At 33.3% G+C, this 461,373-nt stretch carries 416 protein-coding genes, 9 tRNA genes, 4 rRNA genes, 1 pseudogene and 1 riboswitch (1 of these 431 only partly in view); of the genes and pseudogenes, 258 read left to right on the top strand and 172 right to left on the bottom strand.

From position 1 onward, the window contains the following. The 5 genes from T410_RS02115 to porU all read right to left on the bottom strand — a co-directional run. Window positions 1-632, bottom strand: partial view of a pyruvate dehydrogenase complex dihydrolipoamide acetyltransferase gene (locus T410_RS02115; protein ID WP_035668265.1) — the 5' end (the start) only. The gene continues 1,012 nt to the left of window position 1, outside the view; 632 of the gene's 1,644 nt are visible here — the first part of the coding sequence; its start codon is at window positions 630-632; the stop codon falls past the left edge of the window. 7 nt (window positions 633-639) lie between these two features. Next, a complete protein-coding gene (gene pdhA / locus T410_RS02110) occupies window positions 640-1,638 on the bottom strand; it encodes a pyruvate dehydrogenase (acetyl-transferring) E1 component subunit alpha (RefSeq protein WP_035668263.1) in 999 nt (332 codons plus the stop codon). 144 nt (window positions 1,639-1,782) lie between these two features. Next, the gene (gene cdd / locus T410_RS02105; protein WP_035668261.1) at window positions 1,783-2,265 is read right to left on the bottom strand and encodes a cytidine deaminase; all 483 of its coding nucleotides are present in this window, start codon (window positions 2,263-2,265) and stop codon (window positions 1,783-1,785) included. Window positions 2,266-2,344: 79 nt separating this feature from the next. Then, window positions 2,345-3,514, bottom strand: a complete 1,170-nt coding sequence (gene porV, locus T410_RS02100) for a type IX secretion system outer membrane channel protein PorV (RefSeq protein ID WP_035668259.1) — start codon at window positions 3,512-3,514, stop codon at window positions 2,345-2,347. A 38-nt stretch (window positions 3,515-3,552) separates the two neighbouring features. Continuing rightward, window positions 3,553-7,383 (bottom strand): type IX secretion system sortase PorU, encoded by a 3,831-nt coding sequence (porU, locus tag T410_RS02095; RefSeq protein ID WP_035668256.1) that lies wholly within the window; start codon window positions 7,381-7,383, stop codon window positions 3,553-3,555. A gap of 211 nt (window positions 7,384-7,594) precedes the next feature. Here porU and gldJ point away from each other — a divergent pair, with 211 nt between their 5' ends. Further along, entirely contained in the window at window positions 7,595-9,280 is a 1,686-nt protein-coding gene (gene gldJ, locus T410_RS02090) for a gliding motility lipoprotein GldJ (protein WP_035668253.1), read from the top strand. A gap of 65 nt (window positions 9,281-9,345) precedes the next feature. After that, on the top strand, window positions 9,346-10,629 hold the full coding sequence (murF, locus tag T410_RS02085; RefSeq protein ID WP_035668251.1) for a UDP-N-acetylmuramoyl-tripeptide--D-alanyl-D-alanine ligase: 1,284 nt from the start codon (window positions 9,346-9,348) through the stop codon (window positions 10,627-10,629). 67 nt (window positions 10,630-10,696) lie between these two features. Here murF and T410_RS02080 read toward each other — a convergent pair whose 3' ends face one another. Further along, entirely contained in the window at window positions 10,697-13,561 is a 2,865-nt protein-coding gene (locus T410_RS02080) for a triple tyrosine motif-containing protein (RefSeq protein WP_035668249.1), read from the bottom strand. A gap of 347 nt (window positions 13,562-13,908) precedes the next feature. On the opposite strand from T410_RS02080, the gene T410_RS02075 reads away from it, so the two are divergent. The 12 genes from T410_RS02075 to T410_RS02020 all read left to right on the top strand — a co-directional run bounded on the left by T410_RS02075 (window position 13,909) and on the right by T410_RS02020 (window position 33,685). Continuing rightward, window positions 13,909-17,019 (top strand): TonB-dependent receptor, encoded by a 3,111-nt coding sequence (locus T410_RS02075; protein ID WP_035668246.1) that lies wholly within the window; start codon window positions 13,909-13,911, stop codon window positions 17,017-17,019. 14 nt (window positions 17,020-17,033) lie between these two features. Then, entirely contained in the window at window positions 17,034-18,542 is a 1,509-nt protein-coding gene (locus tag T410_RS02070) for a RagB/SusD family nutrient uptake outer membrane protein (RefSeq protein ID WP_035668244.1), read from the top strand. A gap of 14 nt (window positions 18,543-18,556) precedes the next feature. Continuing rightward, window positions 18,557-19,642, top strand: coding sequence for a hypothetical protein (locus T410_RS02065; protein ID WP_035668243.1), 1,086 nt, complete (start codon window positions 18,557-18,559; stop codon window positions 19,640-19,642). A gap of 9 nt (window positions 19,643-19,651) precedes the next feature. Continuing rightward, the gene (locus T410_RS02060; protein ID WP_035668241.1) at window positions 19,652-20,611 is read left to right on the top strand and encodes a hypothetical protein; all 960 of its coding nucleotides are present in this window, start codon (window positions 19,652-19,654) and stop codon (window positions 20,609-20,611) included. A gap of 87 nt (window positions 20,612-20,698) precedes the next feature. Beyond that, the gene (locus tag T410_RS02055) at window positions 20,699-21,802 is read left to right on the top strand and encodes a glycoside hydrolase family 16 protein (protein ID WP_081897792.1); all 1,104 of its coding nucleotides are present in this window, start codon (window positions 20,699-20,701) and stop codon (window positions 21,800-21,802) included. Window positions 21,803-21,901: 99 nt separating this feature from the next. Further along, window positions 21,902-22,750: an endonuclease/exonuclease/phosphatase family protein gene (locus T410_RS02050; protein WP_035668239.1), complete on the top strand. Its 849-nt coding sequence runs from the start codon at window positions 21,902-21,904 to the stop codon at window positions 22,748-22,750. Window position 22,751: 1 nt separating this feature from the next. Next, a complete protein-coding gene (locus T410_RS02045; RefSeq protein WP_035668237.1) occupies window positions 22,752-24,206 on the top strand; it encodes a glycoside hydrolase family 30 beta sandwich domain-containing protein in 1,455 nt (484 codons plus the stop codon). Window positions 24,207-24,249: 43 nt separating this feature from the next. Then, window positions 24,250-25,707, top strand: a complete 1,458-nt coding sequence (locus tag T410_RS02040) for a glycoside hydrolase family 30 beta sandwich domain-containing protein (protein ID WP_035668235.1) — start codon at window positions 24,250-24,252, stop codon at window positions 25,705-25,707. Between the two features lie 33 nt (window positions 25,708-25,740). Then, window positions 25,741-27,489, top strand: a complete 1,749-nt coding sequence (locus T410_RS02035; protein ID WP_035673958.1) for a cellulase family glycosylhydrolase — start codon at window positions 25,741-25,743, stop codon at window positions 27,487-27,489. Between the two features lie 65 nt (window positions 27,490-27,554). Next, window positions 27,555-29,780, top strand: coding sequence for a glycoside hydrolase family 3 N-terminal domain-containing protein (locus tag T410_RS02030; protein ID WP_035673955.1), 2,226 nt, complete (start codon window positions 27,555-27,557; stop codon window positions 29,778-29,780). A 946-nt stretch (window positions 29,781-30,726) separates the two neighbouring features. Further along, on the top strand, window positions 30,727-31,482 hold the full coding sequence (locus T410_RS02025) for an NUDIX domain-containing protein (RefSeq protein WP_035668233.1): 756 nt from the start codon (window positions 30,727-30,729) through the stop codon (window positions 31,480-31,482). A 283-nt stretch (window positions 31,483-31,765) separates the two neighbouring features. Next, entirely contained in the window at window positions 31,766-33,685 is a 1,920-nt protein-coding gene (locus tag T410_RS02020; protein ID WP_051929334.1) for an amylosucrase, read from the top strand. An 80-nt stretch (window positions 33,686-33,765) separates the two neighbouring features. Here T410_RS02020 and T410_RS02015 read toward each other — a convergent pair. The 3 genes from T410_RS02015 to T410_RS02005 all read right to left on the bottom strand — a co-directional run bounded on the left by T410_RS02015 (window position 33,766) and on the right by T410_RS02005 (window position 36,194). Continuing rightward, window positions 33,766-33,840, bottom strand: a tRNA-Val gene (locus T410_RS02015). 206 nt (window positions 33,841-34,046) lie between these two features. Further along, a complete protein-coding gene (locus T410_RS02010; protein WP_035668230.1) occupies window positions 34,047-34,841 on the bottom strand; it encodes a hypothetical protein in 795 nt (264 codons plus the stop codon). 117 nt (window positions 34,842-34,958) lie between these two features. Next, the gene (locus tag T410_RS02005) at window positions 34,959-36,194 is read right to left on the bottom strand and encodes a folylpolyglutamate synthase/dihydrofolate synthase family protein (RefSeq protein WP_035668228.1); all 1,236 of its coding nucleotides are present in this window, start codon (window positions 36,192-36,194) and stop codon (window positions 34,959-34,961) included. Between the two features lie 130 nt (window positions 36,195-36,324). Here T410_RS02005 and T410_RS02000 point away from each other — a divergent pair, with 130 nt between their 5' ends. Continuing rightward, the gene (locus T410_RS02000) at window positions 36,325-37,020 is read left to right on the top strand and encodes a MotA/TolQ/ExbB proton channel family protein (RefSeq protein ID WP_035668226.1); all 696 of its coding nucleotides are present in this window, start codon (window positions 36,325-36,327) and stop codon (window positions 37,018-37,020) included. Window position 37,021: 1 nt separating this feature from the next. Next, the gene (locus T410_RS01995) at window positions 37,022-37,417 is read left to right on the top strand and encodes a biopolymer transporter ExbD (protein ID WP_035668225.1); all 396 of its coding nucleotides are present in this window, start codon (window positions 37,022-37,024) and stop codon (window positions 37,415-37,417) included. A 125-nt stretch (window positions 37,418-37,542) separates the two neighbouring features. Here T410_RS01995 and T410_RS01990 read toward each other — a convergent pair whose 3' ends face one another. The 3 genes from T410_RS01990 to T410_RS01980 form a co-directional block, all read right to left on the bottom strand. After that, the gene (locus T410_RS01990; protein ID WP_035668224.1) at window positions 37,543-38,442 is read right to left on the bottom strand and encodes a hypothetical protein; all 900 of its coding nucleotides are present in this window, start codon (window positions 38,440-38,442) and stop codon (window positions 37,543-37,545) included. Window positions 38,443-38,635: 193 nt separating this feature from the next. Next, entirely contained in the window at window positions 38,636-39,862 is a 1,227-nt protein-coding gene (locus tag T410_RS01985) for a Glu/Leu/Phe/Val dehydrogenase dimerization domain-containing protein (protein WP_035668222.1), read from the bottom strand. A gap of 67 nt (window positions 39,863-39,929) precedes the next feature. Beyond that, window positions 39,930-41,000, bottom strand: coding sequence for an anhydro-N-acetylmuramic acid kinase (locus T410_RS01980; protein ID WP_035668221.1), 1,071 nt, complete (start codon window positions 40,998-41,000; stop codon window positions 39,930-39,932). Window positions 41,001-41,232: 232 nt separating this feature from the next. Here T410_RS01980 and T410_RS01975 point away from each other — a divergent pair, with 232 nt between their 5' ends. From T410_RS01975 to T410_RS01940, 8 genes are all read left to right on the top strand, one after another. Then, the gene (locus tag T410_RS01975; protein ID WP_035668220.1) at window positions 41,233-42,372 is read left to right on the top strand and encodes an acyl-CoA dehydrogenase family protein; all 1,140 of its coding nucleotides are present in this window, start codon (window positions 41,233-41,235) and stop codon (window positions 42,370-42,372) included. Window positions 42,373-42,471: 99 nt separating this feature from the next. Continuing rightward, a complete protein-coding gene (locus tag T410_RS01970) occupies window positions 42,472-43,149 on the top strand; it encodes a Crp/Fnr family transcriptional regulator (protein WP_035668218.1) in 678 nt (225 codons plus the stop codon). 107 nt (window positions 43,150-43,256) lie between these two features. Beyond that, complete coding sequence (locus T410_RS01965) at window positions 43,257-43,766, top strand: YHS domain-containing (seleno)protein (RefSeq protein WP_051929333.1); 510 nt, start codon at window positions 43,257-43,259, stop codon at window positions 43,764-43,766. Between the two features lie 10 nt (window positions 43,767-43,776). Then, window positions 43,777-44,151, top strand: a complete 375-nt coding sequence (locus T410_RS01960; RefSeq protein ID WP_035668216.1) for a DoxX family protein — start codon at window positions 43,777-43,779, stop codon at window positions 44,149-44,151. Window positions 44,152-44,166: 15 nt separating this feature from the next. Then, a complete protein-coding gene (locus T410_RS01955; protein WP_035668215.1) occupies window positions 44,167-44,655 on the top strand; it encodes a hypothetical protein in 489 nt (162 codons plus the stop codon). Beyond that, a complete protein-coding gene (locus T410_RS01950; protein ID WP_035668213.1) occupies window positions 44,643-45,353 on the top strand; it encodes an NRDE family protein in 711 nt (236 codons plus the stop codon). Before T410_RS01955 ends, T410_RS01950 begins: the two co-directional genes overlap by 13 nt. Before the next feature lie 11 nt (window positions 45,354-45,364). Then, entirely contained in the window at window positions 45,365-46,399 is a 1,035-nt protein-coding gene (locus T410_RS01945; protein WP_035668211.1) for a D-alanine--D-alanine ligase, read from the top strand. A 4-nt stretch (window positions 46,400-46,403) separates the two neighbouring features. Continuing rightward, window positions 46,404-47,045 (top strand): hypothetical protein, encoded by a 642-nt coding sequence (locus T410_RS01940; RefSeq protein WP_035668209.1) that lies wholly within the window; start codon window positions 46,404-46,406, stop codon window positions 47,043-47,045. 108 nt (window positions 47,046-47,153) lie between these two features. Here the strand turns inward: T410_RS01940 and T410_RS01935 are convergent, their stop codons facing one another. Next, window positions 47,154-47,723, bottom strand: a complete 570-nt coding sequence (locus tag T410_RS01935) for a hypothetical protein (RefSeq protein WP_051929332.1) — start codon at window positions 47,721-47,723, stop codon at window positions 47,154-47,156. 131 nt (window positions 47,724-47,854) lie between these two features. On the opposite strand from T410_RS01935, the gene T410_RS01930 reads away from it, so the two are divergent. Next, window positions 47,855-48,532, top strand: coding sequence for an SDR family oxidoreductase (locus T410_RS01930; protein ID WP_035668207.1), 678 nt, complete (start codon window positions 47,855-47,857; stop codon window positions 48,530-48,532). A gap of 30 nt (window positions 48,533-48,562) precedes the next feature. Continuing rightward, window positions 48,563-49,165 (top strand): SprT-like domain-containing protein, encoded by a 603-nt coding sequence (locus T410_RS01925; RefSeq protein WP_035668205.1) that lies wholly within the window; start codon window positions 48,563-48,565, stop codon window positions 49,163-49,165. A 12-nt stretch (window positions 49,166-49,177) separates the two neighbouring features. Here the strand turns inward: T410_RS01925 and T410_RS01920 are convergent, their stop codons facing one another. The 7 genes from T410_RS01920 to gcvP all read right to left on the bottom strand — a co-directional run bounded on the left by T410_RS01920 (window position 49,178) and on the right by gcvP (window position 57,441). Continuing rightward, complete coding sequence (locus T410_RS01920; protein ID WP_035668202.1) at window positions 49,178-49,939, bottom strand: ABC transporter ATP-binding protein; 762 nt, start codon at window positions 49,937-49,939, stop codon at window positions 49,178-49,180. After that, on the bottom strand, window positions 49,939-50,685 hold the full coding sequence (locus tag T410_RS01915) for an ABC transporter permease (protein ID WP_035668200.1): 747 nt from the start codon (window positions 50,683-50,685) through the stop codon (window positions 49,939-49,941). The genes T410_RS01920 and T410_RS01915 overlap by 1 nt, the downstream gene beginning before the upstream one ends. A gap of 78 nt (window positions 50,686-50,763) precedes the next feature. Next, window positions 50,764-51,612 carry a glycosyltransferase family 2 protein gene (locus T410_RS01910; protein WP_035668198.1) on the bottom strand — a complete coding sequence of 283 codons (849 nt, stop codon included), beginning with the start codon at window positions 51,610-51,612 and terminating at the stop codon, window positions 50,764-50,766. 93 nt (window positions 51,613-51,705) lie between these two features. Further along, a complete protein-coding gene (locus T410_RS01905) occupies window positions 51,706-52,341 on the bottom strand; it encodes a WG repeat-containing protein (protein ID WP_051929331.1) in 636 nt (211 codons plus the stop codon). 142 nt (window positions 52,342-52,483) lie between these two features. Continuing rightward, on the bottom strand, window positions 52,484-53,008 hold the full coding sequence (locus T410_RS01900) for a methyltransferase (RefSeq protein WP_035668197.1): 525 nt from the start codon (window positions 53,006-53,008) through the stop codon (window positions 52,484-52,486). 234 nt (window positions 53,009-53,242) lie between these two features. Beyond that, window positions 53,243-54,301, bottom strand: a complete 1,059-nt coding sequence (locus T410_RS01895) for a 3-oxoacyl-ACP synthase III family protein (RefSeq protein WP_035668196.1) — start codon at window positions 54,299-54,301, stop codon at window positions 53,243-53,245. A gap of 290 nt (window positions 54,302-54,591) precedes the next feature. After that, window positions 54,592-57,441 (bottom strand): aminomethyl-transferring glycine dehydrogenase, encoded by a 2,850-nt coding sequence (gene gcvP / locus T410_RS01890; RefSeq protein WP_035668194.1) that lies wholly within the window; start codon window positions 57,439-57,441, stop codon window positions 54,592-54,594. Window positions 57,442-57,577: 136 nt separating this feature from the next. Here gcvP and T410_RS01885 point away from each other — a divergent pair, with 136 nt between their 5' ends. Then, window positions 57,578-58,393: a hypothetical protein gene (locus T410_RS01885; RefSeq protein ID WP_035668192.1), complete on the top strand. Its 816-nt coding sequence runs from the start codon at window positions 57,578-57,580 to the stop codon at window positions 58,391-58,393. On the opposite strand, the gene T410_RS01880 is transcribed toward T410_RS01885, so the two are convergent. Together T410_RS01880 and T410_RS01875 are read right to left on the bottom strand one after the other, a co-directional pair. Further along, window positions 58,373-58,828 carry an SRPBCC family protein gene (locus T410_RS01880; RefSeq protein WP_035668190.1) on the bottom strand — a complete coding sequence of 152 codons (456 nt, stop codon included), beginning with the start codon at window positions 58,826-58,828 and terminating at the stop codon, window positions 58,373-58,375. The genes T410_RS01885 and T410_RS01880 overlap by 21 nt on opposite strands. 161 nt (window positions 58,829-58,989) lie before the next feature. Further along, a complete protein-coding gene (locus tag T410_RS01875; protein WP_035668188.1) occupies window positions 58,990-61,017 on the bottom strand; it encodes a M3 family metallopeptidase in 2,028 nt (675 codons plus the stop codon). A 215-nt stretch (window positions 61,018-61,232) separates the two neighbouring features. Between T410_RS01875 and T410_RS01870 the strand changes: the two genes are divergently transcribed. Continuing rightward, window positions 61,233-61,904: a hypothetical protein gene (locus T410_RS01870; RefSeq protein WP_035668186.1), complete on the top strand. Its 672-nt coding sequence runs from the start codon at window positions 61,233-61,235 to the stop codon at window positions 61,902-61,904. A 46-nt stretch (window positions 61,905-61,950) separates the two neighbouring features. Here T410_RS01870 and purE read toward each other — a convergent pair whose 3' ends face one another. The 4 genes from purE to T410_RS01850 form a co-directional block, all read right to left on the bottom strand. Next, window positions 61,951-62,439 (bottom strand): 5-(carboxyamino)imidazole ribonucleotide mutase, encoded by a 489-nt coding sequence (purE, locus tag T410_RS01865; protein ID WP_035668184.1) that lies wholly within the window; start codon window positions 62,437-62,439, stop codon window positions 61,951-61,953. An 86-nt stretch (window positions 62,440-62,525) separates the two neighbouring features. Beyond that, window positions 62,526-63,677: a 5-(carboxyamino)imidazole ribonucleotide synthase gene (locus T410_RS01860; protein ID WP_035668182.1), complete on the bottom strand. Its 1,152-nt coding sequence runs from the start codon at window positions 63,675-63,677 to the stop codon at window positions 62,526-62,528. 114 nt (window positions 63,678-63,791) lie between these two features. Further along, window positions 63,792-65,435, bottom strand: coding sequence for a DUF1501 domain-containing protein (locus tag T410_RS01855; RefSeq protein WP_051929330.1), 1,644 nt, complete (start codon window positions 65,433-65,435; stop codon window positions 63,792-63,794). A gap of 167 nt (window positions 65,436-65,602) precedes the next feature. Further along, window positions 65,603-67,255 carry a DUF1800 family protein gene (locus tag T410_RS01850; RefSeq protein ID WP_035668180.1) on the bottom strand — a complete coding sequence of 551 codons (1,653 nt, stop codon included), beginning with the start codon at window positions 67,253-67,255 and terminating at the stop codon, window positions 65,603-65,605. A gap of 267 nt (window positions 67,256-67,522) precedes the next feature. On the opposite strand from T410_RS01850, the gene hpt reads away from it, so the two are divergent. The 4 genes from hpt to obgE all read left to right on the top strand — a co-directional run bounded on the left by hpt (window position 67,523) and on the right by obgE (window position 71,217). Next, complete coding sequence (gene hpt, locus T410_RS17180) at window positions 67,523-68,053, top strand: hypoxanthine phosphoribosyltransferase (protein WP_035668179.1); 531 nt, start codon at window positions 67,523-67,525, stop codon at window positions 68,051-68,053. A gap of 15 nt (window positions 68,054-68,068) precedes the next feature. Continuing rightward, window positions 68,069-68,641: an adenylate kinase gene (locus tag T410_RS17175; protein WP_035668176.1), complete on the top strand. Its 573-nt coding sequence runs from the start codon at window positions 68,069-68,071 to the stop codon at window positions 68,639-68,641. A 216-nt stretch (window positions 68,642-68,857) separates the two neighbouring features. Next, entirely contained in the window at window positions 68,858-70,132 is a 1,275-nt protein-coding gene (locus tag T410_RS01835) for a hemolysin family protein (RefSeq protein WP_081897791.1), read from the top strand. An 83-nt stretch (window positions 70,133-70,215) separates the two neighbouring features. Continuing rightward, window positions 70,216-71,217 carry a GTPase ObgE gene (gene obgE, locus T410_RS01830; protein WP_035668169.1) on the top strand — a complete coding sequence of 334 codons (1,002 nt, stop codon included), beginning with the start codon at window positions 70,216-70,218 and terminating at the stop codon, window positions 71,215-71,217. A gap of 64 nt (window positions 71,218-71,281) precedes the next feature. Here obgE and T410_RS01825 read toward each other — a convergent pair whose 3' ends face one another. Together T410_RS01825 and T410_RS01820 are read right to left on the bottom strand one after the other, a co-directional pair. After that, on the bottom strand, window positions 71,282-72,271 hold the full coding sequence (locus T410_RS01825; protein WP_035668166.1) for a glycosyltransferase family protein: 990 nt from the start codon (window positions 72,269-72,271) through the stop codon (window positions 71,282-71,284). Between the two features lie 104 nt (window positions 72,272-72,375). Continuing rightward, complete coding sequence (locus T410_RS01820; protein ID WP_035668163.1) at window positions 72,376-73,197, bottom strand: UDP-2,3-diacylglucosamine diphosphatase; 822 nt, start codon at window positions 73,195-73,197, stop codon at window positions 72,376-72,378. A gap of 134 nt (window positions 73,198-73,331) precedes the next feature. Between T410_RS01820 and T410_RS01815 the strand changes: the two genes are divergently transcribed. The 6 genes from T410_RS01815 (at window position 73,332) to T410_RS01790 (ending at window position 78,147) form a co-directional block, all read left to right on the top strand. Continuing rightward, complete coding sequence (locus T410_RS01815) at window positions 73,332-74,027, top strand: lipopolysaccharide assembly protein LapB (RefSeq protein ID WP_035668160.1); 696 nt, start codon at window positions 73,332-73,334, stop codon at window positions 74,025-74,027. A 59-nt stretch (window positions 74,028-74,086) separates the two neighbouring features. Next, window positions 74,087-75,442 (top strand): UDP-N-acetylmuramate--L-alanine ligase, encoded by a 1,356-nt coding sequence (gene murC / locus T410_RS01810; protein WP_035668157.1) that lies wholly within the window; start codon window positions 74,087-74,089, stop codon window positions 75,440-75,442. Window positions 75,443-75,449: 7 nt separating this feature from the next. After that, a complete protein-coding gene (locus tag T410_RS01805; protein ID WP_035668156.1) occupies window positions 75,450-75,908 on the top strand; it encodes a GNAT family N-acetyltransferase in 459 nt (152 codons plus the stop codon). A 12-nt stretch (window positions 75,909-75,920) separates the two neighbouring features. Then, entirely contained in the window at window positions 75,921-76,616 is a 696-nt protein-coding gene (gene radC, locus T410_RS01800; RefSeq protein ID WP_035668153.1) for a DNA repair protein RadC, read from the top strand. A 9-nt stretch (window positions 76,617-76,625) separates the two neighbouring features. Next, complete coding sequence (locus T410_RS01795; protein ID WP_035668150.1) at window positions 76,626-77,315, top strand: YjjG family noncanonical pyrimidine nucleotidase; 690 nt, start codon at window positions 76,626-76,628, stop codon at window positions 77,313-77,315. Window positions 77,316-77,391: 76 nt separating this feature from the next. Beyond that, window positions 77,392-78,147 carry a hypothetical protein gene (locus T410_RS01790; RefSeq protein ID WP_035668147.1) on the top strand — a complete coding sequence of 252 codons (756 nt, stop codon included), beginning with the start codon at window positions 77,392-77,394 and terminating at the stop codon, window positions 78,145-78,147. Between the two features lie 51 nt (window positions 78,148-78,198). Here the strand turns inward: T410_RS01790 and T410_RS01785 are convergent, their stop codons facing one another. After that, window positions 78,199-79,476, bottom strand: a complete 1,278-nt coding sequence (locus tag T410_RS01785) for a replication-associated recombination protein A (protein ID WP_035668144.1) — start codon at window positions 79,474-79,476, stop codon at window positions 78,199-78,201. Between the two features lie 267 nt (window positions 79,477-79,743). On the opposite strand from T410_RS01785, the gene T410_RS01780 reads away from it, so the two are divergent. Then, entirely contained in the window at window positions 79,744-80,520 is a 777-nt protein-coding gene (locus T410_RS01780) for a rhomboid family intramembrane serine protease (protein WP_035668142.1), read from the top strand. 56 nt (window positions 80,521-80,576) lie between these two features. Here T410_RS01780 and rlmB read toward each other — a convergent pair whose 3' ends face one another. From rlmB to T410_RS01760, 4 genes are all read right to left on the bottom strand, one after another. Next, window positions 80,577-81,311, bottom strand: coding sequence for a 23S rRNA (guanosine(2251)-2'-O)-methyltransferase RlmB (gene rlmB / locus T410_RS01775; RefSeq protein WP_035668140.1), 735 nt, complete (start codon window positions 81,309-81,311; stop codon window positions 80,577-80,579). 84 nt (window positions 81,312-81,395) lie between these two features. Beyond that, on the bottom strand, window positions 81,396-82,844 hold the full coding sequence (locus tag T410_RS01770) for a SusD/RagB family nutrient-binding outer membrane lipoprotein (RefSeq protein ID WP_035668137.1): 1,449 nt from the start codon (window positions 82,842-82,844) through the stop codon (window positions 81,396-81,398). A 3-nt stretch (window positions 82,845-82,847) separates the two neighbouring features. Further along, window positions 82,848-86,105: a SusC/RagA family TonB-linked outer membrane protein gene (locus T410_RS01765; protein WP_035668134.1), complete on the bottom strand. Its 3,258-nt coding sequence runs from the start codon at window positions 86,103-86,105 to the stop codon at window positions 82,848-82,850. 85 nt (window positions 86,106-86,190) lie between these two features. Beyond that, the gene (locus tag T410_RS01760) at window positions 86,191-87,900 is read right to left on the bottom strand and encodes a membrane protein (protein WP_035668132.1); all 1,710 of its coding nucleotides are present in this window, start codon (window positions 87,898-87,900) and stop codon (window positions 86,191-86,193) included. A 180-nt stretch (window positions 87,901-88,080) separates the two neighbouring features. Between T410_RS01760 and rpsL the strand changes: the two genes are divergently transcribed. The 33 genes from rpsL (at window position 88,081) to carA (ending at window position 106,860) form a co-directional block, all read left to right on the top strand. Then, on the top strand, window positions 88,081-88,464 hold the full coding sequence (gene rpsL, locus T410_RS01755; protein WP_007136570.1) for a 30S ribosomal protein S12: 384 nt from the start codon (window positions 88,081-88,083) through the stop codon (window positions 88,462-88,464). Window positions 88,465-88,538: 74 nt separating this feature from the next. Then, complete coding sequence (rpsG, locus tag T410_RS01750; RefSeq protein WP_035668130.1) at window positions 88,539-89,015, top strand: 30S ribosomal protein S7; 477 nt, start codon at window positions 88,539-88,541, stop codon at window positions 89,013-89,015. A 10-nt stretch (window positions 89,016-89,025) separates the two neighbouring features. Further along, window positions 89,026-91,182: an elongation factor G gene (fusA, locus tag T410_RS01745; RefSeq protein ID WP_035668128.1), complete on the top strand. Its 2,157-nt coding sequence runs from the start codon at window positions 89,026-89,028 to the stop codon at window positions 91,180-91,182. 11 nt (window positions 91,183-91,193) lie between these two features. Then, the gene (rpsJ, locus tag T410_RS01740) at window positions 91,194-91,499 is read left to right on the top strand and encodes a 30S ribosomal protein S10 (protein WP_011963470.1); all 306 of its coding nucleotides are present in this window, start codon (window positions 91,194-91,196) and stop codon (window positions 91,497-91,499) included. Window positions 91,500-91,654: 155 nt separating this feature from the next. Beyond that, on the top strand, window positions 91,655-92,272 hold the full coding sequence (rplC, locus tag T410_RS01735) for a 50S ribosomal protein L3 (RefSeq protein WP_035668127.1): 618 nt from the start codon (window positions 91,655-91,657) through the stop codon (window positions 92,270-92,272). After that, window positions 92,272-92,901: a 50S ribosomal protein L4 gene (gene rplD, locus T410_RS01730; RefSeq protein ID WP_035668126.1), complete on the top strand. Its 630-nt coding sequence runs from the start codon at window positions 92,272-92,274 to the stop codon at window positions 92,899-92,901. Before rplC ends, rplD begins: the two co-directional genes overlap by 1 nt. A 6-nt stretch (window positions 92,902-92,907) precedes the next feature. Then, the gene (rplW, locus tag T410_RS01725) at window positions 92,908-93,198 is read left to right on the top strand and encodes a 50S ribosomal protein L23 (protein WP_035668124.1); all 291 of its coding nucleotides are present in this window, start codon (window positions 92,908-92,910) and stop codon (window positions 93,196-93,198) included. Between the two features lie 6 nt (window positions 93,199-93,204). Then, the gene (rplB, locus tag T410_RS01720; protein ID WP_035668122.1) at window positions 93,205-94,029 is read left to right on the top strand and encodes a 50S ribosomal protein L2; all 825 of its coding nucleotides are present in this window, start codon (window positions 93,205-93,207) and stop codon (window positions 94,027-94,029) included. 6 nt (window positions 94,030-94,035) lie between these two features. Next, complete coding sequence (gene rpsS / locus T410_RS01715) at window positions 94,036-94,314, top strand: 30S ribosomal protein S19 (RefSeq protein ID WP_007136562.1); 279 nt, start codon at window positions 94,036-94,038, stop codon at window positions 94,312-94,314. 6 nt (window positions 94,315-94,320) lie between these two features. Next, window positions 94,321-94,734 carry a 50S ribosomal protein L22 gene (gene rplV, locus T410_RS01710; RefSeq protein ID WP_035668120.1) on the top strand — a complete coding sequence of 138 codons (414 nt, stop codon included), beginning with the start codon at window positions 94,321-94,323 and terminating at the stop codon, window positions 94,732-94,734. Window positions 94,735-94,739: 5 nt separating this feature from the next. Continuing rightward, window positions 94,740-95,498 (top strand): 30S ribosomal protein S3, encoded by a 759-nt coding sequence (rpsC, locus tag T410_RS01705; RefSeq protein ID WP_035668118.1) that lies wholly within the window; start codon window positions 94,740-94,742, stop codon window positions 95,496-95,498. Window positions 95,499-95,517: 19 nt separating this feature from the next. Next, window positions 95,518-95,943: a 50S ribosomal protein L16 gene (rplP, locus tag T410_RS01700; protein ID WP_007803637.1), complete on the top strand. Its 426-nt coding sequence runs from the start codon at window positions 95,518-95,520 to the stop codon at window positions 95,941-95,943. 13 nt (window positions 95,944-95,956) lie between these two features. Further along, the gene (rpmC, locus tag T410_RS01695) at window positions 95,957-96,148 is read left to right on the top strand and encodes a 50S ribosomal protein L29 (protein ID WP_035668115.1); all 192 of its coding nucleotides are present in this window, start codon (window positions 95,957-95,959) and stop codon (window positions 96,146-96,148) included. A gap of 17 nt (window positions 96,149-96,165) precedes the next feature. Continuing rightward, window positions 96,166-96,426, top strand: coding sequence for a 30S ribosomal protein S17 (rpsQ, locus tag T410_RS01690; RefSeq protein WP_035668113.1), 261 nt, complete (start codon window positions 96,166-96,168; stop codon window positions 96,424-96,426). Window positions 96,427-96,428: 2 nt separating this feature from the next. After that, window positions 96,429-96,797 (top strand): 50S ribosomal protein L14, encoded by a 369-nt coding sequence (rplN, locus tag T410_RS01685; protein WP_026717863.1) that lies wholly within the window; start codon window positions 96,429-96,431, stop codon window positions 96,795-96,797. Between the two features lie 12 nt (window positions 96,798-96,809). Then, complete coding sequence (gene rplX, locus T410_RS01680; protein WP_035668111.1) at window positions 96,810-97,124, top strand: 50S ribosomal protein L24; 315 nt, start codon at window positions 96,810-96,812, stop codon at window positions 97,122-97,124. A 2-nt stretch (window positions 97,125-97,126) separates the two neighbouring features. Then, entirely contained in the window at window positions 97,127-97,678 is a 552-nt protein-coding gene (gene rplE / locus T410_RS01675) for a 50S ribosomal protein L5 (RefSeq protein WP_035668110.1), read from the top strand. 3 nt (window positions 97,679-97,681) lie between these two features. Next, window positions 97,682-97,951, top strand: coding sequence for a 30S ribosomal protein S14 (gene rpsN, locus T410_RS01670; protein WP_007136553.1), 270 nt, complete (start codon window positions 97,682-97,684; stop codon window positions 97,949-97,951). 122 nt (window positions 97,952-98,073) lie between these two features. Continuing rightward, the gene (rpsH, locus tag T410_RS01665) at window positions 98,074-98,472 is read left to right on the top strand and encodes a 30S ribosomal protein S8 (RefSeq protein WP_035668108.1); all 399 of its coding nucleotides are present in this window, start codon (window positions 98,074-98,076) and stop codon (window positions 98,470-98,472) included. Between the two features lie 17 nt (window positions 98,473-98,489). Further along, complete coding sequence (rplF, locus tag T410_RS01660) at window positions 98,490-99,032, top strand: 50S ribosomal protein L6 (protein ID WP_035668106.1); 543 nt, start codon at window positions 98,490-98,492, stop codon at window positions 99,030-99,032. An 11-nt stretch (window positions 99,033-99,043) separates the two neighbouring features. Further along, window positions 99,044-99,394 carry a 50S ribosomal protein L18 gene (gene rplR / locus T410_RS01655; RefSeq protein ID WP_035668104.1) on the top strand — a complete coding sequence of 117 codons (351 nt, stop codon included), beginning with the start codon at window positions 99,044-99,046 and terminating at the stop codon, window positions 99,392-99,394. A 6-nt stretch (window positions 99,395-99,400) separates the two neighbouring features. Next, complete coding sequence (rpsE, locus tag T410_RS01650; RefSeq protein ID WP_035668102.1) at window positions 99,401-99,928, top strand: 30S ribosomal protein S5; 528 nt, start codon at window positions 99,401-99,403, stop codon at window positions 99,926-99,928. A gap of 12 nt (window positions 99,929-99,940) precedes the next feature. Next, complete coding sequence (rpmD, locus tag T410_RS01645; protein ID WP_035668100.1) at window positions 99,941-100,123, top strand: 50S ribosomal protein L30; 183 nt, start codon at window positions 99,941-99,943, stop codon at window positions 100,121-100,123. Between the two features lie 11 nt (window positions 100,124-100,134). Next, window positions 100,135-100,587 (top strand): 50S ribosomal protein L15, encoded by a 453-nt coding sequence (gene rplO / locus T410_RS01640; RefSeq protein WP_035668097.1) that lies wholly within the window; start codon window positions 100,135-100,137, stop codon window positions 100,585-100,587. Window positions 100,588-100,600: 13 nt separating this feature from the next. Next, window positions 100,601-101,947: a preprotein translocase subunit SecY gene (secY, locus tag T410_RS01635; protein ID WP_035668094.1), complete on the top strand. Its 1,347-nt coding sequence runs from the start codon at window positions 100,601-100,603 to the stop codon at window positions 101,945-101,947. 3 nt (window positions 101,948-101,950) lie between these two features. Further along, window positions 101,951-102,166, top strand: coding sequence for a translation initiation factor IF-1 (gene infA, locus T410_RS01630; RefSeq protein WP_007136545.1), 216 nt, complete (start codon window positions 101,951-101,953; stop codon window positions 102,164-102,166). Window positions 102,167-102,178: 12 nt separating this feature from the next. Beyond that, the gene (gene ykgO / locus T410_RS16645) at window positions 102,179-102,295 is read left to right on the top strand and encodes a type B 50S ribosomal protein L36 (RefSeq protein WP_008992256.1); all 117 of its coding nucleotides are present in this window, start codon (window positions 102,179-102,181) and stop codon (window positions 102,293-102,295) included. Between the two features lie 2 nt (window positions 102,296-102,297). Continuing rightward, complete coding sequence (rpsM, locus tag T410_RS01625) at window positions 102,298-102,672, top strand: 30S ribosomal protein S13 (RefSeq protein WP_035668092.1); 375 nt, start codon at window positions 102,298-102,300, stop codon at window positions 102,670-102,672. A gap of 8 nt (window positions 102,673-102,680) precedes the next feature. Beyond that, window positions 102,681-103,064, top strand: a complete 384-nt coding sequence (gene rpsK / locus T410_RS01620; protein WP_024981527.1) for a 30S ribosomal protein S11 — start codon at window positions 102,681-102,683, stop codon at window positions 103,062-103,064. A gap of 92 nt (window positions 103,065-103,156) precedes the next feature. Further along, a complete protein-coding gene (gene rpsD, locus T410_RS01615) occupies window positions 103,157-103,762 on the top strand; it encodes a 30S ribosomal protein S4 (RefSeq protein WP_035668090.1) in 606 nt (201 codons plus the stop codon). 21 nt (window positions 103,763-103,783) lie between these two features. Then, window positions 103,784-104,776, top strand: a complete 993-nt coding sequence (locus T410_RS01610; protein WP_035668087.1) for a DNA-directed RNA polymerase subunit alpha — start codon at window positions 103,784-103,786, stop codon at window positions 104,774-104,776. A gap of 40 nt (window positions 104,777-104,816) precedes the next feature. Then, a complete protein-coding gene (rplQ, locus tag T410_RS01605) occupies window positions 104,817-105,305 on the top strand; it encodes a 50S ribosomal protein L17 (protein ID WP_035668085.1) in 489 nt (162 codons plus the stop codon). 454 nt (window positions 105,306-105,759) lie between these two features. Next, window positions 105,760-106,860: a glutamine-hydrolyzing carbamoyl-phosphate synthase small subunit gene (gene carA, locus T410_RS01600; protein ID WP_035668083.1), complete on the top strand. Its 1,101-nt coding sequence runs from the start codon at window positions 105,760-105,762 to the stop codon at window positions 106,858-106,860. Between the two features lie 88 nt (window positions 106,861-106,948). Here carA and T410_RS01595 read toward each other — a convergent pair whose 3' ends face one another. Further along, window positions 106,949-108,286, bottom strand: coding sequence for an erythromycin esterase family protein (locus T410_RS01595; protein WP_081897790.1), 1,338 nt, complete (start codon window positions 108,284-108,286; stop codon window positions 106,949-106,951). A 397-nt stretch (window positions 108,287-108,683) separates the two neighbouring features. Here T410_RS01595 and eno point away from each other — a divergent pair, with 397 nt between their 5' ends. From eno to ctlX, 4 genes are all read left to right on the top strand, one after another. Further along, entirely contained in the window at window positions 108,684-109,976 is a 1,293-nt protein-coding gene (gene eno / locus T410_RS01590; RefSeq protein WP_035668081.1) for a phosphopyruvate hydratase, read from the top strand. Window positions 109,977-110,133: 157 nt separating this feature from the next. Then, window positions 110,134-111,417 (top strand): citrate synthase, encoded by a 1,284-nt coding sequence (locus T410_RS01585; protein WP_035668079.1) that lies wholly within the window; start codon window positions 110,134-110,136, stop codon window positions 111,415-111,417. A 65-nt stretch (window positions 111,418-111,482) separates the two neighbouring features. Further along, entirely contained in the window at window positions 111,483-112,397 is a 915-nt protein-coding gene (locus T410_RS01580; RefSeq protein ID WP_035668077.1) for a dimethylarginine dimethylaminohydrolase family protein, read from the top strand. Window positions 112,398-112,472: 75 nt separating this feature from the next. After that, window positions 112,473-113,408: a citrulline utilization hydrolase CtlX gene (ctlX, locus tag T410_RS01575; RefSeq protein WP_035668075.1), complete on the top strand. Its 936-nt coding sequence runs from the start codon at window positions 112,473-112,475 to the stop codon at window positions 113,406-113,408. A gap of 60 nt (window positions 113,409-113,468) precedes the next feature. On the opposite strand, the gene T410_RS01570 is transcribed toward ctlX, so the two are convergent. Beyond that, a complete protein-coding gene (locus T410_RS01570; protein ID WP_035668073.1) occupies window positions 113,469-114,098 on the bottom strand; it encodes a MarC family NAAT transporter in 630 nt (209 codons plus the stop codon). 159 nt (window positions 114,099-114,257) lie between these two features. On the opposite strand from T410_RS01570, the gene T410_RS01565 reads away from it, so the two are divergent. Beyond that, window positions 114,258-114,623 (top strand): CoA-binding protein, encoded by a 366-nt coding sequence (locus T410_RS01565; protein ID WP_035673939.1) that lies wholly within the window; start codon window positions 114,258-114,260, stop codon window positions 114,621-114,623. Between the two features lie 122 nt (window positions 114,624-114,745). Here the strand turns inward: T410_RS01565 and T410_RS01560 are convergent, their stop codons facing one another. Continuing rightward, entirely contained in the window at window positions 114,746-116,254 is a 1,509-nt protein-coding gene (locus T410_RS01560) for a sodium:solute symporter (protein ID WP_035668071.1), read from the bottom strand. A 129-nt stretch (window positions 116,255-116,383) separates the two neighbouring features. Between T410_RS01560 and recR the strand changes: the two genes are divergently transcribed. The 7 genes from recR (at window position 116,384) to T410_RS01525 (ending at window position 125,539) form a co-directional block, all read left to right on the top strand. Then, a complete protein-coding gene (gene recR / locus T410_RS01555; protein ID WP_035668070.1) occupies window positions 116,384-117,004 on the top strand; it encodes a recombination mediator RecR in 621 nt (206 codons plus the stop codon). 70 nt (window positions 117,005-117,074) lie between these two features. Further along, the gene (locus T410_RS01550) at window positions 117,075-117,866 is read left to right on the top strand and encodes a polysaccharide biosynthesis/export family protein (protein WP_035668067.1); all 792 of its coding nucleotides are present in this window, start codon (window positions 117,075-117,077) and stop codon (window positions 117,864-117,866) included. A gap of 15 nt (window positions 117,867-117,881) precedes the next feature. Beyond that, window positions 117,882-120,347 carry a polysaccharide biosynthesis tyrosine autokinase gene (locus tag T410_RS01545; protein WP_035668065.1) on the top strand — a complete coding sequence of 822 codons (2,466 nt, stop codon included), beginning with the start codon at window positions 117,882-117,884 and terminating at the stop codon, window positions 120,345-120,347. A 27-nt stretch (window positions 120,348-120,374) separates the two neighbouring features. Next, window positions 120,375-121,358, top strand: a complete 984-nt coding sequence (locus T410_RS01540; RefSeq protein WP_035668063.1) for an SDR family oxidoreductase — start codon at window positions 120,375-120,377, stop codon at window positions 121,356-121,358. 56 nt (window positions 121,359-121,414) lie between these two features. Further along, window positions 121,415-122,806, top strand: a complete 1,392-nt coding sequence (locus tag T410_RS01535; RefSeq protein ID WP_035668061.1) for a nucleotide sugar dehydrogenase — start codon at window positions 121,415-121,417, stop codon at window positions 122,804-122,806. A gap of 477 nt (window positions 122,807-123,283) precedes the next feature. Continuing rightward, on the top strand, window positions 123,284-123,748 hold the full coding sequence (locus tag T410_RS01530; RefSeq protein ID WP_035668059.1) for a UpxY family transcription antiterminator: 465 nt from the start codon (window positions 123,284-123,286) through the stop codon (window positions 123,746-123,748). A 507-nt stretch (window positions 123,749-124,255) separates the two neighbouring features. Further along, entirely contained in the window at window positions 124,256-125,539 is a 1,284-nt protein-coding gene (locus T410_RS01525; protein WP_035668057.1) for a nucleotide sugar dehydrogenase, read from the top strand. Between the two features lie 142 nt (window positions 125,540-125,681). Here the strand turns inward: T410_RS01525 and T410_RS01520 are convergent, their stop codons facing one another. Continuing rightward, the gene (locus tag T410_RS01520; RefSeq protein ID WP_152556922.1) at window positions 125,682-125,912 is read right to left on the bottom strand and encodes a hypothetical protein; all 231 of its coding nucleotides are present in this window, start codon (window positions 125,910-125,912) and stop codon (window positions 125,682-125,684) included. A gap of 166 nt (window positions 125,913-126,078) precedes the next feature. Then, window positions 126,079-126,300: a hypothetical protein gene (locus T410_RS16860; protein ID WP_152556921.1), complete on the bottom strand. Its 222-nt coding sequence runs from the start codon at window positions 126,298-126,300 to the stop codon at window positions 126,079-126,081. A 24-nt stretch (window positions 126,301-126,324) separates the two neighbouring features. Here T410_RS16860 and T410_RS01515 point away from each other — a divergent pair, with 24 nt between their 5' ends. The 41 genes from T410_RS01515 to T410_RS01315 all read left to right on the top strand — a co-directional run bounded on the left by T410_RS01515 (window position 126,325) and on the right by T410_RS01315 (window position 174,981). Further along, window positions 126,325-127,332, top strand: coding sequence for a mannose-1-phosphate guanylyltransferase (locus tag T410_RS01515; protein WP_035668053.1), 1,008 nt, complete (start codon window positions 126,325-126,327; stop codon window positions 127,330-127,332). A gap of 7 nt (window positions 127,333-127,339) precedes the next feature. Next, the gene (locus tag T410_RS01510) at window positions 127,340-128,290 is read left to right on the top strand and encodes a GDP-L-fucose synthase (protein WP_035668051.1); all 951 of its coding nucleotides are present in this window, start codon (window positions 127,340-127,342) and stop codon (window positions 128,288-128,290) included. A 114-nt stretch (window positions 128,291-128,404) separates the two neighbouring features. Further along, window positions 128,405-129,529, top strand: coding sequence for a GDP-mannose 4,6-dehydratase (gmd, locus tag T410_RS01505; protein ID WP_035668048.1), 1,125 nt, complete (start codon window positions 128,405-128,407; stop codon window positions 129,527-129,529). A gap of 57 nt (window positions 129,530-129,586) precedes the next feature. Further along, on the top strand, window positions 129,587-131,107 hold the full coding sequence (locus T410_RS01500) for a lipopolysaccharide biosynthesis protein (RefSeq protein WP_035668046.1): 1,521 nt from the start codon (window positions 129,587-129,589) through the stop codon (window positions 131,105-131,107). Continuing rightward, the gene (locus tag T410_RS01495; protein WP_035668044.1) at window positions 131,104-132,267 is read left to right on the top strand and encodes a glycoside hydrolase family 88 protein; all 1,164 of its coding nucleotides are present in this window, start codon (window positions 131,104-131,106) and stop codon (window positions 132,265-132,267) included. The genes T410_RS01500 and T410_RS01495 overlap by 4 nt, the downstream gene beginning before the upstream one ends. Before the next feature lie 138 nt (window positions 132,268-132,405). Continuing rightward, complete coding sequence (locus T410_RS01490; protein ID WP_035673937.1) at window positions 132,406-133,533, top strand: polysaccharide pyruvyl transferase family protein; 1,128 nt, start codon at window positions 132,406-132,408, stop codon at window positions 133,531-133,533. A 141-nt stretch (window positions 133,534-133,674) separates the two neighbouring features. Continuing rightward, a complete protein-coding gene (locus T410_RS01485; protein ID WP_035668042.1) occupies window positions 133,675-134,901 on the top strand; it encodes a VpsF family polysaccharide biosynthesis protein in 1,227 nt (408 codons plus the stop codon). A gap of 10 nt (window positions 134,902-134,911) precedes the next feature. Next, window positions 134,912-135,907, top strand: coding sequence for a glycosyltransferase (locus T410_RS01480; protein ID WP_193743716.1), 996 nt, complete (start codon window positions 134,912-134,914; stop codon window positions 135,905-135,907). A 48-nt stretch (window positions 135,908-135,955) separates the two neighbouring features. Continuing rightward, on the top strand, window positions 135,956-137,056 hold the full coding sequence (locus T410_RS01475) for a glycosyltransferase family 4 protein (protein ID WP_035668038.1): 1,101 nt from the start codon (window positions 135,956-135,958) through the stop codon (window positions 137,054-137,056). 157 nt (window positions 137,057-137,213) lie between these two features. Next, complete coding sequence (locus tag T410_RS01470; protein ID WP_051929329.1) at window positions 137,214-138,134, top strand: glycosyltransferase family 2 protein; 921 nt, start codon at window positions 137,214-137,216, stop codon at window positions 138,132-138,134. A gap of 16 nt (window positions 138,135-138,150) precedes the next feature. Continuing rightward, the gene (locus tag T410_RS01465) at window positions 138,151-138,900 is read left to right on the top strand and encodes a WecB/TagA/CpsF family glycosyltransferase (RefSeq protein WP_035668036.1); all 750 of its coding nucleotides are present in this window, start codon (window positions 138,151-138,153) and stop codon (window positions 138,898-138,900) included. Window positions 138,901-139,022: 122 nt separating this feature from the next. Then, complete coding sequence (locus T410_RS01460) at window positions 139,023-139,481, top strand: VanZ family protein (protein WP_035668035.1); 459 nt, start codon at window positions 139,023-139,025, stop codon at window positions 139,479-139,481. 238 nt (window positions 139,482-139,719) lie between these two features. Then, on the top strand, window positions 139,720-141,138 hold the full coding sequence (locus T410_RS01455) for an undecaprenyl-phosphate glucose phosphotransferase (RefSeq protein ID WP_035668034.1): 1,419 nt from the start codon (window positions 139,720-139,722) through the stop codon (window positions 141,136-141,138). A 335-nt stretch (window positions 141,139-141,473) separates the two neighbouring features. Beyond that, window positions 141,474-142,268: a polysaccharide biosynthesis/export family protein gene (locus T410_RS01450; protein ID WP_035668032.1), complete on the top strand. Its 795-nt coding sequence runs from the start codon at window positions 141,474-141,476 to the stop codon at window positions 142,266-142,268. An 8-nt stretch (window positions 142,269-142,276) separates the two neighbouring features. Then, complete coding sequence (locus T410_RS01445; protein WP_035668030.1) at window positions 142,277-144,649, top strand: polysaccharide biosynthesis tyrosine autokinase; 2,373 nt, start codon at window positions 142,277-142,279, stop codon at window positions 144,647-144,649. 521 nt (window positions 144,650-145,170) lie between these two features. Next, on the top strand, window positions 145,171-147,597 hold the full coding sequence (locus T410_RS01440; protein ID WP_035668027.1) for an SLBB domain-containing protein: 2,427 nt from the start codon (window positions 145,171-145,173) through the stop codon (window positions 147,595-147,597). 408 nt (window positions 147,598-148,005) lie between these two features. Then, window positions 148,006-149,064, top strand: coding sequence for a Wzz/FepE/Etk N-terminal domain-containing protein (locus T410_RS01435; protein WP_035668024.1), 1,059 nt, complete (start codon window positions 148,006-148,008; stop codon window positions 149,062-149,064). A 24-nt stretch (window positions 149,065-149,088) separates the two neighbouring features. Further along, the gene (locus tag T410_RS01430) at window positions 149,089-150,129 is read left to right on the top strand and encodes a ferredoxin--NADP reductase (RefSeq protein ID WP_035668021.1); all 1,041 of its coding nucleotides are present in this window, start codon (window positions 149,089-149,091) and stop codon (window positions 150,127-150,129) included. A gap of 10 nt (window positions 150,130-150,139) precedes the next feature. Further along, window positions 150,140-150,910, top strand: a complete 771-nt coding sequence (gene rfbF, locus T410_RS01425; RefSeq protein WP_035668019.1) for a glucose-1-phosphate cytidylyltransferase — start codon at window positions 150,140-150,142, stop codon at window positions 150,908-150,910. A gap of 1 nt (window position 150,911) precedes the next feature. After that, window positions 150,912-151,991: a CDP-glucose 4,6-dehydratase gene (rfbG, locus tag T410_RS01420; RefSeq protein ID WP_035668017.1), complete on the top strand. Its 1,080-nt coding sequence runs from the start codon at window positions 150,912-150,914 to the stop codon at window positions 151,989-151,991. After that, the gene (locus T410_RS01415; RefSeq protein WP_035668015.1) at window positions 151,984-152,895 is read left to right on the top strand and encodes an NAD(P)-dependent oxidoreductase; all 912 of its coding nucleotides are present in this window, start codon (window positions 151,984-151,986) and stop codon (window positions 152,893-152,895) included. The genes rfbG and T410_RS01415 overlap by 8 nt, the downstream gene beginning before the upstream one ends. 7 nt (window positions 152,896-152,902) lie before the next feature. After that, complete coding sequence (locus tag T410_RS01410) at window positions 152,903-154,621, top strand: thiamine pyrophosphate-binding protein (protein ID WP_035668013.1); 1,719 nt, start codon at window positions 152,903-152,905, stop codon at window positions 154,619-154,621. Between the two features lie 26 nt (window positions 154,622-154,647). Further along, window positions 154,648-155,952: a lipopolysaccharide biosynthesis protein RfbH gene (gene rfbH, locus T410_RS01405; RefSeq protein ID WP_035668011.1), complete on the top strand. Its 1,305-nt coding sequence runs from the start codon at window positions 154,648-154,650 to the stop codon at window positions 155,950-155,952. A 1-nt stretch (window position 155,953) separates the two neighbouring features. Beyond that, complete coding sequence (locus tag T410_RS01400) at window positions 155,954-157,321, top strand: lipopolysaccharide biosynthesis protein (RefSeq protein WP_051929328.1); 1,368 nt, start codon at window positions 155,954-155,956, stop codon at window positions 157,319-157,321. Further along, complete coding sequence (locus T410_RS01395; protein ID WP_152556920.1) at window positions 157,314-158,198, top strand: glycosyltransferase family 2 protein; 885 nt, start codon at window positions 157,314-157,316, stop codon at window positions 158,196-158,198. Before T410_RS01400 ends, T410_RS01395 begins: the two co-directional genes overlap by 8 nt. After that, window positions 158,195-158,827 (top strand): DapH/DapD/GlmU-related protein, encoded by a 633-nt coding sequence (locus T410_RS01390; protein ID WP_051929327.1) that lies wholly within the window; start codon window positions 158,195-158,197, stop codon window positions 158,825-158,827. The genes T410_RS01395 and T410_RS01390 overlap by 4 nt, the downstream gene beginning before the upstream one ends. 351 nt (window positions 158,828-159,178) lie before the next feature. Continuing rightward, complete coding sequence (locus T410_RS01385) at window positions 159,179-160,024, top strand: hypothetical protein (protein ID WP_035668007.1); 846 nt, start codon at window positions 159,179-159,181, stop codon at window positions 160,022-160,024. A 28-nt stretch (window positions 160,025-160,052) separates the two neighbouring features. Next, window positions 160,053-160,976, top strand: coding sequence for a glycosyltransferase family 2 protein (locus tag T410_RS01380; RefSeq protein ID WP_035668005.1), 924 nt, complete (start codon window positions 160,053-160,055; stop codon window positions 160,974-160,976). A 132-nt stretch (window positions 160,977-161,108) separates the two neighbouring features. Next, window positions 161,109-162,278, top strand: a complete 1,170-nt coding sequence (locus T410_RS16390) for a glycosyltransferase family 4 protein (RefSeq protein ID WP_051929326.1) — start codon at window positions 161,109-161,111, stop codon at window positions 162,276-162,278. After that, a complete protein-coding gene (locus tag T410_RS01370) occupies window positions 162,279-163,466 on the top strand; it encodes an EpsG family protein (RefSeq protein WP_035668003.1) in 1,188 nt (395 codons plus the stop codon). Window positions 163,467-163,485: 19 nt separating this feature from the next. Beyond that, complete coding sequence (locus T410_RS01365) at window positions 163,486-164,223, top strand: glycosyltransferase family 2 protein (RefSeq protein ID WP_035673924.1); 738 nt, start codon at window positions 163,486-163,488, stop codon at window positions 164,221-164,223. Window positions 164,224-164,437: 214 nt separating this feature from the next. Continuing rightward, entirely contained in the window at window positions 164,438-165,541 is a 1,104-nt protein-coding gene (locus T410_RS01360; protein ID WP_051929325.1) for a glycosyltransferase, read from the top strand. 2 nt (window positions 165,542-165,543) lie between these two features. Beyond that, window positions 165,544-166,443 carry an NAD-dependent epimerase/dehydratase family protein gene (locus T410_RS01355; RefSeq protein ID WP_035668002.1) on the top strand — a complete coding sequence of 300 codons (900 nt, stop codon included), beginning with the start codon at window positions 165,544-165,546 and terminating at the stop codon, window positions 166,441-166,443. 10 nt (window positions 166,444-166,453) lie between these two features. Then, on the top strand, window positions 166,454-167,005 hold the full coding sequence (rfbC, locus tag T410_RS01350) for a dTDP-4-dehydrorhamnose 3,5-epimerase (RefSeq protein ID WP_035668001.1): 552 nt from the start codon (window positions 166,454-166,456) through the stop codon (window positions 167,003-167,005). A 1-nt stretch (window position 167,006) separates the two neighbouring features. Then, window positions 167,007-167,861 carry a dTDP-4-dehydrorhamnose reductase gene (gene rfbD, locus T410_RS01345; RefSeq protein WP_035667998.1) on the top strand — a complete coding sequence of 285 codons (855 nt, stop codon included), beginning with the start codon at window positions 167,007-167,009 and terminating at the stop codon, window positions 167,859-167,861. Between the two features lie 112 nt (window positions 167,862-167,973). Continuing rightward, a complete protein-coding gene (gene rfbB / locus T410_RS01340) occupies window positions 167,974-169,020 on the top strand; it encodes a dTDP-glucose 4,6-dehydratase (RefSeq protein ID WP_035667995.1) in 1,047 nt (348 codons plus the stop codon). Between the two features lie 118 nt (window positions 169,021-169,138). Next, on the top strand, window positions 169,139-170,008 hold the full coding sequence (gene rfbA / locus T410_RS01335) for a glucose-1-phosphate thymidylyltransferase RfbA (RefSeq protein ID WP_035667992.1): 870 nt from the start codon (window positions 169,139-169,141) through the stop codon (window positions 170,006-170,008). Window positions 170,009-170,048: 40 nt separating this feature from the next. Further along, complete coding sequence (locus T410_RS01330) at window positions 170,049-171,005, top strand: UDP-GlcNAc--UDP-phosphate GlcNAc-1-phosphate transferase (protein WP_035667990.1); 957 nt, start codon at window positions 170,049-170,051, stop codon at window positions 171,003-171,005. Between the two features lie 41 nt (window positions 171,006-171,046). Next, window positions 171,047-171,619 (top strand): sugar transferase, encoded by a 573-nt coding sequence (locus tag T410_RS01325; RefSeq protein WP_035667988.1) that lies wholly within the window; start codon window positions 171,047-171,049, stop codon window positions 171,617-171,619. 87 nt (window positions 171,620-171,706) lie between these two features. Next, window positions 171,707-172,843 carry a DegT/DnrJ/EryC1/StrS aminotransferase family protein gene (locus tag T410_RS01320; RefSeq protein ID WP_035667987.1) on the top strand — a complete coding sequence of 379 codons (1,137 nt, stop codon included), beginning with the start codon at window positions 171,707-171,709 and terminating at the stop codon, window positions 172,841-172,843. 170 nt (window positions 172,844-173,013) lie between these two features. Continuing rightward, window positions 173,014-174,981 (top strand): nucleoside-diphosphate sugar epimerase/dehydratase, encoded by a 1,968-nt coding sequence (locus tag T410_RS01315; protein WP_035667985.1) that lies wholly within the window; start codon window positions 173,014-173,016, stop codon window positions 174,979-174,981. 1,098 nt (window positions 174,982-176,079) lie between these two features. Here the strand turns inward: T410_RS01315 and T410_RS01310 are convergent. After that, the gene (locus tag T410_RS01310) at window positions 176,080-176,817 is read right to left on the bottom strand and encodes a tyrosine-protein phosphatase (protein WP_035667983.1); all 738 of its coding nucleotides are present in this window, start codon (window positions 176,815-176,817) and stop codon (window positions 176,080-176,082) included. A gap of 596 nt (window positions 176,818-177,413) precedes the next feature. On the opposite strand from T410_RS01310, the gene T410_RS01305 reads away from it, so the two are divergent. The 35 genes from T410_RS01305 to T410_RS01140 all read left to right on the top strand — a co-directional run bounded on the left by T410_RS01305 (window position 177,414) and on the right by T410_RS01140 (window position 213,814). After that, window positions 177,414-178,283 (top strand): ABC transporter permease, encoded by an 870-nt coding sequence (locus tag T410_RS01305; RefSeq protein WP_035667981.1) that lies wholly within the window; start codon window positions 177,414-177,416, stop codon window positions 178,281-178,283. Window positions 178,284-178,446: 163 nt separating this feature from the next. Further along, entirely contained in the window at window positions 178,447-178,797 is a 351-nt protein-coding gene (locus T410_RS01300; protein ID WP_035667979.1) for a four helix bundle protein, read from the top strand. A 194-nt stretch (window positions 178,798-178,991) separates the two neighbouring features. Continuing rightward, window positions 178,992-180,248: an ABC transporter ATP-binding protein gene (locus T410_RS01295; RefSeq protein WP_035667977.1), complete on the top strand. Its 1,257-nt coding sequence runs from the start codon at window positions 178,992-178,994 to the stop codon at window positions 180,246-180,248. After that, window positions 180,245-181,096 carry a hypothetical protein gene (locus T410_RS01290; protein WP_035667976.1) on the top strand — a complete coding sequence of 284 codons (852 nt, stop codon included), beginning with the start codon at window positions 180,245-180,247 and terminating at the stop codon, window positions 181,094-181,096. Before T410_RS01295 ends, T410_RS01290 begins: the two co-directional genes overlap by 4 nt. Before the next feature lie 23 nt (window positions 181,097-181,119). Then, entirely contained in the window at window positions 181,120-181,980 is an 861-nt protein-coding gene (locus T410_RS01285; RefSeq protein ID WP_035667974.1) for a glycosyltransferase family 2 protein, read from the top strand. 31 nt (window positions 181,981-182,011) lie between these two features. Beyond that, window positions 182,012-182,854: a glycosyltransferase family A protein gene (locus T410_RS01280; protein ID WP_035667972.1), complete on the top strand. Its 843-nt coding sequence runs from the start codon at window positions 182,012-182,014 to the stop codon at window positions 182,852-182,854. Beyond that, entirely contained in the window at window positions 182,854-183,795 is a 942-nt protein-coding gene (locus T410_RS01275) for a glycosyltransferase family 2 protein (RefSeq protein ID WP_035667970.1), read from the top strand. Before T410_RS01280 ends, T410_RS01275 begins: the two co-directional genes overlap by 1 nt. 129 nt (window positions 183,796-183,924) lie before the next feature. Further along, window positions 183,925-184,773, top strand: coding sequence for a glycosyltransferase family 2 protein (locus tag T410_RS01270; RefSeq protein ID WP_035667968.1), 849 nt, complete (start codon window positions 183,925-183,927; stop codon window positions 184,771-184,773). Next, window positions 184,770-185,627, top strand: a complete 858-nt coding sequence (locus T410_RS01265) for a glycosyltransferase family A protein (protein ID WP_051929324.1) — start codon at window positions 184,770-184,772, stop codon at window positions 185,625-185,627. The genes T410_RS01270 and T410_RS01265 overlap by 4 nt, the downstream gene beginning before the upstream one ends. Window positions 185,628-185,631: 4 nt before the next feature. After that, complete coding sequence (locus tag T410_RS01260; protein ID WP_035667966.1) at window positions 185,632-186,411, top strand: glycosyltransferase family 2 protein; 780 nt, start codon at window positions 185,632-185,634, stop codon at window positions 186,409-186,411. 14 nt (window positions 186,412-186,425) lie between these two features. Then, window positions 186,426-187,502: an acyltransferase gene (locus T410_RS01255; RefSeq protein ID WP_051929323.1), complete on the top strand. Its 1,077-nt coding sequence runs from the start codon at window positions 186,426-186,428 to the stop codon at window positions 187,500-187,502. 147 nt (window positions 187,503-187,649) lie between these two features. After that, window positions 187,650-188,642, top strand: coding sequence for a glycosyltransferase family 2 protein (locus tag T410_RS16385; protein WP_051929322.1), 993 nt, complete (start codon window positions 187,650-187,652; stop codon window positions 188,640-188,642). Between the two features lie 7 nt (window positions 188,643-188,649). Continuing rightward, complete coding sequence (locus T410_RS01245) at window positions 188,650-189,582, top strand: glycosyltransferase family 2 protein (RefSeq protein ID WP_051929321.1); 933 nt, start codon at window positions 188,650-188,652, stop codon at window positions 189,580-189,582. Window positions 189,583-189,707: 125 nt separating this feature from the next. Beyond that, complete coding sequence (locus tag T410_RS01240; protein WP_035667964.1) at window positions 189,708-190,637, top strand: glycosyltransferase; 930 nt, start codon at window positions 189,708-189,710, stop codon at window positions 190,635-190,637. 14 nt (window positions 190,638-190,651) lie between these two features. Beyond that, complete coding sequence (locus tag T410_RS01235) at window positions 190,652-191,845, top strand: glycosyltransferase family 4 protein (protein WP_035667963.1); 1,194 nt, start codon at window positions 190,652-190,654, stop codon at window positions 191,843-191,845. A 15-nt stretch (window positions 191,846-191,860) separates the two neighbouring features. Beyond that, window positions 191,861-192,505 carry a glycosyltransferase gene (locus T410_RS16855; RefSeq protein ID WP_152556919.1) on the top strand — a complete coding sequence of 215 codons (645 nt, stop codon included), beginning with the start codon at window positions 191,861-191,863 and terminating at the stop codon, window positions 192,503-192,505. After that, on the top strand, window positions 192,502-193,020 hold the full coding sequence (locus T410_RS16850; RefSeq protein WP_051929319.1) for a glycosyltransferase: 519 nt from the start codon (window positions 192,502-192,504) through the stop codon (window positions 193,018-193,020). The genes T410_RS16855 and T410_RS16850 overlap by 4 nt, the downstream gene beginning before the upstream one ends. Window positions 193,021-193,064: 44 nt before the next feature. Continuing rightward, on the top strand, window positions 193,065-193,958 hold the full coding sequence (locus T410_RS01225; RefSeq protein WP_035667962.1) for a glycosyltransferase family 2 protein: 894 nt from the start codon (window positions 193,065-193,067) through the stop codon (window positions 193,956-193,958). 105 nt (window positions 193,959-194,063) lie between these two features. Beyond that, window positions 194,064-195,230 carry an acylneuraminate cytidylyltransferase gene (locus tag T410_RS01220; protein WP_035667961.1) on the top strand — a complete coding sequence of 389 codons (1,167 nt, stop codon included), beginning with the start codon at window positions 194,064-194,066 and terminating at the stop codon, window positions 195,228-195,230. Further along, window positions 195,217-196,092 carry an N-acetylneuraminate synthase family protein gene (locus T410_RS01215; RefSeq protein ID WP_035667959.1) on the top strand — a complete coding sequence of 292 codons (876 nt, stop codon included), beginning with the start codon at window positions 195,217-195,219 and terminating at the stop codon, window positions 196,090-196,092. The genes T410_RS01220 and T410_RS01215 overlap by 14 nt, the downstream gene beginning before the upstream one ends. A gap of 263 nt (window positions 196,093-196,355) precedes the next feature. Further along, window positions 196,356-197,753 (top strand): CDP-glycerol glycerophosphotransferase family protein, encoded by a 1,398-nt coding sequence (locus T410_RS01210; RefSeq protein ID WP_035667957.1) that lies wholly within the window; start codon window positions 196,356-196,358, stop codon window positions 197,751-197,753. Between the two features lie 28 nt (window positions 197,754-197,781). After that, on the top strand, window positions 197,782-198,681 hold the full coding sequence (locus T410_RS01205) for a hypothetical protein (RefSeq protein ID WP_035667954.1): 900 nt from the start codon (window positions 197,782-197,784) through the stop codon (window positions 198,679-198,681). 1 nt (window position 198,682) lies between these two features. Further along, window positions 198,683-200,116 (top strand): MBOAT family protein, encoded by a 1,434-nt coding sequence (locus T410_RS01200; protein WP_035667952.1) that lies wholly within the window; start codon window positions 198,683-198,685, stop codon window positions 200,114-200,116. 460 nt (window positions 200,117-200,576) lie between these two features. After that, the gene (locus T410_RS01195; protein ID WP_035667950.1) at window positions 200,577-200,975 is read left to right on the top strand and encodes an endonuclease domain-containing protein; all 399 of its coding nucleotides are present in this window, start codon (window positions 200,577-200,579) and stop codon (window positions 200,973-200,975) included. Between the two features lie 157 nt (window positions 200,976-201,132). Then, window positions 201,133-202,014 carry a hypothetical protein gene (locus T410_RS01190; RefSeq protein WP_035667947.1) on the top strand — a complete coding sequence of 294 codons (882 nt, stop codon included), beginning with the start codon at window positions 201,133-201,135 and terminating at the stop codon, window positions 202,012-202,014. Next, on the top strand, window positions 202,011-203,108 hold the full coding sequence (locus tag T410_RS01185; protein ID WP_035667944.1) for an acyltransferase: 1,098 nt from the start codon (window positions 202,011-202,013) through the stop codon (window positions 203,106-203,108). Before T410_RS01190 ends, T410_RS01185 begins: the two co-directional genes overlap by 4 nt. 49 nt (window positions 203,109-203,157) lie before the next feature. Beyond that, window positions 203,158-204,309 carry a glycosyltransferase family 4 protein gene (locus T410_RS01180; protein ID WP_035667941.1) on the top strand — a complete coding sequence of 384 codons (1,152 nt, stop codon included), beginning with the start codon at window positions 203,158-203,160 and terminating at the stop codon, window positions 204,307-204,309. After that, window positions 204,306-205,850 (top strand): glycosyltransferase family 2 protein, encoded by a 1,545-nt coding sequence (locus tag T410_RS01175; RefSeq protein WP_035667938.1) that lies wholly within the window; start codon window positions 204,306-204,308, stop codon window positions 205,848-205,850. The genes T410_RS01180 and T410_RS01175 overlap by 4 nt, the downstream gene beginning before the upstream one ends. Next, window positions 205,847-206,845, top strand: coding sequence for a glycosyltransferase family 2 protein (locus T410_RS01170; protein WP_035667935.1), 999 nt, complete (start codon window positions 205,847-205,849; stop codon window positions 206,843-206,845). Before T410_RS01175 ends, T410_RS01170 begins: the two co-directional genes overlap by 4 nt. 45 nt (window positions 206,846-206,890) lie before the next feature. After that, window positions 206,891-207,886: a hypothetical protein gene (locus T410_RS01165; protein WP_035667932.1), complete on the top strand. Its 996-nt coding sequence runs from the start codon at window positions 206,891-206,893 to the stop codon at window positions 207,884-207,886. 107 nt (window positions 207,887-207,993) lie between these two features. Then, the gene (locus T410_RS01160) at window positions 207,994-208,737 is read left to right on the top strand and encodes an FkbM family methyltransferase (protein ID WP_035667929.1); all 744 of its coding nucleotides are present in this window, start codon (window positions 207,994-207,996) and stop codon (window positions 208,735-208,737) included. A gap of 48 nt (window positions 208,738-208,785) precedes the next feature. Beyond that, complete coding sequence (locus tag T410_RS01155; protein WP_035667926.1) at window positions 208,786-209,904, top strand: glycosyltransferase; 1,119 nt, start codon at window positions 208,786-208,788, stop codon at window positions 209,902-209,904. Then, the gene (locus tag T410_RS01150) at window positions 209,901-210,980 is read left to right on the top strand and encodes a glycosyltransferase (protein ID WP_035667924.1); all 1,080 of its coding nucleotides are present in this window, start codon (window positions 209,901-209,903) and stop codon (window positions 210,978-210,980) included. The genes T410_RS01155 and T410_RS01150 overlap by 4 nt, the downstream gene beginning before the upstream one ends. After that, window positions 210,977-212,317, top strand: a complete 1,341-nt coding sequence (locus T410_RS01145; protein ID WP_035667922.1) for an O-antigen ligase — start codon at window positions 210,977-210,979, stop codon at window positions 212,315-212,317. Before T410_RS01150 ends, T410_RS01145 begins: the two co-directional genes overlap by 4 nt. A 102-nt stretch (window positions 212,318-212,419) precedes the next feature. After that, window positions 212,420-213,814: an exopolysaccharide biosynthesis polyprenyl glycosylphosphotransferase gene (locus T410_RS01140; RefSeq protein WP_035667919.1), complete on the top strand. Its 1,395-nt coding sequence runs from the start codon at window positions 212,420-212,422 to the stop codon at window positions 213,812-213,814. 267 nt (window positions 213,815-214,081) lie between these two features. On the opposite strand, the gene T410_RS01135 is transcribed toward T410_RS01140, so the two are convergent. Together T410_RS01135 and T410_RS01130 are read right to left on the bottom strand one after the other, a co-directional pair. Further along, window positions 214,082-215,221 (bottom strand): DUF4105 domain-containing protein, encoded by a 1,140-nt coding sequence (locus tag T410_RS01135; protein ID WP_035667917.1) that lies wholly within the window; start codon window positions 215,219-215,221, stop codon window positions 214,082-214,084. Between the two features lie 25 nt (window positions 215,222-215,246). Beyond that, window positions 215,247-216,287 (bottom strand): PorV/PorQ family protein, encoded by a 1,041-nt coding sequence (locus T410_RS01130; RefSeq protein ID WP_255360754.1) that lies wholly within the window; start codon window positions 216,285-216,287, stop codon window positions 215,247-215,249. 223 nt (window positions 216,288-216,510) lie between these two features. Between T410_RS01130 and T410_RS01125 the strand changes: the two genes are divergently transcribed. Both T410_RS01125 and T410_RS01120 read left to right on the top strand, forming a co-directional pair. Continuing rightward, window positions 216,511-217,227: a phosphatidylcholine/phosphatidylserine synthase gene (locus T410_RS01125; RefSeq protein ID WP_035667912.1), complete on the top strand. Its 717-nt coding sequence runs from the start codon at window positions 216,511-216,513 to the stop codon at window positions 217,225-217,227. Window positions 217,228-217,235: 8 nt separating this feature from the next. Next, window positions 217,236-218,099 carry a glycoside hydrolase family 25 protein gene (locus tag T410_RS01120; protein ID WP_035667909.1) on the top strand — a complete coding sequence of 288 codons (864 nt, stop codon included), beginning with the start codon at window positions 217,236-217,238 and terminating at the stop codon, window positions 218,097-218,099. Here T410_RS01120 and T410_RS01115 read toward each other — a convergent pair whose 3' ends face one another. From T410_RS01115 to T410_RS01095, 5 genes are all read right to left on the bottom strand, one after another. Continuing rightward, on the bottom strand, window positions 218,100-218,336 hold the full coding sequence (locus T410_RS01115) for a hypothetical protein (RefSeq protein ID WP_035667907.1): 237 nt from the start codon (window positions 218,334-218,336) through the stop codon (window positions 218,100-218,102). It lies immediately after the preceding gene. Between the two features lie 88 nt (window positions 218,337-218,424). Beyond that, window positions 218,425-219,165 (bottom strand): LPS export ABC transporter ATP-binding protein, encoded by a 741-nt coding sequence (lptB, locus tag T410_RS01110; protein WP_035667905.1) that lies wholly within the window; start codon window positions 219,163-219,165, stop codon window positions 218,425-218,427. Between the two features lie 176 nt (window positions 219,166-219,341). Further along, window positions 219,342-219,695 carry a carboxymuconolactone decarboxylase family protein gene (locus tag T410_RS01105; protein WP_035667902.1) on the bottom strand — a complete coding sequence of 118 codons (354 nt, stop codon included), beginning with the start codon at window positions 219,693-219,695 and terminating at the stop codon, window positions 219,342-219,344. Beyond that, on the bottom strand, window positions 219,688-220,503 hold the full coding sequence (gene tatC / locus T410_RS01100; RefSeq protein WP_035667899.1) for a twin-arginine translocase subunit TatC: 816 nt from the start codon (window positions 220,501-220,503) through the stop codon (window positions 219,688-219,690). The genes T410_RS01105 and tatC overlap by 8 nt, the downstream gene beginning before the upstream one ends. Next, window positions 220,503-221,468, bottom strand: a complete 966-nt coding sequence (locus T410_RS01095; protein ID WP_035673909.1) for an SIS domain-containing protein — start codon at window positions 221,466-221,468, stop codon at window positions 220,503-220,505. The genes tatC and T410_RS01095 overlap by 1 nt, the downstream gene beginning before the upstream one ends. A gap of 85 nt (window positions 221,469-221,553) precedes the next feature. Between T410_RS01095 and recQ the strand changes: the two genes are divergently transcribed. After that, complete coding sequence (gene recQ / locus T410_RS01090) at window positions 221,554-223,749, top strand: DNA helicase RecQ (protein WP_035667897.1); 2,196 nt, start codon at window positions 221,554-221,556, stop codon at window positions 223,747-223,749. A 63-nt stretch (window positions 223,750-223,812) separates the two neighbouring features. On the opposite strand, the gene T410_RS01085 is transcribed toward recQ, so the two are convergent. Continuing rightward, window positions 223,813-224,052, bottom strand: coding sequence for a hypothetical protein (locus tag T410_RS01085; RefSeq protein WP_035667894.1), 240 nt, complete (start codon window positions 224,050-224,052; stop codon window positions 223,813-223,815). Window positions 224,053-224,244: 192 nt separating this feature from the next. Between T410_RS01085 and T410_RS01080 the strand changes: the two genes are divergently transcribed. Continuing rightward, window positions 224,245-225,807: an NAD(P)/FAD-dependent oxidoreductase gene (locus tag T410_RS01080; protein ID WP_035667892.1), complete on the top strand. Its 1,563-nt coding sequence runs from the start codon at window positions 224,245-224,247 to the stop codon at window positions 225,805-225,807. A gap of 36 nt (window positions 225,808-225,843) precedes the next feature. Here T410_RS01080 and T410_RS01075 read toward each other — a convergent pair whose 3' ends face one another. The 7 genes from T410_RS01075 to T410_RS01045 form a co-directional block, all read right to left on the bottom strand. Then, window positions 225,844-226,818, bottom strand: a complete 975-nt coding sequence (locus T410_RS01075) for a quinone oxidoreductase (protein WP_035667890.1) — start codon at window positions 226,816-226,818, stop codon at window positions 225,844-225,846. A 16-nt stretch (window positions 226,819-226,834) separates the two neighbouring features. Further along, window positions 226,835-229,315, bottom strand: coding sequence for an ATP-binding protein (locus T410_RS16370; RefSeq protein WP_051929318.1), 2,481 nt, complete (start codon window positions 229,313-229,315; stop codon window positions 226,835-226,837). Between the two features lie 241 nt (window positions 229,316-229,556). After that, complete coding sequence (locus T410_RS01065) at window positions 229,557-230,354, bottom strand: CHAD domain-containing protein (RefSeq protein WP_035667888.1); 798 nt, start codon at window positions 230,352-230,354, stop codon at window positions 229,557-229,559. A gap of 90 nt (window positions 230,355-230,444) precedes the next feature. Further along, a complete protein-coding gene (locus tag T410_RS17315) occupies window positions 230,445-230,495 on the bottom strand; it encodes a hypothetical protein (protein ID WP_369793037.1) in 51 nt (16 codons plus the stop codon). Window positions 230,496-230,819: 324 nt separating this feature from the next. After that, entirely contained in the window at window positions 230,820-231,446 is a 627-nt protein-coding gene (gene msrA, locus T410_RS01055; RefSeq protein WP_035667886.1) for a peptide-methionine (S)-S-oxide reductase MsrA, read from the bottom strand. Between the two features lies 1 nt (window position 231,447). Beyond that, window positions 231,448-232,008: a peptide-methionine (R)-S-oxide reductase MsrB gene (gene msrB, locus T410_RS01050; protein ID WP_035667884.1), complete on the bottom strand. Its 561-nt coding sequence runs from the start codon at window positions 232,006-232,008 to the stop codon at window positions 231,448-231,450. A gap of 147 nt (window positions 232,009-232,155) precedes the next feature. Continuing rightward, window positions 232,156-232,617, bottom strand: a complete 462-nt coding sequence (locus tag T410_RS01045; protein WP_035667883.1) for a GNAT family N-acetyltransferase — start codon at window positions 232,615-232,617, stop codon at window positions 232,156-232,158. Between the two features lie 168 nt (window positions 232,618-232,785). Here T410_RS01045 and idi point away from each other — a divergent pair, with 168 nt between their 5' ends. The 3 genes from idi to T410_RS01030 all read left to right on the top strand — a co-directional run bounded on the left by idi (window position 232,786) and on the right by T410_RS01030 (window position 234,270). Further along, a complete protein-coding gene (gene idi / locus T410_RS01040; protein WP_035667881.1) occupies window positions 232,786-233,313 on the top strand; it encodes an isopentenyl-diphosphate Delta-isomerase in 528 nt (175 codons plus the stop codon). Between the two features lie 88 nt (window positions 233,314-233,401). After that, entirely contained in the window at window positions 233,402-233,812 is a 411-nt protein-coding gene (locus tag T410_RS01035; RefSeq protein ID WP_035667879.1) for a 6-carboxytetrahydropterin synthase, read from the top strand. Further along, window positions 233,812-234,270 (top strand): peroxiredoxin, encoded by a 459-nt coding sequence (locus T410_RS01030; RefSeq protein WP_035667877.1) that lies wholly within the window; start codon window positions 233,812-233,814, stop codon window positions 234,268-234,270. Before T410_RS01035 ends, T410_RS01030 begins: the two co-directional genes overlap by 1 nt. Before the next feature lie 33 nt (window positions 234,271-234,303). Here the strand turns inward: T410_RS01030 and T410_RS01025 are convergent, their stop codons facing one another. Continuing rightward, a complete protein-coding gene (locus tag T410_RS01025) occupies window positions 234,304-235,089 on the bottom strand; it encodes an IS982 family transposase (protein WP_369793036.1) in 786 nt (261 codons plus the stop codon). Window positions 235,090-235,432: 343 nt separating this feature from the next. Between T410_RS01025 and T410_RS01020 the strand changes: the two genes are divergently transcribed. The 3 genes from T410_RS01020 to T410_RS01010 all read left to right on the top strand — a co-directional run bounded on the left by T410_RS01020 (window position 235,433) and on the right by T410_RS01010 (window position 236,882). Further along, window positions 235,433-236,395 carry a type I phosphomannose isomerase catalytic subunit gene (locus tag T410_RS01020; protein ID WP_035667871.1) on the top strand — a complete coding sequence of 321 codons (963 nt, stop codon included), beginning with the start codon at window positions 235,433-235,435 and terminating at the stop codon, window positions 236,393-236,395. A 68-nt stretch (window positions 236,396-236,463) separates the two neighbouring features. Next, the gene (locus T410_RS01015) at window positions 236,464-236,730 is read left to right on the top strand and encodes a hypothetical protein (protein WP_029286506.1); all 267 of its coding nucleotides are present in this window, start codon (window positions 236,464-236,466) and stop codon (window positions 236,728-236,730) included. Between the two features lie 78 nt (window positions 236,731-236,808). Next, window positions 236,809-236,882: transfer RNA gene (locus tag T410_RS01010), tRNA-Thr, on the top strand. Window positions 236,883-237,012: 130 nt separating this feature from the next. Here T410_RS01010 and T410_RS01005 read toward each other — a convergent pair. Further along, window positions 237,013-239,421, bottom strand: coding sequence for a S9 family peptidase (locus T410_RS01005; RefSeq protein ID WP_035667868.1), 2,409 nt, complete (start codon window positions 239,419-239,421; stop codon window positions 237,013-237,015). A 288-nt stretch (window positions 239,422-239,709) separates the two neighbouring features. Between T410_RS01005 and T410_RS01000 the strand changes: the two genes are divergently transcribed. Further along, on the top strand, window positions 239,710-240,717 hold the full coding sequence (locus tag T410_RS01000; RefSeq protein ID WP_035667866.1) for a 3-oxoacyl-ACP synthase III family protein: 1,008 nt from the start codon (window positions 239,710-239,712) through the stop codon (window positions 240,715-240,717). A gap of 358 nt (window positions 240,718-241,075) precedes the next feature. On the opposite strand, the gene T410_RS17290 is transcribed toward T410_RS01000, so the two are convergent. The 3 genes and pseudogenes from T410_RS17290 to T410_RS17010 all read right to left on the bottom strand — a co-directional run bounded on the left by T410_RS17290 (window position 241,076) and on the right by T410_RS17010 (window position 245,356). Beyond that, window positions 241,076-241,846 carry a T9SS type B sorting domain-containing protein gene (locus tag T410_RS17290; RefSeq protein ID WP_255360753.1) on the bottom strand — a complete coding sequence of 257 codons (771 nt, stop codon included), beginning with the start codon at window positions 241,844-241,846 and terminating at the stop codon, window positions 241,076-241,078. 2,709 nt (window positions 241,847-244,555) lie between these two features. Next, window positions 244,556-245,173, bottom strand: a pseudogene (locus tag T410_RS17285) (choice-of-anchor L domain-containing protein); the annotation flags it as partial. Window positions 245,174-245,206: 33 nt separating this feature from the next. After that, window positions 245,207-245,356: a hypothetical protein gene (locus T410_RS17010; protein WP_193743714.1), complete on the bottom strand. Its 150-nt coding sequence runs from the start codon at window positions 245,354-245,356 to the stop codon at window positions 245,207-245,209. A gap of 225 nt (window positions 245,357-245,581) precedes the next feature. On the opposite strand from T410_RS17010, the gene argS reads away from it, so the two are divergent. Continuing rightward, on the top strand, window positions 245,582-247,360 hold the full coding sequence (gene argS / locus T410_RS00990) for an arginine--tRNA ligase (protein WP_035667858.1): 1,779 nt from the start codon (window positions 245,582-245,584) through the stop codon (window positions 247,358-247,360). Window positions 247,361-247,626: 266 nt separating this feature from the next. On the opposite strand, the gene T410_RS16845 is transcribed toward argS, so the two are convergent. The 5 genes from T410_RS16845 to T410_RS00965 all read right to left on the bottom strand — a co-directional run bounded on the left by T410_RS16845 (window position 247,627) and on the right by T410_RS00965 (window position 253,186). Beyond that, window positions 247,627-248,064, bottom strand: coding sequence for a cytochrome c (locus T410_RS16845; protein ID WP_152556916.1), 438 nt, complete (start codon window positions 248,062-248,064; stop codon window positions 247,627-247,629). Window positions 248,065-248,114: 50 nt separating this feature from the next. Then, window positions 248,115-248,984: a DUF5777 family beta-barrel protein gene (locus tag T410_RS00980; RefSeq protein ID WP_051929315.1), complete on the bottom strand. Its 870-nt coding sequence runs from the start codon at window positions 248,982-248,984 to the stop codon at window positions 248,115-248,117. Window positions 248,985-249,182: 198 nt separating this feature from the next. Beyond that, window positions 249,183-251,720 (bottom strand): TonB-dependent receptor, encoded by a 2,538-nt coding sequence (locus tag T410_RS00975; RefSeq protein ID WP_035667856.1) that lies wholly within the window; start codon window positions 251,718-251,720, stop codon window positions 249,183-249,185. Further along, the gene (locus T410_RS00970; protein WP_035667854.1) at window positions 251,721-252,620 is read right to left on the bottom strand and encodes a FecR family protein; all 900 of its coding nucleotides are present in this window, start codon (window positions 252,618-252,620) and stop codon (window positions 251,721-251,723) included. Between the two features lie 44 nt (window positions 252,621-252,664). Next, a complete protein-coding gene (locus tag T410_RS00965; protein WP_035667853.1) occupies window positions 252,665-253,186 on the bottom strand; it encodes an RNA polymerase sigma factor in 522 nt (173 codons plus the stop codon). A gap of 321 nt (window positions 253,187-253,507) precedes the next feature. Here T410_RS00965 and T410_RS00960 point away from each other — a divergent pair, with 321 nt between their 5' ends. The 4 genes from T410_RS00960 to T410_RS00945 all read left to right on the top strand — a co-directional run bounded on the left by T410_RS00960 (window position 253,508) and on the right by T410_RS00945 (window position 257,815). Beyond that, window positions 253,508-254,551, top strand: a complete 1,044-nt coding sequence (locus T410_RS00960; RefSeq protein ID WP_035667852.1) for a hypothetical protein — start codon at window positions 253,508-253,510, stop codon at window positions 254,549-254,551. Between the two features lie 50 nt (window positions 254,552-254,601). Then, window positions 254,602-255,324, top strand: a complete 723-nt coding sequence (locus T410_RS00955; RefSeq protein WP_035667851.1) for a hypothetical protein — start codon at window positions 254,602-254,604, stop codon at window positions 255,322-255,324. A 123-nt stretch (window positions 255,325-255,447) separates the two neighbouring features. Then, the gene (gene ffh, locus T410_RS00950; protein ID WP_035667849.1) at window positions 255,448-256,797 is read left to right on the top strand and encodes a signal recognition particle protein; all 1,350 of its coding nucleotides are present in this window, start codon (window positions 255,448-255,450) and stop codon (window positions 256,795-256,797) included. Between the two features lie 136 nt (window positions 256,798-256,933). Further along, window positions 256,934-257,815 carry a bifunctional 5,10-methylenetetrahydrofolate dehydrogenase/5,10-methenyltetrahydrofolate cyclohydrolase gene (locus T410_RS00945; protein WP_035667846.1) on the top strand — a complete coding sequence of 294 codons (882 nt, stop codon included), beginning with the start codon at window positions 256,934-256,936 and terminating at the stop codon, window positions 257,813-257,815. A 267-nt stretch (window positions 257,816-258,082) separates the two neighbouring features. On the opposite strand, the gene T410_RS16355 is transcribed toward T410_RS00945, so the two are convergent. The 5 genes from T410_RS16355 to T410_RS00920 form a co-directional block, all read right to left on the bottom strand. Continuing rightward, window positions 258,083-260,113 (bottom strand): response regulator, encoded by a 2,031-nt coding sequence (locus T410_RS16355; RefSeq protein ID WP_193743713.1) that lies wholly within the window; start codon window positions 260,111-260,113, stop codon window positions 258,083-258,085. A gap of 381 nt (window positions 260,114-260,494) precedes the next feature. Further along, a complete protein-coding gene (gene rluF, locus T410_RS00935) occupies window positions 260,495-261,307 on the bottom strand; it encodes a 23S rRNA pseudouridine(2604) synthase RluF (protein WP_035667844.1) in 813 nt (270 codons plus the stop codon). Between the two features lie 75 nt (window positions 261,308-261,382). Beyond that, window positions 261,383-262,234, bottom strand: a complete 852-nt coding sequence (locus tag T410_RS00930) for an alpha/beta fold hydrolase (protein ID WP_035667842.1) — start codon at window positions 262,232-262,234, stop codon at window positions 261,383-261,385. 36 nt (window positions 262,235-262,270) lie between these two features. Further along, window positions 262,271-263,050, bottom strand: a complete 780-nt coding sequence (locus T410_RS00925) for a zinc ribbon domain-containing protein (RefSeq protein WP_035667840.1) — start codon at window positions 263,048-263,050, stop codon at window positions 262,271-262,273. Between the two features lie 3 nt (window positions 263,051-263,053). Continuing rightward, on the bottom strand, window positions 263,054-264,148 hold the full coding sequence (locus tag T410_RS00920; RefSeq protein ID WP_035667838.1) for a Nif3-like dinuclear metal center hexameric protein: 1,095 nt from the start codon (window positions 264,146-264,148) through the stop codon (window positions 263,054-263,056). A 117-nt stretch (window positions 264,149-264,265) separates the two neighbouring features. Here T410_RS00920 and lpxK point away from each other — a divergent pair, with 117 nt between their 5' ends. Both lpxK and T410_RS00910 read left to right on the top strand, forming a co-directional pair. Then, window positions 264,266-265,291: a tetraacyldisaccharide 4'-kinase gene (gene lpxK / locus T410_RS00915; RefSeq protein ID WP_035667836.1), complete on the top strand. Its 1,026-nt coding sequence runs from the start codon at window positions 264,266-264,268 to the stop codon at window positions 265,289-265,291. Next, window positions 265,263-266,075 (top strand): purine-nucleoside phosphorylase, encoded by an 813-nt coding sequence (locus T410_RS00910; protein ID WP_035667834.1) that lies wholly within the window; start codon window positions 265,263-265,265, stop codon window positions 266,073-266,075. The genes lpxK and T410_RS00910 overlap by 29 nt, the downstream gene beginning before the upstream one ends. 6 nt (window positions 266,076-266,081) lie before the next feature. Here the strand turns inward: T410_RS00910 and T410_RS00905 are convergent, their stop codons facing one another. The 3 genes from T410_RS00905 to lipA form a co-directional block, all read right to left on the bottom strand. Next, window positions 266,082-268,247 (bottom strand): ATP-binding protein, encoded by a 2,166-nt coding sequence (locus T410_RS00905; RefSeq protein WP_035667832.1) that lies wholly within the window; start codon window positions 268,245-268,247, stop codon window positions 266,082-266,084. Between the two features lie 20 nt (window positions 268,248-268,267). Next, window positions 268,268-269,272 (bottom strand): type I glyceraldehyde-3-phosphate dehydrogenase, encoded by a 1,005-nt coding sequence (gene gap, locus T410_RS00900; protein WP_035667830.1) that lies wholly within the window; start codon window positions 269,270-269,272, stop codon window positions 268,268-268,270. Window positions 269,273-269,346: 74 nt separating this feature from the next. Then, window positions 269,347-270,216, bottom strand: a complete 870-nt coding sequence (gene lipA / locus T410_RS00895) for a lipoyl synthase (protein ID WP_035667828.1) — start codon at window positions 270,214-270,216, stop codon at window positions 269,347-269,349. Window positions 270,217-270,562: 346 nt separating this feature from the next. Here lipA and T410_RS00890 point away from each other — a divergent pair, with 346 nt between their 5' ends. Beyond that, complete coding sequence (locus T410_RS00890) at window positions 270,563-271,417, top strand: M48 family metalloprotease (protein WP_035667826.1); 855 nt, start codon at window positions 270,563-270,565, stop codon at window positions 271,415-271,417. 60 nt (window positions 271,418-271,477) lie between these two features. On the opposite strand, the gene T410_RS00885 is transcribed toward T410_RS00890, so the two are convergent. From T410_RS00885 to T410_RS00840, 10 genes are all read right to left on the bottom strand, one after another. Next, window positions 271,478-272,302: an energy transducer TonB gene (locus T410_RS00885; RefSeq protein WP_035667824.1), complete on the bottom strand. Its 825-nt coding sequence runs from the start codon at window positions 272,300-272,302 to the stop codon at window positions 271,478-271,480. A 177-nt stretch (window positions 272,303-272,479) separates the two neighbouring features. After that, window positions 272,480-273,031, bottom strand: a complete 552-nt coding sequence (locus tag T410_RS00880) for an RNA polymerase sigma factor (RefSeq protein ID WP_035667822.1) — start codon at window positions 273,029-273,031, stop codon at window positions 272,480-272,482. Continuing rightward, entirely contained in the window at window positions 273,022-274,128 is a 1,107-nt protein-coding gene (locus T410_RS00875; RefSeq protein WP_035667820.1) for a glycosyltransferase, read from the bottom strand. The genes T410_RS00880 and T410_RS00875 overlap by 10 nt, the downstream gene beginning before the upstream one ends. An 86-nt stretch (window positions 274,129-274,214) precedes the next feature. After that, complete coding sequence (locus T410_RS00870) at window positions 274,215-274,829, bottom strand: FMN-binding negative transcriptional regulator (RefSeq protein WP_035667817.1); 615 nt, start codon at window positions 274,827-274,829, stop codon at window positions 274,215-274,217. A 97-nt stretch (window positions 274,830-274,926) separates the two neighbouring features. Continuing rightward, window positions 274,927-275,970 (bottom strand): UDP-N-acetylmuramate dehydrogenase, encoded by a 1,044-nt coding sequence (gene murB, locus T410_RS00865; RefSeq protein ID WP_255360752.1) that lies wholly within the window; start codon window positions 275,968-275,970, stop codon window positions 274,927-274,929. A gap of 19 nt (window positions 275,971-275,989) precedes the next feature. Then, window positions 275,990-277,837, bottom strand: a complete 1,848-nt coding sequence (gene asnB, locus T410_RS00860) for an asparagine synthase (glutamine-hydrolyzing) (RefSeq protein WP_035667813.1) — start codon at window positions 277,835-277,837, stop codon at window positions 275,990-275,992. Window positions 277,838-277,839: 2 nt separating this feature from the next. Then, a complete protein-coding gene (locus T410_RS00855; RefSeq protein ID WP_035667812.1) occupies window positions 277,840-278,907 on the bottom strand; it encodes a glycosyltransferase in 1,068 nt (355 codons plus the stop codon). A gap of 14 nt (window positions 278,908-278,921) precedes the next feature. Then, window positions 278,922-279,593: a DUF2461 domain-containing protein gene (locus tag T410_RS00850; RefSeq protein ID WP_035667811.1), complete on the bottom strand. Its 672-nt coding sequence runs from the start codon at window positions 279,591-279,593 to the stop codon at window positions 278,922-278,924. A 7-nt stretch (window positions 279,594-279,600) separates the two neighbouring features. Beyond that, window positions 279,601-280,299 carry a thioredoxin domain-containing protein gene (locus T410_RS00845; protein WP_035667809.1) on the bottom strand — a complete coding sequence of 233 codons (699 nt, stop codon included), beginning with the start codon at window positions 280,297-280,299 and terminating at the stop codon, window positions 279,601-279,603. A gap of 78 nt (window positions 280,300-280,377) precedes the next feature. Then, the gene (locus T410_RS00840; protein WP_035667807.1) at window positions 280,378-281,457 is read right to left on the bottom strand and encodes a DNA replication/repair protein RecF; all 1,080 of its coding nucleotides are present in this window, start codon (window positions 281,455-281,457) and stop codon (window positions 280,378-280,380) included. 232 nt (window positions 281,458-281,689) lie between these two features. Here T410_RS00840 and T410_RS00835 point away from each other — a divergent pair, with 232 nt between their 5' ends. From T410_RS00835 to T410_RS00810, 6 genes are all read left to right on the top strand, one after another. After that, complete coding sequence (locus tag T410_RS00835; protein WP_035667805.1) at window positions 281,690-282,463, top strand: tetratricopeptide repeat protein; 774 nt, start codon at window positions 281,690-281,692, stop codon at window positions 282,461-282,463. A gap of 104 nt (window positions 282,464-282,567) precedes the next feature. Beyond that, window positions 282,568-283,143: a 6,7-dimethyl-8-ribityllumazine synthase gene (gene ribH, locus T410_RS00830; protein WP_035667803.1), complete on the top strand. Its 576-nt coding sequence runs from the start codon at window positions 282,568-282,570 to the stop codon at window positions 283,141-283,143. Window positions 283,144-283,307: 164 nt separating this feature from the next. Next, window positions 283,308-285,149 (top strand): DNA mismatch repair endonuclease MutL, encoded by a 1,842-nt coding sequence (mutL, locus tag T410_RS00825; RefSeq protein WP_035667801.1) that lies wholly within the window; start codon window positions 283,308-283,310, stop codon window positions 285,147-285,149. Continuing rightward, the gene (locus T410_RS00820; RefSeq protein ID WP_035667799.1) at window positions 285,146-285,892 is read left to right on the top strand and encodes a rhomboid family intramembrane serine protease; all 747 of its coding nucleotides are present in this window, start codon (window positions 285,146-285,148) and stop codon (window positions 285,890-285,892) included. Before mutL ends, T410_RS00820 begins: the two co-directional genes overlap by 4 nt. 72 nt (window positions 285,893-285,964) lie before the next feature. Then, window positions 285,965-286,828, top strand: coding sequence for a rhomboid family intramembrane serine protease (locus T410_RS00815; RefSeq protein WP_035667797.1), 864 nt, complete (start codon window positions 285,965-285,967; stop codon window positions 286,826-286,828). A 43-nt stretch (window positions 286,829-286,871) separates the two neighbouring features. Further along, the gene (locus tag T410_RS00810; protein WP_035667794.1) at window positions 286,872-287,918 is read left to right on the top strand and encodes an endonuclease/exonuclease/phosphatase family protein; all 1,047 of its coding nucleotides are present in this window, start codon (window positions 286,872-286,874) and stop codon (window positions 287,916-287,918) included. A gap of 12 nt (window positions 287,919-287,930) precedes the next feature. Here T410_RS00810 and T410_RS00805 read toward each other — a convergent pair whose 3' ends face one another. From T410_RS00805 to T410_RS00775, 7 genes are all read right to left on the bottom strand, one after another. Beyond that, the gene (locus tag T410_RS00805) at window positions 287,931-288,557 is read right to left on the bottom strand and encodes a WbqC family protein (protein ID WP_035667792.1); all 627 of its coding nucleotides are present in this window, start codon (window positions 288,555-288,557) and stop codon (window positions 287,931-287,933) included. A 90-nt stretch (window positions 288,558-288,647) separates the two neighbouring features. Then, complete coding sequence (gene lepB, locus T410_RS00800; protein WP_035667790.1) at window positions 288,648-290,222, bottom strand: signal peptidase I; 1,575 nt, start codon at window positions 290,220-290,222, stop codon at window positions 288,648-288,650. A 43-nt stretch (window positions 290,223-290,265) separates the two neighbouring features. Then, a complete protein-coding gene (gene lepB, locus T410_RS00795) occupies window positions 290,266-291,819 on the bottom strand; it encodes a signal peptidase I (protein WP_035667787.1) in 1,554 nt (517 codons plus the stop codon). 69 nt (window positions 291,820-291,888) lie between these two features. Then, complete coding sequence (gene dapB, locus T410_RS00790; protein WP_035667785.1) at window positions 291,889-292,593, bottom strand: 4-hydroxy-tetrahydrodipicolinate reductase; 705 nt, start codon at window positions 292,591-292,593, stop codon at window positions 291,889-291,891. 59 nt (window positions 292,594-292,652) lie between these two features. Beyond that, window positions 292,653-293,213, bottom strand: a complete 561-nt coding sequence (locus tag T410_RS00785) for a DUF5683 domain-containing protein (RefSeq protein WP_035667783.1) — start codon at window positions 293,211-293,213, stop codon at window positions 292,653-292,655. Next, complete coding sequence (locus T410_RS00780; protein ID WP_035667781.1) at window positions 293,213-294,112, bottom strand: ParB/RepB/Spo0J family partition protein; 900 nt, start codon at window positions 294,110-294,112, stop codon at window positions 293,213-293,215. The genes T410_RS00785 and T410_RS00780 overlap by 1 nt, the downstream gene beginning before the upstream one ends. Window positions 294,113-294,116: 4 nt before the next feature. After that, window positions 294,117-294,884, bottom strand: coding sequence for a ParA family protein (locus tag T410_RS00775; RefSeq protein ID WP_035667779.1), 768 nt, complete (start codon window positions 294,882-294,884; stop codon window positions 294,117-294,119). A gap of 421 nt (window positions 294,885-295,305) precedes the next feature. Here T410_RS00775 and T410_RS00770 point away from each other — a divergent pair. Beyond that, window positions 295,306-295,380, top strand: a tRNA-Pro gene (locus tag T410_RS00770). Window positions 295,381-295,511: 131 nt separating this feature from the next. Next, window positions 295,512-296,459 (top strand): thioredoxin-disulfide reductase, encoded by a 948-nt coding sequence (gene trxB, locus T410_RS00765; RefSeq protein WP_035667777.1) that lies wholly within the window; start codon window positions 295,512-295,514, stop codon window positions 296,457-296,459. Window positions 296,460-296,639: 180 nt separating this feature from the next. On the opposite strand, the gene T410_RS00760 is transcribed toward trxB, so the two are convergent. The 5 genes from T410_RS00760 to T410_RS00740 form a co-directional block, all read right to left on the bottom strand. Then, window positions 296,640-297,473 (bottom strand): GIN domain-containing protein, encoded by an 834-nt coding sequence (locus T410_RS00760; protein WP_035667774.1) that lies wholly within the window; start codon window positions 297,471-297,473, stop codon window positions 296,640-296,642. 85 nt (window positions 297,474-297,558) lie between these two features. Next, window positions 297,559-298,302 carry a head GIN domain-containing protein gene (locus tag T410_RS00755; RefSeq protein WP_035667772.1) on the bottom strand — a complete coding sequence of 248 codons (744 nt, stop codon included), beginning with the start codon at window positions 298,300-298,302 and terminating at the stop codon, window positions 297,559-297,561. A gap of 4 nt (window positions 298,303-298,306) precedes the next feature. Then, window positions 298,307-300,067: a PspC domain-containing protein gene (locus T410_RS00750; RefSeq protein WP_035667770.1), complete on the bottom strand. Its 1,761-nt coding sequence runs from the start codon at window positions 300,065-300,067 to the stop codon at window positions 298,307-298,309. 5 nt (window positions 300,068-300,072) lie between these two features. Next, a complete protein-coding gene (locus tag T410_RS00745; RefSeq protein ID WP_035667768.1) occupies window positions 300,073-300,402 on the bottom strand; it encodes a PadR family transcriptional regulator in 330 nt (109 codons plus the stop codon). A 184-nt stretch (window positions 300,403-300,586) separates the two neighbouring features. Beyond that, on the bottom strand, window positions 300,587-301,042 hold the full coding sequence (locus tag T410_RS00740; protein ID WP_035667766.1) for a DUF4870 domain-containing protein: 456 nt from the start codon (window positions 301,040-301,042) through the stop codon (window positions 300,587-300,589). A gap of 235 nt (window positions 301,043-301,277) precedes the next feature. Between T410_RS00740 and T410_RS00735 the strand changes: the two genes are divergently transcribed. Further along, window positions 301,278-301,730 (top strand): DUF4442 domain-containing protein, encoded by a 453-nt coding sequence (locus T410_RS00735; protein ID WP_035667763.1) that lies wholly within the window; start codon window positions 301,278-301,280, stop codon window positions 301,728-301,730. Window positions 301,731-301,921: 191 nt separating this feature from the next. Here the strand turns inward: T410_RS00735 and T410_RS17005 are convergent, their stop codons facing one another. The 5 genes from T410_RS17005 to T410_RS00715 all read right to left on the bottom strand — a co-directional run bounded on the left by T410_RS17005 (window position 301,922) and on the right by T410_RS00715 (window position 322,239). Next, window positions 301,922-302,098 carry a hypothetical protein gene (locus T410_RS17005; protein ID WP_193743712.1) on the bottom strand — a complete coding sequence of 59 codons (177 nt, stop codon included), beginning with the start codon at window positions 302,096-302,098 and terminating at the stop codon, window positions 301,922-301,924. A gap of 136 nt (window positions 302,099-302,234) precedes the next feature. Then, window positions 302,235-313,877, bottom strand: coding sequence for a PKD-like domain-containing protein (locus tag T410_RS00730; protein WP_035667761.1), 11,643 nt, complete (start codon window positions 313,875-313,877; stop codon window positions 302,235-302,237). Window positions 313,878-314,320: 443 nt separating this feature from the next. Beyond that, the gene (locus T410_RS16350) at window positions 314,321-319,207 is read right to left on the bottom strand and encodes a LamG-like jellyroll fold domain-containing protein (RefSeq protein ID WP_051929313.1); all 4,887 of its coding nucleotides are present in this window, start codon (window positions 319,205-319,207) and stop codon (window positions 314,321-314,323) included. Window positions 319,208-320,295: 1,088 nt separating this feature from the next. After that, window positions 320,296-320,856 carry a DUF6642 family protein gene (locus T410_RS00720; protein WP_035667759.1) on the bottom strand — a complete coding sequence of 187 codons (561 nt, stop codon included), beginning with the start codon at window positions 320,854-320,856 and terminating at the stop codon, window positions 320,296-320,298. 1,306 nt (window positions 320,857-322,162) lie between these two features. Then, window positions 322,163-322,239 (bottom strand) — tRNA-Met (locus T410_RS00715). 153 nt (window positions 322,240-322,392) lie between these two features. Here T410_RS00715 and T410_RS00710 point away from each other — a divergent pair. Next, window positions 322,393-322,785 carry an START-like domain-containing protein gene (locus tag T410_RS00710; protein WP_035667757.1) on the top strand — a complete coding sequence of 131 codons (393 nt, stop codon included), beginning with the start codon at window positions 322,393-322,395 and terminating at the stop codon, window positions 322,783-322,785. Window positions 322,786-322,839: 54 nt separating this feature from the next. Further along, window positions 322,840-323,679, top strand: a complete 840-nt coding sequence (locus T410_RS00705; RefSeq protein ID WP_035667755.1) for an aminotransferase class IV — start codon at window positions 322,840-322,842, stop codon at window positions 323,677-323,679. Here the strand turns inward: T410_RS00705 and T410_RS00700 are convergent. The 5 genes from T410_RS00700 to T410_RS00680 all read right to left on the bottom strand — a co-directional run bounded on the left by T410_RS00700 (window position 323,676) and on the right by T410_RS00680 (window position 328,271). Continuing rightward, entirely contained in the window at window positions 323,676-324,236 is a 561-nt protein-coding gene (locus T410_RS00700; protein WP_035667753.1) for a YqgE/AlgH family protein, read from the bottom strand. The two genes, T410_RS00705 and T410_RS00700, sit on opposite strands and share 4 nt — an antisense overlap. A gap of 117 nt (window positions 324,237-324,353) precedes the next feature. Continuing rightward, the gene (locus tag T410_RS00695) at window positions 324,354-324,626 is read right to left on the bottom strand and encodes an HU family DNA-binding protein (protein WP_035667751.1); all 273 of its coding nucleotides are present in this window, start codon (window positions 324,624-324,626) and stop codon (window positions 324,354-324,356) included. A gap of 179 nt (window positions 324,627-324,805) precedes the next feature. Continuing rightward, on the bottom strand, window positions 324,806-325,753 hold the full coding sequence (gene fmt / locus T410_RS00690; protein ID WP_035667749.1) for a methionyl-tRNA formyltransferase: 948 nt from the start codon (window positions 325,751-325,753) through the stop codon (window positions 324,806-324,808). A gap of 2 nt (window positions 325,754-325,755) precedes the next feature. Further along, entirely contained in the window at window positions 325,756-327,648 is a 1,893-nt protein-coding gene (locus T410_RS00685; protein ID WP_035667746.1) for an ATP-dependent DNA helicase RecQ, read from the bottom strand. Between the two features lie 83 nt (window positions 327,649-327,731). Then, window positions 327,732-328,271 carry an AAA family ATPase gene (locus T410_RS00680; RefSeq protein ID WP_035667743.1) on the bottom strand — a complete coding sequence of 180 codons (540 nt, stop codon included), beginning with the start codon at window positions 328,269-328,271 and terminating at the stop codon, window positions 327,732-327,734. Window positions 328,272-328,418: 147 nt separating this feature from the next. On the opposite strand from T410_RS00680, the gene T410_RS00675 reads away from it, so the two are divergent. The 4 genes from T410_RS00675 to T410_RS00660 all read left to right on the top strand — a co-directional run bounded on the left by T410_RS00675 (window position 328,419) and on the right by T410_RS00660 (window position 331,905). Beyond that, complete coding sequence (locus T410_RS00675) at window positions 328,419-328,715, top strand: DUF493 family protein (protein ID WP_035667741.1); 297 nt, start codon at window positions 328,419-328,421, stop codon at window positions 328,713-328,715. 79 nt (window positions 328,716-328,794) lie between these two features. Next, on the top strand, window positions 328,795-329,514 hold the full coding sequence (locus T410_RS00670; RefSeq protein WP_035667739.1) for a DUF4290 domain-containing protein: 720 nt from the start codon (window positions 328,795-328,797) through the stop codon (window positions 329,512-329,514). A gap of 102 nt (window positions 329,515-329,616) precedes the next feature. Then, window positions 329,617-330,927 carry a UDP-N-acetylglucosamine 1-carboxyvinyltransferase gene (gene murA, locus T410_RS00665; RefSeq protein WP_035667737.1) on the top strand — a complete coding sequence of 437 codons (1,311 nt, stop codon included), beginning with the start codon at window positions 329,617-329,619 and terminating at the stop codon, window positions 330,925-330,927. A gap of 108 nt (window positions 330,928-331,035) precedes the next feature. Then, the gene (locus T410_RS00660) at window positions 331,036-331,905 is read left to right on the top strand and encodes a cation diffusion facilitator family transporter (RefSeq protein WP_035667736.1); all 870 of its coding nucleotides are present in this window, start codon (window positions 331,036-331,038) and stop codon (window positions 331,903-331,905) included. Window positions 331,906-331,976: 71 nt separating this feature from the next. Here T410_RS00660 and aroQ read toward each other — a convergent pair whose 3' ends face one another. Beyond that, window positions 331,977-332,390 (bottom strand): type II 3-dehydroquinate dehydratase, encoded by a 414-nt coding sequence (gene aroQ, locus T410_RS00655; protein WP_035667735.1) that lies wholly within the window; start codon window positions 332,388-332,390, stop codon window positions 331,977-331,979. 73 nt (window positions 332,391-332,463) lie between these two features. Further along, window positions 332,464-333,027 carry a porin family protein gene (locus T410_RS00650; protein ID WP_035667732.1) on the bottom strand — a complete coding sequence of 188 codons (564 nt, stop codon included), beginning with the start codon at window positions 333,025-333,027 and terminating at the stop codon, window positions 332,464-332,466. A 698-nt stretch (window positions 333,028-333,725) separates the two neighbouring features. Between T410_RS00650 and T410_RS17000 the strand changes: the two genes are divergently transcribed. Further along, window positions 333,726-333,869: a hypothetical protein gene (locus T410_RS17000; protein WP_193743711.1), complete on the top strand. Its 144-nt coding sequence runs from the start codon at window positions 333,726-333,728 to the stop codon at window positions 333,867-333,869. 76 nt (window positions 333,870-333,945) lie between these two features. After that, complete coding sequence (gene xerD / locus T410_RS00640; RefSeq protein ID WP_035667730.1) at window positions 333,946-334,854, top strand: site-specific tyrosine recombinase XerD; 909 nt, start codon at window positions 333,946-333,948, stop codon at window positions 334,852-334,854. 93 nt (window positions 334,855-334,947) lie between these two features. Here the strand turns inward: xerD and rny are convergent, their stop codons facing one another. From rny to T410_RS00625, 3 genes are all read right to left on the bottom strand, one after another. Next, window positions 334,948-336,513 carry a ribonuclease Y gene (rny, locus tag T410_RS00635; RefSeq protein ID WP_035667728.1) on the bottom strand — a complete coding sequence of 522 codons (1,566 nt, stop codon included), beginning with the start codon at window positions 336,511-336,513 and terminating at the stop codon, window positions 334,948-334,950. 208 nt (window positions 336,514-336,721) lie between these two features. After that, window positions 336,722-337,015 carry a cell division protein ZapA gene (locus tag T410_RS00630; RefSeq protein WP_035667727.1) on the bottom strand — a complete coding sequence of 98 codons (294 nt, stop codon included), beginning with the start codon at window positions 337,013-337,015 and terminating at the stop codon, window positions 336,722-336,724. Between the two features lie 8 nt (window positions 337,016-337,023). After that, window positions 337,024-337,314, bottom strand: coding sequence for a hypothetical protein (locus T410_RS00625; protein WP_035667725.1), 291 nt, complete (start codon window positions 337,312-337,314; stop codon window positions 337,024-337,026). A 179-nt stretch (window positions 337,315-337,493) separates the two neighbouring features. On the opposite strand from T410_RS00625, the gene T410_RS00620 reads away from it, so the two are divergent. The 3 genes from T410_RS00620 to T410_RS00610 all read left to right on the top strand — a co-directional run bounded on the left by T410_RS00620 (window position 337,494) and on the right by T410_RS00610 (window position 342,522). Beyond that, a complete protein-coding gene (locus T410_RS00620; RefSeq protein WP_051929474.1) occupies window positions 337,494-339,191 on the top strand; it encodes a M23 family metallopeptidase in 1,698 nt (565 codons plus the stop codon). Window positions 339,192-339,203: 12 nt separating this feature from the next. Continuing rightward, window positions 339,204-341,672: a carboxypeptidase-like regulatory domain-containing protein gene (locus tag T410_RS00615; RefSeq protein ID WP_035667720.1), complete on the top strand. Its 2,469-nt coding sequence runs from the start codon at window positions 339,204-339,206 to the stop codon at window positions 341,670-341,672. A gap of 127 nt (window positions 341,673-341,799) precedes the next feature. Further along, the gene (locus tag T410_RS00610; RefSeq protein ID WP_035667718.1) at window positions 341,800-342,522 is read left to right on the top strand and encodes a hypothetical protein; all 723 of its coding nucleotides are present in this window, start codon (window positions 341,800-341,802) and stop codon (window positions 342,520-342,522) included. 2 nt (window positions 342,523-342,524) lie between these two features. On the opposite strand, the gene T410_RS00605 is transcribed toward T410_RS00610, so the two are convergent. The 5 genes from T410_RS00605 to T410_RS00585 form a co-directional block, all read right to left on the bottom strand. Beyond that, window positions 342,525-343,226, bottom strand: coding sequence for a hypothetical protein (locus T410_RS00605; RefSeq protein ID WP_035667714.1), 702 nt, complete (start codon window positions 343,224-343,226; stop codon window positions 342,525-342,527). Window positions 343,227-343,273: 47 nt separating this feature from the next. Beyond that, window positions 343,274-345,100 (bottom strand): ABC transporter ATP-binding protein, encoded by a 1,827-nt coding sequence (locus T410_RS00600; protein WP_035667711.1) that lies wholly within the window; start codon window positions 345,098-345,100, stop codon window positions 343,274-343,276. Window positions 345,101-345,180: 80 nt separating this feature from the next. Then, complete coding sequence (locus tag T410_RS00595; RefSeq protein WP_035667709.1) at window positions 345,181-346,908, bottom strand: phospho-sugar mutase; 1,728 nt, start codon at window positions 346,906-346,908, stop codon at window positions 345,181-345,183. 274 nt (window positions 346,909-347,182) lie between these two features. Continuing rightward, complete coding sequence (locus T410_RS00590) at window positions 347,183-348,142, bottom strand: glycosyltransferase family 2 protein (RefSeq protein ID WP_035667707.1); 960 nt, start codon at window positions 348,140-348,142, stop codon at window positions 347,183-347,185. 6 nt (window positions 348,143-348,148) lie between these two features. Next, window positions 348,149-348,682 (bottom strand): DUF4199 domain-containing protein, encoded by a 534-nt coding sequence (locus T410_RS00585; protein ID WP_035667705.1) that lies wholly within the window; start codon window positions 348,680-348,682, stop codon window positions 348,149-348,151. A 239-nt stretch (window positions 348,683-348,921) separates the two neighbouring features. On the opposite strand from T410_RS00585, the gene T410_RS00580 reads away from it, so the two are divergent. Beyond that, the gene (locus T410_RS00580) at window positions 348,922-349,173 is read left to right on the top strand and encodes a type B 50S ribosomal protein L31 (RefSeq protein WP_035667703.1); all 252 of its coding nucleotides are present in this window, start codon (window positions 348,922-348,924) and stop codon (window positions 349,171-349,173) included. A gap of 152 nt (window positions 349,174-349,325) precedes the next feature. After that, window positions 349,326-350,501, top strand: coding sequence for a GlmU family protein (locus T410_RS00575; RefSeq protein ID WP_035667701.1), 1,176 nt, complete (start codon window positions 349,326-349,328; stop codon window positions 350,499-350,501). A gap of 46 nt (window positions 350,502-350,547) precedes the next feature. On the opposite strand, the gene T410_RS00570 is transcribed toward T410_RS00575, so the two are convergent. Further along, window positions 350,548-351,081: a murein L,D-transpeptidase catalytic domain-containing protein gene (locus T410_RS00570; protein WP_051929312.1), complete on the bottom strand. Its 534-nt coding sequence runs from the start codon at window positions 351,079-351,081 to the stop codon at window positions 350,548-350,550. A gap of 366 nt (window positions 351,082-351,447) precedes the next feature. On the opposite strand from T410_RS00570, the gene T410_RS00565 reads away from it, so the two are divergent. Then, window positions 351,448-353,082, top strand: a complete 1,635-nt coding sequence (locus tag T410_RS00565) for an ABC-F family ATP-binding cassette domain-containing protein (protein ID WP_035667698.1) — start codon at window positions 351,448-351,450, stop codon at window positions 353,080-353,082. A 213-nt stretch (window positions 353,083-353,295) separates the two neighbouring features. Continuing rightward, on the top strand, window positions 353,296-354,387 hold the full coding sequence (locus T410_RS00560) for a hypothetical protein (RefSeq protein ID WP_051929311.1): 1,092 nt from the start codon (window positions 353,296-353,298) through the stop codon (window positions 354,385-354,387). A 64-nt stretch (window positions 354,388-354,451) separates the two neighbouring features. Here the strand turns inward: T410_RS00560 and T410_RS00555 are convergent, their stop codons facing one another. Together T410_RS00555 and T410_RS00550 are read right to left on the bottom strand one after the other, a co-directional pair. Then, window positions 354,452-354,736, bottom strand: coding sequence for a GNAT family N-acetyltransferase (locus tag T410_RS00555; protein ID WP_035673886.1), 285 nt, complete (start codon window positions 354,734-354,736; stop codon window positions 354,452-354,454). A gap of 23 nt (window positions 354,737-354,759) precedes the next feature. Then, window positions 354,760-355,482: a pirin family protein gene (locus tag T410_RS00550; RefSeq protein ID WP_035667695.1), complete on the bottom strand. Its 723-nt coding sequence runs from the start codon at window positions 355,480-355,482 to the stop codon at window positions 354,760-354,762. 113 nt (window positions 355,483-355,595) lie between these two features. On the opposite strand from T410_RS00550, the gene T410_RS00545 reads away from it, so the two are divergent. Continuing rightward, complete coding sequence (locus tag T410_RS00545) at window positions 355,596-356,261, top strand: alpha/beta hydrolase (protein WP_035667692.1); 666 nt, start codon at window positions 355,596-355,598, stop codon at window positions 356,259-356,261. 46 nt (window positions 356,262-356,307) lie between these two features. Next, a complete protein-coding gene (locus T410_RS00540; RefSeq protein ID WP_035673883.1) occupies window positions 356,308-357,201 on the top strand; it encodes a lytic transglycosylase domain-containing protein in 894 nt (297 codons plus the stop codon). Window positions 357,202-357,427: 226 nt separating this feature from the next. On the opposite strand, the gene T410_RS16630 is transcribed toward T410_RS00540, so the two are convergent. Then, a protein-coding gene (locus T410_RS16630; protein WP_369793010.1) for an IS3 family transposase occupies window positions 357,428-358,779 on the bottom strand; the annotation gives its coding sequence in 2 pieces (ribosomal slippage) (window positions 357,428-358,317 and window positions 358,317-358,779; 1,353 coding nt in all). A gap of 75 nt (window positions 358,780-358,854) precedes the next feature. Further along, entirely contained in the window at window positions 358,855-359,370 is a 516-nt protein-coding gene (locus tag T410_RS00525; RefSeq protein ID WP_035667685.1) for a hypothetical protein, read from the bottom strand. A 165-nt stretch (window positions 359,371-359,535) separates the two neighbouring features. Between T410_RS00525 and rpmH the strand changes: the two genes are divergently transcribed. After that, window positions 359,536-359,697, top strand: coding sequence for a 50S ribosomal protein L34 (gene rpmH, locus T410_RS00520; RefSeq protein ID WP_007136275.1), 162 nt, complete (start codon window positions 359,536-359,538; stop codon window positions 359,695-359,697). Between the two features lie 154 nt (window positions 359,698-359,851). Continuing rightward, on the top strand, window positions 359,852-362,707 hold the full coding sequence (gene carB, locus T410_RS00515; RefSeq protein ID WP_035667683.1) for a carbamoyl-phosphate synthase large subunit: 2,856 nt from the start codon (window positions 359,852-359,854) through the stop codon (window positions 362,705-362,707). 57 nt (window positions 362,708-362,764) lie between these two features. On the opposite strand, the gene T410_RS00510 is transcribed toward carB, so the two are convergent. From T410_RS00510 to T410_RS00490, 4 genes are all read right to left on the bottom strand, one after another. Further along, window positions 362,765-363,373, bottom strand: a complete 609-nt coding sequence (locus tag T410_RS00510) for a YkgJ family cysteine cluster protein (protein WP_035667680.1) — start codon at window positions 363,371-363,373, stop codon at window positions 362,765-362,767. 1,041 nt (window positions 363,374-364,414) lie between these two features. Next, window positions 364,415-364,852 (bottom strand): VOC family protein, encoded by a 438-nt coding sequence (locus T410_RS00500; protein WP_035667675.1) that lies wholly within the window; start codon window positions 364,850-364,852, stop codon window positions 364,415-364,417. Between the two features lie 120 nt (window positions 364,853-364,972). Further along, a complete protein-coding gene (locus T410_RS00495) occupies window positions 364,973-365,617 on the bottom strand; it encodes a dienelactone hydrolase family protein (RefSeq protein WP_051929310.1) in 645 nt (214 codons plus the stop codon). Between the two features lie 42 nt (window positions 365,618-365,659). Next, the gene (locus T410_RS00490) at window positions 365,660-366,295 is read right to left on the bottom strand and encodes a phosphoribosyltransferase (RefSeq protein ID WP_035667673.1); all 636 of its coding nucleotides are present in this window, start codon (window positions 366,293-366,295) and stop codon (window positions 365,660-365,662) included. A 284-nt stretch (window positions 366,296-366,579) separates the two neighbouring features. On the opposite strand from T410_RS00490, the gene T410_RS00485 reads away from it, so the two are divergent. The 7 genes from T410_RS00485 to T410_RS00455 all read left to right on the top strand — a co-directional run bounded on the left by T410_RS00485 (window position 366,580) and on the right by T410_RS00455 (window position 373,260). After that, window positions 366,580-367,542, top strand: a complete 963-nt coding sequence (locus T410_RS00485; RefSeq protein ID WP_035667671.1) for an ion channel — start codon at window positions 366,580-366,582, stop codon at window positions 367,540-367,542. Window positions 367,543-367,616: 74 nt separating this feature from the next. Further along, window positions 367,617-368,513: a MerR family transcriptional regulator gene (locus T410_RS00480; RefSeq protein ID WP_035667670.1), complete on the top strand. Its 897-nt coding sequence runs from the start codon at window positions 367,617-367,619 to the stop codon at window positions 368,511-368,513. A 36-nt stretch (window positions 368,514-368,549) separates the two neighbouring features. After that, window positions 368,550-370,019: an NAD(P)/FAD-dependent oxidoreductase gene (locus tag T410_RS00475; RefSeq protein WP_035667668.1), complete on the top strand. Its 1,470-nt coding sequence runs from the start codon at window positions 368,550-368,552 to the stop codon at window positions 370,017-370,019. Window positions 370,020-370,021: 2 nt separating this feature from the next. Continuing rightward, window positions 370,022-370,861 carry a phytoene/squalene synthase family protein gene (locus T410_RS00470; RefSeq protein WP_035667666.1) on the top strand — a complete coding sequence of 280 codons (840 nt, stop codon included), beginning with the start codon at window positions 370,022-370,024 and terminating at the stop codon, window positions 370,859-370,861. A gap of 45 nt (window positions 370,862-370,906) precedes the next feature. After that, a complete protein-coding gene (locus T410_RS00465; protein ID WP_035667664.1) occupies window positions 370,907-371,347 on the top strand; it encodes a sterol desaturase family protein in 441 nt (146 codons plus the stop codon). A gap of 156 nt (window positions 371,348-371,503) precedes the next feature. Then, complete coding sequence (locus T410_RS00460) at window positions 371,504-371,965, top strand: SRPBCC family protein (RefSeq protein WP_035667663.1); 462 nt, start codon at window positions 371,504-371,506, stop codon at window positions 371,963-371,965. Further along, entirely contained in the window at window positions 371,965-373,260 is a 1,296-nt protein-coding gene (locus T410_RS00455; RefSeq protein ID WP_035667661.1) for a deoxyribodipyrimidine photo-lyase, read from the top strand. The genes T410_RS00460 and T410_RS00455 overlap by 1 nt, the downstream gene beginning before the upstream one ends. A 79-nt stretch (window positions 373,261-373,339) precedes the next feature. Here the strand turns inward: T410_RS00455 and T410_RS00450 are convergent, their stop codons facing one another. The 9 genes from T410_RS00450 to T410_RS00415 all read right to left on the bottom strand — a co-directional run bounded on the left by T410_RS00450 (window position 373,340) and on the right by T410_RS00415 (window position 381,593). Beyond that, window positions 373,340-374,758 carry an SDR family oxidoreductase gene (locus T410_RS00450; RefSeq protein ID WP_035667659.1) on the bottom strand — a complete coding sequence of 473 codons (1,419 nt, stop codon included), beginning with the start codon at window positions 374,756-374,758 and terminating at the stop codon, window positions 373,340-373,342. A gap of 123 nt (window positions 374,759-374,881) precedes the next feature. Next, on the bottom strand, window positions 374,882-375,493 hold the full coding sequence (gene folE / locus T410_RS00445) for a GTP cyclohydrolase I FolE (RefSeq protein WP_035667657.1): 612 nt from the start codon (window positions 375,491-375,493) through the stop codon (window positions 374,882-374,884). Between the two features lie 145 nt (window positions 375,494-375,638). Further along, window positions 375,639-376,322 carry an SDR family NAD(P)-dependent oxidoreductase gene (locus tag T410_RS00440; RefSeq protein ID WP_035667654.1) on the bottom strand — a complete coding sequence of 228 codons (684 nt, stop codon included), beginning with the start codon at window positions 376,320-376,322 and terminating at the stop codon, window positions 375,639-375,641. 61 nt (window positions 376,323-376,383) lie between these two features. Next, window positions 376,384-376,668 (bottom strand): TIGR03643 family protein, encoded by a 285-nt coding sequence (locus tag T410_RS00435; RefSeq protein WP_035667652.1) that lies wholly within the window; start codon window positions 376,666-376,668, stop codon window positions 376,384-376,386. A gap of 52 nt (window positions 376,669-376,720) precedes the next feature. Next, window positions 376,721-378,205, bottom strand: a complete 1,485-nt coding sequence (locus T410_RS00430) for a cryptochrome/deoxyribodipyrimidine photo-lyase family protein (protein ID WP_035667650.1) — start codon at window positions 378,203-378,205, stop codon at window positions 376,721-376,723. Window positions 378,206-378,212: 7 nt separating this feature from the next. Beyond that, window positions 378,213-379,517: a DASH family cryptochrome gene (locus tag T410_RS00425; protein ID WP_035667648.1), complete on the bottom strand. Its 1,305-nt coding sequence runs from the start codon at window positions 379,515-379,517 to the stop codon at window positions 378,213-378,215. Then, on the bottom strand, window positions 379,493-379,627 hold the full coding sequence (locus tag T410_RS16625; RefSeq protein WP_081897787.1) for a DUF2256 domain-containing protein: 135 nt from the start codon (window positions 379,625-379,627) through the stop codon (window positions 379,493-379,495). The genes T410_RS00425 and T410_RS16625 overlap by 25 nt, the downstream gene beginning before the upstream one ends. Then, the gene (locus T410_RS00420; RefSeq protein ID WP_035667646.1) at window positions 379,627-380,934 is read right to left on the bottom strand and encodes an AarF/ABC1/UbiB kinase family protein; all 1,308 of its coding nucleotides are present in this window, start codon (window positions 380,932-380,934) and stop codon (window positions 379,627-379,629) included. The genes T410_RS16625 and T410_RS00420 overlap by 1 nt, the downstream gene beginning before the upstream one ends. Beyond that, the gene (locus tag T410_RS00415; protein ID WP_035667644.1) at window positions 380,934-381,593 is read right to left on the bottom strand and encodes a TetR family transcriptional regulator C-terminal domain-containing protein; all 660 of its coding nucleotides are present in this window, start codon (window positions 381,591-381,593) and stop codon (window positions 380,934-380,936) included. Before T410_RS00415 ends, T410_RS00420 begins: the two co-directional genes overlap by 1 nt. Window positions 381,594-381,712: 119 nt before the next feature. Between T410_RS00415 and T410_RS00410 the strand changes: the two genes are divergently transcribed. Then, window positions 381,713-382,627 (top strand): TIGR01777 family oxidoreductase, encoded by a 915-nt coding sequence (locus T410_RS00410; protein ID WP_035667643.1) that lies wholly within the window; start codon window positions 381,713-381,715, stop codon window positions 382,625-382,627. 2 nt (window positions 382,628-382,629) lie between these two features. Here the strand turns inward: T410_RS00410 and T410_RS00405 are convergent, their stop codons facing one another. The 5 genes from T410_RS00405 to T410_RS00385 form a co-directional block, all read right to left on the bottom strand. Further along, window positions 382,630-383,169: a YceI family protein gene (locus T410_RS00405; protein WP_035667642.1), complete on the bottom strand. Its 540-nt coding sequence runs from the start codon at window positions 383,167-383,169 to the stop codon at window positions 382,630-382,632. 164 nt (window positions 383,170-383,333) lie between these two features. Continuing rightward, a complete protein-coding gene (locus T410_RS00400) occupies window positions 383,334-383,882 on the bottom strand; it encodes an acyl-CoA thioesterase (RefSeq protein ID WP_035667640.1) in 549 nt (182 codons plus the stop codon). A gap of 5 nt (window positions 383,883-383,887) precedes the next feature. After that, a complete protein-coding gene (locus T410_RS00395) occupies window positions 383,888-384,253 on the bottom strand; it encodes a hypothetical protein (RefSeq protein ID WP_035667638.1) in 366 nt (121 codons plus the stop codon). Continuing rightward, window positions 384,250-385,629: a DNA recombination protein RmuC gene (gene rmuC / locus T410_RS00390; protein WP_035667636.1), complete on the bottom strand. Its 1,380-nt coding sequence runs from the start codon at window positions 385,627-385,629 to the stop codon at window positions 384,250-384,252. The genes T410_RS00395 and rmuC overlap by 4 nt, the downstream gene beginning before the upstream one ends. Window positions 385,630-385,837: 208 nt before the next feature. Next, entirely contained in the window at window positions 385,838-386,203 is a 366-nt protein-coding gene (locus tag T410_RS00385; protein WP_035667634.1) for a hypothetical protein, read from the bottom strand. A 171-nt stretch (window positions 386,204-386,374) separates the two neighbouring features. Here T410_RS00385 and T410_RS00380 point away from each other — a divergent pair, with 171 nt between their 5' ends. The 3 genes from T410_RS00380 to T410_RS00370 all read left to right on the top strand — a co-directional run bounded on the left by T410_RS00380 (window position 386,375) and on the right by T410_RS00370 (window position 389,188). Continuing rightward, the gene (locus T410_RS00380) at window positions 386,375-386,950 is read left to right on the top strand and encodes a pseudouridine synthase (RefSeq protein ID WP_035667632.1); all 576 of its coding nucleotides are present in this window, start codon (window positions 386,375-386,377) and stop codon (window positions 386,948-386,950) included. A gap of 58 nt (window positions 386,951-387,008) precedes the next feature. Next, window positions 387,009-387,464: a tRNA (cytidine(34)-2'-O)-methyltransferase gene (locus tag T410_RS00375; RefSeq protein WP_035667630.1), complete on the top strand. Its 456-nt coding sequence runs from the start codon at window positions 387,009-387,011 to the stop codon at window positions 387,462-387,464. Between the two features lie 113 nt (window positions 387,465-387,577). Continuing rightward, a complete protein-coding gene (locus T410_RS00370; RefSeq protein WP_035667628.1) occupies window positions 387,578-389,188 on the top strand; it encodes a class I SAM-dependent methyltransferase in 1,611 nt (536 codons plus the stop codon). Between the two features lie 66 nt (window positions 389,189-389,254). Here T410_RS00370 and T410_RS00365 read toward each other — a convergent pair whose 3' ends face one another. From T410_RS00365 to T410_RS17170, 5 genes are all read right to left on the bottom strand, one after another. Next, complete coding sequence (locus T410_RS00365) at window positions 389,255-390,109, bottom strand: hypothetical protein (RefSeq protein ID WP_051929309.1); 855 nt, start codon at window positions 390,107-390,109, stop codon at window positions 389,255-389,257. A gap of 277 nt (window positions 390,110-390,386) precedes the next feature. After that, on the bottom strand, window positions 390,387-391,169 hold the full coding sequence (locus T410_RS00360) for an ABC transporter ATP-binding protein (protein ID WP_035667626.1): 783 nt from the start codon (window positions 391,167-391,169) through the stop codon (window positions 390,387-390,389). After that, window positions 391,169-392,200, bottom strand: a complete 1,032-nt coding sequence (locus T410_RS00355; protein WP_035667623.1) for an iron ABC transporter permease — start codon at window positions 392,198-392,200, stop codon at window positions 391,169-391,171. The genes T410_RS00360 and T410_RS00355 overlap by 1 nt, the downstream gene beginning before the upstream one ends. Window position 392,201: 1 nt before the next feature. After that, window positions 392,202-393,344, bottom strand: a complete 1,143-nt coding sequence (locus T410_RS00350; protein WP_035667620.1) for an ABC transporter substrate-binding protein — start codon at window positions 393,342-393,344, stop codon at window positions 392,202-392,204. 90 nt (window positions 393,345-393,434) lie between these two features. Then, window positions 393,435-393,695 carry a hypothetical protein gene (locus T410_RS17170; protein WP_035667617.1) on the bottom strand — a complete coding sequence of 87 codons (261 nt, stop codon included), beginning with the start codon at window positions 393,693-393,695 and terminating at the stop codon, window positions 393,435-393,437. Between T410_RS17170 and T410_RS17165 the strand changes: the two genes are divergently transcribed. The 7 genes from T410_RS17165 (at window position 393,613) to T410_RS00315 (ending at window position 400,504) form a co-directional block, all read left to right on the top strand. Further along, window positions 393,613-393,819, top strand: a complete 207-nt coding sequence (locus T410_RS17165; RefSeq protein WP_238567390.1) for a DUF5522 domain-containing protein — start codon at window positions 393,613-393,615, stop codon at window positions 393,817-393,819. The genes T410_RS17170 and T410_RS17165 overlap by 83 nt on opposite strands. 2 nt (window positions 393,820-393,821) lie before the next feature. Further along, window positions 393,822-394,337, top strand: coding sequence for a bifunctional adenosylcobinamide kinase/adenosylcobinamide-phosphate guanylyltransferase (cobU, locus tag T410_RS00340; RefSeq protein ID WP_035667614.1), 516 nt, complete (start codon window positions 393,822-393,824; stop codon window positions 394,335-394,337). A 90-nt stretch (window positions 394,338-394,427) separates the two neighbouring features. Further along, on the top strand, window positions 394,428-395,072 hold the full coding sequence (locus T410_RS00335) for a diphthine--ammonia ligase (protein ID WP_035667611.1): 645 nt from the start codon (window positions 394,428-394,430) through the stop codon (window positions 395,070-395,072). 68 nt (window positions 395,073-395,140) lie between these two features. Then, on the top strand, window positions 395,141-396,823 hold the full coding sequence (gene cobT, locus T410_RS00330; protein ID WP_035667609.1) for a nicotinate-nucleotide--dimethylbenzimidazole phosphoribosyltransferase: 1,683 nt from the start codon (window positions 395,141-395,143) through the stop codon (window positions 396,821-396,823). Window positions 396,824-396,873: 50 nt separating this feature from the next. After that, window positions 396,874-397,680: an adenosylcobinamide-GDP ribazoletransferase gene (locus T410_RS00325; RefSeq protein WP_035673874.1), complete on the top strand. Its 807-nt coding sequence runs from the start codon at window positions 396,874-396,876 to the stop codon at window positions 397,678-397,680. Next, window positions 397,665-398,201 carry an alpha-ribazole phosphatase gene (gene cobC, locus T410_RS00320; protein WP_035667606.1) on the top strand — a complete coding sequence of 179 codons (537 nt, stop codon included), beginning with the start codon at window positions 397,665-397,667 and terminating at the stop codon, window positions 398,199-398,201. Before T410_RS00325 ends, cobC begins: the two co-directional genes overlap by 16 nt. Before the next feature lie 46 nt (window positions 398,202-398,247). Next, window positions 398,248-398,518: riboswitch (cobalamin riboswitch) on the top strand. Between the two features lie 75 nt (window positions 398,519-398,593). Next, on the top strand, window positions 398,594-400,504 hold the full coding sequence (locus T410_RS00315) for a TonB-dependent siderophore receptor (protein WP_035673872.1): 1,911 nt from the start codon (window positions 398,594-398,596) through the stop codon (window positions 400,502-400,504). 72 nt (window positions 400,505-400,576) lie between these two features. Here T410_RS00315 and T410_RS00310 read toward each other — a convergent pair whose 3' ends face one another. Together T410_RS00310 and T410_RS00305 are read right to left on the bottom strand one after the other, a co-directional pair. Continuing rightward, window positions 400,577-401,191 carry an N-acetylmuramoyl-L-alanine amidase gene (locus T410_RS00310; RefSeq protein ID WP_051929308.1) on the bottom strand — a complete coding sequence of 205 codons (615 nt, stop codon included), beginning with the start codon at window positions 401,189-401,191 and terminating at the stop codon, window positions 400,577-400,579. A gap of 73 nt (window positions 401,192-401,264) precedes the next feature. Then, window positions 401,265-402,710 carry a S41 family peptidase gene (locus T410_RS00305; protein ID WP_035667604.1) on the bottom strand — a complete coding sequence of 482 codons (1,446 nt, stop codon included), beginning with the start codon at window positions 402,708-402,710 and terminating at the stop codon, window positions 401,265-401,267. Between the two features lie 124 nt (window positions 402,711-402,834). Between T410_RS00305 and T410_RS00300 the strand changes: the two genes are divergently transcribed. Genes T410_RS00300 through T410_RS00285 form a run of 4 tightly spaced genes read left to right on the top strand, consistent with a single transcriptional unit; the run spans window position 402,835 to window position 404,856 of the window. Further along, window positions 402,835-403,344, top strand: coding sequence for an RNA polymerase sigma factor (locus T410_RS00300; protein ID WP_035673868.1), 510 nt, complete (start codon window positions 402,835-402,837; stop codon window positions 403,342-403,344). Further along, entirely contained in the window at window positions 403,331-403,780 is a 450-nt protein-coding gene (locus T410_RS00295; RefSeq protein WP_035667602.1) for a hypothetical protein, read from the top strand. Before T410_RS00300 ends, T410_RS00295 begins: the two co-directional genes overlap by 14 nt. A 13-nt stretch (window positions 403,781-403,793) precedes the next feature. Further along, a complete protein-coding gene (locus T410_RS00290; RefSeq protein ID WP_035667600.1) occupies window positions 403,794-404,321 on the top strand; it encodes a DUF4252 domain-containing protein in 528 nt (175 codons plus the stop codon). 1 nt (window position 404,322) lies between these two features. Beyond that, window positions 404,323-404,856 carry a DUF4252 domain-containing protein gene (locus tag T410_RS00285; RefSeq protein WP_035667597.1) on the top strand — a complete coding sequence of 178 codons (534 nt, stop codon included), beginning with the start codon at window positions 404,323-404,325 and terminating at the stop codon, window positions 404,854-404,856. 76 nt (window positions 404,857-404,932) lie between these two features. Here the strand turns inward: T410_RS00285 and T410_RS00280 are convergent, their stop codons facing one another. Next, window positions 404,933-405,439 carry a hypothetical protein gene (locus tag T410_RS00280; RefSeq protein WP_035667594.1) on the bottom strand — a complete coding sequence of 169 codons (507 nt, stop codon included), beginning with the start codon at window positions 405,437-405,439 and terminating at the stop codon, window positions 404,933-404,935. A 494-nt stretch (window positions 405,440-405,933) separates the two neighbouring features. Between T410_RS00280 and T410_RS16345 the strand changes: the two genes are divergently transcribed. The 9 genes from T410_RS16345 (at window position 405,934) to T410_RS00235 (ending at window position 413,572) form a co-directional block, all read left to right on the top strand. Beyond that, window positions 405,934-407,235, top strand: a complete 1,302-nt coding sequence (locus T410_RS16345; RefSeq protein ID WP_051929307.1) for a phage integrase SAM-like domain-containing protein — start codon at window positions 405,934-405,936, stop codon at window positions 407,233-407,235. A gap of 14 nt (window positions 407,236-407,249) precedes the next feature. Next, window positions 407,250-408,956: a hypothetical protein gene (locus tag T410_RS00270; RefSeq protein WP_152556914.1), complete on the top strand. Its 1,707-nt coding sequence runs from the start codon at window positions 407,250-407,252 to the stop codon at window positions 408,954-408,956. A 112-nt stretch (window positions 408,957-409,068) separates the two neighbouring features. Continuing rightward, the gene (locus T410_RS00265; protein WP_035667589.1) at window positions 409,069-409,332 is read left to right on the top strand and encodes a helix-turn-helix domain-containing protein; all 264 of its coding nucleotides are present in this window, start codon (window positions 409,069-409,071) and stop codon (window positions 409,330-409,332) included. 5 nt (window positions 409,333-409,337) lie between these two features. Beyond that, on the top strand, window positions 409,338-410,738 hold the full coding sequence (locus tag T410_RS00260) for a DUF3987 domain-containing protein (RefSeq protein WP_035667586.1): 1,401 nt from the start codon (window positions 409,338-409,340) through the stop codon (window positions 410,736-410,738). Window positions 410,739-410,838: 100 nt separating this feature from the next. Beyond that, window positions 410,839-411,861, top strand: a complete 1,023-nt coding sequence (locus tag T410_RS00255; RefSeq protein ID WP_152556913.1) for a DUF6371 domain-containing protein — start codon at window positions 410,839-410,841, stop codon at window positions 411,859-411,861. Window positions 411,862-411,947: 86 nt separating this feature from the next. Then, a complete protein-coding gene (locus T410_RS00250; protein ID WP_035667583.1) occupies window positions 411,948-412,496 on the top strand; it encodes a hypothetical protein in 549 nt (182 codons plus the stop codon). A 212-nt stretch (window positions 412,497-412,708) separates the two neighbouring features. Next, window positions 412,709-412,981, top strand: coding sequence for a hypothetical protein (locus tag T410_RS00245; protein ID WP_051929305.1), 273 nt, complete (start codon window positions 412,709-412,711; stop codon window positions 412,979-412,981). Between the two features lie 11 nt (window positions 412,982-412,992). Further along, window positions 412,993-413,307 (top strand): hypothetical protein, encoded by a 315-nt coding sequence (locus T410_RS16340; RefSeq protein ID WP_051929304.1) that lies wholly within the window; start codon window positions 412,993-412,995, stop codon window positions 413,305-413,307. Between the two features lies 1 nt (window position 413,308). Then, the gene (locus T410_RS00235) at window positions 413,309-413,572 is read left to right on the top strand and encodes a hypothetical protein (RefSeq protein ID WP_035667580.1); all 264 of its coding nucleotides are present in this window, start codon (window positions 413,309-413,311) and stop codon (window positions 413,570-413,572) included. A 256-nt stretch (window positions 413,573-413,828) separates the two neighbouring features. On the opposite strand, the gene T410_RS00230 is transcribed toward T410_RS00235, so the two are convergent. From T410_RS00230 to T410_RS00220, 3 genes are all read right to left on the bottom strand, one after another. Next, window positions 413,829-413,911: transfer RNA gene (locus T410_RS00230), tRNA-Leu, on the bottom strand. Window positions 413,912-413,953: 42 nt separating this feature from the next. After that, window positions 413,954-414,026: transfer RNA gene (locus T410_RS00225), tRNA-Lys, on the bottom strand. A 38-nt stretch (window positions 414,027-414,064) separates the two neighbouring features. Then, window positions 414,065-414,137: transfer RNA gene (locus tag T410_RS00220), tRNA-Lys, on the bottom strand. A gap of 127 nt (window positions 414,138-414,264) precedes the next feature. Here T410_RS00220 and T410_RS00215 point away from each other — a divergent pair. Then, complete coding sequence (locus T410_RS00215; RefSeq protein ID WP_035667578.1) at window positions 414,265-414,783, top strand: shikimate kinase; 519 nt, start codon at window positions 414,265-414,267, stop codon at window positions 414,781-414,783. Here the strand turns inward: T410_RS00215 and T410_RS00210 are convergent. Together T410_RS00210 and T410_RS00205 are read right to left on the bottom strand one after the other, a co-directional pair. Further along, complete coding sequence (locus T410_RS00210; RefSeq protein WP_035667576.1) at window positions 414,775-415,275, bottom strand: phosphoribosyltransferase family protein; 501 nt, start codon at window positions 415,273-415,275, stop codon at window positions 414,775-414,777. The two genes, T410_RS00215 and T410_RS00210, sit on opposite strands and share 9 nt — an antisense overlap. A gap of 33 nt (window positions 415,276-415,308) precedes the next feature. Then, a complete protein-coding gene (locus tag T410_RS00205) occupies window positions 415,309-415,698 on the bottom strand; it encodes an RNA-binding S4 domain-containing protein (RefSeq protein WP_035667574.1) in 390 nt (129 codons plus the stop codon). Between the two features lie 78 nt (window positions 415,699-415,776). Between T410_RS00205 and T410_RS00200 the strand changes: the two genes are divergently transcribed. Further along, a complete protein-coding gene (locus T410_RS00200; protein ID WP_035667572.1) occupies window positions 415,777-416,757 on the top strand; it encodes an FKBP-type peptidyl-prolyl cis-trans isomerase in 981 nt (326 codons plus the stop codon). A 120-nt stretch (window positions 416,758-416,877) separates the two neighbouring features. Here the strand turns inward: T410_RS00200 and T410_RS00195 are convergent, their stop codons facing one another. The 6 genes from T410_RS00195 to T410_RS00170 form a co-directional block, all read right to left on the bottom strand. Next, entirely contained in the window at window positions 416,878-417,831 is a 954-nt protein-coding gene (locus tag T410_RS00195; protein WP_035667569.1) for a transketolase family protein, read from the bottom strand. A 55-nt stretch (window positions 417,832-417,886) separates the two neighbouring features. Next, window positions 417,887-418,741, bottom strand: a complete 855-nt coding sequence (locus T410_RS00190; RefSeq protein WP_035667567.1) for a transketolase — start codon at window positions 418,739-418,741, stop codon at window positions 417,887-417,889. 214 nt (window positions 418,742-418,955) lie between these two features. Beyond that, on the bottom strand, window positions 418,956-419,561 hold the full coding sequence (locus tag T410_RS00185) for a ferritin-like domain-containing protein (protein ID WP_152556912.1): 606 nt from the start codon (window positions 419,559-419,561) through the stop codon (window positions 418,956-418,958). Between the two features lie 145 nt (window positions 419,562-419,706). Next, on the bottom strand, window positions 419,707-420,024 hold the full coding sequence (locus tag T410_RS00180; protein WP_035667565.1) for a rhodanese-like domain-containing protein: 318 nt from the start codon (window positions 420,022-420,024) through the stop codon (window positions 419,707-419,709). Between the two features lie 3 nt (window positions 420,025-420,027). Further along, window positions 420,028-420,312 (bottom strand): rhodanese-like domain-containing protein, encoded by a 285-nt coding sequence (locus T410_RS00175; protein WP_035667562.1) that lies wholly within the window; start codon window positions 420,310-420,312, stop codon window positions 420,028-420,030. Between the two features lie 80 nt (window positions 420,313-420,392). Next, on the bottom strand, window positions 420,393-422,903 hold the full coding sequence (locus T410_RS00170) for a cation-translocating P-type ATPase (RefSeq protein WP_035667559.1): 2,511 nt from the start codon (window positions 422,901-422,903) through the stop codon (window positions 420,393-420,395). Between the two features lie 346 nt (window positions 422,904-423,249). On the opposite strand from T410_RS00170, the gene T410_RS00165 reads away from it, so the two are divergent. Next, the gene (locus tag T410_RS00165; RefSeq protein ID WP_035667557.1) at window positions 423,250-424,185 is read left to right on the top strand and encodes an ester cyclase; all 936 of its coding nucleotides are present in this window, start codon (window positions 423,250-423,252) and stop codon (window positions 424,183-424,185) included. A gap of 142 nt (window positions 424,186-424,327) precedes the next feature. On the opposite strand, the gene T410_RS00160 is transcribed toward T410_RS00165, so the two are convergent. From T410_RS00160 to T410_RS17280, 3 genes are all read right to left on the bottom strand, one after another. Beyond that, entirely contained in the window at window positions 424,328-425,785 is a 1,458-nt protein-coding gene (locus T410_RS00160) for an NAD(P)/FAD-dependent oxidoreductase (RefSeq protein WP_035673853.1), read from the bottom strand. 370 nt (window positions 425,786-426,155) lie between these two features. Beyond that, window positions 426,156-426,569: a VOC family protein gene (locus tag T410_RS00155; protein WP_238567333.1), complete on the bottom strand. Its 414-nt coding sequence runs from the start codon at window positions 426,567-426,569 to the stop codon at window positions 426,156-426,158. A 429-nt stretch (window positions 426,570-426,998) separates the two neighbouring features. Further along, window positions 426,999-427,127, bottom strand: a complete 129-nt coding sequence (locus T410_RS17280; protein WP_255360738.1) for a hypothetical protein — start codon at window positions 427,125-427,127, stop codon at window positions 426,999-427,001. Between the two features lie 273 nt (window positions 427,128-427,400). Here T410_RS17280 and tgt point away from each other — a divergent pair, with 273 nt between their 5' ends. The 8 genes from tgt to T410_RS00115 all read left to right on the top strand — a co-directional run bounded on the left by tgt (window position 427,401) and on the right by T410_RS00115 (window position 437,523). Then, window positions 427,401-428,531 (top strand): tRNA guanosine(34) transglycosylase Tgt, encoded by a 1,131-nt coding sequence (gene tgt / locus T410_RS00150; protein ID WP_035667555.1) that lies wholly within the window; start codon window positions 427,401-427,403, stop codon window positions 428,529-428,531. 90 nt (window positions 428,532-428,621) lie between these two features. Next, a complete protein-coding gene (locus tag T410_RS00145) occupies window positions 428,622-429,710 on the top strand; it encodes an LptF/LptG family permease (protein WP_035673851.1) in 1,089 nt (362 codons plus the stop codon). Beyond that, on the top strand, window positions 429,697-430,581 hold the full coding sequence (locus T410_RS00140; RefSeq protein ID WP_035667554.1) for a DMT family transporter: 885 nt from the start codon (window positions 429,697-429,699) through the stop codon (window positions 430,579-430,581). Before T410_RS00145 ends, T410_RS00140 begins: the two co-directional genes overlap by 14 nt. A 156-nt stretch (window positions 430,582-430,737) precedes the next feature. Next, a complete protein-coding gene (locus T410_RS00135) occupies window positions 430,738-432,672 on the top strand; it encodes an LTA synthase family protein (RefSeq protein ID WP_035667552.1) in 1,935 nt (644 codons plus the stop codon). A 19-nt stretch (window positions 432,673-432,691) separates the two neighbouring features. Beyond that, on the top strand, window positions 432,692-433,282 hold the full coding sequence (locus T410_RS00130; RefSeq protein WP_035667550.1) for a dual specificity protein phosphatase family protein: 591 nt from the start codon (window positions 432,692-432,694) through the stop codon (window positions 433,280-433,282). A 254-nt stretch (window positions 433,283-433,536) separates the two neighbouring features. Continuing rightward, the gene (locus T410_RS00125; protein ID WP_035667548.1) at window positions 433,537-434,490 is read left to right on the top strand and encodes an acetyl-CoA carboxylase carboxyltransferase subunit alpha; all 954 of its coding nucleotides are present in this window, start codon (window positions 433,537-433,539) and stop codon (window positions 434,488-434,490) included. 140 nt (window positions 434,491-434,630) lie between these two features. Continuing rightward, the gene (gene dnaB / locus T410_RS00120) at window positions 434,631-436,175 is read left to right on the top strand and encodes a replicative DNA helicase (RefSeq protein ID WP_035667546.1); all 1,545 of its coding nucleotides are present in this window, start codon (window positions 434,631-434,633) and stop codon (window positions 436,173-436,175) included. A gap of 85 nt (window positions 436,176-436,260) precedes the next feature. Further along, the gene (locus T410_RS00115; protein WP_035667543.1) at window positions 436,261-437,523 is read left to right on the top strand and encodes a hypothetical protein; all 1,263 of its coding nucleotides are present in this window, start codon (window positions 436,261-436,263) and stop codon (window positions 437,521-437,523) included. A gap of 137 nt (window positions 437,524-437,660) precedes the next feature. Here T410_RS00115 and cphA read toward each other — a convergent pair whose 3' ends face one another. After that, window positions 437,661-440,285, bottom strand: coding sequence for a cyanophycin synthetase (gene cphA / locus T410_RS00110; RefSeq protein WP_035667541.1), 2,625 nt, complete (start codon window positions 440,283-440,285; stop codon window positions 437,661-437,663). A gap of 264 nt (window positions 440,286-440,549) precedes the next feature. On the opposite strand from cphA, the gene T410_RS00105 reads away from it, so the two are divergent. Then, window positions 440,550-441,422 (top strand): cyanophycinase, encoded by an 873-nt coding sequence (locus T410_RS00105; RefSeq protein ID WP_035667539.1) that lies wholly within the window; start codon window positions 440,550-440,552, stop codon window positions 441,420-441,422. A 70-nt stretch (window positions 441,423-441,492) separates the two neighbouring features. Next, window positions 441,493-442,335, top strand: a complete 843-nt coding sequence (locus T410_RS00100) for an isoaspartyl peptidase/L-asparaginase (protein ID WP_035673848.1) — start codon at window positions 441,493-441,495, stop codon at window positions 442,333-442,335. Between the two features lies 1 nt (window position 442,336). Here the strand turns inward: T410_RS00100 and T410_RS00095 are convergent, their stop codons facing one another. The 7 genes from T410_RS00095 to T410_RS16990 form a co-directional block, all read right to left on the bottom strand. Continuing rightward, window positions 442,337-443,140, bottom strand: a complete 804-nt coding sequence (locus T410_RS00095) for an endonuclease/exonuclease/phosphatase family protein (protein WP_035667537.1) — start codon at window positions 443,138-443,140, stop codon at window positions 442,337-442,339. Between the two features lie 198 nt (window positions 443,141-443,338). Next, window positions 443,339-443,494 (bottom strand): hypothetical protein, encoded by a 156-nt coding sequence (locus T410_RS16995; RefSeq protein WP_193743710.1) that lies wholly within the window; start codon window positions 443,492-443,494, stop codon window positions 443,339-443,341. Window positions 443,495-443,516: 22 nt separating this feature from the next. Then, window positions 443,517-443,810 (bottom strand): hypothetical protein, encoded by a 294-nt coding sequence (locus T410_RS00090; RefSeq protein ID WP_051929303.1) that lies wholly within the window; start codon window positions 443,808-443,810, stop codon window positions 443,517-443,519. Between the two features lie 166 nt (window positions 443,811-443,976). Further along, on the bottom strand, window positions 443,977-444,264 hold the full coding sequence (locus T410_RS00085; protein WP_152556911.1) for a hypothetical protein: 288 nt from the start codon (window positions 444,262-444,264) through the stop codon (window positions 443,977-443,979). A 218-nt stretch (window positions 444,265-444,482) separates the two neighbouring features. Continuing rightward, window positions 444,483-445,151 carry a response regulator gene (locus tag T410_RS00080; RefSeq protein WP_035667533.1) on the bottom strand — a complete coding sequence of 223 codons (669 nt, stop codon included), beginning with the start codon at window positions 445,149-445,151 and terminating at the stop codon, window positions 444,483-444,485. 7 nt (window positions 445,152-445,158) lie between these two features. Next, window positions 445,159-446,844, bottom strand: coding sequence for an ATP-binding protein (locus T410_RS00075; RefSeq protein WP_152556910.1), 1,686 nt, complete (start codon window positions 446,842-446,844; stop codon window positions 445,159-445,161). 98 nt (window positions 446,845-446,942) lie between these two features. After that, window positions 446,943-447,119 carry a hypothetical protein gene (locus tag T410_RS16990; RefSeq protein ID WP_193743709.1) on the bottom strand — a complete coding sequence of 59 codons (177 nt, stop codon included), beginning with the start codon at window positions 447,117-447,119 and terminating at the stop codon, window positions 446,943-446,945. A gap of 343 nt (window positions 447,120-447,462) precedes the next feature. On the opposite strand from T410_RS16990, the gene T410_RS16335 reads away from it, so the two are divergent. Next, window positions 447,463-448,341 (top strand): hypothetical protein, encoded by an 879-nt coding sequence (locus tag T410_RS16335; RefSeq protein WP_051929302.1) that lies wholly within the window; start codon window positions 447,463-447,465, stop codon window positions 448,339-448,341. A gap of 55 nt (window positions 448,342-448,396) precedes the next feature. On the opposite strand, the gene T410_RS00060 is transcribed toward T410_RS16335, so the two are convergent. The 5 genes from T410_RS00060 to thrS form a co-directional block, all read right to left on the bottom strand. Beyond that, window positions 448,397-450,115, bottom strand: coding sequence for an ATP-binding protein (locus T410_RS00060; RefSeq protein WP_035667526.1), 1,719 nt, complete (start codon window positions 450,113-450,115; stop codon window positions 448,397-448,399). Between the two features lie 163 nt (window positions 450,116-450,278). Further along, on the bottom strand, window positions 450,279-450,623 hold the full coding sequence (gene rplT, locus T410_RS00055; protein WP_035623056.1) for a 50S ribosomal protein L20: 345 nt from the start codon (window positions 450,621-450,623) through the stop codon (window positions 450,279-450,281). Between the two features lie 97 nt (window positions 450,624-450,720). Continuing rightward, a complete protein-coding gene (gene rpmI, locus T410_RS00050; protein ID WP_022827375.1) occupies window positions 450,721-450,918 on the bottom strand; it encodes a 50S ribosomal protein L35 in 198 nt (65 codons plus the stop codon). Window positions 450,919-450,999: 81 nt separating this feature from the next. Further along, entirely contained in the window at window positions 451,000-451,557 is a 558-nt protein-coding gene (infC, locus tag T410_RS16615; RefSeq protein WP_369699884.1) for a translation initiation factor IF-3, read from the bottom strand. 16 nt (window positions 451,558-451,573) lie between these two features. Then, a complete protein-coding gene (thrS, locus tag T410_RS00040; protein ID WP_035667521.1) occupies window positions 451,574-453,520 on the bottom strand; it encodes a threonine--tRNA ligase in 1,947 nt (648 codons plus the stop codon). A 959-nt stretch (window positions 453,521-454,479) separates the two neighbouring features. Between thrS and T410_RS00035 the strand changes: the two genes are divergently transcribed. From T410_RS00035 to T410_RS00005, 6 genes are all read left to right on the top strand, one after another. Then, window positions 454,480-455,993 (top strand): 16S ribosomal RNA (locus tag T410_RS00035). A 124-nt stretch (window positions 455,994-456,117) separates the two neighbouring features. Further along, window positions 456,118-456,191: transfer RNA gene (locus tag T410_RS00030), tRNA-Ile, on the top strand. A gap of 94 nt (window positions 456,192-456,285) precedes the next feature. Beyond that, window positions 456,286-456,359: transfer RNA gene (locus tag T410_RS00025), tRNA-Ala, on the top strand. A gap of 192 nt (window positions 456,360-456,551) precedes the next feature. Continuing rightward, window positions 456,552-459,434: ribosomal RNA gene (locus tag T410_RS00020) — 23S ribosomal RNA — on the top strand. A 144-nt stretch (window positions 459,435-459,578) separates the two neighbouring features. After that, window positions 459,579-459,688, top strand: a 5S ribosomal RNA gene (rrf, locus tag T410_RS00015). A gap of 1,484 nt (window positions 459,689-461,172) precedes the next feature. Further along, a 16S ribosomal RNA gene (locus T410_RS00005) occupies window positions 461,173-461,373 on the top strand; the annotation flags it as partial.

The raw sequence follows: 461,373 nt of genomic DNA, 5'->3' as shown, positions 1-461,373 counted from the left end.
CCAATACCGCTAATGTCAGTTCCTTCAGGTCCAATGATGGCTAAAAGACTATCAACAGGGGCAGTATTTCCTTCTTCAATTCCTATGTATAATAGTGTTCCTTCGTTGAAAGATTCAAATTCCATTGTTGCTTTATCGGTTTCGATTTCAGCAAGTATATCTCCTTCGGTAATTTTATCACCTACTTTTTTCAACCAAGTAGCAACTGTACCTTCTGTCATGGTATCGCTTAAACGAGGCATTGTAACTACGATTACTCCTTTTGGTAAAGAAGCTGGAGCAGTTGTTTCTTCTTTTTTAACTTCTGGAGCTGCTACAGTTTCAGCAACGGCAGGTTTAACTTCTTCAGTTGCGGGAGTTGCTTTTCCAGCTATTAAAGCTGAAACATCTTCACCTTCATTTCCTATTATTGCTAATAGAGAGTCTACCGGTGCAGTTTCTCCTTCTGGAATACCAATATATAATAGAGTTCCTTCATTGAAAGACTCAAATTCCATTGTTGCTTTGTCAGTTTCAATTTCTGCAAGGATATCACCTTCGCTAATTTTGTCTCCTACTTTTTTTAGCCAAGTCGCTACCGTTCCTTCCGTCATCGTATCGCTCAAACGAGGCATTGTTATTATTGTTGCCATAATTGATTTATAGTTTATGAGGTAAAAATGGATAGTTTTCTTGATCGTATACTACGTCGTATAATTGTTGGATTTCAGGGTAAGGTGATTCTTCAGCGAATTTTACGCATTCTTCCACTAAATCTTTTACTCTTTGATCAATTGCTTCAATCTCTTCCTCAGTAGCATATTTTTGATCTTTAATTACATCTAAAACTTGTGTAATTGGATCTATTTTTTTGTATTCTTCTACTTCTTCTTTCGAACGGTATAGTTGTGCATCAGACATGGAGTGTCCTCTGTAACGGTATGTTTTCATTTCAAGGAAAGTTGGTCCATCACCACGACGTGCTCTATCAATAGCTTCTGTCATTGCTTCAGCAACTTTTACCGGATTCATTCCATCAACTGGTCCACAAGGCATTTCATATCCTAAACCTAGTTTCCAGATATCAGTATGGTTTGCAGTTCTTTCTACAGAAGTTCCCATAGCGTAACCGTTATTTTCAACGATAAATACTACTGGAAGTTTCCATAACATAGCCATGTTGAAGGCTTCGTGTAAGGAACCTTGACGAGCAGCTCCATCACCAAAATAGGTCATAGTAACACCGCCAGTACCATTGTATTTATCTCCAAATGCCAATCCGGCACCTACAGGTATTTGTCCTCCTACAATTCCGTGACCACCATAAAAACGGTGTTCTTTTGAGAAAATGTGCATAGAACCACCCATTCCTTTAGATGTTCCTGTGACTTTTCCCATTAGTTCAGCCATTACTCGTCTTGGATCAACACCCATTCCTATTGGTTGAACGTGATTTCTATAAGCAGTAATCATTTTGTCTTTTGTCAAGTCCATGGCGTGCAATGCACCTGCCAGAACGGCTTCTTGACCATTATATAAGTGTAGAAATCCTCTAACTTTTTGTTGGATGTATAATGCTGCAAGTTTGTCCTCAAACTTTCTCCAAAGTAGCATGTCTTCATACCACTTTAAATAAACTTCTTTTGTAACTTCTTTCATCTGAATTAATTCTTTTGCTAAAGTGTTATTGTATTATGAATTGGTACCATAACGCAAAATAGTTTCCTCCCACAAATTTGCGAATCGCAAAAATAAGACATTCCAACTAAGAAGTAAAATTTATAAGCTAGTTTTTGGTTTTTTTTACAAGAACTTTTTATCAAACATAAAAGGAAGTAAGTTTTTTAGGGATGCTGATTTGTAAATAGCACCTGTTTCTCCCATGAAGTAGATTTGAATGGGGGTATTTTGTTTTATTTCATATTCTGCTATTGATTGTCTGCAAGAGCCACAAGGTGGTATCGGTGTCGTTGTTTTATTTGTGTCTGAAGCAGCGGTTATTGCTAATTTTAAAATTTTTGCGTCAGGATAAATCGCTCCTGCTTGAAAAATCGCAATACGTTCAGCGCAAAGACCGGAGGGATATGCTGCATTTTCTTGATTTGAACCTAATACAATCGTTCCGTTGTCTAAAAGTATTGCTGCGCCTACTCTAAATTTCGAATATGGGGCATATGCTTTCTTTCTGATTGCTATCGCTTGTTCCATTAAATTTTGAATGTCAGCTGGTAAATCAAGAGTCGAATCAAAAACATTGAATTGTGTTGTAATAATAATTTCTTTCATTCTTTTGACAGGAAAAAAAATCCAAATTTCAACGATATGAAATTTGGATTTGTTGTTATATTTAAAAAGTTTATTTTATTTAATATTCATCATACTTATCACCAAAATTGAAAGTAAGTGAAAATCTAAGTGTGTTTTCCAAAGGGTTTTTTACTTTCGATGCAGAGAATAAATAGGATACATCCACTTTTACAATTGTATATTTAAATCCTGCTCCAAGAGAGAAAAATTGTCTCGCTCCTTTTAAAGGACTTTCGTGAAAATATCCCATTCGCATAGCAAATGAATCTTGGTATAAATATTCAGCACCTGCAGCATAAGTGAATTCTTTTAATTCTTCTTTAAATCCGTCTGGAGCATCGCCAAATGATTTAAATACGCCAGATACCCAGCTAATAGAACGATAATCCTGTTGGTTTTGTGCTCTTTCTTCGCTAGTCACTGTTCCGTCTCCATTTAAATCTGGGTTTTGTGGAGTGGGTACTAATAATTTATTGAATTCTAGATTTAAGGCTACTTTATTATAATCATCTAATATGAAATCAAAACCAGTTCCTATTTTTAAATTTGCGGGTAGAAAATTGGTGCTAAATTCATCATTGTCATAGCTTATTTTTGGTCCTAAATTTTGAATATTAAATCCACCTCTCCATCTTCCGTTAAAATCAGTATATGCAATTTCTTCTGATTGATAGAATCCTGCCACATCAACTGCAAATGAAGTTGCTGGTGAAGCATCACCATTATCCGATGCTACTTTTAGACTAGAATGGATGTAGCGTCCAGCAACAGCCATGGAGAACCGTTCACTTAGTTTTAAAGAGTATGATCCGTCAAGAGCAAATTCATTTGGAGAAACTATTCTTGGAACTTCATCTGGATTACCAGTTTCACGAAGCTCTATGTTGCCTAGTCCAAAATATCTAAAGCTTCCTGCAAATGCACTCCGTTCGTTAAGTTTATTGTAATAGGTTAATTGTCCTAATGAAATGTCGTTTACTAAATCAGTAAGATATGGGGTGTAGCTCACAGAAAACCCCTGTTTGTCTATTGCAAAAGCATATTTTGCCGGATTCCATTGTTGTGAAAAAGCATCGGCAGATGATGAGACACCTATATCAGCCATACCTGCTGCTCTTGCATCGGCGGATACTAATAAAAATGGAACTCCTGTTGTTATGACTCTATCTTGTGCTTTAGTTAATGAAACTATAAATAAACAGATAAAGACCGACGTAATTTTTTTCATTATTGTAAGAATATGGGTTAAACAAATATAGTATTTTATTAAAGTATTACAAGTTTTTCAAATTTTTCAACCTTTTTGTTTGATAAGTTCGATTTCACTGTGAGCTTGTAAATGTAAACTCCCTTCCCAATTTTGCTGCCAAAATCATCCTTTCCGTCCCAAGTGATTTCTTTTGATAAAAAACCTTCGGTTAAAATAACTTGGTTTTTAGTCCAGACCACTTTTCCTGTTATCGTCATTACTTGAATCTGGACATCTAACGCTTCATAGGGTCTGTTATGTGTAAACCAAAATTCAGTGTAATTGACAAATGGATTGGGATAATTCAATACATGAGTCAATGTTATCATTTCATCACCAACTACTACAAACTGAATCTCAGTAATTATTGGGTTGTTATAAACATCCCACGCTTTGAAAGTTATAGTATGTAAGCCTATAGATAAATTACGTAATGGAAACCGAAGTGTTCCATTAGTATAGTCATCTAATTTTGTTTGATAATAATCATTTAAAATATACGGATTATTCACTTCGCCATCTAATATTGCAACAATGTCATGACCAATTCCACTGGCTGTGTTAATACCATTTTCATCTTCAAGAAAAGCAAGTAGGAAAGGCGATTCATTAGTTGTGCCTCCCGAAACAAAAGTCTCGTCATTCATATATAACTTAACTCTTGGACTAATATTGTCCGCAATTGCATTTTCATTAATTCCCCCTACTTTTATAGCGGTATTATATCCGGTTTCATTTTCTAATATTTGATTTTTTTTGGAGTAAAAACTAATTCTTCCGTTGGCTAATGGAATTCTAATATCTCTGGGAACAACAAAGCTAAATTCAAATTTACCATTAATTACAGATGCATTTCCTCTAAAAATGGTTTCGCCTAAAACATTGAAATTTAGTGGTGTGCTATTTCCGTCATTATTTAATGTTGTTCTAGGGATGGTTTTGTCAAAAATAGTTGTGGAGACTTCTCCGTTGTAATTGCTAAGTGGATTGTTGTTTTCATCCGTAATTTCTCCGCTTAATTTAATTTTTGCCAATGATTTGAAATCATCAACAGGTTGTGAAATGGAAACATCATTTACTTTAGTAAGATTTATTTTTGGTTTTGGTATAGCAAGCATTAATGCGGGATCGCCAATATAAAAAACTACATTAGTTGCTGAATTTGGATTGCTATTTTTGGAGAGCCGCAAAGTTTCAGCGATGGAAGTATATTGATTAGAACCAAATGACAATAAATTTTTAGAAAGAATGTCATTGAAATTTTCCGCATTATATTGGCCGATTGCTCGTATAGTAGTAATCATTGCAATAGCTCCGCCTTTAGGATTCCAGTAAGTATATTCGCCTGCTGTAGGTCTTGAAGGATTGTCAAAACGGGAAAATTCACAAGTTATGGTTATGAATAAAGGATATTTGTATTGGTTACTTAAGTTTTGCCCGTCCGATTTTTCCCAAATGCGTTCACTTGATAAACCATCTTCTCCGCCATGTCCTAAATAATTAAAGACCAATGCTCCTTTTTCAAAAGCATTAAAAAGATCAGTTCTCGCTTTTGGGTATCTAAAACCTCCCGCGGAAGCTTCTTGAACATAAGAGTCTAGTATTATTTTATTGATATTCAAAAAAGGTTTTTCGGTAGTAATAACGTCGGCTAAACTATTTTGACGGGTTTGAAGGCTTGCGTCCGAAGATTTATCGGCATCGTCTGAAATTAAAACAAAATTATTTCTCCAGCTTCCATATGATTTTAAATCATAGTATTCTATAACTTTATTTACCATCTCGTCAGCTTGTGCAGCATCATTTACGAGCATTCTTCCAACTGCAATATCTATTCCTCCAAAATAAGAAACTATATTTCCTTCATTAATATCCATTAATCCGAAAAAATCATCGGAAGCAAAGGAAGTTTCTCCTGAAGTATTACTATTTAAGGAATGATAAATAGGAACTACATTGGTGTTATTTGTAATGCGGTTTTTAAAATCATAGGAAGCATCACCAAAAAGGTTTACGTATTTTATTCTTTTATCAGCCGTTGAAGCATTTTCATAAATATATTTCACACAATTTCTAATTGCCGAAACATCTTGTTTTCCTGATGAAAATTCTTTGTAAATGGATTCAAGAGCGATTACTTTTACGATTAAATTTGAATTTGTACGGTGGAAATTAGCTAATTTTTCAGCCTGTGTCGTTAGGGAATTTGGAGCTATAATTACATAATCAATATCTTGGAACAGACCTTGATTGTTTTTAAAAAGTGTTCCTTTTAAGTTTTGATTGGTGATTTTTGTTTTGCCATCCTTTAAAGGAGTGTAATAGTCTGATTCATCAACGGCAATGTATTTTCTTAGTTCACCTAAATTAGCTTTAAAGGTAAAAGAACTTTGATTTGAATTTTCAGTTTTGGTTACATTGAATAAATCAGTTACATCCCAAATTTGAGAAATCCCAGTTGCATTAGTAATGGTATAGCTAACTACCCCAAGACTTGAATTAGACAAGTCGTATTGAAAAGGAAACTGTTTTCCGTAACCTTGAAGTTTTCTTTTGGCGATAAGTGTAATGTTGTCTAAATAGCCTTTTGAGCCAGGTACGCTATTATTATTATAAGTTAGTTTTATTTTTACATTTTCGGAACCGTTAAAAGTTGTGTTTTTTGGTAAAATGCCTACGTTGAATTCAATGTCTGAATTGGTGTTCAAAGATGGAAAAGATATGTTTCCTATTTCTTGGCCATTTGCTGCTATTTTGAATGAAGTGGGCGTAAAAGCAGCAGAAGCAGTTGTTGCTAAAATTTTTATTGGCGTTGTAGAATCATAGTTTGGAAAATTAAACTCAAATTCCTGCTCCTGATTGATATCAAACGATTCCCCAAACCATTGACGCCCAAGATGTGCAATATTTACAAGGTCTAATTCATGGTATTGATGATCGTCAAATGTGTCTAATTTTAATGAACTGTTTCCTGTAGGTTGGGTCATTTCAGGGATTCTTTTTCCATTATCACCTTGAACGGTTAGATAATAGTAGGATTTTGTATCGTACAAGTTATTGAAGGTTTGACTTTCTTCATTCCATGTGTCTAATCCTTCGGCATAAAATAAAATATAATCTTCATTATTGAAAACACCATCGCTTTCACCAATAATTTGAATAGGATTTTCAGTTAAATCAGATGGATAATCAATATTGTTTGACAAAGGCAACATTTTACCTCCATTACCGTAAATTTTTATCTTTTTTGGGTCGGTACTGTTTACGTTGAGACCTAATTGTTGCAAAAAACTCTTGGATATTTTATAAACTCCAGATTTTTCAACGTAAAATTGATACCAATCTCCTGAGGCTAAAATGGAATTAGAAATAATATTCGTGTTTTTTTCTGGTTTTGAAATTTTGGAAGAACTGCTTTTAATACGATAAGAAAATGATTTGATTCGTTTGTATCCAAAGTCATCTTTTATAATTGGCGATAAGGAAAGAAAGGCTTGTTTAAGATCTCTTGAATTGCTGATTTTTAATGAGCTACTAAGTGTTTTTGAAATGTTTTCTAAAGCCAATTCGCCAAGTTGAACAGTTGAAATTGATTCGTATGCGATGTCTGTAATTTGTAAGTCATTTTCATTAAATGAACCTGATTCTGATATTTTAAGGGTGTAGATGATTGTTTTTTTTGAAAAATCAAAATAATAACTACTTCCACTAAAATAAGGGACAGTAGCTGTAAAGTCTCCAAAAAACATTTCCTTTTTTTCTAACCATTCAATGGTTATATCACCTTTAATTTGAGCAAAAGAAACGAAAGAAATTAGGGATAAATAAACCAGAATTATTTTTTTCATTGTTTTTTAAACGTGATATAAAGTGAATTGTTATTAATGAGTAAAAATAAATCATTTAGTGTTATTGTAAATAATAAATATTATAAATTTGCGTTTCTATTGTATGATTTTCTGATAAAATTCAAAGAATTAAATTTTTTAAAAAAACGATGTTGTCAGTTAATGGTTAATTATTATATTGCGGCACCTAAATTATTACCGACTAAAGAGTATGAAAGTAAACAAAATTATGACCTTGCCATTGATGATATCAATGATTTTGATTGTTGGTTTGGCGAGTTGCAGTAAGAAATCCAGCTCAAAAAATGCATCAAGAGCTACAGGTTGGAATGTAGACAGTAAAAAGGGTTCTAGTAGTAAAAAGCAAGAAGCAGGACCAGGTTTGGTTTTTGTTGAAGGCGGAACATTTACAATGGGGAAAGTTGAAGATGATGTTATGCATGATTGGAATAATACTCCTACACAGCAACATGTCCAGTCTTTTTATATGGATGAAACTGAAGTTACCAATTTTATGTATTTAGAATATTTAGATTGGTTAAAAAAGGTGTTTCCTCCTACTGAAGAAAACTATAAAAATATTTATGAAGGTGCTTCGCCAGATACTTTGGTTTGGAGAAACAGATTGGGTTATAATGAAACAATGACCAATAATTATTTAAGACATCCTGCTTATGCAAACTATCCTGTTGTAGGAGTTAATTGGATTCAAGCAGTTGAATTTAGTAAATGGAGAACGGATCGTGTGAATGAAGCGATTTTAGAAAAAAATGGATACCTTAAGAAAAATGCAAAAACTAATGATGTAACTGCAGAAAGTTCTTTTAGTACTGAAACTTATTTAAATAGTCCTACATTAACTTATGGAGGAAATGAAGAAATAGTTTTAAAAGGAAGAAAAGGAGCTAGAAAAGCACCAAAAGCGGGAAAAGACGGTACTGTTTCAGAAGAGAAAAATGTATATGCACAACGTTCTTCGGGGATTATACTTCCTGAATATAGGCTTCCTACTGAGGCTGAATGGGAATATGCAGCTGCAGCTGATGTTGGTCAAAGAGAATATAATATTTACAAAGGTCAAAAGAAATATCCTTGGTCTGGTAGTTATACCCGTTCTGGAAAAAGACAAAGCAAAGGAGATCAATTGGCTAATTTCAAGCAAGGTAATGGTGACTATGGTGGGATAGCAGGATGGTCTGATGATGGTGCTGATATTACTAATGCAGTTAAAAGTTACCCGGCAAATGATTTTGGTTTGTATGATATGGCAGGGAATGTAGCCGAATGGGTTCAGGATGTTTATAGACCAATTATTGATAATGAATCAAATGATTTTAACTATTTTAGAGGTAATCAATACACTAAAAATAAAATTGGAGCTGATGGTAAAGTAGAAATTGTTACTAAGGAAACCATGAAGTATGAAACCTTAAGTAATGGTAAAAAAGTAGCTACTAGTTTTCCAGGTCAAATTGCTCAGGTTCCAGTTGATGAAAATGAAACGTATTTAAGAACAAATTTTGATAAAAGTGATAATATCAATTATAGAGACGGTGATAAACAGTCTACTAGATATTATAATTTTGGATCTTCTGAATCGGATAACGAAAAACAAAAAGAAGAAAAAATCATGTACAATTCTCCTAAACATAATGTCACTACAGACAGTTTGGGGAAAATGGTTAGAAAATATGATGTTTCCAGTAAAAGAACGACTTTGATAAATAATGAGGTAAGAGTCTATAAAGGAGGGTCTTGGAGAGATAGAGCATATTGGTTAGATCCGGCTCAAAGAAGGTATTTTCCTCAAGATATGGCAACTGATTATATTGGGTTTAGATGTGCAATGTCAAGAGTGGGTCCAAAAGCAGATAAGAAAAAATCAGCAAGAAATTAATTTTTATATATAATAGTAATAAAAGCCCTTTGATTAGGGCTTTTATTTTTTTAAATCGTTTTTAAATGGATATTAATTACATTCATAGTTTGTTTTTAAAATGTAAATCGGTTTCAATAGATACACGCAAAATTGAGCCAAATTCATTCTTTGTCGCTATAAAAGGAGATCGTTTCGACGCTAATACTTTTGCTGAAGAAGCATTAGAAAAAGGCGCCTCTTATGTTATTGTTGATAATAGAGACTATTTTATTGACCAAAGAACTATTTTGGTTGAAGATAGTTTAATGGCGCTGCAAGAATTAGCTAAGTTTCATAGAGCTTATTTAAAAATACCTATAATTGCCCTTACAGGTAGTAATGGAAAGACAACAACAAAAGAGCTAATTAATGTTGTTCTTTCAAAAAAATATAAAACCAAGGCGACAATCGGGAATTTAAATAACCATATTGGAGTGCCATTGACCTTGTTGTCGTTTGATTCAGAAACTGAAATTGGAATTGTTGAAATGGGTGCAAATCATAAAAAAGAAATTCAATTTCTTTGTGAATTAGCCAAACCAGATTATGGTTATGTCACTAATTTTGGTAAAGCACATCTTGAGGGTTTTGGTGGTGTAGCAGGAGTTATTGAAGGTAAAAGTGAGATGTATCAATATATTTTCGAAAATAATAAACTCGCTTTTATCAATCTTGAAGATCCTATTCAGGTAGAAAAAGCCAAAGTTTTAAAATCATTTACTTTTGGTATAAACAAAGAAAATGCAAATGTGAATATAACTGCTGTAAAAGCAAATCCATTTGTAGAAATAAATTATTCTAATGGTACAATCGTTTCTCATTTAATAGGGTTATATAATGCCAATAATATTAATGCAGCGCTCACTATAGGAAAGTATTTTGAAGTTGAAGACAATGCTATTAAAGAAGCTTTAGAAAGTTATATTCCTGAGAACAATAGATCACAGCTATTAACCAAAGGAACTAATCAAATTATTCTGGATGCCTATAATGCAAATCCGAGTAGTATGAGTGTTGCTATTGCCAATTTCGTGCAATTGGATAATCCAAATAAGATTATGGTATTAGGTGATATGTTTGAATTAGGTCAGGAAAGCCAACAAGAGCATAAGGCAATTGTAACAATGCTTTTGAATGAAAAAAATGTAACTTGTTATTTCATTGGTAAAGCATTTTATCAGAATAAAATGGATAATGATAATTTTGGATTTTACGAGACATTTGAGTCTTTTTCAGATTATTTAAGAGAGACTATCATTGAAAATAGTGCAATTTTAATAAAGGGCTCTAGAGGAATGGCTTTGGAGCGCACACTAGATTTTTTGTAATAGAAATTTATTTTTTTAATATTTAAAAGCCATCATTTTATTTTTATGATGGCTTTTTTTGGATTGCTTAAATACTCATTAAAAACCCAATTAGGTTTTCTTTCTTATTCAGTTCTAATTTTTTTCTTAATCGGTAACGTGCTAATTCAACTCCGCCGTTTGAAATATTCATGATTTCGGCAATTTCTTTTGTTGACATATTCATTAGTAAGTAGGTAGATAAATCTAATTCTCGTGGAGAAATTGTTGGATATTTTTCTTTCAATCTTTTTAGAAAATCAAAATGGACATTCTTAATGTGTTTTTCCAAATCTTTCCAGCTTTTGTCTGCATTTACTTCTTTCGTTATGCTTCTGTTTAGTTTTGTAAATTGGAATTTGGTTGATTCATCAAAGGATTCTACATTGATATCTTTTAGTTTATAGATGATTCCGTTAAGAATTTTATTTTTCTTTACTACTTGTAAGGAATTGTTTACTAGTTCTTTGTCTTTTGCTAAGATTTTAATTTGAAGCTTGTCATTTTTTAATTTTTCTATTTCTTTTTCCAGTTCGTATTGTTCTTGCCTGATTTTCGATTCTTTTTCTAAATAAAGCCTTCTTTGCTCAATAGTTTCGTAGTATTTGTTTTTTCGTATTTTGGTTTTTATTCGAGTTCTAATAAAAAATACAGAAGCAATGACAAGTAAAACATATAAGATATACGCTAAAAAATGTCTGTACCATGGAGGGGAAATACAGAAATTCAATATGGTTTGTTGTGATTGTTTGCCATAATTGGTTCTGGCTTTAATCTTCATAGTGTAATTGCCTTCTCTTAGATTGGTATACTCTTTAATTGTATTGGTAGACCAATTGCTCCATTGGTTGTCGAAACCATCCAACTGGTAAGAAAATTCAAGGTTCTCAATATTTTCATACGAAGGAGATGAAAAAGTGAATTTTACATGATTAGAAGAAAATGGAATTTTATAATTATCCAAAGCCTTTTGTCCATTTGCTAAAATAATAGTGTCTCCAGGAAATGAAAAGCTTCTTATGTACGCTTTTGGTGTTGCTTCGTAGTTATTTAGTAAATTAGAATCGTAATGGGCCAAACCATCGGTCAATCCTATAAAAGTATCGTTAGGTCCCGTAGTATTTATGGATAGATTATTAGATACTATATTACCTGTAAGTTTAGAAAAAGGAGCTACAATGTTTTTATAATGATTCGTTTTGATTTTCAATAAAACACCTAATGATTCGTCAAAACTATACCAAATGTTTTTATATTTATCTTGAGTTAAAGTATTTATTTTTGGAAGAGTAGCAAATAAATTACTCATTTTTTTATCTTCAAAAAATAAATTTTGCTCATAGGAATAGTTATAAAAGTGGTTATTTGTTTGGAAATAAATCTTGTTTTCTAGCTGTTGTATTGTTCCAATCCCTTTTACTTTTTTTGATAAATCTTGATATGTTTTGATTGATTCAAATCTTTTCAGATCCCCACTTAATGTCATTCTAAAGGCTAAGTTATCTTTTTTTATCCAAATATTTTTTCCTTCCATTTCAAATGATCCGGATGACTTAGAAAAGCCTTCAATTCTATTTTTAAATTGCCAACTGTTTGATGTTTTTTCAAAGATTGCAAAGCCATCATAATTGGAGCCAATTAAATAATTGGCATTGTTAGGAATTTGCATGAATTTCCAGTAACCTATGTTGTCCAATATCTTTGTCGTTTTTTCTCCCTTGATTAATAGCGCCCCTGTGTTGTGGGAACATAATAATTGGTCGTCAATCACTTGTATATTCCATGCTTGTCCGGTAGTTCCTTCTACGAGTTTAAAGGTGTCTTCTTTGATTGAGTTATCCCAAGAATGATAAAAAAGCCCTTGATTCGTAGCTACGTAAAGATTTCCTTTATGTAGTGCTGTTGCGTAAACAGTACTTATATTGTAGCTAAATCCAAAATGAGTAAAAGGGGAGTTTTCATTTATAAAAGTTATTCCGTTATCAAGACCTAACCAAAGATTATTTTTACTGTCAATAAAAGAGGTCAGTATAGTGTTGTTTTGAAGCCCTTTTGTACGGTTAATATTTTGGATGATTTTGCCATTTAAATCACATACAATAATACCGTCTAAAACGGAATTGAGAACAATAATTTTATCTTTTATGGCTACACCTCCAAGAGAGCTGTTTTTTTTGATGAAAGTATTTGCTTCGGTATTCCAAGGTGTTATCTTTTTAGTGTCATATATAAAAAGTCCTTTGTTTAAAGTAGAGATTAGCAACTTGTTTTCAGGTAAGGAGAAAATACCCCAGATTTCTGTATTGTTTAAAATGGTTGTATTTTTTAGTTGAAATAGTTTTCCGTTTTTGTACTCCAATATTCCCAGTGAGATATCTTGTATATAAAGGTGGTTTTTTACATGAAATGAGAATTGGAATCGTTTGGGGGCTTTGAGGATTTTAATTTTTTTATTCTTAAATATATATATTCTTTCAAATGATTGAAAAATGACTTCATCATTATGAATATGTATTTTCCAGATAAAATCCATGAGTTTGAGAGTACTCTTGTTTATCATATTAGATAAAGAAAAATAAATTAATTTTCCTTTTGAATTAGATTTAAAGTAACCAAATTCACTGTATCCACCCACGAAAATTTTCCCGGAATTATCAATTTTCACACATCGTATCGCTATCGAGTTTGGGATATTATACTTTCTCCATGATGAGCCATCAAATTGAAAAAGACCGTTATTATTAGCAAAATATAAATTGCCATTTCTATCTTGGTCAATATCCCAATTTTGAGTGCCACCTTTATAATCGGATCTTTTGTAGTTTCTAATATCTGGTAGTCCTATGTTCTTGACTTGACTACAGAGTGTTGTTGTTATTAATAAAATTAGAAGATGGAATTTTGTAAATCTCATGATTGAATTCTAAATGTAATAAATTGATTATTATTTAAAAAGACTTCGGTTTCTGCTCATAGACAATAAGAAGAAGTGCTTGTTTTGGTCAGATTTTTATAAAAAAATGGAAGTGTTTATATATTCTATAAATGTAGTGGTTTTTTTTAAATTAACATTTGTATAACACGGTAAAGTAAAATTCAAATAATTTATAATAAGGTACTTATGTAAATTTTGATGTGTTTTTGTCAAGTAATAAAAATGACTTTGATGTGTTTTTGTAAGGAAAGATAAATAAGAATATAGAAAAAATAAATATAATATTGCTGGAAATTACTAATTAATTAACCAAAATTTTTAGAAATATGAAATTTAGAAAATTGTTTATTTTTTGTTTTTTATCTATTCTATTCTCAGTTTACGCACAAGCACAAGATGTTAATGTAAGCGGAAAAGTTTATGACGAAAACGGACTTCCCATCCCTGGAGTATCCATTTTAATTAAAGGAACTTCCAAAGCTACGGCTACGGATTTTGATGGAAATTATCAAATAAAGACCACTTCAAAAGGGACTTTAGTATTTAGTTATTTAGGGTATAATTCCGTTCAGGAACCTATTAACGGAAGAAATCGAATTGATGTTAAACTTAATCCTTCATCAGAATCCTTACAGGAAGTGGTTGTTGTTGGATATGGTACTCAAAAGAAAAGTGTTGTTACAGGTGCAATATCCAGTGTTAAAGCTAAAGATCTTGAGAAAGTTCCTAATGAGCGCATTGAGCAAGCTTTACAGGGCAGAGTTTCAGGAGTTACTATTGCTGCCAGTTCTGGTCAACCAGGTTCGGCATCCACAATTCGAATTAGAGGGGTGACTACTTTTGGTGAGGGAGGGAATGACCCTCTTTGGGTTGTTGATGGTGTTGTTGTTGATGCTGGCGGAATAGGATTTTTGAATCAATCTGATATTGAGTCGATAGAGGTTTTGAAAGATGCTGCTTCGGCCGCAATTTACGGAACGCGTGCTGCAACTGGAGTTATCTTGGTTACAACCAAAAAAGGGAAAACAGGAAAAATTACCGTAAACTACAATGGATTCTCAGGAATTTCCTCACCTGAAAAGACGTTGCACTTACTAAACGCAACACAATATGGAGCGCTATTAAATGAAAAATCAGTTGCTGCTGGTGGTCCGGTTATATTTTCTAATTTATCAACTTTAGGTATTGGAACGGATTGGCAAAAAGCAATTTTTAATACGAATGCATTTCGTTATTCCCATGAATTAAGTATTAGTGGCGGAAGCGAGGTTTCTAATTTTTATGCTTCTTTTGGACTTCAAAATCAAGAAGGAATTGTTTCTACTGAAATTTCGAATTATACCAAAAAGAATTTCCGTTTAAACTCTAGTCATAAAATATCTAAAGTATTTACTTTCGGGCAGACTTTTGGATTTTCTAGACAAAAAACTGTTGGAATTGGGAATACAAATAGTGAATTTGGAGGGCCTTTAAGTTCTGCAATTAATCTGGATCCTACTACACCAATTATAGAAATAGATCCAGTTAAAGCGAATAATGCTCCGTATAGCACAAACCCTGTAATTAGAGATGAAAATGGAAATCCTTATGGAATTTTAAGTTTAGTTGGTCAAGAGATGACTAATCCTTTGGCTTATGCCAAAACTAGATTAGGCGGTTATGGTTTTTCTGATGATATTGTGGGAAATGCTTATTTGGAGGCTTCAATAACTAAACATTTTAAATTGAGATCTACCCTTGGAGGAAAATTATCTTCTTGGGGAGGACAAGGTTTTACACCAATTTTTTATTTAAGTGCCACTTCAAATGTACTTAAAAACAGTTACAGTAAAAATGATAGTAAAAGTTTTGCTTGGAATATTGAAAACATTCTTACCTATACAAATCAATTTGGGAACCACAATTTAACGGTATTGTTGGGGCAAGGTTCTTATGTGGATAATATTGGAGGAGGATCTGGATCTACTTTGTTCGGATTGCCTATTACAAATTATCGTGATGCCTCTTTCAATTTTGATATTCCACAATCAGACAGAAGTAGTTATACATTCGATTTGACAGATCATAAATTGACTTCTTTGTTTGCACGTGTTAATTACGATTATAAAGAAAAATATTTATTTACTGGGATTATACGTCGCGATGGTTCAAGCCGTTTTGGTGCAAATAATAAATTTGGAGTATTTCCATCATTTAATTTAGGATGGGTGGTAACCAAAGAAGATTTTTGGAAAGAAAATAATGTACTTAATACATTGAAAATTAGAGGAGGATATGGAGTTGTAGGAAATGATGCAATACCAAATTTTAGATATCTTTCACTTGTAGAAGGGGGATATAATTTTTCTTTTGGGAATGTTGGTGCAATCACTACTGGTTATGCAAACCTTACACTTGATAATCCTGATTTGAGATGGGAGGAAACTTCTCAAACAAATATTGGTTTTGAATCAAGATTTTTCAATGATTTTAACCTTACAGTAGATTTATACAAGAAAACAACCAATGGTATTTTAAGACCAATTAATATACCAGGTTATGTTGGAGTTGCTGCAAATCCTACAGGAAATGTTGCTGACATGGATAATAAAGGTATTGAGGTTGAATTAGGGTATAAAAAGAAATTTGGGGAGGTAAATTTCTCCGTTAATGGAAATATAGCTTATTTAAAAAACACAGTTACTTATATCGCTGCCGATTCAAATTATATTACTGGAGATGCTTCTTTTCAATCTATGGGACCAGTAACAAGAACACAAGTTGGACAATCCTATAATTCATTCTACGGGTTTAAAACTGCTGGAATTTTTCAAAACCAAGCTGAAATAGCTGCTTATACAAATGCTTCAGGTGGTTTAATTCAACCTAATGCACGTCCAGGAGATTTCCGTTGGGTTGATACTGATGGTAATGGTTCTATAGGTGATACTGACAAACAATTTTTAGGAAGCAATATTCCAAAATACACTTACGGTTTAACTTTGAATTTAGATTATAAAAATTTCGATTTTATGGCCTTCACCCAAGGTGCCGCAGGAAATCAAATTTTCCAAGGATTACGTAGGTTAGATGTTGGTAACGCTAACTATCAGACTATTGCATTAAGCAGATGGACTGGTGAAGGAACATCAAATGTTTATCCTAGACTTACAAATGATGATACGAATGGCAATTTTGGTAAAATGTCTGATTTTTATTTAGAAAAAGGAGATTATCTGAGATTAAAATTAGTTCAGTTAGGGTATTCATTGCCTAGTGATGTGATTAGTAAAATTGGGGCTAATAAAGTGCGCTTGTATTTAACTGCTGAAAATCTATTTACATTAACGAAATATACAGGATATGATCCTGAAATTGGTGGAGGTGTATTTGGAATAGACAAAGGAATCTATCCGCAAGCAAGAACATTTATGTTTGGAGCCAATTTACAATTTTAATAAAATCAAGAATTATGAAAACGATAAAATTTAAATATTTATATATAGCAGTAGCAATGGTTTCCTTAGGTTCTTGTTCTGAGGAGTTTGTTAACATTACACCAAAAGGTTCTTTTCTTTCGGATAATTATTATGCTAATGAGGAACAGGCGACTGCTGCTCTAGTTGGAGTTTATGATCCAATCAGAAAAAATTCAGGTGGCTTTGAAAATATAATTTCTATGATGAACGCAGGTTCAGATGATTTTTATGCTGGCGGCGGTGGTGCTACAGATGGGGACGGAATTCAAGCGTTCTCTAAGCATACCCTTACTTCAACAAATGTGCCTGCTAGTTTTTGGAATGATCATTATCAGGGAATATTTAGAGCAAATACTTTGCTTTTAAAATTACCTAATGTTGCAATGGCTGATAATCTTAAATCCAGATTTACTGCAGAGACAAAAACGTTGCGCGCTATCTATTATTTTAATTTGGTTCGAATGTTTAAAAACGTTCCATTATTATTAGATCCATTGACCGCAGCTAATATGTATGAGGCAGAACAAGCTGCTCCAGAAGCCGTTTATGCTCAAATAGAAAAAGATTTGTTAGAAGCAATAACTGTTTTGCCAACAACGGTTCCAGCTGCAACAGAATCTGGACGTCTTACAAAATGTGCCGCTCAAGCTATGCTTGGAAAAGTATATTTGTATGAAGGTAAAAAAACAGATGCTGCTACTGTTTTGGCTCAAGTAAATGGTACACCGGGTGCAGCGAATCAATACGGTAATAAATTGTTGTCTAACTTCAATGATTTATGGGTTGTTGCCAATAAATTTAACACAGAGTCAATAATAGAAGTATCCCATACAAGTGCCGGTAATTCTGATTGGGGATTCTGGGGAAGTGGCAGAGACGAAGGGAATTCATTGAGTGTTATGGTAGGTCCTAGAAGTTACTCGAGACCATCTGGTTCTACAGCTGCAGATTTGCCATCAGGATGGAGTTTCAATGTTATTACACAAGATTTGTATGATGCCATCAAAACCGATCCTAGATTTGGGGCTACCGTATTTGATCTGAAAGCTCTAAAAGCGGCAGGTCAGGCAGATTATATTGGAGGCTATCAAGACACAGGTTATTTTTTAAATAAATTCCTTCCAAGAAAAACAGATGTTCGTACTGGTGGTGGGGCAGCAGAGTTAAATTACAGACAGAATACTTATGTAATTAGACTTGCCGATACTTATTTGATGGAAGCGGAAGCATTAGGGTCAGGCGCAAGAGCACAAGCTTTACTTGATGCAGTAAGAGCAAGAGTTGGTTTGCCATCTGTTCCGGTCACACTCGCTGCTATTAAAAATGAAAGAAGAATGGAACTTGCAGGCGAAGGGCATAGATTCTTTGATTTAGTACGATGGGGAGATGCTACATCTAAATTAGCAAACAGAGGTTTCGTTGCAGGTAAAGATGAAATTTTTCCATTACCAACCAGAGAACTTCAAGGAACTAAATTGAAACAAAACCCGGGGTATAATTAATAAAAGATAAAATTATGAAAAAGATAAAATTTATTTTCAGCTTTGTACTATTACTGGCTATCACTATAAGTTGTACGGTTGAAGGAATCAATAATGACACTGCTCTTATAGGTACAGATTCATCAGCGAATGTCAATAAAATATTTGATATCAGTACGGATAACTCAGGGAAAGTAAAGATAACTCCAACAGCTGATGGCGCTACTTCGTTTCAAGTAGTTTATGGGCAAGGTACTGGATTGCCAGCTACAGTTGCTCCAGGAGCAAGTACAACTCACGTTTATCCTGAAGGAAAATATACGGTAAAAATTATCGCTACTTCTATTTCGGGTGCTACAACTGAACAAACATTTCCATTAGATGTTGTTTATAGAGCTCCCGAAAACTTAATCATTTCTACCTCTGGAGATATGAAAGTAAAAGCCACTGCATTATACGCTAAATCATTTTTAGTATATTATGGAGATGTGTCAAATGAAGTGGGTACACCTATGGCTATTGACCAAGAATTGCCAGCTCATACATACCCGGCAACGGGAGGACCTTTCGTTTTGAAAGTGATAGCTCAAAGTGGTGGAGCGGCAACTGCGCAAGGAACTAAAACATTATTTGGATTCCCTATTGATTTTGAAAGTGCAGCGGTAAATTACTTTTTTGGAACTTTTGGTGATGTGACTTTTTCTAAAGTAGCAAATCCAAATGCGACAGGTTTAAATACTAGTGCAACAGTAGGTAAATATACTAAACCAATTGGAGTGCCTTCATGGAGTGGTACGTATAGTCCATTGAATATCCCTCTTAATTTTGCTTATGGAAGTAAAATTAAAGTTTTGGCTTACAATCCTGATCCGGCAAATATTGGTAAAAAATTAAATGTTGAATTAGAATGGGCTGTTGGTGGAACTCCTGCAAATGGAGTTGCGGTACTAAAAGCACCTTTTATGACATCTGGAGCTTGGGAAGAAATTGTATTTGATTACAGTACTATTTCAGGTATACCTGCAGGGGCTAAATTTACACAACTTGTTTTGCGTTACAATGATTCAGATTCAGGAATAGGAGAAGTTATTTATGTTGATAACATTCGATTAACAAATTAAAATAAAACTATGAAAACAAATTTAAAATATATTTTTGGCGTTTTCTTGGTGTTGCTTCTAACATTAAGTAGTTGTACTCAAGAAACCTATTCGTTAGGAGATTTAACAGCTCCGTCAAACATTGTTGTCAATACAGAAGTTGTAGGGCAAGATGCAACACATCCAAATGGTGATGGATCAGGAAGCGTAAAAATTTCTGTAACGGGTGACAATGCGCTTTCGTATAAAATAGATTATGATGCTAATACAGCAGTAGATTTAGTCTATTTACCTAATGCTACCGCTACTAAAAAGTACACAACACTAGGGATAAATACCTATCGAATTACTGTTGTTGCTTATGGTAAAGGTGGGTCTTCTACAAATGTCACTAAGGATGTTACTGTAAGAAGTGATTTTACTGTTGATGCTTCAATCGTTACGGCTTTAACGAATAACGCATCAAAAACTTGGGTTGTTGATAAAAGTGTAGCAGGTCAGCTTGGTGTTGGTCCATGGAATGTAGATTCTATCAATCCAGAATGGTGGGCTGCCGGAGTGAATGAAAAAGTAGCTTCTGCAAATGGGTTTTATACAGCCACTTTTACTTTTGCTAAAGTTACTGGAACAGGAACTTATTCTTTACAAGTTACCACTCCAGATGGAGCATTTACAAAAACGGGTTCGTTGACAACTCTTCCCGGAATTCCATCATCAGGTGATGAAGGATGTTATCCTTATGGAGGAGGAACTTCTGCTTTTAGTTTTATACCAGCATCATCAGGCGCACCTGCTGTTGCATCAAAACCTGCAAATTCCCCTTCTACTCAGACAAGTATTTTATTATCAGGAGTTAATACCTTTATAGGATATGGTGCTGTTCAGAAAGAATATGAGATTTTGGTTATAACATCAACTTATTTGTATGTTAGAGTTCAAGGAACTGAAACTGGAAATGCTTGGTACTTAAAATTGAAACCGGTACTCTAATAAATTTAAATTAAATGTAAGCTCAGAACTACATTTGGTAGTTCTGAGCTTTATTTTAGCATTAGTTTTAAAAAAATAAAAAAAAATATGAAAAATAATGTGTTGATTCAATTTTCAAAAAACAATAATTATCGATTTTCAAAAGTTCTGTTTTTCATTGCTTTAGCTAATTTTTTCATGTTGTTTTCCTGTAGTGGAAGTACTAATGATGGAAGTGAAGCTGTAATAACGCCTTCAAATCTTGCAATTTCAGCAACAGTAGTTGGAGTAAGTGCACAAAATCCAAATGGGAATGGTACAGGAACTGTAAATTTTAGTTTGAGTGCAACTAATGCAACTTCTTATAAAATTTTACTTGGAAATGGAGAAACTAAAGAGCTAACAAGTGGAGATTTTACTTATACCTATACAACATCAGGGACAAATACTTATGTTATATATGTATCTGCATACAATTCAGGGCATTTTGTTTCTTCGAAGCTTTCATTAACAGTTTTCGTGGGATCTTCTTTAGTTTGGTCAGATGAGTTTAACACTGATGGAGCGCCTGATGCCTCCAAATGGACTTTCCAAATTTGGGATCCAGGAAATGTTAACAACGAACTTCAATCGTATACCAATCGTTCAAAAAACACCATTGTTGAAGGGGGAGTTTTGAAAATAAAAGCCATTAGGGAACAGTATGGAAAGGGGGACTTCACTTCTGGAAGACTTGAATCCAATGGAAAATTTGATTTTACTTATGGCAAAATAGTGATTAGAGCAAAATTACCTACTGGAGTTGGGACTTGGCCTGCAGTCTGGATGCTGGGAAGCAATATTGGCAGTGTTGGGTGGCCTGCATGTGGTGAAGTAGATATTTTAGAATCTGTTGGAAAAGAGTTGAATGTCAATCATTCATCATTGCACTCCCCCGGGCGTTCAGGAAGTACTCCAGATACAGGAACTATAAATGTGCCTAATGATAATACCGAATTTCATATCTATACAGCTGATTGGAAAGCAGATTCTATAAAGTTTTATGTGGATGACAAGTTGTTTTACACTTTTGTAAATTCAGATAAATTTCCATTCAATAAAAACTTTTACTTAATTGTAAATTTAGCAATGGGAGGTGTTTGGGGAGGTCCAGTAGATCCTAATTTTACTTCTTCAACTTTTGAGATAGATTATATTAGAGTGTATAATTAATTTGGTGTTTTTGTTTAGTTAGTACGTTCTTCATTGTGAGCTTCTATTTGTAAGTTGGATAGAAGCTTCAGTGGAGAATAATAATTTAAAAATAAAGAAATGAGTCAGTCAAAAAAAATAATCTGTTCGGTGTTTTTTCTTCTAATGAGTTTGTTTTCTCCAGCTCAAACATTAAAAGTAATGACGTATAACATTCGTTTGGATATTGCTAGTGACGGAGAAAATGATTGGAACCATCGAAAAGATTATTTTACATCGCAGATTCAATTTTACGAACCAGCTATTTTTGGAGTTCAAGAAGCAAGACCCAATCAGGTTATTGATATCGCAACGGCGCTATTGCAATATGATAATGTAGGTATTGGAAGAGAAGGAATTGGGAAAGGAGAATCTTCGAATATTTTTTATAAAAAGGAAAGATTTAGCGTTAAGGAAAACAACACTTTTTGGCTTTCTGAAACACCAAATGAAATTTCTATGGGATGGGATGCCGCTTGCAACCGAGTTTGTACGTATGCGCTGTTCAAAGATTTGAAAACAAAACAACTGTTTTGGGTTTTTAATACGCATTTGGATCACATTGGCGAAGACGCAAGAACCAAAGGAATACAGCTTATTCTTTCGAAAATAAAGGAACTGAACGCTAAAAATTATCCAGTAATTTTCATGGGAGATTTCAATTCAGAACCTAACGAAGATAGAATAATAGCACTGAAAAAAGTAATGAACGATTGTAGAGAAGTTTCAGTAGAGAAGCCTTTTGGGCCTTCTGGAACATTTAATAATTTTGTGCATAATGAACCAGTAACCAAATTGATAGACTATATTTTTATTTCTAAAGACAGTATTTTAAAAGTCAAAAAATATGCAGTTTTAAGCGATTCAAAAAACGTAAGATATCCATCAGACCATTTGCCTGTTTATGTCGAAATAAATTTTAATAATTAATATGAATACTATAAAATATACTATGAAAATTTTCTTTTTAATAACCTTATCAGTCATGCTATCTAAATGTTCTCCGGCTAGTGATACTGTTAATCCTACTCCAAAACCAACTCCACCGGTTGCAGTAAATGAAGTTGACTTTTGGTTGACCAAAGGCAATCAGACTGTAAATCTTCAAAAGCAAACATCAATTTTAGCATTTGGGACAACCTATAATAATTATGGTACTATTGAGGTTGATGATTCCCAAACATTTCAAAGTATTGATGGATTTGGATACACTTTGACTGGAGGAAGTGCTCAGGTTATTAATTTATTAAATGCACAAAAAAGACAAGAATTATTGCAAGAATTATTTGGTGCCAATGGCAATTCAATTGCAATAAGTTATTTAAGGATCAGTATTGGCGCCTCAGATATGAATGCTACGCCCTTTACTTATGATGATTTGCCAAGCGGACAAACAGATGTGAATTTAGACAATTTTAGTTTAGCTCCGGATAAAACGGATTTGATACCCATGCTAAAAGAAATAGTGGCAATCAATCCAAAGATTAAAATTATGGCTACGCCGTGGTCTCCGCCAGTATGGATGAAAGACAATACTAATTTTATTGGAGGAAGTTTGAAACCAGAGTATTATGGAGTTTATGCACAGTATTTCGTGAAATACATCCAAAAAATGAAAGCCGAAGGAATTACTATTGATGCCATTACACCACAAAACGAGCCATTGCATCCCGGGAACAATCCTAGTATGCTGATGCTCGCTTCACAACAAGCTGATTTTATAAAAAACCATTTGGGTCCAGCTTTTCAAACAGCAAATTTGATGACTAAAATTGTGGCTTATGACCATAATTGCAACAAACCGGAATATCCTATAGCAGTTCTAAGCGATGCTGGAGCTTATCCTTTTATTGATGGTTCTGCATTTCACTTATACGAAGGTGATATAAGCGCTTTGTCAACGGTTCACAATGCGTTCCCCAATAAAAACTTATATTTCACGGAACAATATACATCTTCTACCGGAAGTTTTGAAGGCGATTTGAAATGGCATGTGAAAAATGTTGTTATTGGTTCTATGCGAAATTGGAGCAAAACAGCATTAGAATGGAACTTAGCCAATAATGCTTCTTTTGGACCTAATACTCCAGGCGGTTGTACGACCTGTAAAGGAGCATTGACGATAAATAGCAGTGATAATTTTACCAGAAATGTAGGGTATTATATCATTGCGCATGCTTCTAAATTTGTCCCTGCTGGTTCTGTTAGAATTGCAAGTACTATAAGTGGGAATTTGAATAATGTAGCCTTTAAAACACCAAGTGGGAAAAACGTTTTAATTATTGAAAATGATGGAAGTACTGCTGAAATTTTCAATGTTAAATTCAACGGAAATTGGGTAACAACATCATTAGAATCGGGTTCAGTAGGGACATTTATTTGGTAAAACTGCCTATATTTGGTAAAATAACATACATAATATTCATAGAATGAAAAAAATCACAACAGCTGCACTTTTAGCAGTGTCTTTTTTGGCTCTTGCTCAGCAAAAAAGTAAAATACAATCGAAGCCCTTTTTAACAAATAACAAGACAGTTACCGTCTATACTACAGCAGAAGGGACCGATTTAAGATTAACAAAAACAGATAATTTACAATTCACGGACTTAAAACAACCTCAAGAAACGCAACTGTGTGTTTTTGTGAATCCAAGTAAAACCTTTCAGACATTTTTAGGTATTGGTGGAGCAATTACGGATGCGAGTGCTGAGGTTTTTGCCAAATTGACTAAAGAAAATCAGAAAGAATTCTTAGAAGCTTATTATGATAAAGAAAAAGGAATTGGATATTCAATAATAAGAACGAATATTCACAGCTGTGATTTTAGTTCAGGAAGTTATACTTATGTCAATGAAGGTGATGCAGCACTAAAGAGTTTCAATATTGAGCATGATAAAGAATTTAAAATTCCATTAATCAAAAAGGCAATTGCAGCAGCGGGAGGTAAGGCTACATTGTATGTAACTCCATGGAGTCCACCAGCTTTTATGAAGGATACTAAAAGCATGTTGAAAGGTGGTAAATTATTGCCTGAATTTTATCAGTCTTGGGCTAATTATTATGTGAAATTTATTAATAGCTACCAAAAAGAAGGAATTCCAGTTTGGGGATTGACAATTCAAAATGAGCCAATGGCGAAGCAAACTTGGGAATCCTGTATTTACACGGCCGAAGAAGAACGCGATTTTCTGAAAAATTATTTGGGACCAACATTGAAAAAAGCGGGACTTGGAGATAAAAAAATTACAGTTTGGGATCACAATAGAGATTTATTAGCACAAAGAGCAAGTACAATTCTAGATGACCCAGAAGCGAATAAATATGTTTGGGGAATTGGTTTTCATTGGTATGAAAGTTGGAGTGGAGGAGAATCCATGTTTGAAAATGTTGGAAAAGTTCACGAAATGTATCCTGACAAAAACTTAATGTTCACAGAAGGCTGCGTTGAGAAATTTGATTATAAAAAATTACAACTTTGGGCAAACGGGGAACGATATGGGGAATCTATGATTCACGACTTTAATAATGGAACGGTAGGCTGGACAGATTGGAATGTTCTTTTAGATGAAAATGGTGGTCCAAATCATGTAGGTAATTTTTGTTTTTCTCCTTTACATGCAAATACAAAAACAGGGGAGTTAATCTATACGCCTTCTTATTATTTTATTGGTCATTTTTCTAAATTTATTGGTAAAAGTGCAAAAAGGATAAGTAGTGTTTCCAGTCAAAGTTATTTAATGACTACTTCATTTTTAAATCAAGATGGTAAAGCCGTAACGGTGGTTATGAATAAAACAGATAAGAAGTTGAAGTATAATTTGTGTATTGGAACTAAAGCTACCGAAATTTATATTTTGCCTCATGCTATTCAAACATTAGTTTATTAAATGCCGAAAACGGTTTGTTTTAAAACCTTCTTTATGAAAAAAATAGTTTTGTTATTCCTTATTTCTTTATCAGTTTCTTCCTTCGGCCAAGGATTTTTACATAGAAATGGACAAAATATTGTCGATGGAAATGGACAAAATGTGGTGTTGCGTGGTTTAGGATTAGGCGGATGGATGGTTCAAGAAGGATACATGCTGCAAACCGGTTCGTTTGCAGGTTCACAACATGCAATAAAACAAAAAGTCGCAGATTTAATTGGTGCAAAAAACACGGAGAAGTTTTATGACGCCTATAAAGCAAACGGAATTACAAAAAAAGATATAGATTCACTGGCAGCTTGGGGTTTCAACTCTATTCGATTGCCAATGCATTACAACTTGTACACATTGCCTATTGAAAAAGAAGCGGTTTCGGGTCAGAATACTTGGCTTGATGAAGGTTTTAAAATGACGGATGATGTATTGAAATGGTGTGCTGCCAATAAAATATATTTGATTTTAGATTTACATGCAACTCCTGGAGGTCAGGGAAAAGATGCCAATATCTCAGATTATGATGATTCAAAACCATCACTTTGGGAAAGTACGGCAAATCAGGATAAAATGGTGGCGCTTTGGAAAAAATTAGCGTTGCGTTACAAAGATAATCCTTGGATTGGAGCCTATGATATTATCAATGAACCCAATTGGAATTTCACGGGAACGAATCAAAATGGATGTGATGAAAAGTCTAACGCGCCTTTAAGAGCGTTGCAAGTCAGAATTACAAAAACCATAAGAGAAGTAGATACCAATCATTTAATTTTTATAGAAGGAAATTGCTGGGGAAATAATTACAATGGGATGTTTCCGCTTTGGGACGATAATATGGCGTTGAGTTTTCATAAATATTGGAACGATAATGATACGGCTTCGATACAAAACATGTTGAATTTTAGAACGCAATACAATGTGCCAATTTGGTTGGGTGAAAGTGGTGAAAACTCTAATGTATGGTTTAAGGAAGCAATCGCTTTAGTAGAAACAAATAATATAGGTTGGGCTTTTTGGCCAATGAAAAAAATTGAAAATTTAGCGGGAGTTACTTCGGTTACAAAAACACCGGAATACGAGCAATTATTGCAATATTGGGCTGCCGGAGGAAAAAAACCAACAGTAGCTTTTGCTAAAAAAGCATTAATGCAAATTGCCGAAAACTACAAAATGAAAAATCTGACCATCAGATACGATGTGATTGATGCGATGTTCAGACAAGTGCAAACAACCGATACTAAAAAATACAAAAATCATACTTTGCCAGGGAAAGTATTCGCTACTGAATATGATTTGGGCCAAAATGGATTTGCTTATTTTGACAAAGATGTCGCCAATTATGACGGTACTAAATTTACCAAATGGAACAAAGGTGGCGCCATGAGAAATGATGGGGTTGATATTCAATCTTGCAATGATAAAATTACGAATGGTTTTCATGTTGCCTTTATTGAAGATGGCGAATGGCTGCAATACACAGTTGAGGTGAAAGCTAAAACTACTTTTGATGTTGTCGTTCGATATGCAAGTGAAGTAGCGGGTGGAAAACTTTATTTAGAGGATGAAAATGGGCAACTTTCTGAAACCATTACTATTCCATATTCTGGAGGAAAAAATAATTGGCAAACGATAACTTTGAAAAATGTGGTTTTAAAACAAGGCACGAATAAAGTCAAAGTACATTTCGAAAAAGGAAATTTCAATTTGAACTTTTTAGAATTTAAAAATCCAAGCGAATTAAAAAAATAGAAGACCATTTCCTGATTTTTGGATTATGGGATATGAATTTGAATAAAAAAACACAGTACTTAGAAATGAAAAAAATAGTAACAACAGCACTTTTATTGACCTGCTTTATTGCGTTTTCTCAGCAAAAAACGATTGACCAGAAGGTAGACGCTTTGCTAAAGCGAATGACTCTTGAAGAGAAAATAGGACAATTAAATCAATATACAGGAGATAATGCTGCGACTGGACCAGTGACTATAAATCCGAATAAACAATCGGAGATTAAAGCAGGTTTAATTGGTTCTATGTTGAATGTTTTGGGAACACAACACACGAGACAATACCAAGAATTAGCGATGCAGTCGAGATTGAAAATTCCTTTGTTGTTTGGCCAAGATGTTATTCATGGGTATAAAACTACTTTTCCACTTCCATTGGCGGAAGCCGCAAGTTGGGATTTAGATGCGATGGAACTTTCGGCAAGAATTGCTGCAACTGAAGCATCAGCAAGTGGAATTCATTGGACATTTGCGCCCATGGTGGACATTTCCCGTGATCCGCGTTGGGGAAGAGTGATGGAAGGTGCTGGTGAAGACACTTATTTAGGTTCGAAAATTGCCTATGCGAGAGTGAAAGGTTTTCAAGGAAAATTGGGTGATGTCAATTCGGTAATGGCTTGCGTGAAACATTTTGCGGCTTATGGAGCTGCTGTTGGCGGGAGAGATTATAATTCGGTTGACATGAGCGAAAGAATGCTTTGGGAAACGTATTTGCCACCTTTCAAAGCGGCTTTGGATGCTGGAGCTGCAACATTTATGAACTCATTCAATGACCTGAACGGAATTCCGGCAACAGGGAATAAATATTTGCAAAGAGACATCTTGAAAGGGAAATGGAATTTTAAAGGTTTCGTAGTTTCGGATTGGGGTTCAATAGGAGAAATGATCAACCACGGATATGTAAAAGACAGTAAAGAAGCGGCATTAGCTGCTATAACTGCTGGAAGCGATATGGACATGGAAAGTAATGCGTACCGATATAATTTGGCACAATTGGTAAAAGAGAAAAAAGTGCCAATTGCGCTAATTGATGATGCGGTGAAAAGAATTTTACGAAAGAAATTTGAACTTGGATTGTTCGAAGATCCTTATAAATACTCGAATTCGGAAAGAGAACAAGCAGCATTGAACAATCCGGAACACAGAAAAGCAGCTAGAGAAATTGCGGCAAAAAGTATTGTGTTGTTGAAGAATGAGAAAAGTGTTTTACCAATTTCAAAACAAACAAAAACAATTGCTTTTATTGGCCCTTTGGTTAAAGAACGCAAGCAAAACATGGGTTTTTGGTCTGTAGAATTACCGGAAGTGGATTATGATAAGCATGTCATTTCACAATGGGAAGGTTTGCAAAATAAAGTTGGGAATACTGCCAAATTGCTTTATGCCAAAGGTTGTGAAATTGAAGGCGATAACAAAGATGGTTTTGCCGAAGCAATCGCTGTTGCGAATCAATCGGATGTTGTGATTTTAAGCATTGGAGAAAGAAGAGATATGAGTGGTGAAGCAAAAAGCCGCAGTAATCTCCGTTTGCCGGGCGTTCAGGAAGAGTTGATAAAAGCAATTCAAGCAACTGGAAAACCTGTTGTGGTTTTAATCAACGCGGGAAGACCGCTTATTTTTAATTGGACTGCGGATAATGTTCCTGCAATTTTGTATACATGGTGGTTAGGAAGTGAAGCAGGAAATGCGATTGCTGATGTTTTGTTTGGCGATTACAACCCTTCGGGGAAATTGCCAATGTCTTTTCCCAGAGAAGAAGGTCAGATTCCTATTTATTACAATCATTTTAACACAGGAAGACCAGCGAAAAATGAAAATGAAACAAATTACGTTTCTGCATATACTGACTTAAAAAACAGTCCGAAGTTTCCTTTTGGATATGGTTTGAGTTATACCGCTTTCGAATATTCAAATTTGAAATTGTCTAAAAATAAAATTAAAAGTACTGAGAAAATTACGATAACATTAAATGTAACCAATTCAGGAAAAGTAGCTGGTGAAGAAGTTGTTCAGTTATATTTGAGAGACAGAGTAGGTTCAGTAGTACGTCCAATTATTGAATTGAAAGATTTTCAAAAAATAAAACTGAATGCAGGGGAAACTAAAACGGTTCAGTTTACTATTGACAAAGAAAAATTATCTTTTTATAATGCTAATTTGCAATGGGTTGCTGAGCCTGGAGATTTTGATGTAATGATTGGTTCGTCTTCTGCGAATATTCGTTTACGAGACAGTTTTGAATTAATGAAGTAATAATAACAGAAAGAACACGGCTTTTTTTAATAAAAATAAGGTTTTATAAGTAAGTGGTTATGATAGTACTAGGAGGGTTTGTTTCTTAAATTCTTTGTTTTTGTGTAAATAAAAAGGAATTAATCTTGTGTTTTAATAGTAGTTTGGGCTTTATTGCTCAAAATTAATATATTTGACGTAGTATTTTTTTAATGAATCGCACTTGCTATAATGTTGAAATTGATGTAGGTAAGAATAAAAAAAGTATTGACTCTTAATTGATTTTCCTTATGAACTTGTAGTAATAGTATTAAATATAGGAAAATACATTTGACAAGAGGGAATTTAAAAAAGAGGTTGACTTACAAGGCAGCCTCTTTTAAATTCTGTTTCAATACTTTTTTAACAACAATTAATTAACAATTTTTGCAAATACTTTTGGTTAACAGCTTTCAATAGTATATCTAGATTTTCGCTTCTAAGTTTACCTCAAGATGAATAAATTTATATGCTAACATTGCTTCTAAAAATGAAGCTTTTTTATCTTCAGTTTATTATGTTTTTTTAGAACACTTAGAACATTTTCTTCTCACAGTTAAATTTTAGTTTCATCTCTATTTTTTATTTTTATACAAAAAATGGATTTTCAACTAATTATAAATAATAATATTTTCTTAATCTTTAATTTAGCTCTTTTTTAGAGAGTTATTCATTGTTATTAAAACAGTTGTGTTATTTTGACGCAATGTACATTTTTTTTTGATTTACAATACATTTTACTTGATTTTTTTATATTTCTTTCATGGAATATTTTTTAGTTGATTTTGTGGGAGTATGTCTTATTATTGTACAGTGTTATTTCTTTATTCAAAATTAATTTTGAAAACTTGGCATTCATTTTTTTCTTAAAAAAAATGAACTAAATTGCAACTCTTAAAATGATATAAATTTAATACTAGAAAAACACATGTTAAAAAAAGTTTTAGATAACAGGGAAAATTATCAACCAGGTTTGTCGATAGATTGTGTGATTTTTGGGTTTCATGATAATCAGCTTAAGGTATTATTGATAAAAACAAAATACAATGACAAATGGGGTTTGCCAGGTGGTTTTGTGCCTATTGATGAAGATATCGATCAAGCGGCAATTACTGTTTTACATGGCAGAACTGGATTAGAAGGGATTTTCTTGAGGCAATTTTCTACTTTTGGAGCTGTCAAAAGAAATGACAAACATTTCAATACCCGAGTTTTAAATTTTTTCGAGATTCCGATAGAAGAAGGAAAATGGTATGCCAGTCGCTTTATTACAGTTGGATATTATGCTTTGGTAGATTTTTTAAAGACAGTTCCGCAGCCAGATGGGAATAATGAAATTGTGGAATGGGTTGATCATTATGCCGTCCAAGATTTAATTTTGGATCATAAAGAAATTTTGGATAAGGCATTAGAGACTTTACGAATGGAATTGAATCTAATGCCAGTAGGTTATAATTTGCTTCCCGAAAAATTTACGATACCTGAATTGCAAAAATTATATGAAACTATATTGGGCAGAAAGCTAGATCGAAGAAATTTTCTTCGCAAAATAACTTCTATAGGGATACTCACAAAACTAGATGAAAAAAAGGGTAATGTTGCTCATAAAGCTCCAAATTTATATAGCTTCGACCAAGACAAATACAATGAAGTTGTAAGAAATGGCTTGCATCAAGGTTGGTAATTTTTTATGCTCTAAGATTGATTTAAAAGGATTATATGTATTGGTGTGAAATGCATCCATTGAACTAATAAAAAACACAAGAGGCTGTCTGTTTTAGGTAGCCTTTATGCTTTAAAATAATAATGAAAGAATGAGTTTCTTTAATAAAAAAAATAGGTTTGAAATAAGAAAAATTTTTTTTCACCGTTCATTTTTTATTATATTTAAAATCAATTTATCGTTAAAAATGAACTTCATGTTATTTTAAGATAAATAATGGTAATTATGTAAAATTTTTATAAATATGCAACAGGCTGAAAAGTTATCAAAATTGAATATTTTCTTGGAAGATAAAAAAATTAAAGACAAGAATTTTCATTTAAGATTGGGAGCCAATTTTCCAATTATTAGTGATTTATATCAAAATTTATATGCCAATAGTCCTTATAAAGACGAAGGATTTGATTTATTATTGAAATCTTTGGTCAAGAATTTTGAGGAGCGTTCTGCTATGCAAAAGAAACGTGACTTGACGCGAGTTTCTAACCCTAATTGGTATTCCAGTGAGAAAATTGTTGGGATGATGTTGTATGTTGATCTCTTTAATACTGATTTTAATGGATTGAAAGAGAAAATTCCTTACTTCAGAGATTTGGGAATTAACACAGTGCATCTGATGCCTTTTTTGGATGTGCCGGAATTTGAAAATGATGGCGGTTATGCAGTGCGTAATTACCGTGAGGTTAATCCTAAATTTGGAACAATGAAGGATTTTGAAGCTTTGGTATATGAGTTTCAAAAAAACGACATGAATTTAATTATGGATTTTGTGCTTAATCATTGTGCAGATCATCATCAATGGGCTGTTGAGGCTCGTAAAGGGCATCCGAAGTACAAAGATTTTTTCTATTTTTTTCCAGACAGAAATTTACCGAATGCTTATGAACAAACCATGATTGAAATCTTTCCGGATACTTCTCCTGGAAATTTTACATATTTACCAGAGAGTAATCAATGGGTAATGACTTTGTTTTATGGGTATCAATGGGATTTGAATTATAAAAATCCAATGGTTCTGGTAGAAATGATAGACACCATGTTGTTCTGGTCCAATAAAGGAATAGATGTTTTTCGGTTAGATGCCGTAGCTTTCATGTGGAAGGAAATAGGGAAGTTTAATCAAAATCTGCCAGAAGTTCATCTTTTGCTTCAGCTCTTTAAATTGTGTGGTCAAATTGTGGCTCCGGGTGTTGCTTATATTGCTGAAGCAATTGTGGCTCCAGAAGAAATTATAAAATATTTTGGGCAAGGAATAGCTCAAGGTGATGAGTGTGATATTGCCTATAATGCTAATTTTATGGCATTGAGTTGGGAAGCTTTGGCTACACGAAATACTAATTTACTTAAAAAATCTATCAATGCAGTTCCTAAAAAACCAAGAAATACAACATGGATAAATTATGCCAGATGTCACGATGACATTGGGCTGGGATTTGATGATAAATTAGTTCTTGAACTTGGATTAGACAGCTTGCAGCATCGCCTGTATATTTTGAAGCATTATTGTGATGGATTTAATGGAAGTTTTGGATTAGGACAGCGTTTTATGATTGAACATGAAACGGGTAATGCCCGTATCTCTGGTTCTATGGCAGCATTATGTGGCTTTGAAAAAGCATTAAAAGAAAATAATCAAGAACAAATTCAACTAGCGATAAAACGAATCAATTTGCAGCATGCCATTATTTTGTCTTTAGGTGGTTTGCCAATGATTTATAGTGGAGATGAGGTGGCTCTTCCAAATAATTACGATTACTTGAATGATGAAAGTAAAAAATACGATAACCGTTGGTTGCATCGTTCTAAAATGGATTGGAGTTTAGTTGAAAACATAGAAGATTCGTCATCGCCACAAGCTCAAGTATACAATAAGTTAAAACAATTAATTGAAATTCGGAAACAAACCCCAGCTTTCGCAGATAATAATGATTTAGAATTTATTGATTACGAGAATACACATTTGTTAGTATATAACAAAACGGACAACAAAGGGGAGAAGATATGTGTTATTGTAAATTTTTCTGAATTTGATACTGTTTTTGAAAGAAGTTTGTTTGCTGATTTGAACGAAAGTAAATTATTCAATTTAATAACAGGAAGTGAAATTGAGATTCGCGAAAAAAACTTTATAGGTGCTTATGATGTATTGTGGCTAAGGAAGTAATAAGTCAAAGATTAATTCTAAAATTAGACCGCTCACTATGAGACATAAAAAAACTCCATTATTTCTAATGGAGTTTTTTGTGGGCGATGAGGGGTTCGAACCCCCGACCCCCTCGGTGTAAACGAGGTGCTCTGAACCAGCTGAGCTAATCGCCCTTCTACAATTTAGTAATTTTCATTTCCTTATTGCGAGTGCAAATATAAGCTTGTTTTTCGCTTATCCAAAATATTTTCGCACAAATTTCAATATTTTTTCAAAGGAATTTATATTTAATTGGTATTTAGTTTATTAGGTTTGACATATTTTTCAAATAAACTCCATCTTGCAATCTGTAAACGGAGTTTATTTGAAAATTTATAATTTATTTGGATAGTGAAGGTTCGTTGTGATAAATAAAATCACCGTGTATACCGGTAAAAGCTTTATTTAATCCATCAAAAAAAGCTTTTCTATCTTCTTCTTTTGGCCAAGTTGTTTTTATTAACTCTGTTTGTTTGTCGCTGGATTTTTCTAAATCGGATAAAGAGTTGTAGTAAAAGGCTTCAAGAAAATCCCTGCTGTCTGATCCCCAAGCATGACGATTTGGGTAATATCCTTTAATATAAGGATTGTTCATAGTTATTTTTTCATTGAATTCCTTTAGGCCTTTCCCTTGTCCATTCAGGGACATTTGAGACTTTCTTATATAGACTACCATTGGCTCTTTTGAAACAGGTTTGAATTCTTTGGTACCGTTAACGGAAGAATAAATTTCATCAGAATGCATTGGGCCATAATACGTATTGTATTTGTCAAAAAAAGCTTTTCTGCTGTTTTCATCTGGCCAGCCTTTTTTAATTAACTCATTAGAAACATCGTTTGCTTTTTCGATATCTTCCCAAGTTTTAAAAACGGATACCAATAAAACCTCAGAGCTATTTTCGGTGAAATAATGATTTAGAATTTCCGAGCCAATAATTAAATCGTTCTTACTGGTAACTTTGTCAAAATATTCCTGTTCGGTTTGTTTCCAGTCTTTCCTATCCGTATCTAAATTTCTGTGTAATGTTGTCACCGTAATAAATACAGGTTTTGGGTCTTCTTGAGCTAACATTCCGATGCTTAGCATGAATGTTAAAATTAACAATCTCACTGCTGAATTGTCTTTCTTTTTCATAATAGTTTGAGAATTAAGTGATTAATAAATAAAAATAGTCACATAAATTTAACTAATTATGAGTCAAGCAGTTGCGTGTTTTGATAATTTATTTTGTGGGATAATTATCGTTCAAAGTTAAATCCCAGTATTTAAAGGTAATTCGGCTACTACAAACGTACTACCGCCAATAAAAATAAAATCATTTTTTGTAGCATTATTCTTAGCGGACATGTAAGCTTCTGTTACAGAAGAGTATGTGTTTCCGTTAAGGTTGTGTTTTTTTGCTTTTTCTTGTAAAATAGTAGTGTCTAAACCACGGGGAATGTTTGGTTTACAGAAATAATAAATAGCATTTTCTGGGAATAAAGGCAAGACTTCATCCAAATCTTTATCATTTACCACTCCAAGTACAATATGCAATTTTTCAAACGTTTCTTTTTGAATTTGGCTCAGGACAATTTCTAATCCGTTTTTATTGTGTGCCGTATCGCAAATGACTTTAGGAAATTCGCCTAGTTGTTGCCATCTTCCTTGAAGTCCTGTATTTTTTACCACTTGCAACAAACCGGATTTAATGTTCTCTTGACTAATTTTGAATTCTTTTTGCTCGTTTAAAATAGCAATTGTTTGTATCGCGTTTTTTTTATTATGCAGCTGATAATCACCAATTAAGTCGGAAGAATAGGTTTTTGTGATTAAATCAGAAGCAAAATAGATTTCCGAGTTACATTCATTGGCTTTGGCCAAAAAAACTGGTTTCGTTTCAGGAGTGTATTCTCCAATAATTACGGGAATATTTGGTTTGATGATTCCTGCTTTTTCAAAAGCAACAGCTTCAAGTGTGTTACCAAGAAATTGCGTGTGATCCAGTCCAATATTCGTAATAACCGATACAAGTGGCGTAATGATATTGGTAGCGTCCAGTCTTCCACCCATTCCAACTTCTATAATGGCGATGTCTACTTTTTCTTTTGCAAAATAATCAAAAGCCAATCCAACGGTCATTTCAAAGAAACTCATGTCGTTTGCTTCAAAAAAAGCTTTGTGCTTATTTGTAAAGTCGGTTACAAAATCTTCGGAAATTTCAATTCCATTGATTTTAATCCGTTCTCTGAAATCTTTTAAATGAGGCGAAGTGTATAGTCCCACTTTATAGCCCGCTTCCTGAAGTATCGAAGCCAGCATATGGGAGGTAGAACCTTTCCCATTAGTTCCTGCAATATGAATGCATTTTAGTTTTTCTTGGGGGTTATCAAGATGAGCTATTAGTAAATGAGTATTGGTTAAATCTTTTTTATAGGCCGAAGCGCCCTGAAGTTGGTACATCGGGAGTTGACTAAACATCCAATTTATAGTTTCCTGATAGTTCATTTTTTTTAATAAAATAGTTGTTGTTTAAAATATTTTTCGATTTTTTTAGTTTAATATTAGATCGAAAAGTATCTTTATTGCAAAATTGAAATAATTTTTAGAATTAATGAGTAAAAATCAATAATAATATATGTTTAGTTTTATACAATTACAGGCCGACACTATTGCTAATGCTGCGTCAAACGTGGTAATCGAGAAAATTGCTCCAAATACTGAAATTTCTGTTTTGGAATTTATTTTAAAAGGAGGGTTCTTCTTAATACCAATTTCAATCCTATTATTCTATACTTTTTATTTGATTATAGAACGTACGTTGTATATTAATAAAGCATCAAAAATTGATAGCCGTTTGATGTTAGATATTAGAGATAATCTAAATTCAGGTAATTTGGATATGGCACGATCTATTGCCGAAAGAAGCAATACGGCTTCAGGTAATATTATTAAAGAAGGAGTCTTGGTTATTGGTAGGCCAATTGCTGAGATTGAATCTAATATGGATCGCGCTGCCGATATTGAAATTGGGGAAATGGAGAAGTATTTAGGTCAATTGGGTCTTATTGCAGGTATTGCGCCAACATTAGGATTTATTGGGACTATTTCTGGGGTAATTAAAATATTTTATAGTATTTCAGTTACTGAAAATATTAGTATTGGTAATATTTCTGGGGGTTTGTATGAGAAAATGATCAGTAGTGGTTCTGGATTATTGGTTGGTATTATCGCTTATAGTGCGTACCACTTATTAAACGGAAAAATTGATAATTTTGCTTTAAAAATTCAAAAACAAATATTGGAATTCGTAAATATTATTCAAAGATCGTAACATGTCTATAAAACGAAAAAGAAGATTTCATGCCGAAGTGGCTACTTCGTCATTAAGTGATATTATGTTTTTCTTGTTGTTATTTTTTCTTATTATATCCACTTTGGCGAATCCAAATGTTATAAAAATGACATTGCCAAAAGCAAAAGCAAACGAGAAAACCAACAAGCAATACATCAGTTTGTCAGTTACGGAAGATAAGAAATTCTATATCGACAAACAACCAGTAGCATTTGAAGAGTTAGAAGCGACTTTGATGTCTAAAATGAATAGTGAAAAGGATCAAACCGTTGTGGTAAGAATTCCGTTTAATTTGCAAGTGCAGGATTTAGTTGATGTATTGCAAATAGGAGTAAAGAACAATTTGAAGTTTGTGATTGCCACCAGTCCAAAGTAAAAAAATGGTTTAGAACCTGACTTTTCTGTTTAAATTGATTTGAATAGTACATTGATTATATAAAAAAAATGCTTCGACTTGTCGAGGCATTTTAGGTTTGAATTATTTTGATTTGCAATTTATTCTTAATTCAAATTGAAATTGTAGACAATCTTGCCGACTTGTTTTTCTGGGGCATCACTGCTGGCGTCCCATTTAGTGTTCATTGCTGCGATTCTAGCTTGGTCCAGTAAACATCGCGCGGTATTAGTGGTTCCTTTTATGCCAGCAATTGCGTTTATGGTTCTTCCATTTCTATCTACAGAAACTTCTACAACTACTTTTCCTTCTTCGTTGCAGGTGTATTTTGGAGCGGGTTTTGAAACTGCTTTTCTGTTTCCCAGCGAGTAACCGCTACCGCCACCAGAACCACTTCCGTTTCCTCCACCGTTACCAGATCCGTATCCGCTTCCGGTTCCTATTCCGTTTCCAGTACCATTTCCGCCACCCGTTCCTCCTCCGGAACCGCCAGTTCCATAATAACCATTTGAACTTAAACTTCCGTTTGATTTTCCTTTATTTCCGGCTGCTTTGTCATCGCCATCACCGCCTTTGTTGGAACCTTTTAGAATACTGGATAATGCATCGTTAGTATTGTTAGAAACTTTGGGTTTTACAACCACCGGTTTTGGTTCTTCTTTTACAACAGTTATTGGTTTTTTAGGTTTCTCTTTTTGTGGAATGACAACACTTTCTTCTGTGGTGTTTTCCTGGGATAAGATAGCTTCTTGGGGTATTGTTTTTGTTGGTGTTTGTTTGGTTTGATTTTTTACTTCTAGGACTTCACTTTTATAATTCGCTCCTGAACCTAAATCGCTATCTCCAAAATTCACTGTAACGCCACCACCTCCGCCACCTCCGGCAAGTTCAGCCATGTTTGCTGGTGGCCAAAAGCGTATGAAAAATAAAATCAACAACATTGTCGCATACAAAAGAATGGATATCGCTAAAGATTTCTTTTGGTCTGATGAAATGGTGGAACTCATTTGTATTTTAAATTTAAAAAAGTGTATTACTAAAAAACGTTGAAAAGTACTAAAAATTGTCAAGAGTAAAAAGCTACGGACAGAATATAAATAAGTTTACTTTTGTTTAAAATTAAAAAAAAGGAACCGGGATTGAATAGATGTTGCATAATCTACTTAATCCCGGTTCAAATATGTTTTATGAATGCTATTCTTAAGTAAGCTGTTTCAATGCAATTTCGAAAGCAGTTGCACTAATATTTGTTTTGCTAGGATTCAAATCATGTGCTTTTTCAATTGCCTTTTTAATGGTTTCTGATGTGTCTTGAAAGATGGCTTCATCCGTCATTTGTACTTTCTTTTCCATGAAATAAGCAAAAACTCTTGCCATTCCACAATTCGAAATAAAATCAGGAATTAAACTCACTTTATGATCTACGTCTTCCATAATTGGGCCAAAAAATATTTCCTTGTCGGCAAAAGGAACATTAGCGCCACATGAAATTACTTCAAGACCATTAGCGATCAAGCTGTCAATTTGAGATTGAGTTACTAATCTGGAAGCAGCGCAAGGAGTGAATATTTCAGCACCAATTGTCCAGATTTTTTGATTGATTTCTTCAAAAGGGATTATGTTTTCGGCAACCAGTTTGTTTCCGTCTTTAGCAAGGAATAATGCTCTTATTTCTTCGAAAGAAAAACCTTCTTCATTAATTAGTCCGCCATCTCTATCAATAATTCCGATGATTTTTGCACCCATTTCGGCCAAATAAAATGCTGCAGCTGAACCTACATTTCCAAAACCTTGGACAATGGCTTTCTTGCCTTTTACATCTCCGCCATAAATAGTATAATAATTACGAACTGCTTCGGCAACGCCAAAACCGGTAATCATATCTGCAATGGTATATTTTCGAGAAACATCCGGTGAGAATTTCGGATTCTCAATTACTTTAACCACACCTTGACGCAATTGACCAATTCTGTTGATTTTATCCGCTTCGGTAGGTTTGAAATGCCCGTTAAAAACGCCTTCTTGTGGATGCCAAACACCACATTCTTCCGTCATGGGGATTACTTCATGAATTTCATCTACATTCAAATCGCCTCCGGTTCCGTAATAACTTTTCAATAAAGGAGAAACAGCTTTGTACCAACGTTGCAAAACGCCTTTTTTCCTTGGATCATTCGGGTCAAAATTAATTCCGGATTTAGCACCGCCAATAGCAGGTCCTGAAACCGAAAATTTCACTTCCATTGTTTTTGCCAAAGACAAAACTTCATTCATATCCAATCCTTTTCTCATACGGGTTCCACCGCCAGCGGCGCCACCACGAAGTGAATTAATCACAGTCCAACCTTCGGCTTCGGTTTCAGCATCTTTCCAATGGAAAACTATCTCAGGTTCTTTATTTTCGAATTTCTTTAATAAATCTTTCATTTATTGCGATATGTTTAATTTTGACAAATATAAAAAATAGAATAATGCGAATTATGTATTTTTAATATTATTTTGAGTAATAAACATTTCCAGAGCTGTGATCCATTTTAGCACCCGTAACACTGCTCAAAACATTGATTTCTTCTCGTAATTTTAATACGCCTAGTAACGCAAAAATCAACGCTTCTTTGAATTCCAGGATCTTTGCAGAAGGAATTATAATTTTCATTTCCGGTAAATAGGATTGAATACGTTCAATAAGAAAGTCATTGTATGCACCACCGCCAGTTATATAAAGACTTCCGTTTTTATTAGGCAAAGCCAAAGCAATTTGTAACGCCACATGTTCAGTGAACGTGCATAATTTGTCTTCAATAGCAATTTCGAAACGTTCAATTAAAGGTAAAACAGTTTCTTTTACAAATTCAAAACCTAACGATTTTGGGAAAGCCTTTTTGTAAAAGTCCAAAGCATTAAGCTGTTTTAATAAAGTTTCATTGATTTTGCCTGTTTTTGAAATAATTCCTTTATTGTCATAATCCAATCCCAATTGATTGGCATAAAAATTCAAAACCGTATTTACCGGTGAAATATCAAAGGCAATTCTTTTGTTATTTTGTTCAAAAGATACATTCGAAAAACCACCTAAATTCATGCAATAATCGTATTCAGGAAATAATATTTGGTCGCCAATGGGAACTAAAGGAGCACCTTGACCGCCAAGTTGGACATCTTGTACTCTAAAGTCGCAGACTACGGTTTGGTGAATTAAAGAAGCGATTTCGGATAAATTTCCAATTTGAAGCGTAAACCCGTTTTGAGGTTGGTGTAAAATAGTATGTCCATGAGAACAAACGGCATCGAGGTTTTCGATGTTATATTTTTTGATGAAATCTGTAATGATTAAGGCCAAGAGTTTTGTGTAATCTTGATTTAATTTTTCGAGTTGCTCTTTAGAATAATCAACAGCAGATTTTAAGTGTTTTATCAAGTTTAAACCGTATGGAATTGTTTCGCTTTCCAGTATTTCAAAAGCCCATTTATCATTCTTTACACTAAATTGAATATGTGCTAAATCGACTCCGTCAAGCGAAGTTCCTGACATTACTCCGATAACGTTATAGTAATCTTCCTTCATTGAATAAAATTCTAAATCAAAATTAGTAATTTCATAATAAAAAAGTATCTTTGGGTGCTTTTTTTAAATAAAAAGTAATTTAATGGAAGCAAATCAAAACAATCATCAATTTTAAAACGAAAAGTAAAATATATAAAAAAAATTCTTAAGCTGTAAATTTAAGGATTGTAATTGAGTAATTTTACTTTTATTTGTAGAGTTGAAATTTTAATAAAATAAACAATATATAGTTATGGATTTTAATCTAACCGAGGAGCAGTTAATGATTCAGCAAGCAGCTAGAGATTTTGCTCAAAACGAATTATTGCCAGGTGTTATTGAAAGAGACGAATTCTCTAAATTTCCAACGGAGCAGGTAAAAAAAATGGCGGAGCTTGGTTTTTTAGGAATGATGGTGGATCCTAAATATGGCGGTTCTGGATTGGACAGCGTTTCTTATGTTTTGGCGATTACTGAAATTGCTAAAGTAGATGCATCTTCAGCAGTGGTGATGTCTGTAAATAACTCTTTGGTTTGTGCAGGTTTAGAAAAGTACTGCAATGAAGAGCAAAAAATGAAATACTTAGTTCCTCTTGCTAAAGGAGAAGTAATAGGTGCTTTTTGTTTGTCTGAGCCTGAAGCAGGTTCTGATGCGACTTCGCAAAAAACAACTGCAATCGATAAAGGAGATTATTATTTATTGAATGGAACCAAGAACTGGATTACTAATGGATCTTCGGCATCTACTTATATTGTAATTGCTCAAACTGATGTTGAAAAAGGGCATAAAGGAATTAATGCATTTATAGTTGAAAAAGGTTGGGCAGGTTTTGATATTGGTCCAAAAGAGAAAAAAATGGGAATTCGTGGTTCAGATACCCATTCGTTAATGTTCAATGATGTTAAAGTACCAAAGGAAAACCGAATTGGAGCAGACGGATTTGGATTCAATTTTGCGATGAGCGTACTAAACGGCGGAAGAATAGGAATTGCTTCTCAAGCATTGGGAATTGCCACTGGTGCTTATGAGTTGGCTTTGAAATATTCTCAAGAACGTAAAGCTTTTGGAAAAGAAATTTTCAAACACCAAGCGATTGCTTTTAAATTAGCGGATATGGCAACTCAAATTATGGCTGCCAGAATGTTGTGTTTTAAAGCCGCATCCGAAAAAGATTTAGGAATGGATATTTCTCAATCTGGAGCAATGGCTAAGTTATTTGCTTCCCAAACCGCTATGGATACGACCATTGAAGCAGTTCAAATTCACGGTGGGAATGGCTATGTTGCCGAGTATCATGTGGAACGTATGATGCGTGATGCTAAAATCACTCAAATATATGAAGGGACTTCTGAAATTCAACGTATTGTGATTTCGAGAACATTAGTTTCTTAAATAAAATTTTGTAGTCATTAAAACCCTTTTCAATTTCGATTGGAAAGGGTTTTATTTTTTTAAATTGTTTTTTAATATATTTACTGAAAGAACTGCTTTATGCATGAAGAATTAAAATATTGGTATTTGCGCGATCATAAACTGTTTCGAACATTGAGTTTTGGACAAATTAAGCAGTTGTGTATCATTACCGGTTTTAAAAAAGCCCAGAAAGGGGAAATTATTTATTTTTCTTCTTCTGATGTGCCAAGGATTTTTTTGTTAAAAAAAGGAACTATAAAAATTGTCGCGGTTGATGAAGACGGAAATGAAACGATAAAAGACATTATTCAAAAAGGAGATTTATTCGGGGAACTTACTTTAGAAACCGATGATCAAACGAATGAATACGCAAAAGTGCTTTCTGATGACGTGGCTATTTGTAGCTTTCTAATGGCTGACTTTGAAGATCTATTATTACGAAATCCGAGTTTGGCGCTCTCTTATACCAAATTCGTTGGTTTGAAAATGAAACGCATCAAGAACAGTTATTCTAATTTGATTTCTAAAGATGCAAAAACCAGATTGTTCCAGTTTCTAAAAGATTGGGCTGAAAAAGAAGGTAAAAAAGAAGGTAATAAAGTGGTGATTGAAAATTATCTGACACAAAATGACATTGCACAGATTATTTGTACTTCAAGACAGACTGCGACTCAATTGCTCAATGAAATGGAAACTAACGGAACATTGATTTACAACCGAAAAGAAATCGTTATCTCGGATATTTCAAAACTATAGTTTCAATTATTTCGTACGTATTGTAAACTAGCTGACAAATGGTTTTTTTGATTCTAAATATCTTTGTTTAAGAAATAAACGAAGTATCATTTTTAAATTAAAATACAATGAAGTCTAAAATACATGAAGGCCAAAAAAACAGCTTTAAACTTGGAAGTAAAAAACAGATTCTTTGTCTTTTGGTTATTTTTATTTCGCTTACAACTGTTGCACAAACCGAAAATAGTCGATTAACTCATTTCAATTTAGAACATAAAGTTGCCTTACAAGGGTACGATCCGGTAGCTTATTTTAAACAAGGGAAAGCTGTAAAGGGGAAAAAAGAACTAACAGCAACTTACGAAGGGGTAACGTATAATTTTTCAATGCCTGTAAATAAAGAATATTTCTTAAAAAACCCTTTGAAATATGAACCGCAATTTGGAGGTTGGTGCGCTTATGCGATGGGGGATTCCGGCGAAAAAGTGGAAATAAACCCACAAACTTTTAAGGTTGTTGACGAAAAATTATATTTATTTTATAATGCTTATTTTAATAATACATTGAAAAGTTGGAATAAAGACCAAGCTAATTTAAAGTTAAAAGCAGAAGGTAATTGGAAAAAAACAATCAAATAAAACAGTAATTATGAAAACAACTATTTTATCTTGGATTTTACGTATTGCAGTTGCTGTGATTTTATTGCAAACATTGTATTTTAAATTTACGGGAGCAGAAGAGAGTATTCATATTTTTACTGATTTAGGAGTGGAACCTTATGGAAGAATTGGTACCGGGATTTTAGAATTGATTACTGTAATTCTAATTTTAATGTCCAGAACTATATTGCTTGGCGCATTACTAGGTTCCGGAATAATGATTGGTGCTATTCTTTCGCATCTGTTTGTACTGGGAATTGAAGTGGAAAATGATGGTGGAACATTATTTGCGTTGGCAAATATTACCTTATTAAGTTGCCTTACTTTAATCTTTTTAAATAGAGAAAACTGCCAAATTTATTAAAATTAAAATTATAATATGCTTATACCTGCTATTACTAATAGTCTGAACGAATTGATTGATTTGCTCAATCAATTGTCGAAAAAGGATTACTCAAATCCATGTGTTGAATTGAGTAATACCAGTATTGGGGAGCACACGAGACATATTATAGAAATGTTTCAGTGTCTTGAAAATCAATATGATTTAGGTGTTGTGAATTACGATAAAAGAGAACGTAACGTGGTAATTCAAACAAATGTGAATTATGCGATTCACCATATTTTAGAAATTAAAAATAATCTTGAAAAACAGAATAAAAATATCGATTTGCAGCAAGTGATTGATGGTGTGGAAATTCGAATTCAAAGTAATTATCATCGAGAACTACTTTATAATTTAGAGCATTGTATTCATCATCAGGCATTGATAAAAGTGGCTGTTTTAAAGTGCGAAAATATCACGGTCGATGAAAATTTTGGCGTTGCCCGTTCAACAATCGAATACAGAAATCAATGTGTACAGTAAGTTTTATTCATGCCCACGATACAATTATCATTACCTCAAATCGTGATGAAAAAATAATTAGACCATCAGCAATACCGCCCAAAGATTATACTATAAACGGTAAGAATGTAATTTTTCCAAAAGATTCAAAAGCCGGTGGAACTTGGTTTGTTGTTGATGCAAATGGAACTGTTTTAGTTTTATTAAATGGTGCTGGCGAAAAACACAAAGTAGTGCCTCCTTATAGGAAAAGTCGCGGTCTAATTGTGCTTGATATTATTAGCAGCGTATCGCCGAAGGGTTTTTGGAACGAAATTGATTTGGAAAACATAGAACCTTTTACATTGGTTTTATTTCAAAATAAGGAGCTGTTTCAATTGCGATGGAATGGCAATCAGAAAGAAACGACTCTTTTAGATAGTCATAAAAATCATATTTGGTCGTCTTCAACGTTATATTCAGCGGCAATTCGGGAGAAACGTACCAATTGGTTTTATACTTTTTTGGAGGCAAATCCAGAAATATCAGAAACAAAAATGCTTCATTTTCATCGCTATACCGAAGAAAAAAATCAGGAAAACGGTTTGGTTATTAATCGAAATAACGAAATGAAAACCTTAAGTATTACACAATCAATTATCAAAAAAAATAAAGTTGCTATATTGCATTGCGATTTGATTGCACAAAAAGAGTATAAAACCTCATTTATCATTATTTAAAATTTTCTCAATTGAAATTACTTTTTCATAAAATTACGCATTGGGAATATTGGCCGTTTCAGATCGTTTATGTTCCAATTTATTTTCTTTGGGCATTTTATTCACTCAAAGCAAAATCCATTTTTTTCTTTAATGCTTCAAATCCAACAATAAAAAATGGCGGATTTATGATGGAGTCTAAAAAAGCCATATACGATTTGATTCCACAACGGTATTATCCAAAAACCGAACTCATAATCGAAGGAACTTCACTGGATGAAATTCTAAAAACAATCGAATCTTCGCGAATAAAATATCCATTGATTGCAAAACCTGATATTGGCTTGCGGGGTTCTGGAGTCAAGAAAATAGATACTTTGGTCGACTTAAAAAGATATGCTGAAAAGGCAAATTTTGATTACGTAATACAAGATTTAATTCCTTTTGAAAAGGAAGTTGGGATTTTTTATGTGCGTTATCCACACGAAAAAACGGGTAAAATAACAGGGATAGTTTCCAAAGAGTTTTTAATAATCATTGGAGATGGAATTGCAACTATAGAACAGTTAATCAAGAAAAATCCGCGTTACGAATTACAGATGAAAGTATTGCAACAAGAATACGGTAAGAAATTATTGGAGGTTTTGCCAAAAGGAGAAAAACTAAATTTGGTTCCGTATGGAAATCACGCACGAGGTGCAAAATTCATTGATGGAAGTCATTGGGTAACCCCAAAATTAACTGAAACCATCAATGAAATGTGTTTACAAATTCCTGGTTTCTATTTCGGAAGATTGGATGTTATGTATACTACTTTCGATGATTTGGAAAAAGGGGAAAATTTTGCAATCGTTGAGTTGAATGGAGCTGCAAGTGAACCCACACATATTTATGACCCGAAACATTCCTTGTTTTTTGCATGGAAAGAGCTTGCTCGCCATATTACCTATATGTACGAAATAAGCGTTGAAAATCATAAAACCGGAAGCCCATATTTGTTACACAAGGAAGGGATGAAAGAATATCGTCTGCATATTGAGCAAAGTAAAAGAATAGTAAATTTCTAATCAAATGAAAGTTATAAAAAATATTCTAGTTGGTTTCTTGGTGAGTTTTATTGGCTCAATTCCACTGGGATATTTAAATATTATAGGGTTCGAAATTTACGCTGTATCTGGAATTAGTAGTTTGATTTTTTATTTATTGGGCGTTATTTCGGTTGAGGTTTTGGTGATTTACTTTACGTTGGTTTTTGCAAATCGATTGGTAAATAATAAAAAATTGATGAAAATTATTGATTTTTTTGCCGTATTTTTTTTACTGTTTTTGGGATACTCTTTTTATGCTCATTCGAATCAAACTTCAGAAAATCATAGTGATTTAGAAAGGTTTGTGAAGTATTCCCCTTTTTTTATAGGTGTGTTTTTGAATGGTGTTAATTTTCTTCAAGTGCCATTTTGGACGGGATGGAATCTCTATTTGATTAATGGAAATTATATTAATATCGACAAAAGACTTAAATATTATTATGTTTTTGGGACTTTAGTCGGGACTTTTTTAGGTATGTTAAGTTTAGTAATTATTCTGAATTTATTTTCTCAAAATACAGTCAGTTTTTCAAGATATATAGTGCCGGTAATGATTCCGTTATTTTTTGTAGTTTTAGCTCTTATTCAAATGTTTAAGGTGTATAAAAAGTATTACAAGAAGTAAGGATTTTAGACTTTCCATTAAATAACATTCTCGTTTTATAAAAGAATTATTGACTGTCGTAACACAAATGGCTAATACAGCAACAATAAATTCACACGAATTAGTGAATTAAGATACTGTCTGATTCATGTCATAAGCCAAAATAAAATAGTTGTTATTGTTGAATTGAAATTCTCCTATAATTGACCAATTTAGTTTTTCAGTATGCGCTTTTGTCGATGGAATATTGATTTTATTGATAAAGGTCAAAGCCAACGGATATCTTTTGACAATGTGTTTTCTCATGAATTCAAAAAGAGGAGTTATCAATCCTTTTCCTCTGTATTTTTTATCGATACAAATAGGTCCGTATTGAAAGCTATTAGTTGTTGTGATATCAAAGTCTAAAAATTTAAGATCTGGTAATAGCGTGATCATGTAGTTGAATATGGGCCATTGATTGAAAAAATCCCAGCTTCCTGAAAAGATGTAGGCAATAGTTTTATTATTATCTTTTGCAAGAAATAATCCTTGCTGCTCTATTACTTCGGTTAATTGGGCAATTGTGAATGGTGTGGTGACAAAACCAAACTCCTTTTCTTCTTCGGATAAATTAGAAACAAGATACAGTTCTTGTAGTGCTAATACTCCGTCAATATCACTCAGTTCTGCAATTTTAAATTGTATATTTTCTGTCATTTTCGATGAATTCAAGTCGTATTTTATTTGGTAAAATTAAGTAAAATTATAGAAAACTTTATTTTTATATTCGAAAGAATAGCCGTTGTTAAAATGATGGTTTTTTTAGTGTTTTTGTTTATTTTTGCTACATGAAAAATATAATTATTACAGGAACTAGCAGGGGTATAGGGTATGAGTTGGCATTGCAATTTGCCGGAGCTGGACATCAGGTGTTGGCCATTTCCAGAAAAATTCCTCAAGGATTATTAGGGAATGAAAATATCACTTGTCTTTCTGTTGATTTATCCAATGAATCCGAATTAGAAAAAGTGCAAGATTTTCTTTCCAAGTCTTGGAAACAAATTGATGCTGTCGTTCATAATGCAGGAAGTTTATTGTTGAAACCTTTTTCAGAAACGTCTCAGGAAGATTTTGAAAATATTTATAAAGTCAATGTTTTTGGTGTTGCTAATTTGACTCGAATTTGTCTTCCTTATTTGCAAAAAGGAAGCCATGTAGTAACAATAAGTTCTATGGGAGGTATTCAGGGAAGTTTAAAATTTGCCGGACTTGCTGCTTATAGTTCAAGCAAAGGAGCAGTAATTACACTTTCAGAGTTGTTAGCTGAAGAATATAAAGAGAAAGGTATTTCCTTTAATGTTTTAGCTCTAGGTTCAGTTCAAACAGAAATGTTGGCTGAAGCTTTTCCAGGATATCAAGCGCCTATATCTGCAGGCGAAATGGCAGATTATATTTATAATTTTACGTTGACTGGGAATAAATATTTCAACGGTAAAGTATTGCAGGTTTCTTCCACAAATCCGTAACAAAGAGTTCTAAGTTTTAAGTTGTAAATTATGAGTGAAACATTAGCGAGATACATACCGGAACATGCCGTAAAGCCAGTTTTTGAGCTAATTGTTGCTAATCAAGTGCATCTTAAGATTGTAAATGAACGACAAACTCGTCATGGTGATTATAGAAAAGGATTGAGCGGTAAGCATGAAATAACAGTAAATTCAAGTTTGAATAAATACAAATTTTTAATTACACTTATTCATGAAATTTCCCATTTGGTTGCTTTTGAAAAGTTTGGACGAAATATTAAACCTCACGGGAATGAATGGAAATATTCTTTTCAAAGATTGATGGTTCCTTTTATTCGCCCTGAGATTTTCCCCAATCATCTGTTGCCTTTATTAGCAAGACATTTTAAGAATCCAACGGCCAGTAGTGATACGGATGCTACTTTGTCATTGGCATTGAAACAATTTGACCAGCAAAATGATAAAAATTATGTATTCGAAATTCCCTACGGCAGTGTTTTTAGAATACAAAATGGCAAGATTTTTAAGAAAATTGCCATTAGAACTAAGCGCTTTGAATGTCTTGAAATAAGTTCAGGAAAGACTTATCTTTTTAATCCAAATGCGGAAGTAGAATTACTGAAATCCAATTAAAGACTATTGAATTTATCCTTTCAAATACGCTTCTCGTACTTTCTTGAATAAATTAGAAGAATAAACAAAGTCAACGACCGCTTGATTATCAGTTCTGAAAATTTCTTCTTTAGTTCCTTCCCAAGCTTTTAATCCGTCTTTAAGGAATACAATTTTCTCTCCAATTTCCATAACCGAGTTCATATCGTGTGTATTGATAACGGTAGTGATATTGTATTCCTCAGTAATTTCTTTGATAAGATTATCAATCAATATAGCTGTGTTTGGATCTAAACCAGAGTTTGGTTCGTCACAAAATAAATATTTTGGGTTGTTTACTATAGCTCGGGCAATAGCAACACGTTTTTGCATACCTCCAGATATTTCAGAAGGTAGTTTTTTATGAGCGTCAGTAAGATTGACTCTTTTTAATACAAAATCAACACGTTCCTGAATTTTTGTTCTATTGTCTTTGGTAAACATTTTTAGTGGAAACCCCACGTTTTCTGCTACTGTCATCGAATCAAATAAGGCACTTCCTTGAAATACCATTCCAATCTCTGTTCGAAGTGCTCGTTTTTCATCTGCATCTAAATTGCAGTAAACTCTCCCGTCAAAAGAAATTGTGCCGGATTCTGGCTGATGAATTCCAAGTAAACTTTTTAATAACACTGTTTTACCAGATCCGCTTTGACCAATGATTAAATTAGTTTTGCCAGTTTCAAAAACAGTCGATATGCCTTTAAGAATTTTAATATCACCAAATGATTTTTCTACGTTTTTTACTTCTATCATTACGTTAAGAGTAATTGTGTTAAAATATAATTCATCAAAATAATGGTCACTGATGTCCACACAAATGATATTGTACTAGCTTTCCCTACCTCAAGTGCCCCGCCTTTCATATAGTATCCATGAAATGACGGAATAGTAGCTAATAATAAAGCAAATATGAATGTTTTTATAAAGGCATAAGCAATATGAAACGGAATGAATTCTCGTTGTATTCCATCTACAAAGTCAACGCTGCTTCCAAAACCGCCGTATACACTGGCAATATAACCGCCAAGAATACCAAGAAACATTGCGATTCCTATTAAGAATGGGTATAACAATAATGCCATTAGTTTAGGGAAAACTAAATAATTTAATGAATTTACTCCCATAACTTCAAGCGCATCGATTTGTTCCGTTACTCTCATGGTGCCAATACTTGAAGTGATAAAGGATCCCATTTTTCCTGCCATAACCACTGAGATAAAAGTAGGGGCAAATTCTAAAATAATGGATTGTCGCGTAGCAAAACCAATAAGATATTTAGGAATTAAAGGATTTGTTAAGTTTAATGCAGTTTGTATGGCAACAACACCTCCTACAAAGAAAGAGATGAAAGCGACTATTCCAAGAGAGCCAATAATTAAATCATCAATTTCTTTGAAAATAAGATTTTTCATAACAGACCATTTGGTTTGTTTGTTGAAAATTTCTTTCAGCATTAAGAAGTATCTTCCTATTTGCGTTATATATCGAATGAGCATCATATTTTTGCGATTATGGGCTAAATTAAGGATTAGTTAGCAGTTTATAGTTTACAGATTATAATTTTTTGATTGATGAGGCTAAAAAAGCTTTTCTTTCATTTTCTTTAAACGATACTTGCGAATAAATTTTGCTTGTTCTGTAGTGACCAATAAAGGGGTTTTAGCCGCTTTGGCTTTCCAAAAACCTTTGATGTAATCTAAAAAGAGTAACGGTTTCTTTTTCATCATCGCCAGTTTTGCCGAGGCAATCGATGTAATTAAAAATCCGTAACCAAGTGTGTAAAATGCCTCGCCTTGTTTGTATCGGGCTGTTTTGTTGTAGTTTGCACCTGTAGGTTTTAGGTGTTTTACTATTAATGAAGGATCAGTTACGACTTTCCATCCGTAAAATTTAGACAGTAATTCGTCAACAGTGTCCCAACCCATAGCTGGTTTAAGATTTCCTATTTGTTTAAAGCATTCTTTTCTATATGCTTTGAATGCGCCACGAATGTGGTCTTTATCAGTTAGGTTTTCTAGAATCCATTCGCCATTTTTTTCAATATAAGCGAAACCACCTGCCATTCCTATCGTTGCGTCTTTTTCGAAAACATTTAAAATAGTTTCAAAATAATTGTTGGGTAGAATTAAGTCGGCATCCAGTTTTACGATGACATCATATTGGTCATCTAAGGTTTCAAAACCTTTGTGAAATGCCTGAATGACTTTACTTCCAGGAAGATGTATCGCGCTGGAAGTTTTATTTACTAAAGTAATAAATGGATTTTCTTTTGAGAAAGCGGTTACAATTTCGGCAGTTTTATCAGTGGAATTGTCATTGACAACTACTATTTTTTTTGGTAAAACAGTTTGTGAAATCAATGATTCCAAAGTCAAAGTAATAAATTTTGCTTCGTTGTGTGCAGGTATTACTATGTATAAATTCATTTTAATTATAACTTTATTTTAAGGTGTAAAGTTATAATTTTACTTCATGAAAAAGGGGATTTCTATAATGAAATCCCCTTTTTATGAAATAAATTAATCGTTATTTGTTAAGGCTCCTTTTTTCTTTACAAAGGCTTCGATATTGTCATAGACTGCAGGAATGACTTCTTTTCCTGATTTGTCAATAAATCCTAATTTTTCTTTTCTGTCCTTTACTAAAGACCAATTTTTTCTAACTGTATCAAACTTATCAATATTTACATATTTTAATGGAACAACTATACTTCCTGATTTGTCTATAAATCCTTTTAGACCATCTTTTTCGACTAGTATCCATTCTTTTGAATATTCTCCAAAATCACCAAATTTGTCATAAACTGGCGGTACAATTTCTTTTCCTGAATTATCAATAAATCCAAATTTACCATCTTTTTGAATTAATGCCCATCCTGTAGAATAAACATTATAATTGTTAATTACTTCATATTTTGGTTCAATAATAATTTTTCCTGTTTTGTCGATAAAACCATATTGGTTGTTAAGTTCTACTTTAGACCAATTAGGATGTTGTAAATCAAATTCGGTAATCGAATTGTACTTTGCTGGAATTATTTCTACCCCATTTTCATTTATAACTCCAAACTTATCGTCTGAACTAACTATAAATAATTTTTGGCCAAAAGAAAAAGTGCTTAATAGTAATAATGAGTAAAAGTAAATTTTTTGCATAATGTTTATTTGAAGATTAAAGTTATTTCAAATATACTATAAAGACGATTAAATGCAAATAATATCGACAAAATACAAAATCAAGTTATTAACATGTAAAATAACCTGTTAATAACTTGAAGATTTTGTTTGTTAATTGATGCTATTTTTTTCTTTCAGCATATACGATATAATATCTGTTGGTGAATTTTCTTAATAAGGGACGAAGACCAAATTTCTTAACTGGATTGGTCCATTTTTCACGATCAATTATTTTCCAACCTGTTTTTTCTAATAGCCAGTCCAGTTGCCAATCTTCAAATTCGTGATAATGTCTGTCCCACATATCTGTTTTACTTCTGTATGCTGGTGAAAACCATAAACGCATCGGAATGGAAATGAAAAGTTTATCCGATTTTATTTCGCTTAAAATCGTATATGGATTTAGTAAATGTTCAAAGATTTCGAAAGCGGTTACTACCTCTTTTTTTTCTTTTAAAAATATAGATTGGTCTTTATCCAAGTCTTCTCCTGTTGTATTGGTGACTAAAAATCCTTCGGATTTCATGATTTTGGAGAAGGGATTTTCTACCCCTAAATCTAATATTGAATCTGAAGTCGAGATGTGTTTTTTTAGAAACTCCAAGGTATGTTTGAACCTTTTGTTGGGAAACGTTTTTTCGTACATGTTTTTTTGATTTTGCCGCAAGGGAACGAAGGCACAAATATAGTGATAAATGTGTTTTTGGACATTGTTTTTTAGCCCGGATGGAAATGAAAATCCCGGAGCTTCAAAATGTAGTTTTTCAAGGAGTAAAAAGCGACTAAAAGAAGCTTTTGTGCTCCTTAGAAAAACTAGTTTTGTAGTGAGGAATTGTAATGTAGAGCCGGATTAGCTCCTGATTACCAAATTCCTTGATGCTTAATATCTATAAACAAATGCATTGATATTCATTCCTGCTCCAACAGATGCAAAGATAAGAATGTCTCCTTTTTCTATGGATTGGTTTTCTATTTCTCCACGAATTAACAGGTCATAAAGTGTAGGCACCGTCGCTACACTGCTGTTTCCAAGTTCATGAATACTCATAGGCATGATGTCTTTTGGTGCTAGTTTGTCGTGTAATTTGTAAAAACGTTGGATTATTGCTTCGTCCATTTTTTCATTAGCTTGATGAATAAGAATTTTTTTCACGTCGTCAATGGCTATTCCGCTTTTGTCTAAACAAGTTTTCATTGCGGCAGGAACTTGGCTTAATGCAAATTCATAAATCTTGCGACCATACATTTTTATGTATCGAATGTCAGGATCCAAATCAGGATTGTATGATTTCCCAAAGAATAAATAATTGGCTTCATCATTAGCATAAGTAGCACTTTCATAAGCTAACATTCCTGTTTCATCATCTGAAGCTTCAATGATAGAAGCACCTGCGCCATCAGAATAAATCATAGAATCTCTGTCGTGCGCGTCAACTACTCTTGAAAGTGTTTCGGATCCGATTACCAAACAGCGTTTTGCCATGCCCGATTTGATAAAAGCATTGGCCTGCATAACTCCTTCTATCCAACCTGGACAGCCAAAAAGGATATCGTAGGCAACACATTTTGGGTTCTTTATTTGTAATTTGTGTTTTACTCGGGTGGCTAAGCTTGGAATCATATCGGATTGATTTGTTCCAGATTTTACGTCACCAAAGTTGTGTGCAAAGATGATATAATCTATTGTTTCCGGATCAATTCCAGCATTTTCTATTGCTTTTTGAGAAGCAAAAAAAGCTAAATCGGATGAGGTGTACTGATCTTCGGCATAACGTCTGTGCTCAATTCCCGTTATTCCTTTAAATTTAGTAATGACAACTTCGTTAGGGTAACCAAAGGCAGTTCCATCCTCGTTTAAAAAAACGTGTTCGCTAAAGTCTGTATTGCTTACTTTTTTCTCAGGAATATAACTTCCTATTCCAGTTATTTTTATTTTCATCGGGTTGTTTTCCAAAAATTCAGGCTAATTTAATGAATAAAAAGTTATTACACTCACAATATTTACTATGCGTGCATATAATTATGAAATAATAATTTATTGGCAAAAATATTGATTATTTTTTTACAAATTGCAAAAATCGATGCGGTATTTCTTTACTAATTGTTGCAATTGGTAAAATCGATGTTTTAAGGATTTGCATTGTATAATTTTCTGAATTTTGTATGAATTTATAGTTGTAAAAAAAAAGTCCCGATTTCTCGAGACATTTTATTGAATTAATTTAAAAATTAGCTTTCCATATACGCCTCAATTGGCGCACAAGAACAAACTAAATTTCTATCGCCATAAGCATCGTCAGCACGACGAACAGTTGGCCAGAATTTATTTTCAGCAATATAATCTAATGGGAAAGCTGCTTGTTCACGAGTGTAAGGGAAGTCCCAAACATCAGTTGTAAGCATGGCTAACGTATGTGGAGAATTTTTCAAAACATTGTTTTTATCTTCAATAGTAGCAGCTTCAATTTCTTTACGGATTGAAATCATCGCGTCACAAAAACGGTCTAACTCTTCTAAATTTTCACTCTCCGTTGGTTCAATCATTAAGGTTCCTGCAACTGGGAAAGAAACGGTAGGAGCGTGGAAACCATAATCCATTAAACGTTTTGCGATATCAGTAACTTCAATTCCTTTTTGTTTGAAAGGACGACATTCTAAGATCATTTCGTGAGCCGCACGACCCATTTCTCCAGAATATAACGTATCATAATGACCGTTTAATTTCTCTTTAATGTAGTTTGCATTTAGAATCGCATATTGAGTGGATTGTTTCAAACCTTCAGCACCCAACATTGAAATATAACCATAAGAAATCAAACAAACTAAAGCGGAACCCCAAGGAGCTGCAGAAATAGCTGTGATTGCATGTTCTCCTCCTGTTTGAATTACAGGGTTTGATGGTAAAAATGGAACTAATTGTGGAGCAACACATATTGGTCCAACGCCTGGTCCACCACCACCGTGAGGAATAGCAAATGTTTTGTGTAAGTTTAAGTGACAAACGTCAGCACCAATAGTTGCAGGATTTGTTAATCCTACTTGCGCATTCATATTGGCACCATCCATATAAACTTGTCCACCGTTATCGTGAATCAATTGTGTGATTTCTTTAATCGCGCTTTCAAAAACACCGTGAGTTGACGGATACGTTACCATCAAACAAGAAAGATTATCTGCGTGTAAAATTGCTTTTTCACGTAAATCTTCTACGTCGATGTTTCCGTTTTCCAATGTTTTAGTAACAATAACTTTCATCCCTGCCATAGCTGCTGAAGCCGGATTTGTTCCGTGAGCTGATGATGGGATTAAAGCAATATTTCTATGGTGATCTCCTCTTGACTGGTGGTACGCACGAATAACCATTAAACCTGCATATTCCCCTTGAGCACCTGAGTTAGGTTGTAAAGTTGTTCCTGCAAAACCAGTGATAACATTTAATTGTTGCTCTAGTTTAGCTAACATTTCTTGGTATCCTTGTGCTTGGTCAAGCGGTGCAAATGGGTGAATGTTATTCCATTGTGGCATGCTTAAAGGCAACATTTCTGAAGCTGCATTCAGTTTCATGGTACAAGAACCTAATGAAATCATGGAATGATTCAAAGCCAAATCTTTTCGTTCCAACATTTTGATGTAACGCATCAAAGCGGTTTCCGAATGGTATTTATTGAAAACATCATGTTGTAAGAAAGTAGATGTTCTGTTTACGCTTTCTGGAAAATGATTGGTTTCCGATAAACTTTCAATTGTTGTTGCATGAGTCTCTTTTGCGGAAGCGAAAATAGCAATAATCGTATTTAAATCAGCAATACTTGTCGTTTCATTCAAAGAAATTGAAACTGTATTTTCGTCGATGTAATAAAAGTTAATTTCGTTTTGTTCGGCAATGGCTTTTACTTTTTTGGCGTCAGCGGTAACAACAATAGTGTCAAAGAAAGCAGTATTGGTTTGTTGTAAACCTAATTTTTCTAATGCGTTTGCCAATGTAGCTGCAGAAGCATGAACTTTATTAGCGATATATTGCAAGCCTTTTGGCCCGTGATATACGGCATACATTCCAGCCATAACTGACAATAAAACTTGTGCGGTACAAATATTTGAAGTGGCTTTGTCACGTTTAATATGTTGTTCACGCGTTTGTAATGCCATGCGCAACGCACGGTTTCCATTTGTATCAACGGTTACTCCGATGATTCTTCCGGGCATGCTTCTTTTGTATTCGTCTTTTGTAGCAAAATAAGCTGCGTGAGGACCTCCGTAACCTAACGGAATTCCGAAACGTTGTGTTGTTCCAAGGACAACCGCAGCTCCCATTTCTCCGGGAGGAGTCAATTTTGCCAAACTTAAAATATCAGCAGCAACAGCTACTTTTATTTCGTTTGCGGTAGCTTTAGCGATAAAATCAGTATAGTCATGAACTTGTCCAAATTTACCTGGATATTGAAGGATTGCTCCGAAAAATTCCATTGAAAAATCAAAATCTTCATGGTTCCCAATTACTAATTCAACACCAATTGGCGTAGAACGTGTTTGTAAAACTGATAAAGTTTGTGGCAATATTTCTTCGGAAACGAAGAATTTACAAATATTATTTTTCTTTTGGTCACGAGAGCGAACGTCAAAAAGTAATGCCATTGCTTCTGCGGCAGCAGTTCCTTCGTCTAATAAAGAAGCATTGGCAATTTCCATTCCGGTTAATTCGATAACCATAGTTTGGAAATTCAAAATTGCTTCCAAACGACCTTGAGCAATTTCGGCTTGATAAGGTGTGTAAGCAGTATACCATCCCGGGTTTTCAAAAACGTTTCTTTGAATAACTGCAGGTATAATTGCTGCATTGTAACCCAAACCAATATAAGATTGAAAAACTTTATTTTTATTCCCTAATTTTTGAATGTGATTTGCAAATTCATATTCGGTCATTGCCGGATCTAAATCTAAATCAGCTTTTAGACGAATATCACTAGGAATTGTTTCGAAAATCAACTGGTCAAGCGTCTCCGCTCCAATCGTTTTCAACATATGTTGTAGGTCGTTTTCTCTTGGACCAATGTGTCTTAAAGCAAAAGCATCTGTTTTCATATAAAAAGGTAGGTGTTGTTTTTTTTGTGGTGCAAAATTAAGTATTATTAATAATCTAAAAGGTATTTCGGGTCTCCTTTTTTATTGATTTTTCAACTAAATGATGTATTTGTTCACAATTGATTAATTTTGTCTAATGAAGATTTTTAAACAACTATTCAATTTTTATATCAATAGCAGCATTCACGTGGGATTATCGTGTTATGCATTGGTGCGAATGACACAGCATATGTTCCACATTTCTAACGATCAACCAATTGCTAATTTTGTTTTTTTTGGAACAATTGTAGGATATAATTTCGTAAAATACGATGCTTTGGCCAGAGCCAAAAAATTAATGATGCGGAAGGAGTTGAAAATCATTGCTGTATTTAGTTTTTTTGCGCTTCTTTTGGTTGGTTTTTATTTTTTTCAGTTGCAAAAGAGTACTCAAATTGTAGCAATCGCTTTTTTGAGTATTACTTTATTGTACACGCTTCCGTTTTTTCCAAATAGAAAAAATGCAAGGAACTGGGCTGGTGTGAAAATCTACATTGTAGCGTTGTGTTGGGTAGGAGTGACTTTGGCTTTGCCTATTTTGAATGCCGATGTTTCCATTACTTTCAACTTCTATTTAAAATGCATTCAGCGATTTATTTTGATTTTTGTATTAGTGCTTATTTTTGAAATTATTGATTTGACAAATGACGATCCGCATTTGCAAACCGTACCGCAACAAATAGGAGTAAACCGTACGAAAATATTAGGATTGTTACTTCTACTTCCGTTTTATTTTCTGGAATTACTAAAAAATAATTTCGATACAAATCAATTAATTGTCAACTTTATAGTTGTGATTATGATTGCTTTATTTATGGTTTTTGCCAATGAAAAACGCTCAAGATACTACACTTCTTTTTGGTTAGAAAGCGTACCAATTGTTTGGTGGTTGCTATTGCTCGTTTTCAGATAATTTTTTCAACATTTTATTTCTTTCGAGAAGAAAATTGATCAGATAATTTTTTAAAAATAAAAAGTCAAATACTTCTCCCAGAGATCCATAGGGAACTTCATAATATACTTTGTCTTTCATGATGGTAAACCCATTTTTTTCTTCAAAGTGATGTTTATGTCGGAATGATTTAAATTTTCCTTCTACCATTTCGTCTACAAAGTACTCATTCTGAATCATTGCCGTTATTTTACTTTTGTGAGTCAAATTAAACCCAAAATATTTACCAGGCCAAGCTACTGTTTCGTTGTAATTTGTCAATCCTGTAGTTATTCCGTCAATAGCGAATTCATTTGTAGAGTTTGTTGATTGATTGTGAAAAGCAATATTTATTGAAAGGTCAAAAACAGTTTTTTTTGGTGCATTTATTTTTGTTCGAATTTTTATGACTGGCATCGTAAATTATGTTTCAGTAGGTTTTTAAGAGTTTTTTTTAGCTAATGATAAAAGATTGTATGTCTTAAAAAAAAGCAAATTATTACATTTCAATTTTGGGGGCCAAATTAAAATGTAATTTAAAACCCGAAGAAATTAAACTTCGGGTTTTAAATTAATGTTTAGACTAATCCAGCTCTTTTTAATAGCGCTTCAGGTTTTGGTTCTTGTCCTCTAAATCGTTTATATAAGATCATAGGATGTTCTGTTCCGCCTTTAGAAAGTACATTTTCCTTGAATTTGGTTGCCACTTCTTTATTGAAAATCCCTTTTTCCTGGAAATATTCGAAAGCATCGGCATCCAGAACTTCGGCCCATTTGTAGCTGTAATATCCAGACGAATAGCCGCCTTGAAAAATATGGGAAAAAGAAGTGCTCATCGCATTTTCCTTTACATCAGGATAGAGTTGTGTGGCTGCAAATTGTTCGGTTTCAAAAGTTTTTATGTCTTTGATATTGGATGGATCTTGTGCGTGCCATCCCATATCCAATAATCCAAAACTCAATTGACGCATCGTCGCTATTCCTTCTTGAAAACTGGCGCTTTCTTTTATTTTGTGAACTAATTCCATTGGAATCATTTCGCCAGTTTGATAATGGTATGCGAACAAAGCCAAAGCTTCCGGCTCGTAACACCAGTTTTCCATAATCTGACTTGGTAATTCTACAAAGTCCCAATACACAGATGTTCCAGAAAGAGAAGGGTAGGTTGTATTAGCCAGCATTCCGTGTAATCCATGACCAAATTCGTGAAATAAAGTGGTCACTTCATTAAAGGTTAATAAGGAAGGTTTGGTTTCGGTAGGTTTTGTAAAGTTACACACATTCGAAATATGTGGTCTTTCGTTGATGCCGTCTTTGATATATTGTGATTTGAACGAAGTCATCCAAGCGCCATTGCGTTTTCCTTTTCTAGGAAAGAAATCAGCATAAAATACGGCTACTAATTGGTCTTCTTCATCTTTTACTTCGTATGTTTTTACTTCTTCATGGTATTTATCCACATCGAAAATTTCTTCAAATGTGATTCCGTATAATTTTTGCGCTACTGCAAAAGCACCGTCTAATACTTTCTCTAATTGAAAATATGGTTTTAATATTTCATCATCCAAATTGAATAATTGCTGTTTCAATTTTTCCGAATAATAAGCACCGTCCCATTTTTCCAGTTGTTCAATACCATCTAGTTCTTTTGCGAAAGCAGTCAATTGAGCAAATTCTTTCAAAGCTGCCGGTTTGGCTTTGTCTAATAAGTCATTCGAAAATGTTTTTACTTTTTCGGGACTTTCCGCCATTCTTTCTTCAAGTACAAAATGAGCATGAGTAGCATAACCTAAAACTTGTGCTCTGTCAAAACGCAATTTGGCAATTTTAAGCACAATTTCCTGATTGTCAAATTCGTTGTTTTGAAATCCTTTGGCACCAAAAGCGATTGCCATTTTCTTGCGCAATTCGCGATTATCGGCATACGTCACAAATGGAACATAACTTGGGTAATCCAACGTGAAAATCCATCCTTCTTTTTCTTGGCTTTTGGCCAATGACCGAGCGGCTTCAATAGTTCCTTCGGGTAAACCGGCTAAATCTGCTTCATTGGTAATATGCAATTGATAGGCTTGCGTTTCGGCCAAAACATTTTCGCCAAACTGCAAACTCAATTTCGATAATTCTTTGTCGATTTCTCGCAATTGGTTCTTTTTATCTTCCGGTAAATTAGCTCCGTTTCTAGAGAAGCTTTTGTATTTTTTCTCCAAAAGCGTGGTTTGTTCCGGATTTAGATTCAGTTTTTCTTTTTGTTCGTAAACCGTTTTTACTCGGGCAAATAAATCAGGGTTTAGACGTACATCGTTACCAAATTCAGACAATAAAGGAGAAACTTCTTGCGCGATTTTCTGAATTTCATCATTCGTTTCGGCTGAGTTCAAGTTGAAAAAAATACTTGAAATTCTATCCAAAACATCACCGCTGAATGCTAATGCTTCAATAGTATTTTCGAAAGTTGGTTTTATCGGATTTCGAACAATAGCATCGATTTCGGCTTTTGCCAATTCGATTCCTTTTTGAAACGCAGGAAGGAAATCTTCGTTTTTTATTTTCGAAAAAGGGGCAGTGTTATATTTTGTATTGAAATGGTGTGTTAGAATGCTCATTTGTATTTTTTAATAAAAATAATTTGATGTTTAAAGAAATCAAAGGTACGGATTTAATAAAAAAAAATAGTGATGCCAAAGGAATTGATTTATCCTAAAATGCTAGAATGGATTGTGTTATTTAAATGTTATTTATTTCGTTTCGCGCTAATAAAGCCTTAAATTGAAAAAAAATATTGGTTTTGGAAGAAACGAATCAAATAAATAAATAAAATATGAATTATCAAATTATAATAAAAAGCGCTAATACTGTAGATCAAATCGAGGAATATTGGACTAATGATGATTATGTCAAACTGCTTGAAAAATTCGATTATCCGGATGCTTCAGATGCTGATGCTGCCAGTTTAAGAGAATTGTTATTTATGGCAATTTCTGATTTTGAACCCAAAGATGCTGCTGTAATTGTACTGGAATATAAATTATCAGAAGATTTAAATGAAGGTCAAATTCAACAAATTTCAAACGATATGTTTCTAGATAAAGTCTGTGAAGAATATCCTGAAATAAGATTGCATTCGACTCTTTTTCATATTAATCAATTGCTTTTCAAAGCGTACAATGGTACTTTTCCAAATGCAAAAGCTATTATTATTGAATGTAGTTTGGCTCCAGTAGAAGGTGAGAATGAAAATGAATTGAATAAAGAAGGTATTTTAAAATTATTAAATAATGGATTATCAGGCAGTAATTTGATCAAAAGATTATTTGACAGCCAAATGACGGAAAACGCGCCTTTCCCAGAAGCCGAAGATATTTTATGGGATGTTAAGACTACGGATAACGTAAATTATACTTTGACTACCTCAGAATATTGGTTGAGCAAAGATGATATTATTGCTTCAGAATTTGAAGGAGTTCTTGAAGTACCAGTAAGTGTGGAATGAAAATTATGATTTGAAGTATAAAAAAAGCTCCAAAATGGAGCTTTTTTTATTTTTTGTTAATGGTTTCAGAGGCAATATTTACTGCTTCTTTCAATCCTGTTTTATATAATATTATTCGATCAAGCACACTTTTGTTGTGACTTCCTATGATTTGAGCGGCAAGAATCCCGGCATTTTTGGCGCCATTTAGAGCAACTGTAGCTACGGGAACACCACCTGGCATTTGTAGAATAGATAAAACACTATCCCAGCCATCGATGGAATTGCTTGATTTTATTGGTACGCCGATTACAGGAAGAGGTGACATTGATGCAACCATTCCTGGTAAATGTGCAGCACCGCCGGCACCAGCAATTACTACCGAAATGCCACGAGTGTGTGCGTTCTGACTAAAATCAAATAGTTTTTCAGGAGTTCTGTGAGCCGAAACAATATCAACTTCTATTTCTATATCAAATGCTTTTAGGATATCTATGGCTTCTTGCATTACGGGCATATCAGATATGCTTCCCATTATTACGGCTACTTTCATTATTTTTATTTAAAGATTTAAAGATATAGGATTTAAAGATTTTTGAGAAACTCAATATATTAGAGATTCTGAATTTTTCAATCTTTTAATTAACTGATTACTCTAATCGTGTTTTTTACATCTGCTGCAATTCTTCGGGCTTCGTTAATATCTTCATTTACAATAGTAACATGTCCCATTTTTCTGAATGGACGAGTTTGTTTTTTTCCGTAAATGTGCGGTGTTACACCGTTCCAGCCTAATATTTTTTCTATATTTTCATAAATTACATTGCCTGAAAATCCTTCTGACCCTACCAAATTGACCATAATCCCAGCCACTTTACTGTCTGTGTTTCCTAAAGGCAAATTGAGAATAGCGCGTAAATGATTTTCAAATTGTGAAGTATAACTGGCTTCAATGGAATAATGACCTGAATTGTGCGGGCGTGGAGCAACTTCGTTAACTAGTATTTCATCATTTTCAGTTTGAAACATTTCAACGGCTAAAAGTCCTACGTGATTAAACTTTTCGGAAACATTTAATGCAATTGCTCTTGCTTTTTCGGCTACTTTATCATCAATTCGAGCAGGACAAATTACATATTCCACTTGGTTGGCTTCCGGATGAAATTCCATTTCTACTACGGGATAGGTTTTTATTTCACCCGATGGATTGCGACAAACGATAACGGCTAACTCATTTTTGAATGGAATCATTTCTTCAGCTATGCATTCTACATTAGCCAAATTATCTAAATCCGATACTTGTCGAATTACTTTAACGCCATTTCCATCGTATCCAAATTCTGTACATTTCCATATAAATGGTAACTTTAGTTTGGAATCAAGAATGTCAATAATTACACTTTTTAGATTAGGAAATCTCTTGTAAGTTGCTGTTGGAATAGTATGTTGTATGTAAAAATCTTTTTGAATTCCTTTGTTTTGAATAAGTTTCAAGGTTTTAGGGGAAGGATACACTTTTAATCCCTCTTCCTCAAGTTTTACTAAAGCATCAAGATTAACCAACTCAATTTCAAAAGTCAAAACATCAACTAGTTTTCCAAAATTGTAAACGGTTTCAAAATCCATTAAGTCTCCTTTGAAAAATTGGTTGCAGGCTATTTTGCATGGTGCTTCATCACTTGGGTCAAGCACATAAGTTTGTATGTCGAATTTTCGGGTGTCAAACAACAACATTTTGCCAAGTTGCCCACCACCTAGAATTCCTAGTTTAAAATCAGAAGAAAAATAATTCATCGTTGTATAGAAATTTATCTGTAAAATTGATTTTACAAAGATACTTTTAAATGATTAATAATAAAAAAATACAAGTTGTAAAATAGTTAGGTAGGTGTTTTCATCGATAGGATGTTATCTTCTCACAATTATTTTTTTAGAAAAATTCCCATTGGTAGTCTCGATTTTTAAATTATAAAATCCTGTGGACAAATTTTCAACGTTAATAGAAAACTGACTGCTGTTTAAAGGATTTTTATATTTTCCAATAAATTTTCCGTCTATTGAATAAATTGAAACGGTATTTATTTCATTGTTATTTGGCGCATTAACAGTGATGGTTTCTGAAGTTGGATTTGGATAAACTATAACTTCATAAGTGTTTTTGAATTCATTAACAGAAAGTAATTTGTCAGCATAGCAGGTCGAATTAACAGTATTTTGACTTTTTATTAAATCGGCGATTTTATTATTTGAAAATCCAGTATTGGTCGTGTTATTATAAAATGTCAAATCTAATGTTTGATTGCTTGTTCCAAACCAATCTTGAAGAATTGTACTAAAAACTCGTCTATTATCATGCTGAACAGTTCTAACTTGATAATTATTAGTAGATACTGCTTCTGATAAATTAATGTTTGTCCCTGATATCCCTGGATTTATTGCGCTGCCAAAAATAAACATTGGTGCAACTTCACCATGGTCAGTTCCTAAACTTGCATTTTCACCTGCTTTTCTTCCAAATTCTGAAAAAGTTACCGCCATAACATCATTTCCCATATTTTGATTATTCAAATCTGTGATGAAAGTATTAATCGCCTCTGAAATCTGAGTTAAAAGGTTTGCATGATTGCCCAAATGGGTCGTGTTGTTTGCTGCAACTTGCATGTCATGTGTGTCAAATCCACCAACTTTTACTAGGTAAACTTTGGTTTGAAGTCCGCCAGAGATAAAGCGTGCTACAGTTTTTAACTGATTGGATAAACTGGAATTAGGGTAAGTTAGTGTATTAGTTCCTGAATTAAAGGAATTTGAAATACTTTGTGCGTAAGAATTTGCTGAAGTGTCATTGTTAATGATGTATTGAATTAACCCCCCGTACTCTGAATCTGGAATGTTTGTCGGTGGTTGACCGCCTAAGCCATTCACTACAGAATAAAATCCTGATAAATCCTGACCGCTAATGTTTAAAGACATACCATGTTCAATTTCCCCATGGAAACCGAGTGAATTATCACTGCTGCCAAGTTGGATTCCTAAAGGAAAGTTTGAATTTAAAAAATCAGTATAATAATGCTCAAGAAAGCGTCCTGTCCAACCACTATCAAAATTATTGTTGGCCATGGTGCCATCTCCTCCTGTCAACCATAAATCCGTTGACTTAAAATGAGATTTGTCTTGAGAAGGATAGCCTACCCCTTGAATAATTCTCATAAATCCTTTGTCATAAAGATTTTTAAACCCAATGAGAGATGGATGTAATCCCACTTGATTTGTTAATGCCAAAGTTGAATCAAGATTAATAATGCCATTTGTCATTCCAACATTATTAAGCTTTATGTTTGGTCGTAATGTAGCATAAGTGTCATATTGATTGATGGGTACAATGGTATTTAATCCATCATTAGCTCCAGCTAATTGAATTAACACTATTTTTTTTGAAATAGAATCAGGGCAAGTTGTCATCCCTGCTGATTTGAATAGGGCAAAAACTTCTTTAGGCAACAATGTAAGTGCACTAGCAGTTGAAGTCAATTTAATAAAATTTCTTCTTTTCATGATATTTGTTGTTTTGTTATTAATTATGGAAATAATACTAAAACGTACGAGATTTGGGGTCTCATAATATCTTGCATGATAAATTGAATTTTGAACAATAGTAAAACATTCAAGATTTAAAATTCTCTTAAATATTTTTGATTGTTAAATAGAAATTTGAAATAATACTAAAACATTTGAGATTCGGGAGCTCTTAATATTTTGGTTACTAATAACTTTAGTCGAGATTCTACGACCGAGCTATTATTGGTGCTAATAAAATTATTCCAGGCCTCGGTCCAATAATAATTAGAAAGGCCTTGTAGGAGGAAAGAATTCATAAAATAGTTAATACGATCAGTATTTGCTTCTTGAGCGAAAAGTGCATTGCATAACTCTGAAGTTAATGTAATAGGATCTGAAGGATTTGATACAATTTCAGTATTTTTTAATACGTCTGAAATGTTTATTTTAGCAGCAATAGTAGTGTTGCCACTAATCCTGTTTACGCCATCAAGTAAGGATTCTCCTAAACGGTATTTTGCAATTAAGGTAGAGGAAGATATCCAGTTTTTATCATAATCAGGAGCCTGATAATAGGCGGCATGGCCAGCGACATTTTCAGGGTTAAATAATCCCATATTGGAACTTGTTAAAAACATATTGTAAGCAAAAAGATACCAAAAAGTATTGTAGAATTCCAATGGCTTAACTTTCGGGTCAGGGATTATAGCTTGTAAATACGTGCATATTTCGGATAGTTGCTGAATGGGAGATTTTATTATTCCTCCAATAGTTTCATCAGTAGTATTAGCGTCATCCAAATCATAAAAATGTTGACTTTCTAGTAATTTTCTAATTATTGGAATAATTTCATAACCATTATCATAGAGGTCTTGAGCCAAAGGAATTATGATGTCGTTTTCTATCTCAGCGGAAATGATACTTTTTACAAAATAAGTATATATTTTTCTGCAAATATTTTTAGCAGTTGCCGGTTGGTTAAAAACCATTTCAATATAATTATCTAATTCGATATCCATCGAAGCAGCATCACTTGCTGAAGTGATTATCTTGTTGTTAAAAGCACCACTAAATGTTTTAGAAGTAATGTTGTGATCAGAAAATTGATTGTATCCTTTGGGGATTCCAGTTTCAGAATCAATTATAGAGCGATCTCCTTTCCTTTTAAATCCTGTTAAAATTCGTGCTGCTTGAACAATATCTGACTCAGTATAATTAGTGTAGTTTCCAGCAGCAATTTGAATACCTTTACCGATTGTGAATAATTCTAGAAATTCACGCGCATAATTTTCATTTGGAGAGGATTTTATATTAGAGGTATTATTTAAAAAATTAAGCATGGAGTTATTTAGAGTCATTTTTTTTGCTAATTTTTTATAATTCCCATAAGAATAGAATAAAAGCAATCGAATGTAGTCATAAAACTCTGTTGCTGATCCAGATAGATCAGTATTTTTTATTACGGTAAATCGAGTTGATAAAAAATGAGAAAGTTTAAATTTAAGTGTTGGATTATTTACGGAATTATACCACCACCAACCCGTTACAATTGTTGCTTTTCTATTTTGATCAGGAAATGTAGTAGCTAAATTTGTTGATTCAGTCCAATAACCATCGGGAGCGGTCAATGGTAGAGGGTCGTAAGGTAAATTAACGGTGAGTGAATTATCAGCTAATAATAAATCCAAAGCTTGATTTGGAGTTAATTTAGAATATTGGTCTATCAAGACTTTGGAGTACACAAAAGTTGCTCTTCGCAATAAATGTTTAGCATTTTTAACACCTAAAACTGTTGTATTTGGATTTAAAGAAGCCATAATTTTACGATTTTAAATATCCTACACTTAAATTTAGGAATAAATAAATTTAGTACAATATTTTTTCGATTAACAGATTCTATTAGTCGTCTAACTACTTGTTTTTAAGTAAATTATATGATTTTTTTAAGTTTTTGGTTCGAAATTTTATATTTGTGTTATTAGGATAATTAGCGCATTAAATCTTTAGATTACAAATTAATGTCCATTTATCAATTGTCAAATTCGAATTCTGTATCTTTGCTCATTATTTTAAACATGAAAATAATGATACAACTTCACGATAAACAATTTGTTCCGTTTATTTCTGCCAAAGAAATCGACTTTGCAATCACAAAAATGGTTGCTCAAATAGAAGATGATTTTGCGGATGAAATACCAGTATTTGTAGGTGTCTTGAATGGTTCTTTTATGGTGGTTTCTGATTTCATGAAACTGTATAAAAAGCCATGTGAGGTGTCTTTTATAAAAATGGCCTCTTATGAAGGAACTTCTTCAACAAACGAAGTGAAACAACTGATAGGATTGAATCAGGATTTAACTGGACGCACCGTTATTATTATAGAAGATATTATTGATACTGGAAATACTTTAGTAGAACTAAAACAATTATTCAAAAAACAAAATGTAAAGCATTTTAAAATAGCCACACTTTTCTTCAAGCCAGAAGCATATACCAAGGACATAAAAATAGATTATATTGGAATTAGAATTCCAAATAAATTTATTGTAGGGTTTGGATTGGATTATGATGGTTTAGGAAGAAATTTACCAGAAGTATATAAATTAAAAGAATAACTACGCAACAACATTATGACTAACATTGTTTTATTTGGAAAACCAGGTGCAGGAAAAGGAACTCAAGCAGAGTTTTTAAAAGAAAAATACAAATTAACACATATTTCTACTGGAGATGTATTCCGTTTTAATTTAAAAAACGATACAGAATTAGGGAAGCAAGCAAGAGTTTTCATGGATGCTGGAGATTTAGTGCCGGATGAATTGACCACTAAAATGCTAATTGATGAGGTAAATAAACACCCGGACACAAATGGGATTTTGTTCGACGGTTACCCAAGAACAATTTCACAAGCTAAGGATTTAGACTTATTTCTTACTTCAATAGGTTCTCAAGTTGCTGCAACAATTGCACTAGAAGCCGATGATGAAATCTTGATTGCAAGATTACTTGAAAGAGGAAAAACAAGCGGTAGAATTGATGATCAAGACGAAGAAAAAATCAGAAATCGCTACCAAGAATATAATGAAAAAACAGCCCCTTTAATGGATTATTATCAGGAGCAAGGAAAATTTCACGCAGTAAATGGGATAGGTTCAATCGCTGAAATTACTGAAAGAGTAAGTAACGTTATTGATAATTTATAGGAGCAATTCCAGCTGTACATTACAAGTCCTCGTTAAAAAAGCTATTTTTCTAAGTCATAAAAGGAGCTTCCTATGGTCGCTCTTTTATGACAAGAAAAATTAGTTTTTTTAACTCCGGGCTTTTCATTACCATCTGGGCTAAAAATCAAGATTACAGATTTCAGAAAGCAAAATTCAGAAATCAGAATTTAAATAAAAAACGAATCAACTAAAAAATTGGAAATACTAATAATATTTTTTCTAATACTATTAAATGGGGTTTTCTCTATGTCAGAAATCGCATTGATTTCAGCACGAAAAAATAGATTAGAGACCGCAGCAAAAAAAGGAAATAAAAGCGCTAAAATCGCATTGGATTTAGCCAATTCTCCAAATAAGTTTTTGTCAACCGTACAAATAGGAATAACACTCATAGGGATTCTTACTGGTATTTATAGTGGTGATAAAATAACCAAAGATGTTGAAGCGTTTATATTTGGATTTGAAATGATAAGACCTTATGCGCATTCTGTTGCGGTAGGTATAGTTGTAGTAATCTTAACTTTTTTCTCTTTGGTTTTAGGAGAGTTATTACCTAAAAGAATAGGATTGAATCATCCGGAATCTATTGCCAAAGCTGTGGCATTACCCATGAAAGTAGTATCAATTGTTACGGCGCCATTTATTTGGATGTTGACTACTTCAACTGATTTTTTATTGGATATTTTAAAAATAAAACCAACAGCCGACGGTAAAGTAACCGAAGAAGAAATAAAAGCCATTATAAAAGAAGGTACTGAAGGTGGAGAAGTACAGGAAATTGAACAAGATATTGTAGAGCGTGTTTTTCATATTGGAGACCGAAAAATAAACTCCTTGATGACGCACAGAAAGTCAGTAGTTTTTTTACCTTTGCGTTCTGATAGAGAACAGGTTAAGGAGTTTATGCTAAAAGAGTTGCATTCTATTTATCCTGTTTACGGTGAGAATTATGATGATATTGTTGGAGTCGTTAATCTGAAAAATATTTTTTCCCATTTTGAAAATGAAAACTTCAATTTAGCAGCTATAATGACTGAAGCTCCTTTTATGATGGAGCAAACTACTGCTTATATCGCCTTAGAAAATTTCAAAAAAACGGGTATTCATTATGCATTTGTCTCTGATGAATACGGTGTTTTTCAAGGCGTAATTACTTTGAATGATATTCTGGAAGCCTTGGTAGGAGACGCCTCTGATTTTTATAAAGATGATTTTCAGCTGATTGAAAGAGAAGATGGGACTTGGCTGGTTGACGGGCATTATTCGTTACACGATTTCTTGACTTACTTTGAATTAGATGAATTGATCAACGATTATGAAGTAACTACGGTCAGTGGATTGATAATGACGGAACTCTCTCATATTCCTAAACAAGGGGAGAAATTAATTTGGCAAAAATTTGAGTTGGAAGTCATTGATATGGATGGCGTGAAGATTGATAAAGTGATGGTTAAAGCCTTAAAAGGTTAAAAATTTAGTTTAAAGTTTAAGCTTTAAAGTTATAGTTCAGCTAAACTTTAAAGCTTAAACTTCAGACTTTTAAACAAAAAAAAATGACTGAAGGGAATTTTGTAGATTACGTTAAAATATATGTTTCTTCCGGAAAAGGAGGAAAAGGATCTACGCATTTGCATAGAGAAAAATTTATTGAAAAAGGTGGGCCAGATGGTGGTGATGGAGGTCGTGGAGGTCATGTTTATTTAGTTGGAAACAAAGGTCTTTGGACATTGTTTCACCTTAAATTTGCCCGACATATCAAAGCCGGTAATGGTGGAGATGGTAGTGGCGATCGAAGTACTGGAGCTGATGGAGATGATAAATTCATTGAAGTTCCGCTGGGAACAGTTGTGAAAGATAAAGAAACAGGAGAAATATTATTTGAAATTACCGAAGACGGTGAAAAACAAATACTTTCTCGTGGTGGAAAAGGTGGTTTAGGGAACTGGCATTTTAGAAGTTCAACTAATCAAACACCTAGATACTCACAGCCAGGTTTGCCAGGTGCAGAAATGGATGTTATTCTTGAACTAAAAGTATTAGCCGATGTAGGTTTAGTGGGTTTTCCTAATGCAGGAAAATCAACATTGTTATCCGTATTGACTTCAGCTAAACCAAAAATTGCTGATTATCCGTTTACAACTCTAAAGCCTAATCTTGGAATTGTAGCCTACAGAGATTTCCAATCTTTTGTAATTGCTGATATACCAGGAATTATTGAAGGTGCTGCCGAAGGAAAAGGTCTTGGTCATTATTTCTTGCGACATATTGAACGTAATTCAACGTTATTGTTCTTAGTTCCAGTGGATACGCCAGACATCAAGGCGGAATACGATATTTTGGTAAACGAATTGACTAAATACAATCCTGAAATGCTTGACAAAGAGCGTTTGTTGGTGATTTCAAAATGCGATATGCTCGATGATGAGTTAAAAGCAGAATTGAAAACAGAATTAGACGTTGCTTTCAAAGATATTCCATATATGTTTATTTCATCTGTAGCTCAACAAGGTTTGACTGAATTGAAAGACAAATTATGGAAAATGTTGAATGACTAGTATTTAAAAAAATTTATGCAAAAGGTGTTCTAAATAGAGTACCTTTTTTTTAGATTTTGTTTGATCAAGAGTTATAAGTGTCAAATAAAAACTGCAAGGTTTCGGGGATATTATTGGCTTGTATTTTTGGATAGTTTATGTGGGAATCAAACCAGTTTTCTATTATTAAATAAAAATCATCCGCAACATCATAAAGGACAGGAACTCCCAATTTTTTGAGAGCAGCAGCATTACATTCCTGTTCATAATGCTTCCGAATAGGAATAGAGAGTATTTTTTTTCCTAGATATAATGCCTCAGCAGGTGTTTCAAATCCTCCGCCAGTAATGATTCCTTCACAATTTATAAGACTTTTATTGAAATACTCTTGATTAACGGGGAAGTAAGTGACGTTTTTTATCGTGTGTTTAGTTTTAATATCGTTCAAAAACCAATGAAAAGTGAAGTTCGGAAGCTTGTTGAATGCTTCCTCCAAACAATCTTTTTGAAAAGAAGGTAAATAAACGGTAATATGACCTTTGTTTTTTGGTACGGCATTTACAATTTCATCTTTGATAATTGGAGGAAGTATAAAAGAATCGTATTTGTCAAAATGCAATCCAATATGCTTTGGAGAAGGTGCATAATGTTTGAGAATCATTTCTCCCATAAGACTCTTTTTTTCGGGTCTGGGAGTCAAAGGGGATATAAAACTGGCTTGATGGCCAAATTGTATCGAATGTACTTTTTGTAATTTACATGCCAGAGAAGTAATTGAATCAAAATCATTGATGATTACATCATAGTTTTTCATTGGCAAAGAATTTGCATCCTTATAGATTTGTTTTGGTTTGATGTTTTTGGCAATATCCCAATAATTTAAACCGCCACATTTACTGTAATGTAAACTACAGCCATCACTTTTGAATTTTATTGGCAAATTGACCTCTAGACTGGCATTGTTACCACTCATAAAAAAATCAACTTCACCAAATTTTTGTAAATAAGGGTACAGTTGAATCGCCCTGCTGATATGACCATTGCCAGTCGCTTGAATAGCATAAAATATTTTCATGTCAATTTATTTAGATTGTATCGAATGTAAATTTTGATTTCAAAAGAATGATGGAATATGTGTTTTTTAAATGATTTGATTTTGAAAGGAATTGTGTGAAATAGCTAGGATAAAATTTTAGTAACAATATCATTATCATTGAAAATTTTGTCTTCGTTGCTATCATGATGTAAATAATCCGCTTTTTTATATTGATAAATTTGCCACTTTTCTCTTTTGTATTCTAATGCGGTAAGATTTTCAACCCAATCGCCACTGTTTAAATACATAACTTTTCCGTGCTCGTTTTCGACTTCCTTCATTTGAGGTTTATGAATATGTCCGCAAACCACATAACTATATTTTTTTTGAATGGCTATTTCTGCAGCGGTAGTTTCAAAATTCGATACAAACGAAACTGCTTTCTTGACACTGTCTTTGATCATTTTTGAATAGCTTCTTTTCTCTTTTCCTAAAAGCACTAAAAACCAATTAATAAGACTATTGATTAAAATCAATAAATCGTATCCTTTTCCACCAAGTTTGGCTAATATTTTAGCATAACCTTTCGTAGAGGAGTCAAAAACATCTCCGTGGAAGATCCAGGTTTTCTTTCCGTCTAAATCCAGGATTAATTTATCTGCCAATTCAAAATTTCCTAAAATAAAATCAGAGTATTTTCGTAAAGCTTCATCGTGATTCCCAGTAATGTAAATAACACGAGTTCCCTGATTTGACATCTTTATGATTTGTCTCAAGACATTCATATGAGAGGCTGGAAAATAACTTTTGGTGAAACTCCACATATCGATGATGTCTCCATTTAAAACCAATGTTTGTGGATTTATTGATTTTAAATATTGCAATAACTCTTTAGCATGACAGCCGTATGTTCCTAAGTGTACATCACTTAATACGACTAAAGGAATTTTTCTTTTTCTTTTCATTTTTAGTTTTTACGAATGTAAGACCATTATGTTATGATAATGTTTCTTGTTCGTTATATTTCTATTTTTTATGGGGTGTCTTTTTAGCCTAAAAAAATCTGTTTAATACTTCAAAATTTCCCTATTTTTGAAGTATGAAACAATTACTAGTAGCCTTTTTGTTATTTCCACTGATGATTTGGTCTCAATCCAGTTTTGATGCTGCAGAAAAATTATTCAAAGAAGAAAAATTTGATCAAGCACGGCCCATTTTTGAAAACTTCCTAAAAAGTAATCCGTCAAATCTTAAAACTATAGAATATTTAGGAGACATAGCGGGGCGAAATAAATCTTGGGATACAGCGATTAACTATTATAAAAAACTAAAGCAATTAAAACCTTCAGAAGCCAATTATTATTTTAAATATGGTGGGGTATTAGGAATGAAAGCAAGACAAGTGAGTAAGTTTAAAGCGCTTGGAATGATTGATGAGGTTAAAGAATCTTTTGAAAAAGCATTAGTTTTTAATCCAAAACATATTGAGGCACGTTGGGCACTGATTGAATTGTATATTCAATTGCCTGGAATCGTTGGGGGTAGTGAGTCTAAAGCGATAAAGTATTCAAATGAATTGATGCGATTGTCTCCTGTGGATGGTTATTTGTCTAGAGGGCATATTGATGAATATTTTAAAAGATATAAGGTTGCTGAACAGCAATATAGAAAAGCTATAACTGTAGGCGGATCAAAAGTTTGTTATCAGATGCTCGCTAATTTATACAAAAATAAAATGGGTGATCCTGAAAAATCAAAATCAGTTTTAGAAGAATATAAAAATAAAAAGGGATGAATTAAGGGATGAATAATTTCAAACTTATTTCGATACAACAACTATAAACTATAAAATTAATGCGTACACATTTTATAGCTATTGGTGGAAGTGCCATGCACAATCTAGCTTTAGCATTACACAACAAAGGATACCAAGTTACAGGAAGTGATGATGCAATTTTTGAACCATCAAAATCAAGGTTAGATAAAAAAGGAATTTTGCCTCCTGAATTAGGTTGGTTTCCTGAAAAAATTACCTCAAATATTGAAGCAGTAATTCTAGGAATGCATGCCAAAGCTGATAATCCAGAACTGTTGAAAGCCCAGGAATTAGGTTTGAAAATATTTTCATACCCTGAGTTTCTTTACGAACAATCCAAAAATAAAACACGTGTTGTGATTGGTGGTTCTCATGGGAAAACAACCATAACTTCAATGATTCTTCATGTAATGCATTACCATAACATTGCAGTAGATTATATGGTTGGTGCACAACTGGAAGGATTTGATACAATGGTACATCTTACTGAGGAGAATGATTTTATTGTTTTAGAAGGAGATGAATATTTATCTTCGCCGATAGACAGAAGACCAAAATTTCATTTGTACCAACCCAATATTGCTTTGATTTCTGGAATAGCTTGGGATCATATTAATGTTTTTCCAACGTATGAAAATTATGTGGAACAGTTTGAGATTTTTATTGGAAAAATTACCAATGGTGGGATTTTGGTTTACAATGAAAATGATTCTGAAGTGAAACGTGTTGCCGAAGCCGCCATAAACCCAATCCGAAAATTAGCGTATCATACACCAAAATATACCGTAAGCGATGGTGTTACACTTCTAGAAACTCCTGAAGGTGATATGCCTATAGAAGTTTTTGGAGCACATAATCTTAATAATTTGGCTGGAGCTAAATGGATTTGCCAGAATATGGGCGTTGATGAAGCCGATTTTTATGAGGCTATTGCCAGTTTTAAAGGTGCTTCCAAACGATTAGAAAAAATTGCCGAAAGTAAAACTAAAGTAGCGTATAAAGATTTTGCACATTCGCCAAGTAAAGTAGCAGCAACTACAAAAGCAGTAAAAGAGCAATATCCAAACAGAACTTTGATAGCTTGTTTAGAGTTGCATACCTATAGTAGTTTGAATGCTGAATTTTTAAAAGAATATGAAGGTGCATTAGAATATGCAGATATAGCAGTTGTTTTCTATTCACCCGATGCAGTTAAAATTAAACAACTGGAAGAAGTAACTTATGAGCAAATTGCGAATGCATTCAACAGAAAAGATTTAATCATTTATACCAATCCTCAAGATTTTAAAAATTATTTATTCAACTTAAATCTTGAAAATTCAGCTTTATTATTAATGAGTTCTGGGAATTACGGTGGATTGAATTTTGATGAAGTTAAGGAATTGATGAAATAGAAATAGAATGAATAGCAAAATAAAAATTACTAAAACTACGAGTGAAAATCCAGATTTTATTAAACTCATCGCTGCTTTAGATAAAAGTTTATGGGAGCGTTATCCGGAGTTAAAAACTAATTACTGGGGGAATAATGTCATAGAATTAAATCCCAATGTTGTTATTATGTATAGGGATAATCAACCTGTTGCCTGTGGTTGTTTTAAGAAATATGATAAAAATACGATTGAATTAAAGCGTATGTTTGTTTCTCCTGAAGCAAGAGGAATGGGTTTGGCTAAAAAAATAATACAAGAATTAGAGCTTTGGGCGCATGATTTAGGTTTTTCATTCTCAGTCTTAGAAACGTTATATAAACAAAACGAAGCCATTGGGTTGTATCAAAAAGTAGGCTATGCTATTGTTGATAATTATGTACCTTATGTAGGTTTAGAAAATAGTATTTGCATGAAAAAACAAATTTAATTGAAATAGCCTATGTCTGAAAATTCTTTTTTCCCAATAACGAATTGGTCCGAAGACGACAAACCACGAGAAAAACTAATGCTCAAAGGCAAAAGTGTTTTGAGTGATGCAGAGCTGATCGCTATTTTGATTGGCTCAGGAAGTCGAAACGAATCGGCAGTAGATTTGAGTAAAAGAATTTTAGCTAGTGTAAATAATAATTTGAATGCGTTAGGGAAATTATCGATTTCTCAATTGACAAATTTTAAAGGTATAGGCGAGGCCAAAGCAATTTCGATTATTGCTGCTTTAGAATTAGGAAGACGAAGAAGAGCAGAGGAAGCAGTAGAATTGACAAAAATTACTTCCAGTAAAACAATTTTTGAAATCATGCAGCCTATTATTGGTGAATTACCACACGAGGAATTTTGGATTGTATATTTGAATAATTCAAACAAAGTCATTTCAAAATCGCAATTGAGTAAAGGCGGGATTACTGGTACGTTAGTTGATGTAAGATTAGTTTTTAAAACGGCGCTTGAAATGGGAGCAACAGGATTAATATTGTGTCACAATCATCCTTCGGGAACATTAATTCCCAGCGATGCCGATAAACAAATTACACGGAAGCTCAAGTTAGCAGGTGATAGTTTGGAAATTAAAGTATTAGATCATCTTATTGTGACGGAAGCTAGTTATTTTAGCTTTGTTGACGAAGGCATATTTTAGAAATTAAAAATGAAACATACCATTATTAAAGACGTTTTCTTTGACTTAGATCATACGCTTTGGGATTTTGATAAAAATTCTGAATTGACATTTGAGAGAATTTTGAAAAGAAACCATCCAACAATTGAAACCAAAGTTTTTATTGATAAATATGTCCCAATAAATCAAGCGTGTTGGAAATTATATCAATATGATAAAATCACACATGGGGAATTGCGCTACAATCGATTGAAGTATTCGTTTGATGCATTGAATTATGCTATTTCTGATGAGGAGATTGAGACAATTGCTCAAGAATACATTCAACGATTACCTGATAATAACCATCTTTTTGACGGAACTTTTGAACTTTTGGAGTATCTAAATCAAAAATATAGACTGCATATTATTACTAATGGTTTTGCTGAAGTGCAATATAAAAAATTGACCAATTCTAATATTGGAAGCTATTTTCAAACGATTACCAATTCTGAAATGGCAGGTGTAAAAAAGCCAAATCCTGTTATTTTCGAATATGCCCTTGATTTGGCCAAAGCCAATAAAGAAAGTAGTATTATGATTGGAGATAGCCTGGAAGCAGATGTAGAAGGAGCTCTTAATGCAGGATTTGATGCTATCTTTTTTAATGAAAGTAAGAAGCAAGTTGAAAAAGGTATTAAACAAGTCAATCACTTATTGGAATTAAAAAAATATTTATAAATTACCAATCTCTATATAAGAACTCATAAGCAAAGTATGGAGGTTTTTTTTGCAATCTAAAATAAATTTAGCTAATATGAAAACACGATTTCTATTTCTCGCAGTATTGATTTCTAGTTACTGTTTCTCACAATCTATTAATGATTATAAAGCAGTACTTATTCCTTTAAAGTTTGACTTTTTAAAAAGTGATAACCAATATAGACTCGCTACTTTATCAAAGTTTAATATAGACAAAGCTGGTTTTCTAGGTTTTTATACTAGTGAATCTTTGCCAAAAGAATACAATGATAGATGTAGTCTGTTGTATTTTGATGTTGTAAAAGAAAAGTCTTTTTTAACTACTAAACTATACGTTACCTTCAAGGATTGTAATGGAAAGATAATTTTTAAATCTGCTAGCGGTATGAGTAAAGAAAAAGAGTATCAATTAACCTATACAGAAGCTTTAAACAAAGCTTTTGTTTCAGTTTATGCATTGAATTATAAATATAATGAAGTAATAGAGAGTAATTCAAATGCAAATTTGAGATCAAGTAATTCGATGCCTGTCTCTCAGGTAGTTTCAACAATAGCTTCTACTGATACTGTAAAAGGAAATATTGAAGATAATTTGGGAATGCTTTATGCGCAACGTACAGTTACGGGTTTTCAATTAATTGATAGTACGCCAAAAGTAGTTTTGAAAATATACAATTCTTCAAGAAAGGATTGTTTTATAGCTATAAAAGGGAATTTACAGGGTCTTCTTATTGAAAAAGATAACCAATGGTTTTTTGAATATTACCTTAATGATAAATTAATCTCTGAAAAAATGGAGGTTAAATTTTAATTTTTCAAGATATATTTTTTATAAAGATGCACAATTGTGCATCTTTATTTTTTAATAGCCATACTTATTTTTCCAACGGTTTTTTAAAAATTCCCGGATGGTGTTTTCTCGTGAGTTATTTCCTGGATTATAAATAGGCGTATTGCTTAAATCATTAGGTAGAAATTCCTGTTCGGCAAAGTTATTAGCAAAGTCATGGGAATATTTATACTCTTCGCCATAACCCAATTCTTTCATTAATTTAGTTGGGGCGTTGCGCAAATGAATTGGGACCGGTAAATCCCCGGTTTGTTTCACTAGTTGTTGTGCAGTTCCTATAGCTAGGTATGAAGCATTACTTTTAGGGGAAGTTGCTAAGTAAATAGCGCACTGGCTTAAAATAATTCTACTTTCCGGATAGCCAATAGTGGAAACAGCCTGAAAGGCATTATTTGCCATAATAAAAGCGGTTGGGTTTGCATTTCCTATGTCTTCGCTACTTAGAATAAGCATCCTTCTGGCTATAAATTTTACATCTTCGCCACCTTCAATCATTCGAGCAAGCCAATAAACGGCTCCGTTTGGATCACTTCCTCGTATTGATTTTATAAAAGCCGAAACAATATCATAGTGCTGTTCACCACTTTTGTCATACAAAACGGTATTTTGTTGTACTAATTTAAAAACCCGATCGTTAGTAATTATAATTTCGGCTTCATTAGAGGCGTTTACTACAAGTTCAAAAATATTCAATAGCTTTCTTCCATCACCTCCAGAAAGTCGTAATAAAGCCTCTGTTTCTTTTAAAACAATGTTTTTATTTGCTAAAAAAGCATCCGTTTTCATGGCGCGTTCCAATAGGGCTTCTAAATCGGCCTTTGTAAAAGCATTCAAAACATAAACTTGGCAACGGGAAAGTAATGCAGGGATAACTTCAAAACTAGGATTTTCGGTAGTTGCACCAATCAGTGTTATCCAACCTTTTTCTACAGCAGCCAGTAAAGAATCTTGTTGCGATTTGCTAAAACGATGAATCTCATCAATAAACAGGATAGGATTTCTTGCAGTAAATAATCCGCCGCTCTGTTTTGCTTTTTCAATAACATCACGAATATCCTTCACACCAGAATTGATAGCACTCAAAATGTAAAATGGTCGTTTAGATTCTTGCGCTATAATTTGGGCCAAAGTTGTTTTCCCAGTCCCAGGGGGTCCCCAGAAAATCAACGAAGGAATTATTCCTTTTATAATTTGTTGAGTCAATGAGCCACTTGGTCCTACCAAATGGGATTGACTGATATAGTCTTCTAATTTTTGTGGTCGAATGCGTTCTGCAAGTGGTGCTTCCATTTATTTCTTAAATCTGAAATTGCTAGTCTTTAATTATAAATTAAAAAAATAACTTTGGTAAAATTACTATTTTTATTTGGAGCTAATTCCAGCTGTTCACTATATCTTTTTATCTCGTTAAAAAAAACGAGATAAAAAGGATGCCGTTTCCATCTGGGCTAGGCTCTCTATTACTAATCACTTTTAGTTATACTATGACAAAATAGCATTAAATTGGTTTTGGATAAGTTTTTGATTTTCATTTAAAAGAACTCGAAATTAAAACTAATGGATAATCATTTCAAATTTACTAATACGGTTATTGGACTTCCACTTTTTTTTGTAGTAATGTTGTGGTTTGTTTTTTGGCTTGAAATAAGATTTGATTTTGATTTTGTTGAAAATGGAATATATCCAAGAGAGTTTTCGGGTCTACAAGGAATTGTATTCAGTCCTTTTATTCATGCGGATATAGAGCATCTTTATAATAATTCAATTCCGTTACTAATTTTATTGGCTGCTCTACAATTTTTTTATGCCAGCCAGTCATTTAAAGTTATTGTATTTGGTATTTTGCTTTCGGGAATAATTACTTGGATTATAGGGAGAGATAATTATCATATAGGTGCTAGTGGTTTGATTTATGTCTTGGTGAGTTTTATTTTCTTTAAGGGCATTCAGACACAATATTATCGCTTGGTGGCTTTGTCACTTGCCGTAATTGTTATTTATGGTGGTTTAGTTTGGTATGTTTTCCCCAGTCCTGAGACACTAGGAGAAAAAGCAATTTCTTGGGAAGGTCATTTGGCTGGACTGATAACTGGTTTTGTTTTATCATTAGTTTACAAAACACCCGAGTATAAAAAGGTAATCAAATACGATTGGGAAAAACTAGATTATAATCCTGAAGAAGATAAATTCATGCAGCGTTTCGATTCAAGTGGAAATTTTATAAATCTTCCCGAAGAAGAAACAGAGAAATTATTATCGTATTTCTCCTCTGATTTTCCGGTAGAATATACAATTGTCTCAAACGAAAAAAATGAATCAAAACCGGAGTTCTAATTCATTTTTTATTTCTTTATTTAGGATTTTTTCTTTAAGAAGAGTTGGGGATAGAATTAACTTCTTTGTCTTACCGCTTCATATAAAAAAGCACCACAAGCTACTGAAACATTTAAAGATCCAATAGTTCCAAACATAGGTAGTTTTGCTTTTTCATCAACAATTTTTAAAACCGAAGGGTTTACCCCACGATCTTCTGATCCCATTATGATAGCGACAGGTTCGTTTAAAGAAATGTCATAAATATTCTGATCTGTTTTTTCTGTAGCAGCTACTGTTTTAATACCACTGGCCTGTAACAGAAAAATAGCATCTTTAATATGTTCTACTTTACAAATTGGAATATTGAAAACAGCTCCAGCAGAAGTTTTTACGGTATCTCCATTTACAGGTGCTGAACCGGCCTTTTGAACAATGATTCCATTTACACCGGTACATTCTGCAGTTCTGATTATAGCACCAAAATTACGCGCATCCGATATTTGGTCCAAAATTAAAAATAATGGTTTTTTACCATTTTCTATTACAGATTCTATCAATGATTCTAAATCAAAAAAGGAGATTGGAGAAATGGTTGCAACAGCACCTTGATGGTTATTAGGTGTTAATCTGTTTAGTTTTTCTACAGGAACATAGGAGAAATTAATATTGCCTCGTTTCATCACTTTCATCAAGTCTTTCATCAGTTCGCTGCTCGCTTCCTTTTGAATGTAAACTTTATCTACCGTTGCGCCTGCTTGTATTGCTTCAATTATTGCTCTAATCCCGAATATTTGGTGTTCTTTTTCCATGGTGCAAATATAGGTATAATGTTTTTATAAAAAAAAGCCACTCTGAATGAACAGGGTGGCTTTAGTATTTATTTTGGTATAAATTTAGTGTTTATCCCAGAAAACTTTTGTTGTCAATAAATCACCACCAGTGATAAGAGCAGATGCAGCAGTTACATTTTTGGCATTAACTGTTTGTTCACCAGCAGGATATTTATATCTTGTAGGAACTGAGGTAATGTCATTGTAAGTTGAAGCCGGAGCAACTAAAACTGGGAAGTCTAATCTTCTCCATGAAGTCCATGCTTCAAAACCTCTGTTGTATAAAGCAATCCAAGCTTGTTCACCAATGCTTTTTTTCCAGTTTACAGCGTCAAATACTACACTTGGCTGTGCTAAATATAGAGCAGTGTCAGCGGCATCAACACCCCAACTTTCCATTGAAGCTGTAATTGCAGTATTGTAATGTGTAATAGCAGTACCTCCAACAGCTACTCCTCTTGCAGCTGCTTCAGCTAACAAAAATTGTGTTTCTGTATAATCAAATATTGTTCCTGGAAACGTAGGCTCAAGTATTGTTTCGTTAATGTGAGAGTAATTTGTGTAGCTATTTGATGCACCATATGTACCTCCAATGTAATTAGTAGTTTCAGGAGCAAATGTGAAATATTTAGCTCTTCTTGGATCACTTAAATCATTCAATTTGTTTACAAATGTATCTGCTATTACAAAATCTTTTCTGTTACTAGCTACAATGTCAACATATAGCTGATTTGCATTAGGTTCTGCACCTAAATAATGTAAATCTGCATTATCAGCATTGCTAGTTATAAGCCCATCGCTAACGGCTGCATTTATTTGAGCAGTAGCATAAGCAGCATCGACATCATACATGTTTACAGCAAGTCTTAATCTAAGTGAATTAGCAAATTTTTTCCATTTTGCTGCATTTCCACCATAAATTAAATCTGCAGATCCAAAACTAGCTGCAGAAGCGTCTAGGGCAGCGCTAGCAGTAGTTAATTTACTGATAAGGTCCTTGTAGATGGTCTGTGCGTCATCATACTTTGGTAAAGGATGACCTTCAATGTCCAATGCTTCAGTATAAGGTACATCACCAAAAGTATCAACCAATACACTGTAAGTATAGGCAGACATAATAGCAACGATAGCTTTTTTGTTATTTAAAACTGCAGTTTCTGCAGCACCTGCAACAATTTGGCCGTCCAATGCTGTTTTAGATTCTTTGAAATCTCTTAATACATCTCTGTAAAGAGTAGTAAAATGAAAATCTGGAATCGGTCTGGTTGTTAAATTATACTGACTTTCATCTGGATAGGTGGTTTCTGCCCAGTATTGAGTAAATAATCTGAAAACGTTTTTGTTTACAGAAGCATTAACTATCTGATCAACTAGTGCATGTTGAGCATTTGTGAATAAATACTCTGGTTTGGTCGTAGTTGGGTTTTTCGTATCTACATTTAGTCCTGTAATATCATCAGAGCATGATACCGTTAAGGCTATAAATGAGATGAATAAAAGTATCTTTTTCATAATTTAAAATTTAAATGTTACGTTACAACCAATGTTTCTAGTTGTTGGCAATGAACCTATTGAGTAACCTGCAGAATTAGAGTTTGCACTTAGTCCACTTTCTGGATCAGCATAAGGAAGGTTTTTGTCAATTATCCATAAATTAGATCCTACTATGCTGAATTTCATATCAGTAAGTTTCATTTTCGAAACGATTGTAGATGGTAAAGAATAAGTAATGTTCACTTCTCTTAATTTTATGAAAGAAGCATCGTATATAGCCGCTGCGTTTGGAGCTCTTCTGTATCCTGATACGTTTCCGTATTGGTTAGGAGAAGGAGTTCTCGTAGTGTTAGGAGTTCCGTCAGCTTTTACGCCTGGCAAGATAACTCCACCTCCATTTGCGATTGTGTTTCTTATTGGATTTCCTAATTCGTTATTACCTGCAGTAATGTCATATAGACCTGTAGCTAAACCATAAGTTTGGTCAAGAGAAAATATATCTCCTCCTTTTTTCATGTCAATCAAGAAACCAAAAGAAATACTCTTGTAAGTAAATTTGTTACGTATACCACCTAGCCAGTCAGGGTTCACATCTCCAATTACATTGTTTGCTGAAGGATTAATTACATATCTTCCATTTGCACCTACTACTTTTTGACCATTTAAATAAGTGAAATCAGTACCTCTAAGTACACCATAAGGCTGACCTACTGCTGCATTAAGAGTAACACCTTGACCAAATGAACTTAATCTAAGGTTGTCAATTCCATCTACTAATTTAGTAACTTTATTTTTATTTGTAGACCAGTTTACAAAAACTTCCCATTGAAAATCTTTAGTTTTAACCGGAGTTACATTAAACTGTATTTCAAGACCTTTGTTTTCTACTGTAGCAGCATTAAGATATCTGGCACTGTTTCCTGTTGCTGTTGAATAAGGAACTGAAATAGCTTCTCCTTTATTTTCATTTTTGTAGGCACTTACTTCAAAACCAATTCTTCTGTTTAAAAATTGCATTTCTAAACCAATTTCTTGTGTATTGGTTTTAACTGCTTTTAAGTTTGGATTGTTTTTCGTAGAAGCAACTGAATAGGATTGCTCATCACCAAATGGATCATTTTTGATATACGTATCTATTAATGATTGATTTGGTGTTCCAAGTGGGCTTTCTGAATAACCTGCTCTAATTTTACCAAAACTTAACCATGGTGCGTTAACGTGTTTTGTGAAAACATAAGATCCAGAAGCTGAATAAGTATTAATTGCATTTGCATTTTGTGGTAAGCTTGAGAAAGCATCTCTTCTTACGGTTCCATCTAAAAATGCAAAGTCTTTGTATCCAAAAGAAGCGGAAGCATAGTAGCTGTTTATTCCTTGATTTACTTCTGATTCAGTTGGGTATGATACTGCTTTTTTAGAATTTGATAAGCTGAAAAGGTCCGGAACGATTAATCCTCCCACTGTTGAATTCAAAGTGGATATGATTCTGGTTCTAACAACTGTTCCTCCTGCTACTCCATTGAAGCTAATGTTTTCAGAGATGTCTTTTTTGAAAGTCAAAATGAAGTCATAATTTTGCTCGGAGAAAGTTCTGTTGTACTTTTGATATCCTGAAGTTTCTGCTTGTCTGTTGATACCAAAGTCACCCGCAATAGATCCAAATGCTCTTCTTTCTTCACGTAATTCGCTGTATGAATCTGTTGAGATTTTACCTGTAGCAGTTAACCAATCAGTTAATTTATAATCTAATTTACCATATCCTAAGAATCTATTTCTTTCGTCAGTTTGAAAGTTTTTATATCTTATGAAATATGGATTGTCCCAGTAAATTTGATTTAAATCAGATGGGTCAGCGTAGTTCCAGTTGATGTTTTGACCACCGGATCTTTCAAATACTTGTTTCAATTCTTGAACATCTACGTTAGTCTGCCACCATTGACGGAAGTTAGACATGATGTTTTCATTGTAACCAGTTGAATTTCTACCAAGTGTAGATTGTGCATTAAAATTAGCAAATGTGCTAAGAGTTAATCGGTCAGAGAACTTATGACTTATTTTAGCGCTTAAGCTGTTTTTGTTCATTTCACTATTTGGTAAAATACCATTTTGTTTAGAGTTAGAGAAATTAAAAACAAAATTTGTAGTGTCGTTTCCGTCTTCTAAAGAGATAGAGTTGTTGAACGTTGTAGCAGTTTGGAAAAATGTAGTAGGGTCATTTTTAGCAGCCATCCAAGGAGTCTTTTTTTGATAACTGTCTGACCAAGGAGTAAACGCATTCCAGTTGTATACCATTAATTTAGGGTCAAAGGCAGCTCCGTAAGAAGCATCTTCAGAAGTTGGAACTACTAAATCTTTAACGCCATCTCCGTCAATATCTCTTGATAAGAAGTAACCAGATTCATCTTCATAAAATGGACCATAGCCAGCTCCATATTTAGTTTGATATTTTACAAAAGTAGATTTGTCGATTGTACCTGCAACAAATTCGCTAGATACAGTAATTCCTAATCCTTTTTTAGATTTTCCTTTTTTAGTAGTAATCATTACAACACCATTTCCTCCTAAATAACCATATAATGCAGAAGCTGCTGCACCTTTAAGGATATTTACGCTTTCAATGTCGTCTGGATTGATGTCCATTGCGGCATTCCCGTAATCATAGGTGTTTCCTGCTCCGGTTGTTTGGCTTCCAGTATTTGAGTTGATGTTGGAATTGTTGATTGGCATTCCGTCAATAACAATTAACATTTCGTTATTACCTGTTAAGCTTTTTACACCACGAGATACAATACTAGAAGAACCACCAAAGTTGTTATTTCTCTTGATGTTAACACCAGCTACTTTACCAGAAAGTTCGTTAATGAAATTTCCGCTTCCTGCCCCTGAATTTAAATCTTCAGCTTTGACCTCTTGGGTTGCATAACCAAGAGATTTTTTTTCTCTTTTGATCCCCAAAGCGGTTACTACAACTCCTTCAAGTTCTAATGCGTCACTTGCTAATTTTGCATTAACAGTTGATGAACTTGCTGCTACTTCGCGGGTTTTCATTCCAATGTAGCTAAAAACCAAGACTTGGCTTGGTGTTGCTTTGATAGAATATTTTCCGTCAAAATCTGTTTGTGTTCCAGTTTTTGTTCCTTTTACTAATACACTCACGCCTGGTAAAGGCAGTCCTGCATTGTCAGAAACAGTTCCTGAAACAGCTCTCTCTTGCGCAAAAGTTAGTTGCGCCACAAGTACTACTAATAGTACTAAGAATCCATTGAACTTTAGTTTCATTTTTAAATATTTTGAATTAGTGAGACAAAAATCTTAATAATTTGTTAACTTTCCTAACATTTGAAATGATTTTTTATGCACGCATTCAAAATTTAACATTGTAACATATGTGAACAATAGTGTTATAAAAATTTAATTTTTGATTTTTTGTGTTTCCACTTGCTAAAGCAAATTTCAGTAATCCGTTTTTTGTTTGCAGTCCCAGTCCTAGTCCTAATGCGATAAGTTCTGTTTTTTGGTTGCTTTTGTCAGTTGTAGATTTGTCAGTATAGATTGCATAATCTATTATAGAATGTAAGTATAAACTTGTAGAAAGAACATAACGATATTCTGTTAAAATTGATGTAAATAAATTTGCTTGTAAGCTGTTTTCTTCAAATCCTCTTATTGATTTAGTACCGCCAAAACGGTATAATTCGTTTATTATGTATTTATCGCTTTGTAAAAAATAATTTTGACTTTTTATGTTGATGTTATTTTTTCTATTTAAATAGAAAGTATGGTCTGCATCTATGTTTATGAAAAATTGTTTAATTGGTTTAGGAGTTGCATATTGATTATTTATTTGTCTTTTCCCGATACCGATTGTTGTTGAAAATGCTGATTTTTTTTGAAAAATAATGTTGTTGTAATCGTTTTTTGTGTATTCAAAACTTGAAGTTAAATAATAGTTTTTATAGTCGCTTAGTTGTTCGCTGTTTGTGTTTTGTATGTCGCTAGATTCGGTTGATTGATAGCCCATGTAAATTCGCGAGCTGTAATCGATTAAATATCCTAAATCAATGCTTGTTTTTGTGTTTTGGAAAGTGCTGTCTTGTTTAAAAATCGCAAGATTTGCTTTAATTTCTAAAGGGCTGTTAAATAGATAGGGTATTTCTATACTTGTATTAAATGTTTTTTGTTTGTTTTCGTCACTTTTCCAGTAAATGGAAAATTCCTCTCCTGCGCCTAGTATGTTTTCGAGTGCTATATCTAGATAGCCATTAAATTTTATTTTTTTGTTATCGTTATTAGAAAAGCCTATAAATCCATCAAAAGTATTTGATTTTCTTTTTTCGAGATAGATGTAAATTTTAGTGCTGTCTTTAGTTAATAAAATCTCTGGATATTTAACTTGGGTTATAAATCTGAATTTCTCAAATTCATTATGAATCTCTTCAATAGTGCTTTTATTGAAAATTTTGTTTTTGTATTTCTTGTTAATTTGGTTAGTATGGCTTTTTGGAAAATTGGTTTTATTGTCTTTTTCTGTATATTTTATTTCAATTGAATTTAATTGTCTTTTTTTGTTGGGTATGGATTCTAAATCGGCATAAAGAACTTTTTTTTTCTTTTGGATATTTGTTAGTTTTAATTTTGCTAAAGCAAATCCGTTTTCTTCTAATTTTTTAAGGGTGTTGTTTAAGAAAGTTTCAGTTTCTTCGTATTTGAGTGTTATTGTGTCGGTAGTTTTGTTTGGGTTGACTATGTTGTTTAATTGAGTGTTTCTACCTATATATATACGTATAGATTTAATTTTGTTTCCTAGGTTTAATTTGGTTAGATAAGTAGAGTCTTTTGTTTTGATTGTAGTGACAATTTTGTTTTCTATAAATCCTATTTTTGATAGTCTCTCTGATATTCGATTTATTTCATCTGTAGCAGATTTTGTATTTTTATGATTTGAATTGTATTTTAAGGAATCAATGGTTTTTGTTTCAGAATCCGTGCTTCCAATTATGTGCAGCTGAAAATTTTGAGCTAAACAATTTAACCCAAAAAATAAAAGCAAAAAAGATATTAAGAGAGGTTTCAAATGATTTTATGTTTTAATAAATGTAATGCAAATATCTATGGTTTGTAATAAAAATCAAATAGTAAAATAATCTTATTGAAAATTAATGGTTTAACGTTTGTAGAGTGAAAAATATTTTCTACATTTGCAACCCCGTAAAAAGCGGGAATTTAATATAATAAGAAATTTTTAGTATTAATTATGCCAACAATTCAACAATTAGTAAGAACAGGAAGAACTCAGATAACTAAGAAGAGTAAATCGGTTGCTTTAGATTCTTGTCCTCAAAGAAGAGGGGTTTGTACGCGTGTTTACACTACAACACCAAAAAAACCAAACTCTGCAATGCGTAAAGTAGCGCGTGTACGTTTGACAAATGGTAATGAAGTGAATGCTTATATCCCTGGTGAAGGACACAATCTACAAGAGCACTCGATAGTATTAGTTAGGGGTGGAAGGGTAAAAGATTTACCAGGAGTTAGATATCACATCGTTCGTGGTGCGCTTGATACGTCAGGAGTAGCAGGAAGAACGCAAAGAAGATCTAAGTACGGAGCAAAACGCCCAAAAGAAGCAAAAAAGTAATTTAAAAAGTTATTTCTTGTAGAGATGTGATTCGTTGCAGCTGTATAGGTATGACATTTTATTAAAAAAAAGACATGAGAAAAAGAGCGGCAAAGAAAAGACCACTTTTACCAGATCCAAGGTTTAATGACCAACTGGTAACACGTTTTGTGAACAACTTAATGTGGGATGGAAAAAAATCGACAGCGTTTAAAGTATTTTATGATGCTATTGACATCATTGAGTCTAAAAAACAAGATGCTGAGAAACCATCGTTAGAGATTTGGAAAGATGCATTAACTAATGTTATGCCTCACGTAGAAGTGCGTAGTCGTAGAGTTGGTGGTGCTACATTTCAAATTCCAATGCAAATTAGACCAGACAGAAAAATTTCTATGGCTATGAAATGGTTAATTCTTTATTCAAGAAGAAGAAACGAAAAATCAATGGCTCAAAGGTTAGCTTCAGAATGTTTAGCTGCGGCTAAAGAAGAAGGAGCTGCTGTTAAGAAAAGAATGGATACTCACAAAATGGCAGAGGCTAACAAAGCTTTCTCTCACTTTAGATTTTAATTCTTAAGAAATGGCTAGAGATCTTAAATATACAAGAAATATAGGAATTGCTGCTCACATTGATGCTGGTAAAACAACAACTACTGAGCGTATATTATTCTATACTGGAAAATCACACAAAATTGGTGAAGTGCATGATGGTGCTGCAACAATGGACTGGATGGCGCAAGAGCAAGAAAGAGGTATTACAATTACTTCTGCTGCTACAACTTGTGAATGGAATTTTCCAACTACACAAGGTAAAATTTTACCTGAAACATTACCTTATCACTTCAATATTATCGATACTCCGGGACACGTTGACTTTACGGTTGAAGTAAACCGTTCTTTGCGTGTGCTTGATGGTTTGGTTTTCTTATTTAGTGCTGTTGATGGTGTAGAGCCGCAATCAGAAACTAACTGGAGATTAGCAGATCAATACAGAGTTCCACGTATTGGATTCGTAAATAAAATGGACAGACAAGGATCTAACTTTTTGATGGTTTGTCAGCAAGTAAGAGATATGTTGAAATCAAACGCAGTTGCAATCACTTTGCCAATTGGTGAAGAAAATGATTTCAAAGGGGTTGTTGATTTAGTTAAAAATCAAGCTATAGTATGGCATGAAGAAGGTTTAGGAGCAACTTACGATATTGTGCCTATTCCTGAAGATATGCTTGAAGAAGTTAAAGAATACAGATCGATTCTTATTGAAGCAGTAGCTGATTATGATGAGACTTTGCTTGAAAAATTCATGGAAGATGAAAACTCTATAACAGAGGAAGAAATCAACATTGCATTAAGAGCAGCTGTAATGGATATGGCTATCATTCCTATGATTGCTGGTTCTTCTTTTAAAAACAAAGGGGTTCAATTCATGTTAGATGCAGTATGTAAATATTTGCCATCTCCAATGGATAAAGATGGTATCGAAGGAATTCATCCTGATGATGCTGATTTGTTAGAAGAAGATCAAACTAAAATTTTGCGTAAGCCAGATGTTAAGGAGCCATTCGCTGCCTTAGCATTTAAAATTGCTACTGATCCATTCGTAGGTCGTTTAGCTTTCTTCCGTGCTTATTCAGGACGTTTGGATGCTGGTTCTTATGTTTTGAACACGCGTTCAGGAAACAAAGAAAGAATTTCTCGTATCTACCAAATGCATGCTAACAAACAAAACCCAATCGATTATATCGAAGCAGGTGATATTGGAGCGGCAGTTGGATTTAAAGATATTAAAACTGGAGATACATTGTGTGATGAAAAGAACCCAATTATCTTAGAAAGTATGAAATTCCCTGCGCCGGTAATTGGTATTGCAATTGAGCCTAAAACTAAAGCTGACGTAGATAAAATGGGTATGGCTTTGGCTAAATTAGCTGAAGAAGATCCTACTTTTACAGTTAGAACAGATGAAGCTTCAGGGCAAACTATTATCTCTGGTATGGGTGAGCTTCACTTGGATATCTTAGTTGATAGAATGAGACGTGAATTTAAAGTTGAAGTAAACCAAGGTGAGCCTCAAGTTGAATACAAAGAAGCTTTTACTAAGAAAGCACAACACAGAGAAACGTACAAGAAACAATCTGGGGGTCGTGGTAAATTCGGTGATATCGTGTTTATTCTTGAACCAGCGGATGAAGTTGACGGTAAAGCTCCAGTTGGATTGCAGTTTGTAAATGCAGTAAAAGGTGGTAACGTTCCTAAAGAATATATTCCATCAGTTGAAAAAGGTTTCAGAGAAGCTATGAAAACGGGTCCTTTAGCAGGATACCAAGTAGATAGTTTGAAAGTAACCTTATTAGATGGATCTTTCCACCCGGTGGATTCTGATGCACTTTCTTTTGAACTTGCGGCAAGAATGGGTTATAGAGAGGTAGCTAAAGCAGCTGGTGCTGTTATATTAGAGCCAATCATGAAAATGGAAGTGATTACACCAGAAGAAAACATGGGAGATATCGTAGGTGATATCAACCGTCGTAGAGGTCAGGTGAATGATATGGGTGATAGAGCTGGTGCTAAAACAATTAAGGCAGATGTGCCATTATCTGAAATGTTTGGATACGTAACTACGTTAAGAACACTTTCTTCAGGTAGAGCAACATCCACTATGGAATTTTCACACTACTCTGAAACGCCTTCTAATATTTCAGAAGCAGTTATCAAAAAAGCAAAAGGAAACGCATAATCTTTAAGAAAATGAGTCAAAAAATCAGAATAAAATTAAAATCTTACGATCACATGTTGGTAGATAAGTCTGCTGAGAAGATTGTAAAAACGGTAAAAAGTACCGGTGCAGTTGTTACGGGACCAATTCCATTGCCAACGCACAAAAAACTTTTTACAGTGCTACGTTCTCCACACGTTAACAAAAAAGCGAGAGAGCAATTTGAAGTAATGTCATACAAGAGATTAATTGACATTTATTCATCTTCATCAAAAACTATTGATGCCTTGATGAAACTTGAATTGCCTAGCGGTGTTGAAGTAGAGATCAAAGTTTAAATAGCTTACTAGTAAGAAAAGGACGCTGTTTTTAAGCGAAAAATATTTTTTTGGTTTGTGTGTAAATAAGTTATACATTTGCACCCACTAAAAAAATAGGATTCGCTTAAAAGCTGCGTTCTATATTTATATTTAATAATTAATAATTAATAATTATGTCTGGGTTAATTGGTAGAAAAATCGGCATGACTAGCATTTTCGACGAGAACGGGAAGAATATTCCTTGTACAGTAATCGAAGCTGGACCATGCGTTGTTACCCAAGTCAGAACCAAAGGTGTTGACGGGTACGAAGCGTTGCAACTTGGTTTCGATGACAAAAACGAGAAACATTCCACAAAAGCGGCTTTAGGTCACTTTAAGAAAGCGGGAACTGTAGCTAAGAAAAAAGTCGTTGAATTCCGAGATTTCGCAACAGAACAAAATTTAGGGGATCTTATAGATGTTTCTATTTTTTCTGAAGGAGAATTTGTAGATGTACAAGGTGTGTCTAAAGGTAAAGGTTTTCAAGGGGTTGTAAAACGTCACGGTTTTGGTGGTGTTGGTCAAGCAACTCACGGTCAACACAACCGTTTAAGAGCGCCAGGTTCTGTAGGAGCTTCTTCTTATCCATCTAGAGTATTCAAAGGAATGCGTATGGCTGGAAGAATGGGAGGAGACAATGTAAAAGTTCAAAACCTTAGAGTTTTAAAAGTAGTGGCTGATAAGAACCTACTTGTTATTAAAGGATGTGTTCCTGGTCATAACAACTCTTATGTAATCATTCAGAAGTAATGGAAGCAAAAGTATTAGATTTCAACGGAAAAGATACTGGAAGAAAAGTTCAACTTTCTGATTCAGTATTTGGTATAGAACCAAACAATCACGCAGTATACCTTGATGTTAAGCAATATCTTGCTAATCAAAGACAAGGGACGCACAAAGCTAAAGAAAGAGCTGAAGTAGCGGGAAGTACTCGTAAAATAAAAAAACAAAAAGGAACTGGTACTGCTCGTGCGGGTAGTGCAAAGAATCCATTGTTTAAGGGTGGTGGAACAGTTTTTGGACCAAGACCAAGAAGTTATTCATTCAAATTGAATAAAAGCTTGAAACGTTTGGCTAGAAAATCTGCTTTCTCAATTAAAGCAAAAGAGTCGAATATTATCGTTCTTGAAGACTTTAATTTTGAAACTCCAAACACTAAAAATTTCATCAACGTTTTGAAAGCTTTAGAGTTAGAGAATAAAAAATCCCTGTTTGTGTTGGGTGATACAAATAAAAATGTATATTTGTCGTCACGCAATTTAAAAGGCTCTAGCGTAGTAAGTAGCTTAGAATTAAGTACTTACGCTATATTAAATGCTAATAATTTAGTGCTTTTAGAGAGTTCTTTGGAGATAATTGAAGAAAATTTAAGTAAATAATAGGATATGAGCATCATAATTAAGCCTATAGTAACGGAAAAAGTAACCAAAGAAAGTGAAGTTTTAAACCGCTTCGGATTCGTTGTTGACAAAAAAGCAAACAAAGTGCAAATTAAGAAAGCTGTTGAAGCTGCTTATGGAGTAACTATTTTGAGTGTTAACACGATGAACGTAAGACCGGATAGAACTACTAAATACACTAAAAGTGGTTTAATCAGTGGAAAGACAAATGCAATTAAAAAAGCAATTGTTCAAGTACAAGAAGGAGAAACAATTGATTTTTACAACAATATCTAAGATAAAATGTCAGTAAGAAAATTAAAACCTATTACCCCAGGTCAGCGATTTAGAGTTGTGAATGGTTATGACGCCATTACAACTGATAAGCCGGAACGCTCTTTGATAGCGCCGATAAAAAACTCTGGTGGTAGAAATAGTCAAGGAAAGATGACCATGCGTTATACGGGTGGTGGTCACAAGCAGAGATATCGTATTATTGATTTCAAACGTACAAAAGAAGGAATTCCGGCTACAGTGAAATCAATCGAATATGATCCAAATCGTACTGCATTTATCGCATTGTTAGCTTATGCTGATGGTGAGAAAACTTATGTTATTGCTCAAAACGGATTGAAAGTTGGTCAGAAATTAGTTTCTGGTCCGGAATCTCAACCTGAAATTGGTAATACTTTACCTTTAAGTAGAGTTCCACTTGGAACTGTAATTTCTTGTATCGAATTGAGACCAGGACAAGGAGCTGTAATCGCTCGTTCTGCTGGAACATTTGCTCAATTAATGGCAAGAGATGGAAAATATGCTACAATTAAAATGCCTTCTGGGGAAACAAGATTAATCTTGTTGACTTGTTCGGCTACAATTGGAGCGGTTTCTAATTCAGATCACCAATTAGTTGTATCAGGAAAAGCTGGTAGAACAAGATGGTTAGGAAGAAGACCTAGAACAAGACCTGTTGCAATGAACCCTGTCGATCACCCAATGGGTGGTGGTGAAGGACGTTCTTCTGGTGGACATCCACGTTCAAGAAATGGAATACCAGCTAAAGGTTATAGAACTCGTTCTAAGAAAAACCCGAGTAACAAGTATATCGTAGAACGTAGAAAGAAATAATAAGATATGGCACGTTCATTAAAAAAAGGACCTTTCGTTCATTATAAGTTAGACAAGAAAGTTCAAGAAAACATCGCAGGTGGAAATAAAGGAGTGGTTAAGACTTGGTCTAGAGCTTCTATGATTACTCCAGACTTTGTTGGACAAACTATCGCAGTTCATAACGGTCGTCAATTTGTACCAGTTTACGTAACTGAAAACATGGTAGGTCACAAATTAGGAGAATTTTCACCAACTAGATCTTTTAGAGGTCATGCTGGAGCAAAAAATAAAGGTAAAAAATAAGAAGCAATGGGAGTTCGTAAAAGAGAAACAGCAGATGCAAGAAAAGAGGCTAACAAGTCTTTGGCCTTCGCAAAGTTAAATAACTGCCCTACTTCACCTAGAAAAATGCGCTTAGTAGCAGATCTAGTAAGAGGTCAGAAGGTAGAAAGAGCACTAAACATCTTAAGATTTAGTTCTAAAGAAGCTTCAAGAAAATTAGAAAAATTGGTTTTATCTGTAATTGCCAACTGGCAAGCAAAAAACCCTGAAGCTAATATGGAAGAAGCTGGTTTATTCGTTAAAGAGATCAGAGTAGATGGTGGAATGATGTTGAAAAGACTTCGTCCAGCTCCACAAGGTCGTGCACACAGAATAAGAAAACGTTCTAATCACGTAACAATCGTGCTTGGAGCTATCAATAACACACAAAGCAATTCTTAAGCAGCATGGGACAAAAGACAAATCCAATTGGAAATAGACTTGGTATCATCAGAGGATGGGACTCAAACTGGTATGGTGGAAATGACTACGGTGATAAACTTGCCGAAGATCACAAAATCAGAAAGTATATCCATGCTCGTTTATCAAAAGCTAGTGTATCAAAAGTAATCATCGAGAGAACTTTGAAACTTGTAACCGTTACTATCACTACTGCTAGACCTGGTATCATTATCGGAAAAGGTGGACAAGAGGTAGACAAGTTAAAAGAAGAACTTAAGAAAATTACTGACAAAGAGGTTCAAATCAACATCTTTGAAATTAAAAGACCTGAACTTGACGCGTATCTAGTTGCTACAAGCATCTGTCGTCAAATCGAAAGCAGAATTTCTTACAGACGTGCAATCAAAATGGCTATTGCAGCTTCTATGCGTATGAACGCAGAAGGTATCAAAGTTTTGATTTCTGGTCGTTTGAATGGTGCAGAGATGGCTCGTTCAGAAGGTTTCAAAGAAGGTAGAATTCCTCTATCAACTTTCAGAGCTGATATTGATTATGCTTTGGCTGAAGCTCATACTACATATGGTAGAATGGGAATCAAAGTGTGGATCATGAAAGGTGAAGTTTATGGAAAGAGAGATCTTTCTCCACTTGCCGGAATGGACAAAAAACAATCTGGTGCTGGTGGTAAAGGTGGTGATTCTCCTAGAGGAGACAGAAAACCTTTTAATAAAGGTGGCAAACCAGACGCTCGTAAACGAAAGTAAATTTTTAAACTAAAGAAAAATGTTACAGCCTAAAAGAACAAAATACCGTAAGGTACAAAAAGGTAAAATGAAGGGGAACTCTCAAAGAGGGCATGAACTTTCTAATGGAATGTTTGGTATTAAATCTGTACATGAAGATGGAATGTTCTTAACCTCTCGTCAAATTGAAGCTGCGCGTATTGCTGCAACTCGTTTTATGAAAAGAGAAGGACAATTATGGATCAAAATATTTCCAGACAAACCTATCACTAAGAAACCTCTTGAGGTACGTATGGGTAAAGGTAAAGGTGCAGTTGAGTATTGGGCTGCAGTTGTTAAACCCGGAAGAATTATGTTTGAAGTTGGAGGAGTACCTTTGTCAGTTGCAAAAGAGGCTTTACGTCTTGCAGCTCAAAAGCTTCCAGTAAAAACTAAATTCGTCGTTGCTAGAGATTTCGAAGCATAATTTATATTATATTATGAAACAATCAGAAATAAAAGATCTTTCTGCAGCGGAGTTGCAAGAAAAACTTAGCCAGACTAAGAAGGCATATGCCGACCTAAAAATGGCTCACGCTATTTCTCCAATTGAGAATCCACTTCAAATTAGAAGTGTAAGAAGAACAGTTGCAAGATTAGCTACGGAACTTACTAAAAGAGAGTTGCAATAATTGTAATCTGCTGAAAGATGGAAGAAAAAAGAAATTTAAGAAAAGAAAGAGTTGGTGTTGTTACTTCAGACAAAATGGATAAATCTATTGTTGTTGCTGAAGTGCGTAAAGTAAAACACCCATTATACGGTAAGTTCGTGTTGAAAACTAAAAAGTATCACGCACACGACGAAAAGAACGACTGTAACGTTGGAGATACTGTAAGGATAAGCGAAACGCGTCCTATGAGTAAAACAAAATGTTGGAGGTTAGTTGAAATCCTAGAAAGAGCTAAATAATTATGGTACAACAAGAATCAAGACTAAAAGTAGCAGATAACACTGGAGCAAAGGAAGTTTTAACTATCCGTGTTTTAGGAGGTACCAAAAGAAGGTATGCCTCTGTTGGTGACAAGATTGTAGTTTCTATCAAAGATACTGCTCCTAACGGAAGCGTTAAAAAAGGAGCTGTTTCAACTGCAGTTGTTGTACGTACCAAAAAAGAAGTGAGAAGAGCCGATGGTTCATACATTAGATTTGATGACAACGCATGTGTGTTATTAAATGCTGCTGGTGAAATGAGAGGAACTCGTGTTTTTGGTCCGGTAGCAAGAGAACTTCGTGAAAAACAATTCATGAAAATTGTATCATTAGCACCAGAAGTGCTTTAATTCGTTTTTAAGATGATAAAGCTAAAAATAAAATCAGGTGACATCGTAAGAGTAATTGCTGGAGACCATAAAGGTGCTGAAGGTAAAGTTTTACGTGTTTATCGTGAGAAGAACAAAGCGATTGTTGAAGGTGTAAACATGGTTTCAAAACATACGAAACCTAGTGCAAAAAGCCCTCAAGGTGGTATCGTAAAGAAAGAAGCTTCTATACAAATATCTAATATTTCTTTAATTGATCCTAAAACTAAGGAAACGACTAGAGTTGGTATTAGAGTAGAAGGAGATAAGAAAGTAAGATTTTCAAAAAAATCTAATCAAGTACTATAGTAATGGCGTATATACCTAGACTAAAAGAAGAATATAAGAGCAGAGTAATTGCTGCTCTTAAAGAGGAATTCGGATACGTAAACGTAATGCAAGTTCCAAAATTGGAAAAAATCGTTTTAAGTAAAGGAGTTGGTGCAGCTGTATCTGATAAAAAACTAATTGACTATGCGGTTGATGAGTTAACAAAGATCACTGGACAGAAAGCAGTATCTACAATTTCAAAGAAAGACGTTGCGTCATTCAAATTGAGAAAAGGGATGCCTATTGGAGCAAAAGTTACTTTGCGTGGAGAAAAAATGTATGAGTTTTTAGATAGACTTATTACTTCTGCTTTGCCACGTGTAAGAGATTTCAGTGGTATTAAAGCTACTGGTTTTGATGGAAGAGGAAATTATAACCTTGGTGTTTTGGAGCAAATCATTTTCCCGGAAATTGATATTGATAAAGTAAACAAAATTTCAGGAATGGATATCTCTTTTGTAACTAGTGCAAAAACAGATAAAGAAGCAAAGTCTCTATTGACAGAATTAGGATTACCTTTTAAAAAGAATTAAGACATGGCTAAAGAATCAATGAAAGCCCGCGAGGTTAAGAGAGAAAAAACAGTAGCTAAGTATGCTGAGAAAAGAAAAGCTTTGTTAGAAGCTGGAGATTTCGTAGGTTTGCAAAAGTTACCAAAAAATGCTTCACCAGTTCGTTTGCACAATCGTTGTAAATTAACAGGTAGACCAAGAGGGTATATGCGTCAATTCGGTCTTTCACGTGTTACATTTCGTGAAATGGCAAATAACGGATTGATACCTGGTGTTAAAAAAGCATCTTGGTAAGACGTAATTTATTGCGTCCTGATACAGACTTAACTTACGTTTTGTCTGTATCATAAATATTTATAAATTGGTTTCAGGTTCGATTAAGTTTAATTGAAAACCGTTACCGCAAATCAATACATATGTATACAGATCCTATTGCAGATTACTTGACAAGAGTTCGTAATGCTGTGGCTGCAAACCACAAAGTTGTTGAAATTCCTGCATCTAATCTAAAAAAAGAAATAACTAAGATCTTATTTGATCAAGGTTATATCTTGAGTTACAAATTTGAAGACAACGCTGTTCAGGGTTCAATCAAAATCGCTTTGAAGTATGATAAAGATACTAAAGAGTCAGTAATTAAAGATATCCAAAGAATTAGTAAACCAGGTTTACGTAAATATTCAAGTTCTTCAACTATTCCAAGAATCCTTAATGGATTAGGAATCGCTATTGTTTCTACATCAAAAGGTTTGATGACAGGAAAGAAAGCCAGACAGTTAAATGTTGGTGGTGAAGTAATTTGTTACGTATACTAATTTAAAGACTATATAAGATGTCAAGAATAGGTAAAAGTCCGGTTGTAATCCCTGCTGGTGTAACTGTTGAAGTTGCAAATGGTATTATTACAGTAAAAGGAAAAAATGGTCAACTAACTCAGGAGTTTTCGGACGTTACTGTTACAGTTGAAGACGGTCAAGTTCAAGTTGATAGATCGTCTGATCACAAGGACCAAAGAGCAAAACATGGTTTGTACAGATCTTTAATCAATAACATGATTATTGGTGTTACAGATGGTTTTACTAAGTCGTTAGAATTGGTAGGGGTTGGTTATAGAGCTTCAAATCAAGGACAAAAATTAGATTTAGCGCTTGGTTACTCTCACAATATAGTTTTAGAAATTGCTCCAGAAGTAACTTTAGAAACTATATCTGAAAAAGGTAAGAACCCTATCGTTAAATTAACATCATTTGACAAACAACTTTTAGGTCAGGTAGCTGCGAAAATTAGAGGTTTCCGTAAGCCTGAACCGTACAAAGGAAAAGGTGTTAAATTTGTAGGTGAAGTATTAAGAAGAAAAGCAGGTAAATCAGCTTAAAAAATAAGATTATGTCATTAACAAAACCTGAAAGAAGACAAAGAATTAGATTCAGAATTAGAAAAACTATTAGTGGTACTGCTACTAATCCAAGACTATCTGTATTTAGAAGTAACAAAGAAATTTACGCTCAACTTATTGATGATGTAAACGGAGTTACTATATTGGCGGCTTCTTCAAGAGAAAAAGAAATAGGTAACGGTACGAACATTGAAGTTGCTATAGCAGTTGGAAAACTAGTTGCTGAAAAAGCTTTAGAAGCTGGGATAGACGTAGTGACTTTCGATAGAGGAGGTTATTTATATCACGGTCGTATTAAATCATTAGCAGAAGGCGCAAGAGCGGCTGGACTTAAATTCTAATATAGTATGTCTAATAGTAAATACAAGAATGTAGAGTTGGTAAAACCAAGTGGTCTAGAATTGAAAGATCGTTTGGTAAGTGTAAATCGTGTTACTAAGGTTACAAAGGGTGGTAGAGCTTTTGGTTTTTCTGCTATTGTAGTTGTAGGTGATGAAAATGGAGTGGTTGGACATGGATTAGGGAAATCTAAGGATGTTTCTGAAGCAATTGCGAAAGCAGTAGAAGATGCTAAGAAAAATTTGGTGAAAATTCCTTTGAATGGTCAATCAGTTCCTCACGAACAAAAAGGTAAATTTGGTGGTGCACGTGTATTCTTAATTCCTGCCTCTCATGGTACAGGAGTTATTGCTGGTGGAGCTGTTCGTTCAGTTTTGGAATCAGTAGGGATTCATGATGTATTATCTAAATCACAAGGATCTTCAAATCCTCACAACGTAGTAAAAGCAACTTTTGATGCTTTATTACAAATGAGAAGTGCTTATACTGTTGCAAAACAAAGAGGTGTTTCTTTAGAAAAAGTTTTTAAAGGTTAATTCAAGGAAATTATGGCTAAATTATTAGTAAAACAAGTTAGAAGCAAAATCAACTGTCCCCTTACTCAAAAGAGAGGATTAGAAGCTTTAGGTCTACGTAAAATGGGACAAGTTGTAGAGCATGATTCAAACCCTACAATCCTTGGGATGATAAATAAAGTTAAACACTTAGTTTCTGTTGAAGAAACTAAATAACAAATACTGTTATGAATTTAAGTAACTTACAACCTGCTGAAGGTTCTACACACAATCAAAATAAAAGATTAGGTAGAGGAGAAGGTTCTGGAAAAGGTGGTACTTCTGCAAGAGGTCACAAAGGAGCAAAATCTCGTTCTGGTTATTCTAAAAAGATTGGTTTTGAAGGTGGTCAAATGCCTCTTCAAAGACGTGTGCCTAAGTTTGGTTTCACAAACATCAATCGTAAAGATTACGAAGGTGTAAATCTTGATACACTACAACTATTAGTTGATAATGGTGTTATTAAAGATACTGTTGATATGACAGTTTATGTTGCTAATCGTTTGGCTACCAAAAATGAAATCGTTAAGATTTTAGGAAGAGGAGAGTTAACAGCGAAATTAAAAGTAACCGCTCACAAATTTACTGCTACTGCAAAAGCTGCTATTGAAGCTGCTGGTGGAGAGGCCGTAACAATATAATTTTTCTATTAAGATGAAGAAATTTATTGAATCATTAAGTAATGTTTGGAAAATTGAGGAACTAAAAAATAGAATCCTAATCACTTTAGGTCTTCTTTTAGTTTATCGTTTTGGAGCACACGTTACGCTTCCTGGAATTGATGCAACTCAATTAAATAGTTTAGCAGGTCAAACCAAAAATGGTATTGGGTCTATTCTTGATATGTTTACAGGAGGTGCTTTCTCTAAAGCTTCAGTTTTTGCTTTAGGTATAATGCCATATATTTCTGCATCTATTGTTGTACAGTTAATGGGAATTGCGATTCCATATTTACAAAAGCTTCAGAATGATGGAGAAAGTGGTAGAAAGAAGATTAATCAAATTACCCGTTGGCTAACGATAGGTATTACTTTGGTTCAAGGTCCGACTTACATTTATAATTTGTATAGAACTTTGCCTAGTAGTGCTTTTTTGTTAGGATTTAATTCATTTGAATTCTTATTTTCTTCAGTTGTTATCTTAGTTACAGGTACAATCTTTGCCATGTGGTTAGGGGAAAAAATTACTGATAAAGGAATTGGTAACGGTATATCATTGTTGATTATGGTTGGTATTTTGGCTAGATTGCCTCAAGCTTTCATTCAAGAATTTACAACTAGAGTTACTAATAATAATGGTGGACCAATGTTATTGGTTATTGAAATTATCATTTGGTTATTAGTTATTATTGCTTGTGTATTGCTTGTTATGGCTGTTCGAAAAATACCTGTTCAGTATGCTCGTCGTACATCTTCAGGTGATTATGAACAAGATTTAATGGGTGGTAATAGACAATGGATTCCATTGAAGCTTAATGCTTCTGGAGTTATGCCTATTATTTTTGCTCAAGCAATTATGTTTATTCCTGCTGCAGTAGCAGGTTTATCTAAATCAGATGCGTCACAATCAATTGTTGGAGCTTTTAGTAATATGTTCGGTTTTTGGTATAATTTTGTTTTTGCAACTTTAATTGTTGTATTCACTTTCTTCTATACTGCAATCACAGTTCCTACTAATAAAATGTCTGATGATTTGAAGAGAAGTGGAGGTTTTATTCCTGGTGTTAGACCTGGAGTTGAAACTTCTGATTTTCTTGATAAAGTGATGTCTTTAATAACTTTTCCAGGATCTTTATTTCTTGCTTTGATAGCTGTGTTCCCAGCAATTGTTGTGAGTCTTATGGATGTTCAACAATCTTGGGCAATGTTTTTTGGAGGTACTTCATTAATAATTATGGTTGGTGTTGCCATAGATACAATTCAACAAATCAATTCATATTTGTTAAACAAACATTATGACGGTTTAATGAAAAGTGGTAAAAATAGAAAAGCAGTAGCTTAATTTATGGCAAAACAATCAGCAATAGAACAAGACGGTTCAATCATTGAAGCATTATCAAATGCGATGTTCCGTGTAGAGTTAGAAAATGGACATATTGTAATCGCCCATATATCTGGAAAAATGCGTATGCATTACATCAAATTATTACCTGGTGATAAAGTGAAACTAGAAATGAGCCCTTACGATTTGTCAAAAGCAAGGATTACTTATAGATATTAAAGGATATTCAAAATGAAAGTTAGAGCTTCAGTAAAAAAGAGAAGTCCCGAGTGCAAAATTGTGCGAAGAAAAGGGAGATTGTACGTAATAAACAAAAAGAATCCTAGATTTAAACAAAGACAAGGATAGTTATGGCAAGAATAGCAGGGGTAGATATCCCAAAAAATAAGAGAGGTGTTATAGCACTTACCTATATCTTCGGATTAGGAAGAAGTAGAGCTATTGAGATTTTAGAAAAAGCTCAAGTTAGCCAAGATAAAAAAGTTCAAGACTGGAATGATGATGAGATCGGAGCAATTCGTGAAGCTGTATCAACTTTCAAAATTGAAGGAGAATTGCGTTCTGAAGTTTCTTTAAACATCAAGCGTTTAATGGATATTGGATGTTATAGAGGTATCCGTCATAGAACTGGTCTTCCTTTAAGAGGACAAAGAACTAAAAACAACTCTAGAACAAGAAAAGGTAAGAGAAAAACTGTTGCCAACAAGAAAAAAGCAACTAAATAATAAGTAATATGGCTAAAGCAACTGCAAAAAAACGTAAAGTTATCGTTGAATCAACGGGAGAAGCTCATATTTCTGCTACTTTTAACAATATCATCATTTCTTTGACTAATAAAAAAGGTGAAGTTATTTCTTGGTCTTCAGCTGGAAAAATGGGTTTTAGAGGTTCTAAAAAGAATACTCCATACGCGGCTCAAATGGCAGCAGAAGATTGTAGTAAAGTAGCTCTTGAAGCTGGACTTAAAAAAGTAAAAGTTTATGTAAAAGGACCAGGAAACGGACGTGAGTCTGCTATTCGTTCTTTGCATAACGGTGGAATTGAAGTGACTGAGATTATCGATGTTACTCCAATGCCGCACAATGGATGTCGTCCTCCAAAAAGACGTAGAGTTTAATACTCAAAAATTATTATAGTATAACCTAGATTGAATATAGATTATCGAAGGATATGACCTGAATTCATAGTCTCAATCTTAAATAAATTAAAATGGCAAGATATACTGGTCCTAGTACAAGAATCGCTCGTAAATTTGGCGAGGCAATTTTCGGAGACGATAAAGCTTTCGAAAAAAGAAATTATCCACCTGGTCAACACGGGATGGCAAAAAAAAGAGGTAAAAAATCTGAATATGCAGTCCAGTTAATGGAAAAGCAAAAAGCTAAATATTCTTATGGGATTTTAGAAAAACAATTTAGAAATTTATTCGAAAAAGCATCAGCTACTAAAGGTGTAACTGGTGAAGTTTTGTTACAATTGTGTGAAGCAAGATTAGACAATGTTGTTTTTAGAATGGGTATTGCTCCTTCTAGAAGAGGTGCTCGTCAAATCGTTTCTCACCGTCACATTACAGTAAACGGAGAAAATGTAAATATTCCTTCTTATCACTTGAAACCAGGTGATGTAGTTGGTGTTCGTGAAAAATCTAAATCTATAGAGGCTATCGAACGTTCTTTATCTAATTCAAGTCATGTTTATGAGTGGATTACTTGGAATAATGAAACTAAATCAGGTACTTTTGTTACTGTTCCTGCTAGACTTCAAATTCCAGAAAACATCAAAGAACAATTAATCGTAGAGTTGTACAACAAATAATAATTGACTTAGTCGAAATTTATGGCAATATTTAATTTTCAGAAGCCCGATAAAGTTATCATGATCGATTCAACCGATTTTGAAGGTAAGTTTGAATTCAGACCTTTAGAGCCAGGTTACGGATTGACCGTTGGTAATGCACTTAGAAGAGTTTTGCTTTCAGCATTAGAAGGTTATGCAATTACATCTGTTCGCATTGAAGGTGTAGATCATGAATTTTCTACTATCTCAGGAGTTGTTGAAGATGTTACCGAAATTATCCTTAATCTAAAACAAGTACGTTTCAAACGTCAAATTGAAGATATCGATAATGAATCAGTTACTATTTCTGTTTCTGGTAAAGATCAATTAACAGCTGGTGATTTTCAAAAATTTATTTCAGGTTTCCAAGTTTTGAACCCAGAACTTGTTATATGTAATTTGGATAGTAAAATCAAACTGAATTTCGATTTAACTATCGAAAAAGGTAGAGGATATGTTCCTGCTGAAGAGAACAAAAAACAGAATGCTGCAATTGGAACTATTTTTACTGATTCAATTTTTACTCCGGTAAAAAATGTGAAGTATGCAATTGAAAACTTCCGTGTAGAGCAAAAAACAGATTACGAAAAATTAGTTTTTGAAATCAAAACTGATGGATCTATTAATCCTAAAGATGCTCTTACTGAAGCCGCAAAAGTTTTAATTCACCATTTCATGTTATTTTCTGACGAAAGAATTACACTTGAGGCTGACGAAATTGCACAAACAGAATCTTATGATGAAGAGTCATTACACATGAGACAATTGCTTAAAACTAAGCTTGTTGACATGGATCTTTCTGTTAGAGCATTAAATTGTTTGAAAGCGGCTGAAGTTGATACACTTGGTGATTTAGTATCGTTCAATAAAAATGACCTAATGAAATTCCGTAATTTTGGTAAAAAATCTTTAACAGAACTAGATGAACTAGTAGCTATTAAGAATTTGAACTTCGGGATGGATTTAGCAAAATACAAACTAGATAAAGAATAATTAAGTCCCCGCTAAACGTGGGGGTTAAATTTACATAGCAATGAGACACGGAAAAAAATTCAATCACTTAAGCAGACAGACAGCACATAGAAAATCTATGTTGGCTAATATGGCTTGTTCTCTTATTGAGCACAAACGTATTAACACTACTGTTGCTAAAGCAAAAGCGCTTAAACAATTTGTTGAGCCTTTAATAACAAAATCAAAAGAAGATACAACTCACAATCGTCGTATCGTTTTTGCTTACTTACGTAGCAAATATGCGGTAACTGACTTGTTCAGAGACGTAGCTGCTAAAGTAGGAGACCGTCCAGGTGGATACACTCGTATCATTAAAGTTGGAAATCGTTTAGGAGATAATGCTGATATGGCAATGATCGAATTAGTAGATTTCAATGAACTATACAATGGTGGTAAAAAAGAAGTTAAAAAAGCCAAAAGCCGTCGTGGTGGTAAAGCCAAGAAAGCTGATGAAGCTACTGAAGCTCCAGTTGCTGAAACTGAAACAACTACTGACACTGCTGAATAATTATGAAAATAATCATTCTATAAAATCAAGGATAAGCTATACTAGTTTATCCTTTTTTTTTGATTTTTTTTAATTTTAGGAGTATAACATTATATGTTTAGAAGAACTTTTGACCAGTTTTTTGCTATGTCTTTTTCTTTCTTAGTTCGATCAACAAGAAAAAGTTTACCGCTTCAAGCTAAGCTTACTGATTACTATAAAAAATAGAGGCAAGTTTATTAATTAGGGCTAATTAGAACGTTTGTTTTTTATTAGAGGTTTAAAAAGTTATATTCGAGTTTTCAAAAGTTATATTTTTAAAAAATTAATGGTTGCTTTATGTTTTAATATAAATTTAAAAAAAAACATTGCATCCATTGTTTTAAAGAATTAAATTTGCACAATATTTAACTACACATGAAACTAGTTTTTTCGAGTTACATGATACTATTAAAAAAATAATAGAAACCAAAGAATGAAATATACAACACGACAAAAAGCAATTCTTCTATTAAGTGACGGAACCATATTCCATGGTAAATCTATTGGAATCAGTGGAACTACTTTTGGGGAAGTTTGTTTTAATACGGGAATGACAGGCTACCAAGAAATATTTACTGATCCTTCTTATTTTGGTCAATTAATGGTAGCTACTAATGCCCATATTGGGAACTATGGAGTAAACGATTCAGAGGTTGAATCAAAAAGTATTAAAATAGCTGGTTTAATTTGTAAGAACTTTAGCTTTAACTATTCTCGTGAAGATGCTTCAGGGAGTTTAGAAGACTATTTTATAAAACAAAAGCTTATTTGTATTTCTGATGTAGATACACGTGCGCTGGTAAGCTACATACGTGATAATGGCGCTATGAATGCTGTAATTTGTACAGATGAAACACCAATCGAAGAACTAAAAATCGCATTGGCAAATGTGCCAGACATGAAAGGCTTAGAATTAGCTTCAAAAGTGTCTACTACTGAGCCCTACTTTTTTGGTGATGAGAATGCAACCTATAAAATTTCTGCGCTTGACTTAGGAATTAAAACGAATATCCTTCGTAATCTTGCTAAAAGAGATTGCTACATAAAAGTTTTCCCTTTTGATTCATCTTATCAAGATTTAGCTTCATTTAATCCTGATGGTTATTTTTTATCTAATGGACCTGGTGATCCTGAACCTCTTTCTGGTGCTATTCAAGTTGCAAAAGAAATTCTTGTAAACGACAAACCTTTATTCGGAATCTGTCTTGGACATCAGGTAATTGGTTTAGCGAATGGAATTTCAACATATAAAATGTTTAACGGTCATAGAGGAATAAACCATCCTGTAAAAAATATCATTACTGGAAAAGGAGAAATCACTTCTCAAAATCATGGTTTTGCCGTAAATAAAGAAGAGTTGGATAATCATCCTGACTTAGAAATCACACATCTTCACTTAAATGATGGGACGGTTGCAGGTATGCGTGTGAAAAACAAAAATTGTTTCTCTGTTCAATACCATCCGGAAGCAAGTCCGGGCCCGCATGATTCTTCTTATTTATTTGATCAATTTATCGAAAATATAAAAGGTTAAAATTAGAGTGCTATTTCATGTAGCTTTTAGATTTAAAAGGGTTTGACTTAATTAAAAGTCAAACCCTTTTTTGTTGAATGATGTAAACTTACATTCCGAAAGGATAGGTTTCGGGAATTTGGTGCCCATCCGGTTGGATGTGAAGGGGATGCAATCCACTTGTTTCATCAAGGAAAATAAAGGCATCGTATCTTTCTGGTAGTATTGTAGGAACGTAATTGCCGAATTTTTCATGCTCTGGATTGTATACAACTCCAATGGCGCGATGCCCTATGTATGTTGAAAGACATTTTTCTTTTTTTAATTGATCCATTAGTATTAACTTATTTTTTCCGTCTCCTGCAAGGTGTAAGGCATGCTCCCAGCTTCCTGCTACAGCTTCAGGAACTTTTATTTTCCGCATGGAATCGCCCCATTCTCTGCCGGCAATCACGCTCCCTTTGTAAGAGCCAAATCCAACTGCAACAACTCCTTCGTTGAAATAGCGTTCTCTTAATAACTGTCCTACATTTACCATGCCCTCGGAGGCCATTTCTGTAGCTCGAGCGTCGCCAATGTGTGTGTTGTGTTCCCATACTATTATTTTTGCCTTGTTTCCATGGAATTTCATAAGTCTTTCTATAGTGGAAACCATATGTTCGTCTCGAATGTTCCATGAGGCTGGACCTCTTTTAATCATAGCGCGATAATATTTTTCGGCATTTCTGGTAATGAATGCATTTTGTTCCGTACTTAAAACATTTTCTGGATCATGATTGTAGTTGGGTGCATTTTTTATTATTTTGTTCAGTAGGTTAAGGATTTCTTTTTCACATAATTCTGGTATGAATGAAGAGGCTCTCGCGTAAGTTTGTCCTTCGTCTCTTTCGTAAGGTTCAAAACATTTCATGGCTGTTTTTGCAATTGCCAGTGCTTTTGGATCATTTTTTTCTAAATATTGAATGATGGAGTTCATTGATTCCCTGAAGCTGTATACATCCAAACCATAAAATCCTACTCTTTTATCAGCGGATAGATCTTCATTATAAACCTTGAGCCAATCTATAAATGCTGCCGTTTCCCAATTAGCCCACATCCAGGTTGGCCATCTTTTAAATTCATTCATGATACTGTAAATATCTTTTTCAGTATTTAGATATCCTTTAGCATACCGATTCACGCGATAGCAATCTGGCCAATCGCCTTCGACTCCTACAAAAGAAAACCCTTTTTCTTTTATTAGTCGCTGTGTGATTTTAGCTCTCCAGACATAATATTCGTGTGTTCCATGTGAGGCTTCGCCTAAAAGGACATATTTTGCACCTCCTATAGCGTTGATTAATGGATCTAAATCTGTTGAATTTTCTAATGGAGTAGCTGTTTTGTTTAATAATGCTATAATTTCACTAGAATTGATTAAATTGTTACGGTTTTTTAAAGGTTCCATTACATTTTTATTTTTTTTAATTTATATATTCAGTTATAAAAATAATTCAATTAAAAATTTCGATTTAAAGTGTGTTTATGGCTTTTGAAAAAAAATGTAAAGTTAGTGTATATTGCTGTTAATCAGTGTTTTTAATTAATTTATTAGCTAGGTATTATTTGTTTTATTTTGCAATTTGCATTGCTTATTTTTGGTTAATGTGACGTGGGTTTATTTGTTTTTATTTTTGACGAAATAGAAAAAAATAACAGATAACATAAAAATAAATTCTTAAAACAGCTTAAATGTTTTGTTTGTGAAAAAATTATAACGTTTTCGTTAATAACATTCATTATTTTCATTAAATGATTACAAAAGATAGAATATATTTGTATTTTAAAATTTAAATTTTAGTATTATGAGTATAATTATCAAAATTCACGCAAGACAAATTTTCGATTCAAGAGGAAATCCTACAATTGAAGTAGATGTAATTACAGACAATGGTGTTTTAGGAAGAGCTGCAGTACCATCTGGAGCGTCAACTGGAGAACATGAAGCAGTTGAATTACGTGATGGAGGAAAAGCATTTCTTGGAAAAGGAGTTTTGAATGCTGTGAAAAATGTTAATACCATTATTTCTGAAGAACTTGTTGGAGTTTCAGTTTTCGAACAAAATGTTATTGATCAAATGATGATTGATTTAGATGGTACTCCAAATAAATCTAACTTAGGGGCTAATGCAATTTTAGGGGTTTCTCTTGCTGTAGCAAAAGCTGCTGCTAATGAATTAGGGTTGCCTTTATACAGATATGTAGGTGGTGTTTCTGCTAATACATTGCCAGTTCCAATGATGAATATCATCAATGGTGGTTCTCATTCTGATGCGCCAATCGCATTTCAAGAATTTATGATTTTCCCAGTGAAAGCAAGATCATTTTCACATGCAATGCAAATGGGGACAGAAATTTTTCATAGTTTGAAAAAAGTTTTACACGATAGAGGTCTTTCAACTGCAGTAGGTGATGAAGGTGGTTTTGCACCAAATCTTCCTGGAGGAACTGAAGATGCTTTGGATACAATTAAAAAAGCAGTTGAAACTGCGGGTTATACTTTTGGAGATGAAATCATGATCGCTTTAGATTGTGCTTCTGCTGAGTTTTATGTAAATGGAAAATACGATTATTCTAAATTTGAAGGTGAAACTGGTAAGATTAGATCTTCTGCAGAACAAGTAGATTATTTAGCAGAATTAGTTTCTAAATATCCAATCATTTCTATCGAAGATGGAATGGATGAGAATGACTGGGATGGATGGAAATTACTTACTGATAAAATTGGGGATAAAGTACAATTAGTTGGTGATGATTTATTCGTTACAAATGTGGAGCGTTTGTCAACTGGTATTGAAAAAGGGATTGCTAATTCTATTCTTGTAAAAGTAAACCAAATTGGAACTTTGACTGAGACTATTGCAGCAGTTAACATGGCTAAAAATGCAGGGTATACTTCAGTAATGTCACACCGTTCAGGAGAGACAGAAGACAATACAATTGCAGATTTAGCAGTAGCTTTAAATTGTGGTCAAATTAAAACTGGTTCTGCTTCTCGTTCTGATCGTATGGCTAAATACAATCAATTATTAAGAATTGAAGAAGAATTGGGAAGTACAGCATATTTTCCAGGTTTAAATGCTTTTAAAATAAAATAATTTTAAAATATTCTTTAGGGAAAAGCCATTCATATAAATTGAATGGCTTTTTTTTTGACTTTTAACAATTTCATTGTCGTATTCATTTTTTAATTAATTCGAAATTCCCTAGATTTGGTAAATTATTTATTTTAAAAGTTTTATTTCCAATTATATTATGTCAAAAACAGCAACATTAGAAATAGATGGCAAAAAGTTTGAACTTCCTATTATTGTAGGAACCGAAAATGAAGTAGCTATCGATATTAACAAATTACGTGATTTGTCGGGTGCAATTACTATTGATCCAGGTTACAAAAATTCAGGTTCTTGTAAAAGCGAAATTACTTTCCTTGATGGAGAGCTAGGGATTTTGCGTTATAGAGGGTATTCAATAGAAGATTTAGCTGAAAAGGCAGATTTTTTAGAAGTTTCTTATCTTTTAATTTTTGGAGAATTACCAACTAAAGTTCAGTTGGAGCAATTTGAAAATGATATTAGAAAATATACTTTGGTAAACGAGGAAATGAAAAACATCATTGACGGTTTTCCAAAAACAGCTCATCCGATGGGTGTTTTAGCTGCTTTGACAAGTGCTTTGACTGCATTTAATCCAAAGTCAGTGAATGTTGAAAATGAAAAAGAAATGTACGAGGCAGTTTGTAAAACCATGGGTAAATTCTTGGTAATTGCAACTTGGACTTACAGAAAAAGTATGGGTTATCCTTTGAATTATTATGATAATACAAAAGGATACGTAGAGAATTTCATGCGTTTAATGTTTGAATTGCCAACGGAGCCTTATAAAGCCAGTCCTGTAGTTATTGATGCGTTAGACCGATTGTTTATTCTTCATGCTGACCATGAGCAAAATTGTTCTACTTCGACCGTTAGAATGGTAGGTTCTTCTCATGCTGGATTATTTGCTTCAATATCTGCAGGAGTTTCTGCACTTTGGGGACCATTACATGGTGGTGCTAATCAAGCAGTACTTGAAATGCTGGAAGAAATTCATAAAAATGGTGGTGATGCAGAGAAATATATAGCTAAAGCAAAAGATAAAAATGACCCTTTCCGTTTAATGGGGTTTGGTCATAGAGTATATAAAAATTTCGATCCAAGAGCGAAAATTATTAAAAAAGCAGCAAATGAAGTTTTGGCAACTTTAGGTGTAGAAGATCCAATTCTTGCTATAGCTAAGAAATTGGAAGAAGCAGCTCTAGTAGATGAGTATTTTGTGTCTAGAAAATTATATCCAAATGTTGATTTCTATTCTGGGATTATTTACAGAGCATTAGGTATTCCTACGGATATGTTTACGGTTATGTTTGCAATAGGACGTTTACCAGGTTGGATAGCACAATGGAAAGAAATGCGAGAAAATAAAGAACCTATCGGAAGACCAAGACAGGTATATACTGGCAGTCCTTTGAGAGACTTTGTATCATCTGAGAAAAGATAAATTTCAATTCAAAAAGCTTCACTAATCTGTGAAGCTTTTTTTATATTTGTCAAAATTGAAAATAGATGTTAGAATTAAATATAAAGAATGAAACTTCAAGATTGACCGCTGTAGTTTTAGGTTCAGCGATTAATAATGGCCCCACTCCAAAACAGGAGGAAGCATATGATCCGAAGTCATTAGAACATATTTTAGCAGGTACGTATCCACTAGAGCAGGATATGGTAAATGAAATGGACGCCTTTAATAAAGTGCTCGAAAAATACAATGTGACTGTTTTTCGTCCAGAAATGATAGTCAATTATAATCAAATTTTTACCAGAGACATAGGTTTTGTTATAGATGATATTTTTATTAAATCTAATATATTGCCGGATAGAGAGCGAGAGTTAGATGCGATACAATATGTTATTGATCAAATTGATCCAAAAAAAGTCGTTCGTCCTCCAGAAGAAGTGCATATTGAAGGTGGAGATGTGATTTTGTGGAATGACTATATTTTTATTGGAACTTATAAAGGCAGTGACTACAAAGATTATATTACCGCAAGAACAAACTTACAAGGAGTTCAATACATTAAAGATTTATTTCCAAATAAAATTGTTAAAGAATTCGATTTGGTAAAGTCAAAAATTGAAGCTCGTGATAATGCTTTGCATTTAGACTGTTGTTTTCAGCCTGTTGGGAATGATAAAGGGATTATTTACAAAAGAGGATTTCGTGAAGAAGCAGATTATTTGTTTCTTGTAAATCTTTTTGGAAAGGAAAACCTATTTCACATTACGAGAGACGAAATGTATGCTATGAATTCGAATGTTTTTTCAATAGATACTAATGTTGTAGTTTCTGAAAAAAACTTTACCAGATTAAATAATTGGTTGCGCACCAATGGTTTTATAGTTGAAGAGATCCCATATGCGGAAATTGCAAAGCAAGAAGGATTATTACGATGTTCTACATTACCTTTAATTAGAGATTAAATATTTGTTTAATGTTTAAAGTTTAACGTTGCCCAACATTAAACTTTAAGCTATTAAACTTTAAACTAAAAATATATGAAACAAACAACAAATTCCATATTAATGATTCGTCCGGTTGCATTCCGAATGAATGAACAAACAGCAGTAAATAATTATTACCAAAAAGTATTAGATGGGCTTTTGCCAGCTACGGTAAATGCTAAAGCGGAGCAAGAATTTGATGCTTTTGTGACGAAATTAAGAGCTGTAGGGGTTGATGTTACAGTTGTTGATGATACTTTGAATCCAGATACTCCGGATAGTATTTTTCCAAATAATTGGATTTCCTTTCATGAGAATGGCGATGTGGTGTTGTATCCAATGTTTGCTGAAAATCGTCGCCAGGAACGTCGTGAAGATATTTTAGATATACTAGAAAATGAGGGGTTTGTAGTTAATGATATAATGGATTATACTTCTGCTGAGGAAGATGGCTTTTTCTTAGAAGGAACCGGGAGTTTAGTCTTGGATAGAGCTAATAGCAAAGCATATTGCGCTTTATCTCCCAGAGCTGATGAAGAATTATTTATCGAATTCTGTGAAGATTTTGATTATGCGCCGGTAATTTTTGAAGCTTTTCAAACGGTGAATTCAGAGCGAAAACTGATTTATCATACGAATGTAATGATGTGTGTTGGAGAAACTTTTGCCGTGATTTGTTCGGATTGTATTGATGACAAAAAAGAGCGCAAAATGGTTTTGGATAACCTAAAAGAAAACGGAAAAGAAATTATTCTGATTACAGAAGCTCAAATGAATAATTTTGCAGGAAATATGCTCGAAGTTCGTGGGGCAAATGATAAACGATATTTGGTTATGAGTGCAGCTGCTCATCAAAGTTTAACGCCAAAGCAAATTGGACAACTTGAAAAACATGCTGAAATTTTAAGCTCTAGTTTAGATACTATTGAAGCTTGTGGCGGTGGAAGTGCCAGGTGTATGATGGCGGAGATTTTCTTGCCTAGAAATTAATTTTAAACTAACTCTGATGGGATTAAGAGCCTTGTTAGAGTTGGTTTGTATTGTTTGTTTTTACGTTAGATTTCCTTTAATGATGTTGATAATTGCACTTACAATATATTGAATTCCAATTGCAATTACAATAAAACCAATGATTCTAGAAATAGCAACAATCCCTGAAGCTCCGAGAATTTTTGCTAAATAATGAGCACTTCTAAGAATAATAAAAATAGCAATGGCTATGGCAAGAATGGCTAACGAGGATATAATAATATCGCTTGTTGAGTTGTGTTCTTGATAAAATGCTATAAGTAAAGAAATTGATCCAGGTCCTGCAAGCATAGGAATAGCAAGTGGAGTCAAGGCAATATCATTTCTTTTTTGAGCATCGGTTTCTATTTTTTTGTTAATCCCTCTTTTTTTATTAAATTTCCCTGAAAGCAACGAAAATCCAGAGCTAACAATAATTATTCCCCCAGCTATTCGGAGAGCGTCAATGCTAATTCCAAAAAAAATCAAAACATATTGTCCTATAAAATAAGAAATTATCAGGATGGCAAAAACATTTATTGCCGTCCATAAAGAAATTCTGGAACGTTCTTGTTTGGTGTCATTTTGTGTGAGCCCCACAAATATGGGGACAGTTCCTATAGGGTTTAATACCGAAAAAAGTGCAGCAAAGAGATAGATGAAAAGATCCATGTTTTTCTAATTTAATGCTGTAAAAATACTCTTTTTTTTACGCTATGAAAGCTACAAATGTTAGGATATTGTTTTGATTACTTTTGCAACTAAACCGTATAATTGCTAAACTCATGAACCTTTTTTGATTACTTTTGCAAAAGATAATTACAGAAAATGATAAAAAATAAAAAAACGTTGGTTCTTGGAGCGTCAACAAAACCGGCTAGATATGCTTTTATGGCAATTGAAAAATTGGTCGAAAAAGGGCATTCTGTTCTTGCGATTGGACAAAATGCTGGAGAAGTAGCTGGGATAAAAATCCAAACTAAGGCTATTCCTTTGAAAAATGTCGATACGGTCACTCTTTATCTAAATCCTTTGCGTCAGCGCGATTATTACAATTATATTGTTGAGGCGCAACCCAAACGTGTTATTTTTAACCCAGGTACTGAGAATCCGGAATTCTATCAATTATTAAAATTAAATGATATAAAAGTTGAAGTAGCCTGTACTTTAGTTTTATTGTCAACAAATCAATATTAGTTTTTGGGAACTATTTACTAGGTCAGTTCGCTTGGCTCGTGTCCAGCTGTTCGCTATATCTTTTCAGTCCCGTTAAAAAAAAACGGAATAAGAAAAGGATGCTGCTACCATACGAGCTTAAACTAAAATTGTGTTTCGGAAGTAGCATTCTTGCTGATCAATAACAATCCTGTAAAAGTGATTAGTCCGTTTATTATAATTAGTTCATTGTCAAAAACATATCCAAAAAACAACATTTTCGAATTTTCGCTAATAAGAAAAGTTACTGCAGGAGATAAGAAACAAATTATTGGAACAAATTTATCTTTAACAGTCTTTGACTTTATAAACAATCCAAAACAATACAATCCTAAAAGTGGGCCGTACGTATAGGAAGCTGCCCTGAAAATCATTCCTACTACAGAACTGTCATTGATAGCATTGAAGAAAATAATGACCAGAAACATCAAAAATGAAAAGGCAATATGAACAAAATGCCTGGTTCGGACTATATTTGGTTTATTTAAATTTTCTGCTTTATCCATTCTTAGAAAATCGACACAAAATGAAGTGGTAAGGGCTGTTAAGGCTGAATCGGTTGTGGCAAAGGTTGCAGCTGTCAATCCCAACAGGAAAACAACGGATGGAATTAAAGCCAAATGGTGAAAAGCAATTTCAGGAAAAAGTAAATCGGTTCTGGGTTTTCCAGTGACTAAATCCGATGGTACTTCAATTCCATTTTTATTGGCATAAATATAAAGTAAAGCGCCTACGCTAAGGAAAAAGATATTGATAGCTACAAATATTCCAGTAAAGGTAAACATGTTTTTTTGGGCCTCACCAATATTCTTGCAACTTAAGTTTTTCTGCATTAAATCCTGATCTAAACCTACCATAGCAATGGTTACAAAAATTCCACCCAGAATTTGTTTCGCAAAATGAAATTTATTCGATACAAAATCCTCAAAGAAAAATACTTTAGAATAATTACTGTTTTTCACTTCTTCAAAGGCTTGAAAAATATTGAGGTTTAAGCTTCTGCAAATAAAGAAAATGGTTAAGAAAACAGAAGAAACTAAGAAGAAAGTTTGTAAAGTGTCAGTTATAATTATCGTTTTTAAACCACCACGATATGTATAGGCAAATATCAGTGCCAGCGAAATCAAAACGGTAACAGCAAAAGGAATTTCATAAAAATCAAAAACATACCGTTGTAAGACAATTACAACCAAATACAATCGAAAAGAAGAACCGATTGTTCGGCTTATCAGAAAAATTGTTGCTGCGGTTTTGTAAGAATAAATTCCTAGCCGGTGTTCAATATAGCCATAAATTGAAGTCAAATTCATTCGATAATACAAAGGCAAGAGTACTTTGGCAATAATTATAAAACCAATAGCATTACCCAATACAAACTGAAAATACTTGAATTGCTCTCCGCTTGGAGCGCCTACTTCTCCTGGAACTGAAATAAAAGTCACTCCTGAAAGAGCGGTTCCTATCATTCCAAAGGCAACTAAATACCATTTTGAATTTTTATTGGCTTTAAAAAAAGCGTCGTTTCCGCTGTCTTTTTTGCTTACAGTATGTGAGATATAAAATAAAATACCAAAATAAACGATTATCAATAGTAGAATGGTGCTGGGCGTCATTTGTTGAAATTAAAGTGACTAAAATACGATTTTTTGTTTGATTGTTTGAACGGAATAATTGATTAACTGTTTTATTCGTTTAACTTTTTAACCTATTAAAGAATTAAACAAATTACTACATTTGCATTTATGGAATTTTCTTCAAAACTTATAGAAAAAGCAGTTAACGAAATGTCTCAGTTACCGGGAATAGGTAAACGAACAGCATTAAGATTAGTACTGCATTTATTGAAACAGCCCAAAGAGCAAACTAGTTTTTTGTCCCAAGCTTTGGTTGCTATGCGTGAGGATATTAAGTATTGTAACAGCTGTAATAATATATCCGATAGTGTATTGTGTGAAATTTGTTCAAATAAAAGTAGAAATCATCAAATTATTTGCATCGTAGAAGATATTCGTGATGTAATGGCTATTGAGAATACAGGGCAATTTAGAGGTATTTATCACGTTCTTGGAGGTAAAATTTCTCCTATTGATGGAGTAGGGCCTAGTCAGTTGAATATTATTACGTTAGTCGAGAAGGTGAAATCAGGAAGTGTAAACGAAATCATTTTTGCTTTAAGCTCCACAATGGAGGGTGATACCACTAACTTTTATATTTACAAGCAAATTGCCGATTGTGAAATAGTTATTTCAACAATCGCAAGAGGAATTTCAGTTGGTGATGAATTAGAGTATGCAGATGAAGTTACTTTAGGGAGAAGTATATTGCATAGAGTGCCTTTTGAAAAGTCTTTTAAAAATAATTAATCATTTAATAAATAATCATGCTTTTTAAATTGTAAATGAAAAGCTATATTTGTCGCTAAAAATATTGAAAATGAGCAAATCCGGTCTCTATTTATTACTAATTATTAGTGTGTTGTTTTCTTCCTGTATTTCAACTCGAGATTTAATCTACCTTCAAAAAAAGAATAACTCACAAGAAGACACTTCAATTGCCGTTGTGGAGTCAAAACCATATAGGTTACAAACTAATGATGTTTTGAGTGTTACCATAAAAGCAATTGATCCAAAATTAGTGGCTATTTTTAGTCCAACAACTGAGGGCAGTGTTGGAGCTAAATCAGAAGCAGGGTTGTACTTTGATGGTTTTACCGTTGATGATCATGGTAATATAAGAATTCCTATTTTAGGGGAATTAAATGTCATAGGTTATACATTGGATGAAATTAGAGTCAGAATTGAAAAACAACTGTTAGCGGAATATTTTAATAAACAAGCGAATATTTTTGTGACAGTTAGATTAGCAGGTTTGCGTTATACTATCAATGGAGAAATCGGTGGGCCAGGTACAAAAACATTATTTCAAGATAATGTAACTATTTTGGAAGCTATTGCTAATTCTGGTGATATTACTATTACCGGAAATAGAAAGGCCGTTACTATAATGAGAAAAACACCTACTGGTGTTCAGATGCAGGATTTAGATCTTACTGATATAAATGTGATGAAATCGCCATATTATTACTTGCAACCCAATGATTATATTTATATAAAACCACTCAAACAGAAAACTTGGGGAACTGGAAAAACAGGGATAGAATCGTTAGGCACAATTATAACATTGTTATCACTTGCCACAACTACCTTTTTACTATTAAAAAAATAAAACAACGTTCAAATAATGTTAGATATAAAAGATTTTTCGATTTTTGAAAATCAAGTTAGTTTTGACTTCAAGGGATTCTTAATAAAAATCGGAAGTTATTGGAAGTGGTTTTTACTGAGTTTACTAATCACTTTTACGGTTGCTTACCAAGTTAATATTCGTAAAGAAAAAATTTACGGAATGGAAACACTTATTTCTGTAAAAGAAGAGAGTAATCCTCTGTTTACATCTAATACGAGTTTAGTTTTTAACTGGGGTGGAACTTCAGATCAGGTTCAAACCATTTCAACCACATTACAGTCCAGATCGCATAATGAGTTAGTTGTGGACAAACTACAGTATTATATTAGTTATTTAATTAAAGGTAAATATAATCTTGAAGATGCCTATGGTTCCGTTCCTTTCTATGTAAATATTGATAAATCAAAAGGGCAATTAGCGGGAAATCTTATTGGAATTAAATTTTTGAGTGAAAATGTATATGAAATCAGAATCCCATTTGAAAGTCAAAACGTTTCATTAATAACCTATTCCAATAATTCATATAGTAATACTGCTGTTGCGACTGGTGATTTTGTGAAAAAGTATAAGGTAGGACAACAAGTGTCATTACCTTTTTTGAATTGGAAATTACAAATAAATGATAATCCTGGTTTTTATAAAGGGAAAGAATATTTTGTACAATTTAATGATTTTAATGGAACAGTAGCTTCTTATAGAGGTGTAAGCGTTAAATCAGATGATAAAGGGGGGTCTATAATTACTTTGGGTATGCAAGGAACCAATAAAGCGAGAATGGTCGAGTATTTGAATGCAACTGTCAATATGCTTATAAAAAGGCAATTAGATAGCAAGAATCAGTTTGCGACAAATACAATAGCTTTTATTGATAGTACATTGATTGCCATGGAATCTCAACTAAAGGAAACTGGAAATGAGTTGAAATCTTTTAGAAAAGATAAAAATATATTTGATGTAGAAGATGGAGGCGCCAAGTTTTCAGAAAAAATTCTTGAATTTGATGTTACAAAAGATGAAGTAACGCGTAAAATAGCGTATTATAATTCGTTAAAGTCATACTTGAAAAATAGCGTAGATTATTCGAAACTTCCGGCGCCTTCAGTAGCAGGGATTGAAGATCCAAATATCGTTGCTAATGTTTCGAAATTGATTGCATTGTCTGGACAAAGATCTGAAATGGCATATGCAGTGAAAAGCGATAAAATATTCAAGGATTTTGATAATCAAATGGAGGCGGTTAAAAATGTTTTATTAGAAAATATTGCTACAGCTAAATCCTCTTTACAGTATGATTTAGCCATAGTAAGTAGTAAAATTAATGAAACGGAAGGTACGATAAAAAAGCTTCCTGAAGATCAACAAGAGCTTATCAAGATTAAACGAAAATACGATTTAAGTGATAATATTTACAGCACGTTTCTTCAAAAAAGAAGTGAAGCTGATATTGTGAAAGCTGCAAATTTATCAGATATCCATTTTATTGACCCTGCAAAAGATGTTGGAGGAGGTCTTGTTGGACCCAAAACATCCGTTAATTATGTATTAGCATTATTTCTGGGAATATTGTTTCCGTTACTTTTTGTCTTTGCTGTTTTCTTTGTCAATAATTCAATTCAAAACACAGAGGATATAAGCAAGTCAACGTTAATTCCTTTAATAGGGGTTATTGGGGTAAATAAAGAAAATACTAATTTAGCAGTAAATGAAAAGCCTAAATCAGCTTTATCTGAATCTTTTAGAGCTATTCGTTCGTCACTTCAATTTTTGTATAAACAACAAAATGTAGACGGAGCAAAGACACTCATGATAACATCATCGGTAAGTGGTGAGGGGAAAACATTTTGTTCAATAAATATTGCTACAGTATTTGCTCTTAGCGAGAAAAAAACGGTAGTTATTGGTCTTGATTTAAGAAAACCGAAATTAGCAACTGAATTTAATTTATCTAATGAAGTTGGGATTGTAAATTATCTAATTAAGCAAAAAACAGTTGATGAAATCATAAATCATACCCATATTCCCAATCTGGATGTTGTTCTTTCGGGGCCGGTTCCTCCTAATCCTTCTGAAATGATTATGAGTGAAGGTATGAAAGAATTAATCGAAGAGTTAAAGAAAAAATACGACTATATTATATTAGATACCCCTCCAGTTGGTTTGGTGTCGGATGCGTTGGAATTAGCTCAATATTGTGATGTTACCTTATATATAGTAAGGCAAAATTTTACTAAAAAGGAAATGATAACATTGTTAAACAACAGAGTAAAGCGTGGTGAGTTAAACAATACCAGTATTATTTTAAATGGTTTTGAGAATAAAGCTAAATACGGTGCAGGATATGGTTACGGTTATGGCTATGGTTACGGCTATGGAACGTATTCAAATGGATATCATGAAGAGGATAAACCAAAATCTATATTTAAAAAAGTAGTAGATAAATTTCGTAAAAAAACGACTTAAGAACGTATTTTTAAAAATTAAGAAAAGATGAAAGAAGAGACAAAAAGTACACTTTTAATAACTGGTGGAGCTGGGTTTATAGGGTCTAATCTTTGTGAATATTTTTTATCTAAAGGGCATAGAGTTATTTGTTTTGATAATTTTTCGACTGGATACAGACATAATTTAAAGGACTTCATCAATAATGTTAACTTTCGTTTAATAGAAGGTGATATTCGTAATGCAACTGATTGTCATAATGCAGTAAAAGGTGTCGATTATGTTTTGCATCAGGCTGCTTTGGGTTCTGTACCGCGTTCTATAATTGATCCAATTACTACGAATGAAGTAAATGTTTCGGGTTTTTTGAACATGCTTGTCGCTTCTCGTGATGCCAAGGTAAAACGATTTATTTACGCCGCAAGTTCTTCTACTTATGGGGATTCTATGGGGTTGCCAAAGGTAGAAGAGGTGATTGGAAAACCACTTTCGCCTTATGCAATAACAAAGTATGTTAACGAGCTGTATGCTGAAATATTCAGCAGAACCTATGGTTTGGAAACAATAGGATTGCGTTATTTTAATGTTTTTGGAAGGAAACAAGATCCTAATGGATCTTATGCTGCTGTTATTCCAAAATTTGTAATGCAACTTATGCAATTGGAAAGTCCAAAAATAAATGGTGATGGGAACTTTTCTCGGGATTTCACTTATATTGATAATGTGATTCAAATGAATGAGTTGGCCATGCTTACAAAAAATCCAGATGCTGTAAATACCGTTTATAATACTGCTTATGGGGATAGAAATACATTGAATAATTTAATTGATTATTTAAAGGAATTTTTATCGGTATATGATAAAAGAATTGCTAATGTTACAGTAGAATATGGGCCTAATAGAGTTGGAGATATTCCACATTCTTTAGCAAGCATTGATAAGGCCAAAGCATTATTAGGGTATAATCCACAATATTCTATGCAAGAAGGATTGAAACAAGCTGTAAGTTGGTATTGGGAGAATCTTAAATAAATATTTTTAGAAAAATGTAGTCAATTAAATATATTATAAATTAAAAAAAATATAAAATGAAAATTACAAAAATTTGTTGCATTGGAGCTGGATATGTTGGAGGCCCTACTATGGCAGTAATTGCTCAAAAATGCCCACACATACAAGTAACGGTTGTTGACTTAAACGAAGAAAGAATTGCTGCATGGAATGATGAAAATGTGGATAATATTCCAATTTATGAACCAGGACTTTCTGAAGTTGTTGCTGTGGCAAGAGGGAGAAACTTGTTTTTTTCTACTGATGTAGAAAAAGCGATTGACGAGGCTCAAATTATCTTCATATCCGTAAATACGCCTACTAAAACTTATGGAAAAGGGAAAGGAATGGCAGCTGATTTGAAATATATTGAATTATGTGCGAGACAAATAGCCAGAATATCAAAAGATAATAAAATAGTTGTTGAAAAATCGACTCTTCCGGTAAGAACAGCCGAGGCAATTAAAAGTATCTTGGATAATACCGGAAATGGTGTTCAGTTTCAAATTCTTTCAAATCCTGAGTTTTTGGCTGAAGGAACTGCAGTTCAGGATTTATTGAATCCAGATAGAATATTAATCGGTGGAGATCCTTCTGATGATGGTCAAAAAGCGATACAAGCACTTGTTGACGTTTATTCGAATTGGGTTGCTGCAGATAAAATAGTAACTACTAATGTATGGTCATCAGAATTATCAAAACTGACTGCTAATGCCTTTTTAGCACAACGGATTTCTTCAATTAATGCCATGTCAGAACTTTGTGAAAAAACGGGTGCTGATGTGAATGAAGTTGCCAGAGCTATCGGAATGGATAGCAGAATAGGGTCAAAATTCTTGAAAGCTTCCGTTGGTTTTGGAGGGTCTTGTTTTCAAAAAGACATATTAAACTTGGTTTATATTGCAAAATCCTACGGATTGAATGAAGTCGCTGATTATTGGGAACAAGTAATTATATTGAATGATCATCAAAAAAGACGTTTCTCTAATAATATTGTTCAAACACTTTATAATACGGTTTCTGATAAAAAAATAACTTTTCTGGGTTGGGCTTTCAAAAAAGACACTAATGATACTAGAGAATCAGCAGCTATTTATGTTGCAGATGATTTGATTAATGAAAATGCCAAAATTGCAGTTTATGATCCAAAAGTTTCCAGAAAAAAAGTTCTCGCTGATTTAGATTATTTAGATACTAGAGCTGCTTCAAAGAATGAAACTAGTATACTTTCTTTTGAGAGCCCTTATGAAGCTTGCGCCGGTGCCCACGCAATAGCTATACTTACTGAATGGAATGAATTTGTACAGTATGACTGGCAAAAAATTTATGACTCCATGCAAAAACCAGCATTTGTATTTGATGGAAGAAATATACTGGATGGTCCAACTCTGGAAGCGATTGGTTTTGTTTATCAGTCAATTGGGTCTTAGTCTAATTTTATGTAAAGTATGGATTGCGATTACACAGTTTAATAGTTGTTCTCTAAAATACTAAAGATAACCCGTTGGGTGTAATTAGTTTTTGATGATAATTTTCATCAGTTCGAGGCCTGTTTTTTATTCTAAAAAAGCAATATAAAATCAAGTTATAGCGATTTAGTTGTTCGGGTTAATTTTTTGAAAATGCAAACAGTCTTTTAAGAAAATTTGTATCGAGAATTAGAAAAATCAGTGTTAAAAACGGTTCTCGATACACGTCACTAGTAGCGCTAAGCTTTGTTCCGTTTTACAACACAAAAAAACTCGAACTGACGTTTTTGATAATTGCCTCAAGGGGCTAAACGTATTCAATTCTTGCTTGGTAGGTTTAGTTATAACCATTAAAAATTGGTAATCAGAGTTGATAAAGGAGTAGCGCATAATAAATAAATAAAGATTCGTATTTTTATTTTAAAAACAAAACCTAAGATGAATTGGTATGTAGTGTATACAAAACCTAAATGGGAGAAAAAAGTAGCGGAACAATTGAGGAATATTGGAATCGAATGTTATTGCCCCTTGATTACACAAGTCCGTCAATGGTCTGATAGAAAAAAGAAGGTTGAAGTGCCACTTTTTAATTCTTATGTTTTCGTTCAATTGCCAGAAGCTTCCAGGAATTTAGTATTTCAGTCATCTGGAGCCGTACGATATTTATTTTGGTTAGGAAAACCGGCAATTGTGAGGGATGAAGAAATCAATATTATTAAAAAAGGCCTTGACAGTTCTATTGATTGTGAAATTTCGTTAGTTCCATTTCAAGTTGGTGATAAGATTGAACTGGATTCAGGACCATTTTCAAATCAAACTGCAATAGTTCAAGAGGTAAATAATACCCACTATATTTTAGTATTGGAATCACTAGGATGTGTTTTGAAAATGAAATTTAAGTAGAAATGCAAATGGAGTTATTTTTATAGTAAGCAGTGCGTCATTTTTGATTTTTTTCGTATAATTATAACTATTGATTTAAATTGTAAAAAAGGCATCGGTGTATTATACATTTATAGATTTGGTGTATTAGTTTCTGAAGAATCAATATAATTGTTTAAAAAAATGCTCTAGTAATATAAGTATATGTTATTTTGAGCATTTTTTTATTGTATTTAAAACTCAGTTTGTCTTCATTAAAATTATTTAGAATTATTTTTTTTAAACAATTTTTTGTCTGAAATGAGCTGTTGTTAGTTATTTCTTTTGTATTGGTTTACAGAATGTTATGTTTTTTTTAAAGAAAAGTTAATAATTTCACAACATAGAGTTCTTACAATTCAGTGAAAATATTGGTTTATATTTTTATATTTGTACGGAAATAACAGCGCGCTTCCTGCTCAAATGTGTGAGTAGGAAGCGCGAAGCGGTACATTGAAATTGACATTTGTGAATTAGTTTTTTCTAAAAATGAGCTCAAATATAAAAATAGCGGTAATTGGTCTTGGGTATGTTGGGTTGCCATTAGCGCGGTTATTTGCAACAAAATATGCGGTTGTTGGGTTTGACATCAATGCATCCAGAGTTGCTTCATTGCAATCTGGTACCGATACTACTTTTGAAGTTTCCGATGCTGTATTGCAAAAAGTACTTCTTCAAAAAAACAATGCTAGTATAGGTTTATATTGCTCTACAATTCCAGAAGATATTGCAACTTGTAGTTATTATATCGTAACTGTACCTACGCCTGTTGATAAAAACAACAGACCGGATCTGACTCCTTTATACAAATCAAGTGAAACGGTAGGGAAATTATTGAAAAAGGGAGATGTTGTCATTTATGAATCGACAGTTTATCCAGGAGTTACAGAAGAAGAGTGTGTGCCTGTTTTGGAAAGCGTTTCGGGTTTACAATTCAATGTTGATTTCTTTGTGGGCTATTCTCCTGAAAGAATTAATCCAGGCGATAAAGAGCATACCGTTGATAAAATATTAAAAGTGACTTCTGGTTCTACACCAGAAACTGCTCAAAAAGTAAATAAATTGTATCAGTCTGTGATTACAGCCGGTACTCATTTGGCACCAACAATAAAAGTAGCCGAGGCAGCCAAAGTAATTGAAAACTCACAGCGTGATATTAATATTGCTTTTGTGAATGAGTTGTCCAAAATTTTCAACTTAATAAACATTGACACACAGGCTGTTTTAGAAGCGGCCGGAACCAAATGGAATTTTCTTCCTTTCAAACCTGGTTTGGTAGGAGGACATTGTATTGGTGTAGATCCTTATTATTTAGCTCAAAAAGCGCAGGAAATGGGGTATCATCCAGAGATTATTTTAGCCGGAAGGCGCCTAAATGATAGTATGGGGGAATACGTAGCTTCTCAAATTGTAAAACTGATGATTAAGAAAGGGATTTCTGTAAATGGAGCAACACTCTTGATGCTTGGAATCACTTTCAAGGAAAACTGCCCTGATGTTCGCAATACAAAGATTGTAGATGTTATTGCCGCTTTAACGGATTATGGCATTACGGTGACAATATATGATTCATTGGCTGATCCTGATGCTGTAAAAAAAGAATATAAACTAACTACCTTAAATACATTGCCCAATACTACGTTTGATGCCATTGTTTTGGGGGTTGCGCATACAGACTTTTTAAATTTGGACTTTTCAAGATTACAAAATTCAAATAGTATTTTGTATGATGTAAAAGGAGTTTTGGGAAGAGCTGTTGATGGTAGATTGTAAAAATTGTATAGCAATCATCATTTTCCGTCCATCGAAAAGCGTCCATCGAATAACGAACATCGGTTTCTCGTCCATCGTCTTTCGTTTTCCCGTCCATCGAAAAGCGAACATCGGTTAACGGACATCGAATAACGGTCAACGGTTAACGAACATCGGTCAACGAAAATCGTCCATCGGTCAACGGACATCGAATAACGGTCAACGAAAATCGTCCATCGTCTTTCGTTTTCCCGTCCATCGAAAAGTGAACATCGGTCAACGAAAATCGTCCATCGTCTTTCGTTTTCTCGTCCATCGAAAAGCGAACATCGGTCAACGAAAATCGTCCATCGTCTTTCGTTTTCCCGTCCATCGAAAAGTGAACATCGTCCATCGGTGAACGGACATCGAACAACGGTCAACGGACATCGAATAACGGTCAACGAAAATCGTCCATCGTCTTTCGTTTTCCCGTCCATCGAAAAGCGAACATCGTCCATCGGTCAACGAAAATCGTCCATCGTCTTTCGTTTTCTCGTCCATCGAAAAGCGAACATCGGTCAACGAACAACGGTCAACGGACATCGAATAACGGTCAACGAAAATCGTCCATCGTCTTTCGTTTTCCCGTCCATCGAAAATCGTTCATCGGTCAACGGACATCGAACAACGGTCAACGGACATCGAATAACGGTTAACGAACATCGTCCATCGAAAAGCGAACATCGGTTAACGGACATTGAATAACGAATAACGGTAAACGGACATCGAATAACGAACATCGGTAAACGAATAAAAAATAAAACATGGAAAACAAAAAATCAATTACACACGTCATTCTTACTGGAGGAGTAGGTAGTAGGTTATGGCCTTTATCACGAAAAAGTCAACCAAAACAATACCTGGATATATTTGACGGTAAATCTTTATTTGAAATGACTGTGGATCGGAACCGTAATATTGCTGATAAAGTGATGGTTGTCGGTAATATTGATAACTGTCATTTGAGTAGAAATGTTTTAGAAAAATCAAGTACACAATATATTGATATAATTGAATCAACTCCACGAAATACGGCTGCTGCTATTGCGTTTGCTGCTTTTGCTTCGCAACCGGATGATATATTAATTGTTACTCCATCAGATCATATTATTGATGATGTGGTCCCTTATGAAAAAGCAATTAATGAAGCGGTTGAGAAAGCATTAAATGGGTTTATCGTTACTTTTGGAATAGTACCTACAAAACCAGAAATTGGATACGGGTATATCGAGCGTAAAGGAGATGATGTAGTTTCTTTTAGAGAAAAACCCAACCAGGTTACTGCAGCTGCTTTTATAGCAAAAGGTAATTTTTTGTGGAATAGTGGGATGTTTTGTTTTAAAGCCAGTGTTTTATTGGAAGAGCTAAAATCTTTTCATCCTGAAGTATATGAAAAGTCAAGAATAGCATGGGAAAATAATACAGCAGGAAATTTAGATTTAGATTTATCTCTTGATATTCCTTCTATCAGCATTGATTATGCAGTAATGGAGCGAAGTAAAAAAATTAAAGTGGTTACGTCTCAATTTGCTTGGTCTGATTTGGGTTCTTTTGAATCGGTTTACGATTATTTATTGACTATTGGGCACAAAGTTGACGAAAACGGAAATATGGTGATTGGAACCGATAATTATACTGCTTTCATCGGGGTAAAAGATACCATATTCGTTTATACTCCTACTGCTAATTTAATTTTGAAAAAAGAGTTTTCACAAGATGTGAAAAGTGTGTATAGTGCATTAGAAAGAGCCAATTCTGATTTATTGAATTAATAAAATTGTGAGTAAAGGCACCAAAATATATATAGCAGGACACAATGGTATGGTGGGAAGCGCCATCTGGCGAATGCTTACTGAAAAAGGCTATACTAACTTGATTGGAGTTTCCAGTAAGGAGTTGGACCTGAGGAAGCAACAGGAAGTTGCCGCTTTCATGGCCAATGAAAAACCGGAAGTTATTATTGATGCTGCTGCAAAAGTGGGCGGGATATTAGCGAACAATGATTTTCCATATCAATTTATTATGGAAAACATGCAAATACAGAATAATCTAATCGACACAGCATTGCAATCTGGTGTGGAGAAATTTATTTTTTTAGGAAGTTCTTGTATTTATCCAAAACGGGCACCACAACCTTTAAAAGAAGAGTATTTGTTAACAGATACTTTGGAGCCAACCAATGAATGGTACGCTATTGCAAAAATTACTGGAGTGAAAACCTGTCAGGCAATCAGAAAGCAATTTGGAAAGGATTATGTGAGTTTGATGCCTACAAATCTTTATGGTACTCATGATAATTTTGATTTGAATACGTCACATGTTTTACCGGCTATGATACGTAAATTTCATGAGGCTAAAATAAATAATAATGCTCCGGTTACCCTTTGGGGAAGCGGGACACCTATGAGGGAATTTCTGTTTGTGGATGATATGGCACAATCTGTTGTGTTTGCTTTAGAAAACAAACTGCCGGATTATTTATATAACATAGGTACGGGTGAGGATTTAACCATTAAGCAATTGTCAGAAACCATCCAAAAAATTATTGGGCATCAAGGGGAAATTATTTGGGATAGCAGCAAACCGGACGGGACTCCAAGAAAATTAATGGATATTTCCAAAATGCATGCTTTGGGATGGAAACATCAAGTACAATTAGAGGAAGGAATACAAAAGACCTACAGTTGGTTTTTAGAGAACATTGACCAGTTTAAGCAAATGAAGATGTAAATTCGGCCATCGTTGACCGTCCATCGTTGAAGAAAAAGCGAAAAACGATTCTCGTATTTCGAACAAACAACGAACAAACAACGAACAAGAAACAACGAACAACGAATAACGAATATGAGTGCAGTACAAAAAACAGCATTTATTACTGGGGTAACAGGACAAGACGGGGCTTACCTAAGTGAGTTTTTATTAAAAAAAGGATACATCGTCCACGGATTAAAAAGACGTTCGTCTTTATTTAATACGGATCGTATTGACCATTTGTACCAAGATCCACATGTAGATCATCGAAACTTCTTTTTACATTACGGTGACATGACGGATAGTACTAATTTGATTAGTCTGATTAAAGAAATCCAGCCCGATGAAATTTATAATTTAGCTGCAATGAGTCATGTGGCTGTTTCTTTTGAAACACCTGAATATACTGGGAATGCGGATGGATTGGGAACTTTGCGTATCCTTGATGCCGTTCGTTTATTAGGGTTAGAAAAAAAGACCCGTATTTATCAAGCTTCCACTTCGGAGTTGTATGGTAAAGTACAAGAAGTACCACAATCAGAAACAACACCATTTTACCCTCGTTCGCCTTATGCTGTGGCTAAAATGTACGCTTTTTGGATTACAGTAAACTATAGAGAAGCGTATGGCATGTATGCCTGTAATGGTATTTTGTTTAATCATGAATCTCCTATTCGTGGGGAAACTTTCGTAACGCGTAAAATTACAAGAGCGACTTCTAGAATTGCATTGGCTTTACAAGATAAATTGTATTTAGGAAACTTAGATGCTAAAAGAGATTGGGGACATGCCAAAGATTACGTTCGCATGATGTGGATGATTTTGCAGGCTGATGAAGCAGAGGATTGGGTCATTGCTACAGGAAAAACGACTCCAGTGAGAGATTTTGTTCGAATGAGTTTTGCAGAAGTAGGCATTGAGTTAGAATTTGTAGGAGAAGGGGTTGAAGAAAAAGGCTATATTAAATCGTGTAGCAATCCAGCATTCCAACTGGAGATTGGAAAAGAAGTATTAGCAGTTGATCCTAAATATTTTAGACCGACCGAAGTTGATTTGTTGATTGGTGATCCAACCAAAGCGAAAACAAAACTAGGCTGGGAATGCAAATATGATTTACCAGCCTTGGTAAAAGATATGATGCAGTCAGACTTGAAATTGATGCGAAAAGAACAATACCTAAAAGATGGCGGGTACGCTACATTGAATTATTTTGAATAAAGCCTTAAAGATTAAATCAAGTTTCAGTATAACGCAGCATAAACGATATAAAAAATAATGACTAATTCAGGAAATAACAAACGAATTGCCAAAAATACATTCATTCTCTACATCAGAATGTTTTTTACAATGGGGGTAAGTTTATATACTTCGAGAGTAGTTTTAAATACATTAGGAGTACAAGATTATGGGGTTTATAGTATTGTAGGTGGAATTGTCACTTTGTTTAGCTTCTTCAATAGCGCCATGACTTCGGCAACCCAACGATTTTTGGCTTTTGATATAGGAAAAAATGATTTGGAACAATTAAAAAAAACCTTTAATGCCACACTTAATATTCATATTTCGATAGCTATTTTGGTATTAGTGTTAGCAGAGACAATAGGGTTGTGGTTTGTAAATCATAAATTAAATTTGCCTCTAGATAGGATGGTAGCAGTTAATTGGGTGTATCAGTTTTCTGTTTTTACTTTTCTTTTGGGAATCATACAAGTTCCCTATGATGCTTTGATTGTAGCCAGAGAAAAGATGGATATTTATGCCTATATGGCCATTGTAGAGGTGTTTTTGAAATTAATAATCGTTTATCTTTTGGTTGTGTTTTCTTATGATAAATTAATACTTTATGCTGGTTTATTGTTTCTGATATCTTTTATTGTAAGGACAGGACATAAACAGTATTGCAAGTGGCAATATGAAGAGAGTAAATACCAATTTTATTATGACAAATCTTTCTACAAAGTTTTATTGTCCTATTCAGGTTGGAATTTGTTTGGGAATATAGCAGGAGTAGCCCGGGGACAAGGTTTAAATATATTATTGAATCTTTTTTTCGGAACTGTTTTAAATGCTGCTTACGGAATTAGTATGCAAGTACAAACAACAGTGCAAGGTTTTGTGTCTAATTTTCAAATGGCTATAAATCCTCAAATCATTAAACAGTATGCAGCAGGAAATAGACAACAATGTTTAAAGTTGATTTTTCAGAGTGCTAAATTTTCTTACTTTTTAATGTTTATTATTGCCTGTCCCATTCTTTTTAATATTAATTTTATTTTAGAATTATGGTTAAAAAATCCACCGAAATACACTTCTGTTTTCGTGACTTTAAGTATAATTAGTATATTGATAGAATGCATTTCGGGACCTCTTATGATTGGTGCTCAGCTAACAGGTGATATAAAATGGTATCAGATAACAATGGGGTCATTTGTATTTTTATGTTTGCCAATATCTTATTTACTCTTAAGATGTTATAGCAATCCCTCAATAATTTTTATTGTAATTATTACAGTAAATGCGATTTCATTATTATGGAGATTATTATTTTTGAAAAAAATGATAAATCTAGATGTTAAATCGTTCTCATTAAAAGTGTTATCAAAAATAATTGTAGTGACTGCGATTGCAGTATTAGCTTTTCATTTTATGAATATTTCAATCCAAAATTCTTATTTAGATTTTTTTGTAAAATCAATAACTTTAACAATTATAAATTTAATTTCAATTTATTTTATAGGTTTAGATAATAGTGAAAAAACCTTAATAACATCATTTATAAAAACTAAAATTAAATGAATTTTACAATTTCAAAACAGAAATTATTAATTATTCTAATTGTTTCTATTGCCTTAAATCTATTGGTTTTTATAATTGATACTTTCCCATTTATATATCCAAAACTCGAAAATTTTCAAGATAATAACACAATTCTTGGTGTTAGTAATCCTGAGGAACAAATTGCAAGTAAATCCCTTGAAATTGCTAAATCTAATATTTTAGTTATGGGTGCTGAACATAAAGGTTTTACAGAGACGATATTTAATTTGAGACGAGGTGATTATCATTCGGGTGATTGGAAAACATATAATTACCCAAAGGCCTTTTTATATTATGGATTGTCTGAATATTTTATTGAGAAAGGTAATCGAAAATCATTAAACGAATTTAAAATTATATTCGATAAATTAATTGACAATCAAGGTAATCCAATATTTGATTTTGATAAAGTTGATCAAGTCCCTTTTGGATCGGCAGCGCTAAATTTATACAAATTTTATAAAGAAGATAAATATTTAAATTTTTCGAATTTGGTTTATAAAAAATTATTATCAATGTCCGATAAAAATGGTATTATAATGTATCGAAAAGAATTAGATTTTCAACTTGATGATGTATTGGGAATGGTCGTTCCTTTTTTAATGGAATATGATAAAATTAAACATGATGGTAAGTCGGTAAGCATAGCAAAAAAACAATTGGATTTTTATATTAAATATGGTGTTGACAAAGAAACATTTTTACCAACTCATGGTATAGTGTTGAAATCCAAAATAAAAATAGGTCCTACTAACTGGGGTAGGGGGATTGGGTGGTATTTGTTAGCTTTGTCAAAATACTCTACAATCACGGGTGAATATAAGAAAGAGTTAACAGGCCTATTAAGTAGTTTGGATTCCTTGAAAACAAAAGAAGGTTTTTGGACTCAATTTCCGGGTAGTTCAAATAATTTTGATGCGTCACCAACAGCAATGTTTATGTACAGCATTAGTTTGACAAATAAAAATATTTATAAAAAGGCTGATGTTTTGAAGAAACTTGGAATATATATATCTAAAGAAGGTTTAATTAAATTTACGTCTGGAGATACTCATGGCATTAATGATTATTCTAAATCATTTGGTTATAGCGAGTTCTCACAAGGAATGCTATTATTATTGTTGAGTAATATTCAGTAATAAAAAATGGTAATAATTACAATATTAACTTAAAAAGTTAATTAAAAATTAAAAATAAATTTCAAATATTAGAATATCAATAATTTATAAATAAAAGCTCAAAACTCTACCTTAAAAGCATTGATTAAATATAAAAAAATGAAAATCGCAATTTTAACACAACCTCTTGCGCATAATTATGGAGGTATTCTTCAGGCTTATGCATTACAAAAAATTCTAAAAGATTTAGGTCACGAAGTGATCACCATAGATAGGCAAAACAAAAAAGATATTCTAAAAACATTACGTTATTTTAAAAATGCTACATACGATAGGATTGTAAATAAACGAAAACCTTTCTTTTCAAAAAGACAAATTGACTATGTTTATAAAAATACAATACAATTTATTCATAGTAATATTAATAGGTCGGAATATATTGATAATACACTAGATTTAAAAAGTCATTTTCATAAGAATAATTATGATGCTATAATTGTAGGTAGTGATCAAACATGGAGACCCATATATTCCCCAAATATCTATAATTATTTTTTCGATTTTTTGCAAGATAATGCCAAAATAAGAAAGATCTCTTATGCCGCATCGTTTGGAACTGACAAATGGGAATTTTCAGATATTGAAACTGAAAAGTGCAAACATTTAATCCAACAATTTGATGCAATTTCAGTAAGAGAGTACTCAGGAGTTGATCTTTGCAAGCAATATTTTAATTCTAGTGCTCAAGTTGTTTTAGACCCAACTCTATTGTTAAAAAAAGAAGATTATATAAAAGTTATTGATTCTTCCAGAAGGGATTTAAAGCCGGTAAATGGGATTTTTACTTATATTTTGGACAAAACGGCGAATAAGACCACATTGATTAAGAACGCCTCATCATTGCTTGGTTTACCTGTGTTTTCAAATCAACCAAAAGAAGTGTATGGCAAGTCAAGTTGTATGGAAGTAGAAAACTATCTATATCCTCCCGTTGAAGGCTGGTTAAATTCATTTTTAAAAGCTGATTTTGTTATTGCTGACTCATTTCATGGAATTATTTTTTCAATTATATTTAATAAAAATTTTATTGCTATTGGAAATAAAGAACGAGGATTATCGAGGTTCAATAGTTTATTGAAGCTTTTCGATTTAGAACACCGATTGATTGACGAAGAAGGAGAGCTTGCTGAAAACCTTTTGTATGACGAAATCGATTATGTAAAAGTTAATAGTGTTTTGGATAAGTGGAGAAATGAGTCTGTCGATTTTCTGAAAAATAATTTATAACATATTGATTTAAATTTATAGTTTCGATTTATAATTGGAAAAATTAGTTAACATCCCTATCTATAATTCGGTTTGTAGAATAATACATTTTTTGGATATTTAATCGACACTATAAAATGGTTTTTAAGTTAAATAATACGTATGGTAATTTCTAATTATAAATATAAATATTGGTTTTATAGTATTATTATTTGTACCCTTTTTTTTGGTACTAATGTTTTGTATGTTTTAGGGTGGATGACGGGAACATCTAACGTGTCTTCTTATCAGTTACTTTTGCCACAGTTTTACCTTGCGGTTCTTCTTATATTTTTTATGAATAAGAAGAATGTTCTTCGAAAAAGTAGAGAAGAGTTGATTGTGGTAGTTGTATTATGCTGTATGGTGTTATTCATGGTTATACTGGGTAACACCGGGTCTATGTCGAGCATTCCAAATGGATTATTGCTTCCTGTATTGATATCTATAATTATAAAACATATGCCTAGGTCCATTACGAAAAACCTAAGGTCGTTGCTTTTATTTTTTCTTATTTGTAATAGTGCAATGGCCATATTAGAGAGAGTTTTGAATTTTAATTTTTTTCCTTTTACTGGAAGTTATATTATTACAGATTGGGTATCAGAAGATACTAGCTTTAGAAGTACTGCCTTTCAAAATCATCCATTAAATAACGCATTAATGACCTCAATTTTAATGTCATTCGTCTTAATAGACGCTGAAATTTCTATTTGGAAAAAATATGCATATCTATTGAGTGGATTTCTGTCTTTGTTATGTTTTAATACACGTAGCTCCATAGTTTTATGGGCGATAGTTTTAGTGTGTTATTTTGTGCTGAATTTGTCAAGTAGAAAGACGAGCATGAAACAGATTAAGCCGTTAATTATTATTGCTTTTTCTTTGGTAATTATGACTATTTTTTATTTTTTTATAACTTTAAATTGGGGCGATAGATTATTGAATATTGATGTGACATCTGACAAAAGTGCATTAGCAAGATTTGAAATTTGGTCTATATTTGATCATTACAGTATTATGGATTTTCTCTTTGGTATGTCATCTGATGAATACAATAATATTCTTTCAATAATGAGTTTCGGGCATGTTGAGAATTACTGGATTATTTTCGTAATTAGATATGGTCTTATATTTACCTTTCTTTTTACTTTTGCTTATTTTAAGTTATTTAAGTCATTACTGAGTTTTTATAGGACTCGAGATGTTATTTTCATTTCGATTATTTTTCTTTTTCTTAGTTCAACAAATAATTCGTTGGCATTTAATGACCAAGTTTTGAGTGTTTTTTTACTTTGCTGCTATGCATTTATGCCCTATTTAAGTAGTAGGTATGCATATAATAAATAAATTTGATAATATGAAAGCAAAAGAGGATTTTATCTTCTCATTTATAATTCCAGTTTACAATGCTGAATGTTTTATTTCACAATGTGTTGACTCAATTATCGACAGTAATACAGTAGGAGTTACGATAGAAATTATTCTGGTTAATGATGGGTCAACGGATGGGAGTAATGATATTTTAATGAAATATTTTAAAAAATTTTCTTTTGTAAAGGTTTTTACGAAGGAAAATGGAGGGGTGTCTTCTGCAAGGAATCGTGGATTAGAAGAAGCAAGTGGAGAGTATATTTGTTTTGTTGATTGTGATGATATGGTTAGTTCTAATTACATTAGTAATCTGATTATGTACGGTATTGTAAGTAAACCAGATGTAATACAAATTGGCTTTACAAGAGAGTCAAATACTCGCAGCTATAATGTAAGTCCAAAGAGAAATAGAAGATATGAGAATTTAAATGATTTTTTTAGGAAGGAGTCATATACACACGCAGTTTGGTCGTATGTATTCAAACGTAGTTTAATAGTCGATAATAATATCGTGTTCGACAATAAATTGCATTACTCTGAGGATCAAGATTTTATAATAAAAGTATTTGCTAATTCAAAAAATGTCTTTACGAATAAGGGAGTTTTGTATTTTTATAAAGATATAGCTTCCTCTGCGGTTAATAAAAGTGTTACTCGAGAAAGAGCATTAGCTCAGCTAAAGGTAATATTGAATCTTGTATCAACCGTTCCTATATTATATAAATATCACAGGCAGGTGGTTAGTGATTTGTTAGATGACTATTTTATATATAGCGGAAAAGTACAAGGTTTTCCTTATCAGGATGTACTTAAAGAATATAAGCTTTTTGCTGGGTTTGTAGAAAAGAAAAATTTTGTTAATTTTCCTTATTTTAAAATGTATATGCCTCTTTATTTTGGTAGGCTATACTTTATAAGCGTTAGTCCGTGCATAAGGATAAAAAAAAGCTTTTTGAGGCTTTACAAAAAATGTTTATACTAAAATAATAATAATTTAACGTCAACAGTGGCGTTGCAATAATGGCTTCAAATGAAAATACTTCATATACTGAACGGTACTGATATAGGTGGCATAGAAAGATTTGTTTATTATTTAGCAAAGGCTCAGTCTAAAAACAAATCTTTAGAAGTAGGAGTGTTTTTTTGTAAAAAAGAAGGTGAATTAATATCTTTGTTTTTAGACATTGACATAAAAAGGTATTTTATAGATATAGATGCATTTGATTTAAATTTAGTTAAATATACAAAGATGAATTCAATTGCAAAGCACTATGATGTTGTACACATACACTCTTTTAGACCTATAAGAGATTTATTGTTTTATTTTAATAGTAACAAGGTAATATTTACTAATCATAGTGTACTTGGTTTTGGTAGAGCTGTAAAAAGAACAGATTTTTTAAAATGGAGTTTGTTTAAATTTTTTTCGAATCGTAAAAAAATTTTTTTAACGTTTAATTCAAAGTATACCGAAGATTTCTGGAGAAAGAGAGGGGTTAAAAATGAAAACTCTTCAATTATCTACAATGGAGTCAGTTTTAGAGATGTAAAGAATAGGGATTTAAGAAGTGTTTTAAATTTGAATGATAAATTTATTATAGGTACTTCAAGTAGATTAATTGAATGGAAAAGAATTGATTTACTTATTAAGGCATTTTGTGTTTTTCAGCATAATAAAAAAAGTGCTTTTCTACTTATTGTTGGTGATGGTAATGAAAAAGGGCGGCTTCAGGAATTAGTAAAATCGTTAGGCATGAGTGAAAAAGTATTATTTACTGGTAATGTAATTAATGTTGAAGACTACCAATTTATGATGGATGTTTGTGTTTTTCCGTCAACGACAGAAGCTTTTGGTCTTGTTGCAATAGAATGTATGGAGTACGGAAAGCCTGTGTTGGTTATGGCGGATGGTGGCGGAATTACTGAAGTTGTAGAGAAATTAGATGAATCAAACGTTTGTGATGATATGGATTCTTTAATTGAAAACCTCGAAAGATATTTTAATAATCAAGATTTATTAAAAGGTAAATATTTTGAAGAAAGAGTTGCTTTTTCTAAAGAGTTTGACATGAATTTAAAAGAAAATGAATTCTTTGATGTTTACAAGTTAATGTTATGTAATAAAAAGTAGTATTATTTACACTTTAGTAAAGGCTTTTTACTATTTATTTGTTTCTAATGAAAAATAAATGTTAAACCCTTATTTATGTATTTATTTGTTAGTTTTTATTAAGTCATTGTAATACGTATATTTTTAGTCTTAATTAGTGAATTTTAAAAAAAAAGTAATGATGAAAATAAAGTATTCAATAGTTGTTCCTCATAAAAATTCGTTTGACTTATTATTAAAGCTTTTGAAGTCAATTCCTGAACAATCTGATTTTGAGGTAATTATTGTAGATGATAATAGTAATTATTCTGAAAAAGAGAAAATTAACAGTCATTCCTTTAATGATAACGTTATTGTTATTTTTAATTCAGATTCTGGAGGGGCTGGTAAAGCTAGAAATTTAGCGTTAGAGAGAGCTTCGGGTAAATGGGTGATTTTTGCTGATGCGGATGATTATTTCTCAGAGAATATGGAAATATTATTGGATGATTATTTTGAAGCCAAAGAAGATATTATCTATTTTGGTACATCTAGTGTTTTTGCCGATACTAACCAAATTGCGAGTCGACATGTTCGGTATATGAATTTGGTGAGTGATTATTTGAAAAATATTAATGACGAAGATGCTTTAAGATACTATTTCACGCCTCCTTGGGGTAAAATGATTCGTAGAGAACTTATTGAAAGTAACAATATTCGTTTTGAAGAAATTTTAGCATCTAATGATATTTATTTCTCGTTAAAATCTGCTTTTCATGCTAAATCTATAACGGCTACTCTTGAAATATTATATATTATAACTGTATCGCATGGTAGTTTAACAAATTCTTTTAGTAAAAGCCATTTTGATGCTAGATTTAATGCAGCATTACGAGCAAATAAGTTTTTATGTATTATAAATAAAAAAAAATATCAACAATCTGTTTTATATTTTTTAGCAAAATCGTATAAGTTGGGAATGAAATATGTTCTTTATGTATTATTAGAATTAATAAAGCATCGTTCAAATTTATTTATAGGATTAGATAAAGTACTTAAATATAAAAAAGTATTAAATGAAAGAGAAAATGCTAAATATTTGATAAAGAAGGTAGGTTGATTAATTTAACAAAAATATGAAAAAAATAAATATTCTTAATATTAATTTACATTCTTTAAAGCTTTCAGAATTATTAAATAATTTAAAAAAAGGTATTATAATTACCCCCAATGTTGATCATCTGGTTAAATTGCAAAAAGACCGCGAATTTTATGAAATCTATCAAAAAGCAGATTGGGTAATATGTGACAGTAATATACTAGCTTTAGGTGCAAAATTTTTAGGAAACCCCATTAAAGAAGTAATTCCTGGATCTTCATTATTACCTGCTTACTGTGAATTTCATAAAAATAATAATGATGTAAAGATTTTTCTTTTAGGTGCGAAAACTGGAGTAGCAGATTTAGCAATGAATAAAATTAATTTTCGCACTGGTAGGGATGTGGTTGTAGGGGCTCACTCTCCTTCTTTTGGTTTTGAAAAAAATGAAACGGAATGTGAAAGAATTATTGATTTAATTAACAAAACTGACGCTACAGTATTAGTTGTAGGAGTAGGAGCGCCTAAGCAAGAAAAATGGATATATAAATACAAAGATAGATTCCAAAATATCAAATTGTTTATGGCTTTAGGTGCTACCATAGATTTTGAAGCAGGTAGAGTTAAACGTGCTCCCAAAATATTTCAAAAGACAGGGATGGAATGGTTGTATAGACTGTTACAGGAACCTAAACGTTTGTGGAAAAGGTATTTAATTGATGATTTGCCTTTTTTTTATTTTATTTTAAAACAAAAAATAGGTATTTATAAAAACCCCTTCCAATAGAATGTTATTGTTAGCTTTTATTTTGTAAAGTTCAACATTTTTTTAACATAAATTACATAATGGTTTATAATTAGTATCAAAAATAGTGTTTATTTTAATTAATTTAGATAGTTACTCCATAAGTGATTTCGTACAAAAGAAAGAATGCATATAATAGATGGATATGTCTGGGTAATTTTGTGCTGTTTTTACTAATTACCATATCTATTTTTTATTTTTCATGGATTCCGGATAACAAATTAGCATCAGAGACTTATTTGCCTTTATGGCTTCTTAATTGGAGTAATACTTATTTCAATCTTCGTACTGCGGTTCCCTTTGTTATATTTGGTTTTTTTTTGGAAGCTTTATTTTCTTTAAAGAATAAATTGCAAAAAAATAAAAACAGGTTTGGTTTTTGGTTCAGGAATTCGGCTGTAGTATTGGTTGTAGTTTGTCTTGCCGAAGGCGGTCAATTTTTTATCAGTAAGAGGCATCCTGATATAATGGATGTTATGTTTGGTATCATAGGAAGCCAAATTGGTTTTGTTGCCTTCTATATTTTAAAAAGATTTAAAGCGAATTTAGTAGAAAAAAAATAGGACCCTTTTTGTTTGTAGTTAACTATTGTTAAATTACAAATCTTTTTTTTTAAAAAAAAAATACTAAAACGGTTAGCTTAAACGTCATTTTATATTGCTTTTTAGAATAATAATTAGGCTTCGAACTTGCGAAATTTATAATAAAAAATTAATGATACCCATGGTTGTCCGGTTGGTGTTATAAATTATAGAAAGATATTTTTTTATTAATTAGTTTTTTTACAAATCTTATTTATATATGTCATTAATAAAACACCTAGCTACTTATCGTTTTTCCCGTTATTTTAAACTTTGTTTTTTAGTATGGGATATTGTATTGTTGAACGCAGCTATTGTACTCTCTTTCTTATTACGATATGATAGTTTTGACAGAATTGAATTAAAAGAGGTGCGAACAATATCTTTATTGTCTAATTTATTTTGGATTGTATTATTACTTTATAAAGATTCGTATCGGGTTGTTCGTATCGAACGTATTGAGAGCATCTTGATGCGAATGATTAAAATGATTATTATTCACGCAGCATTGATCGCCATGATTGTAGTGCTGTTAGAATATGCGGATGTTAATCGTTTGCGTATCATCTATTTTTATATTGTTTTTTTTATTCTACTTTTTGTATCTCGGGTAGTTTTCATGATAGTGTTGAAATACATTCGGGCAAAAGGGTATAATTTTAAGAATGTGATTATTATTGGAGCCAATGATACAGGTGAGCACATACGAAAAATTTTATCAAAAGACCTTACCTATGGTTATAGGGTATTGGGTTTTTTTGAGGACTCGGTCGATCCTTTTGCTTTTATATCGGCACCTATACTGGGAAATTTTAATGCGATTGAAGACTATCTTCTAAAGGAGAAAGTAGATGAAATGTATGTCGCTCTGCATATTGATAATATAAAAATAATCAATGAATTGACGTTGCTTTGTGAACGCAATATGGTTCGCATTAAGTTTTTACCTGATTTTCAGTTGTACACTAAATCACGTAAGGTAGAGATTAATTTTTATGAGAATACCCCTGTCTTGATGTTGCGTAAAGAGCCTTTAGAGATTACGGTCAATTTGTTGTCAAAGAAAATGTTTGATCTTGTTTTTTCTTTTTTGGCCATCGTATTGGTTTTTCCTTGGTTGTTTCCTATTATTTTTGTTTTAATAAAATTAGATTCACCTGGACCCATTTTTTTTAAGCAGGAACGTTCCGGAAGGGAGAACGAATCTTTTCTGTGTTGGAAATTTAGAACGATGAGGGTCAATAATAATTCAGATACGATGCAAGCTACGAAGGGCGATGCCCGAGTAACTAAAATTGGTGCGTTTATGCGGAAAACAAATATAGATGAATTACCTCAGTTTTTTAATGTATTGTGGGGTACCATGTCTGTGGTGGGACCACGTCCGCACATGTTAAAACATACCCAACAATATTCCGAATTAATCAATAATTATCTGGTCCGTCATTATGCGAAACCTGGAATTACCGGTTGGGCACAAGTGAATGGCTGTCGGGGTGAAACGAAAGAGCTTATTGATATGAAGGACCGCGTGGATCATGATATTTGGTATATAGAAAACTGGAGTATTTTATTGGATTTAAAAATTATTTACTTAACTGTTTTCAATGTTTTTAAAGGTGAGGATAATGCGTATTAAAAATATAAATCACTTTTTGAATTTTTAATTCCACAAATCAAAAGAGAAATGTTATCTTAACCCGTCGGGTGTAATTAGGTTTTGATAATAATTTTTCGTCAGTTCGAGTGATTTTCGATAGAAAATCGTATCGAGAACAAGAAAAATTTCATTAAAAACGATTCTCGATACATTTTTGTTCCGTTTTACTACACAAAAAACACTCGAATTGACGTTTTTAATAATTGCACCCAACGGGTTATCTTATTAATTTTGTTATAAATATTTTCTTGTTTTTGATGTCTCCTAAATAGTAACTCAAAATACTTATATTTGCTCTTTTTAAAAATAAATTTATGAAATACCTTTCTTTATTACAAAAAGCAATTTCGTTGTTTTTGATTTTTTTTCTTTTTTCCTGTGCTTCGCCTAAAGATATTGTGTATTATCAGGGTGCAGATGGAATTACACCTCAGGAAAAGTCTAATTCGTATGAAATTAAGATGCAACCGGATGATTTACTGATGATTATTGTATCAGCCGAAGATCCTGAAATTGCTATGCCATTCAATTTAAAAACATATAGTCTTCCAAGTACTAATAAATTAGATATTGTTCGTGGACAGGAAACCGTTCAGTTGTATATAGTGGATGCTCAGGGAACTATTGATTTTCCTGTTTTGGGTAAATTGAAAGTAAGTGGATTGACCCGATTTGAAGTATTGAAAATGCTACAAGATAAAATTGCGGTTTATATTAAGAATCCTATAGTTAACCTTCGTGTCATGAATTTTAAAATTTCGGTACAAGGAGAAGTTAATTTGCCGGGGACGTATCCAGTCGCCTCTGAACGAATTACATTGATTGAAGCGTTGACGATGGCGAAGGATTTGACCATTTATGGAAAGAGAAATACTATTTTGATCATACGTGAAATAAATGGTATAAAATCCTATAACAGAGTTGATATTACTAAAGCTGATTTTATCAACTCTCCCTTCTATTATTTAGCCCAAAATGATGTCGTTTACGTGGAACCGAACCGAAATAAGATAAATGGAGCGGCTATAGGTCCTAATACCGGAGTAATTATTTCTATTTCTTCGTTGTTGATTACCTTAATTACTTTGATTATTACTACTACAAAATAAATTAGTGCATGGAAAATAATAGGTTTGACGAAGATCAGGAAAGTGATTTTCAATTGAAAGAAGTATTTGATAAGTATATCGTGCATTGGCAATGGTTCCTGATTTGTGCCTGTATGAGTTTGTTTTTTGCTTTTTTGTATTTGCGGTACACGGTGCCTGAATATCAGGCAAGTACTAGCATTTTAGTAAAAGATGAAAAAAAAGGAGGGATGCTTTCTGAACTGTCTGCTTTTGCGGATTTAGGTATGGGCGGAGGCTTAAAAAGTAATGTGGATAATGAAATTGAAATTTTAAAGTCCAGAACCTTAGTAGAAAGTACGGTAAAAAAATTAAATCTTAATGTTGCTCTAGTTAATAGGGGAAATGTAGTGGATGTAGAAATTTACAAAGAGTCTCCTATAGCAGTCTATTTTGTGGATAAAACAAATCTTTTTTATGAGCAAAAAATGGATTTGAAATATACCGCTTTGACAGCCACTACCTTTAAATTGGAGAATGAATCAGTAAAGGATACTTCAAAGATACTTTTAAATAATAAAAGTGTGTTTCGCTATGGGGAGCTAATACCTACTAAATGCGGACGTCTTATGGTCAGTAAGACAAATGTTGTTGTGAATCCCAAAAAGAAAGACAGTCCCATCAGTATTGTTGTAAGTCCGCTAGAGGATGTTGTAGATGGTTTCGGAAAAAAATTAAAAGTAGAGTCCATTAGTAAAACGAGTAGTGTGGTCACCCTTTCTGTTACTGATGCTGTAGTCACAAAGGCGGAGGATTTTCTAAATAATATGATTCAGATTTATAATGAAGATGCCGCAGCCGATAAAAATTTTGTTTCAGAAAATACGTCTAAGTTTATAGCCAACCGTTTGACTTTGATTACCCAAGAGTTGGATGGTGTCGAGCAAGATGTTGAAAGTTTTAAAAAGTCGAATAAACTGACTGATATCGAATCAGAGGCGAAGCTTTTTATTGAAGGTTCTAATGAATACGATAAAAAGGGAGTGGAGACTGAAATACAATTGAACGTTGTTTCGTCGATGTTGGATTTTATGAAAAAAAGTACGAATGCTGATTTGTTGCCTAGCAACATTATTGCAGGTCAAGGAGATACTTCTGGATTGATTAGCTCGTACAATCAATTGGTTTTGGATCGTAACCGGATTTTGAAATCAGCTACCGCTGTCAATCCTTCCGTGGTTAAAATTGATCAGCAAATTTCTTCGTTAAAAACGACTGTAGCTGCCAGTTTATTGCGATTGCAAGCGAGTTTGTCTATTCAAAAAAGGGACTTAAGTAGTAATGAAGGGGTGCTGAATGCCAAGATTGGTAAAATACCGGTACAGGAGCGTCAATTCAGGGTAATTGCTAGGCAACAGAAAGTAAAAGAAGAATTGTATTTGTATTTGTTACAAAAACGGGAGGAAACGGCAATCTCTTTGTCAGCTACGGAGCCTAATGCGCGGGTTATCGATGCTGCCAAAGCAGAAAAGGCACCGCTTTCACCAAAGAAAAATATCATTTACTTAGCTGGTTTCTTGCTAGGATTACTGGTTCCATTTGGGGTTATTTATACCGATGACCTGTTAGATACCAAAATTAAAAGCAGACTTGATTTAGATGGAAAAACACAGATTCCTTTTATAGGTGATGTGCCTACATCGGATAGTCCTTCTGAAGTCATAAGATCAGAAAGTCGTTCCAGTACTGCAGAAGCCTTAAGAATTGTTCGAACAAATCTGGAGTTTATGTTGAGTAAGGTTCCTGAGGGTCAGGCAAAAACAATATTTGTTACTTCTACCTTTCCTAAAGAAGGGAAGACTTTTGTCTCTGCTAATCTTGCTGCTACCTTTGCTTTATCGGGTAAAAAAGTATTGTTGATAGGAATGGATATCAGAAATCCAAGACTGGATGAGTATCTCACCTTGCCAGACCGTGGATTTACGAATTACTTATCTTCAAAAGATTTACTCCTTGAGGATTTAATTGTAAAATATGATGGTTATGAAGATTTTCATGTACTTCCTGCAGGTGTAATTCCTCCAAATCCTGCTGAATTATTAATGAGTAAAAAAGTAGATTTGGCTTTTAAAACTTTAAAATCCCAGTATGATTATATTGTTGTAGATACTGCTCCGGTGACTTTAGTTACTGATACTTTATTGATTGCTAAAAATGCCGATTGTTTTATTTATGTTGCTCGTGCTAACTTTTTGGAAAAAAGAATGTTGAACATTGCAAATACTTTGTATAAAGAGAAAAAATTACCTAATATGTGTCTACTTCTTAATGACACGGATTCGACCAAAGGGTATGGTTACGGATATGGTTATGGAGTAAAATTAAAACAAGTACCTTGGTATAAAAGCATATTGAAGGTTTAGTTATAACGACTTATTTAAAAAAAGTTTACAAAGTTTTAATTTTGTAAACTTTTTTTATTTACACCTATTTCTATCTTTTATATGAAATTTCTGATACTTAGTGTTTTATCATAATTTTTAATTTTTTAAAAGAAAGTATTTGTTCTTTTTATTTTTTGTTTTCTATTTCCTACTCAAAATCATAGCTTATGCTGTATTTTTACTATAGCTTTGTAAAAAATAGTTAAGGAGAGTATGCTTACGATGTGGCTTGCTGAGGCGAAGCCATTTGTCGTTTTAAATAGTTGGATGAACAGTTTTTGTGAGTAATATTAAATAGTGTAAACTTTATCCATAATGTATTTATTCAATTGATTTTAATTATTCAAAATGTCAGTCCGAATATTTTTTCGTAAGATAGTTTGGTTCAAAAATTGATTAATACTTTTTTTTGAACTAATTTTCGGTTGTTAATCACTCAAATTGACGATGTATATCATTTAAATGGTATCATTTAATAAAAATATAAACTTAGATTCTATATGAAAAAAATAATTACAGTTATTGTATTGTTTGTTGCCCTTTTTCAAACTTCGACTCTTTTGGCTCAAGATTTACTTAAAAGCACGGACTTAAGTACGATTAAAGTAGACTATTTATCGGATGCAGATATTGCTAAAATAAAAACGCAATTGCAAACGAATAATGTCACTATAGAACAGGCAGAACCAATGGCTTTGGGTAAAGGAATGTCAGAGAGCGAATTTGCTAAGTTGAAATTGCGTTTAGAGGGGAATTCTAATTCTTCCAATCTTGATAAAAAAGAGGATCAAAAAGTTGAAATTGAAGCAAAAGAGCTCACCAGAAAACAAGAAAAAATTGTCAATACCAAAGTAAAAGATTCGGTTAATGTCTTGATTTTTGGTTCTGAATTGTTTGATAACCCAACATTGAACTTTGAGCCTAATTTAAAATTAGCTACGCCAGTGAATTATGTACTGGGACCAGGTGATGAATTGCAAATCAGTGTTTATGGTGTGCAGGAATTTAATGCGTCTGTGCCCGTTACCATGGAAGGGAAAGTTAATATTCAGTATGTAGGCCAGATTCCTGTTTCTGGAATGACCATCGAAGCTGCTACACAAAAAATAAAAGAAGCAATAGCAAGAGTTTACAGTACTGTTAGATCAGGTCAGTCTCAGGTAGGGATTAGTTTAAGTCGGATCAGAACGATTAGAGTGACATTAATAGGAAGTAGACAGCCGGGTAATTATTCCGTATCTTCTTTAGCAACCGTTTATAATGCGTTGTTTTTAGGCGGAGGTCCCGGAAAGAATGGGAGTTACAGAAATATTGAGTTGTTACGAGGTAATAAAGTATATCGAAATATTGATATTTATCATTTTTTGGTCAATGGAGATCAATCTGATAATGTGGGTTTAAAGGATAATGATGTGATTCGGATTCCTGCTTATACGCAGCGTGTAACTGTAGAAGGACAAGTAAAACGACCAGGGATATTTGAAATGAAAAAAGGAGAGACTTTTAATGATCTTTTATCTTTTGCTTCGGGATTTAATGAGTTTGCATATACGGCATCTGTTAGTGTGTTGCAAAAAACAAGTAAGGAGTTTAAAGTTAAAGATGTAAATGCTACTGAATTTAATACTTACAAGCCACTTTCGGGTGATGTATTTCGAGTTACAAAAATATTAAACCGATTTGAAAATCGTATCAAAATAGAAGGCGCAGTTTTTAGACCGGATACGTACTCATTTTATGAAGGCATGCGAATTTCAGATTTGATTACAAAAGCGGATGGTTTAAAAGAAGATGCTTATAGCAACAGAGCGAGAATAATTCGATTACAACAAGATTTGACTACGGAAATTGTCAACGTTAATTTAACAAAAGCAATGGCGGGTGATCTGGAAGCGGATGTTGTTTTGAAAAAAGAAGATGTTGTGACAGTTTATTCTATTTTAGATTTTGTTGAAGAATATAAAATAACAATAGATGGTGAAATAAAAAAACCGGGGACATATGATTATTATGAAAACCTGACTTTGAATGATTTATTGATTCAAGCCGGAGGATTAACTGGCTCAGCTTCGAAACGAGTTGAAGTAGCCAGAATGATTAAAGCAGAAAAAATAGATGATGCAAATCCTAGTAAAGTAGAATTATTTAATATTGAAATTACTGCTGATAGCAATGAACAATTAAAAAACTTTGCCTTACAACCGTTTGATGTAGTGAACATACGCAAAATGGCGATGTACGAAAAACCAGAAACGGTAACGATTAATGGAGCTGTAAATTATACCGGAAAATATGTTTTGGCAAATAAAAAAGACAGGGTTTATGATATTGTAAAACGCGCAGGTGGTCTTACTTCATTAGCGAATGTTGAAGGTGTTAAAATTAAAAGACCGATTCAAGCCAAACAAATTGAAGAGGTAGAAAGCGTCAATTTGAATTTGGGTAAAAAAGACAGTATTCAAAACAAATTGAAGAAAAAACTAAAAGAAGATTTAAAGTTTGCTACGATACCGGTAGATTGGAAGTCGATTGTTAAGGATCCTAAAAGCAATACCAATGTTATTCTGTTTCCTGGAGATGAAATTGAAGTGGCTGCCTTCAATGAAGGAGTAAAAGTTACCGGAAATGTATTGTTGACTTCTGAGATCCCTTATGAAAAGGGTAAAGGATTTGGATATTATATAAGTTCTGTTGGAGGTATCGATAATAAAGGTTGGAGAAAAAAAGCTTATATTATTTATCCTAATGGGAAAGCAGCTGTGGCACATTCATTCCTTTTTATTAGATCCTATCCTAAAGTAAAACCAGGTTCACAAATCATAGTACCAGAAAAGCCAGAAGTTAAAAAGATCAGTACGGGTGAATTTGTTAGTATAGCTGGTGTTTTGGCAAGTTTGGCAGGGGTAATTATTGCGATATTAAGGTAGTTCAATGTTAGATTACTGTCAATATACCGTCCCTAAAATGCTAATCCATTAATACGTTAGCATTGGGAGTCCTTGTTTACATATCGTTTACTGGTAACTAACAAAAATATTGAGGGAACTCGTTGGGTGCAAGTATTCAAAAACGTCAGTTCGAGTGTTTATAGTGGAGTAAAACGGAACAAAACTTCCCGATAGGCTACGCACTCGAAGTGACGTGTATAGAGAACCTTTTTTTATTACTAACTTTCTAGTTCTCGATATAATTTTCTGTCGAAAATCACACGAACTGACGAAAATTATATTAAAAATTAATAACTCCTAACGGGTTTGAGGGACTATAATTGTATGATTGTTTTTTATACAATATTCCAATAATAAATAAAATACAAGCTTAAAATCTTGAAAAAAATGAACGAACAAAACGACCAAATTACTTTAAAAGAATTAATAGAAAGAGGAAAAGAATGGTTTTTCTATCTGCTTTCACAATGGAAAATACTTTTCCTGATTGTATTTATTGGAAGTGCTCTGGGTTTGACTTATTCTTTTATTAAAAAGCCAATATATACAGCGACACTATCTTTTGCATTAGAAGATGAAAAATCGGGTGGCGGATTGGGTGGTGCTATAGGATTAGCCAGTTCTCTTGGATTAGACATCGGAGGAGGTGGCGGAGGAAGTGTTTTTACAGGAGCGAATTTAACGGAATTGTTCAAATCTCGCTCTATGGTGGAACAAACGTTATTGACCCCTGTTTTGGTAGGTTCTGAGACCATTTCTTTGGCAGAGATGTACATTAGAAATGAGAGATGGCGTGACAAATGGAATGACAAACCAAAATATAAAAACATACAATTTATACCTAATACCAACCGCAAGTATTTTACACGCGTGCATGACAGTATACTAGGTGTTGTTTACGATGATTTGTCCAAAAATGGCTTAATGGTTGCCCAAAAAGATAAAAAGGTATCAATTATAAGTATTGATGTAGTTTCTACCGATGAATTATTTGCCAAATATTTTTCAGAAGCACTGGCGAAAAAAGTATCCGATTTTTATGTTGACACCAAAAGTAAAAAGTCAAGAATGAATATGGCGATACTTCAAAGGCAAACGGATTCGATTCGTCGAGAACTAAACGGAGCGATTACTGGAGTTGCAGCAGCAAATGATAATACCTTTAATTTGAATCCGGCACTAAATGTGCGTCGAGCTCCTTCGGTTAGACGACAGGTCGATGTACAGGCAAATACTGCTATATTGACAGAGCTGGTGAAACAAACTGAATTAGCTAAAGTTACCTTGCGAAAAGAAACTCCTTTAATACAAGTTATTGACCGACCTATTTTACCTTTACCAAAAGAACGGTTTGGTAAAGCAAAAGGGATTGTTTTAGGGGGTATTTTAGCAGGAATGCTAGCGGTATTGATTTTGATTATCAGACGAATTTTGAAAGAAATATAAAAAATATTTTTTACTAAATAGGCAATGAAGAATTATACGTTAAAAGTTCAAGAGATTAGAAAAGAAACAGCAGATGCAATAACACTTTGTTTCAAGCAGCCAGGCTTGCGCAAAATTAAGTATCAGGCTGGGCAGTATCTCACATTGTCATTTCGAATTAACGGAAGAAAATATACTAGGCCTTATTCTTTTTCTTCGGCACCTTCAGTAGATTCTTTTTTGGAGACTACTATAAAGAGAATTCCGGATGGCATTTTTTCCAATCACATTCACAACACGATTGCGATAGGAGATATGGTTGAAGTGATGGAGCCTATGGGAGATTTTATTCCTGTTACTGATGAAATGATCAGTCAAATTTATTTCTGGGGCGTGGGAAGCGGTATAACACCATTGATTTCAATAATTAAGGAAGTTTTAATTTCAAATCCGAAGGTTATTGTTACGTTGGTTTATGGAAATAAAAATTTTGAATCTACCATATTTTTGGAAGCAATTAATCAATTGCTTCAACGGTATCCAATTAATTTTAAAGTATGGCATTTTCATACCCAGTATACTCATGATGAAAAACATCATTTTGTAAGAAGCGGCCGTATTAACAAAGATTTTATAATAGAGCTACTTACAGGCGCAGATGTTTCTAAAACGGCCCACTATATTTGTGGTCCTGTGGATCTAAAAAATACGATTAAAGATACTTTAGATCTTTTAAAATTCCCTACTACAACTATTTTTTCTGAGGATTTTGAATTGGTTAAAGATCCAAAAGAGTTTGAAGATATAGTGACACACAACGTTACAATTCATTTTCAAGGCAGTGATACTGTAGTTGAAGTCGAAAAAGGTAAAAGTGTTTTGGAAGCGGCTTTAGATGCGGGAATCGAATTGCCTTATTCTTGTCAGACGGGAAGTTGCAATACCTGTAAAGCAGAATTGAAAGTAGGTAAAATGCGAATGATAGGATTGTCAAAAGAAAGGACAGATTTAGAACAGCAAGATTATTTATTGTGTTGCAGTCATCCATTGACAGATAATGTATATTTAGAAATTGAACAATCATAAAAAGATAAAAATGAAGGTAGTTATATTAGCAGGTGGTTTAGGAACAAGACTTTCAGAAGAAACAGTTTTAAGACCAAAACCGATGGTTGAAATAGGTGGAATGCCAATCCTTTGGCATATTATGAAAATATATTCCTCTTATGGATATAATGATTTTGTTGTCTGTTTAGGATACAAAGGCTATGTAATTAAAGAATATTTTGCTAATTACTTTATGCACAAATCCGATGTAACTATCGATTTAAAAAATAATTCCATTAAAGTGCATGAATCGGAAGCCGAGCCCTGGACTATTACTTTGGTAGACACCGGAGTGAATTCAATGACAGGGGGACGTATCAAAAGGATTCAAAAACACATTGGTAATGAACCTTTTTTATTAACTTATGGAGATGGCGTTTCAAATGTAAATATTAGTGAGCTGGTGGCAACACATAAAAAAAACGGAAACCTTTGCACAGTAACTTCAGTTCAGCCTTCAGGCCGATTTGGTGCTTTGAATTTAGGAGTTGATAATCAAGTAGACTCTTTTCTAGAAAAACCCAAAGGTGATGGTGCCTGGATCAATGGAGGTTTTTTTGTTTGTCAACCTGAAGTTTTTGATTATATAGAAGGGGATAGTACCATTTTTGAAAAAGCACCCATGGAGCGTTTAGCAGCTGATGGTAAAATGGGAGCGTATTTGCATAATGGGTATTGGAAACCCATGGACACTCTTAGGGATAAGGTAGAGTTAGAAGAAAGTTGGGAGTCAAATACAGCGCCATGGAAAACTTGGTAATATGATAGAGAAACTACGGGAAATATATAAAGGGAAAAAGGTCTTTTTAACTGGTCATACTGGTTTTAAAGGCGCTTGGATGTTAAAGACTTTGTCCTTATTGGGTGCAGATGTTAAAGGATATGCTTTAGCACCGAAAACCAATGATGATTTGTTTTACTTGATTGATGGAGATGCAATTGCTACTTCAATTATTGCAGATTTAAGAGATAAAAAAAGGTTAGAGGACGAGATTGTTGCTTTTCAGCCTGATTTTGTTTTTCATTTAGCCGCTCAGCCTTTGGTGCGGTTGTCTTATGAAATACCTGCCGAAACTTTTGAAGTGAATGTAATTGGTACAGCTAATGTATTAGATGGGGTTCGTTTACTAGAAAAACCGTGCGCCGTGGTTTTGATTACTACAGATAAAGTCTACCATAATAACGAATGGATATATCCGTATAGAGAAAATGATAGATTAGGTGGATATGATCCATATAGCGCCAGTAAAGCTTGTGCCGAATTGGTGATTGATTCCTATAGGAATTCTTTTTTTAATGCAAAAATATACGATACACATCAAAAAGCGATAGCGGTTGCGAGAGCGGGGAACGTAATTGGTGGAGGTGACTGGTCAAAAGACCGTTTGATTCCGGACATTGCGAAAGCATTAGCTGCCGAAAATCCCGTGGTAATACGAAACCCAAATTCAGTTAGACCTTGGCAACATGTATTAGAGCCTGTTGTTGGGTATTTGCTTTTGGGTGCAAATTTAGCTGCTGAACCTGTTCAATATAGTCAAGCCTATAATTTTGGACCACATCTTTCTGATGCACTTTCTGTTGAGGAAATGCTGCAATTAGCGATTATGAGCTGGGGTAATGGGGAGTATAGAGTTGAAAAAGAAGAAAACCAACCGCATGAAGCAGGTTTATTAAAATTAGATATTAGCAAAGCGATTTCTGAATTGAAATGGCAACCAAAAATGAATGCTGAAAAAGCCGTAAGTATAACGATGGATTGGTACAGGGAATTCGCCAATAATAAAAATCAAATTAATCATTTTACGGAAACACAAATAAATACGTATCTAAATGCATAAAGTATTAATTACGGGCATAACAGGTTTTTTAGGATCGCATATAGCTGAAAATCTTATTGCTAATAATATCCAGGTAATTGGATTAAAACGTAAAGATTCAGATATTTGGAGATGTCAAGAATTTAAAGATAAAATTCATTGGGTAGATATAGATGACAAAGGATTGTTTAAAAATCAATTATTAGCATGTTCTTTTGATAGTATTATTCATGCCGCTTGGATTGGTGTTGAGTCTAATGAAAGAAATAATTGGATTGAACAAACTAAAAACATTCCGTTTTTAGTGACGCTCTTAGATATAGGAAAAGAGGTTGGTATTAGTAAATTTATCTTTTTAGGATCGCAGGCCGAATACGGTGAAATTAATGGGAAAGTTACCGAAAGTTATGCTGCGGAAGCTCTAAATGCTTATGCAAGTGTTAAGTTAGCTTGCCTGGAACTCGTAAAGAGCTATTGTGAAATAAATCAAATAGAGTGGATTTGGTTGCGACTATTCTCATTATTCGGGGAAAAAGAAAATGAGAACTGGCTTATTCCCTCTTTGATTCAATCGATGAAAATTGATGGACAAAAAGATTTTACTGCAGGGAATCAAAAATATGCCTATCTCTATGTTAAAGACTTTGCAATGATAATTTATAAAATAATTATGGCATCGGTTCAATCCGGCATTTATAATATTTCATCTAATGAAATTCGAACAATAAAGGCACTGATAGAAGATATAAAAAACTACATTAATCCAGATTATATTTTGAATTTTGGAGTATTGGAGTATCGTGCGAATCAATCCATGCATATAGAAGGAGACATAGCGAAGATAACTGCACAAATAGGTGAAATTGAATTTACAGATTATAGTATTGCTTTAAAGCAAACTTTAAACTACTATTTAAAAAAATAAAATTCCAATGAAAGTATCTGATTTTATAGCTGAATTTTTGAAAAAAAAGGGAATTCAAAGTGTTTTTGAGTTATCCGGAGGTATGATAACACACATACTCGATTCGTTGAATCAAAAGACAGATATTAATATTATTACGATGCATCATGAACAAGCAGCTGCTTTTGCTGCAGAAGGATATGCAAGAGTAACGGGTTTACCCGGAATAGCATTAGCCACATCCGGTCCGGGTGCCACTAATTTATTGACAGGTATTGGGAGTTGTTATTTTGATTCCACACCAGCAATTTTTATTACAGGACAAGTAAATAGACATGAGCTAAAAGGGGATCGAGGAATACGACAATTGGGATTTCAAGAAACTGATATTGTTTCCATGGCAATGCCAATAACCAAAGCTTGTTTCCATATTAGTGATCCTAATGAAATACCAGCCATTTTTGAAAAAGCTTTTGCAATTGCTTTAGAAGGAAGGCCTGGTCCGGTACTTATTGATATACCTATGGATGTTCAACGCATTCAAATAGAGCCTGAATTTTTTAAGTCTGAAATAATAGTTCATTCAGAAATTGATTCCATTGTTTTAGAAAAATTAATACAAGATATAAAACTAGCCAAAAGACCATTAGTCTTGGCTGGTCGAGGGATTAAAGCGGGGCAGTGTCAACAACAATTTGACCATTTTGTCGAGCAAACGCAAATACCTGTTATTACGACACTTCTGGGTTTGGATACGATTGCTTTTAATGATTCACAACGTGTTGGTTTTATTGGTAGTTATGGCAACAGATGGGCTAATATCGCTTTTGGAGAATGTGATTTATTGATTGTTTTAGGTAGTAGATTAGATATCAGACAAACAGGTGCGGATACTCAATTTATAGAAAACAGAAAAATTTATCATGTTGATTGTGAAAAAGCGGAAATTAACAACCGTGTAAAAGGATGTGAGGCAATAATAGCAGATTTAAATTCTTTTTTTATTGATTTTGAAAAAGCTACAGCAAAATTTTCTTTTGATTTTCCTGAAGTTTGGATGAATCACATTATTGATTTAAAACAAACTTGGCCCGATACAAAAGAGCTCACTCCGACAGGAATTAATCCAAATATTTTTATGCATTCCCTTTCCAGTCAATCATCAACTGCAAAAGCGTATTTGGCTGATGTGGGTAGTCATCAAATGTGGGCTGCCCAATCTTTAGAGTTGAATAAAAATCAACATTTTTTAACTTCAGGTGGGATGGGAGCCATGGGATTTTCTTTGCCAGCAGGGATTGGAGCTTGTATTGCATTAGATAAAGAACCAGTCGTGGTGATAATTGGGGATGGTTGCATGCAAATTAACATTCAGGAATTGCAAACAATAGTTCGCAATAAACTTCCTGTTAAGATTGTAGTTTTAAATAACAGAACCTTGGGAATGATAAGACAATTTCAAGATAGTTATTTTGAATCCCGTTACCAATCTACGTATTGGGGCTATGATGCACCCGATTTTGCTAAAGTTGCCATTGCATATGGAATTGATGCGAAAACTATTGAAAATCCTGATGAAATTACAAATGCAGTGGAGTGGTTGTGGAACGATGAAAATACAAAAAAACCTCAGTTATTGCAGGTGATGATAGACCCGCATACAAATACCTATCCCAAAATAGCTTTTGGCCGACCCATTACTGAAATGGAACCTTTTGCAAAGCCAATAGCAATGGAAGCAACTTAAAAATTAATTCAATTAATAAAAAATATATGTTACAAAATTTAACAGACACTGCTCTACTAAATAGTTTGAGAGAAATTGCAAAAAAGAAATCAACGCAAGTTATCATTCCTGGAGAAAACTACATACCAGTAACGGGTAAAGTACTAGACGAAGAAGATATATTAATGGGTGTTGATGCTGCCTTAGATGGTTGGTTAACAGCGGGACGTTTTGCTAATAAATTTGAAGAAGATTTTGCTCAATATTTTGGTGCTCATAGAGCCTTATTGGTTAATTCGGGATCTTCTGCCAATTTAGTGGCATTTTATGCTTTGACTTCTCCAAAATTAGGAGAGCGTGCTATCAAGCCGGGTGATGAAGTGATAACTGTTGCGGCAGGTTTTCCTACCACAATAAATCCGATTATTCAATTTGGAGCTATTCCTGTTTTTATCGATGTTGATATTGCAACTCACAATGTTAAGGCAGATATGTTGGAAGCAGCTGTGACTACTAAAACAAAAGCAATAATGATTGCCCATTCATTGGGGAATCCTTTTGATTTAGAGGAAGTAATGCGTGTAGCAAAAAAATACAATCTTTGGGTAGTAGAGGATGATTGTGATTCTCTTGGTGCTACTTACAAAGGGCAAAAAACAGGAACTTTTGGAGATATATCCACTTTTTCTTTTTATCCGGCACACCATATTACTATGGGTGAGGGTGGAGCAGTACTAATAAACAATCCTATATTATCAAAGTTAGCAGAAAGTTTTAGAGATTGGGGAAGAGACTGCTATTGTGAACCTGGAAAAGACAATACTTGTGGCTGTCGTTTTGGACAACAATTAGGAACATTACCTTATGGGTACGATCATAAATATACGTATTCTCATATTGGATTCAATCTTAAAGTAACCGATATGCAGGCAGCTTTTGGGGTTTCTCAAATTAAAAAAATAGATGGGTTTGTACAAAGACGTAGAGAAAATTATGCCGCTTTATACAAACGCATGAAGGAGTTTGAAGAGGTATTTATACTTCCAGAACCTACTCCTAATTCAGATCCTTCTTGGTTTGGTTTTTTGCTTACCTTACGTGAAGGAGACGCGGCTGACCGTCATATGTTGGTACAACATCTAGAAGAGAAAAAAATTGGTACCCGTTTATTGTTTGGTGGTAACTTGTTACGTCAACCAGCTTATGCAAATATAGAACACAGAGTAGTTGGAGATTTGACCAATACAGATATTATTATGAACCAGTCTTTTTGGTTGGGTGTATGGCCTGGATTGAATGAGTCACATTACGATTATATTGCGGATGTGATTAGAGAATATCTAAATTCATAATGTGATAGATTTAATAAAAAGTATTTCAAATAAAATAGGGATCGATGGAGCAATAGCCTATACCGTAATAGCAAGAGTTATTCAAGCAGGTGGTGGGATTGTAACTTTGTTATTTGTTGCTCAATGTTTAACTAAAGTAGAACAAGGGTATTATTATACTTTTGGAAGTATATTGGCAATACAGGTTTTTTTCGAATTAGGGTTGTCTAATATTATTACGCAATTTGTGGCTCATGAAACAGCGAGCTTAGTTTGGAATGATAAAAGTAGTTTTACAGGACCTATTGAATCAAGTTCAAGATTAGCTTCCTTATTGCGTTTCAGTATTAAATGGTTTTGTTTTATTGGAGTGTTATTAGTTTTTGGGCTATTAATCGCAGGGTATTTATTTTTTAATAAGTATGGAACAAACGATGATTTGGTAGATTGGCAAATACCATGGGTTATTTTGTCTATCACCACTTCTTTATCCTTAATGGTATCACCAATATTAGCCTTTTTAGAGGGTTTAGGCAGAGTTAAAGAAGTCGCAAAAATCAGAATGACACAGCAAATGGCACAGCTTACTTTTGTGCTGATTTTCTTTTCTTTAGGTTTGAAATTATTTTCAAGCCCTTTGGCAGCAACACTTTCCTTTTCCATTATTCCTTTATGGATTTTAATTAGTGAAAAAAGAAAATTACTGATTTTTATATGGAACAAATTAGATAAGTGGCATGTTAATTATAGAATAGAAATTTTTCCCTTCCAATGGAAAATAGCTTTAAGCTGGATTAGTGGCTATTTTATTTTTCAGTTATTTAATCCCGTCCTTTTTGCAACAGAAGGCCCGGTTGTAGCAGGACAAATGGGAATGACTTTGGCGATCTTGAACGCAATCTTAATGTTCACATTGAGCTGGGTTAGTACTAAAGTTCCTGTATTTTCAGGATTTATTGCCAAAAAAGAGTACACTCAGTTAGATAGCCTCTTTAATAGAACTTTAGTGCAATCAACTGCATTAAATGTTTTGGCACTTGCGGTTTTTTTTATATTGATTTTCATTTTGCGGTATTTTGAAATAAAAATTGGAGGTAAAAAATTCGGTGATCGATTTTTACCTTATTTACCAATGTTATTTATGATGATTCCTATACTGTTAAACCATGTTATTGCAGCTTGGGCTACCTATCTTCGTTGTCACAAAAAAGAGCCTATGCTCGTGCAAAGTTTGGTTATTGGAATACTATGTACCTTTTCTACAATCTTTTTGGGAAAACATTTTGGAGTGATAGGTATGACATCCGGCTATATGATGCTGACTTTTATAGGATTTGTTTGGACCTATTTTATATTTAAAAACAAAAAAAGACAGTGGCATAATGAGTAAAATACTTTTATCGATTTGTATTCCAACCTATAATCGCTGTACTGTTTTAGATGATACTTTAAAAACGCTTTTTTCTAATCCAGAGTTTGATTCCAACCGAATAGAGGTTATTGTATCAGACAATAGTTCCACAGACCATACTCAGGAAATTGTGGCCAAATATCCTTTAGTACGCTACTATTGCAATGCAGAGAATGTTAAAGATCGTAATTTTGCTCTGGTGTTGGGCTATGCAACTGGCCGCTATATTAAGTTGTTTAATGACACTCTTTCTTTTAAGCCAAACGCATTAGGGAAGCTGCTTGATAGAATCGAAAAACAAATGGATAGCAATGTAAATCTATTTTTTTATAGCAATATGTTTCTCAATTGCGACTGCCAAAAAACATTTGACAGTGTCGAATCTTATTTTAAGGAAGTAAGTTATTACAGTACCGCAATTGCAAATTTTGGGGTTTGGCGAGATGATTTCTTAAAAATAAAGGATAAAGAACGTTATGCAGTCTTGCAATTTACGCAAGTGGACTGGAGTTATAAAATTGTAAAAAACGGCAAAAAATCCGTTATCTATTTTGATGATTTATTTGAAGTTGTTACTCCAAATAAAAAAGGAGGGTATAATATATTCGATACTTTTATTAATAACTATTTATTTATAGTCAAGCAGGAAAAATTAGCGATGTTTAACTATGAATTAGAAAAATTTCGTTTGTTATGGCATTTTGTTTATCCGTGGCTTATTACTCTAACAGTAGCCAATAAATCAAATTATAGCTTCGATACAAAAGGAGTTTTCAATATAATTTTAAAAAAGTATTGGTATGAGCCCTATTTTTATGTGATGCTAATATTGTGGTTTAAAAAATCAGTAAAATGAAACAATCCATAAAAAAAATAATAGCACGAATGCTATATTTTTTCTCTTATATTTTTTCTCGGAAATTATCTGTAAAGTTGTCCTCACTATATAATCAGTTATATTCAATGTGGTTTTTACGGGAATTTAAGGCAGTGGGAGAAGGTTTTTTAATTTCGTATCCTCTTTATTTACACGGTGGTAAGCATATTGCGATAGGCGATGGGTTTTCTTGTCAAAATCGATTGCATATACATGCTTTTGAGGAGGTTTTAGGAGATAAATTCACTCCTGAAATCACAATAGGAAATAACGTCTCTATACAGCATGATTGCCATATAGGAGCAATAAACAAGATTACCATTGGTAATAATGTATTGATGGCAAGTAAAGTTTATATAAGTGATCACTTTCACGGTGAAATAACAAAAGATGCTTTGTTTTTGCCGCCAGCGATGAGAAAATTGTTTAGTAAAGGACCGGTTATTATTGAAGACAATGTTTGGTTAGGGGAAGGAGTAGTAGTCCTACCGGGTGTCACTATTGGAGAAAATTCTATAATTGGTGCAAATGCTGTAGTAACAAAATCGATTCCGCGAAATAGCGTAGCTGCAGGGAATCCTGCTCGAATTGTAAGGGAAATTGAATAATTAAAAAAGCCAATTCTATTTAAAATCATAAAATAGTTTGCAAAATAATCAATCAAATTAGTTCTAAAAAAATAGTATTTAAACCCGTTGGGTGCAATTATTAAAAACGTCAATTCGAGTGTTTTTTGTATAGTAAAACGGAACAAAAAATGTATCGAGAATCGTTTTTAATGAGATTTTGCTTGTTCTCGATACGATTTTCTATCGAAAATCACTCGAACTGAGGAAAAATTATCATCAAAACCTAATTACACCCAACGGGTTATTTAAGAAATCGATTATTTTTTTATTGTAATTCATTTACTTCATTTTATCCTGAGTTTTTTAATATAAAAAAGAATACCCGCCGTCATGAAATTAGCAGCAATAGTAGTTGTTTATTACCCCGATTTAAGTGATTTAAAAAAAAATATCCTCCGATATATTACAGAAGTGGATGCATTGATTCTTTGGGACAATACCCCAAATAGTGATGGCGCTCCATTGCTTATCGATTTGCCAGGATATGAAGAGAAGATACAACAGCTTTCTACAGGAAAAAATGAATGTATTGCTTATCCGTTGAATCAGGCCATTGCTTGGTGTATTGCCAATCAATATACTCATTTGCTTACCATGGATCAGGACAGTCTATTTGAAGTTGGTGGTTTTAAATTATATAAAAACAGGATTCAATTAAATTTAGGAAATAGCAATGCCATTTACGGTGTGAATCCAAATAGTAAATTTGTTCGTCAAGATGATTTTTTGCACACCAGTTGGTGTATTACCTCAGGTTCTGTATACGATGTTACGATAGTAAAAGAAATAGGCGGTTTTAGAGAAGATTATAAAATAGACTGTGTAGATAATGAAATTTGTTTTAGAGCCAATACAAAGGGATATAAAACCGTAGTGGACACCCAATGTGTTTTGCATCAGATCTATGGCAATCATCAAAAATCAATTTTTGGTTTTACAACTTTAGGCTATTCCGCTTTTAGAACCTATTCTATTTTGTGTAATCATATCTTGTTGTGGAAAGAGTATCCCCAACAAATAGGAAAAGACCTGAAGAAAGAAATTGTTAAAGAGTATTTTATTTTCAGATTTGTAAAAGTACTCTTGTCTGAAAATAACAAAATGGCTAAAACAATGGCTTTGTTTTATGGTTTTATCGATGGTATGAGTGGTAAAAGGAAAGATAGATTTTGTTAAATCATACTTTCAAATTAAACAGTATTAAATGAAAATTACCGTTTCTATAATAATAGTAAATTACAATACAAAAGATTTACTGGTCGATTGCATTCATTCCATTTATGAAAAAACGGCTGATATCGTTTTTGAAATACTCGTCGTGGATAATGATTCCCATGATGGTTCAGAAACACTGATCAGAAATACATTCCCAGAAATCAGTTTTATTCAAAGTGGTGCGAATATAGGATTCGGACGTGCCAATAATTTAGGAATACAAAAAGCAAAAGGGGATTACATTTTTCTTTTGAATTCAGATACTATTTTACTAAATAATGCTATTGCGATTTTGTGTGATTATTTGGATAAAAACACTGCTGTAGGGGTTTGTGGAGCTAATTTATATGATGCGAATCAGCAACCTACCGACTCGTTTTGTCAGTTAATGCCAGGGCTTTCCACAGATGCAGATGTTCTTTTGGGTGGTGCTATTTCAAAGATTCGCTATGGCAAAAATAGCATTTTCAACCATTCTGATCAAAATTTGATTTTAAATGGATATATAACGGGTGCTGATATGATGATTCGAAAAAAAGTTCTGGATGAAGTTGGTTTATTTGATCCGGATTTTTTTATGTATTTTGAGGAAACCGAGTTAACACTTAGAATTAAAAAACAAGGATATGCTGTAGCATCCGTTCCAGAGGCCAAAATTATACATCTCGAAGGTGCTTCGGAAACGATTAAAGAAAATACAATGCGCCGTATTATAAAAAGTAAATACATCTACTTTGAGAAGACCGGTAAAAAAAAATGGATACCCGTTTCTTTTTTTCTGTTTCTTTTAACGGCATGGACAAGAATTGTTCTTTTTAAGGTCAGAAGCAATCACGAGCGGGTTTCTTACTGGCTATCTTGTCTGAAATTAAACCAATATGAGTACCATCTCTACCAGGAATCTAATAAATAAGTAGTGCTTGCTGGAGAAGGGTCCAGCTCAAATTTAGATTTGACTGTTCTAAAATGTACTGTTTGAAAGTTTTTATTTGAGGCTCTGCTAAAAACAGCCCGAAAATAGTTTTTAAGTTTAATATCAACCTTTATGAATATCTTATATTGCTGTTCGCCTCCTTTACTGGATTATTCCGCTGAACAAATAAATGATTTAAAACAGCATGTCAATTTACATGTAATGGTTTGTGTTAGCTTGCATGCACCCAATCATACCATTTTTAAATTAAAAGAAGGTTTTGCTCTCGAGGGAATTTATTCATTTGATGCGATAAAAGACAAAATTGAAAATGTAAAATTGTTTGAACATTATTTTGAAGGATGTCAATCGGTTCATTTTGTGTTTTTTCCTCCAAAAATTGGAATGAATATCATACGGATTACTTTTGCACTTCTCAAGCTCCAAAAGCGTCTAAAACCACAGATTGTTCATTTTGACGATATATCTGGGAGAATGTTAGCTTTTGCATTACTATTAAAAAACAGAAAGATTGTTTTGAACGTTCATGATCCGGTTGCGCATTCAGGGGAACAAAATTCGGGCTATGTGATTATGCGCAAAATTCTTTTTAGTAAGATTGCTGCTTTCGCTACTTTTTCGGATTATAGCAAATTGCTTTTTGAAAAAGTATTTCATCCTGAGGTACCCGTTGCCGATTTAAGACTGGTTCCGTACCATTCGTATGCAGCACTAGGAACAAAAAAGATACCTGAGATCAATAAGTTGCCAAATGAAAAAGTGCTTTTGTTTTTTGGTAGACTATCGCCTTACAAAGGGATTGATGAGTTGCTGAGTGCTTTTGGCAAAGTGGTTCAAAACTTCCCAGATATAAAGCTGGTCATAGCTGGTAAAGGCAATTATTCCTATCAGTTGCCAGAACAATTAATAGGTTCGCCTTCGCTGATTACCATCAATAGATTTATTGAAGAAAGTGAAATTAAATCTTTATTTGAGCAAGCCGATGTATTAATTTGTCCCTATAGAGATGCGACCCAAAGCGGTGTGTTAATGACTGCCGCAGCTTTTAAAACTCCTGTAATTGTGTCTAATGTTGGAGCACTTTCTGAATATATTAAAGATGGAGGCGAGGGGTATGTTTATGATTTGAATGATGAAACAGGATTGGAAAATTGCCTGCTGCAATTTCTTACGAACCCTAAACCAATCGATACACCTACTTTAAATAATGATAATTTAGCCGTTTCCAGAAACAGCAAATTACTTGTAAATCTATATGCTCAACTTTTAGCAAGCCATTAAATGATTCCATATATTTTATTTTTCAGCTTCCTTTTTATTATTTCATTATTCAATCTAATTAAGATTGAGTCTTTTGAAAAAATTGAAAAATTGCTTTTTTTTATCTTTTGGTTCGTACTGGTTTTTTTTATCGGTTTTCGGTATAAAATGGCTAATGATTGGTATAATTACAACAATATAATCAGAGGTATTGAACCATTTTGGGATGTTATGGCAGGAAATGCCGCTAATTTTCAAGCTGAAAAAGGGATTGAATATGGTTTTAAGATTTTAATTTCTCTGATCAATATGGTTTTTGACCCAGAGACCAGCAGTAGTTTGCAAGCTCTAACCGTATTAGTTTCTGTATTTTGTTATACTGTATTGTTTTACGTTACCTGGAAAGAAGAAACGATAACGTATAAATTTTTATTTTTAGCGACATTCATTTCTTTTACAATGTTTCGGGAATTTGATATTTTAAGGCAATCCATCGCCTTTTACATTTTTCTGTTGAGCATTAAATATATTAACAACAGTTTTTTAAAATTCTTTCTTTTAAATGTTTTGGGGTCTTTGTTTCATGTTAGTGCATTGATTTTTATCCCCTTGTATTTCGTTTTTAAAATAAAATTTAGCCGACTGTTTATATTGGGACTTTTGTTGTTGCATTTGATCACAATGATTACTCATTTTTCATTTGTCACGACCATATTGGAAAGGTTGAGTAACTATTTTCCCGAATTGATCTTTGCACAAAAATTGTATTTAAATTCAACAACTGTAGAAGCGCAAAGTTCTATTAGTATAGTAGGGATACTGTATGCAATTTACCTTTTATTACTATTTGTTAATTATGAGAAGATTGATTTTACTAATTATAAAATGAGGTTATTTATCAACTCGTTTTTTATTTTCATAATAATCAATATTTTTTTCTCAGACTCCAAGGATATTGCGGATCGGTTTTCGTACTATTTTTATTTTGGAGTTGCTTTTGTTTTTATTTATTTAATTAAATTTATACCAAAGGCGCTCTATTTTCCCTATGTCTTATTAATATTAATTTTTCCAACCATTCGTTTTTCAAGAGTTATTTCCAACCCAATGACTAAAAGTGTTCTGGTGCCGTATCGCAATTACTTTTTTGTAACACCCAGTGATGAAGATAATCTTTTGATAAAATGGAAAGAAAAAAATGAAGAATAATAGTATAAAAACGAAAACCATGAAAATTTCAGTTTGTATGGCTACCTTTAATGGAGAAAAATTCATTAAAGAACAATTGCAAAGTATACTAAAACAGTTGTCTGATACTGATGAAATAATCATTTCTGATGACGGATCTTCTGATGATACCATCAATATTATTTCGTCTTTTTCAGATCCAAGAATCAAACTGATTCCAACTGATTCCAGTAAATTAAAACATTCTAAACAAAGCAAATCGTACCAAGTAACCCAAAATTTCGAGAATGCTCTGTCTTATGCCACAGGAGATTATATTTTTTTATCTGATCAAGATGATGTTTGGGAAGATGATAAAGTAGCGGGTTGTGTTTTACTATTAAAAGAGGAACAGCTTAATCTTATTATTCACGATGCCACTGTTGTGGATGAAGTCGATACGGTTATAGCCGTGTCCTATTTTGAAAAAGTAAAATCACAAAAGGGTTTTTTTAGGAATATAATCAAAAATTCGTATTTGGGTTGTTGTATGGTTTTTGATCGGAGTGTGTTGTTGAAGGCGTTACCATTTCCAAAAGACCTTATTGCGCATGATATGTGGATTGGCCTTATTGCTGAAAAAAATGGGAAAGTGGCTTTTATTGAAAAAAAATACATTCGATATAAACGACATAGCGGAGCAGTAACAGCTTCGGCGGCGAAAAGTAAGAACAGTTTGAATTTTAAAATAAGATATAGAATGCAGTTTATCCTTCAATACCTTAAAAGGGTAGCTTAAAATAAAAATAAAGAGCGGATAATAGCCAATGTAATAAGTCTTGATTATAGTTGACAGTTTGATTATATAGAGTAACAGTAGTTTTAATAGTTCCTGTTACACATTATAAATTGATGAGTGTTAGAAAGAAGAGCATAGGAAAAGGGAGGTTTGGAGAATTGAATCCAGATTAACCGAATGTGGATATATTAATGAAAAATAGTTAGCATACGTCATGAAAATATTGAACATTGTAAAATATTATGATCCCTGTCAGGGTGGAATGGAATCTGTTGTAAAAAATATAGTTGAAGGGATTGTTGCCATTTCAAATGAAGCTGATTTCACTGTATATTCCAATAATCATTTAAGAAACTTCAGTAAAGAAACTAAGCAGTTTAACAGGATTACCGTCGTCAAAGAAGCGACGCCTTTTTACCTAAAAAGCCAACCTCTAAATTTAAGATATCCGTCATTAAAGAAATTAATAAAGGACCATGATGTGATACACCATCATTATCCTTTTCCAACGATGGAGTTGACTTTACTGCGGTATTTGAAAAAAATGGGTGATAAAAAATTTATAATTACTTGGCACGCCAATATTAAAAATTCAAGATGGAGCTGGATCGGAAATGTATATAATCCAATGATTGAAAAATTATTGGAAAGAGCGGATGCAATAGTTGTAACATCTCCACAACTTTTTGAAGCGTCCGATATATTGAGAAAATACAAACATAAAGTTACCGTTATTCCACTGAGTTTTGATCCCAAATATTCCCTGGCAGAAAGTAAAAAATATCCAGAGAATCGAGTTTTCAAATTGCTTTTTGTGGGTAAATTAAGGAAATATAAGGGTGTTGAATATTTACTAAAAGCAATTGAGACTTTAAAAGTAAATTTAACTGTTGTTGGTAATGGCGAAGAGCATTCTAATTTAGAAGAATTAGTAAACGGATTAAATATCAAGGATAAAGTTTGTTTTATTGACAATGCAAGTGACGAAAAATTAGCTGAAGTCTATAGATCTTCTGATTTGTTTATTTTGCCATCCATTAATGAAGCGGAAGCGTTTGGCGTAGTGCAATTAGAAGCAATGGCAAATGGTTTGCCTGTGATTAATACCAGTTTAGATTCAGGAGTTCCTTTTGTTTCTTTACATAATTATTCCGGAATTACAGTGGAACCCAAAAATGCGGAAGCTTTACAATTGGCAATAGAAAAAATAATTACTGATAAACCGTTGTATGAACTTTTTTCTTCAAATGCTTTAGAACGGGTGAAATTATTTTCCAGAGAGAAAATGTCAGAAGCTTATTTAAGTTTATATAAATAGTAATGCGAAATAAAATCACTATCACAGGCGCATCAGGATTTGTGGGGACTAATCTTCGAGCCTATTTGAAAGACTCACATGATTTAAAGTCTATGAGTGTCCGTTATATTCCCAATCAACAGTTTGATTTGAAGACGGATGCTGTCATTCATTTGGCAGGCAAAGCGCATGATTTGAAAAAAGTATCCAATCCTGCCGATTATTATGAAGCTAATTTTGAGTTGACCAAACAATTGTTTGATGCTTTCTTGATATCCAATGCTACCGTTTTTATTTTTATGAGTACCGTAAAAGCGGCAGCTGATGAAGTAAAAGAAATATTGACCGAAGACGAAATACCCAATCCCAAAACCCATTATGGCATAGCAAAACAATTGGCAGAAAACTATATACTATCCCAAGAATTACCCATAGGAAAAAGAGTTTATATCTTAAGGCCTTGTATGATTCATGGTCCTGGAAATAAAGGCAATTTGAATTTATTGTATCAGTTGGTTTCCAAAGGATTGCCATGGCCATTGGGAGATTTCCAAAATGAACGTTCTTTTTTAAGTATTGAAAACCTTTGTTTTGTTATCCAAGAGTTATTAGGAAATCCAGCAATCCCTTCGGGCATTTATCAAATTGCTGATACTGAACCATTATCAACAAATGAACTAATTCGGCTGTTGGGGACAAGCTTAGAGAAAAAAAGTGTTATTTGGTCTATCCCGGCTTCTTTGATAAAAGGGATAGCACAACTTGGAGATTATGTATATTTGCCTTTAAATTCCGAGCGTTTGCAAAAATTAACGGAGAATTATGTAGTCAGTAATGAAAAAATTGTTGCCGCTATCGGTAAACCTTTACCGATACAATCAAAAGAAGGTTTGTTAAAAACTTTCCAATCATTTAAAAAATAATAATTACAATATGAACGTTGAAAAAACATTTATACAGGATTTAGTAATCATTACTCCTAGAGTTTTTGAAGACTCAAGAGGGTATTTTTTCGAAGCCTACAACCAAGCTCAATTTCATGAAAAGGGAATTGAATATCAGTTTGTACAAGACAATCAGTCTTTTTCTAAACGCGGGGTGATTCGCGGATTGCACTTGCAGATTAACCCTTTTGCACAAGCTAAATTAGTACGTGTATTGGAAGGTGAAATTCTTGATGTTGCGGTAGATTTGCGTAAAAACTCACCTACTTACGGTCAGCATTTCAGTGTTGTTTTAAGCGCTGAAAATAAAAAACAATTAATGGTGCCTCATGGCTTTGCTCATGGGTTTTCGGTTTTGAGTGAAACAGCTTCCGTACTTTATAAAGTAGATCAATTGTATCATAAAGAGAGTGAAAGAGGGATTCGTTATGATGATCCAACTTTAGCAATTGATTGGCAAGTGAATCCTGATGAAGTAATTGTTTCGGAAAAAGATTTGATATTGCCTGGTTTTGACCAAATCGATTGGACTTTTGAATAATATGCAAAAAATTTTAGTAACCGGAGCGACCGGACAATTAGGTTCGGAATTGAAAGTGTTGTCTGAAAACTATTCTCAATTTGAATGGATTTTTGCCGATAGAACACAAGTTTCACTGGATGAATTAGCAGTATTACAAAACCAGTTGGACGCCATTTCTCCAAATGTAATTTTGAATTGTGGTGCTTATACTGCCGTTGATAAAGCAGAAACCGAACAAGAATTAGCCGATGTTGTGAATCATTTGGCTGTTGGTATTATTGCCCAATATGCTAAAGATAATTCCGTAAAACTAATTCATGTTTCGACTGATTATGTTTTTGACGGTACATCATCCGTTGCATTGACAGAGGAAGCTGTTACGGAACCTGTTAATGTGTACGGTGCCAGTAAAAGGGCAGGTGAATTAGCTTGTTTAAAAGTAAATTCAGATGCTATTATCATGAGAACCTCATGGGTTTATAGTAGATTTGGAAATAATTTTGTAAAAACAATGCAACGATTGTTGCAGGAACGCGAGAGTATTGGAGTGGTAAATGACCAAATTGGTTCGCCAACTTATGCTGCCGATTTAGCTCAGGCTATGATGGACATCGTAACAGCCCAAGAGTGGATTCCAGGAATCTATAATTATTCTAATGAAGGTGAAATCAGCTGGTATGAGTTTGTTTTGGCTATCCAAGAAATTAGTGGATACAGTTGCGAAGTAAGTGGTATTCCGTCAACGGCTTATCCTACACCTGCAAAGCGTCCTGCTTATTCTTTATTGGATAAAAGTAAAATTAAAAAAGTCTATGGGGTTAATGTTCCTCATTATAAGGAAAGTTTGAAAAAATGTTTAAAGTTTAAAGTTTAAACAAAGGTTCTCAATACAATTTTTAAAGTAGAACATTTATTAAAAAAGCGAGTGATTTTATTGCTTTAAAATCACTCGAACTGACAAAATAAATTAAAAATAAAATCTAAAAATGAAAAAAATCTTAATCACAGGTGGTGCCGGTTTTATTGGCTCTCACGTAGTACGACTTTTCGTTAATAAATATCCTCAGTATCAAATTTTTAATCTCGACGCGCTGACTTATGCAGGGAATCTTGAAAATATTGTTGATATTGAAAAAGAACCAAATTATACTTTTGTAAAAGGAGATATCGTTGATGCCTCGTTTATCGATCAGTTATTTGCGGAGCATCAATTTGATGGCGTTTTGCATCTCGCTGCTGAATCCCATGTGGATCGTTCTATCACGGATCCATTATCTTTTGTCAAAACAAATGTTATTGGAACCATGAATTTGTTGAATGCAGCTAAGGCTACTTGGCAAGGGAATTATGAAGGAAAACGTTTTTACCACATTAGCACTGATGAGGTTTATGGTAGCTTAGGTGCCGAAGGGTTATTTACTGAGACTACTGCTTATGATCCTAATTCTCCTTATTCAGCTTCTAAAGCCAGCTCAGATCATTTTGTCAGAGCGTATGGTGAAACCTATGGTTTGCCTTATGTGTTAACCAATTGTTCTAATAATTACGGACCTTTTCATTTTCCTGAAAAATTGATTCCTCTGTTTATAAATAACATCATTTTAAACAAGCCTTTGCCTGTTTATGGAGATGGGAAATACACTCGGGATTGGCTTTTTGTGGAAGACCATGCTGTAGCTATTGATTTGGTTTTTCACGAAGGAAAGAACCATGATACGTATAATATTGGTGGTTTTAATGAATGGCAAAATATAGATTTGGTTAAATTGCTTTGCAAAATAATGGATGAGAAATTAGGAAGAGCTGCTGGAACATCAGAGCAATTGATTGCTTATGTAAAAGACCGTCCCGGACATGATTTGCGCTATGCCATTGATGCTTCTAAGATAAATAAAGAGTTAGGATGGAAACCGTCGGTGACTTTTGAGCAAGGCTTAGAACGAACAGTAAATTGGTACTTAGAAAACCAGACTTGGTTGAATAATATTACTTCTGGAGAATATGCAACGTATTACGAAAAACAATATAGTTAGTCGAAAGATAGTAAGCCTAAAAATATGAAATCGCCTTTAAATAGAAGTTTGCGTGAGTAGACGCCAACAAATAAAAAGCGATATTATAAATGAATAATAAAAAATAAATTTAACATTTATGAAAGGAATTATATTAGCAGGTGGTTCAGGAACTCGTTTACATCCACTTACATTAGCAATGAGTAAACAAATGATGCCGGTTTATGACAAGCCTATGATTTATTACCCATTATCTACTTTGATGACTGCGGGTATAAATGAAATATTAATTATTTCAACGCCTCATGATTTGCCTAATTTCAAAAAATTATTAGGAGATGGTTCGTCCATTGGCTGTCAATTTAGTTATGCGGAGCAAGCCTTGCCTAATGGGTTGGCACAAGCCTTTGTAATAGGAGAAGAGTTTATAGGAAACGATAGTGTGGCGTTGGTTTTGGGAGATAATATTTTCTTTGGGTCCAATATGGATGAGCTATTGCAATCGAATACTAATCCTCAAGGGGGTGTCGTGTTTGCCTACCATGTTTCTGATCCGGAACGCTACGGTGTTGTTGAATTTGATGCTGATTTTAAAGCACTTTCTATTGAGGAAAAACCATTGGAACCCAAATCAAATTATGCCGTACCAGGTTTGTATTTTTACGATAATTCAGTCGTGGAAATTGCCAAAAACATCAAACCAAGTGCTCGAGGCGAATATGAAATTACAGATGTTAATAAGATATATTTAGAAAAAGGAGCCTTAAAAGTGGGAATTTTAAGTAGAGGAACGGCTTGGCTGGACACGGGTACATTTAATAGTTTGATGCAGGCAGGACAGTTTGTTCAGGTTATTGAAGAACGTCAAGGATTGAAGGTAGGGTGTATTGAAGAAATAGCTTGGAGACAAGGTTTCATTACTGAGCAACAGTTAAAAGAGCTGGCTGAACCTTTGAAAAAATCGGGTTATGGTGAGTATCTTTTAGAATTATTAAAACATAAGTTGTAAATAATTAATGTTAAGGTTAGCGTTTACTATATTTTAAAATATGATATATATTGCATTAATTGTTTTATTGGTTGTGATTGAGCTTGTTTATTTCAAAATTGCAGATAAATACAATATCATAGACAAACCCAATTCCAGATCTTCGCATACTACTGTAACTTTACGAGGGGGCGGAATTATTTTCCCAATAGCAGTTAGTATTGCTTTTTTCTTGGGATATGTTTCCTGGCCGATAAGTCTTGCTGTAGTTTTGGTAGCTGTGGTTAGTTTTATTGATGATATTAAACCATTGTCTCAATTGCCTCGATTTGTGTCACATGTTTTGGCTGTTGGGTTAGTTTTTTATGATTTACACTTGTTTTATGAACCTTTGTGGCTACTTCCTGTTGTATTTGTATTACTGATTGGTTGGGTTAATGCTTTTAATTTCATGGATGGGATTAATGGGATCACCGTTTTATATGCACTAGTGGCTATAGTTAGTTTTTCTTTTTTACCCGCTAATGAATCGAGTTTGCCATTATTGATTATAATGGGATTGTCTTGTTTTGTTTTTGGACTATTCAATATTCGAAAAAAAGCTAAAACCTTTGCTGGTGATGTAGGCAGTATTAGCATGGCACTTTTTTTAGGTTATTTTATGATAAAAACGATTATTGATTCCGGACAATTTGGGTATATTCTTTTCTTTTCTGTTTATGGTATCGATGCTATTATTACCATCATTAACAGATTATTAAAAAAAGAAAATATTTTTCAGCCGCATCGTTCCCATTTGTACCAATATTTAGCTAACGAAATAGGCTATTCCCATATTCTAGTGGCTTTTATTTACGCAGGATTTCAACTAATTATAAATTCGCTTGTTGTTTATGTAGCTAGTATAGGGTATTTAAATGTATCTTTTATAGTGGGACTTTTGTTAGTATTGACTCTTATTTATCTTTTTATTCGAAAGGGTGTTATACGTAAAATGGCCTTAAAAAACATTGTTTAATTTAGTTAGGATTACATTTTCAGTAATACCTATTTGCAAGTATGGCAAAACGTTTTTTTGATAGTATTATCGCTATTTTTATTCTCCTTTTGTTTTTATGGATGATACTTTTTGCATGGCTATTAGCGGTTATTGATACAAAAACTAATGGAATCTTTGTTCAAGAGCGAATAGGTCAATATGGGGAAATATTTAAAATATATAAACTCCGTACCATTCCGATTGACACTTCTACTGGAGGTTCTATTTCTAAAATAGGAAGAATGCTCCGAAAGTATAAACTCGATGAATTGCCTCAGCTTTTTAATGTGTTGAAAGGGGAGATGAGTCTGGTAGGACCCAGACCTGATTTACCCGGGTATTATGATTTGTTAGAAGGAGAAAATAGGAAGTTATTGGAATTAAAACCTGGATTAACCTGTTTAGCATCCTTAAAATATTCGAACGAAGAATCTATATTGATACAGCAGGAATTTCCGCTGCTTTACAATGACCAAATAATTTTTCCGGATAAGGTACAACTGAATTTAGACTATTACTACTGCCGAAGTTTTTTTGGGGATGTTGCAATTATAGTAAAGACTGCCTGGTTTATTTTTTTTAGAAAAGGATAGTCTAATTAACAGCATATCGAAACTTAATTCTGGAGGCTTTTGATTAATTTTGCCTAGTACATTTTCCTTATTTTTATTTTTTATTCGATGCAAAAAAAAATTTGGCTTTCCGCACCTCACATGGGAGGGAGTGAGCAACGGTACATACAGGAAGCATTTGATTCGAATTGGATTGCTCCGGTTGGCGCTAACATTGCTAATTTTGAACAAGATTTAGAAATTTATTTGGGTGCTGGCCATGTTGCAGCTTTAAATTCAGGGACGGCGGCTATTCATTTAGGATTGATACTTTTGGGTGTTCAGGCGGGTGATACGGTAATTTGTCAGAGTATGACTTTTGTGGCTTCAGTAAACCCTATTCTATATCAAGGGGCAACCCCTATTTTTATCGATAGTGAGCCCGAAACCTGGAATTTATGCCCTATCGCTTTAGAAGAAGCTATTGTAGCGAGCATTGGTAAAGGGAAAAAACCAAAAGCGATAGTGGCCGTTCATTTATATGGAGTTCCCTATAAAATTGATGAAGTACGAAATATAGCCAAGAAATATTCGATTCCTATTCTTGAAGATAGTGCTGAGGCATTAGGAAGTAGTTATAGAGGTCAAAAATGTGGAACTTTTGGCGACGTAGGTATTTTTTCTTTTAATGGGAGTAAGATTGTCACAACATCAGGAGGTGGTGCAGTTGTGACACATTCGGGGAAATTAAAAGAGAAAGCCATTTTTTTAGCTACACAAGCAAAAGATGATGCTCCGTATTACCAGCATAGCGAAATCGGATATAATTATAGATTGAGTAATATTTGTGCAGGAATTGGCCGGGGACAAATGGAAGTTTTGGAAAATCATATTGTTTTAAGAAGGAAGATGCATGCCTTTTATGTTGCATTATTTAATGATATAGAAGGAGTAACCGTTTTTACGGTTCCTAATTCGAATTATTTTGCTAATTATTGGTTAACCACGATTTTAGTCAATCCTTTGGAAACGAATGGAATTACCAATGAGGATTTAAGATTGGCATTTCAAGAAGAAAATATTGAGTCCAGACCGTTATGGAAACCCATGCATTTGCAACCTGTTTTTCATAACTATCCGTATTATGGTGCTACAATGGCTGAAACGCTTTTTAATAAAGGACTTTGTTTACCATCCAGTTCTAATCTAACTGAAGAGGATTGTATAGCGATTGCATCAGTTGTTTTGAAATTATTTAAAAAGTAAAAAAATCAGAACTAAATTATATATAAATTTTTGTAATTTAGATTGGCTAAAATTTTCTGTTTTTATCTTGTTTGTAGTTGAATTGGTTTGATTACTTTTCTTTTTCCAAATTATTTAGTGGTATTTTTGTTTAGTTGAAATGCTATAATCTTATAAAAAAAATATAAATTTTGAGTACTACTAAAAACTCTAGTTCCCCATCTGTAATTTCAAATTTTTTTTCAAGAGAAAATTTGAAATTCAGTATTCATAACTTAAGCTATCTTCCTAGGTGGATTATTATTTTGATGGATTTTTCTGTTTTAGTCCTGTCATTTTTTTTTACTATTCTAATATTTAAAGGGACTGGATTAGACTATATTGTTACCCCGCATACGATACGATTTATAGCGGGTTTCTTTAGTGTTAATGTTTTCTTTTTCTGGTTATTTAGGACTTATTCAGGAATTATTAGGCATTCCTCTTATATTGATGCTGTAAAGCTTTTGTTTTCTCAAATGGCGGTGCTCATTATATTTCTTTTTTTTAATTTTTCGTATGAACTGCTGTATGGACAGAAAGCTTTTTTAAATACGGCTATTTTTATCAATATTGTATTGTCTTTTTGTGGATTGTTTTTATATCGTGTTATCATAAAACAGACTTTTGAACTTTATTTTTCAGATCAGGGTACAAATAAATTAATAAGAACCATTATTTATGGTACTGATGCCAATGCCATATCAGTTGCTAATGCTTTGAAAGTTGAAACCCCTTCCCGTTTTAAAATTGTAGGTTTTGTAGATAAAAACAACCAAAATGCCACCAAACGGATGTTGGATTTGCCTATTCTGGTTAAAAAGAAAAAATTGCCGCCATTAATGCGTTCTGTCAATGCGCAAGCTGTTATTATAGCGGATAAGAGTTTGTCAAAGGAGGAACGATTAATTATAGTAGATCAATGTTTAGAATTTAACTACACGGTATATACGGTGCCTTTAATTTCGGATTGGGAAAATCAAAAAGAAATTTCACAAAAAGTAAAAAGCATTCAAATTGAGGATTTGCTGGAAAGAAAACCTATTATTTTGGATAGTAAATTAATTTCTAAACAATTAAAAGACAAGACTATATTGATTACTGGTGCTGCAGGATCTATTGGTAGTGAAATTGTACGTCAGGTTTTAACGTTTAATCCTAAAAAGGTCGTTATTTTAGACCAAGCAGAAACACCATTGCATCATATGTGTCTGGAGATGAAAATCTTGGAATCTGTTTCGCAAATTCATACTGTCATTGCTGATGTGAGAAATAAAGAGGCCATGAATAATGTTTTTATGCTGTATCAACCGCAAGTAGTTTTTCATGCAGCAGCTTATAAACATGTTCCCTTAATGGAGGATAATCCTTCGCAGGCCATTCTGACCAATATAGAAGGGACTAAAAACCTTGCAGATCTTTCCTGTTTTTATAATGTCAAAAAATTTGTGATGGTGTCTACTGATAAAGCCGTAAATCCCAGTAATGTAATGGGTGCCAGTAAACGAATAGCCGAAAAATACGTGCAGTCGCTGCAATTTAAAAATACAAATACCATAACAAAAAATACGACCAAATTTATTACCACTCGTTTTGGAAATGTTTTAGGTTCGAATGGGTCTGTAGTACCTTTGTTTACTAAGCAAATTGCGGCTGGAGGCCCCGTTACTATTACACATCCAGATATTATCAGGTATTTCATGACCATACCTGAAGCGTGTCAATTAGTTTTGGAAGCTGGTGCTATGGGTAATGGTGGGGAGATCTATATTTTTGATATGGGAAAACCGGTTAAAATTATTGATTTGGCCAAAAAGATGATTAAGTTGGCAGGTTTTATCCCGGATAAGGAAATTAAAATAAAGATTGTTGGATTAAGACCAGGAGAAAAATTATATGAAGAACTGCTTAATGATAGTTCAAAAACGTTGCCTACGCACCATGATAAAATTATGATTTCAGAAGAGGTTTTAGATGAATTTGAAGTATTAAATGCAGATATTAATGAACTAATAGGGATTGCTAATAGCTTTGACAGTGATGCTATTGTATCTAAAATGAAAAAAATAGTGCCTGAGTTTAAAAGTATGAATTCAACGTTTGAGTTGTTAGACAAGTAATAATTTCTTTATAACTGTTACTAAAAAAAGTCTGCAAAATAAGTCTGTCCCCGTCACTTCGAGTGTTTTGACTTGTATGAATTCCTTTGAAAGTAAAAGTTTGTTAGTCAAAATGGTTCTCGATACGATTTTATAAAACCGCTATCGCTACTTTATAAAATCACTCGAACTGACGAGCGTGAAGTCGATACGATTTTAAAAAAAATACGGTTACTAGTTTGCGGCAACGTCACTTCGAGTGTTTTGACTTGCATGAATTCCTTTGAAAGTAAAAGTTTGTTAGTCAAAATGGTTCTCGATACGATTTTATAAAACCGCTATCGCTACTTTATAAAATCACTCGAACTGACGAGCGTGAAGTCGATACGATTTTAAAAAAAATACGGTTACTAGTTTGCGGCAACGTCACTTCGAGTGTTTTGACTTGCATGAATTCCTTTGAAAGTAAAAGTTTGTTAAGTCAAAATGTATCGAGAAGTATCGGGGTACAAAATGGTTCTCGATACAATTTTATAAAACCGCTGTCGCTACTTTATAAAATCACTTGAACTGACGAGCGTGAAGTCGATACGATTTTAAAAAAAAAAATACGGTTACTAGTTTGCGGCAACGTCACTTCGAGTGTTTTGACTTGCATGAATTCCTTTGAAAGTAAAAGTTTGTTAAGTCAAAATGTATCGAGAAGTATCGGGGTACAAAATGGTTCTCGATACAATTTTATAAAACTGCTGTCGCTACTTTATAAAATCACTCGAACTGACGAGCGTGAAGTCGATACGATTTAAAAAAAAAATACGGTTACTAGTTTGCGGCAACGTCACTTCGAGTGTTTTGACTTGCATGAATTCCTTTGAAAGTAAAAGTTTGTTAAGTCAAAATGTATCGAGAAGTATCGGGGTACAAAATGGTTCTCGATACAATTTTATAAAACTGCTGTCGCTACTTTATAAAATCACTCGAACTGACGAGAGTGAAGTCGATATAATTTTATAAAGCCGCTATAGTTACTTTATAAAATCACTCGAACGGGCACTTCGATAAAAACTCAGGGCAGTCTAATGCAGTTTTTATAAGTATTATTTTTGAAAAAACGGATTGTTAAAACTTGAAAAATTGATTGTTGGCGATTATTTCTTTTAGAGGCGCTGTATCTTTTATCTTTATTTTTTGATCAAAGGAAGCAATGTGGTTGTTATGATGCACATCTGAACCTACATAATCATACATTCCTTTTTGTAGCAGTTGTTCCGCTATTTTAGATATTTCACTACCATAATAACCTACAATTGATAATAAATTCAATTGAAACAAACAACCCGCTCTTTTTAGTTTTACATACTCGTTAAAATTGTTATGGTAAAATAAATAGCGTTCTGGGTGAGCTAAAACAGGAATGTAGCCAGCAACTTGTAAGTCAAAAAGTATGGAATACAATTGAATAGGGGGATTTATATAGGACATTTCAACTAATACATAATTGTCTTTCAGTGTCAATAAATCATGAGATTGAAAAAGACGTACAAATTGATCGTCCATCAGGTATTCAGCTGCGGCTTTAAAGGGAACGGTGATTTGCTGTTCTTTTAGTTCGGATACCGTTGTTTTTGTATTAGATAGAATTTGGTCATGCGTATTGTTCCAAACATGCTGAATAATATGCGGAGTAGTTATAAACGCTGAAACTCCGAATCCTTGAAGCGCTTTGGTTAGTCTTAACGTATCCTCAAAAGTTTGGGCGCCATCATCAATGCCAGGCAAAAGATGGGAGTGAATGTCGATGTGGTTGTCCGGAATCAGATCCTTAAGTACGGGTTTTGATTTGAATAGTGTAAACATAATGCAAAGGTAAAGAAAAGTAATTAGTATTCAATATTATGTATTCTGTGCGGAGTATTCTGTTTTGCTGATTGGTCTATAAAGCGGTGTTGTTTTTTTAAATTTAGAATGTATTTATAGAAAAAATTGCTATTTATACAATCACACGCACTGATTCTTCAATATAAATAAGGGTGATGGCTATTGAGGGTTAAAGCTAAAATTAGGTAGGTAAGCTTGATGTGTATTAAAGTTGTTGTTAAATTGTAAATTATTGTTATTATTTATAAAGGAATAGTATATTCGCTGAAAAATTACTCTATTGGCAATAGGCTTTCCTTTAATACTGTTAGTTAGAGCAGCGGAGCGTATCCAAAAGTTTCGTTTTTGTTATGCTATTATTATGTGTTAATTAAATAGACGATATAACCACCAAAAAAAATACAATATGATGCCTTTTTTAAGGCAATACCATGTGCAAATTATTTATATTTGCCTCTTAGTGATGCCTTTTTATATATAAATAAGAGAAGTTTTTCTACTCTTATGAATGCGCTAGTGATGACATATTTAATAAACTGAAACTAAAACTAAAACTAGGTTTTTAACATAAACTAATGAACCATACCGAACATACAAATACCACTTGGCTGTTTGAAATAACGCCTAAAAACAAATTCTTCTCGCTGAACCTCAAGGAGGTTTGGCAATACCGAGATTTACTGATGCTTTTTGTAAAACGGGATGTAGTCACGGTTTATAAGCAAACCGTTTTGGGACCTCTTTGGTATTTGATTCAACCTTTGTTTACTTCAGTAACTTTCACAATTGTTTTTAATAATCTAGCCGGGATAAGTACAGGTGCAGTACCTTCTTTCTTATTTAATTTAGCTAGTATAACGGTTTGGAATTACTTTACAACTTGTCTTAACGGCACTTCAAATACGTTTGGGAATAATGCTGGGATTTTTGGTAAAGTTTATTTTCCACGCATTATTGCACCTTTGACCGTTGTTATTTCTAACTTGATTAAGTTTGTCATTCAACTGTTGATTTTTTTAGCTTTTTTTATCTATTATTATTCTAAAGAAGCTGCTATTTATTTTACTGGTGCTACCGTATTTTTTCCATTTATTATTGTATTAATGGGAATATTAGGCTTAGGCTTGGGGATGATTATTTCTGCTTTGGTTACTAAATATAGAGATTTAACGTATTTAATAGGTTTTGGAGTACAGTTATTGATGTATGTTTCTGCTGTAGTGTATCCTATGAATTTAATCCAAGAGAAAATGCCGGATTATGCTTGGATTGTCAAATACAATCCATTGGCATACTGTATTGAAACAACACGTTATATGCTGCTAGGTATAGGGGAATTGCCTGTGTGGGGAATGATTTATACTGTTGTAATTACGATTGTTATTTTTTTTATTGGGATTCTATTATTCAATCGTACGGAGAAAAGTTTTATTGATACGGTTTAGAGAATAGTGAGAAGTGAGAAGTGAGAAGTGAGAAGTGAGAAGTGAGAAGTGAGAAGTGAGAAGTGAAAAGTGAAAAGTGAATAGTGAGAAGTGAAAAGATTAGTTTATTTTGACAACCAATCTACTCACAATTCACGATTCACCACTCACAAAAAAATAGGATATGAACCATAAAGATTTGGATGTTTGGAAGTTGAGTATGGATTTAGTAGTTAAAGTCTATCAAATTACAAAGCTGTTTCCTGACACTGAGAAGTACGGTTTAACGAGTCAAATGAGAAGGGCAGCTGTTTCGATTCCATCAAATATTGCCGAAGGAGCAGCGCGAAAAGGCGATAAGGAGTTCATACAGTTTCTGTATATTTCCATTGGGTCACTTTCAGAGTTAGAAACTCAATATTTAATTGCGATGCGATTAGAATTTATTACAAAAGAGCATGCTTTTGAATTGCAACTTATGGAGGTTAAGAAACTTTTGATTGGATTTAAGAATTATTTAAATAAAAAATTATGAGATGTGAGAAGTGAAGAGTGAAGAGTGAAGAGTGAGAAGTGAGTGGTGAGGAGTTAGGAATAAGATGAAATATTCCTTTGCAGAATAAAAAAAAGAGAATAGTATACAGCTAAAAAACGAGTAAAGTGTAACGGAATTGTAAATAGTAAGAAGTTTTTCTCTATTCACCATTCCCTATTCACTTCTCACGAATTATGAAAGACATTATATTAAAAGCCGAAAACATTTCTAAGCAATACCGACTGGGGCAAGTGGGTACGGGAACGTTAACCCATGACTTGAACCGTTGGTGGCACCAGATACGCGGGAAAGAAGATCCGTATTTAAAAATTGGCGATACGAATGACCGTACTACAAAAGCAACGAGTGATTATGTTTGGGCTTTGCAGGACATTAATTTTGAAGTAGAACGTGGTGAAGTAATAGGAATTATTGGTAAAAATGGAGCAGGGAAATCTACTTTATTAAAGATTTTATCACGCGTTACAGCACCTACTACCGGAAGTATCAAGTTTGGTGGTCGAGTAGCTTCTTTGCTTGAAGTGGGAACCGGATTTAACGGTGAAATGACCGGTCGAGAAAATATTTACCTGAATGGCGCTATTTTGGGAATGACCAAAAAAGAAATCACGACTAAACTAGATGAAATTATTGAGTTCTCAGGATGTGAACGCTATATTGATACACCTGTAAAACGCTATAGCAGCGGTATGTATGTGCGTTTGGCTTTTGCTGTTGCGGCATTTCTAGAGCCTGAAATTTTGATTATCGATGAGGTTTTGGCTGTAGGTGACGCTGAATTCCAGAAGAAAGCGATTGGTAAAATGCAGGATATTTCCCGTAGTGGTGGACGAACGGTTTTGTTTGTGAGTCATAATATGGCGGCTGTGAAGCAGCTGTGTACAAGGGGGATTGTGATGGAGCATGGGAAGATTGTACTAGTCGGAGGTATTGATGAAGTAGTTGATTTCTATATAAATGATTCTAATTCGGAAACAGTTAATATCAAAGATTTGATTTGTAAAGAAAACTCTAACATAGAAATTGATTCAATTAAAATCAATGATTCAGATAAAAATAATTTAATTATAAATTCGGATAAAAACGAGTTAATAATTAATATACAAGGAGAATTAAAAGAAGATATCTCGTTTGATATTGAAGCTAGATTTTATGATGCCCTAAATAATCCAATAGCTTTTTTTAGTCCCGGTCATTACAGTGGCAGAACGGAAATGTTTTTAAAAGGAAAGTTTTCTATAGAAAGAAAAATCGTTTTACCAACTTCAATTAATAAAGGTAAATTATTTATGTCTTTATTTCTTACTATGCCAGGTAAAGAAGTTTATTTAGAACTTAATCCAAATATAATAGTAGAATTTGAAGGGTTTAAAATGAATACTGGATGGGTTTTTGAAATGGAAAAAGCTGGTTTAATTTTTTTAAAATGAAAATATATTTTATTACATATGGAAGCGGTAAATTTAAATATTCAGCTAAAAGAATTTCCAATGAAGCAAAATCATTGGCTCTTTTTAATGATGTAAAGGTTTTTTCTAAAAAAGATATTCCTCTCAATATTAGCTCATCACCATTGTTTTATTCTAAAGAAGTTGGATTTTGGTTATGGAAACCTTATCTTATAGATAAATTATTTAAAGAAATAAATGAGGGTGATATTATTGTGTATTCAGATGCGGGTAATGAATTGTTAAATTCTAATCAATGGAAAGAATATTTTAATCTATTAAAAAATTATGATTCAATCTTTTTTCAATATCGAGAGAATTTTGATTACGGTTGGAATAAATTTAATTCTGAATATAATGATAGCCCCAAACTTAAATTTTGGACAAAAAAAATTACAGTAGATCATTTTAGAAATCTTTTTTTATCGGATGATGAATGGTTAGAAAAAAGTAAAATCTTGGCTGGATTAATTTTTATAAAAAAAAATAAGAATTCTCAAGATTTAATAAAAGAATGGTTGAGTAATATGCTTTTCTTTCCTCAAATTGTGTGTGATTTATTTGAAAATGAGAAAATAAATCAGATTGAAGGTTTCTCACAACACCGTCATGATCAAAGTGTTTTGTCCGCATTAGTTCGTTATTATCAAAAATTTAATAAGATTCTGATTTTAGACGAAGAATTTGAGACATACAATAAAAACCAGATTGTAAAAACTTCAAGAAGGGTAGATTTAAGAAAATCTCGTTTTGATATACTCCGGAGAATAAAGAATCTAATTAAGTTTGATTTTAAAAAAATAGTCAAAAAAAACTCTAAAATAAAGTAAAATACTTTTTCGTAATATTTATCGTGAATAAGAAACTTTCCATCATCACTATCAATTACAACAATCTCGAGGGATTGAAACGTACCATAGATAGTGTCTTTCATCAAACTTGGCAAGAGTTTGAGTACCTAGTTATTGATGGTGGTTCTATCGATGGTAGTGCAGAATATATCGAAAGTAAAAGTGAGCATCTTAATTATTGGGTAAGTGAGCCAGACCAAGGGGTTTATTATGCTATGAATAAAGGTATAGAAAAGGCATTAGGGACTTATTTACTCTTCTTAAATAGTGGTGATGTGTTATATAATGACAATGTGTTATTGGCAACAAAAAAGTCATTACTCTTAGATATGGATATTGTATATGGTGATTTGTGGATTGTAGGTGAACAAGGTAAAGGGTTTAGATATCGCTATCCTGATTTTATTGATTTTCCTTTTCTCAAGCAAACATCCTTAGGACATCCGTCTACTTTTATAAAAAAAGAATTATTCTATACCTATGGATTGTACAGAACAGATCTAAAAATAGTTTCAGATTGGGCTTTTTTTGTTAAAGTATTTTGTAGACATAAAGTTTCTCACTGTAAGATCGATCACAATATAGCTACTTTTTATGAGGGAGGTTTGTCAACTTCTACATTTTATCATCAACAGCATATTGAAGAACGTAAAAAAGTACTAATAGAAATGTTTGATCTTTATGATGCCTCTTTTGAGGAATTTATAATGAAATTTGAACAACAAAAGGAACTTGTTAATCATCTAGATCAAGGCATAGAAATACTTGTAACCAATAAGCAACTATTGAAAATTCTAAACAGTATTATTAGAGTATTCGGACTTGTTTTAAAGATAAAGAGGTCTTCAATTTTTTGTTTTTAGTGGTACATTTTATTTAGTTAAAATTATATTTATGACTGTATCTGCAATAATCCCATGTTTTAACGCTGAAACCACAATTGAAAGAGCCATAGTAAGTGTGGTATCCCAAACTATTCCAGTGTTTGAGATTATTGTTGTAAATGATGGATCTACAGATACTTCTGGAAGACTTTTAGAGGGTTTAAAATTGAATTATCCGCAACTTAAAGTAATACATCAAGAAAATAAAGGGGTGTCTTATGCTAGAAATATTGCCATAGAAGCAGCGTTGGGTAATTATATTCTTACATTAGATGCCGATGATTATTTTGATCCTTCTTTTGTGGAGAAGGCATTAATTAAATTTTCAGAAGACGCATCTTATGGTGGTATTATGTGTGGTTATGTACGGATCCTTAAAGAAAAGAAAGTGAAACCTTATATTCCACCAATGGTATCTCTCTCGTCTTGTTTAGTAAACAACGGCGTGATTTCTTGTTTGCTATTTAAAAAAGAAGTTCTGCTTACAGTGGGAGCATACGATAACGCTATGAGTAAAGGGTACGAGGATTGGGATCTTAACATCCGAATATTAAAATTGGGTTACACTTTTGGAGTAGTAAAGGAGGTATTGTTTAATTATTCAGATATCAAGGGGTCAAGAACAACTATTGCTACAAAGTATGACTTGGAGTTAAAATTGCAGATCTATGATAAATACAAAGATGATTATAGAGATAATGCAAGATATATTTACAAAGAATTAGTGCAACAAAATAATAACCTTAAGCAGGAAAAACAAAAAGTATTAGATAGTACGTCTTTTAAAATAGGGCATCGAATTGTATCAAGTTTGAGCTTTGTGTTAAAAATACTTAAATTCAAATCTACATAATGAGTAAATTAGTTTCAATTATTATTGCTACCTATAACAGAGCAGCTTATATAGAGCATACAATCAATACTATTGCATCCCAAACGTATCAAAATTTTGAATGTATTATTATAGACGACGGTTCGACAGATAATACTGCGGCTATAGTTAATCCGATACTAAGTTCCGATGGCAGATTTAATTATATAGTTCGTCCCAATACTATAAAAAAGGGGGCAAACTATTCAAGAAATTATGGGTTTTCCCTCTCAAAAGGAGAGTATATTAAATTTTTTGATAGTGATGATGTTATGTTGCCAACTCATTTAGAGGATTGTGTTTCTGCGCTTGAGCAAGGTAATTATGATTTTGTAGTGGCAGACTGTATCAATTTTGATGGAAGAAATTTTTTAGAGCGACCATATGAGATAGATAGATTAAACTCCACATTAAGTGCGATGCATTTTGCCCAATGGAAAACAGCTTGGATTACTAATGATCTGTTGGTAAAACGCCACTTTGCAAATCAATTAGAATTTAGAGGTGGTATTCGAGATCAAGCGAGTGAGTATCAGTATAATATAAAATTATTGCTGCTTACAGATAATGGTTTTTTGATTCCTAAAATACTAACGCATAGACTTATACATGATGATGGCTTCGTGGTAAAAGCAAAAAAAGATAAATTGTATTTTGATACGATGAACGCAGAACTATACTATGTAACCACATTATATATTAAAGATTTGGCTTCAAAACCTCTGTTGAAATGGTTGCTTTCAAGCCACGTCATGCTTACGTTCAAGATATCGATTCAACAAAAATGGCCAGAGTACATTTTGGGAGCTACCTTATTACTTTTAAGGGTAAATGGATTAAAGGGGCTTGTATATCCACTAATTATACTTTTAGGAGTATTAACAAAAAGAGGGTATAAATTTGCTAAATACGTAAGAGATTGATTAGAGAGAATGTTGTATCGCAGGTTTAAGGACTTGCACAATATCAATATATGAAAGCCTACTAGATTAAAAATAACTTTATAATTTTACCTATCTTAAGAGTGTGTATTCAATTTAATAAAATTTAGAATGTCTAAATCATTTGCAAGCAATACAACTGCAATTATTCCCTGTTATAATGACGGGCAATACCTCATGGAAGCGTTGCAATCCCTTTACGATCAAACACTATTACCAGAAAAAATTATTATTGTAGATGATGGTTCTAATGCAGCAACCAAAAAAATATTAAACGCAATTAATCATCCCTTAGTTCAGATTATTTATCAGGAAAACAAAGGAGTTAGTGCTGCTCGAAATCGTGCCATTGCTCTGGCGCAAACGGGCTATATTCTCAATCTGGATGCGGATGATTATTATGAGCCTACTTTTCTAGAAAAAGCGGTTGCTGTATTTCATCAAGATCAAGAGGTCGTTGCTGTGAGTAGTTATTGTCGCATTTTTAGAGCGCGAACAACTATTGAAATAATAGAGCCTCAAGGAGGAAGATTAAAAAACTTTATAGTAATGAATCAATCAAGAGCGAGTGCCATGTTCACAAAAAAAGCTTGGCTAACTGTGGGAGGATTTGATGAAAAAATGCAGGCCGGCTATGAAGATTGGGAATTTTGGATTGCAATTTTAAAGCTGGGAGGAACTATACATGTGATACAAGAAGTCTTATCACATTACAGAATAAAAAAAGTCTCTAGGGATCAAAACGCATTAAAAAAACATGATTTTGAATTAAGAAATTACATTTTTCTAAAACACAAAGAGGTGTATCAAGAGCATTTGGATTTTTACATTGGGGAATTGTTACGTCAAAATTCACTTTTGAGAAATAGTGTGCACAAGACTAAGAATTCAGTAGATTATACAATCGGGAAATTTATTATAAAACCTTTGCGAGCTATAAAAAAAATATTTAAAACATGATGAGTCCAATAGTTTCCATAATTGTTCCATGCTACAAGCAAGCGCATTTTTTGAAAGAGTCGCTGCAATCGGTCTTGGATCAAACGTATTCACATTGGGAATGTATTATTGTCAATGACGGAAGTCCAGACGATACGGAAAGTATCACTCAAAAATGGTGTGCTCTAGATAGCCGATTTAAGTATCTTAAAAAAGAAAATGGAGGACTCTCCTCAGCCCGTAATGCCGGAATTGCGGTCAGTAGAGGAGCATATATCTTACCCTTGGACGCAGATGATGTTTTGCACCCCGATTATTTAGAAAAATTGGTGCCTATTTTATGTAATGATGAATCTTTAGGAATTGTTTCTTGTTATACTAAGTTTTTTAGCATTGACATTACTAAAACTTCATTCGATTTGACACCTCAAGGAACGCATTGGGGGTATTTATTATATGTAAATCAATTAATAGCTACTTCCCTTTACAGGAAAGAGTGTTGGAATAGAGTAGGTGGCTATGATGAAAGTATGAACAAAGGTTTTGAGGACTGGGATTTTTGGCTCAATATATCTAAAAGAGATTGGAATTATAAAATTATTCCGGAATTCTTGTTTTATTACAGGAAATCCAAACAATCGATGCTAACTGAAACTATCCAAAAGCACGCTGAAGAAGTCAAGCGATATATTTTTATTAAACACAAAGAACTTTATATAAAAGATTTCGATAATTGTATGGAAGTACTGTTTTTTGAGTTGAGTGTACAAAAGATGGGGCACGACAGATTTAAAAATTCCTTTGAGTATAAAATTGGTAAAATAATCACAAAGCCTTTTAGAATTATTTTAAAACTATTAGGAATCCAAAAGTAGCATTATGATTTCGGTTGTTATTAGAAATAAAAATCAATCCGTTGCCCTTTCGTTTTTGTTGAAAAATTTGACAGAACGATATGCTGGTGACATTGCGGAAATTATTGTTGTAGATAATCTGTCAACAGATTCCAGTGAGGAAGTTGCAGAACATTTTGGAGCGCGGTTTGTTACCATTAAAAAATTTAGTTTTGGCGGAAGCGCTAATGTATGCGCGAGAGAAGCTCAATTTCCTATAGTGGTTATTTTTAGTGCGCATTCGTATCCTGTGAGTCATGACTTTTTTAAGTTAATACAAGCTAAATTTGATGGTAATCCTACTTTAGCCGGATTGCGCTGTTTGCATAGTACTAATGATTATAAAAATTTTATCAATAAAATTCCCGCTACAGTTGATCCTAATAAATCGGGATTAATTTTTTCTGGTTCCGCTTTCAGGAGAACAGTTTGGGAAAAACATCCTTTTAGAGAAGATGTGGCAACGTTTGAAGATAAAGAATGGACCGTCAGAGTATTAAAAGAAGGATATGTAATTGATTTTGTGGAGTCGATATTCAGTTATGAAATCAAAAGAAGTCCACAGCAACTTTTTTTTAGATTTAAAAATGATGTGGTGGGTAATTATCAATTGTGGCATCAAGATATAAGTTTATTGCAGGCTATTAAGGGATTCTTGTCTGGTATTTTTTATTTGATAAAATCTTTTGTCTTAGACTTGTGGTATATTTTTTTGCGGTTTTTATATCTGGTTAAATTTATTTATAATAAGCCGGATAAATTCTAGATAAATTTTTAAAAATGACTAAAAATAATAATTTTGATTTCCTAAGGTTTTTGTTTGCACTTTTGGTAGTTGTTTCCCATTCTTATCCGTTGTCAGGAGATAATGAGAGTTCTCAATGGATCTACAAAATTACTAATGGACAACTCGTTTTAGCTCAAATAGGATTAAGTGGTTTTTTTATAATTAGTGGTTATTTTATTTTTCAAAGTTTAGAGCGAAGCAACAGCATTTTAGATTATTTAAAAAAACGTTTTTTGAGGCTTTTTCCCGCTTTAGCGGTAGTTTTGATACTTTCAATTATTTTGATTCCTTTTGTTTATAAAGGAGAAGTGTCTTTTTTTAAAAACATTGAAGTTTACACCTATTTACCATACAATCTTAGTTTGTATGGCTTTCAATCTAGTATAAAAGGGGTGTTTGATACGAATGCCTACCATTCCATTAATGGCTCTCTTTGGACTATTAGATATGAGTTTACATTATACCTAGTATTAGCATTGCTTTTCTTTTTAAAAACACAAAAACAGTTAGTACGTAGTATACTTTTAGCTAGTTTTGCTATTTTTATTATGCTTTATATTTTTTGCCTTAATAGATTTGGAGGTTCTTCTTTGTTTGGATTAAAAGGAATACATATACTTAATTTAGGGACTTTTTTTATTGGAGGTAGTTTGTTGGCATCACTTCAATTTGAAAAGGTAAAACATAAAAGTATTATTTTTGGCATATCGGTTTTGATTTTGTTACTGTCTCTTTATTTTAATTGTTATGATTTCGTTAAGCATATCATTTTTCCTATTGTTATTATAGCATTAGGTTTTATACCCATACCTTGTATACGTACTTTTGGAAGATTTGGAGATATGTCTTATAGAATTTATATCTATAGTTTCCCTATTCAACAAACGTTGATGTACTATTTTAAAATGGATACGTATAGTTTACTTATTTATTCTGTTCTTCTTTCTATAGGTTTTGGTTATGTTTCTTGGCATTTAATAGAAAAAAGAGCATTGAAAATTAAAAGAAAGTTTATTTTAAATAAAAATGATAAAGAAAAATTGGGCTGGGATAAAATTGTAAATGCTTAATTTAACTCGATAGTAGTAATAGGTTATTTCGGCGAATGAAAAATTATACAAATAGAGGAAGTAAAGAGATTTTTCATTGTATAGTAGGTTGTACCGGTTTGAGATGTTGACTTATACTTTGCCAATTCAAATAAAAAGTACGTAATTATGACGGATCCATTATTAACAATAGTAATACCCACTTATAATAGGGATGTTTGGCTAGAAAATTCACTTAAAATTATTAATGAAGAAATACAAGATTTAAACTGGATTATTGAAATAATCGTATCTAATAACGCATCAGTTGACAATACAGAATTAGTTGTTGAAAAATATAAAAAATTATTTCCTTTAGTATATAATTGTAATTCTCAAAATATTGGTGCGATAAGGAATATTAGTAAATGTTTGGAGTTAGCATCAGGTCGATATGTTTGGGTATTAGGAGATGACGACTTTTTGATTAAAGATTTTTTAAAAAAAATGATTTTTATAATAAAAGACAACAAAATCATACCTTTTTTTTTTATTGATATGGTAGTATGGAATCCTATTAGGGAGTATGGATATGGTGATTGTATTGAATATCGGGATTCAATAGATGATAAATTTTTTAATATAAATAAGATTGATTTTGTTGCTCATTCCGAGCTTAAAGAAATAGCTACATTTGAGAAAGGATATTTTAATGCAATATCTAATTTTATTCTTTTAAAAGAAGATTATTTGAAAGCTTTCAAAATTGGGGTTGATGCAGGGGAAGAGTTTACTTCTATAGAATCGACATTTCCTCATTCGTATTATATGGCTAAATATCTTATGAATAAACCATGTATTGCTATTACCACTCATGGTTTAATTTGTTCTAATAAAGTTTCTTGGAAAAAATATTATGAAATTACATGGCTTAAATGGTATCCAGAATTAATAATTTTAATGGTTAAAAATGGAGCTGATAAGAGCGACGCATTAAACGGTAGAAAAATTCTTATAAAGAATAAGTATGGTAGTATGATACCAAAGTTATTCAATGGAGGTGTCTCAAATTATGAATATTTCTCATGGAATAAATTTGTAAAAGATAATTTTTATATAAAAGAGTTTTGGGTTGTAATTTATCGTATTTTAAAAAAAACTTTTAAAGAATCTCTACAATAATTTTATTATGTTCAATCCCTTAGTTTCCATAATAGTCCCTTGTTATAATCAAGGGCAATATTTAAATGAAGCAATTCAGTCAGTACTAGATCAAACATATTTTAATTGGGAGTGTATTATTGTTAATGATGGTTCTACTGACAATACTGAGCAGATTGCTTTAGAATGGCGTGAAAAAGACACAAGATTTATTTATTACTACAAAGAAAATGGAGGTTTAAGTACTGCGAGGAATTTTGGTTTAAATAAAGTCAAAGGAGATTATATACAGTTTTTAGATTCGGACGATTGCTTGGATAGTAGAAAATTTGAAAAATCTATGTATTATTTTAATTTATCTAAGAATAAGGATGTTAAAATAGTTATCTCTAATTTTAAAATGTTTGATAATGATATGAGTAAGCTTTCAGATCCTTATTGTAATTTAAATCTTGAATTTTTTAATTTTGAATCCTTGTTATACCAATGGGAAGACTCATTTACAATACCAATACATTGTGGAATGTTTGAAACCTCATTATTTTATTATTTTAGATTTCCTGAAAATTTGAAAGCAAAAGAGGATTGGGTAATGTGGGTTAGTTTGTTTCAAAAAAAGTATGAAGCAATTTTTAATGATGAATTTCTAGCTTTTTATAGAAAAAATCCCAATAGCATGACAAAGTCAAAGAACTTACTACCAGATTTTTTAAAAGCAATTGAATGTTTTAATGAAATACTTACCCCAAAACAATATAATAGATTGGCAGTTGTTTTAATCTCGAGGTTTTATATTTCGAATTTGGATTATAAAAATAAATTCACAAAAATTAAAGATTCAAATACTTACAAATTAGGTCTTTTTCTTAAGAAAATAGCTAAAAAAATATATTTGTTACCTTTTTTTAAAAAAATATTTAAAAGTATTTTAAACTGTAATTTCATATCTAAAAGAATATGAATTAAAAGTGTTCTGTTGTTTTAGATAATATTGAGGGCTAGATAAGTGAGTAATTTAAATTTTTAAGGATCAAAAAAATAATCTAAAATTGAGTAATGGTAAAAATTTCTAATATAATTTAAAAAATGAATTTTATCACAGTCAGTATTTTTATACTTACCTACAATCAAGAAAAATTTATAGCACAAACTATAGAAAGTATATTGATGCAAAAAACAAATTTTTCTTTTCAATTAGTAATAGGAGAGGATTGTAGTACTGATGCAACTAGAGTTATTTGTGAAAAATATGCCAGTGATTACGGAGATAAAATAATGTTATTACCCAGTCCTCATATAAATATTGGACTTATTGCCAATTATATGCGAACTATTAAGGAATGTAATGGGAAATATATTGCTATATGTGATGGTGATGATTATTGGATTGATGTGTATAAATTGCAAAAACAAGTTGATCTGTTAGAAAATAATCCTAATTATTCAATTGTTCATACTGGAGTGAAATTTCTTTTTGCTAATGGGGAGTTTGAGGATTTTATAAATTTGAATAACTTAAAATACAATAGTTTTGAAGATTTAATTTGTTTTAATTTTATTTTTTCTGTGACAGCTGTTTTTAGGAATGTACAGTTTACTAATCCTTTGCCTGCTTGGGTAGAAAAATACCCTTATGGTGATTGGTCTACTTATTTATGGACGATTAAAGATAAAGGTCAGATCTACTATATACCAGATATAACTTCGGTTTATAGAAAGAATATCGGAGTTTCTTCAGGATTAAAAGATTCTTATTCTATAGATGTAAATATTTTAAAGGATATTTATAGCTATATAAATTGTGATATTAATAAAGAAATACTTTTGATTTGTATTTTTGATAAGGAATGGGGTTTTTTAGTTGAACAAAATGCCAAAAAAGAATATAAAAAAGCTTTTGTTTTGTTTATACGTTTAATAAAACAAAAGAAAGAAAAGTTGTTTTGGATTAAATACTATCTTCATTCATTAGTAAATAATTTTTTTAGGATAAAAACACACCAACTTACTAAGTAATTAATTTTAGAAAATTGAAATCAAAAATCAAAAGCATTGTTTATTTCTTTTATGGATTTTGGAATTTTTTAAGTTTCTTAGTTCTTGATTTAAAGAAAATAAGAGATGCTGAAATAGTATGTTTTTTCCCGTATTATCATACAGGTGGCGCCGAGAAAGTACATTTGAATATTGTAAAAGCGTTAAATCATAAAAATGTTTGTATCATTTTTACATTGAATTCAGCTACCAAAAATTTTCAAGAGCAATTCAAAGCTAATGCTCAATGTATAGAAATAAACCCAATAGTCAATAAACGAAATTCGTTTGTAAGTAGATTGTTAAAAAAAAGCATTTACAAAACGATTAACACATCAAATAATTGTAAGGTTATATTTGGAAGTAATGCTGCTTATTTTTATCAAATACTTCCTTTTATTTTCGGTCAAATCGTTCGAATAGACTTATTTCATGCTTTTAGTAAACCTGATAGCCGAGAATTGGAGGTTGTAAATAGTGTAAAGTATATAGATAAGAGGGTTGTTATTAATCAAAACACTAAAAAAGATTTATTAGAAATGTATGCTCGCAATAATATAGGATTAGAATATTATAAAGTGATTCAAGTTATCGAAAATGGTATATCCATATCAAATCGAAAGTTTTTTGCAAAAGATTATTCTAACATAAAAGTTGGATATGTAGGACGATGGTCTGATGAAAAACGACCTGAAATTTTTCTAGAAATTGCTAAGCAAGCCCAAAAAATATCAACAAAAATTCAATTTTATATGGCAGGTACAGGTATGAAAAGTAATCTTGACAAAATTGAAAATGCAGGTGTTATTTTTTTAGGCGAATTAACAAGTAATGAGGAGCTTTCATGTTTATATAAAGACCTTTCTCTTTTATTGATAACTTCTGAATACGAAGGATTTCCAATGGTAATTATGGAATCAATGGTACAGGGTGTTATTTCTATCAGTACGGATGTTGGAGGGATTAGTGAGCATATAACTAATAATAAAAACGGAATATTAATTAGAAATACTACTACTGAAGAAATTGTCTCAGACTTCATAAAAGCTATTGAACAACTTGTAAGTAATAGAGAAGGAATGCAAGAAATTGGTGAAAATGCTTTTCAATATGCTCAAAATAAATTTGATATAAATTCATTCAATGAGAATTATAAGGAACTTTTTGAAGTAGAAAATAATACATTGTAATCCTAATTTTAGAATATGAAAATCCTCATGGTATCTATTCCTAATCATCATTTTTTTCAATGGGTTGACCAATTGAAGGATTCGGGCCATGATGTTATTTGGTTTGACGCCTCAGATGGTGGTTCTCCAGTTGAAAGAATTAATTGGGTAACACAAATCAAAGGATGGAAATTGAAATGGAATTTCCCGATGCGGCATACTGTTAAGCATTATTTTCCTAAAAGCTATGCGCTACTTCAAAAATATAATGAAAGAGATATAACTACAGTTTTTGAAAATATAATCCAAGAATACCAGCCAGATATTGTACACAGTTTCGAAATGCGGTTGGCTGGATTACCTATTTTAGCGGTGATGCAAAAACATAATTCCATTCCCTATATTTATTCTTCTTGGGGGAGTGATTTGTTTTATTATCCACAACTTGGAATACATGAAAAAGCAGTATCCAATTTTCTTGAAAGAGTCGATTATTTAATCACAGATTGTCAGAGAGATTATAATATTGCTGTTGCAAACGGTTATACAAATGCTTTTTTGGGAGTATATCCAGGAAATGGAGGGATAACAATTGACACAACCAATATAAAAGATAGCCCAAAGCGGAATACTCTTACGATTAAGGGGTATGATGATGGGGTAGGAATGGTTCGAAAGTGATTGAAGCATTAGAATTAGTTCCTATAGCTTTGATTCAGAATTATTGTTTAGTGGTTTATAGTGCAGATGCTTCAATTGTAAATCAATTAAAAAACACGGAATATTTTAAAAGTTTAAGAGTGCGGGTTATTAATAGAGGTGCGTTTATTTCTAATTCGGAATTATTAGCGATAATGGGGCAGTCTGTACTGCATATTGGCAACAGTATTTCAGATGGTATGCCCAATGCTTTACTGGAAGCTATGGGAATGGGGGCATTCCCAATACAATCAAATCCAGGAAAAGTGACAGAAGAAGTGATCGAAAATGGCGTCAATGGTATCTTAATTAGAAACCCATTGGACGCACAAGAAATAGCCAATAGTATTGAATGGGCCATTGTGAATCCAGGAGTGAGAGCACAAGCACAAAAATTTAATATTGATTTGATTCAAAACAAATGCAATAGAATAACTTTAAAAAAAGCAATAATTGATATGTATGAAAAATGTATACTATCAAAGCCTCTCGTTTAGCTAATTTGATAAGCATAAAAAACTATTTATTAAAATAATAACTGATGCAAGTAGCTATACTTATTACAACTAAAGATAGAAAAAAGGATTTGTCTTTTACTTTGGAAAAAATTAATCATCTTATAAATACCCCATCAGTAGAATGTGTTATTTATGATGATGGTTCATCTGATGGGACCTATGAATTTGTGGCTGAAAATTACCCTGCAATAATAGTTAAAAGGAATTCAATATCTAAAGGACTTATTTATTGCAGGAATGAAATGCTAAACAGCACGCAAGCTGATTATGCAATTTCATTAGATGATGATGCTCATTTTATTACAGAATATCCATTGGCAGCTATTTGTAACTATTTTGAATCAAATCCAAAATGTGGTTTGATTGCTTTACGAATATTTTGGGGCTTGTCAACTCCTGTTTCAATTATTTCTGATGAAATTCCAGAGCAAGTACAGGGATTTGTAGGTTGTGGACATGTATGGCGTATGGCAGCCTGGAAGAGTATTCCTAATTATCCTGCTTGGTTTATTTTTTATGGTGAAGAAAATTTTGCTTCTTATCATTTGTTTAAAAAAAAATGGGAAGTACATTATTTGCCAGAGGTTTTAGTTCACCATAGAGTAAGCTTGAAATCTAGAAAAAATAATTCTGATTACACCATTAGATTGAGACGCTCTTTACGAGCAGGTTGGTTTTTATATTTTTTATTTGATCCAATGCAACTTATTCCAAAAAAAATGGCATATTCCCTTTGGATTCAATTTAAATTAAAAGTATTTAAGGGGGATTTTAAGGCCTTGTTTGCAATTGTTTTAGCTTTGTTTGATTTAGCTTGGCACATGCCTTTACTATTAAAAAATAGAGATTCTCTATCCATTAAGGAATATTGTAATTATCAAGAATTGAAAGCCACAAAAATATATTGGAATCCTTAAAATTGGCTTATAGTATTTTTTAAATTTTGATAATTTGAAAAAAAATAATGGATTATTTTAAACCACTAAATCAGTATATTTGGTTTTTCAACAAAAAATAAAATAATGAAAAAAATAGGTATCATTCCACTTCGTAAGGATTCTAAAGGGATTCCGGGGAAAAATAAAAAGAAAATGGTAGGACGGCCCTTGTTTTCCTGGGTACTTACGGAAGCTATTTTTTCTAATTTGGATGCCGTTTACGTGTTTACAAACGATACGGAAATCATTAGCTATATAGAACGCGAATACTATTGGACCAATAAGGTATTTGCCGTGTTACGCAACGAAGAAAATGCTAATGATACTGCCTCTACCGAGAGTACCATGATGGAGTTTTCAGCCAAAATTAATCATGATTATGCTGTTTTATGTTTGCTTCAAGCGACTTCGCCATTAACATTGGCTGAAGATATCAATAAAGTATTAGATAAAATCATCACAGAGAAATACGACAGTGCTTTAACTGTGGTCAATACGCATCGGTTTACCTGGAACAATGATGGAACCCCACAAAATTATGATGTATTCAATAGACCCAGACGGCAAGATTTTGAAGGATTATTGATAGAAAATGGAGCAGTATATGCTACTAAAAAAGAACTTTTTTTAAATTCTAAAAACAGAGTCAGTGGTAACATCGGATTGGTAGAAATGCCAGAGGAAACTTTGATGGAGATTGATAGTTTATCGGATTGGAATATTGTTGAAAATCTATTGACAGAGCGACAAAAAAAGCGCAAGACCCAACAAAGGATTAACTATTTAGTACTGGATGTTGATGGGGTTTTTACCGATGGCGGGGTTTATTACAATGAAGAGGGAGAAATGGCCAAAAAGTTTGATATGCGTGATGGCATGGGGTTAGAAATTTTAAGAGAAAATAATGTGGAAGTGATCACATTGACTTCTGAAAATTCTAAACTGGTGGCACAACGGATGCTGAAACTTCAAATTAAAGAGGCTTTTTTTGGTGTGAAAGATAAATATTCATTTCTGAAGCAATTTCTTGATACTAAAAATAGTAGTTTTGGTGCTGTTGCTTATGTAGGGGATGATGTGAATGATTTGACTAATATGTGTAGTTCTGGGTTGTCTTTTGCTCCAGCAAATGCAACTGCTATTGTAAAATTACATGCTGATTTTGTGCTTGGTACAGCATCCGGAGCCGGAGCAATCAGAGAAGTTTGTGAAATAGTATTAAAGTATAATAAAAGATATGACAGAGTTTAAAAAACCGTACGTAATTGCTGAAATTGGCTGTAATCACAAAGGAGATATGGCAATTGCAAAAGAATTGATAAAGATTGCCAAAATATTTTGTAATGTTGATGCGGTTAAGTTTCAAAAAAGAAATAATACGGAATTATTAACTGAGGAGCAATACAATGCGCCGCATCCTAATGCCAGTAATTCTTATGGGGATACTTATGGTGCGCATAGGGAATTTTTAGAATTTGATGTGAATCAACATCAAGAATTAAAGGACTATTGCGAATCCATAGGAATTACGTATTCAACTTCAGTTTGGGACACGACTTCAGCTAAAGAAATTGCGTCGCTTCATCCAGAATTTATTAAAATACCATCAGCCTGTAACAATAATTTTGATATGTTGGGATGGCTGTGTGATCATTACCAAGGGGAAATTCATATTTCGACTGGGATGACCACTAAAGATGAAGCAGATACTCTGGTTAATTATTTTGTTGAAAAAGGCAGGAATAAAGACTTAGTGCTATACAATTGCACTTCGGGTTATCCAGTGCCTTTTGAGGATGTGTGTTTGTTAGATATTACTTTGCTGAAGCAAAAATATGGTGACACTGTAAAACATATTGGTTTTTCCGGACATCATTTGGGAATAGCTATAGATGTAGCGGCCTACACGCTGGGTGCTAACATAATTGAAAGACATTATACTATAGACCGTACTTGGAAAGGAACTGATCATGCTGCTTCATTAGAACCTATGGGATTGCGAAAATTAGCGAGAGATTTGAGTGCTGTTCATAGCGCGTTATCCTTTAAATCAATGGATATTTTGCCTATTGAACAAGTGCAAAGAGATAAGTTGAAAAATCAAAAAGTATAGGGGAGTAAAGTTTATTGGTCACATAAATAGTTAAAAATATGTACTTTAGTGCATTTCGCTTTAGCTTCTTAAAAATTTTTTGCCACAGATTAAAAAGATTATCACTGATTAATCTGTGTGAATCTTTTTAATCTGTGGCAAATTAAAAAGATTTAACCTTGCAGACTTTAAGTCTGCCAAACCAAATCTACGGATTTTAAGTCCATAGTGGTTTAGTTAAAATATGTTTTTCACATTTTTATAATACGTTTCTAAGATAATTTATGAGTAAAAAAATATTTGTTTTTTTTCCTGACGGAGTAGGTTTGCGCAATTTTGCATTTACTAAATTCAAGGAATTAGGAGAACAAAAAGGACACCAAATTGTCTATTGGAATAATACTGTTTTCTCTCTCAAAGAGGAGTTGGGTTATGATGAGGTAAAAATTGAAACCCATAAAATAAATAGGTTGACCCCTATCTATACCCGAATTCGAAAACACATCGAATTGAATGTTTCTCAAAAAAAATTTAAGGATGATGTGTATCCAACCTATAAATTTCCTTTTAGTTACAACGGCATAAAAAACAGCTTAATTACACTTTATACGAAGTTGTTAATAGGATTGAATTCATCAGAAAAAGGGATTGTCCGTATCCGAAAACGAATCAATAGTTTAGAACGTTCCACGGAAAAATACCAGTATTGCAAAGCTCAGTTACAGCAACATCAACCGGATTTAGTATTTTGCACTACGCAACGGGCCACTCAATCCATTAGTGCTTTATTGGCTGCTAAAGATTTAGGAATTCCTACTGTTGCTTTTGTCTATTCCTGGGATAACGTGCCTAAGGCCATGCAGGTTGTGGAAACGGATTACTACTTTGTCTGGAGTGATTTAATGAAAGAAGAAGTTTTAAAGTATTATCCTTTTGTACAGGAATCCCAAGTTATAGTTACCGGAACCCCCCAGTTTGAACCGCATTACGATAGCGAATTGCTGCAAGAAAGAGCTGTTTTTTTTGCGGAGCATAACTTAGATAGTGATAAAAAATACATTTGTTATTCCGGTGATGATGAAACCACTTCGCCTTTGGATCAGTATTATTTAGAGGATTTGGCCCATGCAGTTCGCAGCTTAAACAGCAAGGGAAAAAACTTGGGGATTATCTACCGAAAATGTCCCGTTGATACTACCAATCGATACGATGCTGTTTTGCGGGCAAATACTGATGTAATTGTTGCAATAGACCCAATCTGGAAACCGATGGGAAAACAATGGAATGAAATTTTGCCCACTAAAGAAGATTTAGCACTATTGTACAATGTTTGTGCCCATTCTGAATTGGTCACCAATGTATGTTCCTCCACAGTTTTTGATTTTGTGGCTCATGAAAAACCGTGTATTTACTTCAATTACGAACAACCTCAATTAAAAAAAGGAATTCGAGACATTGGTCAAAATTATAAGTATGTTCATTTTAGAAGTATGCCCAGCCCAGAAGCAGCTGTTTTTTGTACAGATAAAAAAGAGTTGGAACATTTGGTGAACCAAATTCTAGAAGGTCAATTATCTAATGTTTCTGAAGGGAAAAAATGGTATGAAATTGTGGCTGGTGTAACCCCAACTCAAGCTTCAGAGAAAATATGGAAAAGTATTGACGCTATTCTGGAAAGATAAAAACTGGAGTTATTATTTTTAGTCTACTATGAAAAAATTTGTAATTCAGATTGTTGGAATTTTATCTGTCATTCTACTATTACTATTGGTATTCGATTTTACCTATACCACTATTTATAAAAATGCAAATCCAAGGACTAAATTTCAGTATTTACGAAGCCTGAAAAATACCAAAGTCAATTATGTGTTTCTGGGTTCTTCAAGGGTTGAAAATGGAATTGTTCCAATGTTAATTGAAGATAAAACGAAAAAAAGTGCATTAAATCTAGGTTTTCAATATGCACATCTTGGTGATATTTATTACTTATTACAAATTTTGAAACAATATAATATTAAATCAGATTCAATATTCATTCAAGTAGATTATATGTATAATAAAAATAAAGGCTTTTCAAATAATTTACCCTACGAAATGACCCCATTTATAAGAGATAATTTAATAACAAAGGAGTATTTATTAAATTATGTAGGAAAAAATTTTGGAGATTATTATATTCCTTACGTTAGATATTTTACAAATGAAACTAAAATAGGTTGTAGAGAAGTTTTTACCAGTTTGATTGGAAAGAGAACAAGTGTACTTCAGAATAAAGGCTATAGTTCTTTGCAAGGTGTTGAGCAGGGTAGTAATCATCGCTCTTTACCGGCTTTTATTGCATCAAATAATCAATATTACGAAAAAATAAAAAGATATGCAGTCGCGAATAAGATCAAAATTATCTTTTTTTGCGCACCCTTTTGTAAGCACACCAAAAATTTAGGTTATATCAAAAAATTAAAGACAAGAATTCCAGATCTATATGATTTTTCTAATGCCATACAAGACGACTCCCTATTTGTGAACTGTTTTCATTTGAACGAAATAGGGGCGCATAAATTCTCTGAAATTTTAGTGGAAGAAATAATAAATAATAAAAATAAAATTTAGCATGTTTTTCAACTCTTTATCTTTCGCTATTTTCTTGCCTATTGTTTTTGTGTTGTATTGGTTTGTTTTTAATAAAACCAAAAGCACCCAAAATGCAGTTCTCATTATAGCGAGTTACTATTTTTATTCCTGTTGGGATTGGCATTTTTTATTTCTGTTAGTGTTTTCTACGTTTTTGGATTTTTATACCGGAATCCGAATTGAAAAAGCAAAGACTGAAATGGGGCGAAAATTTTGGTTTTGGCTGAGTATCAGCGTTAATCTTGGTTTTCTGGGTATTTTTAAATATTACAATTTTTTTGCAGATTCCTTCTCCCAATTATTGAACGGGTTTGGGTTGCAAACAAGCCCGTTGTTGCTCCACGTAATTCTTCCAGTTGGAATTTCCTTTTATACTTTTCACGGTTTATCTTATGTAATCGATATTTATTTAAAAAGAATTAAAGCCGAATATAACTTTGTGGATTACTCCTTATTTGTTAGTTATTTTCCGCTTTTAGTTGCTGGACCTATCGAAAGAGCCACGCATTTATTGCCGCAAGTAAAAGTAAAAAGAACTTTTGATTATAAAAAAGCAAAAGAGGGAGTCTATCAGATCATCTGGGGATTAGTCAAGAAAGTAGTAATTGCGGATACTTGTGCGACCTATGCTAATGCGATTTTTGATCATTATACCTCCATGAATTCTTTATCGTTACTTCTTGGAGCCTTTTATTTTGCTTTCCAAATTTATGGGGACTTCTCTGGTTATTCGGATATGGCACTCGGGATGTCTAAGTTATTCGGAATTGATTTATTGCGCAATTTTAACTATCCCTATTTTTCCAGAGATATTGCTGAATTTTGGCGTCGTTGGCACATATCCCTATCGTCCTGGTTTCGGGATTATGTCTATATCCCGCTTGGAGGAAGCAAAGGCAGTAAATTCAAACAAGTCCGCAATGTATTTGTTATTTTCTTGCTAAGTGGTTTTTGGCATGGTGCCAATTGGACCTTTATCGCCTGGGGTTTTATTAATGCGTTGTACTTTTTACCCTTATTGTTACTCCATAAAAATCGTTCTAATATGGAAACGGTTCAACTGCAATGGAATTTCAGTTCCTTAAAAGTATTGTGGAGTATTTTGGTCACTTTTGGATTAAGTTGTCTGGCTTGGATATTTTTTAGAGCAAAATCTATTGAAATTGCCTTTGATTATATTGCCCGTATTTTTACAAATAGAAGTTTTGTACCACAATATTTAGAAAATGAAAGGTACAGTTATGAAATGGTACTGTTAGTTTTGATTTTTATTCTCGTCGAATGGAATTCAAGAACTAAAATCGAACCTATTTCGGGTAAGTACAGTTGGGTGAAAATTACACTTTGCCTAGCGGCTCTTTTAGCTTTAGGAACTTATTCTGATTATAAAGAATTTATTTATTTTCAGTTTTGATGATGAATTTTCGTTTTGCCCCGGCCCTAAAGGAAGTCGAAATTAGTAAAATTCTTGATAAGTCATAACGTAGTATTCTTTTTTTTCTCCCTTTAGGGTGGGGCAAGAAAAAAGAAATAAGGGGTGTGGATTTTCGTTTTGCCCCGGCCCTAAAGGGAGTCGAAAATCAGTAAAGTTCTTGATAAGTCATAACGTAGTATTTCTTTTTTTTTCTCCCTTTAGGGTTGGGGCAAGAAAAAAGAAATAAGGGGTGTGGATTTTCGTTTTGTCCCGGCCCTAAAGGAAGTCGAAAATCAGTAAAATTCTTGATAAGTCATAACGTAGTATTTCTTTTTTTTCTCCCTTTAGGGTGGGGCAAGAAAAAGAAATTAGAGATGAAAATTTTCGTTTAACCTCGGCTCTAAAGGGAGCCGGAAATTTGGGAAGATTAATTGTTGTTGTTGAATTATGAATTTTTTATATGGCTATGGATAAAAAATCGCTACAATCAGATTCTATGTGGAAAGGAGCATCCCCACTGATTTTTTCAAATGCTAAAAAATTAAGAGAAAATCAAACACAAGCTGAAGAAAAGTTATGGTTAGCAGTGAAAAATAATCAGCTAGAGGGATATAAATTCAGGAGACAACATCCTCTTAGTATCTATATCGCTGATTTTTATTGTCACGCCCTAAAATTAGTTGTTGAGATTGATGGTGGATATCATCTGACTGAAGAACAACAGCTTTTGGATGAAAAAAGAACAAGTGATATAGAATTTCAAGGATTAAAAGTAATTCGATTCACTAATGAAGAAATAATGTTGAAGTTACCAGAAGTTATAGATAAAATCAAAGCGTTTATTAAGATGTTATCGTAAATTTTCGTTTTGCCCCGGCCCTAAAGGGAATCGAAAATCAGTAAAGTTCTTGATAAATCATAACGTAGTATTTCTTTTTTTCTCCCTTTAGGGTGGGGCAAGAAAAAAGAAATTAAGTGTGTAGTGAAATCATAATTTAAAAGAGAATAAAACATCAATGAAACGGTTTATAATTTTTATAATAAAAATACTTTTGCTGACCTTTTTTGTGTTGGTTGTGTTAGATATTGCCTACACAAAAGTATATTTACAATCCTCCAATAGAGGGAAAATAGGGTATGTCTATAATTCAAAAGGTAGGGCTTACGATGTAGTAATTTTAGGATCCTCGAGAGCCAATAATCATTTTGTAACTCCAATGTTTGAAAGAAAAGGGTTAAAGGCTTTTAATTATGGGATGAGTGGCGGACATTTGTTTGAAGCCTCTTTGCTTCTGAAATTAATGATAGAACGGAAATATGTCATAAAAAATGTGATACTTGAAGCCGATTTGAATTTGTCGAATGAGAAGGAATCTGAGAGTGTTGCGTCTAAATTCATGCCTTATATTCACGATTCTAAAGTGATTGCAGCTCATTTTACACAGCAGCCTGGTTTTTGGGCTAACTATTACATTCCTTTTTACCGGTATGTTGTTTTTGAACCGCAAATCGGCTTTAGGGAAATGTATAACGCTGCACTAAAAAAACCTACAAAGCTATTGGATCATTTAGGCTATTATCCGTTGGGTAAAAACCCAAATGCAAATATGAAAAATGACCTGACCAATCTAAAACCCTTGCATAATAAATACTATGAAGAAATAAAGCATCTTTGCAAAACAAATCACATTAACCTGATCGCCGTTATGACACCTATGTGTAGCAATACGAAAGGATTAAATTATTTTGAGAAAGTGCATCAAATGTATCCCGAAATTCACAATTATGAAAAAGCGGTAGAGGGAGATGAGTATTTCTCTTCTTGTGGGCATATGAATGATACCGGGGCACGCAAGTTTACATCCATAATTTTACATGATTTTTTTACCGATTTATGAGCAATAACAAATTAGAAAAATTAAATTATATCGATGCGCTGAGGGGACTGGCAATTATAATGGTTGTTGTAATGCATTCTGCTATGCAAGGTGTAGTAAAAATGCCTCATGCGTTATCTGTTTTTTTGGGCTTAGGTTCAAGAGGGGTTCAGTTTTTTTTTATTGCCAGTGCTTTTACTTTGTTTCGTTCTTATCAAAACAGAAACGGTATGGAACAGAGTCCCTTGAAGAACTTTTATATCCGAAGATTTTTTAGAATTGCGCCCATATATTATTTAGGGATTTTGTATTATGTTATTCGAATCTTTTTTAATCTGCCTTATTGGTTAGGGAATCAGCCTTATATATCGAAAAGTAATATAATGTCAAATGTGTTATTTGTTCATGGATTTAACCCTTATTGGATTAACAGCTTGGTACCTGGAGGTTGGTCAATTGCTGAGGAGATGCTATTTTATGCCCTTTTTCCCTTTTTGTTTAGGAAGATAAAAAGCATACATTCAGCTTTTATTTTTTTGAATATTACTTTACTGTTTAAGCTTGTATTTCAAGAATATTTTACCTATTTCCCTTTTATTTCCGAGCCGTATTTGTGGAGAGAATTTCTCTTTTATTATTTTCCTTGTCAGTTGCCTATTTTTGCATTAGGCATTATACTGTTCTTTTTAATAGAAGATAGTAGTGCTATAAAATTGGTAAGCCCTAAAGTACTTTTCCTTTCTATGATTTTATTATTATTACAGGTTGGTTCTACCCTTGATTTTTTATATTTTAATCACATTGTTTTTGGTGTGTTTTTTGTGATTTTTGGTATTGTTTTGAGTAAAGGAAAACTGAGTTTTATTTGTAATCCAATTTTAAGATATATCGGAAAAATTAGTTTTAGTATGTATATTATACATTTTATAGTTATTTCTTGGTTGGCTAAATTCCATTTAATTGATTTTTGTCAGCACTATTTCTTAAATTTTTCCTTGCGATTTTTGTTGATTTTATCTGTTTCAGTGTCTATTTCGACACTTACTTACTATTTAATCGAGATTCCATTTCAAAACTTAGGAAAAAAAATAATCTCAAAAAGGGAGCTGAATTAGTTAATTTTTAATAAAAAAGAAGTTAGTTTGCTTTATAAATAAATTGAAGATGCACATTGCCTTTCTTACACCAGAATATCCCCACGAACGAGTAGCCCATGCTGCAGGGATTGGAACCAGTATCAAGAATTTAGTGGTTGCTTTGGCCAAAAAAAATGTCAAAGTTTCGGTGTTTGTGTATGGCCAGCAAGACGATGCGGTACTTGTCGAGGATGGAATGACCATTTATTTGATCAAAAACAGAAAATACAAATTCATGGGTTGGTATTACCACCGAAAGTACCTTGAAAACTACTTAAATAAATACATCCTTTCTGAGCAAATTGATGCTGTCGAAGCACCTGACTGGACTGGTATTACTGCTTTTATGCGTTTGAAGGTACCATTGGTGATTCGGTTTCATGGCAGTGATACTTATTTTTGCCATATTGAAAAGCGTCATCAGAAATTAAAAAATTATTGGTTCGAAAAGCTCGCTGTTCGCAATGCCGAAGCTTTTATTGCGCCTACTACTTATGCGGGAAATGTCTCCAAGGAATTATTCGGGATAAAAAATAAACGGGTACAAACTATTCATTACGGACTTGAATTGAACCGTTTTGAAAATCCAAATCCAGCACTTTTTGAAAAGGGGTTGCTGTTGTATATAGGCACGGTAATACGCAAGAAAGGCGTGTTTGAACTGCCTGCAATTTTTAAAAAAGTCAGAACTCAATTCCCTGAAGCAAAGCTGATTTTAATTGGTGGAGATTCTTCGGATGTACAAACAGGCAGTCATTCGACATGGCAACTGCTTCAAAAAGAATTTGGTACAAATGATTTAGAAAAAGTAACTTACCTTGGGAAAATACCGTATCAGGACGTTCAAAACTACATGAAACAAGCACACGTTTGTATCTTTCCTAGCTTTGCCGAAACTTTAGGAATGGTGACTATAGAATCAATGGCGCTACAAAAGCCAGTGGTTAATACCAATATAGGTTGGGCACAGGAATTAATTGTAGATGGTGAAAGTGGTTTTCTAGTTCATCCGCAAGATCATACTCTTTACGCAGATAGAATACTGGAGTTGTTAGCGGATGCCAACCTTTGTCTGACAATGGGAGATAATGCCAGAAAACGTGTGGAAGCTGTTTTTGATATAGAAAAAATTGCACAACAGAACATCCTTTTTTATCAATCCATAACTAGCCAATCGTGATTGTTGTTTACCATCAAAATAATCGTGTAACAAAAGTTATATCGAATCAAAATGAATCGGTTGCTTTTGCGATGCATTCGAGTATTCCAGAAGTACTTATGATATTGGCCCATCAATTTCCTCTGGAGCCTATCGTTTGGTGCCATCAATTGCTGGAAAACAGTTTGAATATGGATAAGATTGCAACGCTTTTTCATCATAATAAAATGATGCTTTCGTTTCGACCCAAATCAAATAATTTTTTTGATAATTCCATCGGATATGCAGAGGAATCTTTATTTATTAACGTTAATAAAAAGGTCTCGTATCCTACGTGGCAAATGAGTAGTTATGTTGGAGTGATTCACGCTTCTGTTTTAAATGCAATAGGTGATAAAATAGTTTGTGAACCCGATTTAGATTATTATTTGAGTTCACTGGCTAAATTATGTATGCCGTTGGGATTGTTGTGCTATTCCGAACCACAGCTTTTGAAGTCGGTAGAAATAATTGATTCACTTGTTAAAGCATCCAACTTTACACTTTTTCGTTTTGTGAAGCAACATTATAAAACGAGATGGGTATTTTTGTTAGCGTTGAATTTGCTTTTATATGAACGTAAAATTTTGTTTTATCCTTTTATTTCCGCACTTTTTTTAAAAAGAAGATTTAATAATAAAATAAATATAGATGATATTGTCGTTCAATCATCAAGAGTAATTATAGATAAAGGAACTATTGATGTCATAATCCCAACAATTGGGAGGAAAGAATATTTATATGACGTGTTAAAAGATTTTTCAAAGCAAAGTCTTTTACCTCAGAAGATTGTTATTGTGGAACAGAATCCAGAACCATTCAGTAAAAGTGAATTGGATTATGTAGCAACTGAAAATTGGCCTTTTGAAATACAACATATTTTCACGCATCAAGCAGGAGCTTGCAATGCCAGAAATTTGGCTTTGAGTCAAACTAGAAGTGAATGGGTTTTTTTAGCAGATGATGATAATCGATTTGAAGCTGATTTACTAAAAGAGGTTTTTCAAAAAATAAAAAAATATGGTTGCAAGGTAGTTACAACATATTATCCTCAAAAAGGAGAGAGAAAATCACACCACAAAGTAATGCAGTGGCCTACTTTTGGTGCTGGGAATAGTTTTTTAAAAAGCACTATTTTACAGCATGTAAAGTTCAATATGGCATTTGAATTTGGTTATGGGGAAGATAGCGATTTTGGGATGCAATTGAGAAATCAAGGAAATGATATTTTATTTTTGCCAGAACCTTCAATATTGCATTTAAAGGCGCCAGTTGGAGGATTTAGAACAAAACCAATATTGAAGTGGCATAATGAAAAGATTCAACCAAAACCTTCGCCTACAGTGATGCTGTATTTGATTACTCATAACACAAAACAACAAATCTTAGGGTATAAAACCGTTTTGTTTTTTAAGTATTATAAGCATCAAAAGATTAGGAATCCTTTTCAATATTTCGCAGTTTTTAATAAGCAATGGAAACAAAGTATTTTTTGGGCTAATCAATTAAAAATAGATTCATGAAATTTTCATTAATTATCTGTACGTACCTGCGTGCTGAGCCTCTATTACAACTATTAAAGTCTGTGAAAGAGCAAACAAAATATCCAGATGAAATATTAATTATCGATGGCTCCACTAATCAGGATACGGAGTTAATTATAGGTAATAATTCATTTGATAATTTAAATTATTACTCCGTTTCACCACAACATCGAGGTTTGACTAAACAACGAAATTTTGGAATTGAAAGAGTTGCAGCTGATTCAGAAGTTGTATGCTTTTTAGACGATGATATTGTTTTGACAGCTACTTATTTTGAAAAACTATTAAAAACGTATCAAATCTTTCCAGAGGCTTTGGGTGTAGGCGGTTACATTATCAATGAGAATAAATTTCAATTTGTAGGGTATGATTATAAACCATCTATTAAAGAATTTTATTTTGACGGATGGAAGCAAAATGACGGTAGTCGTTTTGTACTGCGTAAAAAATTGGGATTGGACAGCGATTGTCCCCCAGGTTATTCTTCTTTGTATTCACATGGTCGCAGTGTGGGGTTTTTACCTCCAAACGACAAAATTTATGAAGTTGAAATGTTGATGGGCGGAGTATCTTCGTTTAGAAAAAAGGTTTTTGACACGTTGCATTTTTCAACTTATTTTGAAGGGTATGGCCTGTATGAAGATGCTGATTTTACATTGCGAGTTGCTAAAATTGGTAAGCTATACCTGAATACAGGGGCAAAACTACAGCATTATCACGATGCTTCCGGAAGGCCGAATCAATACCGATATGGAAAAATGGTGGTGCGAAACGGATGGTATGTATGGCGTACTAAAAACCCTGACCCAGCATTGAAACATCAGTTAAAATGGCATGCTATTACTTTGCTTTTGACGGCAATACGATACAGTAACGTGCTTACTGCAAATGCTAAAAAAGAAGCCCTAACCGAAGCTTTAGGAAGAACTTTGGGTTGGTGGAGTTTATGGATTAATAAACCGAAAATTCAATAGTTATATTTTTATACAGGAAACAATAATATAAAAAAACACTCGATTATGCAGTTATTATTTTCAACTTGGACACATCATTTAAATCATTTGATTTATTCCTATTTTTATTTCTGTCAAAAGGAAAAAATAAAAGTTGTAATACTACGCGATCCAAGTGTTGTCTCAAATGGTGCGATATTAGATATCAATGGGGAAAAAATATTTTTTGATTATTCAGATGATTCCTTATTTTTAGATAATCCAGAAAAATTTAGTTTATATTTTAAACGTTCACTTCGAAAAGTGGATGAAAATACGAATATTAGGCCATTAAATTTTAATGTGCCATTATCATACAAAAGTTTATCGCTTTTAATGAAACTAAAAAGTGATTTATTATTAGATAAATGGAGTAGAGTTGAGGTTCTTAAAGCATTTGACATTTATGGTTTAGCCTCCAAGTCTTCCCACTGTGTTTTAGATATTAGAAGGTATCCAGAAAATGTAATTGATAATGGAGGTAAAGTGCTTTTTCATACGCGCTTATGGAACCCAGATAATCATCCGGATACAGATGAAAAAGAAAGGAGACGACTTCAAAACGAATTTAGGATAAACGCTTGTAGAATTATTAAAAAGAATTTTAGTAATTCATCTGTAGGTTTGTTTGCTGATGATTTTTCTAGAAAATTAGCGCCTGATGTTTTATTAGATCCAAAAGAATCTAAGAAAAATAATTATTTAAATACTTTATTACATTATAATATAGCTTTAGCTGACGATGGATTAAAAGATACACCTGGATGGAAAATTGGTGAATATCTATTGTTTGGAAAAGCGGTAATTACAACACCATTAAATATTTCATTAGACAATTTTAAAGAAGGAATCAATTATGAAGTGCTATCAACACGTTCTTCATATATTGAAATACCCGATAAGATTGAATGTTTATTAAAAGAGAAAAAATATTTAGAGGTAGGTAATGCAAATAAAGAATGGAGTAATTACTATATACACCCTCAAAATTATATAGAAAGAATACTTTCCATTGTTAAATAAAAAATTATGTAAAAACATTGTTTTTGAAAGAATTATAAAATAAAATTTAAATATGGGAAAATATTTTTATTCATATTTAATTTGTTTGAAATTAAATTATTGAGGTTATGATGGATATAGTAAGAGTTCGTTTGAAGCAAGGGTATAGATATTTTTTTGTAAATCTATTAATGACATTAGGAGTTAATAAAATTCAAATACTAAAGATGACTTTTCCAATTTTTTTAAGACCGAAATCAAGTGATTTATTAGTTTTTCATCAAATATTTACTTTTAAAGAGTATGATATGAATTTAGGATTTTCACCAAAATTTATTATAGATGCAGGTGCAAATATCGGGTTAGCGGCAGTCTTTTTTTCTAATAAATTTCCAGAAGCGAAAATCATGGCCATTGAACCTGAAAAATCTAATTTTGAAATGCTTCAAAAAAATACAAAAGAGTATAAAAATGTTTCGTTAAAAAAGATGGCTCTGTCTAATCAATTCAATTTTAGTTTTAATGTAGTTGATAAAGGTTTTGGAAATTGGGGATTTATTACTGAAATTCAGGATTCAAAAAGAAAAATTAATGTTATAGATACGGTTAAAACTATTACAATAGATGAAATAATGATAGAATATAATTTAGAATATCTTGATTTGCTGAAAATTGATATTGAAGGAGGTGAAAAACAACTTTTTGAAAGTAATTATGAAAATTGGTTACCCAAAACAAAATGCATTATTATAGAACTCCATGATGGTATTACAAATGGAAGTTCAAAGAGTTTTTTTAAAGCGATAAGTAATTATGATTTTTCATATTTTAACAGAGGGGAAAATCTAATGTTTATAAATAATCGTATTTAAAATATTTAGTCAAAATATATAAAATATATAATTCAAAAAAAAGGCCATATGAAGTTCACCATTTTTACCCATGTTCCACATTCTAAAGAGGATCATCTATATTATGCGTATGCTCCTTATGTTAGAGAAATGAATGTTTGGGGGAAAAGTGTTGATGAATTAGCGATTGTTGCTCCTTTTTTTTTAGATAAAAAAACAGCAATTGACAGTTCTTATGACCATCAAAGAATAGAATTTATATCGGTCCCAAATTTTGACATCCTATCGATTAAGTCTACTTTCGGTACTATTTTGAAACTTCCAAGTTTATTATTTGTTCTTTTTAAAGCCATGCAATCTACGGATCACATCCATATACGTTGTCCTGGTAATATTGGTTTATTAGCCTGTTTGGTACAAATTTTTTTTCCTAAAAAAAATAAAACCGCCAAGTATGCTGGAAACTGGGACCCCCAAGCGAAGCAACCTTGGACGTATAAATTGCAAAAATGGATTTTGAGTAACACTTTTTTGACACGTAACATGCACGTTTTAGTTTATGGAGGGTGGGAAGGAATGTCTAAGAATATCAAACCTTTTTTTACGGCAACATATTTTGAAAAAGATAAATTAGCTTTAATAAATAAAAAAGTTTTAGGTATAATTCATTTTGTTTTTGTTGGGACACTGGTAATTGGAAAAAATCCTTTTTATGCGATTCAATTAGTTCAATTTTTGTTTGAAAAAGGGTACAATGTACAATTAGACATTTATGGTGATGGAATTGAAAAAAATAAATTAATTCAGTTTGTTATTGATAATAAATTGGAGGAAATTGTTTCTTTGAAAGGAAATCAAACACAAGAAACTATAAAAAGAGCATATCAAGAAAGTCATTTTGTTATTTTACCATCTGAAAGTGAGGGCTGGCCAAAAGTAATAGCCGAGGGAATGTTTTGGGGTTGTGTGCCTATTGCAACTGCAGTATCTTGCGTGCCTTATATGTTAGATTATGGCAAGAGAGGAATTTTGATAGATTTGAATTTAGAGAAAGATTGCAATCAAATAGAAGATATTTTGCAAGACCAAAATTATTTCGACACTATTCAGAACATGGCTGCGAGTTGGTCTAGAAAATATACTTTAGATGTTTTTGAAGCTGAAATTAAACACTTGCTTACATCATGAGAATAGTTCAAATTATCGATTCACTTGAAGCGGGTGGTGCTGAGCGCATGGCGGTGAATTATGCCAATGCTTTAGGAACAATCATTGAATTTTCAGGACTGGTTGCCACCAGGAAGGAGGGGGTTTTGCTTGATCAAATCAATCCGTCTGTTTCCTATTTGTTTTTGAATAAAAAAAAATCACTTGATTTAAGGGCGCTTTTTAAATTGCATTTTTTTATTTTGAAAAACAAAGTAACTCATGTGCATGCCCATAGCACTTCTTTTTTTTTAGCTTTTTTATTAAAATTAATTCATCCTTCGATACAATTAATTTGGCATGATCATTATGGTGATAGTGAGTTTTTAGATAAAAGGCCAATAGCTGCTTTAAAAATGACTTTCCCTTTTTTTAGTGGTATTATAGCTGTAAATCAAAAATTGAAAATTTGGGCTCAGGAAAAAATAAATTTCAAAAACACTATTTACTTACCCAATTTTCCATCTGAAGAAAAAAAAATCTCAGCGCAGACGGTGTTGAAAGGAATTAATGGTAAGCGAATAGTTTGTTTGGCTAATCTGAGAGTGCAGAAAGATCATTTTTTATTGCTGGAGGTAGCCAAAAAGTTACAACAATCGCATCCCGATTGGACTTTTCATTTGATTGGAAAAGATTTTGAGGATAGCTATTCTCAAAAAATTAAGGATTTAATAGTTGCTTTTGCTTTAGAAAAAAATGTGTTTCTTTACGGTACCAAACAAGATGTTGAAAATATTTTGGAACAAGCTGCTATTGGGATTTTAACATCTCAATCAGAGGGTTTGCCCGTAGCTCTTTTAGAGTATGGATGGTTAAAAAAACCTGTCGTAGTGACTGATGTAGGCGAGATATCCTCTCTGGTTATAAATGGTAAAAATGGTTTTTTTGTTGCCGCTCAACAGGAGTCTCTATTTTATGAAGCATTGGTCAAATTATTGGAAAACGAAGTTCTGCAATTAGAGTTTGGCAATGCGCTTCACAAAATGATAATTGATAATTATTCAAAAAAAGCTGTGATAGTACAGTATTTAAATTGGTTAAAAAATAGTTGTAAATGAAAAAAGAGGATCAATCCTATCTCTATTTAATTCTTTTTCATGTTGTTTTGGGAGCAATGGTTTATGCCGTTCCCTTCATTTCGAAAATATATGGGTATTTCATTTTTATTTTTGGAATTTATTATGTCATTAAAAAACAAAATAAGAATAATGAAGCACTTATTGCCGCTGCATATGTCGTAGGAAGTGAAGTTTTTTTGAGGATGACTGATGGGAATCCATTATATGAAATTTCCAAATATGGGGTGATGATTTTTGTCTTTATAGGGATGTATTTTAGTGGATTTTCTAAAGGTGCAGCACCGTATTGGCTATTTTTGATTTTATTGATTCCTAGTGTAGTCATTTCTACTGTTGCATTGGATTTAGAAACGGATATTAGGAAAGCCATAGCATTTAATATTTCAGGGCCCGTTTGTCTTGGAATAGTATCGCTGTACACTTATAGAAGAAGAATTTCGTTAGAGGAGACGAATAGTATTTTGTTGAGTATGGGTTTGCCTGTTGTCACATGTATGGTGTATTTGACCTTATATACACCTAATGTTCGTGATGTTGTCACTAGTACGCAATCTAATTATGAAACTTCAGGGGGATATGGACCTAATCAGGTAGCAACAATTTTAGGGTTGGGAATGTTTATTTTTTTCTCCCGAATTATATTAGATTCTAAATCAAAATTTCAAATTTTAATCAATGCTTTTATTGCCTTTAATATTACGTATCGGGGTATGATAACTTTTTCTCGTGGTGGAATGATTACAGGGTTTTTGATGATAGGCTTGCTATTATTCTTTTTGTATTCTAAATCTAATTTTGCGGGAAGAGTAAAATTAAATTATATCATAGTTTTGTTAGTAGTAGCGCTATTTGCCACTTGGTCCTATACCTCTTTCCAAACGGGAGGTCTAATTAACAAACGCTATGCTAATCAAGATGCCGCTGGAAGGTCGAAAAAAAGTCAATTAACCGGAAGAGAAGAAATAGCACAAGATGAAATAAAAATTTTCTTTGAGAATCCAATTTTTGGTGTAGGTGTAGGAAAAGGAGTTGAAGTTAGACAATTGGATAGTCCGGGCGCGGCCTTATCACACGATGAAATAACCCGTATGCTGGCGGAGCACGGTTCTTTAGGAGTATTGGCCTTACTCATCCTCTTTTTTACACCATTGATCTTGTATCTAGAAAATAAGTTCAATATGTTTTTATTGTGTTTTGTTGTGTTTTGGTTGTTGACAATCAATCACGCTGCCATGCGAACTGCAGCACCCGCCTTTGTCTATTCATTGTCTTTACTAAATGTGCAATTAGTGGGGGCTCCTAAAAAAAGAGCGTAAAAAAATCTGTTAAAAAGGAATTCTTGTTAAAAAAATTAACATTTCTTCAATTTACTTTGGTGCAAAAGAGTTAAATTGCGCTCATAATTCTAAATACCATTCATGTTTTCAGTAGACAAAATGCATTTTGAAATTTCAGAACGAAAGACAATACTCCGTTTTTTTGATGTTTTTTTTGTTTTGAGCGCATTGTTTCTTGTGGGTAAAGTTTTCGATTTTGATTATTTTACTTTTTCCACTACTAACTTTAATTGGACCATCGTTTTAGCTGTTTACCTGAATCTTTTTGGGACCATTTTTGAAATGTATGACCTTCAAGTAGCGAGCAATCAATTTCAGGTTTTGCGAAGTGCTATTCTTACGGTATCAACGACCGTTTTAGTATATTTATTGACTCCGGTTTTTTCTCCGGAATTGCCTTCTAAAAGACTTCAAATCCTATTGTTCTATTTTGTCGTTTTTCTTGCTATAGTTTTATGGCGTATGTTTTATGTTGGTTTTTTAGCGTCTAACCGGTTTTTTCAAAATGCCATTTTAATCTGTGATAAAGAACAGGTAGAGGAGTTGATTTTAGGATTAGAAAATATAGATCCCCATTATAAAATTATTGGTTTCGTACATGCTGATGCACTTGAAGATGAAATATCAGAATACCACTATGTTCCCAATATAAAAAGATCCGAATTGTTTTCTTTTGTCAAAGAAAATGCTGTATCCGAAATTGTGATTGCCTCCCAAAAAACAGAGGGTATTACTGCAGGATTGTATCAGCAATTGCTTCATTTATTAGAGTCTGGAAGCATTATCAGGGAGTATACACAAGTGTATGAAAGTAAAACGCAACGCATTCCGGTGCATTATATCGCCAGAGATTTTTATCGGTTCTTCCCTTTTAGCCGTAGCAATCATAATAAGTTGTATTTGTTGAGTGTCCGATTTTTAGAAATAATTACTTCGATTTTTGGATTGTCTTTTGGTCTAATCATATTTCCATTAATATTAATTGGAAACGCTATAGGAAACAGAGGGAAATTGTTTTATACCCAAAAACGTGTAGGTAAAGATGGAGTCATTTTCGAAATTTTAAAATTCAGGACTATGATTACTAATGCCGAATCTAATGGAGCTGTTTTTGCCACTTTACAAGATTCCAGAGTTACGTTATTCGGAAAATTTTTAAGAAAAACCAGAATAGATGAATTTCCTCAATTTATAAATATTCTAAAAGGCGATATGGCTGTTATAGGCCCACGGCCAGAACGTCCCTTTTTTGTTAAAGAAATAGCAGAAATAATGCCTTTTTATGAAACACGGCATGTAATAAAACCTGGGCTTACAGGCTGGGCGCAAGTGAATTATTCTTATGGTGCCACTATTGAAGACAGTTTAATAAAGCTACAATATGACTTGTATTATATTAAACACCGAAGTGTCTTCCTGGATTTAAATATTATTTTTAAAACAATTACTACAGTATTGTTTTATAGAGGGCAGTAGTGATTATTTATTATACTTTGGGTAATTATTGAAAAACAATCGATATGCTTCGCATTACCATTGGCGTTCTATTAAAATGGTTCTCGATACAAATTTTCTAAAAAAAGCTTTCGCATTTTCAGGAAATTTACTCGAACTGACGAGATCGTTTTATCATCATTTTATAGTGCTTTTTTTGAAAATAAAATTAGGCCACGAAGTGAAGGAAATCATCATCAAAAATTAATTTTAATGACGGATTAGTTATTTCTAACTTAGAATTGTATTTTAAATAATTATTGGAATTCGATTTTTGTTTTGGATTGCTAGTTTTACTAAAATTACGATGCTAGTAATTATTAAAGGCAATATGATTAGAAAGTCGGCTTTGTTTATTAAAATAGCAATGTAAACGATTATCGAAATAAGATTGAATACAGCCAGATTGTAAATTCCCTTTTTGTTTTTTGTAGCGTAAAAATAAAGCAGTCCCAATAAGGTAGGATTGAATAATAAAATATTGTAATTGTATCCTAACTCTAAGTGATACGAATAAAATCCGGCAAATGCGAAGAATACCCCTAATAAAGCCATTATAATTAGGTAAAATAGGTTGATGCTTTTCTTGTTAATCAGTATAATAAATCCCAGAAGAATTAAATAGCTATAGCAATTGTTCCACCAAGAACTGGAAATTTCTTTTTCAAATTCGATTATCGTTTTGTTTTCGGGAGCAAGAGGATGATTTTGAAAAAAAACTTTTTTCAGGCTTTTTTGTAATTCGAATGGTAAAAAGATTTGTGTTCCCAATTTATCCACTTTTTTTCCGAAGATAATGCTGGTGCCTAATTTTTCGTAAAAGTGATTGTCAAAATACGGATACAATATCGTTCTATAGGTAATATCAGTATCTGTGTTTTTTACTATCGCAACAGTATCGAGTGTTTTATTGATGATGTCAACTACCATTGATGTACAGTTTTTATCAATAAATTTATAGGTGTAATGGCTGTCTCCTGAAGATAAAGAAGTGTTTAGATTATCAAATAATTTTTGTTTGAGGTTCGGTGGAATATTCAACTCCTGTTCATAAACGGATCTTTTTTCATAAATGTATTCATTAATGAAATCCATGTAGGAATGTGCCACTGCAAAATATTGTAAATCTCCTTTTGTGAATTTTAAAACAAAATTTGGGGTGTTGAAGTCAAAAGCTCCATAGTTATACACCACATCAATGTTGTTATAGGAATCATTGATGCGAATGGCAGTATGCCCAAAAAGGGAGTACGATTCGTTTCCTGTTCCGCAGGTCAGGACACTAACTTTTGCTTGTTTTGACAACAAAAGGTTTTGACTGAAACTTTGGTTTATGGTAGTAATTAATATGATGAAAAAAGAAATTTTTTTTAATAAAGAGAAATTCATTGACTTGATGATTTAATAAATATAATTAATTGCGAAACAAACCTAAATCTACTTTCACCGAAAAAATATTCGAATATAGAGCGGTACTTTGATTGCCTAAATCGGTTAGTGCATAATCAATTTGAATGCCTTTGTATTTAAAGCCCAATCCAATATTGGGTTGAAATCCTACTTTTTCGGTACTGTCCAATTGTTGTACCTTTTGGAAATTCCCAACGCCAGCACGTAGAAAGACCAAATCAGTATAGCCAAATTCCAGTCCTATCGCTGGATCAATACTTATAAAATCAGTTGAGAAAGCATCATTGGTTTTGGTAAACCGCATATTCATATTGGCAGCAGCCATAATGCTGTAATCGTAGTGAATGAGGAATTTTTTGGCTATTCCCAGTTGTGCTTTTGGAGCTGTAATCTCTGTGCTTTCCGGTAGTTCTTGGTTTTCTCCGGGAATGGCATTGGCAATTTTTTTATACTCGACTTCATCAATATTCCATACGTTATAAGTGGTGGTTATATCACGGATAATGAGTCCAAATTGCCAATCATTTTTTTCGAATTGTAATCCAATATCAAAACCAAATCCCCAAGAACTGGCAAATTTCCCAATAATACGACGGATCACTTTCGCATTTACGCCATACTGAAATCCGGGTACAGGAAGCTTTCTGGCATACGAAAAAGTAAAACCATAATCGGCCGTAGAAAAAAGAGAGATTCGGTTGTAGTCAATATTGCCTTGACTGTCGATTAATTCAGTAGTATTCAAAATATCATCCACGCCAAAACGAATTAAAGAAATCCCCCAAGCACTGCGGTCATCTATAGGGCTAGCATAAGCAGCATAATCATATTGGGCAATATTGGCAAAATAGTTGGCATGCATTAACGATACTTGATGATCTTCCAGATGGATGAGTCCTGCAGGATTCCAATATCCTGAATTGACATCGCTGGTTGAGGCCACGACAGTATTTGACATACCTAAAGCTGCCGCATCCACGCCGATATTCATAAACTCATTCGAGTATTTCCTGACAGCCTGACTGTGATTTACAGTACAAACCAATAGCAATAACAATACGAAGCCTTTTTTCAATAGTATTATTTTTACAAACCGAAAGTCTGTTTAATTTTTATCAAAAATATAATTTTTTACTGAGCTTATTTCTTCCTTTGGATAAATATATAGGAACAAGAATCGGCTGTTGAAAAATCTCTATTAAAAAACGTACTTCTCCGTCACTTATTATGCTAAATTTGCCAACTTTGAATCACTAAACTTTTGCATTATGAATATTAAAAAGCACATCCCGAATATCATTACGTTACTCAACCTTTTTTGTGGCTGTATTGCTTTGGTTTTTGCATTTCATCGGTATTATGAAATGGCTTTTTATTTTGTATGCCTTGGTATCTTTTTAGATTTTTTTGATGGCTTTTTTGCCCGGTTATTCAAAGTCTCCAGTCCGTTGGGTTTGCAGTTGGATTCTTTAGCGGATATGGTTACTAGTGGTGTTGTTCCTGGTTTAGTGATGTATCAGCTAATGATTAATACTTCAACTGCTATGTCAGAGAGTTATATGCAAATTTTTCCTTATGTAGGTTTTATTATCACTTTGGGTTCTTGTTATCGCTTGGCCAATTTTAATATCGATACACGTCAAACGGATTCTTTCATAGGTTTGCCAACGCCCGCTAATGCTTTGTTTATTTTAAGTTTACCGCTAGTTTTGAAATATTCGGATTCTTTATTGCTCCTTGAAATCTTGACGGATCAATGGGTTTTATTGGTTATAACTTTATTAAGTGCTTATATCCTGAATGCTGAAATTCCGTTGTTTTCATTAAAAATTAAAAAGTTTAGTTTCAAAGAGAATGCACTTCAGATTATCTTTCTACTACTATCCATTTTGTTGTTAGTTTTCTTTCAATATTTAGGTATTCCGTTGGTGATTATTTTTTATGTTTTACTTTCGGTAGTGAATAACAAATGGCTTAAAAAGTAGTTTTTTAAATGAAAAAAAAACTGGTCCGACGACAAACCACAAGAACTCGTAAACCAAAAAAGAAAGCCTCGATTTTCTCGGGCAAGTTCATGCGTTTTTCAGTTGTTACTTTTTTTATTTTACTGGTTATTGGGATTGGGTATCATTATCGGAATGGCTTAGCTTATTATTTCAGTTTTAAATCAGATAAGGTACTTAGTGAGACTGCTAAAGATAAGCGTATTTCTGATGTTCGTAATTTTCAGGTTTTAGAAAAACACGAAGGGAAAAGCATTGGTTTGGATGTTTCAGAATATCAAGGAAAAATCAGTTGGTCTTATGTAGATACTTTGGAAAATAAATATCCCTTACATTTTGTTTTTATAAGAGCCACAGTAGGGAGAGATAGAAAAGATCGTCAGTTTAATCGAAACTGGCTTGGCGCCAAAGAAAATAAAATGATTCGGGGTGCCTACCATTATTACCGTCCCAATGAAAATTCACTTGAACAAGCGGCACTTTTCATAAAAACTGTAACACTTGATAAAGGGGATTTACCTCCTATTTTAGATATTGAAAAACTTCCAAAAAATCAATCGCTCGATAGTTTGAAAGTTGGATTGAAACGCTGGTTAAAAACTGTGGAATTGCATTATGGAGTAAAACCTATTATTTATACAGGCGAGAAATATTATGATGATTTTTTAAAAGATGAATTTAGTGATTATCTTTTTTGGATTGCCAATTACAATTTTTACAGAGAAGAAATAGATGATGATTGGCTGTTCTGGCAGTTCACTGAAAAAGCCTCAGTTTCAGGAATAAAAGGAAATGTCGATGTCAATATTTACAATGGTGATTTGCAGCAGTTGCGGTATATTACTGTGGAGTAATTATTGCTTTTTCAAGATAGAAAAGATTACAAAAGCAAAAAATAATAAAGCTCCAATCATAAAAAGTATAGATTTGGGATTGGCAAAGTTTATGGTGTTTCCTATTGAAGCATTTTTTTTAGGAGGCAAAATACGGTTGTCTTCTTTGTTGTAGTAAAATATTCCCCAAATCCAATTGTCGGGATCTTTACTCCATTTCTCTAGTGTCTGTTGACTTGGTTTGTTTTGATCTTCCATTTTTATGAGTTTTTAGGTTTGGCTAAAAAAAATGATGAAATAGTTATTTATAGTCAAGCTTCTAATCACTCAAAAACGGACCACTTTTTTAAAACTCCAATTTCTTCTTTCTCAACTCGAAATTTTGTCCCAAATACACACGACGAACCATTTCATCTTCCACTAATTCTTCGGGGATACCTGCTTTAAGGATTCCGCCTTCAAACATTAAATAAGTTTTATCAGTGATTGCTAACGTTTCCTGAACATTGTGATCGGTAATAAGAATACCAATGTTTTTGTTTTTTAATTGCGCTACAATTCTTTGAATGTCTTCAACGGCAACTGGATCGACACCAGCAAAAGGTTCATCCAGTAATATAAATTTTGGGTCGGTAGCCAGACAGCGTGCAATTTCTGTACGACGGCGTTCTCCACCGGAAAGTAAATCACCGCGATTGGTTCGAATGTGTTCTAAGCTAAATTCCTCGATTAAACTTTCCATCTTAGCCTCTTGTTCGGCTTTGGATAGTTTAGTCAATTGAAGTACGCTTAATATGTTGTCTTCAATACTTAATTTTCTGAAAACAGAAGCTTCCTGTGCTAAATATCCAATTCCCTGCTGTGCTCTTTTGTACATAGGATAGTCGGTGATATTCAAATCGTCTAAAAATATATTGCCTGAATTTGGTTTAACCAATCCTACTATCATATAAAACGAAGTTGTTTTTCCGGCACCGTTAGGTCCTAAAAGCCCTACGATTTCGCCTTGATTCACTTCTACCGAAATGCCTTTTACAACACTGCGACCTTTATAGGTTTTTATGAGATTTTCGGCTCTTAATTTCATATTCTTTAGTTTAATCGTTTAACGGGTTAACTGTTTATTCGTTTAACTGCTTGATCGTGTCAAATAAACGAATAAACAGTTGAACGGTTTTACTTCTTAACAATTATTTAGTTTCTTACTTATTGAAGTTGTTGGTTTGAAGAATAGGAACTGCTTTTTTTATGCAGAGAAAAATATTATTTTGTTCCGTTTTCTTCAAGTGCTTCCCAGAATTCATACGCCCTTCTTAAATGTGGAACCACAATGGTTCCGCCTACAAGTGTAGCGATTCCCATTGCTTCCATCATTTCTTCTTTGGTCACACCTTCTTTATAGCTGGTTTCCAAATGGTATTTTACGCAATCATCACAACGTAAAACTGCCGAAGCTACCAATCCCAGAAGCTCTTTTGTTTTTACATCCAGTGCTCCCGCTGCATATGCATTGGTATCTAAATTAAAAATACGTTTTACAATTTTATTATTGTCTGCCAATAATTTTTCGTTCATTTTTGAACGGTATTCGTTGAATTCTTGAATTATATCAGCCATTTGCTTTTTTTTGATTTCGTACTACCATTTTTGAAATTAAGATACTCAATTCGTAGATTATTAACATAGGGATAGCAACAATAGTTTGACTTACTACATCAGGCGGCGTAACAATCGCTGCGACAATAAGTATTATGATTACGGCATATTTCCAGTATTTTCTTAAAAATTCAGGAGTTACTAATCCAAGTTTGGTCAAGAAGTAGATGATTATTGGTAATTCAAAAAACAAACCGCTGGCTACAACACTTGTTTTTACCATACCGATGTAAGAATCAATGCTGAACTGGTTTTTTACAACATCGCTTATTTTGAAAGTAGCAAAAAAGTTAACCGACATTGGTACTACTACAAAATAGCCAAATAGGACTCCTAAAAAGAAAAGTAATGAGGAAACAAAAATAAAAAGTTTTGCATGCTTTTTTTCTTTTTCATACAAAGCGGGACTGATAAACTTCCATATTTCCCACAAAATATAAGGGAATCCCAGAATAAATCCAGCCAAAATACAGGTCCAGACCAATACGTTAACTTGACCTTCCATATCCGTGTTTTGGATTATAAAGGGCATTTCGGTTACGCAAATACTATCAGCAAAACCTAAGGTATGCGATAAATCACAAAAAAAACGGTAGGTGATGAAATCAGCATGTGTAGGTCCAAAAATGATTACATCAAATATGTAATCACTAATAAAAAAAGTAACCGTTGCAAGGATTAAAACTGCTATAGTACTTCTAACCAGTAACCATCTTAATTCTTCAAGATGATCTAAAAACGACATTTCGTTTAAGTTTTTCTTTGCCATTATACTATTCCTTCTTTTAAAATATCGTGTAAATGTAATACGCCTTTGTACTCACCATTGTCTACTACCACTAATTGTGTAATGGAAAAGTCTTCCAGAATATTCAATGCATCAACAACCATGGCTGTAGATGTTATTAATTTGGGGTTTTTAGTCATAATGTCTTTGGCAGTCAAATCAGTAAATGAATCGCGGTCATTTAGCATTCTTCGGATATCACCATCGGTAATAATTCCAATCACTTTATCTTGATCCACAACGGCTGTTACGCCAAGTCGTTTCTCTGAAATTTCGAAAATTACTTTCTTTATCGGTGTGTCAGGAGTAACCATTGGTTTCAAAGTATGCTCTAACATGTCTTTTACGCGTAATAATAATTTTTTACCTAAAGCTCCTCCTGGATGGTATACAGCAAAATCTTCTGGTTTGAAATCGCGCATTTCCATAAGGCATACCGCAATAGCATCGCCCATGACTAATTGCGCAGTTGTACTATTAGTAGGAGCCAGATTATTAGGGCATGCCTCTGCTTCGACTGTAGTGTTTAAAACAAAGTCGGAACCTTTAGCGAGAAAAGAAGTCATGTTTCCGGTAATGGCAATTAGTGTATTGCCAAAACGTTTTAAAAGCGGTACTAGTACTTTTATTTCAGGGCTGTTACCACTTTTTGAAATACAAATAATTACATCTTCGTTTTGAACCATTCCTAAATCACCATGTATCGCTTCGGAAGCATGAAGAAATAAAGAGGGTGTTCCGGTAGAATTAAAAGTGGCTACCATTTTTTGGGCAATAATGGCGCTTTTTCCAATGCCTGTAACTATTAATCTACCTTTGGAGTTATAGATATTTTGTGTAGCTTCAATGAAGTTTTCATCAAGATATTCAGTTAGTTTGGCAATTGCTTCACTTTCAGATAAAATAGTTTTTTTGGCGCTAGCCAATATATTTTCGTTTGTTGTCAAAACAGAATGGTTAAAATTTGTATGTTTAAAAGAATTTTGTATCTTTATGTAATGCAAATTTATACAAAATACCACATAATCAAGAATGAATTCAAACGAAATTGATATCCACAAAGAATTAAAAAAATATTTTGGCTTCAGTCAATTTAGAGGATTGCAAGAACAAGTTATTAAAAGTCTACTTAATAAGCAAAACACATTTGTTATTATGCCAACAGGAGGCGGGAAGTCACTTTGTTATCAATTGCCTGCCCTAATTCAAGAAGGGACTGCTATTGTAGTTTCGCCTTTAATCGCTTTGATGAAAAATCAGGTTGATGCCATTCGTAGTTTGTCTTCCGAAAATGGTGTTGCCCATGTTTTAAACTCTTCCCTGACCAAAACTGAAATCACACAGGTTAAAAAGGACATTACTTCCGGTTTAACCAAATTGTTATATGTTGCTCCTGAATCATTAACTAAAGAAGAATATGTTGCTTTCCTCCAGACAGTACCCATTTCTTTTGTGGCTATCGATGAAGCGCATTGTATCTCGGAATGGGGGCATGATTTTAGACCGGAATACCGGAATCTAAAACACATTATCAAACAATTAGGGGATGTGCCTATCATTGGCTTGACCGCTACGGCTACGCCAAAAGTTCAGGAGGATATTCTCAAAAATTTAGATATGACGGATGCTACCACTTTCAAAGCATCTTTCAACAGACCTAATTTATATTACGAAGTACGTACAAAAACTAAAAATATTGAGTCGGATATTATCCGTTTTATCAAACAGCACAAAGGAAAGTCAGGAATTATTTATTGTTTAAGCCGTAAAAAAGTGGAGGCAATTGCCGAAGTTTTGCAGGTAAACGGGATAAGTGCTGTGCCTTATCATGCAGGATTGGATGCCAAAACCCGAGCCAAACATCAGGATATGTTTCTTATGGAGGATGTTGATGTAGTGGTGGCAACTATTGCTTTTGGTATGGGAATAGATAAGCCGGACGTTCGTTTTGTTATTCATCACGATATTCCTAAATCATTAGAAAGTTATTATCAGGAAACCGGTCGTGCGGGGCGTGACGGTGGCGAAGGTCATTGTCTTGCCTATTATTCCTATAAAGATGTTGAGAAGTTAGAAAAATTCATGTCTGGCAAGCCTGTTGCTGAGCAGGAAATTGGGTTCGCTCTATTGCAGGAAGTGGTAGCTTATGCCGAAACTTCGATGTCCAGAAGAAGGTTTCTGCTTCATTATTTCGGGGAAGAATTTGACGATGTTAATGGAGATGGAGCTGATATGGATGACAATGTAAGAAATCCTAAAACAAAAGTAGAAGCCCTGGATGAAGTCGTGAAACTATTGGAAGTAGTACGCGATACGAAGCATTTGTATAAATCGAAAGAAGTTGTTTTTACGTTGATTGGCCGTGTCAATGCCGTTATCAAAGCACATAGAACCGATACGCAGTCTTTTTTTGGATGTGGTTCAGAGCATGATGAGAAATATTGGATGGCTTTATTGCGACAAGTTCTTGTTGCCGGGCTTTTGTCCAAAGACATTGAAACCTACGGAATCGTAAAAATCACTGAAAAAGGATTGCATTTTATTAAAAATAGAGAATCCTTTATGATGTCCGAGGATCATGAATACAATGAATCCGAAGATGAAGCAATTGTTACTGCAGCAAAATCTACAGGAACTGCCGATGAGTTGTTGATGGGTATGTTGCGTGATTTACGTAAAAAAGTATCTAAGAAATTAGGTGTTCCTCCCTTTGTGGTTTTTCAGGATCCATCACTAGAAGATATGGCATTGAAGTATCCGATTTCCCAAGAAGAATTGATTAATATTCATGGGGTTGGGGAAGGGAAAGCCAAGAAATACGGTGCAGCATTTCTCGAATTAATTAGTCGCTATGTAGACGACAACGATATTATTCGTCCAGAAGATTTGGTCGTTAAATCTACCGGAGTCAATTCAGTTAACAAGCTTTATATCATTCAAAACATTGATAGAAAATTATCTCTTGATGACATTGCTTCCGCTAAAGGGTTAAAGATGGATGATTTGATTAAAGAAATGGAACAAATAGTTTATTCGGGAACCAAGTTAAATATAAAATACTGGATTGATGACATGCTTGATGATGATCAGCAAGAAGAAATTCATGATTATTTTATGGAATCCGAATCAGATAATATAGAAGAAGCGCTCAAAGAATTTGAAGGCGATTATGATATTGATGAATTGCGACTGATGCGAATTAAGTTTATCAGTGAAGTAGCAAATTAATCATAAAAATCGAAAGTTTGAAAGTTGTTAAGCATGAGGCTTTTGACTTTCAAACTTTTGACTTTAGACTATAAATAACTCTCCTCGATGTGGTTTCAAGGCATCTCTTACCTGAATCATATTCTCATCGGTTACTACCATAAATGCAATGGCTTGCATTTCGCCTTGAATTTCAAAACCAGTTATGTTTAATGGTAATTTTTCAATAGCGATGTATTCTTTCAAATGAATTTCGTGATGTTCCGCTGTTTTTGCGGCTGCAGGCCCACGGAAATCCCAAATTAGTTTTATTTTTCTAGACATTTTTATCGGTTTCAAAGTTTTAAATACTCGAATGGACAAAGTTACAAAGTCTAATTTGAAAATGAGCTAATTTGAAAAATTGAAAATGGATTCTTTATTGAATCACTAATTCCACTTCAAAATACTATTTTTGTACTTTGTTTTTATTTTTCGAATAAACGAATCAGTAAAACAATGCTTAAATAAGATAAAATGCCTCAAGAACTATTATTACAAGTATCACCGGAAATTGCTGCAAACGAATTATTGTTGAAAAACTATTTGTCGAAACAAATTAAAGTTTCTGTAAACGAAATTCAGCATATTTCTATTTTAAAGCGATCGATTGACGCACGTCAAAAAGCGATAAAAATTAACTTGAAAGTGGTTATTTATTTAAAAGGAGAACCATTTCAGGAACATAAAATCCAACTTCCTGATTATAAAAATGTTTCCTCAGCTCAGGAAGTACTTGTTATTGGTGCTGGACCAGCTGGGCTTTTTGCTGCATTGCAACTGATAGAATTGGGTTTGAAACCTATAGTTGTTGAGCGCGGAAAAGAGGTGCGTGGCAGACGAAGAGATTTGAAAGCCATTAACGTAGATCATCTGGTTAATGAAGATTCTAATTATTGTTTTGGCGAAGGCGGTGCAGGAACCTATTCAGATGGGAAATTATATACGCGTTCAAAAAAGCGCGGCGATGTTACGAGAATTTTGGAATTATTCGTGGCTTTTGGAGCTTCGGAAGATATTTTGATTGAAGCGCATCCTCATATTGGAACTAATAAACTACCTCAAATTATTCAGGATATTCGGGAGAAAATCATCGAGTGCGGTGGTCAAGTTTTGTTTGAAACCCGATTGACCGATATTTTAATAAAAAACAATGAAGTACAAGGTGTTGTTACTCAAAATGGAGATACGATTCTTGCTAACAAACTTATTTTGGCTACTGGTCATTCTGCCCGTGATATTTTTGAATTATTGGACAGAAAGAAAATTTTTATCGAAGCCAAATCTTTTGCCTTGGGCGTAAGAGCTGAGCATCCACAATCTTTGATTGACAGTATACAATACAGTTGTGATTATCGTGGCGAACATTTACCTCCGGCACCTTATTCTATTGTGAAACAAGTAGGCGGTAGGGGAATGTATTCGTTTTGTATGTGTCCCGGTGGTGTGATTGCGCCTTGTGCTACGAGTCCGGGTGAGGTGGTTACTAATGGTTGGTCTCCATCTAAACGGGATCAAGTTACTGCCAATTCAGGGATTGTTATCGAATTAAAACTGGAAGATTTCAAGCCTTTTGCGAAATTTGGAGCTTTGGCCGGAATGGAATTCCAAAAAAGCATTGAGCAAAAAGCCTGGCATTTGGCTGGGGAAACCCAAAAAGTTCCTGCGCAGCGAATGATTGATTTTACCCAAAATAAAGTTTCATCGGATATTCCAAAAACCTCCTATGTCCCCGGAACGACTTCAGTGGAAATGGGACAGGTTTTTCCTGGATTTTTAACACAGATATTGCGAGAAGGGTTCTCAGAATTTGGGAAATCCATGCGCGGTTATTTGACTAATGAAGCGGTCCTTCATGCGCCGGAAAGCCGTACTTCATCACCTGTGCGAATCCCTAGAGATCCATTGACGTATGAGCATTTACAAATAAAAGGCCTGTACCCTTGTGGAGAAGGAGCGGGTTATGCCGGCGGAATTATTTCTGCAGCTATTGACGGCGAGAAATGTGCGTTGATGATTGGGGCGATTTTGAATAAATAAAAAACCTCGAAAAATTAATCGAGGTTTGTAAAGTGTTTAACGGGTTTGAACATCAGGAATCAATATGATTTTTCCAGTACTTTTTCTGCTTTCCAGATAATCATGTGCTTTTTTGCCTTCTGAAAGTTTGAAAATTGTGGGAGCAGCAATAGTTATTTCACCACTTACAATCCAATCAAATAATTGATATGCTCTTTTGATACGCTCTTCTTTAGAAGTTAAATAGCTCCATAAGTCGCCACCGGTCAATGTTTTTGAGGTGTCCATCAGCATTCTTGGATTTATAAAATCCGGGTCACCACCAGCCATTCCAAAGAAAACAACTTGCCCGCAATTTTTAGTGACTTCAAAACTGTCGTTCAAAGTACTTCCAATGCTGTCATAAGTTACATCTACACCGTTTGGACAAAAGGATAAAATCTTTGATTTCCAATCTTCGGTATACAGAAATACTTTATTGGCTCCATTTTGTAAAGCTATTTGAGCTTTTTCATTTGATGAGGTTAAGCCTATTACTTTAGCGCCTAATAATTTACTTATTTGTGTCAAAAATTGTCCGACTCCCCCAGCCGAAGCATGGATAAGGACCATTTCTCTGGTTTTTGTTTTGTGGCTATCCGTGGCTAAATAATGGGCCGTTAATCCTTGTAACAGGATTGTTGCGGCCGTTTCAAAAGAAATAGTTTTGGGTAAAGGTATCACATTCGAAACGGGAACAGAGACCAACTCCGCATTCGCAAAAGGAACATCGGCAAATGCAACTCGGTCTCCAATTTGAAAATCAGGATTGTTGTTTGTATCTATAACCACACCAGCACCTTCATAACCGGCAATAAAAGGCGGATTTCCTTTCAGGTGGTAATTCCCTTTTCGTCGGTACACGTCAGCAAAATTTAATCCGATAGCACGCATTTCGACCAATATTTCCTCTTCTTTTAGTATAGGAGTGGGGATATCTTTGTATTCCAGCACATCTGAATTGCCAAATGTTGAAAAAGTAAGTGCTTTCATGCTGTTGTTTTTTGGGTTAACAATCTTTTAAATAATGGTCCATTTTATCAAATAAAAGTTTTTCATCAATGGGCTTAGATACATAGTCGTTCATTCCTACCGTTTTGCATTTTTCTACATCGGCAGAGGTTACATCTGCAGTAAGTGCAATAATTGGGATTTTAGATTTCATGATTTCACGGATGTGTTCAGTGGCTTCAAAACCATTCATTTCAGGCATTTGTAAATCCATTAAAATAATGTCAAATTTATTTTCCTGAAGGTGTTCTATCGCAATTTTTCCATTATCGGCGATCGTTACATCATAACCAAAATCTAGCAGAATTATTTTTATCAAAAGTTGATTCAGAGCAATGTCTTCAACAACTAAAACTTTTATGCCTTTGTTGGTGTTTTTTTTAACAGGCATTTCGTGAATGGGTGCTACTGTTTCTATTGGTTTTATTTCACGCGAGGTATCTTCTTTCTCAAAACTTAGTACAAAACCAAAAGTAGAACCTTTGCCTTCTTCGCTATTTACTATGATTGTTCCTCCTTGTAATTCTACCAATTGTTTTACAATGGCAAGTCCTAATCCTGTGCCGCCGAAAGAGTTGCTGATACCTGCAGAAGCTTGTTCGAAATTATTAAAAACCTCGGCTAATCGGTTTTTAGGGACCCCTATTCCGGTATCGGTTATCCGAAATTCAACAGTAGCTTTTTTAGTGTCCTCCTCGAGCAGTTTTACACTAATAGTTATTTTTCCTGACGATGTAAATTTCACCGCATTACTCATCAAATTTAAAATTATCTGACGCAAACGCATGGGGTCACCAATTAAGCGAAAAGGAATATCAGGGGCACATTCTTTTATTAATTGCAGATTTTTTTCCTTCATTTTTGGTTCAAATAAATGAAGCATTGTGTCAATTGAAACGGGTAAACTAAGTGGTAGTTTTTCAAAAGTCATTTTTCCGGAATCTACTTTTGCAATATCCAAAATATCGTTTATTAAAACAATCAAAGCATCTCCTGATTCTTTTATTGCATTTATGTATTCTTTTTGTGAATCATTTAGTTTTGTTTTTAATATCACATTAGTAAAACCTATTATTCCATTCATAGGAGTCCTTATTTCATGACTCATGTTTGATAAAAATTGTTGTTTTGATTTTACTGCTTCTTCAGCAATTTGAGTTTTTATTTCTGCATTAACCTTTGCGGCAGTTAATTCTTTTTTTGCCATTACCTGAGCCGTTACATCATAAGCGATTATAGTTACTCCAGATATGGTTTCATCGGCTTCTTGATACGGCTGGTATACAAAATTAAAATAGGCTTCTTCAATTTTTCCGTTTCGAAACAGCGGTGCTAAAAATGCATCTCCATAAAAAGGAATACCCGTTTTATAGACATTATCTAATAATTTAGGAAATTCTAAATCTTTAAGTTCCGGTAAAATAGTCAAGAATTTTTTTCCTTCCAGATTAGCTCCTTTTCCCCATATTTCTTTAATACTGTCATTGGCAAGCGACACAATCATGTCTTTTCCTTTTAATATTGCTATTGCAAAAGGAGATTTCATTAGCATCATATTATAGCGCTTTTCACTGTCTTCAATTTTTTTAAGCGCTTTTTTTTCTATTTCCAGTTGTTCTTCTAATGCTGTTTTTTCTTTTGCTAGAAGTTCAATTGCTAATTTTCGTTCCTCAGTAATATCTTTAATCGCCAAGATAATTGATTCTTCCTTAGTTGTTTTTTTAACAAAACATTTGGCATTCAGCAACATTATTTTTTCACCAAGATGAGGAAAGGTACGTTTCACTTCCAGATCTTGAATGGTAGCGTTTTTAGCATTGGTATTGTTAAGTAATTCATGAAGCTCGGCTATGTCCCACTTTCCATTTTCCAGTTCAAACAAATGTTTTCCTTCTGTTTCTTCTTTGGTAATATGGTGTTTTTTATAAAATGATTTACTGGCGGATTTTATATAGAAGTCTTTGTCCAGTATAAGCATTGTCTCATGAATGATGCCAATAATCGCCTCAGCATATTCGTTAGATTCTTCCAGCAGATCATTGTCTTTTTTCAATGCCTGATTATTGGAAATAAGTTGTTGGTTTTCGGTAATGTCTTCCCCATGCTGGATGATGTATTTTACATTATCTGCTGCGTCTAATAAAGGAGAGTGACTTATTTTCCAATATTTAATTTCAAAACCGCCACCATCGGCCTCTGGTTTTCTAATATCGTATTTTTGGACCGGTAAAGTATCGGTTTGCTTATTTTTAATTACACTATTGAAAGAAGCACGTATGTTTTTTTCTCCATCGGCATTTATATCATCAGGGTTAATCGGAAAAATATCGAAAATATTCTTCCCCGAAATTTTTTCTCTTTCTGTCATCGTTGCTTTCAAGAATGCATCGCTAGCGGCAATAATAATAAAATTTAGATCTATAACTACTAATATTGAAGGAGAAAGATTGAATAAATCTTTATAATCATTTTCAACCATAAATATTTTGTTTTAATTATATAGAAATATTTTTTATTTACTTTGGAAAAATTTACAATAAAACACTGCGCTTCTGGGGCTTTCTTTTAATTTTAAGAGCTTGCAAAGTTGAGGAATTCAAATGCAGTATGCATGTGTTGTTTATAATTATAAATTGACTAATAAAACAGGAAATATAATCAAAATTATATGAATTTTAATATAAAAAGATAATTCACTCTTGTTATAATAGCATACTGCTCTATTTTATACTTTTTCTAAAGCGATGGTTTGATAAAGTTGCATTTATTTTGGTGTACACTAATTTTTTTTTGAATTTAAACAGCACTTTTAAGTTTTCAAGCTGATTGATTTCATTAATATCTAGTACATTGGAATTGATGAATTTCTTCAAATGGTTGAAGGTAACTTTATAGTCATGCCATTCACCCAGAAGTTCAGGTAGAATATTTTTGTTTGAAATTATTCTATTTTGCTTATTATAATTAAGACTGCTTTCATTGTATTGCAATTCCTTTAATCGTTTGCGAAGCAGATGGATTTGTTTGTTTTTTAAAGAGTTTTGAGAGAGTAATTTTTCAATTTTAGTTCTTTTTTTATCCATGTAGCGCTGCGGCTTTTTTTTATTTAATTGGATTAAAAAGGGAATGGTTTTGCGATATTTTTTTTCCAGAGTCAGACCTAATGCATTATTTATAATGGAGAAGAATTTTTTCAATTCTTTGGCCAGCTCTTTTTTTAAATAAATGCTGTATTCTTTGGGTAAATTGAAAAATAAGTATTTTTCAAGTAAAGACGTTTCTACTTGAAGCTCTCTTATTTTACCCGTCTGTTGGAAAATAAGGGAAAAGGGTTTGAAAGTCTTTTTTTTGTTAAATTTTTTGTTGCAAAATTTTGCCAAATCAAATACAGCATGAAGTTTTTTGATTGCTAAACGGAGTGAATGAAAAGTTTCTGGTGTGAAAGATTGTTGTGGTTTTTGTAAAAGTAAATCGGTAATACTTTTTTGTTTCTTTAAAAATTTTTTAAGCGCTTTCATCTTTAAAAATAGCTAGTGAAAGTTTGTTTTAGAATTATAAATAAAATGGAAAGTACTTCTTAATTGCGTTTAGAGACTTGAAAGTTTTTGTTATTTCTGATTAAGAAATTTCTTCTTTTCGTCAAACTCTTCCTGAGTAATTTCTCCTTTGGCAAATCTTTTTTTTTAGAATATCTAGTGGAGTTTCTCTATTTGTTCGCTGGCCCGGTAGGTCGTAGGGAGTTGCGAATATCCATATCAAGATAAAAATCCAAATAAACCACCAAATCATATGCATTCCTCCAAAATGATATCCATTATACATGATTTTATTATTTAAGTTGTTGGTAATCAGTATAAATATATGAAATTTTGAACAAAAAATAAGTTGTTGCGTAAGGAATTTTCTTTCCATAAAAATACCCCCAGATAATGTCTAATTATTTGGGGGCAGTTCATTGTGAGACGGCTTCTTTGTCATTATATCTATTTTTTATTTTTCAATCGATTTTTAAATAGCTTTTCAAATTTTTCTATTTTGGGTTGTATTACCATTCGACAATACGGTTGGCTCTTATTATTAGCATAGTAATTTTGATGATACTCTTCAGCGTTATAAAATTTGGTCAGCGGTTCTAGTGTTGTTACTATAGGGCTATCATATATATTAGCTTTTTTCAAAGCATTAATAATCGCTTGCGCCGCATTTTTTTGTTCTTCATTTTTGTAGAAAATAGCTGAGCGGTATTGTGTTCCTGAATCAGCACCTTGGCGGTTTAAGGTTGTAGGGTCATGAACTGTAAAGAAAACTTTGAAAATTTCGTCCAAATTTGTTACGTTTTTATCGAAAGTAATTTGTACTACTTCAGCATAACCTGTTTTTCCGGTAGAAACATCCTCGTAGGTCGGGTTCACCATCTTACCACCTGCAAATCCGGATACTGCAGATTTTACTCCGTTCAGGTTTTCATAAACAGCTTCTACACACCAGTAACAACCACCTGCTAAAGTAATGGTATCAAAATTAGCTTTTTTCGGGGCTTTTTCGGCACTATTATTTTGTGCGAACATATTTAATGATGCCAGAAAACAAATTAAAAATAGATTTTTCATATTATTTAGTATCAGGTATAAAGTCAAGCGCTATCGAATTCATGCAATATCTTTTTCCGGTTGGCGCAGGTCCATCATTAAAAAGATGTCCTAAATGGCCACCACATCTTCCACAAAGCGCTTCGGTTCTTTCCATTCCTAGGGAATTATCAGATTTATAAACCACACTGTTTTTATTTTCTTGTTCAAAAAAGCTTGGCCAACCACAACTACTGGCAAATTTTGCACCAGAACGGAATAATTTATTGCCACACGAAGCGCAATAATAGGTTCCTTTTTCATCAGTATTCCAGTATTTTCCTGTAAACGGTCTTTCAGTATCAGCATGTCTCATAACTTCATAGACATCTTCCGGTAGTACTTTTTTCCATTCGGCATCCGTAAGATTCAGTTTTGTCGTATCGGTATTGGAATAATACGGATTTTCGGACTTGTTGATGGGAGTTTCCATATTAATTGATTTTTTAGGATTCTTTTGTTTGTTCGTATTTTGCCCACAGGCAGTAAACATGAATACTGGCAGTAAAAATAAGATGCTTAAAAAACGGGTTGTTGTTCTCATAATTTTGTTTTATTTTACAAATGTAAAGTAGTTTGCAATCTTTATATGTCGGCTACTTTACAAATTAATAGTGATTTAAGTAAGTTTTAACTATTGTTATTTACGAAAAAAAAGAGCTTTTGGATTCGGGAATAACAGTTTAGTTTTTTATAGCCCCATTCTCATATTTAGTAAGTATTTTTTGAAACCTACTTTTTCATACGCTTTCATTGCTGGAGCATTATCATTATAAACGTCTAATCGAAGTTCGAATATATTCTTAGACCGACACCAATCCTTAAGTGCTTCGATAATTCTTGAATTCACTCCTTTTCCTCTGTGATTGGGATCCGTGTACATAAATCCTAAATAGGCATAGTTCTCATGATTCAAATATGGCTTTGCTATCTCTATTCGCGCATATCCTGAGCCAATTATTTCCGAATCTGATTCGGCTACCAATACTTCGATATGAGAAGCTAGAATCATTTGTTCAATGTCATAATAATGGATTTTTTCTTCTTTTAAAGTGGGGTCAAAAGGACGTTCAGCGGTAATAATTCCTTGTTCAAATTCAAGGAGTTTCTTTAAATCGTCAGGATGTGCTTTTCGTATTGTTATGTTGTCCATTGCCTTGTTAGTATTTGAATATAAAAATACAAAGAATATTCAAATCGATAACTTTGTTTTTTATTTGGATTACTTCCAGAGTAGTTTGGCTTCAACAAATCGAAACAGAACGTTAAAGCCTCATTCGATAATTTTCTTTTTTGTATTTTTGTAAGGCTAAAAACACCTATGAAAGAAGAAAACGTAATATTAGTTAACGAAAATGATGAGCAAATAGGGCTGATGCCTAAATTAGAAGCACATGAAAAAGCAGTTTTGCATCGTGCGTTTTCGGTTTTTATTTTAAATAGTAAAAATGAACTGATGCTGCAACAGCGAGCCCATCAAAAATACCACTCTCCTTTATTGTGGACCAATACCTGTTGTAGTCATCAACGAGAAGGAGAATCCAATATTCAAGCAGGAAGTCGCAGATTATTTGAGGAAATGGGTTTTAAAACAGAACTCAAAGATTTGTTTCATTTTATATACAAAGCTCCTTTTGACAACGGTTTGACTGAACATGAACTAGATCATGTTATGATTGGTTATTACAATGATGATCCAAAAATAAATCGGGAAGAAGTCGAAGATTGGAAATGGATGACTATTGAAGATGTAAAAAATGATATGGAAATTAATGAGGAACGATATACTGTTTGGTTCAAAATAATTTTTGACGAGTTTTATCATTTTCTCGAGGAACATAAAACATAGGTTACAGTTTTTAAATTTCTGATTACACTATCTGAAATAAATAAAAATTTAATCTAAGAATAGCTGAAGATAAATACCTTAAACTAATATGAAAGTTACTATTTCACGAAAAGCCCATTTTAATGCGGCACATAGATTATATAGAAAAGATTGGACTTTCGAGCAAAATGATGCTGTTTTTGGCAAATGTAATAATCCTAATTATCATGGTCATAACTACGAATTGATTGTTAGTGTAACTGGGAAAGTTGATCCCGAAACTGGATTTGTCATGGATGTGAAATTCCTGAGCGAAATCATTAAAGAAGAAGTTGAAGATCAGTTTGATCATAAAAATCTTAATATTGATGTTCCTGATTTTCAGGATTTAAATCCTACAGCCGAAAATATTGTAATAGTTATTTGGAATAAAATAAGAAAAAGAATCAAATCTGAATTTGAATTGGAAGTTGTTCTTTATGAAACACCCCGTAATTTTGTAACTTACAAAGGCGAATAATGGGATTAAAAGTAGGGGATAAAATCCCAAATTTCATAGCAAAAGACAATAATGGCAACGATTTTGACAGTCAAGTTTTAATTGGCCATAAACCTTTGGTTATTTATTTTTATCCAAAAGATAATACACCAGGTTGTACGACTCAAGCCTGCGGCTTTAGAGATCAATACGAAGATTTCAAAGACTTAGGTGCAGAAGTAATAGGGATCAGTAGCGATAGTGTTACTTCTCATCAAGAATTTACTAAACAATATAAACTGCCTTTTATTCTTTTATCAGACAGTGATGGAAAAATCAGAAAGCTTTTTGGTGTCTCTTCTCTAATGTTTGGATTGATTCCCGGTCGGGTGACTTATGTTACGGACAAAAATGGAATCGTTCAAATGATTTTTGATAGTATGTTGGCCAATAAGCATATTCCTAAAGCGCTAGAAGCGATTAAAAAAATTGTATCATAGAATAATAAAATTGTATTAACCCGTTGGGTGCAATTAGATTATTTGTGTTTTAATATTGTTTATTGGTCTTTCAAAAATAAATTTATTAATGAATTGTACCAAAGTTAATGCTGTTATTTTAGCTAAAATTCTTGTTTTAAAACCTTGAAAAGATTTAGCATAATTTCGTCTAATCATAAATTGATCACACAATTGAGAGAATAATGTCTCTATTCTTTTTCTTGATTTTCTAAATATGTAGGGTTGTTTTTTATACCCAATTTGATTGATTCTCATTGGAGTTTCTAATTTTATATTTGCTGTTTCAAACAAATCTAATTGTAATGGTGAAGACAAATAACCTCTATCTCCAAGAAGCACACAATCAGACATTTGATATTTTAAATCTTTTAATAAATGTACATCGTGAACACTTGCTTTTGTAATATCTATTGATTGAAAAACCCCAGAAACAGTACAAACTCCGTGAAGTTTGTAACCATAAAACCAAGAGTTTTGTGATGCACAAAAACCTTTATCTGGCGCAGTCTGAAAATCACCCTTACAAATTTTAATCCTATTATGACGAGCCATTTTACAAATCTCAAGTGGCATACTATCAACAACAAAATAGTTCTCAAATTCTGTGAATTTTGAATATAAATGTTGTCTGATTTCTTCAGCAAAATGGAATAATTTTTTCCTTCTCTTATTATACTGACTTCGTTCAATTAGATTAGAAATTTGTCCATTTTGCAACTGATTAAAAAATGAATTTTCACTGTCAATAGACATAAATTCAGATGTTAAACTTAAAGCAACTACTTCTAAATCAGACATTTTAAACTTTCTTCCAGCTCGAATTTCTGTATTAAATGCAATATTCAAAGAACTTATAACTTCTAAAACTCTAAAATAATTTTTTACTATATTTGACATAGATATTGGTTGTTTGACGACTTCAAGATACTGAATTTCAGTATCTTGACCAATATCTAATCAATATTTTTTACTTCAAATAATTACACCCAACGGGTTGTATTAGTAATGTTTGTTGTTTTTGTCCTTATTTGCAACTTGTCTGTAGTTTATAGTTATTTGTCTTTTTGGACCGGTAAATTAAAGATTAGTTTGTTGTATTAAATTTAGATTTCGCAAATTTACACTACCTAAAAAAATAGAAATGAAATTTTATCCCTTACAGTTTGCCCCAATTTTGAAAGAAAGAATCTGGGGCGGTGAAAAATTAAAAACGGTACTTCATAAACCGATTACATCAAAAATAACAGGAGAAAGCTGGGAGTTGTCTACAGTAGAAGGCGATGTTAGTATTGTTGCCAATGGAGATTGGAAAGGAAAATCATTATCTACTTTGATTGATGAATATCCTAATGAAATCTTAGGCACACAGGTTTATGCTCGATTTGGTAAACAGTTTCCATTACTTTTCAAATACCTGGATGCACGCGAAGATTTATCTATTCAAGTGCATCCAAACGATGAATTGGCTAAAAAACGACACAATTCCTTTGGTAAAACGGAAATGTGGTACATCATGCAGGCGGATGAGGATGCTAGAATAATTGTTGGTTTTAAAGAGAAATCGAATGCCAATGACTATTTAGAAAATCTAAAAAATAAAACCTTACTTTCTATTCTTGACGACGTAAAAGTAAAATCAGGTGATGTCTTTTTCTTAGAAACAGGAACTGTTCATGCGATTGGAGCAGGATTAGTTGTTGCAGAAATACAACAAACCTCTGATATAACCTACCGTCTTTATGACTTTGACAGGGTAGGTGCTGATGGTAACACGAGAGAGTTACATGTTGATTTAGCTTTGGAAGCAATTAACTACAATAAAGTTCAAACTAAAAGAGAATATTCTAAAAATGTAAATGAATCTAATGGAGTTGTGGATTGTCCTTATTTTACAACTAATTTTATCCCGTTAGAGAATGAAATTAAAGTATCTAAATCTGGCAAAACGTTTACCGTTTATATGTGTGTGGAAGGGACGTTTGAAGTCGAGTTTAATGATTTAAAATTGCAATATAAAAAAGGAGATACTGTTTTGATTCCTGCTATAATGAATGCATTCATTCTCAGTGGAAAAGCTTCAATTTTAGAAATTTACATTTCATAGTCGGTAATAGAAAGATTATATGTACTTTTGCAGACGCAAATTAAAATTCAAATTTTAAAAAAATAAAAATGGCAAACGTTAAGAATTTAAAAAAAGACATCAACTACGTTTTAGGAGATATTATTGAAGCAGTTTACTTGTTCGAAATTTCAACAACAGGAAAACCAACAACTGAAACCAACGATTTAATTGATGAAGCTATCGCTGCTTTTGATGCATTAATCACAAAAGTGAATGCAAAAAAGGTTGAGGATAAAAAAGCACATTTTAAACAAATCAATGTTGAATTGGAACAAACTGCTAATCAATTGATTGCTAAAATCAACGAATTGTAGTTAAAAAAAAAGCAAAAAAAGTTTGAATTTGTTTTGGAAAATAGAAATTCAAGCTTATATTTGCACCCGTAATGAGTCGCCAGCGTAGCTCAGTTGGCTAGAGCAGCTGATTTGTAATCAGCAGGTCGTGGGTTCGAGTCCCTCCGCCGGCTCTTTAAGAAAACCATCTAATGTTATTAGATGGTTTTTTCTTTTTATTAAAAAACGGATCATTAAATTTAATTCAAGGTGACAAAAAAACCGTCTCGATTTACCGAGACGGTTTTTTGTTTTTGGTTAAAACTAATTTTTTAAATACTTTTCCAAAAACTGGTCTTGTTCCCAAAGCAAATGTAAAATATTTTCTTTCGCTACGTAACTGTGCGCTTCTTTTGGTAAGATTACCATTCTTGCTGGAGCCCCTAATCCTTTTAAAGCTTGAAAATAACGTTCAGTTTGTAATGTGAAAGTTCCGGGATTGTTATCTGCTTCCCCATGAACTAAAAGCATTGGCGTTTTCATTTTTTCGGCATTCATAAAAGGAGATATTGCGTTGTAAACGTCGGGAACTTCCCAATAATTTCGCTGTTCACTTTGAAAACCAAACGGAGTTAATGTTCTATTGTATGCACCACTTCTGGCAATTCCACAGGCAAAAAGATTGGAGTGCGTCAGTAAATTAGCTACCATAAAAGCACCATACGAATGTCCTCCAACAGCCACTTTTTTCTTGTTGATGTATCCCAAAGCATCAACTGCATTTATTGCAGCTTCTGCATCATCCACTAATTGAGGAATAAAATTGTCATTTGGTTCCGTTGTTCCTTCCCCAATAATAGGAAACGAAGCGTCATCGAGCACAACATATCCTTTGGTTACCCAATATACAAAGGAACCATAATAGGGAAATGTAAATTCATTTGGATTTTGATTGCTTTGTCCTGCACTACTTTTATCTTTGAATTCAGCGGGATACGCCCAAATCAATAAAGGTAATTTTTCTTTTTTGACTTTATCATACCCGGCAGGTAAGTATAAAGTTCCAGATAATTCTACACCATCTTTTCGTTTGTATTTGATTACTTCCTTATTTACATTTTTAATACTTTCAAATGGGTTTTTGAAGGCAGTAATCGGAATCAGGCTATTTTTTTGTCTTATGTTTCTAAAGTAATAATTAGGGTATTCACTTTTGGACTGAATCTGAACTAAAACTTTTCCATTCTTGAAATCCTCAATTTCTAATAAATCCTCTTTCTTGTCTTTGTAGAGCGAGGTGTACAGTCGTTTTGATTGTAATGTTTTTAGATTGAATTTATCGATAAACGGAAACTGTCCGTCTTTAGTATAACCATCTCCTATGCGGAACGCATTTCCATTTTCGATGGCTAAAACATATTTATTGTATTGATTCTTTTTAGTTTCAAAAGCCCCAGGATCTGCGTAAATATCTTGTGAATTTCGATCCGAAATAACGATTGGTTTTTGCTTTAAATCCGATGGATTGATTAAGTATGTTTTTGTATTTCGAGTGTCATACCATTCATCTGAAACAATAGCCACAGCATCATTCCCCCATATGATATCACTAAAGCGTTGTGGTGTTTTTAGTAATGAAATTGCTTCTGCGTTAAAAGGGGCTTCCCAAAGAAACACTTCGTCTCTGAACGCAACTTTATTTGCCTGATCTCCTTCATCTAGAGCTACAACATAGGATAGTGTTGCCGGTTTGTCATTTCTCCAAGCCAGTTCTCTTTTTCCTTTTCGAACTGCCATAAATCCTTTTGGCATGATTTCATTCAACGGAACTTCATTTACTGTTTTTACAGTAATACCTTTTTTATCGTAAACTACTGTTTTTAATGGGAATCGACTTAGAGGAACAATGTATGAAAATGGTTTTTGAATGGTAGTTAGCATCAGGTAATTCCCATCTGGAGAGAAACTTTCTCCGGCATACATGTCGGCATTTTTAAATAAAGTTATTGTGCCGTTTAAGTTTACTTTATACAATTCAGATGTAATGATATTTTCAAAATTGATTTCATCATTTTTATTTTTCAACATATCCGGATAGGTTCTGTTTTGTGATTTTGAACCATCTGCATTGGAAATTATTGGACCGGTTGGCAGATCTTTTTTAGCATCCAAAAGTGCTACTCTATTTTTTGGCAGCATTTTCACCAAAATAGTTTCGTTATCGCTGAACCAGCTAAATGGATTGCCAAGATTTGCATTTACAGTTGCTTCGGTCAATTTTTTTGCCTTAGCGGAAGCTACGTCCAAAACCCAAAGTTCAACTCCGGTATTGATTGTATTGGAAAATAAAATTTTAGAATCATTAGGCGACCAAGATAAATTACTGATGCGTGGATTAGTTGGTAAGCCTGAAACCTGTATTTCGCTTTTGTCTTGTGTTTTTCGTAATTTCAGGTTGGTAATATAGGTAACTGTACTTGAAATATTAGTTACAGGATTAATTCTTAAACCACCTAATCGCAATTCTTCTTGGTTTAAATCATCTAATGTTTTATAGGTATTTCTATAGGACAAAAGCATGTATTCTTTTTTGGTGTCCATCGATACGGAAGGCGCTCTTTGATAATCAGCTAAATCTAATATTGATTTCGAAGGTTTTTGATAGGTTAAGTTTTCCTGTGCAAAACCGGATAAACCTAATGCTATAAACAATAAGGTTGCTTTTAATTTCATATATAAAATGGTTTCAATTGATAAGAATTAATTGTAATGATTTGTCTAAATTAATGTCCTATTGTTACATTTGAAAATAAAACGTCGTCTTTAAATTGTGTTTTATAGCCCTGATGGGAACGGCATCCTTTTATTCTCGTTTTTTTAGAGAATAAAAGATACAGTGAACAGCAGGAAATAGCTACTGAAAAATATAATTGCATATTAGCAAAAAAGTAGTAATTTGTGAACTAATATTTTAAAGTATATTTAAATTTGCATCCTTGATTTTAATAAAATAATAAAACTATGTACCATTCAAAAATAACAGGATTAGGATTTTACGTTCCTTCCAATGTAGTTACCAATGATGATTTATCTAAAATTATAGATACGAATGATGAGTGGATTCAAGAGCGTACGGGTATTCAGGAAAGAAGACACATTATACGCGGGGAAGATACGACGACTTCAATGGGAGTTAAAGCTGCTGAAATTGCGATTGAGCGTTCCGGTGTTGCAAAACAAGACATAGATTTTGTAGTTTTTGCCACTTTAAGCCCTGATTATTATTTTCCTGGTCCTGGAGTTTTAGTACAACGGGATTTAGGACTTAGAACTGTTGGCGCTTTAGATGTTAGAAATCAATGTTCGGGTTTTGTATATGCTTTGTCAGTAGCTGATCAATATATTAAAACCGGAATGTATAAAAATGTTTTGGTTATTGGTTCTGAAGTACATTCTACCGGATTGGATATGTCGACACGAGGCAGAGGCGTTTCGGTAATTTTTGGAGATGGGGCAGGAGCAGCAGTTTTGAGTAGAGAAGAAGATTTGACCAAAGGAATTTTGTCTACACATTTGCATTCAGAGGGGCAACATGCCGAGGAGTTAATTGTAAAGGCTCCAGGAATGGGCGGACGCTGGGTAACTGATATTTTAGCGGATAATGATCCGGATGATGAAAGTTATTTCCCTTATATGAATGGGCAATTTGTGTTTAAAAATGCGGTAGTTCGTTTCAGCGAAGTAATAAATGAAGGTTTGCAGGCGAATAACTTGCAGGTTTCGGATATCGATATGCTGATTCCACATCAAGCAAATTTGAGAATTTCTCAGTTCATCCAAAAGAAATTTAATCTTACAGATGATCAAGTATATAATAATATTCAAAAATACGGAAATACAACTGCCGCATCTATTCCAATCGCTTTGACTGAAGCTTGGGAAAAAGGAAAAATAAAATCAGGAGACACCGTAGTTTTAGCTGCTTTTGGTAGTGGATTTACTTGGGCTAGTGCTATAATAAAATGGTAAAAATGGTGATTTTTTATAAGATATTACCTTTTTTTTAATCTAAAAAAAAACGAAATTCACTCGTTGGGTTTCGTTTTTTTACGTTTTTTTTCTCTGTATCGCTTTGTTTTTTCCTGAACCCAAAAGGTAATTGAATCCAATATATGCCATTTGACTTTCTTGTTTTAATAGGTTTCCAAGTTTTTTTTGGCTAGGTTTTTTCAAGAGCGAATTGCTTTGTATTGAAAACATCGCTGGATAGTACAGTTATGGTTTCACTCCCTTTCAAGACATTATAAACAAAACAATCATTTTATTCTAATCGAATACAAAAGAGGTTTTCATAATTTGAAAGCCTCTTTTTCGAGTAATATGTTATTTAGCGTTTTAAAGAGAAATGAGATTTATATAGTTTTGATATATTGTTTTCTGTATAAGTTATTGAGAACCAATAATCATCGGCAGGTAGCGGATAGCCATTGAAGGTGCCGTCCCATCCTGCTCCATTCGGGGAAAGTTGTTTCAATAGCTTGCCATATCGATCATAAATAAATAATTTAGGATTATCTTGATTTGGCATTTCTGTTACATTCCAAGTGTCGTTAAATCCATCTCCGTTTGGGGTAAAGAATTTAGGGGCATTTATGAGTTTGATAGCAACAGGAATTGTTGAACCACATCCATTGGCATCACTTATGCTTATTTCATGTGTTCCAGGACTCACATTTGTAAATATATTGCTCGTCTGAGGTGAACTTCCGTCTAAAGAGTAAAGAAAATTACTTCCGTTGCCCAAGCTTGGTATTGCATTTACGGTAATTGTCTGGTTGTCAGTAAACCAACCATCTGTTGTTAAGGAAATAGAAGTTGGTGGTGATGATTCAATAACGGTGAATGCTACAGGATCTGAGGTACAGCCAAATATTGATAAATCAGTTACTGTAAGTGTATATTTTCCAGGTTGATTTGTTGAAAAATCAGAAGAAATACCAACTAAAGTTCCATCTTCTTTTTTCCATTCAAATGAATATCCAGGAGCACTGTAACCACTTATAATATGAGAACTTGTTAGTACACCAGTTTCAAAGTCATGACAAATAGCAGGCACATCAAGTATTGGATTTGGTTTTGATGTAATGGTAATTACCATTGGTTTTTCGTCAGTGCATGATTTTGTGGAACTAGTTCCGCTATCAGCATAAGCGTAAATTGTTGTTGAAGTTGTGATTATGTCGCCTGGGAATTTTTCAATATTGGTCGCGCTAGGTCCTCCAGATTTTGCGAAATAACGGTTTGCAGGTGCTGTAAATGCCGGTAGTGTATAGGATCCGCATCTTATTATGGGAGCAATAGCATTGATTACAGGTGTGTTGTAAATAGTAATTGTAAAAACATCTTCGTCATAACAAGAAACCCGACTGTTATCTTCTGCATAAACATATAGAGTTGTAGTTGTTGTGATTGGTAAATAAGGAGGGGTTAATTTGACTCCAATTCCATTTGGACCATTTGGAGCTGTATAGTAATCCCCTTGTCCTACTATTGTTGGTAAACTAAAATTATCGCAGGCATATTGATCTTCAATTTTGTTAACTAATGTTACTTGAACAGAAATGCTATATTCTGATACACAAATGTTCGGTGCTGTAGATGCAGCATAAACATATATTGTCTTTGAAGATGTAATGGCGTAACCCGCTGGCAAAACAGGATTTGTTGCTGAAGGGCCGCCTTGAAATTCGTAATATTCTCCAAATGCTAAATCATCAAGAATATAAGGTTGCCCACATTTAATTACTTCAGTAGGTCTTGCACTAATTTTTGGAGATTTATAGATGGTTATTAGGAAGCTTTTTTCTAAATAACAAGAACCAATTACTGCTTTATCATAAAAATAAATTGTTTGTGTTGATTTAATAGGATAACCTACAGGGCGAATAATGCCAGTTCCGAGAGGGCCGGTATAATAATTCCCATGATGGGCTACAGGTGGTAAATAGTAAATGTCACATTGTGGTGCAGGATCTGAAATTATGGGTAATGGTGGGATCTCTACAGTAATGGTGAATGGATAGTCAATTGTACAGGATTGACCCATAACATAATACCAAAGCGTTGTGGTAATGTTAATAGACGTTTTTGTAGGGATAACTGTTCCTCCTCCTCCTGCCGCAGTTCGATATTGACCAACTGTTAAATTTGGGAGTTGGTAAGTGGAGCAAGAAGTGATGTCAGATGGAGTAGTAAAGCTTGATTGGTTGATATAGACTGTGAATTTTTTTTCAGAAGAGCAATTTAAAGGAGTAGTATTACTTTCCTTATATGCATAAATAGATTTTGTAGTATTAATAATAGTTCCAACAGGGATAATTGGTAAGCCTTTGTTAGGTCCTGTATAATAAGTAGCACCATTTGGATCTAACGGTAAAGTATAAGAAGTACAATCAAATCGATTGCCATAATTAGGCAATGGTGTAAACGGAATTATTGTTATGGTAAAAGTTTTTTCTGTTTGACAAGATGGTGTAACAGAAGAATCAATAATCCAAACATATAGTGTTGTCGCCCCGGCCTTATTTATAATTGTGCCACTTGGGATTTCAGTATTGCCAGTAGTTAAATCGCCACCACTCAAAGTGTAATATTTAGCATAGGGTAATTCAGGTAATTTGTATTCAGTGCAATAAGTGCTACTTGTGGGTGTTATTTCATCTAGATTTATAATGGTAACTTTGAATGAATCTTCATTTGTACAAATTCCATTTTGATTATAAACATATATTTCACTAGTTGTTGAAACTAAATCACCAGTAAAAAGTTGGGTGCCGGTTTTATTAGTGTCGGTCCAATATTGAGCACCTGTTTTTGTTAATGCAGGCAACTTATAGGCATTACATACATATACATCTGGTAAAATATCTACTTCTGGAAAAGGGGTAACAGTAAGTTTAAAACTTGATGTTACATAGCAACCAATATTTGAAATATTTTGAACTCGTACATAAACTATTCTTGAGGACATTAATGCTTCATCATTAGTGTTTAAGCTGATAATGTTATTATTATTTTGGGCTCCAGTTAAAGAGTAATGAAAAGAAACTACATTGTAAAGAGGGTCTTGAGAACCTAGTATTAAAGCTTTTTGGGCAGTAAAATCAAAAACGGTTTTTGGAGTAATGTCACTTGCGCTTATTGCACATATCGTGGTATCAATAGGAGTATTCGCAACTATTGGACTCGTTACAATTTGCAATTGAAAAGATTGTATTTCATAGCAACCAGAATCTGGATTTTCTATCCTTACAAAAAGTGTCTTGCCATTTTCTGAACTTAAAATCGAATGAGGACTTGACAATGGGTTTAATCCATTAGTAGCATCACTATTTGTTAAATAATAACTAATGAGAGTTTTTGCGGGTAAATCATCAAGGATGCCTGTAGGAGTTTTTGCTTGATTGACTCCTGCTAAAATAATGGATGTATTTTTGTTTAGATCAAAATCATACGATGCTGCTCCAGTGTCGCAGTTGTAAATGTCGGGAACATTAATTACTCCAATAGGAGGGTAAAATTCAATAATTATAGCATCAGTTACTTCAGTACATCCGGGTTCAATATAACTGACACTAAAGGTATGACTGCCAGAGGTAATTAGTGGTGATATTGTATTTAAATCTAAGCTAATTCCCGTTTCGGCTGGAGATATTGGAATTCCTTCTTTTTTCCAAACAAATGTTGTCCCTGGTTTTAGACCAGATGTAGTCAAGATAGGTAAAGCACTACCAAGACAAATTGCTTTTTTATTAGCAACGGTATAATCTAATCCTAAAACATCTTGCCCAATATTAAAACTATTACCCTTTAAGAAAATAGCCGAATCATAGCCGGTATTATTACCGCCATCAGCAATTACAATTTTAATATGGTAGATGTGATTTGTATTTAAACCAGTTGCCGAGGCGACCATGGCAACAGTTTGTCCGTTAAAATTAATTGCAGGCCCAAAACCATTACTGTTGAATGTGTCAAAATAACTAGGATTAACAGATGAACAATTAGAGTTATAGGTGTTGTCTCTTATTGTTTCTACTGAAACTGGAGTACTTGTACCAGGAATTACTGCTAAATTTATATTTGAGCCACCAGCAGTAACATCTTTCAAAAGAAATGCAAATGCATCCGAGAATTTGCATTGGGAAGTTCCATATTCTTCTGAGGCAAAAAGAAATGAAAAGTCAAAATTGGGTGTTTTTGGCTGAAAATCAAATTCAATGTAGCTTGCATTTACGGAGTTGATTGTGGTTCCTGACTGAGATAGTAAGTTTGCTTCTAAATCAGCATCACCTGTCCATGCATCACTCCCATCACTTAAAATAGTATTGTTAGGGCTTGGAGTCTTTGTGACATCACCAGTTGATAAAACAACACCATTAGAGAAAGGGAAAGTAGTATTGCTATTTTCAAAGTAACCAATACCATTTGTTGATCCATACTGTGAACCCGTTTTGTATTATACGTTAGTTGCAGATACACAAGGAGAATTAATTAAAACCTGATTAATTAATTGCTCGGTAGTATAGGTAGTTGTATTTACTGTTACTGATTGAGAAAAACAAACTGCAGTAAAAAATAAAAAGAGCAGCAGCTGAAATTTTTTCATAAAATTTTATTTAAAATCAAATTTACAATAAATCGACTTAGTACAAATAAATCTGTTGGAATATTGTTTATAAATTAATATATAAGTGGATTCTTTCAAATTTAAATACGGTTTTAGTTATTTGGTTCAATAAAACCAAACTATTCTGTTTTGGATTTCAAATTTAATTTTCTAAAAAAAAATCTAATTAAATACTATCTTTGCAACCTTTAAATAAATTATAAAATGACATTACCGCAAATACTTACGCCTTCTATTGAAAAAGCTGTTCAAGCTCTATTTGACATTACAATTGACAAAGTTGAATTTCAAACCACTCGGAAGGAATTTGAAGGTGATATTACAATGGTTATTTTTCCATTATTGAAAGTTATTAAAAGTAATCCCGTAGAATTGGGGAATAAAATAGGGAACTATTTAGTGGAAAATCTAGCCGAAGTGGTTCGTTTTAATGTTGTTTCAGGATTTTTAAACATTGTTATTTCTGATGAATATTATTTAAACTTTTTCAAAGGAATCAAAGACGATACAAAGTTTGGTTTTGTTACACCTAATCCCGAAGATAAAGCAGTAATGGTGGAATATTCGTCACCAAATACAAATAAACCGCTGCATTTAGGTCACGTTCGTAACAATCTTTTGGGATATTCAGTTGCCGAAATTATCAAAGCATCCGGGAAAAAAGTATATAAAACCCAAATCATAAACGATAGAGGAATTCATATTTGTAAATCAATGTTGGCTTGGCAAAAATTCGGAAACGGCCAAACGCCAGAATCATCAGGTTTAAAAGGAGATAAATTAGTTGGAAATTTTTATGTAGCTTTCGATAGAGCCTATAAAGAAGAAATTGCCCAATTAATGAGCGCTGGGAAAACCGAAGAAGAAGCCAAAAAGCAAGCGCCAATCATTCTTGAAGCTCAAGAAATGCTTTTGAAATGGGAATCTGGTGATGCGGAGGTAATAAATCTTTGGAAAACTATGAACCAATGGGTTTATGATGGTTTTGCCGTTACGTATAAAAATTTAGGTGTTGATTTTGATTGTTTTTATTACGAAAGCAATACTTATTTATTAGGAAAAGATGTTGTGCAAATAGGTTTAGAGAAAGGTGTTTTTGAAAAAGATCCTGACGGTTCAGTTTGGATTGATTTGACGGATGAAGGTTTAGACAGAAAAATTGTGCTTCGTTCAGACGGAACAGCAGTTTATATGACGCAGGATATTGGAACCGCAATTCAGCGTGTAAAAGATTACCCAGATGTTGGCGGAATGGTTTATACGGTTGGAAATGAACAAGATTATCATTTCAAAGTATTGTTTCTTATCCTGAAAAAACTAGGTTTTGATTGGTCTAAAAATCTTTTTCATTTATCATATGGAATGGTAGATTTACCTTCCGGAAAAATGAAAAGCCGCGAGGGAACTGTTGTAGATGCAGATGATTTGATGCAGGAAATGACAGATACAGCTCAAAAAATTGCTGAGGATTTAGGGAAATTAGATACCTATTCTGATGAAGAAAAAGTAAAATTATACAACACTATAGGTTTAGGTGCCTTAAAATATTACATTTTAAAAGTAGATCCCAAAAAACGAATCTTATTTAATCCAGAAGAATCAGTAGATTTTGCAGGAAATACGGGCCCATTTATTCAATATACATATGCTCGTATTCAATCTATTATTCGTAAGGCTAATTTTGATTATAACATTCCTGGGACAGCTAAGGAACTTCACGAAAAAGAGAAAGAATTATTGAAACAATTGGAATTATTTCCTGAGGTTATTCAAAATGCGGCACATAATCATAGCCCTGCTTTATTGGCAAATTTTACTTATGATTTGGTACGTGAATACAATTCATTCTATCAAGCAGTTCCTATTCTTGGTGAAGAAGATCTAGAGAAGAAAATTTTTAGAGTACAGTTGTCTAAAAAAGTGGCTGATACTATCGCTGCTTCTTTCAGTTTGTTGGGAATTAATGTTCCTGAACGAATGTAAAATTAAACTATTTTAAAACTAATAAAAAAGACTCCAAATGAAAATTCGGAGTCTTTTTTATTTGGAAACAAAAACTATTATTACTGTTCTAATTTGAAATTATAGAAGCATCTATGTTTTTGGGATTTTACTTTGCATTAGATTTTAGTGGCATCGATTTCATAAAGCTTGTCCTAGAAGCTTCAAAAGTTATTTTTTCAGGAAATGAAAAATGCTACTATCACTAAAAAAACTAATTAAGTAAGTTGTTATTTTTTATCTTATTTTTATTGTAGGTAGCCCTGGGTTTTCCATAGTAAAATTAAATCGATATTTGCTTGAGACATTTTCCCACTTGGAGGCATTGTCACACAACCATTAGCTTGAATGGTACATAACAATTTTCCTGAACTAGTGGCATTTTTTACCTGAGTATAGGTTGATAAAGCAGGAGATTGACCTCCGCTATGACATGAAGCGCAGTTAGTAGTTATAATTGGCTTAATGTCTGTGGTGTATGTTTTACTTGTACTAATCGTTGTTGGGGTAGTAGTAGAAGTAGTGGTTGTCGTTGGCGTCGTAGTTGTTGGCGTCGAAGTTGTTGGGGTCGTTGTTGTGGTCGTTGTCGTTGCTACCGGTTGCTCAATTTCACTGTAAGTGTTTGGTTCGCACGAAAACATTAGCATACTGCTTATAGCCATTAAAAACATTGGTGCTTTTTTCATAATCATTTTATTTGTTTGTTATTATTTATTTTTAATACAGTTTGTTTTAATTAAAATACTCGATACATATTAAAACCAAAGTAAATTCCTTTACTAACCCACTTCCCGGTTGAGTTTGCAAAAGCGGAAGTATCGTTCATAGCTTGACTGTTTGAAAATACCATTTGAAAAACATGTCCGCCAGTTTCTATATCTAAACCTACAGTTAGGGGATTGTGATATTTTGTTGCCAAAAAACCATCAAAAGCACTCATTCGAGTTGCGTATTCAAGATTTACACTTAATCTTTTTGATAATTTATATCTTGCCCCATAGCCTAATAATAATAAATCGGAATATTCAGTTGTATTATCATACAGGTTTTTATGGGTATATATAGGTGCAAATTCAAAAGAAAATGATTCAGTAATTTTTCTTGAAATTAGTAATTGTGATGAATAAGCAATCCTGTTCTTACATTGTAATTGCGGATAATTTATTTTATCAAGTTCGCTATTAATATCAAGAGTGTTATATCCTACAATTGTAACAGGAAAGCCACCAATGATTTGATTTGCTAATTTATATTTCACACCTAATTCATATGTTTTTTGAAAAGTATGCCTGGATAGACCAATAGACAACCAATTTGTTGCTCCATATATACCTCCAATTTTTGTGTTAGCATTATCTAAACCAAAAAAGTTTTGTAATCCCTCTGTCAAATCTCCAAATCGATGAGAAATCAAAATGTAAAATTCTCCTTTTACGGGTAGTTTAGTCGATTGAATGTTACAAATTTGTAATGCCTTGAAGGCGGCAGTTGCTACTTCTTTTTTATCCGATTTAACGTCTAATTGATCCAACAAGTCATCTTGAGCGACTGCATTATGAATTGAGAAAATAAAAAGGATGGAAGTTAAAAAAAAATTAATTTTCATTTAGTTTGAATATTTTTTATAAAACATGGATCTATTTTAGCTCGTACTGCAAATTTTCCTAGCCAGAGTGTTTATTTCTTGATTTTAAAAATGTCATGTAATGCTAAAACATTTAGTAATAGAAATACCCTACTGTAAATTTTAAAAAAACAACAAAATTATTTTTTTTTTAACTTTAATTTATTGTTTTTTAGTGTTTTAAAATGAAGCTCTAAAACTTAAATTAGGGGTTCTTTGTAGGGAGAATGTTTTTATTTCTTCAATAGAATTTGTTAAAGTACTGATTCTATAGTATTCACTAATTTCATTTTTTCTATTTAATACATTTAATATAGATAAGCCTAATTTGTATTGAATTCCTTTGGAAGTTTCCCATTTATAGGTTGATGAAAAGTTGACTTGGAAAAATGAACTTAAGTTTTTATTGTTTGGTGTATTATAATTTATAGCTGGGTTAGAAGTATTTATTTCAGTATTCATAGGCGTTGTTTCAGGACGACCCGAATACCATTTAGATCCCAATGCTATTTTTATATTATTTTTTTCATAAATACCAGCCCATGAAAAAACATGATTCATTTCGAAATTATTTGAAAAAAAGGGAGGTGTAAAGCTTGGGAAATTGTAATTATTATTGTTGTAAGTGTAACTAAACCAGGTCAAAAAATGGTTTATTTTTTTTTGTAGAAGTATTTCAGTGCCGAGAACTTCATAATTACCGTTTATTTTTAAAAACTCTAATTGGTTTTGAAAACCTTGGCTGGCACTCGTTATTCCGGTTACTTTTTTATAAAAATTTTCGAAAGTTAGCAGCCAATTGTTTTTTGAATAAGATAAACTTATAGAAGCTTGTTTGCTTTTTTGGATTGGAATCGTTGTGTTATTTGATAGTATCCATCGCCTCTTTTCTATTCCAAAATAGTCTTTTTGTAAATCGATTGTTTGATGGCTATTTTGACTTTTAAACTCGCCCAAAATCTCTAAATTAAGATGTTTATTAATTCCGTAATTGAATTGCAATCGAGGTTCAGTAATGTATTTTTTAAATTTTTCAATATAATTTAAACGCAATCCGGCATTCAAGTAAATTTTAGACAAGGTGTCATTGAATATGCCTTCTAGGATTACAGCATGTGTTCGCAAAACATCTTTAATTTTTCTGTAAAAACTAGGACTGTTTACTTCATCCAAATTGGTGACACCAATTTCATTAAACTGATATCCATTGTTAAATATAAATTTCGAATTTATTAGATGATTGTTCTCTATTTTAATTCCATTGTCTAAAAGAGTATTTTCTTGAATAACTATTTGATTCCCTTCGGTTATGTTTTTTTGGGCCGTAAGTTTATAAGAGGAAGAGTATGCGTTTATAGAAGTTGTATTTAGATTATTCCAATTTCGTTTCCAAGATAGATTACCGCCATAATTTTTTTGACTTAAAACATCATTTTCTGATTGAACGGTACTGTTTATAGTAGCGGTTTGAAATACGTTTAGTTTATCGTTTATAGTTATCAAATCTAAAATAAGATGGTCTTTTAGGCCTATTTTTTTATAATATTTAAAGGTGATGTCATAAAAACCAAATTTTTTATCACTAGAATAACCTATGTTTTTATTTTGTGCAAAGTCAGTTATGCTGGTGTTTTGAAATGCTTTGTTGTAATATTCTGTGTAAGTTGGAGTCTCTACAAAATCAGTTATTGATTTCCTCGCGGCTATTTCTATGAAAGAATTTTTAGAAATATTGAATTTTGAATAAATATCCGCATTAATCATGTTTATACCAGCACTAAAACTATTTTTTTCAAAATTATTGGGATTTGAAGAAATAGCAATTACACTAGAAACACTTTCTCCGTAAAATGCAGAACTACCATTTTTATAAATTGAAATGGTATGAGCTAAATTAGGATTGAATGCTGATATCAAACCAAAAAAATGCCCCGTTTGATACATTTTTATTCCATTCCAAAGAAATAGATTTTGATCGTGTGTTCCACCTCTTACATTGATGCTGGCAACACTTTCGTCAATACTGTTGATGCCAGGTATTTGTTGCATGGTCTGAAGTACATCTGGTTCAATTAAACCAGGTAAAATACCCAATTTTTTTGGTTTAATATCAAATGAACCATTAGTACTTTTTGAAATTCCGGTTGTTAAGAAATGATTTGTTTTAATTTCTGATAGTTCTGTTATTTCTGATTCCAGTAAAATTTTTAAGCAATCTTTGTTTCCTAGATGAGGGATTGTTATTCTTTTACTTTTATAGCCAATGTAGCTAATCAAGAAATCATTTTTTTCTTCTTTTTTGAATTCAAAATATCCAACTTGGTTTGTAATAGTATGAGTCCCATCCAGAAACTGAATGTTAACATCTTCAAGTGGTTTGTTTTCAGGACCTGCTAGGATATAACCGCAAATAATTTTTGGTTCTGTAGTGTTTTTGTCAGAAATATTGATGAATTTGTTGTCAATGTTTTCGAAAAATAGTTTGGTTCTTTTTTCGAGATACGTTATTTTTTTTTTTAAGGATAGTGTTTTTTTTGGAGGTATAATACTAATTGTTGCTACATTGTTTTCGGTATAATTAAAACTTACTTGATGTTGTTTTTCAATTGTAATTAAAATAGTTTTTAATGCAACAGTTTTGCCTTTATCCTGAGCAGAAATGTTTAGGATAAAAACTAATAAAAAAAATAAGACCGTAATCCGTTTATGAAGCAACATTTACTTTTCTTCAAAAATTATTTTATTTTTGACTGCTTTGTTGAGTTGTAAATTATAGGTTGTAGCAATAATTTGTAGGGCTACATCTATATTATTTGTTGGTATTTTACCAGTAAATAAAGCATTAGTATGGGTTGTATTTAATTCTATTGTGACATTATATTGTCTTTGTATTTCTTCTAAAAGACTATGTAAATTTTCTTTATTGAAAGCTATTTCGTTTTCTAACCATGCTGGTTTTGATGTATTTATAATTGTGTTTGTTTGTTTTCCGTTTTCGAAAGTTACACTTTGCCCGTGGGTCAATATAATTTGTTTGTCTTTGTAGTTTACTTTTACACGACCTTCAAAACAGGTTACATCAAATCGATTTTTTCTTGCTTTTACATTAAACTGTGTGCCTAAAACAGCTACTTTTCCTAAGTTTGTTTGTACTTCAAATCGTCTTCCTTTTGCAACTTTAAAATAGGCCTCGCCTTGTAATTTAATTCTTCTGTTGATGTCCCAATTCCATTTTTTATATTCAATTTCAGAACCAGAATTCAATACTACTTTTGAATTGTCAGGTAATGAAAAAGTAATTTTTTTTCCATTTTGGGCATATTGTGTTTGAGGTGTGAAGTTTTGTATTACATAGGTAATGCCAAGTCCTAAAATGAAGATAGCAGCTATTTGTACGAACCATTTTTTATATAATGGAATTACTTTTGACGCTTTTTTCTCTTGTTTTAGAATGGTTTCTAGTATGCTCTTTTCGTCAAATTCGGCTACTTCAAGTTGAGAAGAATAGTTTTTAATTTTCTCGTAAATAGCATAATTATCACTTGCTTTAAAATCAGCTAATTCTGAATCTGTTAGTTCCTCATTTAGCCATTTTGATAATATGTAATTTTGATCCATGTCGTTTGAGTTGTATAGGTAAAACAATTATAAAGGAATAAACCCTACTTAAAATTTTCAATTTCTTTTCTTAGTTCGAACAAGGCTAAGTGAATTCGTTTCTCTACTGCTTTTATTCCAATGTTTAATTCCTCAGCAATTTCACTGTATTTTTTTCCATCAATACGATGCATCAAAAAAGCGACTCTTTGTGTTTCATTTAAATTTTCAATTGCTTTCAAAAGCTTCTTTTCAAATTCTTTTTTTTCGAATATAAATTCAGGATTTTCATTCGTTTTATCAAAACCAGAGAAATCCTTTTGGTATTTCAAAACCACTTTTTGATGTGCAATTACGTTCAGGGAGCTATTGTTTGCAATGGTATAAATATAGGCCTTGGCTTTTTCTATCGGTACACTAGTACAATTTTGCCATAGTTTAATAAAAGCTTCTTGTACTAAATCGTCTGCCTGATCTTTATTTCCATATTTGTAAAAAATAAAATTCCGTAGTGCTTTAGCATGATTTTTAAAAAAAGATGAAAAAATAATTTCATCACAAGTATTTGACTTATAGGTATTTGACATTTATTTAATGAAATTTTTCTTTACAAATATATATTTATTTTTAATTTTAGTAGGGTAAATGACAGGTAATTTGTTTTGTAATTGTATAATGTCAATATAAAAAATAAAATTATTGATTTTTAAAAAATGTTGTTTTTAATTCTTCGGTGTTTATTAGGTGTTTTTTTCTGTACTAGGTGATCTATAGGGCTTATTTTATTCCGAATCAAAATAGTAAATGGTTGTTTTTAAGCCTATAAAAAGCTTTACAATTCTGTTCCTAGTAATATTGAAAACTGTAAAATTTATATTTTATTTTTATATTTGGTTAAAATTTTAATAATGGTGAGGTTTAATAAGTATTTAGGGTTTCTTTCAGTAGTAAGTTTCTTGCTCCTTTTCTCTTGTCAAAGTGAAATAGCAGAGCAGGAATACAATACGCAAGAAACGATTACGAAAACTACCCCCTTAACTACTTTTATTGAAAGGGTTGTAATGCAAAAAACATCTCAAGATAATATAATTGACAATACGGACTGTTTTATGATAAAACTGCCATATGTAATAACTGTCGACAATGTTGAAATTCCTGTAAATTCTTACGATGATTATGAATTAATTAAAAATAAAACGGATGAAAGTTCTAATGATAATGATGTCATTTATGTTCATTTTCCAATAACAGTAATTTTTAGTGATTATTCTGAAAAGAGAATTTATTCACAAACAGATTTTAATAATCTGTTGTATGATTGTAAAGTAAAATCAGATGATTTATTAAAAATAAATTGTTTAAGTTTTAACTACCCAATAACAATTAAAATATATGATAGTAATAAGCAAATTGCTAGTTCTGTCTCAATTATCGATGATAAAGCTTTGTATGTTTTTATAAATAATTTAGCGGATAATCATTTAATAGCTTTGAATTTTCCGTTAACGATTAATAATTTAACAGGGCAAAAAGTTACAATAGTTGATAATAATCAGCTTGAAAAAGTAATAAAAGAGACTATAGAAATTTGTAAGGAAAACACCAGTACAATACTTGATTTTAATAAAATATTGATAAATGGACCTTGGAAAATAGCTTATTTTTATCATGATTATGAGAAAACACAATTATACAGTGATTATATCTTTACTTTTAATAGTGATTATACTGTGAAAGCATCAAAATTAGGGAATTCTTATAGTGGAGTTTGGTATAGTAAATTAGAAAACGGAGTAAGAGAATTTAAAGTTGATTTCAATGTTAATACACTGGATGATTTAAAACTTAATTGGAAACTATTTGAATTTAATAACTCTAAAATTCGTTTTAGAGGAGGAACCAGTAACAGCGGTTTAGAAACGGATTACTTATATTTTATTAAAATAAATTAAATAAAACGGAGTCAATTTTTTTAGAAATATAAACTTAGTAAATGTAAAGTATGAAAAAAATAGCAATTTTAGTAGTTTTATCCCTTATAGCGATTTCTTGTACACAAGATGCTACTTCAAATGGGAATGTTACATTGAAGGCCTCGGCTATAGCCACAACGGGTAAAGCGTCATTGACTGCACGCTCATCAGCAACAGCAAATGTTGTCATCACAGATTTTAAAGTAAATATTGGAAATATTAAATTTGAAACTGATGAAACAGACAGTAGGCATGAACATGATTCAATTTACGAGGATTTTAAACTTAAAGGTCCGTTTTTATTAGACTTACTGGATGCTAATAATACTTTAAGTCAGACAATAACTTCTGTAGCAATTCCAAATGCGAAATATGAGGAGATTAAATTTAAATTTGAACCGAGTGTTGTTGCAGGTGAAATGTTAGGGAAGAGTTTCTTGATTAAAGGGACTATTGATGGAAAAGTATTTATGGTTTCGAGTAGCGAAGTAGCGGATCTAAAAATGGATTTTATAGATCCATCCAAAGATTTTACTGTTAATGGTACTGATTTAACGCTTACTATAAAAATACAATTGGATGAAGTCATAGCTAGAATAACAACCTTAGCCGGGCAAGGTGTACTTGTAGATACTAATGGAGATGGAGTTATAGAAATTAGTACGTTACTGGGAGGTGATGGACATCATGATCTTGGAGAAGAAATAAGACATTTATTGGAAAATGAAACCCATTTAGATGACAAAGATTAATTAAAGTTGAATTTAATTACAAAAAAAGGGACTATCTTGATAAGGTAGTCTCTTTTTATTTATAATACTATTTAAACTTCAAAATCAAATGCTTAAATTTGCACTTCAATAAAATAAAAAATCATGTTCGATAATTTAAGCGATAAATTAGATAAGGCCTTTCATATACTAAAAGGACACGGAAAAATCACAGAAGTAAATGTAGCAGAAACATTAAAAGAAGTTCGTAGAGCTTTGCTTGATGCCGATGTTAACTTCAAAATCGCAAAAGATTTTACCTCTAGAGTAAAGGAAAAAGCAATTGGTCAAGACGTTTTAACGACACTTCAACCAGGTCAATTATTGGTTAAATTGGTTAAAGATGAATTGACAGAACTGATGGGTGGTGATGTTGCCGGAATTAATTTATCAGGAAATCCTACTGTGATTTTAATGTCAGGTTTACAAGGTTCAGGGAAAACTACTTTTTCTGGAAAACTGGCCAACTATTTACTTACAAAAAAGAATAAGAAACCACTTTTGGTTGCCTGTGATATTTATCGTCCAGCGGCTATTCAACAATTATATGTTGTTGGGGATTCAATAGGTGTAGAGGTTTACTCTGAGCCAGAAAACAAAAATCCTGTCGAAATAGCACAAAATGCCATTAAACATGCAAAAGCCAATGGGTTTAATGTAGTGATTGTGGATACTGCAGGTCGTTTAGCAGTTGATACGGAAATGATGGATGAAATTGCGCGAGTTCATAAAGCAATTCAGCCTCAAGAAACTTTATTTGTTGTTGATGCAATGACGGGGCAGGATGCAGTAAATACAGCTAAAGCTTTTAATGATATACTAAATTTTGATGGAGTAATCCTGACTAAATTAGATGGTGATACCCGTGGAGGAGCTGCTTTGTCTATTAAAACGGTAGTAAACAAACCAATTAAGTTTGTTGGTACAGGAGAAAAGATGGATGCGATTGATGTGTTTTATCCTATTCGTATGGCAGAACGTATTCTTGGAATGGGTGATGTTGTATCTTTGGTAGAAAGAGCACAGGAGCAGTTTGATGAAGAAGAAGCAAGAAAAATCCAAAAGAAAATCGCCAAAAACGAATTTGGTTTTGATGATTTCTTGTCTCAAATTCAACAAGTAAAAAAAATGGGTAATATGAAAGATTTGGTTGGAATGATACCAGGAGCTTCAAAAGCCATGAAAGATGTTGAAATTGAAGACGATGCTTTCAAGCATATTGAAGCAATTATTCACTCGATGACTCCAATAGAAAGAAGCAAGCCAGCTATAATTGATGTAAAAAGAAAAGCTAGAATTGCAAAAGGTTCCGGAACAAAAATTGAGCAAGTCAATCAATTGATGAAACAATTTGAGCAAATGAGCAAAATGATGAAAATGATGCAAGGACCGGGAGGGAAAAATCTAATGAAAATGATGGGTGGTATGCAAGGTGGTATGCCAGGAATGAGATAAAAAAATCGTGTTCAGTATTCAGGTTTTTAGTAATCAGTTTTGAAACACATTATACTATTAATATTTTTAAGAGTTTTTATTTAAGTTTCTAAAAAACTTTAAACTTTAAACTTTAAAACTTTTTAAACAAAGAGAAATGCAACTACTAGACGGAAAAAAAACATCGGAAGATATTAAACAAGAAATTGCTGCCGAAGTACAATTAATGAAAAATAATGGGGAAAAGGTACCTCATTTAGCAGCAGTAATTGTTGGTACAAATGGAGCTAGCTTAACTTATGTTGGAAGTAAAGTGCGATCTTGTGAGCAAATTGGTTTCGAATCCACTTTGGTAAGTTTACCGGAAACTATTACTGAGGATGAGTTGCTTTCAAAAATCAAAGAACTAAATGAGGATGATAATCTAGATGGTTATATCGTTCAATTGCCTTTGCCAAAACATATTGATGAGCAAAAAATATTGATGGCAATAGATCCGGATAAAGATGTAGATGGTTTTCATCCTGCAAATTTCGGGAAAATGGCTTTGGAAATGGAGACATTTTTACCAGCAACACCATTTGGAATTATGCAATTATTGGAACGATACAAAGTAGAAACAGCGGGCAAACATACCGTAGTTATTGGGCGTAGTCATATTGTGGGTAGACCAATGAGTATCTTGATGAGTCGTAAAGGATATCCAGGTGATTCAACAGTAACGCTGACTCACAGCAGAACTAAGAACATTGAAGAATTTACAAAAAATGCCGATATTATTATTACAGCATTAGGAGTTCCAAATTATCTTAAAGCGAATATGGTGAAAGACGGAGTTGTGGTAATAGACGTAGGTATTACCAGAGTGGAAGATGCTTCTCATCCAAAAGGATATGTGATTACAGGAGATGTTGATTTTGATGAAGTGAGTAAAAAGTCCTCGTTTATTACTCCAGTTCCTGGAGGAGTTGGACCAATGACAATTGCGATGCTATTGCAAAATACGCTTCTTGCCAGAAAAATTAGAAGTCGTAAATAAAATTACTATTGTTTATTTGAAGCCTTAAGCGAAAGTTTAAGGCTTTTTTTATATAGTAATGTGTTCTTAGATGTAAAATTGAACTCGGTCTTTTTTATAGCTTCTTTTTTTTGAGAACTGGCTTTTTCGGCTTTATTGAGAGGATAAATAATTTCGTTTACTTTTTTAATTCGTGGCAGTTATATTTTAATAATACTACTATTAATGGATTTTATTTAATCAAAAAAATGGTAATTATTCTTTCCGATCTATTATGACAGTTTTAGATTAAACGCATTTAAAACTCATTTGTTTTGCAATTATTTCTTCCAAATTTTTTAAAATAACAGGTTTTGTAATAAAATCATCCATTCCTTTAGACATGGCTTTTGTTTTGTCTTCATCAAATGCGCTTGCAGTTACTGCAATAATTGGTATAGTATTTATTAGATATTTTGAAGAAGAATGTATTCTTTCTGTGGCTTCAAAACCATCCATTTCAGGCATATGTAAGTCCATAAAAATAATGTCGTAATTGTTTTTTTCAAAAAGAAGAAGCGCTTCTTTTCCGTTATTTGCAATGTCTGATGGAATATTTAGTTTGTCCAAAAGTTTACACAATACTTTTTGATTGATTAGGTTGTCTTCGACAATTAATGCTTTACTGATTTTTGTATCTAGGACCTTTTTTTTATAATCAGTTATTGTATTGTCTTCAGAAATCAATTCGGTATTGATTTTGAATGGAATTTCAAAACTAAAGCTTGATCCGCCAGTTTCTAATGCCGTAATGTTTAATTTGCTACCTCCCATTAGTTGAACTAATTGGTTTGAAATTGTTAAGCCTAATCCAGTACCACCATATTTTCTTGTAGTTGTTAAATCTGCTTGTTCAAACGCTAAAAGTATTTGTTCCGTTTTTTCAGGGTCAATTCCTATGCCGGAATCTAGAATTTTAAAATTTAAATACTGTAAATTATCTATTCGAGAAAGTAAATTTACCTCAAGTTTAACCTCGCCATATATTGTAAACTTAATAGCATTGTCAATAAGATTCATCAATACTTGTTGTAACCTTAAATTATCACCAATTATATTGCTAGATATTTCTTCGTCATAGATGAAAAGTAGTTTTATGTTTTTGTCTTTTATTCGATATTCAAATAATCGGATTAGTTTGCTGAGTTCTTTTTTAAGATTTATAGGATATTGTTCTAACTTCATTTTGCCAGCTTCCATTTTTGAATGATCCAATATCATGTTTACAATACCCAAAAGATGATCTGCACTGTGTTCTGCTATTTCTATATATTCAGTTTGCTCGCTATTTAATGTGCTTGTTTTAAGCATATTTAATATTCCTATGATTCCATTAAGAGGAGACCTAATTTCATGACTCATATTGGCAAGAAATTGAGTTTTGAATGTTGCCGTTTTGTTTGCTTGTTCCGTCTTTTTTTCTAAAAAAATAATATTTTCCGAAAGTTTTTCTTTTAATAATCCATAACTTTTTAATAAAAAGTCAACTTCTCTAATTGATGATTTATGCTTTAAATTAGATATTGGTTCTTTGAAATTTGATTTTATATAATTTGAAATATCCAGTGAAAGTAATTTAATGTCTTTTGTAAAATATTTTGAGATGTAAGTGCTAAGTATTAATGATGTTATAATCGTAAAAATTGTCAAGAATAGTTGAAAATAGAATAAGGTTTCTTTTAATTTATTTATTTTTTTTTCGTTACGATGAATAATTTGAGTAAATAAATTTTCAATGACTCTGTTTATTTGGTTTATTTTGCCATATAAACCTTGATTTTGAGCAACTCCTAATTCTGAACTCAATCTTACCAAGGCATAAAAATTATTTTTATAATCAATGAGAACTTGTCGGGTTAACGAATCAATATTTTTGTCTCTAATTGTAGAATTATATAAATTATCAAATTTTATTATAGACGTGTCGTCCGAACGTAATAAATAGTCTTTTTCATGTCTGCGAAATTGAAGTAAAGTGATTTTATTTAACGACGATTTTTCTTCTAAAAAATGTGCTTTTACCCTCATTTTTCCTTCCACTCCATAATTTTTAAAACCCCTAATTAATGCTGTTTTTTCAAATTGATTCACAATAATAGTAAGATGATCTATTTCCTTTGAAAGTACAATCATAGACTGATTAGTTCCAAGGTTTAGCTCTTCTGATTCTTTGAAAATGAGATCAACTTCCTTTCTTTGTTTTTTTAAGTTGTCTATATACAGTTTAAGGTTTTTTTGATTATTATTAAGATAGAAGTTTTTTTCTTTATATCCGAACAATAAAAAATTTTGAAAATTTATTATATTAGTACTAAAATTTTGTGAAACCTGATAAGATTTATAGGAGAAGATATTGAGATGGTTAACTTTACGATCTATATTAAGATAAAACATAAAACCAATAACTATCAAAATAATCAATGATGAGAATGATAAAAATAGTTGTGTTCTGAAGTAGCGAAAATTGTTTAAATATAATTTCAAGTACAGTTTTTTAAATGTAATTCAAAAGTATATTATTTAAAAAAAAAAGTGATTAAAACTATTCAAACAAAAGGTTAAGCTTTTGCATTCCGAATTAAAATGATTAGAATATAACTTGTTTATTGGGATTGTAGGGCACTTTGGTGTTTAAATAATTAAACTATGTAATTAATTTATTTAATAGTCTCCTCTTCCTTTAAATCTTGGATCATCTCTTTTGATGAATTCGGTTCTTCTTTTTAGAGCTTCCGTTTTGGGTAAACTGGCTTCTTCTGTTTTGCTTGAAGGTTCGATGAGCTCATTCAATTCTTTGATTTCGGCGTCAGTTAAATCGCGGTATCGACCAACAGGAATGTCAAGGGAAATGTTGATGATTCGTATGCGTTTTAGAGCCGTAACATCATATCCTAAATATTCGGTCATTCTACGGATTTGACGGTTTAAACCTTGAGTCAAGATGATTTTGAAAGTGAATTTGCTTATTTGTTCCACTTTACATTTTCGGGTTACCGTATCCAAAATAGGAACTCCATTTCCCATTCTTTCTATGAAACGATCTGTGATAGGTTTGTTTACTGTGACTGTATATTCTTTTTCGTGATTGTTTCTGGCGCGTAATATTTTATTTACGATATCGCCATCATTTGTCATGAAAATTAATCCTTCGCTGGCTTTGTCCAATCGGCCAATAGGGAAAATACGTTTGGGATAATTGATGTAGTCTACAATATTATTGCGAACATCTAAATTAGTGGTACATTCAATTCCTACTGGTTTATAGAAAGCAAGATAAACGGGCTTCTCATTTTTCTCACGGATTAATTTTCCGTCAATACGTACTTCGTCGTCTGGGGATACTTTTGTTCCTAATTCCGGAACGACTCCATTGATGGTTACACGACCTTCTTCAATGATTTTGTCAGCTTCGCGGCGCGAGCAATATCCAGTTTCTCCGATGAATTTATTGAGGCGTTTTAGATTTTCTTCCATGATACAAAAGTAGTGCTAAATTGTTTAATCGTTTATTTGTTTATTTGAAAATTAAGAAGTTAACAAAAGATGTGTTTATAGATCATTTTCAAATAAAAAACGAAATACCTTTTCATATAATTCGTCATCATGCATGCTGTGTCCTAAGCCTTTAGTTTCTATAAAAATGGCGTTTTTCCACATACTGGCAATTTTTTTTCCTTCTTCAAATAGAACAACTGTGTCGTCTACATCATGAGCGATTAGTCCTTTTATTGTTAATTTAGAAGCGAATATTTTTCCTGAGAACTGTTCTAGACTAAGTTTGATGTTATTTAAGTAAAGTTCTTCCAAAGATTTAGAAGTTTTAGAATTTAAACTCAGTAACTTAATATAATTGTTTAGGATGATACTAAAATCACTTGGTGCTCCCAAAATAACCATTTTTTTGAGCAAATTATTTTGGTATACTGATTGGTAATACAAACAGGTTTTTCCTCCAATTGAGTGTCCTATCAGGTATTGTGGTTTGAATTTTTCAACAACAACATGAATAAATTCAGCATACTTGGAAATGTTAAATTCTTTTCCGCTGGATAATCCATGAGCCGGACCATCGATAGCAATAATGGTACTGCCAGATTTTTTTAGATATGGCAATAAGTTTTCCCAACGTGATGCGTTGCTTTCCCATCCATGAACTAATAAAAGGACTGTGTCATTTCCTTGCCAAGTATAGGTTTGAAAGTGGTCTTCTTGATACTGGAAAGTTTCGGATTGTGCTTCCTGTAGGATTTTAGGAAGATTTGTCTTGGATAACCTGCCTTCTCGAGGTTCACTAAAAAGAGCATATGCAAGTTGAATTGCTTTCTTTGGAAATACAAAACTCAAAACGTTAATGTACAATCCAATAGATTTAGTGAAAATAAAATACAACAGTTTCTTCATAATAAAAAAGCCTCCGATAAGGAGGCTTAAATGTAATTAGAATTTAGAAAACAATTGTTCCATTTTCTCTTTTTCCTCATCAGCAAGTGTGCTGTCGACTAATATTCTTCCTGAATGTTCGTCAGTTATGATTTTCTTTCTAGAAGCAATTTCCACTTGTGTTTGTGGTGGGATAGTAAAGAATGATCCTGCAGATGCTCCTCTTTCAATAGAAACTACAGCTAATCCATTACGAACACTTGTTCTGATTCTAGTATAAGCCTTTAATAATCTTTCTTCAATTAAAGCTTGGTATTCAGCTGATTTCTCAGATAAAAAAGCTTCTTCTTTGGCAGTTTCAGCCATGATAGCGTCCAACTCTGATTTTTTATGTTTCAAATGATTAGATTTTGCCTCTAATCTTTCTTTTGAACTTGAGATTATTTCTTTCTTATGCTCAATAGAAGCTTTCATCTCTTTAATTTGTTTTTCAGATAATTGAATTTCTAATTCTTGAAATTCAACTTCTTTAGTCAACGAATTAAATTCTCTGTTATTACGAACAGTTTCTTGTTGCTTCGTATATTTTTTGATAGCCTCCTTGTGCTCATCAATTGCATTCTTTTTTACTTTGATTAGATCCTCGATAACTTCAAGTTCACTTTTCAATTTTTCTGAACGGGTGCTTAATCCTGCAACTTCATCTTCTAAATCCTCTACTTCTAAAGGAAGTTCTCCTCTTACGTTTCTGATTTCGTCAATTCTAGAGTCAATTAGCTGTAAATCGTAAATTGCTCTTAACTTGTCCTCAACACTTAATTCTTTCGTATTCGTCATATTCTATAAGTACTTAACTGGATTTGAATTTTCTTCTGATAAAATAACTGCAAAATTAAGGATTTTTTTCCGAAGATAATCAACAATATAATTTTTTGTATAGCGTTCGCTTTCAAAATGTCCAATATCGGCCAATAAAAGTCTATTTTCAGCTTCATAGAACTGATGATACTTCAAATCAGCTGTTAAATAAGCATCCGCACCTGCCTGAATCGCATTTTTTATCGCAAAACTTCCTGCTCCACCAAGTACTGCTACTTTTTTTATTTCCTTTCCCGTGAAATTAGAATGTCGAATCCCGCCAGATTCCATTTTTTCTTTTGCAAAAAGTAGAAACTCTTTTTCTTTCATGGGTTTTTCTAATTCGCCAATCATTCCCAAGCCAATATTTTGATGCTGGTTTTGTAATTCATAGATTTCATATGCCACTTCTTCATAGGCATGGCTTCTAAATAATGCTTTCAGGATTATATTTTCTAAATGTTTTTCGAAAGTGACTTCAATTTTGATTTCATCACCTTGTACAAATTCGAATCGCTCGCCAACTTGAGGATTGCTGTGTTCGTTTCCCATATAGGTTCCAATTCCTTTCGAATTAAAACTACAGTTTTCATAATTTCCAATAGTTCCAGCTCCGGCATCAAATAGTGCGTTTCGAACTTCTTCGGCATTTTCCGGAATCGTATAGGTTACTAATTTCCGAATAAAATGTTGCTTTGGAATCAGTATTTTAGTATTTACCAATCCTAATGCGTCACTGAATATTTTATTCACGCCTTCTTGATGATTATCCAATGCAGTGTGAACGGCATAAATGGCAATGTCATTTTTTATGGCTTTGATAATTGCTCGTTCCACGTAATTTTTGCCCGTAATTTTTTTTAAACCCGAAAATAATATAGGATGAAAGCAAACTACTAAATTGCATTTTTTTGCAATAGCTTCATCAATTATATTTTCCAAAGCATCATGACAAACTAAAATACCGGTTGCTTCTACTTGTTGATCTCCAACTAATAAACCCACATTGTCAAAATCTTCAGCATAGGCGAGTGGCGCCATTTCTTCAAGTACGGAAATGATTTCTTTTATTTTCATGATTTTTCAGTTTAAAGTTTAAAGTTTGAGGTTTAAAGTTTAATGTTGGCCAACTTTAAACAGTAAACAAAAGAAACAAAATTTTAAATCAAAGATAATTTATTCTACTTTCGTAAAATGAATTTACTTCGAAAATTACTGTTTCCATTTGCCATTTTATATGGCTTGATAACGAGTATTCGGAATTTTCTTTTCAATAAAGGGATTTTAAAATCCTATTCTTTTGATTTGCCTATTATTGCCGTTGGAAACCTTAGTGTTGGCGGAACTGGAAAGACACCACAAATTGAATATTTGATTCGGTTGCTTTCGGATAAATATAAAGTTGCAACTTTGAGCAGAGGTTACAAAAGACAATCTACCGGTTTTATTTTGGCGGAAGCCACTTCAAATGCTGCAATTATTGGCGATGAACCTTTTCAGTTTTATAAAAAATTCGCAACTATTCAAGTTGCGGTTGATGTTGATAGAAAAAACGGAATAGAACAATTGCTTTCTCTTCCAGAAAAACCAGAAGTTATTTTGTTAGATGATGCTTTTCAACATCGAAAAGTTAAAGCAGGTTTGTATATTTTACTGACTTCGTACGGTGATTTGTATTCCGATGATTTTATGTTGCCAACAGGAAATTTGAGGGAGAGTAGCAGTGGAGCGAAAAGAGCGAATGTGATTATTGTTACAAAATGTCCTTCTAACCTTTCGCCAGATGAACAAAATGAAATCAAAAACAAATTAAAGCTGTCGATAAATCAAGAATTGTATTTTACGTACATCGATTATGACGATTGTATTTATTCTGAAAACAGAAAGATTAAAGTCGACGAAATAAGAGTTTTTGATAAAGTGTTAGTTGCCGGAATTGCAAAGCCCGAACCGTTTTTTAACTATTTGAAAAACATAAATGATGCCTGTTTGTCTTTTCCAGACCATCATGATTTTACTGATAAAGACATTTTAGAAATTAAAAATGCAGCTCAGAACAAGATTGTTATTACTACCGAGAAAGATTATGTACGATTGAAAGGAAGTTTGCCAAACGATCAACTTTTTTATCTTCCCATAAAAAGTTCATTTATTTCAGGAAGTGACAATTTTGATAAAAACATTTTAAATTATGTGGGAACAAGTACAGCAAACTGTTAATTTTATTAAAGAAAGAATCGATATTACTCCAGAATACGGGGTGATTTTAGGATCGGGTTTAGGAAGTTTCACTAACGAAATGAAAGTGGAATTTACATTGCCCTATAATGAAATTCCAAATTTCCCTGTGTCAACTGTTGAAGGTCATAAAGGAGCATTAGTTTTTGGTACAATAGGGGATAAAAAAGTAGTTGCTATGCAAGGACGATTTCATTTTTATGAAGGATATTCCATGAAAGAAGTGACTTTCCCAGTGCGGGTAATGAAGTTTTTAGGAGTCGAGAAGCTAATTGTTTCTAATGCATCCGGAGGAGTAAATCCAAATTATAAAGTGGGTTCCATTGTCATGATTACAGATCATATCAATATGACACCGGAACATCCTTTGCGAGGCAAAAATGAGGAGCGTTTTGGTCCTCGTTTTGTAAATATGAGTGAACCGTATTCCAGAAAAATGATTGCTAAAGCGACTGAGTTAGCAAAAGAATTAAATATTGAGGTTCATGAAGGGATTTATCTAGGATTACAAGGCCCTACTTTTGAAACTTTGGCGGAGTATAAAATGGTGAAAATTCTTGGAGCTGATTGTGTTGGTATGTCTACTGTTCCAGAAGTAATCGTAGCGCGCCATATGGATTTAGAAACATTTGGAGTTTCGGTAATTACTGATATGGGAAATGCAGAAAGTATTGGGACTATTTCGCACAATGAAGTTCTGGAAGCTGCTAAAAATGCAGAGCCAAAAGTGAGAAGTCTGATTAAAGAATTGATTTTAAACTATTAATGATTGCTATACGTTTTTAGCAATTACGGCATAGAAATCTTCTGGTATGAATGGTTTTGTAACAACATCATTCATGCCATAGGATAATAATATTTCCCTGTTTTCGTCCAATGAGATGGCTGTTAAGGCAATAACAGGCGTTTTAGTGTCAAATTTTCTAATTTCTTCGGTGGCTATAGTGCCATTTATTCCCGGAAGATGAACATCCATGAGAATTAAATCATATGTATTGTTTTTAGCTCTTTCTATCGCATCTTCACCATTATCAATAGTTTCACATAAGATTCCTTTATTACGAAGCATTTTCTCTGTAATCATTTGATTGATTTTATTGTCTTCCACTAAAAGTATTTTTTTATTTTTCAACAAAGAAGCATCATACGTTTTAATTTTTTCTTGCTTTTTGATTGCTTCAGTACCTTTCTCAAATTGTAATTCGAATGAAAATGAAGATTCTTTTCCTACTTCGCTATTCAGGTTTATTTTTCCTCCTAGAATTTTTATCAATTTTTTTACAATTGTAAGCCCCAAACCCGTTCCGCCATATTTGCGATTGATTTCTATGGAACCTTGTGAAAAACTGTCAAAAACACTTTCTAGTTTATCAAAAGGAATCCCTATTCCGGTATCACTTACTTCAAAATATAATGTTGCATTTTTATCATTTACAGCATGAAGTTTGGCCAGTACAGTAACAGTACCGTTTTTTGTAAATTTTAAAGCATTGTTGATCAAATTCATTATTACTTGAGATAATTTTGTAGGATCACCAATCAAATAATCAGGAATTGCAGAATCAATTTCAAGATTAAATTTGTTATTATTCTCACAAGCTAATTCTTTTAAAGAGTTCTTTATATTGCCTAATAATTGTTTAAGATTAAAGTTGATGTATTCAATTTCCAGCTTATTAGAATCGATTTTATTAATTTCCAGAATTTCATTTATAAACTTTGTCAGATAATCTCCAGAAAATTTTAAGGAAGACAAATAGTTCATTTGGGATTTTTTAGGCTTTTCTTCTAATAATAAATGAGTTATTCCATTTATAGCATTGAGCGGTGTTCGAAGTTCATGGCTAACTGTCGATAAAAATTCAGAACGGGCATTAGAAGCTCTTTCTGCTTTCTCTTTAGCAATTTCTAATTCTTTGTTTTTCTCTTTCAACATTAGATTTGCTTGTGTTCTAATAATATTGTTTTTATACAAAGACAAGCTTAATAAGGATAAAATAGAAATTAATGCAATTGCAAGAATACTAATTAGTTTAGAAAACTTATTTGCTTTTTCTTGCTGTTTGTCTTCATTCTTTTGTTGTGTCAGTTCTTTTAATCGTTGTGATTCTTTAAATTTTTCGTAATCATCTATACCGAGTCTTTCATTATTTAAAATAGAAATACTTTCTTTTAGATTAAGGTGCTGTTTTAAATAAGAATAGGCATTATTTTTATCCAGCATTTTTTCATAAACATTACTTAATGCCAATAAAATAGAAGATTTTTGTTCTAAATTTTTATTTTTTTCAGTTAGTTCTAATGCTTTGTTCAGATAGTTTAAAGCTAAATTATACCTGTTTTTTAATGCTTCAATTGTTCCTATTTGATATAAAGCTTCTGCTTTGGAATTTAATATTGACGGGCTGTCTGGATTTGCAATTATGGTTTTGAAAATTGTGGATGCTCCTTCTGAATTTCCCGTAGCTTTTTTAATTAGTCCTCTTTGAAGTTCTAGTGTTTTAGCAGTATCGTTGATTTTTAGCGCATTAAATAGCTTTTGTGTTTCATTGAAACATATTTCAGCATCAGTATAATTTGCTTTTTGAACATAACATACTCCAAGATAGTAATAGCAGTAGGCTAATGAGGATGTTGGTTTTAAATTTTTATATAGTGAGATGCTTTTATGAAAATTTTCAATGGCATCGTTGTATTTTTGTACATCAAAATAAATTTTCCCTAAGTTATATGTTTGATTTGCCTGAGCTTGGCTGTCACGTATCTCCTTAGAATAGTTTATTGCTTTTTGTGTGTATAAAAGAGCATTTCTATATTTATTATTTATGATACTTGATTTGCTCAGGTTGCTGTAATACACAATACTATCTGTTTCCTCGCTGGCTTGAGAATACAGGGCCGAATTTAAAAAAAAGATAAAAATGAAAAGGTGTTTCATTTATAACTAAATTTTTATTATTACTTTTTTTTACTGTCTATCAAAAGAATTAGATCTATAATTCTTGAGGAATATCCTATTTCATTATCATACCAACCTACTACTTTAACCATTTTGTCAATCACTGATGTCAGTTGTGCATCAAAAAGACAAGAGTTTCTGTTCCCAATAATATCTACTGAAACAATAGGATCTTCAGTGTAATCAAGAATTCCTTTTAAGTTAGTTTGCGATGCATTTTTGAACGCAGTATTTATTTCTTCTATAGACACAGCTCGTTTTACATTGAACGTAATGTCCGTCAAGGAACCATCAGGAACCGGGACTCTAATACCGCATCCACCAATTTTTCCTTGCAATTTAGTGAAAATTTTTGTTAATGCCTTAGCTGCTCCAGTAGTTGTAGGAACAATCGACTGACTTGCACCTCGTGCTCTGCGTAAATCCTTGTGTGGTTGGTCGTGTAAACTTTGATCTGTAGTATAAGAGTGGATTGTGGTAATATAGGCTTGCTCAATACCACAAAGTTCATCAATAACCTTCATCATCGGTGCTGCATTATTCGTTGTACAACTGGCGTTAGATATAATGGTTTCAGTACCGTTGAGAATATTTTCATTCACACCCAGAACAACCGTTTTTATGGTATCTACTTCTGAGGGTGCAGAAAGAATTACTTTTTTGGCTCCAGCCAAAATGTGGGTATTTATTTCTTCAAAAGTATGGTGCTTTCCAGTAGACTCAATGACATAATCGATGTCTAAACTTTTCCAATCTAGATTTGAAATATTTTTTTCGTGAAAAAACAAGAAATGGTTTTCATCTACAGAAAAACCTTTTTCATCAGGACTTACTGTAAACGGCAAAACACCGTGGATACTATCGTATTTCACTAAATGCGCCATAGTTTTTGTATCAGCAATATCATTTATAGCAACGACTTCAATAGTAGGATGGTTTAAAAGTAATCGGAATAAATTCCTACCAATTCTTCCAAAACCATTTATGGCAATTCTTGTTTTCAATATAATTTTATTTAAAGTTTCAGGTTTGAAGTTTCAAGTTGAGCCACTTTAAACCTGAAACTTGAAACAATTTTTTAAAGGATATGTTTTTGTGCTTTGTAGGAAGAACGAACTAAAGGCCCGCTTTCTACATGACGGAAACCTAATTCCAAACCAAATTTCTCGTATTTAGCAAATTGTTCCGGCGTTATAAATTCCTTTACGGGCAAGTGTTTTTTACTCGGTTGTAAGTATTGACCTATGGTAACTATATCAACATTAGCCTCACGTAAATCTCGCATTGTTTGATAAACTTCATCTTCTTGTTCACCAAGACCAAGCATGATTCCCGACTTAGTTCTGTTAATTCCTTTTTCTTTCAAGTAGCGTAACACTTCAAGACTTCGGTCGTATTTTGCCTGAATTCGTACTTCTCGTGTTAATCGGCGAACTGTTTCCACATTATGCGAAACTACTTCAGGATTGGCCTCTACAATACGGTCAATATTTCTTTCGATTCCTTGAAAATCAGGAATCAAAGTTTCTAGTGTCGTATTTGGGTTCATTCTGCGAATGGCTTTTACGGTTTCAATCCAAATAATCGATCCGCCATCTTTCAAATCATCTCTGTCAACACTTGTAATTACCGCGTGTTTAATGTTCATAATTTTTATTGAACGTGCCACTTTTTCCGGCTCATCCCAATCCACAGTTTCTGGTCTTCCGGTTTTTACACCACAAAAACCACAAGAACGAGTGCATACATTTCCTAAAATCATAAATGTTGCCGTTCCTTCACCCCAGCATTCACCCATATTAGGACAACTTCCCGAGGTACAAATCGTGTTCAAACTATATTTATCTACTAAGCCACGAAGCTCTGTATATTTTTGGCCAATTGGGAGTTTTACCTTCAACCATTTCGGTTTTCCTATCGGTAAAGTATTTTCTAAAACAGTTTCCATATATCAATATTCAAAGTACAAAGATAAGGAAAGTTGGTTTAAGAAATAAGATTTTAGAATTAGGATTTAAGAGTGCAAATTTCAATAATTTTCAGGAGCAATTTCCAGCTATACGTTTTAATCTTGTGTTTTGAAACGGGTTTTTCTAAGACCATAAAGGAGCTTCCGTTGGTCGCTCTTTTTTGTCAAGAAAAAATACCATTTCAAAACACAAGGATTTCCACTGCTATCTAGGCTAGAAAGCGTCGGTGATAAGATTCATTCTAAAGAAAGATTGACTTTTATTGTATGCCATTAAACCAGTTATTCAAAAAATATTATATTTGAAATTCAAAATCAAAAATAAATGAAAAATAAATCAATACTATTAGGGGTATTATTGGTAGTTTTTGGTCTTTCAAAAGCCAATGCACAAATTAATTTTGGAGAAAAAGTGTTAGGTGCGGTTCAAAAAGGGGTTGTAGGATTCACTTTTAGTGATGCTGATGCAGCAACTTTATCTAAAGCAGCTGTTGATAAAATGGATGCGGAACATACCGTCACAGGACTAAAAGATCCTTACACAATCCGTCTAAATAAAGTTTTTGGAAAACATACAACTGGGGAAGGATATACATTAAACTATAAAGTTTATAAGCTAAATGAAGTAAACGCATTTGCAACAGCTGACGGAAGTGTTCGTGTTTATTCAGGATTGATGGATATTATGGATGATAATGAATTACTAGCAGTTATCGGTCATGAAATCGGGCATGTGGCTAATCACGATTCCCGAGATGCTATGAAAGCGGCTTATAAAAAAGAAGCTTTAATAGATGTTGTTGCTTCACAATCAGATAAAGTGGCAGCTGTAACGGATAGTCAATTAGCTAAATTGGGAAGCATGATGATTGATAGTAAACACAGTAGAAAACAAGAATCAGAAGCAGATGAATTCTCGTATAATTTTATGAAAAAAAATGGATATAATGTGAATGCGGTTTCTTCAGCTTTTTCTATTTTGGCAAAAATGAGCGAAGGGACAGAAGCCTCCTTTTTAGATAAAATGATAAGCTCACATCCTGATTCTAAAGAAAGAGCGGAAACTGCTAAACAAAGAGCTGAAACGGATGGATTGTACAAACCGTATGTGCAACAAAAAGCTGTTGTAGCTGCCAAAAAAACTACGACCAAAAAAACTATAATTAAAAAGAAGAAATAGGCTTTTTCAAAATTGCATAAAAAAGCAGAACTTTTGGGTTCTGCTTTTTTGCTTTATAAACTAATTCATTTGTACTGTAATGGGAAGATTATAGGCAGTTCGAACCGGTTTTGAGCCAATCATTCCAGGCGACCATTTGGTTTTTAACGATTTCAATACTCGGATTGCTTCTTTTCCTAAACCATAACCAGGATCTCTTTTTACTTGAATGTCAGTCATGCTTCCGTCTTTTTCTATTACAAACGACACATAAACTTTCATGGTGCTACCGCTGTCAACATCCGGTTTTTCAAAATTATTGCCTACATAAGTATAGAACTTATTGATTCCTCCGGGGAATTCAGGAAGTTTGTCCAGAGTTGTAGTGGCTACAATTGTATTTCCGGTATCAATAGGAGTGTCAGTTACCGTTCCTGTTTCTGTGGAAGAAGTTGGATTTATACCAACAGTTGCTGTTCCTTCCTTACTCGTGTTTGTAACTGTTGTATTGTCAGTATTTTTTGCAATATTTTGATTTGCCAGTTGTGCCTGCACAATTACAGGATTCACAAGTTGGTCACTTTGAATTGGTGCTTCTGCATTTTGTGTCTTTACTTCTAGAAGAATTGGTTTTTCTATTTCCCGAAGCTGATTGGGTATAATAATGTCAGTTACATTCACTAAGGTTTTTGTAAATTCGGGTATCGTCATCCTGTTTTCAGGATTAAAATAATTCAGAATCACCGGAATACTCAAAGCAGAAGTTAAAAGTAATATTCCCATAAAAAGTGCCATTATCGAAGTTTTGGTACTTTCTTGGCGCAACTGATACGCCCCATATTCTTTGTTTTTGTATTGAAAAACAAGGTCAATCCAGCGGGTCTCGTAAATGCTTAATTTGGACATAATTTATGGATTTAAAGGTTAAGTATCAGTTAAATCATAAGCAAGTGTTGTTTTTATTAACAACGTAAATAACAAGAAATTTAGTATGTAAAGGTTGGATTGTTTTTTGGCTTAATTGTTTTTACCGTTTATTTGACTAATCAGTTTCTCAAATATCAATTAAACCCAAATAAAAAGTTATCTTTTATTTTGAATGATTTCGGCCAGAAGTTTTTTGGCGCGAAGCAATTTAATTTTAACATTACTTAATGGTTCGTCAATTTTGTTGGCAATTTCCTGATAACTCATTTCTTGGAAATAACGCAATTGAATAACTTCTTGGTAATGTGGTTTTAATTCTTTGATGAATTGCAACAACTGCGAAAGATTTTGTTCCGTAATCAATTCATCTTCCGCAGATGGAGTAGTGTCGGCAATGTTATACGCTTGCTGGTCTTCTTCTTCAGTTATTTCTACAAAAAGACTCGATTTCTTTTTTCGTAATAAATCGATGTGCACATTTTTTGCAATAGCGATAAGCCAAGTGTTAAACTGAAATTCAGGGTTGTAAGTAGCTATTTTATCAAAGGCTTTCGAGAAAGTTTCGATTGTAATATCTTCTGCATTTGTTTCATTTTCAGTGCGTTTTAGCATAAAACCATATACTTCATTCCAATAATAATCCAATAGAAAAGTGAAGGCAACTTGGTCACCTTGTTTCGCTTTTTCTATTTGTCTGTTTATTTCCAATGTACTGGTTTTGAGAATATGTTCATTATAAAGATATTGATTTGTGTCAATATAAGTGCTATCTCAACTATAGGGAACCACACTTTAATGTCGTTTTCTTTTAATTTTCCCGCAGAAAATCCAACGACAATCCACGCAATAATGTATCGTAATACAATTAAACCTACAACTACTATCCATTGGTATTCGAAAGATAATAAAACAATAGGCAATAAAATGAATAATAATTGGGTACAATAAAAAGTTCCTAATTGTAATTTATCTAAAGGTTTGTAATAATTTGCCGTTGCTACATGCCTTCTTTTTTGGGTGAACCAGTCTTTATAACTGGTTTTTGGTTTCGAAAGTGTAAAACTTTCTGGTGTATATGTAATGGTTGTATTTTTGGCATTAGCCGCTTGATTGATAAACAAATCATCATCACCGGAACGAATTTGCATGTGTTCTATAAAACCATTAACATTAAAAAAAGTTTCTTTTTTGTAGGCTAAGTTTCGACCAACACCCATATACGGATGTCCTATTTTTGCCCAAGAAAAATATTGAATTGCGGTAAGCAAAGTTTCAAAGCGAATTATTTTATTCAGAAATGAATTAGGGATTTTTTCATACTTACCATAACCCAAAACAATTGTCTTTTGCATCGTAAATTGAGAACTCATTGCCAATATCCAATCTTTTGAAGTTGGGTAACAATCGGCATCAGTGAATAATAGATATTCTTTTTTTGCTGCTTTAATTCCTAAAGTCAATGCATATTTTTTGTTTCCCCAAAAAGCTTCGTTGTTTTCCACTTTTACCAAGCGTACATTAGGATATTGCTTTTCAAATTCTTCAAAAATAGCCAAAGTGTTATCACTTGACGCATCGTCAATCAAGACAATTTCAAAATCAGGATAATTTTGTTCAGCAAGTAGCGGAATATAATTTGCTACATTTTCTTCCTCGTTTTTAGCACAAACAATTACTGAAACCGGGATTTTTTTGGGCGTTATTTTTTGCGCTTTGGCAAAAGCAAATTTCCCAAAAACACCTAAATAAAACGAAATTTGAACAGCAACTATAAAAATAAAAAAGTAAAAAATTAGTATAAGCATCGGTGTTTAATGAGTTTTTAAATCGAGTGCAAAGGTAAGAATAGAATTGTGAATTGTTTAGTACAATGTGTGAATTTCGAAAGAATTTATATTGGGCATTTCTTCATCTCATTAGCAATAGCGATTGACTGATTTGTATTTGCTTTTTCTAATTCGGAAATGATGTTTTGATAATTTTTTTCATCTCTGTTTTGAGACAATTTTTTTTTAGCTTGTATTTCAGTTATTTCAATTTCAAATGCTACAATACCTCGGGTTTGCATCATAGTTTTCTTAGATAAATCTGCTACACGAACTGGGTTTTTAGAATTTTGCTCGTACTTATCAACTAGCTTTTTTAATGATTCTATGACGGCTTCTCCTTCTATAATTTTAATTTTCCCATACACATGAACGGCAATATAGTTCCATGTTGGTACATTTTCATGATCATACCAAGAAGACGAAATATAAGAATGTGGTCCTGAAAAAATAGCTAAAATTTGATTGTTATCCCTAAAACCTTTCCATTGAGGGTTTTCTCTGGAAATATGACCGTATAAAATTTGATTACCATCTTTGTTAATATCCAGTTCTAATGGAATGTGTGTGGCGCACAATTCCCCGTTGGTTTGATTCACGAGTATACCAAAACTGTTTTCTTGAAGAAATTTTTTGATTTCTTCTTGATTCTCATTTTTGTAAATTTCTGGAGTATACATGGTTTGATAATTTAGGTTTTTTGCTATTTAGGATTAAATATAAAAATGAATCGATTTATTATCTAATAATCTAAAGAGTCTAATAATTTTTTTTTTATTAAATCACATTTACTTCGGCTTCAATATGAATGCCAAACGTTTTAAAAATAGTCTCTTGGATATCTTTAGAAATGTTTAAAATTTCCTGTCCGGTAGCGTTACCATAATTCACTAAAACTAATGCTTGGTTTTTATGGATTCCCGCATCACCAAAACGTTTTCCTTTAAAACCGGCCTGCTCAATCAGCCATCCTGCTGGTACTTTTACTTCGGTTTCAGAAACATCATAGTATTTCATTTCTGGAAATTGTTGGTGTATTTTTTCAAAATCTGATTTTAATAGAATGGGATTTTTAAAAAAACTGCCGCTGTTTCCCAAGTTTTTTGGATCCGGTAATTTGCTTTGTCGAATAGCAATTACAGCATTACTGACATCTTTTAACGATGGATTAATAATGTTGTTTTTTTCTAATTCTGACGTAATATCTCCGTATGAAATATTGATTTTATGATTGCGTTTTGTTAATTTAAAAACAACCGATGTAATGACATATTGGTCTTTCGCTTGATTTTTGAAAACACTTTCTCGATAACCAAAATGACAGTCCTCTTTTAGGAACGTTTTCATTTCCTGGCTTGCTATTGTCATTGCTTCGCAGGAAACAAAAGTGTCTTTGATCTCAGTACCATAAGCACCAATGTTTTGAACCGGCGTAGTTCCTACATTTCCAGGAATAAGTGACATGTTTTCCAAGCCGCCAAAATTCTGGTCAATAGTCCAAAGCACGAATTCATGCCAGTTTTCGCCAGCCTGACTTTCAACCCATACAAAATCATCATTTTCTTCAATTATTTTTTTGCCTTTCAAATCAATATGAATCACAAGAGCATCAATATCTTTTGTCAAAAGCATATTGCTTCCGCCACCCAAAATGAATTTTTTATGGGATTTGTTTTCTTGTAAAATTGTTTTTAATTCTTCGCTTGAATGAACTGCAACAAACTGTTTTGCTTTGGCTTCAATTCCAAATGTATTGTATTTTTTTAAAGAGAAATTATGTAGTATTTCCATAAAAGAAAGTGCTTTTTTGACTAGTTTAATCCTAGGTCAAAAGTAAGAATTAAAATTTAGTTGCATACGTTTTCATCCAGATATGCATCATAAATAATGGCATAATGTAAGCAGTCATTCTGGTGTCTCCTTTTTGTAAATTTTGAATTAATTTCTGGATGTTTATATGTTCAAAATATGGAATTTGAAATAAATCACTTTTAGAAAAAGAGTCTAATTCTTCTTTAAAAGCAGGACTTTTTGTGATGTAATCTCCCCAAGGAGCACTCAGGCCTACTTTCTTGAACTTTAGAATTTCGTCAGGTAAGCGTTCTTGCATTGAAGCTTTAAGGATGAATTTTCCTTTTTTACCGGTAAAAAGCCATTTGTCTTCCAATGAACCTAATCCAACAATTAATCTTGGATCTAAAAACGGCTCTCTACACTCTATTGAAGCGCCCATCGTACAGCGGTCATTTCTATCCAGAAGCGAGCATAAATAAGTGTGTTGGTCAAAATAAAGTGCTTGTCGGCGTAAATTATCTGGATATAAAGATTTTGCTTCTTTGTAAATTTGTCTCCTGTATTCGTTTGTTGGAGGGGTATTAATTCCAAAATTTTTCGCAATATCATTGGGGTAAATATTAGAACCATTATAAATGACTAAATCAGATTTTTTAATGATTTGGGCATAGCGTGTTAACTTTTCGTATCGTGGCTGTTTTGTAAAAACATCTAAATTACCAATAGTAGCAATGGAATTCAATAACGATGGGTATTGTAAGGCTTTGTATCGCATATAACCACCCATTAATTCATCAGCGCCTTCGCCAGAAAGTAATACTTTTACGGATGGTTTAGCCATTTGAGAAACAGCCAAAAGATGCGGTTCACTTAAATGCATGATAGGTTCGTCCTGGAAATAGGTAGCAGTTAACAATTTATCAAAAAGATTTTTATCTTCTAATTGCATGGTGTGAAAGCCATAATTAAATTTTTCAGCCATTATTTTGGCTAAATGAGCTTCGTTATGTTCTTTCTCTTTGAAGCCAATATTAAATGTTTGTATGTCTTTGTAATTTTGATGGTATAAAGAAGCCAAAACGGAAGAAGAATCTAATCCGCCGCTCAATAAAACGCCAACAGGGACATCACTTACCATTCGCAGTTTTATAGAATCATCAAAAGTTTCCTGAAACCATTCTTCCGGATTTTTTATTTCTGATTGATTTTGAATTTCCTTTTTTAAATTCCACCATTTCTCGGTAGTTGTTTTCCCTCCTTCATGAATGGTCATTATGTGTCCTGGCAATATTTTTTTTACATTTTGATACAATGTGTTTTCGCCGGCAACAAACCGGTTAAAAATATATTCTTCCAATCCGTCTTGTGCCATTTTAAGAGGTACTCCAGCAGTGAAAAGTGCTTTTTGTTCGGATGCAAAATAAAACGTCTCGTTGTAAAAAGAATAATATAGCGGTTTAACGCCCATTCTGTCGCGAACAACAATAAGTTTTTTCTCCATTTTATCCCAAATAGCAAATGCAAACATTCCGTTGAGACGGTTGAGCATTTTTAAACCATGTAACTGGAATAATTTCATAAGGACTTCAGTATCTGAGGAGGTTCTGATGTCAAATCCACTGCTTTTTAACTCGGGATAAAATTCTTTATAGTTGTAAATTTCGCCATTATAAACCAGCACATATCTTCCGTCTTCTGATAGGAAAGGTTGGTGTCCGGCAATTGAAACATCCAAAATTGAAAGTCTTCTGTGTCCAAAACCAATGTTGTTTTCTATAAACAGTCCTTTATCATCAGGCCCGCGATGTTCCAGAGAATCGCGCATCTTTGTAAGAACGCGTTCGTCAATTTTTTTTTGTGATTGTAAATGCAGGATTCCATTGATTCCACACATAGTTAGTTGGTGCTATTTGTGTTAATTAATTCGTGGTATTTGTTGGCTATGATTCTCATATTTACATTGTAATCTACATTTTTTTCTACAAATGTTCTGTTTTTCAAAACGGCTTCGTTTCGATATTTATTGTTTTCAAATGCCCATATTAATTCATCGGCAAGCATTTCAATATTATCAACCGAAATTAATTGCCCATTTTCTCGGTGTTTAATCCAACTTTGATTTCCTTCAATATCGCTGACAATTGGATAACAATTAGTAGCCATGGCTTCAAATAAAGAGGCTGAAACGCCTTCGGTTATTGGCATACTAATGTAAATATTAGATTGTTGTAATAGTTTTGGTAGTGCTGTATTTGGAATTCGTCCGGTAAAGTTGACTTTGTTTTCAATGTTTAATTTTTTTGCTAATTCTTTTAATGCCAAAAGTTGTGTTCCGTTTCCTATAATTGTAAGTACGAAATCTATTCCTTTTTGGTTTAAAATGGCAAAAGATTTTAAAATAATATCATGACGGTATTCCGGTAACAAAGAACGAGTGACTATCGCACAAATTTTTGCTGGATTGGCATTGTTGTTATTGTTGAATTTTTCTAAATCAATTCCCTTTGGTAAAACCATAACCTTATTCATGTCGACATTGGCTTCTTTCATAGAAATAGTCATCACGGGACCCCAAGCATGAATTAAATCTGCTTTTTTAAAAGCATAATGTTGAATGAGTTTTTTTAAAGGCATTGAAATTGACTTTTCAGGCCATAAATCAGTTTTGCCTTGTTGTGCTATTGCTATTGGTTTTAAACCAGATAATGCAGCAAGAAAACCGTAACTTGTTGTTCTTTCGGCAATAACCATATCTGGTTCTTGCGTTTTTATTAGTTGCCTAATTTTAAATATGGCTAATTCAAATTCGAAAATCCTTAAAATTCGGTTTTGAATGCAATTACTGGGGGTTTGTAATTCCCAAGTAATAATTTCGAAATCACCAAATTCCTTTAGTCCATTCATCCAAGTGATGGCATCAGCCCTATAAGATTCTCCTAGAAAAAGTATTTTCTTTTTTTGCATAGCTATAAAGTAGATTATTCTGAAGTTAGTGCACGATTTATAAAATCATTCAGCGGTTTTAGTGCGATTAATTTTTTGCTCATCGTAGCTACAAAATCTTTTTTCGTTACTTCTGAAATGTCTATTTTTTGAGAGCATTCAAAACTTTTTAGCTTTAAAAATTCAATAGCCGGATGTTCTTTTTCGTATCCTCGTGGTGGATTTTTTAGTGTATCTTTTTCATTTCGATCAAAATCTTTAAACTCTCTTTTGAAATCTTTTTCATTAAGAACGGCTTCTAAATCATCATAAAAATAAGCGATTTCTTTGCGCATTTTTTTTAAATCTCCTGCCTCGGGGCAATACAATCCACCGGCAATGAAACTGCCTCCTTTTTCTAAATGAATATAATATCCGGAGCGATTCATGCCTTTTGCTCCAGAAGAAAGCCAAACGCCTAAATGAGATTTGTAAGGGGTCTTGTCCTTAGAAAATCGAATATCGCGATTGATTCTAAAAGTACAATTTTTTACTTCCAGCATTTCCAGCGAGGGATCCATTGGTTTCATGGCGTCAAGTAAATCAGTTACTAATTGCTGGTAATCTTTCTTAACTGCTTCATACCTTTTTTTATTTTCTAAAAACCAGTCCCTATTGTTATTGGCTTTTAAATCCTCTAGAAATTGTAGTGTATCTTTTGAAAGCATCTTGAAGTTATTGTAATTGTTTTTTTAAATCCTCTTCGCTAATAAAACCGGAATGTTTCCATTTTACTTCTTTGTTTTTATATAATAATAAGGTAGGAAGTTCGCTGATTTTTAATTCAGTCATAAGGGTTTTATTTTCATCAGCATTCAATCTCACAATTGTTACTTTATCGGACAATTCTTTTTGCATTTGTAACATATACGGCGTCATTTTTTTGCAGGGTGCACACCATTCCGCATAGAAATTAATCAGTACTTTTTTGTCTGTGTTTAAGAGTTCGTTGTATTCCTGACTGCACATTCCTATTATTTTGTCACTTGGTTTAGACAATCCGGCTGTATCCCATTTTAGAATTCCTCCGTCCAATTGGTAAATTGTTGTAAAGCCTAATTCGCTTAGTTTTTCAGCTGCTTTTTGGCTTCTTCCTCCGCTTTTACAATATACAAAAACGGGTTTTGATTTGTCAAATTTCTTCGCATCAGAAACAAAAGTATTTCCAAGCCAATTTACATTTTTGGCATTCTCAATATGATCTGATGCAAATTCTTCAGGAGTTCTTACATCGAGAATTTGAGGATTTGAAGTCTCCTTTATTTTTTCTGCAAAAGCTTTGGCTTCAATGGTTTTTACGTTTTTTGAAGTTTGTCCATTACAGGATAAAATTACAAAAGAGAAGATTAACAGTAATATAGAATGAAATTTCATTGTAATTTGATTTAAATTGAAATAGGCTAAATTAAGTGTTTTTTCAATTCTCGAACCTTTAAAATTATTAAATAAAAGTTATAAATTGAAAATTTTGTACGTCTGATGTGTCGATTTCACAATACCTTCAGTTCGCTCCGGATGTGTATCTGAAATGAAAAGCTGTCCAAAGGTATCACTGTTGACCATTTTAATGATTTTAGATACCCTACTTTCATCCAGTTTGTCAAATATGTCATCAAATAGTAGAATTGGTTTTACGCCACTTTGTTTCTTTAGGAATTCAAACTGTGCTAGTTTTAAGGCAATTAAAAATGATTTTTGTTGGCCTTGCGATCCGAATTTCTTGATAGGATGTTGGTCTATTTCAAACGATAAATCATCTTTATGAATTCCTACACTAGTATAATGCAGTGCCCTGTCTTTATTGATGTTTTCTTGTAAAAGTGTCAGTAAATCTTTTTCGAATAAATGACTTTCGTATACCAGTTGAACGGTTTCCTGCGAGTCGGTTATGGCTTGATGGTGTGTGTTAAAAATAGGAATAAACTGGTCGATAAATTCTTTCCTCTTTTCGAAGATATAATTTCCAAAATTATTGAGTTGCTCGTTATATATAGAAAGTGTGTCGTTTTCAAAAACATGATTCAAAGCGAAATATTTCAACAAAGCATTTCGCTGGCTCATTACTTTTTGGTATTGAATGAGTTGTTGTAAATAATGGGAATCTAATTGCGAAATTACGCTATCCATAAATTTTCTTCTGGTTTCACTTCCTTCTACAATCAAATCCCTGTCAGCCGGAGAAATGATTACCAAAGGAATAAAACCTATATGGTCTGAAAATTTATCGTATGCTTTTCCGTTACGCTTTAATATCTTTTTTTGACCTTTTTTAAGACTGCAAAGAATTTGTTCGTTTCTTTCGTTTTTTTCAAATTCAGCATCAATCACAAAGAATTCTTCACCGTGTTTTATATTCTGAACTGCTAATGGATTGAAATAGCTTTTTCCATAGGATAAATGGTAGATTGCATCGAGCACGTTAGTCTTTCCAATGCCATTTTTACCTACAAAACAATTTATTTTGCTGTCAAAATTGAAATTTGCTTCCGAAAAATTCTTATAATTGAATAATGAAATTTTTTTTAAATACATGGGTAAGGCTTGCTGGTATTGAGAACTTTGATGTTTTTGAGCGGGTTTTTCAAAGTGGGTGCAAATTATTGAAAAATATCGATAAAAATGGCTTTTCCATTTTTTCTGTGGCAATTATTTTGCCTTTGGAAAGAAAGAACCTCTTATGATATTTTTTTTGAATATAAAAGCATATTTTTTATGTCGGTTTGAATAAAAATTTTATTTTTGCGGCTCACTAAATTAAAATTAAATGGCTACTTATAGTAAAAGAGGATATAAAGCACCAAAAGAAAAGGAAGTAACAGAAGGAGTTGAAGAGGTAGTAATTGATGAAAAAGACAGCACAACAGCGGGTGTTTTTTCAACTTTAGATGAAACAGCTTCGAAAACTGAGGATTGGGTTGCCAGAAATCAAAAAGTCATAATCGGATTAGTTGCAGGTGTTGCATTGTTCACTGTTGGTTATTTAGCGTATCAAAAATTTATAGCTACACCAAAACAAGATGAAGCCGCTAACGAAATGTTTGTTGCACAACAAAATTTTCAAAAAGCGACTGATGGAGTAGCAAGTGATTCATTATATAAATTGTCTTTGAATGGTTCAGAAGGCAAGTTCGGATTTTTGAAAATTGCGGATGAGTATTCGGGTACTGATGCAGGAAATTTAGCTAACTATTATGCTGGTATTGCTTATTTGAATACAGGAAAGTATGCGGAAGCAATTGAATATTTAGGTAAATTCAAATCTGAAGATATTGTATTAGGTGCTTTGGCAAAAGGAGCGATTGGAGATGCTTATTCTCAAAAAAATCAACCAAAAGAAGCTTTGGAAAATTATGTAAAAGCTGCTGAGACTAATAAGAATGATTTCACTACACCTCGTTTCTTGTTAAAAGCAGGAAAGATTGCTTTGGCATTAGGAAATAAAGAGGATGCTTTAAAATATTTTACAGATATAAAAGAAAATTTTGATGCAACTCCAGAAGCGGCTTCAATTGACGTTTTGATTGGATTAGCGCAATAGTAAAAAATGATTTGAGATTCCTGATTCAACATTTAAGATTTTTGTTTTAAAAAATACTATCTTTAATAACTGAAATCAAAATTCTAAATCAAATTCTAAAATCAATGGCTACCATAAATAAAAATTTATCTGATTACGATAAAAACTCAATCCCAAACGCGAAAGATTTTCGCTTTGGGATTGTTGTTTCAGAATGGAATGATTCCATAACTGAAGGACTTTATAAAGGCGCTATAGAAGCACTTTTGGAGAACCAAGTTCCATCTCAGCATATCATTCGCTGGAATGTTCCTGGAAGTTTTGAGCTTATTTACGGCTCTAAGAAAATGCTGCAAACGCAAAATGTAGATGCTGTTATTGCTATTGGGTGTGTAATTCAGGGTCAAACAAAACATTTTGATTTTGTATGCGAAGGAGTAACTCAAGGAATTAAAGATTTGAATGTACAAACTGATATTCCCGTTATTTTTTGTGTCCTAACGGATAATACTATGCAACAATCCATTGACAGAAGTGGAGGAATTCATGGGAATAAAGGTACTGAGGCGGCTATTGCGGCTATAAAAATGGCGTATATCCGTCAACAAGCTTCACTGTCACATCAAATAGATAATCAACATTTATTGTATTCTGGAGCAATTCAAATAGAAGAAGGTTCGCCTTTAGAGTTGAAGGAATAAATAATAAAAATATTTATTGTTAAAACCTATACTGTTTCATGAATAGTATAGGTTTTTTGTTTTTTTTATGATTAAATAAGCTACCATTCCCAATAGAATTTCATTAAATTTGTATTTCTTGGTTTTGAAAACCTAAAACTTAAACTTTAAACCTAAATTTTTTAATGTCGAGTATTATTCAATTACTTCCTGATCACGTTGCCAATCAAATTGCTGCTGGAGAAGTTGTTCAAAGACCCGCTTCGGTGGTTAAAGAATTGCTTGAAAATGCAGTTGATGCCAGAGCAACGGATATCAAATTAATTATTAAAGATGCAGGGAAGGCATTGGTTCAGGTGATTGATAATGGTTTAGGCATGAGCGTAACCGATGCGCGTTTGTGTTTTGAACGTCATGCCACTTCTAAAATTCGTCAAGCCGAAGATTTATTTTCTTTACATACCAAAGGATTTCGTGGAGAAGCATTAGCTTCTATTGCTGCGATAGCCCATATTGAGATGAAAACCAAACAAGATCAAGAAGAACTTGGAACGCATATTATTATTGAGGGCAGCAAATTTGTATCTCAAGATGTTGCTGTTCTTCCAAAAGGCACTTCATTTGCAGTCAAAAATTTGTTCTTTAATATTCCCGCACGACGTAATTTTCTGAAATCGGATACGGTGGAATACCGCCATATTATTGATGAGTTTCAACGAGTGGCTTTGGCTCATCACAAAATACATTTTACATTTTATCACAACGGCAGTGAAATGTTTAATTTGCCGCCTTCCACTTTGCGACAAAGAATTGTAAATGTTTTTTCGGGTAAAACCAATGAGAAATTAGTGCCAGTTCAGGAAGAAACAGAAATAGTGACGATTCAAGGATTTGTAAGCAAACCAGAATTTGCTAAGAAAAATCGTGGAGAGCAGTTTTTCTTCGTGAATGATCGTTTTATAAAAAGTGGTTATTTGCATCATGCAGTAATGGCTGCATATGACGGAATTTTAAAAGATGGTGCGCAGCCCAGTTATTTTTTATATTTATCAGTTCCGCCCAATACGATTGATATTAATATTCATCCCACTAAAACGGAGATTAAGTTTGATGATGAACACGCTTTATACGCTATTTTAAGAGCTTCTATTAAACATAGTTTAGGGCAATTTAATGTAGCTCCGGTTTTGGATTTTGATAGGGATTCTAATTTAGACACACCTTATCATTACAAAGATTTAGAAGGTGCTACTCCAACTATTCAGGTTGATGGGAATTTTAACCCTTTTGCAGAAGATAAACCCAGCAAGCAATTTTTAAGTTATAGAAAACCGGAACCAACAGCTAATTGGGAAAGCCTGTATGTAGGTTTGAAGCAAGATACCGATGAAATTGGGCAAATTGCTTTTGAAAATGAAGAAGTGACTTCGTCTTTATTTAATGATGAAGAAGTGGAGCACGCGGTTCATAAAACGTATCAAATCCATAAGAAATATATTGTTTCTTCCATAAAATCAGGAATGGTTATTGTGGACCAACAGCGGGCACATCAACGCGTTTTGTACGAACAGTTTTTAGTTAATATGACGGTTAATCAAGCATCAAGCCAGCAGTTGTTATTTCCATTAAATTTGTTTTTTTCGTCTAGCGAAATGGAACTTATCGCTGAATTGCAACTTTCATTAATGAACACCGGATTTGTTTTCGAAGAAAATAATACAGACCATATCGTCATTTCAGGAATACCTGTGAATGTTACAGAAAGTGAAGTTTCATTAGTTTTGGAACAATTATTAAGTGATTTGCAGGATGGAATTCCAGAAAGTAGTTTTAGCCAAAACGATACGATTGCCAAATCGATGGCTAAAAGTTTAGCAGTGAAAACAGGAACACACCTTACAGAAAAAGAACAGGAAAACTTGGTAAACGGGCTTTTTGCTTGTAAAGACCCCAATGTATCCCCATTTCATAAACCCACTTTCATCACGATGCGTGTGGAAGATTTAGATAAAAAGTTTGCACTATGAGAAACGTAACAGAAACGGTTAAGCAATTAATCATTATTAATATTTTATTTTTTGTCGGAACACTTGCTTTAGGAGATCCAGCTTATAAAATACTTTCAATGTATTTTCCTGAAAATCCAAATTTTCAGGTTTGGCAGCCTATTTCACACATGTTTATGCACGGTGGATTTATGCATATTTTCTTCAATATGTTTGCCTTATATTCTTTTGGATCAGCATTGGAAAGCATTTGGGGAAGTAAAAAATTTCTCTTTTTCTACATTTCATGTGGTTTAGGTGCAGCATTGCTTCATACTGGAATTAACTATTATTATTATCAAGATGGGATGAATACTTTAATGGGGCAAGGGTTTTCAAAGATGGAGATTTTAGCGGTTTTGAATGGAAAAGGAAATGACCAAATAGTTCCAATTTTAAATAGTCCTGGTTTTCAAAATTTTGTAAGTGCTTATTTCGGTACAGTCGTTGGGGCTTCAGGTGCTATATATGGGGTGATTGTTGCTTTTGCTTTTATGTTTCCCAATGCTGAATTGGCTTTGATGTTTATTCCAGTGCCAATTAAAGCAAAGTATTTTGTGCCGGGTTTAGTTTTAGTAGACTTGTATTTAGGAGTTTCTGGCAAATCTATTTTTGGCGGTGGAGGAGGAATTGCCCATTTTGCTCACGTCGGAGGAGCTTTATTTGGCTTTTTAATTATGTGGTATTGGAAGAAAAATCAGTTTAATAAAAATCGCTGGAATTAAAAAATAAATTAATTTTCATTTGTAATAGTCTGTTTAGGTGTGCTATAAATGATATTAAATACGAATTAAATTATGAATATTATAGACGATCTGAAATTGCAATACAAAATGGGAGGAATAGCAATCAGGCTAATCTTTTGGAACGTTCTTTGTTTTTTAGTTTCATTATTGTTTTTTTATAATTTTAAGGTTGGCGCATTTGATTTTCCAAGTTGGATTGCACTTTCCTCAGAACCTTCTAGTTTTATTGTAAAACCTTGGACTTTTTTAACGTACGCTTTTCTACATGATGGTTTTATGCATTTGTTTTTTAATATGATGGTTTTAAACTTTTCAAGTACTTTGTTTTTGACATTTTTTACCCCGAAACAATATTTTGGGTTGTATATATTGAGCGCTATATTTGCTGGAATAGCATTCGTTACCGGATATTATTTTTTGAATTTAAGCTCGGCTATTGTTGGAGCTTCGGCTGCAATAATGGCTATTTTAGTTGCTACAACAACGTATCATCCTTTGATGAATGTGAGATTATTGCTAATAGGAAATGTAAAATTATGGCATATTACTTTTGTAATTATTGTGATTGATTTAATGCAGTTTCGATTAGAAAATACTGGAGGTCATATTTCGCACTTATCGGGCGCTTTTTTTGGATTTATTTTTATTAAATTGCTTCAAAATGGGGTTGATTTAAGTAAGATAGTTTCTCGTTTTTTAGGTTTTTTTAGTAATTTATTTTCAAAATCTTCTTCCACGCCTTTTAAAGCGGTACATAAAAATTATAACAAACCAGCGGAAAAAAGCACATCAAGAATAATTACTAAAGATAAAGCGCAGCAACAGATTGATGAGATTTTAGATAAAATAAGTCAATCCGGTTATGATAGTTTAACCAAAGAAGAAAAAGAATTTTTGTTCAAAGCGGGGAAGTAAAGTTGACTATTTAATTTTCTTTTTGAAAAACAAAACTAAAGAAATGAAAAATCTTTCATGGTTCAATAAAATAATGTTTCTTTTAAATATAGTGCTTACTATAGTGACATTCATTGCTTATGTTTTTCCTTTTTTAGCTCCAAAATCTTTTCCCCTTTTATCTGTATTGACTCTTTTTATGCCTTTCTTTTTTATTTTGAATGGATTGTTTTTTATTTATTGGGCACTACAATTTAAGAAAAGAATGTTTATATCAGGATTAGTTCTTTTGATAGGAATTACTTTTATTAACAAATTCTATAAATTTTCTGCTACAGATTTTCCTGTCGAAGAGAAAGATTTTACTGTAATGAGCTATAATGTGCGCCTGTTTAATGTTTTTAAATGGATTGATAGAGATGATATTCCATCCGAAATTTTGTCTTTTATAAATGATAAAAATCCTGATATTCTATGTATTCAGGAATATTCATCTTCTGCTGATATAGATTTAAAAGTATATCCACATCGATATATATTTACAGACGGAAATCAAATTAAAACCGGACAAGCCATTTTTTCTAAATTTCCAATTATCGATCAGGGTAATATTGTTTTTCCTAACTCAACCAATAACATAGTTTATGCGGATATTAAAAAAGGAAAAGACATTATCAGAGTTTACAATATGCATTTACAATCCTTGAAAATATCTCCTGATGTACATGAAATTGATGAAAATATTGAATCGATTAATCAAGATAAATCACAAATGATGCTTAAACGAGTGAGTGTTGCGTTTAAAGAGCAACAGCAACAGGCTGAAATTTTTAAAGAACACAAAAAGGATTGTAAGTACCCTATTATTATTTGTGGCGACATGAATAATAGTGCTTTTTCCTATGTATACCGCAGTATAAAAGGGAAACTGAAAGATAGTTTTGAAGAAGCTGGAAAAGGTTTTGGGGCCACTTATAAATTCAGGTATTATCCTGCCCGTATCGATTATATTTTTGTTGATGAGAAAATAAGGGTCAAGAAATTTGAGAGTTTTCCTGAATTTATTAACTCGGATCATTTTCCTGTAATGGCCAGGTTATCTTTTGAATAAATCTGTTAGAATCTATTTTATTGGAAGTTGTTGTTTCTTCAAATAATCCACTGCATATTTTCCCTCATTAAATAATAAATCCAAAATGCTCAAATTATTGATAAAACCATATTTGTCATCAAAAACTTGTGTGTAAGTTTCAAAAGAAGAAGGGTCCTTTTTTCCATCTACCAAAAATCTAAAGTCTGAAATTAAACTTGTATCTATTTCATGAAAGTACTCCGTTGTGGTGTCAAATTCTAATTTCATTCGCATACATTTGGTAAGAATCGCAAAAGATTCAAAATTTAAATCTAATAGGAATACGTGTTTTTTTTCGAATATTGGACGTAAGTCATCTTCGAAAAATTCAAAAAAGGGTGAGCTTCTGTATGCTGCTTCAAGTGATTTGAAATGTTGTTTTTGCCAATCGAAACCAGGTTCTATTTTTATATCTTTTGATTTTTGATGACTTTCTTTCGAATGCTTTACAGGGATATTCAATAACTGAATTCCATTTGGGCTATAGATATAAGCACGGTTGCGATTGGTTTGTTTTTGGAAATTATCCTCTATTTCAAATGTGATACTTTCAGCCTGGGTCATGGCTGCAAAATGACTTATAGATGGGAAATAGGTAGGATGTAATAATGTGTTCATGTTTGTCTAAAGTTTTTAAAGTTATAAAATCGAAAGCTGTAAAATTTGATAATACATAAATTTTAAAACTTTCGACTTTGAAACTTTTGACTAATTGTTTTTCTCTTTTCTTTTTTTTAAAAAATACTCTCCAACAAAAAATGCCGCTAAACCGAGCAGAAATAATTTAAAATAAGATTGTGGTTGTCCTTCGCCATTAACGGTAGTGAAAACTCTATCCCAACGAATTTTATTTAAACCTTTGCCGTTTGTATCCCAACTCATCCAGATAAAAATAGGTTTTCCTACAATATGATCTTCGGGTGTATAGCCAAAATAACGAGCATCTAATGAGTTATGACGGTTGTCACCCATCATCCAATAGTAATTTTGTTTAAAGGTATATGTGGTTGTTTTTTTATTATTTATATAAATAATGTTAGCAACGACTTTCAGGGTATTTCCTTCGTATTCCGAAATTATTTTTTTGTAAAATGGAAGGGATTTTAAGTCTAAATTTACCGTTTTTCCTTGTTTTGGAATATAGATTGGACCAAAATTATCATTGGACCAATTGTTTGTTACAGATGGTTTTCTATCGTGAAAATCGGGAAATATACCATCTTCTGGTCCTTTATGTATTACTCTAGTTACAGAGATTATTCCAGGAACATTTTTTAATCTTTTAGCTCCGGCAAAAGTTAACGCATTTATTATTAACGTATCTCTTGTCTCATTAATAAATCCAGCTCCATCAGTTGCATTTAAATCCTTTAATAAGTATTCAAAATCTATTGGTGTTTTACCATCATAAACTGCTTTATAGGAATATTGTGGTTTTGCTCTTTCTGGCAAAATTAATTCTTTTCCATTGATAAAAACAATTCCGTTTTTTATTTCAAGACTGTCACCAGGAATTCCAACACAACGTTTTACATAATTTGTTCTTTTATCAATAGGTTTATCGTATCTCTTATCAGCAGGAATATACATATTAAACAAAGTATCTGCTGGCCAATTGAAAACGACTATGTCATTGTTTTTAATTTTTTCATAGCCAGGAAGTCGTAAATAGGGTAGTTGTGGTTTTGATAAATATGATTTTATATTTAAAATTGGTAAAGTATCAAGAACCATTGGTGCAGCGACTGTTGTTATTGGTACTCTTGCTCCATAATTGAATTTACTAACGAATAAAAAATCACCAATTAACAATGATTTTTCTAAAGACGCAGATGGGATTGTATACGGCTGAATTAAATAAGTGTGCACTAAAGTAGCTACAATAATTGCAAAAAGTAAAGAGCTAATGGTATCTGCTGTTTTATTTTCAGGATGTAAGCTCCTTTGAGATTTATAATCTAACTTTTGAGTGTAGTTGATATAATAGATATAGAACCCAAAAGTTATTATTCCTAAAAAAGTATCTAAATAAGATTTTTTCCCAAAACTTCTCAGTGTTTCAACCCAAATTACAGGAAACATAATAAGGTTAATTATGGGGATAAATAGCAAAACCGTCCACCAAGTGGGACGGTTTATTATTTTCATTAAAACTATAGCATTATAAACTGGAATGACTGCTTCCCATTTTTTTCTACCTGCGCTTTCGTATAGTTTCCAAGTCCCTAAAAAGTGAACGACCTGAATGATTAGAAAAAAAAGAAACCACTGATTTAGTGTCATAATATTTGCTTATCGTTTAAAGGTTTTTAGATTTGTATTTTAGTTAAAGTTCCTTTTTCTCTTTTCTTTTTTTCCAAAAATATTCTCCAATAAAGAAGGCAATTAAAGCAAGTAGGAATAGTTTAAAATAAGATTGCGGTTGGCCTTCACCGCTAACGGTTGTGAAAACTCTATTCCAACGAATTTTATTTAATCCTTTTCCATGAGGGTTAATACTTAACCATATGAAAATGGGTTTTCCTACGATGTGATCTTCAGGAACGTATCCCCAATAGCGGCTGTCTTCAGAATTGTGACGGTTGTCTCCCATCATCCAATAGTAATTTTGGTCGAAAGTATAGCTATTGACAACTTTACCATTAATTCTAATTTCGCCTCCATTAACTTTTAAATCTTTTTTCTCATATTCAGAGATAATCATTCTGTAAAATGGCAGCGTTTCGGTAGTCAATGCTACTGTTTTTCCTTTTTCTGGAATATAAATTGGACCAAAATTATCGCGGTTCCATTTGTTGATATGAGGGAATATACCATCTTCAACACCTTTTGAAATTTGTCTGGTAACAGATATTACCCCGGGAACATTTTTTAATCTTTCGGCGCCTGCAGCAGTAAGTGCCTTCAAGAATAAAGTGTCTCTTAATTCACTTTTAAAGCCTGCGTCATCCGTAACATCTAATTCTTTTAAAAGAGATTCAAAATCGATTGGTGTTTTTTTGTCCAATGCAACTGCATAAGAAAATTGAGGTTTAGCTCTTTCCGGTAATTGTAATATTTTACCATTGATGTAAACTATACCCTCCTTTATAGACAAACTATCGCCAGGAATACCAACACATCTTTTTACATAATTTGATTTTTTATCAACGGGTTTATATGCTCTTCTTTTTGATGTGTCAAAAAACTTATAAACGGTATCGACCGGCCAGTTGAAAACGACTATATCTGTTCTGTTTATATTTTGAATACCAGGCAATCTGAAATATGGCAATTGTGGCCAACTTAGATACGATTTGCTTTTAGTCATTGGGATTGAATCATGAACCATAGGCAAAGCGACTGTGGTCATAGGAACTCTGGCGCCATAATTCATTTTGCTTACAAATAAAAAGTCACCTATTAATAATGATTTTTCCAACGAAGAGGTAGGGATGGTGTACGGTTGTATGAAATAAGTATGTACTAAAGTAGCTACAATGATTGCAAAAAGCAATGAGCTGATCGTGTCTGCGGTTTTATTTTCAGGTTGTAAACTTCTGTTGGTTACGTAATCAAGTTTTTGCGTGTAATTAATATAATAGATATAAAAACCACACGTAATAATCCCTAAAAAGGTATCTAAAGAAGTTCTTTTTCCAAAGCTTCTTAAAGTTTCAACCCAAATTACGGGAAACATTATAAGGTTAATGATAGGTATAAAAAGTAAAACAGTCCACCAAGTGGGACGACCTATTATTTTCATTAATACGATGGCATTATATACTGGAATAGCAGCTTCCCAACGTTTTCTTCCAGCAGCTTCGTATAACTTCCAAGTTCCTAAAAAGTGAATTACCTGAACCAGAAGAAAAAATACAAACCATTGATATAGTGTCATAATATGTTTATTTGGTTAATCGTTTATTTGTTTATTCGAAAGTTAGAAATTTTTATGATTTCTAAAAATCTATTTATCTAAATCTAATACGTCTTTCATTGTAAAAACGCCTTGTTTGCCCACAATCCATTCAGCTGCAATTACAGCTCCAAGAGCAAAACCTTCACGATTATGTGCTGTATGTTTTATCTCTATAGTATCTACAGATGAATTATAAGTTACAGTATGAGTTCCGGGAACAGTGCCAATTCTTTTGGTTTCGATATGAATTTGATTTGGTTCAGCATTTTCTAATGTCCAGTTCGTGTAAGAACTATTTTCAATAACTCCTTTTGCTAATGAAATTGCGGTTCCACTTGGAGCATCCAGTTTTTGAGTGTGGTGAATTTCTTCCATTTCTACTTTGTAGCTGTCGAATTTCGCCATTATTTTTGCTAAATATTCATTAAGTTCAAAGAAAATATTTACACCTAAACTAAAATTTGAACTAGAAATAAAGGCGCCTTTTTTTGCTTCGCAAAGTGCGAGCATTTCATCATAATGTTCTAGCCAGCCCGTAGTTCCTGAGATTACTGGTACATTAGCGTTAAAACAACTGGAAATATTACTGACTGCAGCAGTTGGGACACTAAAATCTATAGCTACATCAGCATTTGAAAGTCCTTCATAAGTATTGAATTCATCTTTTTTCAAAACGATTTCATGACCTCTTTCGAGAGCAATTCTTTCTATTACCTGACCCATTTTTCCGTATCCTAAAAGCGCAATTTTCATTTGTTTTAATTTTTTTAAATTTAAATAATCAATAACCTGACGTGTTGTTTGTGTTAAGGTTAAAAATTATAATTAAGAGTTAGTCCGAAGTTTGTTTTGAATGTTACATCATTTGGATAAATAATTGGCCTTACGGATAAGTTTTCATCAACATTAAATTGTATTAATGCAGCGTCTACATTAGCATCCACAATATTCAGGGCATAAAATGCCAAAGTGAATAAAGCAGACAAATCTCTGTTTCTTTGGTAGAATTTTTGTCCGGCAATTAATCTGGTTTTATCCAAATAGGCATAATTGTCGTCTGTGTAGCCTTCTAATCTCCTTTTATAAGCATCTCTATATTGGTGGTATTTTTTATTACTATCAATATAAAAATATAAACTGGTTCCAATAGCTCCGTATACTAGCGGTATTTTCCAGTATTTTTTGTTGTAAGCCTGACCTAATCCTGGTAGAACTGCCGAATAAAATGCAGCTTTTGCCGGAGTTAAGGGATCTATGTCATTCGATTTCAATGTGTCTTTAGCGACTAAAACAGCATTGGTTTTTGTTTGTGCAAAAACAGTTGCGTTTCCAGTTATAAAGAGAAATAAACCTATGAAAATGATTTTACCCACTACTCGTTTATTAGTTTAATAATTCTGTTGAAGTCTTCTTCAGAGTGAAATGGAATAGTGATTTTTCCTTTACCGTTACCAGCTACTTTTACATCTACTTTGGTCCCAAAATAATTGGTAAAAACGCTTTTGTGAGTATCCGCGATTTCAAATGAAGCCGCTTTAGGTTTACCGGCAGGTTTTGGTTTTAAACTTTCCTGATAGTTTTTTACCAAAGCTTCTGTATCGCGAACCGAAAGGTTTTGACTAACGATTTTTTGATAAATATCCGTTTGAATATCTTGATCTTCAATGTTGATTATCGCACGACCATGACCCATACTGATAAAACCATCACGAATTCCAGTTTGGATTATCGGATCTAATTTCAAAAGTCTTAAATAATTAGCGATAGTAGAACGTTTTTTTCCTACTCGCTCACTCATTTGCTCCTGAGTCAATTGAATTTCATCAATCAAACGTTGGTAAGAAAGTGCTATTTCAATTGGATCTAAATCATGACGTTGAATGTTTTCAACCAAGGCCATAACCAGTGATTCATTATCATTTGCAATACGAATGTAAGCAGGAACGGTTGTCAATCCCACAAGAGTTGACGCACGAAGACGTCGCTCCCCTGATATCAACTGGTATTTATTGAATTCTAATTTACGTACGGTAATAGGCTGGATAACACCTAATTCTTTAATGGAAGTTGCTAATTCTCTCAATGATTCCTCATTGAAATTACTTCTGGGCTGAAATGGATTTATTTCAATCGCATTTATTTCAAGCTCAATAATATTTCCTACAACTTTATCGGCATTTTTATCGTCAACGGATTTTATATCGTTTTCCGGATCTTTTAATAATGCAGATAATCCTCTTCCTAAGGCTTGTTTTTTTATTGCTTTTGCCATAAAACTATTTACTGTTTTTCTTTATAACTTCTTGAGCCAGATGTAAGTAGTTAGTAGCTCCTTTGCTTGTAGCATCGTAGTTTATTATACTTTCTCCAAAGCTTGGCGCTTCGCTCAGTTTTACATTTCTTTGAATAATGGTATCAAAAACCATATCGTTGAAATGTTTTTGAACCTCTTCAACTACTTGGTTTGATAAACGCAATCTTGAGTCGAACATGGTTAATAATAACCCTTCGATATCTAAATCTGGATTGTGAATTTTTTGGATGCTTTTTATCGTATTCAATAATTTGCCTAAACCTTCCAGTGCAAAATACTCACATTGAATAGGAATAATTACAGAGTCAGCAGCAGTCAAAGCATTCAACGTAAGCAATCCAAGAGATGGCGCACAATCGATAATGATATAATCGTACTCGTCTTTGATACTTTCCAATGCTTTTTTAAGCATATATTCCCTGTTTTCTTTATCGACTAATTCGATTTCAATTGCAACAAGGTCAATATGTGATGGAATTACGTCCACATTTGGAGCAGAACATTTTATGATGGCCTCTTTTGGCGTATGACTATGTTCCAGAATTTGATACGTACCTATCTCTACAGATTCTACATCAATTCCTAATCCTGAAGATGCATTTGCCTGTGGATCAGCATCAATAAGTAATACTTTTTTTTCTAAAACACCCAGTGAAGCAGCTAGATTTACAGATGTTGTAGTCTTTCCAACTCCCCCTTTTTGATTAGCAATCGCGATGATTTTGCCCATTTATTTTTCTAAATTTTGAACCGTAAAAATACAATTATTTATGGTTTCTAAAAATCTATTTTGTTAACATTTGTTAAAGCTTGATTAGTCGTCATTTGACAATTTAACAATTTTATAAATTGTAGCTTTTTTAGGAAGCTAATCCAGATGTTCGTTTCAAGTTCTTTATCTATTCCCTTATTTCTCTAAAAGCATAAAAGAAGCTTCCTATGGTCGCTCTTTTCTGTCATGAAATAATGGCAAGTAGCTCGGCGAAGCTTTTCACGATCGTCTGGGCTAGGGGAGTTGGGATTTAATGCTGTTTTGGGGAGTCAATTTCAGTTATATTTCTAAACTGTTTTTTATGCTAAATAAATTTATTTCTTATTTCTCAGAATAGTTTTGGAGAAGCCAAAAATAGTTATATATTTGCCACCGCTTACGGGGTGTAGCGTAGCTCGGTTATCGCGCCTGCTTTGGGAGCAGGAGGCCGCAGGTTCGAATCCTGCCACCCCGACAAAAAATCCTTTCTGTATTTTCAGAAGGGATTTTTTTTATTATAGAATAACAAAAACTGATTATTCAGGTTCTATAATACCACAATTATGACTTATTTTTGTGCTGTTAAAAAAAATAATATACTTTACTATGTCTGATACAATCGAAAAAATTAAATGTCTTATTATAGGTTCTGGTCCAGCAGGTTATACTGCAGCTATTTATGCCGCCAGAGCTAATATGAATCCAGTTTTATACCAAGGAATGCAACCAGGTGGACAACTTACTACAACCAATGAAGTAGAGAATTTTCCCGGATATGTTGATGGAGTTACAGGTCCTGAGATGATGGTTCAATTACAAGCGCAGGCACAACGTTTTGGTTCTGATGTACGTGATGGTTGGGCAACTAAAGTAGATTTTTCAGGAGATATCCATAAAGTATGGATTAATGGTACTAAAGAATTACATTGTGAAACCGTAATTATTTCAACCGGAGCATCTGCTAAATATTTAGGCTTACCTACAGAACAACACTATTTAAAAATGGGTGGAGGGGTTTCTGCATGCGCTGTTTGTGACGGTTTTTTCTATAGAAATCAGGAAGTAGTAATTGTTGGAGCAGGAGATTCAGCTTGTGAAGAAGCACACTATTTGTCAAAACTTTGTAAAAAAGTAACGATGTTAGTGCGAAGCGAAAAATTCAGGGCTTCTAAAATCATGGAAGAACGCGTTCGTAAAACAGAGAACATAACTATATTAATGAATCACGATACTGTTGAAGTATTAGGAGACGAGCAAGTTGTTGAAGGAGTAAAAGCAAAAAATAAAACAACGGGGGAGATTTTTGATATTCCTGCTACTGGTTTCTTTGTAGCCATTGGTCATAAGCCGAATACAGATATTTTTAAAGATTATATAACATTAGACGAAACTGGTTATATTATCAATACTCCTGGGACTTCAAAAACGAATGTTGGTGGAGTTTTCGTAGCCGGAGATGCTGCAGATCATGTGTATCGTCAAGCTATTACCGCTGCTGGAACAGGTTGTATGGCTGCTCTGGATGCCGAAAGATATTTAGCTTCTAAAGAATAAAGTCAATTAGATTTTTTTACTCTAATTAACTTTTCAAAATGAAAAAGCCCCATTTGCCTTAGCAAGTGGGACTTTTTGTTTATAATTTATGGAGTAAGTTTCAATACAATGTTATTATATTTCTTTTTTTGCTCCCCTCCTTCGGAGGGGTTGGGGGAGGAAGGGGTTGGTGAGGATTTTCTATTTTAGTTTTTTTATCAATTTAGCTTCATCGGTAAATTTCCGGATTTCAATTTTTGGAGTTCCTAAAAGTTGAATTTCTGATTTATTAGCAGCATCAATAATTACTGCTGTTGTTGCGTTTAAACTGCAATTGGAATAACTTTCGGTGGTGATATCAGCATTTTTTAGAATAAGTTTGTTCCCTGTCAAGTTCGAGTTATTATCCAATCGGATAATTGCATTGGTAGCATCACCTTCAATAGTTGCATTTGATTTTTGGTACATATCAACTTTCAGATCAATAGTGGAAATTAATGCTTTTAAAGAGGAACTTTTACTTAATTCAACAATTGCGCTTTCTGATTTTAAATTCAATTCCGTTTTTGATTTATCATCCGCCTGTAATATGAAATTTTTTGCATTGACATTTAAATAAAGTTGGGAATTATCATAGGCTTTAAATGTTAAATTTTCTACTTGAATTTCTTGTATTGCATTTATACTCGATTTATTTCTGGATGTTACCAAGTTTAAATCTTTAGTATAGGTAACTCTTACAATTAGTTTTTTATAATTTACGGCTTCTTTTGTGGCGTAAATACGAAGTGTTTTGTCTCTTAAATCGAATGAGATAATATCCTGTAAATTATCATCGGCTTCAATTTTCAGGTCTGTTTTTTCTCCTCTCTCCAAATGAACTTCTAGATTGTCTTCAACTTCAAGCATTTCAAAATTACCAACTTCTCTTTGTTCAACGGTAACTGTTTTTGATCCTTTTATTTTATCTTTCTTTTGTGCTAATATCAATGTGGTTGATAAAAAAAGCAGGAGTATGATAGTATGTTTTTTCATTTTTATTTGGATTAGGATGTATACAAATATAAAAAAATCATCCACTTTTGATGGATGATTGATCTTATTTTTAGAGTAAATAGTTTTATTGTTCCTGGTGGATACTTCCTGCTGAATTTTCTTCTTTTCGAATTGATTTTGGAACAGTATTATAACTTACTGTCGATCCGCTTGATGCTTCTGCGTCTAGGCTTACAATTGGATGGACATTAATTGTAGAGCCACTTGAAGCTTCAGCTTTAATATCATTCGCTAATAAATCTTTGGCATTTATTGTACTGCCGCTTGATGCTTCTGTATTAAGTTGAAGTGCTTTCCCGTTGATGTTAATAGTACTGCCGCTACTGGCTTCGCTATAAATAGTATCAAATTCAATGTTTAAATCTATTGAAGCAGCGCTTGAGGATTCCAGTTTTATATTTTCCCCTTTTAATGTATGGCTACTTTTGATTGTAGCTGCACTTGAAGCCTCTAATCCTTCTATAACAGGCATTTTTACTGTTACTTTTTTTGATTTTATATTGTTGAAAGAATTGTAATCACAAGCAATAATAAGGACACCATTCTCTACTTTGGCAGTGATTTCTTTCTGTAAATTGTCATCAGCTTCAACAATGATTTCTATTTTGTTAGATTGTTCAATAACAAGATCTATGGTATTGCTGACTTCTACATTTTTAAAATCACCCTGTACAATTCGTTTTTCGGTTGTAACGTGACCACTTCCTTCTATTGATTTCATGTTTATCATATGATTACATGATGCAAATAGCAAGGCAATCAAAGTGACAATAATGAATTTTGTGATTAGTGTGATGATTTTTATCATAGCGTTAATTTTTAATGATTACACCGTTTTTACCTATTGATAAGCCTTTTTTGGTTCCAGCTTCATTTACGGTTACTGTTTCGCCATTTACTTTTACCGTAGTTGTTGTAATACTATCATTTTTTGTTGTTTTTCCAGTAATGTTTACTTCTACGTTATCGCCATCCTCATTTCCATCTACATCATCATATTCGTTTTCATCAGCTGGACAATTCAAACATTTTATTTGTGAGCTTTCTACTTTGTAAATGTAGTTGTCAGAACTGTAATGTAAGTTGAAGAACGAATCGTCTGATCTGTCATAATCCTGAACAGAAGAATCAGGTTTCAATAAAGTTCCTTCAGGTAAGTATAAAAAGATTTCCACTTCTTGATCACGGAATTTATTTTTGAAATCAGTTAATAGATAGTTATCTAAAATTAATTGGTTACCAATAATCGTATAGCCATATTGAATTTTTTTAGCTGTTTTCTTAGCTTCAAACAATGATTTTCCTTTCGCTTCTTTTTCAATTTGGATATAAGGTAATTTTTCATCTGTTTTAAGGATATTGATACGTACTTGATTAGAATAAATCACTTTTGTACCGGTGGAATCCTCAGTAACCATGAAATCGTGATTGTCATTTATATTTTTTGAAAAATAATCATTATGTATAAATTTTATACGTAACGTGTCATTTTCTTTCAATGGTATGATTTGCTTATTTACAACTCTACCATTAGCCGAAAACTCTGACATTTGTTTTACACCTATTGATATTAATAATGCAATTGAAATTATCCAAATTGCCAATAAAGTATATTTAGCGATATTTCCGATAGATTTCATATTTGGGGCTAATAATTTGAAACCCAAAAGCATTAAGAAAAATGCTGGAATACTTACAGCGATGTAAAATAAAACTCCAAAAAACCAAATTGGATAATCCGTGAAATTTCCAGATTCGATAAAATCGTGAAATGGGAAATTAGTGAAACCTGTTGAGCCCAGTGATAAAACACCAACTAAGAAAACGATTAGTATTGCTAAACTTGACATAATTAAAATCACACCTAAAAATTTTGCGAAAACCTTAAAAACTGTCATGATGAAATCGCCAAAAGAGCTTCCTATTTTATTGGCTCCAGTTTTAATTTGATTGCCATATTTGTCGTAATCAACGTTTTTTAATTTACCTGAAACGCTTTCAAACTCTTCTCTTACTTTTTTTTCAATATTAGAAATGTTAACCGGTTCTCCAGTCATTTCTAGTTTTTCGGATGTTGTAATGGCTTCTGGTGTTACAACCCACAGAATGATGTAGGCAAGAATACCGGTTCCAAATCCAGCAAAAACTAATAATATCAAAACAATTCTAATCCAAACAGAATCAATTCCAAAATAGTGTCCCAATCCAGCAGCAACACCACCAATCATTCCTTTTTCTTTATCTCTGTATAGTTTTTTTGTTCTTCTGTTAGTGTTGTCAGCATAGGTTTGAGAACTTTTCATTTCATCTTCAATGATGTAATCTTCAGGTTGTCCCATAACGGCAATTACCTCATCAACATCTTTTAATCCTACAACATGTTTGTCGCTTTTTTGTTTCTCGTTCAATAATTCCGAAACACGCATTTCGATATCTTTTATAATTTCATCATGTCCTGATGAATTCGATAAAGAACGTTTTATAGCATCAAAGTATCGGGTTAATTTTTGGTATGCATCTTCATCTATATGAAAGAACATTCCGCCTAGGTTTATATTTACAGTTTTGTTCATGACTATTATTTTTGGTTGGTTATAAGGTTCACGGCATCCGATAATTCAGTCCAAGTGCCACTAAGTTCGTTTAAAAAAGTTTGTCCTATTTCAGTTAGACCATAATATTTTCTTGGTGGTCCTGATGTTGATTCTTCCCAACGATAATTGAGTAATCCATCATTTTTTAATCTTGTGAGTAATGGATAAATGGTTCCCTCCACGACTAACAATTTTGCGTTTTTCAAAGTGTCTAATATTTCCGATGTGTAGGCATCTTTTTCTTTCAATACGGATAAGATGCAAAACTCGAGAACACCTTTGCGCATCTGGGCTTTTGTGTTTTCAATGTTCATAATTTCTTTTTTTTGATTTTGTGTTAATTAAACTGTTCATTTTTTGATTGATGATTGATGATTATTTTTTGAAGCTATTTCCTGCTTTCCATTTCAATCTTTTTTATTTTTAAAGAAAAAATAAAAAAGGATTTCCATTGCAATCAGGGCTATTTAGAAACTGCTTACCTACATTTAGTATTTACTATTTGATAAAAGGAATCGTAATTGGGTAGTTGTATTTTTCACCATTTGATGTTTTTATGGAAGCATAAATGATTAAAAAGAATTCAGCCACTTTCAAAAGACCAAAAATTAAAACAGCTACTAAACCCACTGTCAACATTCCGATGTTGCCTTCAAAACTAAAATTTCTTAAAATAATATCGTGATCATTTATTAGCGCTTCAAAAGGAATATTTTTTAGGAAAGTAATTATAAAGATAGGAGTAGCTATCATAATAAGGACTAAAGAATATAGTAATAAACTCAATTGGAAATTCAGGACTTGTTTTCCATTATGATCCACAAATTCCGATTTGTCTTTTTTTGAAGACCAAAACAATATTGGGAAAATGTAATTTCCAAAAGGAATGAAATATTGAGTTAAAGCACTCAAATGAGTAAATGTAGCGGTGTTTTTTTCGGTAGTTGTTTCCATGATTAAAAGTATATAGTAATTTCTTATGCAAATATATATCTAAAAGACAGTATCTTGTATCGCATAGTACCAAATATTAACAAAATATTAACAAAGTTATTTTATATGTACGCATAGTATTTTTTTGTATATTAGCTTAAAAAACTAGCAATAATGAACTCGCTACGGTCAAAATTCCAAAATAATGAAGAATAGCGATGCCATATTTTTATATAAAAACAAATAGTAACTACATATGAAACTTACCGTATCAAAACTTAATAAATTTCTATTGTTCAAATTACCATCGGCATTTATCTGTGGCGTACGTGTAAAAGAGATAGATGAGCATAAATGTGTAGTGTCAGTGAAACACCGCTGGATTAACCAAAATCCATTCAATTCCATGTATTTTGCTGTACAGGCAATGGCTGCCGAGCTTTCTACGGGAGCTTTGGTTATCTATCAAATTCAAAAAAGCGGCAAAAAAATATCGATGTTGGTGGCGAATAATAAAGGAAATTTTACTAAGAAAGCGACAGGGAGAATCACTTTTACCTGTAAGGATGGGGATTTACCAGAAAAAGCCATTCAAGAAACTATTGCTAATGGAGAAGGGCAGACCTTTTGGATGAAATCTATTGGAACAGATGAAAAAGGAATCCAAGTTTCTGAAATGGATTTTGAATGGAGTGTAAGAGTTAAATAAAAAACGGTTCTCGATACACGTCACTTCAAGTGCGTAGCGTATCGAGAAGTTTAGTCTGGTTTTATTGCAAAAAACATTCGAATCCACGTTTTGAATAATTGAAACCAACAGGTTGTAGGAATTATGAAATAGAAAAACGCCTCAAATTGAAGAGGCGTTTTTGATGAAAAATCGAATAATTATGCTTTAGTTTAGCACTTTTTTCCATTTGATTTAGCCATTGATGCATCACATTTTTTGCCTTCCGCTTTTGATTTGGAACAACAAGATTCTTTTTTAACTTTTTCCTTTGTAACTGGTTTTGTTTCTTGTGCGCTGGCGCTAATTGTAAATAAAAATATTGCTAAAAGGGTACCTATTTTTTTCATTTTTGTATAGTTAAAATTGTAATTATTTTTTTAGTATTAAAGCAATTAATTCCTCAAATATAAAAAGAATATTTAATATCAATTTTAAATTCATCGTTAATATTTACTTAATTACGCCAGTTTTCAAGATGTATTTTTATTTGATTATAATTTTTTTGCTGTATTCTCCCTTCGAAGTTTTTAGTTTTACAATGTAAACTCCGGAACTTAGGTTCTTGATTGGAATTTGAATTCTGGTTTGCTCCATATTTTCAACATTCCATTTTGTAAGCTCCTGGCCTAATAGATTAAACAAGTGAACTTCCTTAACCATCGTGTCAAGAACTTTGTTTTGGATAATTAAAACTTTATAATTGTTTGAATACAAGACTTGAATGCCGTCATTAGTCGTATTGTCTTCAACACCGAGTGTTTTGTTGGTAAATCGTAAAGAGAAACGATTACTGTATTCACCAATAGCAAGCGGAATTGCAAAACCACTATTTTTAAGATTATGATAACTTCCGGAAATATTATCATATAAGTAAACTTCAGTAGTTTCAGGAACGCTTTCTAGCGCATCAATTTTGATAGTAGTCAATCCTTCATTTGCTATAGTCAAACCTATAGGAATTATTTGGTCGTCATTAAAATCTGGGACACCTTGAATCACAAATTTACTATTGCTAAATTCCCAATAAATGTTATCTCCCTCTACCTCTAGCATTGGGGCATCATAACCAATGTCAAAATCATTAGTGGTATTACTGTCAACTCCCACTAATAATTGTCGATTTATTCCTATAGCTGAAACTAAACTTAATCTGATTTTTGATCTTAGGTCAATTTGTTCAACTGCCATTTTTTTAGGAACACTTTGTTTCATGAATATTGAATTCCCGGAACTTTCTCTAATGAAAGCTCGTTGACTATTTTTAAAATTTAAGGTTCCACCTTGAACTGTAGTTGCCGTTCCTGCTATTGATGGATCTAATGAAGCATCTATAAAAAATCCTTGGGCTACCGGAATGTAGTGGTTTGGAGTTTTGCTACCGGTTGAACCATTATTTATATTCAAGGGGTCATCAGCAATAGCTACTAATCCGCCCATTAAGGTATAAGTTGCATAACCTCCTACATAATCTGCTAATAAGTGATTACTTGTCAATCCAAAATGATCCCAAAAATACAGTGCTCCGCTAAATATATTGGCACTGGCCCTGCAACCACCACAATCTTTTAAATTGTCTTTTATAAATTCATCGGCGTCAAGTGCGGATGGATATGGATTCCCTATTAAATAGGTTTGGTCTAAGCTTATGTTTAATGCAATAGTTCCAGAATTTGGTTTTCCAACAAAAACATAATTTTGTGTTGAAAGTAAGGAAGCTGTTCCATCAGTTCCTTTCATTGTAAATCCTTCTCCTATTCTGATTACTACTGTACTTCCAATATAGTTCCATTGGTAATAATTATCCCAATCCGTATTAGAATCGGGTGTTAATGAATTGTAGGACCAGATCCATCTGTTACTAATTTTTATGGGGTTCGATAAAGCTCCATCAGCAAAATAGGCTCCATCTCCAAAATTGATGATTCCAGAACTAAAGGGGCTTGTGGTTACATCTGTACCGTCTCTTAAAATACCGCTAATAGAATAATTAGTATTATTTAGACTAACAGGGGATGACCAGTAATTGTAATTGAAACTGTTTTTTTGACCTTGTTGATCTCTCAATAATTTTCCGGAACCGCCAATAGGATTTGCTCCGCTTCCAGCCTGAACTAATTGCGCTTCCCCAGTTAAACGGATATTACCGCTCAATAAGGATAAAATATTAGAAACAGTTAATTCAAAGTTGTCTACTAGACTAATTCCTTTAGCAGTACCTGAATTGTTTGTAGTTAAATTATAAAAAGTTTCATTGGTTTTAATGCCCAGATTGACAGTCTGAATTTGATTAGCAGTTCCCCCATTAAAGGTTACTGTTCCAATTCCCGGAATAAAAGAACCACTATTTTTCCAGTCGCGACTAATTTGCAAATTTGAAACACCAGTGGAGGCCATCGTAACCGTAGCTCCGCTTGCAATTATCAAGTCTTGTGCGCTTGCAATATTACTGTAAGCTGCTGCAAAAGATGAGTTTGCAGGGTCTATTACTGGCATTCTAGGTCCTCCGGAAGGGACGGAAGGAATTTGGGCATTTATGATGCTAGAAGGTAATCCGCCGGCCCAGTTTTTACAATCAAACCAATCTGTACTTACCAATCCGGTCCATAAACCAGCTGTTCCATTCAAAACTGTTACGGTAGCTGATCCAGTTAAATCTATTGGTTTTGCAGTACATTGAGAATCGCTCAATGCTGTGATGGTATACGTTTTATTTGTTGTGATATTAGAAACAGTAAATACAAAAGGATTCACATTGACATTATTAACTGTTGTTAGAGTTGTACCATTGCTATAGGTTACGCTCCAAGGAGCGGTTCCTGTTAAAGCAACATTGAAAGTGGCTGTTCCATCATAACAAATGGTTTGATTTGCGCCTATGTTTGCTGTAGGTCTTTGATTTACCGTTACGGTTACGTAGGTAGTTCCATTAGGGCCAAAACTAGTACAACCATTAAGAAATGATGTTACGGCATAAGTAGTTGTGATGCTTGGGGATACCGTTGCATTTGTAGAATTACTATTACTTATAACGGTATTAGTATTAGTATCAATCCATTGTGATGTTAGTACACCTACTGGAGCTTCTGGGATTTTAATGTTGTCTATTGCCCATGAACTTCCTACGGTACCTTGATAATTAAAACGGATTTTTAAGTTAGTTTGCCCTAAATAGTTACTCAAATCAATACTCATATTCGTACTGATGTTATAGGGGCCTTGTGAACTTACACCATTGTATTGCGCTAAAATAGTATTGTACGAAGTGCCACCATCTATGGAAATTTCAATTTTTGCAGAAGCACCTGCTGTTAAAAAATAGGCATGATCAAAACTTAAACTTGCGGAACTCAATCCTAACGTAGAAAAAACAGGGGTTTGTAATACAGAGTTAAAATTACCATTTGCAATAGCAAATTTACCAACTGAAGTATAATTTATACCGGAATAAGTACCGCCATTTGTTGCGCTTAGTTGAAATGGATTTGGGTTTGTATTACTTGAACCTGCATTTAGACAATTACCACATCCATCTACCAACCATCCTGTAGGGTTAGAATTATTAAAAGCACCGCCAGTTGCAAGGTTTTGACTTGTAGCATAGCCGCTTTGTGAAGATAAAATAGTTGAATCTCCATTGCATATTGTTGACGGTGTTGCGGTAACAGGTGATGGTTTGATATTTGGAATCACGTTTATAATTGAGACTGCAGAATAGGTTTGTGGACATGATGCGTTTTGGATAACCGCTCTAAATAGTGTAGTTGACAGAATATTTGTATAATTATAAGTTGTACCAGTATTTGCAATTGGTGTCCAACTAGCTCCACCTGTAGTTGATGATTCCCATCTAACAATAGTACCTGTATGTCCACTCAAGTATATCGTTCCGTTGGCAGAGTGACAAACCGTAACGATTTTAACCACTGGTAAAATATTGGGTTGAGAAATGGTAACTGCCCCTCCTACCGAAGCAGCTTCAATGATAACCGTTGCAGTTATTGGTATCCCACTACAACCATTTACAGTTGGTGTAATAATAAAAGTTACCGTTACAGCGGCATTAGTTGTGTTTGTCAAAGTTCCACTGATGGCGCCACTTCCACTAGCCAAAATTCCGGTTGCAGCGACTGTATTGTCTCTGGTCCAATTAAAAATAGTTGAAGCTACGCTTCCTGATAAAACGATAGCCGTAATAGCACTGGTTGAACATATCGTTTGTGACGCTGGAGTCGCAACTGCATTTGGTGTTGGATTCACTAGAACTGTAGCAGTTATTGATGTTCCGGGACATCCATTAACTGTAGGGGTAATAGTAAAAGTTACGGTTACTGGAGCACTTGTAGTATTTGTTAAACTTCCGCTGATGTTTCCGTTACCGCTTGCTGCAATTCCCGTTACCGCTACTGTATTATCTCTAGACCAATTGAATGAAGTTGAAGCAACACTTCCAGAAAGTGCTATTGATGTAATTGCACTGGCTGAACATATGGTTTGTGATGCTGGAGTTGCAACCGCATTAGGAGTTGGATTTACTAAAACCGTTGCTGTTATTGGTGTTCCAGGACATCCATTTGCTGTAGGAATAATGTTAAAAGTTACTGTTACAGGCATATTAGTAGAATTCGTAAGGTTTCCACTAATGTTTCCGCTTCCGCTGGCAAGAATTCCGGTTACCGCTACTGTATTGTCTCTAGTCCAATTGAAAGTAGTCGAAGCTATGCTTCCTGAAAGAACCATTGTTGCAATTGCATTTGTTGAACAAATTGTTTGAGTAGAATTTGTTGCGACCGCATTTGATCTCGGATTCACAATGACTGTTGCTGTAATTGGTGTTCCAGGACATCCATTTGCCGTAGGAGTAATGGTAAAAGTTACTGTTATAGATGCAGTAGTGGAGTTGATTAAGCTTCCGCTAATGTTTCCATTTCCGTTGGCAGCTATTCCAGTTACTGTTCCTGTATTATCTCTAGTCCAATTGAAAGTAGTCGAAGCAACACTGCCAGTAAGCGCTATTGTTGTAATTGCAGTGGCTGAACATATCGTTTGTGATGCTAGGGTTGCAACCGCAGTAGGAGTTGGATTTACTAAAATCGTTGCTGTAATTGGTGTTCCAGGACATCCATTTGCTACTGGGGTAATAGTGAAAGTTACGGTTACTGGCGCACTTGTAGTATTTGTCAAACTTCCGCTGATGTTTCCGTTACCGCTGGCAAGAATTCCGGTTACCGCTACTGTATTATTTCTAGTCCAATTGAAAGTAGTCGAAGCTACGTTTCCTGAAAGAGCCATTGTGGCAATTGTACCAGATGAGCAAATTGTTTGTGTAGCATTTGTGGCTAGAGCATTTGGAGTTGCATTAACTAGAACTGTCGCTGTTGTTTTACAACCGTTACTATTGGTATAAGTTATTACCGTTGTACCAGAGGTGATACCGCTTACTAGACCAGTATTACTTACACTAGCTACTGAAGTATTAGAAGATACCCAAGGATTAACTGCTGCAGGAGATGTTGAACCGCTTAATTGTGTTGTAGACCCTTCACATACGTTGAGTATTCCGCTGATTGTCGGTAGCGGATTAACCGTTAATGTTGCAATTGCAGATTGTACAGAGGAACAAGTGTAACCTGCAGGACCTGATATCAAGACATCATAATTAGCTGCATCAACTGCGGTACTATTATTTATTGTTAATGTTGAAGATGTGGAGGTAGAAGTCGCTCCACCAATATTTATACCATTTTTTCTCCATTGAAAAGACAAAGGATCTCCATTGGCATCAGCAACAACAGTAAATGTCACATTAGAACCAGTGCACAGTACTTGTGAAACCGGTTGTGTAGCTACAATAATAGCTTGGTCAACATTCAATGTTCTTTGAGCAGAGATAACAGATGCGCATGGTGATGCCCCACCAATTATTACATAATAATTACCATCATCAGTTAGATTTGCCTGATTAAAATGAAGATTTGTTGATTGAGCTCCCGAAATATTGGCTGAATTAGCTACTGGTGTTCCGCTTGGAGCTGAGCCTTTATACCACTGATAAGTCAATCCATCACCAATGGCAACGACGCTTAGATTTACAGGAAAACTGGCACATATACTTGTGTTTGACGGCTGTGTTGTAATTACTACAGCTTTCTTAATTGTTAGGATGATAGTTGCATTTAAGGATAGACATGGACCAATCGGATCATTAGTAGTATACGTTAGCGTAACGGTACCTGCACTAATATCAGTAGCGCTTGGTGTGTAAATCGCAGTTGGTGTATTGTTATTAAATGTACCGCTTCCGCTTGTATTCCAAGTGGCTGAGGTAGCACTTCCTCCAAAAGAACCAGCCATTGTAGCAGTTGTATTTGAACAAATTGTCAGGTCAGAACCGGCACTAACTGTAGCGGAAGGGTTAATAGTTATGGTTCTTGTTGCACTTACAACAGAACACATACTAGGTGCGTTTGTTGTAAGTGTAAGAGTAACGGTACCACTAAAGTTTGCTGCAGGAGTATAAGTTACTGTTGCAGGGGTTGCAGTTTGTGCTGTGCTGCTTAATAATCCCCCACCAGAGGTTATGGACCATGCGCCAGTTGTAGCTCCACCGCCTACAGATGAACCAGCTAATGTAATGGCTGCAGGAGTTGTGGATTGACATATCACATCGGGTCCTCCGGCATTAACAGTTGGAGCAGTGTTTATAGTTATAGTTCTTATTGCACTTATAACAGAACACGCACTAGGAGCATCTGTAGTAAGCGTAAGAGTAACAGTTCCACTAACGTTTGCTGCAGGAGTATAAGTTACTGTTGCAGGAGTTGCAGTTTGTACTGTACTGCTCAATAATCCCCCGCCAGAGGTTATGGACCATGCACCGGTTGTAGCTCCTCCGCCTAAAGTTGCACCAGCTAGTGTAATGGCTGCAGGAGTTGCAGTTTCACAAATTACTTCTGGTCCACCGGCATTAACAGTTGGAGCAGAGTTTATAGTTATAGTTCTTGTTGCACTTACAACAGAACAGGCACTAGGCGCATTTGTAGTAAGTGTAAGAGTAACGGTTCCACTAAAGTTAGCTGCAGGAGTATACGTTACTGCTGCAGGAGTTGCAGTTTGAGCTGTGCTGCTTAATAATCCCCCGCCAGATGTTATGGACCATGCGCCGGTTGTAGCTCCTCCGCCTAGAGTTGCACCAGCTAATGTAATGGCTGCAGGACTTGCAGATTGACAAATCACATCGGGTCCTCCGGCATTAACAGTTGGAGCAGTGTTTATAGTTATAGTTCTTATTGCACTTACAACAGAACATGCACTAAGAGTATTTGTAGTAAGGGTAAGAGTAACGGTTCCACTAAAATTAGCTGCAGGAGTATAGGTTACTGTTGCAGGAGTTGCAGTTTGAGCTGTGCTGCTTAATAATCCCCCACCAGATGTTATAGACCATGCACCGGTTGTAGCTCCTCCGCCCACAGATGCACCAGCTAATGTAATGGATGCAGGACTTGCAGATTGGCAAATCACATTAGGTCCTCCGGCATTAACGGTTGGAGCAGAGTTTATAGTTATGGTTCTTGTTGCACTTATAACAGAACACGCACTAGGAGAATTTGTAGTAAGGGTAAGAGTAACAGTTCCACTAAAGTTTGCTGCAGGAGTATAGGTTACTGTTGCAGGAGTTGCAATTTGAGCTGTGCTGCTTAATAATCCCCCACCAGAGGTTATAGACCATGCGCCGGTTGTAGCTCCTCCTCCCACAGATGCACCAGCTAATGTAATGGCTACAGGACTTGCAGATTGACAAATCACATCGGGTCCTCCGGCATTAACAGTTGGAGCAGCGTTTATAGTTATGGTTCTTGTTGCACTTACAACAGAACACGCACTAGGAGCATTTGTAGTAAGGGTAAGAGTAACGGTTCCACTAAAATTAGCTGCAGGAGTATACGTTACTGATGCAGGAGTTGCAGTTTGTGCTGTGCTGCTTAATAATCCCCCGCCAGATGTTATAGACCATGCGCCGGTTGTAGCTCCTCCGCCCACAGATGCGCCAGCTAATGTAATGGCTGCAGGACTTGAAGATTGGCAAACCACATCAGGTCCTCCAGCATTAACAGTTGGTGCTGCGTTAATAGTGATAGCTTGAAAGGCTGTTTTAGTTCCGCCACAGCCACCAGTAATAGTATAAATAATATTACAATTACCTGCTGCAATTCCAGTTACGATTCCTGAACTGTTAACTGTGGCTATAGCAGTATTGCTGCTACTCCAAGCACCAATACCACCGCTAAGAACTACAGAGTTCGCTATATAGGTTGTTGTTCCGGAACTGCACAAAGTACTTGTGCCTGTAACAGAAGCGATACTTGCAATAGGTGTTATTGTTACTATCATTTGGTCACTTGCAGCCCCACAAGTTCCAGAAGGTGTTGCTGATGTTAAGGTAATCGTTATTGTGCCAGCTGCAATTCCCGAAGCATTAGGTGTAAATATGGGAGTTTTTCCATTAGTACTATTGAATGAACCCAATCCTGAAGGTGATTGTGACCAAATATAATTGTTAGCTGGATTTGAATTGACCGCGCCACCAACTAAGCCACTTAATTGTACTATATCTCCGGCACATATAACCTGGTCTGGTCCTGCATTTGCTGTTGCAAAATTACCAACTGTTACACCGAGTATCCTAGCAGTACTTGATCCACATGCATTATTTGCAGTGACAGAGATATTACCACTTGTAGCAGTAGGGCCTGCATTTACAGTTAAAGAAGTAGAGCCCTGTCCAGCTGTTATTGACCAACCTGTAGGTAAAGTCCATGTATAAGTAGTGGCGTTAGGTACAGCAGCAATTGAATACACTAAACCTGATACAACGGGACAAAGAGAAATGGAACCAGAAATTGTTCCAGGTGTCACCGGTATTGCAGTATTTACAGTTACTGCGAAAGTTTGCGCACCACTTGTACCGCAAGAATTGGTTGCGGTTACGGTAATATTTCCACTAACCGCAGTTCCTGATGTCGAAACCATAATAGAATTTGTATTTACCCCTGCTGTTATACTCCATCCTGAAGGTAAAATCCAAGTATAAGAAGTAGCATTTGGAACTGCAGTTATATTGTAAATTAGGCCTGATTTGCTTATACACTGTTCTGTTGAGCCACTTATTGTTCCAGGTGTTCCGGGTGTTCCGGGATTTACAGTTACAGCCAAATTTTTTGCGGCACTTGTACCACAACTATTCCCAGCGGTGACGCTAATGTTTCCATTTTGACCTGCAGTACCGGATGTCACAGTAATAGAATTTGTTCCTGCTCCGCCGGTAATTGACCAGCCAGCTGGAACTGTCCAAGTATAAGTTGTCGCATTAGCTACTGCAGCTATGCTATATGTTAATCCTGAAATGCTTGGACATACTAGTGAAGTTCCAGATATTGTTCCCGGTGTTGCTGGTGTCGCTGGACTTACAGTTACTGCCAAGGAATTGGCTGCACTTGTACCGCAGCTATTTCCAGCTGTAACAGTAATGTTTCCATTTTGACCCGCACTACCTGATGTTACAGAAATTGAATTTGTTCCAGCACCCGCGGTTATTAACCATCCCGTTGGAATAGTCCAATTATAAGTTGTCGCATTAGTTACCCCAACAATGCTATAAATTTGCCCCGTTAATGCAGGACATTGTGTAACAGTTCCCGTTATTGCTCCCGGTGTTGTTGGAGTTGCTGGAGTTACGGTTACTGCCAAAATTCTTGATGAACTGGTGCCGCAACTATTTCCAGCGGTAACACTAATGTTTCCGTTTTGTCCAGCACTTCCTGATGTTACAATAATTGAATTTGTTCCAGTACCAGTGCTAATTGACCATCCTGTTGGAACTGTCCAGTTATAAGTTGTCGCATTGGTTACAGCAGCAATGCTATACGTTAATCCAGTAATTCCAGGACATAAGGATGAAGTTCCGATTATAGCTGCGGGCGTAGCCGGTGTTGCGGGACTTACCGTTACTGCTAAAGTGTTTGCTGAACTCGTTCCGCAACTATTCCCGGCAGTGACAGTAATATTTCCATTTTGACCCGCGTTACCTGATGTTACAGTTATTGAATTTGTTCCTGCTCCGCTAGTTATTGACCAGCCAGATGGAACGGTCCAAGTATAAGTAGTAGCATTGGTAACCGCAGCAACACTATATATTTGTCCTGCTAATGCTGGACACTGTGTAACTGTACCCATTATTGCTCCAGGAGTTGCAGGAGTTGTTGGAGCTACTGTTACTGCCAAAGTTCTTGCAGCACTTGTTCCACAGCTATTTTCAGCTGTAACACTAATGTTTCCATTTTGACCAGTGTTACCTGATGTTACTATAATAGAATTTGTTCCTGCACCTGAAGAGATGGACCATCCTGTTGGAATTGTCCAATTATAAGTTGTTGCATTAGTTACCGCAACGACACTATATATCTGGCCATTTAAAGCGGGACATTGTATAATAGTACCTGTTATTGTTCCTGGCGTTGCTGGTATTGCCGGACTTACCGTTACAGCCAACGTACTTGCTATACTAGTTCCGCAACTATTTCTAGCGGTAACACTAATAGTTCCATTTTGACCTGTAGTTCCTGATGTTACAGAAATTGAATTTGTTCCAGCACCAGCTGTAATTGACCATCCTATAGGAACTGTCCATGTATAAGTTGTTGCATTAAGGACTGGTGTAATGTTATAGGTTAAAGTTGTAGTAGCAGGACATACTGGCGTTGTTCCTATAATTGCTCCTGGTACTGATGGTGTTGCTGGGTTTACCGTAATAGTTATAGGATTACTGATAGCTGTAGTAGGTGACGAACAAGCTGCATTTGATGTTAGTTCAACAGTAACTACATCGCCATTAACTAATGATGAGGTGGAAAAATTAGGACTGTTACTACCAGCATTAAAACCGTTAATCATCCATTGATATGATGGAGTACTGCCTCCATTTATTGGTACAGCAGAAAAATTTATTAAATTACCTGGGCAAATTATTGTAGCCGATGAGGAAATACTTACTGATGGTATCACAATGTCATTTACCGTCATCGTAATTATATTGCTGGTGACATTTGCCAGAGAAGGGCAAGTAGCATTAGAAGTTAGAACAACTGTCACTTTATCAGTATTTGCTAATGATGAAGTGGTAAATGTAGGACTATTAATTCCCGTGTTTATACCATTTATTTTCCATTGATAAATAGGAATGGATCCACCATTAATAGGAGTGGCAGTAAAGGTAGCTGAGGTGCCTGTGCATATATTATTTCCCGGATTTACTCCAATAGTTACTGATGGTACTAAATTTGGATTCACAACTACCATTGTCGTTGCTGAACTATTACAACCATTTGCATCTGTTGCCGTCACAGTATAAGTTCCCGAAGCCGCTGCTGTTGCATTATTTATTAAAGGATTTTGTAATGTGGAAGTAAAACCGTTTGGTCCGGTCCAATTGTATGATAAAATACCTGTTCCACCTAAACCAGATGAAAAAAGATTTAAAGTATTTGCTGAGCAAACTGGAGAGTTTGAGCTTATACTTGAAATAGAAACTGCAATTGGAGCTGAAATAGAAACTGCAGTTGCAGATGAAAAGCATGAGTTTGCGTCTCGTACCACTATTTGGTAGGTTCCGGCTGCAAGTCCACTGAATATAGCGGCTGCTTGAAAAGTTACACCATTATCTTTTGAGTATTCTAAAGTTCCTGTACCACCGGAAGCTATTACAGTGATTTCTCCATTAATTGAAGTAGCACAACTAAGCTCAGCTCCATTATAAAAAGTTTTTGTTGCACTGCTGATTAAAATTGCAGAGGAAGGTTGGGTTATGGTAACTGGAGCAGTAGGAATTATTCCATTTGCATCAGTTACAACCACACTGTACGTTCCTGCTGTTAGGCCGCTTAAATCCTCAGTTGTCGCAGCGTTACTCCACATAAAAGTATAAGGTGGTGTCCCTCCAGTAACTGTTAGGTCAATAGAGCCTGTTGTATCTCCAAGGCAAAGTACATCTGTTTTAGTTGTTGTTGCTGATTGCCCAAAACTGTGTAGTGAACTTAGAAGTAATAAAATAATTAATAAGTATTTTTTTTTCATGACACCAACATTTTAAAATCAAACGATTAATATTTTTATAAAAAGGCATAGAGAAATTCATGCTATTTTTTAGAAACAAAAAGATGTTTATTGTAGTGGTATTATTTTCAATGAAAAATTCATCCTACTGTTGCTGTTTTTGGTGCAGTTATTTATAATTTTTTACACGGAAAAGTAACATGAAGGATTGTGCTTGGAGTACTGTTTATTTGTTTTTGGTTTAATATATTAAGGCTTACATGTCTTAAAATTAACTATTTAGAACGGTATTGTTTTAAAAAAAAAATTTTTTTCGATGAAAGGATTTTATCATCCGATGAACTACTTGTTTTCAGTAAATTAACTTTGTGTATTTCCTTTCTTTGTTCATTTAAGGTTAATTTTAACATAAAAAAAACTGCCTTTTCAGACAGTTTCTATGTTTTTAAATTAGATTTTTTCGGTTATGGTATAATTATTTTTTTACTAAAACCTCCTTTTGTAGTTTGAATTTTCGCGATATATACACCGGAACTTATTTTTTTAATTGGAAGTTGAATGTTTTTTTGGTCTTGATTTTTAATGTCCCAAGTGCTTATTGATTGACCAATACTATTGAATAAGGTAACTTTTTTAACAGTTGCATCCAATATATTATTATTGATTACAAGTATATTTCCATTTTGTAAATGAGTAATTGTAATGGTGTTGTCATTCATGGTTTTAACATCAGTACTCAATTTTTTATCAATAAATCGTAATGAAAAACGAGTGTTGTTTTCTCCTGCAGGAAGATTTATTTCAAATGTTGCATTGTGAATATTATGATACATATCAGTATCGTTATCATAAATAAAAATAGTTTGTTCAAGGTCAAAGTTTTCTATGTCATCAATCATGAATTTTACGGGCCCTTCAGCATCAGTTTTTACACCTATAGGGTAGGAGGCACTTGCGTCAAAAAAACCTTCGCCTTCAATTACGAGTTGATTTTCGCCATTTAATAAATACATATCATTTGGGAAATCATCAAAATTTAAACCGTCATAACCGTAATCCATTCCATCAGTCGCTTTTTCATTCATAAATCCTAACAGTACTTGTCTGTGATAATCATTATGCGAATTGAAACCCAAACGAATTCTCTTGAAAGTATCTTTTGTTACTGGGTCATTATTGTTATTCCAGGAGTTGTCTTTAAGGGTCTTAGTTTTATAAATCACATTAGAATTTGAAGCATCGTTTTCTTTGTGAAAAGCTCTTTGGTTATTGTTAAAAATAACAGTTCCCCCAGAACCAACTTTCCCGTTTACAAAGAAACCTTGTCCTACGGGGATGTAACGATTAGGAATGCCTTTTGATGGGGTTCCTGATTGGCTAATGAAATCAACTCCAGCTGATGAGGGTGCTAATCCGCCTGTTAAATTTCTTGCTGCATATCCTCCTTGATAATCACGTAAAATATGGGTGTTATTGGTAGCATAATGTTCCCAAAAATATAATGTTCCATCAATTGACGGGCTTGTGAAAGTTTCTAAAGAGCTAATATTATCTGTTATAAAAGCATCAGCATCTAATGAAGATGGATAAGGATTGCCAGTTAATAATAATTGATCGTCACCTACAGTATTTGTTGAGATTGTACCATTGTTTGGTTTTCCAACAAAAGTGTAATTTTGGGTAGCCGATGCAGCTCCGCTTCCTTTTAATGTATATCCTTGTCCTACTCGTAATTGATCTGTTTCTGATATTTGAACCCAATTTGCATAAGCATTTGCATAACTGTCAAATTTATAAAGCCAGTATCGTGCTAAACTAATAGGGGTTGTAGGTGCACCATCATAGCCGCCAATCCAGTTAATATTCTGAGGATTAGTTGTAGTGCCATCTTTCATAATACCAGTAACGGTGTAATTAGTATTGTTCGCGGTTGTGTTTATTGGACTTACCGGAGAACTCCAATAGTTATAATTGTATTTGTTGGATTGCCCTTGTTGATCTCTTTCTATAGACCCAGCACTCATGACATCCAGATCGCTATTGGCAGTTTGAACTAACTGTGACATTCCTGCTAAATCTATTTTTCCATCTAATTTCAGATAACTCGAAACTTCAATTTTGGAATCATTTGCAGCACTTAATATATTACTATTCACTAATAAGCCCAAAACAATCTTATTGCTATTAGAAGTAATAGTATGGGATGTTTTAACTATATTCCAATCAATTTTTGTTGCATTATCAATACCAACACTGTTAGGGACATCCCAAACAGGATAATTAGTCCAAGTGGCATCTGTTTCCCAACTGCCATTAGCTCCAGAGGTATAGGGTATCGGTGCGGTATCAGGTTCTTGCACATAGATACCTTTTAATTTGCCATTTTTAGAGTTGCCGGATTTATCAATTAAATAGCCATTGAGGATATCATCAGCTCGATTCATTTGGTAGTAACCAGACAAATTTGTCCAACTTAATCCACTAATGTTTTTGGGTACAATTACACCTTTTACATTGCTGCTGCCGTCATTTATGATTTCCTGATTCATCATTTGACGAATTTGATCAACGGTCAGAGGAACATTCCATATACGAAGTTCATCCGCATAACCATTGTAATAATTATAGGGTGTGTTCGTATTTTGACTCATCGCACCCAAAATAAAATCAACACTATTCAATGTTGGGTTTACACCTGTGGTAGTATTCTCTAATATTCCGTCAATGTATAGTTTATAGTTGGTTCCGTCAAAAGTAACCGCGATATGATACCACCTGTTAGTATCAATTGCATGAGTTGCTATTATGGAATTATTGTTCCAGTTGAATGAAATATTGTTGTTTACTAATTTTAAATCATAGCCATTTGTTGCAGTCGGACTAAGTTGTTTTGAAATTATAGCTTGTGTATTGCTACTAGTAGCGTTCGATTTTATCCAAACTTCTATGCTGAAATTACCGCTGTCTAAATTATGAACATTTTTAAAATTAATATTATCGTCAACACCATCAAAATTAACGACATTACAGAGCATAAGAGTAACTACTACGGTATCTGAAGAAGAAGCGCAGCTTGATGTCGTCCATTTTAATGTATATACGCCAATATTAGGGCTATAAAATGTTGTATTAGGATTTGTATTATTCGAAAAAATTTCTCCTCCACCTGCAGGTCCGCTAACGATAGACCAAGTCCCTGTTGTTCCTGCAGTTGCATTCAGTGTAACATATTCTCCTCCACAAGAAGCTATTTGATCAGGACCAGCTAAAGCAGACAAACAAGAACCTGAAGTTATAGCTACTTTAATCGAGCCATCAATTGGTAAATGACAATCGGACGTGTCGTATCCTTGAAAAAAATTTTTCGCAAATGAAGTCCCTGATATAGCTCCTATACCTGTTATCGTAGCTGTTTGTAATGAAACTTCAGGACTACAGCCCGCATTTAATATAATGGCACAATCTGTTGTGACATTGAGGTTAAAGCTTATGTCAGCATACACATATTCAGGATGGTTAGCTGTTATAAGCAATGTCCCTAAATTCCAAATGATTTTATTTGTTGCTGAATCAAAATATGGAACGTTAGTAGTTGTATAACCGTTATAGGTGTGATATAGAATAGTCCCTCCAGTGTTGAAAATTACAGTTTCCGGAATAGGAATTGCTATTATAGTGTTGTTTGTAGCTTCGGCACCTTCATTAGTGATGTTGAGAGAATAATTTATTGTTTGACCAGGCAATGCATTTAGCACAGGTGGGTTTGGAACATTATTAATTGAAGTTACGCTTATTAATCCTTTAGGATCTGGTACATATGAATCTACTGACATAGCAAAACCGAAAATTGAAAACTTGTCCAAACTGGAGCCGTATTTAAAGTTCGTTGATGTTTGACCATTAGCAATATTTACATTTCCGGTATTTGGAATAGTGAACATGCTTAAATCGATACCGGTATTATTTACTAAATTTGGGTTTCTTGTATTTCCGCCAGTTTGAATGGACGAGTTGTAAAAATTTGTGGTAGTATTTCCTGAATGGGACAAGTCAATATAAGTAGTGGTATTTAGTTGTTGTACTTTTAGATAATCTCCAGTTTTGTTTTTGTCACCTTCACTTGCCATAACCCCTAGTTTCATATTTACTTGCCCAGCATTTACAGCTATAAAACCTGAAATAGGGATGTCGCCTACAAATGAACCATTCTCATTGGCATAGCCATCGAAAAGAGTAACAGCACGACTGTTCATTAAGGGATTTTCATAAATTACAACAATTCCCCATCCTCCAGAATAACCAGGGGTTGGGCCTGTTCCTTCTTTTATGGCAATGTCAGCAACTGCGTATGTTCCAAGTCCATTTGTTTTTACGTAATCAGTAATTTCTTTATAACCAACGTATATTCCATCATCGCCAGATCCCGGGTACCAGATGTCGGCTGCATTTGCCGTAATTGTTGTATAGGACGATGCTAACGGTCCTTTTAAAGAAACTACTTTTTTATCGTAATCTTTAGTTACAGTTGAATAGGTAGGAATAGTGCCTGAAACATTAACTGAAGCAGAAGAATTAGTAGAGTAATCGGTAGCGCTGGCAGTTGCTGTTAGTCTTTTTAAGTTGTAGATAGTTAAACTTACTGTACCGTCAGTTATAATAGTTGGTGTTGTGAGTGTGGCAGTAGCTATAGATCCAGACACACTATTCGTTACGGCGATATTTGTTGCAGTCCCTCCATTTATAGAAAGAGTAACTCTATCTGCTCCAGTGCTATTTGTATAGGAGAAAACATAGGTATTTCCGCTTTTTGTAAAAGTATACACGGGGTATCGATTGTTACCAGTTCCACTTTTAGTAACATTTAAACTGTAATTAGTGTTGGTAATACTTTGACTGTTTGTAACGGTTGAAGTAGTATTAATTGATTGTGTACCGTTTTGAACTTGTTTTGAAACTGTAAAAGTATCAGCATCATCAGATTTTCCAGTCCAATATAAACCTGCAAAAAGAATTGTTGAGCAAATAGGATTAGCGCCATTCTCAGATGAAAGTTGTAAATTAGCTGAAGATGAATTCCATGTGTTTGAATCACTATCCACATCCACATAAATCATTTCCCCGTCGTTGTCAATGTTGTCAGCATATGTTTTAAGGGTTAAGTTGGTATTTCCCAACATTGTAAAATCACCCTTAATGTTGTAAATTGCTTTTGAAGGGGAGGCAGCAGCTGTTCTTTGAGTAAAAGCCTTCCTAACTTGTGCCTCGAGTTGAATAGGCGCAACAAAGAATAGTATTAAAACTACTAAATATATTAAATTATGGTCTGTTTTTTTAAAGTAGATTTTAGTCATAAATTAATTTTTTATAAATTAATTTTAGGGTATTTTTTATCTAAATGGATTTAGATTAAAAATGGTTTTTATGTTTGATATGTAAATTTATGTGTTTTACTTTATTTGATAGATTAAACACGTAAAAAATCGATTAAGTGCAGTTTGTATGTTATTTTATAAGTTAATTTCTATAAAATAAAAAAAATATTTTATCCTGTCCTATCGTAAATAAATTTAAAATGTATTTGCAAAAACATAGTTTGATGGAATAGTACTGGTTATTTAGTTTTGAATTTTATTAAGCGTTTTTGTAAACTAATTTTTTTAGCCAAATGGTATTTGTAAGTGGGATAAACTTTTTATTAGCCTACTTGTAGTCATATTCCATGCTACTACAGCTTTTATAAGGGGAAGAAATAGTGATGGAATGATTGTATCGATTATAGATTGTCTAATAATGTGAAAAATAGAAATACTTTAAAGGGGTGTGAAGCTTTCATTTGTGAAGCACAGGCTTCTTTAGATGTTAGTGTCATTACAACAAAATAGTATTTAGAACTCTAAAATTGTTTAATAAATCTACCCAAGGGTGCTATTATTCAAAACATCAATTCGAGGCCTAATTTTTATTCTCAAAAAAAGCAATATAAAGTGACATTACAGTGACCTCGTCAGTTCAAGTGAATTTTTATAAAATGCGAACAGCTTTTTCTGAAAATTTGTATTGAGAACCATTTTTAATAAAACGTAATTGTTACTGTTTTTGCGCTGTAAAACAGAACAAAACTTCTCGATACGCTACGCACTCGAAGTGACGTGTATGGAGAACCATTTTTAATACTAATTTTCTAGTTTTCGATATAATTTTCTTCCTGAGACTTCGGGAGAAAATCACTCGAACTGACGAAAATTATCATCAAAAACTAATTACATCCAAAGTGTTAAATCTGTTTGTCTTAGAGTTGAATTACGTATTTGACTTTAATAAATGGGGATTATTATTTATAAAGAAAAGAATTTAAAATGAGTTCGTAAATCTATTATTAATGTAGTGGATTTCATATTCTTTCATATTCAGACTTTTGTCAAGAGGGGAGATTAAATCTTTAATAATACAATCTAAAGTCGAGTAGCTTACAAAGTGCGTAGTGTTTTTCGTATAATTCTTCTACAATTTCAACAACATTGTCTTGCTCTTCAAATAAGCTAAAAAAAGCTTTGTCCAGAGTGCTGCTGGTCAATTTATGAAATGCCGTTCCATAACCAGATATTGCACGTGCTCCAGTAATATCCAAAAAGTATTGTGCTTCTTCTGTGCTTAAGTCTAAAACTTTTGCATTTGCAAAATGCAGAATTTTCCCTGTCATTTTTCCTTCGAATAATTCAGCTATTTCTTCTAAGCTATAATAATAGTCATTAAGGCAAATATTATTTCCTTCACCGGGCATGACTAAGTAAATGATTTCATAATCAGTAAAATTATGGTCTTCATAAAGCAATGCATTTAAACTTTCTTCTAATCCTTCGATAGTGTCACATGTTTTGTAAATGCTTGTAATGCCTTGTTCAAAGGCTAATTGCTCTAAGTTTTTAACCACTTCGGTAGTGGAAGTGATTTCTACATCGGCAACTGCTTCGAGGCAGAAAATAAAGGTGTCAGAATCCATCAAATTTAGTCTATGTAGTTCTATAAAAACAAATCAATTTATTGCAATAAAATCTTCAAAGTGGTTTTGTTTCAAGGATCAGAAAACAAAGGCATTTGTCACAAAGAGGTTCACTTTTGCAAAGCTTAAGTTCCTAATTCCTTTTTGCAAAAATAATCAAGAATTAGATGCACTGTTAGCATTTAATATTAAATAACACGTTGGGTGCAATTATTCACAAAGTCAGTTCGAGGCCTAATTTTTAGTCCAAAAAAAAGCAATGTAGAGTGACCTCGTCAGTTCGATTGAATTTTTAGAAAATGCGAACAGCTTTTTCTGAAAATTTGTATCGAGAACCATTTTTAATAAAAACGTCAATGTTATTGTTTTTTGTGCTGTAAAACAGAACAAAACTTCTCGATACGCTACGCACTCGAAGTGACGTGCATCGAGAATCGTTTTTTAATACTAATTTCCTAGTTCTCGATATAATTTTCTGTCGAAAATCACTCGAACTGACGAAAATTAGTATTAAAAATTAATTAAACCAAACGGGTATTAAATAATTATTAACTCTTTCATAAATGCTAAATTTAGGTCCAGTTGTATCTGTTTACTATAAAAAATAGTACGTCATCACTTGTTTCATTTAAAAACAATTCTTGCTTAAGGTACAAGTGTAGCCATATAAGTTTACTTGGTTTTGTATATAGTTTACTTCGGAGGCGTCGCAGCATATTGAACTAAGAGTAGGATTTTGACCTATGGAGTAATTTGTAAAATAATTGTCGTTTTTTACGACTGAAGATTGGAGTTTCTTTGAATAGCAATCAAAACTTTCCAGGATATGACAATCACGAATATCTAAAGTCGTTATTTGATTAAAGGAACAATCTAAATTTTTTATAGAGTGAAATAAAACTCTAAAAGTAAGTAATTAAATATAAATATTATTTTTTTTGCAAAAGATGAAACTGTTAATCTATGAATGTCTTAAATTCTTCCTATAGCTTTTACGCATTGCAAAAAGGCAGGAGCAATTGAAAAAACATTAGTTTGAAGATTTTAGGAAGGCTTATATAACTTGGGTAAGGAGGAGATGCAAAAAAAACAGGAATATCTATCTCACACTCATCTGTAAATGTATTAGAAACCTATTATTTAGATCCGAAAATCTTATTCGCAGTTGAAAAAGGAGCATTAGAAATTAAGATATTTGGGACAGATTCCTCACTCTAATTCCTCACTCCTAAAAATTATTTTAGTTAATTTTACTAAGTTTCGCACAATAAAAAACCCTAACATATTGATGTTAGGGTTTTTACTTTGGTAGCGAGACCGAGATTTGAACTCGGGACCTCAGGGTTATGAATCCTGCGCTCTAACCGACTGAGCTATCTCGCCATTATTAGGGTTGAAAACCATCCCTGAATGCGGGTGCAAATATAAAAATAATATTGCACGTTGCAAGTGTTTTTTTAAGAAAAAAAAATATTTTTAAAAAACCTTTTTTTTCGGACTTATATTCTTATATTTCACAAAAAATAAATGTAGCTCATGGATCAAAAAGTACGTTACGAAATCGAGTTTCCTATAAATTCTTCGCCTCAATTATTATATCAATATATATCGACTCCATCCGGTTTATCAGAGTGGTTTGCCGATAACGTAAATTCTCGTGGAGAGTTTTTTACTTTCATTTGGGATGATTCCGAAGAAAAAGCAAGACTTGCATCTAAGAAGTCTGGTGAGAAAGTGAAATTCAAATGGGTAGACGAAAACAGCAAAGACACAGAATATTTTTTTGAATTGCATATTTTGGTAGATGAACTTACTAAAGATGTATCACTAATGGTTGTTGATTTTGCTTCCAAAGATGAGGTTGATGAAGCAACTCAGCTATGGGAAAATCAAATTTCAGATCTGAAACATCTAATTGGCTCAGTATAGTAAAATCCTTTTTTATAACTTATATTTGCCCTAAACAAAATTTAGGGCTTTTTTATGATTAATTTTAATGGAACTATAGTGTCTCAAGATGCTAATATATTGACTCAGAACCGCGCTTTTTTATACGGTGATGCCGTTTTCGAAACAGTTAAAATAATAAATAATAAAATTCTTTTTTTAGAAGATCATTATTTTAGATTAATGGCATCAATGCGGGTGGTTCGAATGGAAATTCCAATGAATTTTAACATGGAATATTTTGAAGAGCAAATACTATCAATAATCAAAATTAATCAATTAGAGCGCTCTTCTAGAGCTAGAATTACGGTTTATAGAAATGATGGTGGGTATTATTTACCGCTGAACAATACAATTTCTTTTTTGATTCATACAATTGCACTTGAAAACACTTCGTACTCAGTTGATCAAAACGAATATGAGGTAGATTTGTATAAAGACTTTTATGTTACTAAACAATTGCTGTCTTCTATAAAAACGACAAATAAAATCATAAACATAACGGGAAGCATTTATGCAAGTGAAAATGGATTAGACAATTGTATTTTGCTGAATGACAGTAAGAATGTTGTTGAGGCTTTGCAAGGAAATATTTTTATGGTGTTAGGTAATAAGTTGATTACTCCACCAATATCAGAAGGTTGTTTGAATGGGGTAATGCGCAAACAAATCTTAGGTTTGGCAAAAAAGATAGAAAATCTTGAGGTTGTTGAAGAAATAATTTCTCCATTTGATCTTCAAAAAGCGGATGAATTGTTTATTACAAATGTTATAAAAGGAATTCAACCTATAACCAAATATCGTAAAAAGGAGTTTAAAACTAAATTTGCGTATGAATTAATTGAAAAATTGAACGATTCGATAGCGGCTGTTTAATTTAAGTAAGGGTTTTCTGGAGCATTTGACCAAATAAGATATTCTCCTCCTAATTCATTTAGTTGTTCTTTCCAGAAATGGGCAGGTGACTTTCCTATGATTTTATTTTCATAATTATTCTCAGTAATAATCCAAGAATTGCATTCCATTTCTGTTTCCAGTTGGTCTTCTTCCCATCCTGTATATCCTAAGAAAAAGCGAATATTTTTTTTGCTTATTTTTCCGGAATTTATTAAGTCTTTTGTTGACTCAAAATCGCCCCCCCAGTAAATACCATTTGAAATCTCAATACTGTTAGGAATCAATTCTGGGATATCATGGATAAAATATAGATTGTCTTGTTCTACCGGACCTCCATTGTAGATTTTGAATCGAGCGTCAATATCTGGGATTAAGTCATGGATAGTATATTTCAAGGGTTTATTGATAATAAAACCAACAGAACCTTCCTTATTATGATCCGCTAATAATATTACTGATCGGCTAAATGATAAATCTCCAAATATAGAAGGCTCTGCTATAAGTAGATGTCCTTTTTTTAATTTTTCTGAAATCATAATGGCTACATTTTTTATTAAATTTAAGGATAAAATTTTAAAAAAACCAAAGAAAGTCGTTCAAATGCATAAAAAAACCTTCCATGTGGAAGGTTTTGTTTATATGGGAAACTCAAATTAGTTTACCGCTCCTTCTAATTCAGCACCAGCTTTAAATTTTACTACGTTTTTAGCTGCGATTTGAATAGTATTTCCTGTTTGAGGATTTCTTCCGTCTCTAGCAGCTCTAGCTGAAACAGACCAAGATCCGAAACCTACTAAAGATACTCTTCCACCTTTTTTCAAAGTACCGCCTACATTTCCTAAAAATGATTCTAAAGCTAATTTAGCTGCAGCTTTTGTAATTCCTGCATCAGCAGCGATAGCATCGATTAATTCTGATTTGTTCATAATAAATAGTTATTAATTGTTGGTTAAAAAAATTGTTAATACACAAATTTAGTAGGAAATCTGTTCCTTGCAAGTGTTTTGTGTTATTTTAGTTTGTTTTGTTAATAACTTATTTTTTTTGTTCGTAAAACAAGGCTTATTTCTTGTTAAAATTACATAAACTCCCGTTTTTACTGAGGTTAGTAGACTTTTGCATTTTCGGAAAAAGACATCCCATTTAATAATTCCGCAGTACTTATTCTCTTTTTTCCCGGAAACTGCAAACTAAGTATCTGGATAAATCCATTTTTTACAGGAATTTTCATCTCTTTCTTGTTACAAATCAAACTACCAATAGGATAATTGTGAAGTTCTGAGATGATTTTTGATTCGTATATTTTTACATTCCACTCTTCATTTTTGTCGCCAAAGAAACACCAAGCTGCTGGATAAGGACTTAGTCCTCGTATTAAATTATTGATTTCCAAAGCTGACTTTGTCCAATCTATTTTGCAGTTTTCTTTATTCAGTTTGTATGCCGTTTTTATATTTGCATTTTCAGTTTGAATAATAGTTGTTACATTTCCTTTTTCTATAAGTTTCAAAGTATCTATAACGGTTCTACTGCCCAAATCCATTAATCGATCGTGTAATTGTCCTGCATTTTCTGTTTCTTCGATTTCTATTTCTGAACTTAAAATCATAGCTCCCGTATCAATTTTATCATCAATAAAAAAAGTAGTCACGCCTGTTTTCGTTTCGCCGTTTATGATTGCCCAATTTATTGGTGCTGCTCCACGATAATTAGGAAGGAGGGAAGCATGAAGATTAAATGTTCCTAGTGAAGGCATTTCCCATACTACTTTTGGTAACATTCTGAAAGCAACTACAATTTGTAAATTGGCATTCAAAGATTTTAATTCTGTTAAAAAAGTCTCGTCTTTCAGGTTTACAGGCTGTAACAAAGTAAGATTATTGGCAAGTGCGTATTCTTTTACAGCCGAATATTTTAATTTTTGTCCACGACCGGCAGGTTTGTCTGCTGCTGTGATAACACCTACAACCTCATAGTTGTTTTTGACTATAGTGTCTAAAATCCCAACGGCAAATTCTGGGGTTCCCATAAAAACAATTCGTAATTTTTCCATTATTATCTTAAAGTATATTTATTGTTTGGTTTCACCAAAATAGTATTGTTTTCTAATAAATGTTGTAGCGCAAAGATAATATCATCGGGGCTATTTTTAGTACGATTTTGGATGTCTCTGGAATTTAAATCTTCTGACTGTAGCAAGGTAGTAATCTCTTTCGAAAGTAAAGCTAGGTCTACTTTTCTGTTTTTTTTAGTAATGCAATAGGAGCAAATTCCACAATCAACGTTTGTTTTTTCTCCAAAATAATCCAAAATCAATTTACTCTTGCAAACTTTCTTTTCATGAACATAAAAGAGAACTCCTTTAAGCTGCTCTTTTTTTAATTCATTTTGCTTTTCTAAATATTTAGAAACCCGACTAATGGTTCTTTCGTCTTCCCGAACTTCGTTGAAAATTAAAGTGGCATCATTATTTTTCGAATGATATTCAATAATATCTTTTTCTTTCAATTTATGTAAGACTGCCTGTATTTCATTTGTGGTATGATTTGACTTTTTAGCAATCAAATCGATGTTGAAAGCGGTTTGCATTTCATAGATTCCAGGATAGGTTCGTAATATCGCTAAAATTATTTCTTCGTCATTAGGATTCAAACTCATATAACGAATCACTTCTTTGGAAGGAATAAGAAATTGAAGTGTGATTTTTTCGGAAAATTCTTGAGATAAACTAATGATTCCTTGTCTATCCAGAAACTGCATAGCATTGTAGGTTTTTAGTGTTGGAAACTCGTATTTTAGACAAAAATGATGCAAATTGAAATTAAATTGTTCATTAATCCCTTCTCCGTATGCAATCTGAAAATAATTGCAAAGCTTGACATACATTAGATTCAAAAACTTTTTGTCAGGAAGGACATTTATAAACTGATTTTCAGTTTGTACAATGTCTGATGGACTGGTTAATAGTATGGCATAAGCTTTCTCACCATTTCTCCCTGCACGTCCAGCTTCTTGGTAATAATTTTCTAAATTTTCAGGAAGTTGAATGTGAATGACTGTCTTTACGTTGGCTTTGTCAATTCCCATCCCAAATGCATTAGTCGCAACGATAACTTGTGCTGTTTCATTCATCCACGACTGCATGTTTTTATCTTTTTCTTTGGACGTAAGTCCGCCATGATAATACGTTGCTTTAAATCCTAAAGATTGTAATTGCGAAGAAATATCCAAACAAGATTTCCTGTTTCTTACATAAATTATAGAAGGATGAGGATTTTTCTTTAGAATTTGTTCTATTCTAAAGAGTTTATCTTCGACTTCAAAAACCATGTAGGCTATATTTTCTCTGGCAAATGACTTCTCGAAAAATTTTGGATTATGCAATCCTAAGTCTGTAATGATATTTTCTTTAACTTTAGGTGTTGCTGTTGCCGTCAAAGCTAAGAAAGGGGTTTTAGGAAAGTGCTTTTTTAATTCAGATATTTTCAAATAAGCAGGTCTAAAGTCGTGTCCCCATTGTGAAACGCAATGTGCTTCGTCAATGGTAATAAGATTTATTGGAAGATTTTTTATTCTTTCAAGAATCCAATCGGACTGTAAACGTTCAGGTGATAAATAAAGAAATTTATAATTTCCGAACTGGCAATTGTCCAATAAGTCAATCATTTCATCTGATTTTATTCCGCCAGTCAATGCAATCGCCTTAATATTTCGCTTTTGCAAATTGGAGACTTGGTCTTTCATTAAAGCAACTAAAGGCGAAACTACTAGGCAAATTCCTTCTTTCATTATGGCTGGAACTTGAAAACAGATGGATTTTCCCCCCCCGGTAGGCATTAATGCAAAAGTATCTTCACCACTTAAAACCGAATTTATAATTTCGTTTTGTAGTGACCTGAATTTGTCATGTTTCCAATACTTTTGAAGAATTTTTAATGCTTCTGGCATAGATTTCGTTCCCAAAGCTTCGGGATTAGATTTTAATTTATACTTGATGAAAAAATCGAAAATCCCAATTTTTAATCCTTGAATTATTTAGAAATTTTATCTAAGATAAAAAGAATTCTGTTAGCAACACTATCTTTAGGTACTTCTATAAGTTCGTACCCATAATTTTGATACGTTGCGGCAAGATGCTTGTCGATGTTTTTTGCTTGCTCAAAGTTTTCATAACGCTCAGTGTCACTTGTGTAGATTTCTTCCCAAGGTGGAAGAATAAATATTTTTGTGTATTTGTATTCTTTACAGGCTGTGTCAAAAAAGGATGGGTAACTGTCACCTATATAATCCATATAGGCTACAACATCTGGGATACCACGATCTATAAATACAATTTTATGAGATTCTTCAAGTGCGTTTTGAAATTGCTTTTTTCGGCCTTCCAGAAGTAATTCACTAAACAATAAAGGATTTGTCAAGAATAATTGTTCAACACCTTGTTTTTGTGCTTCTGCTGTCACTTGTCTGGAAATTTCGGGATAACAGCAATATCCATTTGCCACTAATCCATCTATGATTGTACTTTTTCCAGTTCCGGGACCGCCAATAATAACTATGATTTCTTTCTGCACTTTTTACAAATAAGGCGCAAAATTACTCAAACTTATTGGAATTTTAAAAAATGATTGCCATAAAAATATAATTTGATAAAAATCATATTTCAAATATTCAGAATTCACATTTGAAACCGTATATTTGCTCTTATTTTTAAATTGAAAATGGATAACGATAAAGAAAAAGAGGCTACGGAATTTTACGAAAGATTAAAAGTAGAGTTGGATATGAGTAATACATGGCCAGCGGAGTACTTATTTAAGTTTATTGTGCCTACAGAAAATGATAATATAGAGCGTGTAGAGTCAGCTTTTGACTGCATGGGAGCGGTTATAAAAACAACAAAATCCAAAACGGGTAAATTCACAAGTATATCTGTTGATGTAACCATGAAGGATTCTCAAGAAATAGTAGATAAATACATAGAAGTTTCTACAATTAAAGGTATTGTTTCGCTCTAGATAATTTTAATAGTATAGAATCGAATGATGTAAATCTTTGAAATAATAATACTGGTTAAGAAAAAATATACATTCGAATATGAATTCAAAATATATAAAAGAAAACGCAAACGATACCGTTCATCATTTGGAATATAATGCGGAGCGATCCCATTTAATTATTCCGGAATATGGTCGTCATTTGCAAAAATTGATTGATCAGGCTACAAAAATTGAAGATGATGTGGAGCGCAATAAAGCCGCTAAATATATCATTCAGGTGATGGGGAGTTTGAATCCTCATTTACGAGATGTTCCTGATTTTCAACATAAATTGTGGGATCAGATTTTTATCATGTCTGATTTCAAATTAGTGGCTGATTCACCATACCCAATTCCATCTCGTGAAGTATTACAATTAAAACCAGATGTTTTAAAATACCCGCAAAATTTTCCAAAATACAGATATTATGGCAACAACATAAAATATATGATTGATGTTGCAAATAAATGGGAAGAAGGTGAAATGAAAAATGCATTGGTAAAAGTAATTGCCAATCACATGAAAAAATCCTACTTGAGTTGGAATAAAGATACCGTAAAGGATGATGTTATTTTTGAACATTTATATGAATTATCCGATGGTAAGCTGAATTTGCTTCAAAGTACCGAAGAACTTTTAAATACGAACGATTTATTACGAACGAATAAACGAGTTTCCAATAAAATAATGCCTGTTGGGCAACCAAAAATTCTAAGCAATAAGAATTTAAAAACAGGCAAACCCAAACCTTTCATAAAAAACAATAATCCAAAATAAAATAGGTAGTAAGTAGGTTAGATTTTGAGTTCTGTTTTTAATAAAGCAGACAAAACTTCATTGCCTTTTTAACTTAGAACCTCAGAACCTTAAATAAAGAATATGGGAATTTTCAAAATAGAAGGTGGCATTCGTCTAAAAGGAGAAATCATGCCACAAGGAGCTAAAAATGAAGCACTGCAAATTTTATGTGCAGTTCTTTTAACTCCTGAAAAAGTTACAATTAATAATATTCCTGATATTATTGATATCAATAAGCTAATTACCCTTTTAGGAAATTTAGGAGTTAAAATTCAAAAAAATGGATCTGGCTCTTATACTTTTCAAGCTGATGATGTAAATGTTCAATATTTAGAAACAGAAGCATTCAAACAAGAAGGTGGTTCTCTTCGGGGTTCTATTATGATTGTGGGACCATTATTGGCTCGTTTTGGCAGAGGATATATCCCAAAACCAGGAGGAGATAAAATAGGTCGAAGAAGATTAGATACGCATTTTGAAGGATTTATTAATCTGGGTGCAAAATTTCGTTACAATAGAGAAGATCATTTTTATGGGGTGGAAGCTCCAGATGGATTAATCGGAGCTGATATGTTGCTAGACGAAGCTTCTGTTACTGGAACTGCAAATATTGTTATGGCTGCTGTTTTGGCAAAAGGAAAAACTACAGTTTATAATGCTGCTTGTGAGCCTTATTTACAACAACTTTGTAAAATGTTGAATTCCATGGGCGCAAATATCACTGGTGTTGGGTCTAATTTATTAACTATAGAAGGAGTTCCAAGTTTAGGCGGTTGTGAACATAGAATTCTTCCTGATATGATCGAAATTGGTTCATGGATTGGATTAGCAGCCATGACAAGAAGTGAAATTACAATTAAAGATGTAAGTTGGGAAAACCTGGGGGTTATTCCAAATACTTTTAGAAAACTGGGTATCACATTGGAACGAAGAGGAGATGATATTTATATTCCTGCTCATGAAGATGGATATGAAGTGAAAACAGATATTGATGGTTCCATTCTTACAATTTCTGATGCTCCATGGCCAGGATTTACACCTGATTTATTGAGTATTGTTTTAGTCGTTGCCACACAAGCAAGGGGAGATGTATTGATTCATCAAAAAATGTTTGAAAGTCGCTTGTTTTTTGTAGATAAATTAATTGACATGGGAGCAAAAATTATGTTATGTGATCCGCACAGAGCGGTTGTTATGGGACATGATTTTAAATCGCAATTAAAAGCAACAACAATGTCGTCGCCGGATATTCGTGCTGGTATTTCATTATTGATTGCTGCACTTTCAGCTAAAGGGACAAGTACCATTCAAAATATAGAACAAATTGATAGAGGATATGAACGAATTGATGAACGATTAAGAGCGATTGGAGCTAATATCATTCGTGCATAAACTCAATTTTTTTTAAAAATAATCGTTTAAAAATTCCATCTTGAATATGTAAATTCAGATTTAAAAAAGGAGTTTTTAAACGATTTTTAATTTCATTATTACAATACAATGTCAAAAGAAGAGACTGCAATTAAGGCCACATATTTTAGTATAGTAGGAAATATTTGTTTGGCAATTATAAAAGGCTTGGCAGGGTTTTTTGGAAATTCCTATGCTTTAGTGGCAGATGCAATTGAATCTACAACTGATATTTTTTCCTCTCTGTTAGTATTGTTCGGAATCAAATATTCTAATAAACCTGCAGATGAAAACCATCCTTACGGACATGGTCGTGCTGAACCGTTAGTTACTTTTTTGGTTGTAGGTTTTTTAATTACTTCAGCAACAATTATTGCTTACGAGAGTCTTAATAATATAGGGACACCACATGAATTGCCAAAATCTTGGACGCTTTATATTCTTGGTGCTATAATTATTTGGAAAGAATATTCCTTTCGTGTAGTGATGAAACGCAGTAAAGAAACAAATAGCTCTTCATTGCGTGCAGATGCTTGGCACCATAGAAGTGATGCGATAACATCGGTAGCGGCATTTATAGGTATTTCTATTGCATTGATTTTAGGAAAAGGATATGAGTCCGCCGACGATTGGGCTGCACTTTTCGCTTCTGGTTTTATATTATACAACAGTTATCTTATTTTCAGACCCGCACTTGGAGAAATCATGGATGAGCATCTGAACGATGATTTAGTTGATGAAATTAGAAAGGTTTCCTTTCAAGTAGAGGGAATTATTGATACTGAAAAGTGTTTTATTCGCAAAGCAGGAATGCAATATCATGTAGATCTTCATGCTATAGTGGATGCGAATATTTCAGTAAAAGAAGGACATGATTTAGCTCATAAACTAAAAGATACTTTAAGGGAACAAATTCCTGAATTAGGACATGTGTTGATCCATGTGGAACCTGATAATTAATTTAAGATATAGCAAAGGCACAATTTTTTTGTGCCTTTCTTTTATAATATATCATTTCATTATTCTTTAAACTATAAAAAAGACTGAACTGCTAATTCATAACTTTTTAATCCAAAGCCTAATATAACTCCTTTTGCATTACCTGATATATAAGATTGATGACGGAAACTTTCACGGGAAAAAGTATTAGAAATATGTACCTCTATTACTGGGGTTGTAATCGCTTTTATAGCATCTCCGATTCCAATAGAAGTATGGGTGTAAGCTCCTGCATTTAGAATAATTCCATCATAAGAAAAACCAAATTCCTGAATTTTATCAATTAATTCTCCTTCGATATTACTTTGATAATAAGTAAATTCTATTGCGGGAAATTTTATTTGTAAAGAAGTGAAATACTCCTCGAAAGTGAGACTGCCGTACACTTCTGGCTCTCGTTTTCCAAGAAGATTAAGATTTGGACCGTTGATGATACTTATTTTCATAATTGTTATTTTGGTAAAAATAAAAAAACCGTTCCAATTTATGGAACGGTTTTAATAAATTTATTTTAATTCCTTAGAACTTAATACCTGCTGAAACTTGAACAACAGAATTTTTAACTTGGGCATCCTTTGAGGCATCTGTTAATCCTAAACCATAACGGCCTTGAATAAATATATGGTTAGTAATATTTAGACCTAAACCACCAACAACTGCAAAATCAAAAGTATTTGCTTCTTTAACGTCAAAATTATTTCTTTCGCTTAATAAAAATGAAGCTTGTGGACCTAACTCAATGCTTACAACTTTATTTAAATTGATTTTTGCTAAAACAGGGATTGATAAATAACCTAATTCATTTTTAAACTCTGTAGCTGCATATTTGTAAGTTGCACCCTGAGTAGAATATAGTAATTCCGGTTGTATAGAGAAACTATCAATCAGTTTAATTTCTGCAATTAAACCAGCATGATAACTTGTAATAGCTTCTTTGTTATAATTTCCACTATTTATTGTAATGTTAGTACCTGTTTGGTTCGCGTAATTTAAACCAGCTTTGATTCCAAACTTAACTAATTGAGCTTGCATATTACTTGAGATAGCAAGTAGTAAAATGGCAACTAAGATTGTCTTTTTCATAATATTGTTTTTAATTGTTATCCTTAATTTATGGGGTACAAGATAAAACTCTTAAAGTAAAGAAATATTACACTTTTATATTTATTACTTATAATATTTACTTTGTTTTAAATTCTGTGGATATTGTTTTTTTATTTTTATTTAGCTTTTTTCGTCACAATCCAATTGGTTTTGTTTTTAAATAATTGTAAATCAATATATTAAATATTATATTACGTTTTAACGGATTAATTTGGCGATAAATTAGTTTTTTAATTTAAAATCAGATGCTTATGTTCGTTTTTCTAACTTTGAGTCTGTAAATTTTAAATGATAAATCATCAAAAAAAAATATTTTATCAGTAGTGTCAATATTCACATTTGGATTTGTGAATGCTAAAGACAAAAAATAAGTGATAATGGTAGACAGAGAGCAGAAGGTAAATGGTTAATTAAAGCGAATACTGGTTCATGGGCTACCGAAAATATTTCATTCTCTTTACTAGCTGTTGATGGTGGAAACACTGCATGGTCAGTAGGTTTTGAAGGCGGATATTTTGTTGTAAAAGATTTAGAAATAAAAGCGGGTTTGTGCCACTCAGATGATGGAGATGGTTATAATCCTTTTAGGTATAAAATAGTGGGTGAGTATTACATCGTGATTCAGTTTCTTGTAGTGTTGATTTTACAGGTACTTCTGCAAAGGGAAGAAACGAAAATTGGATTGCTTTCAAGGTGGTTACGCTTTGTTTATTGGAGACAATAGTCCAATTGAACCTGCAATTCGTTATAATGCAACCCTTGACAAAAATAAAGAAGATAATGCTTTTCAAGGGTTAATTGGGTTTGTAATACACTTTTAATATTTTTAAAATTACAATATCTAAAACCTCATAGTTGGAGGTCTTTTTATGTCTAAAAATTGCTTTACTTTGGTTTATGAATTGGAATACCTATATAAAAAGTTATCAGTCTTATTTAAGAATCGAACGTGGCTTGTCAAAGAATACTATTGAAAATTATTCTTTTGATATTGAACGGTTGTGTCTTTTTCTTGAAAATAATGGGATTGTCATTTCTCCAATACATATTGACGACGAAACTATTCAGCAGTTTGTTTATGATGTTTCAAAACAAGTTAATCCGCGGTCACAAGCCAGAATCATTTCGGGACTTAAAAGTTTTTTTAGTTATTTAATATTTGAAGATTTTCGGGTAACTAATCCATTAGAATTAATTGAAACGCCTAAAACAGGACGTAAACTTCCGGATACTTTATCAGTTGCTGAAATTGATACTCTTATTTCGGCTATTGATTTAACGACTAATGAAGGAGAGCGTAATCGAGCCATGCTTGAAACGCTTTATGGTTGTGGATTGCGGGTTTCTGAATTGACGACCTTGAAAATTTCCGATTTGTTTTTTGAGGAAGGTTTTATTAAAATCACGGGAAAAGGGAATAAGCAACGGTTTGTGCCTATTGGGAATATAACTCAAAAATATATTCAAATTTATAAAGATACAATGCGAATCCATTTGAATATCAAAAAAGGATTTGAAGATACGTTGTTCTTAAATCGAAGAGGAAATCAATTGACACGAGCCATGATTTTTACGATTATTAAAGATTTAGCAACTAAAATAGGTTTAAATAAAAATATCAGCCCACATACCTTACGACATTCTTTTGCTACACATCTTCTGGAAAACGGAGCTGATTTGCGATCCATTCAATTAATGCTGGGACATGAATCGATAACTACAACAGAGATTTATGTTCATCTTGATCGAAAGTTTCTGACAGAAGTAATTAATACTTTTCATCCCAGAAGAAAATCAGATTTCTGATGGTAGCATTATAATAATATAAATAAAAAAAGCTTATCGATTTTTAAATCAATAAGCCTTTTAAAGTCTTTATTTTACAAAAATGCAAATGCTTTATTTCGCAATATTCACTGCTCTTGTCTCTCTGATTACAGTTACTTTAACTTGGCCAGGATAAGTCATTTCTGTTTGAATTTTTTGTGATATTTCAAAAGATAAATTAGCTGCATTTTCATCTGAAACTTTTTCGCTTTCTACAATTACACGAAGTTCTCTACCGGCTTGAATAGCATAAGCATTTTTTACACCGCTAAAACCGTAGGCAACTTCTTCTAAATCTTTTAAACGTTGGATATAAGAATCTAATACTTGTCTTCTAGCACCTGGTCTAGCACCTGAAATAGCATCACAAACCTGAATAATCGGAGATAATAACGATTTCATTTCTATCTCATCGTGATGCGCTCCAATGGCGTTACAAACCTCTTCTTTTTCACCATATTTTTCAGCCCATTGCATTCCTAATAATGCGTGAGGTAAATCACTTTCTGCATCTGGAACTTTACCAATATCGTGTAATAAACCTGCTCTTTTAGCTAGTTTTACGTTTAAGCCAAGTTCAGCTGCCATGATTCCACAAAGTTTAGAAACTTCTCGGGAGTGTTGCAGTAAATTTTGTCCATAAGAAGAACGGTATTTCATACGTCCCACAACTTTAATCAATTCAGGATGTAAACCGTGAATTCCTAAATCAATAACGGTACGTTTACCAACTTCTATAATTTCATCATCAATTTGTTTGGCTGTTTTAGCAACAACTTCTTCAATACGTGCTGGGTGAATTCTTCCGTCAGTTACCAATTTGTGTAATGCCAAACGTGCAATTTCTCTACGAACAGGATCAAAACATGAAAGAATAATAGCTTCTGGTGTATCGTCTACAATGATTTCAACTCCGGTTGCAGCTTCAAGGGCACGAATATTTCGGCCTTCACGACCAATGATTCTTCCTTTTACATCATCAGATTCAATATTGAAAACAGATACGCAGTTTTCTACCGCTTCTTCTGTCCCAACTCTTTGAATCGTGTTGATGATAATTTTCTTTGCTTCTTGTTGAGCAGTCAATTTAGCTTCCTCAATGGTATCTTGAATATGAGACATTGCTTTGCTTTTAGCTTCAGCTTTTAATCCTTCTACTAATTGATTTTTGGCTTCCTCAGCTGATAAACCTGAGATTACTTCCAATTGTTGCAATTGGCTTTTGTGTAATTTATCTACTTCAGATTGTCTTTTATCTAAGACTTCTATTTTAGTGTTATATTCTAAAGTTTTTGCTTCAAAATCATCATTAACTTTTTTCGCTTTAGATAATTCATTAGAAATTTGAGATTCTTTATCACGAACTCTTTTTTCTATTTCTGCTACTTTTTTGTCACGAGAAAGAATTACTTGCTCATGCTCTGATTTCAATTCGATAAATTTTTCTTTAGCTTGAAGAATTTTATCTTTTTTTATGTTTTCAGCTTCAAGATTAGCATCTTTTAGAATCGATGCTGCTTCTTTTTTTGCGTTTTTAATTAAGTTAGAAATATTGCTTTTTTCTATTATTTTGGCTATCCCAAAACCTCCTGCAATACCTATAAAACCAGTAATAATGATCGTTAATATGTTGTCCATGTTTGTTAAAATTTATATATAAAAAAGCCTACATTAGGTTGCTTGAATAAACTCGGAAAGACAAGTTTTGAGCTAACTCACTGTTCAAGTTTCCTCGCCGAAGCGTGGCATGCTTTAGTAGTGATGATTTGCTCATTCTAAATTGTTAGTGTTGAGTTTACCAAATATGAACTAATGTAGGCAGTATCTTAGTCTATGTAAAGAACGTTTAATTATCGAGATATTGATCTAAAACCGCATTGATTTTTTTTAATCTTTCGATGGTTGCTTCTCCATCAATCGCATTATCAATTTGTTTTTGTTCTACTTGAGAAGCAAATTGTAAAGCACACATGGCTAATACATCTTGCTTGTCGCGAACAGCGTAATTTTCTTCAAATTGCTTTATCATCACATCAATTTTTTTTGAGGCGCTTCTAAGTCCTTCTTCCTGAGACAATTCTACCGTTAAAGGGTAAACTCTGTCTGCGATTGATATTTTAATTTTAAGCTTATCGTCCATATGTATTATTAATCTGATAGTTGTGCTATACAGTAATCAATTTCGCGAATTAATGAATTTATTTTAAGCTTTGTATCTCTTTTATTATCGTCACTGCCTAATAATGTATTAGCAATTTTAAGTGTTTCATATTGCGTTTTTAGCGCTTCAATCTCTTCATGTTGAGATTGTATGGTTGTTGCAGATTTCGTTAATTCTATTTTTAAATCTTGATTGATTTTCTCCAAACCTTTCAGTTTGCTGAAAAGTTTTTCAACCTTATTTTCAAGAGTATCAATTATTTCTGCAATTACACTCATTATTAATTCTAATTCATTACTTAATCTTACAAAGTTAGTATTCCTTTTTATTATTACAATATTTTATTGATTTTTTTACATTAAAAAAATCAATTATATGTAATTCAATATGTTGTGATTTGATTTCTTTTATGAATTTTTTATTAATTACTTTTTTTATCTTAGCAAAAATCAAACTCATGAAAATTTTTATATTCCTTATACTTTTTTGTACTCCTCTTTTTGCTCAGGTCGAATATCCCAAAGATTATTTCAACTCTCCACTTGATATCCCAATGCAACTTTCAGGAAATTTTGGAGAATTAAGACCCAATCATTTTCATGCTGGCTTTGATTTAAAAACATTGCAGAAAGAAGGATTAAAAGTTTATGCTGTTGCTGACGGGTATATATCAAGAATAAAAATTTCTACTTTTGGTAACGGAAAGGCTATTTACATAACGCATCCAAACGGATATACTTCCGTATACGGGCATTTACAAATTGCAAATGGACTTATTGAAGAGTATATTAAAAAAGCTCATTACAGCTTAAAATCTTTTGAAATAGAGTTGTTTCCTAAATCAGATGAATTGATTGTCAAAAAAGGACAAATAATTGCTTTTTCAGGAAATACGGGTGGTTCTGAGGGACCGCATTTGCATTTTGAAATTAGAGATACAAAAACGGAGAAAATTATTAATCCTATGTTTTTCGGATTTGATAAAAAGATTAAGGATTCTAAAAAGCCTACCATTGCAGGTGTTTATGTTTATCCATTAGAAACTAAAACTTCAGTAAATCATTCTAAGCGTCCGTTGTTACTTAATTTATCTTTACAAAAAGATGGAACTTATCTATCTGAAAAGGTAGTTGCCAATGGAAAAATTGGATTTGGTATTAACACTTTTGATTACGATGATGTTTCCTTCAATAAAAATGGAGTTTTCAAAGTACAATCTTTTTCTAATGGAAAACCAACTTTTGGGTATCAGTTTGATACGTATTCTTTTGATGAAATGCGCTACGTAAACGCACTTATCGATTATTCAAAATATAAGAAAACGCAACAAAGAGTTCAGAAGTTATTTATGAAAAATAAATATGGACTAAGCATTATTCAATCGGATGAAAATAACGGAATTCTTGCTGTAGCTCCAAATTTATCCTCAGTTTATCGTATTGAAGTTTCTGATTTTTATGGAAATAAAAGCACGGTTTCTATTCCAATACAATATGATTTATTATCCACAATCATTGACAAAGAACCTGTTGTTTCTAACTATTTCGTAAAGGCAAACAAAGACAGTAATTTTGCCAAAGATAATATGTCTGTTTTTTTTCCTGCAGGAACTTTTTATGAAGATTTTAATATGAATTTTGACGTAAAAAATGACACGCTATTCTTGCATGACGATACTGTTCCAGCACATACTAATTTTACAATTTCGATTGAAGACAATAAATATACAGAATCGCAAAGAGAAAAAATATTTATAGGTTTAATCGAAGGTCAAAAAGTAACTTACAACTCAACCTATAAGAAAGATAATGTTGTTAATACAAAAGTGAAAACTTTAGGGAAATATGCTTTGGTTATGGATACGATTGCGCCTAAAATTGTTATAGCGAAACCCATTGAAGGAAAATGGTTGAGTGACCAAAAGACGATTCAACTTACGGTAAATGATAGTTTATCAGGTATAAAATCATATAATGGATATTTAAATGGGAACTGGATTCTATTCGAATATGACAATAAAACTAAAAAAATAATTCACAATTTCAATGATGGAATTGTAGCCGAAGGTGCCAACGATTTAAAAGTGGTCGTGATTGATAATGTAGGAAATTCGAGTATCTTTGAAACTCATTTTTTTAGAAGCCAAAAAAAATAAAAACCAAACCATTTGAGTACTAATAAATTATTACTTGTTTTCTTTTGCTTCTGTATTGGACTTGCTACATCAGCCCAATCAGCGAGAATCAAAGGAATTATTCTTGATAAAAACAACCAACCTGTAGATAACGTAAATATTTTTTGTCTTGGTAAAACAACTCAATCTAATACAAATGGTTTTTTTGATTTGGTTGTTCCTGCTAATCAAAAATTAGTTGTTGTTTTTACGCATGTTTCTTTAAAGAAGACAACCGTTTCAATTGTTTTAAAATCAAATGAAGATTATGAATTCAATTTGATAATGAATGACCACGAGGAACAGATGGGTGAAGTTATCGTTATTGCAAAAAACAAAAAGAGAGTACAGGGAATTACTACAATTGAACCTGAAGTGATTCGAAAAATTCCTGGGGCCAATGCAGGTATTGAAAATATTTTGAAAACTTTACCGGGAGTAAATTCCAATAATGAGCTAAGCACCCAATACGCTGTTCGTGGTGGGAATTATGATGAGAATTTAGTTTATGTCAATGAAATCGAAGTATATCGTCCATTTCTAATTCGTTCGGGGCAGCAAGAAGGATTGAGTTTTACGAATACTGATTTAGTTCAAAATATTGATTTTTCTGCTGGAGGTTTTCAGGTGAAATTCGGAGATAAATTATCTTCGATTTTGGATATTACCTATAGAAAACCAGTAAAATTTGGCGCTAATCTTGAAGCGAGTTTTCTTGGCGGAAGCCTGTCTGTAGATGCCGTTTCCAAGAATAAAAAATGGTCTGCGGTAACGGGCGTGCGGTATCGTAACAATAGTCTTTTGGTGAAAAGCCAAGAAACACAAACGAATTTCACACCAACATTTGCTGATATTCAAACGAATGTTAATTACCAAGCATCGGCCAAATGGCAATGGAGTTTTTTGGGAAATATTTCTCAAAATAAATACCAGTATCAGCCCTTGACACGCCAGACAAATTTTGGAACTATTGATAATCCTATGGCACTTTCTATTTATTATGAAGGTCAGGAAAAAGATAAATACGATACTTGTTTTGGAGCTGTAAAAACAACCTTTAAAGCTTCGGACAATTTTACATTAAAATTTATAGGTTCAGTATTTCATACTTTAGAACAAGAGCATTTTGATATTTTTGCACAATATCGCTTGGGCGAAGTAGATGCTAATATTGGTTCAGATACGTATGGTGATGTTTCTTTTACAAAAGGAATTGGTTCGCAATTGAATCATGCACGCAACGATCTGGATGCACTAATTGTAAATATGGAAGTAAAAGGATTTCACGATTGGAAAGAAAACCAATTTGAGTGGGGCGTAAAATATACTAAAGAATCCATTCGTGATAAAATAGTGGAGTGGGAAGTAATTGATTCGGCAGGATTTTCTATAAATCCACCGATTGTTATTTTACCTAAAAATGATCAGCCGTATGCTTCATACACAGGACCTTTAATGCCTTATCAAAACGTGAGAGCCACAAATTTTAATACCATTAATCGTTTTTCAGGTTATGCACAATGGAGTAGAAAAGGGAATTTAGGTTCAAGTGAAGTTTGGTATAATGTGGGAGCGCGAATGCATAACTGGGAAGTTTTAGGAGATAACATAATGGGTAAATCCCAAGTAACATTTAGTCCAAGAGCACAGTTTGCCATAAAACCGGATTGGGAAAAGGATATGGTTTTTAGGATTTCGGGAGGTTTATACCACCAACCGCCATTTTATAGGGAGCTTAGAGATGCTGATGGAGTGGTGCAGCCAAATGTTAAGGCGCAACAATCTATTCATTTAGTTTTGAGTAATGATTACAGTTTCAAGATGTGGAATCGTCCTTTTAAATTGGTTTCAGAATTGTATTATAAATCATTGACGGATGTAAATACGTATACAATAGATAATGTCCGCATACGTTACGCAGCTAATAATAATGCTAAAGGATATGCGCAGGGACTAGATGTTCGGTTGAATGGTGAATTTGTTCCCGGAACGGAATCGTGGTTTAGTTTTGGCTATTTGAAGACGGAAGAAAACAGCAATAACAAAGGATATATAGCAAGACCTACGGATCAAAGATTGAAATTTGGGCTTTTGTTTCAAGATTTCATGCCTAATATTCCAAGTGTAAAAATATACCTGAATTTAGTTTATAATACAGGTTTACCGGGAGGTTCGCCTTCGTATGCAGATCCTTATTTGTATCAAAATAGATTAAGGGATTATCGTCGGGCAGATGTTGGTTTTTCTAAAGTAATTATGGATAATAGTACAGGAAATAGCAATCGTGGTTGGTTCAAAAGCTTCAAGGAGCTGGCTATAGGACTAGAAATTTTTAATCTTTTTGACAATCAAAATGCGATTACCAATACTTGGGTTCGGGACGTGTATTCAAAAAATCAATATGCTATTCCTAATTACATGACCACGAGGGTTTTTAATATAAAATTGAGTGCAAAGTTATAATATATAAGAATTAGAAGTATTTTTTATTAAAGGTTTAAATCATTTCTAATTCATAAATCATTTGCAGAATGCAGCAGCATTTTTAAAAATGACTACATTTGAATTTATTTTTTAATAAGACATCATCATGAAAAAATTACATATAGCATTATTAGGACTTTCAGTTCTACTTTTAACCAGCTGCAAAGAGGAAGCAGAAAAACCAAAAGTAATTTATGGTGGTGCAAATAAAGGTAAAGAAATTGCAAAATTAGATTCAACTGATATAGAAATCGCTGATTTACCTATTCATATGGAAGGGACTGATTATCTGATTCATCCAGTAGGTGATTTAAGCATTCGAGAAAGAGGAATAAAAACCAGATACGGATCTTCTAGTGTGAATGATTTGAGTTTTACTATATCTAATTATGGAGAAAATGAAATTACTGGTTTTTTACAAAACATAAAGTTTCAAAAAATTGGTTCAGATTCTATAAAAGCTTTGACAAATGAGCCTGTTTTGATTCAGACAGCGACATATTTAAAATCAGTTTCTGATAAAACCAAAAATCAAATCATGGTCTACACCATGGTTGATATGGATACGAATAAAGATGGAAAATTAGATACGAGTGATATTAAGGCTTTGTATCTTAGTGAAATTAGCGGGGATAAATTGACTAAATTATCGGATAGTTATCAGGAATTGATCGATTGGAATTTAATAGAATCGACGAATCGTTTGTATTTTAGAACCGTTGAGGATACTAATAAAAACGGGCAATTTGATAAAATGGATGTAGTGCATTACAACTACGTTGATTTGTCAAATAAGCAATGGAAAATAATTAGTTACAAACCGGTTTAAAACTAAATTAAAATATCACTTTCTAAATCAGATTTTTCAATTGTAAAATCGAATCCTAATTGTTTTACCAGTTGAATAACGAGATTCTTGTACCAGTTTTCGGATTTTGGGTGAATGTATATCTTTTCGATTAGTTCATTGATGTCTACATTGATTTTAAGTCCATCATTTATTTTAATGGTATTGTCAACAACATCAGAAATGATACGTACTTCACGCTCGTATTGAAAACTCTTTCTTTTGAATAAAAAAGGAAAGAACATATCATCAAACGGGATGTACTCTTTTTTATAATCGATATAATTTACTTCCCCGATGTATTGATTGAAATTAACTTCAGGATGAAGTGCATTTTGTAATCTCCCAATCGTGGATTGAATCGCCAATCCTTCGCTGTTTTGCGTGAAAATTTGCCACATCGCAAAGGATTCGTATTCGTTGATATGCCAACTGCTAATGGCTACTTTTTCTCGATGTATTTTGTAAAAATTGAGGAATTCAGGATTGTCAATCGATAGTTTTTTTATTTCTTCAAATGTGGGTTCGCTAAAAGTACCTTCATATTGATCCTCAAATTTATCAGACCGTGACATAAATAGCTTTTGAGACATTAACAAGTCAAGAAACTTAGATAAATCAAGGTATTTCCAAACAATAGTATTAGGATCTTCCGGAAGTTTTATGTTGGCGTTATTAAGATACATTTTTTAGTTTTTTACACAGTAAACATAAAAGTACCATTATTTAACAACTATTCGAACGATTGCATGGTTACTAATTTGTTATAAGTTCCATTCAATGCAATTAGTTCATCATGTTTGCCTTGCTCTACAATTTTTCCTTTTTGCATCACTACAATTAAATCTGCTTTTTGAATGGTAGAAAGACGATGTGCAATAACAATGGAAGTTCGGTTTTGCATCATATTTTCCAGAGCCACTTGTACAAATTTCTCGCTTTCTGTATCTAATGCTGAAGTCGCTTCATCCAGAATCATAATGGGAGGGTTTTTCAAAACGGCTCTTGCAATTGATAAACGTTGTTTTTGTCCGCCTGAAAGTTTGTTCCCGCTGTCGCCAATGTTAGTGTTGATTCCTAACGGCAACTCTTTTACAAATTCATATGCATTCGCAATCTTAAGTGCCTCAATGATTTCATTGTCTGTTGCACCATGTTTGCCAAGTGAAATATTCGCTTTTATGGTATCGTTAAATAAAATACTGTCTTGTGTAACTAATCCCATTAAGTCACGTAGTGAATGGATATTCATGTCTTTAATATCTACTCCGTCAATAGAAATTGCTCCTTCATTTACATCGTAAAAACGAGTTAATAAATTAGCAATGGTACTTTTTCCACTTCCTGATTGACCAACTAATGCTACTGTTTGTCCTTTTTTTACTTCCAATGAAAAATGCTTTAAAACATTTTCGTCTTCGTACTTAAAGTTAATGTCTTTAATAACGATATTAGAATCAAACGAATCTTTTTTGATAGCGTTTACTTTGCTTTTAATGGTGTTTTCCTGATCTAGAATATGCAATACGCGTTCTGCGGCAGCATTTCCTCTTTTTACGGCATAGGATGCTTTCGATATTGATTTTGCAGGTGTTAGAATGTTATACGCTAATCCCATGTAAGCAATGAATGATGCTCCGTTCAAAGTTTTTTCAATCAAAACCATGTGTCCGCCATACCAAAGTAAAATAGCAATTACCATAATTCCCATAAATTCACTGGCAGGTGAAGCTAGGTTTTGGCGATTGCCAATACTATTGGATAACGTAAAAAAACGTTGGGTAGATTCTTGGAAAATGCGATTGAAATAACGCTCGGAATTGTATCCTTTTACCACTTTCAATCCGCCTAAAGTTTCTTCAATGGTAGATAAAAAGATGCCTTGTTCTTGTTGTGCTTTAGTTGATTTTTTTTTCAATTGCTTTCCTATCAATGAAATCACATAGCCCGAAACCGGAATGAAAATAAATACAAAAAGTGTCAGTTTCATGCTTATGGTGAACATGGTGGTGATGGTGAAAATAATAGTAAGCGGTTCTTTTACAATAAGTTCCAGAATAGAAAGGAAAGAAGTTTGTACCTCATTTACATCCGCTGATATTCGTGCAATTACGTCTCCCTTTCTTTTCTCTGAAAAAAAAGCTAACGGTAAATCAATCGTCTTTTTATACATTGCATTTCGCATGTCTCTCAAGACACCATTTCTTAAAAAGGTAATGAAAAACATAGCCATATAATCACTAATGTTTTTTAGCAAGAAGATTACAATAATCACAGCAACCATAATCGATAGGGTGTGAGCCACGCCAAAAGTATCCGTAGTATTGGTAATATAATAACTTAGATAATCTTCGCCATATTTTTTAAGTTCCCAAATCCCTTTGTAAGTTGGAAGAACCGTATTTCTTTTGGTTTGATCAAATAAAACCTGCATCATAGGGATTAATGATACAAAAGAAAGAGTACTGAAAAGAGCATATAAAATATTAAAAAATATATTTAGATAGGCATACTTTTTATACGGAATTATAAAAGGAAATATTTTTTTGAAATTGATCATTTAAGTTGTTTTTTACCATTAAGACCCGACAGGATTTTTAAAGCCTGTCGGGTCTGTCAGAAAAATTTATTAGTATACAATTAATTCAATTGCATGGCAGCGATAATGTTTTTTATTTTTTCATTTAAAACAGCTTCCACTTTAGAGAAATTTTCAACAGCATCCAATGCTGTATTTACACTGATGTAGAATTTTATTTTAGGTTCCGTTCCGCTTGGTCTGGCGCAAATTTTAGAGCCGTCTTCCGTATAATAAATCAAAACATCTGCTTTTGGCATATCTATGATTTCTTCTTCTCCAGTTAGTAAGTTTTTGGCAACAGATGATTTGTAATCTTCTAACATGATTACTCTTTGTCCGTTGATTTCTTTCACAGGATTTTCACGAAGTGAAACCATCATCTGATTGATTTCGGCTAATCCTTCCATTCCTTTTTTAGTGATAGAAATCAAATGTTCCTTGTAAAAACCATGTGCTACATAAAGTTGTAATAATTCTTTATATACAGTGCTTCCTTTGGCTTTGGCTTGAGCTGCAACTTCGCAAATTAATAAAGTTGCTGCAACGGCGTCTTTATCACGAACCGCATCGCCCACCATATATCCAAAACTTTCTTCACCACCACCGATGAATTGTAGCTCAGGAAAATCCTTAATCATTTTGGCAATCCATTTAAAACCAGTCAAGCCCACTTTAAATTGTACACCATAAGCTGATGCCAATTCCATAATCATAGGTGTTGAAACTATCGTAGAACCCACGAATTGTTCACCATTTATTTTTCCTGCTTTTTTCCATTCTTCCAATAAAAAAGCGGTCATCAATATCATGGTTTGGTTTCCATTCAACAAAGTCATTTGTCCTTCGTTATTTCGAACCGCAACACCTAATCGGTCACAATCTGGATCGGTACCAATTACAATATCAGAATTTGTTTTATCTGCCAATGCCAATGCCATCGCCAGAGCTTCCGGTTCTTCCGGATTAGGCGATTTTACGGTTGGGAAATTACCGTTTGGAACTCTTTGTTCTTCAACGATATGTACATTAGGATAACCGGCTTGTGCAAAAGTATCAGGAACAAGTGTAATTGATGTACCGTGCAAAGAAGTGAAAACAATATTCAAGTTTTCTTTGGCTTCGGTTGAAGTACCAAAACTAGCATTTTCGATAGTCGATTTAATAAAAGCTTCGTCAACTTCTTTGTCTATATATTCTATCAAATCTTCATTTGCAGTAAACTTGATTTGATTGTAATTTAAATTCTCGATAACATTAATGATTCCTTCATCTTCTGGAGGAACAATTTGTCCGCCATCTTCCCAGTACACTTTATAACCATTATATTCTGGTGGATTGTGAGAAGCTGTAAGGACAATTCCGCATTGACAACCTAAATATTTAAGGGCAAATGACAATTCTGGTGTTGGTCTCAAACTAGAAAACAAATAAACATGAATACTATTAGCAGAGAAAACATCTGCAACCACTTTGGCTAAAGTGTCACTATTATGACGACAATCATATGCAATAACTGCTTTTATGGGTTGATTAGGAAAAGATGTATGTAAATAATCAGAAAGACCTTGAGTGCTTTTCCCAAGAGTGTATTTATTGATGCGATTGTTTCCTACACCCATTACGCCACGCATTCCGCCAGTTCCAAATTCAAGATTTTTATAAAAACTTTCTTCGAGTTCTTTAGGTGAAGTAGTCATTAATTCTTTGATTGCTTCCTGTGTTGCTGTGTCAAATGTTGGAGTAAGCCATTCATTTACTGCATCCAAAATGTTTTGTTTGATATCCATTTTTGTATGTTTTTTAGTTCTAAATTCGTAGTTTAAAATTTCAATATAATTGCTTCGGTAAATTAATTCAATTTCTTTCAGGAGTAATTTACTTCGTCTGTTTGCTATGCTCGTGACCTGCTATTCGCTTTGTCGTTTTGTTTTTATCAGGTCTAGTTTGTTTCTGACAAGAAATAGTTCACGTAAATTCCGGTAATTTTCCCGATATGCAATTTGCAAAATCAATCAATACAATTTACATTAAATTTCTTTTTTTTATAAATTTGAATGAAAATTATAAAAAATTAACCTCAGACGAAACTTTATAACGCTCGTCATTGTTTTTTGTTCGCAAAATTATTTCGCCAAGAAATCCAGCCAAAAATAATTGAGTTCCCAGTACCATTGTTGTTAAAGCAATATAGAACCAAGGATTACTGGTTACTAAATTATAGGTCATACCATTGTACATATGATACAGTTTTGAAACACCAATATAACCTGCCAATAAAAAACCAATAATAAACATTGCTGAGCCCATAGCACCGAATAAGTGCATGGGTCTTTTTCCAAAACGGGAAAGAAACCAAATGGTAATTAAATCTAAGAAACCATTGATGAAACGTTCCATTCCAAATTTAGTTTCACCATATTTTCTGGCTTGATGTTGTACTACTTTTTCGCCAATTTTGCCAAAACCGGCATTTTTTGCCAAAACCGGAATGTATCGGTGCATTTCTCCTGAAACTTCAATGTTTTTCACCACAACATTTTTGTAGGCTTTCAATCCGCAATTAAAATCATTCAATTCAACTCCCGAAGTTTTTCTGGCAGCCCAATTGAATAATTTAGAAGGTAAGTTTTTGGCAACTACGGAGTCGTAACGTTTCTTTTTCCACCCAGAAACTAAATCATATTTGCCATTGACAATCATGTCATATAATCCAGGGATTTCTTCAGGGCTGTCTTGTAAATCAGCATCCATAGTGATAATAACATCGCCTTGCGCTTTTGCAAAACCAGCATGTAAGGCTTGTGATTTTCCAAAATTTTTCATGAAACGAACACCTTTTACATGAGGGTTTTCCTGAGCAAATTCTTCAATAATAGCCCAAGAATCATCTGTACTTCCGTCATCCAGAAAAATGATTTCATACGTGTAATTATGCTCTCGCATCACTTTAATGATCCAAGTGTACAATTCTTTAAGTGATTCCTCTTCGTTAAGAAGCGGTATGAGTATAGATAATTTCATTCCTGTTTATTCTTGTGATGTAGATTTACTTTTGAAAAATGCAGCCATAATCAATCCCAATATAGCGCAAAAAAAGAGGTTGAAAATTGTCCCTTTTAATTGTTCAATGATGGAATAAGGATCTGTTTCTTTTAGTTTTGAAATGGTTTCGTTTAACGAAGATGCAGCTACTCCAAATTTTTCAGAAGTGCTAATCAAATATTTTATGGTTAGATCTAGTAAGGCAGTTTTTACTGATGGATCTATGAAATTGAATAAAATGATTTTAAAAATAAGAGAAATAAGCACACCAATAGCAGCCGTAATAAAATAGGTGGTAAAAGCTTCTTTAAAAGGGAATATGCCGTTTAATTCTTTTTTTGTTTTAGAAAGAGATAGAATTGGAACAATGATAAAAACAGAAAAGCTTAAAAGTGTAGTCCACCATGCGATGAATAATTCAATGTCTATTGCATACATTAAAGCGGTAATTAATGATAATACCACTCCTGTAATTATCCCAAATGTAATTCCGTTTTTTTTTATAATTTCATTAACCATTATTAGTTGTTGTTTATTAATCCACAAATATAGTAATTCCCAATATATTCGAAGATAAAAATCACTTTTTACGATTATATAAAAAAAGTCAAACAAAGATTTGATTATTGGAAAAAAATTGTAAATTTGCAAACTCAAAATAATATTGTAAAACAAAAAGTTATAATGAGTTTATACCTTTTCTGTTAGAAGAAAAGCTTCAAAACAAATTATAATTAAACAAATAAAAAAGATTCAAGATGAAAAAAGGTGTACACCCAGAAAATTACAGATTAGTTGCTTTTAAAGACATGTCAAACGAAGATGTTTTTATTACTAAATCTACTGCAGATACAAGAGAGACAATAACAGTTGACGGTGTTGAATATCCAGTTGTGAAAATGGAGATTTCTAGAACTTCTCACCCTTTTTACACAGGTAAATCTAAACTTATTGATACTGCAGGACGTATTGATAAATTCAAAACTAAATATGCTAAACACGTTAAATAATTTTAACTCGTTTTCAAATATAGTAAAGCCTTCCTTTCGGGAGGCTTTTTTTATTTTTATCTATTTGAAAACTTTGTAACTTTGGCACTGTTTAAAAGTAGGGACAAGTCGTAACTTATTCCTACGGTATACACTTTTAATAAAAAACAAATATGAACTACATACTTTTTGACGGACCCGCTAGAAATGCCTTGTTGCCTTTTACTTTTACGCGTCCCGTTGCTGATATTCTTATAGGGATAATGACTATTCGTCAAAAATGGGAAATGCGTTTGGGTTCCACTACAACCACATTGACAGAGGAATATTTATCAGAGAAATTCCCAATGGTAGAACTGGAAGAAAATGTAATGATAAATGCTTCTTTTCTTCCAAATGATGTTTTGGTAGAAATGGTTAGTAATCTAGAGTCAAATCAGGCTATTTTCAAAGGAGATGAAGTAATTGCTTTTTATACTAATGACGAGCAAGAAGAAGTAGATTTTGATACGTATGAAATAATAGAATATCAAGACGATTGCTTAACGGTGGAACATACTTGGGATATTTTCTCCAAAAATGATGCGGCAATACGCGAGGATTTTGAATTCTTGACTGAAGATAGAAAATCACAGCCCATTCCCAAAAGTGTTAATGCTATTGCACCGGAAAATATCTTTATAGAAGAAGGAGCAAAGTTAGAATTTGTTACCTTAAACGCATCTACAGGTCCTATTTATATAGGTAAGGATGCTGAAATTATGGAAGGTACCGTAATAAGAGGCCCATTTGCCTTGTGCGAAAATGCAACAGTAAAAATGGCTGCTAAAATATATGGAGCAACAACAGTAGGTCCGTATTCTAGAATTGGAGGCGAAGTTAATAACTCTGTTTTATTTAGTTATTCGAATAAAGGGCACGATGGGTTTTTAGGAAATTCTGTTCTTGGTGAATGGTGTAATATTGGTGCGGACAGTAATAATTCGAACCTGAAAAATAATTACGAAGAAGTGAAATTGTGGAGTTATGAAACCGAAGGTTTTGCAAAAACGGGACTTCAGTTTTGTGGATTAATGATGGGAGATCATAGTAAATGCGGAATTAATACGATGTTTAATACGGGAACGGTAGTAGGAGTAAGTGCTAATATTTTTGGCAGCGGATTTCCTCGCAATTTTGTGCCGAGTTTTTCTTGGGGTGGCGCTTCTGGTTTTACCACTTATATAACTAAAAAAGCTTTCGAAACGGCTCGATTGGTAATGGCTCGCAGAAACGTTGAGTTTGATGAAAGAGAAGCGGCTATTTTAGAACACGTTTTTGAGGAAACTAAAAAATGGAGAAAAGACTGATTTTCGCATCAGATAAAAATATATAAAGCCTCATCTGGGGCTTTTTTTATTGATAGGCATAAATAAGAGAACCGTTTTTTATGAGGTCAATCAGTTTGTTGGCATTACAGTCTGGTACAGAAAAGCAGCCCCAACTGAATTTACTGTACATCCTTTTTGAAGAATGGACCACAATGTTTCTTTTCAAAGCATTTGAATTTTTGTCATCTTCTAAGCCATTTAGCTTTAAAGAATAGCCCCACATACCATTATAGGTTTGCAAAGTAACATAGCAGCCTAATGAGGTAGCGTTACTTCCAACGGCATTGCTGAATAAATTAGGCGTTGATACTGTTCCTGATCCTGAACCGTGATCAACATTACTAGTTAACAGTATTTCGTTGTTTTTTAAATCAACGACATAAAGCCTTGCTTCCTCTATCGATTTTGAAAAATCGATTAGTGTTATAATATTTTTGTTTTTGGCTTTAAAACCCCATTTTGTCTCTATCTCTTTGGCTTTCTTTACAATTTCGTCGTTGTTTTGGGCTATGATAAAATTGATAGTGCATAAAAGAATTATTGTTAGTATTTTTTTCATGAACTTTGATGTTTTAATGTGATGGTTTTATCAATAGTATTGTTTCAAATTATCCCACTAATTACGCAAATTAATTGGTAAGCTACATCTGGCGATTACTTATGCTTTATTCTTTTAAGATTTTTCTTTCTAATGAAATATTGAGTGAGCTTGTTTGTTTAACGCTTTGTATTTCAGATACAAAACTATAAAAAAATATTTTTATTGTAGGCAAATTGATATTATATTTTTGAGATTGTTGCCTTAAATTGTTATAAAATATTCAATTGCCTAATTCCCTAATTAACTTATATTTGCACTTTCAAAAAAATGTTCAATAGGGGATTAAATTTTAAATAATTGAACATTAAACTTTAAACAAAAACAATGATTACAGTTAACGATATTTCGGTGCAATTTGGCGGTACTACACTTTTTAGTGATGTCTCTTTTGCTATAAATGAAAATGATAAAATAGCCCTTATGGGTAAAAATGGAGCAGGAAAATCTACGCTTCTTAAAATTATTGCGGGTCAAAGTAAACCTTCAACCGGTAATATATCAGCTCCCAAAGATGCTGTTGTAGCGTATTTGCCGCAGCATTTATTGACTACGGACGGAGCAACGGTGATGGAAGAAACGTCTAAAGCTTTTGGTGAAGTTTTTGGAATGAAAGCGGAAATCGATGAAATCAATGAACAATTAACAATTCGTACAGATTACGAAAGTGATGCGTATATGAAATTGATCGAAAGGGTTTCTGACTTAAGCGAGAAGTTTTATGCTATCGAAGAAATAAACTATGAAGCCGAAGTAGAAAAAATTCTAATTGGTTTGGGGTTCGTTCGTGAAGATTTTAGTCGTCAAACTTCTGAATTTTCTGGAGGATGGAGAATGCGAATAGAACTTGCTAAAATTCTTTTGCAGAAACCAGATTTAATTTTACTGGATGAGCCTACCAATCACATGGATATCGAAAGTATCCAATGGTTAGAGGATTTCTTAATTAATTCAGCCAAAGCTGTTGTAGTTATTTCTCACGATAGAGCTTTTGTTGATAATATTACAAATCGTACTATCGAAGTGACAATGGGGCGTATATATGATTATAAAGCTAAGTATTCCCATTATCTTGAGTTAAGAAAAGACAGACGCATGCATCAACAAAAAGCATACGATGAACAACAACGAATGATAGCTGATAATAGGACTTTTATTGACCGTTTTAAAGGGACATTTTCGAAGACAGATGCGGTTCAATCCCGCGTTAAGATGTTAGAGAAGCTTGTTATTGTTCAGGTTGATGAGGTTGATACTTCTGCATTAAAATTAAAATTTCCACCAGCAGTGCGTTCTGGACAATATCCTGTGATTGTAAAAGATTTGTCTAAATCGTATGGGGATCATGTCGTTTTTAAAGATGCTAATGTTGTTATTGAAAGAGGAGAAAAAGTCGCTTTTGTAGGGAAAAATGGAGAAGGAAAATCGACGATGATCAAAGCAATTATGAAACAAATTGAGATTGATGGCGGAAGTTTAGAGATTGGTCACAATGCGCAAATTGGTTATTTTGCACAAAATCAAGCTTCTTTATTAAATGAAAATGCAACCATTTTTGAAACTATTGATGATATTGCCGTGGGTGATGTTCGTACTAAAATCAAAGATATTTTAGGAGCTTTCATGTTTCATGGTGATGATGTAACCAAAAAAGTGAAAGTGCTTTCCGGTGGAGAGAAAACCCGTTTGGCAATGATAAAACTATTGTTGGAACCGGTAAATTTATTAATTCTGGATGAGCCTTCAAATCATTTGGATATGAAAACCAAAGACATAATCAAAGAGGCGTTGCGTGATTTTGACGGAACATTGATTTTAGTTTCTCACGATAGGGATTTCTTGGACGGATTAGCAACTAAGGTTTTTGAATTTGGAAATAAGAGAGTAGTAGAACATTTTGAAGATATTGCTGGTTTCTTAGCGCATAAGAAAATGGATAGTATGCGTGAGATAGAGAAATAATGTTGCGTTAATCGATTCTAAAGAATAAAAAGGCATGCGAATTACGTATGCCTTTTTTTATTCAATTAAGTTAAAGAAAATAAGTCATGAAAAGAAACTAATTTGTTGTTTTTTAAATTGAATTATTGTTTAAATCTCTTATAATCAGTATTTTAATTTTATTTTTTTGTACCTTGTACTGCATTTTAGTATCAATGTGTAAAATTTAAAATCATGAAAAATCTAATTTTATCATTAGCGTTCTTAATGACATATTCGTTGAGTTTTCCTCTTTTTGCTCAAATTGAAAATGAACCTTTAGCTTTAGGTTTGCCGGGTGACAATTTAAATTTATATGCAGTATTAGATGTTTTTCAAAGATCAAAAACGTTAGAGGAGTTTGAAAGAGTGCTCAATAGCAAAGAAGGTAATATTAATAATTTGGATTTGAATAATGATAATTTGATAGATTACATTCGTGTTGTTAGTTATAGGGATGGTGATTCTTATTCTATTGTGCTTCGCGTAGCTGTAAATAACTCGCAATATCAAGATGTAGCTGTTATAGAAGTAAATAAAGACAGATTTGGAAAAATTCTTGTTCAAATTATTGGTGATGAAGAGTTGTATGGAGAAAATTATATTGTAGAGCCTGGTTCAGGATATGCTTCGACTCCTAATCCGGGTTATATAGGTAATAGAAGAGTTATAGTTGATAATTATGACAACGATATTTTTTACGTAAATGATTGGCCAATCATTATTCATTTGTTTTCTCCCTCATTTATGATTTATATTTCGCCATGGCATTGGGGGTTTTATCCATCTTATTGGCGTCCTTGGTCTCCAATTTTTTATTATAATTATTGGGGATTTCACCGTCAATATTATAATAATTATTCGTATCGTAGAGTAGCATATTTACGATATCCGGTTCCTTATTCTTACTATTATTCTAGAAGAAATAGCTCTCCAATAGTAAGAAGTAATAGGGTTAATGAGGCTTATAGAAGTACTTATGAAGGACGAACTTTTAGAAGACCTGATGCTCCTGTGCTTCCAAGAACTCGTCAAGCAATACCAAGAAACCGACAAGAAAATCCTTCGACTCGTTCTATGCAATCAAATCCACAAAGGAATGAACGGCCTCATGCTCCAGGAACCAGACAAGAAAATCCTTCGACTCGTCCGTATCAGCCTGTTGCGCCAACAAATCGTCAGTCATTGCCTGTAAACCGACCGGTTCATCCTACGGTTCCAATGAATCGTCAGGGTATACCTAGAAATAGTAATCCGATTCATAATAGAGACAGAGATAGAAAGTAATAATATGTTTTGATTTTAAAACATATAAAAAACGAGACATTGTTTGTTAACAATGCCTCGTTTTTTATAAGCGTATTCCTGGAGGAAGTAACTCTTTGTAAATAGGATTTTTTTTGAAAAAAACTACTATTTTAGGAAGGATAGGAACGACTTTAAATTTTCGTTCAATTGCAATTCCCATGATGTTTTTTAGGAAATCAGAAATAAATTCTTCGTTATCGAATGATTCAGGAATATTGATTTTTGTCAAAAATATTTTTTTCTCCTGAAACGAATATTCAACAGAAACCAATCCCTCTTTTACTTCGGTTTCAAATTGTCTTGCAAAAGTATTGTCTTTGATTTCCATAGTGATTGCTGCCTCCATATAATTTAACCGTGATTCATTGGTACTTCTACCAAAAGTATTTTTGATTGGGTTTTAATCTTGATTTCAAATTGATCAAAATCAGTTATTCCCATGGCATCTCGTGCCTTCAAAGTTTGATTGTTAACTTCTATTTCTCCTTCAAGCAAAAACAAATAAACTCCGTTTTGAGGAATTTTAACTTCGTATGTCGTAGTGGTGTTGCTAGCGAAAATTCCTAAATAAAAAAAGGTTTTCTGGTAAACCCAAAGCGCATTTCCGTCGTTATTGTTTTTTGGCGAAACAATATTTACAAAGGTATTGATTTGATTTTCAATATCAAATGATTTTTGGTCGTATCTGGGAGTAACGTCTTCTTTGTCAGGGAATACCCATAGTTGTAATGTTTTGGCACTGTCTTTTTGACTGGCATTCATTTCAGAATGTTCTACTCCGGTTCCGGCACTCATTACTTGTACTTCTCCAAAACGAATGACGCCTTCATTGCCTATACTGTCCTTATGCATCAAACCGCCTTCCATAGGAATGGTAATGATTTCCATATTAGCATGACCGTGCGTGCCAAATCCTGTTCCTCCTGAAATCGTGTCGTCATTTAAAACGCGTAACATTCCAAATTGTACGCGTTCAGGATTGTAATAATTTCCAAACGAGAAAGAGAAATTGGCTTTAAGCCAACCAAAATCTGCAGTGCCTCTTGTATTTGATGCAAATAGTTGTGTAGTCATAAAATATTGATAATATAAAGTGGTTGTTCAGGTAGTTTCCGATAAAAAAATTAATTTTATACAAAATTCGCTATAAAAAAGCGGAATGCTGTTATAAAATCGTTAAAACAATTATGAGTAAAATACCAGTTTATTTGATGCCAGGATTAGCTGCGAGTACTGCAATTTTTGAACGGATTGCACTTCCTGAGGATGTTTTTGAAACGCATTTATTAGAATGGGAGATTCCGCTGGATAATGAATCGTTAACGGATTATGCGAAGCGAATCGCCGAGAAAATTAAACATAAAAACCCCGTTTTGATTGGAGTTTCCTTTGGTGGTATTTTGGTTCAGGAAATGGCAAAATATATTGATACTCGTAAAGTGATTATCATTTCAAGTGTGAAAAGTAATTTAGAATTTCCCCGCAGATTAAAAATTGCTAAAACTACTAAAGCCTATAAACTGATTCCGATGAATCTGATTTTAAATATGGAAAGTCTGGCTAAATTTTCCTTTGGAGAAAAAGTAAATAAAAGACTTAAATTGTATGAAAAGTTTCTTTCGGTTCGGGATATTCGTTATTTAAATTGGGCAGTAGAGCAGGTTATTCTTTGGGATAGAACAGTTGTTGATGAAAATGTAATTCATATTCATGGCGATATGGATGATGTTTTTCCAATAAGAAACATCAAGGATTGTATCGTTGTAAAAGGAGGAACACATATTATGATTTTGAATAAATACAAATGGTTGAATGAAAATTTGCCCTCCATTATATTGGGAACAAAAAATTAAGCAAACGTACTTTTGTAACTATTCAAAAGGTAAAAAAAAGAAAAATATGAAATTGATAAATAAGTTTACGCTACTCTTTACTGTAATTTTTGCGAGTGGTATATTTATTTTTGCCACTATAAATCCGGATAAAAAAAATGAATTAAAAAATGAATCAGGGTATGATTTTCCAGTAAAATTGGATTTTGCTGGCGAAGAAACGCCTCTGAAAATATCAGATGTTAAGGAACGTTTAGACCGCGAATTATTAGTAAATGTAAACCTGCATGCCTCCACTATTTTGGCTATCAAAAGAGCCAATCGTGCTTTTTCTATAATTGAGCCTATTTTAAAAAAGAACGGTATTCCCGATGATTTTAAATATCTTGCTGTAATAGAGAGTGGTTTGGTTAATGTGGTTTCACCAGCAGGAGCAAGAGGGGTTTGGCAATTTATGCCTGATACGGCCAAAGAAAGAAAAATGGAAGTCAATGATAATGTCGATGAGCGCTATGATATAGAAAAATCTACTGAGGCTGCTTGTAGCTATTTTTTGAGTGCCAAAGGGAAATTTGGCAGTTGGACATTGGCAGCCGCTTCTTATAATGGCGGAATGACGGGCGTGAATAAGCAAATTGACATTCAAAAAGTGTCTAATTATTATGATTTGTTGCTTACCGAAGAAACGTCTCGCTATGTTTTCAGGATTTTAGCATTGAAAGAGATTATGAAGAATCCTCTAAAATATGGATTTAACATACTTCCTGGTGATAAGTATGAAATTTTGCCGACCAAGAAAATCGAAATTGACAGTTCGATTACAGATTTGGCCAGTTTTGCAAAAAGTCAAGGAATTAATTATAAAATTTTGAAGATTCATAATCCTTGGTTAAGGGAGACGAAATTGTTAAATAATACGGGGAAAAAATATCAAATCGAAATTCCTTTGAAGGGGTATTAATTGATTTTTGAACCGTATAAGGTATTTATGAAAACATAAGTCAAGTGATAAAATATATTTGACTATAAAGATAAACCAAAATAAGGCAATGCTTAAATGAACTTATATTTCTTATGTGGTTGATTTGAAAATGTAGGGTAATTTTATTCTTTCAAAATCTGGAGAAGCCAAAAAAAAGGTCAAATGTGTATCTAGACTGCACCCAAAAGTTTAGACAAATTTATAATTAATTTTGATAATAATGAGCTCGATATTGTATCGGGCTCATTTTGTTTAAATTCGACTTGATTCTATCTTTATTGTAATATTTTATATATTCATTTATTTCCTTTTTTAATTGGTCTAATGATGTGTATTTTTTAAGATAAAACAGTTCAGATTTTAATATTCCAAAGAAGTTTTCAATTATAGCATTGTCTAAACAATTTCCTTTTCTTGACATACTTTGTACAATTCCTTTTTCTTTCAGCAAATACTGATATTGTTTCATTTGATATTGCCAGCCTTGATCTGAATGCAGTGTTAGATTAGTGTTATTAGGTATTTTTTTAAATGCTTTTTTGAGCATTATAACTACTTGATTAAACACTGGGCGTTCTGTTAGTTCGTAACTGATTATTTCTTGATTAAATAAATCAATAATAGGCGATAGATACAATTTTTGACCCGAGACATTAAACTCGGTTATATCGGTTGCCCATTTTTGATTTGGTGCAACTGCTTTGAAATTTCTTTTTAGAACATTTGGTGCAATTTTACCTTGTTCGCCTTTATATGATTTATATTTCTTTAATCTAATAAGACTTTTTAATCCCAGTAATTTCATTAATCTAAAAACTGTTTTATGATTGATAATCATTGCTCTATTTTGGAGTTCATCGGTTATTCTTCTGTAACCATAGCGCCCTTTATGGCTTTGATAAATGGCTTTAATTAACTCTTTGATTTCTTTGTATTTATCAGGTAATTTATTCTGCTTTTGATGATAATAAAAACTACTACGTGCCATTTTTGTTAAATCTAGAAGTAATTCTAAATCAAATTTATGCCTTAACTCCATTATGGCTTGGGATTTCTCCTGGCTTGAATTAAGGCTTGTAACTTTTTTAGCAATTCATTCTCACAACGAAGTCTTTCGTTCTCTTTTAAGAGTTCTTCCTCTCTTGTTAAAGGTTTGTCTGATTTACGTTTTTTACGCTTATAATCACTCATAGATATTGGTCTGCCTTTAAGTTTTGGTTTTAATCCTTCAATACCAAAATTAGCAAAATCTTTCTTCCATTTTACAATAGTAGATTCTGATGGAATATTAAACAACAAACATGCTTTACTTAAAGATAGATGTTCTTCTGATAACGATTTTAAAACTTTCATTTTAAAATCAATGGAATAGATCCTGTTTTTAGATGGCAATAATCCTTTGCCTCCATAGTTATTGTACAATCTAACCCATTTTTGTAGTTGCGATTTCGAAAATCCCTTTTGCTTTGAAACGGAACAACAAGACTGATGTTCGTTTAAAACCTCCTGTACACATTCAAGTTTAAATGTGTAACCATACTTAACTTTTCTTTCCATAAAAAATGCCCCAAATAGTGTCTAACTTTTTGGGGCATGTCCAATCATTTGACCTTTTTTAATAAAAGTAATAAATTAAATTTTCTTCATTTGTTCTTTCATCATGGTAATCTGATCTTTCAACATATTTTGTTTGTCTAATTTTTTAGCTTCATTTAATAGGGAAGTGGCTTCAAGCTTACGACGACGTGTCATGGCAACTCCGGCTAAATTTAATTTGGCTACAGCCAAATCCATATCCATTGATAATCCTAACTCAATTGCTTTCTTGAAATATTTCTCAGCTTGATTGATATTTGTTTGCGAAAGCATGATTCCATGTAAGTAATTGAAATATCCTTGTTGTTTTTGTACTAAAGCAGTTTCGGGGTTTTTGATGTGAGCCAACCATTTTTTAGCTCCTTCAAAATCCTGTTTTCTTAGTTTTAAGAAGGCAAGTAAGATAAATTCGTTTTTGAAGTAAAGAAAAATAGGAATTGCACTCAATAAAATAAGAAATATTCCGTTACCGATATTTCCTTCTGTAAATTGCCAAATGCCAGTAGCTATAATAAGTCCGGCGATAATAAGTTTAATATTTCTGTGAAACATAGTGTGTTTATTTTAAGATTACAAATATAGTAAAATGAATTGAAAATATTTTTACAAAACTGCTTGTGAGAAAAAAAAGTCTTTGTATATTTGCACTCGGTTTTGGAATAACAGTTATTCTAAAAATAGGAAGACATATAAATAAGATTTTAAAGATACAAAGCAATGAGCAAAAGAACGTTTCAACCATCGAAAAGAAAAAGAAGAAATAAGCACGGATTTATGGACAGAATGGCTTCTGCTAATGGAAGAAAAGTTCTTGCGCGTAGAAGAGCTAAAGGAAGACATAAATTGACTGTTTCTTGTGAACCAAGACACAAAAAATAATGTTTTTATAAACATATATAAGGCGTTACTTTTTTTAGTATCGCCTTTTTTTATACCTTATCGTTAAAAATGTTAAGTTTTAATGCTAAGGGGTTAAAGTTGAGTAACTTTGAACTTCGAAAAAAATAACTACACAACACAATACTACCATAAAATGCCAAAAGATACATCGATAAAATCAGTTTTAATAATAGGTTCAGGCCCAATTGTTATTGGTCAAGCATGCGAATTTGATTATGCAGGATCACAATCTGCACGTTCTATTCGTGAAGAAGGAATTGAAGTGATTCTTATCAACTCGAATCCGGCTACGATTATGACCGACCCAAGTATGGCCGATCATGTTTATTTGAAACCATTAACGACTAAATCCATTATTGAAATCCTTAAAGCACATCCTCAAATCGATGCCGTTTTGCCTACTATGGGTGGACAAACCGCTTTGAACTTGTGTCTGGAAGCTGATGAAAAAGGAATTTGGGAAGATTTTGGAGTACGATTAATCGGGGTTGATGTAAACGCCATTAATATTACCGAAGACAGAGAGCAATTTAAACAATTGCTTCATAAAATAAATGTCCCTACTGCACCAGCAAAAACTGCTACTTCTTTCTTAGAAGGAAAAGAAATTGCACAGGAATTTGGTTTCCCATTAGTAATTCGTCCATCGTTTACATTGGGTGGAACAGGGGCAGCTTTCGTTCATACCAAAGAAGAATTTGACGAAAAGCTTTCTTACGGATTAGAAATGTCACCCATTCACGAAGTGTTGATTGATAAAGCTTTAATAGGTTGGAAAGAATATGAATTGGAGTTATTGAGAGATAAAAACGACAATGTTGTTATTATCTGTTCTATCGAAAATATGGATCCAATGGGAATTCATACAGGAGATTCCATCACGGTTGCGCCAGCAATGACATTATCAGATGCGACTTTCCAAAAGTTGCGAGATATGGCTATTTTGATGATGCGTAGTATCGGAAATTTTGCTGGAGGGTGTAACGTGCAATTTGCCGTTTCGCCAGACGAAAAAGAGGATATCGTTGCAATTGAAATCAATCCTCGTGTATCTCGTTCTTCTGCATTAGCATCGAAAGCAACTGGTTATCCAATTGCGAAAATTGCTTCTAAACTGGCTTTAGGATACAATTTGGATGAATTGCAAAATCAAATTACAAAATCAACTTCGGCATTATTCGAACCGACTTTAGATTATGTGATTGTAAAAATACCGCGTTGGAACTTCGATAAATTTGAAGGAGCTGACAGAACTTTAGGACTTCAAATGAAATCGGTTGGGGAAGTAATGGGGATTGGACGTTCGTTTCAAGAAGCGTTACACAAAGCCACACAATCGTTAGAAATCAAAAGAAATGGTTTAGGAGCTGATGGAAAAGGATATACCAACTATGAGCAAATTATAGAGAAATTGACTTTTGCAAGTTGGGACCGTGTTTTCGTGATTTATGATGCTATCGCAATGGGAATTCCATTGAGCCGTATTCACGAAATTACCAGAATAGATATGTGGTTCTTGAAACAATATGAAGAATTGTATGTTTTAGAGAAAGAAATTTCTAACTATACTGTAGAAACTTTGCCAAGAGAATTGCTCTTGGAAGCCAAACAAAAAGGGTTTGCCGACAGACAAATTGCCCACATGATGAATTGCAAGGAAAGCCAAGTGCATACCTTGCGTACAGACATGAACATCAACCGTGTGTTTAAATTGGTAGATACTTGTGCGGCAGAATTCAAAGCAAAAACACCTTATTACTATTCGACTTTTGAGGCCGAAATAGAAAAAGCGGACGGAACTCGTTACGTTGACAACGAAAGTGTTGTAACAGACAAAAAGAAAATAATCGTTCTTGGATCAGGCCCAAATAGAATTGGACAAGGAATTGAGTTTGATTATTCTTGTGTTCACGGAGTGCTTGCCGCTAAAGAATGCGGTTATGAAACGATAATGATTAACTGTAACCCAGAAACGGTTTCGACTGATTTTGATACAGCGGATAAATTGTATTTCGAACCAGTTTTTTGGGAACATATTTACGACATCATCCAACACGAAAAACCAGAAGGTGTTATCGTGCAATTAGGAGGACAAACTGCCTTAAAATTAGCTGAAAAACTGTCTAAATACGGAGTAAAAATCATAGGAACCAGTTTTGATGCCTTGGATTTAGCCGAAGACAGAGGACGCTTCTCTGATTTGTTGACTGAATTGAATATTCCTTTCCCACAATTCGGAATTGCGGAAACTGCGGATGAAGCTTCAGCTTTAGCAGATACTTTAGATTTTCCATTATTGATTCGTCCTTCCTATGTATTAGGAGGTCAGGGAATGAAAATCGTAATCAACAAGAAAGAGCTGGAAGAGCACGTTATCAATTTATTGAAAACAATTCCAGGGAATAAATTGCTTTTAGACCATTATTTGGCAGGAGCAATTGAAGCTGAAGCGGATGCAATTTGTGATGCGGATGGAAATGTATACATCATAGGAATTATGGAGCATATCGAACCTTGTGGCGTACACTCGGGCGATTCTAACGCTACTTTACCGCCGTTTAACTTGGGTGAATTTGTGATGCAACAAATAAAAGATCACACAGTGAAAATTGCTAAAGCTTTAAAAACTGTTGGTTTAATCAACATTCAGTTTGCGATAAAAGACGATACGGTTTATATCATTGAAGCGAATCCTAGAGCGTCTCGTACGGTTCCGTTTATTGCAAAAGCATACGGAGAACCTTATGTGAACTACGCAACCAAAGTGATGTTGGGACACAATAAAGTAACCGACTTTACTTTCAACCCGCAATTGAAAGGATATGCTATCAAGCAACCGGTATTCTCTTTCAGCAAGTTCCAAAATGTAAACAAAGCATTAGGACCAGAAATGAAATCAACAGGAGAAAGCATCTTGTTTATTGATGACTTGAAAGACGATCAATTCTACGAATTGTACTCCAGAAGAAAAATGTATTTGAGTAAATAAAATTTGAATTTAATATAGTAAAAAAGCCCCTTTTGGGGCTTTTTTTATGGAATGTATTTAGGCGATGTTTTCTAGACCACCCGGAAACGGTCTGTAGGCATAATAATGCAAGACTTCTTCAATGGCTATTTTTAAGGCTTCGTTTATGGGTAGTAGAGTAGTGGCTAGCCTATTGTCAATTTGCGAAAGGCGCATGTAATAATCCGAAAAATTGGGTACGTATAATCCTTTGCTAATGGCTTCTTCAGTATCCTTAAAGTTTTGTTGTTGTTCTTCTTTGATTATTTTGCAAGTGGCCAATCGCAGTTTGCCATATTTATCTCTGCTGGCGGCATACCCAAAAAGCCTGCAAATCAGTCCGCGATAGCGATAGTTGCTACAGCTTCCGTTGTTGCGTTCTAAAATAGAAATTGGTCGGTATAAATGGCAGTTGCTATTGGATTTATTGTTTAATTCCACTAACATTTCTTCGGCTTTACTGTTTAAAAACAGGTATAATGCCCAAGGTAAAAACTCCAAAGGAGAAGCAACTATTTCAGGAGTAGAACAGCATTTGCCACAGCCGATACGACAATGTAAATTAGTTTCTGATTGGAAAGCACTAATTTCATTTTCAAGACGGTCGAATAATTCTTCAACCAGCCGAACCTTATGTTCTATAGACATTGATTTTTGTGTAAGGTAGTCTATTAAAAACCGTTACAGAGATAATGCCGTTTTACTTGCGGATTATATTTTGAGACTTACTTAGTGCGAGGTTGAATTGTTATGTAGATTATTTTGTGGTATGTTGTTTCTTGTTAGTGGTTAATTGTTTTGGGGTCAAAGTCGGAGACATTTATCCAACTTAAACTAACTTAATTTGCGGAGAGCAGGGTTTGCCAAATCATCCCAAATACAAAACCAATTTTCCATTAAGCCAATTGCCCAAATCCGTTGTAGTAGCTGTTACAGGAGGTGGACAACTATGTAGTTATTAATGGATAAAATACTTTTAGTCTTTTTATTTTTAAATCTTTAAAATTCACTTCTAATATTTTGTCGATTTTTGTTGAAAAAAGGCTACTGATAAAAATAACTTTTTGGTTTGCTGTTAGAATTTGGACATAATAATAATCTTCAAAGGGAAGTTTTCTGCTAGCACTATCTTTCGCTTTGTTGGGCATCATAAAAAAAGTTATTTCTTTTATGTCAGCTATTGGAATAACTTCTTCTATATTGTCAGCAATCTTTGTAATTCCACTTTCATCAATTTTATATATAATTCCAATGCCGTTTATGTAATAGTTTAAATGAATAACAGCTACGGGAATAAAAAAAAACCAGATAAGGAAGTAAAAATATCAGTATCGATTTTTTTTCCAATGATATTTCAGCATATATCAAAAAGACGATATATAATAAAGTAATAAATAGTAATGGAGCCAATGATTTAATTTGTTTCCATAATGTTATCTTAAGTGTCATGGTTTATTTTCTAAGCTTTTTTCTTCCATTTTTTATAATCTTACACATAAATCAGACAAAACCATTCAAATCTAACCGTTTTGGGGTCGCTTTGTCTGATAAACGTCAGGTTTTATTTGTTTTCAAATATAACTAAATTTAGTATTCCTTCATATTTATGTAGTATTTCCTTTAAAAATTATTCGCCATTAACCACAAAAAAAACTCCAATAAGGAGCCTTTTTAGTATTGTATTGATTTTTATTCTCCTTGATTTTTCTCAAAATTCACCATCCAATTCACACCAAATTTATCTGTAAATGTCCCAAAATAACCTCCCCAAAAAGCATCTTCCATTGGCATTCCTACTTTTCCGCCGGTTGAAAGTGCCATAAATAGCTTATCTGCTTCTTCCTTACTTTCGGCATTAATTGAAAGTGAAAAATTATTCCCATAAATAGTTTTGGCTCCAAACGATTCGAAGCTGTCACTTCCCATTATTGCTGTTTCTTTACTAATAGGTAAGGAAATGTGCATTATTTTTTCGGCATCCCCGGGAGGACAGGTTTTTCCCTCTTGCATAGGCATATCTTTAAATCTTCCAAAGTAGGAGAATTCATTACCAAAAACCGATTTGTAGAAATTGAACGCTTCTTCGCAATTTCCATTATAAGTGATATAGGTACTAACAGTTGCCATAATAGTTGGATTATAAAGGTTGGATATTTTTGTTTTATTCGATAGTCATTCAAATCTAAAAAAGACTTAGAGGTTGAATTGTTAGGTAAATGAAGTTTTTTGGAAATTTTTAAAATAGAATTACGCCTCTTCTTTTGTCAAATATCTTTTATACCAGATAATCGCTAAATCAGCTACTTCCTGTAATTTCCCGGGCTCTTCGAATAAATGGGATGCACCCGGAATTATTTTCATTTCTTTCACGGACCCTAATTCATCATAAGCCATTTTATTCATTCCAATAACGGGAATATCTTCACCTCCTACAATTAGCAATGTTGGAGCAGTTACTAAGGGTAACTCGGTGATGGCCAAATCAGGGCGTCCGCCACGTGAGACTACGGCTTTTATTTTTTTTCCGAAATGAGCTGCTGCCCGTAACGCTGATGCCGCTCCGGTACTTGCTCCAAAGTAGCCAGCGGGTAAGTTTTTAGCACCTTTATAAGATGCAAGCCATAGAGTAGTTTCGATTAGTCGGTTCGTTAGTAAATCGATATTGAACCTATTTTCGTAAATACGATCTTCTTCTTCGGTTAATAAGTCAAATAGGAATGTGCCTATTTTTTGTTGCTGAAAAAGTTCTGCTACCATTCTGTTTCGGGAACTGAATCTACTGCTGCCACTTCCGTGTGAAAAAACAATAATTCCAATTGCATTTTCAGGAATTATTAAATCCCCTTTCAACGTGACAGATGACAAAGGGATATCCAAATCTAATTTCTCCATAATTGATTTTTTTAAAATTAACAATAATGTAGATTTGTAACGTTATTCAATAGGGCTGGTAATACTCAATATTTTAATTACTTCATCGTCTTCCACTTGATTAAATTCTTCGTAAAATCCACCAACACCTCTAAAAGATTTAGAAGCAATGAGGTAGATAAACTCATCTGTATTTAGCTCAAATACGGGTACGTTGTCATATGGTAATACAGGAACTGCTACGATAATTTTTGCGGGTTTTTGTTTTCGCAACATCTTTATACTGGCAAGCAACGTATTTCCTGTTGCAATACCGTCATCTACTAAAATTACGTTTTTGTCCTTTATATTGATTGGTTTTCTATTACCCATATAGAGTTCGTATTTTTCCTTTAATAATTTTCGAAGGTTAGTGATTTCTTCATCAATATACGTATTGGAAACCCCAGGATGCTCATCAATAATCATAGAATCCAAGGATATGGCACCTATAGCAAACTCTTTATTATAAGGATGTCCAATTTTTTTAGAAAGTACAATGTCTAATGGAAGGTGTAATTTTTTTGCTATTTCATGGCCAATGGGAACACCACCTCTGGGAACGGCAAGAATGACTGAATTACTGTTCTGATATTTTTTTAATTTTTCAGCAAGCAATAATCCGGCTTGTATACGATCTTTAAATAACTCATTATACATAACAAAAAGTTTTATATAAAAGAAAAGAATTAATCATAAAGGTACTGATTTTCAATTACTTTGATTTATTTTGATTAATTTATTTTATCTATTTTTTTAAGATTTTTTAAAATGTGGTATGGCCTAAATAGAAAGAAATTAATTGGGATTGCATTTGATAGTTTATTAAAGATTGAGGATTAGAGGTTGTTTTTAATCAGGCTATAAGGGTCTTATAAAGTATAAAGACACCTCGTTTTTATAATAGGATTTTTGCTATTTTTACTTCTTACTAATAAAAAAAAATGGCATCGTTAAAAAACATAAATGTAAAAGCTAAAGCGGATAAAAATACCGGTTTTGGAACTAATGCAAATAGTTATGGAGGTCGTTTTGTAAATAAAAACGGGACTGCTAATATAGAGAAACGTGGCATGCATTTTTTGCATCGAATTAGTTGGTATCATACGATGATTGATATGTCAATATGGAAATTTATGCTTATTATTTTAGCTTTTTATGTTGGAATCAATTTTGTGTTTGCATCTATTTATTATGCGATTGGGATTGAACATTTGGACGGGATTAGTACTTCAGAATCTAATTGGGTACAGTTAGGTCAAGCTTATTTTTTTAGTGCCCAAACATTTACCACGGTGGGATATGGGCATATTAGTCCTTCGGGGTTTATGGCAAGTCTTGTTTCTGCAGCCGAAGCTTTAATTGGTTTATTGAGTTTTGCTATTGCTACGGGTTTGTTTTTCGGGCGATTTAGTAAACCCACGGCCTTTTTGAAATTTTCTGATAATGCTTTGATTGCGCCTTATGGAGAAATAAAGGGTTTGATGATTAGAACCACGCCCTTTAAAAATACAAATTTCACTGATGCTGAAGCCAAAATGACTCTTGGGATGAGCGTTGAGGAAAATGGGATAATGACTAATAATTTCTATTCTTTGGAGCTTGAATTAGAGAAAATAAATGCTTTAGCTTTAAGCTGGACCTTAGTTCACCCCATTACTGAAAATAGTCCGCTTTATAATTTTACTAAAGAGGATTTTAAGAATACGCACGGTGAAATTCTTGTTTACATTAAAACATTTGATGATATGTTTAGTAATACGGTTGCAATCCGTACTTCATATACTTTTAATGAAGTAGTATATGGAGCAAAATTTGAACCCATGTATGCTCGAAGTACTGATAATTCTAAAACGATACTGAATTTAGATAAATTAAATACATTTGAAACTGTCACTTTAGAATAAAACAATAGTTTTCTGATAATTTTAAATTTATAGAGAAAAATATTTTACATTTGTTTATTAAATTTAGAAAAATAATGAACAATATAAAAAGTGTGTTTAGTATAAAAGATCTTGAAAATCTTTCTGGAATAAAAGCGCATACTATACGGATTTGGGAAAAAAGATACGACATACTTCAACCTATGCGTACGGATACAAATATTCGATTATACGATTTGGCCAGTTTGCAAAAGCTTTTGAATATTACTTTGTTGCATGATTATGGATATAAAATATCTAAAATAGCAACTTTTCCCCAAGAAAAAATACCGTTTCTTGTAAGAGAAATTATTTCGACAAAAAATGCAAAGAATCATGCAATCAGTGCTTTTAAAATGGCAATGATGAATTTTGATCAAGAACTTTTTTTTAATACCTATAATTGGTTGATTGCCGAAAAATCCTTTAAAGAAATATTTCGTCAAGTTTTTATTCCTTTGATGAATGAACTTGGATTGTTGTGGCAGTCTGATACCATAACACCTGCTCATGAGCACTTTGTCAGTTATTTGATCAAACAAAAATTATTGGTGAATACCGAAAAGTTACAGGTTTTGAAACAAACTAAATTTGATAAGGTATTTGTTTTGTCGCTTCCTATGAATGAAATACATGAATTAGGATTGATGTATCTTAATTATGAAATCCTTCTAAATGGGTATAAAACGATTTACTTGGGAGAGAGTATGCCTATTGAAAATTTGAAAGATTTAAAAAAACATTTTGATTCTATAGTTTTCGTTTCTTATATGACGGTTCAGCCTGACAAAGATTGCATAAATGAATATGTCGCTAAAATGACCAGTGAATTGGTTGATAATAATACGGAGTTGTGGTTCACCGGTAGATTGGTCGAATTTATTAATAAAGAGGCGCTTTCTGATAAAATATCACTTTTCGATTCCTTTTCAGAATTAATAGATCAAATTTAATTTTTTGTTTAATATTTTTGTATATTTGTTAAACAAATGAAAAGAAAAATTACAATTATAGGTTCAGGATTTTCAGCTTTGGCAGCATCCTGTTATTTGGCCAAAAGTGGTCACGAAGTCACTGTTTTCGAAAAAAATGCGACTATTGGAGGAAGAGCCAGACAATTAAAAAAAGAGGGTTTTACATTTGATATGGGTCCAAGTTGGTATTGGATGCCTGATGTCTTTGATCGTTTTTTTGCTGATTTTGATAAAAAAACAACCGATTACTATGAGCTTATAAAATTATCTCCGGCATACCGAGTGTATTATGGGGTAGACGACTTTATAACCATTGCAGATAATTTACCGGATATTATATTTGCTTTTGAAGCTATTGAAAAGGGAAGCGGTAAAATACTAAATGAATTTATGGCTGAGGCCAAAAGCAATTATGATATTGCGATTAAAGATTTAGTATATCGTCCAGGAGTTTCACCATTAGAATTAGTAACAGTTGAAACTGCCAAAAAAGTGGGTCAGTTTTTCAGCAATATTAGTAAAGACGTTCGTAAGAAATTTAAAAATGAACGGTTGATTCAAATATTGGAATTTCCGGTTTTGTTTCTTGGGGCAAAACCATCTGATACGCCTTCGTTTTATAGTTTTATGAATTATGCTGATTTTGGTCTTGGAACTTGGCATCCTAAAACTGGAATGTTCGATGTAGTTCGTGCGATGGAAAGTTTAGCGAGAGAATTAGGAGTTACGTTTTACACGAATTCAAATATTGAAAAAATAATCGTTGAGAATAAAACAGCAAAAGCAATAGTTGTAAACGGAGAAATAATTGCGTCTGATTTAATTTTGAGCGGAGCTGATTATCATCACACCGAAACATTACTGGATAAAGAACATCGCGCCTACTCTGAAAAATATTGGGACAGTCGCGTTTTTGCGCCTTCGTCATTATTGTTCTATATAGGTTTCAATAAAAAAATAGAAAATATTTCGCACCATGCTTTATTCTTTGATGTCGATTTTTATCAGCATGCGAGGGATATTTATGATGAACCACAGTGGCCAAAAGAACCCCTATTTTATGCAAATTTCCCATCATTAACTGATAAAACGGCTGCTCCAGAAGGTATGGAAACTGGATTTTTTCTGGTTCCGTTAGCACCTGGAATTACTGATACAGAGGAATTACGAGAAGAATATTTCAATAAAATAATGGATCGTTTTGAAGCCTTAACGCAACAAAGTGTGAAAAATAACATTATATTTAACCAATCATTCTGTAAAAATGATTTTGTTTCAGAATATAACTCCTATAAAGGAAATGCCTACGGAATGGCGAATACCTTATTACAAACCGCTTTTTTAAGACCTAAATTAAAAAGTAAAAAAGTAAAAAATCTATATTTCACGGGACAATTAACCGTTCCGGGGCCGGGTGTTCCGCCAGCATTAATCTCAGGAAAATTAGTGTCTGAGTTAATTAATAAGCAATTTTTAGAACAATAACCATGAAGCAATTATTTGATGATGTCTCTTTCAAATGTAGTAAGTTAGTTACAAAGAATTATAGTACTTCATTTTCATTGGCAGTGTATATGCTTTCGCCCATCATTAGGGATGCGATATACAGCATTTATGGTTTTGTACGTTTTGCCGATGAAATTGTAGATTCATTTCACGGTTTCGATAAGGAAGAATTGATTAATGATTTCGAAAAAGAATATTATAAATCATATAATTCCGGAATAAGTCTGAATCCAATTTTGAATTCTTTTCAGCACACAGTGAAGAAATACAATATTACTGATGACTTGATTCAGGCTTTTTTAAAAAGTATGAAACTAGATTTAGTTAAGTCTGATTACAATACTAAAGCCGAATATGATGAATATATTTATGGCTCTGCGGATGTGGTTGGATTAATGTGCCTCAAAGTTTTTGTAGCCGGAAAAGACCAAAAATATGAGCAGTTAAAAGACGAGGCCATGCGTTTGGGTTCTGCTTTTCAAAAAGTTAATTTTTTGAGAGATTTGAAAGACGATAACCTAGTTTTGAACCGCAATTATTTTCCTGGTGTAGACTTGAATTCATTCGATGAAAATGCCAAGAGAATGATCATAAAGGAAATACAGGATGATTTTGATGTAGCCTATCAGGGAATTTTGAAATTACCTATCGAAGCCAAATTTGGGGTATACACCGCATTTGTCTATTACAAAAAACTATTGAAGAAATTAGAAAACACACCTTGTCATGAAATTGGAAATGCAAGAATTCGGGTTTCTAATTATACCAAAGCCGGATTACTGGCACAATCTTTCGTGACCTACAAGTTGCGATTAGTATAAATAACAGCACTAATTTTTAAAATGTACATTCTAAATAAATAAATAATGATTTCTTTTTTAATCTTTTTAGGTGTTTTCCTTTTTATGGAATGCGTGACTTGGATGACTCATAAATATGTAATGCATGGTTTGATGTGGTATTTTCATGCCGATCATCACCAACCTAAATATGCTAATGTATTCGAACGAAATGATATTTTCTTTGTGATTTTTGCCGTACCCAGCATCGTTCTTTTTTACTTTGGCGTGCAAGGAGGAATGAATTACCTGTTCTTCATTGGACTCGGAATCACATTTTACGGTTTCTGTTATTTCACGATTCATGATGTCTTGATTCATCAACGGTTTAAGTGGTTCAAAAACACGAATAACAAATATTTAATAGGCTTACGGAAAGCACACAAGGTGCATCACAAACATTTGGGAAAAGAACATGGAGAGTGTTTCGGAATGTTATTTGTGCCTTTCAAATACTATAAAATGTAAAGTTTAATTGGGGCGTGACCCGCTGAAAAAGCGGGTCGGGCTATCCGTTCCCGCTTTTTTATACCTGGCCAAAAACCCAGTTATAAAAAGAGCTCCACTTTTATCCCTCACGCGAACCCAGTGTTCTATGAAGGTAGTTATCCTTAAAACACAACCATGAAAATATACAAACAAGAAACCGTTCAGCATGTCAATGCAACTGTAGAAGAATGCTGGACTTTTTTTTCAAATCCAAAAAATCTTCAGAAAATCACACCGGAAGGAATGGGTTTTCAAATCACTGATTTTGATCATAAATCCATGTATCCGGGGCAAATTATTCAATATAAGGTAACGCCACTTTTTGGGATTACTTTGTCGTGGATGACTGTAATTACCCAAGTTAAAGAAAATAGTTATTTTATTGACGAACAGCGTTTTGGTCCGTATAGTTTTTGGCACCACAAACATTTCTTTGAAGCAATACCAAACGGAACCAAGATGACCGATGTAGTACATTACGGACTGCCACTGGGCTTTTTGGGCCGAATCATGAACACGTTAGTTGTTAAAAATAAATTGAAATCCATTTTCGCTTACCGTGTAACTAAAGTGGACGAAATGTTTAATGCAAAGTAATGAGCAAACAAGAGGTTTCTTTTTTTTGGTTCAGACGCGATTTACGTCTGGAAGATAATGTTGGATTATTTCATGCTCTGAAATCCAAATATCCAATCGTTCCATTGTTTATTTTTGATGACTCGATTTTAGACAGTTTACAAAAAAACGATGCTAGAGTGGGTTTCATTTACGAATCACTTTCTAAAATAAATACCCAACTTCAAGAAATAGGAAGTTCACTTTTAGTAAAAAAAGGAAAAACGCTGGAAGTTTGGCAATTACTCTTACAAGAATTTGATGTAAAGGAAGTCTTCTTCAACAAAGACTACGAACCGTATGCCATACAACGAGATACAGTCCTTTGTGACGTATTAGAAGCCAATAATACAATCTCTTATTCTTTTAAAGACCAAGTAATTTTCGAAGAAAAAGAGATCACAAAAGCGGATGGATTACCATACACCGTTTATACACCGTTTAAAAATAAATGGTTAGAAAAATACAAATCATTAGCTCCAGTTCAGGAATATGATGCCACGAATATGTTTTCTAATTTCTATAAAGGTGACTTTGTTTTCCCGTCTTTAAAACAAATAGGTTTTGAAGAAACTCCTATAAAAGTAAAACCGCATAATTTAAAATTTGTTGCTAATTATCAAGATATAAGAGATTTTCCAGCCTTGGATCAAACCTCTTATCTGTCGCCACATTTGCGTTTTGGGACCGTAAGTGTTCGCAAATTAGTGAACTGGGCATTTCATAAAAATGATGTCTTTTTGAGTGAATTGATTTGGAGAGAATTCTTTATGCAAATATTATTCAGTTTTCCAAAAGTGGTTACCCAAAACTTTAAATCAGCTTACGACGGGATTCAGTGGCGCAATAACGAAGAAGATTTTAAACGATGGTGTTCGGGAACTACTGGATATCCTATGGTGGATGCCGGAATGCGTCAGCTCAATGAAACCGGATACATGCACAACAGAGTTCGTATGGTGGTAGCTAGTTTTCTTTGCAAGCATTTATTGATTCAGTGGCAATGGGGTGAAGCCTATTTTGCTCAAAAATTATTGGATTATGAATTGTCTGCCAATGTTGGAAATTGGCAATGGGCAGCAGGAACGGGTTGTGATGCGGCTCCTTATTTCCGTGTTTTCAATCCGGAAATCCAACAAAAAAAGTTCGACGAAAAAGGAATCTACATCCGAAAATGGATAAAAGAATTTGATTTAGGATACGGAAAACCAATGGTTGAGCATGCTATGGCACGAGACAGAGCAATTGCAACATATAAAGCCGGAATCTTGAAGTGATTTATTTAACATATAAATCATTTAAGTTTTTAAGCATGACCTTAAAAACTTAAATGACTTATATTTTTAAAAAGTAAAATTATTTAATCAATTTCTGCAGCATTCCCTCAAAAATAAACCCGTGAAACGGCAAAACAGAATACCAGTATAGTTTTCCCCAAATTCCTCTGGGTCTGAAAGTCGCTGCTTGATACAAAGTATTTCCGATAATTTTAAATTCGAGCCAAGCTTCACCCGGTAGTTTCATTTCTGCAAATAAAATTAATTTGCCCTCTTCTTTGTTGGCATACAAAACACGCCAAAAATCCAAAGCATCCCCAGAATGAATATCGTGTCGGTTTGTTCTTCCTCTTCGAGAACCCACACCTCCGTATAATTTGTCAATAAAACCACGTAAATTCCACAACCAATCGCCATAATACCAACCCGTATCTCCACCGATGGACCAGATTTTGTTGATGGTAAAATCTCGGTCTATGATTTCTTTTTTACGGCGGTCAATAAAGCAATCCTTTTTTGGAACCTTTAAATATTCCGACATATAGCTGCTAAAACGCCCACTGACTAAGGAATCTTTCCAGCTCGAAACTACTTTGTCTTCGTCTACTTTTAAGAGAGCTCGTGAAAGTGCTTGTTTGTAAGACATGGGTTGCAATTGCAACAATTCATTTATTTTATGGTCTCGGCATACAACTTCTACTTTCATACTGCTAACCAATGCGGATGCCAGTTTATATGAAGTTGAGGTTACAAAATACAACCAATACGATGATAATTTTGGAGTCATTACTGGAATCGTGAAAATCCATCGTTTTAGTTTTTTTGCCTCCGCAAATCCCAAAAGCATTTCTTTATAGGTTAAAATATCTGGTCCGCCAATATCAAAACTCTTATTATAAGTAAACGGATTCAATAATGATTTAGATAAAAAATCGAGTACATCTGGTATTGCAATAGGTTGGCATTTAGTATTGAGCCATTTTGGAGTAATCATTATGGGAAGTTTATTCACTAAATCCCGTATTATTTCAAACGAAGCGCTTCCTGAACCTACAATGATTCCAGCTCTTAAAGTCGTTACTGCAAATGCTCCAATATTTAAAATATCTTCTACTTTCTTTCTGGAGGACAAATGTTTCGATAACGATTTGTCATTTACAATTCCGCTCAAGTAAATGACGTGCTGAACGCTAGTTTCATTTATTCTTTGTACAAAATTAAGGGCAGATATGCTTTCTAATTCATCATAATTATCAGCAGAGCCTGACATGGAATGAATTAGATAAAAGGCTCCGTCTATATCATTTGGAATGGTTTTTAATGTTTCTTGTTTTAGAAAATCAACTTCAATTATAGTGACATTTTTTTTTAATTCTATTGGACAATAAAACCTGTTTTTATCTCTCACACAACAGATTATCTCATGGCCTTGTTCTGCCAATAATGGTAAAAGTCGCTTTCCGATGTAACCTGTTGCACCTGTTAAGAGAATTTTCATGGTTTTGTATTTTTTCGCAGTCAAGGCACTAAGTTTATTGCTTTAATTAAACAAGCTTTTCTTTTAGTTTTTGTTCCTTTGTGGCCACTTTTAATCTGTTTTCTTAGTTGTAAAAAATTAAAATCAACTCAGTTTATTAGAAACTAAACTGATAAATTCTTTTCTGGTTTTGTCTTTTTCAAAAGCACCGGTAAAAGAAGAAGTCGTGGTAACGGAGTTTTGTTTTTGAATCCCTCGCATTTGCATACACATGTGTTGGGCTTCAATGACTACAGCTACACCAAGTGGGTTTAAAGCTTCTTGAATACAGTTTTTAATTTGGTCAGTTAGGCGTTCCTGAACTTGCATTCTTCTTGCAAAAGCATCCACCACTCTTGGGATTTTACTTAATCCTACAATTTTACCATTTGGAATGTAAGCTACGTGTGCTTTTCCAAAAAACGGTAACATGTGGTGTTCGCACATGGAATATACCTCAATGTCTTTTACTACGATCATTTGTTGGTGATCTTCGGTAAACATAGCAGATTTCAAGATTTCTAACGGATCCAGCCCGTAGCCATGAGTCAAATATTGCATCGCTTTGGCCACGCGTTCCGGTGTTTTTTCAAGACCTTCTCTATTAACGTCTTCCCCTAAATTTTCAATTATGACTTTATAATTATCAGCTAATGCTTCCGTTATTTCGGTATCATATTGCTCAATTTTCTCGTAACTTTTCATTTCTTTTATCATGGTATTCTATATTTCAATTTTAAGTTTGGCTAATTGTTTTATTTATTTTGTAATGAACTATTTAGAAAAATTAAGCACTTTTCTAAATAAACTTAATTCCTTAATGGTTAAAAATTTATTTTCTAGATGGTAAATAACAACTTCTTTACATTTTAAAAGTCACTATTCCGTAATCCATTTCGAATACCTGACCTGAAATTGATTTCGCATTTTCTGAAATCAGGAAGTTGGCCATATTAGCTACTTCTTCCGGTTTTAAATACCCTTTCATCGGATGGCGATCCACCATATTTTCTTTCATGCGGTCATTTCTTAAAATTCCTGCTGCAAGTGACGTTTCAGTAATCGTGGGAGCTATGGCATTGATGCGTACTACCGATGCCAATTCTGCTCCCAGCGATTTCACTAATCCTTCAACACCAGCTTTTGCAGTAGCGACACTGGCATGAAATGGCATGCCTAATTTTGCTGCTACTGTGCTGAATAAAATAATTGATGGATTAGTTCCCTTTTTTAAAACAGGTAAATATTTCTGAATGGCCTTTACAGCACCAATGACATTAATTTCAAAATCATTTCTGAAATTATCGATACTAAGACTTCCGATGGGTTTCAAATTGATGGAACCCGGACAATAAATCAGGGTGTCAATAGCCTCAATTTCCGGAAGTGAATCCTGCAAAACATCTGCAGAAAAATGTTTCAGGTTGTGGTGTATAATTTCTGGTGCATTTCGACTAATGTTGTATACCCTGTTTGTCTCTAATTGTTGCAACAAAATGGCACTGCCAATTCCTTTACTACCACCAATAATTACTATGTTTTTCATATTTATTTCTCAATCAGTTATTTAAAATTTATTTTTGGGTTTGTTTAGTATTATCAAAAAATTATCGTTTGGAAATCTTATTGTTGTTAATCTGTCTTTGCATCGTACATTTAAATCGACCTTCCCGAAAATCCCTTAATTTTTCATGTTTTGTTTTGCGACCTTGAACTCTTTCACGCCACATTCTAAAACTGGAAGGTTTCATTTCGATTCGCATTAAGTCAATAACTTCTTGCTCTTTTAGTCCAAATTGAATTAAAATAGCATCAAATGTGGTTCGGTCTTCCCAAGCCATTTCAATTATTCTATCTTTTTCTAAATCAGTTAGTTCTTTTTTTGTAGTCACAATATTTTATTTATTTGAAATTGCGGTTAATTTTTTAGATTCTTATTGAAAATTATTCGCTGTCGCCAATGTCAGCCATTGTATGAAGTCCCAATATCCGCGAACTTTCTTCTTTTACTAATGGATTTTTTTTCATTTTCCATAAAAAATCACTGGCAAATTTTCTAGTTCTTTCCATATTTACAATTGGTCTCGGATAATTAATACCCACTTCAAAGTCATTAAACTTCTGGTCTAAATAGGTCATTTTATAGGGTTCATGTACAAATACCCTTGGCAAATTTTGCAATTCGGGAACCCATTTTTTTATAAATTCAGCATCCGGATCGTGTTCGTAACTATTCTTTATTGGATTATAGATACGCAACATATTGATTCCGGTTTCACCAGCCTGCATTTGTAACTGCGGAAAATGTATTCCGGGTTCAAAATCTAAAAACATTTGTGATAAATGATGGGTTGCTTCCTGCCAAGGTTGCCATAAATTATGGGTAAAAAAGGACACTAACATGGCGCGCATCCTAAAGTTCAAATAACCAGTTTCATTCAAACAACGCATGGAAGCATCGATTAATGGAAATCCCGTTTGTCCTGTTTTCCAGGCATCAATATAATTTTTATTGATTTTCTTTTTTAATGAATGAAAACCTTTGTTGACGCTTTCAAACTCCATGACTTCTTCCATTTCAAATTTTTGAATGAAATGCGCCTGCCAAGTCAGTCTGGAAATAAAGGAATCGATTTGTTTTTTGTCGCTGCAATTCAATCTGAACGTGGCTGCTTTTTGCAACACTTGTCTGGAAGATAAATTTCCCCAAGCGATGTAAGGGGATAATCTGCTGCAACTTTTTCGTGCCAATAACGGTTTTGAAATATGAGAATTATAATTGTGATAGCGCTCATCAAAGAATGTTTGCAAATATTTACCCGCCATAGCTGAACCTCCCTTTTGGAAAATAGCATCTGGAATCGTCTCTAAATTAGTCTTTTCAAATGCTTTTTCTAGTTCCCTTATTGCTTCCGAATTAAGGAAATTTTCTGGATTATTGTCAAAAATATATTGGGGTTGGTTCATGTATTCTTCCCATTTAGTAACCCAATTTGTTCTGTTTCTCAATGCTCTGAAAATACCGTTATTGGTGTTCTCAATCCAATTGATTTGATTGTTTTTGCAAAATCGTTTGAAGGTTTTGTCTCTTTCATAAGTGACTTTTATACCAGTTTCCTGATGCGAGTAGACCGTGTCAATTTTGTATGTTTCTTCAAGGATATTGAATACGGGAAGCACTTCTGAAGACACCGCTAATACTTGTGTGTTCGATTGTTCCAGTTGTTTGTTTATGTCTACAAGTGATTGCTTGATGAAATTCCAGTGTCTTGGACTGTAATGCGAATCATTCTCTAAAGATTTTTCGAATACATAAAGCAATAAAGTGGGTGTATCTGATTTTGTGGCATTAAAAATAGCTTCGTTATCTTGTAAACGAAGGTCTCTTTTAAACCAAACTACATTGATGTGTTTCTTGTTTGTATTCATTTAATTTTTAAAATAGTTGTTGTTGTAGCCATAATTTCTGAAATTTTGATTGTCCGTCATAATTCTCGGCTTGTAACTTAATATTAAATTTTCGATCTCTTGGGTCGTTACCAACTCCCGAAACATACATCCAATTCCCATAATTGCTGTGTACATCGTAATCAATGAGCATTGCTTCAAAATAGGCAGCTCCTATACGCCAATCTAGCAGCAGATTCTTTGCAAAATAAGAGGCTACGTTTTGTCTACCGCGATTGCTCATCCACCCTGTTTGTTGCAATTCAATCATATTAGCATTTACAAAAGGCTCTTCTGTTGTACCATTAGTCCAATTTTTTATCCCTGATTCATTGGTTTTCCAATCGTATTTTTTAGATAAAATTCCTCCAATTTTAAAAATCGAATTTCCATTTTTCATTGAAACGTATTTAAAATAATCCCTCCAAATCAATTCGAAAATCAACCAATATGTTGAATCATTTTTCTCGACAACTTGCTCATATTTATTAATTTCCCAATAAATAGTTTTTGCCGAAATAGAGCCATTGGCCAACCAAGGGGAAAATTTCGAACTAAAATCGGTTCCAATTAATCCGTTGCGGGTTAATTTATAAACACTTAGTTTTTTGGTTTCCCAAAAATAATTTTGCAACCTTTTCATTGCTTCATCTTCACCGCCAAGAAAAGGGAACGCCGTTCTGGAATCCATTTCAAAATCAATAAATCCCAAAGTTTTCATCGTAGGGATTACAGTTTCGTTTGCAGCCCAATTTTCTTTAGGCATCGGTTGAACAGTAAATTCAGGTCGGACGATTGTTGATTTTTCACACTGATTCCTGAATTGTGTAAAAACATTTGGAATCGATGCAATGTCAAATGGAATGTCTTCTGGATGAAATAAGAACTGATTGTACGTGCTTTTAAAGTTTGTAGAATCTGGAACTTTAGCTTTTATATTCTCCAAAACTTCCATTTCCTCACTCGTCCATTCTTCTTGGAAGTAAACAGAATTGATTTCATGTTGAGCAATAATTTCCGGAATACAATCTTCTGGTTTTTGGTGATAAACCAAAAGCAGAATATTTAAATTTTCCAGATTTTGTTTCAATGCAACTACCGATTCAATTAGAAACTTGGCTCGGAATTTTTCTGTTTTCTTAAAACCAAATCTTGTTTGTTCAAAATGCCTTGGATCAAAACAATACACTGCAATTACTGTGTTATTTTCAATATTAGCATTTGTTAAAGATTCATTATCATGGACTCTAAGATCATTTCTAAACCAAACTAACCCTTTTTGTTTCTTTTGCATTTTTCACTACAATATTTGACTTCGTCCCAAACCTTATCCCATTTTTTCCGCCAACTAAAAGGTCGGTTACAAACCTCACACATTTTTGAAGGCAGATTTTCCTTTTTCACTAGTTGTATTTTTGATATTCATTCACAACAATTGTCGCTTTTAAATCAAACATTAAATTGTATAATCCAAAAAAGGTTCTGTTCATATAAATGAAATGTTTGGAACCTCGATTGCCATTCATTTTTCTAAGATTGGTGTCTTTTGAGAATCGTTCGCCCAATTGTGCGATACTTTCAAAAAATGCTGCGTCCGAGAAATCAAAAGTTTCAGTTTGAAATGGTTTGGTGAAAAGCGATAATAAATCGTAAAACATTTGAGTAAAATAGTCCACTTCTTCTTTGGAGTCATCCACTCTAAGGATTTCTAATTCGAATAATTTTTGACTAAAAAGTTTCTTGTTATCAATCACTTCTTTGTTTATTAATTCGAAATAAGGAATATAGAAGTTATTTGGTATTTGTTTCATACAACCAAAATCCAATGCTACCAACTGGTTTTTATCGTTTACCAAGAAATTTCCCGGATGCGGATCAGCATGTACTTTCCTTAAAATATGAATTTGATACATATAGAAATCCCACAAAGCCTGACCAATTTTGTCCGCGATTTCTTGATTGTCATTTTTATTTGTAAATTCCGAAAGATGAATTCCTGTCATCCAATCCATTGTGATAATCTTCTCAGATGAAAATTTTGGATAGTAATTCGGAAAAACTAAATTGTCAATTTTTTTGCAAGCCTCAACAACTTCTTGGCTTTGTTTCAGTTCCAATAAATAGTTAGTTTCCTCAATTAATTTATCTTCAACTTCCTTGAAATACTTATCAGAATCTTTTCCTTGAAGGTTAAACATCCTAATCGCTATTGGTTTTACCAAAGCCAAATCAGATGAAATACTATTGGCTACGCCAGGATATTGAATTTTTACAGCCAGTTTTTTACCGTTTTTTACAGCTATGTGAACTTGTCCGATACTTGCGGCATTAATAGAATTTGCGTTGAATTCATCGAAAATCTCATATGGTGTTTTGCCAAAATTAGTCTTGAAGGTTTTTAACACTAAGGGTGCTGAAAGCGGTGGGACTGAAAACTGTGATAATGAAAATTTTTCTACATAAGCCTGCGGCAAAAAGCTTTTGTCCATACTTAGCATTTGTGCTACTTTCAAGGCGCTTCCTTTAAGACTTTTCAGTCCGTCATAGATATCTTCTGCATTGTCTTCATTTAATTTATCACGAGTTAAATCAGAATTGACCATTTTTTCTCCGTAATACTTTAAGTAATTTACACCAACTTTTGCTCCAGTTTGCACCAGTTTTGTAGCTCTTTCAATTTTTGACGTAGGTATATAGTCTATAGTTTTCATTATTTGTTGTGTATTTTTTCTTTAAAAAGGAATTTTCCAAAATCGATTAAGCTTTCAATAGGTGCAATGTTCATTAATTCAAATGTGGCTTTTATTGACTTCTCTATATATAGGTCTGTCTTCTCGAAAGCAGGTGATGAGTCTTCTAACCAAAATTTTACTGTCAATAAAAGTTGTATCCATGAAGTTTCCTGAATAGCTTTTTCCTGAAAATTTTGAAATTTTTCCTGTTTGATTCGGTATTCATCTGAAATAATTTCTGATACATAGTTTTTGAAACTGTTTCTCAAACTGGAGAGTTGCATTAAATTTTTTAAATCATTGTGATGCTGTTTCAAACTCATGGTTACATAACTTCTATTAGCAGTCAATAATTCAAAGAATGTAAAGTAAAAACTCAGCATTTTACTTTTCATATCGTAGGTTTCATAGTTTGAGTCTTTATGAAGTAATTCGACCGTTTTTTCTAGAAACATTTTGAATATTTCTTTCTCTACACTCTCTAGGGTTCCAAAAAAACTGTAAAATTCAGTTTCAGAAAAATTATTCAGTTTAGTGAAATTATAAACGGATTTTGGTTTGTCATTATTTTCCAATGTATAATCCATATACATAGAAACTATTTTATCTCTTGTTATTGCTGATTTTTTAGTTGCCATTTTTAATGTATTTCAAATTAGAGTATAAAGGTAATGAATGTTTAACTTAAATCTATTAATGTTAAACAAAAATTAATGTTAATGTTTATATGAATCAAAATGATTAGATTTGTTTTGTTATGAAAAAAAATATATTAATAAGCGGAGGTTCAGGATTTATTGGAAAACACTTGACTGATTTATTAATTGAGAAAGGATTCTCGGTTTCTATATTAAGTCGAAGTGATAAAAAAAATACAGCTAATATTTCGTATTACAAATGGGATGTTTCTAATCAAAAAATTGATGAAGCTGCTGTAATGAATGCGGATTATGTTATTCATTTGGCAGGTGAAAATATTGCTGAAAAAAGATGGACTGCTAAAAGGAAGCTAGCAATAATTGATAGTAGAGAAAAGTCAACACAATTGATTTATTCGGTTCTTAGAAAAAATAACAAAAAATTGGATGCCTTTATTTCAGCTTCGGCTGTTGGGATTTATGGTGCTGTTAATGGAGAAGAAGTATGTACGGAAGAAACTTCCTTAGCTCATGATTTTCTGGGTTCTACCTGTCAGAAATGGGAAAGTTCAATTGATTTTATTGAAAACTTGCGAATACGCACTGTGAAAATACGCACTGGTTTAGTATTGGGTAAAGAGGATGGTTTTTTAAAAAAATTACTTCCTGTTTTTAAATATAGATTAGGTGCTGTTTTAGGTTCGGGTAAACAATATATGCCTTGGATTCATGTTGATGATTTGTGTCACATATATCTCGAGGCTGTTGTAAATGAAGAAATGAACGGGCCTTATAATGCCGCAATAAATGATTCGGCTACGAATGCAATTTTTTCTAAAACGCTGGCGCGAGTTTTAGGTTATTCTATTTGGTTGCCCAATGTTCCTGAATTTGTGTTGAAATTTCTAATGGGCGAAATGTCCAAAATTGTTCTAACGGGGAGAAGAGTATCATCAGCAAAACTTGAAAAATTAGGGTTTCAATTTAAATATAAAAACTTGGAAGAGGCTCTTAGGAGTTGTTTAATTAAATAGCTTTATTGTAAAACACAATAAAGCTGGGTATTTACGTTTTTTGATACTTTGCTTCGTACTATAAATGGAATTTCGATTCTGAAATCATCAGTGTTTAATGGGAAAATAGTACTTAATTCGATTCCTTGTGCTCCTTTTTTTATTATACCCGTAACAATGATTCTTTTTGATCTTCCGTGCATCGTAATTTTTCCTGTAATTTGGTATTCAGTAGCATTGGAGTCAATATTTTTCAGGTCAAATTTTTCGATTATACCTTTGAAAATTGCTTTAGGAAAACGACGACTCTCCATATAATTAGCATTAAAATGCTCCTCCATTAAACTTCTTTCAAATTGAAAATTTTTGATGATGGCCAAACAAGTTATCTCCCCAGTTTTGGTTATCAAAACACAGGATGTTTGTTTGTTTATTGCTTTTACCTCTTCAAAGAAAGGAACTGAAGCCTCAAAATTGATGATTCCTTTATCAGTGGTCATTTTTTCTTGTGCAATAGTAGTAGTAGCTATAAAAATTAGGAAAAGGAGGGTAATTTTTTTCATCGCCTTTTATGAATTAAACTACTTAAAGTTACGAAATTTCAAAGAAATTAGTGTACGATTAGCGATAAATAATCGCATTCCAGAAGCTGATTGTGTAATTTATATTGTAATTAATTTTCAGACCCAAAAAGGATTAATTTGAGGTTGAAAATTACTCAGAGTAGTTAACGTAAGTCTAGCTGTATATTATACTTTTCAAGGCTTGCCAGCGATTCAGGTGAACTATAATCAAATACTTCTTCATGTAGATCTTTTTCCTTTTTTAAGGCTATTTGTTTGATGCAATTGCAAAAACGGCGTACTTCATTTAGATTGGAAAGGATTAGACCGGGAACCAGAACACTTTTACCTTCTTTGTCTTTGGCAACCATAGTAAAATAAGAGGAATTACAATGTTTTATTTTTCCTGTTTGAATGTTTTCTGCCTCAACCCGAATGCCTATAATCATAGAACTGTTACCTACATAATTCACACAAGCTTTCATAGTAACCAGTTCGCCAACTTCAATTGGTTTAAGGAAATTTACCGTATCTACTGATGCTGTTACACAATAATTTCCTGAGAATTTTGAAGCACAAGCAAATGCAATTTGATCGAGTAAAGACAAAATATAACCACCATGAATTTTTCCGCTAAAATTGGTGTGTGAGGGTAGCATCAATTCTGAAATACTGATATTTGATGAGGCGACAGTTTTAAAAGTAGTATTCATAAAAATTATTTTTGATTAAAAGGAGAAGGCTCTTTCTGAACTGTTGTAATAAAATATCTGGTTTCTCCCCACCAGGCAAATGTTCGGTATCGTTCTACGTAGGTTAATTTTACATAATTTCCTTGAAGTCCTTTCAAATCTTCGATCACTTTTTTATCACTGTCCAATACAGAAAAACTAAAAATTTGCGCCCCGGAAATTCCTTGGCTTAATTCGCCTTCCCAGGTTTTTATCGCCATTCCCTTATGACTTAATTTTATGAGTTCACCAGACCGAAATCCTTCACTGTAAGGAACGTAATATAGAAATGCAAAATAACAAATCAAGACCAGCGTGCCGACTCCTAAAATAATTCCTAAAATTCTTTTCATTTTATTTCGTTTAATAATTGATTTTCGTCTTTTTCAGCTCTGTTTAATATGCTTTCCGGAAGTGCTTTTTTAGCTTTGGCTCCCATTTTTTTCAATTTCTCCACACTCACGATTAGGTTTCCTTTTCCTTCTACCAGTTTATTCATGGCGCCACTGTATTCTGTTTTGCTTTCATCTATCTTCTTGCCAATTTTGATTAAATCACCTACAAAACCTTCAAATTTATCATACAATGCACCAGCTTGTCGCGCAATTTCAAGTGCGTTTTCCTGTTGCTTTTGGTTGGTCCACATACTGTCAATAGTTCGCAATGTTGCTAATAAAGTAGCAGGTGTAACTATAACAATGTTTTTCTCGAATGCTTTGTTGTACAAGCTCGTATCTTCATTCAGCGCCATAGCAAAAGCAGGTTCAATAGGAATAAATAACAATACAAAATCAGGGCTTTCAATTTGGTATAAATCCTGATAGTTTTTATTTCCTAATTGTTCTACGTGACGCTTGATGGAGTTAACGTGTTCTTTTAAATATCCAATTTTTAAATCGTCATCTTCCTCATTGATGTATTTTTCATAAGCAGTCAAAGAGACTTTAGAATCGACAATCATCTTTTTACCGTCAGGCAGATTTATCACAACGTCAGGAAAAACACGATTTCCGTCTTCGGTAGTGAACGCTTGTTGGACTTCGTATTCACGGCCTTTTTCTAATCCTGATTTTTCAAGAACGCGTTCCAAAACTAATTCGCCCCAATTTCCCTGCATCTTACTGTCGCCTTTCAATGCTTTCGTAAGGTTGAGGGTTTCCTTGCTCATTTGGATATTCATTTCGCGTAAGCCAAGAATTTGTTGGCGCAAAGCCGCATGATAATCAATGCTTTCTTTGTGTGTGTCTTCAACTTTCTTTTCGAATAAATGAATTTTATCTTGCAAAGGCGTCAGGATATTTTTCATGTTCTCCTTGTTCTGCTCCGTGAATTTATTGGACTTTTCTTCTAATATTTTGTTGGCGAGATTTTCAAATTCTTTGGTGAATTTTTCTTGTAGTTTCTCGACTTCTTCTTTTTGTTCTTTATTGCGTTCCCAAAGATTCTCAAAATCAACTTCTTTTTTTGAAAGTTGAATGGCTAAACTGTCTTTTTCACTTCGAATGTTTTCTTTCTCAACATTGGCGTTTTCTAATAGCTTCTCAAAAGCTGTTTTGTCAATTCTGATTTGTTCTTTCTGCTGATTGAATTGGGAATTTAAAGCAATGAGTTTTTCTTCCAGACTGATTTTTTCTGATTGGAATCGGGCTGAGAAAATGAGTTTGCCGATGAAAACACCAATGGCGAGAGCAACGATGAAAATCAATAAAAACGCAAGCATATTTGACATAAAATTTCTTTTTGTAAGACTGTAAAAATAGGCAAAAGTTTGCTGTTATCCTTTCGGAGATCAAAATACTATAGCAAGTTTTAGGATTTGTAGATTTGATTATTTTAAGGATTAATTGTTCTTTTTATTCTTTGTGTTTTGGCGGTTTAAAATAATAAAGCCAATAAGAAACGAGACACTTATTGGCTTATTAAAAATAAATTGAATTTTATTCATCCAGTTTTATATTTCCTCTGTCTTGCTGATTATCCGGATGCTCATTAGGATAACGATTTGGAATAATATCAGAATTATGGTCTTTATTTTCCACCATTTTTTTAGCTTGTTCTTCAGGAACATTAGCAATATCAGTACTTAAGTTTACAGGAGTGTTATCCTCATTTTGTTCTAGGGTTCCATCAATATTTCGTGCTCTTTGAACAATTTTTTGATTTCCATGTGCATCAGTTTCTACTTCTGTTTTCAAATGGGATACCTCAGGATTCGTATTTTGGGCTAGATTCTCACCGCTAAATCCCTCATTTGTATTTTGCTTATTATTTGTTTTTTTCGAACCTAAATCGTTGCTTTCCATACTCTTTAATTTTAAAGCTAATACTGTTAGCTTCTATAAGATTACGCTTTTTAAACGAAGAAATTCAATCATTTAACATAGCTTTTGGTTTACATAAATAAATCTATGGCGACACTATTTTAAATCCATCAAAAACAAAACTATCTTTGCACGCACAACTAATACACGAAAATGTCTCATTCTCATTTCATCATTCATAAGCCTTACGGGTATCTGAGTCAGTTTATCTACGAATTAAAAAGGAAAAAGAAACTGCTGGGCGAATTGCACGATTTTCCCAAAGGAACGATGGCGATAGGTCGTCTTGACGAAGATTCAGAGGGATTATTGTTGTTAACTACGGACGGGATGATGAGCGAAATCATTCGAAGTAAAAAAGTTGATAAGGAATATTACGTCCAAGTTGATGGTATTATACATCAGGAAGCCATTGAACAATTACAAAAAGGAGTTGAAATAGGTTTTAATGGCACGAAATACATCACTAAACGGTGTAAAGCTTCTCTAATCCATGAAATTCCTGCTTTTGGTACCAGAGGAAAAAAAATTCGGGATGAACGTCACGGTCCAACTTCTTGGGCTTCGATAACGGTGAATGAAGGGAAGTTTCGCCAAGTACGCAAAATGACTGCCGCGGTTGGTTTTCCTACCTTGCGCTTGATTCGTGTTCGAATAGGAAACGTACATCTCAATGATTTACAAGCTGGTGAAGTTTTGGAAGTCGAAAATTTTCAAATAGAGATTTAAAGGATTTGATCTGATTTTTTCAATCTTTTAATTTTTCAATCTTTTAATAAAGTATAATATGTTAAACATCGTTTTAGTAGAACCTGAAATCCCAAATAATACTGGAAATATTGGCCGATTGTGCGTAGGTACCGAAAGCCGTTTGCACTTAATTCATCCTTTTGGATTTGTCATTAATGATAAAAACCTGAAACGTTCCGGTTTGGATTATTGGGTGCATCTTGATGTTACTGAATATCAAAATATAGCCGAATGGAAAGCACAGATTCCTGATTTATCCCGAGTTTTTCTGATGAGTTCCCATTCCGAAAAATCCTATTTAGAAAATGATTTTCAGGATGGAGACTGGTTGGTTTTTGGGAAAGAAAGTAAAGGTTTGAGTGAAGTTGTTTTAAACGAATTTCCTAATCATCTGACCATTCCTATGTCACCGCTAATTAGGAGTTTTAATATTGCAAATTCTGTCGCGTTTGTCATTGGCGAAGCAAAGAGGCAAATAGCTGGTAAATTGTAAATTACGAATTTATAATTGTAAAAAGTAAGGCGGTTTTGTGGTTGAAATTTCATATATTTGAGTAGGTCATTCTAGATTGAATTGTGTTTTTTCTCCTTTAAAACGTACTTTTTATGATTGATAAAATTACTCTTAGAAGCACCATTTTTAAACATTTAGATGGTTTAGTTACCGCTCCTGTCGCCTATGTTTTACATGAAAAAGGGATGCTTTCCTATATTCTTGACAAAAAAGAAGTCACACTTGCGGAACTTACACAATATTTTAAAGCAAATGAAGGCTATCTCAATGTGGGTTTGCGTGTTTTGTGTTCGCAAGGATTCCTGGATTATCATATCAATACCGCCACTGACCAAATTAAATTTAGCATAAACGATAAAAGTGCGATTGCTTTTTCGATGTTCTATTTATATGAAGATGTGCTTGATTTACTGCATTTCACGATGCAATTTCGCACACGATTATTAGATGATATTCCTTTTGCTCGATTGGGTTTAATTTTCGATTTGTATAAAAAAAATTATGAAATTTCATTTTCGAATGATACGCTGACCAATGAAATTCAGCATCAGATTCTAACACATATTGAAGGTTGTCTCGTTGGGCCAATATTGGTACGGCTTGGTATGAGCGGTATGTTCCATAAGTATTTTATGGAGATTTCTTTCCGTCCTGAAGAATTTCATAAGTCACCCGAAAATTTCAAAATTATTCTCGATTTCTTTGTTGATTTAGGTTGGTTTACCCAAAAAAAAGGAAATTATCAGTTTACGGAAATGGGGTTGTTTTTTGCCAAAAGAGCTTCTGCTTATGGAGTGACAGTTTCCTATTTACCTACTTTTAGTAAAATGGAGGATTTACTTTTTGGTAACCCAAATATACTCCGAACGGTTGCTGAAGACGAAGACGAAATTCATGTAGACCGAGAAATGAATGTTTGGGGAAGCGGAGGTGCGCACGATACTTATTTTAAAGTCGTAGATGAAATTATCATCAAATTATTCAATTTACCAATAGAAGATCAGCCCAAAGGAATCCTCGATATGGGTTGTGGTAATGGAGCATTTATAGAACATATTTATACTGTAATCGAAAGACAAACCCTGCGCGGAAAAATGTTAGATGATTATCCTTTATTCCTCGTTGGTGCCGATTATAATCAGGCGGCGTTGAAAGTAACCAGAGCCAATTTAATCAAAGCCGATATTTGGGCCAAAGTAATTTGGGGCGATATTGGACAACCGGATTTGTTAGCCAATGACTTATTGGAAAATTATAACATTGATTTGAAAGATTTATTGAATGTGAGAACCTTCTTGGATCATAACCGAATTTGGGAAATTCCCAAACTAGTAAATAAAGACAGAATAAGTCATTCAACAGGAGCATTTGTGCATAGAGGAGAGCGAATCAGCACTAGTTTAATAGAAGATAATCTATTGGAACATTTGAATAAATGGTCCCCTTACGTTCGGAAATTTGGGTTGTTAATGATTGAATTGCATACCATTGCTCCAAATTTGACCGCTGGTAATTTAGGAAAAACTGCCGCAACGGCTTATGATGCCACGCATGGTTTTTCGGATCAATACATAGTCGAAATTCCCGTTTTGCACAAAATCGCTGCTGAAGCAGGATTATATCCAGACACTAATTTCTTTAGAAGATTTCCGGATTCTCCCATTGCAACAGTCAGTATAAATTTATTGAAAGGAAATGGATAGAACATTTTACAATGAATTGAAAAATAGTAATAAATGAGGAAGTCTGTTCAACCTCCTCATTTATATTTAATTTCTGGTAACAAAATCACTTAATGTAACGTAGGTATTTCCAGTCACCGCATCGTGATAAATGTTATATTTTGTTGGATAATTCCCTGCTTTTTGAAAATGTTCCGGTTGAGAATAATTGGCACTAAAATCAACATCAGAAAGTAGGTAATCTAAAGTAATCATTGGTTCGACAAAAATAAACTTACCATTATAAGAACCGTAAATCATAATTTTAGAAAAAGGGAGATATGCTCCTAAGTCTGCAGGCAACCAGTGTTTTCCCATTTGAGCTTCGGCAGTTGCCGGACCAGGTGGAGTAAAATAATCTGCAGGCATGTAACCAGAAGCAGGATAATTATTAAAAGCAGCATCCGTTTCCGGCGACCATGCGGGTATTGCGAGTTGTTCTTCAGGAGAAATCATGTAAAAGTGAATGTCAAAATGGGGTACATCAAAAACACCTGCAGGTTCGTGACCATGAGGATTCCAGTTCATTCCAATATGATCAAAAGGGGTTAATTCTGTCGCTTTTAATTGCAATGGTACTACAATATTTTCTCCATCTGGTGGAACGGTTTTACTATTTTCAGTTGTCAGATTTTTAAAAGCTTCAGGAGTGATTTCAAGTCCAATTTCGTTAGGATGACCATTTGAATCCACACTTATCCACGAACGAACTTTTCCGTATCCAAGCGCAACTTGTGGGCCTTTAAATACAACAAGTTTGGTAGCACTGGTTTTTGCAGTAAGCGATTGGACACCATTTTGTTGCGAATCACTATTAATCATTTCATCCTGACTGCAGGATAAAAGGAAAAATAATGACCCCAAAACGACCATTTTTTTTGGCAACGTAAACAAATTTTCCATAATTAAAAATTTAAAAGATTGTTTTTAATAATGTAGATAAGTTGAGCTTTGGGGAAAATAAAATGAAGAACAAAAATACAATAAATATCGTAACAACTTGATAATCAGTATTAATTTGTTTTTAAATTTATTGAAAGCACAATTTTATTTGCGCGGAGTATATTGTTTTTACTACCGTAAAATTTATAAATAAGAAAAAAGATAGTCTTTAGACAACAGATTTTATAAAAAAAATGCGATAAAAATGATGTGTTTTAGCAGAAGAATTTCAGAGAAACTAAACAATCATGAATTTTCCTTTTTCAGCATCAAAAACAATATGCTCATCTTTGAATAAGGTATTAAAACTCCCTTTTGAAATAAAATTACAAGGCTCGTCTTGAAGCACTGTTTCTGGAGTCATAATAATCATTTCGTCACTCAATTGTATCGCCATGTCAATATCATGGGTAGAAAATAAAATGCATTTTCCGGTTTCATGAGTAAGCTTTTTTAAAAGTTTGAATAAGGCTACTTTATGCAATAAATCCAAATGTGTGGTTGGCTCATCTAAAATTATTAACGGAGTATCCTGTGCTAAAGCTCGTGCAATCAATACTTTTTGTAATTGTCCGTCACTAATTTCATAGTGTTTTTTTGTAGCTAAATGACTGATTTGAGTCAGCACCATAGCTTCATTCACTTTAACAATATCAATGTCAGATAAAGTTCCCATCCAGTTGGTATAAGGCTGTCTTCCTAAAGCAATGAGTTCAAAAACGGTTAAATTGCTTGGAGGTAATTTTTCGGTTAAAACGATACTTAGGTTTTGGGCTAAATCCAAAGGTTCGTAATCCGTGATTTTCTTTTCATTCAAGAAAACGGCACCTGAAAGTGGTTTCTGGATTCCCGTTATCGTTTTTAAAAGTGTTGATTTTCCAATGCCATTGGCACCAATTAAAGCAATCAGTTTTCCTTTTTTTAAAGAAAGAGAAATATCCGAAGCCACTACGATTTTCTCTTTTTTATGAGAATAACCGATGCTGATTTGAGACGCTTGTAAGATAATTTTGTTTTCCATTAGGCAATCATTTTTCGTTTTCTAACCAATAACCAGATAACCACGGGAGCACCAATTATCGAAGTTACAGCATTGATAGGTAAAGTGATTTCTAATCCTTGTAATTCTGAAAGTACATCGCAAACAAGCATAATCGAAGCTCCTAAAAGTAACGTACTCCAATACAAAACCGAATGGTTACTGGTTTGAAATACTAATTTTGCAATATGAGGAACCGCCAGTCCTATAAAGGCAATTGGACCTGCATACGCCGTAATACTTCCTGCTAAAATGCTTGTTGCAAAAATGATAATCAATCGTGTTTTCTTGAAATTCAAACCTAAGCTGCGAGCATAATTTTCTCCTAATAATAAGGCATTTAGCGGTTTGATGCTGAACAGACTTAATAACAAACCAATCGCCACACAAACGGTTAGAATTAATATGGATGACCAAGACAAGTTGCCTAAATTTCCCATGGACCAAAACGTGAATTTCTGTAATTGTTCAGCCGAACTAAAATACGTAAGAACGCCTACTATTGCACTGGTAAAACTACCAAACATTAATCCAACAATTAGGATTGCCATTGTATCGCGTAACTTTTGGGAAACCATCAAAACCGCTAGTAACACAATAGAACTTCCTATAGTTGAAGCTAAAATGACTCCATACGAGGATAGTAAAATTGTACTTAAAAAAGGAGGAAGTAAGCTCGCTCCTAATAGTACAAAAGCAACGCCTAAACTGGCACCGGAACTCAGTCCTAAAACATAAGGTCCTGCTAATGGATTTCGAAACAAAGTTTGCATCAGCAAACCACTTATGGATAATCCCATTCCAACAAGAATTGCAGTAATGGCTTTGGGTAAACGATAATTGACAATGATATATTCCCAAGTGGATTTACTCGCTTGACCACCAGTTAAACTAGTGTAAATTTCTTTAAAAGGAATCGTGATGGAACCAAAACTAATGTTTACAAAAAACAATAGAACAAGCCCCAAAGTAAGCAAGAAAAATAGAATAGTATTTCGTTTTTGATTCGCCAATTTAGTTTAGTTTTTGTGCAAAAGTAAAAGTATAATTTGGAAGCAGTTCAGGATGGAAGATTTTAATGTAATCTTTCAATACTAAATCTGGACGGCTTGCTGCTAATTCATAATAAATAGTTCCTCCTGTTGCACCTAATTTACTTTCAAAAGTATACACATTTTTAGATTTTGAAGCATCAAACTGACTGTAATGTGGATTACTGTTTTCGAATTCAGCACTGTTTTTGAATGAACCTGTTGCAATCCAATATTTTGCTGTTTTTGCTTTCTCTAATATTTTTTCAAAAGGCATGCTAAGACTTCCTGTTCCTGCAACATTTGACCACAAATAATTCGCTTTGGCATCTTTCATAAACTGCGCTACCCAGCTATTTCCTCTTGCTACATACCATTGGTCTTGATACATAGCTCCGTATAAAACGGTCGCTGTTGGTTTTTTGTTGGCAACTAATTCTATAGCGTCATTGTAATTTTTGACAATTCCATCAAAAAGTGTTTTGGCCTCTTTTTCTTTTCCAAATAAAGCGCCGTAAAGCTTAATCCATTCTGCTTTGCCAAGTGGAGTTTGTTCCATCCAGTCCGCTTGTATGAGTACATTAAGACCGCTTTTTTGTAAATTATCAATCGTCGGATTGTTGTTGTCAATGCCAAAGGTTACGATTAAGTTAGGCTCCAACTCAATGAGTTGCTCCATATTTAATTTTTCGTTTTGTCCTATGTTTTTAACAGTGCCGGCATCAATTAGTTTCCTGGTTTTTTTAGAAGAAATGTAATCGGTGTGAGGAAAACCCACCAGTGATTTTTCAACTCCCAACATTTCTAAAAAAGGGATAATAGTTGTTGAGGTAACGACAATTGATTTTAAAGGAACTGAAATTATGGTGTATTTTTGTAGGCTATCTGGAATGCTGCCGTTTTTTTCTTTTAATATATAGGTGAAGTTTTTATTGGCTTCAGGCCAAGGATTAGAAACCGTCACTACTGAATATCCTTCATACTTATTAATAGAAAATCCCGAGGCATATTCGATTGCATTTTTAGAATTGGAACTTTCTTTTACGTTAAGGTTTTCGCTTTTTTTGCATCCAACGAAAGTTGAAAAAGACAAAATAAAAAGGATTAATCTAATGGAGAACTTCATGATTTAATTTTTCGATAGCAACAAAGGTATACCAAATTTATAAAATTTCTTGTTTATTTTTAGCAGTAAAAAATTGAACAAATACTATCTTTACAAAATGAATAGCATTAAAGTCAAAAACTGTTCTGCTTGCGGAACTCCTTTTAATTGCGGGGACACACCTGAAGGAAGTAAATGTTGGTGCAACAATTTTCCGCCCATTTTTACACCGACAGAAATGGTAGATTGTCTCTGTTCCAGTTGCTTTACAACGGCATGCTCCACTAAAATTGACGAATATGTTGCAACTCTGTCTTCTGAAACTGCAACAAATAATAAAGCTAAAGATTTACCCAAAACGACCAATCTCATAGAAGGAATTGACTATTATTTAGAAAATGGGAATTATGTTTTCAAGGCTTGGTTTCATCTAAAAAGAGGTCATTGTTGTACCTATGGATGTCGACATTGTCCGTATGGATTTAAAAAAATATAAAAATGATATATTTAATAACTGGTGGCGAACGCTCCGGTAAAAGTAGTTATGCTGAAAATTTAGCAAAAGAATTGTCGGATAAACCAATGTATGTGGCTACAGCCCGAAAATGGGATGATGATTTCCAAAAGAGAATCGATCGCCATCAAAAAGATCGGGACGAACGATGGATTAATATCGAAAAAGAAAAACACTTGAGTGAAATTAATTTTTCAGGAAAAGTAGCTATAGTCGATTGCGTCACACTTTGGTTAACGAACTTTTTTGTAGATACTAAAAACGATGTTTCCTTGTGCTTAGAACAAGCTAAAGCTGAATTTGATGCTATTGCCAATCAAGAAAATACAACTATTATTATTGTAACCAATGAAATAGGAATGGGTGTTCATGCCGATACTCACATAGGTAGAAAATTCACTGAACTTCAAGGTTGGATGAATCAATATATAGCTAAGAATGCCGATATCGTTGTGCTTATGGTTTCTGGAATTCCTGTAACAATAAAAGAAACAAAATGAAATAGCTATGATTTTACAATATTGAATTCAACGAAAATAGTGTCTCATAGCGTATTACATATTCAATTAAAAATCAATAAATAACTACATATGAATTTTGTGACTTCTTGGAGTGGCGGAAAAGACAGTTGTTATGCAATGATGCAAGCAACTCAGCAAGGATTTGTTCCAAAAGTGTTACTCAATATGATGAATGAAAACGGAAAAGTATCCCGTTCTCACGGATTGCCATTGTCTATATTGAATCAGCAAGCTCAAAAAATGGGATTACCTCTGGAAGGAATTCCGGCAACTTGGGGTGATTATGAAGCCAAATTTATTGCCGTTTTGAAAATGCTAAAAGCCAAATATGATTTGGAAGCAGCCGTTTTTGGTGATATTGATTTGCAACCGCACAAAGATTGGGAAGATAAAGTATGTGCCGCCGCATCGCTAAAAGCAATTTTACCTTTGTGGCAACAAAACCGAATCGTCTTGGTAAATCAAATGCTTGAAAACGGAATTGTAACGATGATTGTTTCTTGCAATACAATGATGGGAGAACATTATCTGGGTAAAATTTTGAACAAAGAACTAGCTCAAGAATTACACGAAAAAGGAATAGATCCTTGTGGTGAAAATGGCGAGTTTCATACGTTGGTAATTAATTGTCCGTTGTTTTCGGGAGCGATTGAACTGCCTGAATTCACTAGAATTACTTATGAAAATTATTGTTTCATCGTCTGGGAAGAATAACTTTTCAATAACAAAAAAACAATGGCAATTGTCATTGAATTTGCCATTGAACTTTTAAATAAAAAAACATGACTTATTTAGATGAAATTTTAAAATCCCGCCGCGACACCCGTCATTTTACGGAGGATCAAGTGCCTGATGCTGTTATTGAAAAAGCACTGCAAGCGGGGCATTGGGCGCCTTCTGTGGGTTTGACTGATGCTACAAAATACTATCTGGTCAGGTCGGCTGAAATGAAGAAAGCCATTAAAGATTTATTTTTAGATTATGATGAAAAAGCAATTTCGCTAACGGATAACGAACAACAAAAACAAGCCTACAAAGCTCTTAAGCTAGAAGCAATAGAAGAAGCACCATTGGGATTAGTGATTTGCTATGATCGTTCCGTTTTGAATAATTTTACGATTGGAACCGTTGGGAGTAATGAAGCGGTAAAGTTCAGTTCTGTTTGTGCTGCACAAAATATTTGGCTTTCCTTAACGGAGCAAGGGTATTCTATGGGATGGGTTTCCATATTGAATTACTATCAGTTCAAGCAATTATTGGGTTTGCCTGAAAATATGGAGCCGTTGGGGTATTTTTGTGTGGGAAAACCGGCTACCAATTATGATAATCAACCCATGTTGCAACAACTGAATTGGAAACAAAAACAAGAAATTCCATTAGTTGAGGAAATTACTGTTTTGCATGAAAGTAAGGTGGAGAAAGTATTTTTTGATACTGAAAAGGAGATAGATTCTGCTGCTTTTGCAAATGCGTTACAACATAAAATCGACCAAAAAACCAAACCAACAGGTTCATTAGGAATTTTAGAAGTGCTTGCCAAACAAATTGGGATGGTGTTTCAAACTTTAGAACCTAAAATTATAAAACCCAATCTGGTTGTTTTTGCAGCCGATCACGGAATTGCAAATCATGGTGTAAGTGCCTATCCGCAAGATGTAACCAGACAAATGGTGAATAATTTTTTGATAGGTGGCGCAGCAATCAATGTGTTTTGTAAACAAAATAAGATTCAATTAGCTATTGTAGATGCTGGAGTGAATTATGATTTCCCTATGAATACTGATTTGATTTCGGCTAAAATAGGGAAGGGAACACACTCTTTTTTGCATGGAGCCGCAATGAGTAAAACAGAAGTTGAATTGTGTTTTATGAAAGGAAGTAAAATTGTTGCCTCTATTGCAAAAACGGGCAGTAATTGTATTGGTTTTGGTGAAATGGGTATTGGTAACACTGCTACAGCTTCGGTTTTGATGAGCATTATTTTAGAATTACCAATTCAGGATTGCGTAGGAAAAGGCACAGGAGTAAATGATGAACAGTTGATTCAAAAAATTAGTATTCTTAAAAAATGCATTGCCAATTATAATGGTTCAGATGATTTAGAGAGCAAGTTAGGTTATTTCGGCGGTTTTGAAATCATGCAAATGGTGGGTGGAATGCTTCAGGCAAAAAAGAGTAATATGCTGATTCTGGTAGATGGTTTTATCTGTAGTGTTGCTTTTTTAATTGCCTTTAAAAAGAATCCGTCCATTCTTAAAAATGCTATTTTTTGCCATTCTTCAGCGGAGCAAGGGCATCAAAAAATATTAGATTATCTAGGAGTTCGTTCCCTATTGCAACTAGATTTAAGGTTGGGTGAAGGCACGGGTTGTGCGATTGCTTTCCCTATAATTGAGTCGGCTGTAACATTCATGAATGATATGGCCAGTTTTGAATCCGCAGGTGTGAGTAGCCGGGAACTTTAAATTTAATTTGTTAGTAAATAGATAAATTGGCTTTAGCCAAAATAAAAAAAATGAAAAAAGAACTACATATATTTTTTACAGCATTAATGTTTTATACAAGGATTCCGTGTCCTGCAACCATTGATCACAATCCAGATTATTTAAATAAAGCGTCCCGTTATTTTCCATTAATTGGTTGGATTGTGGGTAGCGTTGCTTTTGGGGTATATTGTGTGTTTAATTATTTAGTTGCGCCTGAAATTGCGGTAATCTTCTCTATGATTGCTTCCGTTTTAGTTACGGGAGCTTTTCATGAAGATGGTTTTGCTGATGTTTGCGATGGTTTTGGTGGCGGTTGGACCAAAGAAAAAATACTGATAATTATGAAAGACAGTGCTATTGGTGCGTATGGAGCAATAGGTGTGATGCTGTTGTTATTCCTTAAATTTCAAGGATTGACTCAATTAATTAAAGTTTTGGATAATCCTAAATTTATAATTTATAATTCACAATTTATAATTTTACTATTACTTGTTTCAGCGCATTCCATCAGTCGATTAGCAGCGATTTCAATTGTTTTTACCCATGAATATTCTCGAGAAGATGCTTCAAGCAAAAGTAAACCTATCGCACAAAGTTATTCTTGGAGAGAAGTGGCGGGAGCTTTCTTTTTTGGATTACTTCCATTAGTTATTTTGTCCTATTTTCAGTGGCAAATACTGTTGGTTTTAATACCTGTTTTTCTGACTCGATTCTTTTTGGCGCGTTATTTTCAGAAATGGATTGACGGGTATACCGGGGATTGTTTAGGCGCAACCCAACAGGTTTGTGAAGTGGTTTTTTATATATCAGTTATTGCATTATGGAAGTTTATTTAGTACGTCACACGGAAACGGTTTGCGAAAAAGGAATTTGTTATGGACAATCCGATGTGGAAATCATGGAACCTTATGATGTTGTTTTTCAGTCTGTTTTGAATCAATTACCTCAAGATGCAAAGCTATATTCCAGTTCTTTGCTTCGCTGTGTGCTTTTGGCAAATTACATCAAAGACAATTCAGAAATTACTGCTGTAAATGAAGATTCTCGTTTGATGGAAATGAATTTTGGCGATTGGGAAATGAAAAATTGGGATGTAATTCCACCGGATGACTTTACGCCTTGGATGACTGATTTTGTAAATGTTCGCGTGCCGAATGGAGAATCATTTACGGATTTACACAATAGAGTAATTGATTTTATGCATAATGAACTTCAGCAAACCAATTCAAAACCAGTTATTATTGTGGCACATGCAGGAGTGATACGTAGTTTTTTATGTAAAATTTCAGATTTGCCACTAAAAGACGCTTTTCAGAATAAAGTAGATTTTGGAGCTGTAATTAAAATTGAATTATAAAATCCGCAATTATTTAGGTTATTAACTTAATATAATTTTATCTTTGCCGCCGTATTGAGGTTGAGGTTTGTTTATTTTCAAACCCCATTAAAAGGGAATCAGGTGAAAGATTTCAAGTTTTAGATTTCAGATTTCAGGGTTTAAATCCTAAATCAAGAATTCTAAATCAAGAATCCTAAATCCTGAGCTGTACCCGCAACTGTAAGCTATTAAGCTTGTTGTTATCTACAAAACCATTGTCTCGTCCTTAAATACGAGATGAGAAGGTAAACAACAAGACGCAAGCCAGGAGACCTGCCTATTACATCGAGTATCAAACTTTCGGGAAAAAAGGTTTGGGTATGGGTCATTCTATGCTTTTCTCCCCATTTATTAAATTTTACATTTTAAAAATGAACAAAAAATTCATTCGCTTTAGTGCGATTGCATTGTTATTTGCAATGAACACGTATGCACAAGAACAAGAGCCAAAACAACTTGATGAGGTTGTTGTTTCCGATTCAAAATTTGCTTTGCCAAAAGAAAAATCAGGAAAAGTTATCGTCAAAATTACTGCTGAGGATTTGAAGAAAAAATCAGGACAATCAGTAGCTTCTATTTTAAGTACGGTAGCAGGTGTTGAAATTAATGGAAATCAGAGTCGTAATGGTAAAGATTTGGGACTTTACATTCGCGGAGGAAGAAATCATCAGGTTTTAATTTTGATTGATGGTGTTCCGGTAACAGATGCTTCAGGAATTAGCTTATCGTATGATTTGAGATTACTTCCAGTAGAGCAAATTGAAAGTATTGAGATTATGAAAGGTGCTTCAAGTACATTATACGGTTCTGGAGCAGCAACCGGTGTAATTAATATTACACTAAAAAAAGCAGGTAAAAAAGCGATTGCAGGAAATGCCTACATGAATATTGGTACACAGACAGTTGCTAAAAAAGCAAATTATAGTGTGCAAGATTACAACCAGGGTTTTGTTGTAAACGGTGGTTTTGAAAAAGTAAATTATTTTGCTTCTTTGAATAGTACCGAAACTACAGGAATTTCTGAAGCTAAACCATTGAATCCAAATACTAAATTTGAAAATGATGCTTTTTCAAGAGTGAATTCTTTAGTAAAAATTGGCTTTACGCCAACTAAAAAATTATCCTTGGATTTCTTTGCTAATTATGACCGAATGAAAAACGGTTTTGATGCAGGCTCATTTGCGGATGATCTTAAAAATTTTAGTCTTTCAGAGCAATTTAGAGTTGGTTTTACTCCAAAATACAAGTATAACAAAGGAGAATTGGTAATCAATACCAGCGCAAACGTAATCAACCGTGATATCTTTAGTTATGGCTCTTTATTTCAGGCTAAGTCAAGAAGTGTCAATGTTGATGCCTTTAATAAATATGAAATTTCATCTCAATTATTTGTGGTTACCGGAGCACAATTTCAGTTTCACGAAATGTCAAACGTGAGCCAGTATGATGCGATTACAACTGAGATAGCAAAATTCAATATGATTGATCCTTATGTAACGGCTGTTTATAATTCTGGTTTTGGATTAAATTTAAATGTAGGAGCCCGTTATAATATGCATAGCAAATACGGTAATAATTTAGTTTATAATGTTAATCCATCGTATAATTTTTCAGAATCATTTAAAGTATTAGCGTCTTACAGTACAGCATTTGTTACTCCAAGTTTGTACCAATTGTACTCTCCATACGGAGATTTGAATTTATCTCCAGAGAAAGATGCTACTGCCGAAGCTGGTTTTGAAGTAAGTTTAGTAAATAAAAAAGTAGTTTTGAATGCTGTTGTTTTTCAAAGAGAGGAGCAGGATGCTATAGGATTTGATTTGATGACTTACAAATATTTTAATGTAAATGGGAAAAACAAAGCCAAAGGTCTTGAGACAATGATTTCTTATGCTTTTAATGATAAAGTAAAATTCAATGCTAATTATACTTTTACGGAATTAGAAAAACAATCTCGTATCTTAAATCCAAAACACAAAGTAAATGCTTCTGTAGATGTTCAGGCTGCCCCTCGTTTAGCTTTTAATGTGGCGTACCAATTTGTGTCTGATAGAAATTTTGAGTACACAACATATCCGGCACCTACTTTTGATCCCGTTTTAAACTCAGAAGTTTTGAAAAATTACCAATTAGTAAATGCTAATGTTCGTTATGAATTAATCAAAAATAGATTGAATGTTTTTGGTGCAGTTGATAATATTTTGGATAATGATTTTATTGAAACCAGAGGGTATAGTACCAGAGGAAGAAATTTTAAACTTGGGTTGAATTTCTTATTCTAAAAATCAAAAAATAAAATATTTTAGTTTTAGTACTTAAAACCCGTTTCTTAATTTGGAACGGGTTTCTTGTTTTTATTTCATTTCGGAAATAAATTCTGAAATGGATTTAGCAATTTTATTTTGCTCCTTATCGTCAATCAAGTATTTTTTGTCGTTTTCATTAGTTAAATAACCAAGTTCAACAATTACTGCTGGTACGTCTGATCTTTTAAGAATGTAGAAAGGGCCCGTTTTTATACCTGATAATTTCAAATTTGTATCCTTTGAAAATTTGTCTTGCAGCCTTGTTGCAATTTCATTTGATTTTTCAAAAAACTCAGTTTCTTTTGAAACATATAATTCTAAGCCAGATGTTTTATTATTTAAGCTTGAATTTACATGAAGGGATAAAACCAAATCAGGTTTAAGTTTATTTATGAAATTAGCGCGTTCTTCATAGGATAAAAAGGTGTCATCTGATCTTGTCAGATGAATCATAACATTACTATTTAAAGACTTAATTTTGTTAGATACTTGTTCTACAATTTGTTTTTCAGTAATAGAATTAGAGATGACTCCATAATCATTCCCACCATGACTTGCATCAATAACAATATTTATTTTTTTTGGTTCTAATGGTTTAGAACTTATAAATGAAAAAGAAATAATTATTATTGCTATTAAAAATATTTTTTTTAAATTTTTCATTTAGTTGTATTTTAGGGTGTTAAGTGCTAAATCTAAACTTAAAAAAAGTATTTTTATTATAATTGTGTTTAAATTATTTCAAAGCTTTCAAAAGACCTTCAGGTGCTTTTTCTAGGTACATTTGGTTTTGTAACCCATCAATAGATTTTGCATCTTTAAAATAATTAAAATCTTTTCCTGTACTTTGTTTAAGCATTCTAGCTGTTCCGGTAATTTTACCTATTGCAGTGCTTAATAAAGGTTCTGCTGTATCACCAAGAACGCCAAAACTACTTATAGTTTCTTTTAGGGCGTAAGTAGGTGTTAAGCCATTATAATAATCACCAAATCCATCTGAATTTACGATTTTTAATACAATAGGCTGCATGGCATATCTGTGGTTTGGGTTTCTGTTTTCAGTGCCAAAAGTAGGGGAATCATATAGTGTAACTGATCCAACATTTTTTCCGGTTGTCACATCACCAATTTGCACCATACTGATATGGGGTTTAAGTCCGTTTATAACTAATTCACTTGCTGATGCAGTACTTTTGGTCGTTAGGATGTAGATTTTAGTCATGTTCAGGCTATTGATAGCTGTAGTTCCAATTTTGTCTGTGAAGCTATTGATTAAAGCTGCTGGGTTTTCGGATTCGAAATAAGCATTGATTTTAGCATTCCATTGTTGCTTAGCAAAGACTTGACCCGTAAATTGACCTGTAATCATGCTCGCTAATCGGGTAGCGGTCTGAACAGAGCCACCGCCATTGTAGCGTAAATCTAAAACCAAGTCAGTAATTCCTTGGGATTTTAGAGTAGCAAAAGCATCATTTAATTGCGTATCATAATTAGCATAAAAGCCGTTGTACATTAAATATCCTATTTGATGAGAGCCAGAGGTTATTACCTTATTGATTAAAATTGGATTTTCGGATAAAACGGTTTTTGTCAATGCTACTGATTTTCCATTGGCAACAATTGTCGTTCCATTATAGTCGGCCATATTTAATGTGTAACTATCAGCAGCTAATAGAGTTTGGTAATTACTTATGGTAAGTTGAGTACCATTTACGGCAGTGAACATATCACCACGCTTGATGGCTTTATTAGAAGCATCTGAATTTGCAATAATATAACGTACATAGCCAAATATCTCAGTAGAGCTTCCTGGCTTATAACTTAAACCAAAATCGACACCATCATTTTTAGTTGTTCCTTGAAGCGCTCCTTCCAGTTCTAAATAATCGCTTACAATCCAACTGAATCGATCGATGGTTTTATCGACTCTAAGTGCATTAAATAAATTTTCAGGAACAGGATATCCTTTCAAAAAAGTATTCAATTCGACTTGAGTTGGAAACCGGTCGTCAGCTAAATTAGGTACGTCAGCTTGCCATAAATAGTATTGATTTAATCCTTTCCAGATAAAATCCTGAACATCTAAATTTACTGGTGCGGCAACATCATCGTTATCTTGGCAAGATTGGAAAGTAAGAATACCAAAGAATAATAAAAGCGTAAGTAGGAATGATTTTTTCATGTTTTGGGAGCAATGTCTTTTATGAACGTAAAAATACTAACTTTAGTTTTTATTTTATGTTTTTTTGTAACAAAAAGAAATGTGAATCGTCTTGATTGTATAACCGTTATAATAAATGCTCCTTATGAACCAATATGAGTTTGTGCAGCTAATCAGTCCATTTAAAGATAAAGTCTTTCGACTGGCAAAGCGATTGCTCATAAGTACTGAAGAAGCTGAAGATGCCACTCAAGAAGTTTGGGTTAAATTATGGAATAAAAATAAAAGTTTAGATGGCTTTACTAGTATAGAAGCTTTTGCAATGACAATGACAAAAAATTATTGTTTGGATCAATTGAAGTCAAAAAGAGCGGGGAATATTAAATTAGTTCATACTAATTTTACAGATAGTGAGCCAGGTTTATATAAAAAAATAGAAGATATTGACAGTCTGAATTGGGTTGAAAAAATAATAAACCAATTGCCGGAACAACAACGGATATTAATACAAATGCGGGATATTGAACAATATGAGTTTGCTGCAATTGCTGAAATAGTAAACATGAATGAAACTGCTATTCGCGTAGCGCTTTCAAGAGCAAGGAAAACGATAAGAGAAAGCATGATAAAAACGCACAGCTATGGAATTAAATAAAATAGAAATACTTTTAGAAAAATACTTTCAGGGAGAAACCAGTATTGCTGAAGAAAATGAATTACGTACTTATTTTTCTTCACCGGATGTTGCGCAGCATCTGGAACAATACAAGCTGATATTTGGTTATTTCTCTCTCCCAAAAGAGCAAATGTTGAAGCAAGAAATTCCACTACAATCTAAGAAACATTATGTAGCGTGGCTATCTATTGCTGCTTCGGTGGTTGTTTTGTTGGGAATTGGGGCATACATTTTTTATAATAATGATAATGTAAATGAGAAGCAGGATTTAGGAACGTATGATGATCCTGAAGTTGCGCTTAAAGAAACTCAAAAAGCATTGGCGTTATTGTCAAATCATGTAAATGTTGGCATAGAAAGTGTATATTATATTAAAGAATACCAAGAATCAAAAGAATTAATTTTTAAACAATAATCAATCAATAAAAATGAAAAAATTTTTAATAACGTTAGTAGTAGTTTTAGTTTCAAGTCCATTTTTTGCTCAGGCTGCATTCGATAAATTCGATGGACAAGATGATGTCACCTCAATCATTGTCAATAAAAAAATGTTTGATTTAATGAGTAAAGTAAAAGTGGATGCTTCCGATAAAGAGACACAACAATACCTTAATTTGATAAAAAAATTAGATAACCTAAAAGTCTTTACAACTAAAAATACCAGAGTGGAAGGCGAGATGAAAATTGCCGCTGACAGGTATGTAAAATCAGCAGGTCTGGAAGAGTTAATGCGTGTAAATGATAGTGGAAAAAACATTAAAATTTTAGTTAAATCTGGTGCAAAAGATTCTCAAATAAGAGAGTTGTTAATGTTTATTGAAGGTGCTAAAAATGATGATACGGTTTTAATGTCATTAACAGGGGATTTTGATTTAAGTGAAATCTCAGTACTTACGGATAAAATGCGAATTCCTGGAGGGGATGATTTGAAGAAAGCAACTAAAGGTAAAAAGTAAAATGAAACCTGTTTATAGTATTGCGCTATTCTTTAGCTTGTTTCTGTTCAGTTGCAATCAAGAACCTACATTGCAGAAATACTTTGTAGAAAATACAGATAACAAGAATTTTATTGCTTTAGATGTTTCGTCAGATATACTGAATATGGATCAAACACAATTGTCATCAGAGCAAAAAACAGCACTACAATCTTTTGATAAGATGAATGTGTTGGCCTTTAAACTCAATGGTAAAAACAAAGTACAATTTGAAGTGGAGCGTGCTAAAGTAAACCTGATTCTGAAAGATAAAAAATACCAGCAGCTGATGAAATTTGGATCTGGAAAAGAAGGAGCTTCAGTAAGTTATGTAGGTTCTGATGAGCATATTGAAGAGTTTGTTTTTTTTGCTAATAAAAAAGAAACAGGTTTTGCTGTCATACGCGTTTTGGGTAAAGACATGAATCCCACAAATATCATGACCATGATGCAGGTCATTCAAAAATCAAATATTGCTTTAGAACAACTCAAACCTTTGCAACAACTAATAAAATAGAAATTGTATGAATTAGAAAAGCGTCCCGATTCTGTATCAAGACGCTTTTTTTATGGTTTAATACCTTTAGAAAGTACTACTTACAAAACATTTTTTTGTTTTTAACGGCACTTTGGCTTCCATATTGAATGGCTTTGGAGAAATCAGCACATGCACTCTTTTTGTTTTCAAGATGAATATAGGATAGTCCCCTAAGGTTGTAAGCAATGTAATCTTTTGGGTTTAAAACAATAGATTGGCTACAATCCTCAATGGTGCCTTTGTAATTATTTGATTTGTAATTAATATCAGCACGAGTAGTGTAAGCATCGCCTCTTTTTGGGTCAATGCTGATAGTTGTGTTGACATCAATTAAAGCTCCTTTTATATCGCCTATTTTTTGTTTTGAAAGCGCTCTGTTTAAGTATGCTTCTGCAAATAAGGGATCTCTTTTGATTGCCTTAGTATAATCATCAATTGATCCTTTTAAGTTTCCTGTTGCAGCTTTTTTTAATGCTTGATCAAAAAAATCATAAGCTATTGGGTCTTGACTCCATCCAAGGAAAGAACTTAATAATAATGCGAGGAGGACTAGTTTTTTCATAAATAACTTAGGTTTGTAGTTTTGGTGTAAATTTTCATCTAAATTAACTGAACTTTTTATACCTGTATAGTTCTTTCAGTTATTCCATTAACGAATAGAATTGTAATTTATTTTGAATAAGTAAAAGAAAATTAATTTCAAGCTAAATACTAGTTACGCTTAATTTTACTACTGCTTAGGATTTGGTTTAAAAGCTTCAAGTAGTTTTTGGCCTTAACAAAGTTTTGGTTTGAAAGTAAAATGCTTCAAAAAAAATCCAAACGTATTTGATTTTTTTTGAAGCATTTTATTTTTTTGTGACCACGGTGGGGACATTACCCGTGTATTTTGATTATTTGTAAAACCCATCAAACGTATTGAATATAAAGAGATTGTTTAATTTGTTGGTTTGTTCATTTCCGTAATAATTCGCAATAATACACGTTTGGTTAACTAACGGTTAACTAAGTTCTTTTTTTTGCTTATCTTTGAATTGTTCAAAAAAGGCAAAAATTATGGCAAGTGTAAAATGTTTACTTCAAAGCAAAAGCGATAACGCAAATATCTATGTTCAATTTTCAATCAGTAGAACACAAGTTTTCAAAAGAAAAACGGGTTTTATAATCGATGCTAAAGATTGGAACGGCAAAGCACCAATACAAAAAACTCAAGAACTAAAAGCTTTAAAATCAAAGCTGGACAAATTGGCCACATTTATAAATGATGCTCACAATGACACGGTAAGCACAGGAATAGAATTTACAGGCGATTGGTTACAACTTCAAATTGATTTCTATAATAAAAAAACGCCCGTTTTAGAATTGGACGTTATGACTACTTACATACAAAAGTATATTGACGAAGCACCCTATAAACAAAATGCAAAAAAAGAACTTGGATTAAGTAAAGGACGTATTCAAAACTTGAAGCTATTCAAAAGCACGGTTTTAAAATATGAAGCCGAAGCACTTAAAAGCAAAAGCATTTTGATAAGAAACATAAATTTAAAGTTTGTTGAACAATATAAAAACTGGATGTTTGGCAAAGGATATTCCACAAATTATGTAGGTAAAAATATTGCGAACATTAGAACTATTTGCCTCGATGCTTCTAAAAATGATATTGAAACCTCAACACAGATTAAAAATATTAAAGGTATTTCAGAAAGCCGTGAACCTGAAGACATTGTTTTTTTAAGTGAAGACGAACAAGAAGCAATAAAAAATGCACCGCTTATTAGAGAGGCACTTATAAACGCCCGTAAATGGTTATTATTAGGTTGTTTGATTGGCCAGCGTGGAGGCGATTTACTGAACATTACCGACAAAAACATTAAAGAGTTAAACGGTATGAAAATAATTGAATTGAAGCAACAGAAAACAGGCAAACTTGTTGCAATTCCTTTACTACCTGAAGCGGTTGAAATAATCGAAAGCGGTTTACCTTATAAAATATCATTAGTACATTTTAACGAACATATTAAAGACGTTTGTTTAGAAGCTGGATTGACTGAACCAACCAAAGGACGTAAAAAAACAAAGTATAACAAGCCAACTACTAAAGGCGTGTACCCTAAACACGAAGTTATTAGCAGTCACATTTGCAGACGTTCGTTTGCTACTAATTTTTACGGACGTATTCCAACACCCGTACTAATGAATATAACGGCTCACGGAACTGAAAGAATGTTTTTATCGTATATCGGTAAAACCACGTACGATAATGCTTATCAAATGTTAGATTATTTTAGTAAGTTAGCACCTAAAGAAAAAACACCGCCTCAAATGGAGGTTGTACATAACACAGGCACTAAATAAACTAAACATAGCAAATGTTATTTCATAGAATTGATAAAATAGAAATGGAAATTTTTCAATCTGTTTCAGATTGGGAAAAATTAAATATGATAATGTTTGAATCTTTTAACGAACGATTTAAATATCCTATAATAACGAACGATTTTAAGCGTATAAAGGCGTATTTTAGAATATTAAGAGATAGATATTATTTTGCCGAGTATATATATTCATTAGAGATTTTAATGCATAAAATTGAAAAACTTAATGATGACCTTTTAGAAAATAATTTATTTGAAGAGTATGACAAATATTTATTTGACTTTGAATCCATAAAAAATAAAGAATTAATAAATGAATATCTTATAAAATTCATTGTTAGATATAATGACATTTGCATTAAAAAACATTTTACAGAAATAGTTGAATATCAAAAAAAATTGAATTTAGAATATTTCAAAATTTACACACCAAAATCAAAAGAAAGACTTAAAATTCTAAATAAAAATTTAGATAGTATTAATAACGAAATTGAGTTTGGAACTGGAAAAAATATACTTTTTGGTAATTTTGATTTACACCGTTTTTCATATAGAATTTGTTTGTTAACATTAGAGCAGAAAAAAGATATTTTCCAAAAGGAAATTAAATTAATTCAATCAAAACTTAAAGTCAAAGCAAGTCCCGAAATTATAGATTTAGTATTAAATAAGAATATTGAAACAAAAAATAATATTGATGTAAAAATTCCCTACTTATACGATGGAATAAATATAAATACTATTCCTAAATCAATATATGATGAATTAATTTCAAACAGTAACGACCGAAGTTTTAAGTCATACTCAAATGATAAGGGCGAAAGGATTACGGAATTTGGTGAATTTAATCCTCCTATGTTTATTTATTTTGATAAACCTTATAATTTTCATATCAATATAAAACATTATGATTATTTAGAAAATAAATTAATGGTAGGAATTTGTTTTGATGAAAATTATAATAAAGTCACAAAAGAAAATATTTATTCATTTTACAAATATTACAATGATGGATTTTTAAAAGGATATAAGGAATTTGAAAATAGTTTAAAACAAAATAGTAGTTTATTTAATATTACTAATGACCAAATTGCTTATAAAATATACTCGAGAATAGTTCGAGATGGCTTTTTGAAAAAAGATGGCTTTATGAAACTTGGAAGTTTAATAAGTCCTTGTACGGAAATTGAAACCAAAATATCTTCCGAAAATAATATCAAATCCATTCTAAAAATTACTGAAGAAAGATTTTTTGAAAGTGGGTTTGAAGGTGGTGAATTTTACAAAGCGTGGGAAATTATTCTAAACAATCCCTCCGTATTTGAACCAATATTTTTAAAAAACTCTAATACTGAAAAAGAAAATGAAGCAAAAGTTATAAACGATACTTCAATAAAAGAAGAATATTTAGGACAACCTACAAACGACAATGCAAATGATTTTTTTGATTTTTTAATTGAATATTACAGACCTGAAGACAAAACACAAATTAAATATGTTAACATACTTCACTATTTAAAAAACGATGCAGACAAAAAACATTTTATTTTTAAAGTTAAGCAAGATGAATTTAGAACTTTAGTTAAAGTTAAAACAGGAATTAAAATAAGTAAATTTGATAAATCGGCGAAGTATATAGAAGAAGAAAAACCAATTTTTCACAAACTTGAAAACACTTTTTTCAAAAAAATGAAAGTATAAAAATCAAAATACCATACATACTATTTTTATACTATAATAATACTATTTTACACCATTGTAAGCACCGTACACGCCTGAATATCATTGTACTTCACTTTAAACAGTAAGTACAATGAACACACAAATTTTCTTAAACGGCATTACATTAGAACAATTAGCCGAAGCGGTTGTTAAACTTCAACAACAACCCGTTGCACTACCTCAACCCGAAAACGAATTTATTACACGGGATGAGGTTTGTAAATTATTAAACTTCAACAAAACAAGTTTATGGAAACATACCAAAAGCGGTAAACTCAAAAGTTACGGCATTGGTAACCGTGTTTTATACAAAAAATGCGAAGTATTAGAAGCGGTTAAACCTATTAATCATTAATTCTTATGAGTAATAGTAACCAACCACAGGCGAAAGGTTTAAACGTATTAAGCACCGCTATTGATACCGCTATGCAAAGCGAAGTTATTGCAAGTGAAAATCCATTCCCTATAAATGCATTTCCTTTGCGTTTTAAAGACTTAATAATTGATTTGAATAAAAGTTTAAGTTTTCCTATTGACTATACAGGAACGGCAATACTAACGGCAATGGCTACCATTGTAGGTACAAGTGTAAAAGTAAGAGTCAAAAATAATTGGTTCGAATACGCTTCAATTTATAGTTGTTTGATTGGTAATGCTGGAGCAAATAAAACGCACCCAGTTAATACAATATTTTCAATAATTAGAGATATTGATAAATTCAATCACGATAATTTTGTAATACAATATAAAGAGTATTTAGAATATCAAAAACTAACAAAAGCGGAAAAATTAGAAGTTACCAAAGTGTTCCAGCCAATACTAACTAAAAGTATTTTAACCAATTTTACGCCTGAAGTTTTAAACAAACGGTTAAATGAAAATTTAAGAGGTTGCACGGTTTTAAGTGACGAAATGGCCACCTTTTTTGAGGGAATGAACAACTATTCAAAGGGAGACCAAATAGGCGTATATCTTTCATTTTGGAACAACCAACCAACAACAATTGACAGGATAGGCGATCCGATACCTTTGTTTATTAAAAATCCTTATTTGTCAATTATTGGCGGTTTACAACCTCGAATGTTAGCAAATGTATTTCCAATACAAAAACTTAATAATGGTTTTTTTCAAAGGTTTTTATTTGCGTTTCCTGATGCAACTTTAAAGCAATCCATAAACGATAATGAACTGAATGAAATAATCTTTGACCGCTATAAAGATTTTATTACAGCGTATTATCATAGTTCAGGAGTAGAAGAAAATGATGGCTTTATTAATAGTAAAATAGTAAGCTGGACACCTGAAGCCAAAATCTTTTTTTATAAATGGCAAAATGAAAATTGCGATTTAGTAAACGATTATAGCAATAATATTAAAGGCGAAATTATTTCAAAGTTTGACAATCATTTTATTCGTTTGGCTTTGTTACTTCAGATGATGGCAGACCCTAAAAGCGATTTTATACAAATTGAAGCCGTACAGGGTGCAAAGCTACTTTGTGAGTATTATATGAATTGTTCGTTTAAAGTTTTGGGAATTATTCAAAATCCAAAAGAGTATTTAGAAACATTGGCCGATAATAAAAAAAGATTTTATTACAATCTTAACGAAAGGTTTACAACCGCTGAAGCTATTGAAGAGGGTAAAGCTTTTGATTTTCAGGAAAGGCGATTAAAAGAGTTTTTAAAAGATACTATTCTATTTAAAAGAATTAAGCACGGCTTTTATGAAAAAACTATAAAACCCCAACAGGAAAAATAAATCTCTATTTATTAATGCACTTTGCATTATCGACATTATCGACATTTTGAAAGTGTTGAAAGTGTTATAAATGCAAAGTGCAAACTTTAAACTTACAGTAATGAAACAATATAAATACAATTTAGATAAGAGCAGTAAGAAGTTTATTTGTCCTAAATGCAATAAAAAAACCTTTGTTAAATACTTAGAAACTGAAACAGGAAACTATTTAGCTGAAGAGTTCGGACGTTGTGACCGTGAAACAAATTGCGGTTATTATAGCACGCCCACAGGCGAATTTAAAAACACTTTTGAAGTTGTTAATATTCCTACACCCGAACCCAGTTTTCACAGTTACAATTTAGTAAGCCAAAGCGGACGTAATTTTAAACAAAATACGTTTGTTCAATTCTTAAGAACGATCTTTTCAGATGCTCAAGTAAAAGAAGTGATATTAAAATATTTAATAGGAACGTCTAAACTTTGGGAGGGTGCAACAGTATTTTGGCAAATTGATAACAATGAAAAAGTAAGGCACGGTAAAATAATGCTCTTAAATCCTTATACTGGAAAACGTGTAAAAAATAACGAGGGCAAAGGATTTATAAATAGTGTACGAAATGTTTTAAAATTAAAAGACTTTAATCTTAACCAATGTTTATATGGTTTGCACCTGATAAATGAAACCAATACAAAGACCATTGCATTAGTAGAAAGTGAGAAAACTGCCGTTTTAATGAGTGTTTTTAAGCCTGAATATACTTGGTTGTCCACGGGAAGTAAAGGAGGTTTAAAACACGAATTTTTAAAACCTATTAAGCAATATAAAATTGTTGCGTTCCCTGATAAAAGTGAATACAAAGACTGGTTAGACAAAGCCACCGAGTTAAACGGATTTGGTTTTAATATAGTGGTTAATGATTGGTTGGAGCAACAAAGTAACTATGTAGATGGAACAGATTTAGCAGACGTTTACATAAACGAATTAAAAGAAGCTAAGCTATTTAAACCCGATGAGGTTAACTATTCAGAAACCGAACTAAATGTTCACGAAGTAGAACAACACACGCCTGAAATTTGGGAACTGATAAAAACCTTTGATTTAGTAGATTATAATCATAATGAGATTAGAAAGATAAAATAAAAATATATTATTGGTTTACGGAAAACCTCAAAGTAAATGATTTTGAAATAATTAGATTTGATTTTTATTAATCTAAATCTTAAAAAATGAAAAAAATTATCTTACTGTTGAGTTTAACTATGCTAATGTTTTCGTGTTCTAATGAAAGTAAAATGAAGTCTGAAATTAAAAATTATTTAGATAAAAATGCCAAAGACCCCAAAAGCTATGAATTTGTAGAATTGAAAATTTTAGATACTGTAACTGTTGGTTCTATTTCTGAAGATGAAATAGAAGCAAATAATAGAATATTGAAAGATAATGATGAAGCAATGCAAATTTCAAAAACAACTCTTGGAAAAGCAATCAAACTAAACAAACAATATAATGATAATAGTTTTGACGAATACATTATTGGAGCAACAGACGACATTAAAGCAATCGAAAAGGAAAATTTTGTATGCAATAAACAAATAGCTAAATATCGTAAAACTATAAATTCAAAAGAAATTTTAGGATATGTTGCGACTCACAAGTTTAGAATAAAAAACGGTTTTGGTGCTTTAGATTTAGATGAAATGTGGGTTGAATTTGATAAAGATTTTAAATTATTAAAAATGGATAAAAGCCCAAATTTTGATGTTTTTAAAAAGTAGAATTAAATAAAAACAAAGGCAGTTTATAAATTTCCTGAGATTTATTTTGACGTATAAAAGTAAAGAGGGCAACCATAATGGCGACCCTCTTTTTTTGTTCATATAGTCCAACCACAGGCAAGCGGTAAACTTCAACAAATATAAACTATAATAAATAACTATTGAAATAATTTATTACATTTGTTTTATCTATAATAGATAAATTTAGACAAATGGCAACAGGAATAAAAACAGGCGGTAGGGCAAAGGGAACACTTAACCGAACCACCACAGAAACAAAAGAACTACTTCAAAATATTGTCAGTAAGGAACTGGATAATATAGTCGTTTTGTTGGAAAAGTTAGAACCAAAAGAGCGTATTGATGCTATTATAAAATTATTGCCTTACATAGTACCAAAACAACAGGAAATTGCACTTGAAAGTAAAGCAACGGTTAGCGGTATTACAGTTACTATTATAAATCCAAATGAAGACGACAATTAAAAAATATCAATATGGCAACAGGAATAAAAACGGGAGGGCGTACCGCTGGAACACTAAATAAAACCACTTCAGAATTGAGAGAGAGGTTTACTTTATTGATTGAAAATAATTTTGATAAACTTCAAAGTGATATTGATTTATTAGAGCCTAAAGACAGAATAAAAGTTATTTTAGAACTTGCAAAATTTGTTGTTCCTACTTTAAAGGCGACAGAATTAACCACAGGAAACGAAAACGGATTTAATCCAATAGTAATAAATTTGGGTGCTGGTATTAATCCTGATGAGGTAAGAACGATAAATGCTGAACTTGAAGCAAAGTATTAAAATGATAATAGCAAACATACAAGAACTAAAAGATTTTATACTTAATAATAATTTAAGTAGAAAAGATATTCACGAACTTATAAAAACAACATTACAAGTTTGGATAAGTAAAGAGTACAACAAAACGGATTTAGTTAATATGATTGAAGACTTTTATTATAAATGTCCAAACGTAAAAGACCGCCCTTTATTTTTAGATATTCCAAACGATAAAATAAGTATAAAGGATTTTGGTTATACTGTAATTGAAACGAACTTTGATTAATCAACTTTTTTCAGATAATCGATAACGATTTTTTTCAATTCTATTCTAAAGTAGAACAAAGTAGATAAACTGATTTTCAAAGATTGGTTTTCAATTTTTTTCAAAGATTAAGAAACTAATATCTTAACGTAAGTTTGGAAACGAAAACAAGATGTTTTTAAAGCATAAAAAAACACCCAAAAAATGAGTGTTTTTAAAATGGTTAACTAAATGTTAACTAAAACCTTTGTTAAGTCCTATAAATAGGCTTTTAAAGTGACCACGGTGGGATTTGAACCCACACGCCCTTGCGAGCACCAGCCCCTCAAGCTGGCAAGTCTACCGTTTCTCCACGTGGCCTTAAAAAAGAAAAGGTCAAGTAATAAATTACTCGACCTTTTGTGACCCGACTGGGGCTCGAACCCAGGACCCCATCATTAAAAGTGATGTGCTCTACCAACTGAGCTATCGAGTCAATGCTTCAAGGAAATTATGTGTTGATCACTAAAATTGTGACCCGACTGGGGCTCGAACCCAGGACCCCATCATTAAAAGTGATGTGCTCTACCAACTGAGCTATCGAGTCATATTCTTTCCTTGAATGCGGGTGCAAATATAAGGACTTTATTTGGAGTTTTGCAAGCATTTTTATTATAAATTTGTCTTTTTTTAACAAAAATACACAACACCTTAATTTGTAAGGTTTTATTAAGATGAGAAAAATTATATTATTGGGTTATATGGGGTGTGGGAAGTCCACAATTGCGAATAAGCTGTCAAAAGTTATCGAAATTCCTTTCGTGGATTTAGATAAAAAGATTGAAGAAAAAACAAATTTGTCTATAAATGCTATTTTTGAAAAGTATGGAGAGATTTATTTTAGAAAATTGGAACACGAAGTTTTTGTCGAATTATTGAATTCTCCTGATAACTTAATTATAGGTTTAGGCGGAGGGACGCCTTGTTATGCAAATAATCATGAATTACTAAAAAGTGATACTGTCACATCTATTTATCTCAAAGCTTCAATAGAGACGTTGTTTAATAGATTAAATCATAATAAAAGCAAACGTCCTCTTATTGCTGATAAAAGCGAGGACGAAATGAAAGAGTTTATCGCAAAGCATCTATTTGATAGAAGTTTTTATTACAATCAAGCGCAACATAAGGTAGTTGTTGATGATAAGACAATTGAAGAGACTGTAATGGATATTGTTGAGGTTTTAGCTTAAATAGGCGCAATTATCCCCGTTCTCATCAAAAACAACCTGTACGTGTTCTAGTAGAGAGGTTGAAAGCGAGATGCCTTTAAAATCAGCTTTTACAGGATACTTCTTATGGTTCCTGTCTACTAGGACCGCAGTTTTGAATTTTTTCAAAGGAACATCGATAAAATGTCTCACGGCATAGATTAGTGTGGTGCCTGAATTCAAAACATCGTCAACAAGAACTAATCCTTTATTGGCATAGTGTTCCTTTGATAAGGAAGTATGGATTGGTAATTCAGGATTCTGTTTGTTGATTTGCACTTCGCAAAGTGAAACTTTAAGGGGAGAAATAGTTTCAAGCGCAAGCGCTATTTTTTTTGCAAAAGTAAAACCATTAGTTGCAATCCCGGCAATGACAATTTCGTCCTCATCTACAAAGGTTTCATAGATTTGGTAGGCAATTCTTTTTATTTTATGCTCAATTTCCTGATTCGTTAAGATGATATTTTTGCTCATTGTTTTAGTTTTAAAGTTTTTAGAATGGGTGTTTTAATCTGCATCTTCTTCGTCCACAATTTCATTGCCAAATTCGTCAATGTCTCTACGGTCTTTTTTGGTAGGTCTTCCTGTCCCGTTTTTTCTATAATGCTCTTTGGATAATTTCAACAGTTCTAAATGTTGATAGGCTTCGGCAGGAGTATCATTTCGTCTATAGATATCTACTAATTTAGCCCCGACACGATTTTCGGGAATGTCCAGAACGGTGATGATTTGGGTGATTTGGTCCTTCCTAAATGTGATTTTATCAGTAGGAAAAACCTCCTTTGAAGGCTTGGCAACCTGACCATTTACGGTAACATGATTTTTTTTACAAGCTTCAGTTACCATGTTTCTCGTTTTATAGTATCGTACGCACCATAAATATTTGTCTATTCTCATAAATTTTCTAAAATCGGAGTTAAATAGTTTACAAAAATAAATCAATATTGTATCTTGCGCACTTAAAAATTAGCTATAATGAACAAATTTAAGTATTATTTTATTTTATTAATTACAACAATCTCTTTATTTTCATGTTCGAAGAATGATACCGCTACAGTTGAACCACTTAGAGATTATGCAGTGCAATATGCCACTGATAATACTGACATTGAAGAATATTTAAAAACAAATTATATAACTGTTATAAATCATCCCGGATTTACTGACGATCAAGATATCACGATTACAAAGATACCAACTGGGGGGATTCAAAAATCTATTTGGAATCAAACAGATTACGAACTTAAAACCAGAAATGTAAGTTTACATAATATTACCTATAAAATGTACTATTTAGTTTTAAGAGCTGGAACAGGAAGTGCTCCTTGCAATGTAGATGGAGTTTTGACAGCTTATAAAGGAGAATATTTAGAACGTATCACTACATCAGGAGTTTCAGATCTAACATCTACGCCATTTGAAGAAGTTAAATATCCTCAAACTTTTTTGAGTTTATTTAGTACTATTTCTGGGTGGGGAGAAATTTTTCCACAATTTAAAACGGGTACTTATACTTCAAATAATGACGGAACTGTAACGCATAATGATTTTGGTGCAGGAGTTATGTTTATACCTTCAGGACTGGCATATTATGCTTCCGGAAGTGGTATCATTCCTTCTTATGCTCCTTTAGTATTTAGTTTTAAATTATTTGAAATAAATAGATTAGATCAAGATTTAGATGGTATTCCGTCGTATTTAGAAGATTTAAATGGAGATGGGTATATGTATGACTTTAGAAATACAACTAACTATCCTACCGCTCCTGCTGTAAATCCCGATGATACTGATGGAGATCTTTTATCTAATTTTATCGATGTAGATGATGATGGTGATAACTATACCACTAAATTAGAAATCAAAAATCCGGCTACTGGATTGCCTTATCCATTTGCAGAGATTCCAAGTTGTACTTCGGGTAAGAAAAATTATTTAGATGCAACTTGTCATCCATAAATTATAAAAATATTCTAAAATAAGTTGGTATAAAAGCAACTTGTTTTAGGATACGGTTTAAACCAAAAAAAATCCCGTTACAAAATTTGTAACGGGATTTTTTATGTTTTAATGGAATTATTATTTTCTTTTAATAACTCTTTCTACAGCTTCAACAATGGCTTGATTGTTCAATTTATATTTCTCCATTAATTGTTCTGGTGTTCCAGATTCTCCAAAGCTATCATTTACAGCAACAAACTCTTGTGGAGCTGGATTGTTTAATGCTAGTACTCTAGAAACGCTTTCGCCAAGACCACCAAGTATATTGTGCTCTTCAGCAGTAACGATACATTTTGTTTTTGCCAATGATTTTAGAATTGCTTCTTCATCTAATGGTTTGATCGTGTGAATATTGATTACTTCAGCAGAAATTCCTTTTGCTTCCAATGCTTCAGCAGCAATAAGTGCTTCCCAAACTAAATGTCCTGTAGCAACAATAGTTACATCAGCACCTTCGTTTAAAACAATTGCTTTTCCAATTACGAAAGGCTCGTCAGAAGGCATAAAGTTAGGCACTACTGGACGACCAAAACGCAAGTAAACAGGACCATGATGATCTGCAATTGCTAATGTAGCCGCTTTAGTTTGATTGTAATCACAAGTGTTGATTACAGTCATTCCCGGTAACATTTTCATTAATCCTATGTCTTCAAGGATTTGGTGTGTTGCACCATCTTCACCTAAAGTTAATCCTGCATGAGAAGCACAAATTTTCACGTTTTTCTCAGAATAAGCTACTGATTGACGAATTTGATCGTAAACTCTTCCTGTAGAGAAGTTAGCAAAAGTTCCTGTGAAAGGAATTTTTCCTCCAATAGTTAAACCCGCTGCAATTCCAATCATGTTTGCTTCAGCAATTCCAATTTGGAAAAAACGCTCTGGGTGATTTTTCTTGAAATCGTCAAATTTTAATGAACCAATTAAATCAGCACAAAGTGCCACAACATTTTCATTGGTTTGACCTAATTCTGTCATTCCCGCTCCAAAACCCGAACGAGTATCTTTACTTCCTGTATTTGTATATTTTTTCATTTTCTAATTTAGATTTTTGGCAGTATTCTACTGAACACTAATTACTGAACACTTCCTAGTAGTCTGAATTACCTCCAGTATTATAATTTTGTCCTAAAGCATTGTCAAGTTGAGCATCATTTGGTGCTTTACCATGCCAAGCATGACTGTACATCATATAATCTACTCCATTACCCATTTCAGTATGCAACAATACACAAACTGGTTTTCCTTTTCCAGTTCTTGATTTAGCGTCATTCATTCCGGCAATAATAGCTTCAATGTCGTTTCCTTTTTCAATTTCCAAAACATCCCAATCAAAAGCTTCAAATTTAGCACGGATACTTCCCATACATAAAACTTCGTCAGTTGTTCCGTCAATTTGTTTTCCGTTTAAATCGATTGTAGCAATAAGATTGTCTACTTTTTTAGCGGATGCATACATAATTGCTTCCCAGTTTTGACCTTCTTGTAATTCACCATCACCGTGAAGCGTGTAAATAATATGGTTGTCACCATTTAATTTTTTTGCTTGTGCAGCACCAATTCCTACAGATAATCCTTGTCCAAGTGATCCTGATGCAATGCGTACTCCAGGTAAACTGTCATGGGTAGTTGGGTGTCCTTGTAATCTTGAGTTAATCAAACGGAAAGTTGCTAATTCCGATACTGGAAAATAACCGCTTCTCGCTAAAACGCTATAGAATACAGGAGAAATATGTCCGTTTGAAAGGAAGAAAAGATCTTCTCCAATTCCGTCCATATCAAATCCTTCTTTACGTTCCATCAAATTTTGGTACAGAGTTACAAGAAATTCAGTACAACCTAGAGAACCTCCTGGGTGACCTGAGTTTACAGCGTGAACCATTCGAAGAATATCTCTTCTGACTTGGATAGTTAAATCGTTTAATTGTTGTGTGTTAGGCTTCATTTTGTGTGTAAAAGTTAAACTGCTGCAAATGTAATTTTTATTTAGGGTTACAGCAAACGTTTTTTTGAATATTTAATCTGCAATAAATTACAGTTTGTGATTATAGGAATTAATAATTTAGAATACAATAATCCATATAAAAAGCCCGCAATTGCAGGCTTTATATCTAATAAAATGCATTAATTAGTTTTATGTCGTACTTAAATAAATCGTTCTACGTATTTGTAATCGAATCAGCTTTATAAGCTTGTCTGTTGATAGCAGATAAAGCTATTCCCGTTAATCGAGCATCCGTTTTTTTCTCATCGTCAAGAGTCATCGCCAATAGATTTGCAGCTTTGTCTTCTCCTAATGTTTTTGCAAAAGCATGTAATGTGCCATACGTTGCAATTTCATAATGTTTTACTTTTTGATCTGCTGCAATTATTCCGGCATCACGTACCATACCAATATCAGTTTCTCGAATAAGGCCATTAGTCTCTTTTAATATGCCCTGCATGGCATCACATTTTTTTGCTGTAGGTGCAATACCTGTTACTTCAAATATTTTTTCCAGACGCGAAACGTGTTCTTGTGTTTCGCTTAACTGGGTTTTTAATGAGTTAACTAGTTCTGGCGATGAAGCATTTTTTACCATTTTTGGCAATGTTTTAGTCAATACTTTTTCAGCCCAATAAATGTCTTTCAATCCCACTTCAAATAAATCTCTCAATCCATGTGCCGCATTTGATTTTGCTTGAACAGCTCCTTTAAAAGGTTCGTTTTTATTACTTTCAGGTCTCATAATAGTTGTTTTTTTAAGATTAATAGTTGTAAGCATTAAAATTTTTTACTTACTTTTTTAATACTATAAAATTAAATAAACTATAATGTAATCAATTGTTAATTAACTAATTGTAAATACGAATAATATGATTTATTTCAAAATTTAACATGCCGGTTGCTGCTGCTAGTATTATATTTTACTAACTAATTTTATTTTTAAGGCTACTCCAACCGCCACCATTGTAGACTTTAGTAAATCCGTTTGATTTTAAAATACTTTTTGCAGAAGCACTTCGCATTCCTGATGCACAACAAGTGATTATAGGTTGGTTTTTGTCTTTTAGTTTAGAAAGCGTATTACTTAAAGTATCAACCGGAATATTTAGAGAACCTTTTATGTGTCCTCCTGCATATTCTCCTTTGCTTCTAACATCCAAAATAATAGCGCCTTGTTTTACTAAATCGGCGTAGTTTACTTTTGGACCTAATCCAAATAAATTTTTAAGTGTGTTTATCATTTTTTATTTAATTTGAGATTGGTAATAATTTACATCTAACCAGGAACCACCATTGTAACATTCGATTCCATGTTCCGTCAGAAATAGCTGTGCTTGTCCGCTTCGATTTCCTGATGCACAACAAAGTACTAACGGTGCTTTAAGATTTCGCAATTCATCTACTCTTTGCGGAATTTCATTCAACGGAATATTAATGGAATCAGCTACATGACCACCCATAAATTCAGCATGGGAACGCACATCAACTATTGTTCCCTGTTTGTCTTTGATTATTTTTTCTAAGCTCATTTTTATGTTTTTTTAATTAGTGTTTAATTAATTTCTAGTACAAAAGTAAAGCAACAATAAGCGCTGCACAGTAACTTTTGTTACACAAGGTTTTTTTTATTTTTTAGGCCTCTGTTTTTAAAATATTTTATGGTTTCAAGAAGGATAAGGATGGTAATTGCTCCTAGGATTGAGGGGATGAAATGTTTGTAATTTGTAACTTCAAAATTAAAAATATGACGCAAAGACGGTATTAAAATGATCAACAACAACATAATTATGGCGGTTAAGAGAATTGGAATTGTAACTGGATTTCTTTCGGTTATTACGGAGATTACGTTTCTTGTTTTTGAAATATTGGTCAAAATAATAAAAATATTCCCAAGCAGAAGTGCTGAAAAAACGATAGCTCGTATTTCTCCTTCTGGATATTCCTGACGTTTAGAAAATAAATAAACAAAAAGAACCATAGCCAGCAATAAAAAACCTTGCATGACACTCATTATAATTTTTCTTTTACCAAAAAAATGTTCATTTGGATCTCTGGGCGGTCGCTGCATAATTCCTTTTTCTTCTTGTTCTGATTCGAATGCAATGGAGCACACGGGATCATTTATCAATTCCATAAATACAATATGTAACGGCATCAATAATAAAGGAATCGCAGGGAAAAATGCAGGTAAAAAGGTAAGCCCGATTATAGGAATATGAATGGAGAGAACATACGACATTGCTTTTTGCAGATTATCAAAAATTCTCCTTCCGGATCGAATCGCCGAAACAATGGATGCGAAATTATCATCCAATAATACTAACGATGCAGCTTCTCTGGCTACATCCGTTCCTTTATTTCCCATGGCAATACCAATATTGGCTGCTTTCAAGGCAGGTGCATCATTGACTCCGTCACCCGTCATTGCAACAATTTCATTATTGGCTTTCAAAGCCTGAACAATTCTTAGTTTTTGTTCAGGAATTACACGTGCAAAAATGTTAGTATTGGTAATTCTTAATTTTAGCTCTTTATCGCTCATTTTATTCAATTCATCTCCAGTAATAATTTCTTTATTGGCATCAAGACCTATAGATAAAGCAATACTTTTTGCAGTAGCGGGAAAATCGCCGGTTATCATAATCACTTGTATTCCGGCTTCATGGCATTCTTTTATGGCTTGAGGAACTTCGAGGCGTATGGGATCTTCTAAACCAATAAGTCCAAGAAAACTAAAGTTAAATTCATGTTGCGAATCTGGAAGCTGTCCCGTATGATGCGCAGCATTTGCAACAGCAATAACCCGATATCCTTGGTCAGCCATTTGCTGTACAGCTAAAAAATGTTTGGATGTTTCCTCTTTATTCATTTTGCAAAGTTTGAAAATTGCTTCTGGGGCACCTTTGGCAGAAACGGACATGGAGTTTTCAGTGACATTTTCTGTCACGCGGGTCATAGCAAGTAATTCCCTGCTCAATGGATATTCTTTGAGGAGTTTATGTTCTGATTTTTTTTGTGAAATGATTGCTTCATGAGTTTTGTAAATGGCTTGCTCCATTGGGTCAATCGCATCTTTTCTGGAGGCATAATGTGCGGCAACAACCAAATTGGAAATCTGATTTTGTTTCTCTTGAAAAACACTCTTTAGAACGATTTCCTGACCATCATAAATAGTGACTATTTCCATTTTGTTTTGTGTAATGGTTCCCGTTTTATCACTACATAAAACAGTTGCGGAACCTAGTGTCTCGATAGCAGAGGGTTTTCTGGTCAATACATTTTTTCTGGATAATCGCCAAGCTCCTAAAGCCAAAAAAACGGTCAGGATTACAGGAAACTCTTCGGGAAGAATGGACATCGCGGCTGCAAGTCCGTTCAATAATGCTTGAATGAAATTTCCTCTAGTGAAATAAAAGGTTGCAATGATTCCAATGCTGATAAAAATTGCAATGAGAAATAGATTTTTAATCAACACTTTCATTTCCTTTTGCAATCGCGTTTCATCTTCGTCAATACTTTGTAAAGAGATTCCAATTTTTCCAAACTCTGTTTTGGTTCCTGTTGCAAAAACCTTCGCAAATCCCTTTCCTTGCACCACAAGTGTTCCGCTGAAAACTATTCCGTGTATATCTGAAATGTCAGAACAAAGATCCTTTCTAACAGCGAGTGATTCACCCGTAAGCAACGATTCATCAACAGTAAGATTTATCGTGTCGAGCACTTTTGCATCAGCGGCAATCCGATCTCCTTCATTCAGAATAATGATGTCGTCAGGAACTACTTCGCGCCCGGGAATGCGTATCTCTTTTTCATCCCGAATCACTAATGCGCGTGGCGAAGACAGTTTTTTGAGTGCTTCTAGTGCTTTTTCCGTTTTCTGATATTGGTAAAAAGTGATAAAAATAATAACAAAAATCGCCGAAAGTAAAATAATGCCTTCTTTGTAATCACCCAATAAAATATAAAGTACGCCACAGCTTATCAATAAAATGAACATGGGTTCTTTTATGACTTCCAAAGCAATGCGCCAAATGGATTTTGGTTTTGCTGACGGTAATTCATTAAAACCAAAAACTTTCAGTTTTTCCTGAGCTTCCGCTGTATTTAGTCCTTCAATCATGATGAATAATTTAGGAATTATTACAAAAAATGAAATTTTAAAGTATAGTAAGAACAACCAAATTATGTAATTGTAGTGATGGTTGTGTCAAATTTGTGTTTTCTAAAATAATTATAATGGAAGACTATGTGATGATTGAAAACAGGACAAAATGAACAAAAAATAAAAATACAGTAATAAATATAAAAATTAAACTAGTGGTTAAAAATTCATTCCATAATGATGTTGAAATTTTAGATTAGCATTCATTAATTTTGATTTAACTTAAAATAATAATGATATAATGTGCTGACAGTTAGTATTTTTTGTTAAATTTAATGTCTTATTAATTAAAAATCAATTAAATATGAAAAATTTTTTCTCAATTGTATTGTTGGTCGCTACTTGCATCACTTACGGACAAAAGAAAACGAATGGAACTATTTATGTAGAGCATCCGGCTATTACTGCAGTAGAAGGTATGACTCAAGCATTTGTTAGTGGAGACACTGACAAAGTGGCTAGCTTTCTAGCGGATGATTTTAAATCATATAATGGCTCAAGTTCTAATAGGAATGATAAAGGGCAAGACAAAGCTTCATTCTTGAAAGAGGTAAGTTTTTGGAAAGACAATGTTGATTATTTAAGTATTAAAAGATCTCAAGGTGCTTATCCGGATGCTTTAGAATACAAAGAGGCTAATAATAAAGATGTTGTTTGGGTGCAAACCTGGGAAGATTTACGAGGAGTGCATAATAAAACAGGAGTGAAAATTGATATGCCTTTGCATCGTTTGTTTATAGTTGATAAGAACAATAAAATTAAAACCATTATCAGGTATTCTAATAGTAGTATTTTTGATGAAATAGGTAATAGTTTTAATGACAGAGAAAATGGAACCATTTATAATCATCATGAATATATTAATGATGTCAGAAAAATGATTTATGCTTTTGAAAATAAAGATTTTGATAAAGCGTATAGCTTTTATGATGAAAAGGCAACATTCTCGGATATAAATATGCCTTTAGATAAAACTATAACCTTAGCAGAACAAAAAGTAAATGATCAAAAGCTTTTTGATAAATTTGATTTAACTAGTATTGATATGGTTGGGTATCCGGACTATTTGCATTATGAAATGGGGGATGCAAGGGTAGTACAATCGTGGTGGAATTTGAGATTAACCAGAAAATCAGATAAAAAGAAAATTGTTGTGCCAATTTTCTTCATTGATAATTTTAATGATAAAGGAAAAATAACATCTGAAATGGCGTATTACAGTGAAAAATTGATGGAATAATAAAATAAATTTCAAAAAATATCCTAAAATAAGTTGTGTTTTAAGCTAATTTATTTTGGGATATTTTTATAATAAATTACCAGATAGCTTGTATCTACTTACATTCGTTAACTTGTTCAGCCAGTTAACACAACTAATTATTTTAAGTATCTTTTTTCTTTAGACATCGTCCTCTCGGCTCATCACCTTCATAAAGCACAATTTCGGAATGTAGAAAGTGCGCAGCTTCTGCTGAATCTTTTACTTTGGAAGCACTCCGTTCTAACATTTCTGATTCAAACTCATTTAATACACTGTCCCTCAATCCAGTTTTTCTCCATTGCGATAAAGGCCTACATCCTTTTGAGATTCCCCGAGCGAGCGCTAGTGCATCCAATAGTGCTTGATTTGCGCCTTGTCCTTTGAATGGACTCATTGGGTGAGCCGCATCTCCAATCAGAGTCACTTGTCCGCCTTTCTTCAACAATTCTGACTCAAGTAATTCTCGGTCATACACGGGATAACCAGAAATCTGAGCTTCCAGAGTCGCTGCTAAAATCTGAGGAATGGGATCATGCCACTGCGTTCTGCGGGATGCTTCTTCCTTGAGTGCTTGAGGTCCCTTAGCACTTAAAGCTTTAGCCTCTTTTTCTGGCATCGGGAAGCTAAGTTGCCACATCACCGAGTCTGACGTATATGGCATCATGTAGATTCGCTCATTGCCATTGGCGGTTTGAAATACTGTGGCCGAATCCAGTAAAGAAGTATTAAGCCCTTCGAGAGCACTCAAAGGACAAATACCCAATATCACAATACAACCCAGATATCGTAAAGGGGTAACATCCTCACCAATCAGTAACTGCCGTACCGAACTACGTATGCCATCGGCACCAACGACAAGATCTGCCTTGACGCGCTGCATCTCGCCGTTCACCTCAAAGCTAAGATTAACACCTCCCGCCTCAGATTGCTTAAAGTCTACTAACTGATGCCCCCACTGTATCACATCATGTCCGTCAAGCTGTTCCAGCAGCGCTAAACGCAAAGACTGCCTTGCGATATGCACATTTGTACGCTTTGAATATGTTTTTGCATCTGACTGCATCCATTTTCTGACACCCCATTCACCTATCACTTTTCCTTCGGTAGTATGAACCACATGTCTTGTTGAAATTACCCCGTCTTTTAGGGAGAAAATACCAAATCCTTCGATTGCTTTACTGGCTTGTTGCAATGTAAGTCCATAGCCCTGAGATCGAGCATCGAAGTTGTTATCGCGTTCATAAAGAGTAAAAGGAATTCCACGGTGTAAACAAGCTACAGCTAAAGCCGCTCCACCTATACCGCCACCAATAATAGCAACATATGGGTAGTTTTCTTTATCCGCTATAGGAGGACCATCAGAAGGAAGCAACCCGGATCCGCAACAGTTTAAGCAGGAGTATAGGTGACCTTTAGGATGTGTTGGAGCTGTCTCTTCTCCTTTCGTTTTTTCAAATTGATCGAGTGCTATCTTGTATTGGCGTCGCGCTTTCATGCTGAGTCCCCGGCTTTTTTTGCCACGTCCCTGACATTCGGGACAAATAGTCCAGCCTGTGGCTGCATTTTTAACCTTTTTCACTTCCTCTTTAATTTTACTTGATCTTGACTCCTCCCTATAAAAATACACCTAGCCGATACAATTGATGTTTATCCCAGTAGTAAAGTAACGATTATGACTCGCATTACTGGTAAGTAATTTAACGTAAAAAAATATTTTTTTTCAGTGTTATCGAAACTTTAGATGCTTTGTTACTTATGAAAATGAGTGTTTTTGGCTGAACGAAAATACGATAAAAAACGGTAATTCCACTAAATTTACAAATAGATATAGGTGTGCTGCGCGTTTGTACTTATACCATCTTACCTAACTACACTAATGATTGTTTTATAGTAATGCGGGCAGGTAATAGATGCTTAGGTTTTTTTTCGTTATTTTTTTGGGTTGTAATCTACCATCCATTGTATACCAAACTGGTCATTAAACATTCAAAAATAGGAACCCAAGTGCTATCAGTAATTGGCATTTCAATTTCTCCGCCTGCCGAAAGGCCATTGAATAATTTGTTTGCTTCTTCTTTGCTGTCTGTACTAATCGAAATAGTGTGTCTGTTGCCTCTTACTAATTCTTGATCCATAAATTGTTTAGCAACATCACTTGCCATAAGTACAGTACTTTTACCTATTGGTAAGGCAATATGTGTTATTTTGTTGCCGTCATTTTCCGAAATTGGATTGTTTGGGTCATTGGGTAAATCTTTTATACGCACAAGCATAGTAAATCCGCCACCAAAAACAGATTTATAAAAGTTAAAGGCTTCTTCGGTATTTTCTTTAAATAGTACATGAGGATTAATTTGTGCCATTTATCATATTTTTTGAGTTACATAATTTAAAACTATTTTTTAAATTATGTAATTATCAATGGAAGAGGTACTAAGTGGGATTAAACATCCAGTAAACTTCAGGTTGTTGGGATTTAGATTTGTGCCAACGTATCAAAAAAGGAAGCAGAAATAAATATGCTTCGCCAGTTCGCTTTTTAGGTTCGGGTCAGTTAGTAGTAGTAGTAGTAGTAGTAAAGTCTTGGAAGAAACTAAAATAACGGCTCAAAAGTATCAGCCGAAAAACCGTACCAGTCAAGCTAGAAGAACGAATTGCCAAGATAAAAGAAGTACAACGAAAGATGGTTAAACTATTTTCTCGGGACATTAAAAGTCTTATTAGAGCACAAAAATAGAAGGCCAATACTTAGATATTGTTTTTAATAGGTTTTGGTCAATCAGGGTAAAAATTCAGTGTTCATCGTGTGCTGAAAAAATCAATCCCACATCAGCTGAGGTATATTTTATGGTTTTCTTTGTCATGACATAATAAAAATCCCATTGTCGAGCTATTTTATTTGTTGTCATGGTATTATTCATGTGAGGGATTGAAGTGAAGTGAATATTCTCTCTAATCTCTTTCTTAAAACGATACGAGAGAGTTTGCGTTTTGTTGCTGTAAAAAAGGATTTGGAACTGTAGTCCTATAGCTATGGCATGCCTTAATTTTTAATTTTAGGATGCTGATTGGATTCAAAAAGTACTTTGGGAACCCTTGCTAAATAGGAATTCCCAAAACTTAATTAAATTTTTAAATTATCTAATTATCTAATTTTCAAATTAACCTATCTTTGCCCACTGAAAAACGCCTATATGAAGTTTGATTTATTAAAAAAAGATCCGCTATCCAAAGCCAGAGCGGGAAGTATTACTACTGATCACGGGGTGATTGAAACCCCAATTTTTATGCCTGTAGGAACCGTAGGTTCTGTAAAAGGGGTGCATCAACGCGAATTGAAAGACGATATCAACCCGGATATTATCCTGGGAAATACCTACCATTTATACTTGAGACCACAAACTGAAATTCTTGAAAAAGCAGGTGGTTTGCATAAATTCATGAACTGGGACCGCAATATTTTGACGGATTCTGGAGGATACCAAGTGTATTCGCTATCAGCAAATAGAAAAATTAAGGAGGAAGGTGTGAAATTCAAATCGCATATTGACGGTTCATACCACTTTTTTACGCCGGAGAATGTGATGGAAATTCAGCGTACCATAGGTGCCGATATTATCATGGCTTTTGATGAGTGTACGCCATATCCATGTGATTATAACTACGCAAAGCGTTCGATGAAAATGACACACCGCTGGTTAGACCGTTGCATCAATCATTTAGACACACAGCCTTTTAAATACGGATACGAACAAACGTTTTTTCCCATTGTTCAAGGAAGTTGTTATAAAGATTTACGCCAACAATCAGCCGAATATATAGCGAATTCTAATCAACAAGGAAACGCCATTGGCGGACTTTCAGTAGGGGAACCGGCTGAGGAAATGTATGCTATGACCGAAGTGGTTTGTGAAATTTTGCCCGAAGACAAACCTCGTTACCTTATGGGCGTGGGAACTCCTATAAATATCCTCGAAAATATTGCTTTGGGAATTGACATGTTTGACTGTGTGATGCCTACACGTAACGCCAGAAACGGGATGTTATTTACAGCAAATGGTTCTATTAATATCAAAAATAAAAAATGGGAAGCCGATTTTTCGCCTATTGACGAAATGGGGATTACTTATGTAGATACAGAATATACAAAAGCGTATTTGCGTCACCTTTTTGCTGCCAATGAATACCTGGGGAAACAAATTGCTACAATCCATAATCTTGGGTTTTATATGTGGTTGGTACGTGAGGCCAGAAAACATATCTTAGCAGGCGATTTCAAACCTTGGAAGGAAATGATGGTCAAAAATATGAGCCAACGACTATAAGAAGTTTCAAGTTATTTTTGTTTCAAGTTTCAGCTTGTGCTGCAAAGAACTTGAAACTTGAAACCTGAAACAAGAAAAACAAAAAAATCTATGCTAACAATAATAGACAAATACATCTTAAAAAGATATTTAGCCACTTTTTCGGTTATGTTGCTGATGTTTATACCTATTGGGATTATTATTGATGTTTCGGAGAAGATTAATTTCATGATTGAGAATAAAGTTCCATTTATTGAAATTGCAATCTATTACTATAATTTCACCATTTATTTTGCAAATTCCTTATTCCCAATCTTTTTATTTTTATCGATTATTTGGTTTACCTCAAAACTGGCTAATAATACAGAAATTATCGCCATTTTAAGTTCGGGGATTTCGTTTACCCGTTTTTTAAGGCCCTACATTATGGGGGCTACTATTGTTTCTGTTTTTGTCTTGTTGATGGGGTTTTTTGTTGTTCCAAAGGCTAGCGAAGGGTTTAATAATTTTAGGTATACATATTTGCGTACTGGAGGAAAAGAAGCAATGCGAGGCGATGATACAGATGTGTACCGACAAATTAGTGATAATGAATTCATCTATGTAAACAGTTTTAATACGTTGTCAAAAACTGCTTTTAATTTTTCATTGGAAAAGTTTAATAAAGAGAAATTAGTGTATAAAATTTCGGCAAGCAGAATAAAATGGAACCCAAAAACTAAGGCGTACACTATGTACGACTATACGAAAAGAACAGTAGGCGAAAATGGTGATAAAATAGAAAAATCAGCTGAAAAAGAGGCTCGTTTCAGTTTTGATTTAGAGGATTTAGCCCCAGTTATCTATATTGCCGAAACCTTAAGTTTGAATAAATTAATCAATTTTATTGACAAGGAAAAAAATCGTGGGTCGTCTAATATCAATGTCTATTTAGTAGTATTATATAAAAAATTTAGTATTCCGGTATCGGCATTTATTCTTACCATTATTGCGGTTTCGGTTTCATCCATGAAACGCAGAGGCGGTATGGGAATGAATTTAGCCATAGGAATTGCTTTAGCTTTTGCATTCGTGTTTTTTGATAAAATTTTTGGGGTTCTAGCCGAAAAATCGAGTATTCCGCCATTGCTCGCCGTTTGGTTGCCTAATATGGCTTTTGGAGCACTAGCCATTTATTTATTGCGCAATGCAAAACGATAAATTAAAGTCTTACCTAAACCTGCATTTAATTGTTTTTATATGGGGGTTTACCGCTATTTTAGGAGCTTTAATCTCTATTACTGCTGATGCTTTAGTTTGGTATCGAATGTTTTTTGCAAGTGTTTTTTTGTCGTTGTTTATTGTTTTCAAAAAAAAATCATTTAGAATTCCGGTTAAATCTTTACTGAAATTGATTTTCGTTGGATTATTGATTGCGTTGCATTGGATCTTTTTTTTCAAAGCCATTCATGTTTCCAATGTTTCCATTACACTTTCGGTTTTCTCTTTAGGCGCTTTTTTTGCCTCGATATTGGAGCCTCTTTTTTATGGGAGAAAAGTGTTGTGGTATGAAGTTTTCTTCGGCCTTATTATTATCGCAGGATTGGGATTGATTATGAAAGTGGAAGTCAATTATTTGGACGGAATGCTTTATGCTTTGGCGGCCATTATATTAGGGGTTTTGTTTACTCTTATGAACGGAAAGTTAATTGCAGATCACGACCCATCAGTAATTTCATTTTATGAGTTTTTGGCGGGTGTGTTTTTTATCAGTATTTACTTTTTAATACAGAATAAATTCTCTTTGGATTTCTTTGTTTTAACGGTTAATAATTGGATTTTAATTTTGATTTTGGCTTCTGTTTGTACCGCTTATGCATTTACCGCTTCTGTAAAAGTGATGCAGAAACTGACTCCTTACACCGTAATGCTGACAACCAATCTAGAGCCGGTTTACGGAATTGTGTTGGCTTATTTTATCCTTGGCGGAAAAGAAAAAATGAGTTTTGAATTTTATATTGGAGCCATTATAATAGTAATTACCGTAATCTTAAACGGAGTGATTAAGCATTATTATAAAAAGGATGTTTAGGGTAAGTAGTTCTTTAAAAGGCGTTTAGTAACTAGGATTAATACGTTATAAAACTGATTCTCAAGATTTGATTCCCTTTTTTGTATAAATTTTAACTGTGGTCAACAGATTAATTGTAATATCTTTGCACTTCTTTTACAATTAATTTACTTTGAAATGCACAAACACTTGCGCTTAAATGAATACAAGGTTCTGATATACAGACTTTCGTTAGCTTATATTTTTTACTTCATAGCTCGAATTCTATTTTATATTTTTAATATTAATTTGTTAAAAGTAGATTCTGTTTCAGATTTGCTTTCACTTTGTTATTATGGTTTAGCCTTCGATACGACTGCAATTCTATATGTGAATTTGCTATTTATCGTTTTTTCGATTTTACCCTTTTGGAAAAATACAAATTCAGGCTATCAAAAATCCCTTTTTTATCTTTATTTTGGGACCAATTTAGTGGCTTATGCAACTAATTTTATTGATTTTATTTATTACAAATATACTTTTGCACGCACGACAATTGTTGTTTTGAATGTGTTAAAACATGAAACCAATAAGAAAGTATTGCTTTTTAGTTTTTTATATGACTATTGGTATGTTTTTGTTTTATTTGTTTTGTTTTCAGCGCTTTGGATATATTTATATAAAAAAGTAAGTGTTGAGGTTGCTGTTCCTTCAAAAAAAATGCATTATTTTGGATTTTCAACCATTGGTTTTTTCGGGGTTGTTCTACTTATAATCGGAGGAATTCGTGGTGGTGATTTTAATAAAGCAACGCGACCTATTAACCTTTTGGATGCCAGCAGGCATGTGAAAAATATCGTTCAGTCGGATATTGTGCTCAATACGCCATTTGCCATTATCAGAACGTTGTTTAGTAATAGTTTTCTAAAGCCCAATTATCTGGATGTCAACGAACAAGTAATCTTGGAAAAAGTGCAACCTATCAAACAATACCATAACAATCCTGCCACTAAGCCAAATGTTGTTGTGTTTATTCTGGAAAGTTATGGACGTGAGTACATAGGTGCATTTAATAAAAAATCAAAAATACCGAATTATAAAAGTCATGCTCCTTTTCTGGATTCCTTATCGCAGCACAGTTTAATTTTTACGAATGCTTACGCAAATGGGCGACAGTCGATTCATGGTATGTCATCGGTTCTAGCAGGAATTCCGTCTTTCAAAGATGCTTTTACTTCGTCTCCTTATCCAAAACAAAAAATTGAATCCCTAGTTTCCACTTTAGAAAGTGAAGGCTATAATACCTCTTTTTTTCATGGTGCTGCCAATGGTTCCATGGGGTTTTTAGGTTTCGGAAATATATTAGGTTTTGATAACTATTATGGAAGAACAGAGTTCAATGACGATTCTCAATTTGATGGTTTTTGGGGAATTTGGGATGAGCCTTTTCTGCAGTACATGAAAAACACTTTAGATAAAAAGAAGACCCCATTTTTCGCTTCCGTTTTTACAGTTTCGTCTCATGAACCGTATATTATTCCAGATAAATATAAAAATAGATTTCATGAGGGTGGTGTCCCTATTCACAAATGTGCGGAGTATACGGATTTTGCCCTGAAACGATTTTTTGATGAAGCCAAAAAGAAACCTTGGTTTTCCAATACCATTTTTGTTCTGGTTGCAGATCATTGTAACCAAATTTATTATGACGAATATCAAAAAGCGATTAACCATTTTGCGGTCCCTATTATCATTTATAAACCCAATAGTAAGTATGTAGGTATTGATGATGATTTGGCACAACAAATTGATATTTACCCAACAATTTTGGATATGATTGGGTATAAGAAACCATTTAGAAGTTGGGGCCGAAGTTTATTGGACAAAAAATCAAGCCAGCCGTTTGTTATTAATTCAACAGGAAATATATATCAGTTTTCTAAAGGGAATTATATCTGTACCTTTGATGGTAAAACTGCGTTAGGATTTTATGATAAAAATGATAAAGCATTAAAAAACAATTTGATAAAAAACCGAAATCCTGAAATGGATGAAATTGAGCTTAATTGCAAAGCTTTTATTCAAGATTATATGGATAGAGTGGTGGATAAGAAAATGTATTTTAAACAATAAGTTTTAATAATTTTACAAGATGAAAAAGAATAAAAAAATAATTGGATTTTCAATCCTGACAATTGTTTTAATATTAGTGGGGAAATATATTTATGACATGAACATCAACCACAATTTTGAAACGATTACAGAAGGAAAAGTGTACAAATCAGGAGTGATTCCTCCAGATGAAATAGAAAGTTATGTTAAGAAATACCATATAAAATCGATTGTCGATTTGCGTTTTCCAGGAACTGCAGATTTAAAGAATAATCCTGAGATTCCTGCTGAACTTACGGCAGAGCAAGTTGCGGTAGCCAAAATAAAAGGAGTGAATTATTTCAATAATGGATCAGATCAGGTTCCAAAACAAGAAAATTTAGACCTTTTTTTCAAAATAATGGACAATAAAGACAATTATCCGGTCTTGATTCATTGCTATCATGGCATCGGTCGTGCCGAAATGTATTCAGCATTATATAGAATTGAATATGAAAATTTCACGAATGAAGATGCACGTAAAGGAGTACGGACAATATTAAAATATAGCTCTTTTGATGACGGAACTCCAAAAGGAGAATATTTGAAAGCTTATAAATCGAGAAAAGAATTAGCAACAGGAAAGAAGTAACTAAAGAGTTTAAAACTCAAATTGTCTGATTTGGTTTTATCCTATTTTTATTTCAAAAATAAATTATAATGCATTTGTAAGGATTTGATTGTCATTGTTTAAATAGAAAATAAATGCAGGTTTCTCTTCGTTTATAAAATGATTTTCGTAATTTAGAATGTGCAGTTTAAGACATAAATATAAAATTTACCTATTTGAACGATTTAAAATTTTATATTTGCGGTTCGAATTAAAAACAAAAACGCAGAAATCCTATGGAATATTTAGATTTTGAGCTTCCTATAAAAGAACTAGAAGAACAGTTAGATAAATGTGTTGTTATTGGTCAGGAATCAGATGTTGATGTAACGAATACTTGCAAACAAATCAACAAAAAGCTAGAAGAAACTAAAAGGCATATTTATAAAAATTTGACTGCTTGGCAACGTGTACAGCTGTCAAGACATCCAAGTCGTCCTTATACAATGGATCATGTACGAGCGCTATGCGGCGAAACCTTTCTAGAACTTTTTGGCGACAGGGGTTTTAAAGATGATAAAGCCATGATTGGTGGTTTAGGAAAAATTGATGGGCAATCTTTTATGATTGTGGGTCAACAAAAAGGGTTTAATACTAAGACACGACAATTTCGTAATTTTGGAATGCCAAACCCTGAAGGATATAGAAAAGCGTTGCGATTGATGAAAATGGCAGAGAAGTTTGGTATTCCTGTTTTAACATTAATTGACACACCGGGTGCTTATCCAGGATTAGAAGCCGAAGAACGCGGACAAGGTGAGGCTATTGCCAGAAATATCTTTGAAATGATATGTCTAAAAGTGCCAATCATCACAGTTATTGTAGGTGAAGGAGCTTCTGGTGGAGCATTAGGAATAGGTGTGGGAGATAAAGTATACATGATGGAAAACACTTGGTATTCTGTTATATCTCCTGAATCATGTTCTTCTATTTTATGGAAAAGCTGGGAATATAAAGAACAAGCTGCCGAAGCATTGAAATTGACTTCAGCCGACATGAAGAAACAAAAATTAGTTGATGATATTATCCCTGAACCATTAGGTGGAGCGCATTACGATAGAGAAACTGCTTTCAAAACGGTTGAGCAATATATCATGAAAGGATTCAATGAATTGAAAGACTTATCAACAGAAGAATTAGTTGCCAGAAGAATGGATAAATACAGTAAAATGGGCGAATATAAAGAGTAAAATCTTACAAATTGATATTTAATCCGAAGCCTTACAGTTTCGGATTTTTTTATGGTTATAAACAAAAAATAGTTACTTATGAACATTTATTTGTAACAACTCACTAACGATATTTTTTTAATTTTTGTTACTTTCGCTCTATGGAAAACTTCAGAAATATTAATCCTGTTAAGGTTGATAAAACTACTATAATAAGCCTTGAAAAAGGAAAATTGCAACCGCAGGTTCTCGATTTAGAAGAGGCTGTGCTTGGCGCCATGATGATTGATAAAAAAGGGGTAGATGATGTAATTGACATTTTACAACCTGATGCTTTTTATAAAGATGCACACAAACATATTTTTGAGGCTATCGTTCAACTGTTTACAGAAACGCAGCCTATTGACTTATTAACCGTTTCTGCCCAGCTCAAGAAAAATGCAAAATTAGAGTTGGCTGGAGGAGATTTTTACCTTATTCAGCTTACGCAAAAGATTTCGTCTTCGGCACACATTGAATTTCATTCCAGGATTATTCTTCAAAAATTTATTCAACGCAGTTTGATTCGAATTTCTACAGAAATCATTGAAGAATCATACGATGAAACTACAGATGTTTTTGATTTATTGGATAGAGCCGAATCCAAATTATACGAAGTAACTCAAGGAAATATAAAACGTAGTTCTGAAACGGCTCAGAGTTTAGTGTTACAAGCCAAAAAACGAATTGAGGAAATTGCCGGTCAGGAAGGATTGAGTGGTGTAGCAACAGGTTTTGATAAATTAGATAAGATTACTTCAGGTTGGCAACCAAGTGATTTAATTATTATAGCGGCAAGGCCAGCAATGGGTAAGACCGCATTTGTATTGTCGATGGCACGAAATATGGCAATTGATTTTGGAATGCCGGTTGCTTTATTTTCTTTGGAGATGGCATCGGTTCAGTTGATCACTCGTTTGATTTCATCTGAAACAGGTTTGTCATCGGAGAAATTACGTACTGGAAAACTGGAAAAACACGAATGGGAACAATTAAGTACCAAAGTTAAAAATTTAGAAAAAGCTCCATTATTTATTGATGATACGCCATCACTTTCTATTTTTGATTTAAGAGCAAAAGCGAGACGTTTAGTTTCACAACATGGTATCCGAATAATCATTGTTGATTATTTGCAATTGATGACAGCCGGTGGAAACGGAAAAGGTGGAGGAAATAGAGAGCAGGAGATTTCTACGATTTCCCGAAATTTAAAAGCATTGGCAAAGGAATTGAATGTTCCTGTAATTGCGCTTTCTCAACTATCTCGTGCGGTGGAAACACGTGGTTCCAGTAAAAGACCATTGCTTTCTGACCTTCGTGAATCGGGTGCGATTGAGCAAGATGCCGATATTGTATCGTTTTTATACCGTCCTGAATATTATAAAATTGATGAATGGGATGATGATGAAGCTTCACCAACTGCAGGTCAGGCGGAAATAATGATAGCAAAACACCGTAATGGTAGTATCGAAAACGTTCGGTTAAAATTTATTGGACACTTGGGTAAATTTGATAATCTGGAAGATTATAGTGGCGGTTATGATGATTTGCCATCTAGTATGAATCAAGATGATAATCCTTTTATTACTAAAAACCTACCATCTGCTAATGACGCTTTTGGAAGTAACTTGAATGACCCCGACGACGACAGTGATGTACCGTTCTAAAATATAAATTTAAATCCGCTTTTATAGCGGATTTTTTTATGATTTTCATCGCCTAAAAACTATTATCTTTGAAATAAAAACGGTAATGTCTTTCAGTAATTCACTCTATGTTCTAGTACTTTTTATTTCCTTTTCGGTCAGAGCTTCTTTTATTTTGTTGCCAATGGATGAAACCACACAGCAAAATCATTTGAAAGCCTACGGGATTACCTATTGGTGTTTGGATAAAAACTACAAGGCAAGTTGGTTGCTCAATTATCGAGGTGGTTCTTTTTTACTCCCCGATGCCGAAGAAATACGCAAAGAATGCCAGATTCGGGGGGTGAGTTTTGAAATCCTTTCGGATAGTGAGGAAGCCAAAATTCTGGATGAAATTTCGAGTCCTTCTCAAAATATGGAAACGGTAGTGTTAGAAAAAGCACCAAAAATAGCGGTTTATACCCCAAAAGGAAAACAGCCTTGGGATGACGCAGTAACATTAGTTTTGACTTATGCCGAAATTCCTTTTACACCTATTTATGATGAAGAAGTATTAAGTGATCAATTACTACTTTATGACTGGTTGCACTTGCATCATGAAGATTTTACGGGGCAATATGGTAAATTTTATAGCGCTTATAAAAATGCGCCTTGGTACATTGAGCAAAAGAAAGATGCTGAAGCATTGGCAACTAGATTAGGCTATTCAAAAGTGTCTCAAGAAAAGGGAGCTGTTGCAAAAAAAATTAGAGACTTTGTGATTGGCGGTGGATTTATGTTTGCAATGTGTTCCGCAACGGATAGTTTTGATATTGCTTTAGCAGCTGATGGCGTGGATATTTGTGAAGCAATGTTTGATGGTGATGCCAGTGACGCTAATTATCAATCGAAGATGAATTATAGCAATTCTTTTGCTTTCAAAGATTTTACTTTGGAAAGAAGACCGGAACAATATGAATTTTCGGATATTGATATGACTTCGAAAAGAAGAATTCTTATGGACAAAGATTATTTTACTTTAATGGAATTTTCGGCAAAATGGGATCCGATTCCGAGTATGTTGTGTCAAAATCATACACAGTTGGTGAAAGGTTTCATGGGGCAGACGACTTCTTTTGATGCATCACTTATAAAATCGAATATTTTGGTAATGGGAACTTGTGAACTGAATGGCGAAGCACGGTACATTCATGGCGAAAAAGGTAAAGGTATGTTCACTTTTTATGGTGGTCATGATCCTGAAGATTTTCAGCATCAGGTAGGCGATGCGCCAACAGTTTTGGATTTGCATCCCAATTCACCGGGCTATCGATTGATATTGAATAATGTTTTGTTTCCTGCAGCTAAGAAGAAAAAACAGAAGACCTAATATAACAAAAAAGCCAATCGATACCGATTGGCTTTTTTGTTTTTTAGCCCTGATGGGAATGGCATCCTTTTCTTGCCTTCTTTAGGCAAGGAAAGATATAATGGACAGCAGGAATTAGCTCCTAGTTACTTAAAAAATTACACACTTCCGTGTTCGTTTTCTTTATCTAAATATTCTTGTACAATATCGATAGCATTAGTAACTACATCACTTAATGCAGTGATGAAGCTTCCTTCTTCGGCGCAATTGATAGCGTGTTTTATTGCTTCGGTTTCTTTTGGAATGATTTCATAGGTAACGGTTTTACCAGAATTTTTAATTCCTTCCAATATTAAATCAATGATTTCCTCTTCGGTTCTTCCTCGTAGGTATTTTTCTTGTCGAATGATAATGTGGTCGAACATTCTCGCCGCTATAAATGCACATTCTTTAATATCTTCATCACGACGATCACCAACACCGGCAATAATTCCAATTTTCTTAGTGGCATCGACACTTTGTAAATATTCTTCCACCCCTTTGTAACCCGATGCATTGTGTGCAAAATCAATCAATACTTTGAATTTTTTGAACTCAAAGATATTCATACGACCCGGAGTTTGTGCAGCACTTGGAATGAATGTTTGTAAGGATAAACTAATGTCTTCAGTTTTAAAGCCCCATAAATAACTGGCTAAAGTGGCCGCAAGGACATTAGCAATCATGAATTTTGCTTTTCCTCCTAACGTTAGAGGAACGTGAGTCGCGCGTTCAATACGGATTTTCCATTCTCCTTTTTTGATGGTAATGTATCCATTCTCATATACAGCAACCGTTTTTCCTTCAGCACATAGTTTTTTAATGAAATCACTGTCTTCACTCAAACTGAAATAGGCTACATTACAATTCAGGTCTTTGCCTAATTTTACACAATGTTCATCGTCTCCATTTAAAACAGCCCAACCATCTTTTTTAATGCTTTTGACAACCGTTGCTTTTACTCTGGCTAGGTCATCTAAAGTATGAATATCACTTAATCCCAAATGGTCTTCTTGAATATTGGTAATAATTCCGATATCGCAACGGCTAAAACCCAAACCAGAACGAAGAATACCACCACGGGCAGTTTCTAAAACGGCAAATTCTACTGTTGGATCTCTCAAAACATATTCAGCACTTAGAGGTCCCGTTGTATCGCCTTTTTCCATCATGTGATTTTGAATATAAATTCCATCTGATGTGGTGAATCCTACTTTGAAACCATTATTTTTTACAATATGTGCCAAAAGTCGGGTAGTGGTAGTTTTACCATTAGTTCCCGTCACAGCAATTATAGGAATACGGAAGGATTTTCCGGGAGGATATAACATGTCAATAACCGGTGAAGCAACATTTCTGGGCAATCCTTCAGAAGGGGCAAGGTGCATTCTAAAACCTGGAGCCGCATTGACTTCAAGGATTACACCGCCATTTTCTTTTAAAGGTTGCGTTAAATTCTCTGCCATAATATCAATACCACAAACATCTAACCCGATTACTCTTGAAATTCTTTCGGCAAGAAAGATATTTTCGGGATGCATCATATCGGTAACATCTACAGAAGTTCCGCCAGTACTTAAATTTGCAGTGGATTTTAGAAAAACTATTTCACCAATTCTAGGAATCGTTTCTAATGTATAGTCTAATTTTTCTAATAAATCTTCAGTATCTCTGTCTACATCAATTTGGGTTAATACATTTTCATGTCCGTAACCTCTTCTGGGATCCAGATTTGTCGTGTCAATTAATTGTTTAATGTTGTCAGTTCCATTACCTATTACGTGAGCCGGAACACGTTTGGCGGCAGCAACTAATTTATTGTCAATTACTAATATTCTAAAATCGAAACCGGTAATGAATTTTTCCACAATAACTCGTTTGCCATATACTTGTGCAAAAGCTAAGCCTGAAATGGCATCTTCCCAATTAGTAACATTAATGGAAGCACCTTTTCCATGATTTCCATCCAAAGGTTTTAATACGATAGGATACCCAATTTTTTTGATAGTTTCAGCTAAGCTTTCTTCGTCCGTACAAATACTTCCATTGGCAACTGGAATCGAAGCCATATCCAACATTTTTTTGGTAAGTTCTTTGTTACAAGCGATATCTACAGCTATACTGCTGGTTTTACAAGTAATTGTTGCTTGAAAACGCATTTGATTAATACCATATCCTAGTTGAACTAAGGAATTTGTTCCTAATCGTATCCAAGGTATATTCCTGGAAACAGCTTCTTCTACAATACTTCCCGTACTTGGTCCTAGCCGTACACGTTCCCGTATTTCACGCATTTTTTGTAAGTCAGCATTCAAATCGTAATCCGTCCCTGCAATTAACGCTTCGGCAATTGCAACAGAAGATTCTGCGGCAAAAAGACCAACATTTTCTTCTGTATAACTGAAGACTACATTATAAGTTCCTGGAGTTTTGGTTTCTCGGGTTCTTCCAAAGCCCGTTTCCATACCTGCCAAAGATTGAATTTCAAGCGCAATATGTTCAATTACATGTCCCATCCAAGTACCGCGTTCCACTCTGGAAAAAAATCCGCCACGACAACCTTCAGAACAGCGATGTTCAATCATTGTAGGAAACATAGCTTCAATGCGTTCTCTAAATCCATCTATTTTATTTGTTGGAAATTGTTCCATTTCTTCCAAATCCAATCGCATTTGAATTAACTTTTTTCTTTGGATGCTCCAAATATTGGGTCCACGAAGGGCTTGTACTTTAATTATTTTCATAAAACGGGATTATTATTTTTTGAACTGAAAAATGGATATATAATGAGTTGATTTTGAATTTTATAGATTCTAACTTTGAGAAAAATACAAGTATTTAGATGATTTTTTTTTAGAAAAAGTACAGAATGCAACTAATGTAGTTTTTTTAAAATAGGAATCAAAATTTATTTCTTTAAAAAGAAACAATAAAGCCACTGTTTGTGATAATTTAAAAAAAAGTCATAGTTCAATAGCTTCTTTTATCTTTTTGGTTATTTTTACAAAATGAATATACTAGGAAAACTTATAATAATAGGAGGTGCAGTAGATAAAGGAAGTTTTACTGAAACTGATTTGGATAAAAATGCTACTAGCAATTTAAACTTTTTTGAAACAGGGATTTTAAAAAGGATAATAAACGAATCAAAACACAAAGAGAATTCACGAATAGAAATCATTACTACAGCTTCTGTAATTCCTCGAGAAATTGGTCCGGAATATGTTAAAGCATTTGAGTATTTAAATGCTAAAAATGTGGATATACTTACTATAGAAAGACGCGAACAAGCTGCTGATGAAGAAATTTTAGCCCGATTGAAAGCTGCCGATATCGTTATGTTTACCGGCGGTGATCAACTGCGATTAACTTCTATTCTGGGAGGAACACCTTTTCATGATATTTTATTGGATAAATACCATAATGAAGAATTTATTTATGCAGGAACTTCTGCAGGTGCTGCAGCAGCTTCTAATAATATGATTTATCAAGGCAGTAGTTCTGAAGCTTTATTGAAAGGGGAAGTAAAAATTTCTAGCGGATTGGGCTTAATAGATGGTGTTATAATCGATACTCATTTTGTGCAACGCGGACGAATTGGCCGACTTTTTCAAGCGGTTGTTGGGAATCCCAGAGTATTGGGAATAGGGCTCGGAGAAGATACGGGATTGTTGATTACCAATAATGCTCAAATGGAAGCTATTGGTTCCGGATTAGTTATTTTGGTCGATGGTCGTGAAATAAAAGACACCAATTTGACGAAAGTAGAACTAGGACAGCCCATTTCAATTTCACATTTGGTAACACATGTCATGAGCAAATTCGACACCTATAATTTAGAAACGCATTTAATGCATATACAATCTTCACATTATTTGTAATTCAGGTTTTGGGTAATTGGTTTTAGGCTTTGGTCTAAATATTCAATACCCAGTACTCAACATCCATACCATGAAACTAATTATACACGGCGGTTTTTTCTCAGAATCTTCTACCAATCACGAAACAAAAGTTGCCAAGCAAAATGCGCTGGAGCAAATTGTAAAAGATTCCTATGCATTTTTAAAAACACATTCAGCATTGGAAACAGTTGTTTATGCCGTTTCCCTTTTGGAAGATGACGAATTGTTTAATGCAGGAGTTGGTTCCCAAATACAAAGTGACGGTAAAATAAGAATGAGCGCTGCGATTATGGATGGTGAAACTCAGAAAATGAGTGGCGTTATCAATATCGAAGAAGTGAAAAATCCCGTTCAGGTTGCCCAAATATTGATGCAATATGACGACAGGGTTTTGGGTGGGAGTGGCGCAACTAATTTTGCGCGGCAGCACGGTTTCGAATCTTTTTCAACCGAGATTCCGCAACGTAGAGCTGAATACGAAGCAAAACTGAAATCACTGGGAACAGGAACAGTGGGTTGTGTGGCTTTAGACCAAAATGGAAAAATCGCTGTAGCGACTTCTACTGGTGGAAAAGGTTTTGAAATCCCAGGACGCATTTCAGATTCGGCAACTGTAGCAGGAAATTATGCCAATGAATTTTGCGGTGTAAGTTTAACTGGAGTGGGCGAGGATATTGTAAGCAATGCAACAGCTGCCAAAATTGTCACTCGGATAACCGATGGCTTTACATTACAAGAAGCCTTTACTAAAACGTTCAACGAATTAAAACCATATGATGGTTTTGCCGGTGCAATTGCAATTGATAAGGAAGGAAATATGTTTCATCAGGATTCACATCCAAGTATGGTTTTTGCAAGTTTTGATGGCGAAAATTTTGAAGTTTTTGAATGATTTAATTCAAAGAAAATTCAAACCAAATAGGAATATGATCTGATATTATTCTGGCTTCTTTTAAGGAATTAAAGTTTTTGTAAAAGGCAATAATTCCAGAATTTATGAAATTAATTTTCGAAGTTTTGAAATACATATTGTCGAATTCCGAGGCAAGACATTTATCATTTACACATTCTTGTTTCAATGACGTTTTTTGGTTAACCAAAATAGATTGATATCCCATTTTTTTCAAAGGATTAAAAACCGTATGCGATTGCGGACAATTGAAATCACCCGTAAAAATCAAATTTAAGGAAGGATATTCATCTGGTAGAAATTTGAAATATTTAATCTCGGTTTCGGGTTGTTTATTTTTAGTTATGGCATGAAAATTAGCTATTGTAAATTGTTTATTTTCATATTGAAACGTACAGAAATAAGGTTCCCTGTCAATCTCTAAATGATATTTTTTCTCGAGCCACGCTCTCCCAATTTTCTTTAACTTGTCTGTTTTCCAGATAAAAGCGTAACGTTCAGTTTTATAGGCACTGCTGCTGGTTGGATTACTAATTACATAATCCCATTTGTTTCCTTTGCGATTGAGTTCGTCTGCCAGTTTTGCTACTGCCTGTGCTCCGCCATAACCCGCTACGACTTCCTGAATGGCAATAATATCATAATCCCTCAGCGAATTTGCAATGTAGCTAATCGTTTCTTCCGATTTTGATTTACCAAAGTTTTCTAAATTCCAGGACAAGAGTTTGGTTTGGGAGAAAGTAATGGAAGAAATCAATAGCAATATAAAGGAAAATAGGTGTCTCATGATGAGATTTTTATTTTAAACTAACTAATTCACTAAAATTTAATTCTTTACAGAAAGTCTTATTTTAGAAAAAAAATAGCTTTATTAATCGTCCATTATTTCAAAAGTAAATTTGGTATTGGATTGTTTTTTTGTTTAGCTGATTCTTAATTATGAAAGTTTATTACTTTGATATGGATTATAATTGATTGATGTGAATTATCTTTTTGAGTTTCTATTAATACTTGGAACATCATCATCATATTTATAATTTGAAATATTGAAATTAATTTTTTTTTCTTTTTTTTCTTTTTTAGTAGGGCATGGAGATAATGTAAGCAATAGGATAAGTCCTATTAAGAATATTTTTTTCATACGACATTTATATAATGTATAATTATTCACAACAGCTATTAATAATTTTCATTTTTATTTTTAATATTTTTTTTATTTGATCCTTTGTCAATAATTCTTTTTCTTCTGCGTTGTTTAGTTTTAACCCTAACGCTTCCGTTTTTGCTCTCATGTAAGGATATTTTGCTAATGAAATTGTATTTCCTCTCAGGGATTTTTTATAATGAATTATATATTCTTTTACATAATTGACATAATCATCAACTAATTTATTCAATTTTAGATTCTTCTTTGTTGCTTTATGGTCTAAGACGATTATAATAGCTTTTTTGATCATGACTTTATTATCTGTTCTGAAATTAGATTTGACTTTATCAAAACAAAATTAGATTTAATGAAAATGGTATCCTTACGGGAAAACGTAATACAAGAAAAAATATATCAAGATTGAAACTTAATCTGTATTGATTTTTCTAAATCGTTTCATAGAAATAAAACACAGATTATAACTTAATCCAGTTGCTCGCAATCCAGTCCAGCAATTCTTCTCGGTAAATTTGATGTTCTAAAATTGAGTGTTGTAAGAAGCTTTCTACTTTTTGAAAACTTGCTTTTGTTTGAGGAACTTTATATTTTTTTAAAAATTCATTACAAAAATGGACTACTTCACATTCTTCCGTTTTATCCACATATGTGGAATCATAAATTTCAATTTGAGTTCCATCATTTGTTTTAGTAACAATTTGTGAATATCCTGTAAATGCTAAATCGTCAGTTGTAAAATTGGCCATTTTTTTAATTTTAAAGTTAAACAGGCCAAACATAATTCTAATAAAAATTATTTTTTTACGGGAAACCGTAAAGTGGATAATTATTTTAAAAAAAAGTTTAAGAAATGTTCAGTTTTCTACGATTCTGAATTACTAATTTTTAAATTAATTAATGATTATTAGTTGAGTTCTTTAAGTTATTTTGTTTCTCGTTCTTTTTTAGAGCACGATGGCGAAGACTATACCAATCCTAAATCTTTGGTTATAGATATTAGATGGACGTTGTTACTGGCCTTGAAATATATTTTAAGTTTATTGATTCGTTTTTCTATACTACTGCTACCGTTTGGAATAATTCCGGATTTTTTAAATTCTAATGCTATTTCATCCAGAATTAATCCCTTCGATAATAATTTCAAAAGAGAAATATCATAAGCTTCGATTTCTAAGATTGACCTGTCTCTTAATAGATGTGATAATTCTTCAGAAATAACTTTCTCATCACTGTTAAATGTGTTTTGAACAGCATCTTTAAGTTGAGGAATGCTATTACGTCCTTTAGATATATAGGCATTGATTCCGGAATTATTAAAAAGAGATTTTATTCTAAAAGATTTATCTTCAATAGAAAACACTATCGTTTTAATGTTTGGCTGTAGTTTTTTCACAGCATCTATTAACTCTTCACCTGTAGAAAGTCTATTTTCTCGATGATCAGGTTTAAATGATAAATCACTTATCAGTAAATCAAATGGGTCTTCATCATGAATTGCTTTTTTTATTTTTAAAAAAGCATCATCACAGTATTTTGCATGATGAATCTCTACAATAGAAAGTTCCTCAAGTGCTTGAACAACTGTCATACTAATACTGTCTAAATCTTCTGCTACTAGAACTTTACGGAACATAAGGCTATTATTTTATTGGAAAAATGAAACTTACTTTGAATCCTTTATTGGATTTAGTATCAAAAATAGTTGTTCCTTTTATAGCTTGAATACGGTTTTCCACATTCTGTAGTCCATTTCCTGATTTTTTTTTATCAAATGCCGCTCCAACGCCGTTATCAGTATAATCTATCTGTAATTTATTTTCATTTTTTTTAAAAGTTAGTATGACTAAGCTGCATTGACTGTGCTTTTTCATATTGACAAGTAATTCTTGCATAACACGGTAAACGGTTATTTTCTTATTATTTTCTAAAGTTGCCCAATTGATAGTATCAATTCCATTGGTCAATATATTAACTTCACTAGTATTGAATCCAGACATCATATCTTTTAAGTTGGATATAAAAAGAGAGCCAGTCTCGATTGTACTGTTTTCTTTGGAAATGTTTCGTGTTCTGGAATAAATAGTATCCAAAGTGGTAAGTAGCTTTTCTTTGTTTTTACTATCGGATAAATCTTGTGTTTCTGCAAAAGCCATAGTATGGTAAACATCGTTAGCTAATTCATCATGTAGTTTTTTTGCAATTCGAATCTCAGTATTGTAAGAGATTTTTATTTTTTCTCTTTTACTTTTGGCCATAAGAAAATTGGATATGAAAATACTAATCAAAATGATAATTCCAACAACAAAATATAAAAGTTGGTTTCTGTTTTTTTGTTGCATCAATTGAAGCGCGTTCTCTGCCTTTTGGGCTTTTAGTTTTAAATTTTCTTCTTTTTCTTTTTTGGAATCGTATTTTATTTTAGCAAATTGATTTTTTGCTTTTTGTCTCACTTTAGTAATGCTGTCATTAATGCGCAGGTGTAACAAGGAGAATTTTTTTGATTCATTCCCAACGCTATTTTCTATCAATAATGCTAATGATTTTAAACGATCATCAACGTTATTTACTGTGGTTGCCTTTTTGTAGGCCAGTCGAGCGTAATTGTAGCATAAATCTAAATTGTTTTTTTGATGAAATTCAGATAAATTAAGATAACTTGATGTCATGCCAAAATCATCATTTATTTTTTTTCTAATGATTAAGGATTGATTTAAGTAGTAAAGACTTGTAGGATTACCAACTTTAAAATATGCAACACCTAAATTATCCAAGACTCTTGCATAATTTTCAGGATTGTTTATTGCTTCTTTTTTTAAGGTCAATGGCAAAAGAATAGTTATTGCATATTTATAGTTGAGTTTATCCAGATATGCAACTGCAATATTATTTTTAAGAATTACTTTTTGTAATTCCCCCTCTGATAAATTCAATGCTTTATTATAATAGTAAATAGCATTATCATAATCATAAAGATTCTTGTAATTAATCCCCATTATATTATAAATAGAAACTTTATAATAAGGATCTGTATTTTTTTGAAAAAATTGAATGGCTTCAGTGGCACTGGATTCGCTACTGGAATAGTCGCCTTGTACTTGCTGGATGTATGCTAGTTTTAGTAAGCAATAGATAATTTTGTCTTGGTCTTTATTTGGATTACTATTAGATTTTATTTTGTTGTAATAGTAAAATGCACTATCAAATTCTTGATCATTAATATATTTTTCAGCGAGGGTTATATTCGTTGTGTAATTTGAATTGTCTGTAGTTTTGTGAATGCTTTGCGGTTCTTTATTGCAGGATTGTAACAGTAATGATAAGGTCAATATTAAAATGTAAATCGGGAAATGTAACTTTTGTAGTACCATTCCCCGAAAATACTGAAATTAATTTAAATATGTTATAATAGAAATAACTATTTATATTATGGTTTAGGTGGAGTTGTTGGAGTTTGACCACTTTGTCCACCTCCAGAATTATCAAGAATATCAGCGGATATTTGTTTGTTATTGTTTGGAGTTGTTTCCACTTCGTCATTGGTGCAAGAAACCATTGCAACACATGCAATGATATAACACGATACTAGAATTATTCTTTTCATTTTTTTGGAATTAAAAATTAGACATAGGTTGGGCTTTCCGATATTGAAATCGAATATTTGCCAGGATTGGCAATCCATTAGAATAGTTTGCTCTTTTGCTTTTGGGAAGTGAAGTGCGCTCAAACAGAATAGATTATTTATACTTCCCAAATAAACTTGCCATCTGTTTAGCGACACTTTTTTTAGAACTAGTTTTGTACATTTGTCTTGGTTGCAATTCAAAACAGGAACTAATTCTGTTGCAAAGAAATGCTGTCTTTATTGAATAATTTTACTGGAATTCCGGTAATTCCAGTAATTCCGATGAGTTCCATTTAATGCTTGTTAATACCAGTTAAAGCTTATGAATAAAATTACTTTTGAACAGTATAAGAGTGCCATTAAAGTAAAATATGAAGAAAAGAAAAGGGAGGATATCTCTGGGATTTTATTGAATCCTACCCCAGCTCAATTACGAAATTTGTGTTTGATGATTTTCGATAATTTACTATCAAAATCAGATGAAAATATATTTAGATTATTTTTTAATGTAAAAGAGGAGGAGAGTTTAAGGAAGTCTATGGAGCATTCTGATATAGCTAGATTTAGACCTATTATATCATTTTTAAAAGGAGAGAAAGATTCGGAGAATTCGACAAGGATTGAATTGGCAGCTATTCTTATTGATTTTAATCCAAGACCTTACAATAAGTATTTACTTAATGTAAAAATTAATGAAATAGGTAAAGCAGAGGTTTCTTCATTAATGGATGAAAATGAAGCGGATGATGTGAATGATGTGAATCTTCCTATAGATAAATGGGTTGAAAAGGAATCATTACTAAAGAATATTAGTTTTTTTGAAAAAAGAAAAGCAATTGTTTTTGCTCTATTGATATCCCTATTTTTTATGGGGTATACTATAAAGGATATAGTTTTTCCAAAAAAAGAATGTATGATTTGGAATAACAATCATTATGAAGCTGTGGATTGTAAAAATGAAAAATCAGGTATTTTGGATTTTACATCAGTAGAAATTTTGAATGAAAATTTATTGTCCTTGAAAAAAATTGAGGTTAACAAAAATACTATTTTCTTCAAAAAAGGTAAACCTGTAGTTTGGTATGGAAAATCTGTAGAAGGGAATTATGAATATTTTAATCAGCCCGGATTACATCCAGAGACTGAGAAAACATTAAGGCCAATATCTCTATATATTATAAAAAAATATTTATTTAAATAGTGGCTGGTATTTTTTGCTTTGTTAATTAATATTTTTTTTGAACTAAAGATGTAGATTACATAGGGAATTGACAATTTACCTTAAATCCTTTATTAGATTTAGTTTCAATTAAAATTGTTCCTTTTATCGAATGAATACGGTTTTCCATATTTTGCAATCCTGTTTTAAAAGCTAATTTTTCAAATGTAGCACCAACACCGTTATCACTATAATCAATTTGTAATTTCCCTTCATTTTTTTTAAATGAGATTACTACTAAGCTGGATTGACTGTGTTTTTTCATGTTGACAAGCAATTCTTGAAGTACACGATAAATAGTGATTTTGGTATTACTTTCTATAGTTATCCAATTGATTGTGTCTATTCCATTAATTAGTACATTGACATTATTGTTATTAAAGGAGGACATCATTTCTTTTAAATGGGATACAAATAGTGCTCCTGATTCTATAGTACTATTTTCTTTAGAAATATTTCTGATTCTTGAATAGATTGTATCTAGATTAGTTAGTAATATTTCTTTATTCCGACTAGTGGATAAATTTTGTGTTTCTGCAAAAGACATGGTTTGAAACACATCGTTAGCCAACTCATCATGAATTTTTTTTGCAATTCGTATCTCGGTATTATAAGAACTTTTTATTTTTTCTCTTTTGTTTTTGTCCATAAGAAAATTAGTTATAAAAATACTTGTCAAAATAATAATTAAGACACCTAAATATAAGTAGAGATTTCTGTTATATTGTTGTTCTTCTCGAAGTATCTTTTGCGCTTTTAGTTTTAGATTTTCATCCTTTTCTTTCTTGGAATCGTATTTTATTTTAGCAAATTGATTTTTTGCCTTTAGTCGTACTTTGTTAATGCTGTCATTTATTTTTAAATAAAGTAATGAATATTTTTTAGATTTATTTTCCGTACTATTTTGTATTAATAGTTCTAGACTATATAAGCGATCATCTACACTATTTAATTTAGTTGCTTTTTCATAAGTTGCTAGAGCATAATTTTTAGCCAAATATGGATTCATTTTTTTATAAAATTCAGAAAGATGAGTATAACTTCCAATCATTCCCCAATCATCATTTTTCTGTTTTCGTATTTTTAAGGACTGATTTAAATAGGATAACCCTTTTAAATCGCCAATTTTATAAGAGCAATAACCTAAATTGTCAATTATTCTGGAATATGTTTCAGCATCATTTAGAACTTCTTTTTTTAAAATTAGAGGAAATAAAATTTGATAAGCTTTCTTGTAATTATGCATGTCGACATATGCTATTGCTATATTGTTTTTAATACCTGCTTTTCGAAGTTTGTCAGTTTTTAAATTTAATGCTTTATTATAATAATAAATAGCATTTTCATGATCAGATGTATATAAATAATTAGTACCAAGTATAGTATAGATGTTCCACTTATAATTGGGGTTTTTTGTGTTTTCTAAAAAGGGGAATGCCTCTATTGCCGTAGCCTCACTACCAGAATAATCTCCCTGACGTTGTTGAATTGTCGCTAAATTAGACAGAGAATAAATGATTTTTGATATGTCTGTTTTTGGATTACAAGATAATTTAGCTTTGTTAAAATAATAATAGGAACTGTCATAGATGCTTTTTTTTAAAAAATTATCTCCAAGGTTAATAAGTCGTTTAATGTCGGCTGTGTTATCTTGTTTCAAGTATTCTTTTTTAGACTTCTCTTCACAAGATTGAAGTAATAAAAAGAGTGTTAGTGCTAAAATAGGAATCAGGAAATAAAGCTTTTTTAGTGTCATTTGCCGAAAGTACAGAAATTAATTATATTACAAAAGCGTTCTGTTTAGTATAATTTTTATTTAATATTAGATGATTTAAAGACCATTTTAAAAACAAAAAACCCCAATCTTTCGATTGAGGTTTCTATATAAGTAAGTAATCTAAATTGAGTTGATAAAACGTTTATTTTACTTTATTAAGTATTGCTTTGAAAGCTTCTGGGTGATTCATAGCCAAATCTGCAAGAACTTTACGGTTCAATTCAATTCCGTTAGCTTTTACTTTACCCATGAATTGTGAATAAGACATTCCCTCTAATCTAGCTCCAGCGTTGATACGTTGAATCCATAAAGCACGGAAATTTCTTTTGTTCACTTTTCTGTCACGGTAAGCGTAGCACATTGCTTTCTCTACCGCATTCTTAGCAACTGTCCAAACGTTTTTACGTCTACCAAAGAAACCTTTGGCTTGCTTCATTATTTTTTTTCTTCTTGCTCTTTTAGCAACTGAATTTACCGATCTTGGCATAATTTTATTGTTTTTTTGTAGCAGGCGTCCCGAATTAAATCAAGAGAACTTAAAAGCCATACTCCAAGGTTATTTTAAATTGTTTTAACCTAAAGAATTATATAATTCTTAATTGTTGTTTGATGCTTTTCATATCTGTTTTGTGAACTAGCGCAGAGTGTGTCAATGCTAATTTACGTTTTTTAGATTTTTTAGTCAAGATGTGACTCTTAAAAGCATGCTTTCTTTTAATCTTTCCAGAACCAGTAACTTTGAAACGTTTCTTGGCGCTAGATTTGGTTTTCATTTTAGGCATTTTTTCCTAGTGTTTTAATTTATTCTTACTTACTTATCTTTTGTTTAAAGTTTCAGGTTAAAACTGAATACTGCAAACTGTTTACTTCTTTTTCTTAGGAGCAATGAACATAATCATTCTCTTTCCTTCAAGAACTGGCATCGCTTCCACTTTACCAAACTCTTCAAGATCTGTTGCTAATCTTAATAATAAGATTTGACCTTGATCTTTATAGATGATCGAACGACCTTTAAAGAAAACAAAAGCTTTTAATTTAGCTCCTTCTTTCAAGAATTTTTCTGCATTCTTTCTCTTAAACTCATAATCATGCTCATCGGTCTGTGGTCCAAAACGGATTTCTTTCACAACAACTTGTGTAGATTTCGCTTTTAAGACTTTATCACGTTTCTTTTGTTCGTAAACAAATTTCTTGTAATCCATGATTTTACAAACCGGAGGTTCAGCATTAGGGGATATCTCAACTAAATCTAATTCAAATTGATCCGCTAATCTTAAAGCTTCCGAAAGTTTAAAAACTCCTGGTTCAATGTTCTCTCCTACAAGTCTTACTTCTTGTACACCACGAATAAGATTGTTTATTCTGTGTGCATCTTTTTTTTCTACGCGAGGTTGGTAACCTCTGTTGCTTCTTATTGCTATGACTTTATAATTTAAGTTAAACTGTAAATACTTTTAATGTTTTATTGATCTCTTCGTTTACAATAGCAACAAATTCTTCTATTGTAACGCTGATATTTCCTTTTCCTTCCTGTCCATGACGACGGATTGATATAGTACCATTTTTCTCTTCTTCCTCACCTACAATCAGCATAAACGGGGTTTTTTGCATTTCTGCATCCCTGATTTTTTTGCCAATTGTCTCATTTCTATTATCAATGAGGGCGCGAATTTCGTGATTTTCTAGCAAATCTAAAACTTTTTTCGCATATATTTCATATTTCTCGCTCAAAGACAATATTATAGCTTGTTCAGGCATCAACCAAAGCGGGAAATTTCCTGCTGTATGCTCTAGTAAAATAGCTATAAATCGTTCCATTGATCCAAAAGGAGCTCTGTGAATCATCACAGGTCTATGTAATTCGTTATCAGATCCTTTATACGTCAAGTCAAAACGTTCCGGTAGGTTATAATCCACCTGAATCGTTCCTAATTGCCATTGTCTTCCCAAGGCATCTTTTACCATGAAATCCAGTTTTGGACCATAGAAAGCAGCTTCGCCATATTCAACTACTGTATTCAGTCCTTTATCGGCTGCAGCATTGATAATTGCATTTTCCGCTTTTTCCCAGTTTTCATCAGTACCTATATATTTATCTCTATTCTCTTTGTCTCTCAAAGAAATCTGAGCGGTAAAGTTTTCGAATCCTAATGACCCAAATACATATAGTACCAAGTCAATTACTTTTTTGAATTCCTCGTCTAGTTGTTCTGGCGTACAAAAAATATGGGCATCATCCTGGGTAAAACCACGCACACGAGTCAAGCCGTGTAGTTCGCCACTTTGTTCGTATCTGTAAACTGTACCAAATTCAGCATAGCGCTTAGGTAAATCTTTGTATGACCACGGGCGTACGTTGTAAATTTCACAGTGATGAGGACAGTTCATTGGTTTTAACAAAAACTCTTCCCCTTCAGCAGGAGTGCTTATAGGTTGGAAGCTATCGGCACCATACTTTGCATAATGTCCTGAAGTCACGTATAGTTCTTTCTGACCAATATGAGGAGTAACTACTTGCTCGTATCCACCTTTTTTCTGTGCTTTTTTCAAAAACTGTTCAAGGCGATCTCTCAAAGCAGCACCTTTTGGTAACCACAATGGTAAACCAGCACCTACTTTTTGTGAAAATGCAAACAGTTCAAGTTCTTTTCCTAGTTTTCTATGGTCACGACGTTTTGCTTCTTCCAGTAATTCTAGGTATTCCGTTAAGTCTTTTTGTTTGGGAAACGAAGTTCCATAAACACGAGTCAACTGTTTGTTTTTTTCATCACCACGCCAGTAAGCTCCGGCAACGCTCATTATTTTCATCGCTTTGATGATTCCGGTATTCGGAATATGACCACCACGACATAAGTCAGTAAATGTATCATGATCGCAAAACGTAATTGTTCCGTCCTCAAGGTTGGTAATTAATTCAGTCTTATAAACATTGTCTTTGTATAATTCCAAAGCCTCTGCTTTAGAAACAGGACGTAATTTGAACTCATGCTTTCCTCTTGATATTTCAAGAACACGATCTTCGATTTTTTTGAAGTCAGCATCTGTTATTTTCTGGTCTTCAAAATCTACATCATAATAAAACCCATTAGATATTGCTGGTCCAAGAGTTAATTTTATTCCTGGGTACAATTCCTCAAGAACCTGTGCCATCACGTGAGAAGTCGAATGCCAAAAAGCTTTTTTTCCGCCTTCGTCATTCCACGTATATAATATAAGACTGCCGTCCGTCGTCAAAGGAGTTGTGGTTTCCACAGTTGTACCGTCAAAAGAAGCCGAAATTACATTTCTGGCAAATCCTTCACTAATGCTTTTAGCAACATCCATAGGGGTTACCCCTGGAGCAAACTCTTTAACTGACCCGTCGGGCAAAGTAATCTTAATCATTGTTTATTATTTTAAGAATGCAAATATAGACCATTACAAAAATACATACAATATATATGTAAGGTTTGTTACTATATAGATGCAAAACAAAATCGGTACTCATTATATATAGGTAAAGAAGGGATGTTTCTATTTAGGAGCTATTTCCCGCTATTCGTTTCAATCTTTTCTCTCGTAAAAGAAAAGAGAGAAAAGGATTTTCACTGCTATCGGGGCTAGGGAAGTGGTTTCGGCAAGTCACAATCTGGTAAAAGGACAATAAAATTAGTATCTAAAAGGATTTTATAAATTAAAGAAGACGATAATAAGAGTGCGTATATATAATGTTGCTCATAGTTTTTATCGATAAAGTCGCCGTTGCTTTGGATATTCCCGAAGCTTACGCAGGTTAGAGTAAAAACTTTGTTATCCAATAGTCATGTTTCGAGCGAGTTAAAGTTTAAGTTAAGAAAACGATAAAAAAAAGTGATTAAAAAGCTTGAAAAAGGGAATAAAGGGTCTACTTTTGCACCCGCAATGACGCAGAAGTTATTTGATAAACTGGCAAGATATACGAATCCAAGGAGAGAATTTATTTTCTAAAAAAGATTCAGAAAAGCTTGTGAGATTAGAAAACGGATGTTACATTTGCACCCCGCAAAACAGTGGAAGTTCCTTGACAAACTGATAAGAAATAGAGAAGATAGAGGGATTAAATTTCTTTAAAAAAACTTCAAAAATTTCTTGCCAGTTGAGAAAAGAGTTTGTACTTTTGCACCCGCTTTGAGAAACACTTTAAGGAGTGTTGATAAAGAGAAGAAAAGATAAGAACACGTTCCTAGACATATTGAATTGACAGCCGTTTTGAAAGAGATTTCAAGACAAAAGAATAAGAGTAATAGAATCGAGAGATTTGAAAAAACCACTAGAATTTAGTCGAATAAACAAAGAGAACAGATTTATCTGAACTCACACAATATACGATGAAGAGTTTGATCCTGGCTCAGGATGAACGCTAGCGGCAGGCTTAACACATGCAAGTCGAGGGGTATAGGTTTTCGGACCTAGAGACCGGCGCACGGGTGCGTAACGCGTATGCAATCTACCTTTCACAGAGGGATAGCCCAGAGAAATTTGGATTAATACCTCATAGTATAGCAGTTTCGCATGAAACCACTATTAAAGATTTATCGGTGAAAGATGAGCATGCGTCCCATTAGCTAGTTGGTAAGGTAACGGCTTACCAAGGCTACGATGGGTAGGGGTCCTGAGAGGGAGATCCCCCACACTGGTACTGAGACACGGACCAGACTCCTACGGGAGGCAGCAGTGAGGAATATTGGACAATGGGCGCAAGCCTGATCCAGCCATGCCGCGTGCAGGATGACGGTCCTATGGATTGTAAACTGCTTTTGTACAGGAAGAAACACTACTTCGTGAAGTAGCTTGACGGTACTGTAAGAATAAGGATCGGCTAACTCCGTGCCAGCAGCCGCGGTAATACGGAGGATCCAAGCGTTATCCGGAATCATTGGGTTTAAAGGGTCCGTAGGCGGTTTAGTAAGTCAGTGGTGAAAGCCCATCGCTCAACGGTGGAACGGCCATTGATACTGCTAAACTTGAATTATTAGGAAGTAACTAGAATATGTAGTGTAGCGGTGAAATGCTTAGAGATTACATGGAATACCAATTGCGAAGGCAGGTTACTACTAATATATTGACGCTGATGGACGAAAGCGTGGGTAGCGAACAGGATTAGATACCCTGGTAGTCCACGCCGTAAACGATGGATACTAGCTGTTGGGCGCAAGTTCAGTGGCTAAGCGAAAGTGATAAGTATCCCACCTGGGGAGTACGTTCGCAAGAATGAAACTCAAAGGAATTGACGGGGGCCCGCACAAGCGGTGGAGCATGTGGTTTAATTCGATGATACGCGAGGAACCTTACCAAGGCTTAAATGTAGATTGACCGGTTTGGAAACAGACTTTTCGCAAGACAATTTACAAGGTGCTGCATGGTTGTCGTCAGCTCGTGCCGTGAGGTGTCAGGTTAAGTCCTATAACGAGCGCAACCCCTGTTGTTAGTTGCCAGCGAGTCATGTCGGGAACTCTAACAAGACTGCCAGTGCAAACTGTGAGGAAGGTGGGGATGACGTCAAATCATCACGGCCCTTACGCCTTGGGCTACACACGTGCTACAATGGCCGGTACAGAGAGCAGCCACTGGGCGACCAGGAGCGAATCTATAAAACCGGTCACAGTTCGGATCGGAGTCTGCAACTCGACTCCGTGAAGCTGGAATCGCTAGTAATCGGATATCAGCCATGATCCGGTGAATACGTTCCCGGGCCTTGTACACACCGCCCGTCAAGCCATGGAAGCTGGGGGTGCCTGAAGTCGGTGACCGCAAGGAGCTGCCTAGGGTAAAGCTGGTAACTAGGGCTAAGTCGTAACAAGGTAGCCGTACCGGAAGGTGCGGCTGGAACACCTCCTTTCTAGAGCCTTAGTGTTAGTATTTATACACGCTAGGGAAAGAAGACGAAAGTTCAAGTTGGAAACAAATGCCAATATTTTATTACTCTTGCTGTTAGTTCAAATAATACCATTTAAGAATAAGAGTGTCTCGTAGCTCAGCTGGTTAGAGTACTACACTGATAATGTAGGGGTCGACAGTTCGAGTCTGTCCGAGACAACTATTTTAGACTTAAAAGAAAAGAAGAAATTCTAGAGTTGAGGAGTTATGAAGTGAAAATTCATAATTCATAATTCACAATTCATAAATAGATTGGGGGATTAGCTCAGCTGGCTAGAGCGCCTGCCTTGCACGCAGGAGGTCAACGGTTCGACTCCGTTATTCTCCACTATCTTGAGTAGTAATTATTAAGGATTGGGTAGTAAGTATGACTTACGACTTTATAATTAATAATTCATACCTAAAGAAAAAGTTCATTGACATATTGAGATAAGAAAATAATAAAAAGTAGAAAGCATTTTTTGCTTGTTTATTTATAGACAAGTAGAAGAAACGGCACATTTTAATTAATGTGTTGGTACAATAAGCAAAATAAGGGCGTATGGGGGATGCCTTGGCTCTCAGAGGCGATGAAAGGCGTGATAAGCTGCGAAAAGTTACGGGGATTGGCACACACGATATGATCCGTAAATACCTGAATGGGGCAACCCACTATGTTGAAGACATAGTACACCGATAGGTGGGCAAACCCGCTGAACTGAAACATCTAAGTAGGCGGAGGAGAAGAAAACAAAAGTGATTCCGTAAGTAGTGGCGAGCGAACGCGGATTAGCCCAAACCAATGATGTTACGGCATTGTTGGGGTTGTAGGACCACGACATTTGTTGCGGATAGAATTAGAATCTACTGGAAAGTAGAGCCAAAGAAGGTGATAGCCCTGTATAAGTAATAGAAGATAACGATAGTGGTATCCTGAGTAGGGCGGGGCACGTGAAACCCTGTCTGAATTTGGCGGGACCATCCGCTAAGGCTAAATACTCCTGAGAGACCGATAGTGAACCAGTACCGTGAGGGAAAGGTGAAAAGAACCGTGAATAACGGAGTGAAATAGATCCTGAAACCATACGCTTACAAGCGGTCGGAGCCCTTTCGTGGGGTGACGGCGTGCCTTTTGCATAATGAGCCTACGAGTTAACGTTGCTGGCAAGGATAAGTGGTTAAGCCACGGATCCGTAGCGAAAGCGAGTCTGAATAGGGCGCTTTAGTCAGTAGTGTTAGACGCGAAACCGTGTGATCTACCCATGGGCAGGATGAAGCTGTGGTAACACATAGTGGAGGTCCGAACCGGTTGACGTTGAAAAGTCTTCGGATGACCTGTGGGTAGGGGTGAAAGGCCAATCAAACTCGGAAATAGCTCGTACTCCCCGAAATGCATTTAGGTGCAGCGTTATGCATAAAGTTATATAGAGGTAGAGCTACTGATTGGATGCGGGGGCTTCACCGCCTACCAATTCCTGACAAACTCCGAATGCTATATAATGTTTCATAACAGTGAGGGCTTGGGTGCTAAGGTCCAAGTCCGAGAGGGAAAGAACCCAGACCATCAGCTAAGGTCCCCAAATATACGCTAAGTTGAAAGAACGAGGTTTGTCTGCCCAGACAGCTAGGATGTTGGCTTGGAAGCAGCCATTCATTTAAAGAGTGCGTAACAGCTCACTAGTCGAGCGGACGAGCATGGATAATAATCGGGCATAAGCGTATTACCGAAGCTATGGATTTACAATTAATTGTAAGTGGTAGGGGAGCATTCTAACAGGGTTGAAGGTGTGTCGTAAGGCATGCTGGACTGGTTAGAAAAGAAAATGTAGGCATAAGTAACGATAATGCGGGCGAGAAACCCGCACACCGAAAGACTAAGGTTTCCACAGCTATGCTAATCAGCTGTGGGTTAGTCGGGACCTAAGGCGAACCCGAAAGGGACAGTCGATGGACAACGGGTTAATATTCCCGTACTAGTTATTACTGTGATGGGGTGACGGAGTGATGAAAGCGCCGCGAACTGACGGAATAGTTCGTTGAAGTACCTACCTATAAGCTGCGCAGGCAAATCCACGCGGCTTGGGGAAATACGATAGTACTCGGAGTCTTCGGACAAAGAGATAGTGCGCCTAAGGGCTTCCAAGAAAAACCTCTAAACTTCAGGTAATAAGTACCCGTACCGCAAACCGACACAGGTAGTCGAGGAGAGAATCCTAAGGTGCTCGAGAGATTCATGGCTAAGGAATTAGGCAAAATAGACCCGTAACTTCGGGAGAAGGGTCGCCAGCAGCAATGCTGGCCGCAGTGAAGAGGTCCAGGCGACTGTTTATCAAAAACACAGGGCTCTGCAAAATCGTAAGATGAAGTATAGGGCCTGACACCTGCCCGGTGCTGGAAGGTTAAGAGGAGATGTTATCTTCGGAGAAGCATTGAATTGAAGCCCCAGTAAACGGCGGCCGTAACTATAACGGTCCTAAGGTAGCGAAATTCCTTGTCGGGTAAGTTCCGACCTGCACGAATGGTGTAACGATCTGGACACTGTCTCAGCCATGAGCTCGGTGAAATTGTAGTAGCGGTGAAGATGCCGCTTACCCGCAGTGGGACGAAAAGACCCTGTGCACCTTTACTATAGCTTAGTATTGACCTTGGATAAATGATGTGTAGGATAGGTTGGAGACTGTGAAGTGGCGTCGCTAGGCGTTGTGGAGTCATTGTTGAAATACAACCCTTTGTTTATCTGAGGCCTAACCCCGTTTTGCGGGGGACATTGCTTGGTGGGTAGTTTGACTGGGGTGGTCGCCTCCAAAAGAGTAACGGAGGCTTCTAAAGGTTCCCTCAGTACGCTTGGTAACCGTGCGTAGAGTGCAATGGCATAAGGGAGCTTGACTGAGAGACATACAGGTCGATCAGGTACGAAAGTAGAGCATAGTGATCCGGTGGTTCCGCATGGAAGGGCCATCGCTCAAAGGATAAAAGGTACGCCGGGGATAACAGGCTGATCTCCCCCAAGAGCTCATATCGACGGGGGGGTTTGGCACCTCGATGTCGGCTCGTCACATCCTGGGGCTGGAGAAGGTCCCAAGGGTTGGCTGTTCGCCCATTAAAGTGGCACGCGAGCTGGGTTCAGAACGTCGTGAGACAGTTCGGTCTCTATCTACTGTGGGCGCAAGAAATTTGAGTGGATCTGATTCTAGTACGAGAGGACCGAATTGGACAAACCTCTAGTGTATCTGTTGTCACGCCAGTGGCATCGCAGAGTAGCTACGTTTGGAAGGGATAAGCGCTGAAAGCATATAAGCGCGAAACCCACCACAAGATGAGATTTCTTTTAAGGATCGTGGGAGATGACCACGTTGATAGGCTATAGATGTAAAGGCAGTAATGTCATAGTCGAGTAGTACTAATAATCCGTAAGCTTATGTACGCTTTTCCCCGGGGTAACCCGGGGAAGAAACTTTCTCAACACTTTTTGTTTTCTTTATCTCAGTATGTTAAGATATTATGTAGTTAATTGTCAATTATAAATCGTCAATTGTTACAATAATTGCCCAAAGCAATTATAACCTCTTAAGGTGGTTATTGCGGCGGGGCTCACCTCTTCCCATCCCGAACAGAGTAGTTAAGCCCGCCTGCGCAGATGGTACTGCAGTTATGTGGGAGAGTATGTCGTCGCCTTTCTTTAATCTGAACTTGTTTCAGATTCTATTAAATCCTCATCATTAATTTGATGAGGATTTTTTTTGTTAATTAATTTTGATTATTAAGAATTAATGGGCTCAATTCTAAAAGTTTGGGATTAGACAAAAAGATTAGATAATCTGAACAAGAAGAAACTAATCTTTCGCAACCCTTAAACGGGCTTCTAAATGCTTTTATTTTGGTATCAAAAGCTTCTGCAGTTAGTGCTTGTATTATCAAAATGATTTAGTATTGATTGAAATTCTGGTTATTGTATTAAGGGTAGTATTGAAGTTTTAAAGCCATTTTTTTTACTTTTCTGTATTAATGATTTATTTTAGTATAGCGATTTGTTTGTTGTTATTGTAAATCCAATAGGACATTACCTATTCAGAAGGGTTTTTGGGATCTAATTTATGATTATTAAATCTACTCATGGTCACTGTTTGTTTCTTGGTATTGCTAATTCCTTCCTATATAATAACCAAAATTTCACCTGTGAAAGCCATCCGTTTTGATTAAATAGTAATTTGGCGTTTCCCATTATAAAAAAGAGGCAATTATCTTGATGGGTAGTAGTCTCTTTTGTTATAATGTGTCGGGCTATCCGCTACAAGTCCTCAAAAAAATCCATTTCATTGCATTTTCTGCGGGCTTTTCGCTGCTATCCCTAACGCGGGCCATCGTTTTGGGAACTTTGTCATTTGTGTGAAGGATAAATTTCTACCTGATAATTGCATTTCATTTTACTTTGTCATTTGGACAAAGGAGAAATATCACTCATTGGTATTCATTTGCTATGTTGTATATAGGATTGTAGCTTTTACATGTACGAGTATTCGCTACCTGGTATATATAATGATTGCCACTAATTCTATTGATTTAGGTTGTCTCTTCTTCCGGAGAGGGTCTGTTAGAGTAAAAAACTTCGCGTCACAAGAATCACGTTTACAGCGAGTTGAAACAAACATTAGTACAACATTAAAAAAAAGTGATTAAAAAGCTTGAAAAAGGGAATAAAGGGTCTACTTTTGCACCCGCAATGACGCAGAAGTTATTTGATAAACTGGCAAGATATACGAATCCAAGGAGAGAATTTATTTCTAAAAAAGATTCAGAAAAGCTTGTGAGATTAGAAAACGGATGTTACATTTGCACCCCGCAAAACAGTGGAAGTTCCTTGACAAACTGATAAGAAATAGAGAAGATAGAGGGATTAAATTTCTTTAAAAAAACTTCAAAAATTTCTTGCCAGTTGAGAAAAGAGTTTGTACTTTTGCACCCGCTTTGAGAAACACTTTAAGGAGTGTTGATAAAGAGAAGAAAAGATAAGAACACGTTCCTAGACATATTGAATTGACAGCCGTTTTGAAAGAGATTTCAAGACAAAAGAATAAGAGTAATAGAATCGAGAGATTTGAAAAAACCACTAGAATTTAGTCGAATAAACAAAGAGAACAGATTTATCTGAACTCACACAATATACGATGAAGAGTTTGATCCTGGCTCAGGATGAACGCTAGCGGCAGGCTTAACACATGCAAGTCGAGGGGTATAGGTTTTCGGACCTAGAGACCGGCGCACGGGTGCGTAACGCGTATGCAATCTACCTTTCACAGAGGGATAGCCCAGAGAAATTTGGATTAATACCTCATAGTATAGCAGTTTCGCATGAAACCACTATT

The organism is Flavobacterium sp. 83 (genome assembly GCF_000744835.1).
Lineage (GTDB): Bacteria > Bacteroidota > Bacteroidia > Flavobacteriales > Flavobacteriaceae > Flavobacterium.
Note: the sequence above shows the minus strand (reverse complement) of the source record. Positions and strands in the feature narration are given on the sequence as shown.

Coding starts and splice junctions, on each gene's coding strand:
- pdhA (WP_035668263.1), bottom strand. CDS start 1,638: ATGAAAGAAGTTACAAAAGAAGTTTATTTAAAGTGGTATGAAGACATG.
- cdd (WP_035668261.1), bottom strand. CDS start 2,265: ATGAAAGAAATTATTATTACAACACAATTCAATGTTTTTGATTCGACT.
- porV (WP_035668259.1), bottom strand. CDS start 3,514: ATGAAAAAAATTACGTCGGTCTTTATCTGTTTATTTATAGTTTCATTA.
- porU (WP_035668256.1), bottom strand. CDS start 7,383: ATGAAAAAAATAATTCTGGTTTATTTATCCCTAATTTCTTTCGTTTCT.
- gldJ (WP_035668253.1), top strand. CDS start 7,595: ATGAAAGTAAACAAAATTATGACCTTGCCATTGATGATATCAATGATT.
- murF (WP_035668251.1), top strand. CDS start 9,346: ATGGATATTAATTACATTCATAGTTTGTTTTTAAAATGTAAATCGGTT.
- T410_RS02080 (WP_035668249.1), bottom strand. CDS start 13,561: ATGAGATTTACAAAATTCCATCTTCTAATTTTATTAATAACAACAACA.
- T410_RS02075 (WP_035668246.1), top strand. CDS start 13,909: ATGAAATTTAGAAAATTGTTTATTTTTTGTTTTTTATCTATTCTATTC.
- T410_RS02070 (WP_035668244.1), top strand. CDS start 17,034: ATGAAAACGATAAAATTTAAATATTTATATATAGCAGTAGCAATGGTT.
- T410_RS02065 (WP_035668243.1), top strand. CDS start 18,557: ATGAAAAAGATAAAATTTATTTTCAGCTTTGTACTATTACTGGCTATC.
- T410_RS02060 (WP_035668241.1), top strand. CDS start 19,652: ATGAAAACAAATTTAAAATATATTTTTGGCGTTTTCTTGGTGTTGCTT.
- T410_RS02055 (WP_081897792.1), top strand. CDS start 20,699: ATGAAAAATAATGTGTTGATTCAATTTTCAAAAAACAATAATTATCGA.
- T410_RS02050 (WP_035668239.1), top strand. CDS start 21,902: ATGAGTCAGTCAAAAAAAATAATCTGTTCGGTGTTTTTTCTTCTAATG.
- T410_RS02045 (WP_035668237.1), top strand. CDS start 22,752: ATGAATACTATAAAATATACTATGAAAATTTTCTTTTTAATAACCTTA.
- T410_RS02040 (WP_035668235.1), top strand. CDS start 24,250: ATGAAAAAAATCACAACAGCTGCACTTTTAGCAGTGTCTTTTTTGGCT.
- T410_RS02035 (WP_035673958.1), top strand. CDS start 25,741: ATGAAAAAAATAGTTTTGTTATTCCTTATTTCTTTATCAGTTTCTTCC.
- T410_RS02030 (WP_035673955.1), top strand. CDS start 27,555: ATGAAAAAAATAGTAACAACAGCACTTTTATTGACCTGCTTTATTGCG.
- T410_RS02025 (WP_035668233.1), top strand. CDS start 30,727: ATGTTAAAAAAAGTTTTAGATAACAGGGAAAATTATCAACCAGGTTTG.
- T410_RS02020 (WP_051929334.1), top strand. CDS start 31,766: ATGCAACAGGCTGAAAAGTTATCAAAATTGAATATTTTCTTGGAAGAT.
- T410_RS02010 (WP_035668230.1), bottom strand. CDS start 34,841: ATGAAAAAGAAAGACAATTCAGCAGTGAGATTGTTAATTTTAACATTC.
- T410_RS02005 (WP_035668228.1), bottom strand. CDS start 36,194: ATGAACTATCAGGAAACTATAAATTGGATGTTTAGTCAACTCCCGATG.
- T410_RS02000 (WP_035668226.1), top strand. CDS start 36,325: ATGTTTAGTTTTATACAATTACAGGCCGACACTATTGCTAATGCTGCG.
- T410_RS01995 (WP_035668225.1), top strand. CDS start 37,022: ATGTCTATAAAACGAAAAAGAAGATTTCATGCCGAAGTGGCTACTTCG.
- T410_RS01990 (WP_035668224.1), bottom strand. CDS start 38,442: ATGAGTTCCACCATTTCATCAGACCAAAAGAAATCTTTAGCGATATCC.
- T410_RS01985 (WP_035668222.1), bottom strand. CDS start 39,862: ATGAAAGATTTATTAAAGAAATTCGAAAATAAAGAACCTGAGATAGTT.
- T410_RS01980 (WP_035668221.1), bottom strand. CDS start 41,000: ATGAAGGAAGATTACTATAACGTTATCGGAGTAATGTCAGGAACTTCG.
- T410_RS01975 (WP_035668220.1), top strand. CDS start 41,233: ATGGATTTTAATCTAACCGAGGAGCAGTTAATGATTCAGCAAGCAGCT.
- T410_RS01970 (WP_035668218.1), top strand. CDS start 42,472: ATGCATGAAGAATTAAAATATTGGTATTTGCGCGATCATAAACTGTTT.
- T410_RS01965 (WP_051929333.1), top strand. CDS start 43,257: ATGAAGTCTAAAATACATGAAGGCCAAAAAAACAGCTTTAAACTTGGA.
- T410_RS01960 (WP_035668216.1), top strand. CDS start 43,777: ATGAAAACAACTATTTTATCTTGGATTTTACGTATTGCAGTTGCTGTG.
- T410_RS01955 (WP_035668215.1), top strand. CDS start 44,167: ATGCTTATACCTGCTATTACTAATAGTCTGAACGAATTGATTGATTTG.
- T410_RS01950 (WP_035668213.1), top strand. CDS start 44,643: ATGTGTACAGTAAGTTTTATTCATGCCCACGATACAATTATCATTACC.
- T410_RS01940 (WP_035668209.1), top strand. CDS start 46,404: ATGAAAGTTATAAAAAATATTCTAGTTGGTTTCTTGGTGAGTTTTATT.
- T410_RS01935 (WP_051929332.1), bottom strand. CDS start 47,723: ATGACAGAAAATATACAATTTAAAATTGCAGAACTGAGTGATATTGAC.
- T410_RS01930 (WP_035668207.1), top strand. CDS start 47,855: ATGAAAAATATAATTATTACAGGAACTAGCAGGGGTATAGGGTATGAG.
- T410_RS01925 (WP_035668205.1), top strand. CDS start 48,563: ATGAGTGAAACATTAGCGAGATACATACCGGAACATGCCGTAAAGCCA.
- T410_RS01920 (WP_035668202.1), bottom strand. CDS start 49,939: ATGATAGAAGTAAAAAACGTAGAAAAATCATTTGGTGATATTAAAATT.
- T410_RS01915 (WP_035668200.1), bottom strand. CDS start 50,685: ATGATGCTCATTCGATATATAACGCAAATAGGAAGATACTTCTTAATG.
- T410_RS01910 (WP_035668198.1), bottom strand. CDS start 51,612: ATGAATTTATACATAGTAATACCTGCACACAACGAAGCAAAATTTATT.
- T410_RS01905 (WP_051929331.1), bottom strand. CDS start 52,341: ATGCAAAAAATTTACTTTTACTCATTATTACTATTAAGCACTTTTTCT.
- T410_RS01900 (WP_035668197.1), bottom strand. CDS start 53,008: ATGTACGAAAAAACGTTTCCCAACAAAAGGTTCAAACATACCTTGGAG.
- T410_RS01895 (WP_035668196.1), bottom strand. CDS start 54,301: ATGAAAATAAAAATAACTGGAATAGGAAGTTATATTCCTGAGAAAAAA.
- gcvP (WP_035668194.1), bottom strand. CDS start 57,441: ATGAAAACAGATGCTTTTGCTTTAAGACACATTGGTCCAAGAGAAAAC.
- T410_RS01885 (WP_035668192.1), top strand. CDS start 57,578: ATGAAGATTTTTAAACAACTATTCAATTTTTATATCAATAGCAGCATT.
- T410_RS01880 (WP_035668190.1), bottom strand. CDS start 58,828: ATGCCAGTCATAAAAATTCGAACAAAAATAAATGCACCAAAAAAAACT.
- T410_RS01875 (WP_035668188.1), bottom strand. CDS start 61,017: ATGAGCATTCTAACACACCATTTCAATACAAAATATAACACTGCCCCT.
- T410_RS01870 (WP_035668186.1), top strand. CDS start 61,233: ATGAATTATCAAATTATAATAAAAAGCGCTAATACTGTAGATCAAATC.
- T410_RS01860 (WP_035668182.1), bottom strand. CDS start 63,677: ATGAATTATTTTTCTTCTGATTTTAAACTAGGAATTCTAGGTGGTGGG.
- T410_RS01855 (WP_051929330.1), bottom strand. CDS start 65,435: ATGAAAAGAAGAAATTTTATTAAATTGACTTCAACTGCTAGTGCACTT.
- T410_RS01850 (WP_035668180.1), bottom strand. CDS start 67,255: ATGGCTTCTTTAAATCCAAATACAACAGTTTTAGGTGTTAAAAATGCT.
- hpt (WP_035668179.1), top strand. CDS start 67,523: ATGATACAACTTCACGATAAACAATTTGTTCCGTTTATTTCTGCCAAA.
- T410_RS17175 (WP_035668176.1), top strand. CDS start 68,069: ATGACTAACATTGTTTTATTTGGAAAACCAGGTGCAGGAAAAGGAACT.
- obgE (WP_035668169.1), top strand. CDS start 70,216: ATGACTGAAGGGAATTTTGTAGATTACGTTAAAATATATGTTTCTTCC.
- T410_RS01825 (WP_035668166.1), bottom strand. CDS start 72,271: ATGAAAATATTTTATGCTATTCAAGCGACTGGCAATGGTCATATCAGC.
- T410_RS01820 (WP_035668163.1), bottom strand. CDS start 73,197: ATGAAAAGAAAAAGAAAAATTCCTTTAGTCGTATTAAGTGATGTACAC.
- T410_RS01815 (WP_035668160.1), top strand. CDS start 73,332: ATGAAACAATTACTAGTAGCCTTTTTGTTATTTCCACTGATGATTTGG.
- murC (WP_035668157.1), top strand. CDS start 74,087: ATGCGTACACATTTTATAGCTATTGGTGGAAGTGCCATGCACAATCTA.
- T410_RS01805 (WP_035668156.1), top strand. CDS start 75,450: ATGAATAGCAAAATAAAAATTACTAAAACTACGAGTGAAAATCCAGAT.
- radC (WP_035668153.1), top strand. CDS start 75,921: ATGTCTGAAAATTCTTTTTTCCCAATAACGAATTGGTCCGAAGACGAC.
- T410_RS01795 (WP_035668150.1), top strand. CDS start 76,626: ATGAAACATACCATTATTAAAGACGTTTTCTTTGACTTAGATCATACG.
- T410_RS01790 (WP_035668147.1), top strand. CDS start 77,392: ATGAAAACACGATTTCTATTTCTCGCAGTATTGATTTCTAGTTACTGT.
- T410_RS01785 (WP_035668144.1), bottom strand. CDS start 79,476: ATGGAAGCACCACTTGCAGAACGCATTCGACCACAAAAATTAGAAGAC.
- T410_RS01780 (WP_035668142.1), top strand. CDS start 79,744: ATGGATAATCATTTCAAATTTACTAATACGGTTATTGGACTTCCACTT.
- rlmB (WP_035668140.1), bottom strand. CDS start 81,311: ATGGAAAAAGAACACCAAATATTCGGGATTAGAGCAATAATTGAAGCA.
- T410_RS01770 (WP_035668137.1), bottom strand. CDS start 82,844: ATGAAAAAGATACTTTTATTCATCTCATTTATAGCCTTAACGGTATCA.
- T410_RS01765 (WP_035668134.1), bottom strand. CDS start 86,105: ATGAAACTAAAGTTCAATGGATTCTTAGTACTATTAGTAGTACTTGTG.
- rpsL (WP_007136570.1), top strand. CDS start 88,081: ATGCCAACAATTCAACAATTAGTAAGAACAGGAAGAACTCAGATAACT.
- rpsG (WP_035668130.1), top strand. CDS start 88,539: ATGAGAAAAAGAGCGGCAAAGAAAAGACCACTTTTACCAGATCCAAGG.
- fusA (WP_035668128.1), top strand. CDS start 89,026: ATGGCTAGAGATCTTAAATATACAAGAAATATAGGAATTGCTGCTCAC.
- rpsJ (WP_011963470.1), top strand. CDS start 91,194: ATGAGTCAAAAAATCAGAATAAAATTAAAATCTTACGATCACATGTTG.
- rplC (WP_035668127.1), top strand. CDS start 91,655: ATGTCTGGGTTAATTGGTAGAAAAATCGGCATGACTAGCATTTTCGAC.
- rplD (WP_035668126.1), top strand. CDS start 92,272: ATGGAAGCAAAAGTATTAGATTTCAACGGAAAAGATACTGGAAGAAAA.
- rplW (WP_035668124.1), top strand. CDS start 92,908: ATGAGCATCATAATTAAGCCTATAGTAACGGAAAAAGTAACCAAAGAA.
- rplB (WP_035668122.1), top strand. CDS start 93,205: ATGTCAGTAAGAAAATTAAAACCTATTACCCCAGGTCAGCGATTTAGA.
- rpsS (WP_007136562.1), top strand. CDS start 94,036: ATGGCACGTTCATTAAAAAAAGGACCTTTCGTTCATTATAAGTTAGAC.
- rplV (WP_035668120.1), top strand. CDS start 94,321: ATGGGAGTTCGTAAAAGAGAAACAGCAGATGCAAGAAAAGAGGCTAAC.
- rpsC (WP_035668118.1), top strand. CDS start 94,740: ATGGGACAAAAGACAAATCCAATTGGAAATAGACTTGGTATCATCAGA.
- rplP (WP_007803637.1), top strand. CDS start 95,518: ATGTTACAGCCTAAAAGAACAAAATACCGTAAGGTACAAAAAGGTAAA.
- rpmC (WP_035668115.1), top strand. CDS start 95,957: ATGAAACAATCAGAAATAAAAGATCTTTCTGCAGCGGAGTTGCAAGAA.
- rpsQ (WP_035668113.1), top strand. CDS start 96,166: ATGGAAGAAAAAAGAAATTTAAGAAAAGAAAGAGTTGGTGTTGTTACT.
- rplN (WP_026717863.1), top strand. CDS start 96,429: ATGGTACAACAAGAATCAAGACTAAAAGTAGCAGATAACACTGGAGCA.
- rplX (WP_035668111.1), top strand. CDS start 96,810: ATGATAAAGCTAAAAATAAAATCAGGTGACATCGTAAGAGTAATTGCT.
- rplE (WP_035668110.1), top strand. CDS start 97,127: ATGGCGTATATACCTAGACTAAAAGAAGAATATAAGAGCAGAGTAATT.
- rpsN (WP_007136553.1), top strand. CDS start 97,682: ATGGCTAAAGAATCAATGAAAGCCCGCGAGGTTAAGAGAGAAAAAACA.
- rpsH (WP_035668108.1), top strand. CDS start 98,074: ATGTATACAGATCCTATTGCAGATTACTTGACAAGAGTTCGTAATGCT.
- rplF (WP_035668106.1), top strand. CDS start 98,490: ATGTCAAGAATAGGTAAAAGTCCGGTTGTAATCCCTGCTGGTGTAACT.
- rplR (WP_035668104.1), top strand. CDS start 99,044: ATGTCATTAACAAAACCTGAAAGAAGACAAAGAATTAGATTCAGAATT.
- rpsE (WP_035668102.1), top strand. CDS start 99,401: ATGTCTAATAGTAAATACAAGAATGTAGAGTTGGTAAAACCAAGTGGT.
- rpmD (WP_035668100.1), top strand. CDS start 99,941: ATGGCTAAATTATTAGTAAAACAAGTTAGAAGCAAAATCAACTGTCCC.
- rplO (WP_035668097.1), top strand. CDS start 100,135: ATGAATTTAAGTAACTTACAACCTGCTGAAGGTTCTACACACAATCAA.
- secY (WP_035668094.1), top strand. CDS start 100,601: ATGAAGAAATTTATTGAATCATTAAGTAATGTTTGGAAAATTGAGGAA.
- infA (WP_007136545.1), top strand. CDS start 101,951: ATGGCAAAACAATCAGCAATAGAACAAGACGGTTCAATCATTGAAGCA.
- ykgO (WP_008992256.1), top strand. CDS start 102,179: ATGAAAGTTAGAGCTTCAGTAAAAAAGAGAAGTCCCGAGTGCAAAATT.
- rpsM (WP_035668092.1), top strand. CDS start 102,298: ATGGCAAGAATAGCAGGGGTAGATATCCCAAAAAATAAGAGAGGTGTT.
- rpsK (WP_024981527.1), top strand. CDS start 102,681: ATGGCTAAAGCAACTGCAAAAAAACGTAAAGTTATCGTTGAATCAACG.
- rpsD (WP_035668090.1), top strand. CDS start 103,157: ATGGCAAGATATACTGGTCCTAGTACAAGAATCGCTCGTAAATTTGGC.
- T410_RS01610 (WP_035668087.1), top strand. CDS start 103,784: ATGGCAATATTTAATTTTCAGAAGCCCGATAAAGTTATCATGATCGAT.
- rplQ (WP_035668085.1), top strand. CDS start 104,817: ATGAGACACGGAAAAAAATTCAATCACTTAAGCAGACAGACAGCACAT.
- carA (WP_035668083.1), top strand. CDS start 105,760: ATGAAATATACAACACGACAAAAAGCAATTCTTCTATTAAGTGACGGA.
- T410_RS01595 (WP_081897790.1), bottom strand. CDS start 108,286: ATGGAACCTTTAAAAAACCGTAACAATTTAATCAATTCTAGTGAAATT.
- eno (WP_035668081.1), top strand. CDS start 108,684: ATGAGTATAATTATCAAAATTCACGCAAGACAAATTTTCGATTCAAGA.
- T410_RS01585 (WP_035668079.1), top strand. CDS start 110,134: ATGTCAAAAACAGCAACATTAGAAATAGATGGCAAAAAGTTTGAACTT.
- T410_RS01580 (WP_035668077.1), top strand. CDS start 111,483: ATGTTAGAATTAAATATAAAGAATGAAACTTCAAGATTGACCGCTGTA.
- ctlX (WP_035668075.1), top strand. CDS start 112,473: ATGAAACAAACAACAAATTCCATATTAATGATTCGTCCGGTTGCATTC.
- T410_RS01570 (WP_035668073.1), bottom strand. CDS start 114,098: ATGGATCTTTTCATCTATCTCTTTGCTGCACTTTTTTCGGTATTAAAC.
- T410_RS01560 (WP_035668071.1), bottom strand. CDS start 116,254: ATGACGCCCAGCACCATTCTACTATTGATAATCGTTTATTTTGGTATT.
- recR (WP_035668070.1), top strand. CDS start 116,384: ATGGAATTTTCTTCAAAACTTATAGAAAAAGCAGTTAACGAAATGTCT.
- T410_RS01550 (WP_035668067.1), top strand. CDS start 117,075: ATGAGCAAATCCGGTCTCTATTTATTACTAATTATTAGTGTGTTGTTT.
- T410_RS01545 (WP_035668065.1), top strand. CDS start 117,882: ATGTTAGATATAAAAGATTTTTCGATTTTTGAAAATCAAGTTAGTTTT.
- T410_RS01540 (WP_035668063.1), top strand. CDS start 120,375: ATGAAAGAAGAGACAAAAAGTACACTTTTAATAACTGGTGGAGCTGGG.
- T410_RS01535 (WP_035668061.1), top strand. CDS start 121,415: ATGAAAATTACAAAAATTTGTTGCATTGGAGCTGGATATGTTGGAGGC.
- T410_RS01530 (WP_035668059.1), top strand. CDS start 123,284: ATGAATTGGTATGTAGTGTATACAAAACCTAAATGGGAGAAAAAAGTA.
- T410_RS01525 (WP_035668057.1), top strand. CDS start 124,256: ATGAGCTCAAATATAAAAATAGCGGTAATTGGTCTTGGGTATGTTGGG.
- T410_RS01520 (WP_152556922.1), bottom strand. CDS start 125,912: ATGGACGATGTTCACTTTTCGATGGACGGGAAAACGAAAGACGATGGA.
- T410_RS16860 (WP_152556921.1), bottom strand. CDS start 126,300: ATGTTCGTTATTCGATGTCCGTTTACCGTTATTCGTTATTCAATGTCC.
- T410_RS01515 (WP_035668053.1), top strand. CDS start 126,325: ATGGAAAACAAAAAATCAATTACACACGTCATTCTTACTGGAGGAGTA.
- gmd (WP_035668048.1), top strand. CDS start 128,405: ATGAGTGCAGTACAAAAAACAGCATTTATTACTGGGGTAACAGGACAA.
- T410_RS01500 (WP_035668046.1), top strand. CDS start 129,587: ATGACTAATTCAGGAAATAACAAACGAATTGCCAAAAATACATTCATT.
- T410_RS01495 (WP_035668044.1), top strand. CDS start 131,104: ATGAATTTTACAATTTCAAAACAGAAATTATTAATTATTCTAATTGTT.
- T410_RS01490 (WP_035673937.1), top strand. CDS start 132,406: ATGAAAATCGCAATTTTAACACAACCTCTTGCGCATAATTATGGAGGT.
- T410_RS01485 (WP_035668042.1), top strand. CDS start 133,675: ATGGTAATTTCTAATTATAAATATAAATATTGGTTTTATAGTATTATT.
- T410_RS01480 (WP_193743716.1), top strand. CDS start 134,912: ATGAAAGCAAAAGAGGATTTTATCTTCTCATTTATAATTCCAGTTTAC.
- T410_RS01475 (WP_035668038.1), top strand. CDS start 135,956: ATGAAAATACTTCATATACTGAACGGTACTGATATAGGTGGCATAGAA.
- T410_RS01470 (WP_051929329.1), top strand. CDS start 137,214: ATGATGAAAATAAAGTATTCAATAGTTGTTCCTCATAAAAATTCGTTT.
- T410_RS01465 (WP_035668036.1), top strand. CDS start 138,151: ATGAAAAAAATAAATATTCTTAATATTAATTTACATTCTTTAAAGCTT.
- T410_RS01455 (WP_035668034.1), top strand. CDS start 139,720: ATGTCATTAATAAAACACCTAGCTACTTATCGTTTTTCCCGTTATTTT.
- T410_RS01450 (WP_035668032.1), top strand. CDS start 141,474: ATGAAATACCTTTCTTTATTACAAAAAGCAATTTCGTTGTTTTTGATT.
- T410_RS01445 (WP_035668030.1), top strand. CDS start 142,277: ATGGAAAATAATAGGTTTGACGAAGATCAGGAAAGTGATTTTCAATTG.
- T410_RS01440 (WP_035668027.1), top strand. CDS start 145,171: ATGAAAAAAATAATTACAGTTATTGTATTGTTTGTTGCCCTTTTTCAA.
- T410_RS01435 (WP_035668024.1), top strand. CDS start 148,006: ATGAACGAACAAAACGACCAAATTACTTTAAAAGAATTAATAGAAAGA.
- T410_RS01430 (WP_035668021.1), top strand. CDS start 149,089: ATGAAGAATTATACGTTAAAAGTTCAAGAGATTAGAAAAGAAACAGCA.
- rfbF (WP_035668019.1), top strand. CDS start 150,140: ATGAAGGTAGTTATATTAGCAGGTGGTTTAGGAACAAGACTTTCAGAA.
- rfbG (WP_035668017.1), top strand. CDS start 150,912: ATGATAGAGAAACTACGGGAAATATATAAAGGGAAAAAGGTCTTTTTA.
- T410_RS01415 (WP_035668015.1), top strand. CDS start 151,984: ATGCATAAAGTATTAATTACGGGCATAACAGGTTTTTTAGGATCGCAT.
- T410_RS01410 (WP_035668013.1), top strand. CDS start 152,903: ATGAAAGTATCTGATTTTATAGCTGAATTTTTGAAAAAAAAGGGAATT.
- rfbH (WP_035668011.1), top strand. CDS start 154,648: ATGTTACAAAATTTAACAGACACTGCTCTACTAAATAGTTTGAGAGAA.
- T410_RS01395 (WP_152556920.1), top strand. CDS start 157,314: ATGAGTAAAATACTTTTATCGATTTGTATTCCAACCTATAATCGCTGT.
- T410_RS01390 (WP_051929327.1), top strand. CDS start 158,195: ATGAAACAATCCATAAAAAAAATAATAGCACGAATGCTATATTTTTTC.
- T410_RS01385 (WP_035668007.1), top strand. CDS start 159,179: ATGAAATTAGCAGCAATAGTAGTTGTTTATTACCCCGATTTAAGTGAT.
- T410_RS01380 (WP_035668005.1), top strand. CDS start 160,053: ATGAAAATTACCGTTTCTATAATAATAGTAAATTACAATACAAAAGAT.
- T410_RS16390 (WP_051929326.1), top strand. CDS start 161,109: ATGAATATCTTATATTGCTGTTCGCCTCCTTTACTGGATTATTCCGCT.
- T410_RS01370 (WP_035668003.1), top strand. CDS start 162,279: ATGATTCCATATATTTTATTTTTCAGCTTCCTTTTTATTATTTCATTA.
- T410_RS01365 (WP_035673924.1), top strand. CDS start 163,486: ATGAAAATTTCAGTTTGTATGGCTACCTTTAATGGAGAAAAATTCATT.
- T410_RS01360 (WP_051929325.1), top strand. CDS start 164,438: ATGAAAATATTGAACATTGTAAAATATTATGATCCCTGTCAGGGTGGA.
- T410_RS01355 (WP_035668002.1), top strand. CDS start 165,544: ATGCGAAATAAAATCACTATCACAGGCGCATCAGGATTTGTGGGGACT.
- rfbC (WP_035668001.1), top strand. CDS start 166,454: ATGAACGTTGAAAAAACATTTATACAGGATTTAGTAATCATTACTCCT.
- rfbD (WP_035667998.1), top strand. CDS start 167,007: ATGCAAAAAATTTTAGTAACCGGAGCGACCGGACAATTAGGTTCGGAA.
- rfbB (WP_035667995.1), top strand. CDS start 167,974: ATGAAAAAAATCTTAATCACAGGTGGTGCCGGTTTTATTGGCTCTCAC.
- rfbA (WP_035667992.1), top strand. CDS start 169,139: ATGAAAGGAATTATATTAGCAGGTGGTTCAGGAACTCGTTTACATCCA.
- T410_RS01330 (WP_035667990.1), top strand. CDS start 170,049: ATGATATATATTGCATTAATTGTTTTATTGGTTGTGATTGAGCTTGTT.
- T410_RS01325 (WP_035667988.1), top strand. CDS start 171,047: ATGGCAAAACGTTTTTTTGATAGTATTATCGCTATTTTTATTCTCCTT.
- T410_RS01320 (WP_035667987.1), top strand. CDS start 171,707: ATGCAAAAAAAAATTTGGCTTTCCGCACCTCACATGGGAGGGAGTGAG.
- T410_RS01310 (WP_035667983.1), bottom strand. CDS start 176,817: ATGTTTACACTATTCAAATCAAAACCCGTACTTAAGGATCTGATTCCG.
- T410_RS01305 (WP_035667981.1), top strand. CDS start 177,414: ATGAACCATACCGAACATACAAATACCACTTGGCTGTTTGAAATAACG.
- T410_RS01300 (WP_035667979.1), top strand. CDS start 178,447: ATGAACCATAAAGATTTGGATGTTTGGAAGTTGAGTATGGATTTAGTA.
- T410_RS01295 (WP_035667977.1), top strand. CDS start 178,992: ATGAAAGACATTATATTAAAAGCCGAAAACATTTCTAAGCAATACCGA.
- T410_RS01290 (WP_035667976.1), top strand. CDS start 180,245: ATGAAAATATATTTTATTACATATGGAAGCGGTAAATTTAAATATTCA.
- T410_RS01280 (WP_035667972.1), top strand. CDS start 182,012: ATGACTGTATCTGCAATAATCCCATGTTTTAACGCTGAAACCACAATT.
- T410_RS01275 (WP_035667970.1), top strand. CDS start 182,854: ATGAGTAAATTAGTTTCAATTATTATTGCTACCTATAACAGAGCAGCT.
- T410_RS01270 (WP_035667968.1), top strand. CDS start 183,925: ATGTCTAAATCATTTGCAAGCAATACAACTGCAATTATTCCCTGTTAT.
- T410_RS01265 (WP_051929324.1), top strand. CDS start 184,770: ATGATGAGTCCAATAGTTTCCATAATTGTTCCATGCTACAAGCAAGCG.
- T410_RS01260 (WP_035667966.1), top strand. CDS start 185,632: ATGATTTCGGTTGTTATTAGAAATAAAAATCAATCCGTTGCCCTTTCG.
- T410_RS01255 (WP_051929323.1), top strand. CDS start 186,426: ATGACTAAAAATAATAATTTTGATTTCCTAAGGTTTTTGTTTGCACTT.
- T410_RS16385 (WP_051929322.1), top strand. CDS start 187,650: ATGACGGATCCATTATTAACAATAGTAATACCCACTTATAATAGGGAT.
- T410_RS01245 (WP_051929321.1), top strand. CDS start 188,650: ATGTTCAATCCCTTAGTTTCCATAATAGTCCCTTGTTATAATCAAGGG.
- T410_RS01240 (WP_035667964.1), top strand. CDS start 189,708: ATGAATTTTATCACAGTCAGTATTTTTATACTTACCTACAATCAAGAA.
- T410_RS16855 (WP_152556919.1), top strand. CDS start 191,861: ATGAAAATCCTCATGGTATCTATTCCTAATCATCATTTTTTTCAATGG.
- T410_RS01225 (WP_035667962.1), top strand. CDS start 193,065: ATGCAAGTAGCTATACTTATTACAACTAAAGATAGAAAAAAGGATTTG.
- T410_RS01220 (WP_035667961.1), top strand. CDS start 194,064: ATGAAAAAAATAGGTATCATTCCACTTCGTAAGGATTCTAAAGGGATT.
- T410_RS01215 (WP_035667959.1), top strand. CDS start 195,217: ATGACAGAGTTTAAAAAACCGTACGTAATTGCTGAAATTGGCTGTAAT.
- T410_RS01210 (WP_035667957.1), top strand. CDS start 196,356: ATGAGTAAAAAAATATTTGTTTTTTTTCCTGACGGAGTAGGTTTGCGC.
- T410_RS01205 (WP_035667954.1), top strand. CDS start 197,782: ATGAAAAAATTTGTAATTCAGATTGTTGGAATTTTATCTGTCATTCTA.
- T410_RS01200 (WP_035667952.1), top strand. CDS start 198,683: ATGTTTTTCAACTCTTTATCTTTCGCTATTTTCTTGCCTATTGTTTTT.
- T410_RS01195 (WP_035667950.1), top strand. CDS start 200,577: ATGGCTATGGATAAAAAATCGCTACAATCAGATTCTATGTGGAAAGGA.
- T410_RS01190 (WP_035667947.1), top strand. CDS start 201,133: ATGAAACGGTTTATAATTTTTATAATAAAAATACTTTTGCTGACCTTT.
- T410_RS01185 (WP_035667944.1), top strand. CDS start 202,011: ATGAGCAATAACAAATTAGAAAAATTAAATTATATCGATGCGCTGAGG.
- T410_RS01180 (WP_035667941.1), top strand. CDS start 203,158: ATGCACATTGCCTTTCTTACACCAGAATATCCCCACGAACGAGTAGCC.
- T410_RS01170 (WP_035667935.1), top strand. CDS start 205,847: ATGAAATTTTCATTAATTATCTGTACGTACCTGCGTGCTGAGCCTCTA.
- T410_RS01165 (WP_035667932.1), top strand. CDS start 206,891: ATGCAGTTATTATTTTCAACTTGGACACATCATTTAAATCATTTGATT.
- T410_RS01160 (WP_035667929.1), top strand. CDS start 207,994: ATGATGGATATAGTAAGAGTTCGTTTGAAGCAAGGGTATAGATATTTT.
- T410_RS01155 (WP_035667926.1), top strand. CDS start 208,786: ATGAAGTTCACCATTTTTACCCATGTTCCACATTCTAAAGAGGATCAT.
- T410_RS01150 (WP_035667924.1), top strand. CDS start 209,901: ATGAGAATAGTTCAAATTATCGATTCACTTGAAGCGGGTGGTGCTGAG.
- T410_RS01145 (WP_035667922.1), top strand. CDS start 210,977: ATGAAAAAAGAGGATCAATCCTATCTCTATTTAATTCTTTTTCATGTT.
- T410_RS01140 (WP_035667919.1), top strand. CDS start 212,420: ATGTTTTCAGTAGACAAAATGCATTTTGAAATTTCAGAACGAAAGACA.
- T410_RS01135 (WP_035667917.1), bottom strand. CDS start 215,221: ATGAATTTCTCTTTATTAAAAAAAATTTCTTTTTTCATCATATTAATT.
- T410_RS01125 (WP_035667912.1), top strand. CDS start 216,511: ATGAATATTAAAAAGCACATCCCGAATATCATTACGTTACTCAACCTT.
- T410_RS01120 (WP_035667909.1), top strand. CDS start 217,236: ATGAAAAAAAAACTGGTCCGACGACAAACCACAAGAACTCGTAAACCA.
- T410_RS01115 (WP_035667907.1), bottom strand. CDS start 218,336: ATGGAAGATCAAAACAAACCAAGTCAACAGACACTAGAGAAATGGAGT.
- lptB (WP_035667905.1), bottom strand. CDS start 219,165: ATGAAATTAAGAGCCGAAAATCTCATAAAAACCTATAAAGGTCGCAGT.
- T410_RS01105 (WP_035667902.1), bottom strand. CDS start 219,695: ATGGCTGATATAATTCAAGAATTCAACGAATACCGTTCAAAAATGAAC.
- tatC (WP_035667899.1), bottom strand. CDS start 220,503: ATGGCAAAGAAAAACTTAAACGAAATGTCGTTTTTAGATCATCTTGAA.
- recQ (WP_035667897.1), top strand. CDS start 221,554: ATGAATTCAAACGAAATTGATATCCACAAAGAATTAAAAAAATATTTT.
- T410_RS01085 (WP_035667894.1), bottom strand. CDS start 224,052: ATGTCTAGAAAAATAAAACTAATTTGGGATTTCCGTGGGCCTGCAGCC.
- T410_RS01080 (WP_035667892.1), top strand. CDS start 224,245: ATGCCTCAAGAACTATTATTACAAGTATCACCGGAAATTGCTGCAAAC.
- T410_RS01075 (WP_035667890.1), bottom strand. CDS start 226,818: ATGAAAGCACTTACTTTTTCAACATTTGGCAATTCAGATGTGCTGGAA.
- T410_RS16370 (WP_051929318.1), bottom strand. CDS start 229,315: ATGGTTGAAAATGATTATAAAGATTTATTCAATCTTTCTCCTTCAATA.
- T410_RS01065 (WP_035667888.1), bottom strand. CDS start 230,354: ATGAAAGCGCTTAAAAAATTTTTAAAGAAACAAAAAAGTATTACCGAT.
- msrA (WP_035667886.1), bottom strand. CDS start 231,446: ATGAAAAATCTATTTTTAATTTGTTTTCTGGCATCATTAAATATGTTC.
- msrB (WP_035667884.1), bottom strand. CDS start 232,008: ATGAGAACAACAACCCGTTTTTTAAGCATCTTATTTTTACTGCCAGTA.
- T410_RS01045 (WP_035667883.1), bottom strand. CDS start 232,617: ATGGACAACATAACAATACGAAAAGCACATCCTGACGATTTAAAGAAA.
- idi (WP_035667881.1), top strand. CDS start 232,786: ATGAAAGAAGAAAACGTAATATTAGTTAACGAAAATGATGAGCAAATA.
- T410_RS01035 (WP_035667879.1), top strand. CDS start 233,402: ATGAAAGTTACTATTTCACGAAAAGCCCATTTTAATGCGGCACATAGA.
- T410_RS01030 (WP_035667877.1), top strand. CDS start 233,812: ATGGGATTAAAAGTAGGGGATAAAATCCCAAATTTCATAGCAAAAGAC.
- T410_RS01025 (WP_369793036.1), bottom strand. CDS start 235,089: ATGTCTGATTTAGAAGTAGTTGCTTTAAGTTTAACATCTGAATTTATG.
- T410_RS01020 (WP_035667871.1), top strand. CDS start 235,433: ATGAAATTTTATCCCTTACAGTTTGCCCCAATTTTGAAAGAAAGAATC.
- T410_RS01015 (WP_029286506.1), top strand. CDS start 236,464: ATGGCAAACGTTAAGAATTTAAAAAAAGACATCAACTACGTTTTAGGA.
- T410_RS01005 (WP_035667868.1), bottom strand. CDS start 239,421: ATGAAATTAAAAGCAACCTTATTGTTTATAGCATTAGGTTTATCCGGT.
- T410_RS01000 (WP_035667866.1), top strand. CDS start 239,710: ATGTACCATTCAAAAATAACAGGATTAGGATTTTACGTTCCTTCCAAT.
- T410_RS17290 (WP_255360753.1), bottom strand. CDS start 241,846: ATGGTAATTACCATTACATCAAAACCAAATCCAATACTTGATGTGCCT.
- T410_RS17010 (WP_193743714.1), bottom strand. CDS start 245,356: ATGAAAAAATTTCAGCTGCTGCTCTTTTTATTTTTTACTGCAGTTTGT.
- argS (WP_035667858.1), top strand. CDS start 245,582: ATGACATTACCGCAAATACTTACGCCTTCTATTGAAAAAGCTGTTCAA.
- T410_RS16845 (WP_152556916.1), bottom strand. CDS start 248,064: ATGAAAAAAGCACCAATGTTTTTAATGGCTATAAGCAGTATGCTAATG.
- T410_RS00980 (WP_051929315.1), bottom strand. CDS start 248,984: ATGAAAATTAATTTTTTTTTAACTTCCATCCTTTTTATTTTCTCAATT.
- T410_RS00975 (WP_035667856.1), bottom strand. CDS start 251,720: ATGTTGCTTCATAAACGGATTACGGTCTTATTTTTTTTATTAGTTTTT.
- T410_RS00970 (WP_035667854.1), bottom strand. CDS start 252,620: ATGGATCAAAATTACATATTATCAAAATGGCTAAATGAGGAACTAACA.
- T410_RS00965 (WP_035667853.1), bottom strand. CDS start 253,186: ATGTCAAATACCTATAAGTCAAATACTTGTGATGAAATTATTTTTTCA.
- T410_RS00960 (WP_035667852.1), top strand. CDS start 253,508: ATGGTGAGGTTTAATAAGTATTTAGGGTTTCTTTCAGTAGTAAGTTTC.
- T410_RS00955 (WP_035667851.1), top strand. CDS start 254,602: ATGAAAAAAATAGCAATTTTAGTAGTTTTATCCCTTATAGCGATTTCT.
- ffh (WP_035667849.1), top strand. CDS start 255,448: ATGTTCGATAATTTAAGCGATAAATTAGATAAGGCCTTTCATATACTA.
- T410_RS00945 (WP_035667846.1), top strand. CDS start 256,934: ATGCAACTACTAGACGGAAAAAAAACATCGGAAGATATTAAACAAGAA.
- rluF (WP_035667844.1), bottom strand. CDS start 261,307: ATGGAAGAAAATCTAAAACGCCTCAATAAATTCATCGGAGAAACTGGA.
- T410_RS00930 (WP_035667842.1), bottom strand. CDS start 262,234: ATGAAGAAACTGTTGTATTTTATTTTCACTAAATCTATTGGATTGTAC.
- T410_RS00925 (WP_035667840.1), bottom strand. CDS start 263,050: ATGACGAATACGAAAGAATTAAGTGTTGAGGACAAGTTAAGAGCAATT.
- T410_RS00920 (WP_035667838.1), bottom strand. CDS start 264,148: ATGAAAATAAAAGAAATCATTTCCGTACTTGAAGAAATGGCGCCACTC.
- lpxK (WP_035667836.1), top strand. CDS start 264,266: ATGAATTTACTTCGAAAATTACTGTTTCCATTTGCCATTTTATATGGC.
- T410_RS00910 (WP_035667834.1), top strand. CDS start 265,263: ATGTGGGAACAAGTACAGCAAACTGTTAATTTTATTAAAGAAAGAATC.
- T410_RS00905 (WP_035667832.1), bottom strand. CDS start 268,247: ATGAAACACCTTTTCATTTTTATCTTTTTTTTAAATTCGGCCCTGTAT.
- lipA (WP_035667828.1), bottom strand. CDS start 270,216: ATGGAAACTGTTTTAGAAAATACTTTACCGATAGGAAAACCGAAATGG.
- T410_RS00890 (WP_035667826.1), top strand. CDS start 270,563: ATGAAAAATAAATCAATACTATTAGGGGTATTATTGGTAGTTTTTGGT.
- T410_RS00885 (WP_035667824.1), bottom strand. CDS start 272,302: ATGTCCAAATTAAGCATTTACGAGACCCGCTGGATTGACCTTGTTTTT.
- T410_RS00875 (WP_035667820.1), bottom strand. CDS start 274,128: ATGCTTATACTAATTTTTTACTTTTTTATTTTTATAGTTGCTGTTCAA.
- T410_RS00870 (WP_035667817.1), bottom strand. CDS start 274,829: ATGTATACTCCAGAAATTTACAAAAATGAGAATCAAGAAGAAATCAAA.
- asnB (WP_035667813.1), bottom strand. CDS start 277,837: ATGTGTGGAATCAATGGAATCCTGCATTTACAATCACAAAAAAAAATT.
- T410_RS00855 (WP_035667812.1), bottom strand. CDS start 278,907: ATGCAAAAAAAGAAAATACTTTTTCTAGGAGAATCTTATAGGGCTGAT.
- T410_RS00850 (WP_035667811.1), bottom strand. CDS start 279,593: ATGCTTTCAAAAGATACACTACAATTTCTAGAGGATTTAAAAGCCAAT.
- T410_RS00845 (WP_035667809.1), bottom strand. CDS start 280,299: ATGAAATTTCATTCTATATTACTGTTAATCTTCTCTTTTGTAATTTTA.
- T410_RS00840 (WP_035667807.1), bottom strand. CDS start 281,457: ATGTATTTAAAAAAAATTTCATTATTCAATTATAAGAATTTTTCGGAA.
- T410_RS00835 (WP_035667805.1), top strand. CDS start 281,690: ATGGCTACTTATAGTAAAAGAGGATATAAAGCACCAAAAGAAAAGGAA.
- ribH (WP_035667803.1), top strand. CDS start 282,568: ATGGCTACCATAAATAAAAATTTATCTGATTACGATAAAAACTCAATC.
- mutL (WP_035667801.1), top strand. CDS start 283,308: ATGTCGAGTATTATTCAATTACTTCCTGATCACGTTGCCAATCAAATT.
- T410_RS00820 (WP_035667799.1), top strand. CDS start 285,146: ATGAGAAACGTAACAGAAACGGTTAAGCAATTAATCATTATTAATATT.
- T410_RS00815 (WP_035667797.1), top strand. CDS start 285,965: ATGAATATTATAGACGATCTGAAATTGCAATACAAAATGGGAGGAATA.
- T410_RS00810 (WP_035667794.1), top strand. CDS start 286,872: ATGAAAAATCTTTCATGGTTCAATAAAATAATGTTTCTTTTAAATATA.
- T410_RS00805 (WP_035667792.1), bottom strand. CDS start 288,557: ATGAACACATTATTACATCCTACCTATTTCCCATCTATAAGTCATTTT.
- lepB (WP_035667790.1), bottom strand. CDS start 290,222: ATGACACTAAATCAGTGGTTTCTTTTTTTTCTAATCATTCAGGTCGTT.
- lepB (WP_035667787.1), bottom strand. CDS start 291,819: ATGACACTATATCAATGGTTTGTATTTTTTCTTCTGGTTCAGGTAATT.
- dapB (WP_035667785.1), bottom strand. CDS start 292,593: ATGAAAATTGCGCTTTTAGGATACGGAAAAATGGGTCAGGTAATAGAA.
- T410_RS00780 (WP_035667781.1), bottom strand. CDS start 294,112: ATGGCAAAAGCAATAAAAAAACAAGCCTTAGGAAGAGGATTATCTGCA.
- T410_RS00775 (WP_035667779.1), bottom strand. CDS start 294,884: ATGGGCAAAATCATCGCGATTGCTAATCAAAAAGGGGGAGTTGGAAAG.
- trxB (WP_035667777.1), top strand. CDS start 295,512: ATGTCTGATACAATCGAAAAAATTAAATGTCTTATTATAGGTTCTGGT.
- T410_RS00760 (WP_035667774.1), bottom strand. CDS start 297,473: ATGAAAAAACATACTATCATACTCCTGCTTTTTTTATCAACCACATTG.
- T410_RS00755 (WP_035667772.1), bottom strand. CDS start 298,302: ATGATAAAAATCATCACACTAATCACAAAATTCATTATTGTCACTTTG.
- T410_RS00750 (WP_035667770.1), bottom strand. CDS start 300,067: ATGAACAAAACTGTAAATATAAACCTAGGCGGAATGTTCTTTCATATA.
- T410_RS00745 (WP_035667768.1), bottom strand. CDS start 300,402: ATGAACATTGAAAACACAAAAGCCCAGATGCGCAAAGGTGTTCTCGAG.
- T410_RS00740 (WP_035667766.1), bottom strand. CDS start 301,042: ATGGAAACAACTACCGAAAAAAACACCGCTACATTTACTCATTTGAGT.
- T410_RS00735 (WP_035667763.1), top strand. CDS start 301,278: ATGAAACTTACCGTATCAAAACTTAATAAATTTCTATTGTTCAAATTA.
- T410_RS17005 (WP_193743712.1), bottom strand. CDS start 302,098: ATGAAAAAAATAGGTACCCTTTTAGCAATATTTTTATTTACAATTAGC.
- T410_RS00730 (WP_035667761.1), bottom strand. CDS start 313,877: ATGAAAAAAAAATACTTATTAATTATTTTATTACTTCTAAGTTCACTA.
- T410_RS16350 (WP_051929313.1), bottom strand. CDS start 319,207: ATGACTAAAATCTACTTTAAAAAAACAGACCATAATTTAATATATTTA.
- T410_RS00720 (WP_035667759.1), bottom strand. CDS start 320,856: ATGGATTCTGACACCTTTATTTTCTGCCTCGAAGCAGTTGCCGATGTA.
- T410_RS00710 (WP_035667757.1), top strand. CDS start 322,393: ATGGATCAAAAAGTACGTTACGAAATCGAGTTTCCTATAAATTCTTCG.
- T410_RS00705 (WP_035667755.1), top strand. CDS start 322,840: ATGATTAATTTTAATGGAACTATAGTGTCTCAAGATGCTAATATATTG.
- T410_RS00700 (WP_035667753.1), bottom strand. CDS start 324,236: ATGATTTCAGAAAAATTAAAAAAAGGACATCTACTTATAGCAGAGCCT.
- T410_RS00695 (WP_035667751.1), bottom strand. CDS start 324,626: ATGAACAAATCAGAATTAATCGATGCTATCGCTGCTGATGCAGGAATT.
- fmt (WP_035667749.1), bottom strand. CDS start 325,753: ATGGAAAAATTACGAATTGTTTTTATGGGAACCCCAGAATTTGCCGTT.
- T410_RS00685 (WP_035667746.1), bottom strand. CDS start 327,648: ATGCCAGAAGCATTAAAAATTCTTCAAAAGTATTGGAAACATGACAAA.
- T410_RS00675 (WP_035667741.1), top strand. CDS start 328,419: ATGGATAACGATAAAGAAAAAGAGGCTACGGAATTTTACGAAAGATTA.
- T410_RS00670 (WP_035667739.1), top strand. CDS start 328,795: ATGAATTCAAAATATATAAAAGAAAACGCAAACGATACCGTTCATCAT.
- murA (WP_035667737.1), top strand. CDS start 329,617: ATGGGAATTTTCAAAATAGAAGGTGGCATTCGTCTAAAAGGAGAAATC.
- T410_RS00660 (WP_035667736.1), top strand. CDS start 331,036: ATGTCAAAAGAAGAGACTGCAATTAAGGCCACATATTTTAGTATAGTA.
- aroQ (WP_035667735.1), bottom strand. CDS start 332,390: ATGAAAATAAGTATCATCAACGGTCCAAATCTTAATCTTCTTGGAAAA.
- T410_RS00650 (WP_035667732.1), bottom strand. CDS start 333,027: ATGAAAAAGACAATCTTAGTTGCCATTTTACTACTTGCTATCTCAAGT.
- xerD (WP_035667730.1), top strand. CDS start 333,946: ATGAATTGGAATACCTATATAAAAAGTTATCAGTCTTATTTAAGAATC.
- rny (WP_035667728.1), bottom strand. CDS start 336,513: ATGGACAACATATTAACGATCATTATTACTGGTTTTATAGGTATTGCA.
- T410_RS00630 (WP_035667727.1), bottom strand. CDS start 337,015: ATGGACGATAAGCTTAAAATTAAAATATCAATCGCAGACAGAGTTTAC.
- T410_RS00625 (WP_035667725.1), bottom strand. CDS start 337,314: ATGAGTGTAATTGCAGAAATAATTGATACTCTTGAAAATAAGGTTGAA.
- T410_RS00620 (WP_051929474.1), top strand. CDS start 337,494: ATGAAAATTTTTATATTCCTTATACTTTTTTGTACTCCTCTTTTTGCT.
- T410_RS00610 (WP_035667718.1), top strand. CDS start 341,800: ATGAAAAAATTACATATAGCATTATTAGGACTTTCAGTTCTACTTTTA.
- T410_RS00605 (WP_035667714.1), bottom strand. CDS start 343,226: ATGTATCTTAATAACGCCAACATAAAACTTCCGGAAGATCCTAATACT.
- T410_RS00600 (WP_035667711.1), bottom strand. CDS start 345,100: ATGATCAATTTCAAAAAAATATTTCCTTTTATAATTCCGTATAAAAAG.
- T410_RS00595 (WP_035667709.1), bottom strand. CDS start 346,908: ATGGATATCAAACAAAACATTTTGGATGCAGTAAATGAATGGCTTACT.
- T410_RS00590 (WP_035667707.1), bottom strand. CDS start 348,142: ATGAAATTATCTATACTCATACCGCTTCTTAACGAAGAGGAATCACTT.
- T410_RS00585 (WP_035667705.1), bottom strand. CDS start 348,682: ATGGTTAATGAAATTATAAAAAAAAACGGAATTACATTTGGGATAATT.
- T410_RS00580 (WP_035667703.1), top strand. CDS start 348,922: ATGAAAAAAGGTGTACACCCAGAAAATTACAGATTAGTTGCTTTTAAA.
- T410_RS00575 (WP_035667701.1), top strand. CDS start 349,326: ATGAACTACATACTTTTTGACGGACCCGCTAGAAATGCCTTGTTGCCT.
- T410_RS00570 (WP_051929312.1), bottom strand. CDS start 351,081: ATGAAAAAAATACTAACAATAATTCTTTTATGCACTATCAATTTTATC.
- T410_RS00565 (WP_035667698.1), top strand. CDS start 351,448: ATGATTACAGTTAACGATATTTCGGTGCAATTTGGCGGTACTACACTT.
- T410_RS00560 (WP_051929311.1), top strand. CDS start 353,296: ATGAAAAATCTAATTTTATCATTAGCGTTCTTAATGACATATTCGTTG.
- T410_RS00555 (WP_035673886.1), bottom strand. CDS start 354,736: ATGGAAATCAAAGACAATACTTTTGCAAGACAATTTGAAACCGAAGTA.
- T410_RS00550 (WP_035667695.1), bottom strand. CDS start 355,482: ATGACTACACAACTATTTGCATCAAATACAAGAGGCACTGCAGATTTT.
- T410_RS00545 (WP_035667692.1), top strand. CDS start 355,596: ATGAGTAAAATACCAGTTTATTTGATGCCAGGATTAGCTGCGAGTACT.
- T410_RS00540 (WP_035673883.1), top strand. CDS start 356,308: ATGAAATTGATAAATAAGTTTACGCTACTCTTTACTGTAATTTTTGCG.
- T410_RS00525 (WP_035667685.1), bottom strand. CDS start 359,370: ATGTTTCACAGAAATATTAAACTTATTATCGCCGGACTTATTATAGCT.
- rpmH (WP_007136275.1), top strand. CDS start 359,536: ATGAGCAAAAGAACGTTTCAACCATCGAAAAGAAAAAGAAGAAATAAG.
- carB (WP_035667683.1), top strand. CDS start 359,852: ATGCCAAAAGATACATCGATAAAATCAGTTTTAATAATAGGTTCAGGC.
- T410_RS00510 (WP_035667680.1), bottom strand. CDS start 363,373: ATGTCTATAGAACATAAGGTTCGGCTGGTTGAAGAATTATTCGACCGT.
- T410_RS00500 (WP_035667675.1), bottom strand. CDS start 364,852: ATGGCAACTGTTAGTACCTATATCACTTATAATGGAAATTGCGAAGAA.
- T410_RS00495 (WP_051929310.1), bottom strand. CDS start 365,617: ATGGAGAAATTAGATTTGGATATCCCTTTGTCATCTGTCACGTTGAAA.
- T410_RS00490 (WP_035667673.1), bottom strand. CDS start 366,295: ATGTATAATGAGTTATTTAAAGATCGTATACAAGCCGGATTATTGCTT.
- T410_RS00485 (WP_035667671.1), top strand. CDS start 366,580: ATGGCATCGTTAAAAAACATAAATGTAAAAGCTAAAGCGGATAAAAAT.
- T410_RS00480 (WP_035667670.1), top strand. CDS start 367,617: ATGAACAATATAAAAAGTGTGTTTAGTATAAAAGATCTTGAAAATCTT.
- T410_RS00475 (WP_035667668.1), top strand. CDS start 368,550: ATGAAAAGAAAAATTACAATTATAGGTTCAGGATTTTCAGCTTTGGCA.
- T410_RS00470 (WP_035667666.1), top strand. CDS start 370,022: ATGAAGCAATTATTTGATGATGTCTCTTTCAAATGTAGTAAGTTAGTT.
- T410_RS00465 (WP_035667664.1), top strand. CDS start 370,907: ATGATTTCTTTTTTAATCTTTTTAGGTGTTTTCCTTTTTATGGAATGC.
- T410_RS00460 (WP_035667663.1), top strand. CDS start 371,504: ATGAAAATATACAAACAAGAAACCGTTCAGCATGTCAATGCAACTGTA.
- T410_RS00455 (WP_035667661.1), top strand. CDS start 371,965: ATGAGCAAACAAGAGGTTTCTTTTTTTTGGTTCAGACGCGATTTACGT.
- T410_RS00450 (WP_035667659.1), bottom strand. CDS start 374,758: ATGAAAATTCTCTTAACAGGTGCAACAGGTTACATCGGAAAGCGACTT.
- folE (WP_035667657.1), bottom strand. CDS start 375,493: ATGATAAAAGAAATGAAAAGTTACGAGAAAATTGAGCAATATGATACC.
- T410_RS00440 (WP_035667654.1), bottom strand. CDS start 376,322: ATGAAAAACATAGTAATTATTGGTGGTAGTAAAGGAATTGGCAGTGCC.
- T410_RS00430 (WP_035667650.1), bottom strand. CDS start 378,205: ATGAATACAAACAAGAAACACATCAATGTAGTTTGGTTTAAAAGAGAC.
- T410_RS00425 (WP_035667648.1), bottom strand. CDS start 379,517: ATGCAAAAGAAACAAAAAGGGTTAGTTTGGTTTAGAAATGATCTTAGA.
- T410_RS00420 (WP_035667646.1), bottom strand. CDS start 380,934: ATGAAAACTATAGACTATATACCTACGTCAAAAATTGAAAGAGCTACA.
- T410_RS00415 (WP_035667644.1), bottom strand. CDS start 381,593: ATGGCAACTAAAAAATCAGCAATAACAAGAGATAAAATAGTTTCTATG.
- T410_RS00410 (WP_035667643.1), top strand. CDS start 381,713: ATGAAAAAAAATATATTAATAAGCGGAGGTTCAGGATTTATTGGAAAA.
- T410_RS00405 (WP_035667642.1), bottom strand. CDS start 383,169: ATGAAAAAAATTACCCTCCTTTTCCTAATTTTTATAGCTACTACTACT.
- T410_RS00400 (WP_035667640.1), bottom strand. CDS start 383,882: ATGAATACTACTTTTAAAACTGTCGCCTCATCAAATATCAGTATTTCA.
- T410_RS00395 (WP_035667638.1), bottom strand. CDS start 384,253: ATGAAAAGAATTTTAGGAATTATTTTAGGAGTCGGCACGCTGGTCTTG.
- rmuC (WP_035667636.1), bottom strand. CDS start 385,629: ATGTCAAATATGCTTGCGTTTTTATTGATTTTCATCGTTGCTCTCGCC.
- T410_RS00385 (WP_035667634.1), bottom strand. CDS start 386,203: ATGGAAAGCAACGATTTAGGTTCGAAAAAAACAAATAATAAGCAAAAT.
- T410_RS00380 (WP_035667632.1), top strand. CDS start 386,375: ATGTCTCATTCTCATTTCATCATTCATAAGCCTTACGGGTATCTGAGT.
- T410_RS00375 (WP_035667630.1), top strand. CDS start 387,009: ATGTTAAACATCGTTTTAGTAGAACCTGAAATCCCAAATAATACTGGA.
- T410_RS00370 (WP_035667628.1), top strand. CDS start 387,578: ATGATTGATAAAATTACTCTTAGAAGCACCATTTTTAAACATTTAGAT.
- T410_RS00365 (WP_051929309.1), bottom strand. CDS start 390,109: ATGGAAAATTTGTTTACGTTGCCAAAAAAAATGGTCGTTTTGGGGTCA.
- T410_RS00360 (WP_035667626.1), bottom strand. CDS start 391,169: ATGGAAAACAAAATTATCTTACAAGCGTCTCAAATCAGCATCGGTTAT.
- T410_RS00350 (WP_035667620.1), bottom strand. CDS start 393,344: ATGAAGTTCTCCATTAGATTAATCCTTTTTATTTTGTCTTTTTCAACT.
- T410_RS17170 (WP_035667617.1), bottom strand. CDS start 393,695: ATGAGATTGGTCGTTTTGGGTAAATCTTTAGCTTTATTATTTGTTGCA.
- cobU (WP_035667614.1), top strand. CDS start 393,822: ATGATATATTTAATAACTGGTGGCGAACGCTCCGGTAAAAGTAGTTAT.
- T410_RS00335 (WP_035667611.1), top strand. CDS start 394,428: ATGAATTTTGTGACTTCTTGGAGTGGCGGAAAAGACAGTTGTTATGCA.
- cobT (WP_035667609.1), top strand. CDS start 395,141: ATGACTTATTTAGATGAAATTTTAAAATCCCGCCGCGACACCCGTCAT.
- T410_RS00325 (WP_035673874.1), top strand. CDS start 396,874: ATGAAAAAAGAACTACATATATTTTTTACAGCATTAATGTTTTATACA.
- cobC (WP_035667606.1), top strand. CDS start 397,665: ATGGAAGTTTATTTAGTACGTCACACGGAAACGGTTTGCGAAAAAGGA.
- T410_RS00315 (WP_035673872.1), top strand. CDS start 398,594: ATGAACAAAAAATTCATTCGCTTTAGTGCGATTGCATTGTTATTTGCA.
- T410_RS00310 (WP_051929308.1), bottom strand. CDS start 401,191: ATGAAAAATTTAAAAAAAATATTTTTAATAGCAATAATAATTATTTCT.
- T410_RS00305 (WP_035667604.1), bottom strand. CDS start 402,710: ATGAAAAAATCATTCCTACTTACGCTTTTATTATTCTTTGGTATTCTT.
- T410_RS00300 (WP_035673868.1), top strand. CDS start 402,835: ATGAACCAATATGAGTTTGTGCAGCTAATCAGTCCATTTAAAGATAAA.
- T410_RS00295 (WP_035667602.1), top strand. CDS start 403,331: ATGGAATTAAATAAAATAGAAATACTTTTAGAAAAATACTTTCAGGGA.
- T410_RS00290 (WP_035667600.1), top strand. CDS start 403,794: ATGAAAAAATTTTTAATAACGTTAGTAGTAGTTTTAGTTTCAAGTCCA.
- T410_RS00285 (WP_035667597.1), top strand. CDS start 404,323: ATGAAACCTGTTTATAGTATTGCGCTATTCTTTAGCTTGTTTCTGTTC.
- T410_RS00280 (WP_035667594.1), bottom strand. CDS start 405,439: ATGAAAAAACTAGTCCTCCTCGCATTATTATTAAGTTCTTTCCTTGGA.
- T410_RS16345 (WP_051929307.1), top strand. CDS start 405,934: ATGGCAAGTGTAAAATGTTTACTTCAAAGCAAAAGCGATAACGCAAAT.
- T410_RS00270 (WP_152556914.1), top strand. CDS start 407,250: ATGTTATTTCATAGAATTGATAAAATAGAAATGGAAATTTTTCAATCT.
- T410_RS00265 (WP_035667589.1), top strand. CDS start 409,069: ATGAACACACAAATTTTCTTAAACGGCATTACATTAGAACAATTAGCC.
- T410_RS00260 (WP_035667586.1), top strand. CDS start 409,338: ATGAGTAATAGTAACCAACCACAGGCGAAAGGTTTAAACGTATTAAGC.
- T410_RS00255 (WP_152556913.1), top strand. CDS start 410,839: ATGAAACAATATAAATACAATTTAGATAAGAGCAGTAAGAAGTTTATT.
- T410_RS00250 (WP_035667583.1), top strand. CDS start 411,948: ATGAAAAAAATTATCTTACTGTTGAGTTTAACTATGCTAATGTTTTCG.
- T410_RS00245 (WP_051929305.1), top strand. CDS start 412,709: ATGGCAACAGGAATAAAAACAGGCGGTAGGGCAAAGGGAACACTTAAC.
- T410_RS16340 (WP_051929304.1), top strand. CDS start 412,993: ATGGCAACAGGAATAAAAACGGGAGGGCGTACCGCTGGAACACTAAAT.
- T410_RS00235 (WP_035667580.1), top strand. CDS start 413,309: ATGATAATAGCAAACATACAAGAACTAAAAGATTTTATACTTAATAAT.
- T410_RS00215 (WP_035667578.1), top strand. CDS start 414,265: ATGAGAAAAATTATATTATTGGGTTATATGGGGTGTGGGAAGTCCACA.
- T410_RS00210 (WP_035667576.1), bottom strand. CDS start 415,275: ATGAGCAAAAATATCATCTTAACGAATCAGGAAATTGAGCATAAAATA.
- T410_RS00205 (WP_035667574.1), bottom strand. CDS start 415,698: ATGAGAATAGACAAATATTTATGGTGCGTACGATACTATAAAACGAGA.
- T410_RS00200 (WP_035667572.1), top strand. CDS start 415,777: ATGAACAAATTTAAGTATTATTTTATTTTATTAATTACAACAATCTCT.
- T410_RS00195 (WP_035667569.1), bottom strand. CDS start 417,831: ATGAAAAAATATACAAATACAGGAAGTAAAGATACTCGTTCGGGTTTT.
- T410_RS00190 (WP_035667567.1), bottom strand. CDS start 418,741: ATGAAGCCTAACACACAACAATTAAACGATTTAACTATCCAAGTCAGA.
- T410_RS00185 (WP_152556912.1), bottom strand. CDS start 419,561: ATGCTTACAACTATTAATCTTAAAAAAACAACTATTATGAGACCTGAA.
- T410_RS00180 (WP_035667565.1), bottom strand. CDS start 420,024: ATGATAAACACACTTAAAAATTTATTTGGATTAGGTCCAAAAGTAAAC.
- T410_RS00175 (WP_035667562.1), bottom strand. CDS start 420,312: ATGAGCTTAGAAAAAATAATCAAAGACAAACAGGGAACAATAGTTGAT.
- T410_RS00170 (WP_035667559.1), bottom strand. CDS start 422,903: ATGATTGAAGGACTAAATACAGCGGAAGCTCAGGAAAAACTGAAAGTT.
- T410_RS00165 (WP_035667557.1), top strand. CDS start 423,250: ATGAAAAATTTTTTCTCAATTGTATTGTTGGTCGCTACTTGCATCACT.
- T410_RS00155 (WP_238567333.1), bottom strand. CDS start 426,569: ATGGCACAAATTAATCCTCATGTACTATTTAAAGAAAATACCGAAGAA.
- T410_RS17280 (WP_255360738.1), bottom strand. CDS start 427,127: ATGAATAATACCATGACAACAAATAAAATAGCTCGACAATGGGATTTT.
- tgt (WP_035667555.1), top strand. CDS start 427,401: ATGAAGTTTGATTTATTAAAAAAAGATCCGCTATCCAAAGCCAGAGCG.
- T410_RS00145 (WP_035673851.1), top strand. CDS start 428,622: ATGCTAACAATAATAGACAAATACATCTTAAAAAGATATTTAGCCACT.
- T410_RS00140 (WP_035667554.1), top strand. CDS start 429,697: ATGCAAAACGATAAATTAAAGTCTTACCTAAACCTGCATTTAATTGTT.
- T410_RS00135 (WP_035667552.1), top strand. CDS start 430,738: ATGCACAAACACTTGCGCTTAAATGAATACAAGGTTCTGATATACAGA.
- T410_RS00130 (WP_035667550.1), top strand. CDS start 432,692: ATGAAAAAGAATAAAAAAATAATTGGATTTTCAATCCTGACAATTGTT.
- T410_RS00125 (WP_035667548.1), top strand. CDS start 433,537: ATGGAATATTTAGATTTTGAGCTTCCTATAAAAGAACTAGAAGAACAG.
- dnaB (WP_035667546.1), top strand. CDS start 434,631: ATGGAAAACTTCAGAAATATTAATCCTGTTAAGGTTGATAAAACTACT.
- T410_RS00115 (WP_035667543.1), top strand. CDS start 436,261: ATGTCTTTCAGTAATTCACTCTATGTTCTAGTACTTTTTATTTCCTTT.
- cphA (WP_035667541.1), bottom strand. CDS start 440,285: ATGAAAATAATTAAAGTACAAGCCCTTCGTGGACCCAATATTTGGAGC.
- T410_RS00105 (WP_035667539.1), top strand. CDS start 440,550: ATGAATATACTAGGAAAACTTATAATAATAGGAGGTGCAGTAGATAAA.
- T410_RS00100 (WP_035673848.1), top strand. CDS start 441,493: ATGAAACTAATTATACACGGCGGTTTTTTCTCAGAATCTTCTACCAAT.
- T410_RS00095 (WP_035667537.1), bottom strand. CDS start 443,140: ATGAGACACCTATTTTCCTTTATATTGCTATTGATTTCTTCCATTACT.
- T410_RS16995 (WP_193743710.1), bottom strand. CDS start 443,494: ATGAAAAAAATATTCTTAATAGGACTTATCCTATTGCTTACATTATCT.
- T410_RS00090 (WP_051929303.1), bottom strand. CDS start 443,810: ATGATCAAAAAAGCTATTATAATCGTCTTAGACCATAAAGCAACAAAG.
- T410_RS00085 (WP_152556911.1), bottom strand. CDS start 444,264: ATGGCCAATTTTACAACTGACGATTTAGCATTTACAGGATATTCACAA.
- T410_RS00080 (WP_035667533.1), bottom strand. CDS start 445,151: ATGTTCCGTAAAGTTCTAGTAGCAGAAGATTTAGACAGTATTAGTATG.
- T410_RS16990 (WP_193743709.1), bottom strand. CDS start 447,119: ATGAAAAGAATAATTCTAGTATCGTGTTATATCATTGCATGTGTTGCA.
- T410_RS16335 (WP_051929302.1), top strand. CDS start 447,463: ATGAATAAAATTACTTTTGAACAGTATAAGAGTGCCATTAAAGTAAAA.
- T410_RS00060 (WP_035667526.1), bottom strand. CDS start 450,115: ATGACACTAAAAAAGCTTTATTTCCTGATTCCTATTTTAGCACTAACA.
- rplT (WP_035623056.1), bottom strand. CDS start 450,623: ATGCCAAGATCGGTAAATTCAGTTGCTAAAAGAGCAAGAAGAAAAAAA.
- rpmI (WP_022827375.1), bottom strand. CDS start 450,918: ATGCCTAAAATGAAAACCAAATCTAGCGCCAAGAAACGTTTCAAAGTT.
- thrS (WP_035667521.1), bottom strand. CDS start 453,520: ATGATTAAGATTACTTTGCCCGACGGGTCAGTTAAAGAGTTTGCTCCA.